This is a genomic window from Thermaerobacillus caldiproteolyticus, from assembly GCF_015326725.1.
Classification (GTDB): domain Bacteria; phylum Bacillota; class Bacilli; order Bacillales; family Anoxybacillaceae; genus Thermaerobacillus; species Thermaerobacillus caldiproteolyticus.
The window spans coordinates 1954965-2416337 of the sequence record NZ_CP064060.1 but is presented as its reverse complement, the minus strand read 5'-3'; the positions used below and the strand labels follow the sequence as shown (position 1 = coordinate 2416337).

Genomic DNA, 461373 nt, shown 5'->3' with positions numbered 1-461373 from the left:
GGGAGCGGTAAAATCGTATGTCATTGATGCAAAAGAGGAGTTTGCGAATGAATATGCGCTTGTCGCATTGCAGGCCCATACTCTTTATGAAGGAAAGTATCCGCTTGTTTCGGCATTGTCTCGTCCGCTAATCGCGAAAAAATTAGTCGAGATTGCTGAGTTGGAAGGAGCCGTAGCGGTTGCGCACGGCTGCACAGGAAAAGGAAACGACCAAGTTCGTTTTGAAGTGTCGATTAAAGCATTAAATCCGAATTTAGAAGTAGTGGCGCCAGTACGTGAATGGAGCTGGTCGCGCGAAGAAGAAATTGAATATGCCAAAAAACATAACATTCCGATTCCGATTGATTTAGACAGCCCGTTTTCGATTGACCAAAACTTATGGGGCAGAAGTAACGAGTGCGGCATTTTAGAAGATCCGTGGGCAGCTCCGCCAGAGGAAGCGTATGAATTAACAGCGGCGCTTGAGAATACACCTAATGTACCGGAAATCATTGAAATCGGGTTTGAACAAGGTGTTCCAAAAACATTAAACGGAAAAGAATATTCGCTTGCTCAATTAATCCTTGAATTAAACGCAATTGCCGGAAAACATGGAGTTGGACGCATCGACCATGTGGAAAACCGTCTTGTCGGCATTAAATCACGTGAAGTGTACGAGTGCCCAGGAGCGATTACGTTAATTAAAGCACATAAAGAATTAGAAGATCTAACACTTGTGAAAGAAGTTGCTCATTTTAAGCCGCTTATCGAGCAAAAATTAGCGGAAGTCATCTACAACGGTCTATGGTTTTCGCCGTTAAAAGACGCGCTAGCAGCCTTCTTAAAAGAAACGCAAAAAAATGTCACCGGAGTTGTGCGCGTGAAATTGTTTAAAGGTCATGCGATCATTGAAGGACGTAAATCGGAATTCTCATTATATGATGAAAAACTGGCGACATATACATCCGAAGACCAATTTGACCATCAAGCAGCGGTCGGCTTTATTTCTCTATTCGGCTTGCCTACAAAAGTATACAGCATCGTTAACAATCAAAAGAAGGTGGGCGTGTGAAAAAACTTTGGGGCGGACGGTTTACAAAAACAGCGGAAGAGTGGGTCGATGAGTTCGGCGCCTCGATCCCGTTTGACCAAGAGTTAGTCGAAGAAGATATTGAAGGCAGTATCGCCCATGTCACGATGCTTGGAAAATGCGGGATTTTGCCCAAAGAGGATGTCGAGAAAATTAAAGCAGGATTGCTCACTCTTTTAGAGAAAGCAAAAAAACAGCAGCTTGAGTTTTCCGTTGCGTATGAGGATATTCATTTAAATATTGAGAAAATGCTTATCGACGAAATCGGTCCGGTCGGCGGCAAATTGCATACAGGAAGAAGCCGGAACGATCAAGTCGCGACCGACATGCATCTATATTTGCGCAAGAGAGTCAATGAAATCATCGAACTTATTAAAGAATTGCAGAAGGTGCTTGTTGAAAAAGCAGAAGCGCATGTCGAAACATTGATTCCTGGCTATACGCATTTGCAGCGGGCGCAGCCTGTTTCCTTTGCGCATCATTTAATGGCGTATTTTTGGATGTTGGAACGCGATCGCGAACGTTTTGCAGAGTCATTGAAGCGGATTAACAAGTCGCCGCTCGGCGCAGGAGCGTTGGCAGGTACGACATTTCCAATTGACCGCCATTTAACGGCAGAGCTTCTCGGTTTTGAAGGAATCTATGAAAATAGTATTGATGCGGTGAGTGACCGCGATTTTATCATTGAATTTTTAAGCAACAGCGCCATGTTAATGATGCACTTGTCACGTTTTTGTGAGGAGCTGATTCTTTGGTCAAGTCAGGAGTTTCAATTCATTGAATTAGATGATGCATTCGCGACGGGAAGCAGTATTATGCCGCAAAAGAAAAATCCAGATATGGCGGAATTGATTCGCGGAAAAACGGGAAGAGTGTACGGAAATTTATTTGGCTTATTAACGGTGATGAAAGGAACGCCGCTTGCTTATAACAAAGACATGCAAGAAGATAAAGAAGGTATGTTCGATACGGTTAAAACAGTGACGGGTTCTTTAAAAATTTTTGCTGGCATGATCGCGACGATGAAAGTGAATATGAACGTCATGGAAAAAGCAACGAAACAAGATTTCTCGAATGCGACCGAGCTTGCGGACTACTTGGCCAACAAAGGGGTGCCATTCCGCAAAGCGCATGAAATTGTTGGTAAGTTAGTGTTAGCATGCATTGAAAAAGGAATGTTTTTAGCGGATTTACCGCTCTCTGTATATAAAGAAGCGTCCGAGTTGTTTGAAGAGGATATTTATGAAGTGCTGAATCCATATACAGCGGTCAACCGCCGCAATAGCGCAGGTGGAACCGGTTTTGATGAAGTGCGTCAGGCAATAAAAAAGGCAAAACAATGTTTATAAAAGGGAACGATCTGCATACAGTGTTGAGTGCCAAACAGGGTTGACTCCAAGAATGGGTCAGCCCTGTTTTTTCTTAATCTATGATTCTATTCCCCTTCTTTTTCTGTACGTACGACAAGGACATCACATTTCGCATAGCGTGTAATGTGTTCGGAAACGCTTCCAATTAACAGGCGCTCAACGGCATTTAATCCTGTTGCTCCGCAAATAATTAAATCAGCCTGATATTTAGGAGCAACTTCTTTAGCGATTTTTACTTTCGGCGAGCCAAATTCAATGTCGATTGTTACGTCTTTCAATCCTGCTTTAATCGCTTGTTTTTGATAATTATCCAATAGCTCTTTTGCATATTTCTCAGCACGTTCTGTTACTGTGAGATCATATCCATCCACTATTGCAAAGCTTCGAACGTCAATAATATGAGAAAGAATGAGCTTTGCATCATTTCGTTTCGCGATTTGAATCGCTTTTTTAAACGCCCATTCTGCCTCTTTCGACCCGTCTATCGCTACAACAATCGTTTTATACGTCATCGCCATTTTCCCCACTCCCTTTTGGATAGAAATGTCATTTCTAATAACAGTATATCATAGGAAAAAGAAGGGAGACTAACGTTGTCATGACATTTTTATGAAAAGGGGGGGCAGCGATGGAAAAGAACGATAAAAAAACATTGTATTACGATGAAGAAGCCGTACAGACGATTAGTGAGCAAATTACGGATGCGTATCATAGCGGTGTTATTGAACAAGAGGAAGCTTATTATCATCCAAAACGTGAAATCGGCGAATAATCAACGCATCATCATGGCGTATACACGTCATGATGATTTTTTATAAGAAAAAGCATAAAGAGAAAAGGAAACGATTTATTGAACGATGCCTAGATGCCATATAGGTACAAAAGAGTGACAAATCTCAATTTTGTTCTAACCGCTTGAAAGTACTAGCATTTTTTTGACATCATGTTTAGGCAGAGCTTCTTTTTCTTTCTTGTTGTTTTTCAGTTTGTAGGAGGAAACGAAGGGCATTAGACTTTATCGCATATATGATGGCGCTTTTATTTTTAGCGCGGGGGAAGTATCATAGATGTTTTTCTTAGCGATTTTATAGTAAAGTAAAATTAAACACTGTTTATGGGGAGGAATAACTGTGCGACATGCCCTCATAACGGCCGGAGCGAAAGGACTAGGGAGAAAAGTGACAGAAATGTTGCTTGAAAAAGGCTATTCGGTGACAGTGAACTATCGAAGTGATGAAACGGCTGTAAAATCATTGCAAGAGAAATATGCGCATCTTTCAGAACGGCTTCAGTTTGTAAAAGGAGATGTCACAAGAAAAGATGATTTGTATCGTCTTGTTGATCAGGCGTTCGAAAGGTTTGGGCGCATTGATTTTTTAATTAATAACGCAGGACCGTATATTTTTGAAAGAAAAAAATTAGCTGACTATGATGAAGACGAATGGTATGAAATGATCGAAGGGAATTTAAGTGCGGTTTTTCATTTATTTAAAAAAACGATTCCCATTATGCGCAAGCAGCGGTTTGGCCGCATTATTACATACGGGTTCCAAGGAGCAGCAAGCGCTCCGGGATGGCTGCATCGTTCTGCGTTCGGTGCTGCCAAAGTCGGACTTGTATCGTTAACAAAAACGATCGCGGTGGAAGAAGCTGAATATGGCATTACTGCAAATATGATTTGCCCTGGAAATATTGTAGGCGATATGAAGGAAGCGACGATTGCCGATTCACGAAAAATCAAGGACGATATGACCCCCATTGGTCGATCAGGGACAGGGGAAGACATTGCGCGAGTTGTGGCGTTTTTATGCGAGGAAAACTCGGATATGATTACAGGGACGGTCATTGAAGTCACAGGGGGACTCGATGTCATACATCGTTATCGTTAATGTGAATATTTTTCCAAAAATCATCTCATTCTAACGTAATGAGGTGATTTTTTTATGAAAAAAAGTATGATTGTCGCATTCTTAATGTTGCTGATACATCTGCCAGTAGTGTGTGCAGCTGAATTTCAGCAGGGAAATCTATTTAAAATTAAGTTAGTGTCAGAACATGAAACTGTGCAATGTGAGTATTATTCTCCTGATACGTATCAATGCGAAAAAAACGGCTATAGTTTAGACGAAAAACAGGCAAAACGTGAATTATCGCTTCTTTTTCATCAACTTCATCTTCGTCACGATGTCAAAGTTGAAGAAATGGTTCATTCTTTAGAAAAGACAGGTTATAACAATGTAAAGTTTCTTGATGTAAGATGGATGGATTCTCATCATCGTTTATTTACATGGATATGGGAGAAAGATAAGTAAATAGCTAGTATCACGCTTTACCGATAAACGGATATGTTATAGTAAGCAAATAATTTAGGAGGAATTTTATCATGAAAATCGGTATTCCAAAAGAAATAAAAAATAATGAAAACCGTGTTGCTATTACCCCAGCCGGCGTGATGACGTTAGTCAAAGCGGGGCACGACGTGTATATTGAAAAAGGAGCAGGGAGTGGATCTGGATTTTCTGATGAGGAATATGTGAAAGCTGGGGCAGCCATCGTTGATACAGCAGAAGAAGCTTGGTCGATGGATATGGTGATGAAAGTAAAAGAGCCGCTTCCAGAGGAGTACGGATATTTTCGTGAAGGATTGATTTTATTTACGTATTTGCATTTGGCACCAGAACTGGAATTGACAAAAGCGCTCATCGACAAAAAAGTTGTCGCCATCGCTTATGAGACAGTGCAATTAGCTAATGGTTCCTTGCCTCTACTGACCCCGATGAGCGAAGTAGCGGGTCGAATGTCGGTACAAGTTGGTGCGCAATTTTTAGAAAAGCCGCACGGTGGAAAAGGGATTTTGTTAGGGAGCGTGCCGGGAGTAAGACGCGGAAAAGTCACCATTATCGGTGGCGGAGTGGCTGGAACGAATGCGGCGAAAAAGGCTGTTGGTCTGGGAGCGGAAGTGACGATTATTGACGTCAATCCGGATCGGCTCCGCCAGCTCGATGATTTATTTGGGGATCATGTGACGACATTAATGTCAAATACGTATAATATCGCCGAGTCTGTCAAAGATTCCGATTTAGTGATCGGAGCGGTTCTCATTCCGGGAGCGAAGGCACCAAAACTCGTGACGGAAGAAATGATTAAATCGATGACGCCGGGGTCGGTTGTTGTGGATATTGCGATTGACCAAGGAGGAATTTTTGAAACGACGGATCGCGTCACAACACACGATGATCCGATTTATATTAAACATGGGGTTGTTCATTATGCGGTTGCGAATATGCCGGGAGCCGTGCCGCGTACGTCTACCTTTGCGTTGACGAATGTTACGGTGCCATACGCGTTACAAATCGCTAACAAAGGATATCGGCAAGCGTGTCTAGATAATCCGGCTTTATTAAAGGGAATTAATACATTAAACGGTTACGTCACCTATGAGGCGGTGGCAAAGGCACATGGCTTGACGTTTCAAGATACGAAAACATTATTAGAACAAAGTTGAATACGTTGTTGGAAGCGGGAGTCTTCGTGGCAGTTGATGATGAAAGAAACGAGCGGCGTCTTAGCTTGAGCTTTGGAAAACGCCGCTCGTTTTATCGTTATATTGTGAGCAATTCTTTTGGATAGCTTGTTAACGTTTCGACTCCATCATCAGTAATGAACACATCATCTTCGATTCGAACTCCGCCAATGGAAGGAACATAAATACCCGGTTCAATCGTAAATACCATACCGCGTTGCAATGGCATTGTGTTTGTGGCATTCATCGACGGATATTCATGAACATCAATTCCTAATCCATGCCCGACGCGGTGGGTAAAATATGCCCCATATCCGGCTTGCTCGATGATTGCTCTTGCCGCTTTGTCGATCGATCCGATTTCTGTCCCCGGTCTGGAAGCGTGAATGGCTGCAAGCTGTGCTTTTAAGACCGTTTCGTAAATGGTTTTTTGTTCGTCTGTCGCTTTTCCCACTACGACCGTTCTTGTAATGTCAGAGCAATATCCGTCAAGGACAACACCTAAATCAAATAATACAAAATCTCCGTGTTGAACGGTCGCTAAACCCGGTACACCGTGAGGATCGGCCGTTTTTTGACCGGTTAACACCATTGTTGCAAACGACATTTCGCGCACGCCTTTTTTCTTCAGTTCGTATTCAATCGTGGCGATGATATCTAATTCCGTTTTTCCTTCAGCCAGTGCTTTAATTCCGACGTCGACGCCAAAATCGGCAAGCTCAGCGGCTTGACGCAAAATGACAATTTCTTTTTCATCTTTGATCATGCGTAATTCCCGCAGTTTTTCTTCCGCGTTGAGGAACGAGCGCACCGGAAAATACGTATGTAACTGTTCGTACCGTTCGAGAGAGAGATGGCTTTTTTCAATGGCAATTTGCTCGGGAACGACTTGTCTTGCGTTGATGTTTTTATAGATAAGCTCCCACGGATTGTCCGTATCGCTATAGCCGAGCGTGTCATATTGCCAACCTGCTCGTTTAGCTTGAGATACTTCCATTTGCGGACAAACTAACATCGGTTCACTGTTCGGAAACACTAGTAACGCCAGCAACCGTTCATGAGGATCGCTATAAAATCCGCTTAAATAAAAGACATTGGGTGTTGACGTAATCAACGCAAACGAAATATTTTGTTCTTGTAGCCATTGTGAAAAAGATTGAAGTCTTTGATTCATTTTGTTCACTTCCTTTCTACATTTTGAGAGTATCAATAATAGAGCAAGATGTAAACGATGATTTACTCTAAAGAAGGAAATTAGCAATGAATCACGAATAAGTAAGGCGGAAACGTTCGCAAGAAAGGAGAAGATAGCGTTGAAATTAACGTATCATGGACATTCCGTTGTAAAAATTGAAACAAGCGGGAAAACGATTTTCATTGACCCGTTTATTACAGGAAATGAAGCAACAGATTTAAAGGCGGATGAAGTGAAAGTCGATGCTATTTTACTTACACATGGACATAGTGATCACGTCGGTGATACTGTTCAGCTTGCTTTAAGAAATCAGGCGCTTGTCGTGGCACCGTTTGAATTGGCGACCTATCTAAGCTGGCAAGGGGTAAACGCTCATCCAATGCATATTGGTGGATCACACCAATTTGATTTTGGAAAGGTGAAATTGACACAAGCGTTCCACGGCTCAAGCTATATTGATGAGAACAAGCAAATCATTTATACAGGAATGCCGTGCGGAATTTTATTTTCTGCTGAAGGAAAAACGATTTATCATGCAGGAGATACGGGATTGTTTTCGGATATGAAGCTCATTGGCGAGCGCAACGACATTGATGTGGCCTTTTTACCGATTGGGGACAACTTTACGATGGGACCAGAAGATGCTGCGTTGGCTGCTGAATGGCTTCGCGCTAAAACCGTTGTTCCGATTCATTACAATACGTTCCCGCTTATTGAACAAGATCCACACCGATTTGTGGGAATGCTAAAAGATGGAGTCGGTAAAGTGTTGCAGCCGGGAGAAAGCATTGAGTTGTAACATGTAAAAAAGGAGACGTCTCACAAACAATGAGGCGCTCCTTTTTTGTTGAAAAAATCGACACTCGCTAGCTTCGTTGAATCAAGCGCCGTTCCCCCGTATAATGAAAATAGGACATCTTGTAAAGGGTGAAGAAATTTGGCGACAAAACATGAACAAATTTTACAATATATTGACAGTCTTCCGGTTGGAGAGAAAATTTCCGTTCGGCAAATTGCCAAGGAAATGGGGGTAAGTGAAGGCACGGCTTATCGCGCGATTAAAGATGCGGAAAATAAAGGGTATGTAAGCACGATTGAGCGTGTTGGAACGATTCGGATTGAGCGGAAAAAGAAAGAGAATATTGAAAAGCTGACATATGCGGAAGTCGTCAATATTGTTGATGGGCAAGTATTAGGGGGACGAGAAGGATTACATAAGACGCTCAACCGTTTTGTCATTGGCGCGATGAAGCTGGAGGCAATGATGCGCTACACCGGAGCGGGCGATTTGTTAATTGTCGGGAACCGGACGAAAGCGCACCAGCTTGCTTTAGAAGCGGGAGCAGCCGTGTTAATTACCGGCGGTTTTGATACAGATGAGTATGTGAAAAGATTAGCCGATGAATTGCAGCTCCCGATTATTTCGACGAGTTATGATACATTTACCGTTGCAACAATGATTAACCGTGCCATTTACGACCAATTGATAAAAAAAGAAATCGTTCTTGTCGAGGACATTTTAATCCCGCTGGAGAAAACGATCTATTTAGAAACGACGGACAAGGTCGAGAAGTGGTATCAGCTCAATCGTGAAACAAAGCATAGCCGCTTTCCGGTTGTCGATTCCCAATTGAAAGTACAAGGAATGGTGACAGCGAAAGATGTGCTTGATTGTGACCGTGAGCTGCTGATTGAAAAAGTCATGACAAAACATCCGATCACGGTGAACGGAAAAATGTCGGTGGCTTCTGCTTCTCACATGATGGTATGGGAAGGGATTGAACTATTGCCTGTGATCGATGAACATAATCGCTTACAAGGAATTATTAGCCGCCAGGATGTATTAAAAGCGTTACAAATGGTTCAGCGTCAGCCGCAAGTTGGAGAAACGATTGACGATATTATTACAAGCCAATTTCGCGAGTCTGACAGCGATCAAAAAGCAGAAAACGTCTTTCGTTGTACGATTACGCCGCAAATGACGAACTATTTAGGAACGTTATCGTATGGAGTGTTTACGACGATCGTGACAGAAGCAGCGACGCGAGCATTACGTTTTTATAAGCGCGGCGATTTAGTGATAGAAAATATTACGATTTATTTTATTAAGCCGGTGCAAATTGAAAGCACAATTGACATCAAAGCGAAGCTGCTAGAAGTCGGGCGGAAATTTGGAAAAGTTGACGTCGAAGTATACAATGAGGGGACCGTTGTCGGCAAAGCGCTGATGATGTGCCAGTTAATTGATCGCTAAAAAGAAAACGGGGATTTAGGCCCCGTTTCTTGCCATTTGCTTTGCTTCTTCGATGACAAGAGGCAAGTAATGCTTGTAGGCGCGATAACCAGCCCATACACTTCCGCCACCAATAAGCAAGAAAATGACTCCAACAATGAAAGAGATCATCGATGAATGAAGAAAAAACTGATTGATGCCGAAGAAAAAGACAAACGAGCCAAGTGCCATGCTTGATTTAGCGGCAATCCAGCGGCGTTCTACCGGGCGATGGCTCCGAAAGTATTTGATTTTATAGTACGCATAAAACGAAAGCGAAAATATAATCAAAATAACAAATACAGGCATAGGTGAACCTCCATCTTTCGTCTTAATCCCATTGTACATAGAAATGAGGAAGAATTCTAGCAACGAATTCTATTTTTCACTTATAATGAAAGAAAACAATCGCAAAAAGAGGAGAACTTATATGAACGAGAAAGCATTGCAAATTTTAGAGACGATTCGACAGTTTGATACCATTATTATTCATCGACATGTACGTCCAGATCCAGATGCGTATGGTTCTCAAGGGGGATTGGCCGAAATTTTAAAAGCTTCTTTTCCTGAAAAAGCGATTTATACAGTGGGGAAAGAAGAAGAGTCGCTCCAGTTTTTACGACGGTTAGACAAAATCGATGACGACGTATACGAAAATGCGCTTGTTATCGTTTGTGATACGGCCAATCAAGAGCGAATTTGTGACGGCCGCTACCGACTAGGGAAAAAGCTGATTAAAATCGACCACCATCCGAACGAAGATCCGTACGGCGATCTTTTATGGGTCGATACAAACGCCAGCTCCACAAGCGAAATGATTTACGAGTTTTATTTGGCAGGCAAAGATAAGGGACTGGTGATGACAAAAGAAGCGGCACGCCTCATTTATGCGGGAATTGTCGGTGATACAGGCCGCTTTCTTTTTCCAAGAACGAGCCAAAAAACATTTCAATATGCCAGTGAACTCATTGAGTATGGCTTTTCATTAACTGAGCTGTATGATGGATTATATCGGACAAAGGTTAATGTCGCTCATTTAAGCGGCTATGTGTTACAAAATTTTCAACTTTCTTCATCTGGTGTGGCGTCAGTAAAGATGACGAAAGAATTGCTATGCGAGTATAACGTAACTCCTTCGGAAGCATCCCAGCTTGTCAGCCTCCTCGGTAATATTGAGGGAATTACTGCGTGGGTCTTTTTCATTGAAGAAGAAAAGGAAATTCGCGTTCGCTTCCGTTCAAAAGGACCGATTGTCAATGAAGTAGCGAAAAAATATAAAGGCGGGGGTCACCCGTTAGCCGCAGGCGCTTCCATTTATTCATGGGAAGATGCTGATCGTGTCATTGCTGACTTAGAAGCGATTTGTCGTTCCTGAAATAACAATGTCCCGACGCTATTGTGTTCGGGACATTGCTTTATGAATTGACCGGTTTTAATCTTAATTCAATCGACAAGGTGGTAAATAAAAAAAGTTCTTGGATTTCGAGCCTGTATGTCTGTTCATTAATCCTATATGTTTTATTTTCAATCGCTTTTGTCAATAGTTCTTTACTTTTATAGACCGTTTCAATATCTTTGGCAATAAGATGGGAAATGTCTTCTTTGACGCTTTCTTGAATGCGAAAGGTCGTGTAAGAATCCAGCTTGTATTGCTCTGCGTTGATAAGACGAATGTGAATTTCCTGTACTGTTAATTTTTTTTTGTTGATTTTATTCAGCTTAATGTAGTCTTCTTGCCAAATACGAATATCGTTTTTTAAATCGGCGATTTGATCATTTAATTCAGCGATTGTGCGCACATGTTCTTCTTGTAAAACGCCAAATAGATGTAAAAATACAAACCAACTAATGATCGCACCAACCGCTACTCCGGCAAAAAAGCGTTGCCATGTGGGCAGGCGGTAATAAGGGGGAATTCTCATGGGGAAATATGCTCCTGTGTTAACCAATTTACGATCGTTACGCCTGTTTGCGCGCCACCCATCGCCGAAAGAATGAGAAGAAATTGCTTAATGATATCACGAGTTTCTCCTAAAAATAAGCCGCGTTCAACGCTATAAAACGTATCAAACGTCCCGCCGATTGCAGCTACGACGGCCCAAATTTTTAAGTCGCCTGCAAACCGATACATCGCTGTTAATGGCTGCTCACCTGTTAAAAATGCTCCTAATCCTCCGATCAAAGCGCCGCCGAACAGCACGCCTAACGCGATAAAGTAACTTTGAATAAAAGCCGGTAAAAACGCTAATTTCATACTCATTGTCGCCTCAGTCCTTTCTTTTACTATGTATATGGACAATCGATCAGGAGTATGTTTTGCGTTTTCAAAGTTTCGTCGACTATAATGAAGGAAAAAGGAGGGAGTGCGTTGTCGTTTGTTCACCTTCATGTTCGGAGCGGTTATAGTTTGCTAAATAGTACGGCTAAAATTCCCGATTTAGTGAAAAGAGCGAGCGAATTAGGATTTCAGGCACTCGCCTTAACCGATGAAGATGTGTTATATGGAGCCATTCCCTTTTATCAAGAATGTAAAAAATACGGAATAAATCCGATTATTGGTATGATCGCGCGTATACAGATGGAAGAAGAGACATATCCGCTTGTGCTATTAGCGAAAAACGAAATTGGCTATCGTCATTTACTCAAAATCAGTAGTACGATTCAAACAAAAACAGTGAACGGAATCCCCGAAAAATGGCTGGAGCGTTATCATGATGGGATAATCGCGCTCACTCCCGGAAAAGACGGTTATATTGAAAGATTGCTGCGTCGCCATCAGAAGAAGAAGGCGCTTGAGATCGTGATGCGATATAAGCGTATATTTGGTGATGATGCTTTTTACATAGCGATTCAGCGCCACGGATTACAAGAGGATGGTGAATGGCAAGGCGAACTCATCCGTCTGAGTGAAGAAACGAATACGCCGCTTGTCGCCACGAACGATGTTCATTATATCGAAAAAGAAGATGCCTTCGTTCATGATTGCTTACTTGCGATGAAACAAGGGGTAAAACTTCAAGACGAAGGAAGGAGACGATTACCGAATAGCGAATACTATTTAAAATCAACTAATGAAATGATCGAGCTGTTTTCTGATATACCAGAGGCGATTGAAAATACTGTAAAAATCGCACGACAATGCCATGTCGATATTGAACTGGGAAATCGCATGCTGCCAAAATATCCGGTACCGACAAATCAATCAGCTGATGGCTATTTGCGCGATCTTTGTTTTCAAGGACTGCATGAACGTGTTTTGTCCCCTTCTTCGGAGTATATAGCGCGCTTGAACTATGAGTTGGAGATTATTCAGCAAATGAAGTTTAGCGACTATTTTTTAATCGTTTGGGATTTTATGAAGTTTGCAAGGAAGCGAGGAATTTTGACGGGACCTGGGCGCGGATCGGCGGCAGGCTCTCTAGTGGCATACGTTCTTTATATTACAAACGTGGACCCTCTCGAACACGGCTTATTGTTTGAACGATTTTTAAATCCGGAGCGCGTGTCAATGCCCGATATTGATATTGATTTTCCGGATGAACGCCGCGATGAAGTCATTCAATATGTGGCCAATAAGTATGGAAAACAACATGTCGCGCAAATTATTACGTTTGGTACATTCGGAGCAAGAGCGGCACTTCGCGATGTCGGAAGGGTCATGGGGGCAACGACAGCAGAAATCGATCAGCTGGTAAGGCAAATTCCCGCTAAATTAGGCGTGACCCTTCAAGAAGCATACGAGCAATCGCTGTCTTTTCGGCAAGCGGTGAGTTCGTCACCAACAATGCAAGAATGGTTTGAAACCGCTTTGAAATTAGAAGGTCTACCGCGCCATACATCGATCCATGCGGCAGGAGTTGTCATCAGTGAACAGCCGCTTTCCGACATCGTGCCGCTGCAGCAAGGGCATGACGACATCTATGTCACGCAATATCCGATGGATGTGTTAGAACAACTAGGATTATTAAAAATGGATTTTCTCGGATTGCGTACACTAACATTTATCGGGAATATATGTGCTCTCATTCATCGCCATACAGGAAGCACGGTCGACTTACAAACCATTCCGTTTGATGATGCTAAAACGTACGCGCTATTAAGTGAAGGAGATACAAGCGGGATTTTTCAGCTCGAATCAGAGGGGATGAAAACCGTTTTAAAACAGCTAAAGCCGTCTCAATTTGAAGACATTGTCGCTGTCAATGCTTTATACCGTCCGGGACCAATTGATTATATTCCCGTATATATTAGGCGGAAACATGGGCATGAAACCGTTACCTACCTTCACTCTGACTTGGAACCGATATTACAGTCCACATACGGTGTATTAATTTATCAGGAACAAATTATGCAAATTGCTGCAAAAATCGCGGGTTTCTCGCTCGGACAAGCGGATTTGCTTCGCCGAGCCGTGGGCAAGAAGAAAAAAGACATTCTTGACCAAGAAAGAGAGCACTTTGTGAAAGGATGTATCGAAAACGGATATGGCGAAGCGGTAGCCGATAAAGTATACGACTTAATTGTACGATTTGCCAACTACGGTTTTAACCGAAGCCATGCCGTTGCTTATAGCATGATTGCCTATCAGCTCGCTTATTTAAAAGCACATTATCCGTTATACTTTTATGCAGCGTTATTGACAAGCGTCATTGGTGATGAGGAAAAAATCGCTGCTTATATTTGCGAAATGAGACAAAAAGGGATATCATTGTTTCCACCTTCTGTAAATCAAAGTAATTACTCCTTTTCCATAGAAAAAGGGGGAATTCGCTATAGCCTTGCTTCCATTAAACATATCGGCACGGCAGCGGTAAAAGCAATTGTGCAAGAACGGAAAAAACGGCCGTTTACCGATTTCTTTGATTTTTGTACCCGTCTATGGGGAAAAGCGATCAATCGGAAAACGATAGAATCTTTTATTTTAGCCGGATGTTTCGATGAATTTGGCGTTGAGCGTGCTTCTTTACTAGCGAGTATAGATATTGCGCTTGAACATGCAGAATTAATGGGACCGTATACGGATGCAGATAGCGATTTATTTGCGAACGAATGGTCGTTTAAACCAAAATATGTGGAAACGTCCCCTCTTTCTGTTGATGAAAAGCTATCACATGAAAAGGAGTTGCTCGGTGTTTATGTCTCCCCTCACCCGGTAACGTTATATAGACAGCGCATTCAAGCAGTCGGGACGCGGCCGATCGCTCATGTAGGAAAAGGAAGAGTTGAGCAGGCTGTTCGCGTCGGTGCTTATCTTTTACGCGAGCGGAAAACACGGACGAAAAAGGGAGAAGAAATGGCATTTTTGACCATTAGCGATGAAAGTGGTGAGATGGAAGCTGTCGCCTTTCCTGATGTGTATCGTCGCTATTTTTCTTTTCTACAAAAAAACAGCGTAGTAGTGTTAGAAGGAAAAGTAGATGTTCGCAGAACCAAAGTGCAATTGGTTATTAAAAAGGTTATCCCAATCGACAAGCTACACGCACTTTATGTGAAAATTTGTCCAGATCATATGGCAACAGGGAAGTTATCGAAACTAAAAAACATTTTACAAAAACATCGAGGAGAGGTCCCTGTATTCCTTTATTACGAAAAAGAACGGAAAACCGTAAAACTTTCAGAGGAATACGGAGTCGATGCTACTGCTGAATGTGTAACCGAGCTGAAAGAACTACTAGGCAACGAATATGTTGTACTAAAATAATATTTCTTTACTATTCGTGCATTTTGTTATATTGTATAAACATTAGGTGGTCAGACCAGTCTTGTTTGACCGTATGGTAAGGAGTGAGTCATGTTGTCTTTACGTGAGGAAGCGTTACATATTCACAGAACACATCAAGGAAAACTAGAAGTAAAAGCAAAATTTCCGATTACGAACGCTGAACAACTGAGCTTAGCCTATTCACCGGGCGTGGCAGAGCCTTGTAAGGAAATTTCCCAAAACCGCGATCATGTCTATGACTACACGATGAAAGGAAATAGCGTGGCGGTGGTGACGGATGGAACAGCTGTATTAGGGCTTGGAAATATTGGACCTGAAGCTGCTTTGCCGGTGATGGAAGGAAAAGCGGCGTTATTCAAATGCTTTGCAGGAGTCGATGCGTTCCCAATTTGCTTGAATACAACTGATGTTGATCATATTGTTCAAACGGTAAAATGGTTAGAACCGACATTTGGCGGGATTAACTTAGAAGATATTGCAGCGCCGAATTGCTTTCTCATTGAAGAACGGTTGAAAAAAGAGTTACAAATTCCAGTCTTCCATGATGATCAGCATGGAACAGCGATTGTTACGGTCGCTGGGCTTCTTAATGCGTTAAAAATTGTAAAAAAACAGCTGAAAGACATTAAGGTCGTTATTAATGGTGCTGGTGCAGCAGGAATTGCGATTATTAAACTTCTTTATCGCTACGGTGTTCGTCATATCATTATGTGCGATTCAAAGGGAGCAATTTTTGAAGGGCGTCCGTATGGTATGAATCGGATGAAAGAAGAAGTAGCAAAAGTGACAAACCCTGAAAAAATTGAAGGACCTTTACAAGAGGTCATCAAAGGAGCGGACGTCTTTATCGGCGTTTCCGTGGCCGGAGCGTTAACAAAAGAAATGATTCGAATGATGAACGATCAACCAATTATTTTTGCGATGGCGAACCCTGTGCCGGAAATTATGCCAGAAGAAGCGATAGAGGCAGGAGCTGCTGTTATTGGTACCGGTCGATCCGATTATCCAAACCAAGTGAACAACGTTCTGGCGTTTCCAGGAATTTTTCGCGGTGCTTTAGACGTGCGAGCAAAGCAAATTAACGAAGAGATGAAAATCGCTGCAGTCGAAGCAATCGCTTCGTTAATTACGGAGAACGAATTGCAGCCAAACTATGTTATTCCTGCGCCGTTCGATCCGCGTGTCGCTCCAGCTGTTGCCGCAGCTGTGGCAAAAGCGGCGATTGACACAGGGGTAGCGCGCATTCACATCGATCCTGAAGAAGTAGCTAGCAAAACGAGACAAATGGCTGCAATTAAGTGAGGCGAGTGGGAGCAAAAAAGATGACTTCAAAAGTCTACGTCGAGACGTTGCAACAAATTCACCGAATTATCCAAGAAGATGGGCTTGTTGCAGGTGATAAAATTCCTTCTGAACGCGAGTTATCAGAACGGTTAAAAGTGGGGCGCTCTTCAGTGCGAGAAGCATTACGCGCCCTTGAATTTCTTGGTATTATTGAAACGCGGCGCGGTGAAGGCACGTACATGAAAGAATTCGGCGAGCATCAGCTCATTGACCTGTTAGGAACGTTTATTTTGCAAGAGGAAAAAGCAAAAACAGATTTAGTAGAAACGAAGGTGCTACTGGAACAACTTTGTTTACAATTAGCCTGCAAGCGCCGTAGCCAAACAAAGCTTGATGAGCTGAAAAAAATGATTCGACAAAAAACGATTAATTACGAGCGCTTTTTGAAATGGGTGACCGAGGCAGGAGAGAATTATTTACTTGAGCGGATTTGGCGTGTGCTTAATGACTTTTTTACCTCAAACTATGATGCCATTTCGCTGCCTATTACCTTTTATGAAAATATGGGACATGCGTTCGAAACACAAGATATATCAGCGATCCTTGATCTATTCACTGAACATGTCGTCATGCCATTGTCGAAACAGCCATGACACGTTTTTACAAAAAATGTTGTCCATTTCATATACAGTAGTGGTAAATCAACTAGCGAAGGAGGGGCACCTCTTGCTGAAAGAGTTGTTTACGAAAAAGAAAAAATACGCTTCAATTCCTTCTGAACATGTCAAACAAGAAGTTCCTGAAGGAATTATGACAAAATGTCCAAAGTGCAAAAAAATTATGTATACGAAAGAACTTGTCAAAAATTTACGTGTTTGTATGAGCTGCGGCTATCATCACCCGATGCCGTCCCACGAACGGATCGCTAGTTTATTAGATGAGGGAAGTTTTCAAGAGTACGATGCCGATATGATTTCCGAGAATCCGTTACAATTTCCTGATTATCTAGAAAAGCTGGAAGCCGATCGCCGCAAATCAAAATTAAATGAAGCGGTCATTACGGGCGAAGGAACGATGAATGGGCATCGGCTTGTCATCGCGGTCATGGATTCAGCGTTTCGCATGGGAAGTATGGGTTCTGTTGTTGGTGAGAAAATTACGCGCGCCATTGAAAAGGCAATGGAGCTTCGCGTGCCTTTTATTATTTTTACCGCTTCTGGCGGAGCACGCATGCAAGAAGGGGTATTAAGCCTTATGCAAATGGCAAAAACGAGCGCAGCGCTGAAGCTGTTTAGTGATGAAGGCGGACTCATTATTTCTGTGATGACCCATCCGACAACAGGCGGTGTATCTGCGAGCTTTGCTTCTTTAGGTGACTATAACTTCGCGGAGCCGGGAGCGCTCATAGGTTTCGCCGGTCGTCGCGTCATCGAACAAACGGTGCGAGAAGAGTTACCGGAAGACTTCCAAACCGCTGAATTTTTATTGAAACACGGGCAACTTGACGCGGTCATTCACCGGCATGAGTTAAAAGAAACATTAACGAATGTTCTTGACATTCACCAAAGGGGAGGTGACGGCGAATGGTGGGAGAATTAGAATTTGAAAAGCCGTTGATAGAATTGCGAAAAAAAATTAGCGAGCTCAAGGAATTTATGAAAAATGCCGATGTAGACCTTTCGGCAGAAATCGAAAAATTAGAGACACGATTGGAAAAGCTCGAAAACGAAACATACGCGAACTTAACGCCATGGGATCGTGTGCAAATTGCACGCCATCCGAATCGTCCGACAACACTCGATTACATTGAGCGGCTGTTTACGAATTTTTTAGAATGCCACGGCGACCGTTGCTTTGGCGACGATGAAGCGATCGTTGGCGGGATTGCGAAATACCATGGGCTTCCAGTTACGGTCATCGGCCATCAGCGCGGCAAAGATACGAAAGAAAATATACGCCGCAACTTCGGAATGCCGCATCCAGAGGGCTATCGGAAAGCGTTGCGTCTCATGAAGCAAGCGGAAAAGTTTCAACGGCCGATCATTTGTTTTATTGATACAAAAGGAGCCTACCCAGGAAAAGCAGCAGAAGAACGAGGACAAAGTGAAGCGATCGCTAGAAACTTATTTGAAATGGCAGGATTTACAGTGCCGATTGTGTGCATTGTCATCGGTGAAGGGGGAAGCGGTGGTGCATTAGCCCTTGGTGTCGGCAACTATATTCATATGCTTGAAAACTCGACGTACTCCGTCATCTCGCCAGAAGGTGCGGCAGCGATTCTGTGGAAAGATGCTTCTCTTGCGCAACGGGCAGCCGAAACAATGAAAATTACCGCGTCAGATTTAAAAGAACTCGGAGTCATTGATGAAATTATTCCAGAAGTTCGCGGCGGAGCACATCGAAATGTTGACGAACAAGCAAAAGAAATTGACAAAGTGCTCAAACAATCGCTGAAACAACTGCTACAATTAAATGGGCCAGAGCTTGTGCAGCACCGATACGAAAAATTTAAGCAAATTGGTCAATTTAGGTTTTCTCGAGATTATCTTGGGATAAAATAATCATGAGGCTGTCTCATCAATGGGACAGCTTTGTTATTATTGAAAAATTTATTTTAACATTTGTGTGAAAAGTTCATTTTAAAGTTGCAAAAGAACGGTTTCTCTATTGTGTTCTACTATGCTTCGTGTTATTTTATAGAATGTTGATGAGTTTTTAAGAGGTATGAGGTCGGACTTTTGTGGAGAGAACAAATGATGAACGAGGTGAATAACGTGAAAAGAATTGGTGTATTAACGAGTGGCGGCGACTCACCAGGAATGAACGCAGCGATTCGGGCTGTTGTGCGCAAAGCCATTTACCACGGAGTAGAAGTATTCGGTGTGTATCATGGCTATGCAGGACTGATTGCAGGACACATTAAAAAACTTGAGGTAGGCGATGTTGGGGACATTATTCATCGCGGCGGCACGATGTTATACACGGCACGTTGCCCGGAATTTAAAACGTTAGAAGGGCAGCTAAAAGGTATTGAACAATTGAAAAAGCATGGAATCGAAGGGTTGGTCGTTATCGGTGGAGACGGCTCTTATCAAGGGGCGAAAAAATTAACAGAGCACGGGTATCCATGTGTTGGGGTGCCAGGAACGATTGATAATGACATTCCGGGGACTGATTTTACGATCGGCTTTGATACGGCATTAAATACCGTTATTGATGCGATCGACAAAATTCGTGATACCGCTACTTCTCATGAGCGTACATATGTGATTGAAGTCATGGGACGTCATGCTGGAGATATCGCACTTTGGGCAGGTCTTGCTGGTGGTGCAGAAACAATTTTAATTCCGGAAGCGGACTATGATATGGATGATATCATCGCTCGTTTAAAACGAGGACATGAGCGTGGTAAAAAGCATAGTATTATCATCGTTGCTGAAGGTGTCGGAAGCGGAGTTGAATTCGGAAACCAAATTCAAGAAGCGACCGGATTCGAAACGCGTGTAACTGTATTAGGACACGTGCAACGAGGTGGTTCACCAACGGCATTTGACCGTGTTTTAGCAAGTCGTTTAGGCGCTCGTGCAGTTGAGTTGTTGCTTGAAGGAAAAGGTGGACGCTGTGTCGGTATTCAAAATAACCGCCTCGTCGATCACGACATTATTGAAGCTTTATCACAAACGCATACGGTTGACCAAAAAATGTATCAATTATCGAAAGAACTTTCGATTTAAAACATGGTATCGTTACCATATATATGAATGAAAGGAAGAATAGAACATATGCGGAAAACAAAAATCGTTTGTACGATTGGTCCGGCAAGTGAAAGTGTGGAGAAGCTTGTCGAGTTGATCGAAGCGGGAATGAATGTAGCGCGTTTGAATTTTTCCCACGGCGATTATGCAGAGCACGGTCAACGTATCCAAAATATTCGTGAGGCGGCGAAAAGAACAGGGAAAACGGTAGCGATTCTTTTAGATACAAAAGGTCCGGAAATTCGTACACATAACATGGAAAATGGGGCTATTGAACTACAAGAGGGATCACAACTCATCATTTCCATGGATGAAGTGCTTGGTACACCAGAACGAATTTCTGTTACGTATGAAGGACTTATTGATGATGTAACTCCTGGTGCCAAAATCCTTCTTGATGATGGGTTAATCGGACTAGAAGTGTTATCTGTCAATAAACAAGCGCGCGAAATTACGACAAAAGTTCTTAATGGCGGTGTATTGAAAAATAAAAAAGGGGTAAACGTACCGGGTGTCCGTGTCAATTTACCGGGGATTACGGAAAAAGACCGTCAAGACATTTTATTCGGAATTGAACAAGGCATTGATTTTATCGCTGCTTCGTTTGTGCGCCGTGCCTCGGATGTATTAGAAATTCGTGAGCTGTTAGAGGCAAACGATGCACTTGATATTAAAATCATTCCAAAAATCGAGAACCAAGAAGGCGTCGACAATATTGATGAAATTCTTGAAGTAGCGGACGGACTTATGGTGGCGCGCGGTGATTTAGGAGTGGAAATCCCGGCGGAAGAAGTGCCGCTTGTGCAAAAGGAACTCATCAAAAAATGCAATGCGCTCGGTAAGCCTGTAATTACCGCGACGCAAATGTTGGATTCGATGCAACGCAATCCACGGCCGACGCGGGCAGAAGCGAGCGATGTGGCAAATGCTATTTTTGACGGTACCGATGCGATTATGTTATCAGGAGAAACCGCAGCGGGGCTTTATCCTGTTGAAGCAGTAAAAACGATGCATCAAATTGCTTCGCGCACAGAGCAAGCATTACAATATCGAGATTTATTGGCACAACGTACAAAACAAAGCGGAACGACGATTACTGATGCGATCGGTCAATCCGTTGCACATACAGCGTTAAATCTTGATGTTGCTGCGATTGTGACTCCGACGGTAAGCGGACAGACGGCGCAAATGATTTCTAAGTATCGTCCGAAAGCACCGATTGTGGCGGTTACTTCTAGCGATTCCGTATCTCGAAAATTGGCGCTTGCATGGGGAGTATATCCGCAAGTCGCTCCGCAAGTGAACACGACTGATGAAATGCTTGATATTGCTGTAGAAGCAGCAGTGAAATCAGGAATTGTCAAACATGGCGACTTGGTGGTCATTACGGCTGGCGTTCCAGTTGGAGAAACGGGTTCAACGAACTTGATGAAAGTTCATGTCATCGGTGACATCATCGCCAAAGGGCAAGGGATTGGCCGCAAATCTGCTTTCGGGAAAGTCATCACTGCGAAAACAGCTGACGAAGCGCTTAGCAAGATGACAGAAGGTGGGATTCTTGTTACCAACAGCACCGATGCAGATATGATGAAAGCACTGGAAAAGGCAGTGGCGATTATTACAGAAGAAGGCGGTTTAACAAGCCATGCGGCGGTAGTTGGCTTAAGTCTCGGTATCCCGGTAATCGTCGGAGTGCCAAACGCTACTTCGATTTTAAGAGATGGACAAGAGATTACCGTCGATGCTGGATTTGGCGCTATTTATCAAGGACATGCGAGCGTATTATAAGGTATAATAAAAACAGAGAGAATCCTCTCTGTTTTTATTCTTTTTCAGGAAGGAAGAGGCAGCATGAAATTGTTGATAACATTGTTTATTATTGTTCCGGCATTGGAAATTTTCTTATTTCTTCTTTCTGGTCAAACGATCGGCGTATGGCCGACAGTAGCGCTTATTTTTGCCACCGGCATTATAGGAACATGGCTTGCGAAACGACAAGGCGTAACGGTCATTGAGGAAGCGAAAAACGAGCTGATGCGCGGGCGTCTCCCGAGTGAAGCGGTGTTGGATGGCATTTGCATTTTTATAGGCGGTGTTCTTTTATTAACGCCGGGATTTTTTACAGATATTGTAGGATTCATATTGCTTCTTCCAGTTACTCGTAAATTTATCAAACCGTTTCTTGTTCGCTGGCTAAAGTCCTCTTTTACCACCAAAACATTTTTCTATATAAAAAGATAAGAGCTTTCCCGTTACGGAAGGCTCTTTTATGTTGTCGGTTTCCCGATAATAAAATTCCAAATATCTTGAAAGACGTTCGCGCTATGCAATGTCCGAATAATGACAAGCAATACCGGTCCGGCAATCAAGCCGAGAAATCCAATAAGCTTAAATCCAACGAATAAAGCAATTAATGTTGCCAGCGGATCAAGACCAATCGAGGATGAGAGTACTTTTGGCTCCATAATTTGCCGTTGGACTAATACAATAATATACAAAATTCCTAATCCGATGGCAAATGGGACATTTCCGCTGACGGCAGCGTAAATAATCCAAGGCACAAACACGATTCCTGTTCCTAAGTATGGTAAAATGTCAACAAGGCCAATAATCAGCGCAATCGTAATGGCATAATCGACGCGGAGAATCAATAGTCCGATTAGTACAATCACAGTTGTAATCGAAATGAGCGTTACTTGTGCTTTAATAAAACCAAATAACGCTTTTTTTAAGTTAATAAACACTGTCCGTCCGCTTGTCCGTACTTTGTGAGGCAACACTTTTTGCACCGCTCTGCTGAGCCGATACCAATCTTTGCTGATGAAAAATGTTGCCAGTAGCGAAAAGATAATGACTGTTGCCGCATTCGGCAGCCAGCCAAGCAGCTTCGGAATGTTTTGTAGCACATCTTGAATAAATTGTCCGACCGTTGTAGCAATTTTTGTACCAACCGATTGAATGTTGCTCATGATCGTACCTTGTTGATTTGCATCTAAATTTTTAAATAAAACCGCTAAATCATTATAAATTGGAATAATCTGGCGGGCAAAAAAGTCCTCGATATACATGACTAACTTTTGAAAATGTCCAGGCACAACGTCCGCTAAATATTGAGTACCTGAGACGATTTCCGCAATTAATAGCGTTACTAGCCCTGCCAAGATCGCAAATAAAAGAATCAGCACAATAACAACAGCCAATGCGCGCGGCATTTTCGCTTTTTGTTCCAAATAGTTAACAAAAGGGTTAATCATAAAAGCAATGAAAAAAGCGATAATAAACGGATAGGTAACGGTTGATACATAATAAATGCTCAGTGCGCCAAGCGTAACAACAGCAATGACAAAAAGAAAACGAAGGGCGCTATGTAAATGATGTTTGGACAATATGCCACCTCCATATTTTTTCCATAACTATATATTACAAGTTTATATACGTGATCGTAAAGAGGAAGGTTTCATGGAAGTAAAACTACATATATAGAAAGGAAGGAAAATCATTGAATCAGCCAATTTTATTTTTGCTTATTTTGTTGGTGACAGGTATTATTGCGAAAAATCAGTCATTAATTGTAGCTGTTTCCATTTTATTGATTGTAAAATTGATCGGTCTAGAAGACAAGCTGTTGCCCACGGTTCACGCTAAAGGGATTCAATGGGGAGTAACAGTCATTACTATCGCAGTATTAGCACCAATTGCCACTGGAGAAATTGGATTTAAACAACTAGGGGAGTCACTTCAATCGTTTTCTGCTTGGATCGCCCTTTTATCTGGTATTTTTGTGGCATTAATTGCGAAAGGAGGAGTAACGCTACTAGCAACGGACCCACATATGACAGCGGCTCTCGTATTTGGTACGATTATTGCTGTTTCTGTATTTCACGGCGTTGCAGTTGGGCCGTTAATCGGAGCAGGGATTGCCTATATGGTTATGAAAGTGATAGAATATTTATAAAAATCATTTTTGTGTAATAATATTTAAGAAAGATTGAGTTGTTTTGATTCACAAAAGTCAGATAATTGTTTATAATATAGACATAAGCCCTTTTACTTTCAGAAAACAGAAGGATTGATGATGCATTCATATTGTCACCAACGCTTCAGTTGGTGACAATATGAATGCAATATAAAATGTAAGCATTTTCTTTTGGGGTTTTATTCATTCATTTCGAGCAAGCGCTCGCTCTCATATCGTGAAACGCAAATGGGAGAAGGGGAATCTTTAGAGAAAAGGAGAGATGGTTATGACAGTAACACGCGGTCTAGAAGGGGTTGTCGCAACGACGTCCAGCATCAGCTCGATCATTGACGACACATTAACGTATGCCGGCTATGATATTGATGATTTAGCAGAGAACGCGACGTTTGAAGAAGTCGTCTATTTGCTTTGGCATCGCGAGCTTCCAACAAAAGCACAGTTGGAAGAATTAAAGCGGCAATTGGCGGAAAATGCCTCAATTCCCAAAGAAATAATCGATCATTTTAAAGTGTATCCAATTGAAAATGTACATCCGATGGCGGCGTTACGAACAGCGGTGTCTATGTTGGGATTATATGACGAAGAAGCGGATGTGATAGATGCGGATGCGAACTACCGAAAAGCGATCCGTTTGCAAGCGAAAATCCCGACAATTGTGACAGCATTCTCTCGCATTCGTAAAGGACTAGAACCGGTTGAACCTCGCGAAGATTTAGGATTTGCAGCGAACTTTCTTTACATGTTGACAGGGGAAGAGCCGAACGAAATTGCGGTAGAAGCATTTGATAAAGCGCTTATATTGCATGCAGACCATGAATTAAATGCTTCGACATTTACAGCACGCGTCTGTGTTGCGACATTATCGGATATTTATTCGGGCATTACAGCAGCGATTGGCGCGTTAAAAGGGCCTCTTCATGGAGGAGCGAACGAGGCCGTTATGAAAATGCTTACAGAAATTGGCAGTGTCGACAATGTCCAATCATATATTCATAAAAAGTTTGAAAACAAAGAAAAGATTATGGGATTTGGTCATCGTGTCTATCGACTAGGCGATCCACGAGCAAAACATTTAAAAAAAATGTCAGAGAAGCTCACAAAACTTGTTGGTGAGCCGCATTGGTATGAAATGTCAGCAAAGATTGAAGACATTGTCACATCAACAAAATCATTGCCACCAAACGTTGATTTTTACTCTGCGTCTGTTTACCATTGTTTAGGAATTGATCATGATTTGTTTACACCAATTTTCGCAGTAAGCCGTATGTCAGGATGGCTTGCGCATATTCTAGAGCAATATGAGAACAACCGTCTCATCCGGCCGCGCGCTGAATATACTGGTCCAGCGAAGCGATCATATGTGCCAATCGAGCATAGAGATTGAAATTTGTGGCATAAAGGGTGAGAAGATGTTTGCATGTTCTCACCTTTATTATCAAATAAATTGGAGGTTGTGACAGTGGTTCAAGGAGAAAAAATTACAGTAACAAATGGTGTGTTAAACGTACCAAATAATCCAATCATTCCATTTATTGAAGGAGATGGGACAGGCCCTGATATTTGGGCGGCAGCTTCCCGCGTTTTAGAAGCCGCTGTAGAAAAAGCATACAAAGGCGAAAAGAAAATTGTCTGGAAAGAAGTGCTTGCTGGGGAAAAAGCGTATAATCTTACAGGAGAATGGTTACCGCAAGAAACGTTGGATGTTATTCGTGAATACATAATTGCCATTAAAGGGCCATTGACAACTCCAGTTGGTGGTGGCATTCGTTCATTGAATGTTGCTCTTCGCCAAGAGTTGGATCTATTCGTTTGCTTACGCCCTGTTCGCTACTTTAAAGGGGTGCCTTCGCCAGTGAAGCGCCCTGAAGATACGGATATGGTTATTTTCCGCGAAAATACGGAAGATATCTATGCAGGAATAGAATATGCCAAAGGAACACCAGAAGTGAAAAAAGTCATTGAGTTTTTACAAAACGAAATGGGCGTTCGCAAAATTCGTTTCCCTGAAACATCAGGGATCGGCATTAAACCAATTTCGGAAGAAGGAACAAAACGATTAGTGCGTGCGGCGATTAACTATGCGATCGAGCATGGACGAAAATCCGTCACCCTTGTTCATAAAGGAAATATTATGAAATTTACGGAAGGAGCTTTTAAAAACTGGGGTTACGAGTTGGCTGAGGAAGAATTTGGAGATAAAGTATTCACATGGGCAGAATATGACCGTATCGTTGAAGCTGAAGGAAAAGAAGCAGCCAACAAAGCGCAAGCAGAGGCAGAAGCTGCTGGAAAAATCATCATTAAAGATGCGATTGCGGATATTTTCTTGCAACAAATTTTAACGCGTCCGCGCGAATTTGATGTCGTTGCGACGATGAACTTAAACGGTGACTACATCTCTGATGCCTTAGCTGCTCAAGTCGGTGGCATCGGAATTGCACCTGGTGCGAACATTAACTATGAAACAGGACATGCGATTTTCGAAGCGACTCACGGTACAGCTCCGAAATATGCGGGATTGGATAAAGTGAATCCATCATCTGTTATCTTATCAGGTGTAATGATGTTTGAGCATCTCGGTTGGAACGAAGCAGCGAAACTCATTATTGATGCTATGGAAAAAACAATTGCTTCAAAAGTTGTTACCTACGATTTTGCTCGTCTCATGGAAGGAGCAACGGAAGTGAAATGTTCTGAATTTGCCGATGCATTAATTCGCAATATGGGAGAATAATGGAGAGAGGATGAGAAACATGGCAATGAAACGGAAAAAAATTTCAGTCATTGGAGCAGGATTTACAGGAGCAACAACCGCATTTCTTTTAGCGCAAAAAGAATTAGGTGATGTTGTGCTTGTAGATATCCCGCAGTTGGAAAATCCAACGAAGGGAAAAGCGTTAGACATGCTTGAATCAAGTCCTGTTTTAGGCTTTGATGCCAACATCATCGGTACTTCGGACTACGCCGATACGGCCGATTCCGACATCGTTGTCATTACGGCAGGTATTGCACGCAAACCAGGTATGAGTCGAGACGATTTAGTAACAACGAACCAAAAAATTATGAAAGCTGTTACGAAAGAAATCGTCAAATATTCACCAAACTGCTATATTATCGTGCTTACAAACCCAGTCGATGCGATGACATATACGGTGTATAAAGAATCTGGATTCCCGAAAAACCGAGTTATCGGCCAATCCGGTGTGCTTGATACAGCGCGGTTCCGCACATTTGTAGCTCAAGAATTAAATCTTTCCGTAAAAGATATTACTGGATTCGTATTAGGCGGACATGGCGATGATATGGTACCCCTCGTTCGTTATTCTTATGCAGGCGGTATCCCGCTTGAAACGTTAATTCCAAAAGAGCGCCTTGATGCAATTGTGGAGCGCACGCGCAAAGGCGGCGGAGAAATCGTCAATCTGTTAGGAAACGGTAGTGCTTATTACGCTCCGGCTGCTTCTCTTGTCGAAATGGTTGAAGCGATTATTAAAGACCAACGCCGTATTCTTCCAGCGATTGCTTACCTTGAAGGTGAGTACGGCTACGAAGGCATTTATTTAGGTGTACCAACTATCTTAGGTGGCAATGGTATTGAAAAAGTTATTGAGCTTGAATTAACAGATGAGGAAAAGACTGCTCTCGCTAAGTCTGTTGAATCTGTTAAAAATGTAATGAAAGTATTAGAATAACTAAAGAACAACAAAAAATTCGGGGGTGATTCCCCGAATTTTTTCCACATAAAAATGAAAACGTTTTCTAAACAAAGGGGTGTTAGCATTGCTAAAAAAGCGTAAACTAGGGAGAAATATATCAGAAATCACGGTCGGGGAAAAGCTTGTAATTAACGCTAAAATTGAAGATAAAGATTTATTGCTTTATCTCGGATTGACAGATGATGCAAACCCTTTATACATTCAGCACGATTATGCTTCACAAACACCGCTGAAAAAGCCGATTGTTCCAGCCATTATGTTAACGGGAATGATCACATCTGCTATTTCGAAATATTTGCCGGGTCCGGGAAGTCATATCACGAAACAAGAGATCCATTTTTTAAAACCAGTTTATCATTACGAGCAATTGCAGTTTTTATTTGAAGTGAAGCATGTAAATGAAGAAAACCATTGCATTGATATTGACGTTCAAGCGTTGCGAGATGAAAAAGAAAAAGTATTGGAAGGCACGTTGTCAGTTTGTCCACCGTATGTGTTATCGGCGTGGGATAGTCGAGTACTAGAAAATTTTTAGAGTGAGAAACCACCTTATCATAAGGCGGTTTCTTTTCTTTTTATGTTTTATGGTATGATAAAGATAAACATCTATCCTACAATGATGGAGGAGTCTATGAGCAAAAAAGTGTTAGTTGTTGATGATGAACAATCGATTGTAACGCTTTTGCAGTACAACTTAGAGCAAGCCGGATTTGAGGTGATTACGGCGAATGACGGAGAAGAAGCGATGGAAAAAGCGCTTAGCGAGCAGCCGAATTTAATCATTCTCGATCTTATGTTACCAAAGCTAGATGGAGTTGAGGTATGTAAACAACTAAGACAGCAAAAAGTAATGATTCCCATTTTAATGCTGACGGCGAAGGATGATGAATTTGATAAAGTGCTTGGCTTAGAGCTGGGTGCCGATGATTATATGACAAAACCGTTTAGCCCTCGCGAAGTATTGGCTCGTATTAAGGCAATTTTGCGGCGCACACAGCTATCAAGTGAACGCGAAGAAAAAGAAGAAAGCGATAAAATTTCGATTGGTGATTTAGAAATCTTCCCTGATTATTATGAGGCTTACTTTCAGCGTAATCGCTTAGAGCTCACACCGAAAGAATTCGAGCTTCTCGTGTATTTAGCAAAAAATAAAGGTCGTGTTTTAACGAGAGATCAACTGTTAAGCGCAGTTTGGAACTATGATTTTGCTGGAGATACCCGCATTGTCGACGTTCATATTAGCCATTTGCGTGAGAAAATCGAGCACGATACGAAAAAGCCATTATACATTAAAACGGTAAGAGGACTAGGGTATAAGCTTGAGGAGCCGAAACGGAATGACTAGTTTCCGTTCCAGACTATTGTTTGCGCTTGTTTCGCTCATTGTCTCGGTATTGATTTGCCTCGGTTTATTGCTCGGCCAGCTGTTTAAAGATTTTTATTTAGAGGCGATGAATAAACGAGTCGAAAAAGAGGCAAAAATCATCGCTCTTTTACTTGAACATGAAACGATTGACATGATTCGCCCGCAATTAAAGGAGATGAGTGAAACGCTGTCGTCGCGCATTACCGTGTTAGATAATCGGGAGCGGACGTTATTGGATACGGGGCGTATTGCTCATATTAGCGATGATGACCATGAAAAAATTGTACGGGACATTTTGCATAGCAAAAAAACCAAAGAGCTTTCCATCATTGAAGAAAAGCATGATGTCTATTATTACATCGTTCCTTTTTCGAAAAATGGTCAAGAGGCAGGATACGTTATTTTAAGCTCCCCGGTGAATTCGCTGAAAAAGGTCAATCAACAAATTTGGGGAGTATTAATTAGCAGTTTAGGAACGGCTTTAATTGTCATTATTTTGTTAGGATTAAAAATTGCTGACCAATATATGAAGCCAATTGAAGCAGCAACGAAAGTCGCCTTCGAATTAGCGAGAGGAAACTACAAAGCGCGAGTATATGAAACGCGCAGCGACGAAACAGGGATGCTCAGCCATTCTATTAATATTTTGGCCCGCAATTTGCAAGAGATGAGCAAAGTGCAAGAAATGCAAACGGACCGTTTACATACGTTAATCGAAAACGTAGGAAGCGGTCTAATTCTCATCGACAGTCGCGGCTATATTAATTTGGTAAACCGCACGTATAAAGAAATTTTCCATATTCGCCCGGAAGAGTATTTATACCGATTGTATAATGAAGCCTTCGCTCATAAAGAAATCGTCAAGATTGTTGACGAAATTTTTATGAAAGAAGTGAAAGTACGAAAACAGCTTGTACTGACGGTTGATATTGAACGAAAACATTTTGAAGTATACGGTGCGCCGATCATTGGAACAAACGACGAATGGAAAGGAATTGTTCTCGTTTTTCATGACATTACGGAGCTGAAAAAACTTGAACAAATGCGCAAAGATTTTGTCGCAAACGTATCGCACGAGCTAAAAACGCCGATTACGTCGATTAAAGGATTCGCCGAAACACTACTGGACGGGGCAATGAAAGACGAGCGGGCACTTGAACACTTTTTATCCATTATCTTGAAAGAAAGCGAACGCCTCCAGAGTTTAATCCAAGATTTACTTGATTTATCAAAAATTGAACAGCAAGGGTTTCAATTGCAGATGGAAACGATCAATCTTTTCCAACTTCTTAAAGAAGTAATTATGATGTTTCATGGAAAAGCGGCGGAAAAAGACATTGATTTACAGCTCAATGTCTCACAACCGATATATATCAATGGAGATAGTAACCGCCTAAAGCAAGTGTTGATTAATTTAATTACAAATGCCCTTACGTACACACCTCAGGGGGGACGTGTAGAAGTAAGCGTTGAAGATCAAAATGAAGAAGTGCTCATTCACGTGAAAGATACAGGAATCGGTATTGATGAAAAGGAAATCCCCCGCATTTTTGAACGATTTTATCGCGTTGATAAAGCCAGAAGCCGAAATTCTGGCGGGACAGGATTGGGGCTGGCGATTGTAAAACACTTAGTTGAGGCACATCACGGCTATATTACGGTCAAAAGCCAAGTTGGAAAAGGAACGACATTTACAGTTCATTTTCCGAAAGAGCAATAGATTTACAAAACATTAACAACGGCTTTACTTCCGATTCATAAACATTTGTTACGATCAGTAGTGAAAACCCCTTCATCCAAGGAGCCAACCCTTGAGAGAGACGAGAACGAAAAAATGTTCTCGTCTTTTTTTATTTATCATGCTAATCATGTTACAATAGAGACAAGATGTTTTTAGGAGGGGACATGTTTGAAAAAGAAACTCGTACTAATCGACGGAAACAGCATTGCTTACCGCGCTTTTTTTGCGCTGCCGCTTTTACATAATGAAAAAGGAATCCATACGAACGCGATTTATGGCTTTACGATGATGTTAATGAAAATTTTAGAGGAAGAACAACCGACGCATATGCTGGTGGCGTTTGATGCAGGTAAAACGACGTTTCGTCACAAGACGTTCGAAGAGTATAAAGGGGGCCGGCAAAAAACACCGCCGGAATTATCGGAACAGCTCCCGCTATTGCGCGAGTTGCTGGATGCTTACCAAATCCGTTCGTATGAACTCGAGAACTACGAAGCAGACGATATTATCGGTACATTATGCACACAGGCGGAAAAAGAAGGATTTGAAGTAAAGGTCATTTCTGGGGACCGCGATTTAACGCAACTTGCTTCCGAACATGTTACCGTTGACATTACTCGAAAAGGAATTACCGATGTCGAGTCGTATACACCGTGTTTGATTGAAGAAAAATATGGGCTTACCCCAAAGCAAATTATTGATTTAAAAGGATTAATGGGCGATACATCAGACAACATTCCGGGGGTGCCGGGCGTTGGAGAAAAAACGGCGCTAAAGCTTTTAAAAGAATTCGGGACAGTGGAACATCTTCTTGAATCACTTGAACAAGTGAGTGGGAAAAAGTTAAAAGAAAATCTTGCAGAACATCGCGACCTCGCGCTAATGAGCAAGGAATTAGCCACGATTTTGCGCGATGCCCCGCTTGAGATCACGATTGAAGATACGGAATATCACGGGTACAATCTCGACAAAGTGATTGCCTTATTTAAAGAGCTGGGGTTTAACTCGTTACTAGGAAAAATCGCTCAACAAGAGGACGTTGAAGACACAACGGAACTATCGTCTATTGACTATATTATCGTCAAGGATGTGACCGACTCTATCTTAACAAATGAAGCGGCACTTATTGTTGAAGTACTTGAAACCAATTATCATAAAGCTCCGATTCTCGGATTTGCCATTGCCAATGAGAGGGGAAACTTTTTTATACCGACTGATGTTGCGTTATCATCTTCTCTCTTCAAACATTGGTTGGAAGATGAGACAAAGAAAAAAAGCGTCTTTGACGCCAAAAGAGCGATTGTCGCTTTAAAATGGCAAGGAGTTCATCTACAGGGAATTGATTTTGATTTATTAATCGCTTCTTATATTTTGAACCCGTCGCAGTCAACGGAAGATATTGCATCCATTGCGAAAACAAAACAATATACGGACGTACAAACGGATGAAGCGGTATACGGAAAAGGAGCCAAACAAAAAGTACCGGATGAAACGGTTCTTGCTGAACATCTTGTCCGGAAAGCAGCTGCCATTCGCGCTTTAAAAAACGAATTCATTCAAGACTTACAAAAAAATGAGCAATACTCCCTTTTTACTGAATTAGAATTGCCGTTAACGCTCATTCTAGCGGAAATGGAATTTACCGGCGTCAAAATCGATGTCAAACGATTACAGGAAATGGGAGAGGAGTTAAGCGAGCAGCTGAAAACCATTGAACAGGAAATCTATGAACTTGCTGGACAAGAATTTAATATTAACTCCCCAAAACAATTAGGAGTTATTTTGTTTGAAAAATTGCAGTTGCCGGTTATCAAAAAGACCAAAACAGGCTATTCAACATCGGCGGATGTACTAGAAAAGCTCGCTTCTTATCACGAAATCGTTGAGAAAATTTTACACTACCGTCAATTAGGAAAAATTCAATCTACGTATATCGAAGGATTGCTGAAAGTCGTTCATGCTGACACGAATAAAGTGCATACGATTTTCAATCAGGCGTTAACACAAACAGGAAGATTAAGCTCGACCGAACCGAACCTACAAAACATCCCGATTCGCTTAGAAGAGGGAAGAAAAATCCGTCAAGCGTTTGTGCCGTCCGAGCCGGATTGGGTCATTTTCGCTGCTGACTATTCGCAAATTGAATTGCGCGTTCTTGCCCACATTGCCAATGATGAAAATTTAATCGAAGCATTCCGTCATGATTTAGATATTCATACGAAAACGGCGATGGATATTTTTCATGTAAAAGAAGAAGAAGTAACGCCGCAAATGCGCCGCCAAGCAAAAGCGGTTAATTTCGGCATTGTATACGGAATTAGTGATTACGGTTTGTCACAAAACTTAAATATTTCCCGAAAAGAAGCGGCGCAATTTATTGAACGGTATTTTGCTAGCTTTCCAGGCGTCAAACAATATATGGAAGATATTGTGCAGCAGGCAAAACAAAAAGGATATGTGACAACATTATTACACCGTCGTCGCTATCTTCCTGACATTACGAGCCGCAACTTTAATTTGCGCAGCTTTGCGGAGCGAACGGCGATGAATACGCCGATTCAAGGGAGTGCAGCCGACATTATCAAAAAAGCGATGATCGATTTAGCGAACCGATTGGAAAAGGAACAGCTGCAGGCGCGCATTTTGCTGCAAGTTCACGATGAATTGATTTTAGAAGCTCCGAAAGCGGAAGTGGAACGATTGAAGCAAATTGTCCCTGAAGTGATGGAACATGCGATCGAATTAAATGTACCGCTCAAAGTCGATTATCATTTCGGACCAACATGGTATGACGCAAAGTAAAGGGAGTGATGATAGTGCCAGAATTACCAGAAGTCGAAACGATCAGACGAACGCTCATTCCATTAACCGTCGGAAAAACGATTCAAGACGTAAAAGTATTTTGGCCGAACATCATTAAACATCCTAGCAATGTAACACAGTTTATTGAGATATTAAAAGGGCAGACGATTCAACAAATTGGACGGCGCGGAAAGTTCCTGAAATTCTTTTTTGATGAACATGTTCTTGTATCCCATTTGCGCATGGAAGGGCGTTACCTCCTGCAAACAACGGAGGTACCGCTCGATCCGCATACGCATGTTATTTTCCAGTTTACCGATGGAACGGAATTGCGTTATCGCGATGTGCGGAAGTTTGGCACCATGCACGTATTCAAAAAAGGGGAAGAAGAGCAACAATCTCCGTTGTTGAATCTTGGACCTGAACCGTTTTCTCAATCATTCACTCCGGGTGTTCTTGCCGACAAACTCCAAAAAACAAATCGAAAAATCAAAACTGTGCTTCTTGATCAAGCAGTTGTCGTGGGGCTTGGCAATATTTACGTTGATGAGGCATTGTTTCGCGCGCGCATTCATCCGGAACGTCCCGCTTCTTCCTTAACGACGGAGGAAATCGAGCGCCTGCATCATGAAATCGTTGCTACGCTGCAAGAGGCGGTCGAAAAAGGCGGCAGCACTGTACGATCGTACGTGAATACACAAGGAGAAACCGGGATGTTTCAACTGCAATTATTTGTATACGGACGTAAAGGGGAGCCATGCCAACAATGCGGGCATCCGATTCAAAAAATTGTCGTCAGCGGCCGCGGCACGCATTATTGCGAGCGGTGTCAGCAATAAGGTGAATGCATAGGGATAGGTATAAAATCTATAAAAATACTTAAATATCTCCTGTATCAAATTCAAGTGAAGGAGGTGTGGATCTGGTTACTAAAATCGTTGTCATGTACTGGCTGATGGAAGGAAAGGTGCATTAGCCGTCGCTAACAGCGCACCACGGGTCGTCATTCACAGCAGGTGAATGACCAAGAGATTCCCTTCCAGATGGAATACAGTGAGAATCCGGGCGGCAAGCAGTTTTGCTGGTTCGATCGCGATAAGTAGATTTTAGTAATCAGGAGAATGTCATTAACGATTGGTTTAACAGGTGGTATTGCGAGCGGCAAAAGCACGATTACACGGATGATGCGGGAACTGGGGATCCCTGTGATCGACGCTGACCAAGTGGCCCGCGAAGTCGTTGAAATTGGTAAAGAAGCGTATAAGAACATTATTGAGGTGTTTGGCCGGGAGATTTTACAGGAAAACGGAGAGATCAATCGTGCGAAGCTCGGAGCGATCGTTTTTCATGATGAAGAAAAACGAAAAAAGCTGAACGCGATTGTTCATCCGGCTGTTCGTCAACATATGCTCGCCAAAAAGGAGGAGTATATCCACCGTGGCGAGAAGACGATAGTCCTTGATATCCCGCTTTTATTTGAAAGCGGACTCACCCATTTTGTCGATAAAATTATCGTCGTGTATGTCGATGAACATATTCAGCTTGAGCGCCTCATGAAGCGTAACGGCTTTTCTCAGGACGAGGCGCTCGCAAGAATACAGGCGCAAATGCCGTTACACGAAAAAGTGAAAAAAGCTGATGCGGTAATTGATAATAATGGAACGATTGAAGAAACAAAACAACAGTTGCTACAAATTTTAACAAAGTGGGACGTCCTATAAAATTAGGACGTCTTTTTTATTATTTTTATGTTATTTTACCTCCACAAATCCTTAAAATATGTTATACTATTTATACAAAATGCTGTTTATTAGTATAACATATATATGAGGGGAGAAAGCTAATGAAAGCAAAAATAGCGATTAATGGGTTTGGACGAATCGGGAGAATGGTGTTTCGAAATGCCATCGACGCAAAAAACTTAGATATCGTTGCCATTAATGCAAGTTACCCAGCTGAAACGTTGGCTCATTTAATAAAATATGATTCCAATCACGGAAAATTTTCGGGGGAAGTCATTACGCTAGAAGATGGACTTCTTGTAAATGGAAAAAAAGTAAAGTTGTTAAGCTCGCGCGATCCGAAAGAGCTTCCATGGAGAGAACTCGGTATTGATATTGTTATCGAAGCGACAGGAAAATTTAACTCGAGAGAAAAAGCGAACTTTCACTTAGAAGCGGGGGCCAAGCGCGTGATTTTAACCGCTCCTGGAAAAAACGAAGATGTGACGATTGTGATGGGCGTCAATGAACATATGCTTGATGTTGAACAGCATTTCATTATTTCCAACGCCTCTTGTACAACGAACTGCCTCGCTCCGGTAGTAAAAGTGCTTGATGAAGCATTTGGAATCGAAAACGGGCTCATGACAACCGTTCATGCGTATACAAACGATCAGAAAAATATCGATAACCCGCATAAAGATTTGCGTCGTGCCCGCTCTTGCGCCCAATCGATTATTCCAACAACAACAGGTGCAGCGAAAGCGTTATCGTTAGTATTGCCGCATTTAAAAGGAAAATTGCACGGCATGGCGCTTCGCGTTCCAACGCCAAATGTGTCGTTAGTTGATCTAGTTGTCGACGTTAAGAAAGAGGTAACGGTGGAGGAAGTGAATGAAGCGTTCATTCGTGCCGCTAATGGATCGCTAAAAGGAATCCTTGATTTTACAACGGAACCGCTTGTCTCGATCGATTTTAATACGAACCCGCATTCAGCAATTATTGATGGATTATCAACGATGGTCATGGAAGGACGAAAAATTAAAGTATTAGCTTGGTATGATAATGAATGGGGCTATTCATGCCGCGTAGTTGATTTAACGAGCTTAGTGGCAAGCAAAATGATGGAAATGGTACAAGTTAATGCTTGAGAAACAACGCAGCGCTGATGGTGATCATCGGCGCTTTTTCTGTTTCTGAAGCGTTTTTATGATGGAGTAAAAGAAAGAAAAAATAACAAACAACATCCCTTTAACAAAAAATTAAAAAATTGTATTGCAAAAAAAAAATAAACAAAGTATACTATGTCTCGTGAACTTCTTAAACGCAACGGTAATGTGACTACTTAAAGGGTTAGGACCTCTTTGGACTAACTTTCCCCCGTGGTAGTTATACATGCCATTATGCAAAAGAAATTCATGTTTATTTTTTGAAAATTTGTTAAAGGGGGATTATTAGTATGGATACAATGGGTCGTCACGTTATCTCTGAATTATGGGGATGCGATTTTGATAAGTTGAACGATATTGAATTCATTGAAAAAACATTCGTTGATGCAGCATTAAAATCAGGTGCAGAAATTCGTGAAGTAGCATTCCACAAGTTTGCGCCGCAAGGAGTAAGCGGTGTCGTCATCATTTCCGAATCTCACTTAACGATTCACAGTTTCCCAGAACATGGGTATGCAAGCATTGATGTTTACACATGTGGTCATTTAGATCCGACAATTGCAGCTGATTATATCGCTGAAGCATTAGGAGCACAAACGCGTGAAACAATTGAACTTCCACGCGGTATGGGTCCAATCGAAATCAAAAAAGCAAAAGCTTTATAAATCATAATGGAAACAAAAAGAGGTGTCGATGTTGCACCTCTTTTTTTCGCATTGTACATATATACGGGAGCAGTGGTATGATAAAAGTAGTATGGTAACAAGGGGCGGCAAGGAAAATGAGCGTTTGGAACAAGTTAAAATATGTGTTAACGAATCATTGTGAAACGCGGGAAAACCATGAAGACGAGCAGTTGCGCAGCCGGTATTATAAAACAACAAATGCAAGCGCCATAAAGACCATTAAAGAACTTATCGAGTCTTCGCCAGATTATGAATTGTTATCCGTCTCAGATGAACGTGGAGAATTAAGCGCGACCACTCGTCGTGGAAAAAAGGCGTTCATTGTCATTACTGTCATTTCTGTTCGTCCATTTGAAACAGCGATCGATTTTTCTGTGACAACGGAAACGAAATTATTGCCATTTGATTTTGGTTGGAGCCGTCGGGTCGTTGTCGATCTATATCGAAAACTCGATCAACGTCTCCATTATATCGGTTCAGGAATCAACGGATGAGGAAACGACTTGTCCACTGTCGGCTGTTTCGCTATGATAAAAGTAAGAATAAAAACGGAGCTGGTTATATGAAATGTCCATCATGCCACCATCATGGCACAAGAGTCCTTGATTCGCGCCCGGTCGATGAAGGACGTTCGATTCGTCGTAGACGGGAATGCGAACAATGTCACTATCGCTTTACGACGTTTGAAAAAGTCGAAGAGATGCCGCTCATCGTTGTCAAAAAAGAAGGAACACGAGAAGAATTTAGTCGTGAAAAAATATTGCGCGGCTTAATTAAAGCATGTGAAAAACGTCCGGTTGCTTTAGAACAGCTGGAACAAATCACTCAAGACATCGAAAAAGAATTGCGAAACCGGGGAGTGGCAGAAGTAAAGAGCGAAACAATCGGCGAAATGGTCATGGAGCGGTTATCGAAAGTGGACGAGGTCGCTTATGTCCGGTTTGCTTCCGTCTATCGCCAGTTTAAAGATTTAAATGTGTTTATTGAAGAGCTGAAAGAACTCATTAAAAAGGAACAGCGCTAACAAGGGCTTACATAATACAGACAAGCCCTTTTTTAGTCTATTGAGGAAGGTCGAGAGCATGGAACATCATTGGAAGGAGTTAATTCCGGTTGACCGTTACACTGTGCGAAGCAACGGAATTTTGCACGATTTTGATCGAAAAGTCATCACGTTATTATATCAACCGTTAATTGGACATCGGGCGTTTAGTTTATACATGACATTATGGAGCGAATTAGAACAGCAGCTTTGGGGAGAAGAAACGACTCACCATAGTCTTATGGCGATTATGCAATGCAGCTTGAAGGATATTTACGATGAACGTCTCAAGCTGGAAGGAATTGGACTATTAAAAACATATGTCAATCATGAACAAGACCCAAAACAGTTCATTTACGAACTGCAACCACCGCTGACACCGGAGCAGTTTTTCACCGATGGCGTTCTGAACGTTTTCCTCTATAATCGTATTGGTAAAACTAAATTTCATAAATTAAAGCAATTTTTTTCTACCCCATCTATCGACCGAACGAAATTTTCTCCCGTTACTCGATCATTTAACGACATCTTTTATTCCGTTCATCCTGAGCAAATGGTCGCGGTCATGAACGATGAGACAAAAAACGATTTACGTGTATCGGATGGATACGAATATATCGGACGAAGCGAAGAGCATTACACGCTCGATGATGAGATCTTTGATTTTGAGTTATTTTTTGCGGGACTGTCGACTCATATCGTTCCCAAACGAGCGATTACGACCAAGGTGAGGGAAGCGATTAAAAAGTTAGCGTTTTTGTACGGAATTGGGCCACTCGATATGCAAAAGCTCGTCATGAACGTCATTGATCCTTCTTGGCATATTGATATTGATGCTTTGCGAAAAGCCGCACGCGACTGGTATCAGTTTGAGCGCGGAGAATCGTTGCCCAGCTTAAGCGCACGCGTTCAGCCATTGCCATATCGGACGATGACCGATGTAGAGCCCAAAACGAAAGAAGAGCAGCTCATCAAACAGCTAGAAACCATTTCCCCACGTCAGCTGTTGATTGACATTTCCGGCGGTGCGGAGCCTTCTATGAGCGACTTACAACTCATTGAAGACATTATGTTCCAACAAAAATTGCTTCCCGGTGTCGTCAACGTCCTGATTTATTACGTCATGTTGCGCACAGATATGAAACTATCGAAAGCTTATGTAGAAAAAATTGCGAGCCATTGGGCGCGAAAAAAAATTCGCACCGTCAAAGAAGCGATGGAGTTGGCCAAACGGGAGGCGAAGAAATATCAAAGCTGGGCGAACGAAAAAGAGAAAAAAACGAGCAAAAAAGTCGTTCGCAAAGAAATGTTGCCTGATTGGCTGAACATGGATTATAGTCAAAACGGAAGCGAGACAACAGAAGAACAAGCCGTCGATGTAGAAGAAAAACGCCGCGAATTAGAAGAACGATTAAAAAAATATCGCAATGAGTAGTGGGATGTGGAATAATGGAACGAATGAATCAAATATTGAATCGCCTGCTTCACCGTAAAGATTTTCAACAACGATATGAGCAACTAAAAAACGAAATTCTCTCTCATCGAGAGGTACGGGCGTTTTTGCATGAGCATGAAGGCGAAGTAACAAAAGAAATGATTGATCGAAGCTTAATGAAGCTATACGAATTTATCCAACAAAGTAAAAACTGTGAGCAGTGCCCAAGTTTGGAACAATGTAAAAATCTATTAAAAGGCTACCACCCTCATCTTGTGTTACAAGGAAATTCGATTGACGTTCAGTACGACCGTTGCCCAACGAAAGTCAAATACGACGAGCGAAAACGGCAAGAATCACTCATTCAAAGCCTATTTGTTCCGCGCGAAATTTTACAGGCATCGCTATCAGACATTGACCTTGCTGATGAAGGACGAATGAAAGCAATCGAGCTGGCCGAACAATTTGTTTCCCATTACGAGCCGGGGAAAAAGGTGAAAGGACTGTATTTATACGGCTCATTTGGCGTAGGCAAAACATACATTCTCGGAGCGATTGCCAACGCTCTTGCGAAAAAAAACATCTCTTCTCTCATCGTATACGTACCGGAATTTTTCCGTGAGCTAAAAAGTTCGCTACAAGATCAAACGATTCAAGAAAAGCTGGAATATGTCAAAAAAGTCCCCATTTTAATGTTAGATGATATTGGAGCTGAGTCGATGTCCAGTTGGGTGCGCGACGATCTGTTAGGTCCAATTTTACAATACCGTATGCTAGAAAACTTGCCGACCTTTTTTACATCGAATTTTGACTTGCAACAGCTTGCCCATCATTTAACATATTCCCAGCGCGGGGAAGAAGAGCAAATGAAGGCAGCACGCATTATGGAACGCATTCGCTACTTAGCCCAGCCAGTTGAAATTAAAGGGAGAAATCGTCGCCTTGACTAGGATATTTCATGTACAGTGAAATATCCTTTTTCTTGTGCCTTAGCCTTTTGCTTTTTCTGATTCTAAATGAGTTTGTCCTCCCATATATATAGAACAAGCATTCACTCATAAGGGGGGACAACGTTGATTGAAATTTATTTCGAACAAGCGAACGATGCTGAAAAACTATTTCATGTCTTGAAACAGAAACAGCAACATGAAAAAAATAGGCTCTTTCAATTAGCGTACACCGGTGATTCGCGCGTGACGATTTACATACAGCAGAACCTTCGCGAGAGCATTTCTCGCTTTCTCATTCCGTCAATTACTCAATTTATTCTTCGCTTTATCGAGGATCGGCTCTTATTATCGATTATTTCAGGCACGTTTTATTTCAAAGATGAAGAGGAGCAACAACAAATTTTGCAGCTTGCTCATTCGTTTATTGACGGGGAACGTTACGATTATCGGTATGACCACGAACGTGTCATCCCGCGTGAAACGTTAATTGAAGAAGCGCTGTTGTTATTTTTAAAAGATGACCTTTCCTTTTCGTTTGAGTCGTTTGTCAAATTTCGCTTAAAACTGTATATCGAACGGCTCCAGCATTATGTCGAACTTGCGATTGACGAATATAAGCTAGAACAAGAATATCAAAACTTTGTTCAAATGCTGCGCGATTGCGTACAATCGCGCCAGTCAAAGCTATCAGCGATTCATCTTGTGCATCAACCGCCAGGTTTTGTTTTTTATGATGAAAAATTCCAAAAAATTACATTAAGCCAGTTAAAACAGCTGATTGATCGAAATCTTATCATCAGTCAGCCGATGTATGTTGATTCTTCCGTGTTGGCTCCGCTCGTCTCCATCGCGCCGCAAAACATTTATTTATACACGACGCATGAAGATGATGGAATGGTGCAAACGATTCAAAATGTATTTCAAGAGCGCATTCAATTATGTCACCCCGTTGAGTTTGGCAAAAATGGACAAGGAATGACTTGATTTTTGTTTTTTCTCGTTCTATAATTACGTACATAAGTTGTGAAAGATGGAAATAATGAAAAAAGTGATGATGAGGACACGGGTGTATTTTTACGGTTCCCAGAGAGGGAAGGCAGCGGCTGGAACCTTCCTAACACGAAAAATGCACTTACCACCTCTAAACTTCAGCAGTGAACGATGGGCTTTCATCTAGTAATTGCTGACGGGAAGCGCCGTTATGCCATTCGAGCCATCGCTTTAGGCAAAAAGTGCCTTTTTCTGTCTGCGGTGGGAAGAAGGGTGGAACCACGAAACAAACTCGTCCCTTAGTTGAGGGATGAGTTTTTTTATTTAATAATTAAAAAATGGATAACATTTAAATCGCTACCTAGCACCAGCGCCCAAGTCTTCGGGGGCAAGCCAGTCCTCTCAGGGCGACAAGCCGTCTAGCGGATGAAGAACATTTGCCCATTGCGGAAGCTGGGATGGTGACATTTTGCCGTTTGTCCACAAGACGTGGGCAGTTTTTAGGCGAAATTGGGGCGCTTGCGCTTTTCTTATCAATGAAGGAGGAGTGAAGGGTATGTCAGACGTGATTCGCATTACATTTCCTGATGGTGCCGTAAAGGAGTTTCCAAAAGGAACGACGACAGAAGACATCGCGGCATCGATTAGTCCTGGTTTAAAGAAAAAAGCGATTGCCGGAAAATTAAATGACCGATTTATTGATTTGCGCATACCGATCTATGAAGACGGTACGATTTCGATCATTACGCAAGATATGCCAGAGGCGCTTGAGATTTTACGCCATAGTACTGCTCACCTTATGGCACAAGCGATTAAACGGCTGTACAAAAATGTGAAGCTTGGTGTTGGACCAGTCATTGAAAACGGCTTTTACTATGACATTGATATGGAAGAGTCGCTGACGCCAGAAGATCTTCCAAAAATTGAAAAAGAAATGCGAAAAATTGCTAAAGAAAACTTGGAAATCGTTCGGAAAGAAGTAAGCCGTGAAGAAGCGATTCGCCTCTATCAAGAAATCGGCGATAACTTAAAGCTTGAGCTTATTAACGATATTCCAGAAGGAGAAATTATTTCGATTTATGAGCAAGGAGAATTTTTCGATCTTTGCCGCGGTGTTCACGTTCCATCAACGGGAAAAATTAAAGAATTTAAGCTGTTAAACATTTCCGGTGCTTACTGGCGCGGCGACAGCAAAAATAAAATGCTGCAGCGCATTTACGGAACAGCGTTCTTCAAAAAAGAGGATCTTGAAGAACATCTTCGTCTTTTACAAGAAGCAAAGGAACGCGACCATCGCAAGTTAGGCAAAGAACTTGAGTTGTTTACAACATCACAAAAAGTCGGACAAGGCCTACCGCTTTGGTTACCGAAAGGTGCGACGATTCGCCGTATTATTGAACGATACATTGTCGATAAAGAAATCGAATTAGGCTACCAGCATGTATATACTCCGGTGCTTGGCAGCGTCGATCTATATAAAACATCCGGTCACTGGGACCATTATAAAGACGGCATGTTCCCGCCGATGGAAATGGACAATGAGCAACTTGTACTACGTCCGATGAACTGTCCGCACCACATGATGATTTATAAAAATAAAATTCATAGCTATCGGGAATTGCCGATTCGCATTGCCGAACTCGGAACGATGCATCGATATGAAATGTCGGGAGCACTTACAGGACTTCAGCGTGTCCGCGGTATGACGCTTAATGACGCTCATATTTTCGTGCGTCCTGACCAAATTAAAGACGAATTTAAGCGCGTCGTCAACTTAATCCTTGAAGTTTACAAAGACTTCGGCTTGGATGATTATTCGTTCCGTCTTTCTTACCGCGATCCACATGATAAAGAAAAATATTATGATGATGATGCGATGTGGGAAAAAGCGCAAAGCATGTTAAGAGAGGCGATGGACGAACTTGGACTGGAGTACTATGAAGCGGAAGGAGAAGCGGCGTTCTACGGCCCGAAATTAGACGTGCAAGTACGCACAGCGCTTGGCAAAGATGAAACACTATCAACGGTTCAACTCGACTTCTTATTGCCGGAGCGTTTTGATTTAACTTATATTGGCGAAGACGGCAAACCGCATCGTCCAGTTGTCATCCACCGCGGTGTTGTTTCAACAATGGAACGCTTCGTCGCCTTTTTAATCGAGGAGTACAAAGGGGCATTCCCAACTTGGCTTGCTCCGGTACAAGTGGAAGTCATTCCGGTTTCGCCGGCAGCCCATCTCGATTACGCTTACGAAGTCAAACAGAAGCTTCAATCCCAAGGATTCCGTGTCGAAGTGGATGAGCGGGATGAGAAAATCGGCTACAAAATTCGTGAGGCACAAATTCAAAAAATCCCTTATATGCTTGTGGTTGGAGATAACGAAATGAGAGAAAACGCCGTAAACGTCCGTAAATACGGGGAGCAAAAGAGCGACACAATGGCGCTGGATGCCTTTATCGATGCGCTCAAAGCCGAAGTGCGTCGATAACTTTGAAGCCCGCGGGGAAGTATTCCGCGGCTTTTTTTTTCAAAATTTTTATTGCAAAATTTGATACAATTGATTATAATTAAAGGCGTTGTTTATAAACAAGGAATAATCCTTGACATATTGTTTTCGTTGTGATAAAGTATCTAAGGTGAATAGAATACTTGTTTGTGACAAAAGCAGAAGCACCCGCTTCTCACCTGATTGACGCTACTAGCTGTTAACAGGTTGTTACGGTTTGCGCATGTATTTGATCGTAATCAGTGTGGGTGTCATATGCACTCACACTTTTTTATTAGAAAAAACTGTAACAGAGGGGTGCAATAAGCAAACAAGTGATTCGTGAATAAACCTTGGAGGTGGCTAGTTATTAGCAAAGATTTTATCATTAACGAAAACATTCGTGCACGCGAAGTCCGCTTAATTGATCCAAACGGTGAACAACTAGGAATCAAATCGAAACAAGAGGCGCTCGAAATTGCCGCAAGAATGAATCTGGATTTAGTGATGGTGGCTCCGAACGCGAAACCGCCGGTATGCCGCATTATGGATTACGGTAAGTTCCGCTTCGAGCAACAAAAGAAGGAAAAAGAAGCGCGCAAAAAGCAAAAAGTTATTAATGTGAAAGAAGTGCGCTTGAGTCCAACGATTGAGGAGCACGACTTTAACACGAAGCTCCGCAATGCGCGCAAGTTCCTTGAAAAAGGCGATAAAGTAAAAGCGACGATTCGTTTTAAAGGACGGGCGATTACGCATAAAGAAATCGGTCAACGTGTATTAGATCGCTTTTCTGAAGCGTGTGCTGATATTAGCATCGTTGAGTCTGCACCGAAAATGGACGGTCGCAGCATGTTTTTAGTACTAGCACCGAAAAACGATAAATAATCGAACGAGGAGGAACACCCTATGCCAAAAATGAAAACTCATCGAGGCTCTGCTAAGCGTTTCAAAAAAACTGGTACTGGTAAGCTAAAACGTTCTCATGCGTTTACTAGCCACTTATTCGCAAACAAAACGCAAAAACAAAAACGTAAACTTCGCAAAGCGACATTAGTATCTTCTGGTGATTTCAAACGCATTCGTCAAATGCTTGATAACTTAAAATAATTTCAGAAACGAAACATAAATCGTAGGAGGGAATACACATGCCACGTGTAAAAGGTGGAACAGTAACGCGCAGACGTCGCAAAAAAATTCTTAAACTTGCAAAAGGCTATTTCGGTTCTAAACATCGTTTATATAGAGTTGCAAACCAACAAGTAATGAAATCTTTGATGTACGCGTACCGCGACCGTCGTCAAAGAAAACGCGACTTCCGCAAACTTTGGATTACGCGTATTAACGCAGCAGCTCGTATGCATGGTCTTTCTTACAGCCGCTTTATGCATGGTTTAAAATTAGCGGGTGTGGAAGTAAACCGTAAAATGTTGGCGGACTTAGCGGTGAACGATGCAGCTGCATTCGCACAACTAGCAGACCTTGCAAAAGCGAACTTAAATAAATAATAAATAATAAATAAACGAATGATAAAAGCGGAGGCGACCTGTTTAAGTGTGAGGGTAATGCTTTTTGCCCGCAGAGGTGCTTGTCATCTCAAGGGAGAAAGTGATTTGCCCTCAAGCTGCTAGTCGCTGAAGCTAGACAGATGGCCATTCTCGGTTGTGGGGATGGTCATTTTTTGTAAGGTAGGGAAGATCATGACTTTATACATGTTTTTTATCAATATTCTCGGATGTTTTATCATGGCCATTGACAAGCAAAAAGCGAGAAAAAGAAAATGGCGCATCGCCGAAAGCACGATTTGGTGCGTTTCGCTCATTGGCGGTGCGATTGGGACAACGATTGGCATGCATCTGTTTCATCATAAAACGAAACATCGCTTGTTTCGCTATGGATTGCCTCTACTTGCTTTTCTTGATGTTATTGTCTATTTTATTTTCTATCAGTAATGGGGGAGAGAAACATGGACTTGCAAAAACTTTACTCACTGCAACGACAATTAGATAAGCGCATTGAGACACAACATGGGTTGCAAGAGGAAAACTTAGTCGAGAAAAAGATATTGGCCCTTCTTGTGGAAATTGGTGAACTTGCCAATGAAACGAGATGCTTTAAGTTCTGGAGTGTCAAACCTGCGGCTCCTATGGAAAAAGTGCTCGAGGAATATGTGGATGGGCTGCATTTTATTTTGTCGCTTGGAATCGAATGTAATTTTATTCATACTGTGGAAGAAGATGAAGACGAACGCTATTCACTTGTGGAACAGTTTTTGCGCGTTTTTCAAGCGGCAAATGAATTTAATAAGGCGAAATCACTAGAGTCCTATAAACGTTTATTCACAACGTATTTACAGCTTGGGACGCAATTAGGATTTACATCTGAACAAATCGAGCAAGCATACATTCACAAAAATGAAGTCAATCATGAGCGGCAAAATCAGAATTATTAACAAATTTTGTACATTTTTGCGCGTTTTGGATATAATGAATGTGGAAAACGAATGAAAGGGGTTTAATGATGGCGAGACTAGATGAAACATTAACGATGTTAAAAGACCTCACTGACGCAAAAGGTGTGCCGGGCAATGAACGCGAAGTGCGCGAGGTAATGAAAAAATACATAACGCCTTATGCTGATGAAGTGACGACAGACGGTCTTGGCAGTTTAGTGGCGAAGAAGAAAGGAAAAGCAGATGGACCGAAAATTATGGTTGCTGGCCATTTAGACGAAGTCGGTTTTATGGTCACACAAATTGATGAAAAAGGATTTATCCGCTTTCAACCGTTAGGCGGTTGGTGGGGACAAGTGATGCTCGCCCAACGTGTTACAATCATGACGAGAAAAGGCGACATTACGGGGGTCATTGGCTCTAAGCCACCGCATATTTTACCGCCGGAAGCGCGCAAAAAACCGGTTGAAATCAAGGATATGTTTATCGATATTGGCGCTTCAAGTCGTGATGAAGCAATGGAATGGGGTGTGCGCCCGGGGGATTCGATCGTTCCGTATTTCGAATTTACCGTCATGAATAACGAAAAAATGCTCCTCGCCAAAGCATGGGATAACCGCATTGGTTGCGCAATTGCAATCGATGTATTAAAACAATTAAAAGATGTCGAGCATCCGAACGTTGTATACGGTGTCGGTACAGTACAAGAAGAAGTCGGTTTACGCGGTGCGAAAACATCGGCAAACTTCATCCAGCCGGATATTGCGTTTGCTGTCGATGTCGGTGTTGCCGGGGACATGCCTGGAGTTTCTGAGAAGGAAGCAATGGGCAAGCTCGGAGCTGGTCCTCACATCGTGTTATACGATGCGACGCTTGTGTCACATCGAGGATTGCGCGAATTTGTCATTGAGGTAGCAGAAGAACTAAATATTCCATACCATTTTGACACGATGCCGGGTGGTGGTACAGACGCCGGGGCGATTCATATGACTGCAAGCGGCGTTCCATCGTTAACGATCGCAATTCCAACGCGCTACATCCACTCACATGCAGCCATACTTCACCGCGAAGATTATGAAAATACGGTGAAACTTCTTGTTGAAGTGATTAAACGTTTGGATGAGAAAAAAGTGAAGGAAATTACATTTGATGAGTAAAGAAAAAGCCGGTAATAGATGCCGGCTTTTTCTTTTTGTCATTATTAATTTTTGCTATAATCAACACAAAGAATGAATATTCTAAATTTTTTTGTGTAGATTATTTTAATCTGAGGGGAGAAGAGGACAGGTGGTTTCTTACAATGTGTGGAATGCTGATGTATATGATGAAAAATTATCTTTTGTATCCGATTTAGGAAAAGACCTTATTGAGCTGCTCAATCCAAAAAAAGGGGAGAAAATTCTTGATTTAGGCTGCGGTACAGGAGATCTTGCTTATGAAATTTCAAAGTCAGGTGCCACTGTTATCGGAATGGACTTATCCTCGGAAATGATTGAAAAAGCTCGGATAAAATATAAAAACATTCAATTTGTGATTGACAATGGTGAATCATTTCGCACAAATGAAGAGTATGATGCTGTATTCTCCAATGCCGCTTTGCACTGGATGAAACAAGCAGCAAAAGCAGTGGAATCGATAGCGTTGGCATTACGTGTAGGCGGAAGATTTGTCGCTGAGTTTGGAGGAAAAGGAAACGTAGAGACGGTTGTTCAGGCGATAGCAGATGTTTTATTTCAAAATTATGGGATTGATGCAACAGAAAGAAATCCTTGGTATTTTCCAAGTATAGGGGAGTATAGCAGTTTGCTTGAAAAACATGGATTTCGTGTTCTCTATGCTAGTCATTTCGACCGTCCCACTCCCCTACCTGATCAAGATAAGGGGTTAAATTACTGGCTGGACAGTTTTGCTGGTGATTTTTTTACCGGAATGGATTCATCTGAAAAGATTTTACTTTACGAAGATCTTAAAGATAGGTTAAGACCATATTTATGTAAAGAAGGAACGTGGATCGCTGATTATAAGCGTATTCGAGTAATGGCTATAAAGGAAAGATGATAGGATTGTCGCTATTAGGAAACGAATGACGCAGAGGCGTTATGGAGTAAGAAGGTAAAATCAAAATTATTAAAAAAAAGCTGTTGGAGAGTAAAAGAAATGGCAAAAAGGCGTTTGTGACTTTGATGTTTGTTTTATTAGTCGGATGTTCGCAAAAACTCATTGCTTTCACTGGCGGGGGAATTGATACGAAGGAGTAAAGGAAACACAAACTGGTAATCGGGAAGAGCAACAGATTGTATTGATATTGATTCTGTCAGTACATTGAACTAAACTATAAAATCGCGAGTGCTGATGGCAGGACAGAAAAAAGGTCAGAGATTAACCGAAGATGATATACTCGAAACCTCTGGTAGAGCTTCGATAGGTGGATCGCTTTTGCAGCAGAATGCTCAATTGCAAGCGGTGATTGAATGGAATAGCAGGAAGAAAACATCTATTCTCACGGCTGAGAAACATATTGACATTAAAAGAGAGGTCCATGAATATAAAAAACGTGAAAAGAAAGCACCATATAGCTCTTTGCTTTGTCAGGAGTGTTTGCCTTGTCTTGATAATTCCTTAGAATTCAATCATCCTGCCATTTTACTTAATCATTACTTCAATTGTTTGATGATGCTGTGTTTAGTAAAAAAGCGGGAAAGAAGGGACCTATAGCATCAAATCACCCTTTTTTCTTCATCAAAACAAAAAGCCACCGCATTTTGCGGCGGCTATTTCTTCACGGCTTGCTCTAGTGTGGCAAGCATCATCTCTTTTTGCTGTTCAGTCGAATGATTCCAAATTGCTTCAAAGAAAACGCCGAGACCTGGCAAATATTTTTCCTCTCCTTGTTGGATCGCGTCGACAATCGTATCTTCTAATTGTTCTTTTGTGTTGTTGGCTACATTTTGCATAATTGCATGGCGCAAATTTAAGTCCATCTGATTCACCTCGCTAATTATGTATTACACGTTTATTTTTTGCTCGATTTTCGTTTATTATGTATACAGACACGTAAAAAGCAAAGGAGAATTCGATTTGAAACGAATTGAATCAACAAAAAATCCACAAGTTAAACAGTGGAAAAAGCTATTAACAAAGAAAGAACGGGAAAAAACCGGCTTGTTTATCATTGAAGGGTTTCATTTAGTCGAGGAAGCGTTAAAAAGCGGTATTCACATGGTGGAAATCATTTTAGAGGAGAAAAAAGAAATTCCGCTAAATTGGGATGTGGATAACCTCCCGATTACGATAGTAACAGAGGAAATTATGAAGACAATTAGCGATACAGAAACGCCACAAGGAATCGCTGCTGTGTGCAAACAATTTACATATGAACAAATCGATTGGGGAAAGGCGAATGTGTTATTGATCGATGCGGTGCAAGACCCTGGAAATGTCGGGACAATGATTCGTACTGCCGATGCGGCAGGGATAGATGCCGTTATTCTCGGAGAAGGTTGTGTTGACTTGTACAATCCGAAAGTCATTCGCGCCACACAAGGCTCGCTGTTCCACCTTCCGATTATTCGCGGAAACCTTCGTGAGTGGATACATACATTAAAAGAGCAGCAAGTCCGTATTTACGGTACAGCGTTAGAAAACGGAGAAGATTATAAACAAGTGAAGCCGAACGAGCCGTTTGCCCTTCTTGTCGGAAATGAAGGCAGCGGTGTCAACAAAGAACTGCTTCAGATGACTACGAAAAATTTATATATCCCGATTTACGGTAAATCCGAGTCATTGAATGTTGCCGTTGCCACGGGAATTTTGCTTTATTATTTGCGCGGATAGCCTAAAAAACGACCGGTATGGATGAAATGAAGCCTGATTATTGAACATTTCGACGTACAAAACACGCATATGAAACAATGAAGATAGACACTGTTCAATTGTAAGAATACATGAAACAAGTAAAAGAAGATGTTGCAGTGTTAAAGTGGGACGTTGCCAGCCTCAAAGAAGGACAATCTCGCCAAGATAAAATACTAGAGCGGCTTTTGGTTCGTTTAATCGAACAGCTGATATGGTGGAAGTGCGGCGATGAGATAAGACTATTTGCACAGATAGAGGTTGCAACGCTCCTTTTGTTTGCCTATAATATAAAAATAGCGAAATAAGGAAAACAACGATGATAGAGAAGAGTAGCTTGCCACTCGCCATCCAGGGAGAAAACGCCGTAGACTGGGAGCGTTTTTATGGTAGAAGCAAGTGAATTCACCTCTGGAGTTGACACTTGGACCATTCTACAGCAGTAGAATGTAAAGGTGTTCCGGCAACGTCCGTTATCCCAATGAAGTGAACAGTGCTTTTTTGCGCTGTTAAGAAGGGTGGTACCGCGATTTCACTCGTCCCTTGTTTGAGGGGCGAGTTTTTTATTTGAAAAAAGGAGGAGTAGCACATGAAAGAACGATTACAACAACTTCAACAAGAAGCGCTTGAGAAAATCATAGCAGCAAGCGATTTAAAAGCGCTTAATGACGTTCGAGTCGCTTATCTTGGCAAAAAAGGGCCGATTACGGAAGTGCTTCGTGGCATGGGAAAATTATCTCCGGAAGAGCGTCCGATTATGGGAGCGCTAGTGAATGAAGTGCGCGAAGCAATCCAATCTGCATTAGAAGAAAAACAAGCGAAATTAGAACAAGAAGAAGTTGAGAAAAAATTAGCTTCCGAGGCGATTGACGTAACACTTCCAGGACGTCCTGTGAAACTGGGGAATCATCACCCGCTTACACGGGTCATTGAAGAAATCGAAGACTTATTTATCGGCATGGGCTATACGATTGCCGAGGGACCGGAAGTCGAGAAAGACTATTACAATTTTGAAGCGTTGAACTTGCCAAAAGGCCATCCGGCGCGCGATATGCAAGATTCGTTCTATATTACCGAAGAAATTTTGCTTCGTACCCATACGTCACCAGTGCAAGCGCGCACGATGGAAAAGCATCAAGGACGCGGTCCAGTCAAAATTATTTGTCCGGGAAAAGTGTATCGCCGCGACAACGACGATGCGACGCACTCTCATCAATTTACACAAATTGAGGGGCTTGTTGTCGATGAAAACATTCGCATGAGCGATTTAAAAGGAACGCTTCGCGAGTTTGCCCGCAAAATGTTCGGGGAAGACCGTGACATTCGCTTCCGTCCAAGCTTTTTCCCATTCACTGAGCCATCTGTAGAGGTAGACGTTTCTTGTTTCAATTGTGGCGGGCATGGCTGTAATGTATGTAAAGGAACAGGCTGGATTGAAATTTTAGGTGCGGGTATGGTTCATCCTAACGTTCTTGAAATGGCAGGCTTTGACTCGAAAAAATACACGGGCTTTGCGTTTGGAATGGGACCGGAGCGCATCGCCATGTTGAAATACGGCATTGACGACATTCGCCATTTCTATCAAAATGATATCCGTTTCTTGCAACAATTTCATCGTGTGTAAAAGGGAGGGTTAAACGATGTTTGTTTCATATAAATGGTTACAAGAATATGTTGATTTAACGGGAATCACCGTAAAAGAATTAGCTGATCGAATTACAAAAAGCGGCATTGAAGTGGAAAGTGTAGAAGTATTAAATAAAGGGGCAAAAGGGGTTGTCGTTGGACATGTGCTTGAACGCGAGCAGCATCCCAATGCCGATAAATTAAGCAAATGCCTCGTCGATATCGGCGAAGGAGAACCAGTACAAATTATTTGCGGTGCCCCGAATGTCGCAAAAGGACAAAAAGTCGCCGTTGCCAAAGTCGGAGCAGTATTGCCAGGCAACTTCAAAATTAAGCGGGCAAAATTGCGCGGCGAAGAATCGAATGGGATGATTTGTTCGCTTCAGGAACTTGGCGTTGAATCAAAACTTGTTCCGAAAGAATATGCAGACGGAATTTTCGTCTTTCCAAGCGATGCTCCCGTTGGCGCGGATGCATTAGAGCTATTAAACTTAGACGATGAAGTATTAGAGCTTGGCTTGACACCAAACCGCGCTGATTGCTTAAGCATGATCGGTGTTGCCTATGAAGTGGCGGCGATTTTAGGCCGGGATGTGAAGCTGCCAACCATCGAGCTTCACGAAAATGATGAAAACGTTCATGATTATATATCCGTGCGCGTCGAAGCGACGGAAGACAATCCGTTATACGCAGGACGCATTGTGAAAAATGTAAAAATCGGACCATCACCGCTTTGGATGCAAACACGCTTAATGGCAGCCGGCATTCGCCCGCATAACAATGTCGTTGATATTACGAACTATATTTTGCTTGAGTACGGCCAACCGCTTCATGCGTTCGATTATGACCGTCTCGGCTCCAAAGAGATTTTAGTGCGCCGTGCCAAAGCAGGTGAAACCATCATTACACTGGATGATACGGAACGAACGTTAACGGAAGACCATCTCGTCATTACAAACGGAACAGAGCCTGTCGCGCTTGCCGGTGTCATGGGTGGAGCCAATTCCGAAGTACAAAACGACACAACGACCGTGTTTATTGAGTCCGCTTATTTTACAAGCGCGACGATTCGAAAAGCGTCCAAAGACCACGGCTTGCGCAGTGAAGCAAGCACGCGTTTTGAAAAAGGCATTGATCCGGCGCGTACAAAGGAGGCGTTAGACCGCGCGGCTGCGTTAATGGTCGAGTATGCTGGCGGAGAGGTGGTTGGTGGCGTCGTCGAAGTGAATACGCTCAAGCAAGAAAAAGTGACGGTTACCATTACACTTGACCGCATCAATCGAGTGCTTGGCACGAACATTACAAAAGAGGAAGTCGCAACGATTTTAACAAACTTACAATTCGCCTTTACCGAAGATAACGAAATATTTACGATTACCGTTCCATCACGTCGTCGCGATATTTCTATTGAAGAAGATATTATCGAAGAAGTAGCGAGATTGTATGGCTATGACCGCTTGCCGGCAACGTTGCCGATTGCGGAATCCAAGCCGGGAAAACTGACGTCGTATCAAGCAAAACGCCGCAAAGTGCGCCGTTATTTAGAAGATGTCGGTCTATTCCAAGCGATTACGTACTCCTTAACAAGTGAAGCAAAAGCGACGATGTTCGCTTTAGAAACAGCAAAACCGATTCGCTTGGCGCTTCCGATGAGCGAAGAGCGCAGTGTTCTTCGTCAAAGCTTACTGCCGCATTTGCTCGAAGTTGTCAGCTATAACCGTGCGCGTCAAGTGGAAAACGTTGCAGTGTACGAAACAGGTGCGGTGTATTTAACAAAAGATGCACATGAACTTCCAGAAGAAAAAGAACGTTTAGCTGGAGCGATCACTGGCTTATGGCACGCAAACCTATGGCAAGGGGAGAAAAAAGCGGTTGATTTTTATGTCGTCAAAGGAATTCTTGATGGATTATTCCATCTGCTTGGCTTAGAACAACGCATTGAATATAAGCAAGCAAAACGCGAGCATATGCATCCGGGACGCACGGCAGATATTTTGCTTGACGGGAACGTAATCGGCTTTGTCGGTCAATTGCATCCACGCGTGCAAAAAGACTATGATGTAAAAGAAACGTACGTTTTTGAATTAGCCTTGACCGACTTGTTGAACGCAGAAGTGGAGGACATTCGCTACTCGCTAATTCCACGCTTCCCATCGATCACACGTGATATTGCTCTTGTTGTTGATGAGCAAGTGATTGCAGGGGATATTCAACAAGCAATCATCGAAGCAGGCGGCGAATTGCTGAAAGAAGTAACGATTTTCGACGTGTACAAAGGCGACCGTCTACCTGATGGCAAAAAGTCCATTGCCTTCTCCCTCCGTTACTTCGACCCAGAACGCACATTGACAGACGAAGAAGTGACAGCCGTACACGAACAAGTCATCAAAGCAGTTGAAAAACAATTCGGCGCGACATTGCGCGGATAAAAGTAAGCCCCCATTTTATGCGGAAGCATAACGTGGGGGCTGCTTTTATGCTGTGCGTTACGTTTTATAGAAAGGAGATAGAAAGTGAGAGTGGATGTATGAGTACAAAAAAGAGGATCTGGAAAGTATATCGCATTATTGATATTCCGCGTACTAATAAGCTGTTAGTGTTTTTGCACTTCTTTACCGGTAAATAAACGATCGAAATTTATGTCATTCAAAATACGGAAAATCATGGAGGAAACAAAACCATTGGCAAGGGGTGACGTGTATGTATGAAGCGGTGAATATGTCTCCGTTCCCCGTGTTAGAACACCAAATCGTTTTACTAATTAAAGAAAAAGTACATGCAAGGGTCCGTGAAGCTAGAACATAATAGGGAAATGATGAACGAGTTTGTCCAGCCCGATGCAGCAGTTGATTGTGAACGGCCGGTGAAGGTTATTGACGGATACAAAGAGCTTCCGATTGTCGCGATAGAAGTAGCCAGTCCGCCTACTTATAAGACAGATTTCAGATATTTATTATAGGGGACAATGGAGTGTTAGATCGTTGACCCGCATCATCAAACTGTTCGTCAAAACGTGTTAGAAGAAGGAAACGTTTATGCCGAAACGATCATGGAGTAGGAGTAGCATTTGATTCTGTTATCAGGAGTATGGACACAGTAGCGAGATATTTCGAGATGTGGAATAGCGTTGAATATCGATCTAGCACGATTTTACGGCATCTTTTTTATTTGCCTTGTTTTCTTTGTTTAAGCATACGACGATTTTTGATCGTTTTTGTGTATGAAAAAAGGAAAAAGATGTATTTACATTTTTTGAATATTAGTGTACTATGTGACTAGAACACTAATTCACTAATATTAGGGGGATACAGCATGAATCCGTGGGTTGGTCTTTTAAAAAAGGAATTTCGTATTTCCAGACTGTGTATTTTCGGAAGTGTTGGGTTTGTTGTGATTAGTAATTTGATTGCATATGCATTTTCGCTAAAGTATGGTGATCCGGGAATTCTGTTTGTTCCATCTATAGTGATTGTAGCTTTTCATGTTTTTTATGTAGCTTTCTTTATGTTTGTCAGTTTACAAATAGAGTCAAGACACTTACATTTATGGCTGCACACTTCGCAATCAGCTTTTCGCTTATTAGGTGCAAAGCTATTCGTTGGCGTAGTGGGATTCCTAGTTTCTTTTCTTGTTGCTGGAATATTTGCATACGTAGGGTTTGTGCAATTACGAGGCTCGTATATAGCGAAGGAAACATGGGATTCTATGCTTGTACTAAATAGCGGACTGATTGTTGCGGGAAATATTGTTTTTCTTTCCATTTGTATCGCAATTTGGTTGGTATTTTGTTGGACGGTGTACCGCTTATGCAAACAGTTTGCACCAAAGCTGGGTATTATAATGACTTCTATTATCATTGTTTTGTTTGCGTGGTTAGAGAATTGGTTTGGAAAAACTGCTTTATATGATCGATTAACAAAATGGGGGTATTTCGACATTGAATTTATCAACACCATGGTGATGAATGGAAAACATGTGATATTGGAAAAAACAGAACATTTTCCACTCGGTGTACTTGTTTACTATGCGTGTATCGCTATTGGGCTATTTCTTTTATCTGCTTGGTTAATTGACAGAAAAGTTGAGGTGTAAGCGTGATGACCGAGGAGTTCGATGCAACGAAACCGATATATATGCAAATAATGGAGAAAGTTAACAAAAAAATTGTACGAAACGAATGGAAATCGGGAGACAAGCTGCCGTCGGTGAGGGAAATGGCGGTGCAAACAGGTGTGAATCCGAATACGATACAGCGCACGTACAGTGAACTGGAAAGGATGGGAATTGTGGAAACGCGGCGCGGCCAAGGAACGTTTGTGACGGAAAATGAGGAAGTGATCAAACGATTGAGAGAGCAACTGAAACAAGAAATTATGTCAGATTTTGTGCGAAATATGAAAGAATTAGGGTTTACGATTGATGAAATTGTTGCTTCGTTAAAAGACTTCAGTCAGGGAGAGGGGGTATAAACAATGATTCAATTGAAAAATGTGACGAAAAAGTACGGCAATGTCGTCGCGTTAGACGATATATCGTTGAGCATGGAAAAAGGGAAAATCATTGGGGTACTTGGAGCGAACGGAAGCGGAAAATCGACCTTTTTAAAGTTAATTGCTGGATTGGTGTTTCCGACGAACGGGAAAGTCTTCGTTGACGGACATGAGGTGACAAGAAGAATAGGTAGAAATGTCGCATATTTATCAGAACTGGATGCTTACTATGACGGATTTACCGTTCAAGATATGCTGGAGTTTTACGCTTCTCAATTTATGGATTTCAATATGGAAAAAGCACGTGACATACTGGACTTTATGCAAATAGAACCGGTAAAAAAACTAAAACATTTGTCAAAAGGAGGTCGCGGTCGAGCGAAAATCGCCTTTGCTTTGGCAAGAGAAGTACCGGTTTTGCTTATGGATGAACCGTTATCGGGACTGGATCCGATGGTTCGTGAATTGATTATTAAGGGATTGATATCGTTTGTTGATTTAGAAAAACAGACTATTGTTATGACCACGCATGAAGTCGATGAGGTGGAGAGCTTGTTAGATGAAGTCATTTTTCTTCGTGACGGAAAAGTGGTGGAACGAGCTTTCGTGGACGAATTAAGAGAAAAGAGTCGTTGCAGTGTCGCTGGCTGGCTTAAAAAAATTTACGAAGGAGAAGAAAAACAATGAAACCGCTGCTACAACTAAAGAATGTAAGGAAAGATATTGGAAAGAAAACAATTATTCACGATTTATCATTGGAAGTATTTGCCGGAGAAGTGTTTGGTTTTCTCGGACCAAACGGGGCGGGAAAAACGACAACGATTCGCATGATTGTAGGACTGATGGGAATGACTAGCGGTGAAGTGCTGATTAATGGAATCAGTATTAAAAAAGACTTTGAAAAAGCGATACAACATGTTGGAGCCATTGTGGAAAATCCGGAGATGTATAAATTTTTAACGGGTTATCAAAATTTACTGCACTATGCGCGAATGGCAAAAGGAGTAACAAAGGAGCGAATCGATGAGGTTGTCAAGCTGGTCGGCTTGGAAAAACGAATTCATGACAAAGTGAAAACGTACTCGCTTGGAATGAGACAGCGATTAGGATTAGCGCAAGCTTTGCTGCATAAACCTTCCTTACTTATTTTAGATGAGCCGACGAATGGACTTGATCCTGCTGGCATTCGCGAAATACGCGACTATTTGCGTAAGCTGGCAAAACAGGAAGGATTAGCGGTGATTGTTTCGAGTCATCTTCTCTCGGAAATGGAAATGATGTGCGATCGGTTTGCTATTATTCAACATGGAAGATTAGTAGGAATCGAATCGGTTCAAGAGCTGTCGAAGCAAGCTCAAAAGGTGCTGATTACGGTTGAGCCCGTGGAGCAAGCGTTAAGCATTATTAAAAGGGCATATTCTAGTATCAACATGAAACCTACTAATCAGGGAATTGAAGTTTCCATAGATTATGAGGAAATTCCTCGCTTAAATGCGATGTTAGTGTCTGAACATATAAAAGTGTATGGTATTCAAACGATGACGAAATCGTTAGAAGAAAGATTTTTAGAAATGACGGGAGGAAACGAAATTGCCTAGTATCATCTCATTGATTCAAAACGAAAATATGAAAATTTATAGGAGAATAAGCACATGGTTTATGATCGGGCTGCTTGCTTTGGCGACATTGGCAGGAGCATTGATTACAAAAGCAACACATAAAGAACAGCAAAATTGGAAGGCGGGAGTTGCCTCGGAGATTCAAACACTTAAGGAGCAGCTTTCAGACGAAAAACTACCTAAGATGTATAAAAACCACTTAGAACAGCAGTTGAAAATTAATGAATATCGCCTTGAACATGATATAAGGCCGGTTCCTTCCAATTCGTTTTGGGGATATATGGTTAATTCAGCGGATATGATTCAGCTCATTACTCTATTTACGATTATTGTTGCCGCGGGAAGTATTGCCAGTGAATTTTCATGGGGGACGATTAAGCTGCTGTTAATTCGTCCGGCAAGCCGTTCAAAAATTTTACTGTCAAAGTATGCAGCGACTCTTTTATTTGCTTTCTGCATGCTGCTGTTGTTACTGATGTTTTCGTCTATCATCAGTGCCATTGTTTTTGGAATCGACCATATTCGTACGCCATATCTAGCGTATCAAAATGGAAACGTCGTTGAAACAAATATGTTGTTCCATGTTATACGTGTATATGGGTTAAATTGTGCCACCCTTGTGATGATGACAACGTTTGCCTTTATGATATCCGCAATATTCCGCAACAGTTCTCTTGCGATTGGTTTGGCGATTTTTCTTATGTTTGTCGGTACGGAAGTGACAGCGTTGCTGGCGATGAAATTTAAATGGGCGAAATATTTGTTATTTGCTAATACCGATTTGCTACGATACATTGATGGAGTTCCGCTTGTGAAAGGAATGACGATGTCATTTTCCATCCTAATGCTATTTGTTTATTTTATTGTATTTAGTAGTTTCACTTGGCTCATTTTTCGGAAACGCGATATTGCCGCGTGATATGGGAAAAGTAATTATAACCATGAAAGGATGCCGACCGAGATGATATGGCGACATCCTTTTTTATGTTTGAAAAAATATCGAATTCGCTTCGAACGTGAAATCAGGAAAAACAAAAGACACGTTAGTTGTTGTCCTATGCCAAACGTTTCTCTTTTTTTGAAAAATCCGTTCTCTAGTTTGAACGCTTCTATCGTCCGATAAATGGGATCTGCAATTCAGTATTCTTGAGCATCGAAGTGCACATATATATAGATTCAGATTAATTTTCCGACATAACCACCTGTCCGATGCGTTGGAGCACTTTTTCTGGAAATTCAGAAAGGTACTCTAAGAACGAAACAATCGATTCTCGCAACTCTTTTCGATTGGGATGAAACCGATTGGCAATGACACTCTCTTTCAGCCAACCCCAAATTCGTTCAACTAAATTTAAATTCGGCGAATAAGGGGGTAAGAATACAAAAGTTAACTGTTCTTCGTGCTCCTGTAAAAAAGGCTGAAGAACTTTGGCATGATGAATTTTTGCGTTATCCAAGACCATCACGACATGTTGATCTGGATACTGGTCCAATGTGTATTGGAGAAACTGCAGAAAAGCCTGTGCATTACATTGGTCCGTTTCCATACCGAGAAATTCACCCGTTTCGATATTCACACCGCCTAATAAGCTAACCGTCGCGTGGTGTCCATACGTAGGGATTTGTTTTTGACGCCCTTTGACACTCCATGTGGTACGAAGAGCTTGGTAGTCGCGAATATGACTTTCATCTTCATAGATTATGACTGTGTTGTCGGACAAGTTTTTTTTATGAGTTCCATTTCTTGTTGAAACTCTTTTTGTTTTTGAGGATTCGCCCGTTTGAGGGTATACGTAGGGTGTGTATAGCGAAATCCCCATCGATGGAGCATATCACAAATCCCACCGCGAGACATGGTGACAGAAAATTTCTCTTCTAACACATGTTGAATGATTCGTGTATTCCAGCTGGTTTCGATGCCATATCCTTCATTGGCAGGGGTGCTTTCTTCCAACATCTTTCTTAATTCGCGTTCTTCGTCTGGAGACAGATACGGCTTTCTACCGGGAGCATAATGGCGTTCTAATAGCGCATCCATGCCACCTTGATTAAACTTTTGAACGTAAATCGAAACGGTTTCACGATGGATGTTCAACAGCTCAGCGACTTGGATTCCCAAATAGCCTTGCATAATCAGACGAATCACCGCCATTCGTTTCGCCATGTTCGCATTTTTCATTCTGCGTTCCTGTTCTTGAAGACGTTCGATGGTCCAACCATGATTGTTCGTAATTTGTAATCCTTTTTTCTTCATCATTCATCCGCTCCTTTGATTCATCTGTTTAGGAGCAGTATAGACAAGAATAGGCATTGGTTAAACATGTCGGAATTTCAAACTGAATTTATATAGTTTAAATTTTTCATTTCGATCTTTTAGGACGGCGGACGATGATAGTACCTCCACAATGAGCACCCGAGCGCCTAAACATCCATTTTGGGTTAATTGGTGTTTATGACAAATGATAATGAACGACATTGGTTGCATGTTCGTAATCATCGTCTAGCGCAAATCGGACATCAAAGGGAGCGATCGCTGCATAGCAATTTTTATTCAGAAAATAAGAACGCAACAAAAATGATAATTCCCCTACAGCAAATTGATGCTCCCAAGTTGGGAGGGACTCATGTTGTAAGGGATGCCGTCGATCAGTTTCCAGTGTCCTTCCCATTGAAGATAGTCTTGGTACGAATGTGTGTTTGCTAGTTCTTATTTTATTCTTCATCGTCTCACTTTTTCATTGTTATACCGTTATTTTGTAAATAAAAATCTTTTCCGTTGACTTTTTCCATCTACATAGTTAAATTGTTTAATAGTTAAATAGTTGAACTATTTTTGTGGAAGAGGTGAGATTTTGCAAAGGGAAAAAATTAATGAGCTCATTGAGCGGTATCTTTCTGTTTCGTTTTTGGTGACGAAAAAAGCGGCAGCATTAGTGAAGTGTGAAATCGACGAAGATATGACAAACGACCAGTATTATCTTTTACGTTACGTGAAGAAACGGGAAACATGCACTTCAACAGAATTAGCATCGGTGTTTGGCGTAAACAAAAGTGCGATCACAGCGATGATGAACCGTCTTGTTGATAAAGGACTGATTCAACGAACGCGCGATGAAAACGACAGGCGTGTCGTCTATTTAACGCTAACCGAAAAAGGAAACGAATGGTTCGTAAAAACAGAAGAAAAAATTCATAAATTAGTCGAATCGCTCATAATGAAATTTTCGGAACAAGAAATTGAATCATTTATTCAAACGTATGAAAAACTAGCAAGAATTTTACAAGAGTTGGAGGAAACACAATGAGGGCCATCGTGAAAGGAAAATGGTTCGTTTTGCTTGCATGGGTCGCTAGTGTTGTTGTGTTGATGATGACAGCGCCGAATATGGCGGAGCTTGTCCGTGAAAAGGGACAAATTACCGTTCCAAAAGGATATTCTTCCTCGTTGGCAACCGAAATTTTATATGACGTGCAGAAAAAAGAACAGAAAGGCAACGAAGTTACCGTTGCGCTCGTGTTTCATCGCGACGGTCGCTTGGATGATAAAGATTGGAAGGAAGCCGAAAAAGCGATTCGAGAGCTTGAAAACAACAAAGGAAAGTTAGGGATTACGGAGATTGTTTCTCCTGTCAAAGAAAAAGAATTGAAGGATGAACTTGTTTCGAAAGACGGAACGACGATATTAACATCAATTCACATGGAGCGAAATGGACGAAGTGCGAAAGAAATGAGCAGCGCCCTTTACAAGGCGATCGATGATATTTCATTAGACCATTATTACACAAGCAGTTGGATGATTGATGAAGATGTTGTGGCTAGCTCACAAGCAGGATTAAAGAAAACAGAAGGTATTACGGTTGTGTTCATTTTAGTCGTGCTTTTTGTGGTGTTTCGCTCGTTTGTCGCTCCATTTGTTCCGCTTCTCACCGTCGGGATGACGTATTTGGCTTCCCAATCGCTCGTTGCGTTTTTAGTCGACAATGTGAACTTTCCGCTGTCCACGTTTACGCAGACATTTTTAGTCGCGGTGTTGTTCGGGATTGGGACCGATTATTGTATTTTGTTGCTGAGCCGGTTTAAAGAAGAATTATCGCAACACGAAAGTCGAACCGACGCGATTGTCGCGACGTATCGTACCGCTGGAAAAACGGTGTTATTTAGCGGATTTGCGGTGATGATCGGGTTCGCGGCCATTGGGTTATCGACGTTTAAATTGTATCAGTCGGCTGCCGCGGTAGCGGTAGGGGTGGCGATTTTACTTGTGGCGCTCATGACACTCGTGCCATTCTTTATGGCAGTGCTTGGTCCAAAATTATTTTGGCCGGCCAAAGGGAAGCTGGAGCATAAACAAAGTAAACTATGGGATTTTGCCGGACGCTTTTCGTTTGCAAGACCGCTTGCTGCCTTATTGATTGTGGCGGTTATTTCTCTTCCTGTTTTGTTGACATATGATGGGGATTTATCGTTTAACTCCCTTGAGGAAATCGGTGATGACTATGCATCGGTAAAAGCATTTAACATTATTGCCAAAAGTTTTAATCCAGGCGAAGCGATGCCGACACAAATTGTCATGAAAAATGATGAAAACATGAATGAGCCTGAATATTTTGCGCTCATTGAAAAAGTGAGCCGCGAAGTTGAAAAGGTCGACGGAGTTGACAAAGTGCGCTCAGTCACAAGACCAACAGGAGAGCCAATTCAACAATTATTTGTGACGGAACAAGCGAAAAGCTTAAAAGAAGGTCTCGGGCAAGGAAATAAAGGAATTGAACAAATTAGTTCCGGATTGAACAAAGCAAGCGAGCAACTTTCCGCTTCGGCGCCGAAACTAAAGCAAGCCACAAGCGGTATTCAGGTGCTTGTATCAGGAACGAACGAATTAAAGTCAGGGGTTGGCGATCTGCAAAAGGGACTTTCGCAAATTGAACAAGGCATTCGCAATGGCTCTATGGGGGCGGGTGACATCAAGAAAGGATTAGAGGACATTCACACCAATGCCAAGAAACTGTTAGCCGGTGCGCAACAATTGTTGCAAGGGTACGAAACGGCAGGTTCTAGCTTATCTTCGCTTCTTGAACAATACGAGAATATGGAAACAGGGGTCAACGCATTATCGCAACAACTATCAGCGATGAACGAATCGTTGAATCATATTGAACAAAATCACCAAGAATTGCAGCAAGACCGTGAGTATCAACAAGTGAAAATGGCGGCCTTCCAACTAACGCAACAATCGAAACAAATGGCGGTTGGATTTCAACAAGTTAACGATGCCCTTCGTCAAGTAAGCGATGGCGTTCGTCAAGCAAATGGCTCGTTTGCCCAATTGATTGCCGGACAAAAAGCACTGATCGATGGCATGACGAAGCTGATTAACGGTCTTGAAAAACTGCAGCAAGGCATGGAAAAAGCGGCGGATGGCCAACAGCAAATTATCCACCAATTGCCGCAGTTGTCAAATGGATTAAGTCAACTCAACGCTGGCCAGGAACAGCTGTTAAATGGATTTTCCCAACTTGACGGGCAAATGAATCAGCTAATTACGGGACTCGATAAAAGCGCGGATGGGCTCCGTCAAGTAGCAAATGGTCTTGGTTCTGCCGAAAATTATTTGTCTGAGCTTTCCTCTTCGCCGGATGAGGAAATGACCGGGTGGTATATGCCGAAACAAGTGCTTGACAGCAAAGAGTTTGCCCAAGCAAAAGAGGTATATATGTCTAAAGATGGGAAAGTCGTAACATTTGATGTCGTGTTCAAGAAAAATCCGTATTCGACAGCAGCGATGAACCAAATTGATGATATTAAGCAAGCCATAGAGCGTGCAGTCAAAGAGACGAAACTGGAGAATGCGAAAGTAGCTGTCGGTGGTGTGACAAGCATTTATTCCGATTTGCATGCGATTTCGGCAAAAGACTATTCTCGTACTGTTGTTTTGATGTTAATTGGAATTGCTTTGATTTTAATTGCATTGCTTCGTTCATTTGTTATGCCGATCTATTTAATTTTATCGCTTATTTTAACGTATTACACCTCCATGGCGGTAACCGAGCTTATTTTTGTACAATGGCTAGGTTATGATGGCATTAACTGGGCGGTTCCGTTCTTCGCGTTTGTTATTTTAATCGCCTTGGGTATTGACTATAGCATTTTCCTTATGGATCGCTTTAACGAATATAGAGACAAACCGGTACAAGAGGCAATGCTTTTGGCGATGCGCAACATGGGAACGGTCATTATTTCCGCCGCTGTCATTTTAGGTGGAACGTTTGCGGCGATGTATCCGTCTGGAGTGTTATCGCTTTTGGAAATTGCAACCATTGTATTAACCGGATTAGTCTTGTATGCGCTTGTCGTTTTGCCATTATTCGTTCCTGTTATGGTAAAAACGTTTGGAAACGCCAATTGGTGGCCGTTTATGAAACAGTGATGTAACGTGAAAAGTGGATGCCCAAAAGTAAAAGCTTTTGGGCATCCTCATTAGAGAGAATATATATAAAATGAAAAGAGCACCAATCCCATGATGTCACTTCTATTCATAAGCGCTTGTTCCATGAAGGCAGAAAAAATGAGGAATTCTTCAGAAACAATACATGAGTTGTATCTTCAAAGAATGAATATGTAAAGAATGATTAGTGAGAAAGGAATACCCACCGATCCTATGAAACAGGAATCGAAGCTCTCTTTTTTACGAAACAACCTAGTTAAAGGAATACATAGGAATTAATTTGTCAGTGAAGGAGCACGACCATATTCAAGGACTCTATATCTCAATCAATAGATACAAACATTCTTAATAACTAAAGAACGTAAGAACTGATTTTGCTCGTTGGTTACACAATAAGAATGACGTTTCCGAAAAAATTTTTTATTTTGTCATACATAAGCATATTTTTGGAGTTTCAGAAAAAGGTAGTATATGATATCAGTAACTTACATAAACAGGGAGGGATGACAATGGCGAATACGAAGCGTATTTTAATGGTTGTTACAAATCATACGACGATTACAGATGATCATAAAACGGGGCTTTGGCTTGAGGAATTTGCGGTTCCTTATCTTGTCTTTAAGGAAAAAGGATATGATGTCAAGGTAGCAAGTATTCAAGGAGGAGAGGTGCCTCTTGATCCCCGCAGTATAAATGAAAAGAAACCTGAATGGGCAAAAGCGGAAGAAGAGTTGAAAAGCACAGCTCGTTTAAGCAAGGAGGATGCAGCTGGATTTGATGCCATTTTCCTTCCGGGTGGCCACGGGACGATGTTTGATTTCCCAGATAATGAAACACTCCAATATGTATTGCAGCAATTTGCAGAGGACGGCAGAGTCATTGGTGCCGTGTGCCACGGGCCATCGGGTCTTGTTAATGTAACATATAAGGACGGAACTCCGTTAGTAAAAGGAAAAACCGTAACCGCGTTTACTGACGAAGAAGAAAGAGAAGTGCAATTAGATAAGTATATGCCATTTTTGCTTGAATCTACTTTGCGCTTAAGAGGAGCTAATTTTGTTTCTGGAGAAAAATGGACAGATTTCTCTGTTCGTGATGGGAATTTAGTAACGGGACAAAATCCGCAGTCAAGCAGAAGCACAGCGGAAAAAGTGATCGAAGCGATCGAAAATTATGGTTCATAAAGCAAAAGCACCGTACAAAACAACAACGTTTTGTACGGTGCTTTTTTGAAAAGGTAAGAAAGCAAACATTGTGCCTAGCTTCACGTACTATCGTCTTGAGATAGCTTCGACTCAAACTATTGATGAAGGGCACAATGTCCGGCATTCGGCGGGCCACAGGACGTGACAAGAGACGAATGGGACCTTTTCGGTGAATCTCTAGCGCTTGTTGCCAATAGGAAGGACGCTTACGCTTTTTTATATATGGGCGATACGTCTCGCTTTGTCTGTATTGGCGAAGTGAAGTTTGGCGCATGTATCAAGTACAGAAAGTCCGTGCGTTTCCATTAACTTCGCCGCCACTTGGTCGACTTGCTCCCCTGCTCCTTTTGGAAGCTCCATGCCTACCTGCTTGCTTAATTGTTCCATTTCATTCAAAAATACATAGCGAGCGATCATCGAAGCAGCGGCGACGGCGACATGAATCGTTTCTGCTTTTGGATAACAATATACTCGTTCGCAGATAACCTCTTTTTCTCCTTCTAAATATCGGAAATATAAATCACGTTCAATAAATTGGTCAATTAAAATTGCTTCCGGTTCAAGCGGTGCGAGCTGTTGAACGAGCTTTCGAATTGCTTCATTATGTAACAATGCTTTCATTTTGGTTTGCGGCATTCCGCTTGCTTGCCATTCGTTGTACGTTGGATTCGAAAGAACGACGGAGCAATACGGGATGGCTTTCATGAGCGAAGGAGCAAGCCGGCGAATTGCTTCATCCGTTAACAATTTCGAATCTTTCACTCCCATGTTTTTGATAGTTTCAATGTTTTCTTTTGCGACATAAGCAGCGACGACGACGATTGGTCCGAAATAATCTCCTGTTCCGACTTCATCCGATCCGATCGCCGATACAGCTGTCCAGTGCGGTTGTTGAACAGGTACTGACTCTTTTACCGATTCATTTGTCCACCGTGCTGCTTCTCGTTCTGCCTCTTTTCCTTGAAACAGCACTTTTCCCGAGCGATACGCAGTAATCGTGCAACCTGCTAGTTTGGCAACAAATAAAGCGCCCGTTGGAAGGTGATCTGTTATATAAGAAGCATAATGCTGCCTCATTTCATCGATCATCATTTTCGTTGCTTTTATGACGTGATTGGCCAAATTCCTCATCTCCTATTAAAGATTCATCCACCGGAAGGGGAAAGGTCACGTCTTTTCATTATACCAGCATTCATGGTATGATAAACATTAGGATTTTTACGAATGGGGGAAATAATTTGGCAGAGCAACAAAAAACGCGGATTACGGTCGACATATATGGACAGCAATATGCGATTGTTGGCACGGAAAGCTCTAGCCATATTCGGTTAGTGGCGTCGATTGTCGATGATAAAATGCGAGAAATTAGCGCGAAAAACCCGACATTAGATATTAATAAACTGGCGGTATTAACGGCTGTCAATGTCGTTCATGAATACATAAAATTAAAAGAGGACTACGATCGACTTTTACAGCAAATGAAAAAAGAAAAGGATGAGTGACTGAATGGTTGATTTAGTATTGCTTTTCATCCTTTTAATGGGATTTATGATTGGCTTAAAACGCGGATTTATTTTGCAGTTTATTCATATGACAGGATTTATCATCGCATTTGTCGTTGCCTATATGAACTACGAAAAATTTGCACCGACGCTTCGATTATGGATTCCGTATCCTTCGTTCGGCGATCCGGAGACGGTCAAAATGTTATTTGAAAGCGCGCATCTTGACGAAGCTTACTATCGAGCGATGGCGTTTGCGATTTTATTTTTTGCGACGAAAATTATTATGCAAATTATTGGTTCTATGCTTGATTTCGTCGCACAATTGCCGCTGTTGCGAAGCGTGAATCGTTGGGCTGGCGGTGCGTTAGGGTTTGTTGAGGTGTACTTAATCGTATTTCTTTTCTTATATGTCGGTGCCCTCATTCCGATTCAAAGTTTGCAGGCCCAGATTCAACATTCGTTTATGGCCACTGTCATTGTCAAGCATACTCCATTTTTATCTGACATGCTGAAACAAATGTGGATTCATTATATGGCATAGCGACTTCTCTATCCGATAGGGAAGTTTTTTTGTACTTTTTCACGAAAAACTTGTATCATTTTTCATAGTGGATCGTACGTATAGGTGGTGTTTGTCATGCTAGCCAATAAAAAAGATGTGATTCAGCTATTGGAAACGATTGCGTTATATATGGAAATCAAAGGAGAAAATCCGTTTAAAATTGCTGCGTTTCGCAAGGCGGCGAACGCGTTAGAGACCGATGAACGCAGTTTAGCAGAAATTGAAGATTTCACAAAAATTCCGGGAATAGGAAAAGGGACATCTGCCGTCATTAAAGAATTTCTCGAAACAGGGAGATCAATGGTGCTTGAGGAGTTACAAAACGAGATTCCGTCTGGTTTATTTTCGCTTTTAAAAATTCCCGGACTTGGCGGCAAAAAGATTGCCAAGCTATATCAAGAGCTTGGAGTTGTTGATGTCGCTTCTTTAAAGGCTGCTTGTTTGGAACAGAAAGTGCAGGCGCTTGCAGGATTCGGAAAGAAAACCGAAGAAAAGATTTTAGCTGCAATTGAAGAGATGGGTTCTCGTCCGGAGCGCTTGCCGCTTGCTTTAGTGCTGCCGATTGCTGAGGAAATTGAACAGCAGCTGGGGAACATGAGTGGAGTGATTCGCTTTTCCCGTGCCGGAAGCCTGCGGCGCATGAAGGAAACTGTGAAAGATTTAGATTTTATCATTGCGACCAATGAGCCGCAGCGGGTACGTGAACAATTGGTTGCGTTAGCCAATGTTTCTGCTGTCATCGCCAGTGGCGACACAAAAGTATCGTTACAGCTTCGCTATGAATATGAGATCGCTGTCGATTTTCGCTTAGTGACCCCGGAACAATTTGCGACTACTTTGCATCATTTTACAGGTTCTAAAGAACATAATGTGCGGATGCGGCAACTGGCGAAAGAGCGCGGGGAAAAAATTAGTGAATATGGTGTCGAGAACACAGAAACAGGCGAAATAATCACGTTTGCGGATGAAAAAGAGTTTTTTGCCCATTTTCGATTGCCGTTCATTCCGCCAGAATTGCGCGAAGATGGAAGTGAAGTGGATCGGTATCAGGAAGACTATCCTCTTATTCATTTTTCCGATATTCAAGGGGATTTGCATATGCATTCCGCTTGGAGCGATGGCGCGTGCTCCATTGAGGAAATGGCGGAAGCGTGCCGCAAAAAAGGATATCGATATATGGCGATTACCGATCATTCACAGTTTTTGAAAGTAGCGAACGGCTTGACAGTCGAACGATTAAAACGACAACGTGAAGAAATCGAACGGTTAAATGCGAAATACGATGATTTTACCATTTTATCCGGCGTTGAAATGGACATTCTGCCTGATGGAACGCTCGATTATGATGATGAAGTGCTTCAGGAACTGGATTTTGTGATTGCCGCGATTCATTCGGGATTTTCCCAGCCGCGTGATGTGATTATGGCACGGTTAAAAGCGGCATTGAACAATCATCATGTCGATCTCATTGCCCACCCGACAGGTCGGTTAATTGGGCGGCGTGATGGTTACGATGTAGATATAGATATGCTTATTGAGCTTGCGCGGGAAACAAATACAGCGCTTGAATTAAACGCCAACCCGCATCGGCTTGATTTAGCCTATTCGTACTTAAAAAAAGCACAAGAGGCTGGCGTCAAAATTGCCATTAACACGGATGCCCATCATTTGGACATGCTAGAGGATATGAAAGTGGGCGTGGCAGCAGCTCGGAAAGGATGGATTCGTAAAGATGCGGTGATCAATACGTGGACGTTGGAAGAACTGCGCCAATTTTTACGGCGACATGACGAAAAATAGTAAACATGGAGGTTTTTCATCTGTGCATACACGAGTTTTCAAAGTGTTAGAGTTTGACAAAGTGAAAGCCCAATTGCTAGAACATGTATCTTCGTCATTAGGAAAGGAAAAGGTAGAGCGGCTATTTCCATCTTCTGACTTTGATGAAGTTGTTCAATGGCAGGAGCAAACCGATGAAGCAGTCGCTTCTCTACGTCTGCGCGGGCATGTTCCGCTCGACGGAATTGTTGATATACGGTCAAGCGTGAAGCGAGCAAGTATCGGCGGAACATTAAGCCCTCAGGAATTGCTCGATATTGCAAGTACCTTGTATGCAGCTAGACAAATGAAAACATTTATTGATTCGCTCGCGGAGGATTCGTCATCGTTTTCCCATTTATCGCAATATGCAGCCGGGCTCGTTTCGTTGTCCGAGATCGAGCAAGCAATTAAAAAATGCATCGATGATCACGGTGAAGTGCTGGATAATGCCAGCGAGCGTTTACGGTCGATTCGTCAGCAGCTGCGAAATACAGAAGCGAGAGTTCGCGAAAAATTGGAAAATATGATTCGTTCTTCATCGGCGCAAAAAATGTTATCGGACGCGATTATTACCATTCGCAATGATCGTTATGTTATCCCGGTAAAACAAGAGTATCGCAGCGCTTATGGCGGCATTGTTCATGACCAATCGTCTTCCGGAGCGACGTTATTCATTGAGCCGCAAGTCGTCGTCGATTTGAACAACCAGCTTCAAGAAGCTCGCGTCAAAGAAAAACAGGAAATTGAGCGAATTTTAATGGAGTTAACGGGAAAAGTTGCTGAACAAGCAGATGCTCTGTTAGAGAACGTAAACATATTAGCCGAACTCGATTTCTTGTTTGCCAAAGCGAAATACGCAAAGAAAATAAAGGCAACAAAGCCATTGATGAACGATCACGGCTATATTCGCCTGTTAAAGGCGCGCCACCCTCTCATTGATCCGAATGTCGTCGTTCCAAATGATATTGAACTTGGTAAAGATTACACAACGATGCTCATTACTGGTCCGAATACAGGGGGAAAAACAGTCACGTTAAAAACGATCGGGCTGTTGACGCTTATGGCGCAAGCAGGTCTCTTTATTCCGGCGTTGGACGGTTCGGAATTAGCGGTGTTCCGCTCCGTTTATGCCGACATTGGCGACGAACAATCAATTGAACAAAGTTTGAGTACGTTTTCGTCCCATATGGTCAACATTGTCGATATTTTGCGCAACATTGATAGCGACAGCCTTGTGCTGTTTGACGAATTAGGAGCAGGGACAGATCCTCAGGAAGGGGCAGCGCTGGCAATTGCCATTTTGGACGAAGTACATCAACGCGGAGCGCGCGTTGTCGCGACGACGCATTATCCGGAGTTAAAAGCGTACGGGTATAATCGACGCGGCGTCATCAATGCGAGCGTTGAATTTGACATCGAAACATTAAGTCCGACGTATAAATTATTAATCGGTGTTCCAGGGCGGAGTAACGCGTTTGAAATATCAAAACGTCTCGGCCTTGACGAGCGCATCATTGAACGGGCGAAATCCCATATCAGCGCAGAAAGCAACAAAGTCGAAAATATGATTGCCTCCCTTGAGCATAGTAAAAAGCGTGCGGAAGAAGAATGGAAACAGGCTGAAGACGCACGGAAAGAAGCGGAGCGGCTTCGCAACGAGTGGGAAGAGAAGCTTGAGGAATTAAACGAAAAACGAGATGAACTTATTGAAGAAGCGAAACGAAGAGCCGCCGATATCGTCAAATCATCTCAACAAGAGGCGGAACACATCATTCGTGAGCTTCGGCAAATGCAGAAAGAAAAGCAGGCGGAAATTAAGGAGCACGAGCTGATTGCTGCGAAAAAACGGTTAGAAGAAGCAGTACCAACGTTCGATTCGAAGAAAAAAGTGAAAGCGGCGAAGCGGACGCATCATGAATTTCGTCCTGGTGACGAAGTGAAAGTCGTTCATTTAAATCAGAAAGGTTACTTGCTTGAAAAAGTATCTGACGATGAATGGCAAGTGCAGCTCGGCATTTTAAAAATGAAAATTAAAGAGCGCGAGCTGGAGTATATCGGCAGCTCGAAACCGACAGAAACGAAGCCGCTAGCAACTGTCAAAGGAAAGGACTATCATGTTGGGCTTGAGCTTGATTTGCGCGGGGAACGGTATGAGGATGCGATTGTCCGCCTCGAAAAATATATTGATGATGCGCTTTTAGCTGGTTATCCGCGCGTTTCGATTATTCACGGAAAAGGCACAGGAGCGTTGCGAAAAGGAGTACAAGAATTTTTGAAAAAACACCGTTCCGTCAAAAACATTCGCTTTGGCGAGGCAACTGAAGGAGGAACGGGTGTTACGATTGTGGAATTGAAATAATAAGGGGCGAAGACGATGAACTCCTTTTGGGAAAATGAAGTAGTGAAAATTGCAGCAAATTTTAGTGTAGCTGTCCTATGTATGGTTGTGTTTTTAGCGATTTTTGAGCTCGTCACCAAATATAAAAATTGGGATGAGATTCAAAATGGAAACGTGGCTGTTGCCATGGCAACGGGTGGAAAAATTTTTGGTATCGCTAATATTTTTCGATATGCACTTCATCATCATGATTCACTGCTTGCGATGATCGGTTGGGGTGTGTACGGGTTTATTTTATTGCTTATCGCCTATTTTATTTATGAATTTTTAACGCCAAAATTTAATATTGACGAGGAGATTGCCAAGGATAATCGTGCGGTCGGCTTGATTTCTATGGTCATTTCGATCGGCTTATCATTTGTGATTGGTGAAGGAATTCATTAGAACGAATACGGGGAGTAAAAGAGAGATGGAGACATTAGCGAAGGTATTATTTGTTTTATGTGGTGTCTTTCTTGTCATCGGCATTGTTTACTTATTATTTTTTGCTTAATAAGAAAACAATAAGCGTCCTACAACAGCAATAGTAGGCGCTTATTTTTTTTATGATGTAAAATTTCGAAAAGTATAATAAAATAAAAATGAATCGTCTGAATAATCAAACACGGAGGGGATATGATGGAAAAACCGTGGCTCGCTTATTACCCGCCGCAAATTTCGCCACATCTTGACTATCCGGCAAAAACGCTACCGGACTATTTAAGGGAAACGGCAGCGCAATTTGGGCAAAAAGAAGCGATTTATTTTCTTGGAAAAACGTTAACTTTTCAAGAGGTGTACGAACAGTCGTTAGCTTTCGCAAACTATCTCGTGAACATCGGACTAAATAAAGGAGATCGTGTCTCGATTATGCTCCCAAACTGTCCGCAGTCAGTCATCAGCTATTACGGGGTGCTGTTCGCTGGAGGAATCGTCGTACAAACGAACCCGCTTTATACGGAACGCGAGCTTGAATACCAACTTAACGATAGCGGAGCAACGGTGTTAATTACATTGGATATACTTTATCCAAAGGCGGTCAAAGTAAAAGGACACACGAACGTTAAGCACATCATTATTACGAGCATCAAAGATTATTTACCGCCACTGAAAAAATGGCTCTATCCATTTGTGCAAAAAAGGCAGCAGCCGGTTGCGGTGCAAATCGAAGAGCGTGACGACCAGCATCTCTTTTCCAATATTGTTGCCCGAACGAGCCCAAACGAAATCAATGTTGAGGTCGACCCAGTTGAAGATGTTGCATTGCTGCAATATACGGGTGGCACGACAGGGTTTCCGAAAGCAGCGATGCTTACCCATCGCAATTTAATTGCGAACACGTTGATGTGCGTTCATTGGATGTACCGCTGCGAAAAAGGGAATGAAGCGATTTTAGGAGTATTGCCATTTTTTCACGTGTACGGCATGACGACGATTATGAATTTAGCGATCATGCGAGCGTATAAAATGATTCTCCTCCCGAAATTTGATGTCGAAATGACGCTAAAAACGATCGAAAAGCAAAAACCGACGTTGTTCCCCGGAGCACCGACGATGTATATCGCACTATTAAATCATCCAAACTTATCCCGTTATGATTTGTCGTCCATCAAAGCATGCATTAGCGGTTCGGCTCCGCTGCCGGTAGAGGTGCAGGAGAAATTTGAACAAATAACCGGAGGAAAGCTCATTGAAGGATACGGTTTAACTGAAGCATCCCCTGTTACCCATGCGAATTTTTTATGGGACGGTGAACGGATAAAAGGAAGCATTGGCGTTCCGTGGCCGGATACGGAGGCAAAGATTATCTCGCTAGAAACTGGACAAGAAGCGAAGGTGAACGAAATTGGTGAACTTATTATTCGTGGTCCACAAGTGATGAAAGGATATTGGAACCAGCCATTTGAGACGGAAAGTGTATTGCGCGACGGCTGGCTATATACAGGGGATGTAGGATATATGGATGAACGTGGATATTTCTTCATCGTCGACCGCAAGAAAGATATAATTATTGCTAGCGGATATAATATTTATCCGCGCGAGGTCGAAGAAGTATTATATGAGCATCCAAAAGTGAAAGAAGCGGTCGTTGTTGGCGTTCCGCACGAATATCGAGGCGAAACAGTGAAGGCGGTTATCGTGCTCAAAGAAGGAGAACAGTGTACCGAAGAAGAGTTGGACGAATTTATGAGAAGTCGATTGGCAGCCTATAAAGTGCCGCGTATCTATGAGTTCCGTAAAGAGCTTCCAAAAACAGCGGTCGGGAAAATTTTACGCCGGGTGTTAGTGGAAGAGGAAAACAAAAAAGGGTAAAAGGGCCTGCCAACGGAAAAGGCTCTTTCTTTTGTAAAACTTTATCTTGACAAAATTAACAGATAGTTTTTAAAATAGAAATATGAATGATTATTCATTCATATTTTAAAAAGGAGAATGAGTGTTGAAAAGAGACAAACCGAAATTTAAACAAATCATCGAAGCAGCAGTAGTTGTCATTGCCGAAAACGGCTACCACCAAGCACAAGTATCCAAAATTGCAAAACAAGCGGGGGTCGCAGACGGAACGATTTATTTATACTTTAAAAATAAAGAAGATATTCTCGTTTCGCTTTTTCGTGAAAAAATGGGCTCATTTATTGAGAAAATTGGGCAAGAAATAGAAGGAATTTCGAGTCCTTCACAGAAGTTATATGTGTTAGTAGAAAAACATTTTCAACTATTATCTGCTGATCGTCACTTAGCGATCGTTACTCAACTTGAATTGCGTCAATCAAATAAAGAATTGCGTCTACGAATTAACGAAGTGCTAAAAGGCTATTTACGCGTTGTCGATCAGATTGTCAAAGAAGGAATCGAAAAAGGAGAGTTTCGCAAAGATTTAGATGTTCGCCTTGCAAGACAAATGATTTTCGGTACGATTGATGAAACGGTAACGACATGGGTGATGAATGAGCAAAAATACGATTTAGTGGCTTTAGCCAAACCTGTTCACGAGCTGTTGACAAGAGGCTGCTCCGCCTCTTGAATCCAAGAAAATGACAAAGGGGAGAGGGAGAACATGGAGTTTTTCAAAACGAATACGGAGGGATTTGTCGCGACTGTTTCTCTTTTGCACCCTCCGGCTAACGCATTATCGTCCGCTGTTTTGAAAGAGCTTTCAATGCTGTTAGAACAATTAGAGACCGATGACAAAGTTCGGGTCATTCTTCTTCATGGAGAAGGGAGATTTTTCTCCGCTGGTGCCGATATTAAAGAATTTACAGCTGTTAGCTCAAGAGAGCAGGCAGCGAAGTTGGCACGTGCAGGTCAACAAGTCATGGAGCAGATAGAGCAATTTCCAAAACCGATCATTGCCGCCATCCACGGAGCTGCATTAGGTGGGGGATTGGAGCTGGCGATGAGTTGCCATATTCGTATAGTTGCAGAAAACGCCAAACTCGGATTGCCGGAATTGCAGCTGGGCATTATTCCGGGATTTGCTGGAACACAGCGATTACCCCGTTACGTTGGTTTCGGAAAAGCGGCAGAAATGATGTGGACAAGTGAACCGATTACCGGCACAGAAGCGGTTCAATGGGGTCTGGCGAACCGGGCGGTACCAGAAGAACAGCTGCTGGAGGAAGCGAAAACATTAGCAAACAAAATCGCGCAAAAAAGCCCGATTTCCATTCGCGCTACGCTTCAACTTTTAAACGCCGCGAAGGAAAAATCATTTCATGAAGCGGTCCGCTATGAAGCAGAGCTGTTCGGAAACGTGTTTACATCCGAAGATGCAAAGGAAGGCGTACAAGCATTTATCGAAAAGCGATCTCCGCAATTTCAAGGAAAATAGCAACTTAAATTTACAGAATATTTAAAACTGAATAAATGTTTCATAAACATAAGGAGGGGCTTTCATGAACATTTTTGTCTTAATGAAGCGCACGTTTGACACAGAAGAGAAAATTGTCATTGCGAACGGCAAAGTGAATGAAGATGGTGCTGAGTTTATTATTAATCCGTATGATGAATACGCGATTGAAGAGGCGATTCAAGTTCGCGACAAGCATGGCGGAGAAATTACCGTGATTACCGTAGGAAATGAGGACGCGGAAAAAGAATTGCGTACTGCATTGGCGATGGGATGCGATAAAGCAGTGTTAATCAACGTCGAAGATGATGTAGAAGAACAAGATCAATATACCACTGCAAAAATTATTGCCGAATATTTAAAAGATAAGCAGCCAGATTTAATTTTAGCTGGAAATGTGGCGATTGACGGCGGCTCAGGACAAGTTGGCCCGCGCGTCGCTGAATTGCTTGGCATTTCTTACGTGACGACGATTACGAAGCTTGACATTGATGGTGGAAAAGTAACGATCGTTCGCGATGTTGAAGGAGACGAAGAAATCATTGAAGCATCGCTTCCATTGCTGGTGACAGCGCAACAAGGGTTAAATGAACCGCGCTATCCTTCTTTGCCAGGAATTATGAAAGCGAAAAAGAAGCCGCTCGAAGAATTAGAGTTAGATGACTTGGACTTAGAAGAAGATGATGTAGAAGCGAAAACAAAAACAATCGAAATTTTCTTGCCGCCGAAAAAAGAGGCAGGAAAAATTCTTCAAGGCGAGCTGGCGGATCAAGTAAAGGAGCTTGTCACGCTGTTACGCACAGAAGCGAAAGTCGTTTAATGATGTGAAGAATCGCAATCGTTTATTTTAGCAAACAGGGGGATGGAACATGAGTCGAAAAGTAATAACATTAGCAGAAATTCGTGACGGATCATTAAGAAACGTTTCATTTGAAGCGATTGCTGCCGCGAAAACGATCGCTCAAGGCGGAGAAGTCGTGGCTGTATTGCTCGGAGAGAGCGCTCAGTCATATGCCAATGAGCTTATTTATTACGGAGCAGACCGCGTCGTCACTGTTGAAAATGAGAAATTGAATCATTACACTTCCGATGGCTATGGCCAAGCGCTCATGGCAGTTATCGATTCGGAAAAACCGGAAGGAATTGTCTTTGGTCATACTGCGTTAGGAAAAGATTTAGCGCCAAAATTAGCGACAAAATTAAACTCCGGTCTTGTTTCCGACGTCGTTGCTGTAGAAGAAGCGGGCGGAAACTTAGTGTTTACGCGTCCGATTTACTCTGGAAAAGCGTTTGAAAAGAAAATCGTCACCGATGGTGTAATTTTTGTTACCGTTCGTCCAAACAATATTCCAGTGCTTGAGCGGGATGAAGCACGTTCAGGGAATGTCACGAACCTATCCGCTAATATTAAAGACCTGCGTACAATTGTTAAAGAAGTTGTCCGTAAAACAGCTGAAGGTGTCGACTTATCGGAAGCGAAAGTCATCGTCGCTGGCGGTCGCGGCGTGAAAAGCGCGGATGGATTTAAACCGCTTCAAGAATTAGCCGAAGTGTTAGGAGGCGCCGTTGGGGCGTCACGCGGTGCGTGCGATGCTGGCTATTGCGACTACTCATTGCAAATTGGCCAAACTGGAAAAGTGGTTACTCCTGATCTTTATATCGCGTGCGGCATTTCCGGAGCGATTCAACACTTAGCCGGTATGTCCAACTCCAAAGTCATTGTCGCCATTAACAAAGACCCTGAAGCAAACATTTTCAAAGTGGCGGATTACGGCATTGTCGGCGATTTATTCGAAGTTGTACCGCTTTTAACGGAAGAGTTTAAAAAGCTGAAAGTGCGTTCATAACGATTTTCAAAACGGGTGAGAAGCCCGTTTTTTTCTTAAGCATAATTATCTTGTGAAAGCGAATATTAGAAGTGAAGCAAAAAGTTAGCACCTGCATCGATTAAATGATATACTTTGTTTACATGCACATAGTTATGAAGTTATGAATAGGAGGAATGGATAATGGCAATTGTAAATGCGACTGATCAAACATTTGCGACAGAAACAGGCGAGGGAGTTGTAGTAGTCGACTTTTGGGCTCCTTGGTGCGGACCTTGCCGAATGATCGCACCTGTTTTAGAAGAAGTAGATCAAGAAATGGGAGACAAAGTAAAAATAGTGAAAGTGAACGTCGATGAAAACCAAGAAACTGCAGCAAAATACGGCGTAATGAGCATTCCGACTTTGTACGTTTTCAAAAACGGCGAAGTTGTAGATAAAGTAGTCGGATACCAGCCAAAAGAAGCGCTTGTACAATTGTTAGAAAAACATGTGTAATCGATGGAGTTAAAAGAGGTTCGGACAATCGTCTGAGCCTCTTTTTTACATCTTACATTTATTGGCGGTTTCATAAGTTATGAGACGAGCTCTCCTCTCATTTACAAAAAAGTTTCTCTCTAGATTATAGATAGAAGTAAGGATGGATAATTTGAGAATAAATGTAAAAAAACGTTGACTGACTAACAAAAATCATTTATATTTGTATACAATAAAACCGATAGGAAAAGTTTGTATAAAGTTAGCGGGCTGATCGGACATACCGAAGGTCTTTGATGACATGAGATGTTTCATGCATCAAAGACTTTTTTTCTTTCTATTAAACATAGTTTTCCTATCGGAATAATAAATAAAATTTACTTCGCATCAAGAATGTAGATAGTAAAGGATTGAAACCAATCACAAGGATGATAAGGAGGGATCGCTTTTGGGTGTACAGATTCATATAAGAGATAAGTCTTTCCGAAAAGGACAGACGACGGTTCATGCTCTTCAGGATATCCATTTAGAGATTGCCGATGGAGAATTTGTCACTGTCATTGGTCCAAGTGGCTGCGGAAAAAGCACCTTGCTAAAAATCATTGCTGGACTTGATGCGGATTACAACGGGATCGTGGAAATGAATGGCGTTCCTATTCAAGGACCGGGAACGAATCAAGGATTTATTTTCCAAGAACATCGCCTATTCCCGTGGTTGACCGTCGAAGAAAATATTGCTGCAAATTTATCGCTGAGAGATCGGGAAATTCGCAAAAAGGTAGATGAATTGATTGATATTGTCCGGCTGAAAGGGTTTGAGAAAGCCTATCCAAAGGAATTGTCGGGAGGAATGTCACAGCGAGTCTCGATTGCTAGAGCGCTGTTGCGAGAACCAAAAATATTGTTACTAGATGAACCTTTTAGTGCACTTGATGCGTTTACAAGAAAACATTTGCAGGATGTTCTTTTGGAAGTATGGAGGAACAAGCGCATAACGATGATTTTAGTGACTCATGATTTGGATGAAGCTGTTTATCTAGGGAGTCGAGTAGTCATCATGAAGGCAAAACCAGGGCGGATCAGCAGAATCATTCCTATCCATTTACCGTTTCCGAGACAACGGGCTCATCCGTCTTTTCAAGAAATGAGACAAAACGTGTTGAAAGAGTTCGAAACCATAGAAGCTCCTCCTTTGATGGAGGGACTTGGAATCTAATATAGAGGGGGAAGTTTCAAGGTGAGAAAAAGAATGGCTTTTCTGTTGATGATCGGGCTTATTTCATTTGTTTTCGGATGTAGCAGTGAAAATGTTGCTACTGGATCGAAGAAGAAAACAGAAAATGTCACGATTCGAATAGGAATTCAACAAAGCCTCGGTCCACTTTTATTAGCAAAAGAAAAAGGATGGTTTGAAAAAGAATTTGAAAAAGAAGGCGTGAAAGTCAAGTGGACCGAGTTTCAAAGTGGACCTCCACATTTTGAAGCAATGGCTTCGAATAATCTCGATTTTGGCGCTGTGGGGAATTCTCCCGTTATTTCTGCTCAAGCGGCAAACATTGATTTTAAAGAAATCAGCAAAAGCTCCGACGGGCTAAAAGGAGATGCTATCCTCATTCCAAAAGGAAGCAAAATCAAGGATTTGAAGGATTTAAAAGGAAAAAAGATTGCCGTTGCCAAAGGCAGCAGCGGATTTAATTTTTTATATGAAGCACTTCAGCATGCCGGATTGAAGGCATCCGATGTGGAAATGATTCAGCTGCAACCAGATGAAGCCCAAGCAGCCTTTGAAACTCGCAAAGTGGACGCTTGGGCGATTTGGGAGCCGTATATCTCCTATGAAACAATTAAAAACAAAGCGAAGGTGCTGGCAGACGGAGAGACTCTTCATGTTTATTCGCCGGGGTTTGTGATCGCACGATCCGGGTTTACAAAGGAACATCCTGATTTAACGGTTCAATTTTTAAAAGTGTACGAGAAAGCACGACGTTGGCAGAATGAGCATTTTGACGAAGCGGTTTCTATTTATGCGGAAGCGAAGAAATTGGATAAGGAAGTCGTTGCGCAAGCGTTGCGCAACAATCCAGCATTAAATGAGCCTATTACTGATGACATTATCAAAGCTCAACAGAAAACGGCCGATTTTCAATATTCGCAAAAAATCATTAAAACGAAGATTGATACAAGTAAAGTAGTCGATAACCAATTTATTAAAAAAGCATTGCAAGAACTGAAGAAGGAAGGTGAGGAAAATAATGGATAAAACGACCATGACCGCTAGACAACTCCTTGTACGAAAGGAGCGGGTAGGGCGAATTTTTATTTTTAAAGACGACAGATGGAAGAAAAGTTTAAAAAAAGGGGCTACACATGCAATTTTGCCGCTCCTTCTACTTGTTGGATGGCAGCTTACGGGGATGCTTGGTACAGTCTCCAAAACGGTATTGCCGACTCCATTGGACATTGTTCAAGCGTTTTACCATCTGGCAGTTTCAGGAGAACTGGCTACCCATTTGAAAATTAGCGTATTTCGTGCAGCAGCAGGATTTTTATTGGGAGCTGGTCTCGGTATTGTTGCAGGTATCGCCGTAGGTTTTTCAACGAAAACGGAAGGAGTATTAGACTCGACTCTACAAATGTTGAGGACGATTCCTCATCTTGCCGTGGCACCGCTTTTTATCTTATGGTTCGGGTTTGGAGAAGCGTCTAAAATTTTACTCATTGCCAAAGGAGCGTTCTTTCCGATTTATGTAAATACATTTCTTGGCATACGCGGCGTCGATGCAAAGCTGTTTGATGTAGCGCGCATTCTTCATTTCAGCCAATGGAAGAAAATCAAGCTGCTCATTTTACCTTCTGCTCTTCCCAATATTTTATTAGGGATTCGTTTATCCCTTGGGGCTGCGTGGCTAGCGCTAGTTGTTGCTGAACTGATGGGGTCAACAGAAGGAATCGGTTATATGATGATGGATGCAAGGCAGTTTAGTAATACCGATATTGTCTTTGTCGGCATTATCATTTTCGCAGCGGTTGGAAAACTGACAGATTCGTTTGTCCGATTATTAGAAAAACGATTGCTTCGTTGGCAGGATACGTATAAAGGGAGCATATAAGAACGTACGTAAAGACGAGAGGCCGGCGTTTATGGACATAGATTTCATACAAAGGAGAGGAAATAAGTATGGCCAATATTGTATTGATTTCTGGGAGTCCATCTAAAAATTCTAAAACAGCTTCCATTACGAACCAATTACAAAAGGAGTTAATAGAGAGAAATCATCGTACCTCTTTGATTGATGTACGTGAATTGCCAGCGGAGGACTTGTTATATGGCAACTTTAATAGCAAGGCGATTACCCATACCCATGAGTTGATTCGCCATGCAGATGCCGTAATTGTGTTAAGTCCCGTCTACAAGGGAAGCTATACAGGAATTTTAAAAGCTTTTCTCGACTTGTTACCAGAAAAGATTTTCGCGGGTAAGGTGATTGCCCCAGTCGTAACGGGGGGAACGATCGCCCATCTTTTATCCATTGAATATGCTCTTAAACCGATTTTTTCCATAATGGGAGCGAAGGAGATTTTGCACGGAGTATTTATTTTAGATACGAATATTCAGCGAAATGAGAAAGGAGATGTATTTTTAGATAGAGAGCTGGAAGAAAGAGTTGAAAGTTTGTTGAAAGCCATCGAAAGAAAGGAACCGACTATTTAAATAAATAGAAAGGGGTAAGGAGAATGGAAATTTTATGGTTTATTCCTTCTCATGGGGATGGGCGATATCTCGGAACGACAAAAGGAGGACGTTCAGCTGAGTATAGCTACTTTCGCCAAATTGCACAAGCTGCGGATCGACTTGGATATAAAGGAGTATTGATTCCTACTGGAAAATCATGCGAAGATCCGTGGTTGTTAGCGGCAGCACTTGCGACGGAAACAGAACAATTAAAGTTTCTTGTAGCTGTTCGCCCTGGTTTGATGTCTCCTACCTTGGCCGCAAGAATGGCTTCAACGCTTGATAGAATTTCCGGGGGACGACTGCTGATCAATGTAGTAGCTGGCGGAGACCCTGTAGAGCTCGGTGGGGACGGCCTGTTTTTAAGCCATGATGAACGTTATGAAGCAACAGATGAATTCCTTACGATTTGGAAAGGGCTGCTGAACGGTGAAGAAGTGACATTTGAAGGGAAACATCTAAAAGTGAAAGGCGGAAAACTTCTATTTCCTCCTGTGCAAAAGCCGTATCCTCCGATTTATTTTGGCGGCTCGTCTTCGGCGGGGCAACTCGTAGCAGCAAAACATGCGGACGTATATTTAACTTGGGGGGAACCACCAGAGCAGGTAGAAAAGAAGATTTCAGAAGTGAGAAGACTGGCCGAGAAGCAAGGGAGAACGGTCGAATTTGGAATACGGCTTCATATCATTGTTCGTGAAACGGAAAGGGAAGCATGGGACGCTGCCGAACGGCTGATTCAATATGTGGATGAGAAAACGATTCAAGAGGCGCAGCGAGTATTTTCCCGCTATGACTCCATAGGACAGCAGAGAATGAGACAACTGCATAACGGAAGCAGAGAGTCTTTGGAAATTAGCCCTAACTTATGGGCAGGGGTCGGTCTTGTAAGAGGAGGAGCAGGAACGGCTTTAGTGGGGGATCCGGAAACTGTGGCAAAACGTCTGCTAGAATACCGACAATTAGGGATTCATCATTTTATCTTATCTGGCTATCCACATTTAGAAGAAGCATACCGTGTTGCTGAATTGTTATTTCCGCTTTTGCCATTGAGTAACAGTAAGTCAAAGGAAAGCAGCGTACAAGGAGAAATTATCGGAAATGAATTTTTCCCTTCATTTATTAAAGTGTAAACAAAAGCAGAACCTGCCGATAAATCCGGCGGGTCATTTTTATTTTACAAAAAGCTTATTGATGTTAATAATCATTCTCTATTATAATCAGCTTATGTTAATGAAAATCGTTATCGAAAAGGTATCTAGGGGAACTCCATAGTTAGTTAAGTGAAAGATGATCGCTGTTTTTACTGCGTTTGCATGATCGGGGCGCGTGCTCCAATAATGGGGAAGCAGCGGCAAAGAAAACAACAAGTTGCTTTTGAACAAAAAGAAGGAAAATCAGCAGAAACAGGGGAAAAGAAGCAGAAGAAGATCATTACGGGACGTATTCCAACAAGCAGCTATGGAATTAGAAAAAGCAAAAGATAGTCCAAAAGTCGATTTTGATCAAGGCATTCAACTTGTATGACACCAATTTACACGTGCTTGTATAGAAGCGAGGCGAAGAATTTTAAGACAATATATCACTACATCATTAGCAGCGGGAAAAGACGGTTCGCTTCCGCTATGGTGGTGAAACGAATTTTTGATAAATTAATGCAAAAAGTATTTTATACAACCAGTAAACATAAGTCTGCCAAAATCGAAGAAAATGGATAAATAAAGAAGAAAGAAATTTTACAGCCAGCGGCGGAAAAACATGGCGTGATGCTGCTTACAGCAAAAATCTAGTAAACACGACGGAAGAGGAATTCACTGAAGTTGAAATGTCGTAGAAAAGATCATAAATTAGCGCTTCTGCTTAGCAACCAAGTAGAAAACATAATAAAAACATTTTATTTAGTGACGAGAGCGTTTTTAAACGGTGATGCGGCAAAGGCAAGTCAATGTGGCAAAAGAAGAGATGAAAAAGAAGCGAAAGTCGAACAAGCAGAAGGACAGGAGGCATTCTATCAATCTGTTTACCCATATATGAAAAAACAGGCAGCGGAGGAAGCGTACTAGTTTGATTTGCAAATCGGTGTAAAGACAATTTAATTTCAAAACAATCAATCATGTGTTTGCATGTGGTTTAGCCAAAGCTGCATTACATAAGTTATGAAGAATTTGGGCAAAGATGAATCAGCTGTGACAGCGCTTTTAACATGGTACGAATGATAAATGATGACTAGATAAGCAAGCATACACAACACTTTATGACCAAGCACAAACATAGAAGCAGTAAAGGCGAAGAACAAAGAAGAGGAGGAAAATGTTCTTTCTTAATGAAGAACGATATTACAAACCATTGTGAAAAAAGCGAAATAATGGCGGCATCGAGAAAAGGGCGATTCCAAAAGGGATGATACGGTGATTCATAGGGCTGTTTCCGGATTTTGGGTAAGCCCCTTTTTGCCTTTATCTCTCAAAAACAGATTTTGGTGTTTCTGTTTTCTTATTTTCTTATGATAATATGCTAGTAGGAATGAACGATAAACTTGAGGTGAATCGATTGAAAATCTTCATTACAGGTGGAGCAGGATTTATCGGCAGCCATCTTGCAGCTAAATTGCTCTCGCTGCAACACGACGTCATTGTCATTGATAACTTCCATCCCTACTACTCTACTGAACGCAAGCGCCAACAGTTTCGTGAACTCACGGGTAGTAGTAGTGTCCCGGTCTATGAAATTGACCTGCTTGATGGCGAAAAAACAGAAGCTTTGTTTCGCCGTTATCAACCTGATTGTGTTTACCATTTAGCTGCTTTGCCCGGCGTTCCGAATTCGCTGCTTCAACCGCTTGAGTATGTTGATTACGATATTAAAGCGACAATTAACGTAGTAAATGCGGCAGGAAAAGCTGGTGCCAGCCATGTACTGTTTGCTTCTTCATCTTCCGTCTACGGCGATCAAGGAAACATGCCTCTCAAAGAAGAAATGGCAACGGGAAATGTCATTTCTCCGTATGCGGCGGCGAAATATGGGGCAGAGTCTTTTTGTTATGCGTACGCCAATTTGTTCGGATATCAATTAACGATTTTCCGCTATTTTACCGTTTATGGTCCGTGGGGACGTCCTGATATGGCAATCAGTAAGTTTATTCGCCGATTATTAAACGGAGAAGAGATTGTAGTGTACGGAACTAAAACCGCCAGAGACTACACGTTTGTCGACGATATCGTGAATGGAATGGTGGCGGCGCTACATAGACGCGGGGGAAACGATGTGTTTAATTTAGGCTCAGGGCGTCCGGTTACTATGGAAGAATTGTTGCATCATTTACAAAAGCATTTTCCAACGATGAAAGTGCGATATGCCCCTGAACGGGTTGGTGATGTGAAAGCGACATGGGCTGACATTACAAAGGCGCAACAAGCCTTTGGATATAAGCCGACCGTTTCATTTGAGGAGGGGCTGGCCAAAACGATTGCGTGGGCAAAAAACTATGAAGTATAAGTATGGAAAAATCACCATAAGGCTTATAGGGATCGGACTTGTCGTTACGTTTTTATGGCTGACGTATCACTATTTTGAGGGGAGTAAGCTCCTTGACCATTTTCACCTGCTGCTAACGGCGCCGGACAAGTTGACAGTGATGTTTGTTGTATACGGTGTTTCCTTTTGGCTGCGGGCACTAGTGTGGAAATCGTATGTTGGAAAAGACATTTCTCTCACTGTTTATTTAAAAGGATTATTTATGAGTTTACTTATCAATCATCTTGCACCAATGAAAATAGGGGATATTGCTCGTGTTGCTGTTTTAGCGAAGCAGAGGGGAGTATCAGTCGATGAATCTATTCATTCTGTTGCCGTTATGCGGATAATGGATATGCTTGTGTTATGTCTTTTTTCGGCATGTGGGATGTACATGTATTTGAATCGATTCCCGATCAGGACAAGCATGTTTATCTTTCTTGGCATTACTGGGACGGTCATGATCGTTGCTGTTTTGTTGCGAAAATGGAATGTCAAATTTATTCGTAAGCATATGCACATGTTTCTGGATGCATTAGTAGGGCGGCGTGGAGTATATATTGTAAGCTTCATTGCTTTCAGTTGGATTTGTGAAGCGATTGTGATATATGAGATGGCCAATATGCTGGGATTATCATTATCAATCTTTGAGTCCGTATGGGTAAATAGCGTAACGGTATCCGGTCAAGTGTTTCAAATCGCCCCGGGCGGTCTAGCTACGTATGAAGCAGTGATGGCATTTGCGATAACGAGAATTGTGCCGTTATGGGATAAAGCATACATGGCGGCCATTGTTACTCATGCGTTTAAGTTTGCATTTTCTTATATTATTGGGCTTGTAGTTTTTGTTGCATCTCCAAAAGAGGTTCAGCTTGTTCGTTCATTGTTGAAGAAGGAAGTGAGGGAGTATGAAAAAAGCATCAAAAGTTGAAAAAGTAGCAGCAAGATGCTGGAACTTGTTAAATGAAGGGAAACCATTTACCCCCATTTTTGTTATAGGCACGATGGTGCTTTATCATTTGACTGATCTCGGAAATGTTGAGAATGTCAAGCAGCTTTTGTCTAGTTTTCTATTGATGTTGCCGCTTCTTGTTATCTATTATATATACGATTATCCGTTATTTTTGCGGAATTATCTATGGATTCCATATGTGGGCTTTTTAATCATTTGGCGGTTTGCTGACCTTTCATTAATCGCTTTAGCGATTGGTTTGTATTTTTTCTTTACCGTGTTTTTTTGGGGAACGCTTTATTACCATTTGCGCATCGGGACAACATGGTGGAACTTCACCCGCTTTTGGAAGTTGGTATTGAAAAATAGCGATTCGACAAGCGGAAACGCGCAAGAGCAACTTCCGAAGTTTTTGCTTTTATTGTCGATATGGCAATATGCGTATGAGCAGATCGAAGGCGGATGGCAAACGCTGAATATCGCTAGTTTTGTGATGTATTATACAGGCGTCTTCTTGTTTTCGTTTGTTTTACATAAGCAGCTATTTGACTGGAAGCCAAACGTGATTCCGACGTATACGAACAATGTCGATATCCCTGCACGCGCATTAAATGATAAGGTCATTGTGATTGTCATTGACGGAATGCGGAAAGACCGTTTTGAGCAAGCGAACGCGCCATTTTTAAAATCGTTACGTAAAAATGGGACGGAGTTTACGCAAATGGAAACGGTATATCCAGCTCGTACGGTCGTTTGTTTTACATCGATGTTTACAGGAACATATCCATTTGAACATGGCATCAAGTCCAATATGGTATGGAAACTCGGGATCAAGGTCGAAAGCATTTTTGATTCGTTACGAAAAGTCGGGAAAACCGGTCGACTGTTAGGCATTGCCCACCTTGTCGATTCGCTGGGTGATGATGTTGAAACAGTAACGGCGGTCATGCATAACGATGTTGCCGACCGAAACATTATCGAGCGCGCGAAACTCATTATGAAGGAGCAAGATCCCGATTTGTTCGTCGTGCAGTTGATTGCGACAGACCAAACGGGTCATAGCCGCGGGGTCTTGTACGATGAATACATTCAAAAAATCGAAGAAGCTGATGCATTAATTCAAGAGTATGTAGAATGGCTTGAAGAGCAAGGAAAATTGAAAAACGCGACGCTCATCATCTGTGCGGATCATGGACAAGCTGATGGCATTGGCGGACACGGCCATCTTGATGAAGGGGAACGATATGTGCCATTTTTTATGTATGGACCAGCTATTGAACGAGGAAAGCGAATTGATGAAAAACAAAGTCTCGTATCGCTAGCGCCAACCATTGCGTATTTGTTAGGAGCTCCTTATCCGAGTCATAGTCGTGGCCCGGTATTAATCGAAGCGATTCGAAAGAGGGAACAGCATGAAGAAACAAAAAGTGATCGTGTTTTTACCCGCGTACAATGAAGAACAGTCCATCGGTGAGGTCATTAGAAAAATCCCTCGCCAGTTTCATCCATTGGTCGAAGTGAACGTCTTAGTCATCGATGACGGCTCAACCGACGAAACGGCGGCGGTCGCACAAGCGGCAGGAGCAGATTATATTTACAAAATGGGCCAAAATTACGGGCTTGGGGCAGCGGTGCGCCAAGGATTGAAAGAATGCATACGTCTCGGAGCGGATATCGGTGTGATGATTGATGCTGATAACGAATATCCAGCTGACCAAATTCCTGATTTACTTGCCCCCATTTTTAATGGAGAGGCAGACTATACGATGGGGGCTCGCTTTCTTGGAACGATTCAGGGGATGAAGTTACATCGCCGCCTCGGCAATTATTGCTTTACGCTATTGCAATCGGTGTTGCTGCGAACATGGATTTATGATGGACAATCAGGAATGCGTGCGTTTTCCCGTCAAGCGATGGAACATGCAGAAATTATTCACGATTACAATTATGCGCAAGTGCTGACACTAAATTTAGTTCGCAAAGGGTTTCGTGTCAAAGAAGTACCGATCCGCTATCAAGTGCGAACAACAGGGAAATCGTTTATTAAATTTCGCGCCTATCTTACCGCCGTTCTTCCAGCGATTTGGAAAGAAATGAGGAGACCCGTAGAAAAGGTACAAATTGATCTGAATGCTCACTTACTTCCGACCGATGAAACAAAAAATTGTTCATAACGAATGATGTTCTCCTTTTACTTTTTAAAAAAGTAAAGGGAATTTCTGTAATCTTTTTTATTGACACATAAGATGATAATGATTATCATTAATCGTGTAGGAGGAAACTTAGAGATGAAGCGATTGTATTTATTTTTTTGTTTATTATTGATATTCATTTTCAATCATACATCATCGATTGCGTTTGCTTATTCATATGGTGACCCAAACGAAGAGAAAGTCGCGGAAGTATATAAGCAAATGGCTGAAAAATTGAATCAACAACCACCTAATTTTGCTGAGGCAAAAGAGATTTTTGAAACAGTGAAAGAAGAAATAGATATGCATATGGGAACAGAGCCATCGAAGGCTGTGTTAGCAGCGATCAAAGCGAAAGAGAAAGAAACCGTATTGAAAGATATGAGAAAAATCCTCGTTTTAAATATCGCGCGGCGTTTGGAAAACATCGAGAAAAATTTTGACCAATACGATACAAGCAAGCGTCTGTTAGCGAAAGCATTTGCTACATACGAAGCACTGTCTCCGATCGTGCAAGCGAAAGATGCGGCGCTTGACAAACAAATGAGAGACGAGTTCGACAAAGCATTGCAATCATTAGGAAATCCTGGATTGTTTGGTGTCGGCCAAAAACAATCGAATATCGACCAATTTAAGAAAAGCGAAGACATCATTTTAACATCCTTACAAAAACAATTTGGATTAAAAAGTTTAAAAGTCGGACATTTTTCTGAAAGTGCGACGGAAAAGTCGGAAGCAGTGCAGCAAAAAGACTGGACCGATTTATCGAAGCTGAAAAACTGGATTCCGCTTGTTGTTCTCATTGTTGTCATTGGTGGAGTGGTCATTTATTCGCTACGGCGAAGACGAACATAATCGTTCGGGAGGAAAGGGGATCATCGCATGGAAGTTCAAGCGCTGTTAATTACGTTTCGTGAAGCGTTAGAGGCTCTGCTTATTGTTGGAATTATTACGTCTTATTTAAAGCGTGTCAATCATAAAGAATATACGAAATATGTATGGCTAGGGGCTGGATTGGCTGTTTTAGCGAGCGCTGGTGTTGCGCTGCTCTTCCAGGTCGTTTTTACAGGGTTTGCGGTCATGGGAAGCGAAACGTATTTAAAAATCGCGATTATGTTTATTTCTGTGATTTTGTTAACGCAAATGGTCTTTTGGATGGCAGAGCATAGTCGCGACATGAAAAAAAGTGTCGAAGGAAAGATGGATAGATTTATTACGACAGGGAATGTCGTCGGCATGGTGATTCATTCGTTTTTAGTCGTGCTTCGTGAAGGTGTGGAAACAGTATTTTTCTTTGCTGCCATCACGCATGGAAACCTTGGAGCAGCGATGCAAGGCTGGGGAGCGGCAACAGGCATTATGATTGCCGCAGTTGTCAGTTACTTCTTCTTCAAAGGTACAATGCGCGTACCGCTCAAAACATTTTTTAAGGTGACAGGTGCGTTCATTATTTTGATTGCTGCAGGGCTGTTAGTTCAAGGAATTTCCATGCTTCAAGATTTAAACATCATCGGCAGCGTTATGCCGCATGTATACGATTTGACATGGCTGTTACCTGAACATCCGATTGACTATGAACACTATCTTCGTGACCACGGAGTTGCGCCGATTTTCTCAGGAAATGTCGGTGTATTTTTAAAAGCGCTGTTCGGGTATTCGGCGATGCCGTCATTAGAAGAGGTCATTGCTTACGTCGGTTACTTTGTCGTTATTTATTTATTAGTCACCAGTCGACATGCGAAAGAAACAAGAAACGCGGAGCAAAAAGAAGCGGACGCTCAAGCGCTTGGACCAAAAACAAAAAATGTTGTGTAAAAAGTACAAGACGCTGTTGTCTTGTGCTTTTTCATTTGTAAAGGTGAGGAACATGGTAAAACATTTTCTGGGAAATAATCGATTTGTGTCATATTTTAGTTTGTTCATCTTATTTATCGTATTTTATGTTGAGATTCGTTATGCAAGCTCTTATGCTGCCACATGGGATCAAGTTGATTTCGTACTTGCGTTAGACCGCTATGATTTATTGGCAATGCAACCGCATTTTCCGGGGTATCCGTATTTCATTCTTGGCGGTATGTTTGTTCACGCGTTCATTGATAATCCTGCGAAAGCCTTATCTGTGTTTAATGTGCTTGCCTTGTTATCAGCAACGATCCCAATGTTTTTCCTTCTTAAAAAGAATCACTCAACCAAAATAACATTGCTCATCATTGCGCTCATTCAATCGGCAAGTTATGTGATGGTCATTGCTGACGAGCCAATGTCAGAAGGAGCAGCATTAGCGGTTTTATGGTGGTATTGGTGGGCGATAGAGAGAGCAAGAGAGAATACCGCGTGGTGGACGCAACTTCTTCCCTTAGGCTTTTTTAGCCTATTAATGGGAATTCGCCTTTCATACGCTCCTTTTGGAGTTGCCATCGCATTTTTATGGTATGAAGATTGGAAACGGAATCGAAACGTGAGGAGAATTCTTTTCTTTTTGCTTGCCTTTTTTCTCTTTCAACTTATTTGGGTGACGGCGGTTGCTGCCACGGAAGGAAGCTTCAAATCCTTTTTGAAGCTTGCTTTTTCGTTTACGAATGGTCATTTTCATGAATGGGGCGGTGCAGCTACGAGCGATGAGCAATCATTTTTTCAGAGAATCATCCAATTTATATTTTATAATATCATTTGGATAGGTGTAGCGAGTAAAACAGTGTTGTTGCTTTTGTTATATATCGTTATGCTGATATGTGCTCGCCAATCCCGCTCATTTATGTTTTCACGCTGGCTTGTTTTTTCCGGCTTCGCTTATTTTCTTTGGGCATTATTAGCCCAAAACATTGACAAGCCCCGCCACATTGTTCCGCTCATTCATCTTCTTTTGTTTTACGGATGGGCGCGTTATTTTAATAAAACAGTATCTGCTAATCGGCTGGTGTTAGCGGTGATGATTTTGACCGCTCAACTCATCGTCGGAGCGTTCAATGTGCGAGAACAAGCATCGCGCTTGCCAGCAACGTATCAGTTGGCGTATGATTTACAAAACAGCAATGAACGTTTCGTGTTGTATACGTGGGAAGAAACGAGGGTGTTACAATATCTTCACGTTGATTTTCCCCATAAGCAAGTGTTACATTTTTCATTTTTTTTACAGGACAAGGAGAACTATCAACATGTTAAAATTTATATGACAGATCATGTCATAAAAGGATTTCGAGCGCAAGGAATTTCTCTTGCCGGACATTTGCGCAAAGTGAAAACGTATCATTCAAGTACACTGGCGGATCCGGTATATGGGAACATCACCTTATATGAATGGATAGATTAAAATAATGGAGTGATTATGATGCATGATCACTTAAAAGAAAAATTAGCCGTACTTCCGGAACAACCGGGCTGTTATTTAATGAAAGATAAAAATGGTACGGTCATTTATGTAGGAAAAGCAAAAGTACTAAAAAATCGGGTGCGTTCGTACTTTACGGGGACTCATGATGGAAAAACGCTGCGGCTCGTCAATGAAATTGCCGATTTTGAATATATTGTCACATCCTCCAATGTCGAAGCGCTTATTTTAGAAATGAACTTGATTAAGAAATATGACCCTAAATATAATGTCATGCTAAAGGATGACAAAAGTTATCCGTTTATAAAAATTACGGCAGAGGAGCATCCTCGCCTCATCATTACAAGAAAAGTAAAAAAAGATCACGGAAGATATTTCGGCCCATACCCGAACGTGCAAGCGGCGAATGAAACAAAAAAACTGCTTGACCGTATTTATCCGCTTCGGAAATGTTCGACGCTGCCAAACCGAGTTTGTCTGTATTATCATATGGGACAATGTTTAGCGCCGTGCGTGCATCCTGTTTCCGAACAACAAAATAAAGAGATCGTCGAACAAATCGTGCGATTTTTAAACGGCGGATATAAAGAAGTGAAAAAAGAGCTAGCGGAAAAAATGATGAAAGCGGCCGAAGCGCTTGAATTTGAACGGGCTAAAGAATATCGTGACCAAATCGCTCATATTGAAGCAACAATGGAAAAACAAACGATGACGTTGAACGATTTCGTCGACCGCGATGTATTCGGTTATGCCTATGACAAAGGGTGGATGTGCGTTCAGGTGTTTTTCATTCGTCAAGGAAAGCTAATTGAACGCGACGTTTCGATGTTTCCAATGTATCAAGACCCGGATGAAGAACTGTTAACATTTTTAGGGCAATTTTATACAAAAGCGAATCACTTCAAACCGAAAGAAGTCATCATACCTATGGATATTGACGGTGAATTAGCGGAGAAGCTGCTAGAGGTAACGGTTGTTCAGCCAAAAAAGGGAAAGAAAAAAGAACTTATTGATTTAGCATGCAAAAACGCGGCAATCGCGTTAAAAGAAAAATTTTATTTAATTGAGCGTGATGAGGAACGGACGATTAAAGCGGTTGAAAACTTAGGAAAAACGCTTGGAATTCCGACGCCGCACCGCATTGAAGCATTTGATAACTCAAATATTCACGGAGCGGATCCTGTTTCCGCGATGATCGTCTTTATTGACGGCAAGCCGGAGAAAAAAGAATATCGCAAATATAAAATTAAGACGGTCGAAGGCCCTGATGATTACGAGTCGATGCGCGAGGTCGTAAGGAGACGCTATACGCGTGTGCTAAAAGAGCAATTGCCGCTTCCCGACCTTATTATTATCGATGGGGGAAAGGGGCATTTAGCCGCTGTGCGTGACGTGCTTGAAAACGAATTAGGGCTCGATATTCCGCTTGCCGGTCTTGTGAAAGACGAAAAACATCGCACATCTGAATTGATTATGGGCGATCCACCGCAAATCGTTTCATTAGAGCGAAACAGCCAAGAATTTTATTTATTGCAGCGCATTCAAGATGAGGTCCATCGTTTTGCGATTGCGTTCCATCGCCAAATGCGGGGAAAATCGCTGTTTCAATCGGTGCTGGATGATATTCCGGGCGTCGGTGAAAAACGCAAGAAAGCGTTATTGAAACATTTTGGCTCCATCAAAAACATGAAAGAAGCAACGGTGGAAGAATTACAGAAAGCGAACATTCCACTGGCGGTAGCCAAAAAAATTTATGAGAAATTGCGAGAATAATATTGTCAACGAAATAAAAGTTTGATATGATTTCCCTAAATTGCATATTCATACACTTCCGAGCGCTGAAGTGAAGATAGAGGTGCGAACTTCAAGAGTAGGCATTCTGAGGAAAATGAGTTCCGAAGACGAATGTTGAAAGGGGAGCGTCGCCGAAGCGAAAAAAGTCTCATTGCTTTTTTCGCTGGTCCTGCGTTTAAGAAATGTAGGACTGTCAAGATGATTCATCTTGGAGAGCTATCTCACTGTGTAAAGCGAACGTATTTTTTCGTTATGCACAGCAATGAGACCTCTCATTGCTGTTTTTTATTTCTATACCGAATTATTTCAGGATAAAGGATGAGGAGAATGGCTATCATTGTTCAAAAGTTTGGTGGAACATCAGTCGGTTCAATTGAACGTATTCAAAACGTAGCGAATCGAGTAGTAGAAGAAGCAAAAAATGGGAATCAAGTTGTTGTTGTTGTGTCTGCAATGGGAAAAACGACGGATGAGCTTGCTCAGTTGGCAAAACAAATTTCCAAGCAGCCAAGCAAACGAGAAATGGATATGCTTCTTTCGACAGGAGAACAGGTGAGCATCGCACTTTTAGCGATGGCATTGCATGAAAAAGGATATAAAGCCATTTCCTTGACTGGATGGCAAGCAGGGATAACTACGGAAGCGATTCATGGCAATGCGCGCATTATCAATATTGATACAGCGCGTATTCGTCGCCATCTTGAGGAAGAGGCGATTGTCATTGTTGCAGGTTTTCAAGGGGTAACAGAAAATGGAGAAATTACGACGCTCGGACGCGGTGGTTCCGATACAACGGCGGTCGCGTTGGCAGCGGCGTTACAAGCGGAAAAATGCGACATTTATACCGATGTGACCGGCGTATTTACGACCGACCCGCGCTATGTGAAAACAGCAAGAAAACTCCAAGCGATTTCATACGACGAAATGCTTGAGTTAGCGAATTTGGGAGCCGGGGTATTGCATCCACGCGCCGTTGAATTTGCGAAAAACTATCAAGTGCCGCTAGAAGTGCGTTCGAGTATGGAAAATGAGAGAGGCACGATTGTAAAGGAGGAAGTTTCAATGGAACAACATTTAATCGTGAGAGGTATCGCATTTGAAGATCAAGTTACAAGAGTTACTGTTCAAGGGCTCGCAAGCGGATTACATACACTACCAACGATTTTTACCGCATTAGCGAACCGTGGAATTAATGTCGATATCATTATTCAAAGCGTGACAAGTGCTGAGACAACGTCTGTTTCGTTTTCAATTCGAACAGAAGATTTAAAGGAAACATTACAAGTATTACAATCGCTGGAAGGAGCGAAAGTCGAGTATGAAAGCAACTTAGCGAAAGTCTCTATCGTTGGGTCCGGCATGATTTCCAATCCGGGAGTGGCTGCGCAAATGTTTCAAATATTAGCAGAGCGCGGAATTGAGATTAAAATGGTAAGCACATCGGAAATTAAAATTTCAACGGTGGTTGAGGAAGCAAACATGGTTTCAGCAGTGGAAGCGTTACACGAAGCGTTTCAACTCGATGAAGAAAAGGTACCAATCCGTTCATAAATAAAGAGAAATGAAATAAGAAGCTTGCATGTTGCAGGCTTCTTATTTCATCACTTCGTCTTTACGGTCCCATTTCACCGTAAACACAACTTTTTTTGTTCGCTTTTTTGGTTGTTCGTATGCTTCAGCAACACAGTGTTTTTGCTGTTCGATTTGCTGAGCAAGAAAACCGGCTTCTAATTGAAACGTGCATTCTTCGTTGAGCGCCAATCGTGTCGTCACAAGCTCTCCGGTTAACTCAATTTCAAGTTCATCGTTGCGTTCATTTATAACGGTTAGCGTTCCCCATCCAGCTTTGTCAAAAAACGACATCACGTCATCGAATGTTTCTAGTGGATAGCGGCGTGCCAAGTTTTTTCCAGCCCAATATAAAATATTAGGAGTCTCTTTTCCTAACAAATCAGGAAGAAGAACTTCGCGAATCAGTTCATAACCGAACCCAGAAATATGAAGATGTTGCAACGATTCATATTGCTTTTCTAACGGTAATTGTTTCACATACTTCCCCTCTTTCTAACCAACATTATAGCTAAATGGGGAAAAACGTGCATCATATTTCTTACTTTGGGAATAGTAATTTTATAAAAAAATATTGTTGTAATTTTCGAATGATTGAACATTTTATGAACTCGTTTTCTTGACGCTTCTACATTGTGGGAGTACAATGAATGTGACGCATGATTAATGGAAATGGAAGCATTTACAGTTCTATTAATCATGAAGTTCTAGATTTCGTGGATGGGGAATGCACTATTTTCATTGTCACTATCTAAAGGGGGTTTATATATGGCAGGAAATCGCGAGTTTTTTTACCGTCGACTCCATTCACTGTTAGGGGTCATTCCAGTTGGAATTTTTTTAGTACAACATTTAGTAGTGAACCATTTTGCGACAAAAGGACCGGATGCCTTTAATCGCGCGGCGGGTTTTATGGAGAATTTGCCGTTTCGTTATTTTTTAGAAATATTTGTTATTTTTCTTCCGTTATTGTTCCATGCGATTTATGGTCTTTATATTGCTTTTACGGCAAAAAACAATGTCAGTCGCTATGGTTATTTCCGCAACTGGATGTTTATGCTGCAACGACTAACAGGGATTATTACTCTTATTTTTGTCACGTGGCACGTATGGGAGACGCGTGTACAAGCTGCGTTTGGAGCAGAAGTCAATTATGAAATGATGGCGAATATTGTTGATAATCCATTCATGCTTGCTTTTTATATCGTAGGGATTATTTCGACAGTATTCCACTTCGCAAACGGTTTATGGTCTTTCTGTGTAAGCTGGGGATTGACAGTGAGTCCTCGCTCACAACAAGTATTTACATATGTGACAATGGTGATTTTTGTTGCGCTTTCCATCGTTGGCATTCGTGCCATTTTAGCATTCGCTTAATCCACAACTAGCAATCTTTTAGGGAGTGAGTCACGATGAAAAAAGGAAAAATCATAGTAGTTGGTGGCGGTTTAGCCGGACTAATGGCAACCATTAAAATCGCGGAAGCGGGTGTGCCAGTTGAGCTGTTTTCGCTTGTGCCAGTAAAGCGATCTCACTCTGTTTGCGCTCAAGGTGGGATTAACGGTGCAGTTAATACAAAAGGCGAAGGGGACTCTCCATGGGAGCACTTCGATGACACTGTATACGGCGGTGACTTTTTAGCGAATCAGCCACCGGTGAAGGCAATGTGTGAAGCGGCTCCAAGCATTATTTACATGTTGGATCGCATGGGAGTCATGTTTAACCGTACGCCTGAAGGATTATTGGATTTCCGACGCTTCGGTGGAACGCAGCATCACCGTACTGCATATGCGGGAGCAACGACAGGGCAACAGCTGCTTTATGCGCTCGATGAGCAAGTGCGCCGCCACGAAGTAGCCGGACTTGTCACTAAATACGAGGGATGGGAATTTTTATCTGCTGTATTAGATGATGAACAAATTTGTCGCGGAATCGTCGCACAAAACTTAACGACAATGGAAATTAAAGCGTTTCCTGCAGATGCGGTCATTATGGCCACAGGCGGACCTGGAATCATTTTCGGAAAATCGACAAACTCAATTATTAATACAGGCTCAGCAGCTTCGATTGTTTATCAACAAGGCGCTTACTATGCGAATGGTGAATTTATCCAAATCCACCCAACTGCCATTCCGGGGGATGATAAATTACGCCTCATGAGCGAATCGGCTCGCGGTGAAGGTGGACGAGTATGGACATATAAAGATGGTAAACCGTGGTATTTCTTGGAAGAGAAATACCCAGCTTATGGAAATTTAGTGCCTCGCGATATTGCTACAAGGGAAATCTTCCATGTGTGCGTAGATTTAAAGCTTGGCATTAATGGAGAAAACATGGTGTATTTGGATCTTTCCCATAAAGATCCAAAAGAATTGGACGTGAAGCTTGGTGGAATTATCGAGATTTATGAGAAATTCATGGGCGAAGACCCACGAAAAGTCCCGATGAAAATTTTCCCTGCTGTTCACTACTCAATGGGAGGCTTATGGGTCGACTACGATCAAATGACCAATATTAAAGGCTTGTTTGCTGCCGGAGAATGTGATTACTCGATGCACGGAGCGAACCGTTTAGGTGCAAACTCATTGTTGTCTGCGATTTACGGCGGTATGGTCGCGGGTCCAAAAGCGGTAGAATACATTCGTGGATTAGAAAAGTCGTCCGATGCGATGCCATCTTCATTATACGACCGCTATTTGAAACAAGAGGAAGAAAAATGGGACAATATTATGTCAATGGATGGAACAGAAAATGCCTACGTTCTTCATAAAGAACTTGGCGAGTGGATGACTGATAACGTCACCATTGTTCGCTATAATGACAAGCTTTTGAAAACAGACGAAAAAATTCAAGAGTTGCTGGAGCGTTATAAAAATATTAACATTAACGACACTGCAAAATGGAGCAACCAAGGGGCATCTTTCACTCGTCAGTTATACAACATGCTGCAATTGGCACGTGTCATTACGTTAGGGGCTTACAACCGCAATGAGAGCCGTGGTGCTCACTATAAACCAGAATTTCCAGAGCGCAATGACGAAGAGTGGCTCAAAACAACGATGGCTCGTTTTACACCAGATGGGCCGGCATTCCATTACGAGGATGTAGATACGTCGTTAATTAAGCCACGCAAACGCGACTATACGAAAAAGAAAGAGGAAGTGAAATAATCATGAGCGAGAAAAAAACGATTCGCCTCATTATCACTCGACAAGATCGTCCTGATTCTGCGCCATACGAAGAGGAATTCGAAATTCCGTATCGTCCGAACATGAACATCATTTCTGCGCTTATGGAAATTCGTCGCAATCCGGTAAATGCTAAAGGAGAAAAAACGACCCCGGTTACTTGGGACATGAACTGCCTAGAAGAAGTCTGCGGAGCTTGTTCGATGGTCATTAACGGGAAACCACGCCAATCCTGTACAGCCCTTATCGATAAATTAGAACAGCCGATTCGTCTAGAGCCAATGCGGACATTTCCGGTAATTCGCGACCTTCAAGTGGACCGCAGCCGTATGTTTGATTCATTGAAGAAAGTGAAAGCATGGATTCCGATTGACGGAACGTACGATTTAGGTCCTGGTCCACGCATGCCGGAACGGAAACGACAATGGGCGTATGAACTCTCTAAATGTATGACATGCGGAGTTTGTTTGGAAGCATGCCCGAATGTCAACAGCAAATCGAACTTTATCGGTCCAGCACCGCTTTCTCAGGTACGGTTGTTCAATGCTCATCCAACAGGAGCGATGCATAAGGCGGAACGGTTACAAGCCATTATGGGAGATGGTGGTCTTGCGAACTGCGGTAATTCGCAAAACTGCGTCCAATCTTGTCCAAAAGGCATTCCATTAACGACATCAATTGCCGCATTAAACCGTGAAGCAACGATCCAAATGTTCCGCAACTTTTTCGGAAGCGACGAGGTATAACTACTGATCCTCTTCATGGGCTCCCATGAAGAGGATTTTTGTTAGGGGGAATTCAATGAAGAACATTGATTATATTGGTAACATGGAAGAATGGCAGCAATCCTTTACCTTTTTTCATCGTATCAAAGTGCGCTTTTGCGAAACAGATATGTTTGGTCATTTAAACAATACAGTCCCATTTATTTATTTTGAAGAGGTGCGAACTGAATTTTTAAAACGTATCGGTTTTATGGGGCAATGGACAAGTGCACAATCGGAAGAAATTCCAGTAGTCGCTGATCTAAAGTGCGACTTTTTACAGCAAGTCTTTTTTAATGATGAGCTTTACGTATACGTGAAAGTGCACCAAATCGGTCGTTCATCGGTCGATTTTCATTATATGGCGAAAAGAGACAACAAAGAGATTGTGTTTGTCGGTCGAGGAGCGCTTGTGCAAATTAACAAAAGAACGGGAAGAAGTGTTCCATGGAATGAAGAGATGAGACAACGATTACAGCAGTCACAAGTCGTTTCGTTTTTTTAGATAAAGTACCTATTTTTCTAGTAGATAAGCGAATTGCTGTCACCGTAACCCTCCGTTTTACATATTATATGGTGAATAATACCCATCCGGTTGTTCAGGTCTGGCTAAAGCAAGGAGGGTTACAATAATTGAAGGAGAAATCATTTCAATCAAAGCCGTTACTCACAAAAAGAGAAAGAGAAGTGTTTGAATTATTAGTTCAAGATAAAACAACGAAAGAGATTGCAAGTGAACTGTTTATTAGTGAAAAAACAGTTCGTAACCACATTTCGAACGCAATGCAAAAGCTCGGAGTGAAGGGGCGCTCACAAGCGGTCATTGAATTGCTTCGAATGGGGGAACTTGAACTATAGGAAATGCCGGCTAACCTTACTTTTAAGGTAGCCGGTTTATTATTGTTAACTGATCAAGCCGCAAAAATTTTGTTAATGAATGAAGGCATGTTTTAATTTGTCAATGATTTCATTAAAGTTAAATAGTTAGTGATCTACTTATGCAGGGGAGTAGAAGGCTGAAATGTTACGCTCCATGTATGCGCAGATAAAGGCCATCGGGTCTTTGCTTTTTGTCATATCAGAATGTATATCTTTCTTTTTTGAGAAGAACAGTTTAGCTCAGTTGCCAACGTGTCAACTGCTTGAATCAACTTCTTCGCTGACATGGGCCGAGGCATTGCAGGCGCAGTATCTGGAAAATCGCTTCGCTCTGTCGTTTGGTCTGGCTCTGCGGTCAGTTCTCTAACCTTCTCTCTAGAGAGGAGAACACTTGGAGCTTGCTCTCTTGTCATTGATTATGCAGCAAAGTGTAGTAAAATGAAGATAGTGCATGTTGCTTGCATTTTCATAAAAAAAAGTAAACAATAATAAATGCGTGCGCGGTTATAGGGGAGATCGTATGTCATCCCAATTTGGGCGAAAAGCTGCTGTTGTAGAGTTGAAAAATTGCTGCGTTTTATCGCTGCAGAGTTAAAGCAGAGAGGACGAGAGATTCTAACGCAATATCCGATTACTCCCCTCAATTTGTTGCCTTACAGTGGCTGTTAGAAGAAGGGGACTTGACTGTCGGTGAATTATCGAACAAAATGTATTTGGCATGCAGTACAACAACTGACTTAGTGGATCGAATGGAGAAAAATGGATTAGTAGCAAGAGTCAGAGACAAACATGATCGACGGGTGGTGCGAATTCATCTTCTTGAAGAAGGTGAACGAATTATTGAAGAAGTCATTAAAAAGCGACAACATGATTTAGCACAAGTACTGGAAAGTTTTTCAGAAGAAGAGATTGTCTTTTTAGAAAAAAGCTTAAAAAAATTACATCAAGAAATGAAGAAAGAATGAGGCGATCACTTGGAAAGACCAATTGGTGTTATTGATTCAGGAGTTGGAGGACTTACTGTCGCAAAAGAAATTATGCGGCAGTTGCCAAAGGAACAAATTGTTTATCTAGGAGACACAGCACGTTGTCCATATGGTCCGCGTCCAGAAGAAGAGATTCGTCAATTTACATGGGAAATGACGAATTATTTATTACAATACGACATCAAAATGCTCGTTATCGCTTGTAATACGGCTACGGCCGTTGTGTTAGAAGAGATTCGTGAACAATTGAATATTCCTGTGTTAGGTGTGGTGCATCCGGGAGCGCGGGCAGCATTAAAAATGACGAAAAACGAGCATATCGGTGTTATTGGTACGATTGGTACAGTGAAAAGCGGTGCATACGAAAAAGCGCTCAAATCTATCAACAATCGAGTTCATGTTGAAAGTTTAGCTTGTCCGAAATTTGTTCCGCTTGTAGAGAGCGGAAATTTCGAAGGGGACGAGGCAAAAGAAATTGTTGCCGAATCGCTTGAACCTTTAAAATCAAGCGACATTGATGTTCTTATTTTAGGATGTACTCACTACCCATTATTAAGTCCATTAATTAAAGAGTACATGGGAAAAAAGGTCAAATTAATTTGTTCCGGTGATGAAACGGCCCGCGAGGTAAGCGCGATTTTGCACCATAGTCATTTGCTGCATACAGGAAAGCGATATAACGAGCATCTCTTCTTAACAACAGGGCCAAAAGAATTGTTTCAAAAAATTGCTTCAAAATGGTTTAGAAAACCAATCGAAAATGTCAAAACGATCGAACTGTAAAAAAATCCTTCAGCAATTTAGCTGAAGGATTTTTTTATTCTATTTTTCTAAAAGGCTCGTATACATAGTAGTACAAACCATAAGTAGGAGGGAAAGGCCATGTTCAATCGCCGAACGTTAAAACTTGCAGCATCTGTAATTACTTCAGCGATATTGCTTAGCGGCTGCGGATTGTTTGGAAAAGATAAGGCAGTGAAAGAGATTGACCCACCACAGGATGTCAGCTATTTAGAAGACGGAAAATCGCTGCAGCAATCAACTGGAAAACAGGGAGACCGCACAGGGGAGGTAAAAGAAGAACAAAAAGCGACCGAGACTGTCAAACGAGAGCTGTATTTAATTGATAAAAACGGCTTCGTTGTTCCACAAACACTTGAGTTACCGAAAACAGATGCCGTTGCAAAACAAGCGTTAGAATATTTGGTCGAAGGCGGACCTGTTTCTGAACTATTACCGAACGGGTTCCGAGCCGTACTGCCGGCGGATACGCGAGTACTGGGAGTCAAGCTTGAAAAAGATGGGACCATTATTGCTGATTTTTCCCCGGAGTTTGCTAATTATAAACCGGAAGATGAAAAGAAAATTTTGCAAGCCATTACATGGACATTAACGCAATTCGATAATGTTAAGAAAGTAAAAATTCGCATTAATGGTTATGACCAAACCGTCATGCCAGTGAATAAAACGCCGATTCAAGATGGCGTAAGCCGTGAAGATGGAATTAACATGGATACAAGCGGAGTTGTCGACATTACGAATACTCACCCGGTTACAGTCTATTTTTTGGCGCAACAAGGGGAACATACTTACTATGTGCCGGTTACACGGCGCGTTTCGAATAAAGAAAAAGATGATATTGTCGCTGTTGTCAATGAGTTGATTAAGGGGCCGAGTTATGGAGATGGACTTGTGAGCGATTTTCAACCGGATGTACAGTTAGTAGGAAAGCCAAAATACGAAGACGGGAAAGTTACGTTGAACTTTAACGATGCCATTTACGGAAGCAATAAGAAAAATGTCATTTCCGATCATGTTTTAAATTCACTTGTTCTTTCACTCACTGAACAAAAAGGTGTTGAAAGTGTGGCGGTTACCGTCAACGGCAAAGCGAATCTTGTGAAAGAAGACGGAAAAGCACTTTCCGAGCCGGTGACAAGACCAGAAAATGTGAATACAGGTAGTTTTTAATGCTATACTATGATATAAAAAGAGGTAGGCTATCACGCCACCTCTTTCTATTTATATTGTGCACTTCATTAAGGGGGCTTTTTCATGAGAGTCGATGGAAGAGAAAACAAACAGCTGCGGCCAGTACATATTGAAACGCATTTTATTAAACATGCAGAAGGCTCTGTGTTTATTACGGTTGGGGATACAAAGGTCATTTGTACGGCGAGCATTGATGATAAAGTGCCGCCATTTATGCGTGGTGGGGGAAAAGGATGGATTACTGCCGAATATGCGATGTTACCACGTGCCACAGAGCAACGAAATGTACGTGAATCAAGCAAAGGGAAAGTTTCTGGACGCACGATGGAAATTCAGCGTCTTATTGGTAGGGCGCTTCGTTCTGTCGTAGATTTAGAAAAACTTGGAGAGAAGACGATCTGGATTGATTGTGATGTTATTCAAGCGGATGGTGGTACGCGTACAGCGTCGATTACGGGAGCATTTGTTGCGATGGTACTAGCGTTTGCAAAATTGGTAGAAGAAAAACGATTGGCGGAGATTCCTGTTACCGATTTTCTTGCTGCTACATCAGTGGGAATCGATCCGCAACACGGTGTCATTCTTGATTTAAATTATGCTGAAGATTCGCAAGCAGAAGTAGATATGAACGTCGTCATGACGGGGGCAGGCCATTTTGTTGAAATTCAAGGAACAGGAGAAGAAGCAACGTTTTCACGCGAGCAATTAAACGAGCTATTAGAGACAGCAGAACTAGGAATTCGACAACTTATCGATATTCAAAAGGAAATATTGGGATCATTAGCAGAACAAATTGGTGCCAAAATGAGCACAGAGGAGAGAGTGAAAGAAGCATGAAAGAAGTCATTATTGCGACGAAAAATGCGGGAAAAGCAAAGGAATTTCAAACATTACTTGCGAAAAAAGGAGTTGAGGTAAAATCTTTATTAGATTTTCCTCATTGTCCGGATGTGGAAGAAACGGGACATACATTCGCCGAAAACGCGATATTAAAAGCGGAAACGATGGCAGAGTATTTTCATACAATGGTCATTGCGGATGATTCTGGATTATCGATTGATGCGCTTGGCGGAAGACCTGGGGTGTATTCGGCACGCTATGCTGGCGAGGAAAAAGATGATCAAGCCAACATTGCCAAAGTATTAGAGGAGCTCAAAGAAGTTCCGTTGGAAAAGAGAACGGCTCGCTTCCATTGTGCGCTAGCTGTAGCCATGCCTCACCGTCGCACTGTCGTAGTTGAGGGAACGTGTGAAGGATATATTACAGAAGAGCCAAGAGGAGAAAATGGATTTGGATACGATCCAATTTTTTATGTTCCGCAAAAAGGAAAAACGATGGCGGAATTGACAAAGGAAGAAAAGAACGAAATTAGCCATCGCGCCAATGCTCTAGCTAAACTAGAAAAGCAGTGGAATGAAATTATCAATAACGGGGAGTAAAGAGAAATGAAAGTGCTCATTGCAAGCGATAGCCATGGATTGACCAAAGAGTTAATCGAAATCAAACAACGATATCATAACGAAGTAGACGCATTGATTCATTGTGGTGATTCCGAACTACCAGCAGATTGCGCAGAATTGGAAAGTTTTTTGTATGTTCGAGGTAATTGTGATTTTACCACCGAATTTCCAAAAGAACGCATAGAAGAGATTCAAGGAGTTCGCTTTTTTATTACGCATGGTCATCTTTATAATGTAAAAATGACGCTTATGAACCTATATTATCGTGCTCAAGAAACGGGAGCAAAAGTTGTTTGTTTTGGGCATTCCCATATTGCAGGGGCAGAGATGATTCATGATATTCTCTTCATTAACCCTGGGAGCATTGCCCTGCCGCGGATGAGAAAAGAAAAAACATATGCTTTGTTGCAAATGGACAACGGACAGGCAACGGTGCAATTTTACGACATCAATGGACAAGAAGTATCATCCTTAACAAAATCATTCACATTTTGAGCGAGAAATGACCTCTCGCTCCTTTTTATATCTTGACTTTATAGAGATGCTCCCCTATAATAAAAAATGTCTTTGGAACGTCGTAGTAACTCATCTGGATAAAGCACGATCGAATCCCCTCCCTGAGAGATAGCTACATCGTACCGCTTAAACTGCTTCTTGAATCATCTTTCTGAGAGGAAGCGGGACGAAATGCGGTGAGACTACTTCGTACATTGAATATCATGTCCCAGTAGCTCAGCTGGATAGAGCAGCGGCCTTCTAAGCCGTCGGTCGGGAGTTCGAATCTCTCCTGGGACGCTTAAAGCCTTTCTTTCCTTACTTAGGAAAGAAAGGCTTTTTATTAGATCTTTTAATGTTGCTTCCCCTTTTCATAAAAAATTTTCTCGCTAGCTCATCCCTTGATTTCATCGTAATGTAAGCGTATACAAATAGTCTAACGAATCTAAATATTCAAAAAATAGTATTGACTCTCCTTTGTTTTGGGATTATTATAATTTTCAAATAAATCAAAAGAATAAAAACAGTACACCCACAAAGAGGGCTCACTTAGCAAGGGAAGAGGGGAAAAACGTTGAGTGAACAATGGATTTTTTTAAACGGTGAATTTGTCACAAAAGAAAACGCCAAAATTTCTGTATATGATCATGGTTTTTTGTATGGAGATGGAGTGTTCGAAGGAATTCGTGTCTATAGCGGCAATGTTTTTCGTCTGCAAGAACATATTGACCGCCTTTATAATTCCGCTAAATCAATTTTATTAACAATTCCTTACTCAAAAGAAGAGATGACGGACATCATTGTTCAAGCTGTTCAAAAAAATCAGTTTCAAGACGCATATATTCGCGTTGTTATCTCAAGAGGTATCGGTGATTTAGGACTTGATCCGTACAAATGTCAGAAACCTCAAGTTGTTGTCATTGTCGAGCCATTGGCAATCTTCCCAAAACATTTATATGAAACAGGGATTGAAGTGGTGACAGTACCAACAAGAAGAAACCGTTCAGACGTTCTCAGTCCAAAAGTCAAATCGCTGAACTATTTAAATAACATCCTTGTAAGAATTGAGGCACATTTGGCAAATGTGAGCGAGGCGTTAATGTTAAATGATCAAGGATATGTGGCAGAAGGATCGGGTGACAATGTGTTTATCGTCAAGAATGGTGTTCTTTATACGCCGCCTGGATACGTTGGGGCTCTTGAAGGAATTACACGTGATGCGATTATAGATATTGCCCGTGAGCTTGGCTATGTTGTTAAAGAAGAGCCGTTTACTCGCCATGATGTGTATACGGCGGACGAAGTCTTTCTAACAGGAACAGCAGCTGAAGTGATTGCGGTTGTGAAAGTTGACGGTCGCGTCATTGGCGATGGAGTACCCGGACAGCATACGAAGCGATTGCTTGAAGCGTTCAGACAGCGCGTCGTTTCTGAAGGAGTTAAAGTATATCAACCGAATGCAAACGTTGGATAATGCACCATGACAAATATAGAAGGAAAAAGCGTTGAAGAGGATAAGTAGTCAGCGGCAAGGGTATCTACAGAGAGCCGGGGGAGCTGAAAACCGGTGATGCCTCCGTTTGATGAACTCACCTCCGAGTGCCAACTTGAACGTAACAAAACTAGTAGAGTTGGCCGGGTGAAACACACTTCACTCGTTATTAAAAAGAGCGGCCGCTTGTTCAGCGGACGCTCATGAGGTGGTCATACGGCCACGAAGAAGGGTGGTACCGCGGAAAGGAAACCTTTTCGCCCCTTTGACCTGACAAGGTCATGATGGGGCGAAAAGGTTTTTTTAATGGTTTTTAGAAAATGGGGAGGAAGGATGAAGCATGGCAAATATGAAAGTAGAGGAAAAACGGGCGCAAAAGACAAAAATGAGCGGAGCATTAATGCTGATTGAGGCATTAAAGGCCGAAAACGTGGAAGTGATTTTTGGGTATCCCGGCGGGGCAGTATTACCGATTTATGACAAACTGTATAGTTCTGGGGTATTTCATGTATTAACGCGTCATGAGCAAGGAGCGATTCATGCTGCGGAAGGATATGCGCGTATCTCTGGAAAACCGGGAGTGGTTATTGCCACATCGGGTCCCGGAGCCACAAACATTGTGACAGGATTAACGGATGCGATGATTGATTCGTTACCACTTGTCGTTTTTACCGGGCAAGTTGCTTCCAATGTCATCGGCTCCGATGCCTTTCAAGAAGCGGATGTCGTTGGCATTACGATGCCGATTACGAAACACAACTATCAAGTCCGTGATATTCAAGAGTTGCCAAAAATCATTAAAGAAGCGTTTCATATTGCCACAACTGGCAGGCCAGGTCCTGTGTTAATCGATATTCCAAAAGACATGACAACGATGGAAGGGGAATTTGATTACGAGCAAGAGATTCATTTGCCGGGATATCAGCCGACGATTCATCCGAATCACTTGCAAATTCGCAAGTTAGTCGAAGCGGTTAGCCAAGCGAAAAAGCCAGTCATTTTAGCAGGAGCAGGTGTTCTGCATGCCAACGCTTCGAAAGAGTTGCAACAGTACGCAGAACAACAGCATATTCCAGTCATTCATACGTTGTTAGGATTAGGAGGATTTCCGGCTGACCATCCATTGTTTCTGGGAATGGCAGGCATGCACGGCACATATACCGCGAATATGGCTCTATACGAATGTGATTTGCTCATTAATATCGGCGCACGCTTTGATGATCGCGTGACTGGAAACTTAAAATATTTTGCTCCAAACGCGACTGTCGCCCATATTGACATCGACCCAGCAGAAATTGGCAAAAACGTTCCGACGAAAATTCCGATTGTCAGCGATGCGAAAGAAGCGTTAAAAGAATTGATTCATCAAGAAGGAAAACCGGCGGATACAACGGCTTGGCTCGCTCAGCTAAATGAATGGAAAAAACAATTTCCGCTTTATTACAAAAATGATGTGCAAACAATCAAACCACAAAAGTTGATCGAAATGATTTACGAATTTACGAATGGGGAAGCGATTATTACAACCGATGTTGGACAACATCAAATGTGGGCGGCGCAATATTATAAGTTCAATAAGCCGCATCGCTGGGTGACTTCCGGTGGACTTGGAACAATGGGATTCGGTCTTCCGGCAGCGATCGGCGCTCAATTAGCAGACAAAAACGCTACGGTCATTTCGATTGTCGGTGACGGCGGATTTCAAATGACGTTACAAGAGTTGTCCGTCATTCGGGAATTGAACTTACCGATTAAAGTGATCATCGTTAATAATCAGTCGCTCGGCATGGTTCGTCAATGGCAGGAAATCTTTTATGAAAAACGGTATTCTCACTCACTCATTCCAAACCAGCCGGATTTTGTCAAGCTGGCAGAGGCTTACAACATGAAAGGATTTCGTGCAAAAACAGAAGCAGAGGCCTGTGAAATATTAAAACAAGCATTTTCGCTTGATGAACCTGTACTGTTAGATTTTCACGTCACAGCTGATGAAAATGTGTACCCGATGGTCGCACCAGGAAAAGGATTGCATGAAATGGTGGGGGTGAAACCATGCGACGAATCATTACAATGACGGTGAATAATCGTCCCGGCGTACTGAATCGCATTACTGGACTATTTACAAAACGCCATTACAACATTGAAAGTATTACCGTTGGGCATACAGAAACAGAAGGGGTTTCACGGATGACATTTGTCGTGAATGTAGAAGATGAGCGTACAGCAGAGCAAATTACCAAACAATTAAACAAGCAGATTGATGTGCTGAAAGTGAATGATATTACCGATCAAGCGATTGTGGCTAGGGAATTGGCGCTCATTAAAGTTTCTGTCACGCCGGCCTTGCGCCAAGAAATTTATACGCTCATTGAACCGTTCCGCGCCTCAATTGTCGATGTGAGCCGAGACAGTCTTGTTGTTCAAGTTACAGGCGAACCGGAAAAAGTAGAAGCTCTCATTGATTTATTAAAACCTTATGGAATTAAAGAAGTAGCACGAACAGGAACAACCGCGTTTACACGCGGCTCACAAAAAACAGCCGCATCCTATAAAACAGCTTTCATCATTTAAATTTAACAAATAAAAGGAGAGGATTTACTATGGCAAAAGTCTATTATAGCGGAGATGCAAACGAAAAATATTTACAGACCAAAACAGTTGCGATTATTGGATATGGTTCTCAAGGCCATGCTCATGCTCAGAATCTTCGTGACAGCGGAGTAAATGTTATCGTTGGGCTTCGCCGAGGAAAATCATGGGAACAAGCAGAAAAGGATGGATTTCAAGTTCGGACCGTTCGTGAAGCAACAAGAGAAGCCGATATTGTGATGGTATTGCTTCCGGATGAAAAACAACCAGACGTATACAAAGAAGAAATTGAGCAGGAGTTACAGCCGGGAAATGCACTAGTATTTGCTCACGGGTTTAATATTCATTTCAATCAAATTGTTCCACCGGATCATGTCGATGTGTTTCTAGTCGCTCCGAAAGGCCCGGGACATTTAGTTCGCCGCACTTATACAGAAGGAGCTGGTGTACCAGCATTAATTGCTGTCTATCAGGATGTAACAGGAGAAGCAAGAGAAACGGCGCTTGCTTACGCAAAAGCGATCGGTGCAACAAGAGCTGGAGTGCTAGAAACGACGTTTAAAGAAGAGACAGAAACAGATTTATTCGGTGAGCAAGCGGTATTATGCGGTGGATTAACATCGCTGATTAAAGCGGGATTTGAAACGCTCGTAGAAGCAGGCTATCAACCAGAAGTCGCTTATTTTGAATGTTTGCATGAGATGAAATTGATCGTAGACCTGATGTACGAAGGCGGTCTTTCTTGGATGCGTCATTCGATTTCTGATACGGCACAATGGGGTGATTTCATCTCTGGACCGCGCGTCATTAATGATTCTGTCAAAGCAGAGATGAAACAAGTGCTTCATGATATTCAAACCGGCAAGTTTGCGAAAGGATGGATTTTAGAAAATCAAGCGAACCGTCCAGAATTTAATGCGATTAACAGACGTGAAACAGAGCACCTCATTGAAATTGTCGGTCGCCAGTTGCGAAGCATGATGCCGTTTGTAAAGGCAAAACAGAAAGACGTGGTGGTTTCGAGTGCGAAAAATTAACATTTTTGATACAACATTGCGTGATGGTGAACAATCAGCCGGAGTGAATTTGAATTTACAAGAAAAATTGGAGATTGCTCGTCAGCTCGAACGTCTCGGAGTTGACATTATTGAAGCGGGATTTCCAGCTGCTTCAAAAGGTGATTTTCAAGCGGTAAAACAAATCGCGGAAACGATCAGAACATGCTCTGTTACCGGGCTTTCTCGCTCGGTACAGAGCGACATCGATGCTGCATGGGAAGCGTTAAAAGGCGGAGCAGAACCACGTCTTCACCTGTTTATTGCAACATCCCCGATTCATATGTTCCATAAATTGCGCATGACACCAGAACAAGTCATTGATACAGCAGTAGCTACAGTGAAGTATGCAAAACGTTATTTTCCGATTGTTCAATGGTCTGCGGAAGATGCTTGTCGCAGCGAACTTCCATTTCTAGTGAAAATTATTTCGGAAGTGATTAAAGCAGGAGCGAATGTGATTAACATTCCTGATACAGTGGGGTATATTACCCCGAAAGAATATGGGGAAATTTTCGCCTTTTTAACCAACAATATTCCGAATATTGAAAAAGTATCTCTTTCTGCTCATTGCCATGACGATTTAGGAATGGCAGTAGCGAACTCATTAGCGGCGATTGAACATGGCGCAACCCAAGTCGAAGGAACGATTAACGGAATCGGTGAGCGAGCAGGGAACGCTGCATTAGAAGAAGTAGCAGTCGCGTTATATATTCGCAAAGATTATTATCAAGCCGCAACGCGTCTCAACCTTCAAGAAATTAAACGAACAAGCAATTTGGTCAGCAAATTGACAGGAATGGTAATTCCGGCGAACAAAGCGATCGTCGGCAAAAACGCCTTCGCTCATGAATCGGGGATTCACCAAGATGGCGTATTAAAAGAAAAAACGACATACGAAATCATTTCGCCGGAGCTTGTCGGTGTTCAATCGAACTCGATGGTGTTAGGAAAACATTCTGGCCGCCATGCATTGCGAAATCGTGTGGAAGAGCTTGGATATACATTGTCTGAGGACGAAATTAACAAATTATTCGTTCGCTTTAAAGGATTAGCAGATAAGAAAAAAGACATTACGGACGATGATTTAGTCGCACTGATTTTTGAAGAAAAATTTGATCATTTCAAAGAGTTTTATCAACTTTCTTCCATTCAAGTCCAATACGGGACCAACCAAATTCCAACCGCTGTTGTTGTATTGAAAGACGGACAAGAAAACGAAATACAAGAAGCAGCGACGGGAGCAGGAAGCGTCGAAGCGTTGTATAACACATTAGAGCGATGCTTTAAGACGTCCGTTATACTATTGGACTATCGAATCGAATCAGTCAGCAGTGGAAGGGATGCGCTTGCGCAAGTGTTTGTCAAAGTGCGTGTCAATGACATTGAAACAAGCGGTCGAGGTACTGCGCAAGACGTACTGGAAGCCTCAGCGAAAGCGTACATTAATGCCGTCAATCGCGTTTTCATGATTGAGAAAATGCGTGTAGAAAATCCAAAAGTAGCAATGAAATAACGGAGGGGGAGCAAAATGGGAAATTATCGGATTGCCGTATTACCGGGAGACGGAATTGGAAAAGAGGTAACAAAGGGAGCTGTGGAAATTTTACAAGCAGTTGCCACGAGATTTCATCACCAATTTGAATTGGTTTACGGACTCATTGGCGGTGAAGCGATCGATCAAAAAGGAACGCCGTTGCCAGACGAAACGCTTGCGATGTGTCGACAAAGCGATGCGGTACTTCTTGGAGCTGTTGGTGGTCCAAAATGGGATCAAAATCCTCCGCATTTGCGTCCAGAAAAGGGATTGTTGGCAATTCGGAAAGAGATGAATTTGTTCGCAAATTTACGCCCAGTGAAGTTTTATGATAGCTTAATTGATTCTTCTCCTTTAAAAGCAGAGGTCATTCAAGATGTTGACTTGTTAATTGTAAGGGAACTAACAGGTGGATTGTATTTTGGAAAACCGAGCGGTCGCCATGTTGAAGACGGTGAAGAAACAGTGGTGGATACGCTTCTTTATAAACGTGAAGAGATCAAGCGAATTGTGACAACCGCATTTGAACTTGCGAGAAAAAGACGAAAAAAAGTGACGTCTGTCGATAAAGCGAATGTGCTTGAATCAAGTCGAATGTGGCGCGAAATCGCTGAGGAAGTTGCCCGCGATTTTCCAGATGTCAAGTTAGAGCATATGCTTGTCGATAATGCGGCGATGCAGCTTATTCGTAATCCCAAACAGTTTGATGTGCTTGTGACGGAAAACATGTTTGGCGACATCTTGAGCGATGAGGCATCCATGTTAGCCGGCTCCCTTGGCATGCTACCGTCAGCAAGCTTGTCGACATCCGGCCCGAGCTTATATGAACCGATTCATGGATCTGCTCCTGACATTGCTGGACAAAATAAAGCGAATCCGATTGCAATGATCTTGTCAAGTGCGATGATGCTTCGCCTATCTTTTGGCCTGCATGAGGAAGCAAAAGCGATCGAGAAGGCGGTTCAACAAGTGCTGACATCAGGATATCGCACAGCGGATGTAGCGCGAAATGGCCAGCGCATCGTTTCGACGAAAGAAATGGTTAACGAAATTAAAGCGACCATTCTTGATGATGGGGCAATTTTGAATATTATGGCTGTCTATGCCTAATACTTGCGCATGCCAAGAGCATGTGCGCCGCTATATCATTGCTAGTTGTGAAATAATGAGCATACATTTCTGGTAAGAGAGGTGGAACGAGTGAAACCGAAAACAATTATTGAAAAAATTTGGGAAAATCATGTTGTTTATCGTGAAGAAGGAAAACCGGATTTACTATATATCGATTTGCATTTAGTCCATGAAGTCACCTCTCCGCAAGCGTTTGAAGGATTGCGGCAAAAAGGGCGGAAAGTGCGCCGCCCTGATTTAACCTTTGCGACGATGGACCACAATGTTCCGACGGTCAATCGCTTTGTTATTGAAGATGAAGTAGCGAGAAACCAGATGACAGCGTTAGAACGAAACTGTCGCGAGTTTTCCATCGCGCTTGCCGATTTATACAGTTCCGAACAAGGAATCGTTCATGTCATCGGGCCTGAATTAGGATTGACGCAGCCGGGGAAAACAATCGTTTGCGGAGACAGTCATACATCGACACACGGGGCGTTTGGCGCGCTTGCGTTCGGAATCGGGACGAGTGAGGTCGAACATGTGCTAGCGACCCAAACGCTATGGCAACATCGTCCGAAGACATTGCAAATTCGTGTCAACGGCCGGTTAGAAGAAGGAGTCACGGCGAAAGATGTCATTTTAGCGATTATTCATCGGTATGGAGTTGACGTTGGAACGGGTTACATTATTGAATTTACCGGTGATGTCATACGCAACATGTCAATGGAAGAGCGCATGACCATTTGTAATATGGCGATTGAAGCAGGAGCGCGCGCAGGATTAGTGAGCCCTGATGAAACGACGTTTGAATATTTACGAGGACGAAAATATGCTCCGAAGGGAGAAGAGTTTGAGAAAGCGGTAGAGCGCTGGCGGCAACTTGCGACAGACGAGGGAGCGACATATGATAAAACAATTGAAATCGATGCTGCTGCGATCGCTCCGATGGTCACGTGGGGAACGACTCCAGGAATGAGCATAGCGATTGATGGAACCGTACCGTACCCGGAAGATTTTGCGACAGAGACGGAACGAAAGGCTGCGCAACTTGCTTTACGATACATGGAGCTTGAACCGGGAACACCGATGACGGAAATCCCTATTCAACACGTCTTTATCGGCTCCTGTACGAATTCGCGCATTAGTGATTTACGTGCAGCCGCGCAAATTGTGCAAGGAAAAAAGGTGGCGCCAGGTGTACGGGCGCTTGTTGTACCAGGATCGCAACAGGTAAAGCGAAAAGCAGAAGAGGAAGGTTTGGCCCAGATCTTTATCGATGCTGGATTTGAATGGCGCGATTCCGGTTGCAGCATGTGTCTAAGTATGAACCCGGATGTCGTGCCGGAAGGAGAACGATGTGCTTCAACATCCAACCGCAATTTTGAAGGAAGACAAGGAAAAGGGGCGAGAACGCACTTAGTCAGCCCAGTGATGGCTGCCGCTGCTGCGATTTATGGCCGATTTGTTGATGTTCGAAAACTGCAAACAGAGCCGGTTCGTTAAGGGGGAAAGAGACGAATGCAACCATTTACAATCCATAAAGGAAAAGTAGCTGGACTCGATCGTGCCAATGTTGATACAGATCAAATTATTCCAAAGCAATTTTTAAAACGAATTGAGCGTACAGGATTCGGAAAATTCTTATTTTATGACTGGCGGTATATTAACGAGCATACGCTCAATCCTGATTTTGAACTGAACCGTCCGGAGAACCAAGGTGCGACAATTCTTGTGGCAAACGAAAATTTCGGCTGTGGCTCATCTCGGGAACACGCCCCATGGGCATTACAAGATTACGGGTTCAAGGCGGTTATAGCGCCATCGTTTGCCGACATTTTTTATAACAACTGTTTGAAAAATGGACTATTGCCAATTCGATTAGCGAAACAAGACGTCGAGTACCTTTTACAAGAAAGTGTGCGCGCTGATTACGAATTAACGATCTCACTTGAAGAGCAGCGCGTATATGATGGAACCGGATTTGATCGGACGTTTGACATCGACCCGTACCGAAAACAGCTGATGCTGAAAGGTTGGGATGAAATTGATTTAACATTTGTGTATGAACCATATATTATCGAATATGAGAAAAAGCATCATCCTGTTTCGTAACTTTTGACAAAAGCTGACTCTGCTTCGGAGTTAGCTTTTTTATTTCCACTTGTATCCTTCATGAAATCTTGATACACTGATAAGCAAATTGGATTGCGGTGAATGAATATGAAAAAGAACAAAGGAAATATTATTCAATTTCCAAAATTACGAGAACGGTTACTTGAAAGAGGAATAGAGGCGTTACAAGCAAAACAGTATCGGGAGGCGCTTCGCTTTTTCTATGAAGCGGATGACATCGAACCGAACGATCCAGAAGTGGAGCTTAGTATCGTCGTTTGTTTATTTGAATTGGGGGAGCTAGAAGAAGCAAAACAGCGTTGTCAATTGATGCTTCAAGATGGAAGGGGAGACGATATACAGCTTTTGCAAATATATTTGTCGATTTTAATCCATTTACAACAATATGAACAAGTAGAGGAAACGGTTCAAGCGGCTTTGCAAAAGCGCGCTCTTCCTTCTTCCGTTCGCGAACATTTCACCCGTTTGCTTCACTTGAGCCAAAAAATGAGCGAACACCCATTGCCGTTTTCAGACAATGAGGATATTCGCCTATTAACCGAGTCAGAAAATGCCGCTGATCATATGAAAGTCATCGAGCAGCTTGAAAATGAAGATATTACTCCGATTCTTCCGGTTTTGACACAATATTTAACTGATGAAAGTTATAATCCGATAACCAAAACGATGATTTTGCGTTTGCTTACATTAAAACAGGTGAGAGATACAGTGACGATAAAAAAATTTGGCGACACGATGACAGTCATACCAGCCATGCTCGATGAATCGATAGAGACTCATTTTGCTGCGGATGTATTACAACTGCTCGAACACCATTTAGCAAGCGAGAATCCAAGTTTATATGAAATTGCTGCGCATATTTGGCTTCGCTACGTATACATTCTTTACCCATTTTCTCCTACACAGACATCCTGTAAGCAATGGGCGGCAGCGGTTCATACAGTCGCTTGCCAGTTTCAAGGAGTATCGATACCTATCGAAGAAATCGCTCAGCTCTATCATGTAAGTCTTGAAGATATAAAGCCGCTTTGCAAGAAACTCTATGAAATAGAAGAAATTTCTTATCTTAAATAGGCAGTTTATATTGAAACATCGTTGTTGTATGTTATAATATAATGGTTGTATTACGCATATGTTTTTACTATTTTATCTACATACATGATAGGATATAAAGATCATGAACATGTATTCATGATCTTATTCATGAATGATTTTTTGTTGGAGGGAACAATATGTCAGTAAAATGGGAAAAACTAGAAGGGAACGAAGGCGTTCTTACTGTAGAAGTAGATGCCGAAAAAGTCAATCAAGGGCTGGATGCCGCATTTAAAAAAGTAGTAAAAAACGTTAGTCTTCCAGGGTTCCGCAAAGGAAAAGTGCCTCGTGCTCTATTTGAAAAACGCTTTGGTGTGGAAGCGTTATATCAAGATGCGCTTGACATTTTATTGCCAGAAGCGTATGCGAAGGCAGTAGAAGAAGCAGGTATTGAGCCTGTTGATTATCCACATATTGATATCGAGCAAATGGAAAAAGGAAAAAGCCTTATTTTCACAGCGAAAGTAACAGTAAAACCAGAAGTGAAATTAGGTCAATATAAAGAGCTTGAAGTTGAAAAAGTGGATGCAACTGTTACGGACGAAGATGTTGAAAACGAATTAAAACGTCTTCAAGAAAATTATGCGGAACTTGTCGTCAAAGAAGACGGGAAGATCGAAAACGGTGATACAGCCGTTATCGATTTTGAAGGATTTGTTGACGGAGAGCCATTCGAAGGCGGAAAATCGGAAAACTATTCTCTTGAAATCGGTTCTGGCACATTTATTCCTGGTTTTGAAGACCAATTAATTGGTTTAGAAGCCGGAGCGGAAAAAGACGTTGAAGTGACATTCCCAGAAGAATATCATGCCAAAGAATTAGCTGGCAAACCAGCGACATTCAAAGTAAAAGTGCATGAAGTGAAAACAAAACAGCTTCCAGCACTTGATGACGAATTCGCAAAAGATGTTGATGATGAAGTCGAAACGCTAGAGCAGCTGAAAGAAAAAATTCAAAAAAGATTAGAAGAAGCGAAAAAGAATGAAGCAGAAGCAGCTCTTCGTGACGCTGTCGTCGAAAAAGCGGCAGAAAACGCAGAAATCGACATCCCAGAAGCTATGATTAAAAATGAAACAGACCGCATGTTACGCGAATTTGAACAACGTTTGCAAATGCAAGGCTTGAACCTTGAACTTTACTATCAATTCTCCGGTCAAGATGAAGCGGCGCTGCGTGAGCAAATGAAAGAAGATGCTGAAAAGCGTGTCCGCATTTCCTTGACATTAGAAGCAATTGCAAAAGCGGAAAACATTGACGTGACAGATGAAGAAGTAAATGCAGAACTTGAAAAAATGGCAGAAGCTTATAATTTATCTGTCGACCGCCTCAAACAGCTACTCGGCAGCACGGAAGGCGTCAAAGAAAATTTAAAATTCCAAAAAGTAGCAGATTTTCTTGTGGAACATAGCAAAGCTGTTGCATAATAATAAATAAGGAACAAGGCGCGAAATCGTTCGTGCCTTGTTCTTTCATACAATTACAGTATATGATTTTAAATTTTCTAACTTTTCTAATACATTCCAATTTTTTTATTAGCGTTTTTGTGATGGTTTATGATAAAATGACGAGTACATAAGTTTTACAATTAACGTTTTGTGGAAAGGTTAAATAAAGTACATACGATTGCGTGATTTTGATAACAAGGGGTGAAAGTATGTTTAAATTTAATGACGAGAAAGGACAGTTAAAGTGTTCTTTCTGCGGAAAAACACAGGATCAAGTCCGCAAACTTGTTGCTGGTCCTGGTGTATACATATGCGATGAATGTATTGAACTATGTACAGAAATTGTGGAGGAAGAATTAGGAAACGAAGAGGAAATCGAATTCAAAGATGTTCCAAAGCCAAAAGAGATTCGCGAAATTTTAGATGAATACGTCATCGGACAGGACGAAGCGAAAAAGTCGTTAGCGGTTGCTGTGTATAACCACTACAAACGCATTAACTCGAACAGCAAAATTGACGATGTAGAATTATCGAAAAGCAATATTTTAATGATTGGGCCAACAGGAAGCGGAAAAACGTTACTCGCACAAACATTGGCGCGTATTTTAAACGTTCCATTTGCGATTGCCGATGCAACATCGTTAACCGAAGCGGGATATGTCGGGGAAGACGTTGAAAATATTCTTTTAAAACTTATTCAAGCGGCCGACTACGATGTGGAAAAGGCAGAAAAAGGAATTATTTACATTGACGAAATTGATAAAATTGCCCGCAAATCTGAAAACCCATCGATTACGCGTGACGTATCCGGAGAAGGAGTACAACAGGCGCTGTTAAAAATTTTAGAAGGAACCATTGCAAGCGTTCCACCACAAGGGGGGCGCAAACATCCGCATCAAGAGTTTATTCAAATCGATACAACGAACATTTTATTTATTTGCGGTGGAGCGTTTGATGGCATTGAACCAATTATTAAACGTCGCTTAGGTAAAAAAGTGATCGGTTTTGGAACTGACATTCAGCAAGAGAATATCGACGAAAAAAGCTTGTTGTCAAAAGTGTTACCGGAAGATTTATTAAAATTTGGATTAATCCCAGAATTTGTTGGGCGCTTGCCGGTGATTACGAGTCTAGAACCGCTTGATGAACAAGCATTAGTGGACATTTTAACAAAGCCGAAAAACGCTATTGTAAAACAATATCAAAAAATGTTGGAACTAGATGAAGTGGAGCTTGAATTTGAAGAGGAAGCGCTACGAGAAATCGCGAAAAAAGCGATCGAACGCAAAACGGGCGCACGTGGTCTTCGCTCCATTATCGAAGGGATTATGCTTGATGTCATGTTTGAACTCCCTTCCCGCGAGGATGTGCAAAAGTGTGTCATTACGGCGGAAACGGTGCGTGGAAATATGCCGCCAAAGCTCATTCGTCATGACGGTACGGTCGTTGAACAAGAAAGAAAAACATCCGCTTAGCACTAAAGGAGGCTGCCTTAACAAAAGAAGGCAGTCTCTTTTTTGTTTATTCCTGCCCGAAGGCGGAGATACTATACATACTACATAACTTAGAGGGCAGGAGGATTTTGGCTAATGAATTGGACGAACGTTGCTTTATTGGTACAACTATTTTTCGGGGTTGTCATTGGTATCTATTTTTGGAATTTATTAAGAAATCAACGAACCCAAAAGGTTTCCATTGATAAAGAATCGCGAAAAGAAATGGAACAACTGCGGAAATTACGTTCGATTTCGTTAACAGAGCCGCTTGCAGAAAAAGTGAGACCAAAGAGCTTTGAAGACATTGTCGGACAAGAGGATGGCATTAAAGCATTAAAGGCAGCACTATGCGGTCCAAACCCGCAACATGTCATTATTTACGGACCGCCGGGGGTCGGGAAAACTGCAGCTGCACGTCTTGTGCTGGAAGAAGCGAAAAAAAATCCACTTTCCCCTTTTAAAAAGAACGCGGTCTTTGTAGAATTAGATGCGACGACGGCACGATTTGATGAACGTGGTATTGCCGACCCGTTAATCGGTTCTGTTCACGATCCGATTTACCAAGGAGCAGGCGCGATGGGACAAGCTGGAATTCCGCAACCAAAACAAGGAGCAGTCACACATGCCCATGGCGGCATTTTATTTATTGATGAAATCGGTGAGCTCCATCCGATTCAAATGAATAAATTGCTAAAGGTGCTCGAAGACCGGAAAGTGTTTTTTGAAAGTGCGTATTACAGTGAAGAAAATCCACAAATCCCAACCCATATTCACGATATTTTTCAAAATGGCTTGCCGGCGGATTTCCGACTCGTCGGGGCAACGACAAGAACGCCAAACGAAATACCGCCAGCGATTCGCTCGCGTTGTCTAGAAGTGTTTTTCCGCGAGCTTGACCAAGATGAAATTGCGCTTATCGCGCGAAAAGCGGCGGAGAAAATTCGCTTAAACGTGTCCGAAAATGGCATTCGTATCCTTGCCTCTTATGCCCGAAATGGTCGCGAAGCAGTGAATATGATGCAAATCGCTGCCGGAATCGCCATTTCAGAAAAACGTGAAATGATTCTTGATAAAGATATTGAGTGGGTCATTCACTCTAGCCAACTATCACCGAGATATGAAAAGAAAATTGCCGATACATCGATGGTTGGATTAGTCAACGGATTAGCGGTGTACGGTCCGAATATGGGGGCGCTGTTAGAAATTGAAGTAACAGCATTGCCGACGAAAGAAAAAGGAACGATTAACATTACCGGCATTGTGGAAGAAGAAAGCATTGGCGGACGAGAAAAATCAATTCGTCGAAAAAGCATGGCGAAAGGATCAATCGAAAATGTCATTACCGTTTTGCGGGCGATGGGTGTTCCGGCTGATCATTACGACATTCATGTCAATTTTCCTGGAGGAATTCCGATCGACGGACCATCAGCCGGAATTGCGATGGCGACTGGGATTTACTCCGCCATCTACGGTCTATCGGTTGACCGAACGATTGCGATGACTGGGGAAATTAGCATCCATGGTCACGTCAAACCCGTCGGTGGGATTTTTCCAAAAGTGAAAGCGGCGAAACAAGCGGGAGCGAAAAAAGTCATTATTCCGTTTGACAATATGCAGTCGATTTTACGGGAAATCGAAGGAATTGAGATTATTCCAGTTCATCATTTAGAGGAAGTATTTTCTATTGTCTTTAAAAAAGATGATAAGCAAAATAAGGTCGTTCCTGCGACGTCGAACCATTCAGAAACGAAATCAGTGTAAGCAGATACTTGCTCGACTTCGACTTGGCAAACCGTGATGTCGAAGTCGGCTTTTCTTTGTAAAATGAAAATGCAATGTGAAAGTTATATAGAGCTGCCTGCTGTCTTTTGGTTTGTCCCTTCCGTGCTGGCTTTCTTTCGTGAAATCATCTTATCTTCATCTTGTAAAGTGAGGATGAGGAACATTTTACTTCAAAAGAGAAGTGTTCCCCTTTGCTTTTTTGTGATTGCCTAGTTCGGGGGCCAGCTTTTTTGTGCCAAATAACATTCATCCTCGTGAGAAGCAAGAACGACGAACATTTGGCTTCGAGTGCTATTTTCACCGCCACAGCTTTTCGGCTTGCATACAATTTTACAAACATACTGCTGTGCTATACAATAGACGAATAGAAGTGAGTTGGAGGTGTTCGCCATGGCGAGAAAGAAAGAAATCATCGTACCCCTCCTTCCATTGCGTGGCTTACTTGTTTTTCCGACGATGGTGTTACATTTGGATGTCGGTCGTGAAAAATCGGTTCAAGCATTGGAAAAAGCGATGGTGGAGGATCATACGATTTTGCTTATATCACAAAAAGATGTTTCCATTGACGAACCAAGCATTGACGATATGTATGAAATGGGGACATTGGCTCGCGTGAAACAATTGCTCAAACTGCCGAATGGAACGTTTCGCGTTTTAGTCGAAGGAATTGTCCGTGCGAAAATTGTCGCTACGGTCAGTGAAGAGCCATGTTTTATTGTAAAGGTGGAAAAGTTTGTTGATCGAGCGGCAAAAGATTTAGAAGATGAAGCATTAAAGCGAACGATGCTAGAGTATTTTGAACAATACATAAACTTATCCAAAAAATTATCGGCAGATATTTATGCTTCGATTGCCGACATTGATGAGCCGGGACGAATGGCGGATATTATCGCTTCGCATCTGCCGCTGAAACTCGAAGAAAAGCAAGACATCTTGGAAACGGTGGACATAAAAGAACGCGTTCATAAAATTATTCGAATTCTTCATAACGAAAAAGAAGTGTTGCAGCTCGAGAAAAAAATTAGTATGCGCGTGAAACAATCGATGGAGCGGACACAAAAAGAATATTATTTACGCGAACAAATGAAGGCGATTCAAAAAGAGTTAGGTGAAAAGGAAGGAAAAACAGGGGAAGTCGAAGCGCTCAAAGAGAAAATCGAAGCAGCTGGCATGCCCAATCATGTCAGAGAAACTGCCTTAAAAGAGTTAGAACGATATGAAAAGATTCCGGCGACTTCCGCTGAAAGTGCCGTTATTCGCAACTATCTTGATTGGCTTCTTGCTCTTCCATGGACGAAGCAAACAGAAGACATTCACGATATAAAACGGGCGGAAACGATTTTACACGAAGAGCATTACGGTCTTGAAAAGGTAAAAGAACGGGTGCTTGAATATTTATCGGTACAGCAATTAACGAAATCGTTAAAAGGACCGATTCTTTGCTTAGCTGGACCACCGGGAGTAGGAAAAACATCGCTCGCTCGTTCGATCGCCAAGTCTCTGAATCGCCATTTTGTCCGCATTTCCCTAGGAGGGGTTCGCGATGAATCGGAAATACGCGGACATCGCCGTACCTATGTGGGGGCGATGCCGGGGCGAATCATTCAGGGAATGAAAAAAGCAGGAACGATTAATCCTGTATTTTTGCTTGATGAAATTGATAAAATGTCAAGCGATTTTCGCGGGGATCCGTCAGCTGCGCTTCTTGAAGTGCTAGATCCTGAGCAAAATCATGCATTTAGCGACCATTATATTGAAGAGCCGTATGATTTATCGAAAGTGATGTTTATCGCAACGGCTAACAACTTAGCGACGATTCCACAACCGCTCCTGGACCGAATGGAGATTATTACGATTCCGGGTTACACGGAAGTGGAAAAGCTGCATATTGCCAAACAACATCTTCTTCCGAAACAAATGAAGGAACATGGATTGAGAAAATCGGGCTTACAAATGCGCGATGAAGCGATATTGCACATCATTCGCTATTATACGCGGGAAGCCGGTGTGCGCGAGTTAGAGCGGCAGCTGGCAGCAATTTGTCGGAAAGCTGCGCGCCTTATTGTATCGGAAGAAAGAAAACGTGTCATTGTGACCGACAAAAACTTGGAAGACTTTTTAGGAAAGCGAAAATATCGTTACGGTCAAGCTGAGTTGGAGGATCAAGTCGGAGTTGCGACAGGGCTGGCGTATACGCCGTTTGGCGGTGACACCTTATCCATTGAGGTTTCGCTATCGCCGGGAAAAGGAAAATTAGTGTTAACGGGTAAATTAGGCGACGTGATGAAAGAATCAGCCCAAGCAGCGTTTAGTTATGTTCGTTCCCGTGCGAAAGAACTTGGAATTGACCCTGATTTTTACGAAAAATATGATATCCATATTCACGTTCCAGAAGGAGCTGTGCCAAAAGATGGGCCATCTGCCGGCATTACGATCGCCACAGCGCTAATTTCCGCGTTAACAGGGCAACCAGTAAGCCGATTTGTCGGCATGACCGGAGAAATTACGCTGCGTGGTCGCGTGCTGCCGATCGGCGGATTAAAAGAAAAGACGTTAAGCGCCCATCGCGCCGGACTGAAAAAAGTCATTTTGCCAAAGGAAAATGAAAAAGATTTGGAAGATATTCCGGAAATCGTGAAAAAAGATTTGGAATTTGTTCTTGTATCCCATTTAGACGAAGTACTACAACATGCATTGGTAGGGGAGAAACAATGAAGGTAACGCATGCAGAAATGGTCATTAGCGCCGTTAAACCAGAGCAATATCCAGATAGCACATTGCCTGAATTTGCGCTAGCGGGGCGCTCTAATGTAGGGAAATCTTCATTTATTAACAAAATGATTAACCGAAAGAACTTAGCACGCACGTCCTCAAAGCCAGGGAAAACACAAACATTGAACTTTTATCTCATTAATGAATCGCTCTATTTTGTCGATGTTCCCGGTTACGGTTTCGCGAAAGTGTCCAAACAAGAGCGAGAAGCATGGGGGAAAATGATTGAAACGTATTTGACGACAAGAGAGCAATTGCGTGCGGTCATTCTCATTGTCGATTTACGTCATTCACCAACAAAAGATGATGTGATGATGTACGAGTTTTTAAAGCATTATGACATTCCGGCCATCATTATCGCGACGAAAGCGGATAAAATTCCGAAAGGAAAATGGCAAAAACACTTGAAGGTTGTTCGTGAAACGCTGAATATCGTTGATGGAGATGAACTTGTTCTCTTTTCAGCTGAAACCGGTCAAGGAAAAGACGAGGCGTGGGCCGTATTGCAGCGCTTTATCTAAGCCGGAAAAACACCAGCTCATGAAAGTGGCTGGTGTTTTTGTATGAATTATTTCCTTTTTATCAATAATATGTATATGCCAGAAATAATTAAGCCAATCGGCCAAAAATTCCAAAGAAACGTAATGCCATTTTCAACAACATGAAACAAGCGGCTCCATCGCTCAGAAAACAAAATAATGCATGCGAGGGCAAAAAAGAATAAGCTTTGTATGAACCCTGATTTCATTTTTCGCGAACTTAGTAAAAACGCTACAGCGATGATAAAGAAAAACATTCCGACGTTATTCGGCCAACGTTTTGACAATTGAATGAGAAGAAAATGAAGGCCAAAGCCGAACAAAATCGTTCCTGGAAAAATGTGCTGGTATTCACGCGCAGAATACGCTTGTCCAAGCAGGGCGATGCCGAAAATGACGAAAAGGGTTGGCCATCCTTGAAAGGCGCTCAACAACGGAAGCTGGAGCTGATTTATTAAAAAATAAGCGCCTAATCCAATGAGCGTAATTCCAGTGAAAATTCCTTGCTTTTTCATCGGTTCCTCCTTGTTTTCCAGTGAGCGTTGTTTGCTGAATGTCGATTTTTTTGTTAAGGTGAATGTGGAGATTGTACTGTATAAAAGTTTATCATACGCTTTCAAATTGTGTTCACATTTTTTTCGGTCAAAGTGAGATATACATGCTATAATAAAATGAGATAGCTAGCACTTTTGATTGAGGGGGGTATAAGAGAAAGTGCATATTATTGTCGTTGGCGTAAACTATAAAACGGCCCCTGTCGAAATTCGTGAAAAACTGACGTTTAACGAATCGGAACTGGTCGAAGCAATGAAGATGTTACAACAACAAAAAAGCATTTTAGAAAATGTCATTGTTTCTACATGTAATCGCACGGAAATTTACGCTGTTGTCGACCAGTTGCATACTGGGCGTTATTATATAAAATCGTTTTTAGCTGATTGGTTTCAACTGGAAAAAGAAGAGTTGACTCCATACTTAAAAGTTTTAGAAAACGAGGCGGCAGTCGAGCATTTATTTCGCGTCGCCTGTGGGCTCGATTCGATGATTTTAGGGGAGACGCAGATTTTAGGACAAGTGCGTTCAAGCTACCTTCTTGCCCAACAAGAACAGACGATTGGAACGGTGTTTAAACAGCTATTTAAACAAGCGGTTACGCTTGCGAAACGCGTTCATTCAGAGACGGAAATCGGATCTAATGCGGTTTCGGTAAGCTACGCCGCCGTTGAGTTGGCAAAAAAGATTTTTGGAGACTTATCGACAAAACACGTCCTCATTTTAGGTGCAGGGAAAATGGGCGAATTGGCCGTACAAAACCTTTACGGAAGCGGCGTGAAAAAAGTAACGGTCATCAACCGTACGTTTGAGAAGGCGCAACGGTTAGCAGAGAAATTTCTCGGAGAGGCAAAGTCGCTTTGTGAGTTGCAATGCGCTCTTATCGAGGCAGATATTTTAATCAGTTCGACCGGTGCAAAAGATTATGTCATTACAAAAGACCTGATGGTTCACGTTGAAAAAATGCGGAAAGGCCGTCCGCTGTTTATGGTCGATATTGCCGTTCCGCGCGATTTAGATCCGGCGTTAGCGGAACTTGAAAGCGTCTTTTTGTATGATATTGACGACTTAGAAGGAATCGTTCAGGCGAATTTAGCGGAGCGGAAAAAAGCAGCCGAGCAAATTGAAATGATGATTGAGGAAGAGCTTGTTGAATTTCAACAATGGCTTCATACGCTTGGCGTCGTTCCTGTTATTGCTGCACTTCGTGAAAAAGCATTAGCGATTCAAGCGGAGACTATGCAAAGCATTGAACGGAAGCTCCCGCATTTATCAGAGCGCGATCGGAAAGTGTTGAATAAGCATACAAAAAGCATTATCAATCAATTGTTGCGCGATCCGATTTTGCGTGCGAAGGAATTAGCGGCAGAGCCAAATGCGGAAGAGGCGCTCCGATTGTTTACGAAGATTTTTAACATTGAACAGGCCGTACAAGCGCAAAAGCAAGCAAAAGGCGATGGTGAACGCTCGATTGCGCCATCTCTACAGTCATAAGAGAGGATTTTGACGAATGTTAGAGATGAGTATGACACGATTGTATGAGCTGTCGGTAATTTTGTATGCAATGTCTGTGTTGCTGTATTTTATAGATTTTCTGCATCATAACCGGAAGGCGAACCGCATTGCCTTCTGGTTGCTTTCTATTGTCTGGATTTTTCAAACATTTTTTTTCATGTTCCGCATTGTTGAAACAGGACGATTTCCAATTTTAACGATGTCGGAAGGACTCTATTTTTATGCATGGGTATTGATTACGTTGTCGCTTGTGATCAATCGGGTGCTGCGCGTTGATTTTATCGTATTTTTTACGAATGTATTAGCCTTTTTTATTTTAGCGGTTCATACGTTCGCCCCGAGCCATCACCAGTCAGCGGCCGCGGCGGAAAAATTAATTTCTGAACTGCTCATGATTCATATTACGATGACGATTTTAGCGTATGGGGCGTTTTCCCTTTCGTTTGTTTTTTCCATTTTATATATTATTCAATACAATTTATTGAAACAAAAAAAATGGGGGAAACGGTTATTACGAATGACTGATTTAACGAAATTAGATTACATGTCATACGTTTTAAATCTCATTGGATTGCCTATGTTGTTATTAGGGCTGATTCTTGGGGTTATTTGGGCGTACATTAAAATTGACCATTTTCACTGGTATGATGCCAAAGTATTAGGGTCTTTTTCGGTTCTCGCGGTTTACAGCATTTACTTTTACAAGCGTGTCGTTCAACAAGTGCAAGGAAAGGCAATCGCAATTTGGAACATTGGCTCTTTTTTATTTCTATTAGTCAACTTTTTCTTATTCGGCAGTTTATCAAAGTTTCATTTTTGGTACTCGTAGTGGAGGAATAGAAAATGCGAAAAATTATTGTCGGTTCACGGCGCAGTAAGCTCGCACTAACACAGACAAATTGGGTGATTTCAAAATTAAAACAGTTAGGAGCGCCGTTTGAATTTGAAGTGAAAGAAATCGTCACAAAAGGGGACGAAATTTTACATGTAACTTTATCGAAAGTCGGAGGCAAAGGGTTATTTGTCAAAGAAATTGAACAAGCGATGCTGCGCGGCGATATTGATATTGCTGTACATAGTATGAAAGATATGCCGGCTGTGTTGCCGGACGGATTAATGATCGGGTGTGTGCCTGTCAGAGAAGATCATCGCGATGTCATCATTAGTAAAGATCATGTTTCTTTTTTTGACTTGCCGAGCGGTGCGGTGATTGGGACAAGCAGTTTGCGTCGTTCCGCGCAGCTTCTTTCGAAACGGCCAGACCTTGAAATCAAATGGATTCGTGGCAATATTGATACGCGTCTAGCAAAACTACAAAATGAAGACTATGATGCCATTATTTTGGCAGCAGCCGGATTAGTGCGAATGGGATGGGCAAGAGATGTCATCACCGACTATTTGCCGATTGATGTTTGTCTTCCAGCCGTCGGTCAAGGAGCGCTGGCGGTGGAATGCCGTGAAAACGATACAGAGTTATTACAATGGTTACGGAAATTGAATGATGTGGAAACGGAGCGGGCGGTGAAAGCAGAGCGCGCCTTTTTACATCGAATGGAGGGGGGCTGCCAAGTTCCGATTGCCGGATATGCTTATATGAACGAGCAAAAAGAGATCGTATTAACTGCGCTCGTTGCGTCTCCAGACGGTAAAGAGCTGTACAAAGAAGTCGTTGCCGGAGCGAACCCGGAAGAGGTGGGGACAAAAGCGGCAGATCTGCTTATCCAGCGCGGCGCGAAAACGCTGATTGACCGTTTGAAAGAGGAGCTCGAGACGCAATGAAGTTCCACCCGTTACGTGGAAAAACCGTTCTTGTGACAAGAGGAAAGGAGCAGGCGCAAGCTTTTTCAGACAAGCTTAGACAAGTCGGGGCCATTCCGATTGAAATTCCGCTTATCTCCTTTTCCGCTTCTGAACATAACGAACAGATTGGGCAGTGCATCCGTGAGCTGTATCGTTACGATTGGCTCATTTTCACAAGCGCTAACGGCGTGCGCTTTTTCTTTCCGCTTATCAAACCGGGCATGAAGCTTCCGAAAGTGGCAGTTGTCGGAAAAAAAACGGCGACGGCTTTAGAAAAGCATGGCATTCAGCCTGATATTGTGCCGGATGAGTTTGTCGCTGAAGGATTAGTCGAAGCATTAAAGCCGATCATCCAGCCGAACGAACGCATTTTGCTCGTGAAAGGGAATTTGGCGCGTCCCACATTAAAAGAAGCACTCATTCGGATAGGAGCAACCGTCACTGACCTCGTTGTTTATGAAACGAAAATTAATGAAAGCGGAAAGGAACAGCTTATCGATTTGTTGCAGAAGCGAGCGATTGATGTCATTACGTTTACGAGCTCATCGACTGTTCAAAGCTTTATGCGCATGCTGGACGAAGTGGACTGGGTTCCGCTCCTTGAGCAGTGTGTCATTGCTTGCATTGGTCCGGTGACGAAACAGGCAGCCGAGAAAGCGGGATTACGTGTGCATATTTGTCCAGAGCGTTACACGATTGATGATATGATAAAAGAGATGGGGACTTATTTTTCCTAAAACGAATCATAGGGGGAAGACAAAATGAATTCATTACACTTTGATCGTCATCGTCGGTTGCGGCAAACAGCGAATTTACGAGCAATGGTGAGAGAAACGCATCTTCATGTCGAGGATCTCATTTATCCGATTTTTGTTGTCGAAGGAAAAGAAACGAAACAAGAAGTGCGGTCCATGCCGGGAGTATACCAGCTTTCACTCGATCATCTCAATGATGAAATCGCTGAAGTCGTCGAGTTAGGCATTAAATCCGTCATCGTGTTCGGTGTGCCGGCAGAAAAAGATGAAGTCGGTTCGCAAGCATACTGTGAGCATGGAATTGTGCAACAGGCGATTCGGCAAATCAAAGCACACTATCCGGAGCTAGTGGTGATTGCCGATACATGTCTATGTGAATATACAAGCCACGGCCATTGCGGCGTTATCGAAAACGAGCAAGTTGTAAATGACTCATCGCTTGAGCTGCTTGTAAAAACAGCGGTCAGCCAAGCGAAAGCAGGAGCAGATATCATCGCTCCTTCAAACATGATGGATGGCTTTGTTGCGGCGATTCGTCAAGGATTAGACGAAGCCGGATTCACTCATGTGCCGATTATGTCGTATGCAGTTAAATATGCTTCTGCTTTTTATGGACCATTCCGCGATGCGGCTGATAGCGCTCCACAGTTTGGTGATCGGAAAACGTACCAAATGGATCCGGCCAACCGTCTTGAAGCATTTCGCGAAGCGGAATCCGATGTGCGCGAAGGAGCCGACTTTTTAATGGTGAAACCGGCGCTCGCTTATTTGGATATCATCCGCGATATGAAAAACCATTTCCATCTTCCGATTGTTGCTTACAATGTAAGTGGCGAGTATTCGATGGTGAAAGCGGCAGCGCAAAACGGATGGATCAATGAAAAAGAAATTGTTATGGAAATGTTAATCGGCATGAAACGGGCGGGAGCCGACTTAATTTTAACGTACTTTGCGAAAGATGTAGCTCGTTGGTTAAACGAATAGAAAGGGGAGCGAACATGCGAAGTTACGAACGTTCAAAAGAGGCGTATCAGGAAGCTGTTCAATTGTTGCCGGGCGGCGTAAATAGCCCTGTCCGGGCGTTTAAATCGGTCAACATGACGCCGATCTTTATGGAGCGCGGCCAAGGTTCGAAAATTTATGATGTTGACGGAAACGAATATATTGACTATGTGTTGTCATGGGGGCCGCTGATTTTAGGACATGCGAACCCTCGTGTCGTTGAAGCGTTAAAAAAAGTAGCAGAAAACGGAACGAGCTTTGGTGCACCAACGCTAATCGAAAATGAGTTAGCGAAGCTTGTCATTGAACGCGTGCCGTCGATTGAAATTGTCCGAATGGTGAACTCGGGAACGGAGGCGACAATGAGCGCGCTTCGATTAGCGCGCGGCTATACAGGGCGCAATAAAATTGTAAAATTTGAAGGCTGTTATCATGGTCATGGCGATTCGTTGTTAATTAAAGCAGGTTCAGGAGTGGCCACTCTTGGTTTACCTGACAGTCCGGGGGTTCCGGAATCGGTAGCTCAAAACACGATTACTGTTCCTTACAACGACCTTGAAAGCGTCAAATATGCGTTTGAGCGATTTGGCGAAGATATTGCCGCAGTCATTGTCGAACCAGTCGCTGGGAACATGGGGGTCGTTCCACCAGAGCCGGGCTTTTTGCAAGGATTACGAGACGTGACGAAACAATACGGAGCGCTCTTAATTTTTGATGAAGTGATGACAGGATTCCGTGTGGATTACCATTGTGCGCAAGGATATTTCGGCATTGAACCAGATCTGACGTGCCTTGGAAAAGTCATTGGTGGCGGTCTTCCTGTTGGAGCCTACGGCGGTAAAGCCGAAATTATGGAACGAGTCGCCCCAAGCGGACCAATTTATCAAGCAGGGACATTATCCGGCAATCCGTTAGCGATGACGGCCGGATATGAAACGTTAATTCAACTCACTCCGGAGACGTATGAGCAATTTAAGAAAAAAGCAGATCGTCTGGAGGAAGGCTTGAGACAAGCGGCGACAAAATACGAAATTCCTCATACTATTAATCGCGCTGGCTCGATGATTGGCTTTTTCTTTACAAACGAAAAAGTTGTAAACTATGAAAAGGCGAAAACATCCGATTTAGAGATGTTTGCCGCGTATTATCGCGAAATGGCGGAACAAGGCATTTTCCTTCCACCTTCGCAATTTGAGGGCATGTTCTTATCAACGGAACATACGGATGAAGATATTGAAAAAACAATTGTTGCAGCGGAAAGAGCGTTTGCTAAACTAAGAGGAGCGCAATAGGTTCAATAAGGCACGATAGAAAGATAGTGTAGGGCTGTCCCATTATTTTTGGGGCAGCCCCATTTTTTATTCATATCTCCCGACCGTCACTCATACAATTGATAATGTCATAGAAATTTGCGGGCGAAAGACATGGAAGGAGGAGTTGCGGTTGGACCAATCATATTTGCGTTTTTCCCTCGAGGAATCGATCTGGTTTAAAAAGGGACAGGAAGTCTCTGAATTGATTTCGATTGCTCTTGATCCAGTGATTTCAGTTGATGAATATGAGCATTATATTACAATTCGCGGAGCGTTAGAATTAAGCGGAGAATATCGAATGACTGAGGAAGAAGAAAGCGACTCAGAACTGTTCGATTTTAGCGCACATCGCTTTGTACAACGTGTAACGACGCGTGAGGATGGGATTAGTGAATTATTTCATCGTTTTCCTGTCGATATTACCATTCCGAAAAATCGCATTCAAAATTTAGAGGATGTCTATGTTACAGTCGAATCATTTGATTACGACTTAGGTGAAAATGGTCAGCTCGTATTGACAGCTGATATTTCGATTAGCGGCATTGGCGAAGAGACGCGCAACGAGTCCATACAATACGAGGAAGAGGAAGAAGAGCCATTGTTTGAACCGTTTGAGGTGGTAGCACGTAAAGAAGCTTACGAGGAAGAGACGGAGCAGTTTGAAGAACGTGAAGTATATGACGAAAGCCTAGAAGAAGAGAAAAATGAAGAGGCTTCTCCGATCAGTGCAGCTCAAACTGAGCTTGTACAGAAAGAGAGCGAGGTGCTGAATCGAAACGAGGATAAAGAACAGCTTAAGACAATTGCTGAGGAGATTGACACCGTTCAAGAGAAGGAAGAAACAAAAGTATCGATCGGAGCAATTAAGCAAATAGAAAATAGAGATGAAAACGAGGAAGAGTCGGCTGATAAAAAAGTGAAGGAGTATTCAAAATCAAAAAATGAAAACGCCCTTTATTTAACGAAATTATTTGAGAAGGGACAAGGAGAGGATTTTTCAAGAGTCAAAATTTGTATCGTTCAGCAAGGGGATTCATTGGACAAGATCGCTGAGCGCTATGATGTCACTGTGCAACATCTGCTTCGTGCCAATCATCTCGATTACGGAACGGATATTCATGAAGGACAACTGTTATATATCCCGGTGCCGGCGGGCAGCCGCGCATAACGGTGAGTGAAGAATGCTTCCTCACTTCTTTTTATGTGGAGAAGGGGGGCTTTTTGTTGAATCGTGAACTTCTTGAATTATATCGCCCCATTTTGCAACAGTACGGTCTACAAGCACATCGGATAGATCATGTTGGAAAAGTGAAAAAAGTCTATACGAACGTCGGCGTATTTGCGCTGAAAGAAATAAAGCATGATAGGCAGATACAAACCGTTCAGCAAGCCTATTCTCTCTATACAAAACAATCAGTTCCTCTCTATTTGTCAAGACAAGGAACTCCGTTTGTTTTTTATCAAGGGCAATACTATTACTTAATGCCGTGGATCACTCAAGGAACAAACCCAGAGAGAGGAGAGCGGATACGCTCCTTTTTTCGAGATCTTGCTTACCTGCATCGACAGTCACTAAAAGAAGTCGATGTAAAAGAAGAGGAAATTACCCATTATTATGAAGCACGGAAAAGCGAGTGGGAAAAGCAGCGGACCTTTTTACAATCATATGTCGAACAATGTGAACATGAATGGTATATGTCTCCGTTTCAATTACAGGTTTGTACGTATTTTCATGAAACGATGCAAGCGTATTGGTTTGCCGAAACGCAGTTAGAAAAATGGTACGAGAAAATAAAAGAAACAAAAAAGTGGAGAATGGTCTTTATTCATGGGAATGCTTCATTATCACATTACGTACACGATGAAAAAGGAAATCGGTATTTCCTTAGTTGGGAGCGCGCCTGTTGGGCATCGCCACTTGCCGATTTATTTACATCTTTATATCATCATGTCCGAACGTCTCATCCGATCGGTGACGAGTGGATAGATGGGGTTGTAGAATATGAGCAACAATTATCCATTCTTGATGAGGAGCAAGCCTTTTTTTTCAGTCATTTAGCTCAGCCGGATAGCATGTATCGTTTTGTTTTCCAATATGCCACCGAGCGGCAAAAAGAAAGAAGCGAGCGCGACTATGTTTCCCGATTACACCGACGATATTGGGCAATGAAAAATATCGAATATATCGTTATGCGTCTTATACAAATAAAAGAAGCCAAACAAGCGGAAGAACAATCGGAAGTTTCTTTGTAATTTAAATCCATTCAAGATGCAAGGCCACGGCAATGAGTACAAAAATCGCTAATAAAATAACGTCAATTGGCGTCGGAAAAAAAATGGTGCGAATCCCTTGGAAAATCGTAATCGGAATAATGACTTGTACGCAAACGATACGAACTTGACGAAGCCACGGAGGCCACGAAAACCGGTTAAAATTCTTCATCCATCATCTCTCCTAACAGTGTGCTACTAATACATTATGAAATAATGAGGATAATGTGATTTTTTTGTCACCAAAAAGCGAAATGAGAATAAATAAATAAAAACTTGGAAAAGATGATTGACGATGAATTTGGTTTTTCGGTAGTATAATAAACAGAAACGTGAAAAAGCGAAGATAGGGAAGAGTACAACGAATAACGCCTTCAGAGAGAGAAATCAGTAGCTGCGAGATTTCTTAGGTCGGTTATCGTTGGAAGGTCGCCCTTGAGCTGCTTCTTTGAACGGCATTGCTTAGTAGAAGAAGCCGGTTACAGCCGTTATTGCGATGAAGTGCTTAAGCAAGGGGAAAAGTGTGCCTACTTGCTTAAGAAAAAAGGTGGTACCGCGAAAGTTACTCCTTTCGTCCTTTTCGGATGAAGGGAGTTTTTTATTTTTACGATAGGAGGGAAAACAAGATGGAGACAAAAGAGATTACAATGTCGACAAAGTACGACCATAAAGCTGTCGAAACAAACCGCTATCAATGGTGGCTGGAAGGCAAATTTTTTGAAGCAACAGGTGACAGCGATAAACAGCCGTTTACTATTGTCATTCCACCGCCAAACGTCACAGGAAAATTGCATTTAGGTCATGCGTGGGATACAACGTTGCAAGATATTATTACGCGCATGAAACGGATGCAAGGCTATGACGTTCTATGGCTTCCAGGAATGGACCATGCCGGTATTGCGACGCAAGCAAAAGTAGAAGAAAAGCTTCGTCACCAAGGGCTTTCCCGCCATGATTTAGGACGTGAAAAATTTGTTGAAGAAACGTGGAAATGGAAAGAAGAATACGCCGGTCACATTCGTGAGCAATGGGCGAAATTAGGGCTTGGATTAGATTATACGCGCGAACGTTTTACGTTGGACGAAGGGCTGTCCAAAGCGGTTCGCGAAGTATTTGTATCGTTGTACAAAAAAGGCTTAATTTACCGCGGCGAATACATTATTAACTGGGACCCGGTAACAAAAACAGCGCTGTCAGATATTGAGGTCATCTATAAAGATGTACAAGGTGCGCTTTATCATATGCGTTATCCGCTCGCTGACGGCTCTGGCTACATTGAGGTAGCGACAACACGTCCAGAAACGATGCTCGGTGATACAGCGGTAGCTGTGCATCCAGAAGATGAGCGCTATAAGCACTTAATCGGCAAAACGGTGATTTTACCGATTACTGGTCGTGAAATTCCAATCATCGGCGACGAGTATGTCGATATGGAATTCGGTTCCGGAGCAGTGAAAATTACGCCAGCGCATGACCCGAACGACTTTGAAATCGGGAACCGTCATAACTTACCACGCATTCTCGTTATGAACGAAGACGGTACGATGAACGAAAATGCGATGCAATATCAAGGACTTGATCGTTTTGAATGCCGTAAGCAAATCGTCAAAGACCTTCAAGAACAAGGAGTTCTTTTCAAAATTGAAGAACATATGCATTCTGTTGGTCACAGTGAGCGAAGCGGTGCCGTTGTTGAGCCGTATCTTTCTACACAATGGTTCGTGAAAATGAAACCGTTAGCGGAAGCGGCGATTGAGCTACAAAAAACAGACGGAAAAATCAACTTCGTGCCAGAACGTTTTGAGAAAACGTATTTACACTGGCTAGAAAACATTCGCGATTGGTGTATTTCTCGTCAGCTATGGTGGGGACACCGCATTCCGGCTTGGTATCATAAAGAAACTGGAGAAATTTATGTGGACCATGAGCCGCCTGCGGATATCGAAAATTGGGAACAAGACCCAGACGTATTGGATACATGGTTTAGCTCCGCATTATGGCCATTTTCAACAATGGGCTGGCCGAATACGGAATCTGAGGACTACAAACGTTATTATCCAACCGATGTACTCGTAACAGGATACGATATCATTTTCTTCTGGGTATCGCGAATGATTTTCCAAGGTCTTGAGTTTACAGGAACACGCCCATTTAAAGATGTATTAATCCACGGATTAGTACGCGATGCGCAAGGACGGAAGATGAGCAAATCGCTCGGCAACGGTGTCGACCCGATGGATGTGATCGACCAATACGGCGCTGACTCGCTTCGCTACTTCTTGGCAACTGGAAGCTCACCTGGTCAAGATTTGCGCTTCAGCACAGAAAAAGTAGAAGCAACATGGAATTTTGCGAACAAAATTTGGAACGCTTCCCGCTTTGCGTTGATGAACATGGGCGGTCTAACATATGATGAAATTGATTTAACAGGCGAAAAATCGGTTGCGGATAAATGGATTTTAACGCGTCTCAACGAAACGATTGAAACGGTAACGAAGCTGGCGGAAAAATATGAATTTGGCGAAGTTGGTCGAGCGCTTTACAACTTCATTTGGGATGACTTATGCGATTGGTATATTGAAATGGCGAAGTTGCCGTTATACGGTGATGACGAAGCAGCGAAGAAAACGACTCGCTCTGTTCTGGCGTATGTACTTGACAATACAATGCGTCTATTACATCCATTTATGCCGTTCATTACCGAGGAAATTTGGCAGCATTTGCCGCATAAAGGCAAATCCATTACGGTAGCGAAATGGCCAGAAGTTCGTCCGGAATTAACGGACAACGAAGCGGCAGAGGAAATGCGCCTGCTCGTGGACATCATTCGTTCTGTGCGCAATATTCGTGCAGAAGTGAATACGCCATTAAGTAAGCCGATTACGCTGCATATTAAAGCGAAAGATGCGAGCATTGAAGCAACGCTGAAGAAAAACCGTGCTTATCTCGAACGATTCTGCAACCCGAGCGAATTAGTCATTGGCACTGATATTCCGGCGACGGAAAAAGCGATGACCGCAGTGGTAACTGGCGCTGAATTAAGCTTACCGCTTGAAGGATTAATTAACATTGAAGAAGAAATCAAGCGTCTCGAAAAAGAACTTGAAAAGCTTGATAAAGAGGTCGAGCGCGTTCAAAAGAAACTCAGCAACGAAGGATTTCTTGCGAAAGCACCGGCTCACGTTGTCGAGGAAGAACGAAAAAAAGAAAAAGATTATCTTGAAAAACGTGAGGCAGTCCGTGCGCGCATTGCCGAATTAAAAAAATAGACAATCGTCTTATTCATCATTTATCATGAAGACGAATCCGCTTTCTTGGATTCGTCTTTTTACTACGTTGACAGGGGAGATGTGAAATGGTTCACACATATAAAGAGGCCATCGATTGGATTCACGATCGATTACCGTTAGGAATCAAACCGGGATTAAAACGGATGGAATGGTTCATGGAGCAACTAGGACATCCAGAGCGCCGCGTGAAGGCGGTTCACATTGCCGGAACGAACGGCAAGGGATCAACCGTTTGCTATTTGCGCCATATTTTGCAAGAGGCGGGTTATTCCGTCGGCACGTTCACATCACCATATGTGGAACAATTCAATGAACGGATCAGCGTGAACGGCAAGCCGATTCGCGATGAAGAGATTGTCGAACTTGTGCAAATCATCAAGCCGCTTGCTGAAGAACTTGAAAAGACAGAGCTTGGTGCGCCGACCGAATTTGAAGTCATTACTGCGATGATGTTTTACTATTTTGGGAAAATGAATATTCAAGACATGGTCATCATCGAAACAGGTCTCGGCGGCCGTTTTGATTCGACAAATGTCGTGTATCCAATCCTTTCGATCATTACAAACATCGGCTATGACCATATGAACATTTTAGGAGATACGCTTGAGAGCATCGCTTTTGAAAAAGCCGGAATTGTTAAATCAGGTGTTCCCGTCATTACTGGTATTGAGCAATCGGAAGCATTGCAAGTTGTTTCGGAAAAAGCAAACTCTCTCAAAGCAAAAACGTATGTCATTGGAAGAGATTTTATCCTCACCAATCACTCAGCAACAGAAACAGGGGAACGCTTTTCGGTTGAAACACCATTTGCACTATACCGTGATATAACGACAACAATGTTCGGGACTCATCAAGTAAAAAATGCCGCGCTCGCAGTCATGGCAGCCGATTATTTGCGGACGTATTATTCATTTATCATTGAGGAAGAACACATTCGTGATGGAGTGGGAAAAGCCAAATGGATCGGCCGTTTTGAAGCATTGTCCGATAATCCGCTTATCATCATTGACGGTGCACATAACGAAGCAGGCATTCGTAGTGTTATTGACACGGTACAAACGCACTATCCTGACAAAGATGTTCACGTATTGTTTGCGGCCTTATCCGATAAGCCGCTTGAAAAGATGGTTCAACCGCTTGCTGATATCGCTGAGACGATCACATTTACTTCTTTTCCTTTTCCAAGAGCAGCAACCGCTGAACAATTAGCTGCCTTATGCGAACATAAGGCAAAAGCGTGTGAAGATAATTGGCAGCGATGGATAAAAGAGAAACAGATCAACTATAAGGATACTGACCTCTTTTTAGTAACAGGTTCGCTCTATTTTATTTCTGAAGTGAGAAAATTCTTGAAAAAATAATATTTATGTAGGAACAATTGTTGGTATAATGAAAGAAAAATAGTACTTTTGAAGGGGGGAGGAGTGAGTGATACAGAGAAAAAACGCTTTCATGTTCTTTGGTTTCGTCATTATTCTCTTTAGTTTGTTTTTTAGCAATGGAAATACGGTTTTAGGAAGTAGTTCGGATAACGCTTCCTTAGACTTTGATGTAACACCTTCACAAAATGAATACGCTAAGCCGGCAAATGAAGACGCTCAAGGAAGGTTAGACGTGACGTTAACCCCCCAAGGAAAAATTACCAGCATTGTCCGTCCGCCTATTGATGTTGTCTTTGTTTTTGACGTGTCAGGATCGATGGATGAATTAGGAACAAATCCGATGAAATTTCAAAGTGCCAAACAAGCGCTCAGCTCAGCCGTAGACTATTTCAAGGCCAATGCGAATCCTAGTGACCGATTTGCCCTTGTTCCTTTTTCTAGTGATGTTCAATACAATAAAGTCGTTCCGTTCCCTAGTGGAACGTATGATGTCAAACAGCATTTAGATAAGATTTTACAAACGGCTAATAGCCTCGTTGCAAATGGTGGAACTAACTACAAGCAAGCTTTGCAGCAAGCTCAATCGTTTTTCAACGATCCGACCCGCAAAAAATATATTATCTTTTTAACGGATGGGGTGCCAACGGTTTCTAAAGCGAAAGAGCCGGTTACGTATGAAGTTTGTGAAGGAATATGGCCGTGGAAAAAATGCAAACAAGTAACAGAAGATTTAGATGTCGAATATGTACTATACTCTGATGGAAGAACAGCGGATCGAACTATTTATTATCCAAGTGGTAAGCAAACAGCCACATACCGTAGTTATACAACTTACAAAAATTTCGAAGAAATAATCCGTACTCATGGAATTAATGTGGCAAAAGATCTTGGAATGAACAATATTACGCTTTATTCCATTGGCTTTGGTGACAATAAAGACGTCGATATGGATTATTTAGAGAAGCTATCATCGACAACAGGCGGGCAAGCGAAGCAAGGAACAGCTCAAAACTTAACGGAGATTTTCCAACAATTTTCGAGACTAGCAACCGACCCGGTATTAAGCGGAACGGTAAAAATTCCGTTAAAAGCGTTTAACGGAAAAGTACAGATTGTGGAAAACGAAAACGTTTGGCTTGACGATGCGAAAGAAAATGCATATATAACCTTTAACATCAGTTATAAAGTCGGGCAGCCGGCACCGCCACCCGTTAATATTTCGATTCCGGTCTTATTTAAAGAAAAAGGAACATATACATTTAATTTGGAACTAACGTATCGTGATGTGTATGGAGTGCTGCAGCCAGCAAAGACAAAATCGGTGACGGTAGTCGTGAAAGATGAAGTTCCCCCTTCATTTACAGGCAATGTTCGTTTACAAGGAATTTCAAGAAATGTTAGTGACTTAATCAAATACGGAAACAATAACAGCGACTCCAATCGGTTTACCGCCCAATATTCATTAACCGCCGTTGGATATGTGGGAAGCGGTGTGACGGGTAACTTGAGCAATATTAAAATTATTCAGCCTCTTCCTGAAGGAATTACCGTTGTTCCTTCACCCAATGTGAATGTTTATAGCAATAATGATGTAACGTATGCCGAAATCGATTTTCCAAACACCAATATTGATTATACAAAATTAAATAGCGCCAATCTTACAGCTAGTTTAACGTTGCAAGCGAACTGGGCGATGGAAGGGGTGCAATTGCCAATCGCAACTGTTTCGTTTACAGATAGTAAATATGGTGCGCGTACTTCAACATTGCCGGTAGCCCCGCAATTCATCAGCATGAAAGTGCGGCTATTAGAATTTCCTGACATTTATTATGAAGGAGATAGTCGCGGGCTTGTTTCAAAGTGGCAATCGTTAGCTGCATCTACTAATTTGCTTGCGACAACAAAACATCCGAACGACTATGGTCTGTTGATGTTACCAATCAAATCGATGGAATTTAAGCCAAATAGCAGTGACCTTGTCATCATCGTTACGTACAAAAATGATGAAATCGTTGAATTAAACCTAGCCCCTCGATTGAAAATTTTTAAAGAGAACGGTCAAGAAGTGGCGAGTGGCTCCGTTGTCACAGAACCGACAAAAGTGCGTGTAGTCGGCTTAGTGGCAGGGGAAGGGGTATCGTATGAATATCGAGTGGAAAATGCCAAACAAGATGCAAGTTGGAAACCGTTAAATGATCCTTATGAAATACCGATTACCTTCGATGGATATTCTGTTATTTCCGTCAAATCAAAAGGCGGTTTTACAAAAGGAGACGGCATTGCCACTGTATCTTTAACCTATAAAAAATTGATTAGCCAATTACAATTAGGAACGTATCAATCAACGATGAATGTGGGAGCCACCCAAACGATTCCGGTAACGATTGTACCGAATGACGCAACGGACCAATCACTTCAATGGACTTCAAGCGATCCGAACGTAGCAACGGTCAACGAAGGCCAAGTGGTTGCTGTTCATCCAGGTGTAGTCGATATTACTGTTAAAGCGCAAGACGGCAGCAATGTCACAGCTACAGCGAGAATAACGGTTATCGATCCAGTAATCCCGCTTGAAGCAATTCAATTCAAACAGCCGATTTTGTATGTTACAGTAGGAGAGCAAATAGAAATTAACTCAAAAATCACATTTATCCCAAGCAACGCGACAAACCAAAAAATTAAGTCTGTTCAATCTAGCGCTCCGGAATATGTTGAAGTGCGTTCGCAGAATGGAAAATGGTATATTGTTGCCAAAGATATCGGATATGCGACGATTACCGCAGTCGCTGACGAAAAAAACCCGCTCGGTCAGGACATTGGTGATTCGATGATGGTCATCGTTCAAGAAAAAACATCTTCGGACGGTGAAAATGGAAAGAATAGATGGTAATAAAACGACATAGGGCACACCCTATGTCGTTTTTATTTCACTGTGAGCTTATCAACGATGACATCTAGTTTTTTTACAAATGGAAGTCCTAAGCCACGGTCGATAAACACAGATTTATCATGGCGAATGACAAAACGAGCTTGTTCTTTTTTGTCTAACGATGAAGGAGGAGTGAATGAAATCGTGCCATTTTGTTTTGTCGCTGAACCGCGATATGTGTTAATAACAAGACCGGATGTATCCGCATCCGTAACTGTTTCGTTTTCGTTTCCGCGGGCAAACAATCCACCTTTAATATTAATGTAAGACCCTACTGTGTAAAGAACGGCGTTGCTATCTGTATAAAAATATCCTTTGAGATTTGATTTATCAAATGAAAAAGAGTTATTAAACTCATTGATACGAGCGATTTCTAGAGGTCCTTTTGATAACAAAACAACTTGTTTGTCGTCCCAACCAGAAATGTTCGCGTTGTAAATAAACGTACGATTAAGAACGTAAATGGTTGAATCAAGTTGTACATTTCCGCTAATGGTTAGATTGCCAAAAACGAGAATATTTCCTCGCACTTTCACTGGTTTGTTTACGCTATTTCCTAAAAATAAATCACCGTTCACAACAAGCCATTTGTCTTTTAAGTTAATCTCTCCACTATCAATAAAAAATGATGGAAGCTCATTGGACTCAAGAAGGATGGATTGATTTGATGTTTCTGATAAGCCACTTTCAAGAGAATGGGCATTATCGAAAATAGTAAATTGTTTTTTAAACTCATTGAGTAGTTGCTCGCTACTTTTATCAATGTTTGCTTCATACTGTTGACTAAACGTTTCAATCCCTGCCGCATTCAGAAGTTTGTCTTTGAATGTCCAATCAAAATCGACATCGATAAATTCGTCTTGCTCTTTTTGTACGGAAGGTCCTTGAGATTGAAAATGGACATCGTTTGAATAGTTCGATAAAACACGTTCAAAGCGATTGTTCCTAATATCGTAGCAAGCATCTGCCCCATTCTTGTTGTCACAAGAGTAATGGCTACCGTTCACAAACAATATACTCGTTTCACTTGTTGTTGGAAACGAGGTTTGTTCGATATATTTTTGTGAGTTGTCAATGTAATTAGCAACATTTGTGACATAAAAATCCTTTCCTGCATAAATATTTCCGTCAATATATGCTCCGCCATTTAATGTAACATCCTCGTTTGAGCCGATAGCGTATTTTAAAAAGCTTGGTGTATTGGTTAAAATGACTTGCCGCGAGACGGTTTTTGCACCGGATGATTTCGAAATGATGTAGACGCGTGTAAATAGCTTTGTACGGTTGATTTGCTTATCATTCGTTATATCTTGAATCGTTATTTTATATTTTTCTTGTAAGGCTGGGAGAAATGTGGCCAAGTCCGCATCGAGCTGGAGGGGAGTTGACAGCTCTAGCTTCTCTATTTCAACTTTCATTTCCGCAATCGTTTCTTCAATCGCTTGCGTCGCTTCATGAAGCGATTCGACGTCCTGCACGCGCACTTCAGTGAATTTTGCCTGATAAATGGAGGCGGATAAAATAGTCAAGCCGAGAATGAAAAAAATCGTGATAATCAGCAAGGTGACTACTAAACTATATCCTTTATCATTCATGAGTCCACTTCCTTTAAAATCCGAATTCCGTTTTTAATGTAAATGGTTTTATATACAGGAAGTCACTTGGTGTTTCATGGTCACGGTCTTGGACGGTGAGCATGAACGTGACAATCCCGCTTTGACAAACGCTGCCTTCTTGTCTAACGCAGCTGTACGAAAGTTTCGATTGATTAGAAAGAATTTTTAAGTGATCTGAGTTTAATTTTTCATCGTTAATGAATACCGCATCGTTTTGTAATTCAATAGACAATGTTTCAGTAGCTGTCTCTTTTTCTTCGACAAGTCCAACAGATGGGTTAATGACTTTTTGTTTGTTTTTGATAAACTGAATTCGTTCATTCGTCGTTCCTTCCATATCAATCCCATCCGGCGAAAATTGATAAAGCCTATTCATGATTGTTGCGACCACATAATCCGCCTCGCTGCGCAGCTGATTTTCAATGCCGATTCGCTTATACGCATTTATGCCGCTTAGAAACACGCCGTAGATCGAAGCGAGTATGAAAGAAGAAATAGTAATCGCCGCTAATAGTTCGACGAGCGAGATTCCTTTCTCGTTATTAACGAATTGTTTCATTTGCGATCACACCTTCCAGCCATTCCGCGTCCTCCTCTTTATCTCCCCAGCGGACGATAACATAGATTTTAAGCAAGTAGTTTTGTAAGTTTGGATCTGTATTTTTGATACTTTCTCCTTTGATTTTTTGTTTCAGAGATGATGGAAATTCCGGCGGGGGAGAATTCCGTAATTTATTCCATGTTTCGGTATCGTTATAAGGAACGAGGAATAAGTGAACGCGCTTTTCGTCGTAGGTAACATTATTAATGGTCGGCCGAAGGAGCGCCTCGCAAACTTGTTGGTTCTCAAACAATGATGAGCTGCAGTGGGAGGCGTCAATTCGCGCAAACGGTTCGTCTGTGTTATGTATTTGTTCGTCGACATATTGCTTCAATGCCGTAAAATCGCGGTGTTCCATATATGCTAATATACCGCGGGCGATGTTGATGGCGACTGTTTTCCCTTGGTTGTATGTCGTGTATTTCATCGCGTTCGTAAAAAAGGAAAACATTCCTATTGCAACAGCGGACAAAATAACAATAGACGCTAATATTTCGATCAATGTAAATCCGGTTGAAGCATGGAGTGCAAAAAATTTCTTCCGCTCCATTTCGCATACCCTTCTTTCAAAATAGATAACTTTATTATACAATATGTTAGAGTCAAGTATTGTTTTATTTTTAGGAAATTTGTCTGATATTGTGTCGGGAAACGGGGTGAAACATTGAAGCCGGTTTTATTTACGCTTGTTGCTCTTATGACTGTCATTCCTTTTTTATTCATGTTGCCCCTTGGGCTGAGCCGGCGTGGGAAAATCGTTGCACTTGTGGTTTCGTTATTGTTATCACTACTTGCAGTGATGGCGAAATCAGTTTTTCCACTTTGGCAGCTTGGACTGCTTTTATTGCTGCTCGCAATGGCAATGACGTATTTGCTCGATCGTCAACTTGGCCATGTTCTTTACGCGGCTGCGAAGGAAGAAGAGGACGAAGATGACTATGATCCTTTTTTATTTCATGTACAAAACGAAACGAACGCAGCAGCTGAAGAGCAGGAAGTTGTTCCCAGACATGATGATGTCATTTTACCGACTGAGTCAATGGTCCCGGTTGAAGAGCAGCCATCGATCGAGCCGTTAGAAAAAGAAGAAATTTTAAAAGAGCCTCTTCTATCTAACGATGAGACGAATGCAGAATTACTAGAAAATGATGATGACATTCAATTTCTTGAACATCGTTTTGAGTTGTTGGATGACATCGTCAAAGATGAAACAAAGCAGGAGAAACATGATTCATTTGCTGGAGAGGAGCCGTTTTTTGTTGAAGCAGAAGCGGCATCTTTATTGGAAGTAGACGAAATCGAGGATAAAGCTTTTCCAGAAAAGGAAATGATGGAGCCATTACCGAACGATGAATGGCTTTCTGAATGGCATCCTGTCGACGAGCAGGCGGAAGAGGTAATGGCTGTTGAAGCGCTTCCCGACATCGAGATTGTTCAACATACCGCTGCTGGTAATAAGTCACCACTTCAAAAGCAATTGTTACATACGGTCATTACTGAGCTTCAGTTGAGCCGAAAGCATCTTGAAAAGGCGGAGTATGAACGCTGTATCCATCAATGTCTCCACGCTCATTTACCTGATGATGATTATTATGCGTTTGCGCGTTTGTTAATCGAGCATTATCTTTTAGAAAAAGATCATGACAAACTTGCTTCATGGCTTGCTCATTTGCAAGAAAAGTTCGCTCATTATCCGATTCTATTAAAAGAAATCCAGTTTCTTCATCATACATTGATGAAATCATAACAGACAGGTGTGGTGAAAGTATGAAAAATAGTGCGCAAATTGTAGGACTTCCGATTATTAGTATTTCTGACGGAGTGCAAATTGGAAAAGTGAACACATTAGTCATTAACCCGGAAAAAGGTTCGATTGACTTTTTAACCATTGAACAAGAAGATGCTCAATTAAGTTTAAAAGCGATTCCTTTTAAAAAAGTTGTCGGAATCGGGGAATTTGCTGTAACGGTCGAAAGTGAAAACGCTGTGATCGACTTAGCTGAAATCCCGATTGCCAATCAATTGGTCAACAAACAAATTCGTATTAAAAATACAAAAGCGATGACAAGAAAAGGGCAGTTGCTTGGCGAAGTGACCGAGTTTTTTGTGGATGAGGAAACAGGAGAAATTATAGGAATTGAGTTACATACGAATGGACGCCAAGTTGTGTTATCATCTGAATTTGTGCTGACATATGGAAAAGATATTCTCATTGTCAATGAAAATGCTTCTTCATCTTTGCTCGATGAAGCAAGTGCGCTCACTCAAAAAGAAGACGAACAAGAGGATGATATTCCGGAAAAAGGGAAAGAGGAGACAGCGGTTTCTGTCGATATCGAACATCGCGAGCGGCTTTCGGACATGGCAACCATCGAAGAAGAAGCGGAAGACGACGAAGCATTGCAAGCTTTGCGAAAAAAGCAAATTGAACTATTGCAAGGAAAACGAGTGACAAAAGATATTCTTGACCAAAATGGCAATGTATTGATTGAAGCAGGGACAATTTTAACAGTGGAACATATTACAAAAGCACAAGAGGAAGGGCCGAGCGTCATTGTCGATGTATCGATGAACGTTGAGGCGTAGGCAAAGGGGGCTTTTGCTTGTGAGGCAAGCAGCTGCGGTAAAATTGTTCGTTGTCATTATCATTTGCACCGTCTATCTTATTAGTTTCTCACAAATCGGCGCCTTTGCTTATCAATCATTTTTCGAGGAGCCGAACCGCTTTGCTGAAGGAACAATGATTGGCACCGTTTCTGTATCAAAGCAATCAAACGGCGAAGCAGTTCATGTTGTTCAAGAAAAGGTGAACCAATGGAAAGAGTCAGCAGCCATACAATTAATCTATCAGGAAAACAAAGAGACGATTCCTGCACAACTGTTTACCTTTCAAGTCGAACGAAGCGTCAAACAAGCCGTTAATGGGCAGCGCTCGTTGCTCATTGTTCAATTGGATGAACCGGCGCTCATAAAACGTCTCAAAGAAATGCTTCCCCCATCAATATTCTCTTCTATTAATCTCGAAAAATTAAAACAAGATATGACAGCAATGGCTGCCAACTTGGTGGGGAAACAGTCGATTGATTTAGCCAACTACGTTGTCAGTCAGCCGACAGAACAACCAATTAGTGCGGCGACAATAGAAAATTTAGGGGAAAGCCGCGCGGAGATCATCGCATGGGTGTCGAATCATCCAACGATTGAACTGAAAGGGAAAAGTGTTTTTTCGCTATCGGCTTATTTCCGCCAAACAAATGAACCGCTTTCTTCCGAAGCAATGAGCCTTATTGCTTCGGCTGTGTACGAAGCGGTTTTGCCGACGAATTTTACGGTACTTGAGCGTCATACGAGCCGTGAGTTGCCGGATGGCATCCGACTCGGCTATGAAGCAAGAGTAGACCAAGACAAGCGCGATTTTTGCTTTTACAATCCGAACACAAGTACTTATACATTGCAGTTGAAGGCCGTTAATAACGGCTTCAGCGTCACGCTAACGGGGCTTCCATTGATTCATAAATATGTAGTGAGTGTTGACGGAATTGAATACTTTTCTCCAAAAACGATTGTGCAATATAGTTCGCTGTTACAGCCAAATGAACGGCGGGTAAAACAAGAAGGCAAACAAGGCATGCTTGCAAAAGTAAAAAAAGAAATCTATGACGAAAACCATCATCTGCTCAAAACGGAAGTAGTGGCGGAAGATTTTTATCCGCCGGTGCCTGCTATTGAGGTTCGCGGATTAAAGCTTGGGATTGATACATCAAATAACGCAACAACTCCGACCTCTGGCACAAACGAGGAACAGCCTCCATCAGAACAAAGCAGCCAACAAAGTGAGACCGAGACTACCACAGCGGTACCGCCAACACCTTCCAATCTTGATCAGTACGAAAAGTAGGGATGATCATGATGAAAAAACAAGAACGAAAGCGATTGGGTGATTTATTAGTCGAGGCTGGACTGATTACAGAAGAGCAGCTGCAAGAGGCGTTACGAGAAAAAGCTCCCGGACAAAAGCTGGGAGATGCGCTCTTGCAGCGCGGATATATTACGGAACAACAATTAATTGAAGTGCTGGAATTTCAATTAGGAATTCCGCATGTCAGTCTATATCGTTATCCGATTGACCCGAAATTGACGAATCTTGTTCCAAAAGAATTTGCCAAGCGTCATATGGTCATGCCGTTAAAAGCGGAAGGGGATCGTTTGCTTGTCGCGATGGCAGATCCGATGGATTTTTTTGTGATCGACGATTTACGTCTTTCGACAGGGTTTCATATTGAAACTGCCATCGCCTCGAAAGATGATATTTTGCGGGCGATTAATAAATATTATGACATCGACGAGTCGATGGAAGATTTTTTACGCATGACTCCGACGCCTGAGACGGTGGAAGAAGAACGAGTGACCGAAGAAGATTCACCGATTGTTCGACTTGTCAACCAAATTTTACAATTGGCAGTCGAGCAACGGGCGAGCGACATTCATATTGATCCGCAAGAAACGAAAGTGTTGGTTCGTTATCGCATTGACGGCGTGTTGCGTACAGACCGCGCGCTGCCCAAGCATATGCAAAGTGTATTAACAGCGAGAATTAAAATTTTAGCAAATATGGATATAACTGAACATCGCATTCCGCAAGATGGTCGGATTAAAATGAATATAGACTTCCATCCGGTTGATTTGCGTGTTTCGACGTTGCCGACGGTATACGGGGAAAAAATTGTGATGCGTGTCTTAGATTTAGGAGCAGCGCTTAATGATATTCACAAATTGGGATTTAATAAATTAAATTTGCAGCGATTTATTGAACTCATTGAAAAGCCAACGGGAATTGTATTAATTACCGGACCAACTGGCTCTGGAAAATCGTCGACACTGTATGCCGCGTTAAACCGTTTAAATAGCGAAGAAGTGAATATTATTACAATTGAAGACCCGGTCGAGTATCAACTAGAGGGAGTTAACCAGATTCAAGTCAATCCGAACGTCGGGTTAACGTTTGCGCAAGGGTTGCGCTCGATTTTGCGCCAAGATCCGAACATCATTATGGTCGGGGAAATTCGCGACCGGGAAACGGCGGAAGTGGCAATTCGCGCGTCTCTGACAGGGCATTTAGTATTAAGCACGCTACATACGAATGATGCATTAAGCACGATTACGCGCCTCATAGATATGGGAATCGAGCCGTTTCTTGTTGCAACGTCATTAACGGGGGTTGTTTCGCAGCGGCTTGTTCGCCGCGTCTGCCGCGATTGTCAACAAGAACAAGAACCGACGAAACGAGAAATCGAAATTTTCGCCCGGCGCGGTATGAAAATCGAAAAATTAGTTCGCGGGCGCGGTTGCCCAACATGCAATATGACAGGCTATAAAGGGAGAATTGCTCTTCACGAATTGCTTGTGATGACGGACGAAATGCGGCGCGTCATTTTAAATCACGAACCGTTTTCGAAGTTGCGTGAGTTAGCGATCAAAAATAAAATGATCTTTTTAATTGATGATGGCTTATTAAAGGTAAAGCAAGGGATTACGACATTAGAAGAAGTGCTGAAAGTGGCGATTTTAAGCTAAAGGTGAGGGCCATGAAACAAAGATTAGACCAGCTTTTACGCGCAGCATTTGAACACAAAGCTTCCGACGTCCATGTAACGGTTGGCGTACCGCCGATTATGCGTATTAACGGCGAACTCAAAAAATACGGTCAAGATGCATTACGGCCGGAAGATACGGAAGCGATGGCAAGATCGGTTATGCCTGATAGGTTGTGGAAGGAATTTCAAGAAAAAGGGGAGCATGACTTTTCATACGGCATTCCCGGTGTGTCCCGTTTCCGCATAAACGTGTATAAGCAGCGTTCCTGTATTTCGCTCGCCATTCGCGTTGTGCCGACAATGATCCCGACGATTGAAGAGCTGCGCCTGCCAGAAGTGTTAAAGAGGATTGCCGAAAAGCCACAAGGACTTGTGCTTGTGACAGGTCCGACGGGAAGCGGGAAATCGACAACGCTTGCGGCGATGATCGACTATATGAACAAAACGATGCGCAAACATATTATTACGCTTGAAGATCCGATTGAATATTTGCATAAACACGGCCAATGCATTATTGACCAACGCGAGGTCGGCTTTGATACGAACAATTTTGCCAACGGTTTGCGCGCCGCGTTACGGCAAGACCCGGATGTCATTTTAGTTGGAGAAATGCGCGATTTGGAGACGATTCATACAGCGATTACGGCGGCGGAAACAGGGCATCTTGTTCTTGGAACGTTGCACACGGCAAGCGCCCCAGCGACGATTGACCGGATTATCGACGTGTTTCCGCCCGCCCAACAATCGCAAATTCGTATTCAATTAGCGTCGGTGTTAGTGGCGATTATTTCGCAACGTCTGTTTCCGAACGCGCAAAAAACAGGGCGGGTCGCAGCCACAGAAATTTTGTTGAATAACGCGGCGGTGGCGAACTTAATTCGAAACGAAAAAATTCACCAAATTATCAATGTCATGCAAACGAGCCGCGCACTTGGGATGCATACGTTAACAACAAGCATTAAAGAGCTAGTACAAGCCGGGCTTATTGCGAAAGAAGCCGCTATGCCTTATCTCACTCAGGAGCGGGTGGACTGATATGCCGCAATTTAAATACGAAGGCCGCAATATAAAAGGTCGAAGACAAACAGGAACGGTCACAAGCACATCGAAGCGGGAAGCGATTCTCAAATTGCGGCAAAAAGGCATTAAAGTGCTCGACATTCATGAGGTGCCAGAGACGCTGCTAAACAAAGAAATTACGTTTGGCAACACCGTAAAATTACAAGATTTCGTCATTTATTTGCGCCAGTTTGCGACATTGTTAAAGGCCGGCGTGTCCGTTGTCGATTCAACGCGTATTTTGGCGAGTCAGACGGAAAGCAAGGCGCTCAAAAAAGCGCTTTTCGATGTCGAAGAAGAGTTGCGTGCGGGAAATCCATTATCCGCCGCAAGCGCAAAACATCCGCGCGTGTTTCCCCCGATGTTCGTCAACATGATGAAAGCTGGGGAAGCGGCGGGAAACATGGATGAAACGCTCGAAAGACTAGCCGATCATTTTGAAAAAATTCATCGCACACGGCAAAAGATCGTCTCTGCGCTTGCCTATCCGATCGCTGTCGCCGTCATTGCCATAGCTGTCGTCATCTTCTTGCTCATTGGCGTCGTTCCGACCTTTGTACAAATGTTTGCTGACTTTCATGCGGAATTGCCGGCGATCACGAAATTCGTTCTCCGAGCAAGCGAGATCATGCAACGATATTGGTGGCTTGTTGTAATCATGCTTGTCGGAACGTATGCCCTATTTTCGATTATGAAAAAGCAAAAACAAACGAAATATTACATCGACTATATGATGTTGCGCATTCCGATTTTCGGGAAATTGCTGCAAAAGGCGGTGCTGGCGCGGATGACGAGAACATTAAGCTCGTTATTTTCAAGCTCCGTGCCGATTTTACAGGCGCTGTCGATCGTCGAAAACGTCGTCGAAAACGAAGTCATCGCCAAGGTGATGAAACAAGCGCGCGATGCACTCGAGCACGGACAATCGCTCACCGAACCGATGAAACGGCATTGGGCGTTTCCGCCGCTTGTCACGCAAATGATTGCAATCGGAGAAGAAACGGGATCGCTTGATGCGATGCTTGCCAAAGTCGCCGACTTTTACGAAGCGGAAGTCGAAACGGGCACCGATCGCCTTAAGTCGCTCATCGAACCGTTCATGATCGTTCTTTTGGCCGGTGTTGTTGGAACGATCGTAACGTCTATCATCGTTCCAATGTATGATATTTTTAATCATATTCAGCAATGATATTAAGAATTTATTTTCAAAAAAATGAAAAATATTGTAAAATAATAGATAAAAAGACTTATAAATATAGGAAAAAGGAGAGGAAATTATGTTAAAGCGCTTGTTGAAAAACGAACGGGGACTCACATTGATTGAATTGCTTGCGGTCATTGTCATTTTAGGAATTATCGCGGCGATTGCGATTCCTACTATTGGTGCTATCATTGATAATTCGAAAAAAGATGCACATATCGCGAACGCGGAACAAATTATTAACGCAGCCCGATTGGCAAAGACACAGGATACGTCTGGTAAAAACTCTTGGACATTAAACGAGTTAGTTCAAGGAGGTTTTCTCGAATCTATTCCAAAGTCTCCAGGAAATAAAGGAAATTATGATCCGAATGATTCAACTGTAACGTTTGTGCCAGCATCCACAACTACATCAAATGGTAATACTACTACTACACCTGCGTATTATCAAATTAGATTGAAAGCATCGAACGGGGGATATTATATCAATACGGACAATCGAGATAAAATTACTAGAGACGATGTTAATTTAGACCCAACAAGTTAAGGGTGATAGATAGGCAATTATGTATTTGATTGTTGCTTTATATGCCCTCTTTCTCGGCTCTTTCTTTAATGTCGTCGGTTTGCGCGTTCCAAAAGGAGAGTCGATTGTCAAGCCTCGTTCGCATTGCCCGCGCTGTCAGCGTACGCTGACAGCGTGGGAGTTAATTCCTGTCGTTTCTTATGTCATTCAAGGCGGGAAGTGTCGCGGGTGCGGTGTGCGTATTTCGCCGCTTTATCCGTTTGTTGAGCTTTCGACCGCGATTCTTTTTACGATTTCGCCGCTCGTGGTGGGATGGTCAAAAGAATTGATCGTTAGTTGGACGCTCATTTCGTTATTGATGATTATCGTTGTTTCTGATCTTCGCTATATGGTCATTCCTGATCGGGTGTTACTCGCTTTTGCTGCCATATTGATTCCAGAACGAATATTTGTTCCTCTGTCACCATGGTGGGATTCGCTCGTTGGTGCAGGTGTCGGTTTTTCTCTTTTGCTGCTTATTGCCGTCATTAGTAAAGGCGGCATGGGCGGCGGAGATATTAAATTGTTTGCGCTTCTCGGCTTCGTGTTAGGGTGGAAGATGGTATTGCTTTCTTTCTTTCTTTCGACGCTTTACGGAACGATTTTTGGACTTGTCGGCATGGCGTTTGGCAGTGTTCGCCGCGGAGAGCCGATGCCGTTTGCCCCTTACATTGTATTGGGAACGTTAACCACTTATTTTTTCGGACAAGCGCTGATAGAGTGGTATAAGCAATTTATCTTGTTTTAGTACGAGGGGAACTGAATATGCTCAATATTGTAAAACCGCGACATAAAATAGCCAATCTTGTGATGAAAGACCATGTGATTCGCTATATCGAGGTCAAGCCTCATGACCCGTTTTCGATTCATAAATACGGAGAGCGGGAGTTGCCGAGCGGAGTTATTCATGATGGGAAAATCCTTGATCGCGAAACACTTGAAATTATTTTAGAAGAATGTGTAAGTGAATGGAAGTTGAAGCATCGTCGAGTTCGTTTTATTGTTCCTGACTCGGTTGTTGTCATTCGGCAAATTCCGCTTCCAAACGATTTAGAAGAAGACGAGATTCGCGGGTACTTGTTTATGGAATTAGGAGCGACGATTCATTTGCCGTTTGAAGATGCCGTTTTTGATTACGTCATTTTAGAAAAAACGGAGGAGAAGTTGACGATCTTATTGTTTGCTGCTCCGGAACAAGCCGTGATGAGCTATGCTGATGTATTGGATGAGGTAAAGCTGCGTCCAATTGCTGCTGACGTGTCGCCGTTATGCTTATATCGTTTATATTATGCGGCTGACCAAGTGAAAAAAGATGATCACTTATTGCTCGTACAGATGGATGTATCAGCGGTGAATGTGAGCGCATTTTATCAACATAAACCTGTTTTTATGCGCCACCTTTTGATGGAATGGCAGAGAGAGCAGCATGACATGAAACAGCTTGAAGAACTGCTTCAACCATTTGAAGACGTTTATAAAGAAATCGAGCGGATGATGAGCTTTTATCGCTTTTCTATTCATCAAGGAAATGAACAAATTACGCGCGTGCTGTTAACGGGAGATCATCCTCATTTGTCATCGATTTATCAATCGATGCAAGAACGGTTTGATGTCCCGATTGAACGCCTTTCCGACAAAATAGCAAGCGTCATTGATTCGCGCTACCATTTAGCATGGGGACTAGGACTAAAAGAGGGAATTCATCATGTTCGTCGACATTAACTTACTGCCAAAAAAAGAGCCGAAAAATGTTGTTTTCCTTGTTAGCATAGCGATTGTATTGCTGTTTGCTGGGGCAATGGCTTTTGTTTTTTACATGTCGGTGCAAAAAACGGAAACGACCATTCATTCGCTCACACAAGAGTTAAAGAAAATCCGTGCGTTACAGGCAGTTCAACAAGAAAAATTAGCGAACGCTCAATCGTTGAAAGAAGTGCAAGAGTTAGAAAAAACGGTCAAATGGGCTGAACAATACCCGATGAAAACGGTTCTTCTTCTTCGCAGTATGACAAAGCTTTTGCCGGAAAGAGGCTTTATCATGAATTTTTCCTATGCAGAAAACGGAACGGTAAGCGTCACCGTACAGTTTGATACGAGCGAAGAAGCGGCATATTATTTAAAAAGGTTATCCGATGCTGATTTTGTGGCTGATGTACAATTGAAAAGCCTTACGACTGCGGAAGAAAAAAGCGATGAGGAAAAAGACGAGGAAAACATAGAACATATATTGCCGCGCTATATCGCTCAATATGAATTGCACGTGAACAAAAACGCTTTAAAAGAAGAAAAGGAGAAGAAACAATGACCGTCCGTTTTTCCAAACGCCAACTCGTTTTCCTTTTCACTTTTCTTATTGTCATCGCTGCTTTTTTTGCCGTTCTTTATGTTTATACACTCAAGCCGCTTTATAACCGGATGGATGAGCTAAGCGCGACCGTTGATAGTGAGAAACAGCTATTAGCAGCGACAAAAGCTCAAGTCAGTCAACAACAAACACAAAACACCGAAAGTGTCGTTGAACTAGAAAAAAAGGTACCAGTCAAACCGCTTGTCGAACAGCTTTTGCTTGATTTAGAGAAAGCAGAAGTCATTTCGGACAGCTTCATTTCGAACATGACATTTAATGAGGAAGCCGAAATCAATTCGTCTGAACAATCATCAACAACGAACGAAACGAATGATCAAAAAGAAACGAAGTCGTCGACATCATCGAGTGAGTCATCTCTCTCATTGCCAAGCGGTCTTAAAAAAATTTCTGTTCAACTAACGGTCCAGTCACCGTCGTACTATCAGTTAGAACGATTTTTACAAACGTTAGAGGAATTGCCGCGTATCGTTTCTGTTGAATCGCTGTCATTTACCGGGAACCCAGAATTGACATCGATCGATACAGAAGTCAAGCCATTAACCTATTCACTCACGATTAGCGCGTTTTATCATCCGGGTTTAGCCCATTTACAAAATGAACTGCCGCCGCTTGACGTTCCTCCGCCGAGCGAGAAGCGGAACCCGTTAACAGAAATCACCCCGAATGACTCGCCAAAAGAAGAAATGTCACCGGGGCGGTAACATTGAAACGGAGAGGGATCGCATGCTGTTGCGCACAAATAGAGGGATGACGCTCATTGAACTATTAGCGGTCATTGTCATTTTCGGGGTGGTTTCCCTTATTGCAGTGATCGCTGTCCTTCACATCATTGAAAAGTCAAGAGAGCAAGCGTTTGTTTCCAATGCTTACGCGCTATATGAAGCAGCTCGTCTCCATGTCGGCGCAGAAAAAGTCGAGTTTCTTTCTCCCCGCTCGTCGGAAACATTAACGTACAAGCAACTTGTGGAGGACGGCATGCTCGAACCTATGCAAGACCCGTTCACAGGAAATGTGTTATCACCTGAGAATAATTCATCGTATGTGTTAGTAAAAAAACGCGAAGACGGTAACCTAGAATATTCTGTTTGTTTAAAAGGAGAAACGAAACAACTTTGTACGTACTCTGAACAGTCTCCTGAAGTGCCTATTGATGCCTTGTCAGTGAAAGAAATTCGCGATCAATAAGGAGCGAAATTTGACGAAAACCTTCGAGAACAAGACGACAAATGTCTTGTTCTTTTTTTCTTTCTTTATGATAGGATGAACGGAGAACGAAGGAAACGGGGATGATGAAAAGATGGACAAGCAAGGAAAAGAGATTTCGATTAAAATTAACGGTAAAGAACGGCCGTTTACAACAGAAACATCAACGTATATAGAAGCGGAAATAAGTGCGGCGAAGGAAGAAGAACCGCTCGCCTTGGAAGCTCCGCCGCTCGTTTCGTTTCCATCCGAAACAACGCCATCAAAGAAGCGGCCGAAGGTGAACAGGATGATAAAAACGCGCGTGAAATCCGCCGTTTTTTCGATTTTTATGGCTGTGATCATTGGGACAAGCTTCGGCTTTATTGTTCTCAATGTCATTCCGGAGAAAAAAGAGCCTATGTCTCTTCAGAAGGACCGCTCGCTTTCGGCGATTTCGCCAGCATCGTCGTCGAAAACAGCAAATGTTCCCCCGTCTTCAGCCGCTGAAGGAAACACAGAGTCAGCGTTTACCGTCAGTGTCATTCAAGCAGGTGTATTTAGCGATGAGAAAGCAGCAAAAACTTATGCAAAACAATTGCAGAATTCCGGAATTCCGATTGTAGTGGCGGTTGGCCAACAGCCGATATCATTATTCATCGCGGTGGGTGCCGATAAGGAAACGCTGCAGCCACTAAATGATTGGTACAAGCAAAAAGGACAAAGTACGTATATGAAATTACTATCTTTAGGGACCGTTAATGATCGGCAACTCCAAGATTTCCTAACCGCTAGCGAATCTTTATATGAAAAAGTTGCTGTCTTATCTGCTCGCTTGTTAGGAAAAGGAGAAGTAAAACCAAATGAGTGGGCATCTTTAAAAAATGCGTATAAGCAATTTGAATCACAATCACCTTCAAATAATCAGACCAAGCAATACGTTCGACACTTAAAAAATGCTTATTTATCATTGGACGCTTATCAAGAAGAAGAGGATGATGCATTGCTGTGGAAAGCCCAACAAGAACTTCTTGAAGCATTAAACGATTATATTTCATTAACCTCGTGAAGAAGCGAATTTAGCTTCTTTTTTTTTGGAGAATTTTGTCGCATTTAAAAATTGTGTCTAAACGTGAGATTTGGTACGATACAATTGTATCTTCCAATTTGAAACGAATTGCAAAGGGTGATGTCAATGAAACGATTACTATTAGCTTCTAGTTCTCCTCGTCGCAAACAACTGCTTGAAATGGCGAACCTCTGCTTTGAAATCCTCCCTAGTCATATTGATGAACAATTTCAAGAAGACGAATCCCCTGAACAAATCGTTCAATCGCTTGCTTATCAAAAAGCAAAAGCAGTGGCTAGTACTAATCCTGACGCATACGTCATTGGTGCGGATACAGTCGTTGTTTACAACGGACACATTTTAGGAAAGCCGAAAACGAAACAAGAAGCAGCCAATATGTTATGCCTCTTATCTGGAAATACTCACGAGGTGCTAACAGGAGTAGCCATTGTCACACCGGACCAGGAAACAGTGTTTGTTGAACGGACAGCAGTAACCTTTTGGGACTTAACGGAGGAGGACATTTCCGCGTACATTGCCACTGGCGAACCAATGGATAAAGCGGGTGCATACGGCATCCAAGGACAAGCGGCACTATTTGTCAAACGAATTGAGGGAGACTACTTTTCCGTCGTCGGCTTACCGTTATCGCGTACTGTTCGTGAACTAAAGCGACTTGGTTGGTAAAAGATCATAAGGATTTGTTGTCTTAAGTTGTCTGGAAAAAAGCATGCTTTTGAAAAGGAATTTCGTCTGCAAGCTGGCTGTTGAAAAGTGCCAAAGCCAAAAAGGGGGTATTCATTCTGAAAACGATGTCGTTAATGATTCGAGATGTGCCAAAAGAGTCCCGTCCGCGTGAACGTCTCGTTATGAATGGACCAGAAAGTTTAGCGGACCATGAGCTGCTTGCAATTTTATTGCGGACAGGAACAAAAGAGGAATCAGCGTTGCAGCTTGCTCATCGTCTGCTTCATCATTTTGAAGGATTACGGCAGCTAAAAGATGCAACGATTGAAGAAATGACAAGTTTAAAAGGGATCGGTACAGCCAAAGCGATCCAAATTTTAGCGGCGCTTGAATTGGGACGGCGCATTAGTCGCCTTAGTTACCATGGACGATATGTGATTCGTTCTCCCGAAGATGGGGCAAAATATGTGATGAACGACATGCGTTTTTTGTCTCAAGAACATTTTGTTGCTATTTATTTAAATACGAAAAATCAAGTTATTCATCGTAAAACGGTGTTTATCGGTAGTTTAAACGCCTCTATTGTTCACCCGCGTGAAGTGTTTAAAGAAGCGATTAAGCGATCTGCTGCCTCTATCATTTGCGCTCACAATCATCCTTCAGGTGATCCGACCCCGAGCCGCGAAGATCTCGAAGTTACGAAACGACTCGTCGAATGCGGTCGAATGATCGGAATCGAAGTGTTAGACCATCTCATTATCGGTGATCAAAAATTTATCAGTTTGAAAGAAAAAGGATATATGTAGTAGTTCTCTTTTTTTGTCGAATAAGTTATAATAACAGTTATGAGTTTTTCATAGCCTTTTCTTAGGGCGGTGCTGTACAAAAACATATGAAAAATCGACAAAATTAGCGAATTTTTATAAAAAAGTATTCGTTTCAGAAAGGAAGATACGGACTATGTTTGGATTGGGGACAAGAGATCTTGGAATCGATTTAGGAACGGCCAATACTCTTGTATATGTGAAAGGAAAAGGAATTGTTGTCAGAGAACCATCAGTAGTTGCTTTGCAAAAAGATACGAAACAAATTGTTGCAGTTGGAAATGAAGCGAAAAATATGATTGGGCGGACACCGGGAAATGTAGTTGCGTTACGCCCAATGAAAGATGGCGTCATTGCTGATTATGAAACAACTGCGATTATGATGAAATACTACATTAATCAAGCAACGAAAAACAAAGGATTGTTTGCTGGTAAGCCATATGTGATGGTATGCGTACCGTATGGCATTACAGCAGTAGAAGAGCGTGCGGTCATCGATGCCACACGTCAAGCTGGTGCACGCGATGCGTATACGATTGAAGAGCCGTTTGCGGCAGCGATTGGTGCCAACTTGCCTGTATGGGAGCCAACAGGGAGCATGGTTGTCGATATCGGTGGCGGTACGACAGAAGTTGCGGTCATTTCTCTTGGCGGCATCGTTACAAGCCAGTCAATTCGCATTGCTGGCGACGAAATGGATGAATCGATTATTCAATACATTCGCAAAACGTATAACTTAATGATTGGGGAGCGTACAGCTGAAGCAATCAAAGTCGAAATCGGTTCTGCTGGAGACCCTGAAGGAATTGGTACAATGGAAATTCGTGGCCGCGACTTATTAACGGGGCTGCCAAAAACGATTGAAATTAGTGCAGAAGAAATTGCCGAAGCGTTACGTGACACCGTCTATGCGATCGTGGATTCCGTGAAAAATACCTTAGAAAAAACGCCACCGGAATTAGCGGCGGACATTATGGATCGCGGCATTGTCTTAACAGGTGGCGGCGCGCTCTTGCGCAATCTCGATAAAGTCATCAGTAAAGAAACGGACATGCCTGTGATTGTTGCGGAAAACCCGCTTGACTGCGTGGCGATCGGCACAGGTAAAGCATTAGACCATATTCATTTGTTTAAAAACAAGGCGAGAGACCATCGCTAATGGTAAGAGGGTGTCGACATCATGCCACAGTTCTTTTTGAATAAGCGATTAATTTTGTTACTCGTCAGCATCATTTTTCTCGTGGCATTGATTGGTTTTTCCTTAAAAGAACGGACAGAGCTCACATGGCCAGAACAGTTTATTAAAGATACAACTGGTTTTGTACAGCTTATCTTTCATAAGCCCGCACAACTTGTTGCGGGCTTCTTTGAGAATATTCAAGACATCAAAAATACATACAAAGAAAACAAGTTACTCAAAGAACGTCTTGATGAATATGTAACCTTAGAGGCACAGCTTCAAACGTTAAAAAAAGAAAATGCTGAGCTTCGGGCGATTTTGAAGAAAAGGGAAAGTTTGCGTGATTTTGTACCGATTCAAGCAACGGTGATCGGACGAAATCCGGATCGTTGGCAAGAAATTATCATTGTCAATAAAGGAGAACAAAACGGCGTTAAAAAAGACATGGCGGTCATTACGCCAGAGGGATTGGTCGGGAAAGTGCAACATGCTTCTCAATTTACATCAACTGTTCAGTTATTGAGCGCACTCGACCAAAAAAATCGCATTTCCGCTTATGTGCAAGGCAAAGAAAATGTATTTGGATTAATTGAAGGATACGATGAAAAGCGGAAGGCATTGCTTTTAAAGGAAATTCCGTTTGATGCCAAAATTGAGAAAAAGCAACTCGTCGTAACGTCTGGTCTTGGCGGTATTTTCCCAAAAGGGTTACCTATTGGGGAAGTCATGGAGGTTGTACCAGATCAGTACGGGTTAACAAAAATGGTCTATGTGAAGCCGGCTGCCAATCTTTATGATATTGACGATGTCATTATTGTGAAACGAAAAATTGATGAGACGTTACAAGAAAAGGAGGAAGCAAAGTGAAAAAACTCTTTCTTCCTTTTCTTGCAACAGTATTTTTTATGAGCGAAAGCATTTTTATTGATCTTTGGCCAAAAGATGAGTTGTACCAGCAGTATGTATTTGTGCCTCGCTTTTTACTTATTTTCCTTATTTTCCTGACTGTTTATGTCACGCAAACGCATGGAATGGTATATGGGTTGATTTTTGGCATGTTATATGACATCGTCTATACAGAAGTTCTCGGTATATATATGTTTTCATTTACCCTTATTGCTTATATGATGGCAAAAGCGATGAAAATATTTCATAATCATCTTTTTATTACTTGTTTTCTTAGTATGATGGCTGTCTCTGTTCTTGAGTTTTATGTGTACGGAATTCAGTTGCTTATTGGAAAAACCAACATGTCTTTTCACGATTTTTATTCACATCGCCTGCTGCCGACGCTGGTGTTAAATGTTATATTTATTATTTTATGTTCTTACCCATTAAAGCAGTGGTTAGTAAAAATCGGACGTCGCGAGCGGGAAGAATGAAAAAGGAAAACGGACGGGGTTTGTAGAATTATTCGTTGAGGTGAACGTTGTGAATAGGCAAAAACAATCATATGTAACGATTAAGGGAACGAAAGATGGGCTGACGTTACATCTCGATGATACGTGTTCCTATGATGACTTAATTGCCGAATTGGAAGAAAAGTTAACGGTGAATGAACCGAAGGAATCAGACGGTCCGCTCGTTTCTGTTCATCTCAAAGTTGGAAATCGTTACTTAACACCGAAACAGGAAGAAGAGCTTCGCGCGTTAATTCGAGGGAAAAACAATTTAGTCGTTCAATCCATTGACAGCAATGTCATCACGAAAGAGGAAGCGCTTCAATGGAAACGGAAAACCGAAATTGTGTCAGTGTCTAAAATTGTTCGTTCAGGTCAAGTGTTGCATGTGCAAGGCGATCTTTTATTAATTGGTGATGTGAATCCTGGAGGAACGGTTATTGCCGGGGGAAACATTTTCATTCTCGGTGCATTACGGGGAATTGCCCATGCGGGGTATTATGGAAATAAGGATGCGGTCATCGCAGCCTCGATTATGAAGCCGATGCAGTTAAGAATTAGCGACGTGATGAGCCGTGCTCCCGATTATAAAACAGATGAGCGGAATGAGATGGAATGTGCGTATATTGATGATGATAACCAAATTGTCGTTGACCGCTTGCAGTTACTTACGCATCTACGACCGAATTTGTCACGGTTAGAAAGGAGAATGTAGCAGTGGGAGAAGCTATCGTCATTACATCAGGAAAAGGCGGCGTCGGAAAAACGACAACGACCGCTAACGTAGGAACAGCGCTTGCGTTGTTAGGAAAGCGTGTCTGCCTTGTTGATACGGACATTGGCTTACGCAATCTTGATGTTGTCATGGGGCTTGAGAATCGTATCATTTACGACTTGGTTGATGTCGTAGAAGGTCGCTGCACCATTCAAAAAGCGCTAGTGAAAGATAAGCGTTTTGACGACCAACTTTATTTATTGCCGGCAGCGCAAACAAGCGATAAAACAGCGGTCACGCCGGAACAAATGAAACGTTTGGTTGAAGAGCTGAAACAAGATTATGATTATGTGCTGATTGATTGCCCAGCTGGAATTGAGCAGGGCTATAAAAATGCTGTGGCGGGAGCGGATGCAGCAATTGTCGTGACAACGCCGGAAGTGTCAGCGGTGCGTGATGCTGATCGAATTATTGGTTTACTAGAAAAAGAGGAACATATTAAGCCGCCTCGCTTGGTGATTAATCGGATCCGCGGTCATATGGTGAAAAACGGAGATATGCTCGATATTGACGAAATTGTCATGCACTTATCGATTGATTTATTGGGAATTATTGCCGATGATGAAAATGTCATTAAAGCGTCCAATAACGGGGAGCCGATCGTCCTGGACCCGAGCAGCAGAGCCTCCATCTCTTATCGCAATATCGCCAGAAGAATTCTTGGTGAATCTGTACCGTTACAACCATTAGAAGAGGAACAAAAAGGCCTCTTTGCAAAAATTAAAAAACTTTTTAGTGTGCGTTAACCCCTGCTAACTAGGTTAGTAGGGGTTTTTATCATATATTCATAGGTTGTCTAATAAACTAGTACAAACTACGTTGTAAGGGAATGGTGAGAGATGGATGAATAAGCGTGCTCGAGAGATTCGCAAGCGAATCGAAAAACGAAGACGGGATCGGCAGAATCATTATGAAGCACCACGACAAGCCCTATTTGATGTAACGGATGAAGAGCGATACGGACAACCGGTCATTACATATGACCGTTACTCGTTGGATGAAAAGCACCCTCTGTTTCGAAAAGAAGTATTTCTTTTCAAAACGCTTTTCTCTGTTTGTCTTGTATTAGTGACGGCAATTTTATTTAAACATCCATCAACAACGCTAGAACCGGCAAGAGATTTTGTTAAAAAGACGATGGAACAAGAATTTCAATTTGCTGCTGTGTCCCATTGGTATGAAAAACAATTCGGGGAGCCGCTGGCATTATTTCCAACGGAAAAAAAAGACACAAACGCCTCAAAAACGAAACAGTATGCGATTCCTGCTTTAGGACGTGTGCTTGAAAACTTCCAAAAAAACGGTCAGGGGGTTATGGTGGAAACGACAAGTAACGCAAAGGTTGAAGCAATGAACGAAGGCATTGTGGTTTTTGCCGGAACAAAAGACAAGATCGGCAAAACCGTCATTATTCAGCATGCTGACGGAAGCGAATCATGGTACGGCAACTTAGGAAAGATTGCCGTGAAACTCTATGATTTCGTGGAAACGGGGAAAGAAGTCGGAACAGCGATGAATAATGCCGACAATACAAAAGGGGTATTTTACTTTGCGATTAAAAAAGGGGATCACTTTATTGATCCAATTCAGGTGATTTCCTTTGAATAAGTATGTATCGGTACTGACAAAAATCCATATTCATCCGCTGCTATGGCTCATGAGCGGAATTGCCGTTGTGACTGCCCATTTTCAACAATTGTTTCTGCTATTTTTCATTGTCTTTATTCATGAGCTCGGTCACGCTGTTGCCGCTCTTTTTTTTTCATGGCGCCTGAAACAAATATTGTTGTTACCGTTTGGCGGTGTTGCCGAAGTGGAAGAGCACGGGAATCGTCCGTTTCACGAAGAGTTGGTTGTCACTCTTGCCGGCCCGGTACAGCATATTTGGCTTTTAGGAGCTGCCTTTCTTCTATGGAAAAGCGGCATGATCACAACCGAGGGATGGAGGATGTTTGTCCATGATAACATCGCCGTACTTCTCATCAATTTATTACCGATTTGGCCATTGGATGGTGGGAAGCTATTGTTTCTTGCATTGGCACGCCATCTTCCATTTAGTGAAGCGCATGAAAAAATGGTTTTTTGTTCGTTTGGGGTACTGGCTATTTTGGTAATAGCAATTGTTTTTATTGAACCGTCCCAACTCGATCTCTGGGTTATTGTTCTCTTTCTCATGGTCTCTTTATGGAAGGAATGGCGTCATCGTCACTATGTTGTCATGCGCTTTTTACTTGAGCGCTATTATGGAAAAAGAGGTGACTATATGAAATTGCAGCCGATTACCGTTGACGAAACAGAACCGATTCTACATGTGCTGCAAAAATTTTATCGCGGTCAAAAACATTCGATTGTCGTTGTGAAAAATAACAAAAAGCAAGCGACCCTTGATGAAAATGAACTTCTTCATGCTTTTTTTACCGAACGGCAAACCGACGAACAGGTAGGAAACCTTATATATAATATATGAGCCGGTTGGCTAATATATAGGAAAATTTTATAATATCAATGTCAATGAGAGCAGTCAAACATATTGACAGCTCTCGTTTAGTTATGGTACTATTTCTCGTGTTGTAGAAAATTTTGTACCGTTCAGCTAAACGGACAAAAGGCGGTGCAAAGGTTCGTCTTTGCAGCACCCGTACTACAACCGCTCAGCGCAGGTTCCAAGCTTTCGCAATCGCGAAACGCCTCGTTGCTGGCGAGTCTGAGTCTATGTTAGGAGGTGCAATGATGTACGCAATTATTGAAACTGGCGGTAAACAAATTAAAGTTCAAGAAGGTCAAGAAATTTACATCGAAAAAATCGACGTAGCAGAAGGCGAAACCGTGACATTCGACAAAGTGTTATTTGTAGGTGGCGAGACTGTAAAAGTTGGCAATCCTACGGTCGAAGGGGCAACGGTAACGGCGAAAGTGCAAAAACATGGTCGTCAAAAGAAGATCATCGTTTTCAAATATAAGCCGAAAAAGAACTATCGTCGTAAACAAGGTCACCGTCAACCTTACACAAAAGTAGTCATCGAAAAAATTAACGCGTAAGACACTAGCGATGATAAAGGTAGAAATTGAACGCACAGACGAAGGAAAAATCCAAGCGTTTACGATGAAAGGTCACGCGAATTTCGCGGAACGTGGACAAGATATCGTTTGTGCTGGAGCATCGGCCGTTTCGTTTGGCGCGGTGAATTCCATCATTGCGCTGGCGAACGTTCAACCGCGTATCATGCAAGGGGAGGAAGGCGGCTATCTTCGTTGCGAGCTTCCTGTTATTGAAGACCCGGCAATCGAAGAAAAAGTCCAGCTTCTCCTTGAAGCGATGCTCGTTTCTTTACAAACGATTGAGAGAGATTACGGGAAATATATTCGCATTATTCAACGATAACAGGAGGTGACATACATGTTAAGACTTGATCTTCAATTTTTCGCATCGAAAAAAGGTGTAGGTTCTACAAAAAACGGTCGTGATTCTATCGCGAAACGCCTTGGCGCAAAACGCGCTGACGGTCAATTCGTCACAGGCGGTTCCATCCTTTACCGTCAACGTGGTACAAAAATTTACCCAGGTGTAAACGTTGGTCGTGGTGGCGATGACACACTTTATGCGAAAGTCGACGGTATCGTTCGCTTTGAACGTCTTGGCCGTGACCGCAAAAAAGTGAGCGTTTATCCTGTCACACAAGAAGCATAAGTGAGCGTTGGGAAACTCTAACCTTTTGGTTAGGGTTTTCTTTTTGTCTAGCTTCAGCACTTCAGCAGCCAGCTTTCTTTTGCCCGATAACCTTCTTCTCGAGGCGGGAAACATTTCAGCTGAATTCGAGGAAGCTAGGAAGGCGCATTTTTCCGCCGCCCACAGGACGTGAACAGCTTTTAAGCAAAACTGGCCCGCCTCTTCTTTTCTTAAAATGCAAGCACTTCTCGGTCAGAAGAACATTTCTTTACGGCATTAGATACTCTCCTCCGCTCTTCTTTACTAGCCGTTTTATTTATCATTTGGTATAATTTTGCTAAAAACGAATGAGTAGGGGCGCCACACATGGAGAAACAATGGAGTATATTGGATGTGCTACGCCATTCCCGACATGATTGGTTAAATAAAATTCAGCTCATTAAAGGGAATTTGGCACTCAACAAGGTCGAACGGGTCAATGACATTATTGAAGAAATCGTTCGTGATATGCAACATGAAACGAAACTAACAAATTTAAAAGCAGCGCGCTTTGCTGAGATGCTAATGACATACAATTGGGAAGCGCGATGTGTTGTACTAGAATACGAAGTGATCGGGGATGAATGTGATTTATCCTCCCATGATGCGGAGTTAACACAATGGTGCCGCTCGTTTTTTGCTGTTATTGAGCAACAAGCGGATATAAATAGGGAAAATTATTTAGAGATTTCTATTGAAGTTGCCAAGAGAGAAATCAGATTGTTTTTTGATTACAATGGAACAATAAAGAATATGAACGCAGTTAAGGAATGGCTTGAAGAGCATAAAAAAGGAATCGCGATTCATATTGATCATTTTCATATACATAATGAAGAAATGACCGTGCTCATAAAGATTGACTTGTAAGCATCAAGAATAGATCGGAGGAAAAAGCATGTTTGTCGATCAAGTAAAAATTTATGTCAAAGGTGGCGACGGCGGAAACGGAATGGTGGCGTTCCGCCGCGAAAAATATGTGCCAAAAGGCGGTCCAGCCGGCGGTGATGGTGGAAAAGGCGGCGATGTTGTATTTGTCGTCGATGAAGGGTTACGGACGCTGATGGATTTTCGCTACCAGCGCCATTTTAAAGCGGCAAAAGGCGAAAATGGGATGTCGAAAAATCAGCATGGAAGAAATGCCGAAGATTTAATTGTCAAAGTTCCTCCGGGAACCGTCGTTATTGATGACGAAACGAAACAAGTCATTGCCGATTTGACAGAAAACGGCCAGCGTTTTGTCGTTGCTAAGGGAGGCCGTGGTGGACGTGGAAATACAAGGTTTGCGACACCGGCCAATCCGGCTCCGGAAATTGCCGAAAATGGGGAACCGGGAGAAGAACGTTATGTCATTCTTGAATTAAAGCTGCTAGCTGATGTCGGGTTAGTTGGTTTTCCAAGCGTCGGAAAATCAACGCTTCTTTCTGTCGTTTCCGCAGCGAAGCCAAAAATTGCGGATTATCATTTTACGACGCTCGTTCCTAATTTAGGGGTCGTTGAAACGGAAGATGGCCGCAGCTTTGTCATGGCCGATTTACCGGGACTAATCGAAGGAGCTCACCAAGGTGTTGGGCTTGGTCACCAATTTTTGCGTCATATTGAGCGAACACGTGTCATTGTTCACGTTATTGATATGGCGGCGATCGAAGGACGCGATCCGTATGAAGACTATTTAGTGATTAACGAGGAACTAAAGCAATATAATTTGCGTTTAACAGAGCGGCCGCAAATTATTGTCGCCAACAAGATGGACATGCCAAATGCCGAAGAAAATTTAAAGGCTTTTAAAGAAAAACTGCAAGAATACGTACCGATTTTCCCGATTTCTGCCATTACAAGACAAGGACTGCGTGATTTGTTGTTTGCCATTGCTGATCTTCTTGAGACAACGCCGGAGTTTCCGCTTCATGAGGTGGAAGAACCAGCTGTGCAGCGCGTGGTGTATAAACTGGAAAAAGAAGCGCCAGCGTTTACAATCACGCGTGATAGTGATGGAACGTTTATCGTGTCGGGAGAAAAGGTCGAAAAATTGTTTAAGATGACCGATTTTTCAAGAGAAGAATCCATTCGTCGTTTTGCACGGCAATTGCGGGCGATGGGAGTCGATGATGCGTTGCGGGAACGCGGGGCAAAAGACGGCGATATTGTCAAATTGTTGGACTATGAATTTGAATTTATCGATTAATTCAGCGGGGAGGGGACGCGGTCTGTTGGATAAAAAATTTTATTTAGTGCGGGAAGACGTATTGCCAGAAGCGATGCGAAAAGTATTACAGGCAAAAGAATTGTTAGAACGAAAAAAAGTTGATTCCGTTGCCGAAGCAGTGCAAAGAGTGGATGTAAGCCGCAGCGTGTTTTACAAATATCGCGATGCGGTATTTCCCTTTCAAGCAGTTGTTAAAGAAAGCATTGTGACGTTATTTTTCCATTTGGAAGACCGTTCCGGTACGTTGTCGAAGCTGCTTGCTATTGTCGCGGGGGCTGGATGCAACGTGTTAACCATTCATCAAACGATTCCGCTTCAAGGCCGCGCGAATGTAACTTTGTCCATTAGCACAAGCGATATGCAAGAGGACATTGACGACCTACTAGCAAAATTGCGCTGTCTAGAATTCGTCGAAAAGGTAGAAATCGTTGGTTCAGGGGCGTACTAAGTTAAGGGAGAGGCAAATGATGAAAATTGGTTATTTAGGACCGAAAGCAACATTTACCGATTTAGCAGTCACAACGATGTTTCCACAGGCAGAAAAAATTTCGTACGATACGATTCCCGAATGTATTGATGCTGTGAGTCATGGGAAAGTGGAATTAGGGGTGGTACCGCTTGAGAATGCGCTGGAAGGCTCAGTCAATTTAACGATCGACTACCTTATTCATGAGCAATCATTGCCGATTGTCGGGGAAATTATCGCCCCGATTCAACAACATTTAATGGTGCACCCTTATCATGTGAACGGTTGGAAAGACGTGCAAGAAATTTATTCACATTCTCATGCTATTGCGCAATGCCATAAATTTTTACATACCCATTTTAAAAAAGCGAAGTATGTGTATATGACATCAACAAGTGCGGCCGCTAAGTTTGTTAGTGAACACCCTCACCTTCATATCGCCGCGATTGCCAATCGGCTAGCGGCGGAAGAATACGGCTTGACGATTGTTCGTGAAAATATTCACGATTACGATTATAACCATACACGATTTATTATTGTCCGTAGACAAAATGAGGAGTTAACGATTGATTCGCCGCTATATGCTGGTGATAAAACGACTTTGATGATCACGCTTCCGAAAGACCAAGCTGGAGCTCTTCATCAAGTGCTGTCTGCGTTTGCATGGCGAAAATTAAACCTAACAAAAATCGAATCCCGTCCCGCTAAAACCGGATTAGGCAACTACTTCTTTATCATTGACATTGATCAAAAAATGGACGACGTACTCATCCCCGGAGCGATTGCTGAACTCGAAGCACTTGACTGCACCGTTCAAGTGTTAGGGAGTTATCCATACTATATTGTTTAAAAACGTTCATAAACGGCAAACATCTTTGAAATCAAAGTGCTGTTTGTTTTGCCAAAAAGGTGAACAGCGAAACATGGATGTGTAAAGATAGTTTTTATCGTGGGTACAAAATCGGTCATAGCTTCAGATGAAAGGAAATCCCCGGCTGTGAAAATAATCACGGCTGCGGGGATGTTTTTACATGTTTGTATAAAATGCGCTGATGGCTCTGTACCATTTGTTTTGGGAGTTGCTCGACATGAAAAAAGCGAAGATCCAATGATTCGTTAGGGTCCATGTGCAGATCTCCGAGAAATTCGTTCGTTTCGTACACTATGGTGACCATATAGAATTCGTCTCCATTGGCTGCCTTCACGTAGTTATTAGCTCCTGAAATAACATCGATCATTTTGCATTTTCCTATTGTCAGCCCAGTTTCTTCTAACACTTCACGCCGTGCCGTTTCTTCTGTGGATTCCCCCAATTCCATCAATCCACCCGGAAGTCCCCAGAAGCCATGCGGATGTTTTCGTTGTTGTAACAATATTTCACCGTTTTTATTTTTGATAATCACCAATGAACCGACTAAGATTAATGGCCGATGTCCGACAAGGGAGCGAAGTTCTTCAATGTATCCCATTTCGTTCTCCTTTCCATTGGTTTAACAAATAAGTCCCTTACTATAAATGTAAGGGACTTCGTTTCATGATTCAATCAGAAACCCAGCCTTTTTGAGGGCAAGGCAGGCCGCGTCGAGCTTGGCGATGGAGTCCGCTTCCAGCGTATGAAGGTGGGTACCGTCGGTAAGCTGTAATAAGTAAGAGGAATTTGTTTCCTCAATTTTTTGAATGAATTGTTCCACTTCCAGACGGTTGCTGACCATGACGGAAGCGGTTAAATCACCGTAAACGGGATGTTCGATTTTCACATCTTTGACGGTAACGCCGTGATCGACAATAAGCTGCAACTCTTCTTTTGTCTGTTCCGGAGCATGATAGCAAGCAACGACACGAGTATATGTTTCGTGTGGGACGTTGGTTGGAAGGTATAAATAGCCTTGGCTTGTCGCAATAATCGGCTCATTACGCGCTTTCAACAACGAAATGTCCTGCACAATCACTTGACGGCTGACATTTGTTTTCGCTGCCAATTCCGCTCCTGTTAATGGCTGTTCACTTTCTTTGAGCCACTGCAAAATGAGCTTGCGCCGCTGTTCTCCTAAAATTTTCTTCTCCTCTTTCAATCGTTTCTACCCCTTTCTATGTTGACAAATCTCTTCTAGTACGGCCACAAGTCGATCGATTTCCGCAACAGTTGTGAATCTTCCAAAGGAAATGCGCACAAACTGCTTTGCTTCTTCTTTTTCTTTTCCAATCGCCAACATTGTTCGAGAAGGTGCCTGTTTTCCTATTTGGCAAGCACTTCCGGTAGAAATTGCAATGCCATGGCGGTTGCACTCCAACATCGTATATTGTCCTTCGATTCCTTGGACAGAAAGACCGATAATATTCGGTAAATGGGCTTCTGGATGCCCTTCGATTGTAATGGGCAATCTTTTTTCATGAATCAGAGAAATAAAGTATTGCCGCAATTGTTCGAGCCTTGTTTGTTCGTTGATGAGATCGGCACAAATATGTTGCGCCGCTGTGACGAACGATGCGATTCCCGGAACATTGACCGTTCCCGGGCGAAAGCCGTATTCGTGCGTGGCGTTTGGAAAGCAAGCATTCCATTTTATGCGCGGATCGATGTAAACGGCTCCGACTCCTTTTGGACCGTAAATTTTATGAGCAGAAATCGAAAGACTGTCGATACACATTGCTTGGACATCTACATGTATTTTACCAAAGGTTTGGACGCAATCGCTATGAAAGATGACCCCATGTTGGCGCAATCGTTTTCCGATTTCTTGAATTGGCTGAACGGTTCCGATTTCGGGATTAGCATGATGAATTGAGGCGAAAATTGTTCTTGGGGTAATCGCATGTTCGAGTTCCTCGATATCGATCAGTCCAAACCGGTCAACCGGTAAATACGTTACGTCATATCCTTCTGTTTCTAGCTGTTGGAACAAATGATACAACGAGGCATGCTCAGTCGCGGTTGTAATAAGATGGTTCCCTTTATGACGATGTGCTTGAATGATCGAATGAACGGCGAGAATGTTGGACTCGGTACCCCCGCTTGTAAAATAAATTCCACGCTCGTCACCATGAATGAGTGCCGCGAGTTCTTTTCGGCAAATGCCTAACAAGCGATTCGCGGCGCTGCCAATATCGTGTAAGCTGCTCGAATTGCCAAAGTAGGATGTTGCTGCTTCGGTATAAGCGTGCAGCGCTTCTTTGCTCATTGGTGTTGTTGCGGCGTAATCGAAATAAATCATCAAAATCATTCCTTTTTAAAATGATTAAGAAAACTCTTGTCATCAGTTTAAATATATGTCAATATAGGTGTCAAGACAGTTAAAAAATAGGAGGCACCTGTATGCCGAAAGAACATGTCATTATTGTCGGAAGCGGTATAGCCGCTTTAGTGACTGCATGGCACTTACATGAATATCGAAATGTGATAATTTTCACAAAATCCAAAAAGGAAGAAAGTAACTCGTGGTTGGCTCAAGGGGGAGTGGCCGCGGCTTTTTCCAAGCAAGATGACTGGCGGTTTCATTATGAAGATACGATGATCGCGGGTGGTTACCATAACGACGAGCGAGCAGTTGAGACGCTCGTTAAAGAAGGTCCGAAACGGATTCGCGAACTGATTGCTGCTGGCTTACAATTCGACACTGATAAAGATGGACGATTTCATCTTGGAAACGAAGGGGCACATCGACACAGAAGAATTTTGCATGCAGGAGGCGACCAAACAGGGCGAGCGCTTGTTTCGTTTCTGTTGGAGCAGCTGCGCGGGAACGTGACGATCATTGAAGACGAATGTGTCATTGAGTTACTTGTTCATAACGGCCGCTGTATCGGAGTAAAAACGAAAAATCACTCTGGGATTATAGCGGCTCATTACGCGAGTGCCGTCGTTCTTTCGACGGGGGGATGTACGGGGATGTACGAATTTTCTTCGAACGCTTCGACCGTTACTGGTGACGGCATTGCTTTAGCCTATCGCGCAGGTGCGGTTATTACGGATATGGAGTTTATTCAATTTCATCCAACGATGCTTTTTGTTGACGGAAAAGCGGTCGGCCTTATTTCAGAAGCGGTGCGCGGGGAAGGAGCGGTGCTAGTCACCGAAGATGGAACAAGACTGATGGAACATGTCCATCCGCAACAGGATTTAGCTCCTCGCGATATTGTTGCCAGAACGATTCATGGGGAGATCATCAAAGGAAATCGCGTATATTTAGACATTTCTAAGATCGCTAATTTTCCGGAGCGATTTCCGGCCATTACGAAGCTATGCAAATCTTATGGAATCAACATTGAGACAGGAAAGCTTCCTGTGGTACCGGGAGCCCATTTTCTCATGGGCGGCATTCAAGTTGATAGTCGCGGGCAAACGTCTATACCGGGCTTGTATGCAGTAGGGGAAGCGGCTTGTACAGGAGTTCACGGTGCGAACCGTTTAGCGAGCAACTCGCTGCTTGAAGGAATCGTCTTTGGCGCACGGGTAGCAGAAACGTTACGGCAGCATGAGCAAAATACGATCACATACGAGCATCTGGAAAATCGATTTGTGAAAAAAAGCAGAAAATTACTGCCAACGAAACAGCAAATTCAAACAATCATGATGCACTATGTCGGAATCGTCAGAGACGAACAACGTTTAACATATGCAAAACAATGGTTTGAGCAATTTTCAATTCCCGATTTCGTCAACACAAATGTCGACGACTTCAAGTTAGAAGAAATCACGATCATCCATATGCTCATTACAGGATGGTTAATCACAACTTCTGCGTTGCAGCGAACAGAAAGCCGCGGAGGGCATTATCGGCATGATTATCCACATGCAGATGAAAATTGGCAACAACGGCGCATTTTGCGGGTAAAACAGGAACTTATGGCCAAAGTGTGGGGGGAAAAATGATGAATACGATGAAATTACAGCAAATGTTGCAGCAATTTTTTCTAGAAGATATCGGTGATCGTGATGTGACAAGCGAAACGATTTTTCCGAACAAAAAACGAGCAACAGGGGAGTTTCTGGCGAAAGAGGAAGGAGTTTTAGCCGGAACGGACATCATCGCAACAGGCTATCATCTGTTAGACCGGGAGATAGAAATCACTTTGCACAAGAAGGACGGCGAACAGGTGAAAAAAGGAGAACTCATCGCTACGGTTTCTGGTCCGATTGCACCATTACTAACCGGCGAGCGTGTCATTTTAAACTTATTACAGCGAATGAGCGGAATCGCAACATTAACCCATCGCGCTGTTACGACTTTAAATAGCGCACACACACGCATTTGCGATACAAGAAAAACAACGCCAGGGTTACGAATGTTAGAAAAATATGCAGTCACATGTGGAGGCGGCTATAATCATCGCTTCGGTCTGTATGATGGAGTGATGATTAAAGATAATCATATTGCCTTTTGCGGCTCGATTACAAAAGCGGTAGAAGCCGTTCGCGGCAAGCTTGGCCATATGATCAAAATTGAAGTGGAAACAGAAACGAAAGAACAAGTGCTAGAAGCGGTTGAAGCGGGCGTAGATGTGATTATGTTTGATAATCGTACTCCAGAGGAAGTGTGTGAGTTTGTCCAGCTTGTTCCTAAACAGATTATTACGGAAGCGTCTGGAGGAATTACGTTAGAAAATCTTGCGCAATACGGAAATACGGGTGTTGATTATATTTCGTTAGGAATATTAACCCATTCAGCGAAAGCATTAGATATTAGCTTTAATATTGAAGGATGGAAATAGGGGGAGAGAAACGATGAATGTGTTAGAAATGATGAAACAGCATGATGACATGCCACAAGACTATAAAACGATGAGTGTCGAGGAAATGGAAGCGCGTGTCCGTGCCATTAAAGAAAAATTTGGAGAACGGTTGTTTATTCCGGGACATCATTATCAAAAGGATGAGGTCATTCAATTTGCCGATGCGACCGGAGATTCATTGCAGCTTGCACAAGTCGCAGCGAAAAACGATAGAGCGGAATATATTGTATTTTGCGGTGTTCATTTTATGGCAGAAACAGCGGATATATTAACAGGGGATCATCAAAAGGTGATTTTACCTGATATGCGAGCAGGCTGTTCGATGGCCGATATGGCGGATTTGGCACAAGTCGAGCGGGCATGGCCGATTTTGCAGGAGCTATTTGGGGATACGATTTTGCCATTAACATACGTAAACTCAACAGCGGCTATTAAAGCGTTTGTCGGGTGTCATGGCGGAGCCACTGTTACATCGTCCAATGCAGAAAAAATGGTTGCTTGGGCATTGACGCAAAAAGAGAGGATCTTTTTCTTGCCGGATCAACATTTAGGAAGAAACACTGCGTATAAGCTAGGAATCGGTCTCGATGAAATGGCTGTGTGGAATCCGCTCACCGACTCACTTGAATATAAAGGAGATGTGAAACGAATCAAGGTGATTCTTTGGAAAGGGCATTGCTCTGTTCATGAAAATTTCACTATTAAAAATATTGAATACATTCGCCAAACAAAGCCAGATATGAACATTATCGTTCATCCGGAATGCAGCTGGGAGGTTGTTCAGCAGTCGGATTACGCAGGTTCTACGAAATATATTATTGAAACAATTCGAAACGCACCAGCGGGAAGCAAATGGGCGATCGGAACAGAAATGAATTTAGTCAACCGGCTCATTCAACAACATCCAGACAAAGAGATCATTTCGTTAAATCCTTATATGTGTCCATGTCTAACGATGAATCGCATCGATTTGCCGCATTTACTTTGGGCGTTAGAATCATTAGAACAAGGCAAAATCGTCAACCAAATTACCGTTCCATCTTCCATCGCCAAAGATGCCGTTCAAGCGCTTGAACGAATGTTAGCCCATGCATAAGAAAAGCGGAAGTGCTACGAATCGCTCTCAAAGCCAAATGTTCTCCAAGCAAGAGAATGGATTTCATGAATTTCTCTTACCCTATGCTTCGCTTTAAGGAGTTAAAGTAAAACAAGGTCTGATGGAGCATTTCCATCAAGCCTTGTTAATTTTTTATCATAAAATCATCGTTTCGTTCATAAGTTGTGTTGAAGGATCATGGTGACAACAAGCTGAAGCTGAAATACAATGCAAAGAGTTTGGGTGTAGGAGGGGAACGGAGTGAAAATCCATATCGTGCAAAAAGGCGACACGCTTTGGAAGATTGCGCAAAAATATGGGGTCGACTTTGAACAATTGAAGAAAATGAACGGTCATTTAAGCAATCCGGATATGATTATGCCGGGGATGAAAATTAAAGTGCCGACAGCAGGAGTCCCTGTCAAAAAAGAAATGCAAAAGAAAGAGACAAAAATTAATATCGCTCCGAAGAAAGAAGTGCCGAATATAGAACATCCATATGCCAATGTGAAACCATTTGTTTCGTTTGACATCGAAGCGGAGGTCTCTCCGAATATTAACGTCAATCCGCCAACCCAAGTAACATCAAAAGAAAATGTAAAAGAAACGCCGAAAGAAGCAGTGAATAAGATACCGAAAGAAAACATCAAAGAGACACCAAAATCAGTAATAAACGAGGAACCGAAAGAAACGCCAAAAGAAGCAGTGAACAAAGTACCAAAAGAAAATATCAACGAGATACCAAAGGAGAACAAAGTCGTCAATGAAAGTCCATCGAAAATCACTAATGAAGCGCCAAAACCATTAGAAACGAATAAAGAACCTCAAAAAGATTTGGAAAAAATAGTGAATGTATCACCGCTCACGCATACGATTCCACCAGTATCTCCTCAAGCAAATGTCAATTTTTCGAATGTCATACCGAATTTGCCGCCCCTTCCGCCAAAGCCAGCAAATATTTTACCAGGCATTATGAAGCATGATACAGAATTCGAAAGTCCGGCGGAAATAAAAGCAGAAAAAGAAAAAGATATAGATCATGAACAGCCGCCGGAGTTGCCAAAAATTCCTTATGTTCCGGTAATGCCGCAACAAACGTCACCGCAATATGGGATACCGGTACAGCCGAATGTTCAATTGCAAGAACCACCATGCGTTCCGGTTACTCCTGTTTTACCGGGGCACGGATTTTATTATTCGCCAATCTCACCAATAGGAGGATATCCGCCGTATCCACAGCCGCCGATGCCGGGATTGATGGAAAGCAGTTCACATCAGTTTCCGGGTATTCATGAAAGCAGCAGTGAATCGTCGGAGTTCGTACCACCAATGCCTAATGTAGCAGCACCCAATATATCACCAAATATATCACCGAATATATCACCGATGCCCAATGTAGCAGCATCGAATATAAGCCCAGAGACAAAAGAAAATGTACCGCCACAAGTACAGAGTCCTGTACCGTTGCCTTATCCAACAACACCGTGCGTACCTGTTACACCGATTATGCCTGGGTATGGATGGTATCCGCCAGCTTATCAAGGGCCGTATATGCCGGCTGCTCCATCTCATTATCCTGTCCCAACATATCCGGTACAACCGTTTCCTGTTTATCCAACACAACAGCAACCATCTATATATCCCGTTACACAAGCGCCGGGGCAACCGTATTTTCCGCCAGCTCCACAGCAATTATTTATGATGCCCGAATATGGAGAGAGCAGCGAACATGACTAATAGAAACGGGAGAGACGATACCATTGATCGTCTCTCTTTTCTTCTTGAGGCGGAATATGGGTTGCATCTCGAGAAACTTACTGTTTTAAAGCCGCGAGTATGGCTCGTTCATACGGATGAAGGGAAGTGGATATTAAAGGGATATCAAACATTTTCAGAAGCGGCTCGGCAGCTGTTATTTCTTCATTCATTAAATCAAGCGGGGTTTTCCAACGCTCCCTCGATACGAACGACGACATTTCAGAACGGAATTTTTACGTTTCAACAAGCGTACTGGATATTACAAACCTACATTCCCCATGTGAAACGATTATCGTTCACTTATGAAAGTGATATTCGTGACGGTCTGACTTTATTGATGAAGTATCATACGTTTACTGAGCAATTAGTCAACATTCCGTTTTTTCGAGCTACGCTTCCTCATTATCATTTGTACGAGAAATGGTGGCAGCGTTATCATTATTTCTATTCTCATTTGCCGTTCATCGAACGAGTGATGGACAAGGAAGAGCTTGCTTTTATTCTTGAATGCGCCCAATATTTCCTGCATTCTTTTTCGCGATTTGCTCCTTCTTTAGCAGAAGAAGCGGTGACCATTATCCACGGAGATGTTGCGTCCCACAATTTTTTACGGACAGAGGAAGGAACGGTATACTTAATTGACTATGATTTAATTGTTATTGCGCCGTCAAGTATTGATTATTTGCAGTACGCGAGTCGCATTTTACCGCATTTACAATGGTCAATGGATCGTTTGCAGGAATTTCCGCCGTTTTCCTTATGGTTAACAAAGCCATGGTTTTTGCATGCACTTCTTTTTCCTGCAGATATTATGCGTGAATGGCGAATTATTTTACAAAACAACAGGCTGTGGACGATTCCCTATTTTCATGAACGTAAACAGTTTGTCCAAAAAATCGTTCATATGATAAGATAACGTATATGTCATTTTTCGTGAAAGGAAGTCGAATGATGGAAGAGAAAATTCAAAAACTGATTGAATGGCTTCGTGAACAAGTGGCAAATGCAGGGCTTAACGGCGCGATTGTCGGAATTAGTGGCGGAATCGATTCCGCAGTTGTAGCTCATCTCATTAAGCGAGCATTTCCTGACAACTCGTTAGGATTAATTATGCCGTGTAAAAGCAATCCGAAAGATAAGGAAGATGCCTTAAAAGTTGTTGAAAGTTGCGGAATTAAGCATTTTGTCATTGATTTAACGGAAACGCATCAAACGTTATTTCGCGAAATTGAAAAGCAGTTAAAAGAAAAAGGCGAGTGGAACGAAGAAGCAGCACGGTTAGGTGATGCGAATACGCGAGCACGCTTAAGAATGACAACATTGTATGCTGTTGCCAATAATTATGGTTACATCGTTGTCGGAACCGACAATGCGGCGGAGTGGCATACAGGATATTTTACAAAATATGGTGATGGCGGAGTCGATTTAGTGCCGCTCGTTCATTTTACTAAAGGAGAAGTTCGCGAAATGGCACGCATTCTTGGCGTTCCTGAAGAAATTATTACGAAAGCGCCAAGCGCAGGATTATGGGAAGGACAAACAGATGAGAGTGAAATGGGAACAACATATGAGATGATCGATAAATATTTAAAAGGCGAAGAAATCCCTGAAAAGGACCGACAAATTATTGAACGCCTACATAACCGCTCTCATCATAAACGTCAATTAGCGATTGCGCCGCCAAAATTCTAGTCTTACCGCTAACTAACAGCGATAAAATCCCCGCTTATTTGCCAAGCTAAGGATAGGTCAAAGGAAGTTTCTTTGACCTCGTTCGAAGGCAAATAAGGGGGGTTTTTTCCGTTGAGAAGAGTAATGACAGCAATTGGGATGGTTTGCCTTGCCGGAGGACTCGCTGCGTGTGCAAATTATGCAGACAATGACAATACGCGATATAACGATACGACCCGCCCGATCGGGTATTATTCCACTGACCGCTTAAACGATCAATATCGCTACGGTCGTTACGGAACGAACCGTGAAAATTATGATAATGCTTATATATTGAATGGTCAAAGCGGCCCAATAACGGATTTTCTAGGTACGGATAACAACCGCACGCGTATTCCAGGTCTCACTGGATTTGATACAGAAACACCAGCTCTTCCGCTTGATGATGATTTCGGTGATGCAGACCGAAATTATCATGGACATTTAAACTCAATGAACGCGAAAACGCATCCATCGTATTATAAACATTATGATGGACGACTAGCAGAAACAGTAGCTCGCCGCGCTGCTACGGTAAAGGAAGTTGGGGATGCGCGTGCCCTTGTCTATAACGACCATGTGTTAGTCGCCATTACAACGAACGAAAAAGACACGAATCGTGTTGAACGATTAGTGTCCAAAGCGATTGCGCCATATACAAAGGGAAAACATGTGCGCGTTGTGTCAAATCCAAGCATGTACAATCGCGTTCGGGTGATTGATAATAACATTCGCTATGGACGTCCGTCTGAAGAAATTGAACGGGATTTAAAAACAATTTTCTATAACGGGCAAATTATTGAGCGTCCAGCTAACCATCGATAAAATCATATAAGGGATGCCACTTGTTATAGGGCATCCCTTCTTGATGAAATTTTACCGTTTCGTGTTTTTTTGGTATAGTAATATCGGAAATTTCGTGTGATGAGAGGAGAAATTTAGAATGGCTGGACATTCTAAGTGGAAGAATATTCAACGCCGAAAAAATGCGCAAGATGCAAAGCGCGGAAAACTGTTTATGAAGTTAGCGAAAGAGATTTATGTCGCTGCAAAAATGGGCGGAGGTGACCCGAGCACTAATCCGAGCTTACGCCTTGTCATCGAAAAAGCGAAAGCGGCCAATATGCCGAATGAAAACATTGAGCGCGCTATAAAAAAAGCAACAGGAAATCAAGACAATACGAACTATGAAGAGATTCGCTATGAAGGATATGGTCCGGGTGGCGTTGCAGTCATGGTTGTCTGCTTAACTGATAATAAAAATCGGACTGCCTCTAACGTGCGTGTAGCGTTTTCGAAAAACGGCGGCAACCTAGGTGAAACAGGCTGCGTATCCTACTTGTTCGACCGAAAAGGATTGCTTGTCATCGCGAGAGAAGGACTTGACATTGATGAAGACGAAATGCTTCTTCAAGCGATCGAAGCAGGCGCGGAAGAAATGGAAACAACTGAGGACTCATTTGAAATTTATACAGCGCCAGAAACGTTCGAAGACGTCAAAAATCAGCTGGAAGCGAACGGTTTTACATTTGTGAGTGCGGAAATTACCATGATTCCGCAAACATACACGACGCTAACCGGCGACGATTTAACGAAAATGCTCAAACTCATCGACACGCTTGAAGACGACGATGACGTGCAGGAAGTATATCATAATTTAGATGAGTCAGGGATTGAGTAATGATTGTTGATATATCAACGTGTTATGTCCTTATTTCCGCTTAAAACATCCAAAAAATCTGATGGATGATGACATACATTCTAAAAATCATCATCCCGCGTTACGATATCCATCCAATGCATAAGAAATTGACTTTTTATGCAAAGGATGGATTTTTTATGCTTTTACATGAGGTGTTGCAGGAATTTCTTTATTACATCCAAGTCAAGAATTATACAGGGCAAACGATAAAAACAATAATAAGGCATTTATTAAGTATCTACAGAACGAGTGGCAATTTGAAGAAGTTGAAGAGGTCAAGTCATCACATATTAAAGCGTATATGATGTATCTAAAAAACAAAGGCAGAAAAGAAACATACATCAACAGTATTTGCGCTCCCTATTTAATTACTGTGTAGAAGAAGGGGATCTTTCTCCAAAGTAAAATCCTTGTACACATGTAAAGAAGTTTAAATTTGATGTTGAGCACGGATGGCTTAAGTTTCTTTGATTGGGAGCGCTTAGCTATGGAGAAATTAAGCGAAAAGTGACTGAAAAGATTAGAAGGGAATGGATAAAACCTCTTTTATTGGTGAAAATAGAAGTAGATTTTATTTTTACCTTGAAAGAGGGGAAGAGATGGTGCGAGTTCATTCCATTTATGTTATGGCGATGATCGTATGGCTGCTTTCCACATCAAATGTTTTCGCGGAGCCGTCCCCCGTGAAAATGAATGTAATTTTAGAACGAATGTATTTAGATGGGGAAGTCAGTGAAGAAATTAGAGAAGAAACAGTTGTCTCTATGAAAGATATATGGAAAAAATATGAAGGATGGCAGCTTGTCGATATGGATGACGAGCAAATTGTCTTTCAAAAAACGATCAATGACATTTCGCCTCTTTTAAAAGCGAATGGGTATTTTGGGCTGACGAAAAACGGAACGCTGTCCATTTTTGAAGGAAAGCCCAATAAATCATCGCGCGTCATTCAATCGTTTTTCCAAATTGACATCAAAAAGTTAGAAAGCCGGCAACATGAACAATTAAAAAAAGGGATTCGCGTCATTTCGAAATCGCAGTATAAAGATATTATTGAAACATACCGGCATTTTGCGCTGATGCCGTAAAAAGACTTATCGCTACGATAGGTCTTTTTGTTTTGGACAAAGAGGAATATACATTCGCTTTTTTCTCATTGTATGGTACAATGAAAAGCAGTGAGAAAAAGGAGAGGAGTACGGTCTTGATTGAGTTTATCCGTGGATATATCGATTATGTTTGTCCTGAATATATTGTTGTTGAAAGCAATGGAGTAGGGTATCAAATTTTCACTCCAAATCCGTTTTCGTTTCACAAAAGTCATGATACAATCGTGACGGTCTATACATATCAATATGTGCGGGAAGATGCGATCGCCTTATACGGATTTCGCACGCGCGAAGAACGAACATTGTTTGCGAAACTTTTGCAAGTCTCCGGCATCGGGCCAAAAGGGGGACTGGCGATTTTAGCGGCTGGGCAACCGCGGCAGCTTGTTGAGGCGATTGAACAGGAAGATGAAAAGTTTTTATGCAAATTTCCGGGTGTCGGCAAAAAAACGGCACGGCAAATGATTCTTGATTTAAAAGGTAAGCTGCAATCGGTCGTTCCAGACGCTTTTCCAGATTTGTTTACTTCACACGAAGAGTCGCTTTCTCCGCAATTATCGGCGCTTGAGGAAGCGATTGAGGCGTTAAAAGTGCTCGGATATGCAGAACGGGAAATTCAAAAAGTGATGCCGTCATTAATGAAAGAAAATCTGTCCACCGATCAATATATTAAGCTAGCGCTCCAAAAATTATTAAAATAGGGAGGGGAGGAGAATGGAAGAGCGTCTTGTCTCCAGTGATGCTCATCGCGAAGACGTTTCACTTGAATATAGTCTCCGCCCGAAATTTTTACACGAATATATTGGACAAGATGGAGTAAAAGATAATTTAAAAGTATTTATTGAAGCAGCGAAAATGCGCGGGGAAACACTTGACCATGTGCTTTTATACGGTCCGCCAGGGCTTGGGAAAACGACGCTGGCAACGATTATTGCTAATGAAATGGGAGGTAACATCCGTACTACCGCTGGCCCGGCGATTGAGCGTCCCGGTGATTTAGCGGCGATTTTAACTTCCCTTGAGCCCGGCGATGTGTTGTTTATTGACGAAATTCATCGCCTGCAACGCTCAGTAGAAGAGGTGCTGTATCCGGCGATGGAAGACTATTGTTTAGATATTGTTATCGGCAAAGGGCAAACGGCGCGTTCAGTTCGCATTGATCTTCCGCCGTTTACACTCGTTGGTGCCACGACGAGAGCAGGGGCATTATCGGCTCCGCTTCGTGATCGCTTTGGCGTGTTAAGCCGTTTGGAATATTACGCCCCAGCGCAATTGGCGCAAATTGTCAAACGAACTGCCGATATTCTTGAGGTAGGCATCGAAGAAGAGGCGGCATTTGAAATTGCACGGCGTTCGCGAGGAACACCGCGCATTGCCAATCGCTTATTGCGGCGCGTTCGCGATTTTGCCCAAGTGCGCGGCGATGGAACGATTACGTTTGCGTTAGCCCAAGAAGCGCTTGAGCTATTGCAAGTCGATCGACTCGGATTAGACCATATTGACCATAAATTATTAAAAGCGATTATGGAAAAATTCATGGGCGGGCCGGTTGGGCTCGACACGATTGCCGCTACGATCGGCGAAGAGGCACAGACAATCGAGGATGTGTATGAACCGTATTTGCTGCAAATCGGCTTTTTACAGCGAACATCACGCGGGCGCATCGTAACAAGTCTTGCTTATGAGCATTTTGGAATGGAGGTTCCAGAAAAATGAATAACCTTCCAAAAACAATTATGGTGATCGGGGTTGTATTGATTATCATTGGGTTTCTTATGCAGTTTATTAAACTAGGTCGACTTCCTGGAGATATTATTATTCGAAAAGGAAATACGACATTTTATTTTCCGGTTGTCACGTCGATTGTGTTAAGCGTCGTGTTATCATTCATTTTTTACGTGCTTAGTCGGTTTCGTTGAACATAACTGCAAAAAAGAGGTGAGCTACTGTGAAAGTAGACTTATTTGATTTTGATTTACCAGAAGAGTTAATTGCGCAAACACCGCTTCCGAATCGCGAAGCGTCAAGATTGATGGTACTTGATAAACAAACGGGCGCGATCAAACATGAAACCTTTCGTGCGATTTTATCGTATTTACGTGAGGGAGATTGTCTTGTATTAAATGATACGCGCGTATTACCTGCGCGCCTTTATGGAGAAAAAGAAGATACAGGGGCAAACATTGAAGTGCTGTTATTAAAACAAGTGAAAGGTGATCGCTGGGAAACGTTAGTGAAGCCTGCGAAACGTGTGAAGATAGGAACGACGATTTTGTTTGGTGACGGGCGGTTAAGAGCGACATGTGTCGATACGCTCGAACATGGGGGGCGTGTGCTTGAGTTTGAATATGAAGGAATTTTTTATGAAGTGCTAGAGGCGCTTGGAGAAATGCCGCTCCCGCCTTACATTAAAGAGCAGTTAGACGACCGCGAACGCTATCAAACTGTGTATGCTCGCGAACGGGGCTCAGCGGCGGCACCGACCGCAGGACTTCACTTTACCGAACAGCTTCTTGACGATATTCGTGCCAAAGGAGTACATATCGCGTTTATTACGCTTCATGTCGGTCTCGGCACATTCCGCCCTGTTAATGTCGAAAATGTTGAAGAGCATGATATGCACGCCGAATTTTATCAAATGACAGAGGGAACGGCGAGATTGTTAAATGAAGTGAGACAGCAAGGCGGACGTATTATTGCTGTCGGCACGACGACGACGCGCACGTTAGAAACGATTGCTTCAAGACATAACGGTACTTTTGTCGCTGAAAGCGGCTGGACGAGCATATTCATTTATCCGGGCTATGAGTTCAAGGCGATTGATGGCATGGTGACGAATTTTCATTTGCCAAAATCGACGTTGATTATGCTTGTCAGCGCGCTCGCCGGGCGAGAAAACGTCTTGCATGCTTATGAAGAGGCAGTAAAAGAACGCTATCGTTTCTTTAGTTTTGGTGATGCCATGTTGATTATTTAAGAGAAGCGGAGGTGAGCCGCCTCCCCACCGAAAGGCGTTAGAGGATTAGCAAGGAGGCTCAATTCGGCTCTTGCTACGTCCTGTGATCTGCCGAGTGATAGACAATTGTATCCTCCCGCAGCGGGGACAAAGCGTCGCAAATCGCTCTCAAAACCAAATGTTTTTCGAGTATGGAAATGTTTGTGATTTAGAGACGGGAAGATAGAGAATTTGCATTTTTACTTTCCTACCTTTTTAGAAAGGAGATACTCATTTGACAGCAATTCGATATGAATTAATCAAAACATGTAAGCAAACCGGAGCACGGCTTGGGATCATTCATACTCCACACGGTTCCTTTGAAACGCCGATGTTTATGCCGGTTGGCACGCTGGCAACGGTGAAAACTTTGTCGCCGGAAGAATTAAAGGAAATGGGCGCAGGGATTATTTTAAGCAATACGTACCATTTATGGCTTCGTCCGGGGCATGACATTGTCAAAGAAGCCGGTGGGCTTCATTCGTTTATGAACTGGGATCGCGGTATTTTGACCGATTCCGGCGGCTTTCAAGTGTTTAGTTTAAGCGAATTCCGAAGAATTGAGGAAGAAGGAGTGTATTTCCGAAATCATTTAAACGGGGATAAGCTCTTCCTTTCTCCAGAAAAAGCAATGGAGATTCAAAATGCGCTCGGTTCGGATATTATGATGGCGTTTGACGAATGCCCGCCATATCCGGCAACATATGAATATATGAAGCAGTCGGTGGAGCGGACGAGCCGTTGGGCGGAGCGCTGTTTAAAAGCACATCAACGCCCGCATGACCAAGGATTGTTTGGTATTGTTCAAGGCGGTGAATTTGAAGATCTTCGAAAACAAAGTGCACAAGACTTAGTATCGCTTGATTTTCCTGGATATGCCGTAGGTGGATTGTCCGTTGGTGAACCAAAAGAAGTAATGAACCGCGTTTTAGAATTTACAACTCCGCTTTTACCGGCGAATAAACCTCGCTATCTAATGGGGGTAGGTTCTCCGGATTCGCTCATTGACGGAGTGATCCGCGGCATCGATATGTTTGACTGCGTCTTGCCGACACGCATTGGTCGCAACGGAACGGTCATGACAAGCGAAGGACGCGTCGTTATTAAAAACGCGCAATACGCGAGAGACTTTACACCGCTTGATCCAAATTGTGACTGTTACACATGCCGCAACTATACACGTGCGTACATTCGACATTTAATAAAATGTGATGAAACGTTCGGAATTCGTTTAACTTCTTATCATAATGTGTATTTTCTGATAAAATTGATGGAGCAAGTGAGACAAGCTATTCGTGACGATCGTCTTGGCGACTTCCGCGAAGAGTTTTTTGAACGATATGGGTTTAACAAACCGAATGCGAAAAACTTTTAATTCCATTGCTTAGAAAGGGGTGAAATCGATGGCAACGCTAGTCAATTTATTACCAATTCTTTTATTTTTCGTGATTTTCTACTTTCTGTTACTTCGTCCGCAGCAAAAACGCCAGCGTGCGATTCAACAAATGCAGGCGAACTTAAAGAAAGGGGATAAAATCGTCACGATTGGTGGATTGCACGGCATTATCGACTCAGTTGATGAAGATAAAATCGTGATCCGTGCTGGTGACGGTACTCGCCTTACATACGATCGCTCAGCGGTGCGTGAAGTAGTTGCAGAAAATAAGTAAACGAATAAGGCTGCTTCTTCATTTGAAGAAGCAGCCTTTGTTTTTTACATTTAACTTTGTGATGCGGTTATGTTCACTCCAAGAACTCCTCCAAGCATAGCTGCTGCTAAAAAGCCGAGATGGTAGAGCCATTGCTTAAGCGAGAATGATTGCTCTAGTCCTAAAAACTGGAACAAAAGGACAATCACTGTGAATAGTACACCCGTAGCCCCACCCATAAGCCAGCCTTTTTCTTTCCCTTTTCCACCGGCGACAAATCCTCCAATAAACATTGATAAAAGGGAGCTTGTGAAAATCATCCATGTCAATGACGACTCTTCGATACTTGTAAATTTCATCATTAAAGATAAAAAGAAACTGACGATAGCGGCAAGTAAAAAAATCGTCACAATTCCATAGACAATCGCTTTCCCTAACCTTGTCATTTTTTCTCCCCCCTCGTCCTATGGATGTTTTTAGCAAAAGTATATTCGCCGCAGGACATGTTTAGAAGTGGGCTTGATTATTTTTTTATCAGGAAAAAGACACGGAGAAACGGAATTCGCATCAATTCTTCACGTTTAATGAGCTTGAAGATGATTAAAAGCAACATGTAAACGATGGTAGTAATGATGATAGCAGCAGTCGTTCGTACATTGAGCGGAAATGTCGCAAAAGAATGGGAGAACGTCATATAGCCGACGATGCCAGCGATCAGCATTGTGATGGAAGCCTTGATATATTCTGTGACATAGACGGAATAGGACACAACTTTGACCATCGTTGCAAAATGAAGAAGTGTGACTAACACGGTGCCGATGGCGATCGCTAATGCGGCTCCCATAATTCCTAAACTTGGTCGCGTCGCTAATGCAAAAATACATACTGTTTTTACAACCGCTCCAATAAGGCTGTTCGTCATGGCTGCTTTAGCTAGATCAAGACCTTGTAAAACTGCTTGTAATGGACCTTGAAAGTAATAGAATAGGAAAAACGGCGCCATTACTTTTACGAAAATGGATGCCTCGCTTGTACCGTACATGAGTTGCATAAGTGGATCGGCGAATACGTATAAGACGATGACCGACAGCCCGCCTGTAACGAGGGAAAGACGCATTGCTTGTTGGATTCGATGTTCAATAAGAATCATTTGCTGTTGGGCAGCCGCTTCGCTAATCGCAGGAACGAGAGACGTCGATAACGAATATGTAATAAACGACGGCAGCATCAGCAAAGGAAGTGCATATCCTGTGAGTTCTCCGTATTGTTTTGTCGCAAGAGAGGTAGCGACTCCGGCAATCGCTAAACTGTTGGCGACGACAATTGGTTCAAAAAACCAAGCAATTGAACCGATGAGGCGGCTCCCGGTTGTCGGTAACGCGATGCGCATTAAGCTCACAAATGTTTCTTTTCCCGCTTTGACATGTTTAAAAAACTGCGTTCGTACTTTCATTCGCTTTTTCAGTTTAAACATATACAATAAATAAACGAGAGAAACGAATTCCCCGATTACGGAAGAAAGCATTGCTCCGGCAGCTGCGTACTCAATTCCGTATGGTAAAAAGGCTTTCGTGCAAACAGCGATTAAACTGATGCGAACGATTTGCTCAATCAATTGAGAATATGCGTACGGTTTCATTTGTTGTTTTCCTTGGAAATAACCACGCAATACGGAGGAGATAGCGACAATAGGAACAACTGGTGAAATCGCCAATAATGGATAATACGTGCGCGGATCAGTGAATAATGTTGTTGACAAAGTCGGAGCAAGCAAAATCATCGCCGGGAAAAAGATGATGCTTAGCCCCCCGGTGGTCGCTAAAGAAACGACAAGAATTTTCTTTACTTTCCGTTGGTCGCCGACCGCCTCTGCCTCGGCAACCAGCTTGGAAATCGCCACAGGAAGCCCCATTTGGGTAATCGTAATTGCTAATACGAGCGTCGGAACAGCCATCATGTACAAGCCGACGCCCTCTCCTCCAATAACACGTGCCACAACAATTCGATTGACAAATCCAAGAACTCTTGTAACGAGGCCGGCAACGATTAATATGAGCGTTCCTTTTAAAAATTTAGACATATCATCTCCCTACCTTCTCAAACGCGGTAATCTTTTATACAATTAACTATATGCATACCATGTGAACAAGCATGACAAGTACTGCCGTTCAATAAAAGGGGAGAAGGGGTCGATCATGGATAAAGAGAAAATAGAAGAGTTGCGCGAACAACTTATGCCGGTGTTAGAATGCAAATACGATGAGTTTCGGTTGCTTGGCTATGAACAAGTGGAGATCGAACAAATTTGGGAGTGTTTATTTTATAAAAAATGGAAAAAATTAAATGAGAAAAAAAAATTATTTGAGCTAGTTGAAGACATTCTGTCGCTTCGTATCGGTGATTATATGGCGTTTTTAACTATGAAAACGTATCAGCAACAGCGTTCGGCAGACGGTAACGACTTAGAGGTGGCGTTGAAAGAATTATTGTAATAATGTTTTGGCATTTGACAGCTCTCGGAAACTGTTTCATAATGGGAATATTGAGAGAACTCTGGCTCTTTTAGCCGGATTCTTTTATGTCGTAAGGAGGATTTTTTATTATGGTAAAAAGAAGTCGCATCGTTGCGTTTTTCCTGTTGCTCCTGCTTTTAGGTGGAACAATGGGAACAACCATTCAAGGAATTTTACATAATATGAAACTAGGGCTTGATTTACAGGGCGGCTTTGAAGTGCTCTATGAAGTAAAGCCGGCGAAAAAAGGAGATAAGGTTGACAAACATGCACTTGTGAGTACAGTGAGTGCCTTAAACAAACGGGTGAACGTACTGGGAGTGAGCGAACCGAACATTCAAATTGAGGGAAACAATCGCATTCGCGTTCAGCTCGCTGGTATAAAAGATCAAAACAAAGCGCGTGAAATTCTTTCTACTCAGGCGAAACTGACGTTCCGTGATGTTCACGATCACGTATTGATGGATGGCAGTGACTTAGTCCAAGGAGGGGCGAAACTTTCTTTTGACGAAAACGGAAAGCCAAGTGTGTCCATTAAGCTGAAAGATGCGGATAAATTTAAGAAAGTGACTGAAAAAGTGTACAAGATGGGCGCCCCGAATAACTTATTAGTCATTTGGCTTGATTTTAAGGACGGGGTTGACTCTTACGCGAAAGAGGCGGGAAAAGCAAAACCAAAATTTATTTCCGCCGCAGCAGTCAATCAAGTGTTTGACCAAACGGACGTCTCTATCGTTGGCAATTTTACCGTTGATGAAGCGAAACAATTGGCTGACTTATTAAATGCCGGTGCGTTGCCAGTTGAATTAAAAGAAATTTACTCCACATCTGTTGGTGCACAGTTTGGAGAAAACGCATTACAAAAAACAGTTTTTGCTGGAATCGTTGGCATTGCTGCAATTTTCTTGTTTATGATTTTGTTTTATCGCTTACCAGGTGTTATCGCTGTCATTACGTTATCAGCCTACTTGTATCTAACTATGCTTATTTTTGATTGGATGAATGGCGTTTTAACATTGCCGGGAATTGCTGCCCTTATTTTGGGGGCTGGAATGGCGGTCGATGCGAACATTATTACATATGAGCGAATTAAAGAGGAAATCAAGCTCGGCAAGTCGATTATGTCGGCATATCGCACGGGAATTAAAGGTTCGTTTGCGACGATTTTTGACGCGAACATTACGACGATTATCGCTGGGGTTGTGCTATTTATTTATGGGACAAGCTCTGTTAAAGGGTTTGCAACTACGCTCATTATTAGCATTTTAGTAAGCTTTATTACCGCTGTCTACGGGACGCGTTTATTGCTTAGTTTATTAGTGTACAGCCGCGTTCTTAATAACAAGCCGGGCTATTTCGGTGTCAAAAAATCGGAAATCTTAAATATTGCCGAAACGAACGAGCATACGGAAGTACCGACGAAGTTTGACCGTCTCGATTTCGTCAAACATAGCAAAAAGTTTTTCCTTCTTTCTGGAGCGCTTACCGTGCTCGGAATTGTTGCCCTGTTAACGATGAAATTAAATCCTAGCATTGATTTTGCTAGCGGAACGCGAGTCGAAGTGATGAGTCATTCGCCATTGAACGTGCAGCAGTTAGAGGATGAATTTAAAAAGCTCAATCTTGAGCCAAAGGACATTGTGTTGTCAGGGAACAAGAAGCAAATAGGCGTTGCTCGTTTTATTGGTGTTTTAAACAAAAAAGAAATTTCTGAGCTAAAAAGTCATTTTAAACAACAATATGGATTTGAACCGAACGTCAGCACTGTATCGCCGACAGTAGGTAAAGAATTGGCAAGAAATGCGTTTATTGCCGTGCTTATTTCATCGATCGGGATCATTATTTACGTCACGATTCGCTTTGAAATGTATATGGCGCTTGCTGCGATTATTGCTTTATTGCATGATGCGTTTATTATCATTACATTTTTCAGTTTAACGCGTTTGGAAGTTGATTTAACGTTTATTGCCGCGGTATTAACGATCATCGGTTATTCGATTAACGATACGATCGTCACATTTGACCGAATTCGGGATCTAATGAAAAAGCGGAAAGTCAAAACAGTGGACGATTTAAAATATATTGTGAACCGTGCATTGCAACAAACGCTTACCCGTTCGATTAACACCGTCTTAACGGTCATTTTCACTGTTGTTGCCTTGTTGATATTCGGAAGCGAGGCAATTCGTAACTTTAACTTAGCGTTATTAGTCGGTTTAGTGTCCGGTGTCTACTCTTCCTTATGCATTGCTTCGCAACTATGGATTATTTGGAAAGGAAAACAATTGAAAAAAGGAAAAGTCAAAAAAAGAACCGAAAAAGATTTAGAACCGCAAGTGTAAAGGCAGGGATGCTCCATGAAGAATGGGGCATCCTTTTTTAGTAGTGAGGAAGGGGAAATCGGATAAACTAACGATAAATAACGTTTCACGAAAGGAAGAGAATAGTGAAAAAGGAAGAGCGTTTTAAACAAGCGGAATTTGCAGCAATGGTGGGGATTGTCGGCAATATAGCGCTAGCGATTGTGAAATGGGTGGCGGGGACTGTTGGGAATAGTAAAGCTCTTATCGCGGATGCAGCACACTCGGCATCCGATGTCGCTGGCTCGCTTGCAGTATGGATTGGATTGCGCGCGGCGAAACAACCGCCTGATGAGGATCATCCGTACGGGCATGGCAAGGCCGAACCGATTGCCGCCATTATTGTAGCGGTTTTATTGTTCATGGTGGGGATAGAGATTGGCCGCTCTTCTGTTCAAGCGTTTTTTCAACCGCTCGAACCGCCGGGAATGATTACAGTATATGTCGTGATCTTTTCAATTATCGTGAAGGAAGCGATGTTTCGTTATAAATATCAGTTAGGAAAAAAAGTAAAGAGTAACGCTATCATTGTGAATGCTTACGAGCACCGCTCCGACGTCTTTTCATCGATTGCAGCACTAATCGGAATCGGAGCGGCGATTGCCGGAGGAGCATGGGGAGTGGAGTGGCTTGTTTATGCTGACCCGGTGGCGGGATTGTTCGTTTCTCTTCTCGTTTTGAAAATGGCGTGGACGTTAGGGAAAGAATCCATTCATGCGACGCTTGACCACGTGCTGCATGATGAAGAAACAATCCATCTCCGCGAGGCGGTTTTGTCGTTTCCAGACGTAAAGCAAATTCATGAACTGCATGCACGGGAGCATGGCCATTATGTTATTGTTGATTTAAAAATTGCTGTTGACCCATCGATTACCGTTGAGGAAGGGCATAGAATCGGAAAAAAGGTTAAAGAGAAACTGCTGACATTGCCTCACGTTCATAATGTCATGGTACATATTAATCCATATTATCCAGAAAAAGCGAAGTAAAGTCATTGACCGGATATTTGAAAAAACGGAATGATTTCATTGCCCACCCTTTTTTCCTTTTGTATAATAGGGAGAGTTGAGGTGGGAGACATGTTAACCGCGAAAACTCGCTGGGATGTAAAACATCCTGATGTTGATAAAAGCAATGAATTGGCAAAACAATTAAATATCGCTCCACTTGTTGCTTCATTGCTTGTAAATCGAGGGGTAGATACGGTAAAAGAAGCAGAGGTATTTTTATCTCCGATGAAACAACCGTTTCATGATCCGTTTTTACTTGATGGAATGGAGCAAGCAGTGGCGCGTATTCAGCAAGCGGTCCAAAGCAATGAGCGCATTCTTGTCTTTGGCGATTACGATGCCGATGGTGTGAGCAGCACAACCGTAATGGTCAGTGCTCTTAAAGAAATCGGTGCTATCGTTGATTTTTATATTCCGAATCGCTTTACGGAAGGGTACGGACCGAATAAAAAAGCGTTCTGTTGGGCGAAAGAACAAGGATTTTCTTTAATCATTACAGTCGATACGGGCATTGCCGCAATTGATGAAGTCGCATTAGCGAACGAGCTTGGAATTGATGTAATCATTACCGATCACCATGAACCCGGACCAACGTTACCGGATGCGTATGCGATTATTCATCCGAAAAAACCCGGAAGTACATATCCATTTCGTGAACTGGCAGGCGTTGGAGTCGCCTTCAAGGTGGCGCACGCGTTACTTGGGGATGTGCCTCGTCATTTACTCGATGTTGTCGCTATCGGCACTATAGCCGATCTCGTTTCTCTTACGGGAGAAAATCGTCTATTAGTCGCACAAGGGTTAGAGCAGTTACAGGCAACGACACGTATCGGGTTGCAGGCGTTATTGAAACAGTGCGGCATTCAAACGAAGGAATTAAATGAAGAGACAATCGGGTTTGTCATTGCTCCGCGCATTAATGCGGTCGGACGGTTAGGGGGAGCCGATCCCGCTGTACGGCTGTTGATGACAGAAGATCAGGACGAAGCACGAATGCTAGCGAAGGAAATGGACGAGCTGAATCGAGAGAGGCAGCGACTTGTGGCGGAAATGGCAGAAGAAGCAGCACAAATGGTCAACGAACAATTTCCACCTTCGGAACATAAAGTGCTTGTAGTGGCGAAGGAAGGTTGGAATCCAGGAGTTGTCGGTATCGTCGCTTCGCGGCTTGTTGAGCAGTTTTATCGTCCAACCATCGTCCTTAGTCTTGATCCTGAAAAAGGAATTGCGAAGGGCTCTGCGCGAAGCATTCATGGATTTGATATATTCACTCAGCTATCGGCATGTCGTGATATTTTACCGCACTTCGGCGGGCATCCGATGGCGGCCGGAATGACGTTATCGATTGAGCATGTGGATGAGCTGCGTCAGCGCCTCAATACATTAGCGAACGACATATTGACAGACGATGATTTTATTCCAATGACGACCATTGATGTTAAATGTTCGGTATCCGATTTGACGCTCACAGCGGCTGAGCAGTTGCAAAAGCTCGCGCCATTTGGAGTCGACAATCCGAAGCCGCTCATTTTAATTGAAGATGTCTCCATCCAAACGATTCGCCGCATCGGTGCCGATCAGTCGCACGTAAAAGCCGTATTTGAACAGGATGGCGCAACGATTGAAAGCGTGGGTTTTGGCTACGGCTATTTGTATGACGAAATTGCTCCTGATGCGAAAGTATCCGTCGTTGGAGAACTATCCATTAATGAATGGAACCATATTCGTAAACCGCAACTGATGCTATGTGATGTTGCTGTACATGAATGTCAACTGTTTGACATTCGCGGCATGCGTCATGTACATCCGCTGTTTTCCTCTCTTCCGCGGGAAAAGAGGCTGTTTATTGCTTTTCATGAGGAGACAATAGAAGCTTTACAGTTACACGATTATCGTGAAGAAATATGCTATCTTTCTTCGCTGAAAGAAGCAGAGCAGCTTCACATTGCTGATCGCTATGTCGTACTGCTAGACTTACCGCCATCGCTAGAAATGATGAAAGTTTTATTATGTTCTAGTTTACCTGCGCGCATTTATGCGTTATTCTATCAAAGGGAGACTCATTTTTTTAGCACGTTGCCCACGCGCGACCATTTTAAATGGTTTTATGCGTTTTTACGGAAGCGCGGGATTTTTGATTTAGCCAAATATGGCGATGAATTGGCGCGGGCACGCGGCTGGACAAAGGAAACGGTTCATTTTATGGTAAAAGTGTTTTTGGAACTAGAATTTATTACACTAAAAGATGGAATGGTTTCTCTTGTTCATGAGCCGGCTAAACGCGATTTAACTGAGTCACCTACATATCGTTTGAAACAAGCTCAATTCGAGCTGGAAAAACTCTTTTTATACTCATCGTATCAACAATTAAAGCGTTTCCTTTTCGAGATGAAAGGTTCGCGAACATATGAGGAGGCAAACGTGTAATGGACTTGAAACAATATGTGACGATCGTTCCTGATTTCCCAAAACCAGGAATCATGTTCAAAGATATTACAACACTTATGGATAAGGGAGAAGTATATAAGTACGCGACTGACCAAATCGTGCAATATGCGCGAGAAAAGAAAGTTGATATCGTCGTCGGTCCGGAAGCGCGCGGCTTCATTATCGGCTGCCCGGTTGCCTACGCGCTTGGTGTAGGATTTGCTCCGGTGCGCAAAGAAGGAAAGCTTCCGCGCGAAGTCGTTCGTGTCGAATACGGATTAGAATACGGAAAAGATGTGTTAACGATGCACAAAGATGCCATTAAGCCGGGCCAACGTGTATTAATTACGGACGATTTACTTGCGACAGGTGGAACGATCGAAGCCACAGTTAAACTTGTCGAACAGCTCGGCGGCGTTGTTGCAGGGATTGCATTTCTTATCGAGCTCACCTATTTAGAAGGACGTAAAAAATTGGAAGGATACGACATTTTAGCGCTTATGCAATTCTAACCATCGACATATGTCTGTCATTTCGCTAAAATAGTCATAAGAGATGTTTTCGCAGAGGGCACTCAAATGGGTGCTCTTTCTTATTAGTTTCACTATAACCCTTTACATCTGAAAAATTTTTCATGATAATAGTATCAATACGTTATTTTATTACACGCAAAGGTGATCCCATGGCCAATGAACAGGTGTTAACGGCGGAACAAGTCATCGAACAGGCAAGTCGATATTTGTCGGAAAAAGATGTTGAATTTATAAAAAAAGCATATGAATTTGCAAGCGACGCTCATCGCGAACAGTATCGCAAGTCGGGAGAACCGTATATTATTCATCCGATTCAAGTGGCGGGCATTTTAGTTGATTTAAAAATGGACCCGGCGACGATTGCCGCTGGATTTTTGCACGATGTCGTTGAAGATACGGACGCGACAAAAGAAGATTTGGAGCGAGAGTTCGGCAATGAAGTCGCGATGCTTGTTGACGGTGTGACGAAGCTTGGAAAAATTAAATATAAATCACATGAAGAACAGCAGGCGGAAAACCATCGAAAAATGTTTTTGGCAATGGCGCAAGATATTCGCGTCATTTTAATTAAATTAGCGGACCGTCTTCATAACATGCGAACATTAAAACATTTGCCGCTGGAAAAACAGCGAAGAATCGCCAATGAAACGTTGGAAATTTTCGCTCCGCTGGCACACCGGCTTGGAATCTCGAAAATTAAATGGGAATTGGAAGATACAGCACTTCGTTATTTAAATCCGCAACAGTATTATCGGATTGTCAACTTAATGAAGAAGAAGCGGGCAGAACGAGAACAGTATTTAGAAGAAGTCATTCAAGAGGTGCGCGAACGGCTAAATGAAGTGTCGATTAAAGGCGAAATTTCTGGAAGACCAAAACATATTTACAGCATTTATCGCAAAATGGTGCTGCAAAATAAACAATTTAATGAAATTTATGATTTGCTGGCGGTTCGCATTATCGTCAACAGTATCAAAGACTGCTATGCGGTATTAGGCATTATTCATACATGTTGGAAGCCAATGCCGGGACGGTTTAAAGATTACATTGCCATGCCGAAACCAAATATGTATCAGTCGCTTCATACGACCGTCATCGGTCCAAAAGGCGAGCCTCTTGAAGTGCAAATTCGTACATTCGAAATGCATCAAATTGCCGAGTTCGGAATCGCTGCCCATTGGGCATATAAAGAAGGAAAAACGATCAAACCGAATTCATTCGAGGAAAAGCTATCATGGTTTCGTGAGATTTTAGAATGGCAAAACGATGCGAGCAACGCCGAAGAGTTTATGGAAACGTTAAAGATGGATTTATTTTCTGACATGGTGTTCGTATTTACACCGAAAGGCGATGTCATTGAGCTGCCAGCCGGCTCGGTGCCGATTGATTTCGCATACCGTATTCACTCCGAAATCGGAAATAAGACGATTGGCGCAAAAGTGAACGGGAAGATGGTTCCGCTTGATTATAAGTTAAAAACAGGCGACATCGTGGAAATTTTAACATCGAAACATTCCTACGGTCCAAGTCAAGATTGGTTAAAACTCGCACAAACGTCTCATGCGAAAAATAAAATTCGCCAATTTTTCAAAAAACAACGCCGCGAAGAAAATATTGAAAAAGGAAAAGAATTAGTTGAAAAAGAAATTCGCAACCTCGGTTTTGATGTCAAAGAAATTTTAACAGTAGAAAATGTGAAACGCGTTGCAGAAAAATTTAATTTTTCTAACGAGGAAGATATGTACGCAGCGGTCGGTTATCATGGTATTACCGCTGCGCAAATCGCCCACCGCTTAACAGACAAGTGGCGGAAGCAGCGCGATTTAGAAGAACAACAAAAGAAATTAGCAGAAACGATGCATGAAACAAAAATGCCGGTTGTCAAAAAACGAGACTATGGCATTCGTGTACAAGGGATGGATAATTTACTCATCCGCTTGTCGCGCTGCTGTAATCCGGTTCCCGGCGATGAAATTATCGGGTTTATTACGAGAGGGCGCGGTGTTTCTGTTCATCGATCCGATTGTCCAAATGTTCAGTCCGAAGAAGCAGAAGATCGCTTAATTTCTGTCGAATGGGAAAGTAATGCTAAGACGAACCGGGAATATAATGTGGAAATTGAAATTTCCGGCTTTGACCGGCGCGGATTATTAAACGAAGTGTTACAAGCGGTCAATGAAACGAAAACAGATATTTCCGCTGTTTCCGGACGGTCGGATCATCGAAATAAAATCGCTACAATCCATATGACGATCGCGATTCAAAATGTAAGTCACTTGCAAAAAGTGGTTGAACGAATTAAGCAAATTCCTGATATTTATTCCGTGCAGAGAATCATGAATAATTAGAAAGGAACACGTATATGAGAGTAGTTGTCCAACGAGCTAAAGAGGCAAAAGTGACAGTCAACGGGGAAGTGGTTGGCCGCATTGAATTCGGCCTTGTTCTTCTTGTCGGTGTGACGCACCGCGATACAGTAGAAGATGCGGTCTTTGTCGCTGATAAAATCGCTCATTTGCGCATTTTTGAAGACGATTCCGGCAAAATGAATTTATCCTTATTAGATGTCGGAGGCGCGGTTTTATCCGTATCGCAATTTACGCTGTATGGCGACTGTCGAAAAGGAAGACGACCAAACTTCATGGAAGCGGCAAAGCCGGATCATGCGTTGCCGATTTATGAGGCCTTGAACGATGAGTTGCGGAAAAAAGGGATTCAAGTGGAAACCGGTCAATTCGGAGCGATGATGGAAGTACAGTTGACGAATGACGGTCCGGTGACACTCATTGTCGAAAGTAAGGAAAAAAGCGAGTAACGAACATGTTGCTCGCTTTTTCTTTTTTAAATTAAAAAGGTCAGCTACTGAAAATAACTCCTTAAGCCGCTAGCGATCGCTTCTGTAATTTGCTGTTGATATTTGTTCGAAGCAACGATATTGACTTCAGCGGGATTGCTGATATACCCGAGTTCGAATAAAACAGATGGCAAGTCCGTTTCGCGAATGACGTGAAAATCTCCAAAGCGAATCCCGCGATACGGGACGGAAGTAATGCTAGATAACGGACCGGCAAACGACAATGCAAGCGGATAATCCGCAAGCGAGTCATAATAATAAATCGTCATCCCTCTTGTCCGCGAATCCGATGAGCTATCATAATGAATGCTGATAAAGGCATCGGCATGATAGCGATGAGCGATTTGCACGCGATCCGGTAAGGATACGTATTTATCGGTTGTTCGAGTGAGAATGACATTGGCACCGGCCTCTTTCAACCGTTGCTGTAACAATTGCGCCGTTTTTAACGTGAGCATTTTTTCCATTATTCCATTTTTGCCGATCGTGCCACTATCTTTTCCACCATGACCGGCATCAATGACAATCGTTTTATTGTACAGCGCATTTTTTGGATTTTGATGAACAGCTGATACGAGCCAACTAGCAATATATCCGCTTCCTTTTCCCGGAACTTCGATTTTGTACCAATTTTCTATGCTTGTTATTATGCGATATTGTTGTCCACGATGTGCCGTTGCTTGTACTTTTGCTTGAAGCGATGGCATTGAGCGGATGTTGACTCCATCGTACAATACCTTGACATAAGAAGGAGATACGGATATGTATGCGCGAGAAACCCATCCGGTAAGTCCGCTATTGGTCGTAATTTGATACCATTGATCATTTTCAGCCATAATGCGAACTTGTTGACCGTGAGTTATTTTTCCGAGAACGTTTGCTTGTTGGGACGGCTGAGTTCGCACGTTTAACGTATCGGCTGTCACTATACCAGCCTGAATACTTGAATGAACATGTTCTTCATTGCCATTTGTAAGATAAGTGGATGACACCCATCCTGTAAGCGACGCCGTTTTCACTTTTGTCCAACCGTTTTTTGTCTCTATCGCCTCGACAGATTGTCCACGCTGCAAATAGCCAATGACGCTTGCTTCGCTATTTGGGGAGGAACGAACGCGCAGTTGATCGACGGTCGATATCATGCGTCGCTTTACTTCTGATACGTACTGCTTTGCCACCCAACCTGTTTCTGTCGCACTTAATTGTAACTGTACCCAACCGTTTGTTTCTGCAATGGCCGTATACGTTTCTCCCTTGTTTAGCATCTTTTTAACACGATAATGAGTACCTGGTCCTTCCCGCACATTGAGGCGATCTACTTGTGTGATCACTGTTTTTGTTTCCGCCCATGCTGTGGAAAAGTGAATCGAAAGTAGAAATATAGCGGCAATAAACAAATAAACCGCTTTTTTTGCCTTAAAATGGAACAACCAACCACCCTCCTTTCGATAAAATCCGAGAGATTATAGGAATTCTACAAAAGGGGAAAAAATCCTTTTATTTTTTCTGCAAACGGGAAAGATAGGTAATAAGGCTGAACGAGGGAAGGAATGTTATGATGAGAAACAGTGCAAAAGGAGAGTTTGCGCAACGAAAGGCGAGCGAATTATTTCATGTCGACTTCCATGAATTTATGAGAAAGGAAGCGAACCATACGGCATTTGAGTTAGCGTCTGAATTTGGCTTAACATTAAAAGATGTGCAAAAATTAAAAAAACAATTATCCCGTTCATAAACATGCGTTCACTTCTTGACAAAATACGTGTTCATTCGTAAGATAAGTAGTAAAAATTGTTACATACGAAAACCAATGATGGAGAAGAGTAGTTAAGAGTACACATGGCCAGAGAGGAAATGCCGTAGGCTGAAAGCATTTCTCCATGATGACTTAACGAACGAACACTCCGTAGGTTTCTCTTTGAACGCGAACGCTAGTAGGAGAGAACGCAAGCCGGGCGTTATCGGTGAAAAGTGGAAGCACGTCAGCTTCAATTAGGGTGGCACCACGGGAACAACGCTCTCGTCCCTATGTTTTATAGGGGAAGAGAGCTTTTTATTTTTTCATAGGGAGGTTGGCACATGTCGTTTCAAATTCCAAGAGGAACACAAGATATACTGCCGGGTGAAACAGAAAAATGGCAATATATTGAACAAACTGCACGAGACCTTTGTCGTCGTTATAACTATAAGGAAATTCGCACACCGATTTTCGAGCATACGGAATTGTTTTTGCGAAGTGTAGGTGATACAACGGATATCGTGCAAAAAGAAATGTATACGTTTGAGGATCGCGGTGGCAGAAGCATCACTCTTCGTCCAGAGGGAACGGCATCGGTCGTCCGTTCGTTTGTAGAGAATAAAATGTATGGCGATCCGAATCAACCAATCAAACTTTATTACGTAGGACCGATGTTTCGCTATGAGCGTCCGCAGGCGGGACGATTCCGTCAATTTGTCCAATTTGGTGTCGAGGTGCTTGGAAGCCATGACCCAGCGATCGATGCCGAAGTGATTGCGCTAGCAATGGAAATTTATCGATCACTAGGATTGCAGAAATTAAAGCTTGTCATCAATAGCCTTGGGGATGCAGAAAGCCGAAAAGCGCATCGGGAAGCGCTCATCAACCATTTTAAACAGCGAATTGGCGAGTTTTGTGAAGATTGTCAAGCTCGTCTCGAAAAAAATCCGCTTCGCATTTTAGACTGTAAAAAAGATCGCGACCATGAATTAATGATGACGGCTCCATCCATTCTTGACTATTTAAATGATGAATCTCGGCGTTATTTTGAAAAAGTACAAATGTACTTAACGAATTTGGGAATAGAGTTTGAAGTCGATTCCCGTCTTGTTCGCGGGCTTGATTATTACCATCATACCACCTTTGAAATCATGAGCAATGCTGAAGGATTTGGAGCGATTACAACATTATGCGGGGGCGGTCGCTACAATCGATTAGTACAGGAAATCGGTGGACCGGAAACGCCAGGAATTGGTTTTGCGTTAAGTATTGAACGGCTGCTTGCTGCACTTGAAGCTGAGAACATTTCATTGCCAGTCGGCAAAGGAATTGATTGCTACGTCGCTGCATTAGGAGAAAAAGCGAAAGACGAATCTGTGATTATTGTGAACCAGTTGCGCAAAGCAGGGATTGTCGCAGACAAGGATTATCAAGACCGAAAAGTAAAGGCGCAATTGAAAGCGGCCGATCGCTTACAAGCAAAATATGTAGCCATTCTCGGGGATGATGAGCTGGATAGAAAGGTCATTAATGTAAAAGACATGAACACAGGCGAGCAAACAGAAGTGCCGCTTCATTCGCTAGTCGAATATTTGAAAGAAAGGTTACGATAGGAGGGACCGATGAATGTTTGGAAGGACGTACTATTGTGGTGAAATCACAGAGCAAGCAATTGGGGAAAAAGTAACATTAAAAGGTTGGGTGCAAAAACGCCGCGATCTTGGCGGACTCATTTTCATTGATCTTCGTGACCGAACTGGTATCGTTCAGGTGGTCGTAAATCCGGAAGTGTCCGAAGAAGCGTTAAAAGTGGCAGAAGCGGTGCGCAACGAATATGTGCTTGACGTAGAAGGAACTGTGGTTGCTCGTGGAGAAGGAACGATCAATCCGAACATTCCGACAGGAAAAATTGAAATCCAAGCAGAGCGCGTTACGATTATTAACGAAGCAAAAACACCGCCGTTTGTCATTGCTGATCAAACCGATGTGGCGGAAGATGTGCGTCTAAAGTATCGTTATTTAGATTTGCGTCGTCCTGTCATGTTTCAGACATTAAAATTAAGACATCAAGTGACGAAAGCGATTCGTGACTTTTTAGACGAAGAAGGATTTTTAGAAGTAGAAACGCCGATTTTAACGAAAAGCACGCCAGAAGGAGCGCGCGACTATTTAGTGCCAAGCCGCGTTCATCAGGGGGAATTTTACGCTCTTCCGCAATCGCCGCAAATTTTTAAACAGCTATTGATGGTGGCTGGATTGGAACGCTATTATCAAATTGCTCGCTGTTTTCGCGATGAGGATTTGCGCGCTGACCGCCAGCCGGAGTTTACTCAGGTCGACATTGAAACATCGTTTATGAGTCAAGAAGAGATTATGGAAATGGTCGAGCGTATGATGGCTCGCGTTATGAAAGAGGCAAAAGGCGTCGATGTTGCTCTTCCATTTCCACGCATGTCTTACGATGAAGCGATGAACCGCTACGGTTCAGATAAGCCAGACACACGCTTTGGCTTAGAGCTTGTCGATGTATCTGAACAAGTGAAGGACTCTGGTTTTAAAGTATTTGCCAGCGCGGTAGAAAACGGTGGACAAGTCAAGGCGATTAACGTAAAAGGAGCGGCGGACAAGTATTCCCGAAAAGATATTGATGCGTTAACGGAATTTGTTGCTCGCTACGGAGCAAAAGGGCTTGCGTGGCTCAAAGTCGAGGAAGACGGTCTCAAGGGGCCGATTGCGAAGTTTTTTACAGAAGAAGAACAAAGCGGCTTAATAAAAACGTTGGAGGCAGAAACAGGGGATTTATTGCTGTTTGTCGCTGACAAGAAGACCGTTGTCGCTAGTGCGCTTGGGGCATTACGGTTAAAACTTGGCAAAGACTTAAAGATGATTGATGAAACGAAATTTAATTTCCTATGGGTTACAGATTGGCCGCTATTAGAGTATGACGAAGAAGAAGGGCGTTACTACGCGGCACATCATCCGTTTACGATGCCGGTGCGTGAGGATTTATCGCGATTAGAAACAGAGCCGGACAAAGTTCGTGCTCAAGCGTATGACCTTGTGTTAAACGGCTATGAACTCGGTGGCGGATCACTTCGCATTTTTGAGCGCGATGTGCAAGAAAAAATGTTTAAAGTGCTAGGATTTACCGAAGAGGAAGCGCGCGAACAGTTTGGCTTCTTATTGGAGGCGTTCGAATATGGTACTCCGCCGCATGGAGGAATCGCGTTAGGACTAGACCGTCTTGTTATGTTGCTGGCTGGTCGTTCAAACCTTCGCGATACGATTGCCTTTCCAAAAACGGCCAGTGCGAGCTGCTTGTTAACCGAAGCGCCAAGTCCAGTCAGTGACAAACAACTGGAAGAACTACATTTAGCGGTTGTTTTGGAAAAAAATGAGTAATTTCCGACTATTCCCTTCTTGAAAAGGCTTTAAAAGTGTGCTATCATACATTCAAAAGCCGGCAGTCCTGATGTGTTCGTCGTATAACCTATTGTTTTGACCGAACAATATGTTATACGGGAGCCCGGGGTTTTCAAGCGGCGTACATGCCTCTTGGACCGGAGGACGTGCAAACCTTGGAACAGGGCACCCACCTGCTGAGGGCGGGTTTCAAAACGAAGGCATCGACGGCACGATTGGGACTTACATATGAGTTATCAATTCCCTATGTAAAGCCAATGCTTTACATAGGGTTTTTGTTGTGTACAATAATCAAAAAACGATGAGATTGTTACTGGAGGATGAACATGCTACATCAGTTCTCACGCAATGAATTAGCGATTGGAAAAGAAGGATTAGCAAAGCTAAAAAATGCTACTGTCGCCGTTTTAGGGGTGGGCGGAGTTGGTTCCTTTGCCGTTGAGGCATTAGCGCGATCCGGAGTAGGACGGCTCGTTCTTGTGGACAAGGATGATGTTGATATTACGAATATTAACCGACAAATTCATGCACTTCTTTCAACGATTGGTCGCTCGAAAGTGGAACTCATGAAAGAGCGGATTGCGGATATTAACCCAGAGTGTGAAGTCATTGCTTTGCAAATGTTTTATACAGAAGAGACGTATGAACAATTCTTTAGTTACGGACTCGATTTTGTCATTGACGCTTCTGATACGATTACGTATAAAATTCATTTGATGAAGGAATGCTTAAAACGCAATATTCCAATTATTTCGAGTATGGGAGCGGCCAATAAAATGGATCCTACCCGTTTTCGCATTGCCGATATCTCCAAAACGCATACCGATCCGATTGCGAAAGTCATTCGTACCAAATTGAGAAAAGAAGGAATTCGCAAGGGGATTCCAGTTGTCTTCTCCGATGAAAAGCCAATTATTATCCGTGAAGATGTTCGCAAAGAGGTAGGCAATGACCAATCAGCGATTCGGAAAGCACAAATGCCCCCTTCTTCTAATGCATTCGTACCATCGGTGGCAGGACTGATTATGGCATCTTACGTCGTTCGCGAATTATTAAAAGATATCAAAATTTATCGTGTTGGTGAAGAGTAAATAAGAAAAGTGGAAGCCGTGCAAATCGTTCGCGAAGCTAAATGTTCTTTGCTTTGAGGGCTCATTTGGCATAAGAGTGCTAGACAAATAAAGAACAGTGCTCGAATAAAAAACGTCGCAGATGATGTGCCTGCGACGTTTTTCTAATAAGTAAAATTTGAATTGCTATGCCCAATCGCTCTGGGGTAAATAATCTTCTCTCTCAAGAGGACAAGCCGTCTAGAGAGAAGGACATTTGCCCATTGAGGGAACTGGGATGACAACATTTCGCCGTTTGCCCACAGGATGTGGAAAGGTTTTAGGCGAAATGGGGGCGCTTGTGCTTTGCTTGATTAATGATGAGCAATTTGTTCTAAATTCCCGTTTTTATCCATTCGGAATATCTGGGCTGGTTGCGAACCATGCTCTTCTTCTAATACGAGTTTTCGAGCGCGTTCCATAATTTTCACAAGCGCTTGGTAATCTTCTTGAATGGTTGCTTGTTGTTCATGGAGACGATCGAGTTTTTTCTGTAACTCTTGGTTACGCTGTCGGAACTGTGCATTTTCTTTTTTCAGCTGTTCATTCTCTGTCCGCAATGCTTGAGCGTGATAATCGCTCGTCTGTAATGTTTGCAAAAAGGCGATACATTGCTCAAGTGTAATCGCATTTGGTGCAGGCAGAAGGGAAACTGTTGCATGGCGAGGAGAATTCAAGCTTTCTCCTGTAAGAGAAGCGGCTTGCATCACGCCCGTTTTCTGTAGCTTTTTCGCCTGTTCTAATGCTCTCTTTCGTTCTTTTCGCTGTTTTTTCGCTAGCTCAATTGCTTGAACGTATTGTTTTCTAACTTCTGCGTTCCAGCGAAATCCACAAGCAGCTGCCGTTCGATTTAGCTGATCTCCTACTTCTTCAAACGCAGCAAGCTGGGTACGACCTTCACGAATATAGCGCAATACCGTTTCTGCTAATAACAAATCTTCTTCATGAGACCAAGCATCTTGTCTTGTTTTCATATTGTCACTCCCTAAGGCGCATAATTTCGTAGAGTTTCTACCATTTTCTCCAAATAGTATTCATTTTAAACACTTTCGAATGTTTTTGATCGTTACAATGGTGATGAACAAAGTCTTCTACGGCAGATTGAATATACATTTTAGGTGAATAGGCGCTCTCCTTTGCTTCAGTATACGTCTTAAGACTTAGATAAAAATATAACTTAGGTTTATTATGGAGGGTTCAATGATAATGTAAGATACAGATGCTAATGATTTACATTTAGATTACTAGTGAAATTCTTTATGCTTTCGATGAGAAATCTATTATTGTGTTATTGATTGAAAAAATTTCGTTATTCGACTATATTTTGTATATGACGACCGGTCGGCTTAGAAAAATATCAACCGATCGGTCATACATAAATTTTATTTTTAGGGAGGAAAGGATTGAACAATGAATTTTTTAACAAGGTTTAGTTTAAAAAATGCAGTTGCGGTATTCATTATTTCTTTTCTACTGATTCTGGGGGGATTGTATTCATTTTCTTCCTTGAAAGTAGATTTACTACCGAACATCGAGTTTCCTCAGCTATCGATTGAAGTTACTTATCCAGGAGCGTCTCCTGAGGATATTAATAATCAAGTGACTTCCAAGCTTGAAGAAAAGTTCAAATCGCTTGAGGGACTAAAACAAATGCAAAGCTCTTCCTTTGAGAGCATTGCCATTATTAATCTCGAATTTCCTTTTCATACCGATATGGATGAAGTGGAACGTCAAGTTGACACATTGATTAAAGATACAAAGCTTCCGGACAATGTCCAAACAAAAGTAAATCGTTTTTCGTTTGGAACTTTCCCGATTTTTAATATTTCTTTGTTTGCCAAAAAAGATGTTGATTTACAAAAATTATTAGAACAAGACGTGATCCCGGAATTAAATAAAATTGATGGCATTAACTCCGTTTCCGTCGGCGGAATGAAAGAAGACGTTGTTCAAATTACTGTCGATAAACAAAAGGCGTTACAAGCAGGGCTAAGCTTATCGCAAATTAAGGACCAAATTAATGAGAAGTACGTTTCTTTCCCAGCTGGAAATGTCAACACGGATACGTTGCAAATTCCTGTACGCATTCAAGAGAAGCTTGAAACAGTTAGGGCTCTGGAAAACATGACATTAACGTCACCACTCGCTCAAACAACGACCCAATCGTTTCAAAGCGGAGCAATTCAGTCAGGAACACCTTCGCATCCACCATTAAAGTTAAAAGATATTGCTAAAATTGAAACCGTGACAGATCGTCCGGAAATTACACGCTACAACTTGAATGAATCGCTTTCGATGGCGATTACGAAAAAGCAAGATGCCAATACGGTCGAAGTAGCGGATAAAGTCATAAAAGTGCTAGATGCCCACAAAGATGAGTTTGATTATGCGATTGGTTTTGATTCTGCTGAAGGCATAAAACAATCGGTTGAATCGCTCGTTCGCGAAGGACTATTAGGTGCTTTGTTTGCTTCTATTGCTGTGCTTGTGTTTTTGCGCAACGTTCGCGCTACAGTTATTGCCATTGTTTCGATTCCGCTTTCGCTATTAGTTGCATCGATTTTCTTACATCGAATGGATATTTCGTTGAACGTCATGACCCTTGGGGGAATGGCGGTAGCTGTTGGACGTGTTGTTGATGACAGTATCGTTGTCATTGAAAATATTTTCCGACGCGTCCGCAAATCGAAAACAGGTATAACGGATGAGCTTGTTCAAGACTCTACAAAGGAAATTTTAAAGGCGATTACGTCATCCACGATTACAACCGTTGTTGTCTTTTTACCGCTTGGCTTTGTCGGCGGAATTACCGGGGAGTTTTTCTTACCATTTGCCTTAACGATTGTATTTGCGCTGCTTATGTCATTAATCGTTGCGGTTACAGTCGTACCGATTTTAGCGAAATTTTCATTTAAAAAAGTTCCGCCTGAAGAGAAAGAAGGGGCATTGCAACGCGTTTATGGGCGAATCATTGCTTGGTCGTTAAACCATAAGGCAATCATCTTAGCGTTGTCTATTGTATTGCTTGGCGGTTCGCTTGCGCTCGTACCGAAATTAGGATTCACCTTCTTACCGAACGAAGAGCAAAAAACGCTTGTTGCAAGCATTGAATTGCCTTCATCTACATCGCTTGAAAAAACAAATGATGTTTCTTTAAAAATCGAAAAAATGTTTGATCAGCAAAAAGAAATTAAGGAAGTCACTGCAGGAATTGGAAGCCGCGACTTCCGTACCGGCTTAAAGCGACCAAATCAAGCAAGCTATTTCATTAACTTAAAAGAAGGAGTAAATGTCGCGTCATTTATTAAAAAGCTGGAGAAAAATATGCAACATATCGCTGACAAAGAAGCGCCTGGTACGAAGCTCGGGGTGCAAGAATTGGACGCAGGGGGACCGCCATCAAACAACAATATTAATATTGATTTATACTCCAATGATTTAGCGGCCTTACAAAAGGCGGCAAAACAAGTAGAAGATTACTTGAACAAGCGGAAAGATTTAAAATATGTGACAAACAATTTCTCTGATAAACAAAAACAAGTGATTGTTAATATTGATCCGGAAAAAGCAGCTGCTTACGGCGTATCTGGTTTCCAAATTCTCGGAACGATTGCCGATGAAACAAAGCCGGTTGAAGTCGGAACGCTGACGCTCGACGGCGTTGACCGAACTGTTCAACTATCGTATGATAAGAGTCTTGATTCTGTTGATGCATTAAAGAATACGTTGATTTTTACAAAACAAGGACTTGTTCCTATATCTGAACTTGCCACAGTCAAAGAAGTTGAGACGTATACATCCATTCAAAAACTAGACGGAAAAGTATTTGCGCGTATATCGGCACAAATTGTTGGTGACGATATTCAAAAAGTAACGAACGATATCATTAGTCGTGTGAAAAAAGATATCGACTTGCCAAAAGGCGTCTCGTTTGAAGTCGGCGGCGGTAGTGACGAAACAGTCCAAACGTTCCAAGAGCTTGGATTAGCGATGATTGTCGCCATCGGTCTTGTGTATATCACTATGTTGATCACATTTGGAAAAGCAAGAATTCCATTTATCATTTTATCATCGCTCATTTTCGTTCCGATTGGTTCGCTTCTTGGTTTATATATGGCGAACGAGCCAATGTCTATCAGCGTCATGATCGGGTTGTTAATGTTAATTGGAATTGTCACAACGAATGCGATTGTCCTTGTTGACCGCATCGGACAAAACCGTGAACAAAAAGGGATGACGATTCGTGAAGCACTCGTGGAAGCAGGAAAAACGCGCTTGCGTCCGATTTTAATGACGGCGTTTGCAACCGTGACCGCTCTCATTCCTCTTGCGCTAACGAAAGCGTCAGGAACGTTAATCTCAAAAGGACTAGCGATTACGGTTATTGGTGGGCTTACTTCTTCAACGTTATTGACGCTGATCATCATTCCAGTGATGTATGAACTGTTCTTTCTTCGCCAAGCAAAAGCGGAACGAACCATAAATAGCAACTAAATATAAAGGGATGCCTCATTGCCGATGAGGCATCCCTTTTTCCATTATCATGGGCCCAATTTATTTTGAAACCGAAATGCATTATAATAAAGATAACGAATGAAACGAGGAAGGAGAAGACATTGAGCAGAAGAGAAGAGATTATTCAAGCTGCGACGAAGCTGTTTGCGCAAAAGGGGTATTACGCAACTTCTATGCAGGAAATTGCCGAACAGAGCGGAATGGCGAAAGGCTCGATTTATAATTATTTTAAATCAAAAGAAGAAATTGCGGTGTGCATTTTTCGCTATCATTATGAAAAGCTATTTAGAAAGATGGCTGAGGTCAACGAAGACGAAACGTTATCACCAAGAGAAAAATTTGAAAAGCAACTGTCGATTCAAATTGAGGAGTTCTATCGCCATAAAGAACTGGTACAGATGCATATGGGAGAACAAGCAGTGAAAGTAAATGATGAAGTTCATCATCTTGTCTTTCTCATTCGGGCTAAAACGCTCAATTGGTACCGACAAGCGATTCAAGATATATATGGAGAGCGGGTCAAGAATTTTGCGTTAGATTGCGCAACGATATTAAATGGCATGTTGAAAGAATATATGTTTTATATGGCCATTGACCAAAAAGAGCTTCAAGTGACAAAAGTAGCTCCGTTTCTTCTTCGTCGCCTTGATGCGATTGTGGAAAGCATGACGGAAAGAGAAAGCCCTTTACTAACAATCGAGATCATGCAGGACTACCTTGGCGTGGAAAAGACCAATGAGCAAACAAAACGACAGCGAATTATTGACTGCATTGATGAAATATTGGAGACACTTGAAGAAAGGGATAGGAATGAAAGCGATATCATTCGTTCGTTAGAGATGTTAAAACAAGAATTTAGTCAGAAAGAAGAAGCGAGAAAATTTATCGTAGAAGCGTTATTGCTTTATTTAGAAAGTTTGCAAGTGCCATTATTAAGAGAATTGAAAGCAGCCATACAGCACTATTTCAGAACATAAAAGTTCTCTGTCATTGGCAGGGAGCTTTTGCTATTTTCATCCACGATTTTGAACGAAATGAGGGATGTTCTATGCTTTTTGTACAAGAGCCGCTATCCGTGCGGATGAGACCGCGAACGATTGATGAACTAATCGGACAGCAACATATCATTGGTCCGCATACCGCCTTATATAAAATGATACATAATGGTTATGTTCCTTCTATGCTTTTATATGGTGAGCCGGGGGTGGGAAAAACATCGTTGGCTTATGCGATCGCCGGCACGGTCGAACGGGAATTTTTTGCGATGAATGCGACAACATCTGGAAAGAAAGAGATGGAAGAAGTAGTAGCGAAGGCAAGAATGACGGGAAATGTCATTTTATTTATCGATGAAATTCACCGCTTTAACAAGGCGCAACAAGATTATTTGTTGCCGAATATCGAAAACGGGCTCATTACGTTAATCGGTGCCACGACAGAAAATCCATTTCATGAAGTAAACCCGGCGATCCGAAGCCGATGCGGTCAAATTAAACAACTAAAACGTCTGACGAAGGAAGACATTCTTCAGTTATTGCAACGAGCATTAAGCGACCGCGAGCGCGGATTAGGGATGCTATCCGTTCGTATCGCCGAGCCGCTGCTTGCCCTGATTGCCGAGGCGACAAACGGTGATGCTCGTTCCGCATTGAATGTGCTGGAATCAGTTGTGTACGCTTCAGAAGAACGGAACGGTGAAGTAATTGTTGATGAGCAAACTGTATTAGACTGTGTAGAAAATAAAGGATTTACCCATGATAAAGAAGGGGATATCTATTACTCATTATTATCGGCTTTTCAAAAAAGCATTCGCGGTAGCGATGTCGATGCGGCCCTTTATTATTTGGCGCGGCTGTTGGAAGGCGGAGATTTGGCAGCCATTTGCCGTCGTCTTCTTGTCATTGCCTATGAGGATATCGGCTTGGCAAACCCGCTCATGGGTGTAAAAGTTACCGCAGCCATTCAAGCAGTTGAACGATTAGGTCTTCCGGAAGCACGAATCCCGCTTTCCGTCGTGACGATTGAATTATGCTTGAGCGCTAAATCCAACTCCGCATATAAGGCGCTTGATGAAGCGATTAGCGATGTGCGAAGCGGAAAGATTGGTGACATTCCTGATCACTTAAAAGACGCCCATTATAAAGGAGCAAGCATACTCGGCCACGGAAAAGGCTATCAATACCCGCACGACTATCCAAATAGCTGGGTGGCTCAACAATATTTGCCGAACGAACTTGTCGGTACGCACTACTACGTCCCAAAAGAAAACGGTGAAGAAAAATATTATGCGAAAGTATATGCAAGACTTAATGAACTAAAACGCCAACACGAAAGTAAGAGGAAATGAAAGTGCAATATGTTTTATGTTATAATGACAAAGGCTTCTCATTATTTTTTATACATGGAGCGTGCCTGTTAACTACCCACCCCTTAAGCGAGCGCTTTTTGAAGTGGGAGCTTGCCAGTGTCCAGCAGTACGAACGTGCGTGCAGCGTACTGCTGCCTTGTCTTGGTCTCTGCATCGGGACAGGTTGACAACTTACCCGACTTACAAGAGACATGCTCAAGTAGCCACCGCAAGCAGTACTTCTATTTCCAAGCATTGCGGATTCTTGCTGTACACTCAAAGTTTTACGGTTGCAACGACTTCCTGCAACCGCCCTCATACTTTGAGCTGGCAAATAGTTTTTACGAGTACCTTGTCCAACGGTTTTCTTATATTTTCATTATACCACGAAAGGGGGAACACAAGGGGATTTTGTCAGAACATTAACGTAGCTAAAGCTACCTCTTTTCTGACGCACATTCCTCCCCCACTTATGGGAGTAGGGGTCTCCTGTGCGAAATGATGAAAAACTCTCATAACCTTTCTTTACTGTTCCGTTGGATCGTGTATTTTATCGGGCTACTCATTATGTCGTTTGGCATTGTATTAACAATTAAAGCCAACATTGGGTGTGCGCCGTGGGATGTGCTTCATATTGGATTATATCGGCAATTTGGCTTCACGATTGGCACATGGTCCATCATTGTCGGCGTTATGATTTTAACGATTTCTGCGCTTCTTTCCAAACAGTTCCCAAAAATCGGTGCATTTCTCAATATGATATTTGTTGGGCTGTTTATTGATTTATATATGATGATTCCGTATCTTCATACGCCACATACATTCGGGGCAAAATTGATCATGTTGCTTGTTGGCATCGTCATTACTGGATACGGAATGGGTTTTTATATTTCCGCAAACATGGGTGCCGGTCCGCGCGACAGTTTAATGCTTGCTTTAATGGAGCGAACCGGCTGGAAAGTGCAACATATTCGAATTATAATGGAAATATTTGTCCTTTTGCTTGGTTGGCTATTAGGTGGTCCAGTGTCGCTAGGCACACTCATTTTTTGCATCACCATCGGTTCTGTTGTTGGAATTTCGTTACCACAGTGTCAACGAATGACAGAACGAATCATCACTAAACCAATCAAAATAGAAACGAACGGTCTAAGTCGTTAGGAGGAATACAATGAAGATTTCAACGAAAGGTAGATATGGATTAACAATTATGATTGAACTTGCCAAAAAATATGGTGATCGACCAATTTCATTAAAATCGATTGCGAAAGCGCATAATTTATCCGAACATTATTTAGAGCAGCTCGTTTCGCCATTGCGGAATGCAGGACTTGTCAAAAGCATTCGCGGGGCGTATGGCGGCTATGTATTGGCAGATCATCCTGCGAAAATTACGGCTGGAGATGTCATTCGAGTTCTTGAAGGGCCAATCAGTCCGGTTGAAGAATTGGAAGAAGAAGAGCCAGCAAAGCGCGAGCTATGGATTCGCATTCGCGATGCGGTGCAGGAAGTGCTAGATAGCACAACGATTGAAGATTTAGCGAAATATAGCAACGGCGATGACGAAGCATATATGTTTTATATTTAATTGACGAATGAAAGGAGAATGCATAGTTGGAGCGGATTTACTTAGATCATGCCGCTACGTCGCCTACCCATCGCGATGTGGTGGAGCGAATGGTGCCGTTTATGACTGAAGTATTTGGTAACCCGTCCAGTATTCATTTTTTTGGCAGACAAAGCCGTCAGGCGATTGACGAGGCCAGGGCAGTGGTCGCTAATAGCATTGGAGCAAAAGAAACAGAAATTATTTTCACAAGCGGTGGAACAGAAGCGGACAACTTTGCTTTGGTTGGAACGGCAATGGCCAATCGTAACAAAGGAAACCATATTATTACAACCTCTATTGAACATCATGCGGTATTGCACACATGTCACTACTTGGAGCGACAAGGATTTGATGTGACATACCTTCCGGTGGATGAACAAGGAAACGTCTCCCTTGATGATGTCAAAGCAGCGCTTCGGGATGAGACAATTCTTGTTTCCATCATGTTCGGCAACAACGAAGTCGGTGTATTACAACCGATTAAAGCCATTGGTGAGCTCGTAAAAGATCACCAAGCCTACTTTCATACGGATGCGGTACAAGCATATGGGCTCGTTCCAATTGATGTGAACGATTATCACATTGATTTATTGTCTGTTTCTGCTCATAAAATTAACGGTCCAAAAGGGGTCGGATTTTTATATGCACGAGAAACGGTAAAATTGTCTCCGCGGCTGTATGGCGGTGAGCAAGAGCGAAAACGCCGGGCGGGAACGGAAAACGTCGCTGGAATTGTTGGGCTCGCCAAAGCGGTAGAAATCGCGCAACAAACGATGTCAGAAAAGCAAATGATGTACCGCGAATTAAAAGAAACGATGCTATCCGTTTTCGATGAATCAGGAATTTCGTATTTCGTCAACGGCAACCAGAACGCATGCCTTCCTCATATATTAAATGTCGCGTTTCCGGGAACAAACGTTGAATCAATGCTCGTGAACTTAGATTTAGCTGGGATTGCCGCTTCAAGCGGGTCAGCTTGCACAGCGGGATCAGTTGATCCGTCTCACGTTCTCGTTGCCATGTTGGGGAAAGAATCGGAGCGGATTCGCTCTTCCATTCGCTTTAGTTTCGGGCTTGGAAATACGGTAGAACAAGTTAAAAAAGCTGCTTATGAAACCGTACAAATTGTTCGGAGACTTACAAATCGCTGAGGAGAGAGGTGACATCAGTGAAAAAAGCACCAAAAGATACTCGCGTCGTCGTCGGTATGTCGGGAGGCGTCGATTCTTCCGTCGCAGCGCTGCTTTTAAAGCAGCAAGGATATGACGTCATCGGCATTTTTATGAAAAACTGGGACGACACCGATGAAAACGGAGTATGTACAGCGACGGAAGATTACGAAGACGTCATGCGCGTCTGTAATCAAATCGGCATTCCATATTATGCAGTTAATTTTGAAAAGGAATATTGGGATAAAGTATTTACGTATTTCCTAGATGAATATAAAGCGGGCCGAACACCGAATCCGGATGTACTGTGCAATAAAGAAATTAAATTTAAAGCCTTTTTAGAGCATGCGATGTCGCTTGGGGCGGATTATTTAGCGATGGGACATTATGCACGTGTAGAATATCGCGATGGCGAATATAAAATGTTGCGCGGCGTTGACCAAAATAAAGACCAAACATATTTCTTAAATCAACTAGGACAAGCTCAACTTTCTAAAATCATGTTCCCAATCGGCAATATTGAAAAAGCGAAAGTACGGGAAATTGCAAAAGAGGCAGGACTTGCCACAGCAACGAAAAAAGATAGCACCGGCATTTGTTTTATCGGCGAACGCAACTTCAAAGAGTTTTTAAGCAACTACTTACCGGCTCAACCTGGAACAATGCAGACGTTAGATGGCGAAATTAAAGGAAAGCATGACGGATTAATGTATTATACCATTGGGCAACGCCATGGTCTTGGCATTGGCGGAAGCGGCGAACCTTGGTTTGTCGTCGGAAAAAATGTAAAAGAAAATATTCTTTATGTTGCACAAGGATTCAATAACGAATTGCTCTATTCCGATTCCATTATTGCAACAAACATTAACTGGGTCTCTGGCCGCATTCCAACCGAACCGCTCAAATGCACGGCGAAATTCCGCTATCGCCAGCCAGACACAGGAGTAACGGTTCATGTCATTGATGAGAACACGGTAAGAGTCGTTTTTGACGAACCTGTTCGTGCGGTCACACCAGGTCAAGCGGTTGTCTTTTATAACGGTGAGGAATGTCTTGGCGGCGGAACGATTGACGAAGTGTTCCGGAACGGTGAAAAGCTTTGGTACGTCGGGTAAACCGAAAAGCGAAGGCAGTATAAATTCGACTAAAACTTCCCACGTCCTGTGGGTAAACGGCGAAATGTCGCCATCCTAGCTCTGCGATGACCAAATGTTTTTCAGACGTCGAGGTGCTTGCCACCTCAAGGACGAAGGTGATTTGGCAGAAGAGAGCTAGCCACCGAAGCTAGACAAGAAAAGAGCGGAGGCGCCCCTCCATAAGTAGTAATGAAAAGCCTCAACTCCAATGTGGGTTGGGGTTTTCCTGCCATATGAAGGAATTTTTATAGAAGTTATCGAACGTATGTACTATAATGAAGCTAAGGAGTGATCGTGGCGTGGAAGATAAAAATCAAGCCGGAATTGCCTATATGCAGCAAGGAAACTATGAGGAAGCCGTGAGATGTTTTCATGAAGCGATTGAAGAAAATCCAAATGACCCCATCGGCTATATTAATTTTGGCAACGTATTAGCTGCTGCCGGGGAAGAAGATAAGGCGCTGAATTTTTTCAAAAAAGCGCTGGAGCTAGATGACAACGCCGCTACTGCTTATTACGGGATCGGTTCTGTTTATTACAACCGCCAGCAATTTGCTCAGGCGAAAGATATGTTTGAACAAGCGATAAAAAAAGGCTTACAAGATAGCGATGTCTTTTTTATGCTTGGGATGTCGCTCATGTATTTAGAGCAACCACGTCTGGCCCTTCCGTATTTGCAGCGCGCGGTAGAACTTAATGAGCGCGATGTGGAAGCGGTATTTCAGCTTGGCCTTTGCCTTGCACAATTGGAATTTGTCGATGAAGCGATGAACTATTTTCAACGAACGATTTCTTTAAATGAACGCCATGCTGATGCGTATTATAATTTAGGCGTTGCTTATGCGTATAAAGACGATATTAAGACAGCACTTGATATGTTTACAAAAGCGCTTGACATCCAGCCGGATCACTTGTTAGCCGGACATGGAAAAAAGTTGATGGAAAAAACGTTACAACAATCATAAAAAAGGGTAGGGGATTCCATTGCAACAACAAGAATCGTTTGCCTTAGGGGAAAAGTCGTTTATTAAAGGAACGCATGTCGTGACCATTTTTCATAATGAAAACAATCTTTATTCCGTTGTTCGTGTTCGCATCGAAGAAACGAATGAAGCGTGTGATGAACAAGAAGTTGTTGTAACTGGATATTTCCCTCGCATGAATGAGCATGATACGTATATTTTTTACGGCGCGTTTAAAGACCATCCGAAATTTGGACGGCAGTATGTGGCGGAGCATTTTCGCAAAGAATTTCCGCACACCAAGGAAGGCGTGATTCATTATTTGTCGAGCGATTTATTTAAGGGAATTGGCAAAAAAACGGCGAAAGCGATTGTCGATGCGCTCGGAGAAAACGCCATCTCAAAGATTTTGGCAGACCCTCACGTGTTAGACGATGTTCCGAGACTTTCAAAAGAAAAGGCAAAGGAGCTATACGATTCCTTACGGGCGCATGAAGGGCTTGAACAAACGATGATCGCCCTTTCTCAATTCGGTTTTGGTCCGCAGCTGTCGATGAAAATTTATCAAGTGTATCAAGACGAAACGCTTGCGATTATCCAACAAAATCCGTATCAACTCGTTGAAGATGTCGAAGGAATCGGATTTGGACGAGCGGATGAATTAGGGTATCAACTAGGGATTTCTGGAAATCACCCTGCCCGTATCCGCGCAGCCTGCTTATTTGTATTGGAACACGATTGTTTGCAAGAAGGACACGTCTATTTAACGGAGGAGCAGCTGATCACAAACGCCAAGCAACTGCTTGAAGCAAAACGGGACGAAAAAATTCCTGAATCGGCCATTTCCCATGCAGTAATGATGCTTGTGGAAGAGGGAAAACTTATGTGTGAAGATGGCAAGCTTTACGTTCCCTCGCTTTATTTTGCGGAAAAAGGAATCGTAACCAATATAAAACGGCTATTGCAACAAACGGAGGCGGTAACTACGTTTCCGGAATCGGAATTTTTACTGGCGCTTGGCAGATTAGAGGAACGTCTCTCTGTTCAGTATGCCCCTTCACAAAAGGAGGCAATTCAAAAAGCGCTGGCCTCCCCGCTGTTCATTTTGACAGGCGGACCTGGAACAGGAAAAACGACCGTCATTAAAGGCATTGTTGAAATTTTTGCGGATTTGCATGGACTTTCTCTCGATCCGAAAGATTATAGCAAAGATGACCCGTTTCCGATTTTGCTTGCTGCTCCAACAGGAAGAGCGGCAAAACGGATGAGTGAAGCGACTGGGTTGCCGGCAGTGACCATTCATCGCTTGCTTGGCTGGAACGGGGTAGAAGGGTTTACTCATGATGAGGACGAGCCAATTGACGGGAAGCTGTTAATCGTCGATGAAATGTCAATGGTTGATACGTGGTTAGCCAACCAGCTGTTTAAATCTCTTCCTGATGGCATTCAAGTCATTCTTGTCGGCGATGAGGATCAATTACCGTCTGTTGGGCCGGGACAAGTATTAAAAGATTTGCTGCAAGCTGGCATTATTCCAACCGTTCGTCTCACAGAAGTATATCGTCAGGCAGAAGGTTCGTCGATTATTGAATTAGCACACCAAATGAAAAACGGGACGCTGCCGTCAGATCTTACCGCACCGAAAGCCGATCGTTCGTTCATTCGCTGTCAAACAGGACAAATTGCTGATGTTGTTCGGCAAATTGCTGATAATGCGCGCAAAAAAGGATATGCGGTGAAAGATATCCAAGTGTTAGCGCCGATGTACCGTGGTCCTGCCGGGATTGACCGCCTCAACCAAACATTGCAAGACTTGTTTAATCCAAAATCGGAGAAAAAGCGGGAACTTTCCGTTGGTGATGTCGTATATCGCGTCGGTGATAAAGTATTGCAGCTTGTCAATCAGCCGGATGAAAACGTCTTTAACGGTGACATTGGAGAAATTGTCGCGATTTTTTACGCGAAAGAAAATACGGAAAAACAAGATTTAGTTGTTGTTTCCTTTGATGGAAACGAAGTAACGTATTCACGTCAAGATTTATCACAAATTACTCATGCCTATTGCTGCTCGATTCATAAATCACAAGGAAGCGAATTCCCGATTGTTATTTTGCCTGTCGTCAAAAGTTATTACCGTATGTTAAAACGAAATTTACTCTATACAGCAGTGACAAGAAGCAAACAATTTTTAATATTATGCGGCGAAGAAGACGCCTTTCAATTAGGGGTTGCCCGCTGCGATGACGGGGCACGGCAAACGACATTAGCGGAAAAATTACAGCAATCCCTACTGCCCCTAGCAGAAGGCGAACTTCCGCTTGATGACGCTAACATCGGGATGGAAAACGTTTCACCGTATGACTTCATGAACGAACAGCCAAGCTAAAAATGTCTGGAAAGGTGGAGAGATCTTTGCGGACATTTTCTCATCTGAAAGGTCTTCCTGTATACGAGCAGCATACAGGAAAGACGATTGGAAAAGTAAGCGATATTTGCTTTACGAATACGGGGAAAGTACAAGGGCTGATCATCGAAAGCAAAGGATGGTTTTCTCGACATCGTTACATCCCGCTTAGCGCCATTCAAGCGATTGGAGTGGACGGGGTGTTCATTACTGATTTTCATGCTCTGCAACCGACTGCGTCTTTCCAAACAGGCTACTCTCTTTACAGTCAGCGAGGAATTGCCGGAAAACCGGTCATCACTACTAATGGCAAGAAACTTGGTTTATTGGAAGACGTATATTTTCATGAGCAATTGGGCATAATCGGAGGATATGAGATTACAGATGGCTTCTTTGCTGATTTGATGGAGGGAAAAAAGCGAGTGAATGCCGTCCCGTTCACAGTTGGAGAAGAGGCTATTATCGTAAATACGACGATGTAAGGAGAGTGGCCTTTTGTGCTCATATGCCCGAATTGCAAAAGTAAAAATTTAGGTAAAATCGGTGTGAACCAGTATTATTGCTGGGATTGTTTTATCGAGCTTTCTGTTTCCAAAGGCATGATTTATACCCATCAAGTAGAAGAAGATGGGACGTTAAGTTCATTAGATGATTTATTTGACGAACATGAGCGCACGATTCATTTTTAGGAGGGAAAGAGCATGAACCGCACAACGACCTCTCTTTTAGCTGTTGGTTTGGGGGTAGCCGCTTACCGGTTAGCGCAGCGCAATAACTGGATAAACAATCGTACGATGAAAAAAATGCGTCGTCGCCTAACTAAATCAATTTTTTAAACGTAGTTGCCAATTCTCGCACTTTTTCGCGAGAATTGGCTCTTTTTTGTATAATTAGCCCCCATTCTCCTACACTAACGGGTAGGGGGTGTTGGCGTGAGTGAGCAACAGTGGTTCTCGTTCATTCGGTTAGGAAAATTTTTATTAATGGTCATTATTGTTTATCTTATCATTCGGCTGAAAGCGGTATGGCTGCCTGTTCTTGATTTATTTGTAACCGCACTCATTCCGTTTCTCATTGCTGCATTTATTACGTATTTGTTACATCCGATTATTGAATACATTCATGAAAAAGGAATTCCACGCTGGCTGGCCATTTTAATGATTTATTTTCTGTTTTTTGGCGGGGTCGGATACGGTATCTATAAAGGGGTGCCTCTGTTTATCCAACAGCTAAAAGACTTAAGCGAAAGTTTACCAACGCTCATCGAAACATATAGAGTCTGGACGAGGCATATTCATAATGAAACTTCCGCTTGGCCTGTGGAAATTCATACACGGATAGAAACGATGTTAGCACAGACGGAACAATTAGTCGGAAACGTGTTAACAATGGTGTTGAACGGAATAAAACGTTTTGTAAATTCTGCTGTCGTGTTTGCTTTAATTCCTTTCATTGTCTTTTACATGTTAAAAGATATTGACCAAATTAAAAAGGCAGTTTGGTATGTAACCCCAAAGCGATGGCGCTCGCCCGGTCTCGCTTTTTTAAAAGATGTCGATGAATCGCTCGGCAACTATATTCGTGGTCAATTATTTGTCGGTCTTCTTATCGGCATTGTTGCCACCATCGCTTTATGGCTTGTCGGAATGGATTATCCGCTTTTGCTCGGCTTCATTATCGGAGCGACGAACATTATTCCCTATTTTGGACCTATTATTGGTGCGATTCCAGCGGTTATTTTGGCGGTGACCATGTCCTTAAAAATGGTACTCATTGTGACAGTGATCATTTTTTTATTGCAATTTTTAGAAGGGAATATTTTATCGCCGCTGATTGTCGGAAAAAGCTTGCATATGCATCCGCTTGTCATTATGTTCGCCTTATTTCTTGGTGGAGAAATTGCTGGGGTCATTGGATTAATTGTAGCAGTTCCGTTTGTCGCTGTGTTAAAAGTGGCGATTTTGCATGTGAAAGAACATTTCAGCCCGCGTTGACAAACAAAGGCAGCTTGTCTATAATCTGTGAGTGAAAAGATAAATACATAAGGCGATGACGGATCGAGTATGTTACAGTCCATCTTAACGCGCGTGCTCGCGCACAGAGAGGAATTTCCGAGGCTGAAAGAAATTCCAGATGAAGGGTAACAGAACGCTAATCCTGAGCGCAGGCAAAACCTGACGGATCAGCCACGTTACGGCTGTTGAGGTGATGAACGGTTTTCGTTCATAAACAGGGTGGTACCGCGAGCACAACTCTCGTCCCTGAATAGGGATGGGAGTTTATTTTTTATATAAATATAAATAACGAGGAGGAAGGGATATGAAGAAGCTTACGTCAGCACAAGTTCGCCAAATGTTTCTTGACTTTTTCAAAGAAAAAGGTCATGCTGTTGAACCGAGCGCTTCATTGATTCCAGTTGATGATCCATCGCTATTATGGATTAATAGCGGTGTAGCGACATTAAAAAAATATTTTGATGGGCGTGTTATTCCTGATAATCCACGTATTTGTAATGCGCAAAAATCGATTCGAACGAACGACATCGAAAACGTCGGAAAAACAGCACGTCACCATACGTTTTTCGAAATGCTCGGAAACTTTTCCATCGGTGATTATTTCAAGCGGGAGGCCATTCATTGGGCATGGGAATTTTTAACAAGCGACAAATGGATCGGCTTTGATCCAAATCGTTTATCGGTCACGATTCACCCGGAAGATGATGAGGCATTTGAAATTTGGCACAAAGAAATTGGTCTTCCAGAGGAGCGGATTATTCGCCTCGAAGGAAACTTCTGGGACATTGGCGAGGGACCGAGTGGACCGAACACAGAAATTTTCTATGACCGCGGAGAACAATTTGGCAACGACCCGAACGATCCAGAGCTATATCCAGGCGGAGAAAACGATCGTTATTTAGAAGTATGGAACCTCGTTTTCTCACAATTTAACCATAACCCTGATGGTACATACACACCGCTACCGAAGAAAAACATTGATACCGGTATGGGGCTAGAGCGGATGTGCTCAATTTTGCAAAATGTTCCAACCAACTTTGATACTGACTTATTTATGCCGATCATTCGTGCTACCGAGCAAATTTCTGGTGAAAAATATGGGATTGACACCGAAAAGGACGTCGCGTTTAAAGTGATTGCGGATCATATTCGGACTGTTACATTTGCGATTGGCGATGGGGCACTTCCGTCGAACGAAGGTCGCGGTTATGTGTTGCGCCGCTTGTTGCGCCGCGCTGTGCGTTATGCGAAACAACTCAATATTCATCGCCCATTTATGTACGAATTAGTTCCAGTCGTTGGCGAAATTATGGTCGACTACTATCCGGAAGTGAAAGAAAAAGCCGCGTTTATTCAGAAAGTCATTAAAAACGAAGAAGAACGTTTCCATGAAACGCTTCATGAAGGTCTTTCTATTTTGGCAAGCGTCATTCAAAAAGAAAAAGCGCGCGGAAGCAATATAATTTCCGGAGAAGACGTGTTCCGGCTTTATGATACATACGGCTTCCCTGTCGAATTAACGGAAGAGTATGCGCAGGAAGAAGGAATGGAAATTGACCACGAAGGATTCGAACAAGAAATGGAACGCCAACGCGAACGCGCTCGTGCTGCCCGCCAAGATGTCGATTCGATGCAAGTACAAGGCGGCGTGCTCGGCGACATTAAAGTAGAAAGCAAATTTGTTGGTTACGATCAGCTTCGCACTCAATCGACAGTGACGGTCATCGTCAAAAATGGCCAGCTTGTTGAGGAAGTAAACGAGGGTGAAGAAGCGCAAATTATGTTAGACGTCACACCGTTCTATGCGGAAAGCGGAGGACAAATTGCCGACCAAGGCTGGATCGAAAACGAGGCAACGAAAGCGTACGTGAAAGATGTACAAAAAGCGCCGAATGGTCAACATTTACACCATATCGTCGTCGAAAAAGGAACGCTCAAAAAAGGTGAAATCTACACAGCTCATCTCAATGAAGAAAAACGCGCCAACATTATTAAGAATCATACAGCGACACATCTTTTACATCAAGCATTGAAAGATGTCCTCGGCGTTCACGTCAACCAAGCAGGTTCATTAGTTACGCCGGAACGGTTGCGCTTCGACTTCTCGCATTTCGGTCAAGTAAAACCGGAAGAACTTGAGCAGATTGAAGCGATTGTCAACGAAAAAATTTGGCGCAGCATTCCGGTTGAAATTTTCTACAAACCTCTTGAAGAAGCCAAAGCGATGGGAGCGATGGCGCTATTTGGTGAAAAGTACGGTGACATTGTTCGCGTCGTCCAAGTTGGCGACTATAGCCTTGAGCTTTGCGGCGGTTGCCATGTGCCAAACACAGCTGCAATCGGCTTGTTTAAAATCGTCTCCGAATCGGGAATCGGAGCAGGTACACGCCGAATCGAAGCAGTAACGGGAGAGGCAGCGTATCGATTCATGAACGAGCAAATCGCCCTGCTGCAAGAAGTTGCTCAAAAATTAAAAACGAATCAAAAAGACATCATTGGACGCATTGACGCTCTCATGAACGAAATCCGTGAGTTGCAACGCGAAAACGAATCATTGGCAGCGCGTCTCGGAAATATGGAAGCCGCTAACCTTGTGAACAAAGTGAAAGAAATTAACGGCGTCAATGTACTAGCAAGCAAAGTCAATGCCAACGATATGAACAACTTGCGCACAATGGTTGATGAATTAAAGCAAAAATTAGGATCCGCTGTAATTGTATTAGCATCTGTCCAAGGAGAAAAAGTAAGTCTTATCGCTGGTGTGACCAATGACTTAATCGAAAAAGGGTATCATGCTGGCAAACTCATTAAAGAAGTAGCAACCCGCTGTGGCGGTGGCGGCGGAGGTCGTGCCGACATGGCGCAAGCAGGTGGAAAAGACCCGAATAAAGTCGGAGAAGCACTTCAATTTGTTGAAGAATGGGTAAAATCCGTTTTATAATTTGCGTCATATAGTGTACAATGGATGTAAGATAGGGAGATGCCAGATTTCGGTGAATTGGAGAGCGAGGTGTATAACGGTGAGCTCATTTGACCAGACGATGCAATTTAACTTTTCGGAAGAGCCTGTGGAAACGGATATTCGTGAAGTGCTGTTAACCGTATACGAGGCTCTGCAAGAGAAAGGGTATAACCCGATTAATCAAATTGTTGGCTATTTACTATCTGGCGACCCAGCTTACATCCCTCGTCACAAAGATGCACGCACATTAATTCGCAAAATTGAACGGGATGAATTAATCGAAGAATTAGTGAGATTCTATTTACAGAAGCAACGAAAGGATTGACGTATGCGCGTATTAGGATTGGATTTGGGGACAAAGACGCTTGGAGTAGCTGTCAGTGACGAATTAGGCTGGACCGCGCAAGGGCTTGAAACAATTTCAATCGATGAAGAAAACGGAGAATTTGGCTTGAACCGGCTCCGTGGCATTATCGAGGAGTACAACGTCGATACGATCGTGCTTGGTTTTCCGAAAAACATGAACGGAACGGTGGGACCTCGTGGCGAAGCGAGTCAACGTTTTGCCAAGATACTGGAGCGCGAATTTTCGTTGCCTGTCATTTTATGGGACGAGCGTCTTTCGACAATGGCAGCCGAGCGCATGCTTATCGCTGCCGATGTCAGCCGCAAAAAGCGGAAACAAGTTATTGATAAGATGGCAGCTGTCGTCATTTTACAATCTTATCTTGACAGCAAACAGTAAACGGAGGTAAAAGAAAATGGAACATGGCGATAAACATATTACCATTGTCGATGAAGATGGCAATGAACAACTATGCGAAGTATTGTTTACATTTGAATCAGACGATTTTGGAAAATCGTATGTATTTTATTACCCGATCGGTGCTGAATACGACGATGAAGAAGAAACAGAAATTCACGTATCGGCTTTTATCCCTGGGGAAGACGATCAAGAAGGAGAGCTTCAACCAATTGAAACAGAAGAAGAATGGGATATGATCGAAGAAGTATGGAATACTTTCTGCGCTGAAGAAGAGGGAGAATAAACAAGCGGAAGCGCCCCCTTATCCCTGAGGTATCACAAGGGGATGAGTTGCCGGACATTCAGAAAAGCAGAGAGGCGTGTATTGTGCACGAATGCAATCATTAAGATGAAAGAAGTGAAAAAGATGGCCCGCGATAACGGGCTGTCTTTTTTTGTGGAAAAAAGCAAAGAGATAGCGAAAAATGCGAAAGTTTGTAGTATAATATCACGAGTGAAGGGAGGATTCCAATGCAATATAACCAATTTTTCCAAAAAGATGTACAAATTGTGAGGAAAGTTGTTTTCATCGTATGCACCGTTATGTTGATTGGCTTTATCACGATCTTAGCAGGAAGTTATTTATATATAAAATCGGCTCTAAAACCAGTAAATCCAAAGGATCGTACTGCTGTTCACGTATCGATTCCAATTGGGTCTTCCGTCAATGATATTGCTGCAACGTTAGAAAAAAAACATCTCATTAAAAGTGCGACTGTATTCCGCTATTATGTGAAATTTAAAAATCATGCTGATTTTCAAGCGGGAGAATATGAATTAAATCGAGCAATGTCACTTGAAGACATTATCGCTACTTTAAAAACAGGAAAAGTAATGGAGAAAATGAAATTAAAAATTACGATTCCTGAAGGAAAACAATTGACACAAATCGCGGAAATTATTGCTAAAAAGACAGGATATAAACAAGAAGATGTTATGAAACAATTAAGTGATCGTCAATATATTCAACAGTTGATTCAAAAATATCCGACGGTTTTGTCAAAAGACATTTTAAACCAAAACATTCGCTATCCGCTCGAAGGATATTTATTCCCGGCAACATATTCATTTAAAGAGAAAAAACCGCCGATTTCAACGATCATTGAAGCGATGATTGCGAAAACAGCTGAAATAGTAGCGAAATATGAGGGGGAAATGAAAGAGAAAGAATTTACTCCTCATCGCCTGTTAACAATGGCGTCGTTAATTGAAGAAGAAGCAACAGAAAAAGTTCAACGTAAAAAGATCGCAAGCGTTTTTTATAATCGTCTGCGTGTTGGGATGCCTCTTCAGACCGACCCGACTGTTCTTTATGCGCTTGGAAAACATAAAGAACGAGTTTATTACGAAGACTTGAAAGTAAATTCACCATACAATACGTACATTCATAAAGGATTGCCGCCCGGCCCGATTGCCAATGCCGGCGAAATGTCGATCCAAGCGGCGCTTCAACCAGCTCAAACCGACTATTTATATTTTCTTGCTACTCCGGCGGGGGAAGTTATTTTTACAAAAACGTTAGAGGAACATAACCGGGAAAAGGAGAAACATATTGGAAAACAATAGATATAGATATAAATGAGTGGTTTTTGGGTAAAACATTTCGCATTTCACTTCTTTTTATGATAGTATATATAAAGTTATGGATAAGTCTAAAGCCATATGATCCTGTTTATAAGAGTCTGCTTTTAGGGACTCTTATTTTTACGAGGAGGAGCACGGTTGTTGTCGAGCGAAGTTGGACGTTATTTAGAAACACTGATTCCGGAGCGGGAACAAGAAATTCGGGAGATCGAAGCATATGCGAAACAAAACGATATCCCTATTATGGAATTAACCGGAATTGAAGCGATGTTACAAATATTAAAGTTCATCCAGCCGAAGAAGATTTTGGAAATCGGAACAGCGATCGGCTATTCGGCGATTCGCATGGCTAAAGCGTTGCCGAATGCAAAAATTATTACGATAGAACGAGATAAAGAGCGGTATGAACGGGCGCTTTTTTATATAGAGCGAACGAATACAAACGAACAAATTGACGTGCTGTTTGGCGATGCACTTGATTTATATGAGGAAGTTGCTAAGCACGCACCGTTTGACGCTATTTTTATTGATGCGGCAAAAGGGCAGTATCAGCGCTTTTTTAACATATATGAACCGCTTTTGAGTAACGGTGGTGTCATTATTACCGACAACGTACTATTTAAAGGGCTTGTCGCAACAGAGGAGCCGATTGAAAATAAACGGATTCGTCAATTAGTCAAAAAAATTCGCAGCTATAATGAGTGGCTGGTACATCGCGATGATTACGAAACGGTCATTTTTCCGATTGGTGATGGAATCGCGATATCACGAAAACGAGGTGAAGGAGAATGAAAAAACCGGAATTGTTAGTGACGCCGACGAGCGTTTCTCATATTCATGACTTGGCGAGCGCAGGCGCAGATGCGATTATCATTGGCGAACAGCGTTACGGTTTGCGTCTAGCGGGAGAATTTCGACGCGACGACATCGTTGAAGCGGTCAAAATCGCTCGGCAATACGGGATCAACGTATATGTAGCCATGAACGCGATTTTTCATAACGACAAAGTCGATGAACTCGGAGATTATGTTCGCTTTCTTGCTGATACAGGGGTCGATGCGATTGTATTTGGCGACCCGGCGGTATTAATGACCGTGCGCGAAGTAGCGCCGCATATGAAACTGCATTGGAATACGGAAACGACGGCAACGAACTGGTATGCATGCAACTATTGGGGGCGCAAAGGGGCCAAACGCGCCGTGCTTGCCCGTGAGTTAAACATGGATGCTATTATCGAAATTAAGGAACATGCCGAAGTGGAAATCGAAGTACAAGTACACGGGATGACATGTATGTTCCAATCAAAGCGTTCCTTAATCGGCAACTACTTTGAATATCAAGGAAAAGTGATGGAAATCGAAAGACGAAAATACGATAAAGGAATGTTTTTGCATGATAAAGAACGTGACAACAAATATCCGATTTTTGAAGACGAAAACGGTACTCATATTATGAGCCCGAACGATATTTGTATTATTGATGAGTTAACAGAAATGGTCGATGCAGGCATTGACTGTTTTAAAATCGACGGAGTACTTCACGCGCCGGACTATATCACGGAAGTGACGAAAAAATATCGTCGCGCCATCGACCTATGTGCAGAAAATCGCGGGCAATATGAAAAAGAAAAAGATCAACTGCTAGCGGAAATTGAAGCGATTCAGCCAAAACATCGTCCGTTAGATACAGGGTTTTTCTTTAAAGAAACGGTGTATTAAAATGAAAAGGAGGTTGAACATCATGCTTTTAAAAAATGACAACATTTCCGAAATCATTAACGGAAAGCGCGTCATTACGAAAAAGCCGGAGCTTCTTGCTCCAGCAGGCAACCTTGAGAAACTCAAAGTGGCGGTTCATTATGGCGCGGATGCTGTATTTATTGGCGGACAAGAGTACGGACTTCGCTCTAACGCCGATAACTTTACACTAGAAGAAATCGCAGAAGGCGTTCGCTTTGCGAATCAATATGGAGCAAAAATTTATGTGACGACGAATATTTACGCCCATAACGAAAATATTCCGGGGTTAGACAACTATTTAAAAGGACTTCAAGAAGCTGGTGTGCACGGCATTATCGTGGCAGATCCGCTCATTATTGAAACGGCTCGCCGTGTGGCACCAAAGCTTGAAGTGCACTTAAGTACGCAGCAGTCGCTCACGAACTGGAAAGCGGTGCAGTTTTGGAAAGAAGAAGGGCTTGAGAGAGTCGTGCTTGCACGCGAAACAAGCGCAGAAGAAATTCGTGAGATAAAAGAAAAAGTGGACATTGAAATTGAAGCATTCATTCATGGCGCGATGTGTATTGCCTACTCCGGCCGCTGCGTATTAAGCAACCATATGACCGCACGCGACTCGAACCGCGGTGGGTGCTGTCAATCATGCCGCTGGGACTACGATTTATACAAATTGGACGGTGGAAAAGAAATTCCATTATTTGACGAAAAGGATGCTCCGTTTGCAATGAGTCCGAAAGACTTAAACTTAATTCAATCCATTCCAAAAATGATTGAGTTAGGTATTGATAGTTTAAAAATTGAAGGACGCATGAAGTCGATTCACTATGTAGCGACAGTCGTAAGTGTTTATCGCAAAGTGATCGATGCGTACTGTGCTGATCCTGACAATTTTGTCATTCGAAAAGAATGGCTAGAAGAACTCGATAAATGTGCCAATCGCGATACAGCTCCAGCCTTTTTCGAAGGAGTTCCGGGATATAAAGAGCAAATGTACGGCGTTCATAGCAAAAAGACAACGTATGAGTTTGCCGGGCTTGTATTGGATTACGATAAAGAAACGAAAATGGTCACACTGCAACAGCGGAACTTCTTTAAACCGGGCGATGAAGTCGAATTTTTCGGTCCGGAAATCGAAAACTTTACACAAGTGGTCGAAACAATTTGGGATGAGGACGGAAACGAGCTTGATGCGGCTCGTCATCCATTACAAATTGTTAAATTTAAAGTCGATCGCGAAGTCTTCCCATACAACATGATGAGAAAGGAGAACTAAGATGGGGAAGAAACCGGTTGTTATCGGAGTCGCTGGCGGCTCCGGTTCGGGGAAAACAAGCGTGGCTAAAGCCATCTATGAGCATTTTAAAGGTCACTCGATTTTAATGCTTGAGCAAGATTTTTATTATAAAGATCAAAGCCATCTTCCATTTGAAGAGCGATTAAAAACGAACTACGATCACCCGCTTGCCTTTGACAACGATTTGTTAATTGAGCACCTTCAAAAATTGCTTAATTACGAACCGATTGAAAAGCCGGTTTACGATTATACGCTCCACACAAGAGCGGATAAAGTTATTCATGTCGAACCGAAGGACGTCATCATTGTAGAAGGAATCCTTGTATTAGAAGATGAACGATTACGCAATTTAATGGATATTAAGGTATATGTCGATACTGATGCCGATATTCGCATCATTCGTCGCTTGCTACGTGATATTAATGAACGAGGTCGCACGTTAGAATCGGTCATTGAACAATATGTCTCCGTCGTTCGTCCAATGCATAATCAATTTATTGAACCGACAAAGCGATATGCCGATATCATCATTCCAGAGGGCGGACAAAATTATGTGGCGATTGATTTAATGGTCACAAAAATTCGCACAATTCTTGAACAAAAGTCTTTTTTGTAATAACATAACATAGATAATATAACAAACTTTCCCCGCATGTTTGTACGAACGGATAAACCCGTTCGTATTCTACATAGTCAGGAAAAGCGGAGGCAAGTAGGTAACACGGTATTATACAAAATTCTGATAATAAAAATAGAGGAGTGAACCGTTATGGCAATGGAAAAAGAATACCCGATGACAAAAGAAGGGAAAGAGAAGCTGGAACAAGAGCTTGAGTATTTGAAAACGGTTAAGCGGAAGGAAGTTGTGGAACGCATTAAAATTGCACGTGGTTTTGGTGACCTTTCCGAGAACTCTGAATACGATGCAGCGAAAGACGAGCAAGCTTTCGTTGAAGCGCGCATTCAAACGCTCGAAAACATGATTCGTAATGCTAAAATTATCGAAGAAGATACGGAAAACCCAGATGTCGTCTCATTAGGAAAATCCGTTACGTTCATCGAACTACCTGATGGTGAAGAAGAAACATATACGATTGTCGGGAGCGCTGAAGCGGACCCATTTGAAGGAAAAATTTCAAACGACTCGCCGATTGCCAAATCACTTCTCGGCAGAAGAGTTGGAGAAGAAGTGATGGTACAAACTCCTGGCGGCGAAATGTTTGTAAAAATCGTTGCCGTGAAATAGGTTTTAAAATTTAACACCTCGTCGAAAATGAAGACGAGGTGTTTTTTATGTGGAAAAAAAGAATGTTTGTTATTTTGGCACTCATTCAACTCTGTATCTTTCTATTAATCGGACGACTCATTCAAATTCAATTAGTAAGCACAGAAACGTTTTCGAAAAAGAAAGTGAATTTAATCGAGGAAAGCGTCGCGCAACGGACGCAAGAAATGGTCATTGACGCAGGAAGAGGCACGTTTGTCGACCGAAATGGCAAACCGCTCACGAATGAATATATTCCTTCACTTGTTCTTTTTCCATTTTTAAAAACGATGAATTGGCCGATGGAGAAATTGGCAGCGATTCTTGACATTTCCCCAAGCATCATCGCTTCAAAACTGCAACAGGCGAAAGAACCGTTCATTTTTTCACTCGGAGGAGAGCCGTTTGCATTGACAGAGACACAAATGGAGGAGATTAATCGCCTTCACATTCCGGGCGTGCTCGCGGTAAAAAAACAGTATCCGATCGAAAAGGTGTATGCTGAGCACCTCATCGGCTTTACTCGCGAAGATGCCCAATTATTGCACTCTCGCTACCCAGACCGTCATCTTTCTCCCCACACGGAAGTAGGGATCCATGGATTACAAAAAGCATTTGATGAATTTTTAATTCCAGAAGGAGAAACGAAGCTATTGTATCACGTCGATGCAGAAGGCAGGCCTTTATTTGGCATTGATGTGAAATATAGCGACCCTGGCAATCCATTTTATCCTGTTTCTGTCCAAACAACGATCGATCGCGATTTGCAAGAAATTGTTGAATCTGTTGTGCAACAGCATCAATTAAAAAAAGGTGGGGTAGTTTTACTTGATATTCAAACAAACAGCGTGTTAGCGATGGTGAGCCGTCCTGACATGGACCCGCGCGATCCATACAAAAATAATGCGGCAGAAAATCAAATGATATTGCCGCAAATCCCCGGTTCGGTGTTTAAAACGGTTATCGCTGCTGCGGCGATAGAAAAGGGGATTGTTTCCAAAGAAAGAACCTTTGACTGCAGTAAAAAAATTGACGGAATTACTCCAGAGAATGAGCATTTATATGGAATGCTCAGCTTTGAAGAGAGCTTTTCAGTGAGCTGTAATAATACATTTGCCACATTAGGAAAAGAGCTAGTCGACCAAGATCCAAATATCATCGAACAATATGCACAAAAACTAGGATTATCTCCGCTCGCTGGTTGGCAAGGTGATGTTTATCATTTGACGAACTTTAGGCAATTTCCTGAAGAAAAAAGGGCGACGATTTGGTATGACAATAGCGACAAATCCGTGCCGCTTGCCGTTGCACAGACATCGATTGGGCAAAAAAACGTTCGCGTGTCGCCGCTTTCAGTCGCAAATATGATGGCAACGATCGCGCGAAACGGAGAAGCAAAGCAAGTGAGGGCAGTGAGCAAAATTGTATACAAAAACGGCACAACGTTATTCTCATTCCCAGAACAACGCTTTTCGGACGAGGACCCGATTTCTCCAATGACAGCGATGAAATTGCAACAATTATTGCGAAAGGTCGTTACCGATGAACGCGGCACAGGGCGGCGATTTCAAACTCTTCCGTATGCGGTCGCCGGCAAATCCGGGACAGCACAAACAGGAAAAACAACACCACAAGAAGGAGAATTGGTAAATAAATGGTTTGCTGGCTATTTTCCAGCCGAATCACCGAAGTATGCGCTCGTTGTCGTCGATTTAGAACGTCCAAGTTCGCAAGCTGTGACAAACGATGTATTTTATGACATTGTCAAGAGAATATATGAGTTTAATGAACAGCAGAAACAATAGGACATAAATCGGAAACGGTGACGAAACAGTTTATTAGGAGACATAACAATGCTACAATAAGAACGATTGGAAGAACACAGGGAGGGATCGCGGTTGGCGAAAGAAATGGGACCTCGTTTTGAACAGCGAGTAAAACGCCGGAAAATTAATCGTATGTTAAATATGGCGATTGCTTTCGTATTTATATTGATTCTATTTTTTGGCTGGCAATTGCTTTTTGCTGATGATCATCCAAGCGAACAAGCGACACAGTCAGATAAAAAAATAGAAAAGAAGAAAAATGATGATGATCATGAGAAAAACGTTGAGGTCGAAATCGGAAAAACAGAGAAGCCAAAGGAAGAAGTGACGGAAGAAACAACAGAAGAAACAGATGAGCCAGAAGAGAAGCAGGAAGTGATTGAGACAGCAGGAGATCCGTCATCAAACATTCTCAAAGAAATTGTTAATCCGTCGTGGCAGCCGGTTGGCACGACACAATCCGAACCGCATGTAACAACGTTTGATGAAAGCTCTGTGGACTGGAAAGAAATGCTCGATGCGGTCAGTTATGCCACTGGGTTGGCACAGTCTGATATGATTGTATGGTTTATCGGCAACAATGGACCGAATAAAGCGGTCGCGACAATTTCGACAAAAGATAAAAGCCAATATTACAAAGTGTATATCGAGTGGGTGGAAAACCAAGGATGGAAACCAACGAAAGTGCAACAACTAAGGCAGAAGGAATAGCAAGCTGACACATCGAAGCTAAACAACACGACACGGATCTCCCTGATGCGGTAAAGAACACGTGCATTTCGCTGAAAGAGTCACTAGCTGCGCCTGAGATGATCCGGTACATGTCAGCAAAGATGTTGGTTCAAACAGTAGAGAGCCGAAACTAGGCAGGAAAGCGGAAACCACCTGCTTACGGGAAAAAAGCGGATTTTCTCATCAGACGAGAAATCCGCTTTATTTTTTCGCCTTAAAATGGACGACGGCGCTATAAAACCTCTGTCCGTTCTCCGCCACATGCATTTGATGGGACACATGATGAACGTGCAATAAAATCGCCTTATTATTTTCAATTTGTTCATTAATTTTTTTCTCTAATGTTTGCAAATCATCCGCTTCAAAAAATTCGATTTTATCTTCAATGAGATCGAAAGAAATATTCATGATCATTCTCCTTTCCACGTTAAGTGTAACAAATTTTCGCTGCATATTCTACAATCATGCGGAGATAGTGATTGAAGAAAAAGAAAACTTATGATACATTGAGAACAGATTATCTTGTAAATTCATAGTATACTTATAGGAATTATAAAAATGTGGAGTGTGACATCATGGGTAGAGAGTTTCTTGATTTGTTTGAAGCATGGGCAGATTCCTATGATCAATCTGTAGAAGGATATGATCAAGAGTATCGAGAAGTGTTTGCTAATTACGAAGAAATTTTAAATACAGTAGCAACTAAGGCCGGAAAGGTAGTCCTAGAATTTGGCGTTGGGACGGGAAACTTAACGAAAAAATTGCTCGAACAAGGCAAAAAAGTATATGGAATTGAACCGTCCGCGCCGATGCGCAAAAAAGCATACGAAAAGTTAGGCGAGCATGTATCTATTGAGGATGGTGATTTTTTACAATTCCCTCTTCCACAAGAACCGATCGATACGATTGTTAGCACCTATGCCTTCCATCACTTAACCGATGAAGAAAAAAGAGAAGCCATTGCCAACTATGGAAAGCTATTAGCGAAAGGTGGTAAAATAGTGTTTGCCGATACGGCATTTCGCGATCGGCAAGCATTTGAGCGTGCGATTGAGGAAGCAAAGAAGCGTGGCTTTCATAATTTAGCGGACGATTTGCAGCGCGAGTATTACACGACGCTCGATGTACTCACCAATCTATTTGAAACGAACGGATTTACCGTTACATTTGCGCAACATAACGCGTTTGTATGGGTGATGGAGGCAATAAAACAGTAAGAGAAAGAGGGAGACAGAATTGAAAATAGCAATCATTGGTGCAATGGAAGAAGAGGTAACAATTTTACGCGAAAAAATGGAAGACCGAACGGAAACGACGATTGCCAATTGCGAATTTTCGACAGGCCGCATTCACGGAGCAGATGTGGTGTTATTAAAGTCAGGAATCGGTAAAGTCAATGCAGCAATGGCGACGGCGATTTTGCTTGACCGCTTTCAACCGCAATATGTCATTAACACAGGTTCCGCAGGTGGATTCTCCGCAGCACTTAACGTAGGAGATATTGTCATTTCAAGTGAAGTGGTGCATCATGATGTTGATGTGACTGCCTTTGGCTACGAATACGGTCAAGTGCCGGGAATGCCTGCGCGTTACAAAGCGGATGAAACATTGGTGAAAATCGCGGAACAAAGTGCTCAACACCTCACCGACGTTCAAGTGGTCAAAGGATTAATTGCGACAGGCGATTCGTTTATGAACGACCCATCGCGCGTCGAGTTTGTTCGCAGTAAATTTCTAGATTTATACGCCGTTGAAATGGAAGCAGCAGCGATTGCCCAAGTGTGTACACAGTTTGCGGTTCCATTTGTCATCATCCGTGCGTTGTCTGACATTGCCGGAAAAGAATCGAATGTTTCGTTTGAACAATTTTTGCACACAGCTGCCCTCCATTCCTCTAATTTAGTACTATCAATGTTAACAGCGTTACAGGGCTAATCAAAAGAGGAAGGGAATCCCTTCCTCTTGCCATGTACATGAACGAAAGAACGGAGTGACATCATGAAAGTATTTAAAAATGTTCATGAGCTAGTAGGGAATACGCCTGTTGTGGAAATTACGCAGTTTTCGCTGCCTGATGGTGTCCGTTTGTTTGCTAAGCTCGAATACTTTAACCCCGGCGGAAGCATTAAAGACCGCCTAGGACAAGAGTTATTACGCGATGCGCTAGAAACGGGAAAGTTAAAAGAAGGCGGAACCATTATTGAACCAACGGCCGGGAATACTGGAATCGGGTTAGCACTTGCAGCGATTGGAAAAAATATTAACGTCATTTTTTGCGTTCCAGAAAAATTCAGTCTGGAAAAACAAGAGCTGATGAAAGCATTAGGTGCCACGATCGTTCATACGCCAACGAGCGAAGGGATGCAGGGAGCGATCAGAAAGGCTCAGGAGCTTGTCAAAGAAATTCCGAACTCGTATTGCCCGCAGCAATTCGCTAATCCTGCCAATCCGAGAACGTATTATAAAACGCTCGGTCCTGAACTTTGGAACGACCTAGACGGGCACATTGACGTGTTTGTCGCCGGTGCCGGTTCGGGCGGTACGTTTATGGGAACGGCACGGTTTTTAAAAGAAAAAAACCCGAACATTAAAACGGTCATTGTCGAACCAGAAGGATCCATTTTAAATGGAGGCGAACCTGGACCGCATAAAACAGAGGGGATTGGCATGGAATTTTTGCCAGACTATATGGATCCGAGTTATTTTGACGCCATTCATACGATACGCGATGAAGATGCTTTTGGGCGTGTGAAAGAGCTTGCGGAAAGAGAAGGATTGCTTGTCGGTAGTTCCTCAGGAGCTGCGTTTCATGCGGCGTTACTCGAAGCGGAAAAAGCGAAACCTGGAACGAATATTGTCGTTATCTTCCCAGACAGCAGTGAGCGTTATTTAAGTAAAAAAATTTATGAAGGTGGGATATAAGAATGAGACAGAAAACGAAACTGATTCATGGCGGCATTTCCGGTGATCCGCATACAGGAGCGGTCTCTGTTCCGATTTATCAAGTAAGCACATACAAACAAGAAGGTATCGGCGGACATAAAGGATTTGAATATTCGCGTACCGGAAATCCAACGCGTCATGCGCTAGAAGAGCTGATTAAAGATCTTGAAGAAGGTTACGCCGGATTCGCGTTCAGTTCCGGGATGGCGGCAATTACGGCGGTCATGATGTTATTCAACAGCGGTGACCATGTCATTTTAACAGACGATGTATATGGCGGTACATACCGTGTTATGACAAAAGTGTTACGCCGATTAGGGATTGAATCAACGTTTGTTGATACAAGTGATTTGACAAACGTGGAAAAGCATATTCAACCGAACACGAAAGCCATCTACATTGAAACACCAACAAACCCGTTATTGAAAATTACAGACATTCAAGCCGCTTCTGCGATTGCAAAAGCACATGGGCTGCTCACGATTGTGGATAATACGTTCAGTACACCGTACTGGCAGACACCGATTGCACTTGGTGCTGATATTGTTATCCATAGTGCTACGAAATATTTAGGTGGTCACAGCGATGTCGTTGCAGGCCTTGTCGTTGTGAATTCGCAAGAGCTTGCTGAAAATCTTCACTTTATTCAAAACTCAACCGGCGGTATCCTCGGCCCGCAAGATTCATGGCTTCTCATGCGCGGCATAAAAACATTAGGCGTTCGCATGGAAGAACATGAGGAAAACACGCGCAAAATTGTCGAGTTTTTAGTGAATCATCCGGCTGTGAAAAAAGTGTACTACCCGGGGCTAGAAACACATCCAAACCACGAAATTGCGAAAAAACAGGCGCGCGGGTTTGGCGGCATGGTATCGTTTGACGTCGGAAGCGGGGAAAAAGCGGATCAACTATTAAACAGCGTACACTATTTTACGCTTGCTGAAAGTTTAGGAGCGGTTGAAAGCTTAATTTCGTTACCAGCGAAAATGACGCATGCTTCCATTCCGAAAGAACGCCGCGAGGAATTAGGAATTACCGATGGATTAGTACGCATTTCCGTTGGGCTTGAAGATGTCGAAGATTTGATCGAAGATTTGGAACAAGCGTTAAAATAGAAACTTGGTTAAAATTACATCCCCCATTTTTTTCATATATATGCTACATTTAAAGTGGAAAGCGGGGGATACGATGGATTACCAACAAAAGCAATGGAAAGAAAAAGCAGCGGACTATAAAATGTATGCAGGGGTGTTAGTCGCATTAAGCGTCTTTTTGTATATCGGGACGCTTCTTCCGATTACACCAGAAAAGAAACCGTATTTAATCGGCGTTATTATGATCTTGTTAACCGGATCTTTTTTCTTTTACCAAAAAGCAATCAAATATATTCGCTTACTGCGGGAGTTTGAGCAATGAACCTATCCTTTCATATCGAAAGGATAGGTTTTTTGATTTATTTTTACAGAAAAGATGTTTACAAATACATTTCATTTGGATATAATTACCTCTGTAACATGATTTCGGAAGGAGGTCGAAAACAATGACTATCTTAACAGCAATGATGAAAAGTGTAGATAACGATACAAGTGAACGTATAAGAACTATTCGACCTTCTGATCGTGTTTAGAGATAATGTTCTGTAATATGTAGATAACGCCGCAGGGAGAATAGTTCATCTTCCTGTGGCTTTTTTGTGTCCAAAGCCGCAGGAGATGCTCTCACTGCGGCTTTTTTACTGAAGGAGGTGAAAAATGATGACGATTAACTTGTTTTTTATTACCGTAACCATTCAATGGAGAAAGAAGACAAGGGAAGAAATCGAACATGAACGCCTTGTTAAACAAATTGAAGAAGAAATTATGGACCGTAAATGTTCGATGCACAAACTATTTTAATGCAAGGAGGTTTTTTCAATGATGACAGTGAAAAATCGAATGATAATGTGGCTATGGGGGACGGGAGATTCCACCTAACCGATGGGAGAATGCCAATGATGCTGCGAGTTTTACTATTGACCATTGAATTTCATAAATTGTTCAAAACCTTGCTACGAAACTTGCTGCCTCTCCGTATAAAATAAAAACAAAGAACGCTAAGGGGAGGAACAAGGGATGTTCGCCATAGTAATGGGGATTGTAATTACAGCGTCAATTGCGTTAATTATCAGCGCAGAAGTCAGTGTAGAAGCTAAATAATTTTGCATAAAAGAGGGAATCGCAAATAATCGAGATTCTCTCTTTTTCTTATTGAAATTTATAGATTGATGCCTTGACACTGAGTAATATACTGAATATTATAAAAATAAAGATATTATTGGTGACAATTTGAGGGCAATGCTTGTTTTCATTGTTCGGATGGAAACACAACCCCGGCGTATCTTTAGGATATGACGGGGTTTTTTATATGCAGGAGGTGAGGGTTATTCTTAGCACTATACAACTTTAAGACCTATTATTGAAGGAGGGTAACTGAATGAGAAGATGGCTTTCGCTAGTCTTGAGCATGTCATTTGTATTTAGTGCAATTTTTATAGTATCTGATACGCAGAAAGTCACCGTTGAAGCAGCTGGAAATCTTAATAAGGTAAACTTTACATCAGATGTTGTCTATCAAATTGTAGTGGATCGATTTGTGGATGGAAATACATCCAATAATCCGAGTGGAGCATTATTTAGCTCAGGATGTACGAATTTACGCAAGTATTGTGGTGGAGATTGGCAAGGTATCATCAATAAAATTAACGATGGATATTTAACAGATATGGGTGTGACAGCGATCTGGATTTCTCAGCCTGTAGAAAATGTATTTTCCGTGATGAATGATGCAAGCGGTTCCACATCCTATCATGGTTATTGGGCGCGCGATTTTAAAAAGCCAAACCCGTTTTTTGGTAGCCTCAGTGATTTCCAACGTTTAGTTGATGCTGCACATGCAAAAGGAATAAAGGTAATTATTGACTTTGCCCCCAACCATACTTCTCCTGCTTCAGAAACGAATCCTTCTTATATGGAAAACGGACGACTGTACGATAATGGGACATTGCTTGGCGGTTACACAAATGATGCCAACATGTATTTTCACCATAACGGTGGAACAACGTTTTCCAGCTTAGAGGATGGGATTTATCGAAATCTGTTTGACTTGGCGGACCTTAACCATCAGAACCCTGTTATTGATAGGTATTTAAAAGATGCAGTAAAAATGTGGATAGATATGGGGATTGATGGTATCCGTATGGATGCGGTGAAGCACATGCCGTTTGGATGGCAAAAATCTCTGATGGATGAGATTGATAACTATCGTCCTGTCTTTACGTTTGGGGAGTGGTTTTTGTCAGAAAATGAAGTGGACGCGAACAATCATTACTTTGCCAATGAAAGTGGAATGAGTTTGCTCGATTTTCGTTTCGGACAAAAGCTTCGTCAAGTATTGCGCAATAACAGCGATAATTGGTATGGCTTTAATCAAATGATTCAAGATACGGCATCAGCATATGACGAGGTTCTCGATCAAGTAACATTCATAGACAACCATGATATGGATCGGTTTATGATTGACGGAGGAGATCCGCGCAAGGTGGATATGGCACTTGCTGTATTATTGACATCCCGTGGCGTACCGAATATTTACTATGGTACAGAGCAATACATGACCGGTAACGGCGATCCCAACAATCGTAAGATGATGAGCTCATTCAATAAAAATACTCGCGCGTATCAAGTGATTCAAAAACTATCTTCTCTCCGACGAAACAATCCGGCGTTAGCTTATGGTGATACGGAACAGCGTTGGATCAATGGCGATGTGTATGTGTATGAGCGACAATTTGGCAAAGATGTTGTGTTAGTTGCCGTTAATCGTAGTTCAAGCAGTAATTACTCGATTACTGGCTTATTTACAGCTTTACCAGCAGGAACATATACGGATCAGCTTGGCGGTCTTTTAGACGGAAATACAATTCAAGTCGGTTCAAATGGATCAGTTAATGCATTTGACTTAGGACCGGGGGAAGTCGGTGTATGGGCATACAGTGCAACAGAAAGCACGCCAATTATTGGTCATGTTGGACCGATGATGGGGCAAGTCGGTCATCAAGTAACCATTGATGGCGAAGGATTCGGAACAAATACGGGCACTGTGAAGTTCGGAACGACAGCTGCCAATGTTGTGTCTTGGTCTAACAATCAAATCGTTGTGGCTGTACCAAATGTGTCACCAGGAAAATATAATATTACCGTCCAATCATCAAGCGGTCAAACGAGTGCGGCTTATGATAACTTTGAAGTACTAACAAATGATCAAGTGTCAGTGCGGTTTGTTGTTAATAACGCGACTACCAATCTAGGGCAAAATATATACATTGTTGGCAACGTATATGAGCTCGGCAACTGGGACACTAGTAAGGCAATCGGTCCAATGTTCAATCAAGTGGTTTACTCCTATCCTACATGGTATATAGATGTCAGTGTCCCAGAAGGAAAGACAATTGAGTTTAAGTTTATTAAAAAAGACAGCCAAGGTAATGTCACTTGGGAAAGTGGTTCAAATCATGTTTATACGACACCAACGAATACAACCGGAAAAATTATAGTGGATTGGCAGAACTAATAGAAGCCCCTTGAAATCAAGCAATTATGCGTGATCTCAAGGGGCTTGATGACGCTATGGCTGCTTCTCTGTTTCATTCGGCAAAAAGTATGAAACATTTTTATAATTGCCCGCTTTTCAATGCATGATACATAGATTCCTAATATGCCCAGCTCTTTGGCGATTTCCCGATATGTGTTTCTCTCTGCAAATCCAACCTGAACCGGCTAATCATCACTTCTTTTTCCCGTTCATCCAATACGTCAATGTATTTTGACTTGTTCCAACTCCATGTTCAATTGGGTTTCATCGACGACATCTTTTCTCGGATTTTAGTAAGTATGAGGCTAAATTCATTTACACTAGTACCACACACAAATTCAAATACACCAAAACAGCTGGAATTTTGGATCATAAACTCTTAGACGCACATCGCTTGGTTGAACGTTTCACATAAAATAGGACATATCATTAGCAAACCCAAACGATAGAGTTCTAGAAATGATCCAAACAGCTTTTACGAAATATTTTCTTTTTACTCTTTAACTGACTTATCTGTTAACCGCCTATGCTGTATTTTGCGATTCCACAGATTATAGAAAAAGTTTTTTTCATGGGAAACATCCTGCCGCATCTATGCAGCACCATCAGAAGGATGATGAATTTTCAGGATAGTTATTAGGGAACTATGGGGTTGTTTATGACGTTTATTTAAGTAATGCCGCTGGAAAACGAATTAAAATTACACCGAACTTAACTTAGGAGCTACACAAGCATAAATTGTATTATGGACAGCTGCTAATTCTTGGTGTAGAACCACTTATGTAAGTCGTTCCAGCTCTGAACCACTTTGGTATATGTCTGTACCTAGCGATGGCCATTTTAGATTTATCCTTCCTGGCGGAAACTTTGGAAATGTTTTATTTGAAGTAGTCAACTAATATAGTATCAGCCCCTCCAATAGTTATTGTTGGCAGATCAGCTTGTCGGCTTTGTCGACAAGCTGAAGACAAATAGTTAACTAATGAGATAAAGGGTTATGAGATTAGCTGTCGAATCACTTCTGAAAGACGAAAGATTCCTTTTTCCAAGTCAGCTAAAGAAGCATAGGAATAAGAAAGGCGAAGATACTGGGTCGCATGTTGATCATAGACATTTCCCGGGTTCAATAGAATTCCTCGCTCTAATGCTTTTTCAAAAAGTTCCTTTATGGAGAGTGAAGGCAATAAGCGTAGCCATATATAAAAACCGCCCTTGGGAACAGACCAGGTCGCAATGTCGGAAAAATACCTCTGCAATGAATCGATCATGATCTCTCTGCGAATCTTCAATTCCTTTCTGACCTCTTCCAAATGTTGATGATAGAACCCGCTTGATAGCCATTCCGCAACAGCCCACTGAGACAAGGAACTGGATCCGTAATCGGTTTGCATTTTAATATCCGCCAATCGTTCAATGACAGGCTTCGGTCCGACTACCCAGCCGATTCTCAAACCTGGACTCAATGTTTTTGACATGCTTCCCAGGTATAGAACAAGCCCATTTTTATCGATGGCTTTTAAAGGTGGAGGAGGCGGTGAATCGAGCCAGAGTTCCCGGTATACGTCATCTTCAATAATTAGTAGCCGCTCCTGTTCACATACATCAATCAGTTCTCTCCGTCTTTCTTCGGACATCAAGATTCCCGTTGGATTATGGAAGGACGGAATCGTATAAAGTAACGAAGCATTTTGCCGCTTTTTTTGTTCCGTAATCGTTTTTATTTGAACTCCATCTTCATCTAAAGGAAGTCCGAATAATCGCATCCCGGCAGATTGAAACACATGCAGGGAATACAGGTACGATGGTTTTTCCAGAAAAATCGTAGCCCCCCGCTGCAAGAGACCTAATGAAATCAATTGCAATGCTTGCAAAGCTCCTGACACAATCAAAATGGAAGAAGGGGAAGCCTCAATCCCGATGGTTTTCAAATATCCACTAAGCTGTTCTCTAAGAAAAAGTAGTCCTTTCGGTTCTTCGTAGCCAAGTGAATCAATGCGGTCCGGCAACCGCTTAAATACTTGTTTCATCATCTCGCGTGGAAATAAATCAGGAGAAAGCTCTCCCGTTCCCAACCGGATGATAGCTGGATCAAACTCTGCTTTGTTGATTTCCTGTATCGTAGGCAAATTGGGGTAATGGCTCCCTGCTTGCACATAGGAGTTCCAGTCCGGGGGAGGGGTAGAAGTCATCAAGGACCATGTATTGTTAATCACTTTCGTCCCGCTTCCGCTTTTTCCTTCCAGCAATCCCTCTGCGATCAATTCTTCTAAAGCCGCAACGACCGTGCTGCGGTTTACCCCCAATGATTGGGCCAATGTGCGTTGGGGAGGGATTTTCATCCCTACAGTCCATTCTCCTGTTTCAATCTTTTCTTTTATATATTCTTTGATCTGGATATAGAGGGGGATTGGAGATGATTTGTCTGGTTTCCAATCTACTTCGATCATGAAAGATTCTCTCCCATATAAATATAAAAACTTTTGAATTCATATATTTGAACGAGTCTGTAGATAAGGTAAGGCATTAAACAAAAAGCTCACCTTTCAAAACTGTGACCGCCTTACCGGATAATAAGACACGATTGTTTGACATTTTGACCTTTATCATTCCGCCTCTAGCTGAGGCCTGATAGGCAATAAACTCGTCTTTGTTTAATCGGCGCTTCCAGTAAGGTCCCAAACAGCAATGTGCCGAACCGGTAACTGCGTCTTCGACAATCCCTTGTGCGGGAGAAAAAAATCGAGAAATGAAATCAAACTTTCCAGAACTTGACCGGCTTGTCACGATTACTCCACGAATCGGGAGTTGCGCAATGGAACCTATATCAGGTGTGAGATTTTTTACTATATCCTCTGACTCGACTTCGACGATATAATCAAGTTGATTTTTTTCCACGTATTTTGGTACAACTCCCAATGCTTTAATCAGTTTGTCCGAGGCAGTTATTTCGTGATCCGGAGCGGATGGAAAGTCAAGTTCAATCCAACCATTCTTTACAGTGGCAGTGAGTATCCCGCTTTTTGTACTAAAACTTACTGGATGTTCTGCTTTTATGTATCCCATCTCCCATAAAACGTAGGCGCTAGCCAAAGTTCCATGCCCACAGAGCGGTATTTCAGTAGTCGGAGTAAACCAACGCAAGCTGAATCCGCCATTTGTATATTCGAGAAAAGCAGTTGTTGGTAAATTGATCTCCTTCGCTACCTTTTGCATCCATTCGGCATCCTTTGATTCCGGTAAAACACAAACGGCAGCAGGATTTCCTGTAAATGGTTGATCCGTAAAAGCATTTATTAGAAAAATTTTCATTTTTTCCCTCCCTATCATTCTTGTTTCGATTATACAATTTGGTTGGTATAAAATCCATCCAATTGGTTGGAGACAACGATCGATATCCAAGTATAATTGTATTCATATAGCACGCAATAGGAGGGATTGGAATGATAGAAGCCTTCATTCACGGACTGATTCTTGCATTTGGACTCATTCTTCCTCTTGGCGTCCAAAACGTTTTTGTTTTTAATCAAGGGGCCCTTCAGAAACGCTTCATCCATGTGCTTCCGGTCGTTCTTACTGCTTCACTATGCGATACGCTTTTAATCACCCTTGCTGTTTTCGGGGTATCTCTTGTGATTTTAGGTTCGTTTTGGCTCAAAACGATACTACTGAGCGTCGGGATAGTGTTTTTGCTATATATGGGATGGAACACCTGGAAAAGTAACCCTGAAAATAGCAACAACGAAAATATAACCAAAGAAACGTTTACTCCTCTCAAACAAATTGCGTTTTCGGCTTCGGTCTCGCTGCTGAATCCTCATGCGATCATGGATACGGTTGGGGTGATCGGAACAAGTTCACTTCAATACAATGGAGGGGAAAAAGCAGCTTTTGCACTTGCCTGCATTCTGGTTTCTTGGGTCTGGTTCATAGGATTGGCTGTGGCAGGCCGAATAACAGGGGAGCTAGATAAATCTGGACGTTTGATGATGGTCCTCAACAAAATTTCTGCCCTAGTGATGTGGGGAGCAGCGGTTTATATTGGATTAACACTGGCGAAATAAAAGCCGGGTTTTCGGATTATTGCGTGGAATGTTAAGGAATAGAGGTTTCATTATTACCCGCCAGTGATGTATTCGAATAAAATTTAGTGATGATTCAGTAGTATCGTATAGCGTAGTTTTAGATAACTCTTGTAGAGTCATTTAAACATAGTAGTAAACTAAAAGGAGGAGTCCAGTTAATAATAGGGAGACCGAGAAGCAGGAGAAATGATTTACGCGGAATCGAAAGGAGGAACTAGGATTGAATCATCCGTACGCTCATTATCGTTCCTTATTTCCGGTTTTAGCATCTAAGATCCATCTTGCGAGTTGTTCACAAGGTGCAATATCCAAAGCTGTTTCTGAGTCTATGGAAGAGTACCTGAATAGTTTACTTACGATGGGAGTTAATTGGAATCCATCCATCCAAGAAGTCGAAAAAGCAAAAAACGGTTTTGCAAAATTAATCGGTGCTGATCCGAATGAAATTGCTGTATTAGGATCGGTCTCTGATATTTTTTCCGCTATTGCTTCTTCTCTTTCTTTTGAAAAAGGGAAAAATAGAATTGTTACTACAGATATGGATTTTCCAACCGTAGGTCATGTATGGCTTGCCCAGGAAAAGTTTGGTGCGAACGTGAGTTTTATCCCTTCACACCATGGAGTTATCCCTATAGAGTATTACGAACGTTTTGTAACGTCTGATACGCTCATCACATCCATCTCTCATATTTGTTATTACAATGGATTCAAGCAAGACATTAAAGCTATTGCAGAAATTGTTCATCGTAAAGGTTCTCTTTTATTCGTTGATGCTTATCAATCAGCAGGACAGGTTCCCATTGATGTAAAGAAAATGGATATTGACATATTGGCAGCAGGAACTAGGAAATACATGTTAGGTATTCCAGGGATGTCCTTCTTATATATGAAAACCGAGCTTGCAGAGAAATGGAAGCCACGTGTAACAGGATGGTTTGGCCAGGAGAATCATTCGAAATTCGATGTTCATCAACTAACACAAGCGCCTGGAGCACGTCGATTTGAGACTGGAACACCATCTTTCATCAGCGCTTATGCCGCTACTGCCGCTATTCGTTTGCTTCTTGAGATAGGAGTAGAGAATATATCTTCTTATTTAAATCAATTAGCTCAATTCACATTAGATTATGGACAAGAAAAAGGATTACGCGCTGTTGGTCCGCTATCTGCTGATCAACGAGGCGCCATGACTGCTTTTTATGCAGAAAATGCTGGGCAGATAGAATCTATCATGAAAGAGAGAAATATTATTGTTTCTGCCAGAAACGATGTAATCCGAATCGCTCCCCATTTTTACAATACACAGGATGATGTTCAGCAGGCGATTGACGAGCTAACAACTGTTCTTAATACTAAGTAACGGATAGCTTAACAAGATGGGCATTAGAGGAAAACTGTCATGAACAATGTACCAAAAGAGTCGCAACTGTTCCACTCTTTTATTAAGGAAAGGACTTATCCCCATCGACATCAAGTGAAGCAAATGCTTTTTCTATCTCTAATCACATCGATGTTAGAAAGGATGTTTTATAGAACATTTATGAATCAAATCATGAAGTGCTCTGTCATCTGTTTTCATCGCAACAACTTCAACCAATCGCAAAAGATATCGGATTTATGCAACGAAAAAAAGCTACCGAAATAAAAACGAAACTCAGATAGAGAATCCACATAAAAGGACAAGCCCATCCATTGTCCTGTAGACAGTATCTTTCCTGCTTGCTTTGACCATCGAAAGGTTGTATACAGATTTTATCATGTTTTAGTACGTTTTGGATAAATCGTCTGTACGAACGCGAATCCGCCAGCGTAGAAACAGCATCACACAAAAAAGGGGCAATCGCAGAATGATTGCTCCCTTCTTTTGGAAAGTATATGGTTATCGACGTTTCTCCTTTTCGTTGCGATAAAATTCATGAAACATTTTCATGAGTGCCCGCTTTTCAATGCGCGACACGTAGCTTCTTGAAATGCCTAGTTCTTTAGCGATTTCCCGCTGTGTTTTTTCCCGTTGCAAATTCAGCCCGAACCGGCTGATGATCACTTCTTTTTCTCGTTCATCCAGCACATCAATATATTTTTTGACTTGTTCTATCTCCATGTTCAATTGAATTTCATCAATGACATCTTCTCCCTCGGATTTTAATACATCAATGAGGCTGATTTCGTTTCCTTCCTTATCTTGGCCGATCGGCTCGTGAAGGGAGACGTCCTTTTTTGTTTTCTTTAACGAGCGCAAATGCATCAATATTTCATTTTCAATACAGCGAGCCGCGTATGTTGCGAGTTTTGTTCCCTTGCCTTGTGAATAGCTTTCAATCGCTTTAATGAGGCCGATGGTTCCGATCGAAATTAAGTCTTCGACGTCTTCGCCTGTATTCTCAAATTTCTTGACAATATGAGCGACAAGTCGTAAATTATGTTCAATTAAAATGTTGCGAGCCTCTTCATCGCCTTCTGCCATGAGCTGTAAGTATTTTTCCTCTTCTTTTACGCTTAGCGGTTGGGGAAATGCGTTATTTTTAATATATGACACTAAAAACAATAACTCTTTAATGATGAACGTAAATGCAGACAAGATGCCAGACATTTTCTCACCCCACCCCATGTTGTTGTAGGCATGCGCCTATTACTTATATGTATGAAAAGGCGAAGTTGTCCGTGTTTGGACATAAAAAAATAATGGTAGTAAATGACAATATTATGCGAATATTCTTGACATAATTCCTTAATGAGGATAAAATAAGTTTGTCGTTTTATGTCTAAAAAGGGGGGAAGTCAATGAAAAAAATTGGACTTGCTTGGCAAATTTTTATCGGATTAATTCTTGGTATTGTTGTAGGAGCGATTTTTTACGGAAACCCTACCGTAGCGACATATTTGCAACCAATTGGAGATATTTTCCTTCGTTTGATAAAAATGATTGTTATTCCAATTGTTGTGTCAAGTCTTATCGTTGGCGTAGCAAATGTTGGGGATTTAAAGAAGCTCGGAAAATTAGGTGGAAAAACACTCATTTATTTTGAAATTATTACAACGTTCGCGATTGTGGTTGGTCTATTAGCGGCGAACCTTTTCCAACCTGGAGAGGGCGTCAATATGAAGAATCTGGAAAAAACGGATATTCAAAGCTATGTGGACACAACGAATGAAGTAAAACATCATTCGATGGTCGAAACCGTTGTGAATATTGTGCCAAAAAATATTGTTGAGTCGCTCGCGAACGGTGATATGTTAGCAATTATTTTCTTCTCTGTGATGTTTGGATTAGGTGTTGCAGCGATTGGGGAAAAAGGAAAACCTGTTTTGCAATTTTTCCAAAGCACTGCAGATGCGATGTTTTATGTGACGAATCAAATTATGAAGTTTGCACCATTTGGTGTGTTTGCGTTAATTGGTGTTACCGTTTCTAAATTTGGTGTTGAATCGCTTGTTCCATTAAGTAAACTAGTGCTTGTAGTCTATGGAACAATGATTTTCTTTGTGGTTGTTGTCCTTGGAATTGTAGCTAAATTAGTGGGTGTGAATATTTTTCATGTCATCAAAATTTTGAAAGATGAGCTTGTGCTTGCGTATAGTACAGCTAGCTCGGAGACGGTACTTCCTAAAATCATGGAAAAGATGGAAAGATTCGGATGTCCGAAGGCGATTACGTCGTTTGTTATTCCAACAGGTTATTCGTTTAATTTAGATGGTTCAACGTTATACCAAGCGTTAGCAGCTATTTTCATCGCACAATTATACGGAATTGATATGTCGATTACGCAGCAAATTTCCCTTTTATTAGTATTAATGGTAACATCGAAAGGAATCGCTGGAGTACCTGGTGTTTCATTCGTTGTCTTATTGGCAACGTTAGGAACAGTCGGAATCCCAATCGAAGGATTAGCATTTATTGCAGGAATTGACCGGATTTTAGATATGGCTCGTACAGCTGTGAACGTAGTTGGAAACTCTTTGGCAGCGGTTGTCATCTCCAAATGGGAAGGACAATATAACGAAGAAAAAGGAAAACAATATGTCGAAGAAGTTGTACGAAGCGCGTAATGGAAAGGCGGCTATCCTCATCATAGATGAGGCGGCCGCTTTTTTATGTGAGATGAACATTGTCTAGCACAAGCACCCAACTCGTTTGTTTCTTGAATCAGCATTGATGCAAAACTCGAGCAAAACATGGCTTAAAACGTAACGATTTAAGCTGCTCTGGATGGAAAGCTGTTTTGCAGGCGAAGAACATTTGCCGATCACGGGAGTCATGGTGGTGACATTTCGCTGTTTGTCCGCAGAATGTAGGCAGTTTTTAGGCGGAATTGAGGCGTTTACGTCTTTTTATTAAGCCTACAGACTTATTTTTTTATATGTACTTAGTATAGTATAATGTTGCTTTGAATATGGTTAAATTGGGAGCCTGTCTGATACATAGGAGGGAAAAAGATGCACGAACTAATTCAAAATATTTTCGCTTTTTTAGCAGATTTAGGTTATCCCGGAATTGCGCTTGCGTTAATGATCGAAGTCATTCCGAGCGAAATTGTATTAGCTTATGCGGGGTATTTAGTTTCACGTGGAGAAGTTTCATTTGTCGGTGCAGTGATTGCCGGAACAATCGGCGGAACAATTGCTCAACTTTTTCTTTATTGGATGGGGTATTATGGAGGTAGACCATTTCTTGATAAATATGGGAAATATTTATTGATTAAAGAGAAACATCTTCGTTTATCAGAGGAATGGTTTGAGAAGTACGGCTCGGGGGTTATTTTTACAGCCCGTTTTATTCCTGTTGTTCGTCATGCGATTTCCATCCCTGCCGGAATCGCCAAAATGCCGTGGTCGAAATTTACGCTATATACCACATGTGCCATCATTCCTTGGTCGATTTTCTTTATTTTTCTTGGAGACCGTTTAGGAAGCAATTGGCAACGTATTGATGAAATGGCACGGCCATATTTACAGCCTATCATCATCATTGCTGTTGTCGCTATGATCGTTTATATTGCTTTTCATGTTTATCGGCGCAAAAGAAGTGCGTAAAAGAATGGAGAGGGCCAACAATCGTGAAAACTAAGGAAAAGTTTTCACGAAAGAGGGAGATGAATGATGACGATTGATCAAATTTGTACGATTGGCCCAGCTACTAACAATCCAGAAATGATTCGCGCACTTATGGAACACGGAATGACGATTGTACGTCTGAACCTGTCTCATGGGGATCATTTGGCTCATCGCCAAGTGATAGAAACTGTTCGTTCTTTCAACAAGCAGCTTGGAAAGCAAGTGAAAATTTTAGGCGATTTACAAGGTCCGAAAATTCGTCTCGGAGAAATCAAAGAGGGAAAAGCCGTCCTTCAAAAAGGAGAGACATTTGTGTTGTGGACGACTCTATGCATGGGGACGGAGAAGGAGGCGAGTGTTGACTACCCGAATATAGTCAACGATGTAAAAGTAGGAACGAAGATATTAGTTAATGATGGGGAAGTAGAGCTTGTTGCTAGGCGGGTTACCAATCAGTATGTTGAAACTGAGGTAGTCAGAGGCGGAACCATTGGAAGCAGGAAAAGCGTGAACCTCCCTGGTGCAAAGCTATCGATCCCTGCATTAACGGAGAAAGATAAGCGTGATTTGCAATTTTTGCTGGATGAACAAGTCGAAATGATTGCTTGTTCGTTTGTCAGAGAAGCTGATCATGTCCGTGACATCCGTGATATAATTTCTTCTTTCAGCTGCACTTGTCCTATGGTGATTGCGAAAATCGAAACATTAGAAGCAGTAAGAAATTTTACTGATATTCGCAACGAAGCGGATGGCATTATGATTGCGCGCGGAGATTTGGGAGTGGAGTTGCCGTTTGCTTGGGTACCTTTGTTACAAAAGGCAATGATTTATGAGTGCAATCGCTTTAATACGTATGTTATTACCGCGACACAAATGTTGCAGTCCATGATCGAACATGAAAGGCCGACTCGCGCTGAAGTGACCGATATTTTTCAAGCGGTGCTAGATGGGACAAATGCGGTGATGTTATCAGCGGAAAGCGCATCCGGAAAGCATCCGATTGAAAGTGTCACAACATTGAAAACGATTAGTTCATTTGCGGAAAACATGAAATGTGAAGCGCCATTTGATTTTCAAGATATGATAAAACTGTTAGACACGGTATAAATGATTATGGGGAGAGGGGAGCATGACAAAATTTGAAGCATTTATTTTGGGGATGATCCAAGGGTTAACAGAATTTTTACCCATTAGCAGTACCGGTCATTTATATTTAGGAAGACATTTATTTGGCCTTGATGAAGCAGGCTTGTTTCTCGATACGATGCTTCATATTGGCACATTGTTAGCGGTGTTTGTCATTTATAAAGAGGAATTGCTTTATATTATTCGAAAGCCGTTTAGTAAATTAACGTTTTTACTAATTATTGGTACGATTCCTGCCGTTGTGATAGGTCTGTTATTCAAAGATTATTTTGAGGAAATCTCGAAAACGGGTGTAACGATTGGATGGGAGTTTTTAATTACCGGTATGTTTCTGTGGTTAGCTGATGGCGTCAAAAATGGATATAAACGAATGGATGATATTACTTATACGGATGCGCTTGTCATCGGTACGTTTCAAGCAGCCGCCATTTTTCCAGCAATTTCACGTTCGGGACTTACAATTGTCGGCGGATTGATTCGCAAGCTCGATCGGGAAACAGCTGCCTATTTTTCGTTTTTGTTATCAATCCCGGCAATTGCTGGAGCGATTGTATTGCAGTCTCTTGATTTATTAGAGGGGAAAGTGGAGGCGATCTCCGTTAGTGCGCTCGTTATCGGAGCAATATCTTCCGCATTATTTGGCTACGTAGCTGTACGATGGATGATTAATTACTTACAAAAGCATTCATTGAAGGGATTTGCTGTATATGTATGGGTTCTCGGTATCGTCGTTCTCACCTTCCAATTGACCGGAAGATTTTAAACACGGCCTATTAGAAAAGGTCGTGTTTTTTATTGATTGTCTTTTTTTCATTCGTTATATTTATTAATAGAGATCGATGATGATGCAGAAATGAGTTGAATGAGGGACAATGGTGAAAAAATTTTTCATACTTGCTGTTATTATTGCTATTGGTTTATTTTTAGTTCCATATAGCTTACCGCTTATTTTTGCGCTAATTACTGCGCTTTTATTAGAGCCTGCTGTGCAAAAGTTGCAGCGAAACTATCATTTAAAGCGAATTCATGCAGTGACGGCTGTTTTCTCCCTATTTCTTATCATGTTTGGATTTGTTTCTTACTTTATGGTAGTCATTCTTGTTCAACAATTTATGACGTTTTCGCAAAAATTGCCATCTTTTTTAGCGGAAACAACCGAAGTAGTCAATCGCTTTATCCAAACATGGGAATCGTATTCCAGTTCGATTCCAAAAGAAATTATCTCATCATTAGAAAATAGCGTAGAAACAATTAAAAATTTACTTCTTGAATTTGCGACAAACTTGACTCAATCGATTATTCACTACATTACGATGGTTCCAGAGTTTGTCATACACTTTTTAGTTTATTTAGTCGCGTTGTTTTTAATTAGTTTAGATTTGCCAAGGTTAAAAGCGGGAGTCAAAAAGCATTTATCGCCTCGTACGGAAGAGAGAGTAACGTTTATTGTCACACAGTTAAGTAAAGCGGGAATTGGTTTCATCAAAGCGCAATTTTTATTAAGTGTCATTACTTTTTTACTCGCACTAGGCGGACTTTTGCTTTTAAAAGTAGACTACGCTGTCATTTTGTCACTTCTCATTGTTATTGTTGATATTTTACCGATTTTGGGAACTGGTTCCGTTCTTGTTCCGTGGGGAATCATTAGTATCGCAAACGGTAACGAAACGCTCGGGATTGGGCTCATTATTTTATTTGTCGTGATTACAGTTATCCGGCGGATTATTGAGCCAAAAATTTTCTCATCAAATTTAGGCATTACACCTTTAGCCGCGTTAGTCAGTGTGTATTTGGGCTTTCAGCTACTAGGATTTATCGGTCTTTTCCTTGGTCCAGCACTTGTTATTATTATGGAAGCGATGATCAAAGCAGGAGTGATTAAATTTTCATTTAAGTTGTGATAAACAAAGGAGAGGTAAGTCACTTTCCTGCAAGGTTTCACCAAAGAAACGTTTAGAGCAGGCTAGCTACTGAGCTACATAAAGTCTTTCTTGTTCCATTCATGCTTTTATGAAGTATTGCGCAGTTGCTATATAATTTGTTAATTAAAAAGAGCTGACGGGAACTCCGTCAGCTCTTTACTCATTTTTGCTTTGGTTGTTTGGTAAAATCAAAATTTCGACACGGCGATTCTTCATCCGTCCTTCTGCTGTGTCGTTGGAAGCTACAGGCTTAAATTCACCGTATCCTTTTGCGCTAAACCAGCGTGGGTCTAGCTGTTTGTTTTCTAATAAAAGCTTCATAAAATTGACAGCACGCATGACGCTCAATTCCCAGTTTGAAGAAAATTTGGAATTGCGAATTGGCACATTGTCCGTATGTCCACTGACAATAATATTGCGTGGTGGATTCATGACAAGAAGGCGAGAAATTTCTTTAGCCAACTTTTGATCCTGTGGCCGCACATCTGCACTTCCTGAATCAAATAAGATGTCATTTAGGATGGTAATCAGTAACCCTTCCTCTGTCAACGTCGTTTTTAATTCGCCGGTTAAATGTTGCTTTTCAATATATTGATTAATTTTTGCCTGAATTTCTTGCAGTTCTTTTTGTTCTTGCCGCTGTTGTTCGTTTTGTTGCTGTTTTTTCTTGTTTATCGATTGCGACTGAGGCTGCTCTTCTTCAATCGGGCTTGGAAAATCAAAAACACCGATTCCCCCCGATATGGCACTATTAAACGAACGGGCAATCTCTTCGAATTTTTTCTGATCAAGCTGACTACTGGCAAATAGGACGATAAACAGCGCCAACAAAAGCGTCAATAAATCCGCATACGGAATGAGCCATGTTTCATCAATATGATCTTCATGATGATGCTTCTTTTTTTTACTCATCTTGTTTCTCTCCCTGTTCCATGATTCGTTTTCGTTCGCTTTCCGGGAGATACGAAGCTAACTTTTGCTCGATAGCGCGAGGAGCTTGTCCCTCTAAAATCGAAAGCACTCCCTCAATCATTACTTGACGTATTTTTACTTCCTCTTTTGATTTTCGTTTGAGCTTATTGGCAAATGGGTGCCACAATACATAACCGGTAAAAATACCCATTAATGTCGCGACGAATGCGGCACTGATCGCATGACCAAGCTCACTTACATTGTCCATATTTCCTAACGCGGCAATTAAACCAACAACCGCTCCAAGTACCCCGAGAGTCGGAGCGTATGTACCTGCTTGAGTAAAAATCGCTGCATTGGCTTGATGGCGTTCTTCCATTGCTGCAATCTCTTCGGTCATCACATCGCGGATAAAATCCTGGGTTTGTCCGTCGATCGCCAAGTTTAATCCATTGCGTAAAAACGGATCTTCGATTTCCGATACTTTTGCCTCTAATGCCAATAATCCTTCGCGGCGTGCAATATTCGCCCATTCTACAAACATTGGAATTAATTCTTCAATCGTAGGAATGTTTTGCTCTTTAAAGATGACACCAAATAGTTTAGGTACTTTTTTTATGTCGCGTGTTGGAAAGGCAATCGTGACTGCCGCTGCGGTTCCAACAAGAATAATCAAAATCGCCGCAGGGTTAATTAATACGCTTGGGCTGACTCCTTTAAAATACATTCCCACCCCTACAGCAATAATGCCAAGTATAATTCCAATAATAGATGTTTTGTCCAATGTAATCCCTCCGTTACTTGTAAAAATTAGCTGTTAGGTGTTGTGGCTGTGTTTGATTTCTACTATATTCTTATAATCAATCCAGATTTATCATATAATTAATCCAAGGAATTGAAAAGGGAATTTGGTATGAGTCAAAAATAAAAGGCTGTTCCTTTCATCGCCTTTTGCCTTGAAAGGACAGCCTGTTTCCCTTTATACTTTTTTCAATTTAAAGGTTCCCACCATTAAAAACGATAAAATCATGATGAAGAAAATAAAAAATTGTGGAGGAAAATAATGAATGGTTAAATAACTTAATGTAAGCAGTACTCCGGCAGCTGTAATTGGGAGTCCCGAAAAATATCCATTGTTTTCACTGATGTTAAATCGTGCCAAACGAAACGCACCGCATCCAATATATAAAATGGTGAAAAATGAACCGGGAGCGCCAAATTCGTGCAACAAACTTTGATATATCAATAGTGCTGGAGCCACACCAAATGATATAATATCACTCATTGAGTCCAATTGTTTGCCGAGTTCTGATTCAATATTTAATTTTCTTGCGACTGTTCCATCAAATCGATCGGCTAAGGCAGCTAAAAAGATGAGTAGTAAACTGACATTGAACTGCCCTTTCATCGTAAATAAAACAGAAAAACCGCCTAGGCAAAGGTTGGTTAATGTCAATACGTTTGCTGTATGTGCCTTTAACTTTTTCAGTGTATGATCGAGATAGTCTGATAAAAACATTTCTCCTCACTCCTTTTTCGCACTAAACGCGACAAAAAAATCTACTTCAATTATAATCATTTTATTTATAATATGAAAAGTAGTAAAGATGACTTGAGACATAAATTGGAGGGAACTTGTTTGTTAAAATGGTTGTATCGCTTTATGATTGAATTAACGAATCACTCATTTTCTTCAAAAATGATCGCCTTTTTTACGAAATCGCGGTTAAGTGCCATTCTCATTCCATCTTATGCTAAAATTTATCAAATTAACCAAGAAGAGATGGAAAAAAGTTTACACCATTATGAAACACTGCAGCAATTATTTATTCGCAAACTAAAGGCTGGGGCAAGGCCAATTGATCAAACAGCCAACAGCATTATTAGCCCCGTTGATGCAGTCATTGAAGATATCGGTACAGTTAGCGAAAACAAAGAAATCATCGTGAAAGGAAAAACGTACTCCATTCAAGAAATGCTTGGAAGCGACAGCGCTGCTGAAAAATATTTAAATGGATTGTTTATTATTTTGTATTTAAGCCCAAGTCATTATCACCGAATTCATAGCCCAATATCTGGAGTCGTTACGCGGCAGTGGTCGCTTGGTCATAAATCCTATCCTGTCAATCAGCTTGGGTTAAAGTATGGAAAAAAGCCATTATCTAAAAATTATCGAATGATTACGGAAGTGAATGCCAGAGGAAGGAATATAGCCATCGTGAAAATTGGAGCGATGTTTGTTAACAGCATCGAATTAACCCATCCGAATGACCACCTTGTTAAAGGAGAAGAAATGGCGTATTTTTCGTTTGGTTCTACAGTCGTATTGTTATTTGAAAAAGATAGTATGGAGCTTGATTCAAGAATCACGGCTCCGATGGCTATTAAGGTTGGGGAACGAATCGGCTATTTAAAATAAATAAAAAAAGAGCCCTGTGGCTCGAATTTGTATCTTATGAGGAAAGTCTGATTCTATGTCCTAATGAACGTCGGAGAATTTCTCTTTTAATCAATTCGATAAATTCAGGGCTTAACTTGAGCTCTTTTGCTTTATAGTACGATTCAATTAGCAACTCATCCGATAAATTTTTCATGCCGAGAAACCTCCTTTAACGATGGAATAGAATTTGAAATCAATACATATAATGGTAAGTTACCTTTAATGTAACACGTTTAAACATGTAGAACAATCGTTCTGTTATCCACAGTGCTTAGTGGATAACATGTGGAAAATGTGTTTATAAAACACAGGAAAGTAGATATAGTATGTGTGAATAATGTGGGTAAACTTATCCACAGTTTGTGAAAAAGAAGAAGTTTGTCGAAAAATTTTTTAGTCTTGTATATATTTGTAAAACTTTGTTTTGAAACGATATAAAAAATTATGTATGATGGTTAAAGGCTGAATGTGAAAAAAGAAAGGTGAAGAGGGCGTGCTCAACTATTTTTTACCTAGTCAATATGCGAAGAGCGTTTTTGATATTACTCCAGAAATGCTAACAGAAAAAGGAGTTAAAGGGATTATTACCGATTTGGATAATACGCTTGTTGAATGGGATCGTCCGTCGGCTACACCGGAGCTTACGCAATGGTTTCAAAGTATGAAAAATGCGGGCATTAAGGTGATTATCGTATCAAATAATAACAAAAACCGCGTCCAATCATTTGCTGAACCGCTCGGTATCCCGTTTATATTTGAAGCAAGAAAACCGCTCACTCGCGGGTTTCAAAAGGCATTATATATGATGGATTTGCGAAAAGAGGAAGTTGTTGTCATTGGAGATCAACTGTTAACTGATGTGCTTGGAGGAAACCGTCTTGGTTTGCATACAATTTTAGTAGTGCCAGTTGCCCAAACTGACGGGCTATGGACGCGGTTGAACCGAAAAGTGGAACGGAAAATTTTAAATATAATGCGACGAAAAGGCATGATTTACTGGGAGGAATGATGGTGGAACAAGAAGTAATTCGCTGTATTGGTTGTGGAGTACAAATTCAAACAGAAGACGAAACAAAAGTGGGATATGCTCCTCCAGCTGCTTTGGAAAAAGAGGAAGTCATTTGTCAACGTTGTTTTCGTTTAAAACATTATAATGAGATTCAAGATGTCTCTTTAACCGATGACGATTTTTTAAAAATTTTACATGGAATCGGTCAAACAGATGCCCTTATTGTCAAAATCGTAGATATTTTTGATTTCAACGGAAGCTGGCTGCCGGGATTGCATCGTTTTGCTGGCAACAATCCGATTTTGCTTGTTGGCAACAAAGTTGACTTGCTTCCTAAATCAGTGAAATATCCGAAATTGATTAATTGGATGAGAAAATCCGCGAAGGATTTGGGATTAAAACCGGTTGATGTTTGTTTAATTAGTGCAGTCAAAGGAATTGGGATGCGTCAAGTGATGGAGATGATTGACCACTACCGCTCGGGCAAAGATGTGTATGTGGTCGGCTGCACGAACGTCGGAAAATCGACGTTTATTAACCGGATCATTCAAGAAGTGACTGGTGAAGGAAACGTGATTACAACGTCGTATTTTCCAGGAACGACGCTTGATGTTATCGAAATTCCGTTAGACGATGGTGCGGCCATTTATGATACACCAGGGATTATTAATCACCATCAAATGGCGCATTTTGTGGATAAAAAAGATTTAAAAGTGATTACTCCAAAGCGAGAAATTCATCCGAAAGTATATCAGCTTAATGAACAACAAACATTATTTTTCGGTGGACTTGCGCGGTTAGACTATATAAAAGGAGGACGCCGCTCGCTCGTTTGTTATTTTTCCAACGAGTTATTGATTCATCGAACAAAGCTAGAAAAGGCCGATGAACTTTATGCCAAACAGCGGGGAGAGCTATTGCAGCCGCCGCGCGCAGACTATATGGATGAGCTTCCGCCGCTAGTTGCCCATTCTTTTACGATTAAAGAAGCAAAAACAGATATTGTCTTTTCTGGACTTGGATGGGTGACTTGTAATGAGCCTGGAGCACAAGTGAAGGCGTATGTTCCAAAAGGAGTTAGTGTATTCATGAGAAAATCGCTTATTTAAAGCAAAGTACGTGTTGGGGGAAGAGGAGAATGAGAAAGTTATACGCGTTAATTGGGTGCCCTGTGCAACATTCGCTCTCACCGCTTATGCATAACGATGCGTTTCACCAGCTAGGAATAGAGGCATACTATCATGCATTCCATGTCGAGAGAGAGCAGTTAGAAGAAGCGGTAAAAGGAATAAAGGCGCTCGGCATTTCGGGAATAAACGTTACCATCCCACATAAAACTGCGGTTATTCCGTTCTTAGATGAGGTAGATGAAACGGCGCGACGTATCGGAGCGGTCAACACGATTGTGAATGAAAATGGCCGACTAATCGGTTATAATACAGACGGTCCCGGTTTTGTGCGCGCATTGCAGGAAGAAGTAAAAGTAGAAGTGGCAGGAAAACGTATTTTGCTCATTGGGGCAGGTGGAGCAGCAAGAGGAATTTATTTTACGCTTGTTCACTGCGGGGCAGAGCGGATTGACATTTGCAATCGTACTGTTTCTAAAGCCCAGGAACTGATTGCTGAATCCGATGTTGCGATTGCTTCCGCCGCTTACTCGTTGCAGGAAGCTGAGGAGCGCTTGGGAGATTATGATATACTCATTAACACAACATCAGTCGGGCTGTATCCGCACGTGGATGAGATGCCGATTTCGCTTGCGAATATGAAGGAAGGGACGGTCGTGAGCGATATTATTTATAATCCATTAGAAACGAAATGGCTTCAAGAAGCGCGCACGAGAAAGGCGATTGTACAAAATGGAGTCGGAATGTTTGTATATCAAGGAGCGTTAGCTTTTGAAAAATGGACAGGGATTTTTCCAAATGTTCAACGGATGAAACAAATTGTTATTCAACACTTGGAGGGAAACAATGTTAACAGGTAAGCAAAAACGTTTTTTACGAGCAAAAGCTCATCATTTGAAGCCGATTTTTCAAGTAGGAAAAGGCGGAGTTAATGAGAACATGATCAAGCAAATTGTTGATGCGTTAGAAGCGCGTGAACTCATTAAAGTGAGTGTGCTGCAAAATTGCGAAGATGATCGAAATGTTGTGGCTGAACAGCTTGCTGCTGGTGCTAGCGCGGAGCTCGTCCAAACGATCGGCAATACGATCGTCTTGTATAAAGAATCAAAGGAGAACAAACAAATCATCTTACCGAAATAAACGAACAGTTGGCTGACAAGGGGAGGGAACAAATGAAGAAAATCGGAATTTTCGGGGGGACGTTTGATCCGCCGCATTACGGTCATTTATTAATGGCAAATGAGGTGTTACACGCCTTGCACTTATCGGAAATTTGGTTTATGCCAAACCATATCCCTCCTCATAAGCAGCATGAACAAGTGACATGCAGCGAAGACCGATTGCATATGCTTCAACTGGCGATTGCTGATCATCCGCAGTTTAAAATCGAAACGATCGAGTTGCAACGGGAAGGACCTTCTTATACGTATGACACGATGAGTCAATTAAAAGCCATTTACCCCAATAACGAGTTTTATTTTATCATCGGTGCAGATATGGTGGAATATTTGCCGAATTGGTATTATATTGATCGACTCGTTGAATTAGTCACGTTTGTTGGAGTGAAACGCCCCGGCTTTTCACTGAAAACATCATATCCGCTTATTGAAGTGGAAATCCCTGAATTTGCTGTTTCATCATCGCTCATTCGTGAGCGAATGAAACATGGAAGAAGCATTCGTTATTTAGTACCGGAACAAGTGAGATTGTATATTGAGGAGAAGAAGCTCTATGGAACGTCATGAAGCGTTAGCTATTGTAAAACAACAATTAACAGAACATCGTTACCAACATACGCTTGGTGTGATGGAAACAGCGATACAGCTAGCCAAACGGTATGGTGCCGATGTAAAAAAAGCGGAATTAGCCGCGATTTTTCACGATTATGCGAAGTTTCGTCCGAAAGAGGAAATGAAACGAATCATTTTAGAGCAAAATATGCCAAACGATTTACTTTATTATAATACAGAGCTTTGGCATGCTCCGGTTGGAGCTTACTTAGTCAAAACGGAAGCCGGTATTCAAGACGAAGAGATTTTAAATGCGATTCGCTACCATACGTCTGGCCGTGCGAATATGACGTTGCTTGAAAAAATTGTGTATGTTGCTGATTATATCGAACCGGGGCGCATTTTTCCGGGGGTAGATGAAGTGCGCGAATTGGCACAACAAGATTTAGATAAAGCGCTTATAAAAGCATTGCAAAACACGATTCAGTTTTTGTTGAAAAAGAATCAATTGATTTACCCGGATACGATCCATACGTACAATTCACTGATCATGACTATAAAGGGGGAACCACGTGAATGACGGAACGAGATATTTTACGTGTCGCTGTTCGAGCTGCAGATGAAAAAAAGGCAGAGGATATCGTTGCGTTGAACATGAAAGGCATCTCGCTTGTGGCGGATTATTTTATGATTTGTCACGGGAATTCAGAAAAGCAAGTACAAGCTATTGCGCGGGAAATTAAAGAGAAAGCAGAAGAAAACGACATTCCTGTCAAACGTTTGGAAGGATTTGACGAGGCGAAGTGGATTTTAGTCGATTTAGGAGACGTAGTCGCTCATGTCTTTCATAAAGATGAGCGCAGCTATTACAACCTAGAGCGTCTGTGGGGAGATGCACCGCTTGAGGATGTAGCGAGTGATTTACAACAATGACCTATGAATCATTTGCCTATTGGTACGATGAGTTAATGAAAGAGGCACCGTATGACTCGTGGCAAGCGTTTGTAAAGAGCAAAATTAAAATGTATGGACGAACAAAAACAAAGCGCTTGCTTGATGTTGGATGTGGAACTGGAGAGTTAGCGATTCGTCTAGCGAAGGACGGATTCGATGTTACTGGTGTAGATCTATCAGAAAACATGCTCGCTGTTGCGCAAGCAAAAGCGGAGAAACAGCATATATCAGTGCAATTTTTTCAGCAAAATATGACGGAATTAGAAGGATTTTCACCGTTTGATTGTGCGATGATTTTTTGTGATTCACTGAACTATTTACAACATGAAATGGAAGTGCAGCAAACCTTTTCGCGCATTTACGAGCTGTTACATGAAGGTGGGTTATTATTATTTGACGTTCACTCCACTTATAAAATGGATCACATTTTTCAAGATGCAACATTTACAAGCAACGATGAGGAGATTAGTTATATTTGGACATGCTATCCTCTTGAAGAGGAACATAGCGTCGAGCATGAATTAACGTTTTTCGTTCGTGAAAAAAACGGAAAATATGAGCGGTACGATGAAGTGCATGTTCAGCGTACATATGACGTTGAACAATATAAACAATGGCTTGTCTCTGCTGGGTTTACAGTGCTTGAAGTAACAGCCGATTTTACGGACGAACCGCCAAGCGATATGGCGGAGAGAATTTTCTTTGTTGCCAAAAAATAAGCTGTCCGAATGTCTGAACGAATCCGTGTCCGCATGACACGGATTCGTTCAAAATCCGGATAACTTTTTTATTTAAGCAGGATTTTTCATTTTTTTAGCGAATTTCATGATTAAATTGCTGTTGGATTTTCGCTACTTCTTCGTGAAATTTTGCGTGCGTTTTTTCAAACACATGTTCAAACAGTTCCCCAAGTTCGGCTTCTAATACCGCAATTCCTTCACCGGTAATTCCGCCTTTCACGCATACTTTTTCCTGTAGTGTCGAAAGCGTATATACGTTCTTTTTCAATAATTCCCCTAAGCCAATAATCATGTCGCTTGCGAGCATTGTTGCTTGCTCCCTTGTAATCGCTGTTTTTTGTACAGCTGCTTCGATAAAACGCTGAAGCAAGTAGCTAAAAAAAGCAGGACCGCAGCTGGCAATATCCGAAGCTATTCGTGTAATTTTATCATCAATATAGGAAGGTGTAGAAATGCTTTGAAATAAACGCTCAATATATGCTCGATAATGAGCCGCACAACGGTTTCCAAATGTAATCATTGAACTCCCGGAAAGTGCTCGGTTGGTAATGCTAGGAATGACACGTGCAACATGACATGGAACGACCGACTCAAGTTGCTGAACGGTAATCGGGCTTGTGATCGAAACGATACAATGCTTTTCGGTCCAATACGAAGATAATCGTTCTAAAAGGGGGTGAATGTCCAATGGCTTCACGCATAGAAACACAATGGTTGCCTGTTGCACTAGCTCCTCAGTGTTCGGGGTGACTTGTATTTTTTGGAATTTACGCTGGATCTCGAGAGCTTTTTCGATTGTACGGTTCGTAATCAAAAGGTCTTCTTCTGCTACTGCTTTCGACTCCAAAAACGCTTCAATTAAAATCCTTCCCATATTTCCCGTACCAATCATTCCGATTTTCACGTTTTGCTCCCCCCTCCTTTATTGTGATGACCGATATCCCTCTCTTAAACGATATGTATGAAGAATTGCCAAGGTTTATGACATATTTTGAAAGGATGGTTGCTGATGTGGCAAACGATAAAAAAATATGACAAACGGTGGTTGCTTGTGATGGCAGTTATACTTGTTGCGATCGTTATTTTGATGAGGAGCAACGAGCAGAAACAAGATCAAGCATTTTCTCATGTAATAGATGCACCAGAGGAAGCAACATATGAAGAAAATAAAGAAAAACAAAAAGAGACGAGCATCGTATTTGTCGATGTGAAAGGAGCGGTTGTCCGCCCGGGAGTATATGAAGTGACAGGAACTGCTCGTATAAAAGATGTCATTGCGATGGCGGGAGGATTTACAAAAGAAGCCGACCAAGCAAAAGTGAATTTAGCAGCGAAAATTCATGATGAAATGATGATCTATGTTCCAACGCGCGGGGAAGAAAATGTGTCAATGGCGGCAGCAGTGAATGCGTCAGCGTCCTCAGAAACGACGAAAATAGACATTAATACAGCTTCGCTTGAAGAAATTCAACAGCTCCAAGGGATCGGGCCGACAAAAGCGGCAGCGATTATCGCGTACCGTGAAGAGCATGGACCTTTTCGAAAAATCGAAGACTTGTTGAAGGTAACAGGAATTGGTGAGAAATCACTTGAAAAAATGAAAGAGCAAATCATCATTCGGTGACGGCGTTGACGCGCTGAGAGCATGTCATTAAACTAAGGTTGTATACGTAATGATAATGGGGGAGAAGCACGATGGAACGAATTACATGGGATCAATATTTTATGGCACAAAGTCATTTACTCGCATTGCGCAGCACGTGCACGCGATTAGCGGTCGGGGCGACGATCGTCCGCGATAAACGGATTATTGCTGGAGGATATAATGGCTCTATTGCTGGCGGCGCTCATTGTATTGATGAAGGCTGTTATGTCATTGATAATCATTGTGTCCGCACGATTCATGCGGAAATGAATGCGATTATTCAGTGTGCAAAATTCGGAGTGCCGACAGAAGGGGCAGAAATATATGTTACTCATTTTCCATGTTTGCACTGCTGTAAAGCGATTATTCAAAGTGGTATTCGCGCCGTATATTACGCTCAAGATTATAAAAATCATCCGTATGCTCTTGAACTTTTTCAACAAGCGAATGTGCGTGTCGAGCAAGTACCATTTAATGCTGAAATATTATCACTTCTACAAAAATGAAGAAACAAGGGCCCCTACTTGTCTATTTATTGGCAGAAAAGTAGGGGCAATAAAAGGAGATTGAAAAGCGATGAAAGACAATCTCATTTACATGGCTGTGGCTGCCATAGGAGGCATTGCACTGGGATATAGTCAGCCAAGTCTGTTTAGTTTCTTGCTTTTGTCCGTTTATAGTTTTTTTCTTTTTGTTCGGAAGAGACAGCTCTTTTTTCTATGCGCGATAACAACGGTTGGCTTTTATTTATATATGATATATACAGATAGTCACAATCGTACGATTCTTTCCGAAAAAATGAATGATTTTTCTATTCGTCTTATCGCACCGATTACGATTGATGGTGACCGATTAAAAACGATTGTCAAAACGAAGCAGCACGAAAACGTGCAGCTTATTTACGTGATTAAAACTGAACAAGAAAAGAAGCAGCTTTCCATGTTAACGCTTGGCATGGTATGCTCGGTGAAAGGAACGTTGGAACGTCCTCAGCGGTCACGAAATCCGTATGCGTTTGATTATCAGCAATATTTACGATTTCAGCATATTCACTGGTTACTAAAGCCTCACTCGTTTTCTCCTCATCATTGCCGCAATACACCACGCACGTGGTATGAAACATTGCTTTCGATTAGGCAAAAAGGACTTGATGATATCAAACAATATTTTCCCGCGTCAACGGTCGGAATTGTGCAAGCACTTGTGTATGGTGAACGGTCTCAAATGGATGATTCGCTTCTTGAAGGGTATCAACAGCTTGGCTTAGTACATTTATTAGCTATTTCTGGGTCACATGTCACCTTGCTTGTTGGAGCGTGCTTTTATTTCCTCATTCGCTTTACGACAAGGGAAACAGCAACGATTCTTCTCCTTATCCTTCTTCCCGTTTATACAGTTATGACCGGGGCATCACCTTCTGTTATTCGCGCTTCATTCATGGCGATGATTGTCTTATTTGCTGCTTACAAAAAAATAGCGATATCTCCTCTTGATGTGCTCTGTTTGACATGTATGGCCATGCTTATCTTACAACCGTATGCGTTATTTCAAGCAGGATTTCAATTGTCATTCATTGTTTCGTTTGCGTTAATTGTATCTTTGCCCTGCATTTTACAGTTTTCTGCCTCCTTAGCACGTCTTATTGTCACGACCCTCATTGCTCAAGTGAGCGCACTTCCTTTTCTGTTATATCACTTTTTTGAATTTTCCCTTTTCAGTTTTCCGCTCAATATCGCGTTTGTTCCACTTTATTCCTTTATTATCTTACCTCTTTCTCTGTTGTCTCTGGGTGTACATTACGTATACGCGCCAGCTAGTTCGCCGTTTGTATGGGCGTTAGAACGAGTGATTACGATTTCCAACGATTGTGTGACGTTTTTCTCCTCTCATGCCCCGCTCTCGATAGTTCTTGGAAGACCATCTCCGTTTTTGCTTGTTTGCTATGGTATCGCAATTGTATTAGCTTTTATACGTCTGGAAAACAAGCGATATGATGGATTTTTATATGTGTTAATCGCTATTTTCTGTCACGCTGTATCTCCATACATTGATCGTTATGGGGAAGTGGTGATCGTAGACGTTGGACAAGGAGATTGCATATATATAGAGCTGCCGCATCGAAAAGGTGTGTATCTGATCGATACAGGAGGAATGCTTTCATTTTCAAAAGAGCAGTGGCAAATGCGTCAACACGAATGGGAAGTAGGAAAAGATGTCGTCATTCCGTTTTTAAAAGGGAACGGTGTTCGTCATATCGATAAATTGCTCATTACTCACGGAGATTATGACCATATGGGAGCAGCCAAGAGCATAATGAATGATGTACCAGTAAAACAACTGGTCATTGGAAAAGGGGGAACGAGAAATTCACTGCAAGCGGAGCTTGTTGATGTTGCGAAGGAGAAACATATCGCGGTGAAAGAAGTAGAAAGGGGAGATAGTTGGTATGTGAACGACTTCCGATTTTATATATTAAATCCGTCCACACAATCGCAAGAAACCGATGATAATAACAACTCCATTGTTTTATATACAAAACTTGGGGGGCTATCATGGTTGTTCACAGGAGATTTAGAGGAAAAAGGAGAGGAACAACTGATGGAAGCGTTCCCACAATTGCGCGTCAACGTTTTAAAAGTAGGACATCACGGGAGCGATACTTCAACAAAAGAACCATTGTTACAAGCCATTCAACCGGACATCGCTCTCATCTCTGTTGGAAAACAAAACCGTTATCACCATCCTCATCCGGATGTTATCAAGCGGTTGCAGGCACACGGCATAACGATATGGCGGACCGACCAAAATGGCGCGATTCGGTTTTTATATACGAAAAAAAGAGGAACCTTTGCAGTTATGCTGCCATAGCATAATATCAAGAGTGATGAAAAAGAGACTGCGCTTCCGCAATCCCTTTTACTTCGTGCGTATGTAGCCGATTACGAACCGAAAAATTTAACTAATGTAGCGATAATAAACATTGTTGCAAAAAAGCCGAATGAAACCATAAAACCGACCGCAGAGTCAACAGCATCGTTGCGTTTACTTTGCACGTCTTTTTCGAATTCGTTCATTTGTTACCCCTCCTCATGCAATCATTTTTAGTATAAGCGAAAAAGAAAAAAAAATCTATATCACATTGCTCATTTCCTACGTTGACAACAGTTAACACAAATACTTTGTTACGGGCGGGAAAATATAAAAATAACCGTTGACAAATAAGGTCCTAGGACTTATTTGTCAGCGTTTATATAAAGGGGGATCGGTTTCTTTCGTTAACCGATTCCCTTGTAAAAATGCAGAAAACGTTGTATCTTTTCATCATGAACGGTTGAAAAAAAGAAACGGAGCAGAGAAACATGGTGGTTGACTTTTGGGGAAAAATAAACAAACAACATTTATCTTCCCTCTACTTATTATATGGAACAGAGTCGTTTTTATTAAATGAAACATATGAACGAATCATTCGCATCGTTTTAAGTGAGGAAGAACGAGAATTTAATTTATCCATCTATGATTGCGAAGAAACGCCGGTAGAAGCAGCGATAGAAGATGCCGAAACGCTTCCGTTTTTTGGAGAAAAGCGGGTAGTACTAATAAAAAATCCTTATTTTTTAACAGCTGAAAAAGGAAAAGAAAAAATTGAGCATAATCTCAAAAAAATAGAAGCGTACATAGCTTCTCCATCACCTTTTTCTGTCGTGATTTTTGCCGGCTTGTACGAAAAATTAGATGAGAGAAAAAAACTAACAAAGCTGTTGTTGAACAATGCAGAAGTGTTTGTTGCCTCCTCATTGAATGAAAACGAGTTGCGTGAATGGATGAGGGAGCGACTGCAAAATCATGGAGTAGTCATGGATGAAGAAGCTATGGAGACATTGCTGCAACTGGCAGGAACGAATGTGATGTCGCTGGCAAATGAGCTTGACAAACTAGCGCTGTTTGTTGGACAAGGGGGAACAGTGACAAAAGAGACGGTGGAGATACTTGTTTCCCGCACGCTTGAACAAAACGTGTTTGCGTTAGTGGAAAAAGTCATCCAGCGCGATATGGCTGATGCGCTGCGAGTTTTTTACGATTTGCTTGAACTCAACGAAGAACCAATCAAAATTTTAGCGTTGCTTGCAAGCCAGTTTCGCCTTTTATATCAAGTAAAAGATCTTGCCGCAAAAGGGTATGGGCAGCAGCATATCGCTTCTTTGTTAAAAGTTCATCCGTTTCGTGTCAAACTGGCGATGAGTCAAGCCTCTTTATTTTCCGAACAAGAACTCATGCGGATGATTCACGATATTGCTGAGGCGGATTATCAGATGAAAAGCGGGGGAATGGATAAACGTTTAATCATCGAACTATTATTGATCAAATGGGGCAAAGAGCGTAAGTAAAAGCTCTTTGCTTTTTTATGTTGAACCAAAAAGAAAACGACCCTAAAAAAGGTCGTTTGTTTGAAGAAGGCGGTTATACAAGCCGCCTCATTTTTCTTGTTACGCCGTGATGCTGTTTAATTTTTTCGCTAGGCGAGATTTTTGACGGCTTGCTGTGTTTTTATGAATAAGCCCTTTGCTTGCCGCTTTGTCTAGCTTTTTCGAAGCGATAATAAATGCCTCTTGTGCTTTTTCAACATCTTTTAGCTCAACAAGCGCTTCGAATTTTTTGATCGCCGTGCGCATTGCAGATTTCATAGAAGCGTTATGAGCGCGGCGTTTGTTGCTTGTTTTCACACGCTTAATCGCTGATTTAATATTTGCCAATGTCTTTCACCTCCGTAAAGCTGTCCATATACATCATTGTCTTGCCATTTCAATGAATAGAGACATATCAAGAACAAATGATATTCTATCAAACAGAGTACAATTATGCAAGACTATTCAAGCAAAAATACTTTACTTAAACGAATGGACAGACGTGAGGAATGAAATGGTAAAAAAACGGTGACAATAGATGATAAATGATTTGGTGTGAAAGGAAGGAGTATATGGATCGTTCAGTCGACTTAAGCATGTATTCAGTACGAACCGATTTGGCAATTGAAGCGCACGAAATAGCCATTGAGGAACGATTGCAACAAAAAAGAGAAGCATCATCCCATATTGAAGGGGTGAGAATTCAGGATCGTGAGCTGGATGGCATTAAGTTATCCTATGTTGAAGTCACAGACGAAGGTTCGAAATCCATCGGCAAAAAAGCAGGAAAATATTTAACGATTGAAGCACAAGGGATTCGCGAACATGATACGGAGTTGCAAAAAAAGGTACAAGATGTGTTTGCAAAAGAATTTCATGCTTTTTTACAAAAATTGAACATTAATAAAGATGCAAGCTGTCTTGTTGTCGGCCTTGGCAATGACAACGTTACCCCGGATGCGCTTGGTCCGCTTGCCGTTGAAAATTTACTCATTACAAGACATTTATTTCATCTTCAACCAGAGAGCGTCGAAGAGGGATTTCGTCCTGTCAGCGCGATAGCTCCCGGTGTCATGGGAACGACGGGGATTGAGACAAGCGACATTATTCGAGGCGTTGTAGAAAAAACAAAGCCGGATTTTGTCATTGTCATAGATGCATTAGCGGCGCGTTCTATTGAGCGTGTCAACGCCACCATTCAAATTTCTGATACGGGCATTCATCCGGGATCCGGAGTGGGAAATAAACGAAAAGAATTGAGCCAAGAAACATTAGGAATCCCGGTCATTTCTATTGGCATACCGACCGTGGTAGATGCCGTCTCTATTACCAGTGATACGATTGATTTTATCTTAAAGCACTTCGGGAGGGAAATGCGCGAAGGTCATCGTCCATCTAGTGCCCTTGCGCCGGCGGGATGGACGTTTGGAAAGAGAAAAACGTTGACTGAGGAGGATATGCCATCAGAAGCACAGCGCTCTACGTTCTTAGGAATGATTGGGACGCTAAGCGATGAAGAAAAGCGGAAGCTGATTCACGAAGTGCTCGCGCCGCTTGGCCATAATTTAATGGTTACTCCAAAAGAAGTCGATATGTTTATTGAAGATATGGCTAATTTGCTAGCAAGCGGTCTCAATGCTGCGCTGCATGAGCAAATTGACCAAGGTAATACCGGCGCTTATACACATTAGAAAAAAGTTGTTCTATCTTTTCCGGCTTGGCCATACGTTAAATTAGTAGACAAGCTTGGAAAGGGTGAGAACATGAAAAGATTTCGTTCTCAGCAAATGATTGTAACTGTTCATGGGACGAGCTTAAAAAAAATGATGGTATTAGCGGTTTTAGGATGTATGATGATGTTTATTTTGATCGGATTAATGACTTCGTTAAAGCCGGAATACCGAATTTCTTCTTCTTCCGTCAACAATGTAACGAACCATTTTCCAGAAGAAATGTTCGTTCATGTACTTAGTTTTGAAAATCATTATTTTTCACAAGGGTTACCAAAAGAACAGCAAAAAACAAATTATTCATCTGTATTGTTTCGCATGGCAACAAGTATTAATCCAGACGACCCTCGCAGTTTACTCGGAGGGGAATTGCCGGGATTTGCGCTCTATGATAGCAAAATTATTGTCGCTGGGGAGGGAACGGATTATACGAACATGCCGTACGAATCGGCACCGCCGCTTGAAGTAATGCTTGCGGAACGGGAAGCTTCACTTGAAAGCTTACATCAGGCAGATAAAGACAATGAGGAAAAACCAGTGCCGCCACCAAAAATGACAACCGGCGGAAAAAAGGTAGTGTACATTTATCAGACACATACATATGAATCCTATTTGCCTGCTTTGAAGGGAGTAACCGATCCCGATTTAGCATTCCACCGTACCGTTAACGTCACAAAAGTAGGACAAAAGCTAGCGGAAGAAATGGAAAAGCGCGGTATCGGGGCGGAAGAGAGCAATGTCGATATTCAGAAAAAATTAGCGGAAAAAGGAATGAAATATTATCAATCCTATGATATGTCGAGAGAAACGGTAGTCGAAGCAATGGCACATAACCGCGATTTACAATATTTCATCGATATTCATCGTGACTCACGAAGACGAAAATACACGACCGTAACGATTAACGGAGTCGATTATGCCCGCATTGCTTTTATTATTGGTGGGGAAAATGCGAAATACGAGAAAAACTTGCAGTTAGCAACGGAACTCCATCGTTTATTACAGAAAAAGTATCCTGGTCTTAGCCGGGGAGTTATTGAGAAAAAAGGAGCAGGAACGAACGGGAAATTTAATCAAGATTTATCAGAAAATGCGATTCTTGTTGAGATTGGCGGTGTCGACAACACATTTCAGGAATTATTCCGTACCGCCACCGCTTTAGCAGATGTATTCAGCGAATATTATTGGCAAGCAGAAAAAGTTCAAGCACCTGCACCGTCTCAAAAACAGTAAGGAGCGGAATTGTCATGGTGAAATTTACAATTCAGTTTTTCGCTGCTGTTGCTCTTCTCTTTTTTGGTGTTTTACTGGGAATGCAGCAAGCGAGTGAAGGATTACAAAAAATGAAAGGATACAACGATCCGTCGTTGCCGACGGTGTTTCACTTTTCTGAAGGTGGACAAGGAGAATTAGAAGCCTCGATTATGGGGAATAAAGTCAAAGTAGAAACGTTTGATGAAAAAAAAGAAAAACTCAACCATATAAAGACATTAAATGTATTTTCCGAGCTTGGCAAACGATTAGCAGACGCTGTCCACTCCTCTATTGAACAGTTTCTTTCTTTGGTAAATCAGCTGCTTGGAAAATAAGGTCGGGCAAGTCCCGACTTTTTTTGTGATATAAGAATTCATATCTTGCTTCCTTTTGGAGGAGAATGGTTCAGCTCAGCTCGTAACGTATCTGCTGCTTGAATCAACTTCTTCGCTGACATGCGACGAGTCATCGCAGGAACAGTGTCTGAAAAATAACCTTTTTCCGTTGTTTTGTCTAGTTCTCTTGTGCCAAATAATCTTCTCAAGCACTTCCTTCAGGCGAAGAACATTTAGCTTTGAGGGAGCTAGGATGCGACATTTCGCCGCTGCCCACAGGACGCGGGCAGCTTTTAGACGAAATTGGGCCGCCAAACATTTCTCGTCGGAAGAACATTTTCCTTCGCTGTTAAGCGCTCGCCTTCGCTTTTCTTCATTCGATGATTGAATCTTATCGATTGTGTTGCTATAATCGAAGCTAGTGTAGTCTCGGCATGACAGTAGGAGTGAAAAAAATGAACCGTGAAGAAAGATTAAAAAGACGAGAAAAAATTCGAAACTTTTCTATTATCGCTCATATCGACCATGGGAAATCGACACTAGCTGACCGCATCCTGGAAAAAACAGGTGCGCTTTCTCAGCGAGAAATGAAAGAGCAAATGCTAGATTCGATGGAACTCGAACGAGAGCGCGGCATTACGATTAAATTAAATGCTGTTCAATTGAAATATAAAGCGAAAAATGGGGAAGAGTACATTTTTCATTTAATTGATACGCCTGGCCATGTCGATTTTACGTACGAGGTATCGCGCAGCCTAGCGGCTTGTGAAGGAGCGATTCTCGTTGTCGACGCCGCTCAGGGAATCGAGGCGCAAACGTTAGCGAACGTCTATTTAGCGTTAGATAATAACTTAGAAATTTTACCTGTTATTAATAAAATCGATTTACCGAGCGCGGAGCCGGAGCGTGTTCGTCAAGAAATTGAAGACGTCATCGGTTTAGATGCGTCGGAAGCGGTGCTAGCTTCGGCAAAGGCAGGAATCGGCATTGACGAAATTTTAGAGCAAATCGTCGAAAAAATTCCGGCGCCAACCGGCGACCCAGATGCGCCACTAAAAGCGCTCATTTTTGACTCATATTACGATTCGTATCGCGGTGTCGTTGCGTACATTCGCGTTGTCGAAGGAACGGTAAAGCCGGGGCAAAAGATTAAAATGATGGCGACGGGAAAAGAATTTGAAGTCATTGAAGTTGGCGTATTTACGCCAAAGCCGAAATTAGTCGATGAGTTAACGGTTGGGGATGTTGGCTTTTTAACGGCTTCGATTAAAAATGTGAGCGACACGCGCGTCGGGGATACGATTACCGATGCGAAAAATCCGGCAACGGAGCCGTTGCCAGGATACCGACGGTTAAATCCAATGGTATTCTGTGGTATGTACCCAATTGATACAGCCCGGTATAACGATTTGCGCGAGGCGCTTGAAAAATTGCAGCTCAACGATGCGGCGTTGCAATTTGAACCAGAAACGTCACAAGCGCTCGGTTTTGGATTCCGATGCGGCTTTTTAGGTCTATTGCACATGGAAATTATTCAAGAGCGCATTGAACGTGAATTTAACATCGACTTAATTACAACAGCGCCAAGCGTTGTGTATAAAGTATATTTAACCGATGGGACTGAAGTCCAAGTCGACAATCCATCCAACATGCCAGACCCGCAAAAAATTGATCGCGTCGAAGAACCATATGTCAAAGCAACAATTATGGTGCCGAACGATTACGTTGGGGCGGTCATGGAATTATGTCAAAGCAAGCGCGGCAATTTTGTTGACATGCAATATTTAGATGAAAAGCGGGTCAGCTTAATTTACGATATCCCTCTATCTGAGATCGTGTACGATTTCTTTGACATTTTAAAATCAAGCACAAAAGGCTATGCGTCATTTGATTATGAATTAATCGGCTACAAACCTTCGAAGCTGGTGAAAATGGACATTCTTCTAAACGGTGAAAAGGTCGATGCGCTCTCCTTTATTGTTCACCGTGACTCTGCGTACGAACGCGGCAAGGTAATCGTGGAAAAGTTAAAAGATTTAATTCCGCGTCAACAATTTGAAGTGCCTGTTCAGGCAGCGATTGGAAATAAAATTATTGCACGCTCGACTATTAAAGCGTTACGCAAAAACGTATTAGCGAAATGTTACGGCGGTGACGTTTCTCGTAAACGTAAGCTTCTTGAAAAGCAAAAAGAAGGGAAAAAGCGCATGAAACAAGTTGGTTCTGTCGAAGTCCCACAAGAAGCGTTTATGGCCGTACTAAAAATGGATGATAAAAAATAAGAAAGTAACAAGGCTGTCTCCTCGTTCGATGAGATAGCCTTGTTTTTATGATACAAAAGGAGCGATATACGTTGATAAAAGCAGCCTATTTTCATATCCCTTTCTGCTCACATATTTGTCATTATTGCGATTTTAATAAAGTGTTTTTCAAAGGACAACCCGTTGACGAATATTTGCAGGCGATGGAAAAAGAAATGAAACATACGATGGAAGCCTTCCCGACGGATCAGCTAGACACGCTGTTTGTCGGTGGGGGGACGCCAACGGTATTAGAGATGAAGCAGCTTGATTTTTTTCTCAACAGTATCCATAAGTATTTTCCATTTACTGTCGGAGAAGTCGAGTTCACGTTTGAAGCTAATCCAAATGAACTTTCGAAAGAAAAACTGCGGATGCTAAAAGAAGCAGGGGTCAACCGTCTCAGCTTCGGTGTGCAAACATTTAATGATGAACTATTACAAACTATCGGACGCACTCATTGTGAGCATGATGTGATCCGAACCATTGAAATGGCAAAGGAAGTCGGTTTTACAAATATTAGTATTGATTTGATGTACGGCCTTCCGGGGCAAACGCTGGAGCAGTTTCGTGATACGCTGGAAAAGGCATTTTCTCTTGATATTCAACATATTTCCGCCTATTCACTGATCGTTGAACCAAAAACGGTATTTTATAATTTAATGAAAAAGGGTAAGCTTCTGCTACCAAGTCAAGAAGAGGAAGCAGAAATGTACGAAGAAGCGATGAAACAGATGGAAATGCACGGCTATCAGCAATACGAAATTAGCAATTATGCGTGTCCTGGTTTTGAAAGTCGCCATAATCTTACGTATTGGAATAATGAAGAATATTACGGAATTGGTGCCGGTGCCCACAGTTATGTGAACGGAACACGCAATGTCAACGCCGGGCCGTTAAAGAAATATATTCAGTTGATTGAACAAACCCATTTCCCGTATATCGAAAGTCATACGTTGACATTGGAGGAAAAAATGGAAGAGGAAATGTTTTTAGGGCTGCGAAAAACGGAAGGGGTGTCCAAACAACAGTTTGCGCAGAAATTTCATCGTTCCCTTCATGATGTATTTGCTGAACCGGTTGCAACGGAAACACAAAAAGGATTATTAGAAGAAACGGAAACTCACGTTCGTCTTACTCATCGCGGCAAATTGCTCGGGAACGAGGTATTTCAAGCGTTTATCGGCATAATCTAAACGTTGACATTCTCCTGTAGATTTGATACTTTAATAATAGATTTAGCACTCAATTTGTCCGAGTGCTAACAGAGGTGATGGTAGTTGTTAACTGATCGCCAATTGCTTATTTTACAAGTAATTATCGATGATTTTATTCGTTCTGGGCAGCCTGTTGGTTCTCGGACGCTATCAAAAAAAGAAGAGATTTCGTTCAGCTCAGCAACAATTCGGAATGAAATGGCAGATTTAGAAGAGTTGGGATATATTGAAAAAACGCATATTTCATCCGGGCGGGTACCATCGGAAAAAGGTTATCGCTATTATGTCGATCACCTATTGTCACCGCAACGATTGACACAAGAAGACATAAAAAAAATCAAATCTATTTTCGCTGAACGAATTTATGAATTGGAAAAAATTGTCCAAAAATCAGCTCGAATTTTATCTGATTTGACAAATTATACGTCAATCGTCCTTGGACCAGCAGTAAAGGACAATAAGCTAAAACGAATCCAAATCATTCCGCTCAATAAGGAAACAGCTGTTGCGATTATTGTGACAGATACCGGACATGTCGAAAATCGCGTTATTACGGTTCCGGCTTCGGTGAACGCTTCCGATTTAGAAAAAATGGTGAACATCTTAAACGAGCGTTTATTAGGGGTTCCGCTTATTGAGCTAAAAGATAAAATTTATAAAGAAGTGGCCAACGTATTGCGCACTCATATTCGCAACTATGATAGCATGCTAAAAACGATTGCTGACACGCTTGACGTGCCTCAAGAAGAGAAAATGTTCTTTGCTGGAAAAACGAACATGTTGATCCAGCCGGAATTTAGCGATATTCAAAAGGTTCGTTCACTGATGATGATGATCGAACAAGAAAAAGATTTTTACCGTTTGTTGCGCAAACATAGCAAAAAAGGCATTCAAGTGACGATTGGACGCGAAAATCAGTTAAGTGGCATGGAGAACTGCAGCCTGATTACTGCGACGTACTCAGTTGGCGAAGAGCAGCTAGGAACGATTGCGATTCTTGGTCCAACACGCATGGAATACTCCCGAGTCATTACGATTTTAAATCGAGTTGCTTCCGACTTATCCACCGTGTTAACGGATTGGTATCAAAACAATTAGCATTGGTCATATTGGATAATGGATGGATGGTGTTGTCCTATCCATCCTTTCCTTGTGACGATTACATACATACAGCCCTACTTATTTAAGGGAGGTGAAACCGATGGAAAAAGAACAACAAGAAATGGTGCAAGAACAAGAACTGGCTACATATGAACAAGAACAACATCCAACAGTGAGTGAGGAAGAAAAAGAACACGGGCAAACGGAAGAACAACAAGAACAAGACCAATTAAAAGCAAAAGATGAATTAGCGGAAGCAAACAAAAAAATTGCCGAGCTTGAAGGAAAACTTCAAGATATGGAGAACCGTTATCTTCGTTTGCACGCGGATTTTGATAACTTCCGACGCCGTACAAGGCTTGAGTTTGAAGCGGCGGAAAAATATCGTGCTCAAAGTTTAATCACCGATCTTTTACCTACTTTAGATAATTTTGAGCGCGCCTTAAAGATCGAAGCGGAGGATGAAAAATCGAAATCTATTCTTCAAGGAATGGAAATGGTATATCGCTCGCTAGTTGAGGCGCTAAAAAAAGAAGGAGTTGAAGCGATCGAGGCGGTCGGAAAACCGTTCGATCCACATTTGCATCAAGCGGTGATGCAAGTGGAAGATAACAACTACGAACCGAATACCGTTGTCGAAGAGTTACAAAAAGGATACAAATTAAAAGATCGTGTGATTCGTCCGGCAATGGTAAAAGTTAGTCAATAAGTACAGGAGGGTGATGTCAATGAGCAAAATTATTGGGATTGACTTAGGTACGACAAACTCTTGCGTTGCCGTATTAGAAGGCGGCGAGCCGAAAGTTATTCCAAACCCAGAAGGTAACCGTACGACTCCGTCTGTCGTGGCGTTTAAAAACGGTGAGCGCCAAGTGGGAGAAGTAGCGAAGCGCCAAGCAATCACAAACCCAAATACCATCATTTCTATTAAACGTCATATGGGGACTGACTACAAAGTCGAAATCGAAGGAAAACAATACACACCGCAAGAAATTTCTGCTATCATTTTACAATACCTAAAATCTTATGCAGAAGATTATTTAGGCGAGCCAGTGACAAGAGCGGTCATTACCGTTCCGGCTTACTTTAACGATGCGCAACGTCAAGCAACAAAAGACGCAGGACGTATCGCCGGATTACAGGTAGAGCGTATTATTAACGAGCCAACAGCCGCAGCGCTTGCTTACGGTCTAGATAAAATGGAAGAAGATCAGACGATTCTTGTCTACGACTTAGGTGGCGGTACATTCGACGTATCGATTCTTGAATTAGGAGACGGTGTATTCGAAGTAAAAGCGACTGCCGGTGATAACCATCTTGGCGGTGACGATTTCGACCAAGTCATTATCGACTACTTAGTCGAAGAATTTAAAAAAGAGCATGGCATTGACTTATCCAAAGACAAAATGGCATTGCAACGTCTAAAAGATGCGGCAGAAAAAGCGAAAAAAGACCTTTCTGGCGTCACACAAACGCAAATTTCCTTGCCGTTTATCAGCGCTAATGAAACTGGTCCGTTACACTTAGAAATGACATTAACGCGCGCTAAATTCGAAGAGTTGTCCGCTCATCTTGTCGAGCGCACGATGGGTCCTGTTCGCCAAGCGTTGCAAGATGCGGGATTAACTCCAGCTGATATCGATAAAGTTATTCTTGTCGGTGGTTCAACGCGCATTCCAGCTGTACAAGAAGCGATTAAGAGAGAAATCGGAAAAGAGCCGCATAAAGGCGTTAATCCTGACGAAGTTGTTGCCATCGGTGCAGCGATTCAAGGCGGCGTCATTGCCGGCGACGTAAAAGATGTCGTTCTTCTTGACGTTACGCCGCTTTCATTAGGTATTGAAACAATGGGTGGTGTCTTCACGAAATTAATTGAACGCAACACAACTATCCCAACAAGTAAATCGCAAATTTTCTCAACGGCAACCGATAACCAAACAGCAGTGGACATTCACGTCTTACAAGGGGAACGTCCAATGGCAGCTGACAACAAAACTCTCGGTCGCTTCCAACTAACGGATATCCCACCTGCTCCGCGCGGTGTGCCGCAAATTGAAGTAACATTTGACATTGACGCAAACGGAATCGTTCACGTTCGTGCAAAAGATTTAGGTACAAATAAAGAGCAATCTATTACGATCAAATCTTCGTCTGGTCTTTCTGAAGAAGAAATTCAGCGCATGATTAAAGAAGCAGAGGAAAACGCTGAAGCGGACAGAAAGCGGAAAGAAGAGGCAGATCTTCGTAATGAAGCTGATCAGCTAGTGTTCACAACGGAAAAAACATTAAAAGAGCTTGAAGGAAAAGTCGATGAGGCCGAAGTGAAAAAAGCTCAGGAAGCAAAAGATGCACTAAAAGCCGCACTCGAGAAAAACGATATTGAAGACATTCGCACAAAGAAAAATGCTCTCCAAGAAATCGTGCAACAATTATCTATCAAATTATATGAACAAGCGGCAAAACAAGCGCAAGCTCAACAAAATAACGGAGCAGATGGCGCGAACAAAAAGGATGACAATGTCGTTGATGCAGAATTTGAAGAAGTAAAAGACGACAAATAATGGCTTCTTATTTGAAAAAGTCAAAGTCAGGCCTGTCTTGGCTTTGACTTTTTTGAAAGATAAACAATAATAGATGTTAAAGAGAAAATGGTTTAACTTCAGCGCCCAGCCGCTCGGGAGCACATGAATCCCGGTGAGGTGACAAGCCACCTCTCCATGGGGTGAAGAACATTCGCTCATCGCGGCTAAGCAGGGCGCTTACGCTTTTCTTAGTATAAAAATATTGCATGTTAAAAGAAACGAATGGTACAATTAGCTTCATGTGAGTGAATCGGGAGTGGATGCTGATGGCGAAACGAGATTATTATGAAGTTCTCGGAGTTAGCAAGAACGCAACCAAAGAGGAAATAAAAAAAGCATACCGGAAACTTTCCAAACAATATCATCCAGATATTAATAAGGCGCCTGATGCAGCGGAAAAATTTAAAGAAATTAAGGAAGCATATGAAGTACTAAGCGATGATCAAAAACGGGCGCATTACGATCAGTTTGGCCATGCAGAACCAAATCAAGGGTTCGGCGGCTTTAGTAGCGATGATTTTGACTTTGGCGGCTTTAGTGGGTTCGGCGGTTTTGAAGATATCTTCAGCTCATTTTTCGGTGGCGGACGGCGACGTGATCCGAATGCACCGCGTGCTGGAGCCGATTTACAATATACGATGACATTGACGTTTGAAGAAGCGGCATTCGGAAAAGAAACTGACATTGAAATTCCGCGAGAAGAAACGTGCGACACGTGCCACGGGTCTGGGGCGAAACCGGGGACGAAAAAAGAAACGTGCTCACACTGCCACGGCACAGGTCAAATCAGCATTGAACAAACAACGCCGTTTGGACGCATCGTCAATCGAAGAACGTGTCATTACTGCGGCGGAACGGGACAATTCATTAAAGAAAAGTGTACGACATGCGGTGGAAGCGGTCGCATCAAAAAGCGCAAAAAAATCCATGTCAAAATCCCGGCTGGAATCGATGATGGTCAACAGCTGCGAGTGGCCGGTCAAGGGGAGCCAGGGATCAACGGCGGTCCTCCAGGCGATTTATACATTGTATTCCGCGTAGAACCTCATGAATTTTTCGAACGTGATGGAGATGATATTTATTGTGAAATCCCACTTACGTTTGCACAAGCTGCGCTTGGGGATGAAATTGAAGTGCCGACCCTTCATGGAAAAGTGAAGCTGAAAATTCCTGCTGGTACGCAGACAGGAACAAAATTCCGTCTAAAGGGAAAAGGTGTGCCAAACGTACGCGGGTATGGCCATGGAGATCAACATATTATCGTTCGTGTAGTGACGCCGACAAGATTAACGGAAAAACAAAAGCAATTATTGCGTGAATTTGACGAATTAGGTGGTCAAAGCATGCATCAGGGAGAGCAAGATAGTTTTTTTAAAAAGGTCAAAAAAGCGTTTAAAGGGGAATAATCAGAAAGGAGCGAGTTGGTAGATTTTATGAAATGGTCAGAAATTAGTATCCATACGACACATGAAGCGGTAGAAGCGATTTCGAATATTTTGCATGAGGCAGGAGCTGGCGGAGTCGTCATTGAAGATCCGTTTGATTTACTAAAAGAGCGGGACACTTCCTTCGGGGAAATCTACCAACTCAATCCTGACGACTACCCGGAGGAAGGAGTCATCATTAAAGCCTACTTGCCTGTCAACAGCTTTTTAGGCGAAACAGTGGAAGAGATTAAACAAGCGATCAATAATTTAATGCTATATGATATTGATATTGGAAAAAATAAAATTACAATTAGTGAAGTAAACGAAGAAGAATGGGCAACCGCATGGAAAAAATACTACAACCCGGTAAAAATTTCTGAAAAGTTTACGATCGTACCGACATGGGAGACGTATGAGCCTGTCTCGAGTGACGAGCTTATTATTGAATTAGACCCGGGCATGGCATTTGGCACCGGAACACATCCGACAACGGTTATGTGTATTCAAGCGTTAGAAAAATGTGTGAAGCCGGGAGATAATGTCATTGATGTCGGCACAGGCTCTGGCATTTTAAGCATTGCTGCTGCGATGCTGGGCGCCAAATCTGTTCAAGCGCTCGACTTAGATCCGATCGCTGTCGATAGCGCGAGACTCAATGTCAAGTTAAACAAAGTTCAACACATCGTGACAGTTTCGCAAAATAATTTATTGGATCGCGTGGAAACTAGAGCCAACGTCATTGTCGCGAACATTTTAGCCGAGATTATTTTACGTTTTGTTGACGATGCGTATCGCCTCCTAGAACAAGGCGGATGTTTTATTACGTCAGGAATCATCCAAGCGAAGAAACAGGAGGTTAAAGATGGTCTTGTCAAAGCGGGATTTGTCATTGAAGAAACGTTAGTGATGGAAGACTGGGTCGCGTTTATCGCGAGAAAAGTGTGAAAAGAAGGTGTCGCTTTGCAACGGTATTTTGTTTCGGACGAACAGATTGTCAACAGAGAGCACATCGTCATTGACGGAGATGATTATCATCATATCGTGCGCGTCATGCGCATGAACGAAGGGGACGGACTCATTTGCTGTAGTGAACATAGCGAAGTAGCGCTATGTCAAATTGAACAAATTACCAATGAGAACGTCATCGTCCGTATTATACAATGGATAGAAGAACAAACCGAACTACCGATTCAAATTTATATTGCTCAAGGGCTGCCGAAAGGGGATAAACTAGAGCTTGTCATTCAAAAAGGAACAGAGCTTGGCGCTTTCTCGTTTATCCCTTTTACGGCGGCTCGCTCTGTTGTAAAATGGGATGCGAAAAAGGCGGATAAAAAGCTGGAACGATGGAGAAAAATCGCCAAAGAAGCGGCAGAACAATCGCACCGTGCAAGAATTCCCGATATTTATGCGCCGATGTCGATACATGAATTAATCCAATTTGCTGCGACGGTCGATTATAAGCTCGTTGCTTACGAAGAAGAAGCGAAAAAAGGGGAGCATGCGGCTTTAGCAAACATCCTGCGTCAAATGAAACAGGGACAGTCGCTGCTTGCTCTTTTTGGTCCCGAAGGAGGAGTTTCTGAACAAGAAATGGTGTTATTAAAGGAAAATGGTTTTCTTCCTTGCAGTCTTGGACCGAGAATTTTACGAACGGAAACAGCCCCGCTCTATTTACTTGCAGCGGCTTCCTATGAATTTGAACTCATGTGAGGTGAAGCAATCATGCCGACAGTAGCGTTTCATACGTTAGGTTGTAAAGTCAACCATTACGAAACAGAAGCAATTTGGCAATTATTTAAACAAGCCGGCTACGAACGAAAAGAGTTCGAAAGCCGAGCAGACGTTTATGTCATTAACACATGTACAGTCACGAATACAGGTGATAAAAAGAGCCGTCAAGTTATTCGCCGTGCGATTCGAAAAAACCCGGATGCCGTCATTTGCGTCACCGGATGTTATGCACAAACATCTCCAGCTGAAGTGATGGCGATTCCTGGTGTCGATATTGTGATCGGTACGCAAGATCGCGCGAAAATTCTTGACTACATTGAACAATTTAAGAGGGAACGTCAGCCGATTAACGGAGTCAGCAATATTATGAAAGCGCGCGTATACGAAGAATTGGATGTTCCGGCGTTCACGGACAGAACACGCGCTTCTTTAAAAATTCAAGAAGGCTGCAACAATTTTTGCACGTTTTGTATTATTCCATGGGCGCGCGGATTAATGCGTTCACGCGATCCGAAGGAAGTCATTCGTCAAGCACAACAGCTTGTTGATGCAGGGTATAAAGAAATTGTGTTAACCGGCATTCATACGGGCGGTTACGGCACAGATATGAAAGACTATAATTTTGCCGCCTTGCTTCGCGATATTGACGAGCAAGTTGTCGGCTTAAAACGGCTTCGCATCTCATCGATTGAAGCAAGTCAAATTACGGACGAAGTGATTGACGTATTAAAACGTTCCGATAAAATTGTTCGTCATTTGCACATCCCGCTTCAATCTGGCTCTAACGAAGTATTGAAGCGGATGCGCCGCAAATATACAACAGAATTTTTTGCCGAACGCTTAAAGCGGTTGCGTGAAGTATTCCCAGAGTTAGCCGTTACGTCTGATGTCATTGTCGGTTTCCCGGGAGAGACAGAAGAGGAATTTATGGAGACGTACAACTTTATTCGTGAACAACGCTTTTCTGAGCTTCACGTCTTTCCGTATTCGAAGCGGACAGGCACGCCGGCAGCGCGAATGCCAAATCAAGTTGATGAAGAAGTTAAAAATGAACGCGTTCATCGCTTAATTGCCCTTTCTGACCAGCTTGCGAAAGAATACGCGTCACAATTTGAAGGACAAGTGCTCGAGGTGATTCCGGAAGAGCGATATAAAGAAGAGCCGGAGAGCGGTTTATATGCCGGTTATACAGACAACTACTTGAAAGTGAAATTCCCAGCGACAGAAGACATGGTCGGTCAACTTGTGAAAGTAAAAATTACAAAAGCGGGATACCCGTATAACGAAGGTGAATTTGTTCGCGTTGTTGCTGATGATGTGCCTCAACAAATAAAGTTAAGCTCGTAACCCAGCTAGGAAGGCTGGGTTTTTGTTTACATGCAATTTTCCGGATAAACTAAACTAGTTTTTGCAAAAAAATAATGATATGATGATAGAGGTCAGACTTCTGCAAATAAGAAAGGAGAATGTAGTCAACATGGCAAACGATATTGCAAAAATGATTGATCATACATTATTAAAGGCAGATACAACAAAAGAGCAAATCGTTAAATTGTGTGAGGAAGCAAAACAATATAATTTTGCGTCCGTTTGCGTCAATCCAACGTGGGTAGCGACAGCGGCAGAGCTATTAAAGGGAACGGATGTTAAAGTATGTACTGTTATCGGCTTTCCTCTCGGGGCAAACACGCCAGAAACAAAGGCGTTTGAAACGAAAAATGCGATTGAAAACGGTGCAACCGAAGTCGATATGGTCATTAATATTGGCGCGTTAAAAGATGGAAACGACGAGCTTGTTGAGCGCGATATTCGCGCGGTTGTTGATGCGGCAAAAGGAAAAGCGCTTGTTAAAGTGATTATCGAAGCATGCTTGCTTACAGAAGAAGAAAAAGTGCGCGCCTGTGAATTAGCCGTAAAAGCCGGTGCAGACTATGTGAAAACTTCAACTGGCTTTTCTACAGGTGGCGCAACGGTTGAGGACGTTGCGCTTATGCGGAAAACTGTTGGGCCAAACATCGGCGTAAAAGCGTCTGGAGGCGTTCGCGACCTTCAAAGTGCCGAAGCGATGATTCAAGCGGGAGCAACGCGCATTGGTACAAGTTCAGGTGCCGCTATCGTTCAAGGAAAAACAGCAACAACTGATTATTAATCGTCTTTTTGATGAAGAAACAGCATTGCCTTTTCAATCCAATTAGTAAACGGCAAAGCTACAACAGAACAAATTACATTAAACAGTACACTTACATGGGCCAATTGTACATCAGGTGCAGCAGAGAGCGTTTTAGTAAATGAAGCGAGCGGTTCAATGAAAAAATAAAAAGCGGTGACGCCTATAACATTGAACCATAAATGAGTGTACGCAGTGAGTTTCGCTTCTCTGCTTGAACCGATACTTGCTAAAAGACCTGTGACACATGTACCGATATTGGCGCCGAGAAGAATGGCGATGCCAGCTGGCAGTGTCAATAGTTGTTCGACAAGAAAGCTCATGGCAATCCCGATCGTTGCCGCACTTGACTGAATGATCGACGTAAGAACAGCACCGATTCCAATTCCGAGTAATGCGGAGTCGTTTGTTTTTCGTAACCATTCATTCACCACTGGATAGGTAGATAGCGGTTCGGCCAGTTGACGAAATCCGTCCATCGCAAAAAACAAACAAGCAATCCCGACGATTGTCATTCCTACACTAAGAGTGAAACGATGGCGGACAAAAAAGACGAGAAGCGCGCCAAGCAATAACATCGGAATAATGCTTTTGCCTAAGTCAAGTGTAATGATTTCCGTAGTGATTGTCGAACCGATATTGCTGCCTAAAATAATTCCGATCGATTGCCGAAACGTGAAATAACCGGTTGTCACAAGGCCAACGGTAATGACCATCACCGCAGAACTGCTTTGAAGCAAAGCGGTAACCACTATTCCCGTCAAAAATCCTTGCAACGGGGTTTTTGTAAAGCGTAATAGCCATTGTTTTAACTGTTGCGCCGAAAGGGAGTAAAGACCGGATTTCATCATGAACATACCAAGCAAGAAAATGCCCACATAGACCGTAAACCATATTAATAGTTGCATCACTTGTTCTCTCTCCTTTCACCATATTGTATGGACAAGGAAGAGAGACAATGACAGTTTTTTAGTTGACCTACAATATTGCATATATTATAATTGACAAGTACACATTTGGTAACATAAATGTAAGTGGTGTTGTTCGGAGGGAGGGAAGTAGGATGTCAAAAACAATCGTTCGTAAAAACGAGTCGCTTGAAGACGCTCTTCGTCGCTTCAAACGTGCTGTTTCAAAAACAGGCACATTGCAAGAAGCTAGAAAGCGTGAATTTTATGAAAAGCCAAGCGTAAGACGTAAGAAAAAGTCTGAAGCGGCTAGAAAGCGCAAGCATTAAAAGAGGGTGTATTTATGGGTCTTCTTGAGCGTTTAAATGATGATATGAAACAAGCGATGAAAAACAAGGAAAAAGAAAAACTCTCCGTCATTCGGATGTTGAAAGCAGCATTGCAAAACGAAGCGATTAAGCTTGGCAAAAGTCAACTATCGGAAGACGAAGAGCTGACAGTGCTTTCTCGCGAATTGAAACAGCGTAAAGACTCCCTCCAAGAATTCGAAAACGCTGGTCGTTCAGACCTTGTGGAAAAAACAAAAGCAGAAATTCAAATTGTTGAATTATATATGCCAAAGCAATTGACAGAAGAAGAGCTCACGCAAATCGTGAAAGAGACGATTGCCGAAGTGGGAGCTACTTCGAAAGCGGATATGGGCAAAGTGATGGGAGCGATCATGCCAAAAGTAAAGGGCAAAGCAGATGGTTCTCTCGTCAACAAGCTTGTCCAACAGCATTTGTCTTCATAAAAAGCTGTCTCATTTTAATGAGACAGCTTTTTTTATCGTGATGTATTGTAAAAATGTGCTACAACCCCCTTTTCTCTCATATGTATGAGATGAAAGGGGGTTCTTTTTTATGGTCAAGAAGTGGCGACAGCGCATGAGAAGTTGGCTTACAAATAAACTGGAACTACCCGCTGACATTGTCATGGACCTTCCCCGCATTACGATGATTGGACAAATACATATTTATATTGAAAATCATCGCGGCTTGCTCACGTTTAGCGATAAAGAATTGCGGTTGCTATTGAAACAAGGACAGCTTCTCGTTCGCGGAGAGCAGTTTGTGATTAAAACAATTTTGCCCGAAGAAATTTTACTACAAGGGAAAATTAACCAAGTAATTTATATAGATGAATAATGTTTTCGGGAGGAAAAATGATGAAAAACCAGTGGTTGAGCTTGTTCATAGGCAGTGTAAGGGTCAAAGTACAGGGAAGAGGTGCTGAACGATTCATTAATGCTTGCCTACGCAACGGTATTACTGTTTGGGACGTGAAAAAGCATAGTGAAGATATAACGACATTTTTCATTCTCCTGAAAGATATACCAAACGTGCGCGCTGTTGTGAGAAATAGTGAATGCAAGCTTTATTTTATCGGGAAAAACGGTTTCCCTTTTTTCCTAAAAAAAATGGTTTCCAATATCGGGTTTATGGTAGGAATAAGTTTATTTTTCATTATGGTTTTCCTGCTTTCCAACATGGTATGGAACATTCAAATTAAAGGGGCAAAACCCGAGACGGAATATCGAATTATGAAGGAATTACAGCGAATGGGAGTAGAAAAAGGAGCATTTCAATTTCTTATTGACGATCCCGAAACGATTCAGCGAAAACTAACGAACCGTGTTGAGACGATTACGTGGGTCGGTGTAGAGCTAAAAGGCACAACTTTTTATTTTCAAGTCGTTGAAAAAAAGCAGCCGAAAGAGACGAAACGAATCGGTATGCAACATTTAGTGGCGAAGAAAAAGGCAGTGATTACGGACATGTTTGTCGAAGAAGGACAACCAGTCATTTCCGTTCATGACCATGTCAAAAAAGGACAAATTCTAGTATCCGGTATTATCGGGAAAGAAGGACAAACCAAACTCGTGCCAGCGCGCGGAAAAATTTTTGGCGAAACATGGTACAAGTCTACCGTTGTCCTTCCATTACAAGCATCATTTCATGTATTGACAGGAAAGTATGTAGAAAAGCATTATATTACTATAAAAAACATTTTGATTCCTGTCTGGGGATTTAAAAAACCGCCATTTTCACATTATAAAATCGACCAGCAAAAAAAAGCGCTGCGCTTTTGGCGCTGGGAACTTCCAATCTTTTATGAGCGCGTCATTTATCGAGAAACTGAAGAGGTAACAAGAAACTATTCGTGGGAAGAAGCGCTTCAAAAAGCAAAAGAAATTGCTCGGAAAGAATTAAAAGCGAAATTGGAGGAAGATGCTTCCATTAAAGGGGAAAAAGTTTTGCATGAAGCGAAAGAGAATGGTAAAGTAAGAGTAGAGATGCATTATCAAGTGATTGAAAATATCGCTATACCACAACCTATTGTTCAAGGAGACTAAAGGATGTCAGAAGAGTTCGTAACAATTAGCCAACAAGTAGAAAATGCAAACGAAGCGATTGCACTTTTTGGCATTCATGATGTCCATCTAAGGCGAATGGAGCAAGAGTTAGGTGTTTCCATTGTGACGAGAGGAGAGCTTGTGAGCGTCTCCGGTAGTCCAGAGCACGTTCAGCTCGTTGAGGACGTATTGCGCCATTTATTAGTCGTCATTCGCAAAGGCATTGCCATTAGCGAACGCGATGTTATGTATGCGATCCAAATGGCGAAAAACGGTACGCTTGAATATTTCATCGAGCTATATGAAGAAGAGATTACGAAAAATGCAAAAGGAAAACCGATTCGTGTTAAAACGCTAGGACAACGTCAATACGTGACAGCGATTAAAAAACATGACCTTGTGTTTGGAATTGGACCGGCGGGAACAGGGAAAACGTATTTGGCTGTGGTCATGGCCGTCAATGCGTTAAAAGGTGGCCATGTCAAGCGTATCATTTTGACACGTCCAGCGGTGGAAGCTGGAGAAAGTCTGGGATTTTTGCCAGGGGATTTAAAAGAAAAAGTCGATCCGTATTTGCGTCCGCTTTACGATGCTCTTCATGATGTGCTGGGAGCAGAGCATACGCAACGCCTAGTGGAACGCGGAACGATTGAAATTGCGCCGCTTGCGTATATGCGTGGGCGAACCTTAGAGGATGCGTTTGTCATTTTAGACGAAGCGCAAAATACAACACCAGCACAAATGAAAATGTTTTTAACACGATTAGGATTCGGTTCCAAAATGGTCATTACCGGCGATATTTCACAGGTCGATTTACCGAAGGGAGTCAAATCAGGGCTAGCGGTAGCCAAAGAAATTCTGCCAGCTATCGGTGATATTTCATTTGTATTTTTGGAACAGACAGATGTTGTTCGTCATCCGCTTGTCGCGAAAATTATCCAAGCCTATGATCAAGCCGGGATATAAAGAAAGAAAAGACCCATCGTGCTTTTGTATGGGTCTATTTCTTTAGCAGGCAAAGTGAGGGAAAACCATTGGAGAGGATTCGTTTTTTTCTTGAGCATGTGAAACATGTGCGCATCATTCGTTATATTTTATTGACGTTTTTGGCATTGCTTATGGTTACGGTGCTTTATTATCATGTGAAACCGCAACAATACTCGATTCGCCCTTTTGATATTTCCAAGGAAACGATTCGGTCGCCGATTACGATTGAAGATAAAGATACAACCGAAAAACTGAAAAAAGAGGCAGCAGAGAAAGTAACAGACGTTTATACATTAAAAAAGGAATATGCAGAAAATCGTGTTGATTTAATTTCATCGTTATTTACAACGATTTTAGACATTCAGGAAGAGACGGGATCGTTAAAAAACGATTCAGAAATAATAAAGAAGTTAAAGGAGCGTTTGCCGCAAGAATGGTTTACGTATTTATCTGAAGATGAGTGGATAAGATTATTGACTGCCAAAAGTGAAGAAATAAGGGTGGCAAAGGAAGCATCGGTGACAGCTGTTCATTCCATTATGAACGAGCCGATTACACAAGAAGAGCTGCAAAAAGCCAAAATGCGCGTGCAAAATGAGTTGAAATACGTGATGCTTCCCTCGTCTTTAAAAGATATTGTCACGAAGTTGACAAAAGAAGCGATTATTCCAAACGTGATTTATGATCGCGCTGCTACGGAAGAAAAGCGAAGACAAGCAATGGATGAAGTGAAACCGGTAAAAATTTTACAAGGGCAAATTATTGTCGAGGAAGGGCAATTTATTACGAACGAAATTTATCATCAGCTCAAGCTTGTTGGATTGTTGGAAAATGATCACTCCATCCAGCCTTTTATCGGGCTTCTTCTTTTAGTAATATTATTAATAGCTCCTATCATTTATGGTTTTACGCGGTGGATCGATGATGGTCAACAAACGAATACGTATTTATTGATTTATGTCACGATTTTTACTATTACTGTTATCATTATGGAGCTGATTCGTTTACTTCCGGAAAGCGACACCTTTTCAACCGGCTATCTCGTCCCTGTTGCGTTCGGAACGATGCTTACCCGCATTTTATTGAGCGAACGGCTTGCCATCATGACGAGCGTTATTTATTCGATCTGCGGGAGTGTGATATTTAACGAAGGAATGAACGGCACCTTTCACGCTTCCATCGCAGTATACTTGTTAACAAGCGCTTTAGCGGGAAGTCTGTTTCTACAAAAAGAGCTGCGCAAAGCAAAAATTTGGCAAGCGGGCTTTTTCGTTTCGTTTATCAATATTGTCGTCATGTTAGCGATGATATTGATGAAAAATGGCCATTATTCGATGATGGAAATGAGCATGTTTTTATTAATGGCGCTTGCTTCAGGATTTTTCTCGGCGATCTTCACTATCGGCTTGCTGCCATTTTTCGAAGCGAGCTTCGGAATTTTATCATCGATGAAGCTCATTGAACTTTCGAACCCTAACCACCCATTGCTGCGAAAAATTTTAACGGAAGCACCAGGTACTTATCACCATAGCATTATGGTAGCCAATTTAGCCGAAGCAGCGTGTGAAGCGATTGGGGCGAACGGCTTGTTAGCTCGAGTGGCTTGTTATTATCATGATATTGGAAAAACAAAACGTCCGCGCTATTTTATTGAAAACCAAATCGGCGGAAATCCACATGACCAATTATCGCCGCAATTAAGCAAAAATATTATTATTGCCCATGTAACAGATGGGGTCGCTATTTTAAAAAAATACCGAATGCCAAAAGAAATTATTGATATTGCTGAGCAGCATCACGGTACAACGCTGTTGAAGTACTTTTATCATAAAGCGACGCAACAAATGGATTATGTATTAGAAGAGGAATTCCGTTATCCGGGACCAAAACCGCAAACGAAGGAAGCAGCGGTGATTAGCATTGCTGACAGCGTCGAAGCAGCGGTCCGGTCGCTAGCAAATCCATCACAAGAGAAAATTGAAAAACTTGTCCGCAGCATTATTGCTGACCGGCTTCAAGATAATCAATTCAATGAATGTGATATTACATTAAGGGAATTAGAGCTTGTCGCTAAATCGCTTTGCGAAACGCTCAACGGCGTCTTTCATTCGCGAATTGAATATCCAGACATTCGAAAGGAAAAGGTGAAATAAGCATGAAATTACACATTGATTTTATTGACGAAACAAACGAAGTAACGGAAGAACAACGAAAGATTATCGAACAGTTGTTGAATTATGCTGCCGAGATCGAACAAGTTTCTGAGGGGGCAGAAGTGAGCATTTCCTTTGTTGATAATGAGCAAATTCGCGTCATCAATCGCGACTATCGCGGCAAAGACCAGCCCACTGATGTTATTTCTTTTGCACTTGAGGAAATGAGTGATGGAGAAGTTGAAATTGTTGGAGCTGATTTGCCGCCTGTGCTTGGTGATATTGTGATTTCCGTCCCGAAAGCTAAAGAGCAAGCGGAAGAATACGGGCATTCGTTCATGCGCGAACTCGGGTTCTTAGCGGTTCATGGCTTTTTGCATTTATTGGGCTATGACCACGAAACCGAGGAAGAAGAAAAAGAAATGTTTGCAAAACAAAAACAAATCCTTGAGCAGTACGGGTTAACAAGATAAAACATGAGAAGTTGGAAACGCGAAGCGAAAAGTTTTGTCTATGCGTGGACGGGAATCGTGATGGCGATAAAAGAGGAATCGCATATGAAAGTTCATTTGTTTTTTGCCTTCATCGCCATTGTTGCTGCCTTCATTGTCAATATTTCAAAAACGGAATGGCTCATTTTATTGGTAACAATAGGGATGGTCATTAGTTTAGAAATGGTGAATACGGCGCTAGAACGTGTCGTTGATTTAACGACACAAGAACTGCACCCGCTTGCAAAAGCGGCGAAAGATATTGCTGCTGGCGCTGTTTTAGTAGGAGCAATGATCTCTGTCATAATCGGTATCATCATTTTTTTGCCATATATCATATAAGTGATGAAATGAGAAAATTCTAATTTTTCTGTTACATTTTTGTAAAGAGAGATGAAATTTTCATCAATTTATTGTAAAATAAAAAAGAAGGAGTTTTACTCCTTTGCTAATTGAAGAAGCAAAAAAGCATGAGAATATTTACGTTCCTTACTCAAAATGTAAAGTCGGTGCCACTTTATTGACAAGGGAAGGCAAAGTATACCGCGGCTGTAACATTGAAAACGCTGCCTATAGCGTATGCAATTGTACAGAACGAACCGCGTTGTTTAAAGCTTATTCAGAAGGAGAACGAGAATACGTGGCGTTGGCGGTGATTGCCGATTCCGATCGTCTGGTGCTGCCTTGTGGGGCATGTCGCCAAGTCATTTCCGAATTATGTCCACCAGATATGAAGGTGGTTTTGGCAAATTTAAATGGTGATACAACTGAACTAACTGTGAAAGAACTACTATCAGAAGCATTTTTAGCGGAGGATTTGCATGAATAGAGAAGGATATAAATCAGGATTTGTTTCGATTATCGGTAGACCGAATGTTGGAAAATCGACGTTTTTAAATCGCGTCATTGGACAAAAAATCGCCATTATGAGCGATAAACCACAAACGACGCGTAATAAAATTCAAGGTGTATATACAACTGACGATGCACAAATCATTTTTATCGACACACCAGGAATTCATAAACCAAAGCATAAATTGGGCGATTTTATGATGAAAGTCGCGCAAAACGCCCTAAAGGAAGTTGATTTAATCTTGTTTATGATTAATGCCGAAGAGGGGTTCGGTCGCGGAGACGCGTTTATTATTGAGCGTCTTAAAGAAATAAAAACACCTGTCTTTTTAGTCGTCAATAAAATCGACCAAGTTCATCCTGATGAATTGCTGCCGCTTATTGACCACTATAAATCGCTGTATTCGTTTGCTGAAATTGTCCCGATTTCAGCGCTCCAAGGAAACAACGTAGAAACATTGATCGAACAAATTAAAAAGTATTTGCCGGAAGGACCGCAATATTATCCGCCTGATCAAGTGACCGACCACCCTGAACGGTTTATTATTGCGGAATTGGTTCGAGAAAAAGCGCTTCATTTAACGCGCGAGGAAGTTCCGCATTCAATCGCTGTTGTCGTTGATACGATCGAACGGCGTGAAGATAGCCAGACCGTGTATGTCGGCGCAACGATTATTGTTGAACGCGATTCGCAAAAAGGGATTATTATTGGAAAACAAGGACGAATGCTAAAGGAAATTGGACAGCGTGCCCGTATGGATATTGAAGCGTTGCTTGGCTCGAAAGTATTTTTAGAACTTTGGGTAAAAGTGCAAAAAGATTGGCGAAATAAGCTGTCGCAGTTGCGCGATTTCGGATTTAGGGAAGATGAATATTAATTTAAATTTAGCAAATTTTACGTAACATAAACGTTTCGTAGCAAGACCAACCTATAAATAGATTGAATAACAAGCTATGCTGTAAGGGCGGAAAGGTGTGGTTCGATGCTAGAATTCACATGGAAGCTGTTTAGCCAAACAGGGAATATCGACACATATCTCCTTTTTAAAGAGCTTGAAAGAGAATATCAACCGAATGGCGATGAACAAGAAAATGAAGTAAGCGAAATGGATCAGCCGATTTTCTAAGCTGCTTTTTCAGCTTGGTGGTGATAATGTTGTTTGAAAAATGTGAAGCCATTGTGCTTCGAACCATTGATTACGGAGAAACCAACAAAATTGTCACGTTGTTTACAAGAGAATGGGGAAAGGTGGCTGCAATGGCACGAGGGGCGAAAAAGCCAAGCAGCCGCCTTTCTGCTGTTACCCAACCGTTTACATACGGCCATTATTTAATTCAAAAAAGTCGTGGAATCGGGGTTTTACACCAAGGTGAAGTGGTTGACACGATGCGAGCGATTCGCGAAAATATTTTTACAACCGCCTACGCCTCTTACATTGTTGAGTTGACCGATAAAGTGACCGAAGAGCAGAGAAGAAATCCTTATTTGTTTGAGTTGCTTCTTCAAACACTAAAGTATATGAACGATGGCCTTGATTTAGAGATTCTAATGTACATTTATGAAATGAAAATGTTAAGCGTCATGGGATTGCCTCCTACATTAGATCGATGTGCTGTTTGCGGGCGAACGGAAGGGAAATTTTCTTTTTCCATTAAGGAAGGAGGATTTCTTTGCCATCGTTGTGAACAGAAAGATCCACACCGTTTGCCTCTTTCTCCAGCTGCGGTGAAACTATTACGGCTATTTTATTACCTCGATCTATCGAGATTAGGGAAAATTTCTGTCAAAGATGAAACAAAAAAAGAGCTGCACCATGTCATTTCCGCCTATTATGAGGAGTATTCGGGGCTCATGTTAAAAACGAAACGTTTTTTAACCCAAATGGAACAACTCAAACATCATTTGCAGTGAGCAAAGCCTGTTTATGCAACAGGCTTGATTTTTTTTGAACAAAATGAATTTTCACGATTTCTCCTTTGCAAAACGTTTCATTAAGTTATAATATTTTCATATGAGTATAGCCTATTAGCGTTGGTAAGGTGGTGAGCGACAATAGAACTAAATAAACGCCAAGAGCAAATTTTGCAAATTGTTAAAGATCATGGTCCCATTACGGGTGAAAGTATTGCCGAAAAATTGAACTTAACAAGAGCGACATTGCGCCCTGATTTGGCAATTTTAACTATGGCTGGCTATTTGGAAGCAAGGCCGAGAGTCGGCTATTTTTATACAGGAAAGACAGGTTCTCAACTTCTTGCTGACAAGATCAAAAAAATTAAAGTCAGCGATTACCAATCGATTCCGGTCGTAGTCAATGAAAATGTCAGCGTATATGATGCGATTGTGACAATGTTTCTTGAAGATGTCGGAACGTTGTTTGTCGTCGATGACGAGTCGCTATTAGTTGGCGTTCTGTCAAGAAAAGATTTGTTGCGGGCAAGTATCGGCAAACAAGAGTTAACAACGATTCCTGTGAATATTATTATGACAAGAATGCCAAATATTACGGTTTGTTATAAAGACGACTTGCTCATTGATGTCGCCGAGAGGCTAATTGAAAAACAAATTGATGCGATGCCGGTCGTGAAAAAAACAGAAAAAGGCTACGAAGTAATTGGGAGAATTACTAAAACAAATATGACGAAAGCTTTCGTTTCTCTAGCGAAAGACGATTTGTTGTAGAGAGGGGATGGAGATGAGCCAACGTTTCGTATACGTCGTTTCTGATTCAGGAGGAGAAACCGCAGAGTTAGTGGTGAAAGCGGCAGCCAGCCAGTTTAATAGTTCACTCATCCAATTAAAGCGAGTGCCATATGTAGAGGATAAAACAACATTAGCGGAAGTTGTCGCCCTTGCAAAAATGAATAAAGGGATTATTGCATTTACGCTTGTTGTGCCAGAAATGCGTCAATTTCTTATTGAAGAAGCTGCGCGTGAAGGTGTGGAGGCGTATGACATCATCGGACCGCTCATTGAAAAAATGCGCGATTTGTTTGGCATGACGCCGCGCTATGAGCCGGGACAAGTACGTGTGTTGGATGAAGACTACTTCAAAAAAATCGAGGCGATTGAGTTTGCTGTGAAATATGACGACGGACGTGACCCTCGCGGCATTTTGCGAGCGGATATTGTGCTAGTCGGTGTCTCACGCACATCGAAGACTCCGCTTTCCCAATACTTAGCTCATAAGCGATTGAAGGTCGCCAACGTTCCGATTGTACCGGAAGTAGAACCGCCGGAACAACTATTTAAAGTATCGCCACAAAAATGTTTCGGCTTGAAAATCAGCCCGGAAAAATTGATTTCCATTCGCCGTGAGCGACTCAAATCGCTTGGATTGAACGATCAAGCCATTTATGCCAATATGGATCGAATTAAAGAAGAGCTTGATTATTTTGATGAAGTCATCAAAAAAATTGGCTGCGATGTCATTGATGTAACGAACAAGGCAGTAGAAGAGACTGCTAACATTATTATGAAAAAAAGAAAATTGTAGCACATTCACGATATCGTGAACTGTGCTTTTTTACTTTTCTATAGCATATTCTGACCATTTGTATTATAATAAAAAATTGTGATAAAAATGAACAAAATAGGTTTAGAGTACATATAGAGCGAGTAAACTATTTATAGCTACTTGTCAAGGGGAACAAAAAAATCTTTTTCGACAAAATTCGTTTTTTATATAGGAGGGAAAAGCAGGATTTTTGTGAACGATGTAGAATATTAGGAGGCATAACGGATTGCAACCAACAATCTTTGTTGATGCAGATGCTTGTCCAGTAAAAAGTGAAATTTTCTGGCTCGCTCGTAAATATAATATACTAAGTGTGTTTGTATCTTCGTATAACCATGTTTCTCGTTCTGAAGAAATGAAATGGGTATACGTGGATACAGAAAAAGAAGCGGTCGATTTATATATTTTGAACCGCGCTGTTAAAGGAGATGTTGTCGTGACCCAAGATATCGGGTTGGCGAGCATGCTGGTAAACCGCGGCATCTATGTGATTTCGCCGCGAGGAAAAGTGTATGAAGAAAGGGAAATGGACAATATTCTTCATCTTCGCTATCTTCAAGCGAAACAGCGAAGGCAAGGGATATACCAGAAGGGGGCAAAACGTTTCTCAAACGAGGAACGTCGTGTATTTCTACAAGGTTTCGAAAAAATTTTGTCGAAACTCGCAGGAAATTCCGTATAGGTCGAGAATAATTAACATGGAGCTGTTGATATGGGATACCGCATTCCCGAAGAAACGATTGAAGCGATTCGTCGTTCTGTAGATATTGTCGATGTCATTAGTGACTATGTACAGCTGAAAAAACAAGGACGTAACTATTTTGGTTTGTGTCCATTCCATGGGGAAAAAACGCCGTCGTTTTCCGTTTCTCCTGAAAAGCAAATTTTTCACTGTTTTGGTTGCGGTGCCGGAGGAAACGTCTTTTCGTTTCTCATGGATATAGAAGGAATATCTTTTATTGATGCAGCCAAGCGATTAGCATCAAGAGCAAATATTGACCTATCTCATTTAGCGTTAGACGATCAACGCGAAAGCTATACGGGCGCGAATGAAGCGAAGAAAATGATAGAAGCTCATGAGCTTCTAAAGAAATTTTATCATCATTTGCTTTTAAATACAAAAGAAGGACAAGCGGCATTTGACTATTTGCAAGCACGCGGATGGACGCGTGAAATTATTGAGCAATTCGAAATCGGTTATTCGCCGAATTCATGGGATTTTGCCGTAAAGTTTTTAACGGGACGCGGTTTTTCTCTTGAACTGATGGAAAAGGCAGGGCTCGTTATTCGCAAAGAGAACGGGAGCTATTTTGACCGGTTTCGCAACCGGATTATGTTTCCGATTCATAACCATCATGGAGAAACGGTCGCTTTTTCTGGAAGAATGTTAGGAGAAGGACAGCCAAAATATTTAAATAGTCCCGAAACGTTAATTTTTCATAAAGGAAAAATTTTATATAACTTTCACCAAGCGCGCTTACATATTCGAAAACGCCAAGAAGCGGTTTTATTTGAGGGATTTGCTGATGTTGTTTCCGCGATAAAAGCTGGAGTGGCGTATGCCGTTGCGACGATGGGAACAGCCTTAACAGAAGATCAAGCGCGCATTCTTCGACGAAATGTCGAATCCGTCATCATTTGCTATGACGGTGATACAGCTGGAATTGAAGCAACGTTTCGCGCAGCGGAACTCCTGTCTGGAACAGGTTGTCATGTGAAGATTGCTACAATTCCTGATGGCCTGGACCCAGATGAATATATAAGAAAGTACGGTTCAGAGCGATTTCAACGTGACGTTATTGAAGCGAGCAACTCCTTTATGGCGTTTAAAATGGCGTATTTGCGCAGAGGGAAAAATTTACAGAATGAAAGTGACCAAATCCGCTACATTGAAGAAGTGCTACAAGAAATTAGCCAATTGACCAATCCGATTGAAAAAGATTACTATTTACGACAATTAGCAAACGAATTTTCCCTTTCATTATCTGCTTTGCAGCAGCAATTGGAGCGTTATAAAAAAACGAAAGACAAACATAACGATGACGCTCGGGAACGGGTAGCAACGCGACAACCGCTGCCTAAAAAACTTCTTCCTGCTTTTCAAAACGCTGAACGAATATTGCTTGCCCATATGCTTCGGAACCGAGATGTTGCCTTGACTGTTCAGCAAGCGATTCAAGGAGAGTTCAACATTGAAGAGCATCGCGCCATTGCTGCGTATGTATATGCGTTTTACGAGGAAGGAAACGAGCCGGATGTTAGCTTGCTGATTGCGCGTGTGCCTGATCATTTAAAGCCGCTTGTAACAGAGCTATCGATGCTTCTTATTAACGAAGAAATCTCTACTCAAGAGTTAAACGATTATATCAAACATGTGTTGAATTACCCAAAATGGTTAATGCTAAAGGAAAAAGAACAGGAAAAAATCGAGGCAGAACGGAAAAAAGACTTTTTGAAAGCTGCCCGCATTGCCAAAGAAATAATTGAAATGAAAAAACAATTATCAATTTCGTGACGTTGTTGTAAAGCTTTAGAAGGGGGTAACAAAATGGCTGAAAAATCAGCTCGCTCAAAACAAGTTGACTCTAATGTCACACTAGAACAAGCGAAAGAACAATTAACAGAACTGGGAAAAAAGCGCGGCATTTTAACGTACGAAGAAATTGCCGAGCGATTGTCTGGATTTGATCTTGATTCTGATCAAATGGATGAATATTATGAATACTTAGCTGAGCAAGGTATCGATGTCATTAGTGAATCTGACTTGGACACCGATCCAGACATAGACGATTTAACAAAAGAAGAAGAATTTGATTTAAACGATTTAACGGTGCCACCCGGGGTCAAAATTAATGATCCGGTTCGTATGTACTTAAAAGAAATCGGGCGAGTTCCGCTACTATCGGCTGAAGAAGAAATTGAACTAGCCAAGCGAATTGAACAAGGCGATGAAGAAGCAAAGCGCCGTTTAACGGAAGCCAACCTTCGCCTTGTTGTCAGCATTGCCAAACGCTATGTTGGTCGCGGCATGTTGTTTCTTGACTTAATTCAAGAAGGAAACATGGGCTTAATCAAAGCGGTTGAAAAATTTGATTACCGTAAAGGCTATAAATTTAGTACGTATGCGACATGGTGGATTCGTCAAGCGATTACGCGCGCCATTGCTGACCAAGCGCGGACCATTCGCATTCCTGTTCACATGGTTGAGACGATCAACAAACTCATTCGCGTGCAAAGACAGCTGCTTCAAGACCTTGGCCGCGAACCGTCTCCAGAAGAAATTGCCGAAGAGATGGATTTAACACCGGAAAAAGTGCGCGAAATTTTAAAGATCGCGCAAGAGCCTGTGTCGCTCGAAACGCCGATTGGTGAAGAAGACGATTCGCATTTAGGCGATTTTATTGAAGACCAAGATGCGACCTCTCCATCTGAACATGCTGCGTATGAACTCTTAAAAGAACAGCTGGAAGATGTATTAGATACGCTCACAGACCGTGAAGAAAACGTGCTTCGTTTACGTTTTGGCTTAGATGATGGGCGCACGCGTACACTTGAGGAAGTAGGAAAAGTGTTTGGTGTTACTCGCGAGCGCATTCGCCAAATCGAAGCAAAGGCGCTTCGGAAATTGCGTCATCCAAGCCGCAGCAAGCGATTAAAAGACTTTTTAGAATAACAATTTAATTTACAATGAATAGTTTACTTCTTACAATAGAAGTAAACTATTTTTTATTTCTAGGAAAGGCCGATGAGTATGAATGAAAAAAGACGCGAAATTATTATAAGAGAAATTGAATATTGGAAGCGCTCTCGTCTTCTTCCAAAACAATATTGCGATTATTTGTTGGCCCTTTATACAGAAGGGCTTGCTAGCAACAGATCCCATATTTCCCGATTCAATCTTATCCATCTTTTATTCATAAGTATGATTTGTCTATTGTTTCCAATAAGTATTCTTGTCATTTATTTTACTGAATTGTCATTCGTTTTGCAAATGCTCCTTTTGTTTCTTTTTTTCATTGTATGTATGGTGGCAGTTTGGTTGTGGGCGAAGGAACGAAAACTCATCCATCTTCCGCTTATTAGCGGGGCATTTCTGTTGCTCCTTGCTTCCGTGCAAGCATGTGATTATTATTTTCCGAAAGAAAAAGCTATCGTAGCTGTGGTGATTTTCTTAAATTGTCTATTATGGATGGTGATCGGGATTCGCTTTCGTTTTTTCTATTTCACGATATCAGGCATTGCTGGACTTGGATTGCTGTGCGCCTCACTATTTTTCTAAGCTGGCTTTTATTCTGTGACGATTTTCCATAAGATGATAATTAGGGCTTTTCCTTCTCGGTAATTTACAGTAAAATAAAATTGTTTGTAGCGTTTACATTTTTTTAAAGAGCTCGTTATACATAAGGGAGGTAAAAAACATGAATCGAAATCCATTGATCCCATTTGCGCTCATTATGGTCTTTGGGATTGGTCTTATGCTTGCCCTTTCGTTTAAAGGTCTCGGCGATATGGACGAGCTTGCGAAAGAGAAAAAAGGTGGAGAAAAAACGGAGCAAGCGGCTGCAGCGAGCCCGGAAGAGTTTTATAAACAAACATGTAGCGCCTGTCATGGTGCCAACTATGAAGGTGGCGTCGGTCCGTCGTTAAAAGGTGTGGGCAAACGGCTTTCGTTAGATCAAATTAAAGATGTCATTCAACATGGACGTGGCAACATGCCTTCAGGTCTTGTGCCGCCGGAAAAAGCTGATGAAATGGCAAAATGGCTTTCGAAATTACAATAACAAAAGGTCCTTTCACCTTAGGTGAAGGGATTTTTTGTTTGTGATAAAATAAACAAAAGAACTAATGAAGTTGTGGTGAAAAAGATGAATGAGTTACGTTTATCAAAACGATTAGAGACGGTTGCTTCTTTTATTCCGACGCAATCGAAGTTAGCTGATATCGGTTCCGATCATGCGTATTTGCCTTGTTATGCTTATTTACAAGGATATATTACAATGGCAGTCGCTGGGGAAGTGGCAGACGGGCCATTTCGATCTGCCAAACAACAAGTTGCTAAAACGGGATTAAGTGATGTCATCTCCGTACGAAAAGGAGATGGTCTGGAAGTTATTGCGCCAGAGGAAGTAGATTGTATTACGATTGCCGGGATGGGAGGGACACTGATAGCTAATATTTTAGAAGCTGGAAAAGAAAAACTAGCCGGAGTGAAGCGATTAATTTTACAGCCAAATATCGGTTCCCACGTCGTTCGTCAGTGGTTGATGGACAATGATTGGGAGCTAATCGCCGAACGCATTTTGGAGGAGGATGGAAGAATTTACGAAGTATTAGTAGCAGAAAAAGGCGATGGCAAAAAACCGTATGATAACATCGAAGCAGAAATACTATTAGGACCGTTTCTTATGAAAGAGAGAAATGATGTATTTTTGAAAAAATGGGAGCAAGAAGTCGCCCATTGGAAACAGATTGTAGCGCAATTAACGGAAAAAGCAACAACTGCCGAAAGTATGGCGAAAAAACAAAAGTTGGAACGAAAAATTCGCATTGTTGAGGAGGCGTTACGATGAAAAAAATACCAAACGGGCATGAGGTCATTCAGCTATTTGAACAATTTGCTCCGAAGCATTTGGCAATGGAAGGTGATAGAATCGGCTTACAGATTGGCACGCTCAACAAGCCAATTCATACCGTCATGATTACATTAGATGTATTAGAAGAAGTGGTTGATGAAGCGATTGAAAACAAAGTCGATCTAATCATCGCCCATCATCCGCCGCTTTATCGTCCGGTTAAACATATCATTACCGACCAAACGCAAGGGCGCATCATTGCAAAATGCATGAAGCATGATATTGCCATTTATGCCGCTCATACAAATTTAGATATTGCTGAAGGCGGAGTAAATGACTGGCTTTCAGAAGCACTCGGGTTACAAGAAGTCGAGGTACTCGTTCCTACGTACGAGGAAGCGCTAAAGAAATTAGTTGTCTATGTACCGGATACGCATGCCGATGCGGTTCGCGAAGCGCTTGGCAATGCAGGGGCAGGCCATATTGGAAATTACAGTCATTGTACGTTTAATAGCCGCGGCATTGGAACGTTTTTGCCGCAAGAAGGGGCGAATCCGTTTATCGGTGAAAAAGGAACGCTTGAAAAAGTCGAAGAAGTACGCATTGAAACAATTTTCCCGGCTTCGTTGCAAAAAAAGGTAGTTACAGCGATGCTCAAAGCTCATCCATATGAAGAAGTTGCCTATGATGTCTATCCATTAGAAAATAAGGGGCGTACATTTGGATTAGGTCGACTCGGACGGTTACGTGAGGAGATGACGCTTGCTGAGTTTGCCGAGCATGTAAAAAAAGCGCTTGATGTTCCAGCAGTGCGCGTAGTGGGGAACTTGCAAGACAAAGTAAATAAAGTCGCCGTTGTTGGCGGAGATGGCAATAAGTATATTTCGCAAGCGAAGTTCAGCGGTGCCGACGTCTATGTAACAGGAGATGTTTACTATCATGTTGCCCATGATGCGATGATGCTTGGATTAAATATTGTTGATCCGGGACATAACGTCGAAAAGGTGATGAAGCAAGGAGTGGCCCGCTTTTTGGAGCAACAGTTCGCTCAACAAAAATTTGCAACAACTGTCTATGTTTCACAAGTACATACGGATCCGTTTACTTTTTTATAAAAACGAGAAGCCGATATTCTGTCTATCCGAAGAATATCGGCTCTTGCTTTCTTATTTTTCCTGTTTTGTTTTTACTTTTGGCAAGATTTTGTGAAGGGGTACTTTTCGTTCACGTTTCCATGTCTCTGGATTATTTGGATCAAACTGCTCAAGAAATGCAATGACCTCTTTTGTAATTGGCGTCGGCGTCGAAGCACCAGCAGTCACCGCCACTTTTTTGGCGTTTTTTATCCAGTCAATCTCAATTTCTGTTACATCCGCCACGCGGTAAGCTTTTGTTCCTGCAATCTCTTCGGACACTTGAGCAAGACGATTCGAGTTATTGCTTTTAGGATCGCCGACGACGATTGTAACATCCGCTTCTTTTGCTTGTTCTGCGACGGCTTCTTGACGAAGCTGTGTTGCCAAGCAAATTTCTTTATGCATTTCGACGTGCGGATATTTTTCTTTTACTTTTTCCATAATATGAGCAACGTCCCATTGGCTCATCGTTGTCTGGTTGGTGACCATAATTTTTTCGCTCTGAATGGCTAATTGCTCGACATCATGGACTGTTTCAACAAGATGAATGCGTGTTGGATCGATGCCGACTGCTCCTTCTGGTTCCGGATGGCCTTTTTTACCGATATAAATAACTTCATAGCCGCTTGCCAGCTTTTCGCGAATTAAGTCGTGCGTTTTTGTTACATCCGGGCATGTAGCATCAATAGTGACAAGCCCTTTTTCTCGAGCGCGTTTTTTTACTTCAGGAGAAACGCCGTGAGCGGTAAAAATGACCGTTCCTTTATCAATTTTTTCAAGAATTTCTAAGCGGTTTTCTCCGTCGAGAGTAATGATGCCTTCCTCCGAAAAAGCATCGGTAACATGTTTATTATGAACGATCATTCCTAAAATATAGATCGGTCTCGGCAATGTTGGGTCTAACGCAGCATTTCTTGCAATGACCATCGCATCGACAACCCCGTAGCAATAGCCACGCGGCGTAATTTTGATGACTTCCATTTTTGTTCCTCCTTCGCTCCGCTATACGGAGAGAGTACTTTGAGTGCCTTCTTTCATTATAGCGGAGAAAGAAGGAGAATACAAAGAAGAACTAAATATACAGTTTTGGCTTAGATGGTTTTGGTTCTTTTGTTGTTTTTTCTCGATCAGTTGCTTTAGCGGTTGGAATATCGCGTTTAACGGATGAGGATGTCTTTTTTTTCTTTTCTTGTTTTTCTTCTTTTTCTTCGTTTTCTTCTTCGTTCGTTGTTTTGAGCTCTTTCCATATTTTCATCATTGCGGGGATATTTTTGACAAGCGGACCGTATTGTTGCACCATCGGAACAACGTTTTGGGCAATGCCCAGCATTCTCTGGACATTTGTTAGTATGCCGCCAAGACCTCCTCCGGTGTTGGCAGCAACGTTAGTAGCAGCATTTTGAAGGGTTGGCATCATGAACCCATGAGGAACAGGAGGGGCTGGTTGTCCTCGGGAAAATAGTCTTGCTAAAAAGCCACCAAGTCCTGGACGCGGCTGAATAGGCTGGGTCGGAAATGATGCGTTCATTAACGGAAATGAACGAGCCGGTGTAGGGGGAAACATTGGGGGTCTACGAATCATCATTTTTTCCTCCTTTCTAGGCAATGTGCATAAACAATGCTTCTTTACATACATTATGCGAACATCACAAAAAGTGTTTTTCGTTTAGACAAGTGCCTAATGTTGCGGCGAATAGTGAAAATCAGCTATAATGGTAAATCGGGTTATGAAGGGGACAACGTCTATAGAAAGGAGCAGGGCGTGTGAAGGAAACATTATTTGAGAGGTTTTCATTTCAACCTTTTCTCATAGAGGCGATTAAAGAACTCAATTTTTATAAACCGACAGAAATTCAAGAGCGGCTCATTCCGAGTATCCTTCGCGGTGAGAGCGCCATCGGTCAATCGCAGACAGGAACGGGAAAAACGCATGCGTATTTATTGCCGATTATTGAAAAAATCGACCCGCACCGTTTGGAAGTGCAGGCAGTGATCACCGCTCCGACGCGAGAGCTTGCCACACAAATTTACCATGAAATACTAAAAATTACAAAGTTTTGTCCAAGTGATCATCAAATTGTGGCACGTTGCTTTGTTGGAGGAACAGATAAACAAAAGGCGATGGAAAAGCTGAAAAAGCAGCCGCATATTGTTGTGGGGACGCCGGGAAGAATTAATGATTTTATTCGCGAACAAGTGCTTTTTGTTCATACAGCCTCAATGCTCGTTGTCGATGAGGCAGATATGATGTTAGATATGGGCTTTATTGTTGATGTCGATCAAATTGCTGCAAGAATGCCGAAAGATTTACAAATGTTAGTGTTTTCAGCAACAATTCCGGAAAAATTAAAACCGTTTTTGAGAAAGTATATGGAAAACCCAAAATATGTTCATGTTGCTCCGAAGCAAGTCACAGCGGAAAAGATTGAACATATTCTTGTGCCACTCCGTCACCGCGATAAATTGAATTTGTTGCATGACATGCTTATTTCGTATAATCCGTATTTAGCAATTGTGTTTACGAATACGAAAAAAATGGCTGATGAAATAGTGGACGCGCTAAGCGAAAAAGGATTGAAAGTCGGAGTTTTACACGGTGATTTAACGCCACGAGAGCGGAAAAGAATGATGAAGCAAATTCGTGATCTAGAGTTTCAATATATTGTCGCAACGGATTTAGCTGCGCGAGGCATTGATATTCAAGGAGTGAGCCACGTTATTAACTATGAACTGCCGCACGATTTAGAATTTTATGTGCATCGCGTTGGACGTACAGCACGTGCAGGCTACACAGGAATTGCCACCACCATTTACGAACCATCCGACCAAGATGCGCTAACGAAACTGGAGAAAATGGGAATTGATTTTCTTCATCGTGATCTTGTGCGCAGAGAATGGGTTGAGCTTCCGCCATGGAACCAGCGAAAAAAGCGCGAAAAAACAGATGAAGAGCTCGAGCAACTTGTCAACAAGTTGAAAAAAACGAAAAAGGTAAAACCGGGTTATAAGAAAAAGCTAAAAGAAGAAATTGAAAAACAGAAAAAACGGTTGCGTCGCTTAAAGAAAAAATAAAGCGGAACCGGATAGAAAGGGAGACGGGGAATGTTAAAAATTGGCTCGCATGTATCAATGAGCGGCAAAAAAATGCTGCTGGGTGCCAGTGAAGAAGCAGTATCTTATGGAGCGAATACATTCATGATCTACACAGGGGCTCCGCAAAATACGAGACGAAAAAAAATTGAAGAGCTGAATATCGAAGCTGGACTTGCTCATATGAAAGAACATGGCATTGACGAAATTGTCGTTCATGCTCCTTACATTATCAACATTGGAAATACGACAAATCCGGCTACATTCGAGCTTGGTGTTCAATTTTTACGCTCGGAAATTGAGCGAACAGAGGCCATTGGTGCGAAACAAATCGTTCTTCATCCCGGTGCCCATGTCGGAGCAGGAGTCGAAGCTGGAATCCGCAAAATTGTTGAAGGGTTAAACGAAGTGTTAACGCGTGAACAAAATGTCCAAATTGCCTTAGAGACAATGGCAGGAAAAGGGTCGGAGTGCGGCAGCCGCTTTGAAGAGCTGGCGAAAATTATCGATGGTGTGACGCACAATGATAAGCTCTCGGTTTGTTTTGACACATGTCATACCCATGATGCTGGATACAACATTGTCGAAGACTTTGATGGGGTATTGGAAGAATTTGATAAAATCATTGGGCTTGAACGATTAAAAGTTCTTCATATTAATGACAGTAAAAATCCACGCGGCAGCCGAAAAGACCGCCACGAAAATATCGGTTTCGGTCATATCGGATTTCAAGCGTTAAACTATATCGTCCATCATCCGCAGCTTTCTGATATTCCTAAAATTTTAGAAACGCCGTATGTTGGGGAAGATAAAAACAACAAAAAGCCACCGTATAAGTTTGAAATTGCAATGTTACGTGAACAAACATTTGACGAGGAAGTTCTGACGAAAATCATGAATGAACAATAAAGGGAGAAAAGGGCATTTTCACGCATGGTGAAAGGCCCTTTTTAAAAATAAGTATCTTTTACGATTGAGGAACGATTGTTTTAGCCGTCTAGGATGACCTTGCCCTTTTCTGATTACTTTTTCTTTATGAACTTTAAAAACAGCTCATTCGCTTGTCTCGCTGTTTGCGGAGACGTAATTTTCGCAAGCTCCTTTATCCATTTCTTCCGTTCTTGCGGGTCGAACACATTGATTTGCCGATTTTGTGCAATATGAATAATTTTTTTTGCTTCTTCCATTGTTAATGAAATACCGTAATCGCGGCTGTACGATACAAGTTCCTCAGGGGTAATCGTTTTGATTTTTTGATTAATGATTTGTTGGTAAATATTCATGATTCGCTCCCTCCTTACTATGTATCGTATGAGAGGCAAGAAAATGAGGTGCTATGTTATAATAAAGCGATGAGTAAAAAAGAAGGATATTTTTTGGATACAGAAATAACATGAAAAGGAAAGTATTCACATCACCTGTATCGCCTTTTGTTCATTGTTATTGGCGCTTCGCTTGCTGTGCTGGCGAGAATCAATTCACCGACGTATTTTAGATTACCATTTGGTCGTTCTTGAATTTCTTGGCATCTTGTTGTGTTATTGATGCTCCATTTATGTACTATAGATATAAACAAATTGAAAATTTATTTTGTTTTCCTCTATTTTTAGGATTATTCCATGTGCGGCAGTAGAGCGACTTCTTTCCTCATTTTGAGCCATTCACAAAAGAGCCGGTTTTAAGTGACTTTGTTTGGTGGATTGGCGCTAGGTGCTGGTCTAGTGATTGACCACGGCGTTTTTTTAGATGGAACAGAAATTTTACTGGCGAAAAAGCTGCCGTTTTCTATTGGTGAATTTGTTGTGTTTCTGAATTTTTATTTTTAGTTGGGCAGAGTTTGTATTTGTACTAGAGCAAGCAATGTATTCATGGCGTATTGCATTGCTTTTAAAACGATTGATGGTGGTCCAGGAATTAGATGAAACGAAAGCGACGATTATTGTTTCGATCATTATAAAGAAATAGCAGATGTAATTTTGCAATCTTTGAGCCGGGGAGCGTGGGAAGGGCAGCTGCACCACGATTAGAGGTCACAAAATGTTACCCATGAAAGCATGGATTACGATCATGAGTACGTATGAAGCAAGAGGCGCAAAATGTAAATCTGCTATTCACTGAGCGGTGTCGTTTACAAATGACTTCGTTTCAGCTATACTACATTTGTAAATAAATCGTAATCATTCTTATATTTCATAAAAAACAGGTGGGAACGCTATGAAAGGCGAAGATATATTGAAGATTGAACACGTATCGTTCCGTTACGAAAAGGAAAACGTGTTAGAGGATATTACGTTTTCCGTTCCAAAAGGAGCGTTTGTCGGATTAGTCGGTCCGAATGGTTCCGGGAAATCAACGTTATTAAAGTGTATTTTAGGACTATTAAAGCCGCAAAAAGGCCATATCTACTTGTTCGGCACGCGGGTTTCTTCGTTTAAGGATTGGCATCGCATTGGATTTGTGTCGCAAAAAGCGAACAGTTTTAACACGGGATTTCCAGCAACCGTTTATGAAGTTGTAGCTAGCGGGTTAACGGCGAAGCTTGGCTTATTTCGCTTTTTCACGAGCAAAGAAAAACAGGCGGTGCTTGAAGCGATTGAAGCGGTTGGAATGAGCAAATTCCGTCATCAAAATATCGGGGAGCTGTCCGGCGGTCAACAACAACGCGTTTTTATTGCTCGGGCGATTGTGAGCAAGCCGGAGTTGCTGATTTTAGATGAGCCAACGGTCGGTGTCGATGTTCATCATGTGCAAAATTTTTATGCCATGCTTGATGAGTTAAACCGTCACCTTGGTATTACTCTTTTATTAGTGACGCATGATATCGGCACGATTACTGAAAAAGTGACCCATGTTGCCTGTTTAAATAAACATTTATATTTTCATGGGAAAGCGGAAGAATTTGCTGAACTGCAGGAGAAGGAGCTGTCGCATTTTTACGGCCACCCTCTTTATGTGCTTTCCCATCAGCATTGATGAAGGAGCAACGACAATGATTCAAGCGATGTTTCATTATGAGTTTTTGCGAAATGCATTTTTTGCAGGGATACTAATTGGCATTGTTGCCCCGTTATTAGGAGTATTTATCGTCGTTCGCCGTTTATCACTGATTGCTGATGCGCTTAGCCACGTGACGCTTGCAGGAATTGCTGCGAGTTTATTGCTGCAAAAAAAAGTCGGGACATTTGTCGGTGTGAGCCCACTTTACATGGGAATGACCTTTTCCGTTGTCGGTTCCTTATTAGTTGAAAAATTGCGGACCGTCTACAAACATTATCAGGAGCTAGCGATTCCGATTATTTTATCAGGAGGGATTGGGCTCAGTGTCATTTTCATTTCGCTTGCAGACGGGTTTAATACCGATTTATTTTCCTATTTGTTTGGCAGCGTGAGCGCGGTCAGCCGCCAAGATGTATGGATTATTTTGGCGATTACAGCTGTAGTCATTGTGACAATTTCACTATTATATAAAGAGTTGTTTTTGCTTTCATTCGATGAAGAATATGCGGTAGCTTCCGGAATTCGAGCAAAGCTGATTCATTTTGTATTTATTATTCTCGTCGCACTAGTTATTGCAGCATCAATGAGAATCGTCGGCATTTTGCTTGTTTCTTCTCTAATGACGTTACCGGTTGCCGCCAGCATTCGTATCGCAAAAGGGTTTAAACAAGCGATCGGTTATTCCATTTTATTTGGAGAACTTTCGGTTATTGCTGGATTGCTGTTATCGTATCAATTAGACTTAGCACCAGGCGGAACGATTGTGATGCTTGCCGTACTCATTTTACTTATGACGATGATATGGAAAAAGTGGAAAAGGGGATAAGAAAATGAATGTGGCGGAAGCGATTCAATTGATGAAAGAAAAAGGGTTTAAGCATACGGGCAAACGAGAAGATATGTTGCAGCTATTTGCGAATACGAACAAATATTTGACCGCAAAAGATGTATTAGATGCGTTAAAAGATGATTACCCGGGATTAAGTTTTGATACGATTTATCGCAATTTATCGTTATTTGTCGAACTTGGAATTTTAGAAATGACAGAATTATCCGGGGAAAAGCATTTTCGTTTTAAATGTAGTACCGTCTATCATCATCACCATTTTATTTGCATGGAATGCGGGAAGACGAAAGAAATTGCCACTTGCCCAATGGATGAGTTAATGGAAAGCTTACAAGGATATGAAGTATCTGGTCACAAGTTTGAGATATATGGAAAATGTCCAGAATGTCAAAGGGATATCTCGTAACGAAGAGATATCCCTTTGATGTTGATTATAAAAGAGCGTCAATATGCTGCTTTGCTTCAATCCAATTCTTCACTCTGATTACTTGTTTCGGAAGAGGACCTTGATTATACGGGGTATCAAATAAAATAACAGGAATATTGCACTGTTCTCCGATATCGCAGGCGTTATCATATTTGTCCTCAAAAAAAGCAGCGATGTTGTATGTTTTCACCGCTTCGATTTTATCGTGAGAGCCGACCAACTCAATATGATGATAATGAACGCCGTTATTTTTAAACCATTTTTCGGTAATATCAAATAAATGCTTTCCTCGCGCGCTGATGTAAAATAATTCATACCGATCCTTCCAGCTGTTAATGACGTCTAACGCATGTTCAGCAAGCGGAGCGCGCTCGTAAATCCTTGCTTCATGTTCTTCCATCCATTTGTCCATTTCTTCCTCTGTCGTATCATATAAGGGAGCTAAGTTATATTGTGTAATATCATGAAGCGTCAGCTTTTTTCGAAAGGATTGATTTAAATAAGGGATAAATGTACTTGGACATGTGACTGTTCCGTCGATATCGATTCCGAGTCGTTTTTTCATGCTTCTTTATGCACTCCTTTGATGATGTCCTTCTTCTATATTGTAGCATATTCATCGTGTTTTTCCTTGTCATGAAAACATTCGCATTTATAATTTTCGAATGACTCTCCATACTAATAAATGCTCCTTACTTAAGGAAAGCGAGGGAACAACATGGTAGATGATCGCAATCGCACGTACAATGAAAGTTACGTGCCATCGGTAGGAAGAGTAGATCAAGAACATGATTTCATGGAAGAAACAGCGACAGAAGTAGCAGATCCGATTCGTGATTACAATCGGAGAGAAGAAAGAGATGATGTTGAAGGAGCAAACGGAAGAGGCATTGGTTGGGTAGCGCTTGTTATTTCTATCCTTTCCCTGTTTATGATGCCGATTATTTTAGGAGCAACAGGGATTATTGTCGGCTTTATCGCACGTCGACGCGGTGCCGAAACGTTAGGAGCTTGGGCAATCGGTATCGGGATTGTATCGATTATTGTTAAATTGTTTATTTTACCGTTTTATTATTAGATAAGAAAAGCAGAAGCGGTCCGTTCAGGAGCAGTGAGCAAACGTTTTTTCTTCGTTCTGTAAAAAAGCTTACACTCCGAAGAGGAAGAACGATAGGCCCTCGACTGTTGAAACAAATGACGTTTCAGTCATATCCTTAGGGCTGTTTGTACAGAGCTCATGCCAAGACATTGATTGGTTGACCGCCGAAGCTGGATAATGCAAAAAGCTTGACGCATCATGCGTCAAGCTTTTTTTGATTCCTTTTCTTTTTGTTTGGCAAAATATTCTTCTGCGAGCTTATCGACTTCTTTTTTCAATTCTTCAACCATCGTTTCTTCTGGAACTTTGCGAACGATTTTACCATGGCGGAACAATAACCCCTCTCCGCGTGCTCCAGCGATGCCGATATCGGCTTCGCGTGCTTCTCCCGGACCATTTACCGCACAACCAAGCACTGCCACTTTAATCGGTGCTTTAATTTTAGCGATGTATTCCTCGATTTCATTGGCGATGCTGATTAAGTCAATTTCGATGCGTCCGCACGTTGGGCAAGAAATGAGTGTTGCTGCATTCGAAGCAAGCCCGAAGGTTTTTAACAGCTCTCTTGCCACCTTTACTTCTTCAACTGGATCTGCACTTAATGAAACACGAATTGTATTTCCGATCCCCTTGCTTAAAATCGCTCCGAGTCCAGCGGCACTTTTCACCGTTCCGGCAAACAATGTACCCGATTCAGTGATGCCGAGATGAAGCGGATAGTCAAATGTCCGAGCCGCTTTTTCATACGCTTCGATCGCCAATCGGACATCGGACGCTTTTAACGAAACGATAATATCATGGAAATCAAGCTCCTCTAAAATTCTAATATGGTGTAGGGCGCTTTCGACCATTCCATCAGCAGTAGGATAACCATATTTTTCTAAAATCCGCTTTTCTAATGAACCAGCATTGACGCCGATACGAATCGGAATCCCGCGCTCTTTTGCCGCTTTAACCACCGCCTCAACTTTTTCACGGCGGCCGATATTTCCAGGATTGATGCGAATCTTATCAGCTCCGCCTTCAATCGCCTTCAGCGCCAATTTGTAATCAAAATGAATATCGACAACAAGTGGGATGTTAATCCGTTTTTTTATTTCTGGAATAGCGTTAGCTGCTCGTTCGTCCGGGCAGGCGACGCGAACGATTTGGCAGCCCGCTTCTTCTAGCCGTTTTATTTCAGCAACCGTCGCCTCGACATCGTGTGTTTTCGTTGTTGTCATGCTTTGAATAATGACCTCATTGCTTCCACCGATAGTCAAATTGCCGACGCGAACGGGACGAGTTTTTGAACGATGAATAATTTCATTCACGAAACATTCGCTCCTTTAAGAAACTAGTTCATGTCACCTTCTGAACTATTTTAACAATGTTTGCAGACGATTGACAAGAAATTCGCTGCTTAATGTTTATATATAGGAATTTTGTACGTTTTTCCGATTTGTAGCGAATTCGCCTTTGTTCCGGGATTCAATGCTTCGAAATCTTTGATTAATTGTTCGATGGAAACGGGAAGGGGAGCATTTTGTTGCTTTTCCGCGATAGATAAAAGGGTGTCTCCTGCTTTGATCGTCACCGTTTGATAGTTTATGTTCATTTTTGCTCTTAATTTCGGTTCATGGATGTGGAGCGTTTTTATTTTAGTGGTTGTCGGTAACGTTCCTTTTATTAAATCGTGGGAAACCACGTATAGACATAAGCATAAGACAAGAAAGAGTACGAATTTTTTCATTTTTGTCCTCCAAAATCGTTCTTGTTATAAGTATGTATGCTTGTCCGAGCGAAATATGTCTTATGTGCGAGGCAATCGTTAGATAAAAACACCAACGTCTTTACTGAAAATTAACATTGTCTTAATAAAGGCATAAAAATTGTCAGCTACAATGAGCTTGTAGTGAGGCAAAGAAAAATATATGGAGGGTAAAAGGATGCTAAAAAGAAATGTAAAATTAGCTATTGCTGCACTATTCATTACGGGGTCACTTGCTGGATGTGGAACATCTAACAAGACTAACGAAGAAAATGCCGGTACAAAAGATACAAAACAAGAAGCGTATTCCGGTACTATTACATTAGCGGGATCTACAGCCCTTCAGCCACTTGCCGAAGAAGCAGCCAATGAGTTTATGGGGAAATATCCAGATGTTTCTATTACGGTACAAGGTGGTGGAAGCGGTACGGGGGTAAACCAAGTAGCAGCTGGTGCGGTACAAATCGGTAACTCCGATGTTCCATCAGCGGAAAAATTAGAAGATAAAACAAAAGCAGGAGAATTAGTGGATAATAAAGTAGCGGGTATCGCGTTCGCCTTAGTTGTAAATAAAGATGTAAAAGTAGATTCCTTAACAGTACAACAAATTCAAGACATCTTTTCCGGAAAAATCACAAACTGGAAAGAAGTTGGCGGGAACGATGAAAAAATTAATGTCATTAATAGACCTGCCTCCTCTGGTACACGCGCTACATTTGAAAAGACATTAATGAAAGATGTGAAAATCAACGATAGCATTGGTACGGTACAAGACTCTAACGGTGCAGTCGAACAAGCGATTAACTCGACACCAGGTTCGATTAGCTATGTAGCGATGTCTTATTTAGTCGGAGACAAAGCGAACGCGTTAACGACATTAAAAATTGATGGAGTCGAGCCAACGGTAGAAAACATCAAATCACAAAAATATCCGTTCTGGTCTTATGAATATATGATCACAAAGGGCGAACCGAAAGATGCGGTAAAAGGGTTTGTAGATTATGTAAAGAGTGAGGAGTTTGCTCCGAAGGTAAAAGAAATGGGCTATATTCCAATGTCTGAATTAGAGTAATTTTATGTTGGGCTGGCTATCGTTAGCCAGTCTTCTTCATTGAAAGCTTCGAGGTGGTGAATTTGATGATGAAGGGGAAAAAAAAGCTCAATTATTGGAAAAGCGAATATATCGGAAGAACGGTTGTTACGTTTTGCGGTTTGTTAATTGTGTTTATTACGCTTTCGATTATTGCGTTTATTTGTAGTAAAGGAATTCAATCGTTTACCCAAAGTCACATTTCTTTAAAGGAAATGTTGTTTTCAACACAATGGCAACCAAATCATTCTGAACCGAAATATGGAGCGGTGATCTTTATTGTCGGTTCCACACTCGTGTCGCTTGGGGCTGTCATTTTGAGCACTCCTATTGCGATTGCATTAGCGATCTTTGTCAATTATATTTCACCGAAATTGGGGTCGAAAGTGTTAAAACCCGTATTAGAATTGCTTGTCGGGATTCCGTCTGTCGTCTATGGATTATTAGGAGTGACGATTCTTGTTCCTTTGCTCAGAGAGTGGTTTGGTGGAGTAGGATTTAGTTTGATTGCGGGCATTATTGTGCTAAGTATTATGATTTTGCCAACGATCGCAAGTATTGCTTCAGACGCGATTGCTGGGGTTCCATTTGCCTATTTAGAAGCATCGTATGGACTAGGATCAACAAGATGGCAAGCGATTAGTCGAGTGATGGTTCCAGCAGCTCGAAAAGGAATTTTAACGGGAATTGTATTGGGATTAGCAAGAGCATTTGGCGAGGCGTTAGCAGTTCAAATGGTGATTGGAAACACCGTAAAATTGCCTTCTGGATTATATAGCCCAACGGCCACATTAACAGGAATTTTAACGATGGATATGTCAAATACGTTAAATGGGACAGCTTGGAATAACGCGTTATGGACATTAGCGATGATTTTGCTGTTTATTTCCTTTTTGTTTATTTTATTGATTCGAGTTATTGCGCAAAGAGGTGAAAACTAAGATGAAGGCAAGAACGGTTGACGCCATTTGGACGGGAATTTTATATACGATTGCTATCTTTGTCGTTGCTTTATTAGTATTTTTGATTGCAGCCATTATTTCAAAAGGATGGGGATTTTGGGATCCTAACTTTCTCTTTGGAAAGCCGAGCAATACGCAGGCAGGGGGAGGAATCGGTCCTCAATTATTTAACTCCCTTTACATGCTAGTTATTACATTGCTTATTTCGGTTCCATTAGGTCTAGGAGCGGGAATTTATTTGGCCGAATATGCCAAACAGGGGAGACTGTTAAACTTTATTCGATTATGTATTGAAACGATGGCGTCTCTTCCTTCCATCGTTGTCGGGTTGTTTGGACTTTTAGTATTTGTTACGTTGACCGGTTGGGGATATACGTTAATTGGCGGTGCTTTGGCAATCACCATTTTAAACTTACCTAGTTTAACAAGAGTTTGTGAGAACGCTATTTTGGATGTTCCCCATAGTGTGAAGGAAGCGAGTCTTGGATTAGGGGCGACGAGATGGCAAACGCTAGTAAGAGTCATCATTCCAGCAGCGTTACCACAAATTATTACTGGAGTGATTTTAGCAGCAGGAAGAATTTTTGGAGAAGCAGCAGCGTTGATTTATACGTCAGGTTTGACTACTCCGTTCTTAAATCCTTCTGCTGATTTATCAAGCAAGTTACATCCGTTGAATCTTTTTCGCCCTGCTGAAACCCTTACCGTACACATTTGGAAACTAAATTCGGAAGGGATTGTTCCAGATGCAAAGTTAATTGCAGCAAAATCAGCGGCCGTCTTAATTATCATGGTTCTTTTGTTTAATATTATCGCCCGCTTTATCTCTATGCTATTACAAAATTATTTTGCGGGAAGTAAGCGGAAAACAAAAAAAGAATGAAGGCTGCTGCTTAATTGAAGAAAGCCAATAAGCTACAGGCTGTAGCTTATTGGCCTTATCTTTATTCACGGTGAATTTTTGCTGAGGGAATTTCTTTAATAGCTAAAAATAGCACGGTAATGGAAACAAACCAATGAATGAATGGAGCATACGGAACAACAGCTTGCAGCGCTTCCATAATCGCAAAAAAGACAGTTGATAGCGTCACTGCATAAGCGGACATCACCCATGTATGACGATACGTAATTTTTTTGTCGAGTGTGCTTCGCAAAATAAGACCGATGAAGGCAAGAACGGAAACACCGACAAATTTACTGGCACTTGTAAAAAGATACAAAAGGAGAAACGTTAAAGGAACAAGAACAGGCAGTAATGATTGGAGCGTTTCGATAAACGTATGAACATCTTGATTCGTTAATGTTATTTCAGGCAACATCGTATAACTGTAATATTGTGTTTGGTTGTTCGCGACGAGTACCGCCTCATGTTTCAGCAATCCGATAGCATTGCCAGAACGCTCGACTTCTTCTTTCGTAACTTGTCCAGTGCTATCAAAAACGATGGTCAATCCGTGCTCGTCGATGACAATGGGCTGAGTCGCTGAAGAATGGAGTTCGCCGTTCTCAATCGTAAAAGCTGGAATTTCGTTCTTAAGTAACGAGCTTGTATAGCGAATTCCTTCAAGAAAGCTTGTTGTAAAATGATAGGTAAGCGGCAAGGTGAAAATGAGCGCCAGCAAGAATACATATAAAATCGCTTTTCCGATTTTTTGAAAACGAAATCGTGCAATATCCTTTGGAGAATATAAGCTTTTCCATAACTGTATAAACATATTCATCTCTTACACATCCTTCCCTGTCCTCCATGCTCATTGTATATTGTCTAGCTCAATAATTCAACTTCAAGAAAAAAGACTAAACTCCTACACGCGAAAATGATAAATCATATATCGCTATTGAATATGGTCGATCGATTGTCAAAGAGAAAGAACCCTCCTAAGATAAGATGTTCTATCTCAGGAGGGAAATGACGCTTAGACTTTAAATGTTTGGAGCACCTCATTTAATTGTTTAACTAATTCGTTTAAAGATTGGGCTGCATGCGAAACCTCATCCATAGAGGTACTTTGCTGCTGTGCTATTGCGGCCACATGTTCCATATTTCCGGCAATCTGTTGAGAAATCGAAGCTATTTCCTCCATATTCGTAGACATTTGTTTCGTTTGTACACTGACTTGGTGGACAATGGCGGAAACCTCTTTCGATTCTTTCGAGACATTTGTCACAGCCTGTACAATATCCTTAAAGGCTGTATCTGTTTGATGAACCATTTTGATTCCGCCTTGTAACACTTCAGCGCCGCGGGCCATCGATTGAACAGTTTGTTCCACTTCATGTTGGATTTCTTCAATAATTTTTTGAATTTGTTTAGCTGCTTGTCCACTTTGAGCAGCTAGCTTTCTTATTTCGTTGGCCACCACTGAAAATCCTTTTCCATGTTCTCCAGCCCTTGCTGCTTCGATAGCTGCATTTAAAGAAAGCAGGTTCGTTTGACTAGCAATTTGACTGATTAAGTTCACGATTTGATCAATTCGCTTCGATTTTTGACCGAGTAAATATACTATTTCTGCTGTTTCGCCTACGGTTTTTTGCACTAAATTCATTTGTTTCACGGTTTTGTCCACTAATTCATTTCCTATATATGCTTGATGATTGGCTTTGTTCGTCGAGACTTCCACGTCTGCCATGGAAACGGCTGCTTGCTCCATTCCTCTAGCGATTTCATGAAAAAATTGCGAAATTTGAATCGCGGAATTGGCCTGTTTCTCTGTTCCGATCGCCACTTCACTTATTGCTATCGCAATTTGTTCAGAAGCTTGCTTCGACTCGTGTGCTGTGAGACGCAATGTCTCAGAGGAGAGCGTTACATGTTTAGAACTGGCATCCAAATGTCCAATTAGAGTAGTAAGGCTATCAACCATTTGATTAAAGCCGTAAGCCAATGCCTGAATATCTTTACTTGAACCAGTTAATTGTATCCTTGTTTGTAAATTGCCTTGTCCTACTTGTTGCATGGAGTGTTTTAAAAAAGCAATCGGTTTGATAACTTGACGAATGATAAAAAAGCCGATGAGACTTGCAAAAAATATTGTAATAAGAGAGATTTGAATACTTATACGTCCATAGTCAAAAACCGGTTGCAAATACTCTTGTTCTTTAAGAGCTAAAACATATAATTCTCCATTTAGATCCATTGAATAGGCATAAGATAAAGTGAGTCCTTGAAAGTGAAAAATCCCTCGTTTTTGTCTATACATTTTATCGATTACTGAATGAGGTAAAGAAGGTAAAGGACTATCAAATCCTGCCAGCTTTTTGATTGCTTTTTCTTTTGTAATTGTAAACTGCATCGGTTGTAACTGAAGGGCTTTAAATTTCTGTTGGTTTAATGCTAACACATAGGATAACTTTTTATTAAATTCTTCATTCGTAGCCGTTGCCTTTAACATAGAAATTTTTTCGATCATTACTTCAGTCGATAACTGCATTTGTTGCTCTACTGCTCGAATGACAATCTGTTTGTTTTTTTCGTAGCCGACATAAGCAATCATTGCGGAAGATATACATGTAATAAAAATAATGACCAGCACTAATATTGTTTGCAGATTCAATTTGTTTATAAAAGAAAGATGAGAAAAGATGTAGGGACGTTTTATTTTTGCTTTCTTTTTCGTTGAACTTTGCAGAACAAAAAAACTTCTCAATAAGCTTAATGAGACTGACCATGATCGTTCTCGTTTTTTCATTTTTTACTCTCCTTTGAGCTTCCTGAGCCATGTATGTAATGGTATTACTTCCAATTTATTCGATGATTTTTATGTTTTTGTTAAGCCAATGTATGAAAAGTGTTAATATAGTGTATGGAAATTGTTAAGCTTCTCTATAAACTTCATTGACCGTTTTCCATTGTATATGTTAAAATCGGAAATACCTAAAGGGTACGGTTTCAGCGATAAATGCAGCTAGAAATTGGGCGAGATGTCCCTTTTTTGAGGAGAGGTCTCGTTCAAATGGGCTTCATCGGGACAACTTTAATACACCGCTTGAGTCACAGCTGGAGTTAAGCTGAGAGCGGGACAGATGGAACACCAAAATAATTTATGTAACTTGGACCCTTAGCTCAGCTGGTTAGAGCGGACGGCTCATAACCGTCTGGTCGCAGGTTCGAATCCTGCAGGGTCCATCCAAATCTCTATGATGATGAGTTCTACGCTTTCATATGGCTGTCCGATCATTTTTAGGACAGTCTAATTTTTATGAGTGAAAAAGCAAATAAATTGAAACATTGTGGCAATTTTGGTAAGCTAATTTTAAACGAACGCAAAGATGGATATACTATCTTGCGTTCGGAATACATAAACGATGATAAAGGAGGAGTTTGTATGGCATTTGAATTACCTCAATTACCTTATGCATATGACGCACTTGAGCCACACATTGACAAAGAGACAATGAACATCCATCACACAAAACACCATAACACATATGTTACGAACTTAAACGCAGCTTTAGAAGGGCATGCAGATTTACAAAACAAAACGATCGAGGAATTGCTCAGCAATTTGGAAGCACTTCCAGAAAGCATTCGTACAGCAGTTCGCAACAATGGTGGCGGACATGCTAACCACTCTCTTTTCTGGACAATTCTTTCACCGAATGGCGGTGGCGAGCCAACAGGCGAATTAGCAGAAGCGATCAATAAAAAATTCGGTAGCTTTGCAGCATTTAAAGAAGAATTTACGAAAGCAGCAACAACTCGTTTCGGTTCTGGTTGGGCATGGCTTGTTGTGAATAACGGCGAGCTTGAAATTACAAGCACACCAAACCAAGACTCACCTCTTATGGAAGGGAAAACACCAATTCTTGGCTTAGACGTTTGGGAACATGCGTATTACTTAAGATATCAAAACCGTCGTCCTGAATACATTGCAGCATTCTGGAATGTCGTGAACTGGGACGAAGTGGCAAAACGCTATAGTGCGGCGAAATAATCAATGAGAAATCAAAGATGGCTTCATAAGTGAGGCCATCTTTTTTTAGCATATCAGAATTTATAATTTTTTAAGGAGAAGCATCTAGCTCGGTTCGCAACGTATCTCCTGCTTGAATCCACTTCTTCGCTGCACCGAGTCATCGCAGGCGCGGCATCTGGAAATAACCTTTCTCCGTCGTTTTGTCCAGCTCTCTTATGACAAAATCACCTTTTCCTTTGAGGTGCAATGTTCTTTTCGGAAACACCAAGTCCTTCTAAGTAACCTTGGTATTTCTGCTTTTCTTCATAAGAAAGCGTATAGGATGGCGAAAATTTGCCAAACTACCCTTTAGATGAAAAGGGGAGTTTATAATGGCAATAGTAAAAAAAATGATTGGAAATGTTCATGTGAATCGGGAATTGCTTTTATTGTTATTCATTGGCGGCTTTTACTCGCTGAGCGTGTCGCTTTCCAACACGTTCGTTAATATCTATTTGTGGAAGCAGTCAGGAGAATTTCGTGATTTAGCGTTATACAATCTAGCAGTTGTTATATTGCAGCCTATCACGTTCATTGTAGCAGGTCGATTGGCGAAAAAAATTGACCGCATTATTGTGCTGCGTCTCGGTGTTTCGTTTTTAGCGATTTTTTTTGTGACTGTGTTACTGGTCGGAAATCGAGCACACGATTATTTGTTGCTGCTTGGGGCATTGCTTGGGATCGGGTACGGATTTTACTGGCTGGCGTTTAATGTGTTAACATTTGAAATTACGGAACCAGATACACGTGATTTTTTTAACGGGTTTCTCGGAATTTTATCTTCTGTTGCTGGGATGATTGGTCCAATAATTGCTGGCTATATTATCTCTTCGTTCGTCAAATTCAAAGGATATACGCTTATTTTCTCCATTTCGCTTGGACTGTTCATTGTTGCGATCATCTTAAGCTTTTTTTTGCATCGCCGAGGAGCGGAAGGAAATTATTTATTTCTTCGCATTTTAAAAGAAAGAAGCTATAATAAAAATTGGCGACTCATTACGAATGCTCACTTTTTCCAAGGATTGCGAGAAGGAACGTTTGTTTTTGTCATCTCCGTATTAGTTTATATTACGACGGGAAGCGAACTAGCGCTCGGAACGTTTGGATTAGTCAATTCAGCTACTTCATTTGTTGTTTATTATCTTGCTTCTCGTTTTATTGAACGGAAACATCGAAAAAAAGCGATTTTATGGGGTGGTTTGTTATTATACGGAGCGATTTTTTTAATTGTTTTTGATGTTTCATACATGCGGCTCATATTATACGCAATAGCGATTGCAATTGCGTATCCGATTTTATTAGTTCCATACTCTTCACTTACCTTTGATGTTATAGGAATAAGTTGGAAATCAACGGAAATGCGGATTGAGTATATAGTCGTTCGCGAGTTGTTTTTAAATAGCGGCCGCATCGTATCGATTCTTTCCTTTTTCGTGGCCGTTACCTATTTTGACACAGAGAAGAGTCTTCCTGTTTTAATGCTATTGCTTGGAGCGGGACATGCGATGATTTACTTCTTTGTTCGTCGCATTCATTTCGTGGCCAAAAAGGCGAATGAACCAGAGTCATCATTTATTCGTCCAAAGTTAGCAAACGAGGAAGGGGGCTCCCCAGTGTAGGAGTCTCCTTTTTCCATGTCGATTTTCTAGAAAAATGACGTTGTTTCTTTTAAAATAAAAATAAATGTAGTAAACGGGCTGTGGAGAAATAGGAGGTTTTTATCTTGAAGAAAAGGAAAAAAGCGCAAGTACCGTTTCGCTTAAATATGTTATTTTTCTTTGTGTTTTTACTCTTTTCTGCGCTTATTTTGCGCCTAGGCGTTGTGCAAATTGTATACGGTGAACAATATCGGAAAGAAGTAGAGCGGACGGAGGATGAAATTGTCAGCACTCCTGTACCGCGCGGAAAAATTTATGATCGCTATCATCGAGTCATTGTCGATAACGTTCCACTCAATGCGATTACATATACGCGCACGAAAACGACGACTCCTGAAGATACGCTTAAGGTGGCTCGTCAATTGGCGAAATATATCGATAAACCGGTCGAGAAGGTAACTGAGCGCGATATGAAAGATTATTGGATTTTAACGCGACGGGATAAAGCAGAAAAAAAAGTAAGCAAAAAAGAGCGAAAACAGTTTGCAAAACAAGGATTATCGGAAAAAGAAATCGACCAAAAAGTGTACAAGCTTACATTGGAGCGAATTACTCCTGAAGATTTAAAGGAGATTACAAAAGATGAACTTGAAGTCATTGCCATTAAACGAGAATTGGATAGCGGTTATGCATTAACACCGCAAATTGTCAAAAACAAAGGAGTAACCAATAAAGAATACGCAGTAGTGAGCGAACATTTGGAGGAGCTTCCGGGCGTAAGTACAACAACAGATTGGGAACGACATTATGTATATGGAAATACATTTCGTTCCGTTCTCGGTAACATCACCAAAGATGATGAAGGGCTGCCGCGCGAACGTCTAGATCATTTTTTAGCGCGCGACTATAGCCGAAATGACCGCGTCGGCAAAAGTTATATCGAGGCGCAATACGAAGATGTGTTGCATGGGAAAAAAGCGAAAATCAAAAACATTGTAGACAAATCAGGGAACGTCATTTCGACGGAGCAAATTTATGAAGGCCAACGCGGGAAAGACCTCGTTTTAACGATTGATATTGAACTTCAACAGCGCGTCGAAAAAATTATTGAAGAGGAGCTAAAAGCAGCGAAACGAAGCGGTGGAACACCATTGTTAGATCGCGCTTTTGTTGTGATGATGAATCCGAAGACGGGCGAAATTTTAGCGATGGCAGGAAAGATGTTTACAAAAAATGAACAAGGGAAAGTCGAACTGAGGGATTATGCACTTGGTACGATGACATCCGCCTATGCGATGGGCTCTGCCGTTAAAGGAGCAACCGTATTAACTGGATTCCAAACAGGAGTGCTTCACCCGAATACGTATATTAGAGACGAGCCGTTATATATTAAAGGAACTCCGGTGAAAAAATCATACCAGACAATGGGCACAATTAATGAGTTAACCGCCTTGCAGCGTTCCTCGAACGTCTATATGTTTAAAACGGCCATTGCGATCGGCGGCGGCAAGTACCAGCCGCATGCACCGCTTTCGATTGATCCTGATGCATTTACGACGATACGGAAATATTTCAGCCAGTTTGGTTTAGGAGTGAAAACTGGGATTGATTTGCCGAATGAAATTATCGGATTTCAAGGAACAAGTAAACTTCCGGGATTTTTATTGGACCTTGCGATTGGACAGTATGATATGTATACGCCGCTTCAACTGGCACAATACGTCTCGACGATTGCCAATGGCGGCTATCGGATGAAGCCACAAATTGTCAAAGAAATTCATGAACCAAGCAACGACGAAAAACAATTAGGTCCAGTTATTAGCGAGTTCGAACCTGTTGTATTAAATCGCATTGACATGAAAACAGAATACATTAAGAGAGTGCAAGAAGGATTCCGCCGCGTGATGCAGGAAACAGGTGGAACAGCAGCAGCCTTTTTCGCCGATGCCCCATATAAACCGGCTGGAAAAACTGGAACAGCGCAGGCATTTTATGATGGACCTATAAAAAGTAAAAGAAATGCAGAAACCTATAATTTAACATTGGTAGGTTATGCCCCTTACAATGATCCGGAAATTGCTTTTTCCGTCGTTGTTCCTTGGGCGTATCAACACGAACCGCACTATCCGATTAACAACAAAATTGGCAGAAAAATTTTAGATACTTATTTCGAATTGAAAAAAGAGCGGATGAATCATGATTCCGAGCAAACCGATTCCAATTTATCGACTGAACAATCAAATGAACAATAACAACTAGGACAGTTTAACCGCGAACTAGCTTAAGTACGGCATGAGTTCGATTTTCAACCGGAACTTATGCCGTATTTCATTTATATCATTTTTTGTTAACTAGCTTATTGAAGTTCGTCAACGGTTGATAGAGAATCCAATGGCATTTTCCTGTTCCATTTCAAATGATCGAAGAAGGTTTTGAGAGACAAGGTTCTGGCAGTTGTTCTTCTAGATCACATAAACAAATGCAAGAAGAGACTGCGTTTCTTTTCGATGGTACAAGATGAAAAAAGCAAGATACGTGCTTACTTGGCAAGCCATCATTTCATAGTGAAAAATCTTTCACTGATATATTTCATTCCATTTTTGTTCCGCGCTTATCCTTTACACTGATTATGGTAATGGAACAGAAGCGTTTCCATTTTCAGCTCAAAGGGAAAATGTATGTTACGGGTTATGCAGAGATCTTCACATACAGCTTCTTCTTCGTCTGTAATCGAAAGATGCTCATTTACAAAAGCTTAACATTTATTTAAAACCTTATTAATAGTTCCATAGTAATCTATAAATGTATACCTAATGACTGTTCTTGCAGTTATTTGATATTTGTTGTTGGCATCTCGATAGTTGACATTTTTACGTTAGAACAACGGTGACTGTGAAGAAATTCGCATAACAGGCCGTAAAGAGATTTATTCAGAACTGTACGGGTGTGAAAGTGCTCTTAGTTCGCATGGATGAAGGAGGGCGTTTTATGGAATTAACGGTTATAAAGGAAAAAGTAGAACCGCAAAAGATTGTTGAAGTGGGGACAGAAAAGGCGGTTGTCTATCGTACGAATCAATTAAACTTATGGTATGGGGAACACCACGCCTTAAAAGATATTAATTTGGATATTTATGAAAATGAAGTCATGGCGATTATCGGTCCTTCCGGTTGTGGGAAATCCACATATATCAAAACATTAAACCGGATGATTGAATTAGTGCCAAATGTTCGAACATCTGGAGAAATTACGTATCGCGGGCGCAACATTTTTGATCCTTCCTATCGCGTTGAAGAGTTGCGTACACAAGTCGGAATGGTTTTCCAAAAGCCAAATCCGTTTCCGAAATCGATCTATGACAATGTCGCTTACGGACCGCGTATTCATGGAATTCGCGATAAAAAGATTTTAGATGAAATTGTTGAAAAAAGTTTACGTGGAGCGGCGATTTGGGACGAAGTGAAAGACCGTCTGCATGATCATGCTTACGGGTTATCAGGTGGGCAACAACAGCGTCTATGTATCGCTCGCTGTCTCGCCATTGAGCCAGATGTGATTTTAATGGACGAACCGACTTCTGCGCTTGATCCAATTTCGACATTAAAGATTGAAGAGCTCGTTCAAGAATTAAAGAAACGTTACAGCATTATTATCGTTACCCATAATATGCAACAGGCAGCGCGTATTTCTGATAAAACAGCGTTTTTCCTCAACGGAGAAGTCATTGAATGTAGCGACACGGATCAGCTGTTTTCCAATCCGGCTGACAAGCGTACAGAAGACTACATTACCGGGCGATTTGGTTAAGTCAAGAAAGCGAGCGAGAGGAGACAAAGATGATTGTGCGCGAAAAATTCCAGTATGATTTGCATACATTGCGACAAAAATTGCTTGAAATTGGTCATTTGACAGAAACCGCATTACGCGAGGCACTCGAGGCGCTGCAAACAAAGAACGCAGATCAAGCATTGGCCATGATTGAGCGCGATAGCGATATAGATGTGCTTGAAGAAGAAATCAATGACTTTGCGATTTTGCTCATTGCCAAGCAACAGCCGGTCGCGATTGATTTACGAAGAATTATTGTCGCGATTAAAATTGCAACGGACATCGAGAGAATTGCGGACTTTGCGGTCAATATAGCAAAGGCAAGCATTCGTATTGGTGATCAGCCATTTCTCATCAATGTCGAAAAACTTGTGCGTATGCATCATATCGCGCTAGAAATGGTGTCATTAGGGTTAAAATCGTACTATGAGGAAGATGTTGCGCTGGCAAGACAGCTCGCTGAAATGGATGATGAAGTGGACCATTTATACGGACAGATGATGAAAGAATTGTTGCAAATGACGCAAACGAGCAAAGAGGCACTTTCGCAAATGACTCAGCTTTCGTTAGTGGCTCGTTATATCGAACGAATCGCTGATCATGCAACGAATCTTGCTGAACATGTGTTTTATCTTGTCAAAGGAAGACATTATACGCTGAACGATTAATAATTAGGCTGCTTTCGTAAAAGAAAGCAGCCTAATTTATTTTTCCTGTAATGATGTTGCCGATGTTTTCATAGCTCATATCGCTACGTACTTCATATGTACCAATGCGAATCTCGTGTGTCAATTGATGCTGTTCTAAATAGTTCATAAACGCTTTCGCACTCGGAATAATCTGTGCAGCTTCTAGTTCTTTTGCAAATTGTGCCGGAACATCTCCTTTTTTAATGACGAGCCGGTATATATGAACAGTTTTCAACTGTGATGACATCGCTGGAGATGGAGAGGAAGGTTGTTTAGATCGCTTAGACATTTCTTTGAGATGTTCATATTCCTTTTTCGGGATTGCGACGAGCCCTTGATCATTAAGCTCGGAGTTGAGTTGAGATTTTGTCAATGTATGCGGTTGACTATAGTAAACGGTGCCGATAATCGCCGTAGCAAGTAACAGTCCGATGGAAAATGCCCGAATTACCGCTCGATTCATCGAGTCATTCCCCGCAATATCATTTTCACTTCTTCCAAGGTGAGTCCGCTTTCCCGGGCAATTTGCTCATAAGAAAGTCCTTGCTTATAAAGAGCCAGTATGCGCTCTTTCTCCGAAGAAAAGGAATTTGCAGGCCATTTGCGGGCAATTTCCACCACTTCTTCCTCGTTCATTAATAATTCTTCCTCTAGCACCTTTAATCGTTTTTTTATTTGATACGTTTCTTGGGCAAGCGAAAGCGTCAAATGATCGAGCTGCTCTTCTATGTTTTTCATGTGATCTTTAGCAAAAAAAGAAAAAATAAAAAGAACGAACGCGATGCCGATGAGTGCGATCATCGTATATTCCATCATCTATTATCACCCTTTTTCACTATATCACAGCTTTGTTTCACAAATAAATACAAAAATATACACATTCTCACAATGAAGAGCGAAATAAAATCGTGTCTTGAAAAATATGATGGTAATAGTGATTGGTACGGAAAATGGTCAAAAAGGAGTGAATCGTTAATGAAAGGTGTGATTATGGCAGGAGGGAAAGGAACGCGCCTGCGCCCGCTCACGTGTCATCTGCCAAAGCCGATGGTTCCGCTTGTCGAAAAACCAATGATGGAATATACAATCGAATGGCTTAAGCGTTTTGGAATTACTGACATTGCGGTGACAATTCATTATTTAAGGGATTGCATTAAAGACTATTTTGGGGATGGGCGGCGTTTCGGTGTACATATTTCCTATTTTGAAGAACAGGAGCCGCTCGGAACGGCCGGGAGTATAAAAAATGCCTCGAGCTTTATTGATGATACGTTTATTGTCATCAGCGGTGATGCCTTAACCGATTTTCATTTATCGGAGGCGCTCGAATTCCATCAACAGCGGGGCGCTCTTGCGACGATTCTTATGTCCCGTGAGCGTGAGCCTCTCGATTACGGAGAAATGATTATTGATCAAGCAGGACGGGTAAAACAGTTATTGGAAAAACCTAGATGGGATGAAGTATATAGTGATTTTGTGAATACAGGAATTTATATTTTTGAGCCGGAGATTTTACACTATATCGAGGCCGATACTCCGTCTGATTTCAGCAGTGATGTATTTCCGCACTTATTACAATATGAAAAGCCGCTCTATGGCTACGCGGCAAAAGGATATTGGCTCGATATTGGAACGTTTCAACAATATCGTCAGGCGCATATTGACATATTAAATAAAAAAGTAAATGTTTCATTGAAAGGAGAAGAATTATTTCCGCATGTATGGGTCGGTGAACACGTGCAAATTGAAGACGGAGCTATGATTATAGGGCCCGCTTTTATTGGCGACGGAGCAGTCATTCGAAAACATGTAAAAGTGGAACCGTACTCTGTTATTGGGGAACATGTACAAGTAAATGAATATACGTCGATTAAACGCAGCATTATTTGCAGTCATGGATATATTGGGAAACACTGTGAACTGCGCGGGAGCATCGTCGCTAACGGGACGTATATGGCGAATAGCGTCGAACTATTAGATGATTCCGTCATCGGAAGTCGCTGTGTGGTTCAATCGCATGTTCGCGTAAAACCTAACGTAAAAATTTGGCCGAAAAAAGTGATTTTCGAAGGAGCTACTGTCCATTCTTCTATTTTTTGGGGAAAACAAATTCGTCGGTCTTTATTTACGGATTATGGAATTTGCGGTATTGCAAATATCGAAATCTCACCTGAGTCAGCTTCGAAATTGGCTTGTGCCTATGGAAGCACCTTGCCGCTTAAAAGTAAGGTGATCGTAGCTAGTGACGGTCAACCATTTGCCGATATGATAAAGCAATCGATCATTCAAGGATTGCATTCCACAGGGATTAACACGATAGATTGCCTCGATCCCATCACGGCCCCGATCGTCCGCTATCAACTGTCGCAATCTTCATATGATGGGGGGATTTTTATTTCGATAAACGAACAGGAGCGAAAAGTATATATTGATGTTTATGATCAATATGGATATCCAATCGATCGAAAGCAAGAACGGAATATTGAAATGACGCTGGCCCAAGAACAACTTCGTCGCGTGCCAGTGGAACAACTAGGAGAAAGTGAGTATCATCAACGTGCCTTTTCGCGATATACAGAAGCGCTGTGTAAGCATATTTACGTTCCACTTAATGGTTGCAAAGTAATTCTTGCTGCCAATGCACATATTCATCATATTGCAAAAGAACTAGTTTCCCATGTCGGTGAAGGGATGATCTCGATTCATGATACGAATATCGATTCTATACGTGAATATGTACGCACGATGAACGTCAAATTTGCTTTTGTTATCCAAAACAACGGAGAACAATTTACCGTTATAGATGAAAAGGGAGATGTTTTAACAGAGATGCAGCTTCTTTGCATGTATACAATGACGACGTTATTATTTCAATCTGGCATGATCGTTCCTATTCCGAACTATGCCCCTTCTTCATTAGAAACAATTGCAAGAGAGCTAAACGGGAACGTACGGCGAATGAATGGAAAACGGCGAGACATGCTGCTTGCCCTTTCCCACCCCTTTCATTTTTGTTATGATGCGTTATATGCTTTTATTCAACTTTTTCAACTTTTATCATTTGACACACGTTCGTTATCCGAGCTTCTTGCTTCGTTCCCACATGTTCATTGGTTGTGTGATTATGTATCATGCTCTTGGAGTGCGCGCGGGATAGTGATGCGGAAACTGATTGAAGAAGCGTTGGAAAAAAGAATCGATATTGATGGCGGCATTAAAGTGTATCACTCCGATGACAGTTGGGCATTTATTTTACCGAAGCTCGATGAACCGGCATTTACGATTTATTCACAAGCGTCTGATTTTCAAAAGGCGAAGGAGACGATGGCATATTATATAAACAAAATACGACAATATCAAAATGCATAAATTAAATATGGAAATTGCCGCGAAAAAGTGCTATCATAGAAAAGTCTGATTATAAGTTTATCAAAGTTTGGAGGGAATAATAATGCGCGTAAACATTACATTAGCTTGCACAGAATGCGGCGAACGTAACTATATTACGACAAAAAATAAACGCAACAATCCAGATCGTCTTGAGCTAAAAAAATATTGCCCAAGAGATAAAAAGGCAACTCTTCATCGTGAGACGAAGTAAGCAGTAGGAACGAATTTCCTGCTGCTTTTTTATTAATCATGAAGAAGGTGTGAGCTATGGAAGATAAAAAGACAATACGCCAGCAAATGAAAGCACGATTACAACAATTAACTGATGAACAAAAACAAGCATATGATAAAGAAATCGCTAGAAATTTATATGCTCTCCCGCTATGGCAAAACGCAACTACCATCGGAATTACCATTTCAAGAGGAATAGAAGTCAATACAAAACCAATTATCGAAAAAGCATGGCAAGCTGGAAAAGCGGTTGCTGTGCCAAAATGTGACCCGGTCACAAAAACGATGAGGTTTCGAGAAATTTGTTCGTTTTCTCAATTGGAATCGGTTTATTTTGATTTATGGGAACCGATAGCAGCAGTGACCAGGGAGGTGGCGGCAGACGATATCGATGTAATGATCGTTCCAGGGATTTGTTTTTCAAGAAACGGCTATCGAATCGGTTACGGTGGGGGATATTACGATCGATATTTACAACATTTTTCGCAAACAACAATTTCTTTAGCGTATACATTCCAAGTGATTGACGATATTCCATCTGAGCCGCATGATATTCCTGTACAACAAATTATTACGAATGATGAGGTTATTGTGTGTGATGAATGAGTGGGTATATGTTGCAGCTATTATTGCTGTAGCGATTGGTGGTTGGTGGATTCGTTCTCTTTCAGTTTCTGGGGCTGTGGCGACTGTCTTCGTCGGACTTGCGGTTGTATTGGGTTTTTCTTGGAAAGGATTGTTGATATTAGGGGCATTTTTTGTTAGCTCCAGCTGTTGGAGTCAATTTCAACAGAAGAGAAAAACAAAAATGCTTGAAAAAATTGAAAAAGGCGCGCAACGCGATTATATACAAGTATTAGCCAATGGAAGTATTCCTGCGGCGCTTAGTCTTCTTTCTATTTATTTTCCTTCTCCACATTGGTTAGATATGTTTATCATTTCAATTGCTGCAGCGAATGCGGACACGTGGGCGTCGGAAATCGGTAGTTTAGGTCGTCGCCCTCCGCGGTTGTTGACGACATGGGAGAAAGTAGAAGCAGGAACATCTGGGGCAGTCACAATGCTGGGAACATGTGCTGCGTTAGCCGGAGCGTTTTTTATTGCTGTAGTAGGCTCGTTTTTATGGCCGAATATACCAGTTGTCACAGTTAGCTTTTTTGGATTGCTAGGCAGCTTTTTTGACACATGGTTCGGTGCGGTTTGGCAAACGACATATCGCTGCCAAATATGTGGAATAGAGACAGAGAAAAAGGAACATTGCGGACAAAAAACCGTACGAATAAAAGGCTATCGCTTGATCAATAATGATGTTGTCAATTGGTTGTCCATTCTAAGTTCAATAATTGTTTATCTATTTGTCACGAAGTTGCCATAAATGATAGTGGAAATGGAAGAGAATTTGGTTGGATACAATGTAGGCAGGATGCGTTAAAGTGAAGAAAGGTGGAACTTGATGGAAAATCGTGTCAATCGCGTTACGTTAATCAGGACGGGTTTTGTTGGATCAAGTTATGCTTTTGATTTACTGAATCAAGGGGAACGGAAGAACTTGTGCTCATTTGATATAAGGTAAGGAACAAGCATAAGGTCGATAGGTTTAAATTATGGATTGTCGTTTGTTCCTTCCCCGACAAAAAATTGGATTTGGTGATGACAGTGAGAGAGAGAACCAAAAGCCAGGAGAAACGCGCTTAGATTTAGTTCATAAAAATATGTACATTTCCTGAACGATTGTTTCTCAGGTAACGGAGAGGTTGATGTCTTTTTCCTTGTAGCGACGTATGCTACGTGGAAATTTCCCGGATTACCAAAAGTGAGGGGGAGCGGTTCTGGAATGATTTTAGATACGCTGCGGTTTCGCTATTTGTTGGGGGAAGATTTTCAAGTTGGCGCACAAAATGTGTACGCCTATATGATTGGAGAGCATAGGGAGAGTTACCGGCTTGGAGCCATGCTGATATTAGCGGAAGATTGGTGCTAGATTTAGTGCGTGAAAGAGAAAAATTACAAAAGGGGAGTTTTAGAACAATCGTTTTACACTGTCCGCGATGCCGATTGAACGATAATTACTATTGGGGCTTGTTCGGTTGACAAGGGCGATTTTACAAAATGACAATTCCTTGTTCACTTGTTTCTGCTTATTAGATGAAGAATTATGGACAAAGTGATCTTTATATCGAAGTGCTAACGATCGTGAATGATAGAATTTCAGTTAGCAGGCGAGGAACAAGCGAATTTTGTTCATTCCGCAACAGTGCCAAAGCAGATTATGAAGCCATTTTTCAATGAATAGATGCCACCGATTAACGGTGGCTTTTTTCTTGTTAAGACTTGGCCTATTTCATAATTTGTAAAACGATTGGACAAAAGAATAAAGAAGCACTGATAAAGTAAAAGGAGGAAACAGGGATGAATCGATTCGTTTATTCCATCGTAGCCGTTGTGACAGGGCTGCTTCTTTATCGTTATCGTTATCAAGTCATTAATTCGATATTCCGTATTCGCTTGTTACAAAAGGGGCTTGTTCGTTTCGCAATGAACATTCCGTTCGTTCGTAATGCAATTGTTTCCCAAGTATTCCGATAATTATGGTACAATGATGAATACATGGGATCTCATTTGTTTTGATCTCGATGATACGCTCATCGATTACGAACGGACGTTTCAAGCAGCAATTCATCATTGTTTTACAACCTTTTTCGGGCAGCAATTCGATTTTTCCTCTTGGTTTATCACCTTTAAGCAATGTTGTGATCGATACTGGAACGATTATGCATGTCGACGTTTGACAAGGACTGAATATCGGCGTCTCCGCTTTTTGGAGACAATGAGCGTATATAATAGAAAAGCAGATCATCAAATGGCTGATGCGTTCCAAGATTATTTCGATCAAGTGGTCGGACGTTTTTCCGTTCCAGTTGATGGGCTTATCCCTTTATTGCATTGGCTGCGTAATCGTTCTGTTCCGCTTGGTGTTATTACCAATGGAACGGGTCGAATTCAGCGGGAAAAACTGTATTATGCTGGCCTCCACCCATTCTTTTCTGATGAGGCGATCATTATTTCAGAGGAAGTAGGAATGAAAAAACCAGATCGAGCGATTTTTTCTTACGCAAAACAACAACTCGCACCGCATTGTGATCAGCCGTTATTTATTGGTGATTCTTGGGAACTTGATGTTGTCGGAGCATTGCGAGCAAACTGGCAAGCCGTTTACTTTAATCCCCGCCAGAACGCTCCGACAACGTTTCATCAGCCGGTTGCGGTATGTAACAATGTTAACGAGCTGCTGGTTCTATTGCGGGAACCACCTGACGAAGGAAAGGGGTAGGGGAGATTGAATGGACATATGGAGCTTTTATATTGGCAACTTGTGTATTCATTTGTAAGGCGACAATATCGAATCATTAAAGTATCAAATGGCCCCAATGAAATTTGGTTAGAGTCATTTCATCATCAAAACATCCCGCTCATTCGAATTGTTCGCTATGACATTGATTGGAGCAGTTGGCTGAAACGTGATATCGAGTATGCGTGGCGCGTGGCGGAACAGGTAAAAAGGAGATATATGAAGCGAACAGTTCAAGTGCTGAACATTTATATTTCGACATATCCTCCTGTTGATGATTGGGAATTTCTTGTTGAAAAACCGTTGCCGTTTTCCCGCGATGCTCGTGCCGCTTTACGAACCGTTTTTATTCATTCAGCAAATGTACCGCATTCGCTTCAACAAATAAGCGAGCAAATTCGAGAACCGATCACATTGCCTTCGCTTGAGAGGGATGAGGACCCGTTTCTTGCTGCGGAACATATAAAACGCCAAGCGCTGCAGTTAACAAGTGAACAACAAGAAAGAGAGAAGCGCTTGTTTGAATATGGCAGGCCCATTTTTACATACGCATTTATTGCCTTGCAAGTATTCATGTTTTTGCTTCTTGAATGGAAGGGTGGCAGCACCAATCCAGCTGTGTTAATCGAATATGGAGCGAAGTTTAACCCGCTCATTCAAGAAGGAGAATGGTGGCGCTTTTTTACACCGATTTTTTTACATATTGGTTTTTTACATTTGTTCATGAATACGTTTGCTCTTTATTATTTAGGAACGATGGTGGAACGCCTATATGGTTCATGGCGCTTTTTTGTCATCTATTTAACCGCGGGGTTTTTTGGAACGCTCGGTAGCTTTTTATTTACCTCTTCTCTTTCCGCTGGAGCTTCGGGCGCGATTTTCGGATTGTTTGGTGCGCTTCTTTATTTTGGAACGGTCTATCGCTATCTTTTTTTACAAACGATCGGAATGAATGTCATTAGTTTAATTGTGATTAATTTAATATTTGGCTTGGTGATCCCGGGGATCGATAATGCGGGGCATATCGGCGGATTAATTGGCGGATTTTTAGCAGCGAGCGTTGTCCACTTACCCCGTCATCGAGCATGGAACAAACAGGTGGTTTCCCTGTTCTTCACGTCATGTATTGTTGCTGCTGCATTATATGCTGGGTTCCGATAATCAAAAAGTTACGAAATCGTTTGAACGAGTTGAATTTTTTCCCCGTTTTTCGTTTCTGTTAAAACAATTAAGTGTGAATAGTCTTTGCTGAGCAAAATGAGCGGTACAGTGCTTCCGATCGGAGAGATGACTGAACCGTCTTCCCGTTTAATGCCTAAGAAATAATTTCTATACAGTCCTTCCCAAAGTTTTCCGATAATTTCTTGGGTCTTTTCGAAAGAAAGGTCGGGAAATGGCTGTTCATTGTAAACAATTAACTCTGGTAAGTATAAATGATAGTAGTTTTTTTCTTGAATCGAAAAATGATTGAACAATGTTTCGGCCGTATATTGAAGAGATTCATTCGTCGTTTTGGTTAAAACGCTTTGCCACTCTTTTTCTTCTGATGTTCTCGGGCGGCGGAAGGAAGTTAATGGACTATATGGGGAATCGATGACATATAGTTGATCGCCGCTCATTTTCTGACTGCTTCCAATCGTACTGCCCTTATGAATTTCTCCATAATGAAACGAAATCGCTTGAAAGAAGTGACTATCTTTTGTGCGAACGTCTTTTTTTTGCAGCAATGTTTGACTATTTTGTTTCCATTCCGATAACGTTTCGACTAAGCGCCCGTCGGCGAAAAGAAGAGAAATGTCTTGACGTAGATATACTTGTCTGTCTAAAGTGGAAGATACCATCCAAAGAAGGGGGTATTTCCCATTTTGTTTTGGGGGTTGGAGCTTGAGATTCGTTGTTGCTTTAGTGAATCGTACCGTCGGATCAAGAGGGAAGAAGATAATTGTTTCTTTTGTTGGTTGTGTTAAGGAAAAGGGAAACATGTATACAAATAGAAAAAATGCTGTTATCATCGTTCCGATTTGCCATATTCGTCTCATACTGCGCCTCCATCTATTTGGACAAGTTTTTCACCAATGTATGCACGCGCCTTGAAAAATATGTATGAATTTATTTTCCGTTGTCAAAGATGGAAGAGAAAACGGTTTTGTGGAGGGCAGGTGAAAGACGATGGCAAATGAAGCGACGCGACGGACGGTTTCAACGATTTTACAAGAGAATGTCTCTTACCTACGTGAACGACTCGGTGCAGGAAAAAGCTTTGATGTCATTCATTTAGATGTAGAGTATGCGGGGCGCTCCATGGCATTATTTATGATTGATGGATTTGTCAAAGATGATATTTTGCATTATCTGATGCGATTTTTAGCTTCGCTTGACGAAGAAACATTAACATCCCATCCGCTTGAAAAATTGTTTAAAACCTATGTTCCGTATGTAGAGTTAGAAAAAACAAACGATTTAGATCGGGTTGTCGATGTGGTGTTGGCTGGCCCCACTGCTTTAGTTGTTGATGGGATCGATTATGTCATTTTAATTGATGCCCGTACCTATCCTGTTCGGGGGCCGCAGGAGCCGGATATTGAGCGGGTTGTCCGTGGCGCGCGTGATGGATTTGTCGAGACGATCGTCTTTAATACAGCACTAACACGGCGGCGTGTGCGCGACCGTTCATTGCGAATGGAATATTTGCAGGTCGGGCGTCGTTCAAAAACCGATATTTGCATTTGCTATATTGAGGATATTGCTGATCCTGAAATTGTCAAAAGTGTAAAAGAGGCGATTTTAAAAATCGATACAGACGGCTTACCGATGGGAGAAAAAACGGTGGAAGAATTCATTTCGGGGCGGCATTGGAATCCGTATCCAATCTTCCGTTATACGGAGCGCCCCGATACGGCGGCATCACATTTATATGAGGGACACGTCTTAGTGATTGTGGACGGCTCGCCAAGCGTATTAATTATGCCAACGACATTTTGGCATCATTTGCAACACGCGGAAGAGTACCGAAATAAACCAATTGTTGGCGCTTACTTACGTTTCGTCCGTTTTTTAGCAATTTGGGCTTCTATTTTTCTTCTGCCGCTTTGGTACTTAATGATGACGGAACCAGAGCGATTGCCTTCCGCTCTTTCTTTTTTGGCAAAGGCGAAGATGGGAGATATTCCATTATTTGCGCAAATTTTGATGATTGAGCTCGGTATTGACATGTTAAGAATGGCAGCGATTCATACGCCGTCTTCTTTGGCAACTGCGCTAGGATTAGTGGCGGCCCTTATGATCGGCGGCGTAGCGGTTGAGGTCGGTTTATTTTCCAACGAAGTAATTCTCTATTTTTCTATCGCTACAATCGGAACGTTTGCGACACCAAGCTATGAAATGGGCTTGGCTAACCGCTTAGTGCGAATGGGGTTGCTCGTTATGACAGCTCTGTTTGGTGTTTACGGTTATGTTATTGGAATTATGTTATGGCTTGTGATGCTTGCACGCATGAAGTCATTCAATGTTCCTTACCTATGGCCGTTTATTCCGTTTTCGTATCGGGCGATGCGCGATGTGCTTATTCGTTCACCGATTCCACTAAAAAATCGTCGACCGACCGTGCTGCATCCGCGTGACCCTGATCGGTAGCAAACAGGCTATCTCGTAATGATAAAGAGATAGCCTGTTTGTTTTTCATTTCTTGACGCTATCCCGATTTCTTTATACATTTATAATGTGTACATAACCGAAAAAAGATATGCGATAACATAGTGTAGGTGAAAAAATGAAAACGGTTTACGATGTACAGCAACTGTTAAAAAAGTTTGGTACGATTATTTATGTTGGAGATCGTTTAGCCGATCTAGAATTAATGGAAGAAGAATTAAAAGAATTATATCAGTCACAACTTGTCGATGTAAAAGACTATCAAATGGCGCTTCTCATTTTGCGTCACGAAGCGCAGTTGGAACGCGAAAAACGAATGAAAAAAGGATGAGAGAAGATGGCGGAAAAATGGTTAGTTGGTGTGGACTTAGGTGGAACAACAGTGAAAATAGCGTTCGTGACTAGTGATGGGGAATTGATTCATAAATGGGAAATAGACACAAACAATTCCGAAGATGGGAAATATATCGTTCCTGATATTGCGAAATCCATTGAGCGAAAGTTGGAAGAATGGGGACAAACAAAAGATAAGTTGATCGGTATTGGGATGGGAGCACCAGGGCCGGTTAATACAGAAACCGGAGTTATCTATCAAACGGTGAATTTACCATGGAAAAACTACCCACTGAAAGAGCGATTAGAATCGGAAACTTCACTTCCGGTCGTCGTTGATAATGACGCGAATATCGCTGCTATTGGTGAGATGTGGAAAGGGGCAGGAAACGGGGCAAAAAATTTAGTTTGTGTTACGCTTGGTACGGGGGTAGGCGGCGGTATTATTGCCAACGGTCAAATCATCCGCGGTACCAATGGAGCAGGAGGAGAAATCGGGCATATAACTTCCGTTCCGGAAGGAGGAGCACCTTGTAATTGCGGTAAGACCGGATGTTTGGAAACAATCGCGTCAGCGACGGGAATCGTTCGAATCGCCAAAGAGAAGTTAGCAAAAGATGAAAAGAAAAGCGTGTTACATCTCCGCACCGTGACTGCCAAAGACGTCTTTGACGCGGCGAGAGAAAACGATGAACTAGCATTGGAAATTGTTGATTATGTTACATTTCACCTCGGCTTAGCGTTAGCGAATGTAGCGAATGCTCTCAACCCAGAAAAAATCGTTATCGGCGGTGGTGTATCAAAGGCTGGGGATATTTTAGTCGAACGCGTTCGCAGATACTTTGACCGCTTTGCCTTTCCACGCGTAGCTGAAGGGGCAACAATTGCGATCGCTACGCTTGGTAACGACGCGGGAGTCATCGGCGGGGCATGGTTAGCAAAAACCGCTTTTTTACAGTAAAGTAGGGACAATTTTGCCCCTATTTTTTTGTAACCTTTTTTGCTTTGATTCGTCTATAAATGATGTACAAGACGGTGGCTTACGACAATTACTATTCTATCTTCCTACTTTTGAAAAAAGGTTGCTTTTTTGTAAAAAAAGTATTAAGATTGATGTTGGTTAATTGAAGATAAACCTAATTTATGTAAAAAATCAATATGTTACCAAAAAAGTGTATATGGGTCAGCTCTCTTTTGGAAAAAGGAGGTTAGAGAGACCATGAATCGAGCAACATTGAAAAAGTATCGTCTTTTGTTCATTGCAACGGTTCTGCTATGGCTGAAAACATATATTGTCTATAAAACTAGCTTTGATATAGAAATCGAGTCATGGAAACAAGAATTTATTTTATTTATTAATCCGTTAAGCTTCTTGCTTTTTGTTTTTGGTTTTTCTTTATTCATGAAGGAAAAAGCTCGCAATCGTTATATCGTGATCATGAGCTTTTTAATTACTGTCTTGTTGTATGTCAACGTGATGTTTTATCGGTTCTTTAATGATTTTATTACGCTCCCGGTCTTGTTTCAAACAAGCAATATGGGGGATTTAGGGAACAGCGTGTTTGAGTTGTTCCAGTTTAGTGATTTGCTTATGTTTGTTGACGTTGCATTTTTAACGTGGCTTGTATGGAAAAAGCCGTCCTTTGTTCCATTTGAGCCGATTGCGAAAAAGGAACGCCACGCTTATTTCTTAGCATTAGTGGTAGTCGCTTTATTGAACCTTGGTCTTGCTGAAACAGAGCGACCGGAATTATTAACGAGAACGTTTGACCGTAAAATGTTAGTGAAAAATATTGGAATGTATAACTATCTTGTTTATGATGCTGTCCTCCAATCGAAGTCAAAGGCGCAACGTGCATTGGCGGATAGCAGCGAGTTAGCAGATATTGAAAACTATATTCGCGCTAATGAAAAAGCACCAAATAAAGAGTTGTTTGGCATCGCGAAAAATCGCAATGTTATTATTGTCTCCATGGAGTCGTTGCAAAGTTTTGTGATTAATAACAAAGTAAACGGGCAGGAAATTACGCCGTTTTTAAACGACTTTATTAAGCAAAGTTACTACTTTGATAATTTATACCATCAAACCGGGCAAGGAAAGACATCGGATGCCGAGTTTTTGATTGAAAACTCATTGTATCCGCTAGGTCGTGGTGCGGTGTTTTTTACACACGCAACTAATGAGTATAATGCGACGCCAGAGATTTTGAAAAAGCATGGGTATTATACAGCTGTGTTCCATGCCAATAACAAAAGCTTTTGGAACCGCGATATTATGTATCAATCATTAGGATACGACCGTTACTTCTCTTTAACAGATTTTGATGTCAACGAAGAAAATTCTGTTGGTTGGGGCTTAAAGGATAAATATTTCTTTGAACAATCATTGCAGTATTTAAAAACATTGCAGCAACCGTTCTATACAAAGTTTATTACATTAACCAACCACTTCCCATTTGAACTTGAGGAAGAGGACCGATTAATTCCAGAGTATACGTCAGATGACCGTACAGTGAACCGCTATTTCCCGACGGTTCGTTACATGGATGAATCGTTGAAAGCGTTCATTGAAGGCTTGAAAAAAGAAGGGCTATATGACAATTCAATTATCATTTTATATGGCGATCATTATGGTATTTCTGAAAACCATAATGAAGCGATGGCACAATATTTAGGAAAAGAAAAGATTACGCCGTTTGATCATATACAATTACAACGCGTACCGCTTATTATTCATATCCCGGGTGTAACGGATAAGCATCCGGAAGTCATTTCCAAAGTATCAGGACAAATCGATGTTAAGCCAACTATTCTTCATCTACTAGGTATCGATACGAAAGACGATATTCACTTCGGTCAAGACTTATTCGCGAAAGATAAGATGGAATTTGTAGTATTGCGCGATGGTAGCTTTATTACAAAGGACTATATTTATAAAGACAACATTTGTTATGACAAAAAGACAGGATTAAAAACCGATATGTCTCATTGCGAGCCTTATATGGAAAAGGCAAAACAAGAATTGGATTACTCGGACAAAATCGTGTATGGTGATTTGTTGCGCTTTTACAACGATTAAACTGCAATGGGCGAGAAGTAAAACTAATGAAAAAACTGGCGTATAGGTAGCTAAGTGTAGTACCTATGAAGCCAGTTTTTTTATGTTCTCTCTCATTTTCTCCGCGAACATTTCATATGTTGGAGATAGATACAGCGGAGAGGGGAGACACAGTTGAATATACGTGCACGTCTTGGTGATACATTGACCATGTATAGCGAATGGTTTTCCGTTCCTTATGAGTTGATCGTTGATGCTAATCTCCACTTAACCGGGAAACAGCTTCAGCAAGGGGATGTCGTTATCATTCCCGGGTATGAGACCATTGACACGTTAGAGAATCTTGCTCGGTTTACTTCTGTACATGTGGAAGCGCTGAAACGAATGAATGGTGCGGCGTTTACGAATGGACAATTTCAAATTCCAAAGCGAATCGATACCCCTATTGTGAATGGAAAAAGACAGTATGATTTTGCAGCCTTGCAACAAGATATCGAGTGTTTATGTGATCATTATCCATTCATAAGAAAACGTGTGATTGGGAGCAGCGTATTAGGATTACCTTTGATTGAATTAAAAATCGGGCAAGGGTCGACGCATATTCATATCAATGGATCTTTTCATGCCAATGAATGGATTACAACTGCGATTATTATGACGTTTGTCAACGATTATTTGTTGGCGTTAACAAACGGGCGGCCCTTACGCGGTCATCGCATGCTCGATTATTATAAAAAAGTGACGTTATCGATTGTGCCGATGGTGAACCCGGACGGTGTCAATTTAGTATTGAATGGGCCGCCAGAAGCAGAATCATACCGTGATGAAGTGATCCGTATAAACAGCGGAAGTCTTGATTTTTCGCAATGGAAGGCAAACATTCGCGGCATTGATTTGAATAATCAATTTCCGGCTAAATGGGAAGTAGAGCAAGCACGTAAAATCCCGAAGGCGCCTGCTCCACGCGATTTTCCGGGAGTTGCCCCATTAACGGAACCAGAAACGAAAGCAATGGCTGCATTGACAAATGAAAGTGATTTTGCGATGATTTTGGCGTTCCATACACAAGGAAAAGAAATTTATTGGGGATATGAAGGATTCGAGCCGAGCGAAGCAGAAAAAACAGTCAATGAATTTGCAAACGTAAGCGGATATAAAGCAATACGTTATATTGATAGCCACGCTGGTTATCGTGATTGGTTCATTCAAACATGGAGGCGACAAGGATATACCATTGAATTAGGAGAAGGAGTCAACCCATTACCCATCGAACAATTTTCCGAAATCTACAAAGATAGTCTCGGTATTTTTCTAGCGGCATTGTATATGGCTTGAGGAAAAGAAGAAAACCAGTTTATAATCAAAGTAAAAAATAAAGGAGCAGAGAACATGGCAATCGTTGATGTTACTGTTATTCCTATTGGCACCGCTAGCCCTAGTGTGAGCGAATATGTTGCAGAAATACAAAAAGTATTAGAGGCGTATAAACGTGATGGGAAAATTGATTTCATGCTTACACCAATGAACACGATTATTGAAGGAGAGCTTTCGGTATTATTTGAAGTTATTCAAGCGATTCACGAAGTTCCGTTTTCTAGAGGAATACAGCGCGTAGCGACTAACATTCGCATTGATGACCGTCGCGACAAAGAGCGCCATATGGCGGATAAACTGGCTAGCGTGCAAGAAAAATTGCGATAAAAACAAAACAAGAGGCTGTTTAAGCCTCTTGTTTAGTGAGTACCAGTTGGAAAACCGTGATGCCATACAGTCATGACTGTAAACCAACCAAATACAGCAGCTGCTCCTAATCCGAAAAGTAAGCCAAGTATATTTTTCTCACGCAATGAACGCACGATTCCGTAAAGCGCTAACAATGTTACTAATGAAAAAATAATCACTAATCCCATTATATTTACCCCCTTTGCGAAATAGTACACAAGTCGGCTATGTAGAAATAACGAATTCTTTTCCATTTTAATCTTTTTTTATTGATTTGTCGAGGTCAAAAATGTGGACTGTAACATTGTAGGCAGCCGCTACTTTCATTAAGAGCTCCTCGTGATGGCGACCGATAAAATAAATCGTTTCTTTTTCGTTCTTTTCTTTAGCAATGAGATATTCATCGAGTTGGAGAATCATCATTTCGATTTCTGTTTGGTCACCATCAATAACCGAAAAGGCAGTGACAGCATTTTGGTAAATATACGCACGACCTTCTTCTGAGATGAATCCATAGTCATTAAAAAGATCGGTAAATTCAGTATTTTCCACTTCGATGAGACGTTCAATGTCCGTCCGTAAGTGAGAAGGAGGCTCAGTTGCAATAAGCCATTCTTCATCTTGGTCAATGACGTTGCTGTTGTTGGTGAGTTCTGCCGAAAACGGAATTGCATATCGTGTAATCATCGTATCCCTCTTTATCTTTTTTATTTCATTGTAGCATAAAGGGCAGCATTAGGATAAAATGGTGGCTATAGAGAAGTGAGTAAATGGAGGGATTTTTATGAAGTGGGAACGTATTCCGCTCGGACCATTACAAACGAACGCCTACATACTGTCTCATTCTGATGGTACATGCGTGATTTTTGATCCGGGTAGCGAAGGAGAAAAGCTTGTTCACTATATAGAGCAGCAAGGTTGGACGCCGCTGGCAATTTTATTGACACACGCTCATTTTGACCATATTGGCGCCATTAACGATGTGCAAAAAAAATGGCAAATTCCAATTTATATTCATGAACAGGAAAAAGAGTGGCTTGCGGATCCTCTTCTGAACGGTTCGGCGTATTTTATCGGCGAGCAAATTAAAGTGAATTATGCGCCACAATGCTTGAAACAAGAACAAACGCTAAAAATCGGAAATTTTACGTTTGAGCTGCTCGAAACGCCAGGGCATTCACCGGGAAGTATTTCTTACTATTTACGAGAAATGGAAGTGATTTTTTCTGGAGATGTATTGTTTGCGGGCAGTATCGGTCGCACGGATTTGCCGGGTGGCAATTACGATCAGCTTATGCGTAGCATTCATGACAAACTGCTTGGTTTACCGGAAGAAACCATTGTTTTACCGGGGCATGGTCGTGAAACAACCATCGGAGCGGAAATGGACTCGAATCCGTTTTTACATGGATTTTAAGAAAAGCGACGTCGTCGCAAACAGCTCTTGAAGCAGCTGTTCTTCGAGTGCGGAAGTGCTTGCGATTCCAGTGAGGAGATGATTGGTACAAAAAAGAAAAGTGGAGGCGTTCCGCCTAATCGCGACAGGCAAATGTTCTCTGCTTGTTCAGAGGGCCCTGTCACCCCGGAGGGCTGGTTTGCCTCCAGTGATCTCGAGCATTATGTTTTAATTATGATTTGTGCAAGTTTTGTATGGATAAATTGTTTGGTTGCCGGAGTAAGGCAATACGAAAAGCAGTGCCAAACGCGCAACGCCGTAAGAAAAATATTTTTCCAATTGAGAAATGATTTGCATGAAACGAAACGGAGAAGGTTATTTTAACAAGCGTTGCGATCCAAGCTGGACAATGCAGAAAACTAGAAGTATCGCAGTTAGATTTTGGAGCTAATGGTGTTTACGCGGAGTTTGGAGCTATGGCATAAGGAAGCTGGACAGCTTGAAAAATAGAGGCGACAAGCTCAAGTGCAATAGTAGTTTCTAGAAACCATTGCGAGTCATATATAAAAAACCCTTCTCAATTGAGAAGGGTTTTTTGGGGGATGTTCTATCCATATAATGGGAGGGGATATAGTTAAGCTACTATCATAACAATATAACAACATTTTTACTATGTCAATAGTGAAAACGTGATTAGGGGAGAAATTTGTCATGGGCCATGATATTTATACAGCTATTCGGTCAATGCCGCAACAACGTATGTCATATGCGGATTATATGAGGTTCACGTTGTATGATGAAAAATATGGATATTATATGCGGAACCGCATCAAAATTGGTCGGTTCGGTGATTTTATCACAAGCAGTCACCTTTCAAATGTATTTGGTAAACTGTTCGCCTCCTTGTTTATTCGCTTAGTGGAAACAGAGGAGATCCGTCCGTGTATTTGTGAGTTAGGGGGAGGCGATGGTAAATTCGCTCGCGCGGTTTTAGAGGAATGGAAAGAAACATCTTTAGATACTTACGAAACATTAACATATGTCATCATTGAAACGAGTCCATATCAGCGCAAAAAGCAAATGGAAACGCTTGGGGGTTTTAGCGAAAAAGTTGTTCAATATAAAGACATCAGCGAGTTTCAGCAATATGTTTCTCGATTTTCCGGCATAGTTTTTAGCAACGAATTTTTCGATGCTTTTCCAGTTCATGTGATTACAAAAGAAAACGGGCAATTATACGAGCTATTTGTAGCGCTTCATCATGGACAACTTATCGAAGAAAAACAACCGCTGCAAAATGAGGATATTCTTTGCTATTTACGCGAGCGGAACATTTCTTTGGTGGATGGACAGCGCTTTGAAGTGCCATTAGCGATGAAATCATTTATTATGGAAACGGCGTCGTTGTTTGAATCATGTGTCATGTTTACAGTCGATTACGGATATAGCGATGAGGAATGGCAGCTTCCGGCGAGACGGCATGGGAGTTTGCGCGGGTATTATCAACACCAATTAGTGCCGAATCCGCTTGCTTATCCCGGCGAGATGGATATAACAGCGCATGTTCAGTGGAATGCACTTCGGATGTATGGGGAACGAGCTGGATGGGAATGGGTGACAACGATGCGACAAGACCGTTTTTTATTGGCAGCAGGAATATTACACTATTTAGTGAACCATCACGATGTGAATCCATTTTCTGAGAGAAGCCGTCAAAACCGCGCGATTCGTTCGCTTATTACCGATGAGGGGATGAGCGTTGCCTTTCAAGTCATGGTGCAACAAAAAGGGATAAAAATAAATTGGGAGAACATATGGATAGAACCGAATTTTTTGTAAAACAAAAAGCGATGAACTGTCCATCGCTTTTTGTTTTGTTTCACCTCGACGACAGCGCTTCCATCCTGCTGCGCGTTAGCTCTGTTGGGCTTAAATCTCTGTGGGTGAAAAGCGGGAACTCCCCCCATCATCCCCGCTTTTTGTGTTACTCTCCCACTCCTGGGACCATCATAAACGTTGTCCAGTACGTAAACGCAGCGAAGAAAATGGTTAAGTATGCTCCAAAAATGTAAATATACATTCTTTCCGTTAATTTTAAATAGCCAAGCAACAAGAAAAATACTGTCTGACCAAAGAAAATTAACGAAGTCGTATGCATATGACCAAGATAAAACATTACCGCAAAAATGCCTGTCCAGAACGCTAAGACACGGAACATCCGGTCCATTATGTATCCCTCCTTTTTGCGCAAATCGTTGCCTTTACTTATTATAATGCACATTTTATAGCAATGTAAATAATTGCTTTTTACTTTGTCAGCATCGCGCGATACGAACAGCAATCACAGCCGCTTATCATATTTTCAAGTTCCATCAACTCGATTTTGTCAAATAAAACTTCGATCATGCCTTGTAAAAATGCATGATGCATGTGACAAACCATTTGCGGCTGTTGAAGCGCAATTTCTTTAAATGGGCAGTTAAAAATGTGAAGATATAATTTTTTTTCATTGTCATCGTATTCAGAGGTCAGATAAAGTCCAGCTGTTTCCGATGCTTCTTGCAATATCGTGATTTTCTCAGAGAATGAAAGCTGTTCAGGAATTTGATCGTGTGCAAGACGTTGTTTTATTAATTCTTTTCCAAAGGTTTTACCCGTTTCGTATAGAGCTTGCTTCCCTGCTTCTCCTAGTTTCATCAGCGCTTGAATGGCCATCTTGGAAAGCAATTGGTAGTCACGAAACGGAAAATGAAGTTGAATGACATCGTTAGATAGGCGATAAAGGCGACTTGGTCGACCGCCTTTACCTGTTTTTTGTGTTTCGGAGACGAGCATATTCACATCCTCGAGTTTCGCTAAGTGAAGACGGGCGACGTTCGGATGAATGTTGAACGCTTCAGCAATTTCTTGCACGGATACTTCTTTATGTTTTTTGGTGATATATTCATAAATATGATAACGAGTTGAATCAGCCAATACGCTTGTGATTTTTAGTGTTTGTTCCATAAATTCTCACTCCTAGACGAATAGTTGCTACATTTATTATAATACAGCGATTTTAGCACTGGCACTGTAACGATCGTAAAAATTTCATAAATTGTTCAATTTTATGGCTTTGCGCAAAAAGATGAAAAATTTTTGATATTTAAGAAGGAAAATGAAAGAAATATGTCGAAATCATTATCCAGAAAGGAGGGACAAAACAAGCAAATGAACGAAATTGAACAGCTGGCTGACCGTTTAATCAAAGAAGCTAGCGTGTTGAAAGCATCTGATATTCATGTTGTGCCGCGACGGGAAGATGCTGTCATTCAATTCCGTGTGGATGGAGTTTTGTCCAGAAAGGAAATCCTCACAAAAGAAAAATGTGAGCGATTGGTTGCCCATTTTAAATTTTTAGCTGGGATGGACATTGGTGAGCGGCGCCGGCCGCAAAGTGGTGCAATGGAGATCAAGCAAAATGACATGATAGTTAGCTTGCGGTTATCAACGTTGCCGACAGTTTACGATGAAAGTCTCGTCATTCGTCTTCTCCCTCATGACTCTTTTCTTCCTTTATCACAACTCTCTCTGTTTCCAAACACAACAAAAAAATTGTTATCCCTTCTCCATCATTCCCATGGATTAATGATTTTTACAGGGCCGACTGGTTCAGGAAAAACGACTACGTTATATACATTGCTGCGCGTATGTCAAGACAAGTGGAATCGCAATGTCATTACGCTTGAGGATCCTATTGAAAAGAAAACCGACCACGTTTTGCAAGTACAAGTCAACGAAAAAGCAGGAATAACGTATGCGACTGGCTTAAAAGCGATTTTACGTCATGATCCCGACGTAATTATGGTCGGGGAAATTCGCGACGCAGAAACAGCGAGAATTACGGTTCGCGCTGCCTTAACGGGTCATCTTGTATTATCTACCTTGCATACGAACAATGCACTTGGAGCGATTTATCGACTACGCGAATTCGGTATACCGTGGCAAGACATTGAGCAGACATTGCTTGCCGTTGCAGCGCAGCGTCTTGTAGACATAAGGTGCCCGCTCTGCCAAGAAAACTGCTCCCCATTTTGTCGAAACAAAAGAAAAGTGCGGCGCGCGGCCATTTATGAGCTGCTGTATGGCAAGGCATTAATGAAAGCCATTCAAGCGGCACGAGGGGAGAAAGTGACATACCGTTATGAAACGTTAGACGATGTAATAAAAAAAGGGATCGCGCTAGGATTTTTATCACCACATCTTCTTATGCGTGAGGGGATTAAAGAAAATGTTTAAGAAAAATTGGTCGTTACAACAACAAGGAGTATTTCTAGTACGACTCGGCAACCTTCTTGACAAAGGTTATTCGCTGTCTCAAGCAATCGAGTTTTTAGAAATTCAAGAACCGCTTTCTCATCGTCATGATCTGCAGCGCTGCCTTTCTCGACTCCGCTCTGGTTTTCCTTTCTATAAATCATTAGAGCCGCTCCATTTTCATACCGAGGCGATAGGATATTTATTTTTTGCGGAACAGCACGGTGACCTTCCTCGAGGTATTACAGAAGCAGGCCGTATGCTTCTTCATAAATCTGCTTATTTGCAGCGCCTGCGCAAAGCAAGCAGCTATCCGCTTTTTCTCCTTTGCTTTATGATGATGATGTTGACCATGATTCAACATGTACTACTTCCTCAATTTATTCATCTTTCTTCTTCTTTTCCTATCCATCGCTTTTCTATTTCTCGTCTACTTGTACAAACTGTTTCTTTTATCCCTTCTCTTTTTATTTTTGTCTGTATCACCATTCTTGTTTTTCTTCTCGTTTATTTTGCTTGGTTCAGAAAATTATCAACGATGGCGCAAATCAATATATGGATGAAAATTCCGCTTGTTCGTACGTTCATGAAACTTTATTATACGCATTTGTTCGCTTTACAGTTCAGTCACTTATTACACGGAGGTCTTTCTATTTATGAGTCGCTGCAAGTATTTGAGCGGCAAGAAAAAGTACCATTTCTACGCGAAGAGGGGAGATGGATGAAGGAACAGCTTGTCAAAGGAACTCCGTTAGACACGATTATCGCTTCCCGGCCTTGCTATGAACAAGAGTTAACGCTCGTTATTCGACACGGCCAATCAAACGGAGAATTAGCGAACGAATTATTTCATTACAGTCAATTTGTTTTTCAAGCAATGGAAGAACGAATCGAAAAGTGGATGCGTCTCATTCAACCTATTTTGCTTTCTTTGATTGGATTACTTGTCGTTTGTATGTATTTAGCCATTTTATTACCGATGTTTGAAACGATGAATGAATTATAACATGGAGGGATCATGAATGAACGAAAAAGGATTTACGTTGATAGAGATGTTAATCGTGTTAATGGTCATTTCCGTTCTATTGCTCATTACGATTCCGAATGTCACGAAGCATAACAGCATGATTAATAATAAAGGGTGCGAAGCGTTTATCAAATGGAATACATACAGTACACCCTTTTTATAATGCTTAATATTACAAGGGGTTAGAGGAATGGTCAAGTAGATTACAGTATACTGGAATACATTGTAAAATAAATAATATGGAGATATGATATTCAGGTGGAAATAAGCATACAGAAAGGAATGAAATAATTTGAAAGTTACTTTTGTAGGGGAATTAAATGTGGAAAGATTGGCTAAGGCTTTAATTGAATTAGTGATAATATGAGTGAAACAGATTGGGGAAAATTTGAAGAGAGAGCAGAAAAATTCTAGATATATCAAGGTCTTATAGCAATTTGTATGCTAATTCAATAGGGCTTTATTAAACTAAGGGAAAAATTACAAGAGACTGAAAGGTCTCTTTTTTTGTACTAAGATTCTCTTTTTTTTCGACATCATTTATTAATTTATCAAAGGATTCTAGATACTTTTGTGGAAATAAGTATGAAAATGAAGAAAAAATAGGTGTGGTTTTAATGGCAATAAACATAAACTCTTCTCAAACATCAGACAATATTAATCAATATGTGATACTTTGTAAGATTGGTTATTGGGAGTATTTTGAAAATGTGTGTGAAATTTATAAGCCTTATATTAATTATCTAGCTAATAAATATTTTTATAAAGATGGAGATAAAGAGGATTTAATTCAGCAAGGTTTGATTGGATTATACTATGCTATACAAAGGTTTGACCCGCATAAAAATAAACAATTTGATTCCTTTGCTAAATTGTGTATAAGAAAAAGTATACTTCAGATAATAAGGGGGAGTAATGCAAAAAAAACAAATTATTCATACAAATAGTGTTTTTCTTTTTGATTTAATTGAAGATGATTTTATTATTTTAGATACTATAATAAATAAGGATGCCATGTTACCAGAGGATATTTTGATTAGGAAAGAAGAAAAAACAGAAATACAAAATGTGGTTAAAAGAAACCTTAGTATTTTGGAAAGAAATGTATTCAATTTATATATTAAAGGATACTCACCAAAAGATATAGAAAAAGAACTAGAGGTAAGTTATAAGTCTGTTGATAATGCACTAGTCAGGATAAGAAAAAAAATGAAAAGTAAAAAGGAATCGGAAATACTTAGGCATTAATTGGGGGAGAGATATCTCTTTTTTATTTTGTTTTATTTTTTCCATTGGAGTGTTAAAATTAATGAAGCCTATATGAATTTATAAAAAAGGAGTATTTAAATGGCTAGTAATGATATAAAAAGCCTTTTTTATAAAATGGGAACTAACTTAGAGGCAAAGGCTTGTAAAATCCTTATGATTATGTATGGAATATCTGATGAAAATGGAAATGTTAATACATCTTTAACAGACTTACAACAAAGGTCAAATATGTCTATAAGCACAATTAGAAGTGCCCTAAAAGAGCTTGAGCAAAAAGGAATTTTAGAAATAAACCACAAAATTGGGCTAGAGACTGACTATATTCTTTTATTCTTAAAAAAACAGAAAGGGTTAAAAATAAGAATAGACAAGTATGATTATTTTTAGTATACTAATTTTTAGCATACTAATTTTTAGTATACCATGAACTTTTTTAATTATTGGAATTGGAGGATTAGAGGAAGTGGAGCAATTAACAATCTTTGATGAATTAGAGGAAGATATCATTGATGAAGAGATTTTTGATTTTCAAAAATTTAATGAGCAACACCAACTAACAGACAGAATTGATACAATTAATACACCAATAACATCTACAACAAGATTTACTGTATTGTCATTATTTGCAGGTTGTGGTGGTTTAGATTTAGGATTTAAAGGTGGGTTTACCTTTTTAGGAAAAGAATATTCCAGAAATAACTTTGATATTATTTGGGCTAATGAAATTAATAAACAAGCAGTAGAGACATATAGAAGTTACTTTGGAGACCATATTATTTGTGAGGATATCAAGAATATTGATGATAGTGAATTTCCTAAAGCAGATATAGTCCTAGGAGGTTTTCCATGCCAAGACTTTAGTTTGGCAGGTAAAAGAAGAGGTCTGACTGTTGAGAGAGGTAGACTTTACTTACAAATGAAAAGAGTCATTGATGCTGTTAGACCAAAAGCATTTGTGGCTGAGAATGTAAAAAATCTAATGATGATGGAAAATGGATTAATACTTAAAACAATAATAGATGATTTTAAAGATAGTGGATATAATGTTTATTACCATCTTTTCCATGCGGCTAATTATGGAGTGCCTCAAAATAGAGAGAGGGTAATAATTTATGGTATTAGAGAAGATATTGATATAGTACCTAAACTACCATTAGAAACTCATTCACCTGAAAATTGGGTAACTGCAAAAGAGGCTATTGATGATTTATGGGATAAGTTAGGTGATCCTAGTGTACCTAATCATTCAGAAAAAGATTACTCTAAGGCAAAGTTTTATGAAGGTAAAAAGACACAAGGAAATATGAGAATTCAAGCTGATAAAATAGCACCGACAATAAGAGCTGAGCATCATGGTAACATTGAAGGTCATTATAGGACTTTAGGTGATGAAAATGACCTTACTAATTGGAGAAGGTTATCAGTTAGAGAATGTGCTAGGATACAGTCTTTTCCTGATGATTTTGTTTTCAAATCAGCTGCATCTGCTGCTTATAAACAAGTAGGAAATGCTGTGCCTCCTGTGTTAGCATGGCATATTGCAAGAGCTTTGTATTTGTCATTAACACAAGAATAAAAATAAGGGAGGTGAAGAATCCTCCCAACTGTTTATTATTCCTCACTATTGCCATTAGAGATTTGACTATAGAGGTCTACAGCCTTTTTCATTTTAAATTTAAGTTCTGCCTTCTCAGCATCATTCATTTTCTCATACATAGAAAGAAAGTCTAATGTATATCTTCTAATGGTATTGTTAAACCAAGCTTCATTTTTCTTTATCTTCTCATTTTGTATTACATCAAGCCATCTATCAACTAAAATACCTTGCCAATCTTTTAACAGCTTAGACTTTTTAGCTATAGACTCTTTATCAATAAAATAAATCAGCTCTTTACCTTCTTTTTTTCTGTACTTTACATTGTGTTGTGATAATGTTTTAAATGATACCTGAGGTCTAGGGCTTCTATCAGGAAACTGCATTGTTTGTGTAATAGAGTTAACATATTGTCCTACTGTTATGTTGACTGATTTATCAGTGTGCTTTACAAATAATACCCATTCATTAGGGGTTACTTGTTGTACACTTGAGCCAGGAATTTTATCATCTTTTGTAGATTTTAACTCAATAGGAATAAATGTGATATTTTCTGTATCATCTTCCCTGATTTCTAGTAATAAATCAGGATTAACAAATACCCTTCCCTCTTTTCTTACAGCTTCTTTTAAATTATCTGTCAGCTCATTAGGAAGGTATACCTCACTTATGTATAGATTTTTAAAAGTACTATAAGACAAAGATTCTTTCTGATTTATTCTTCCATCAGTGAAAACAAGACTCAAATTACTACCCCATTTTTCCTCAGGTATTCTATTAAATTCTTCTTTTATATATTGTTTAAGGAATGATTTAAGCTCAGTATCTACATTTGCCTCATCTGCATGGAAATTTATTTCTTTTAATTTGTTAATATTGTTTTGCAATGTTTGTTCCAACTCAAACATAAAAGCATACATAAATAAATCAGCTTTCTTCTTAAATTCCAAATTCCAATCCTCCTTGTTTATAGAAATCATTTCCATTATATTATTTTCTGTTAATTGCTTCAATATTTTTAGGCTAATGTTTTGTTGTAATCTATTAATTTAGTTATAAGTGGGGCTTTTTGTATTTACCTATTAGATTAGGTATTATGAAATCTCCACAGAAGATTGGGATTGGCTTAGAATTTATCCTTTTATTTAGTATGCTATATTTGTATGTGCTCAACTAGTCTACAGCTTGTCTACTTGCTATATGCCTATTGTTGGATTGATTTGCTCTGTGTTTACAGCTATTGTCTACTAGGATGTCTACAATATATCTGCTGTATTCCAGCTAATGCTTTGCTGCCTCACCTGATACATAATTTTAAGAATATATATTTACACTAACCTCCTGCCTCTGCTATAGAGTAGTGGGCAGGATATAGGGGATTGACAACTTAACCTAAACCTAATAAAAATGAAGATTGATGCTATGAGCCCATCTTTGACAATGTTGTCAGATTGTTTAATAGTATAACATCAATAATTCTTAGCAATATCTTTGCATCCATTTTATTTCTACCAGCTACAGTAACACAGCTCATGGAACAGTAGAGAGGATAGTAATGAGAATACTGTTAGAGTTACAGCATGAGTCCAGCAATAATTAAGCTATTGTCTACAGCTTTGCTCAATTCAATCACACTAAGTTCAATACTGACAATACAAGCAGTCCCCTATAGCTATTATTGTATGTTGTACCTGATGTTTTTTCTGGAGTGGGAGGAGGGGGTTAAGTTGTGTTTCTTGGGCTTTTTTAAAAGCTGATCCTTACAGCTATCTATACTATTAAAGTCATTTTTCACTTTTGTTGTTTAATTTTAAATTATTTTTTGCTTTATCAATAAAATCAATAATGTCATTTACTGTTTGGTCAAAATTTTTTTTGATTTCATGCTCCCAGACCCTTTTTATATGCCACTTCCTTTTTAAATAATATTCTTGCACCTCTTTATCTCTTTGTTTGTTGCGTTCCAATTTTTTTCTCCAAAATTCTTGATTACTTTTTGGTATTCTACCATGTAATTCACAAGCATGCCAAAAACAAGAATCTATAAAAATAACTATTTTGTATTTTTTTATAGCAATATCAGGTGTTCCAAATAATGACTTAACATTTTTTCTAAATCTTATCCCTCTTTTCCAAAGTTCTCTGGAAACTAGGTTTTCCAAGGAAGACTGTGAGCGAACTGATTGCATTATCTCTCTGCGTCTTTCTTTTGAAACAGTATCTACCATAAATATCCCTCCACATACAACATTTTAATTACTTTCTTAAGCAGTAGTTAACCAATGTACATATTTCTTAATAAATAACTTGGAGTGACTTTTCATAATTTTTTCTGTTACTTAATATATCCAATTTTATTGTATTTGAGTCTAAATTATCTTCATACAGCTAGATATATCTATGCTTTTGGAGGAGAAAAGAAATAAAAAGACAGCCTACAGACACCTTAATTACTGTCTATAGGCTATTTATAATGCAGATACTCCTAAGGAGAGATTACAACAAAATAAGTTTATATATAGCACTCAGATATGCAATAGAGCAGAAATGGGATGATTTCTATTATTATTTTTTGCATAATATTACATTTTAGGTTATTTTTATTTTGTGCATTTTTTACAACCTTCTCCCTTCTCCTGAAAGGGTATGCTCCCCCTGTATCCCACTGTTTACATAGCTGATAAACTTTGCCTCAACATCCTCAATAAATAATACACTTTGTCCATTTTCTCCTACCTTTTTGGACAGAAAATGCTATCCTTGATTTATCTGTGTTTAAAATGTCTGTTTTACATGTCCAAAATCTATTCTATAAAATTAGGAAAGGACAGCCAATCAATCAGAATAGCAGGAGGATTACATACAATGACAAAAGTTTATGGATATGCAAGAGTATCAACTACTGACCAAAATCTAGATGCTCAAATACAGGCTTTAAAACAGGCTGGAGCAGAGGAGATATACACAGATAAAGCATCAGGCAAAAGTACAAAGAGAGAAGGCTTACAGGCTCTCCTGAGCATTCTACAGGCAGGGGATACTCTTGTCATCACAAAGATGGACAGAATAGCTAGGAGTGTTAAAGAGGGCATTGCTCTTATTGATCAGTTAAATGAAAAGGGAATAAAACTCCATGTACTAAATATGGGAATGTTTGATGACAGTCCTACATCCAAGTTAATAAGAAATATATTGCTAGCTGTATCAGAATGGGAAAGAGAAATGATACTTGAGAGGCAGAGAGAGGGAATAGCTATTGCCAAAGCTAATGGCAGATATAAGACTAAGCCTAAGAAGTACCATGATAAAAATCCTGCTCTAATCCATGCTCTAGAGTTGTTTGCAAACAGAGCTAACAATAAGATGACTGTCAAAGAGATATGTCAGATTACAAAGGTAACAAGGTCATCCTTATATGCAATAGCCAAAGAGAAGGGTATTATCTAGAGGGCAATCCTGTCAGGACTGCTCTTTTTTATTATTGTCTTCTTTTTCTTACCTGCTTCCTCTTTTCTCATTAACAGTAGGAAGGACAGGGAAAGGAGGTTATTCTGAGGGAGTAAGGTATTTTTAAAGGACTGCTCTTTTTGTTGACTCCTCAGGCTCATTATCTGTCAGCCAAAAAATATTTTTTGCATTGCATAGTCTCTGATTTTCTTGGGTTTTGTAAAGTTAAAAACCTTGACAGTATAACATTTCCCTTATCTGAAAAATCCAAGTCCAAGCCAAGATTTGCAGAGATTGTTCAACAGCATCTATAAGCATCTATCAGAATATAACAGCCTCCAATGCCTTCCTGAGCTTCTTGGATAGCCTTTAGACAGCCTCTTATACCTTCTATAGCCTCTTTGCCTAAACTGCCTAACTGCTATTTACAGTTCAGGAGGAGGCAATAGATGGGCAATGAATGGGCAAATACTCAGGCTGATGGTATATAAACAAAAAAAGACAGCCTACAGGGGAGCAGATAACTCCTCCATAGACTGCCTGTGAATGAAATTATTATGTGAATGAGATTGTTACAGGAGAAATTGATCTGATACAGTCTAATATAGCCTGATACAGACTTACACAGAGAGATACAACAAGAGATACATATGAGCATAGTAGTGAGCACATTAGAACTGCCACAGCAGAGGAAAGCAGAGCCCCAATCCTGCCATAACTTTTTGGAATGCCTTTTTCCCTACCTACAGATGAGAAAGAAAGGTTAATGACTCCCTACTTAATTAGATTGCTGTATATTGCTTATTAAAGTTTATTCTCACAGCTTTACAGACTTGAATATAAAATGCTAAAGCATTGGGCTAAGCCTAAAGGCTTATCTCCCTCCATAATTAACTACATCTAATACTTATCTCTTGTTGTAGCTACAATATGAGATTAATACTTTAGGTATTTATTTTGTAGTCTGAGCTTTAGCTCAGTAGAGCTTGCTCTATAAGATAAGAGAGATTCTACTTTGCCAAAACATTGCTCATTCTTAGAGCCTCAAGAGAAGGAGCCATTTTGTAGAAGGGTAAAAATGCTCACATATTCCCCTTATTTGAGGTAAAAATGCTCACATATTATTCCCACATTTTCTTGTACTTTTCATTGCTTAGGTAAATTAAAGCAAAAAATGATCTGATTTACTTTATTCCTCCCTCCACAGCTATCTAAGTAAATGACTAAATCTTAATACTGAGGGAGGAGTAAGTAATGAGTCATAAATTTGTCAATTTAGAAACAGGGGAAAAGGTTGAGATAGCTTACTATAGGACTCCTGAGCAACAAAAGTCATATCAGGAGAAGAAAAAGAAAGAGGCAGTCCTAGAGAGGAGCAAAAATCCTTTTGTATTTACAGAGATGGATGCTTTTCAGGGAGGCTTATCTGTGCTGGATAATAAAGAGCTTGGCTACTTCCTAGTCATGCAGACATATATCAACTATGACAACATGCTCAAAACTCATCCTGATGAAAAACATCCAATGACTGTAAAGGAGCTACAGCAAGCCTTAAAGATTAAATCCCCTAAAACAATTAGAAAGCTACTAAAGGAGTTTGAAAGGCTGTCCTTGATTTATATTGATACTGTAGAGTCTCATGGTAAAAAACATGAGGCTATTTTTATTGCAGAAGAATATTGCTTCAGAAAAGGCATTGGAGGAGATTACAGCAAAAGAAAAACTGATAATGCTGTAAAGGTTTTTATCAATAGCCTACAGGATGTATATGCTCAGGATGCAATCAAACCTGCTGACATTGGATTCATTTACAGGACTATTAAATTTATCCACTATGAGACAAATTACCTTGTCCTCAATCCATCTGAGAGAGATAACAGCAAAATCATCCCTTTAACTGTTAATGCTTTGGCTGAAAAGATGGGATTAACTAGGGAGGAAACTTCAAGGAAGCTCAGCTCTCTAAAATGGAATGGCATGTACATCTATGGCAGGATGAAAATTGGTAAGGAAATCATGGTAAAAGCAAATCCATTCATTTTATACAGAAAAGCAGGAGAGCCTGACACAAAACTAGGTGCTGAGTTTCTTATCAATAGAGACTAAGGAGTAATCTATATCAAAAATCTTTCAAAAATACTTTAATTCCTACAGTAACAGCTAATCTAGTATAGGGAATTTTTGAGGAGGTAAATACCTTGCCTACCTCTTTCCCTTACCTACAATAATGAGGAGGAATAATAATGGATTTGTCTGCATTAAAATTTAAGGTTATAACTACTGCTATGGGCTTAGGTATTACTACTGAGGCTACAAAGGAGGCTTTTGAGGCTCAGGCAAGGCAGATGCTCCCATCATTTAATAAGCTGGAGGCATTACAGCAGGAGCTAAATGACATGCTCCCTGAGCTTGAGGAGAAAGTAGAGGCTGTGGCTGAAAAGAAAGCCAATCTTATACAGCAGATTAATGATGTACAAAAGCAGATTGATGAGCTTGATATTTTATCTGAGGATTATATTGAAAATTTGACAGCTCTAGAGGCTCAGCTAAGTCAGCTCATGGAACAGGATAAGAAAATTGATGACTTGGCAAGTAAGGTGAGTGAGAGAAAAAATGCTCATATTGCCAAGAAGCTAGTTGAGTACTATGATGTTTTGAAATATGAGGCATATCCAGAGGCTCATACTCTTACTGATACTGTTAGGGAGATTGTGAATAACAGGAATAAAGAGAGCATTACTCAAGTACTTGAGAGCATTAAAAAAGATTTATCTCATTATGTAGCTATCTTTAATGAAATTGCACAGGAGCAGGGATTGTATTCAGCTTTAAAAGTAAATGACAATCCTACTTTTACTGATAAAAATGGATATTCACATAAATTCTATTTTAGTGCAGGATTAGCAGATATTAATATCTTGACTGTTTAAGTTAGATGAGAGGGCTAGAAATGGCTCTCTCTTTTTTATTTACAGCAGAGGGGGAGCAGGAGAGCATGGCAATAGACTATAAATTCAATACATGGAGAGTCTCAGGGGAAAAAGCTACAGTATGGAGTCAAAAGGCTTACAAGCTAGTTAGAGCTGATGTAGGTAGGATTTCAGGAGCAACCATAGGAGCTATTCTGTACCTGCATCATGTAAAGGGGATGACAGCCTCTGAGATAAAAAACAGTCCTATAGCTTGGGGAGTATCTTTACCAAATATTAAAGGTATTCTCAAAGGATTTAACAGCAGAGCTAATAGGGAGAGTATAGAGGCTTACAGCATTTTTATGGATATGCTTGAGACTGAGCCTGAGATGTTAGACAGGCTATTTGATACTTACTAGGAGGTGAGCTAAATATCAAACCAAACTCTAAATAATGTAAAATTAACAACTGTAATAAATAAGCCTGTTACTGTATCTTTACAGCCTAGCCAAGTACAAGACAATGCAAGAAAAACAACAACAAACAAGTAGGACTGAGGGAGGTTATTGAGCCTCTCTTTTTTATTAGCTGATAAATGTCACAGAAAAACAATTAATAATTAGAAAAGGAGAGATTGTAACAATGAGAAGATTGACTGTAGAAGAATTAAGAAATAGGGTAGAGCTTGTAAAAAAGTATATGGAGCTTGAGCAGAGCTTTTATAACTTGGATCAAGGTATTGTGCAGATACAAAAAGCTACAGGCTTGGGATTAAGGAAAGAATCTGTTTCAAAAGATGGCTACAAATATTATGCTTTAAGAGATGCAGAAACTAAAAAGACTTTTACAGTTTATGTACATCATATTATCATGATTTTAGCTGATGCAGATGAGTATATAAAGCAGATGTCTCAGGGGATGACAATCAACCATATTAATGGAAATAAGGCAGATAACAGGCTCAGTAACTTAGAGTATTGCACTCAGTCACAGAATAACATACATGCTTATATTACAGGGCTGAAAGAGGAAAAGCCCTTGGAAAAGTCCTTAAATGAGGCTCAGGTTTACAGCATACTAAGAGCCTATTATATGGACTATAAAAAGCCTGTAGAGATTGCTAAGAGGTATGGATTAACTTTATCTGCTGTTAAAAAGATTGTGAAGGGCAGACTCCACAGACCTATTTATAAAATGTTTATGGCAATAAATAAAGACAATATAAGAAAGAGCAAGCAGGGAGCTAGTAAACTGACAGATGCAGATGTAAAAGAGATACTTGAGCTATATTACAATCAGCAAAGGACTCAGATAGAGATTGCAAAGTTATATAATGTTTCAAGGTCTGCTGTAGGAATGATAATAACAGGGCAGAGATGGAAAGAAGTATATGAGAAGTTTATTCAGCAGGGAGCTTAAAGCTCTCTGTTTTATTTTTTTGTGCATTGTAAGATTATTATGACTATTATAAATATTTATCAAGGGGCTCAGTATGGAGAAAAATAAGAAAATGGATATTCTCATCAATGGAACTATTTTTGATGTAGGGATGCCTCATGATGATTTTATCCATGAGCTAATAGAGTGGGTAGAAAGCAAAGGCTGGAGATTTTTTGGAGTTATAGAGGAAGTAGATGGGGATGAATAAAGGTGGATTGGATTCAAAATGGCTTAAAAAGAAAGGTGATACAAAGGAGGGCTGATGATGTTGGCTCTCCCTACTTTTTTATTTTGTCTGCTATAATATACATTAATATACCAAAAAAGGACTGTGGAGGTCATCAAAATGGCTGTGTATAAATTTTATGCTGTGATTGAGAAAGAGGATGGAGTCTTTGTTGTCAGCTTTCCTGACCTAGAAAACTGCTTTACTGATGGAGAGACATTGGCAGAGGCTGTAGAAATGGCTGAGGATGCTCTAGGATCATTGCTGAGTGTCATGGAGGATGATGGAGACCATATCCCTGCTCCAAGTAAGGCAGAGGATATTGAGCTGCCTGATGGAGCTAGTCTAGTGCTTATTACTGTGAATACTGATGACTATAGGGAGACTGTGGTTACTGATGAGGAGGCTGCTCTGATGCAGGAAAAAGATGTATCTGTAAAGATCACTCCTCTAGATGATAAGGACTTTAGGTCTGAGGTAGTCCTTACTATTTATAACCATGACATTAAGGATGTATTTAAGGAGATTGCAAAGGTAAATAAATTAGGGATTGTAAACTTTAGGACAATGGTAGAAAATGCTTTAATCCATTATATAAGGTCTGAGGAGTGGCAAAGAGCTAAACATGCCTTTATGACTGGGGAGATTGAGTATTAGGGAGGCTGTATGAGCCTCTTTTTTTATGCTTTACCTATCCTGTCACAGTAGCCAAGCTGTTATCTAACTATAGCTCTGTAAATAACATTGGAGACAGGAGAGGGAGCAGGATGGAAAAGGTTAAAAAACAGAATGGCAATCAAGAAATGCTCACTTTTAAAACTCAGGATAATGTAAATGTTATTATGTATGGAAAGCCTAATTTTGAAATATGGGCAAAGAAGATGCTTGAGCTGTATAATGCAAGGCTAAATATTTCAGGAAGCTAAAGGGAGGAGCTGTAAATGCTTCTCCTTTTTATTTTTTAGTGAATAAAATAAAGAGAGGTTTAGAAAGCCTCTCTCCAATGAATTTCTATTTTTGGTTGGTTATTGGTTTCTGGAGTCTTTGTAAATACAATTTTGGATATAAGTAACTTTAATGTAGCATTTTGCTCCTCTAATTCCATCTCCTCAAAGTTATCAATCATACTAAGGATGTTTTTAACTCTGCTGATTTGAGCTGTTGCATCTAATGTCTTTAATTTGCTTTTTGTAACAGCAATTTCATTTTGTAGGGCTGTAATGGTATCATCAATCTGCTTTTTCCTTTTTTGATATTCTTCCTTGTCTATATCCCCATCAATATACAGGTCTTTCAGTCTTTTTTCTTTCTTCTCCTGATTAACTAAATCTGACTGTAGACTTTCTAAGGTCTCATTAAATCTTTTCTCTATATCAGATGTATCTTTGGCTAATAAATTTATTAAGGATTTTTCAAGCTCTCCTTTGTATTGAATGAGTGCCTCTTTTACAGCATTTTCTACTTTGTCAACTTTACAGCCTTTGTTATAGCATTTTGTTTCTAAGTCTAAATGATGTAAACAAGGTCTAATCTGATAAAATGAGGCATCTTTTCCTGATTTTTTTACCTTATTGTTTTTTTGGATAGTTAAACCTTTGCCACAGACTCCACAGACAAGGAGTTTATTAACACAGGATTTTACTCCTAATGAATAAAGATTTTCTTTTGATCTTCTTGATTTAAGCAGAGATTGTATTTGGTTAAACTCATCCCCAGTCATAAGTGGCTCATGACAGTTTTCTGCAACAGCAGTCTTTTTAAGTCTTTTGGAGTTATATTTTGCCTCTCCAAGATACACTCTATTCTGTAGGGTTCTCAGTACTTTATCTGTTCTAAATGGGTTTCCCTTTCTAGTCCTATAGCCTAATTTATTCAGTTTGTCAGCAATCTGTCTGGAGGAGTATCCTAATAAGGCTAAATCAACCATTTTTCTAACTATCTTTGCCTCATCAGGATTGACAATCAGCTTTTTGATATTTTTATCCCATGTATAGCCTAAAGGAGTAACAGAGCCAATCCATCTGTTTTTAATGGCAACAGCATTATATTTCCCTTGGATTAATCTTTGTCTTATTCTTTTGTATTCATAAGCAGATAATACAGAAGTAAATCCAAACCAGAGCTCTTGGTTTTCATCAGAGAAGTCAATGACATTATCAGGAGTCTCAATAATTACCTCATGCTCAGTAAAGATTTCTTTCAGCTCTGCTAAGTCCCTCTCATCTCTACTCAATCTGTCTACATGAGTAACAAGAACTCTGCTGTATTTACCTTGTAGTATACCCTCAATCATTTTTGTTAACTCAGGTCTATGCCACTTTACAGATGATTCTACCTCTTGGAAAATGTCATAATTATATCCTTTTGACTCAGCAAGTCTTATCAAGGTTTCCCTCTGATTGTATAGAGTCTCCTCTGCTCCTTCCTCATCTTCTCTAGACTTTCTTACATAGATAGCAACTTTTAGAGCTGTTTTTGTTGTCAACACCTTAAATACCTCCCATTTTTTACTGACTCAGTCACAGGTTTTTCATTGGTATAGTTAGATGGGATTTTGAAAATGTGACAGGCAGTAAAGCATTTTATTTTGGGATGTACTATGTGTTTTTCATAAAACAGTTCAAGCCCAAGTCAAGGCCTATGAGATGGAGAAAAATGCGATTCCTACATTACAACAACTCGTCGATGAAAAGTATATTAAATCGAATCAATGCCCAAATGGTCATAAAATTCAAATCGATAGCAACGGGGAAGTAAGTGAAAGTGGTTCGTAAAAACGGATTTACCCTCATCGAAATGCTTCTTGTATTAATGATCATCAGCGTGTTCACCGCTCTCAGCATTCCTCATATCGAAAAGGTAGCGGAGGTAAAAAGAGAAAACTATATGATTGAGCAATTGACGGAAGATATATTGTACGCGCAGCAATATGCAATGGCTCACAAAACGGCTGTGCAGGTCATCTTTGACCAAGGGCAAGCGCACTATCACATCATTGAAATGGGTGAGCGTCAACGAGTTTTAATCGAGCGATCTCTTCCGGATAAATGGATCTTTGAATTGGCCACTCTACAGATGCCTCTCGCTTTTTTAGCGAATGGAAATGTGAATAAAGCAGGGACGGTATTCATTAAAAACAATACGAGGGGATACAAAATCGTATTTTTACTAGGAAAAGGGAGGTTTTATGTCCAAAAAATGTAGTGGATTTACGTTCATCGAAGCTCTCGTCTCATTAGCCCTTTTACTTTTCGTGACCGCTTTTTTATTGCCGTCTTTTACCCACATCATGATTGAACGCGAAAACACAGTGCTAAAAAGTAGAGCGCAACAATTATTACAAGCCGCTTTACGTGAGCAAGAAGATGAAGAGCAAGGAGAAAAAACCGTCACAGACGGTCGAATTACTTATGTCATCCAGTGGAATAGCGAAGAGGAAGGCATGCGGAAAGCGTGTGTGCATTGGCAAGATTATGTTGGTCGCAATATGGAAAGGTGTGGGTATGCCAAACGATGAAAAAGCGAAATCAAGGTTTTACGTTTATCGAGATGATCATGACGTTATCGATCGTCTTGCTTGTCGTTGCTTTCCTTCCGTCTTTATTAGATATACATTGGTTAGAAAGTGAACGCGGAAGTTCTCAACGATTGGAATGGCAATTATTTGTTCAACAATTGAAAAATGAAGTTCGCGAATCGAGACAGTTGGAATGCAATGGAACAACATTAATATTGTATAAGCAGGCAGGAGAGCAAGTAAGCTTTGAAAAATACGGACAATCCTTGCGAAGACGGGTCAATGGCCGCGGAAACGAAATTGTCTTACAATCGATTTCCAATGTGCAATATGAAGCGACAAATAATGGTGTCCGCGTTGCCATGACCACGACGGAAGGAAAGCGTTATGAAGCGTTTGTTACAACATTTTTTCCTATTCAGGTGAAGGAACAATGAAAAATGAAAAAGGAATGATTTTCCCTATCACGATGCTTGTCTCGTTTCTTTTTCTTTTCATTTTTGTTCGTATGCTCGAATTATATAAAACGGAAACGGAAATGGCGAAATATGAACAGCAATCGTATGAGGTCGATTCCGTGATGCAAATGGCGGTAACCGACGTGAAAAGACAGCTAGCAGTGATGTGGCCAACAGATACGTCAAATAGAGGAACATTGACGTATCCGAATGGAGTAGCGAATTACGAGTGGAAGCAGATGAGCGAACATGAGATGAAAGTAACAATTTTTGCCACTTCCCATGATGGAATTCACTATGGTGCTGAGTGCATTATTTCTCTTCCAGAACTTGAATTAATCGAATGGAAAGAGAAATATTAAATGGTTTAAATCAACAATGGATATAGTATGTTTGATAAAAAAATGAGGAACGATGGGTGAAGCGCATTTTTTATGGGGACATGGAAAATAATTCGGGCGTTTACAATACAGATCATTCATACCAGTTAATATATTAAAGAGGGCGCTGGAAAACCGATTAAACGCAGTTTCGCCAAAGACGGTGAGGCATTTTGTCGTATGAAAGAGAAGTTTTTACGAAGGTTGCCGTCTGATAAAAATCATTGTGACAACAGAGGCGGAGGTATCGTCACTTCAAAGACAATTGCGGTTGGATAAAACAAACAGGCATTTTGCATGTGAATGGGAAGAACTTATGCGAAGGCTTGCCGGCGATGAGATAAGTCCGTTACTTACACAACATCATCAGAGAGAGCTTCAGGTGTTATGAAAAAAGCGCCTACGTTATTATGAGAAAGCGCATCATATCATTGATACGACAGGAAAGTCAATTGACCGCATTGTGGATGTGGATGAAATCGTTACAGTGATTGAAAACAAAATGATATGGAAATACTAGTGAAAAAAGAGGATGGTGACAATCGATGTCGACCAACGATTATGTGAAATTTGTCACCCAACAATTTGTCACTTACATGGATCAACCAAAAGAAGAGAGAAAGAAAAAACGCGTGCAGAGAAAACAAGAAAAGCCAGCGCTTTTATATCGGTGGTTCGGGATGATTCCGTTTTCGCTTCGCCTGTTGTTTCGGCGAAAATCATAAAACTTGAAGGGATATCTCCATTGGCGGAGATATCCCTTCTTTTTCTCTAAGAGCGCGGCTGTAGATAAAATAGGCCGCCATTAATGACGGAAACAATAATTCTTGGCTTATATTGCTCCTCCAATGCTTCTTTTTCAATGTAATAGCATTCCGGTTTTTCTTCCATATCCTCATAAAAATGGTCGAGAAGTGCTAAATCCTCGTCCCATCTTTCTTTTGCTTCCTTTGCCCATGCGTGATCATCCTGTTCAATACGATGTTTGATATATTGCTCTAAACGCCCCAGTCCGCTTTGCGGTTTAATGAGCGGGGAGATTGTAAAGCAGTAATCAGGTATTTTGGGAGTAAGAACAAGCTGCTGCAATCGTTCTTGAAATTGTTCGACAATGGTTCCGCTAATTAAATGAACTCCGAGCGATAGCAGTTGATCTCGCTTTCGGTCGCATTGATACGAAATTTTTACATTCAATCCAAGCCATGGATGAAGCGGAACAAATGATTGACCCGAGGCTGTTATTTGTTCGTATAGGCGAATATAGCTGCCGCGTTTTTGTGCCGATTGAAAAATTTGATGTAACCGTGGCGAACCGAAGTGTAGACGTTCTCCATCAAGAGAGCTTGTTTTTTCCGTTTGTTTTGTGATGAGCGTCAATTTCATCGGTGCAGGGGTTCCGCCCGTTCGTTCAATGTAGTGCCAATAAAATGGACGGTTCATTAGCTCTTTATCCAACTCAATAGATAGTTGAACGGTCATATATCCTTCGTCGTTTTCGACGATGTCACATTCATTGGCTTGAAAATATCGTTCAAGAAAATGATGAATCTCATGTTGCTGCATAATGTTCCCCACCTTTTGCGAGCTGATCGGCAAAATCAATCATGGCTGTTAAATTTTCTATTTTAATTTTCATTTCTCCTTCACTGCGCGAGTGGAAGAAAATGTCATGTAAGTAGTCTTCAAAATCATTCATATTCATTTTCGCTAAAATATCGTCTAATTCGCCAACGACTCGTTCAAATAAGTGAATTTTTTCATAAAGCAGTTTTAACATGTGTTCCTCGATCGTATCCTTAACGGCAAAATTATAAATATGGACATCGTTCATCTGTCCTAATCGGTGTACACGACCGATCCGTTGTTCAAGGCGCATTGGATTCCAAGGTAAATCATAATTAATGACATGGTGACAAAATTGCAAGTTAATGCCCTCGCCTCCTGCTTCAGTAGCGATGAGAACTTGAGCACGGCTTTTAAACAATTCTTTCATCCAGTCTTTTTTTCCGCGTTTAAACCCGCCGCGAAACGGAACGGACGAAATGCCCTGCTGTTTTAAAAACCACTGCAAATAAAGCTGAGTTGCGCGATATTCCGTAAAAATAATGACTTTATCATTAATGTTTTGAATGAGCTCTAGCGCTTTTTCGGCTTTGGAATTTGTGGTGACTGCATTCATTTTTTCTAGTAGTTCTTGAAAGTAGGCAGGAGCATCTCCGTCATATTTGTCCATCATATTTTTGAGGGTGAGAAATAGCGCTTCGCGGCTGCTGCATGCTTCGCGAAGCATCGTAATAAGCGAAAATTGACTACCTAACGATTTTGTATCATAGTATTTCAAAGCTTGGACGGCGTTATATAGTTCGCGTTCTTCGTTGGAAAACTCAATCATCACTGTCTCAACGTGTCGCTTTGACCATTCGATGCCTGTATCAGCACGTCGATTGCGAATCATCACTTTATTGACAAGCGCTTTTAAATGCTCATCTGTTTGCAATGACCGTTTTTTTCCATACATTTCTGTAAAATACGCCGCATTTCCTAAATGTCCGGGCTTTAATAGTGAAACGAGGTTAAAAATTTCTTCGATTCGATTTTGGATTGGTGTTGCTGTCAACAATAAACAAAATTTCTTTTTCAAATTTTGTACAAACTCATAGTTTTTTGTCTTATTGTTTTTCAGTTTATGGGCTTCATCAATAATGACCATATCGTATTGTTGTTGATAAATGATTTCACGGTGCGGACTCTTTTTCGCTGTATCAATGGATGACACGACAACATCACACTGCTCCCATACGTAGCTTTTTTTCTGCTGTACGGCAGGAATAAAGAATTTTTCATTTAGCTCCATCGCCCATTGTGATACGAGAGAGGCAGGCACAAGAATAAGTACTTTTTTAACAAGACCACGAATCATATATTCTTTCAAAATCAACCCCGCTTCGATCGTCTTTCCAAGCCCGACTTCATCAGCCAAAATGGCTTTTCCGTTCATTTTTTCAACGACTTGTCTAGCGACCTCCAGTTGATGTGGAAGTGGTGTAAGGTGTGGTAAATGTTTCGGAGCTTGCAAGCCATCGAAATCGGGAACGCTTAAATGTGTTGCTGCTTCTAAAGACAATTGATATAGCTCCCAGCTTGTCCAAGGTCCATCTTTCTCAACTCGTTCAAGAAATCCTTTCTTCCAAGATGTATCAAATTCTATATCGATCATGGTCACCCATCTCCTTTATATTAACGAACATTATATTTTTAATTAATTTAAATGTTCATTAATTAACTAATGATTGTATAAAAATAACAACAAAAAGTTCGTTTATTTTTTGTTTTTTCCACATATTTTTGTTGCTCTTATCCGCTCATTAATGGTAGTATAATAATAAATTAGAAAGTTAAAAAAATTATTACGCTATGCTTTACATAGTGTACCCATTTTCTTGAAAATTATATATCGGCGAATGAGAACAAGGGGAGAGACTACGTTGATGTAGCGCCGAAGGAGCAAGCGGAAGACGCGAATCTCTCAGGCAAAAAGACTCTTGTTTGACGCATCTCTGGAGAGTGTTTACGTTCGTGAACCACCCAAGAGGAAACCTATTATGAAATAGGGAAACTTTCAGGTGCCAGGACAGAGACCTTCATTAACGCATATGGGGGTAGTCTGTCCTTTTTTATTGACTCATGACAGGAGGAAAACGTATGTTAAAACGCACACCTTTGTTTTCTGTGTATGCGCGATACGGTGCAAAGACGATCGATTTTGGCGGATGGGAGCTGCCCGTTCAATTTTCCAGCATTAAAGAAGAACATGAAGCAGTACGTACACGAGCCGGCTTGTTTGACGTATCCCATATGGGAGAAATTGAAGTAAAAGGGAGCGACAGCTTTGCTTTTTTGCAAAAAGTGATGACGAACGATGTCGCCAAATTAACAGAGGGCCGTGCTCAATATACCCTCATGTGTTACGAAAACGGCGGGACGGTTGATGATTTATTAATTTATAAAAAAGCAGATGACTACTATCTTCTTGTCGTCAATGCCGCCAATATCGAAAAAGATTTTGAGTGGCTTAACCAGCACGCATTCGGTGACGTCGAGCTTGTCAACATTTCCACGGAAATTGCTCAGCTTGCTTTGCAAGGACCGCTTGCGGAACAAGTATTACAAAAGCTGACTGAGGTTGATTTATCACAAATCAAGTTTTTCGGATTTAGAGATGACGTTGAGTTTCAAGGTGTTAAGTCGCTCGTTTCCCGAACTGGATATACGGGGGAAGACGGTTTTGAAATTTATTGCCGAGCTGGAGATGCAGTAACGCTTTGGGAGGCGATTTTAGAAGCGGGAAAGGAAGAAGGCGTCCTTCCGTGTGGGCTTGGTGCGCGCGATACGCTTCGCTTTGAAGCGACACTCCCGCTTTATGGTCAAGAACTTTCTAAAGACATCACACCGATTGAGGCAGGGCTTGGCTTTGCCGTCAAAACGAATAAGGAAGTTGATTTTATTGGCAAAGATGTATTGAAAAAACAAAAAGAAGAAGGAACACTACGGAAGTTAGTTGGCATTGAAATGATCGACAAAGGCATTCCGCGCCATGGATATCAAGTATTTTCCAGAGATGAGGAAATCGGTGTTATTACTACAGGAACACAATCGCCGACATTGAAGAAAAACATTGGATTAGCATTAATTAAAACGGAATTTTCAACTCTTGATACCGAAGTGGAAGTTGATATTCGAGGCAGACGCTTAAAAGCGAAAGTGGTGGAGACACCATTTTATAAGCGTGCGAAATAAAGGAAAAGGAGAGAATGTGCTATGCTTCATCGTTATTTGCCGATGACGGAAGAAGATAAACAAGAGATGCTGAAAGTAATTGGCGTTGACTCGATAGATGAACTGTTTTCCGATATTCCAGAAAGCGTGCGCTTTAATCGTGACTATCATATTAAAAAAGCGAAATCAGAACCGGAATTAATGAAGGAGTTAACAGCACTTGCTGCAAAAAATGCCGACATTAAACGTTATACTTCGTTTCTTGGCGCAGGAGTATACGATCACTACATTCCTATCATTGTCGACCATGTTATTTCCCGTTCGGAATTTTATACAGCCTATACACCGTATCAGCCGGAAATTTCACAAGGGGAATTGCAAGCGATTTTTGAATTCCAAACGATGATTTGTGAATTGACGGGAATGGATGTCGCCAACTCTTCGATGTACGATGGCGGTACCGCGCTTGCCGAAGCGGCATTGTTAAGTACAGCGCATACGAAAAAGAAAAAAGTGCTTCTATCGAAAGCCGTTCATCCAGAATATCGCGACGTTGTGAAGACGTACGCGAAAGGACCGGGGCTTGAAGTCATTGAGGTTCCAATTCAAAACGGTGTGACTGATCTTGAAGCGTTACAAGCCGAAATGGATGACCAAGTTGCCTGTGTCATTGTCCAGTATCCGAACTTTTTCGGACAAATTGAACCGCTAAAAGACATTGAACCGATTGCTCATGCAGGAAAAAGCATGTTCGTTGTCGCAAGCAATCCGCTTGCCCTTGGCATATTAACCCCGCCGGGCAAGTTTGGAGCAGACATCGTTGTTGGTGATGCTCAGGTCTTCGGAATTCCAACGCAATTTGGCGGACCGCATTGCGGATACTTTGCCGTAAAATCGGCGCTTATGCGAAAGATTCCGGGGCGCCTCGTCGGCCAAACGACAGATGAAGAAGGACGCCGCGGTTTCGTCTTAACGCTGCAAGCGCGTGAACAACATATTCGCCGCGATAAAGCCACATCGAATATTTGCTCCAACCAAGCGTTAAATGCTTTAGCTGCTTCTGTTGCAATGACAGCACTCGGCAAAAAAGGCGTAAAAGAAATGGCAACGATGAACATTCAAAAAGCGCATTATGCGAAAGCGCAGTTGGTTGAACATGGCTTCGACGTGCCGTTTACGGGACCGTTCTTTAATGAGTTCGTTGTCCGCCTTGATCAGCCTGTCAAGGAAGTCAACAAGCGCCTGCTTGAAAAAGGGATTATCGGCGGATACGATGTCGGACACGATTATCCGGAGCTGGAAAACCATATGCTAATTGCGGTAACAGAATTGCGGACAAAAGAAGAAATTGACACGCTTGTGAAGGAATTGGGGGATATTCATGCGTAAAGATCAACCACTTATTTTCGAACTCAGCAAACCTGGTCGTATCGGTTATAGTTTGCCAGCACTTGATGTTCCTGAACTGAACATCGAGAAAGTGATTCCAGCCGATTACATTCGTACGGAAGAACCAGAACTTCCGGAAGTGTCTGAACTTGATATTATGCGCCATTACACCGCGTTATCGATGCGTAATCACGGCGTCGATTCCGGCTTTTATCCGCTCGGATCTTGTACGATGAAATACAATCCGAAAATCAACGAAAACGTCGCCCGCCTGCCTGGATTTGCGCATATTCATCCGCTTCAGCCGGAAGAAACGGTACAAGGAGCGCTTGAGTTAATGTATGATCTGCAAGAGCATTTAAAAGAAATTACCGGCATGGATGCCGTAACATTGCAACCGGCGGCAGGGGCGCATGGAGAATGGACTGGCTTAATGATGATTCGTGCATATCACGAAGCAAACGGCGATTATAAGCGCACAAAGGTCATTGTTCCAGACTCTGCGCACGGAACAAACCCAGCTTCGGCTACGGTGGCAGGTTTTGAAACGATTACGGTGAAATCAACAGAAAGCGGTTTAGTCGATTTAGAAGACTTAAAACGCGTCGTCGGCCCAGATACAGCCGCACTTATGTTAACGAATCCGAACACACTTGGCTTATTTGAAGAAAACATTTTAGAAATGGCACAAATCGTTCATGAGGCCGGCGGAAAACTGTACTATGATGGTGCGAACTTAAACGCCGTATTAAGCAAAGCAAGACCGGGGGATATGGGCTTTGACGTCGTGCATTTGAACCTTCATAAAACGTTTACCGGTCCTCACGGCGGTGGCGGTCCAGGTTCTGGTCCAGTCGGCGTCAAAGCGGATTTGATTCCATTTTTACCAAAACCGGTCGTCTCAAAAGGAGAAAATGGCTACTATCTTGACTACGACAGACCGCAAGCAATCGGTCGCGTAAAACCATTTTACGGCAACTTCGGCATTAACGTTCGTGCGTATACGTATATTCGCTCCATGGGTCCGGACGGCTTGAAAGCGGTTACGGAATACGCCGTATTAAATGCCAACTACATGATGCGCCGTTTAGCCGAGTATTACGACTTGCCATATGATCGTCATTGCAAACACGAGTTTGTCTTGTCCGGCAAACGGCAAAAGAAATTGGGTGTGCGTACGCTTGATATTGCAAAGCGGCTCTTAGATTTCGGCTACCATCCGCCAACGATTTATTTCCCGCTCATTGTCGAAGAGTGCATGATGATTGAGCCGACGGAGACAGAATCAAAAGAAACGTTAGATGCTTTTATTGATGCGATGATTCAAATCGCTAAAGAAGCCGAAGAAAATCCAGAAATCGTTCAAGAAGCACCACATACTACCGTTGTCAAACGGTTAGACGAAACTACCGCAGCGCGCAAGCCAATCTTGCGCTATCAAAAACGGTAGAAAATAGAAAAAGCGATTCATCCCATTGTGGGTGAATCGTTTTTTGTAAATATTATCGAGGAATATGGCGAGCTTTACAGTCGATAAACCGAACAGTATAAAAACTTATGTGCTGTGAAGACAAACTAAAAAATCAGAGATCCACCATAACCCGGTGAATCTCTATTTTTTCTTCACTTTCCCTGTCCATTGTTTAAAGCCGCCTTTTAAATGGTAAAGGTCGCGATATCCTTTTCGGTAAAGCATTTGGGCGGCACGACCACTGCGCAGTCCGCTTTGACAGTATAAATAAATCGGTTGATCTTTTCGTAATTCTTTCATACGCAGACGCAATTGCGTAAGTGGAATATTACGTGCTCCTAAAATATGGCCAGCTGCATATTCATCCGGCTCGCGAACATCGATTAGTTGTGCTTTGCGATAACCAGCACGAAACTCCTCTTCCGTCAGCGCTTTCACCATTTTTCGCTGCATGAGATATGTCACGACGGAATAGACAATAATCGCACCGAGGACAATGAGTAGTACTGTCACGAGTGTAGCCCCCTTTTTCTTCATTCGACAACTTCTATTATATAAGCGTTATCTTTGAGAAGCAAAGCATTTTCCATAGCTCTTTTAAATTCCTTGGAAACGTAGTATCTTTCATCATAGAGGAGCCTTCTTTCTTAAGAGTAATAGCTTATTACTATTAGCAAGAAGAGAATCCTCTTTCTATATTTTTGTTTGTCATTCACCCCCGATAGCGTTTTTCTTTCCATGATTCGTTTTGTTTGTTAAACTAGTAAGCGCGAATTCAAAGATAAAGAAGGGTTGAAAGATGGAAAAAGAAAGATGGCGATTTATTGACTCTGGTTATTGTTCTCCAGCGTTTAATATGGCGCTTGATGAAGCACTGCTTGATTGGCATAGCGAAGGAAAAATTCCGCCGACGATTCGGTTTTACGGTTGGAATCCGCCGACATTGTCGATTGGATATTTTCAAAAAGTCGAAAAAGAGATTGATATGGATGCGGTTAAAAAACATGGACTTGGTTTTGTCAGAAGACCGACAGGCGGACGTGGCGTTCTTCACGACAAAGAATTAACGTACAGCGTCATCGTTTCCGAGGAACATCCTGACATGCCGAAAACGGTGACAGAAGCCTATCGCGTTATCTCCCAAGGTATTTTAGAAGGATTTCGCCTGCTAGGATTGGACGCCTATTTTGCTGTTCCGAAAACAGAACAAGAAAAAGCGGACTTGAAAAATCCGCGTTCCGCTGTTTGCTTTGATGCTCCATCTTGGTACGAGCTTGTTGTCGAAGGAAGAAAAGTGGCGGGAAGTGCGCAAACAAGACAAAAGGGTGTCATTTTACAGCACGGTTCGATTTTGCTTGACCTAGATGAGGAGCTATTGTTTAGTCTGTTTAAATATCCAAATGAACGTGTGAAAGAGCGTCTGCAGCGCAATTTTAAACATAAAGCAGTCGCAATCAATGAATTAACGGATCGAAAAGTAACGATCGAAGAAGCCAAAGAAGCGTTTTATAAAGGCTTCGAGCAGGGGCTTGACATCATTTTGGAGCCATATGTGTTATCGGAAGAAGAAATAGAGTACGTCAACGAGCTCGCTAGAAAAAAATATGAAAGCGACGAATGGAATTTTAGACGATAAAGTGCGGTATGAAGCGGCATTCATTTTTCTCCTCTTTCGGCAACCTTGAAAATGTTTCATTTGTCGGCAAAAAGGATGGAATTTTGGCGATTCCCTCCTTTTTTCGCCATTTTCTATTGTTTTTTTGATTTGACAAAATGATAAATAATTGACCTAAAACACAATATATAGTATGTATTATTAAAAAAATCATACTATATATTGTTTTTTTGTTGATTTCTTTTAGGACGATATGGTAACTTAAACTAGACAGAATATGCAGGCAGAAATATGATGTAGAACTAGAAAGAAGAGGAGAGATTGGAAAATGACGGTGGTGTCTTCGGAAAAAATGAGTATTAATATTGAAAAGCTGAATGAGGATATTCGCCTTTTTCCACAAGTACATCCGATTACTGAGGATATGCATATCACCCATAAAGGCGTTTCCCGTTTAGTGATGCTAGACCGTTATTCCTTTAAAGACACAGAAAAGTTGACGCTAAGTGTCGGCGACTTTGTTGTGCTCACCGTAAAAGAGGACCCGAAATTTCCAGCCCGCGGACTCGGCTTTATTGTCGATATTGATTGGGAAAGTAAAAAAGCACAAGTGCTCGTTGAAGAAGAATATCGGAACGTATTAGAAGGAGAAGAAGCAGAAACAGGCATTGTCGTCCGCTCACTCGATACGATTGATAAGCCGCTTGAAATTTTTTATGAACAAATCGCGAAACGGAATGCGACAGGTCTTTCCGCTGTCGAAAAAACAGAAGAAAAACGAAAAGAATGGTTTGAAAAATTTTATCAAGAACTTGTCAATTTGAATTTTGTTCCGGCGGGGCGCGTGCTTTACGGTGCCGGATCAGGTACGGAAGTGACGTATTTTAATTGTTATGTGATGCCGTTTGTCAAAGACTCGCGCGAGGGAATTTCCGAACATCGCAAACAAGTAATGGAAATTATGAGCCGCGGTGGTGGCGTCGGTACAAACGGTTCGACATTACGTCCACGCAACACATTAGCGCGCGGTGTTAACGGCAAATCGTCCGGATCCGTCTCATGGCTCGATGACATTGCCAAGCTTACCCATCTTGTTGAGCAAGGTGGCTCCCGTTAATTAGCGCCAAACGGCGGGAGTAAAATCTCGTGAATTGCTGGGACACCCTAAAGCCAACTTGACCACAACGTAGCTGGCAACGGCAAGCGTGACGGTGTAAAAACAAGTTGGATGTAACAATGGGCGATCAGCAGCCAAGCATCTCTGGAAACGGAGATGAAGGTTCAGAGACTATCGAAACTTCCTAAGACATCAGTTAAGGAAGGAGTAGACTAAACGTGCGGTAACGCTCGTTTAGGGCACGAGACAAAGAGATTTATTCTCTTTGATGATATAGTCCGATCTCTAGTGAAAGCTAGAGAGCTAGGCAGAAATGACCTAGCCCACTTGTACGGAGTGAGTAACAAATTGCGTGGCGCACAAATGATTATGCTTGCTGATTGGCATCCGGACATTATTGAGTTCATCGTTTCCAAAATGCAAAATCCGCGCATTTTGCGTTATTTAATTGAAAATATGGAAGATGAGGGAATTAAAAAAGCGGCACAAGATAAATTAAAGTTTACGCCACTGACTGAGCAGGAACGTGCGATGTACCAAGGAATTGTCAACTATAAAAACATACCGGGTTATGGCGGATTCAGCGAACAAATTATTAAAGAAGCCGAAGAAAAATTGCGTGCAGGCGGCACATACAGCGTACATAACCCGGACTTTTTAACAGGTGCCAACATTTCCGTTTGCTTAACGAAAGAGTTTATGCAAGCCGTTGAAGAGGATAAAGAGTACGAACTGCGCTTCCCGGATGTAGAGACGTACTCGGAAGAAGAAATGCGCATTTATAACGAGAAATGGCATGAAGTCGGCGATGTTCGTGAATGGGAAAAAATGGGCTATCGTGTGCGCGTCTACCGTAAAATTCGTGCAAGAGAGCTTTGGAAGCTCATTAACATTTGCGCAACATATTCAGCTGAACCGGGTATTTTCTTTATCGATAACGCCAACGACATGACGAACGCAAGAGCGTACGGACAAAAGGTGGTTGCGACAAATCCGTGTGGTGAATGATTTGCCTCACGTTAAAAACTGCGGAATGAAGCAGGAACCCTGAGATGGGAACCTGAACCGAAGGCTGAGCCTAAAAACTCAGTCAGGGGCAACGCATAGGAGCTGAACCTTCAACAATAACCTCTTCATAAAGTTATGACAGGTTCAATTTATGTAATTAGAAATGTGATAAATGGAAAATGTTATGTTGGCCAGACTATCCAAAAAACAGAAGATAGACTTAAACAACACTACTCAATAGGAATCAAATACAACCAATGAAAAGCAGCGAACATAAGCCTGTTATTACTGAAGAGGAAAAATTGAAGATTGCACAACTGTATCGGGATGGACTGTCAACAAAAGAAATAGCTGCAATGCTGAATAGAAGTGAAAGAGGTATAAGAAGATACAGGGGTTATTGTTGAAGAATATAATGCTGTCAGAAAAAATCTGACCACTTAAAAGCTGACTATCTAAAAGCTTTTAAGTGCCCACGAGGCCGCAGCATTAGACGACATGTCTAATGAAAACGTATGCTGAACTAACGGGAAATGAACCGTTAGAACTATCGGATAAAAAGCCGATAGGGTAACAGAACTGGAACAACCACTCGCGCCGTATTCCGTGTGCAACTTGGCAGCGGTGAATTTAGCGAATATGGTCGACAAAGAAAAGAAAGTCGTCGACTACGAAAAGCTAAAACGCACCGTGGAAATCGGCGTGAGAATGCAAGATAACGTGATTGACGCAACCCCTTATTTCCTTGAGGAGAACAAAAAGCAAGCGCTCGGTGAACGCCGCATCGGTTTAGGTGTCATGGGATTGGCGGACTTGTTGATTTATTGCGAAAAAGAGTATGGGTCTGAAGAAGGCAACCAACTTGTCGATGAAGTGTTTAAAACGATTGCGACAACCGCGTACCGCGCGTCGATTGAGCTGGCGAAGGAAAAAGGCAGCTTCCCGTTCCTCGTTGGTGAAACGGAAGAAGAAACGCAAAAATTGCGACAAGCATTTATTAACACTGGCTATATGAAAAAGATGCCGGAAGATATTCGTCAAGACATTTTAAAATATGGCATTCGCAACTCACACTTGCTGACTGTGGCTCCGACGGGTAGCACTGGTACGATGGTCGGCGTTTCAACAGGATTAGAGCCTTATTTCTCATTCTCTTACTACCGCAGCGGCCGTCTTGGCAAGTTTATCGAAGTAAAAGCGGATATTGTTCAAGAATATTTGGACAAACATCCAGAAGCGGATCCGAACAACTTACCGCATTGGTTCGTGACAGCAATGGATTTATCGCCGGAAGCGCATGCCGATGTGCAATGCATCATTCAACGCTGGGTTGATTCAAGTCTTTCCAAAACCGTTAACGCGCCAAGAGGCTATACAGTCGAACAAGTCCAAAAAGTGTACGAGCGCCTATGGAGAGGCGGCGCAAAAGGCGGTACGGTTTATGTAGACGGCAGCCGCGATGCGCAGGTATTAACGTTGAAAGCGGAAGAAAACACGTTTGAAGAACAACTTGAATTAATTCCAGAAGAAAAAGGACAAGAAACAAAACGTGCTGTTGTGTTGGTTGATACGATTCAAGATTTGCGGGCAACAGATGTCACGATCGGCTCTGAAGTCGGCAACATTTGTCCGGTTTGCCGTGAGGGTACGGTTGAAGAAATCGGCGGCTGCAACACATGCACAAGCTGCGGTGCGCAGTTGAAGTGTGGACTGTAGTTTAACATAATTCCGAAAGAGTCAAAGGATTATTTACTCGGAAAAGGAGCTATCTCATGGCTTATGAGACAGCTCCTTTTTTATTGTTAGTTGAATAACATTAAATATTCTGAGAAATTAGTTCCTTCATTTAGATAGTTTTCTACGAGAATTTTTAATGGCTTAAAGGCTATCTATAGAAGGAATTTTTTCTGATGTGGCGAAACCTTTTTTGCTGAATGCAGATTTCTTTAAAACAAAAGAATCAAGTGCGATTGTGTTGTTTTATCAATTGGTAAGCGCTTAGTACTACTATATAAAAGAGAATGATTGGATTTCATTTTACGAAAGAGGGGATGGTTTTGAATGATATTGAGCAGATATTGTTTAAAGTTTAGTCAATTAAGTCAAGTTCAAAATGGACACAGCCCCCCTGCGAAAGGGCAATGTAGGGTAGTCGCCTTAGTGGAAATATTGAAAATACGTATGTCTGAAGATTGGCATTTTTACAATCGAATAAATGGCGAGTGCTATGATTTGATAGAATCTCAGTTTTCACAATCAATCCAATATGGCAATACACGTATTCAAACATTTTACTAATAATAAAATGGATGATCACGGAGCTAACTAGTTAAGGTGAATGAGTTAAACGTATCGGAGTAGTAAAGGACTTCAAGCCCGATAAAAGAACATGTTTCATGACCGTGAATGCGGTAAACACAAGATTGTGAAGGAGATCCTAAAAAGCTTTCGTGACTATATGGGGATTCTGGGTTAACGTCTCTATTTAGTTAAAAATAGAATAAATATGATAAAAGGATTGTGCTGGCACAATTCTTTTGTATTTGGAGGTTGGAACAATTGAAAGAGTTACAGTTAGAAAAAAACAGAAGTCATTACCGCTGGTTTGTGTTGTTTTTAGCCACATGGATTCAAGCAGCGGCGTCCCTTATCACGCAAGGAATTGGGCCATTGTCTACCTATTGGAAGGAAGTGTACGGTTTTTCGGAAACTCAAGCATCTGCTTTAGTTTCAGCGGTTAATATCGGTCCAATTTTATCGATGATGTTTCTTGGAAAAATGATTGATCGAAGCGGGGAGCGCTGGATATTAGGAATTTGTGCGGTGTTGCTTGGAATGACGATGGGAGGTTCCTTAGTAGCAAAGAATTTCGACATTTTATTCTTACTTTTAATCATTGTAGGGGTTTGGTACGGCGCGTCACAACCGGGAGGAAGTAAACTTATTACTCACTGGTTTACAGCGCAAGAGCGAGGAATCGCGATGGGAATTAGGCAGGTGGGAATTCCTTTTGGAGGGGCATTAGGCTCTGCTATTATTCCTTGGCTAGCTACCAAGTATCATGTAAGTGTAGCTATTTTATTTCCAGTTAGTTTGTCGATTATTAGCGGTCTGTTGTTTCTTTTATTATATCGAGATATACAAGGCTTAGATCATGTGAAAGACAAAGAACAGCGTGTTCGCTGGCATGAAATCATCAAAGATAAAAAATTATCCCCTGTCTTTTTAGCGGGAATATCGCTTGTTTCTCTTCAGTTCATTTTAGTTGCTCATTTTATGGCGTTTCTTATGAATCAGATTGGCATGTCATTCACTCATGCCGGGATGTATTTATCTTTAGTTCAACTATCAGGAATGATCGGAAGAATTGTTATTGCTTGGATTAGCGATAACATGTATAAAGGAAATCGAATTCGTCCTTTGATTATGTGTATTTGCCTTACAGTGGTTTCTATCTTTTTTCTCTTAGGATTGAACGAGAATACTCCACAATGGTTAATGATTATTGTAAGCATCTTATTAGGATTCTTCGGCATGGGATGGTACAGTTTATACATTGTTTATATTTCTGAAAATGCCTCAGAAAATCAAATTGCCTATACGGTCAGCATTGGATTGACTTTGAATCAAATCGCGATTGTATTTGCACCTTTTTTATTTGGTATTATCGTTGATTTTCAGCATGATTATCATTGGCCATGGTTTATACTGGCTGTACTAATCGCGTTAGCTGGAGTGAATTTATTGAAATTTTCGAAAGAGGATTATTTGAAAAATATTAATCAATCCCTGTAAGCAGATATCGTTCAAAAATGGATGGAAAAGTTTTTGTAACTATGAAAACAATGATTTTCATTCGTTTTTTTATATCGAAATTTGTATCTGCTCAGAGTGGTTATCATGTATTGGCGGCTTTCTGAGCAATCATCGCTCTCTATGTGGAAGAAGAGGGGAGAGGAGGAGGAAATTATCCTCCTTCTTGATTATTCTCCGAGCGGCAAGGAAACGATCATGGTTGTTCCTTTTCCTTTTGCGGATTCCACTTCAATTTCCCCGTGATGCATGGAGACGATTTTTTTCACAATTGAAAGGCCTAAGCCGCTTCCGCCACCTGAGCGGTTTCGCGATCGATCCGCTTTATAAAAACGCTCAAAAATATGCATTTTTTCCTCTTCTGACATCCCGATGCCTGTGTCGGAAATCACCACTTTTACGATCTGATCGTTTTTCTCAAGCCGGATGGAAATCGATCCGCCTTTGGGCGTGAATTTGATGCTGTTATGAAGCAGATTCATCCATACTTGATCGAGCAAGTCTTTGTCTGCTGTAATCTCCGTTTTGTCAAGCGAAATATCGATCTCCATCTCTTTTTCAAGCCATTGCGGTTCGCAGGCTAATACGATGTTTTTCAGTTGCTGATCAAGACGATACTTCTTTGGTTCGTAAGGATGATGATTTGATTCAAGAGAAGTGAGCTTTAAAAGGTTATCGCTTAATTTTGATAGTCGCTTGCTTTCGGCTTCAATAATATTGAGATAATGAAGCCGCTGCTCTTGGTCAAGCTCTTCATTCTTTAAGGCGTGAGTAAAACCGATAATCGAAGTAAGCGGTGATTGAATTTCATGCGATACATTTGATACAAATTCCTGGCGCATTTGTTCCATTTCATTCAATTCGTTAGCCATTCGGTTAATGCTTTCGATGAGTTCACGAAAGAAATTAGGTGACTCGTCGGGTACGGAGTCGGGTACGGATAAGCTCACATTGAAATTCCCGTTGGCAATTTGTTCGATTGTCTCTGTAATGGAATGGAAAAATTCGAACTGCTTTTCCCTCCATCGCGCAATCTTCGCAATGAGACGTATCGCTGTTCCTAGGATGGAAAGACCTAGTATAAAGTTTACGAGTTCCCGAAGATAATCAGAAGGTTGATAGCCGAGCTGGGCATACAAAAAGTTGGTGATGAAAAACGCCGCCGTCCAGCAAAGGACTAAAGAAATGAGAGCGGCGGAAAATCTGAATATAATAGCACGTAGGATCGTGAACTTCTTCATTTTTTTTGCACCTCTAAGCGGTAGCCCAGCCCGCGCACGGTATTAATTTTAAAACCGTACTCGGGGTCAGAAAAACGTTCGCGCAAACGTTTAATATGGACATCGACTGTCCGCTCGTCCCCTTCATAATCGTATCCCCAAATATCTTCGATTAATTGTTCTCTTGATAATGTTCTTCCCGGATAGCTTGCCAGCTTAAATAAAAGCTCAAACTCTTTTTTCGGGATCGTCAAAATGGAATCGTGGAAGGTAATCGTGTATGTTTTACGATCAAGATTCAAGTTTCCTGCTTGTACGGTCTGTGAAGCTGCTATTCGGTAACGCTTCAGTAAAGCTTTCACTCTGACAATCAGTTCAATCGGCTCAAACGGCTTGACCAGATAGTCATCAGCTCCAAGTTCAAACCCTTTCACTTTTTGGGATGTTTCACCTTTTGCGGTTAACATCAGGATAGGGATATCGGCAAACTGTCTCAGTTCTCGGCACAACTCCCAGCCATCCATAGTAGGCATCATAATGTCGAGAATAACCATATCAACTTTCACAGTTTCAAACAAAGAGAGGGCTTGTGCGCCATCAGCGGCTTCATAGATTTCAAAACCCTCTTTCTTCAATAGTACCGCTAATAATTCACGAATATGATCATCATCATCAACAATCAATATTTTTGCCATTTTTCTCATCCTTTTGCTACATTTTCGAATTTCTCTTCGCTGACCATTAATTGCTGATTTGCGAATTTCCGATATAAAGCGTGGGTGGAGAACAGTTCTTCATGAGTGCCGATTCCGGTTATTTCTCCTTTTTCCATAAAGAGAATTTGATCGGCGTTCACAACTGTCGATAGTCGATGGGCAATTACTAACGTAGTCCGCCCTTTCATTAAATTTTGCAAAGCTTTCTGAACGGCCATTTCTGACTGGCTGTCCAGATTGGAAGTAGCTTCATCGAGCAGCAAAATGCTCGGGTTCCTTAATAAAGCCCGCGCAATCGCAATTCGCTGACGTTGTCCGCCTGAAAGCTTTATCCCTCTTTCGCCCACCTCTGTATCGTATTTTAATGGTAATTCTTCAATAAAAGGAGAGGCGTACGCCATATCCGCAGCTTGTTTTAATTCTTGTTCGCTGACTTCTCGTTCTAATCCGTAGCAGATGTTCTCACGGATGGTGCCGGCAATAAGCGGGCTTTCCTGGGACACGTAGCCGATTTGCCGGCGCCATGAGGATAAGGAAAACGCATGGAGCGGCTCATCCCCTAATGTAATCGTGCCATCTGTCGGTTCATAATATCGTTCCAAGAGGGAAAAGAAGGTAGTTTTTCCGGCGCCACTTGGGCCTACAAGTGCAGTAAGCTTTCCGGGATGGATTGTAAAGTTTAAGTTTTTCAAGACTGTTTCCCCATTTTCATAAGCAAAGCTCAAATTCTTCACATGAATAGGATGGTTCACGTTTTTCACTTCTTTTCCCGACTGATAGTCTTCTTCAGGCTCGCTAAGTGTGGTCACAATCCGCTGGGTTGCTCCCATCGCTTTTTGCAGCTGCGTAAAAAATGTGCTAAACGCGGTAAGCGGCATGACCATTTGAAAGAGATATAAAATATAAGCAACCAAATCACCCGCGGTCATCGTTCCTGTTGAAACACGATATCCGCCAAAACCAAGAAGGATCACAAGTAGAGCCATCAAGACGAACATCATCAGCGGCATAATCATCGCTTGAACTTTCGCTTCTTTCAATCCGTAGAGAAATAAGCTCGTGATTCCTTTTTTTCCTTTTTCATATTCGATCGGTTCTGCATTCGATGATTTTACGAGCCGAATTTCTGACAATACTTGTGTTACCAAAGCGCTAAATCCTGCTGTTTCATCCTGTAATTTTTTAGAGATTTTAAACATCTGTCTTCCTAACGGCAGCAAAATTCCCACTGTTAACGGAATTAAAATAAACATAATAAGTGTCATTTTCCAATCTAAGTATAACAGTAAAATAATCGCCCCGATAATCGAAATGACTCCATTGAAGAAATTTGCTACATGCTCTGTAATTAAGCTTTTTACAACTGCTGTATCGTTTGTTACCCGGCTGACTGTTTCGCCAGTACGATGACGATCGTAATAAGGGATTGACAATACCAGTAGTTTTTTCCAAAGCTGCTCCCTTAATCCTGAAACGATTTTTCCCCTGTATAATTGATTAAGTAAATCGAGAAGCCGCTGAAAATCATGCGGGCAATAAAAACTCCAATTAATAGTGCGATGGTCATTTTGTTTAAAGTAGCTAATGTAAAACCGTCCACTAATTTTTTGGTAAACATCGGAATAATTAAGCTAACAATTGTGGACGTCAAACTTAAGAAAATAGCTGTGATCATTACTGCCTTTGACGGTTGAGTTGTTTTGATCAACTGAATAAAAGACCGAAAATCGGCTTTGTCCTGTAGTTGTTTTTCCATCTCTTCATCATCACTTCCTTTCTGATGCAATGAACTTCTCTGCATATTATCTTACATAATTTTTGTGAATGGAATATGAACGAATAAAAGTATGCTCTATCACACATTGAATTCCAGCTACGATTCGTGAGGGAAAGTGCGTCTGTAGGGGATGCAGAGGGAGATTACAATGATTTAGGGAAGAGTATCTGTCACGATATTTTGGGGCTTTTCGTTCATACTAAACCATAAGCATGAACGAAAATGAGGTGAAGTGATGAAACCGTTTATTCCACAGCTTGTTTATTTTGAACCAGAAGCGCTTCATTATCCGCTCGGAAAGGAGCTGAAAGAGAAATTTGAAAACATGAATATTGAAATTCGCGAAACGACGTCGCATAATCAAGTGCGCGGCATTCCAGGAGAGAATGAGTGGCAAAAATATCGGAACGCGAAATCAACGCTTGTGGTCGGTGTCAGACGAACTCTCAAATTTGATACATCGAAACCATCGGCTGAATATGCGATTCCGCTTGCGACAGGATGCATGGGTCATTGCCATTATTGTTATTTACAGACGACGCTTGGCAGTAAACCGTACATTCGCGTCTATGTCAATTTGGACGATATTTTTGCCCAAGCACAAAAATATATAAGCGAGCGCGCTCCTGAGATTACGCGCTTTGAAGCGGCATGTACATCTGATATTGTCGGTATCGACCATTTGACGCATTCGTTGAAAAAAACGATCGAATTTATTGGGGAAACCGAGTATGGAAGGCTTCGCTTTGTGACCAAATATGAGCATGTCGACCATCTGTTAGATGCGAAACATAATGGGAAAACTCGGTTTCGCTTCAGCGTCAATTCCCGGTATGTCATTAAAAACTTTGAACCGGGAACGTCATCGTTTGAAGCACGGCTGCAAGCGGCAAGAAAAGTGGCTAACGCCGGCTATCCGCTTGGATTTATTGTCGCACCGATTTATATACATGACGGGTGGGAAGAAGGATATTTCGAATTGTTTCAACATCTCGCACATCAATTGAAAGGCATCGATTTGTCGACCGTCACGTTTGAACTGATTCAACACCGATTTACGAAACCAGCGAAGGCGGTCATTCAAAAGCGTTATCCAAAAACGAAGCTCGATTTAGATGAAAACAAGCGGAAATATAAATGGGGAAGATACGGAATCGGTAAATACGTTTACCCGGATGACGATGCCATGCGGCTCGAAATAACCATGCGTCATTATATTGCACAATTTTTTCCAGGGGCAGAAGTACAATATTTTACGTAATTCACTCTTTGTCTTGTTATTTCAATGCAGCATGGTATAATAATACTGATTGCTATTTTTGGATAAGTATTGGTTATATGGGAGGGGACGTTATGCCGACACCAAGTATGGAGGACTATATTGAGCAAATTTACATCTTAATTGAAGAAAAAGGTTATGCCAGAGTATCGGATATTGCTGAGGCATTGTCCGTTCATCCCTCCTCTGTTACAAAGATGGTGCAAAAATTGGATAAAGATGAGTATTTAGTATATGAGAAATATCGTGGTCTCGTTTTAACGGCGAAGGGAAAGAAAATCGGCAAGCGACTTGTTTATCGTCATGAATTGCTTGAGCAATTTATGCGCATCATTGGTGTTGATGAGGAAAATATTTATCAGGATGTAGAAGGAATTGAACATCATTTAAGCTGGAATGCAATTGATCGCATCGGGGATTTAGTGCAATATTTTCAAGAAAACCCTGAACGTATTCAAGCGCTTCGTAACATTCAAAAACAAAATGAGCAAAGTGAAGAGTAAGAGGTTCTTACTCTTTTTTATTTTCCGTACTAAATTTGCCTCTTCCCTCTTAAACATATAAAAGAACGGTAATGGAGGGAGAGCAACATGGAGATTGACATCGTGTTTTCCGGAGGTGGAGTGAAAGGATTTGCGCTCATTGGGGCGTATGAGGCGATTGAGGCAAAGGGATTTCGGTTCAAGAGGCTCGCGGGAACAAGCGCTGGTTCGATTGTGGCAGCACTTATTGCTGCTGGGTATACAAGCCGGCAAATGATCGATCTTATCGATGAATTAGAACTGCGCCATTTTTTAGATGAGCGTACACTCGTATCACCGTTTTCATTTATGAAATGGTTGCTGCTTTATTGGCGAATGGGATTGTATAAGGGGCAAGCATTAGAACAATGGATGGAGGATGTGTTAGCAGCGCAAGGAGTGAAAACATTTGCTGATTTGCCAAGCGATTGCTTGTATATCGTTGCTTCGGATGTGACAAATGGGCGCCTTCTCATTTTGCCGGATGACCTGCCATTATACGGCATTGATCCAGGCACGTTTTCTGTAGCGAAAGCGGTACGAATGAGTGTGAGCATTCCGTATTTTTTTGAACCAGTCAAATTGCAGACAGGCAGAGGAAAACATGTTGTTGTCGATGGGGGAGTGCTCAGCAATTTTCCTCTTTTTTTATTCGATGATGAAGAAAAGAAAATGAAAAAGAGGCCTGTGCTAGGAATTCAACTTAGTGCGAAACTGAATGAACGACCAAAAAAGAAAATTAGAAACGCGATTGAATTGTACGAGGCGTTATTTATGACAATGAAAGAAGCTCATGACGCCCGCTATATTTCGCGGCGCCATGAAAAAAATATCGTTTTTCTTCCTGTTCGGCATCTACTTTCGACAGAATTTGTGATTACGAAAGAGGAGAGGGATCGTTTAATAGAGTATGGAAGAACGAAAACCGAACAATTTTTAAGAAAATGGACGTATTAAACAAAGAAAGAATCAAGCTAAAATAAGGCTCGATTCTTTTTTTTTCCTTTTTTTCCTTCGATGACTGTCAAATGCGTCGTTGTCCGTTTTTTTGATAGTCGTTTCGCTTTCAGTTGTGTTTTTCGTCTATGGTCAGGATGTAATTTTTTCGATTGATGGACCGCTTTTAAGTAAGAAGTGTGTTCTTTGTTCATACGGCGTTTGTAAAGTAATTGATATAACGCATAAATGGCGACTATTGCGAAACTGATAAAGAGGATTCTCCGAAACAGTGTAGCTGGATGTTCCCATAGGACGTACACAAAGCCAAAAGCTCCTAAAAAAAGAATAAGCGCAGCAAATGGATGGATCGTGCGGCGACGCAATTTGTGCACCTCCTTCAAGTAATCTTTACCGAATCGCCTCTGTTCTCTCGCTTTCGCCGTTTTCTTCTAAACGAAGTAGCTCTTGAAAAGATGCGATCGCTACTTCGACTTGGTCATCGCTCGGTTCTTTTGTCGTTAATAGCTGTAACCATAAGCCAGGATATCCAAGCCAACGTAAAATCGGAATATCTCTTAATTTATTTGTAAACTGTAACACTTCAAAAGAGATACCGAGCACAACTGGAATTAACGCAAGACGGTCTACCACTCTTAGCCAAAGCGGATCCGTTGGCACAGCCATATAAACGAATACACCGACGACCACAGTGAATAAAATAAAGCTGCTACCGCAACGGTAATGAAGTCGTGATGCCTGTTGCACGTTTTCGACGGTGAGCGGCTGACCACTTTCGAACGCGTTAATCACTTTATGTTCCGCTCCATGATATTGAAAGACTCGTTTCACAAGCGGAGTAAGAGAAATAAAGTAAATGTATGCAAGAAGCAATAATAGTTTAAATGTTCCCTCTACTAAAATTTGTGCTATTTTTGACGGAAAAAGCGGCTTAGTAAATGCAGCCAAGAATACAGGGATAACGGTAAAAAGAAACTTTCCGAATAGAAACGATAAGACCCCAACAATGGCTACACCAAAAACAAGAGACAGCTTGGATGATTCGGTCTTCGTCTCTGTCAGCGCTTGATCGTCTTTCGGATCAAGATCGTAGCGCTCACTAGCAAATTGCAAATGTTTTGCCCCGTTTGCGCTCGCTTCCAAAATCGCAATAATCCCGCGGATAAACGGAATCTTTTTGAGAAATGATAAGGTTGAGTTCGTTTGACGAGGCAAGTGAAAATATTCGATTGTCTGGTCTTTTCGGCGAATCGCGGTGACGGAATATTTTTTGCCCGCAAACATCACACCTTCTACAACCGCTTGGCCGCCATATATCGGTTTTGTCAATTTCTCCATCGTTTACACCAACCTATTTCTATATTTATGATTCTATTCTACAAGAAATCGCTGGAAACCTCTAGGTTGATGCTATGATTATCATTTCCAAAAAATGAAACGTCTAGACATGTTGTCATGATTTTTTTATTTATTCATGAGTTGATGTGTGTCAGGTCATACTAAAAAAGGAGGTGTCAAGCACAAATGGAACAAACAAAAGATAATCATCACCAACTTGAACAAAATAAACGTGAACAACCGATGTCATTATTAATGAAAGTTATGATCACTGGATTTGTTGGTGGTGTGTTTTGGAGCTCATTAGGATATTTAGCGTATTTTTTTCACTTTACAGAACTGAGTCCGAACATGATTTTGCACCCGTGGGCACTTGGCGATTGGAAATATGGGAAGCTTGGTAATTACATCGCCATCTTTTTGATTGGCTTAATATCTATATTAGTTGCATTCATTTATTATGCCTTTTTCAAACAAATGAAAAGCATGTGGGCTGGAATTTTCTATGGAGTTGCGTTATGGTTTATTGTGTTTTACGTATTGAATCCCATTTTTCCTAACCTACAGCCGGTTTCTGAATTAGAGCGAAATACGATTGTAACGACGATTTGCCTATATATTTTGTATGGCGTATTTATCGGTTATTCTATTTCATTTGAAGCGCAAGAAATGAATCGTCAAACGCAAATGCAAGCAACAAATGAGTAGTGAAGAGATGTGCTTTATGGTAAAATATGATTGTTTAAACATTCTTTCGATTTTCTTAAAGGGGTTACAAAAATGGCGCATTTTCTTCTCATTAACGGGCCAAATTTAAATCGTCTTGGCCAGCGTGAGCCGCAGATTTACGGAAGTGAAACATTAAACGATCTAGAGCAACAATTAATTTCTTTTGCAGCGGAGCATAAAGCAGAGCTAACTTGTTTTCAAAGCAACTATGAGGGAGCGATTATCGAACAAATTCATGCCGCGGATGGCAAATATGATGGTATCGTCCTTAACGCTGGTGCGTTTACTCATTATAGTTATGCGATTAGGGATGCCATTGCTAGTGTCAATGTCCCTGTGATTGAAGTACATATTTCCAATATTCACGCCCGCGAGCCGTTTCGCCATGTGTCGGTCATTGCGCCTGTTACGATTGGACAAATTGTCGGTCTCGGTTTCACTGGCTACCGGCTGGCGATACTTGCACTATTAGAAAAGATCGAAGGGAGAGCGGAAACGTGGAAAAAATAGAAAAACTACGCGCGTATTTTGATGAGTACGGAATCGATGGAATGCTAATTACAAACGGATACAATCGTCGCTATATGACGGGCTTTACAGGCACGGCAGGGGTGGCAGTCATCGGAAAAACAAACGCGGTTTTTATTACCGATTTCCGCTATGTAGAGCAAGCTTCAAAGCAAGTGGAAGGCTATGAAATTGTACAGCATACAGGTCTGATTATAGAAGAAGTAGCGAAGCAAGTGGCTCGTCTCAACATTCAAAAACTTGGATTTGAACAAGAAGATCTTTCTTACGCTATGTTTAAAGCATACGAAAAAGACGTGCAAGCTGAGCTTGTCCCTGTTTCCCATGTGATCGAAAAGTTACGCTTGATTAAGTCCGAGTCAGAGATTAAGATATTAAAGGAAGCGGCGGAAATTGCCGATGCAGCGTTTCAACATATTCTTCATTTTATTCGCCCTGGTGTTACAGAAATCGAGGTTGCGAACGAATTAGAATTTTTTATGAGAAAACAGGGGGCAACTTCGTCATCGTTTGATATTATCGTTGCATCTGGCTATCGTTCAGCATTACCACACGGAGTGGCAACCGATAAAGTCATTGAAAAAGGCGAACTCGTCACGCTTGATTTTGGCGCTTACTACAAGGGCTACTGTTCTGATATTACAAGAACAGTGGCGGTTGGCGAGATAAGTGATGAATTGAAAAAGATTTACGATATTGTGCTTCAAGCTCAGCTGCGTGGCATGACCGGCATCAAACCGGGAATGACAGGGCGTGAGGCCGATGCGCTTACCCGTGATTACATCACCGAGCAAGGCTATGGAGATTACTTTGGCCACTCTACCGGTCACGGAATCGGGCTTGAAGTGCATGAAGGACCGGCATTATCTGCTCGTTCCAACGTTGTGTTAGAACCGGGAATGGTCGTGACGGTAGAACCAGGCATTTACATAGCAGGGCTTGGCGGTGTGCGCATTGAAGACGACACTGTTGTCACAAAGGATGGTAATGAATCGCTGACTCATTCGCCAAAAGAATTAATCACTTTATAATATTTGCAAGTAGGAGGATATCGGTCAATGATTTCAGTAAACGATTTTCGTACCGGTTTAACTATTGAAGTGGATGGTGACATTTGGCGTGTCATCGAGTTCCAACACGTCAAACCTGGAAAAGGGGCAGCATTCGTTCGTTCGAAGCTTCGCAACCTTCGTACAGGTGCCATTCAAGAGAAAACGTTCCGCGCTGGTGAAAAAGTAAACCGAGCGCAAATTGATAATCGAAAAATGCAATATTTATATGCAAACGGTGACCAACATGTATTTATGGACACTGAAACATATGAACAAATTGAGCTTTCTTCCAAACAAATCGAGTATGAATTAAAATTCTTGAAAGAAAACATGGAAGTATTCATTATGATGTACCAAGGCGAAACGATTGGTGTCGAGCTTCCAAACACTGTTGAGCTAAAAGTTATTGAAACAGAGCCTGGCATTAAAGGAGACACCGCTTCTGGAGGCTCCAAACCAGCTACATTAGAAACTGGGCTTGTCGTTCAAGTTCCATTCTTTGTAAACGAAGGCGATACATTAATCATCAATACAGCGGATGGCACATACGTATCTCGTGCGTAAATAAGCCCTTTCAGCTCCTTGCTTTTTAGCAAGGAGCTTTTTATTTTTTCCGCATAAATTGCTTCTGAAAATCATTATTTCTGCATACGTTTGTACTAATCATTTTTTTGTATGCAGGAGGAAATTATGAAGCGGTGGTTATTAATTATTGAACCAGCCGTTCTCACGATGGCAGGGATACGCCTTTTGTCGGCAACGATTGAATTGATAGCCGCTCTTGTGATGCTTTCGCTTAACGATGTCAAAAAGGCAGTGGCTGTGAATGCGTTGCTAGCTGTCATCGGTCCGGTTATTTTTATCACCACGATGACGATTGGTCTTCTCTCGTTGACGGACGAGCTTTCATTTTCTAAATTATTGTGGATTGCCCTTGGGATTGCGCTTATTTTATTTGGGATTTATAAGTGAGTCATAATTCATCATGCTGTTCCATAAATATGGAACGAGTCCAATGAGTAAGGAGGAGGAGCAAGTGCAAGCGATATTCGAGGTGTTGCCGAAATCTATAGCGTCTACACTTCAACAATTACCTCCTTCGATGTGTGAGCACATAGAAGAGATTCGCGTTCGGATTCAACGGCCTTTAGAAGTGCTGGAGAAAGGAAAAGCTCATTTTCTTCCGTATCGCGTGACGGCGGAAGATGGCATTCATCTGTTAAATAAATTGAGTCAATATTCCATTTATGCGATAGAAGAAGAACTCAAACGAGGATTTATTACGATCCAAGGAGGACATCGTGTTGGACTAGCTGGAAAAGTCATTACTGATGGAGGAAATGTGAAAGCCATTCGTCATGTTACTTCTTTTAATATTCGGATTGCCAAACAAAAAATAGGTGTGGCCTCTCCGCTTCTTCCATATCTTTATGATGGCCGCTGGTGCAATACGATGATTATCGGCTCACCACAAACCGGAAAAACAACGCTGCTCCGTGATTTAGCTCGAATGATGAGCAAAGGTGTGACAGAACGGAACATTCCTTCCAAGAAAGTTAGCATCGTTGATGAACGTTCGGAAATTGCTGGGTGTGTTAAAGGAATTCCGCAATTTGATCTAGGAGACCGTGTCGATGTGCTCGATGCGTGTCCAAAGGCAGAAGGAATGATGATGATGATTCGTTCGATGAGCCCAGATGTGATCATTGTCGATGAAATCGGTCGTGCTGAAGATAGCGAGGCGGTTTTAGAAGCTGTTCATGCAGGAGTATGCATCTGTACGACTGTGCACGGGAGAGAATGGAATGATGTTTCCCAACGTCCGACATTGCGGCCTATTATTGAGCAAAACGTATTTGAACGGTTTATTGAATTAACGAATGAACATGGTCCGGGAACGATTCGGCGCATCCTCAATCAAACAGGAACGGTATTGTATGAACGAATGGGGGTGGGGCGATGAAACTCGTTGGAGCGTGCCTCATTTTATTGGCAACAACGTGGACAGGTTTTGAAGCATCACGCTTTTTAAGCGAGCGTCCTCTGCAATTACGGCAATTAAAAGCTGCTCTTCAATCATTAGAAGCAGAAATTATGTATGGTCATACTCCTTTAGTGGAGGCAGCTTCTCATATAGCGAAACAGATTACCCTGCCGCTATCTCGATTATTTGACGAGTTTGCCGCAAATCTTCAAATGGGAGAAGCGAGTGTCAAGGAAGCATGGGAACAAAGCTTAAAAGAGGTGTGGAAATCAACGGCTTTAAAACAGGGTGAATTTGAAATTATGAAGCAATTTGGCGAAACATTAGGGCAATACGACCGAATCGCACAACAAAAGCAGATTGCATTAGCGCTTGTCCATCTTGAACGTGAGGAACAAGATGCGCTGGAAAAGAAAGCACGCTATGAAAAAATGGCGAAAAGTCTAGGGGTACTGACGGGGCTACTGCTCATTATTTTACTGATGTAAACAGGAGGCAAAGCGAACATGGGCATTGATGTTGATATCATTTTTAAAATTGCTGGGGTTGGAATCGTTGTTGCATTTTTGCATACGGTGCTTGACCAAATGGGAAAAAAAGAATACGCCCAATGGGTAACTCTTCTTGGATTTATTTACATTTTATTTATGGTGGCATCCATTGTTAGCGATTTGTTTCAAAAAATTAAAGACGTATTTTTGTTTCAAAGTTAGGAGGGAGCCACGATTGAAATTTTACAAATTGTCGGATTAGGACTAATCGCAACATTTTTAGTGATTTTATTAAACGAACATAAATCGAGTGTCGCTTTTTTACTAACTGTTTTCGTTGGTTGCGTCATTTTTCTTTTCTTAGTCGATAAAATTAGTGACATTCTTCATATGTTACAAAAAATGGCGAATGATACAAAAGTAAATATGGTGTATTTCGAAACGATTTTAAAAATTATTGGGATTGCTTATATCGCTGAATTTGCCGCACAAATTTCCAAAGACGCTGGTCAAGGAGCGATTGCTTCGAAAATTGAACTCGGCGGAAAAATTTTAATTTTAGCGATGGCTATTCCGATTTTAACTGCAATTATCGAAACAGTCATCGGGTTAATCCCTTCCACATAACGCTTAAAGGGGGTGATGGATTGAAAGGAAAATTTGCTTCAGTCTATACTGTTGCGTTTGCTTGTTTCTTTTTTTTATCGCCGCTGATTGTACAAGCTTCTCCCCCGAATGAGCAGCTCATGCAAAAGCAAATTGACGCGCTTGGGATTGATGAAATTCGGCAATATTGGGATGATATTGTGACAAAATACGGCGGATTTTTACCAGAAAGCCAAAAAGGGTCATTCGTGCAATTTCTAAATGGAGAGAAGGAATTGTCGTTAAAAGAGTGGCTCGTTGCTTTTCTGAAGTTTATTTTTTATGAATTACAAACAAATGGAAAGCTTCTCGGCACCCTCATTTTACTTACTGTCTTTAGCATGTTTTTGCAGTCGCTACAAAATGCATTTGAACAACAATCAGTAAGTAAAGTTGCTTATGCTGTTGTCTACATGGTACTGATCATCATCGCTTTAAACAGTTTCCGATTAGCGATGAATTATGCGCTTGAGGCGATTCAAACCATGAGCCATTTTATGATTGCTCTTATCCCTCTCTTGTTGGCGTTGTTAGCGTCTTCCGGGGGGCTCATATCCGCGGCGTTTTTCCATCCGATCATCCTGTTTTTAATGAATACAACGGGCATGGTTGTTGAACATGTAACGTTACCTCTTTTATTCCTCGCCGCTTTATTAAGCATCGTCAGCACGATGAGTGAACATTATAAAGTGACACAACTTGCCGATTTATTTACGAAAGTAGCGATGGGGACGCTTGGCGTAATCTTAACCATTTTTCTTGGTGTTATGTCTGTCAAAGGAACGACATCAGCAGTTGCTGACGGAATTGCTTTACGGACAGCCAAGTTTGTGACTGGTAATTTCGTTCCGGTTGTTGGGAAAATGTTTACTGATGCGACAGATACTGTCGTGACAGCATCAATGTTACTGAAAAATACAGTGGGCATTGTCGGTGTTGCCATTTTACTGATTATTGCGGCGTTTCCTGCTTTGAAAATTTTCATCATTGCATTTATTTATAAGCTTTCTGCTGCTGTATTACAACCGCTTGGCGGTGGTCCAGTTATTTCGTGTTTAAGTATTATCAGCAAAAGCATTACGTATATTTTTGCCGCATTGGCGATTGTATCCCTCATGTTTTTCTTAAGTTTAACCATCATCATTACCGCAGGAAATATCACAATGATGGTGCGATAGAGGAGGGGAGGACATGCAGCTTATTATCGAATGGGTGACTAATATTATTATCTTCATTTTATTTGCAATGATTATCGACTTATTGCTTCCGGCTACAAATTTTCAAAAATATGTAAAAATGGTCATCGGGTTAATATTAATTCTACTTATGCTATCCCCTCTTTTGCAGCTTTTTTCGATTGATGTCGATCGTCTTCTTGCTACTATTCATATGGAAGGAAGCAATCAACAAGAGACGATGAAAAATGAATTTGAAATGAAGAAAAAAGAAATACAAGCCTCGCAACGTGCATATATTTTAGAACAAATGGCTGTCCAGATGAAAAAACAAGTAGCCGAGGAGTTGATGAAGGATTATGGATTGATGGTACAAAACATTTCGTTCCAAACAAATGAAAAAGAACAGCTGAAAATTCCTGATGATATTAAAACCATTGAAGTAACGTTAAGTGAACAGAATGAGCAAGAAATAGTTCATCCTGTTGTCATCGACGCTTCCAAGCCGCTCAATCAATCGTCTCATGATGAAGCACGCAAAAAAGAGATCGCTTCGTTTTTCGCAGCAAAATGGGGAGTGAACGAAGAAAAAATCGCCGTACAAATTGAGGGGAGGGAATAGGGGGGATGTTCCAATTCATTAAACGATGGCTGTTACCATTTGAAAAACAACATAGAGAAAAGAAAGCGACACTTTATGTGTTTCTATTATTGTTACTTGGCATTGTGTTTATGATCATGAGCCATTTGTCAGCAAAGAACGAACAGGCCGTATTCGAACAGGTAGACAAGCAGGCGGATCCAACATTTGGCCAAAAACAAGAGGCGAAATCAAAAATCATTGCCGATTACGAAGAACGTTACGAAGAACAGTTAAAAACAGCACTTGAGGCGATTGAAGGTGTCGACGATGTAACGGTTGTTGTCAATGTCGACGCGACAGAGACGAAAGTGCTAGAAAAAAATCGTGTTAACCAGCAGCAAACGACCGATGAAACCGACCGCGAGGGAGGAAAAAGGAAGATAGAAAACAATTCTTCAAACGAACAAGTCGTCATTGTCCGGGATGGAGAAAAAGAAACCCCCATTGTGCTAACAACAAAAAAACCGGAAATTCGCGGTGTATTAGTGGTGGCCAAAGGAGCTGATAACCTGCAAGTAAAACAATGGATTGTGGAAGCGGTGACGCGCGTGCTTCATGTACCTAGCTACCGCGTTGCTGTATTACCGAAAAAATGATAGGAGGAATGATGGATGATGTTAAAGAAACAAACTGTTTGGCTATTAACCATGTTAAGCTTAGTCGTTGTATTATCGGTCTATTATGTTACGGCACCAAAAGAAATGAATGACAATGTAGCGTTTACCAACAATGAAAAGGTAAGTGATGTCAAGGATCCCACAGCAGAAAAAGAAGGAGCAGAAGTTGCTGTAGAAGAAACTACAGAAGCAAAAGATGGAAAAGTTACTTCAAGCGTTGCCGATGATGATGTGTTCACAGCGTTACGCATGCAAATTGAGGACGAAAGAAGCCGAGTGCGCGAACAATTAAATGACATTGTTGCTTCAGCCAACGCAACACCGCAACAAAAGAGCGAAGCAATGGATAAAATTCAGCAATTAGAGACCATCGCTGAAAAAGAAGCAACATTAGAAACACTCATCAAATCAAAAGGTGGATATGAAGACGTTCTTGTCCGTGCAGATAGCGATCAAGTAAAAGTGACCGTCAAAGCGAAAAAACTTTCCGCCAAAGAAGCCAATGAAGTTATCCAGTTGGTTAAAAGTGAAATGAAAGACGTTGACGATGTAACGGTTGAATTTCAACCAGTGAAATAGCAGATATAGAGGGCAGCTCTCTACGGAGGGCGGCTTATTTTTTTAGTGAAAAAAACAATTTAATTGTATATAATAGGACTAGGTTTTAAAACTACATTTTATTATTTGGCTCTTCTATTGAATATGAGGAAAGATCTTGCTTATCATGGTATTATATGACACATTCATTTCATGAGCGAGAGGTGTAAACAATGTTAAAAATTCAAGAGATTCGTGAACTGATTCGACTCATTGATCAATCCAGTATCGAAGAATTCGTGTATGAACATGAAGGAACAAAAGTGCATATGAAAAAGCCAAGCACGAGCGTTCCAGTCGAAACGGTAGTAAAAACAGTGGCTGAACCAACGGTAAAAATAGTTACACCAGAAGCGCCATCGCAAGCACCAGCGCAACCGACTGCTCCTATTGCAGAAACAAAGCAGGAGGAACAAGCGAAACAAGAAACGGTGAACAAAGAAAACTTACATAAAATTACTTCCCCGATGGTTGGAACATTTTACACAGCACCATCACCAGACGCACCACCATATGTAAAAGTGGGCGATAAAGTCAAAAAAGATACGATCGTATGTATTATTGAAGCGATGAAATTATTTAATGAAATCGAAGCGGAAGTGAATGGTGAAATCGTAGAAATTCTTGTGCAAAATGGGCAACTTGTCGAATATGGACAACCTTTATTCCTTGTGAAACCTGAATAAGGGAGAGAACGAGCGATGATCAAAAAATTACTAATTGCTAATCGTGGAGAAATCGCCGTTCGCATCATTCGTGCCTGCAAAGAACTTGGCATCGAAACGGTGGCTGTATTTTCCGAAGCGGACCGTGAGGCGCTCCACGTTCAGCTTGCCGATGAGGCGTATTGTATTGGCCCAACCGCTTCGAAGGATAGCTATTTAAACTTTACAAACATTATGAGTGTTGCCACGCTAACAGGCTGTGACGCCATTCATCCGGGATACGGGTTTTTAGCGGAAAATGCTGCGTTTGCTGAGCTTTGCCGCGAATGTAACATTACGTTTGTCGGTCCAAGCCCGGAAGCGATTACAAAAATGGGGATTAAGGATATTGCCCGCGAAACGATGAGGGAAGCAGGCGTACCGATTGTTCCTGGTTCAAAAGGAATTATCGAAAGCGTCGATGAGGCGATTGCGCTTGCTAACGACATCGGTTATCCTGTTATTATTAAAGCAACAGCGGGCGGCGGCGGAAAAGGAATTCGCGTCGCAAGAAACGAGCAGGAGCTAATCAAAGGAATTAACATTACCCAGCAAGAAGCCGCCACAGCGTTTGGTAATCCGGGCGTGTATATTGAAAAATATATTGAAGATTTTCGCCATGTTGAAATTCAAGTGCTGGCTGACTCCTATGGGAATGTCATCCATTTAGGGGAACGTGACTGCTCGATTCAACGCCGTCTGCAAAAACTCGTAGAGGAAGCACCGTCGCCAGCGCTTGACGAAGAAACACGGAAACGAATGGGAGAAGCGGCGGTAAAAGCAGCGCAAGCCGTTAATTATACCGGCGCAGGAACAGTGGAATTTATTTTTGACTATAAAGCAAAAAAATTCTATTTTATGGAAATGAATACGCGCATTCAAGTCGAGCATCCGGTAACCGAATTAATTACAGGAGTCGATTTAATTAAAGAACAAATTCGCGTCGCTTCTGGGGAAAAGCTATCGCTCACACAAGAAGAAGTAACCTTTAACGGGTGGGCGATCGAATGCCGCATTAACGCAGAAAATCCAGAGAAAAATTTTATGCCATCACCGGGACGAATCAATATGTATCTCCCGCCGGGCGGATTAGGAGTGCGCGTTGACTCAGCGGCTTATCCCGGCTATATGATTCCGCCTTATTACGATTCGATGATTGCCAAATTAATTGTGCACGCCTCCACTCGCGAGGAAGCGATCGCGCGCATGAAGAGGGCGCTAAGCGAATTTGTTATCGAAGGGATTCATACAACGATTCCGTTCCACCTAAAACTATTTGAGCATGAAAAATTCGTGCAAGGCGATTTTAATACGAAATTTCTGGAATTATATGATATTATGAAACCATAATGGGAGGTGTGTGCCATGACAGAGCATGTATTCGAAATGGAGCAGGAGCATAGTGGGTTAGGAAAGGTAGAAATTGCTCCAGAGGTGATTGAAGTCATCGCTGGCATTGCCGCAAGCGAAGTTGATGGCGTTGCGCAAATGCGCGGAAATTTCGCGGCCGGTGTCGTTGAACGATTCGGGAAGAAAAATCATGGGAAAGGCGTCAAAGTTGACTTGAAAGAGGATGGTGTGGCGATCGATATTTATTGCCTCATCCAATTTGGCGTTTCCATTCCAACGGTAGCAAAGAAAATTCAAGAAAACGTTCGTCAAGCTTTATTTAATATGACTGGATTGGAAACAAGCGAAATCAATGTTCATGTCGTCGGCATTCAATTCGATACGGCGAAGCAAGAACAAGAAGTTGAGCAGTAAATGTCGTGAAATAGGGGCCATGTGCCCCTTTGTTTTTTTGCAAAAAGTTTGTTATCTTAGTTGACGAGCCAATATTTATCGCTTTTATGAAAAAAACGACCATTTTATGTACTTTGCTAATGATTTGTACGGATTATAGTATTACTTATCGCGAAAATATGGTATGATCATCACATAAATGTTCGTCAATTTTTTAAAAAAGGAGTGAAAGTGATGAAGCGACATGCAGCGAGGGAAAAAGCGTTACAGGCTCTTTTCCAAATTGATGTAGGGCGTATTACACCAGAAGAGGCAGTTCAAAACGTTGTACATGAAGAAGAAGTTGATCCATTTCTTCAACAGCTCGTTTTTGGCGTTGTGGAGCATCAAGAAGAAATTGATGAACTGCTGCGCAGCAATCTTGAAAAATGGACATTAGAGCGCGTAGCCAACGTCGATCGCGCGATTTTACGAATGGCGACGTACGAAATGAAATACGTTGATGATGTTCCTGTTAAAGTCAGCTTAGACGAAGCGGTTGAATTAGCGAAGAAATTTGGTGATGCAAAATCAAGTCGTTTTGTCAACGGCGTGCTTTCTAAAGTGAAAGATGCTTTGCATATTACAGAATAGAGAAGGGAAGTTGAAACAATGACGGCACAAATCATTAGCGGTACAGAATTAGCAAAAGAAAAACGATTGCAATTGGCAAAGGAAGTTGAGCAGCTGAAAAAGGAGGGAATTGAACCGGGTCTTACGGTTATTCTTGTCGGCGACAATCCAGCCTCCCATTCGTATGTGAAAGGAAAGCAAAAAGCATGTACTGAAGTCGGCATTCGTTCGACCTTGCTTGCCTTTCCTGAAACCATTACGGAATCATTTTTATTAGAGCAAATCAAACAGCTGAATGAAGATCCGTCCGTTCACGGTATTTTAGTACAGCTCCCGCTTCCAAGCCATATTAACGAATTGAAAGTGATCGAAACAATTGCACCAGAAAAGGATGTTGACGGGTTTCATCCGATTAATATCGGGCGAATGATGGTCGGACAAAAGGCATTTCTTCCATGCACACCATACGGTATTTTATGGATGGTACAATCATTAGGCGTCGAAATTGCCGGAAAACACGTTGTTGTTGTTGGACGCAGCAATATTGTCGGCAAACCAGTAGGACAACTGTTTTTACGCGAACATGCCACGGTGACGTATTGTCACTCAAAAACGAAAAACTTGGCAGATTTAACGCGCCAAGCAGACATTTTAATCGTTGCGGTTGGAAAAGCACGCCTCATTGGTGCAGAACACGTCAAAAAAGGAGCCATCGTCATTGATGTCGGTGTCAACCGCTTAGAAGACGGCAAACTATGCGGCGATGTCAACTTTGAGGAAGTGAAAGAAGTGGCAAGCTACCTTACTCCTGTTCCGAAAGGAGTCGGTCCGATGACGATTACGATGCTGCTTCATAATACGATTGAAGCAGCGAGAGAGTATGCACATCGCCAAGTTCAGCGGTAAGTGAGGGTTATTTGTGGCAGAAGTGAAATATGTAACAGTGACGGCGCTGACGAAATACATTAAGCGCAAATTTGAAGTCGATCCACATTTACAAGATTTATGGATTAAAGGGGAAATTTCTAATTTTACGTATCACTCGCGCGGGCATATGTACTTTACACTGAAGGACGAAAATGCTCGCATTCAAGCTGTCATGTTTGCCGGATACAATCGTTATTTAGCGTTTCGCCCGGAAAATGGCATGAACGTGCTTGTACGCGGGGAAATTTCTGTGTATGAGCCAAGCGGGAATTATCAAATTTATGTGAAAGAAATGCAGCCGGAGGGAATCGGCAACTTATACTTGGCCTATGAGCAGCTGAAAAAACGACTTGAAGCAGAAGGGCTATTTTCGCCAGAGCATAAAAAGCGGATTCCGTCATTTCCGCGCTATATTGGTGTTGTAACTTCCCCGACCGGTGCGGCGATTCGCGATATCGTCACGACGATTCGCCGCCGCTATCCGATTGCAACGATCATTTTATTTCCAACGCTTGTTCAAGGCGAGCATGCTGCAGATTCGATTGTTCGTTCGATTGAAAAGGCGAATGAGCTAGGCTATATCGATGTGCTCATTGTCGGGCGTGGCGGTGGCTCGATCGAAGAATTATGGGCCTTTAATGAGGAACGTGTCGCACGCGCTATTTTCGCCTCTAGCGTCCCGATTATTTCCGCCGTCGGTCACGAAACGGATTTTACGATTGCTGATTTTGTGGCGGATTTACGCGCACCAACGCCGACTGGTGCCGCCGAATTAGCGGTACCGCATATTACTGAACTTGTTGAGCGAATCTCGCAACGTCAAGTGCGGTTAATCCGGGCAATGAAGGAAAAAATGACGACGGAGTCCGACCGGCTCATCCGTTTGCAAAAATCGTATGCATTTCGCTATCCAAAAAAACTATACGAACAAAAAGAGCAACAATTAGATTCTCTTCTTGAACGGCTGGAGCGGCATACAGAGCGATTGATCGAAAAAAAACGCAAACGCTTTGAACAGCTGCAATTAAAATTACAAGCACATCATCCGGCAGAACACCTATCCAGAATGGCTGAAAAACAGCAAACACTTACGAAATCATTAGAAAAAGAAATGCGGGCACTCCTAAAACAAAAGCAGCTTCAATTCAGCTCTCTTCTTTCTCAATTGCATGTGTTAAGCCCACTTAAAATGATGGAGAGAGGCTATAGCTTGGTTTATAATGAAAATAAAGAGCTTGTCAAAAGCATTCGTCAACTTCAACCGGGAGATGCAATTCAAGTGCGCTTGCAGGATGGACGTCTCGATTGTCACGTATGGGGAATAGAGGAGGAGCCTTTACATGAGTGAGGAAAAAGAATTAACATTTGAAGAAGCGATGATGAAATTAGAAGAAATCGTTGAGAAATTAGAAGAAGGAAACGTGCCGCTTGAACAAGCGATTTCCTTTTTTCAAGAAGGAATGAAGCTTTCGAAACTTTGTCATGACAAGCTGCAACATGTGGAAAAGCAAATGGAATATATTTTGCGAGAAGATGGACAACTAGCCCCTTTCTCCATTCAGGAGGAGGAATAAACAGTTGAACAGAATCGAGATTGAGCAATTTTTGCAAGAACATAAACAGCGGATCGAACAAACTTTGCCTGTCTATATCAACACATTGCAAGCACCACAAACATTGAAACAGGCGATGTCTTATTCGCTTGAAGCAGGTGGCAAGCGCATACGCCCGTTGCTTCTGTTAGCCACACTGCATGCATTCGGCAAAGAAGTCGAAGTAGGAGTGCCGGTCGCTTGTGCCATTGAAATGATTCATACGTATTCCTTGATTCATGACGATTTGCCAAGCATGGATAACGATGATTTGCGGCGCGGAAAGCCAACGAACCATAAAGTGTTCGGCGAGGCGATGGCGATTTTAGCAGGTGACGGTTTGCTGACGTACGCTTTTCAAGTCATTGCTGAGATGAATGCGCCAACAGTGACGGAAGAAATGAAAGTAAAGCTCATTTATGAACTCGCCAAAGCAGCTGGACCTGAAGGAATGGTGGCTGGACAAGTTGCTGATATGGAAGGCGAAGGAAAAGAACTATCGCTTGAGCAATTAGAGTATATTCACCGCAATAAAACAGGGAAAATGCTACAATATAGCGTACTAGCAGGAGCGATATTAGCTGGGGCAAACGAAATACAGCTAGAACAGCTTCATGCGTTTGCATCCCACTTAGGACTTGCGTTTCAAATTCGCGATGATATTCTCGATATTGAAGGTTCAGAAGAAAAAATCGGCAAGCGGGTGGGAAGCGATGTTGAAAATGAGAAAGTGACGTATCCTTCCCTATTGACACTTGATGGAGCAAAAGAAAAACTTTTGTACCATATCAATGAAGCAAAACGTTGTTTACAGGATGCTCGCGTGAATGATGATGTATTATGCTACATTTGCGATTTAGTCGCCACTCGCGACCATTAATTAACCGACAATTGTCCGTTTTTTATTTTGATGTTATAATAAGAAAATAGAGAGTTTTGACTTTACGCCGTTATCACGTCTGTGTTAGCGGCTCTTTTTTCGCTTATGGGCAGAAATCGATTTTTCATCCTGAATCATGTATAATAATAAATAACTTCTGTATTATATCAGCATGATGAAAGCGAATGACAAAACGAAAGCGAGTGATCTCGTTTGGATGTAACAACCATTAAAAATCCGCGCTTTTTAAAATCGATGTCAACAAAAGAACTCATTCAATTAAGCGCGGATATCCGTCAATTTTTGATTGAGAAGCTGTCAAAAACAGGTGGACATATCGGACCGAACTTAGGAGTAGTAGAACTTACGATTGCTCTTCATAAAGTTTTCGATAGTCCAAAGGATAAGCTGTTATGGGACGTAGGTCATCAATCGTATGTTCATAAAATTCTAACGGGACGAGCCTGTGAATTTGATACACTGCGCCAATATAAAGGGCTCTGTGGCTTTCCAAAACGAAGTGAGAGCGAGCATGATGTGTGGGAAACCGGTCATAGCTCCACCTCTCTATCCGCGGCGATGGGCATGGCGATCGCTCGCGATTTAAAGGGAACGAACGAATACATTGTTCCAATTATTGGAGACGGAGCGTTGACTGGAGGAATGGCGCTCGAAGCATTGAACCATATTGGGCATGAAAAAAAAGATATCATTGTTGTTTTAAATGATAACGAAATGTCGATTGCTCCGAATGTGGGCGCCCTTCATAATGTGCTTGGGCGTTTGCGAACGGCTGGCAAGTATCAATGGGTAAAAGATGAGTTAGAATTACTATTGAAGAAAATCCCTGCTGTCGGTGGCAAGCTTGCCGCAACCGCAGAGCGCATCAAAGATAGCTTGAAATATTTGCTTGTTTCCGGCGTTTTTTTTGAAGAGTTAGGCTTTACGTATCTTGGTCCTGTCGACGGCCATGATTTTGACGATTTATTTGAGAATTTGCACTATGCCAAAAAAATTAAAGGTCCTGTACTGCTGCATGTCATTACGAAAAAAGGAAAAGGGTATCGTCCGGCGGAAAATGATAAAGTCGGTACATGGCATGGAACGGGTCCTTATAAAATCGAAACGGGCGACTTTTTAAAACCGGTGGATACCGCACCGTCATGGAGCGAGTTGATCAGTGAGACGGTACGTAAATTAGCTCGTGCAGATAAGCGTATTGTCGCAATTACACCAGCAATGCCGGTTGGCTCGAAACTAGAAGGATTTGCAAGCGAGTTTCCTGACCGCATGTATGATGTGGGCATTGCTGAGCAGCATGCCACAACGCTCGCAGCGGGATTGGCAACGCAAGGGATGAAGCCGTTTTTAGCTATTTATTCGACGTTTTTACAACGGGCCTACGATCAAGTTGTTCATGATGTATGTCGCCAAAACTTAAATGTCTTTTTCGCAATTGATCGTGCCGGACTTGTCGGAGCCGATGGAGAGACGCATCAAGGTGTGTTCGACATCGCGTTTTTGCGACATGTTCCTAATATCGTTCTCATGATGCCAAAAGATGAAAACGAAGGTCAACATATGGTCTATACGGCCATTCAATATGATGACGGGCCGATCGCGCTTCGCTTTCCGCGCGGCAACGGTCTCGGTGTAAAACTTGATGAAGAACTGAAACAAATTCCAATTGGCACATGGGAAGTGTTACGCGACGGCCGAGATATTGCCGTTTTAACCTTCGGCACAACGATTCCGATGGCGCTAGAAGCGGCGGAAAAATTAGCGAAAGACAACATTTCCGTCAAAGTCATTAACGCGCGCTTTATTAAGCCGATGGATGAGGCGATGCTTCATGAATTGTTCCGAAGCAATATCCCGATTTTAACGATTGAAGAAGCGGTACTGCAAGGTGGATTCGGTAGTGCGGTGCTTGAATTTGCCCACGATCATGGCTATCATCAGGCAATCATTGACCGCATGGGCATTCCTGACCGCTTTATTGAACACGGCAGCGTCAAAGAGTTGCTAAAAGAAATCGGCTTAACGACAGCACATGTCGTTGAGCGTGTCAAAACGATCATACCAAGAAAACAAAAAAGGGCATGAGACATGAAAGTGAAAAAAGAAAGACTTGATGTACTATTAGTCGAACGAGGATTGGCAGAAACGCGTGAAAAAGCGAAACGCGCGATCATGGCAGGTCTTGTCTATACGAATGAAGCTCGTCTAGACAAGCCCGGAGAGAAAGTTCCAATCGATATTCCGCTGACCATCAAAGGGGAAGCACTCCCTTATGTGAGCCGCGGCGGTTTAAAGCTTGAAAAAGCGCTACACACATTTAATGTAAACGTAAAAGATAAAATCTTATTAGACATCGGTGCTTCTACCGGCGGTTTTACAGATTGTGCTCTGCAACACGGAGCAAAAATGTCATATGCGCTTGATGTCGGGTATAATCAGTTAGCATGGAAACTGCGGCAAGATGAACGTGTCATCGTGATGGAGCGGACGAATTTCCGCTACGTCACGCCTGCGCATTTCACAAAAGGGCTTCCGGAGTTTGCGACGATCGATGTCTCGTTCATTTCACTCAAGCTCATTTTACCGGTGCTAAAGACGGTGCTCATTCCTGGAAGCGATGTGGTTGCGCTCGTGAAACCGCAGTTTGAGGCTGGAAGAGAACATGTCGGAAAAAAAGGAATTGTTCGTGACGCCAGTGTGCATGAAGCGGTGTTAAACTCGATTATCGAATTTGCGCTGAATGAAGGCTATAATGTCCTTGATTTATCGTATTCACCGATTACGGGTGGAGACGGAAATATCGAATTTTTGCTTCATCTTTGTTGGAACGGGGATCAAGAGTGCGGCGAAAATCGATTGTCTATGCAACCGATGGATGTCGTCAAAGCAGCACATTATGAGCTGCAAGGCCGTTCAAACGCGGAACGGGAATAACATAGCAGTTATTCCCGTTTTTATGCTGAAACTAGTTGTGTGAGGTGTTGAATTTGAATAAAGGGCAAAGGCATATTAAAATTCGTGAAATTATTACCAATCACGAAATTGAAACTCAAGATGAATTAGTTGATATGCTGAAACAGGCAGGTTTTAACGTTACGCAAGCAACGGTGTCAAGAGATATTAAAGAACTGCAGCTAGTCAAAGTGCCGATGATGAATGGACGCTATAAGTACAGCCTTCCTGCTGACCAGCGCTTTAATCCATTACAAAAATTAAAGCGTGCCTTAATGGATGCGTTCGTCAAAATTGATGGGGCGGGGCATTTGCTTGTTATGAAAACATTGCCGGGCAATGCACATGCGATTGGCGCCTTGCTTGACAATTTGGATTGGGAGGAAATCGTTGGAACGATTTGCGGGGACGACACATGCTTAATCATTTGCCGCACACCGGAAGACACAGAAACAATTTCTAAACGCTTGTTAGAAATGTTATAAAAAGAGGTGTGATTTCACGGTGCTAGCGGAATTATCGATTAAAAATTTTGCGATTATCGAATCGTTATCGATTTCGTTTGAAAAAGGATTAACGGTGTTAACAGGAGAGACAGGAGCCGGAAAATCGATTATTATTGATGCCATTCATTTGCTTATTGGCGGCCGTGGCTCAGCGGAGTTTGTCCGCTATGGGGAAGAGCGTGCAGAAATTGAGGGCTTATTCTTGCTCGACGACGAAACACATCCATGTTATGAGAAATGCGCGGAAGTCGGCATTGACATTAGCGAAGGGATGGTCGTATTGCGCCGGGAAATTTCCGCTAATGGAAAGAGCGTCTGCCGTGTCAACGGCAAATTAGTGACGATGGCTGTTTTACGCGATATTGGTTCGACGCTTGTCGATATTCACGGCCAACATGAACACCAAGAGCTGATGGATCCAAGCCGACATCTCCCGTTGCTTGATGAGTATGGCGGAACAGAAATCGCTACCGCTCTTGAAGAATATCGTGCTGTATATGAAAAATATGAACAGCTGACCAAACAGCTGAAAAAATTAAATGAAAATGAGCAACAAATGGCACACCGTCTCGATTTGTTAACATTCCAGCTTGATGAAATTCAAAAGGCGAACTTACAGCCGAATGAAGACGAGCAATTGATGGAAGAAAAAGTAAAAATTATGAACTTCCAAAAAATTTACGAGGCGTTAAAACATAGCTACGAGGCCTTGTATGGCGAACAGCGTGGGCTTGATTGGATCGGGCTCGCGATGAGCCATTTAGATGATGTAAGCCATATCGACCAAGCGTTAAAGGAAGCACATGAAACGATTGCCAATAGCTATTATTTGCTTGAGGAAATCGCTTATAAATTACGCGATGAGCTGGAACAATTAGAATATGACCCGGAGCGCCTTGATTTCATTGAGAGCCGCCTTAATGAAATTAACCATTTGAAGCGAAAATACGGACAAACGGTGGCGGATATTTTACAGTATGCTGAAACCATTACAGAAGAAATTGACACGATCCAAAATCGGGAAACACATATCCATCAGCTTCAAAAAGAGCTCCAATCCGTAACGGAAGATTTGCTGGTGGAAGCGAAAAATGTCACGAGTATTCGCATGAAATACGCAAAAACACTTATTGATCACATTCATCAAGAGCTTAAAGATTTATATATGGACAAAACTCAATTTGACATTGTTTTTGAGAAGCGGGAAGGGGCATTAGACGCACCATTGCTTGATGGAGTTCCAGTAAAGTTTCACGAAGATGGTGTTGATCTTGTTGAATTTTACATTTCGACTAACGTCGGAGAACCGTTAAAACCGCTGGCAAAAGTCGCTTCTGGCGGAGAATTGTCGCGAATTATGTTAGCGTTAAAAAGTATTTTTTCCAAACATCAAGGGGTCACGTCGATCATTTTCGATGAAGTTGATACCGGTGTCAGTGGTCGCGTAGCACAGGCGATTGCCGAAAAAATTTATCGCGTCTCTGTCGGTTCCCAAGTTCTTTGTATTTCACATTTACCACAAGTAGCGGCGATGGCTGATACGCACTTATTTATTTCCAAAGAAACGGTAGGAAATCGCACAAAAACATCTGTTAAAGCATTAACCGAAGAAGAAAAAATTAAAGAAATTGGCCGGATGATTTCCGGGGTCGAAATTACGGAATTAACAAAAGAGCACGCCAAAGAATTGCTTGAGCTAGCAACAAAAATTAAAGGATGAAAAGCTATCCATTACGGGTAGCTTTTTTTATCGGCAAAACGATTATATTTATGTCGATTAAGGCAAAATTAAAACTGTAGCCACATTTGAAGGTGTAGGTGGGAGCGAGGAGAGTGAAAAAGTTTGAACGCAGAAACAATCCGAAAAATGATGGGAGTTTTTCTCCTTGTTTTATTGACAGCAATGAGCATGTCGAAACCGGTGCAAGAATATTTTCGCATTCCAAAACAGATCGTCATGTTTGAAGGTGAGACGTTGCATTTTGCCTCTGCACTTCCGGTTCAAGCAACGGTCAAAGACGCTCCCCATTCGATAGAGGTTGAAAAAAAGAACCATTCCCTTTCTGTACAGGCGAAACAAAGCGGTGAAAAACAAATGGTTTTAGAAATGGCAGGAATGCCAATTAAAAAAGTCGATGTCAAAGTACTTCCCAACTTGAAAGTCATCCCAGGAGGACAATCGATTGGTGTAAAATTAAATACATTGGGAGTTCTTGTTGTTGGTCATCATCTTATCGAAACAGAAAACGGGAAAAAATCGCCGGGGGAAATTGCCGGTATTCAAGTAGGAGATATTATTACAAGCATTAATGGGAAAAAAATTGAAAATATGAGCGATTTATCCCCGTTTATCGAAGAGGCAGGGAAAACAGGGAAACCACTTCAATTACAAATTCTTCGAGATCATCGCTCCTTTGCAACCAAACTCGTCCCGTTAAAGGATAAACATGATCATGCCTACCGTATCGGCTTATACATTCGTGATTCTGCCGCTGGCATCGGCACCATGACATTTTACGACCCCGCTTCGAAAAAGTATGGAGCTCTTGGACATGTCATTTCCGATATGGATACGAAAAAGCCGATTGTTGTTCAAGATGGACAAATTATGAAATCAACCGTAACGTCTATTGAAAAAGGAAGCAGCGGAAATCCAGGTGAAAAACTGGCGAGATTTTCAAGTGATAAAGAAGTGATTGGAAACATTACAAACAATAGTCCATTTGGCATTTTTGGAACATTGTCAAAGCCGATTCACAATGAAATGTTTGATAAGCCGATTCCAATTGCTTTATCACATCAAGTGAAAGAAGGGCCGGCAAAAATTTTAACCGTCGTTGAAAACGACAAAGTGGAAGCGTTTGACATTGAAATTGTCAGTACGGTACCACAAAAGTTTCCGGCAACAAAGGGACTTATCATTCGTGTGACTGATCCTCGCTTACTCAAAAAGACCGGGGGAATCGTCCAAGGAATGAGTGGAAGCCCGATCATTCAAGATGGAAAATTGATTGGTGCAGTGACCCATGTATTCGTCAATGATCCAACATCAGGATATGGGGTTCATATTGAATGGATGTTAAATGAGGCAGGCATCGATTTATACGGAAAATCAACACAAAAAGCGAGCTAGCGAACCATTTCGGCTCGCTTTTTGTGTAAAAAAATACAGAAAAAAGTCAATCATCTTCACGTTTTTGCATAGATATTTGATGAAACATCATATAAAATGGAGGTGTAAAGATTTTTCGACAAGAACGACATAAAAAATATTGTCAAGGCGCTAAATTCGTCGAATACATATGATTCTTGATGAGTTTTCGGAAAATATGTGTTTTTTTATTATTTTTCGAAAAATGAAAGGATTTTTGGTTGTCATGTCGAATTGGTTTGGTTAGTAGAATATTGCATAGAAATAAAATAACGAGACGAATTGGAAGTGGGGAGGAAGATTTTCTTGAACAAGATTAAAGTATGTATTGCGGATGATAATCGTGAATTAGTAAGCTTATTAGAGGAGTACCTTTCCAATCAGAATGATATGGAAGTCGTCGGTGTTGCCTATAACGGGCAAGACTGCTTGTATATGCTCGAAGAAAAGCAGCCAGATATATTGCTGTTAGACATTATCATGCCTCATTTAGACGGATTAGCAGTGTTAGAAAAAATGAGAGTGAAAAGAGAAAAACAACCAAATGTCATTATGTTAACGGCGTTTGGACAAGAAGATGTAACAAAAAAAGCGGTCGATTTAGGAGCAGCATATTTTATTTTAAAGCCTTTTGACATGGAAAACCTCGTTCATCACATTCGCCAAGTACATGGAAAAACAACACCAATTATCAAAAAGTCACCATCTTCATACCAAGTTCGTGAAAATAAACCGAAAAATTTGGATGCGAGCATTACAAGCATCATTCACGAAATTGGTGTACCGGCACATATTAAAGGATATTTATACTTACGTGAGGCTATTTCGATGGTGTATAACGATATTGAGCTGCTCGGTTCCATTACGAAAGTCCTCTATCCAGACATCGCGAAAAAATATAACACCACCGCCAGTCGCGTTGAGCGGGCGATTCGCCATGCCATTGAAGTTGCGTGGAGCCGAGGCAACATCGAATCCATCTCTTCCTTGTTCGGCTACACCGTCAGCATGTCGAAAGCAAAACCTACGAACAGTGAATTTATCGCAATGGTTGCTGATAAGCTGAGACTCGAACATAAGGCGTCTTAAGACTGCTAATATCAACGGTTTTATGGCTTCGAGCAATAAACATTAAGTTGCCGATAAATATTTATGCGTATGCATCAGAAAAGAAAACGCCTCTTATTTACCGGAAAAACAACGGTAAGTAGGAGGTGTTTTATTTTGTCCGATTTTGACATTCAGTTAGACAATTTCATGCTGTATTGTGACGCTGAAAATTTGTCACGGAAAACGAAAGAGAATTACGAACAAACTTTACGCCTGTTCTTTTTATATCTCAAGGAACAGCACAAAATGAAGCAATTCAAGAAAGTAAAGACTTTTCACATTTGAGCGTATATCAAATATTTACCGTGAGCGCGGGAAGTATACGGTGATTTCTAACCTAAATAGTACAAATATAAATTATCCAGCCCATCGTACAGATTACAACAACCCGATTAGCGATACAACTATCGCCAATGATGTAAGGAATATTAAGGTGTTTTTCAATTTTTTGTATAACGGAAAATAAAAGAAAATCCATGCGAAAATATCGAAAACGTTAAGCTGCAACGCAAACAAAAAGTTCTTTTATTCGAGGAAGATATTGTTAAATTGCTGAAAGCCTTTGATGTTACAACCTTTCATGGTTATCGTTCATGGGGCCAAACTTGCTTGTTACTCGATACGGGTATGAGGGTAGAAGAATGTTGTGCGCTTCGGCCAGAGCACGTCGATTTTAAAACGAAGCCGATATTAATTGAAAATCCAAAAAACAGGAAGCAGCGTTACGTCTACTTCTCATTTAAAATGGCGAATGATTTAAAGCGTCGGGTGACTCTGATAGTCCATTTTTGTTTCCAGCAATCCGCGGAACAATGCTTGATGTTAATAATTTTGAACGGATGTTAAAGGAAACGGGGAAAAAGCTGGTGTAGAAGTGACTCCACATCAATTAAGAAATAATTTCGTTAAATATTATTACATTATGAGACTAGAAAAATACTTAAGTACCAGCTCGCTATAAGTATCTAATGAACTATGTCTTTCTTCAGAAAGATACAAAAAACATTGACAAAAATTTATTTTTATGTTAATATTAAAAATTAAATATTTAAATAATATACAGGTTTGGTATACTTCTTTTTAGATGTCATCTCTCAGTTCCTCGGGAGATAGGCTCTAAAAGGAGGATATGCAAATGAAAGAAGACCAAGTCAGTCTTACTGCAATCATGACCGCCTACTTACGCGCCTACCATGCCATGAATGATACCCCAAAAGTTTTCGATGACTTTCTCGCTTGTCATTTGATACCAGAGGAAAGACGTGCACTCATTGAACAAGGATTTTCTGAGGCTCTTCAGATTCGTGTTCCTGAAGGCGGATTGGCATGCTCCGAACAGGCGGCAAATCCCCTGCTGTCTTTAATGCAGGCCATGGGGTTGCCTCATGTCCTCAGCCGGTCACGATATACGGAAGACAACCTTGATCTGGCGGTAAAACAAGGGGTGGAGCAGTATGTGATACTCGGGGCTGGGATGGATACTTTTGCTTTTCGCCGTCCGGATCTCCTGCGTCAGGTTCAGGTATTTGAAGTAGACCACCCCGCCACACAAACCTTCAAACGTAATCGACTGTCTGAATTGGGATGGGAAATCCCGTCACATCTCCACTTTGTGCCTGTGGATTTCACAAAGGAGAGTTTGGCTGATGCACTCAAGGGAACTTTGTATGACGTGCAGACGAAAAGCTTTTTTAGCTGGCTGGGTGTCACAATGTACTTGACTCGAGACGAAGTGTTCGCAACGCTTCGTTCCATTGCCGAAATTGCTCCCGAGGGCAGTGCGGTGATTTTCGATTACTTTGTACCGGAAGAAGATACGCCGTACATGAAAGAGATGAGGGAGGATTTACGAAAGATCGGTGAGCCGATGAAAACGACCTTTGACCCGTCAACACTGGCTTTTGAATTGGAAAGTTTAGGGCTCCGTCTTCATGAAAACTTAAGTCCATCCGATATCCAAGAACGCTATTTTCAGAGTCGAACGGACGGTTATTATGCGAGTAAACATGTGCGCTTTGCGTGGGCAGTAGTAGAGTAAAAAATGTTCTCCCACGTTAGATGATTATTAACGCCGAGTTGAGTGCTCGGCTTTTTTCATGAGATTCCGGTCCTTAGCGTACGTTTTTAATGCTGGCGGTATCTCATAAAATTGTGCGACTTTCCGTTTTGTATCGTATAGTTTAGTGAAGGTGTCACGAAAAAAATTTTTTTCGTCGAAACGGTGCGAAAAGTCCGGTAGCATCATATAGTCAAGTGAAGACGTCGAAAAAAATTTTCGGACAAACTGTGTGATTTTGTCTTGTGCGTCGTATAGTTATATGAAGGCTCGTAAAATTCCGCGGCTTCAGATGCGTTTACATAGATCGATCAATTAATAGAAAAGGGAACGATGTATGAACGAAACAATCGCAAGACCGCAACCGAACAACAAGAAGTCGCTTTTAGAAATGACCAACTACGAAATGTTTAATTGCGATTCATGCGGAAAGTTTTCCTTTGCATTATCAACGAATTTATTGCATTACATGGTCGGAAAGGGAGATTACCGCAAATCCGAGATATTATTGCGCTGTATTTTTACCTACTGTCGTATGTAGATAGAAATGAGTTGCAACCGAATGGCGTTCCAAGCGAACGTTTTGGCGCAAGTGTTCCGTCGAAAGCGAAGATAGCGGCCGATTTGGGTGTCGCGGAAAGTCGCATTAAGCCTCTCGTCGAAATCCTCCAAACGCATGGATTGTTACTCGATGTGGTCGACAAGCGGGAAGGGACTAAACGCTACAAATGGTACTATGTTTCTCATTGCCCGCGGAGTAGTGACGATGGCTATGTCGTCAATGATGATGAAAAGATAGTTCCCGACCTCTCAAAATATAAGTAAAACCTCGATACCTTCATTAAATGCATGTTGCCGTACCCTCATTAAATATCTTCTTGCTTACCTTTATCTAATTCCTGAGTAAATATAACAACATTAAATATAGCAAATGAAAGATAGCAATATATTCCGAGAGCTTATTCAAAGAAATACTCACTAGCACTCATAAGTTCGTGCTAGTGGCGATTCCTTTATAAAAGAAATCTCAGTCTATTATATACTGGTAATGTATATCTTGTCGGAAGTATTTAATATAAGATAATTCAAAGAAGTGTATAGGGATAAACCAACTGACCAAAACGCAGCCCCAGCCAATCCGCCAAAATGCCACAAGGAGTGAGCCGCGTGATAATTGAAAGCGAAAAAGAACTTGAAGAATATGAACAGCAATAAGACCACTCCATTAGCTTTGGAAGTGGTCATTGTTTTTAATTTATCTGTTTGAACATGTACCAAAGCAGCTCTTTTGCCATTTCTTTGCCTTCTTTAGTTTCCTTATTTAAAATCAACCAATTGTCATTCTTTTTTCTTCATGCATATAAAACATTAGTTCCATCAGATTTTTTGTAAAGAATAAATGCTTCGTCGTCTTTAACAAATGTCATAGGGTATATCACATTTTTGTATGGTGGTTTAATTTCTTTGTTTAATTCATTAATCACAATATCTTCATTGATTTTGGCTAATTCCATAAACTTCCCTTGTTCAGCTTGATAACGTAGTTGCTCATACTCATACTTTTGGTAAGCATTTAAATCAAGATTGAACGTTTTCTGGATGTCCATGAGAACTTCATTTTTGAACTTCTCCATTTTCTATTCCCATTCATCACCTTTATGTTCATAATTGATTACCTTAATCCCAGAAGGGGCAACTCCTATAGTTATTGTTTCTATTCCATAGGGGTGGGGCATGGGTATGTTCAAAAGTTCTTACTTGGACTTTTACAATAAAAAAGGAAAAACCATCTTCTGTTTTTCTTTTGATTTCAATCATTTTAGCGTCATATAGACTATTAATTGTAGACAGCTTTACTTATGTGTGGGGAAAGTGCGGTTAAGAACGCGTCATGAATCAGTGTTTCTTGTGGTTCTTGCTGTTGGGCTTGGACAACTGATGTGAAAAGGGCAAGAGCGGTAATACAAGCTGCAATAATTGCTGTCTTCATTTCATCACCTTCATTTTATTTATACCTATACCAAACAATCCAACCTTTTTCTTTATGTTTAGCAAGAAATATTACTCCTTCTGACAGACTTGTGCTAGGCAACAGTTTAGGGAAACGCAATCTAACTATCCATGAACGTTCAGCAACAGCTTCACTACAGAATGTTTTGGCCATCTGAAAATAAGTTTGTTTGATGTTTGGTAGGAAGTGCACATATTCAGCTTTCCATTCGTTGTGTTCCTCATCTGGATAGAGTTTCGGAACGATTGTTCTGAGTGCATGGAGAAGTTCCTGTTCGTCTTTTGAAGAAGTTTGTACCAGTTCAGCAACATTAGGGCATTGTTGATTTGCATAGGAATAAGGCTGCTGTGCATAGGCAGGAATTGAAACAGTAAGGGGCATGAACAGACAAACCATAAGAATCATTTTCTTCATGAAGATCACCTCATGGTTTATACTACCCAAATGAAGGAAGGGTATGAACCAAAAATCTACCCATCAAGTTGAAAAAAACGCTTGTTTTGGTTAGATACATTCAAAATCAACATTGTTATTGTCTTAGCCTAAATTCGGTATACCTTTAGACATAGAATAGGGTATTCTCTGGACTGTTTGCTTAAATCAGAGAATACCCTACTTTTTAGTCTAGAGCCAATGCTTGACTGCATTATCCATAGAAGAACTGCTTCGATTAGTGAGTTAGTAGTCAGAAAACTAGCAGACTTTTTCATCATTTTTTAGTTTTCTTCATTATTTACACCAGAAAAAGGGTGTGAGTTCATGAAAGATCTTTTTTAGCTTGGTAGGCATGCAGCGCTATCCTCCTTTTGGGATAGCGTTAAAGATTTATGTTAAAAACCCGCCTTCAATGAGCAGTTGTTTGATTTCCTCTTTTGTTATTAAAAGATCGCTGGAACAATACGTTCCCTTTTTAACAGGTAAGTGGGCAGAATAAGCTTGTTTTAACCCTGGGATATTGATCTCAGGAAGAACAATTAAAAAGTCTTCATCATAGACGACTGTATTCTGGCTTTCATGATCAGAAATGAGAACTTCATGAAGTTTTTCTCCTGGTCTAGCCCCGTATTCGACAATGCTGACATCCTTCTCTCCGGACGCTTCTATTAAGACTTCGGCTAAATCCAGAATTCTACATGCGGACGATCTCATGACAAAGATTTCTCCACCTTTTCCCTCGTTTGCTGCTTTTAGTAAAAGCTGAATGGCCTTCTGCGGGGTTAAGAAGAAACGAGTCATTCTTTTATCGGTAATTCTAATCTCTTTCTTCTTAATTTGATTAATAAATAAATGGAGTACACTTCCATTGCTTCCTAGGATATTGCCGCTTCTTATAGAAATAAATTTGGTATCTGAACTTAGCTGGTTGGCATAAACGATAAGCTTTTCACCGATGGCTTTGGTCATCCCGTAAAAGTTAATCGGATCTGCTGCTTTATCGGTAGATATATTGATGACCTTTTTAACTCCGTTTTCTATTGCTGCTTCAATAACGTTTTGAGTACCTATCACGTTTGTTTTCAATGCCTCGAGAGGTTGTTCTTCACAAACGGGAACATGCTTTAGCGCCGCTAAATGAAACACATAATCTACACCTTCAAAGGCCTTGACTAATGCCTCCCTATCCCGAATATCACCAATGCAAAAGCTCAATCTAGGGTCTTCAATAACTCTTCTCATTTGTACTTGACTGGCTTCGTTTCTGGAAAAAACGATTATTTTTTTTGGATCTAGGGATAATAACTGGAGTATAAGCTCATGTCCCCATGAACCTGTCCCTCCGGTCACTAAAATCACTTCATTATTAAACATATATTTTTCCTCCTGACATATATTTATACGCTCTTGATGGGAACATCTGCTGTTTTAGCCAGCAGTACCTGCAATAAATCTTCTATTCTGTTCATTCACATTTAGGGTAAAAGAATCTCCAAGTTCTTTTGTCGGCAAATTCGTCCTCTTACTTTTCTTTAGTTCTAAGAACCTAAACACTAAGGTGAACCCCATCGAATATCGTTTTCCAATAATGATCATTTGCATTCCATTTGTCATGATTCGGAAGTTCAACGACGCAGACTCTCTCTATAGGCCAATTTTTTTCGACTATGCCGTTTACATTAGAATGATTGACAAGGAGAATTCGGAAATCATTTTTAACCATTTCCGATAAAACCGATTCAAGTTCCAGAACCTCTTCAAAAGTACCTTCTGTTCTTACAAAAAGAATCCGTTGACTGGTTTCCATTTTCTCTAAAAAACGCCGAATCCGTCTGTCGAACTTTTCTTTAACTTCGGGGTAACCGCCCAAATACGAAAGTGTATTTTTTCCTACTTCAAAATCATGATTGGAAACTATTTGATAAGCGTCATCCGATACACAAATAAGCTGATCAGTAGCATAACCTATAATTCGTAAATTAGGCAGGTCCATAAAACCGGCAAATCGATTCCGCAAAAGGCGATTGACATTTGATAAAGAAGGAGATGCCATCCAATCTAACACTCCTGAAAAAGGTCTTAAATTGTTCTTTTTAAGCTGAATGGCTGTCAAACAAAGATCCCCTAAACTAAAAACGGAGTCATAAGTACCTTTTATAACTTCCAAACCCATATTTCCCATCTCCTTAAAAGAATGTTAATTTCTCTCGAAAACTAACCTCCGGTGTTATTTTCTCTTACAACAATGCATCACTGATTATGCTTTGTGAATTCTAAAAATTCACAAACTTTAGATTAACGAATCTATAGCTCTTGGTTTCAACTTGTCATACTTAAAATGGATAGGATAAAAACTTCTCCCCCCTTCTTGGTTTGGCTATTTATATTAAATGTAGTAGAAGTAGAAAGTGCTAGGGCTGGAAAACTATCTAACTTAGAAAATGTGCATACTTATGATAGGCTCCTTCAAAAATAGGCAGTATAATAACGAGAAACGATTTATTAGACTTAATATGATGATCGTAAAGTCTAATAAATCGTTTCGTGAATAGTAAAAGCACAAACTAGTGCATCAACATCATTTCTGGATTTGTGATGTAGGTATGCAGAGAATGTCGACCTCCAGTGGAGGATTTTCGACTGACGATGTGAATGATTATAGGAATGTATTCTTGAATGAAAAGTTATAAGTTTCTGTTAATCCATAAAAAATATCAACCTGAGGATGCCATTGCAGCAATTGGCGTGCTTTCTTATTATCAAGGCAGCTGTGTTTGATATCGCCTGTTCTTGCGCGTGTATGGACGGTATCAATTTTGGAGCCGTGAATTTGCGTCAGTATTTTTATTAAGTCATTTACCGATGTTCTCCGTGCGGTGCTGACTTGAATAGTTTCCTGATGCCCTTTTTCTATAGCAGCTATGTTCGCTTGAACGACGTCTTTTACATATATAAAATCACGTGTTTGTTCACCGTCGCCGTGAATCATTAAAGGCATTCCTTTTTTAATTCTATCTAAAAAGATAGCTACTACTCCGCCTTCTCCTTTTGCTGATTGTCTAGGTCCATATACGTTGCCGTAACGGAGAATCGTATAGGAAAGTCCATAAAGCTGATAAAATAAGCGGATATACGACTCGGCTGTCAATTTGGATAAACCGTAGTAAGAAATCGGTATTGTCAAGTCCTCTTCAGAAATCAGATCTTTCTGTAAATTCCCGTAAACGCCGGAGGTAGAGGCAAAGATCACTTTTTTTACAGAAGCTTCATGACAAGCCTCAAGTATATTGATTGTTCCGCTAATATTCACATCAGCATCATATTTCGGTTCACGGATAGACCGCCCTACATCTGCCTGAGCAGCCAAATGGAATACGACATCGGGCTTTTCTCGCAGAATGATTTGTTTGGCCTCTTTACTGCGTATATCTTCGGTATGAATAACAGCATGCGGATGTACATTGTGTAAATGTCCGGATATCATATTATCCAATACATGAACCTCAGCGCCTTTGGAAATAAGTTCTTCAACGAGATGAGAACCGATAAAGCCAGCCCCTCCAGTTACAACAGCCTTCATAGATCATTCTCCTCTTATCTTTTTTATTATCGTATGTTGTATGAATGAGAGTGGTACAAGATAGCTACCTAATGTGGCTTGAAAAATTGCTTTGCGATAGATTTATGCGAAAAAGAAGTTTTTTGCATGGATGATTTTAAGGGGGAGAAGATGGTCGTTTTTTAGGGCAATGTGGGCTGAATCTACAAAATGTAAATGCTTCATATGAGGTAGAGATGGATGCCTTTGTTGTTAGGAATGTTTCAGAAAACAGATTTACTACTGAGGCAGCAGAGAGATGCCGAGATGGGGTATTCAGAAATTTGAACGTTTCTTATTTAGTTTCTTTATAACACTCCATCTATAAGGGGCGACCAAAAGAATAGATGTCTGTCTCTAAAATATTTACACGATTTGTTGTCCTTGATGATGTATATGTTATATCTGTCGGTAAATGGAATGATAGTAGAAACGCAAGTCACAGCGTTTTTTCGCCAAGAGATTTTCCTATCAAATCGGAACGATTAAAATGATAAATCCGACTACTATACCAGCCCTATCAATCCCTCATTGCGAGAATAGTATATGATAAGAAATAAGGAATGAAACTATGGAAGGTATATGGGGTTATTTTTATAGTCAAAGCGGTGCTGTAAATTTACATTTGGCTCCTATTCCAATCTAAGTGTTTTAGTAACGGTATTAACGAGTTCATTTTCACTGAAATCTGTTAGAAAAATTTAAGGATGAAAATTAGTATAATAATAGGTTTGGAAGAATGGATCGCGCTTTCTGTAGTTCGCCTTTCCTTCGGTCAGGCTCACTACGGGGATACGTTCTCTTCCGATACTACTTCAATCAAAATACTTTCCCTTATCTCTAAAACGAATCTTAAGATGAGATTTTCCCATTATCAACTGTGCTGAAAGGGCTGAAAAGTGGATAAATATTTCCGGACTGGATGGATAAAACTTATCGGACTGAGAGACCAAATTCTCTAGAATACGCATGCATTGAATGAGCCCATTTCAGTGCGGATCAAATTGAGCGAGGAACGGGAGAATGTCGAATCCGATCATTCGCGGGGATTTTCAATAAAGATTTTAGAGAGGCTATCCGTGACATCATCGAGTGGAAAGAAAGTCTCAAATAGATAAAAGAAACTCGTTGATCGTTGTCAACGAGTTTCTTATTTAACTTCCCTAATTTCAATTTGTTAAATAATTGATAGAGGTCAAAATGACCGTCTGAAATCACCTATAAGATGCGTTTAATTTGGCACTCTATATGTTACTGTATCAAACTGTGCATAGAGCGGAGATTTTCGTCATCTGATGCGGTGTTTTCAGACGTTCATAAAAGCAAATCGAGTTCCAAACAGTACTCAACCTTTGACGAAGGTAATCAATTCCAAAGGGCGTTTACCGCCGTCTTGTCTCATTAGAATTTTACTATTTGTTGATCGAATAAAGGGCATTCATTGTAGCAGGGTCAGGTAGTACATAGTTTTGAGGTAAGGCATCTTGAATGTGTTTCCCAATCTGATGATCCCCAAATATTTTAGGAGTTGATGATGGGTTCGAAAGCAAGGGATTCTGCCCATCGCTTACGGGTTGAAAGATATGCATTGTAGCAGGATCAGGCAGTACGTAGTCTTGAGGCAAGGAATGCTGAATGTGTTTTTCAATCGGACTATCTCCCAATATTTCAGGGATTGATGATGGATTCGAAAGCAAGGGATTCTCCCCATCGCTTACGGGTTGAAAGATATGCATTGTAGCAGGGTCAGGTAGTACGTAGTCTTGAGGCAAGGAATGCTGAATGTGTTTTTCAATCGGACTATCTCCCAATATTTCAGGGATTGATGATGGATTCGAAGGCAAGGGATTCTCCCCATCGCTTACGGGTTGAAAGATATTTATTGTAGCAGGATCAGGCAGTACGTAGTCTTGAGGCAAGGCCTCCTGAATTTGTTTCCCAATCTGACTATTCTCCCATACTTCAGGGGTTGATGATGGGTTCGAAAGCAAGAGATTCTCCCCATCGCTTGCTGGTTTAAAGAGATTCGTTGTAGCAGGGTCAGGCAGCACGTAGTTTTGAGGCAAGGCCTCCTGAATTTGTTTCCCAATCTGACTATCTCCCAATATTTCAGGAGCTGACGATGGATTCGAAGGCAAGGGATTCTCCCCATCGCTTGCTGGTTTAAAGAGATTCGTTGTAGCAGGGTCAGGCAGCACGTAGTTTTGCGGCAAGACCTCCTGAATGTGTTTCCCAATCTGACTATCTCCCAATATTTGAGAAGTTGATGATGGATTGGAAAGCAAGGGATTTTCCGCATCGCTTACAGGTTGAAAGATATGCATTGTAGCAGGGTCAGGTAGTACATAGTTTTGAGGTAAGGCATCTTGAATGTGTTTCCCAATCTGATGATCCCCCAATATTTTAGGAGTTGATGATGGATTCGAAAGTAAGGGATTTTCCGCATCGCTTACAGATTGAAAGATATGCATTGTAGCAGGGTCAGGCAGCACGTAGTTTTGAGGCAAGGCATCTTGAATTTGTTTTCCAATCTGACTATCAATCAATATTTCAGGGATTGATGATGGACTCGAAAACAAGGAGTTATACTCATCACTCATCAGTCGGGACATTCTCCTCATCCTTTTCCTTTGTATTATCAGTTAGGACATTCTCCTCATCCTTTTCCTTTGTATTATCAGTTAGGACATTCTCCTCATCCTTTTCCTTTGTATTATCAGTTAGGACATTCTCCTCATCCTTTTCCCTTGTATCAGTTAGGACATTTTCCTCGTCTTTTTCCTCTTTATTATCAGTTGGGATATTTTCCACATCCTTTTTCCTTTTAGAAATAGCGCTTTGATAAACATCCAACACATTTTCCAACGCTTTATCTGGAGACCAATAATCTCTTCCCCATTTTTTAGCATTGGAACCAAGAGCTTTCCGGTATTTTTTATTTTCTAGTAATAAATTCAAATTTTTGCATAAAGCCTCTATGTTTCCCGCAGGTGAAATTAACCCTGTAACCCCATGTTCAACAATCTCAGGCAATCCTCCTGCATCACTAACAATTACAGCATTTCCGGCAATTTGTGCTTCTATTACCGATAAAGGTTGGTTTTCTAGGAGACTTGGAAGAACAAAAATATCTGACTTAGACAACAAATAAGGTATATCATCCCGCTTTCCAAAAAAGAAAATGTCTTCTTCTAAGCCTAAGGCCTTGCTTTGGACTTGTAACTCTGCTTTCTTATCACCATCTCCAACAATCCAACAAACCCAGTCATTTCGAATTGCTTTTAATTGGCTGAGAGCGGATATTAGATGGTGAACCCCTTTAGTTTCAACAAGTCGCCCCGTATAAATGATGACTTTCTTGTCGTCTGGACGTTTAATAGAGGATTTCTTCTCCTCCATTCGTTCAATGAAAGTCTCTATGTCGTATCCATAGTGGAACACTTTGATCTGTTCATCGGGAACACGAAACTCATTCGTTAAAACATTCCTTAACCATTCATTTGCTACTATTGTGAATTCAGCAGATGTAGCTCCAATATGTTCAAGCTCATCAAAGTATGCTCTAGCCATGTAGGAAGTAGGAGATTTATGAATGGTGGTTAATTGATGTCTAATCTCATAAGCTACGGAACCATGTAGGGTAGCTACTAATGCAGGTCCTTTAGGTCTTACTCGATTAATACATGCAGTTGAAATGACATCTTGTGTGTGAATCACATCATATTTTTCCAAACCAAAATAGGCAGCAGCTAACTCATAAAAATAACGTTGAAATTCAGTATATTTCACCAGTTCATTTTCATAAATAGCCGGATAGGCTTCTTTGTTAAGTTTTTCGTTAAGCAAAGGTAGCAGCTGATCTTTTTCTAACCTCTGATTTTTATTTACAATGTAAACGTAGCTATTATCCTCACCGTAACCCAGTAAATCTACTTCATGTCCTAAAGACTCAAGCTTTTCTTTAAGTTGCTTCATATAACCCCATACTCCCCCTACATGTGGAACGGCCCAGTACGTAGCAAGTAGTATTCTCATAAATACATCTCCTTCTGTTAATATTTACATGTATAATATATTTAGAGAACTAGTCTATGGTATAGGCGACTGTCCTTATTACACAATATTTTTATATCTAACGATATAATTGAGGTTTTATTTAAATTTTCTGATTTTTATTTTTATGCGGCATTAAGTGAGTCTGTCGAGGCACGTACATTTCCTTAACTGATATGCGAACCTACAAACCGATGCTAGTCAGTCGGTTGAAAATCTCAAACTCAGAGCGGGGTTCGGCTATTAGATGTTCGAACCATGATGGATTGCTCCATCCTGTAGGCATTTTTCCAAGTGTTGACCCCAATCTTTGGCTTGAAATTTCCCTTGGACAGCTCTGTATTTTGTCAGGGGAAGAAAGCATATAATGCGGTGAAACGGCCACAGTCTTGTAGACATGAACTCAGAGAAATTCTTTAACCGAGGCAATCATGACATTCCTTAATTTATCAAGCAATCAAAAAGTGATTGAAGCATTTTATTCTATTTGGCAACTGTTCGATGTGAACAGCATTAATTACAAGGGTTCTGGTGCAAAAAATCTGAAAAGCCGGGACATACGGATACTGTGAATCCTACATAGATCTGAGATTTTTAATACAACATAATGGCTATTCTGTTGCACTTGGTTTGTTAAAGCTTTTTCTTAAAACTTTATAAGTAAGCATTTCAATTTTTGAATTTTCTCTTAGTTTCTTAGTGACAGCAGAAGAAAAATAAGCAATGATTAGACACCATAAATGTAAGACCCAGGATGATAAAAGGGATTAAAGTATTTGTACCTAATTGAGGGATAAATGCTAAAAAGGACAAGGCGGCTTTCGGATTGGTAATGTTCTTGTATGTAGATTTTTTATATTTCAGTTCTGGAGGTAACGATATCTATGCTCTCTTACGGCGTTTGTTGCTAATAGCACCTTATGATTAGTTTCATTAAAAATGACGAGCAGCAAGTAAAGTATGAACAACTGCTCCCGTAGTAATTCCAAGAGCTGAATAAATCCTTTCTTTTCTGTCTTGAGAAATACTATATATTGTATCTGTACTCGGAGTTAAATTTAGAAGAAATGCCGCGATTAAAAACATTTCAAAGTTAATGATTCCATATATGTTTAACACTTTTATACCATATTTTACCTTTTATGTATGTTACATATAAGTTTTGATGATCTATTAGCTATCGTGGAGAAGCGGATGAATAATCGTAAGAGCGCGCTGGCAGCGCTAGTGTTACGATTAACGTCGATAATTTGAATGTACGCTATGAATTTGGCATTCAGAAATAGCGGATGAGTTAGCGGAATTAGTCCAAAGAGAGAAGGAGCGTAGATGGGGGATGCAAAAAGAACATTGTAGAAGGCAGGGGAGCAGTTTGCTTAATCAACTTATATACAACAAAGACGTTGACATTGAACTGACAACGGTCACAAGCGCACCGACCGACATAAAAAATCAATAACATGAAAATCGAATTTCACCGCGAAGACCTTATCGTTGCACAGTATATAACGAAAGCAAGTTAAGATTAACGGGGGACAACGGTAGAAATGGAGTATCAAGACGAATTACAAGTCGGCGACCGTATACTTGTAGCGTCCGTCAAGAATGGCTTGATAAAGCGGTGATGTACTAATGGCGATCTCAACGATTTTTTTAGATTATAGGTCATTCGATGAGAAATTGAACGTTTTTTTGTAAAAATAAATTTACTAAATTTACAGATATATGTTTTTTAAACTTCGGAAGAGTGTTATAATATAATACGGTGCGCCGACACCAAGGTTTAAATCAATCGCACGTCACAAGATGAGCGATTGGCAAAACATCATTGGGACTTTTAAAAGAAGTAATCCACCCTCCGTTCGCCAAACACAGGGTGGGTTACTTTTTTATTTTATCGATTAGCAACACGACCAATGTTATCAATGAGATCATAAACATTGCTGTCGCCATGTCCATCGGTTTCACCTCCTTATTGGAGGCTCAACCGCCCACCCTGCTCGTACGATTGACTTTAAGTAAATAATACATCAAATTAGGTAAAAAATCGACTTATTTTCCATTATTTCCCGTTATATAGTGTGATAATTTCTTAATTTTCGGTTATGGTAGCCCACAAAATCATGTGCGATTAGCTAAACGAAAAGCAAGGGAAATAGGCGCTAAAAAATTGTAGTAATGGTTCGGTCCGCAAAAAGAGAAAGAACTGGAAGACTATAGAAGCGGGCTTAACTACGTTCCCTATAACTATTTCCTGGCGCATCTACACCGCGGAGAAATGGTGTTAATGAGCGGCGAAGCCGAAGGATATCGTAAGGGGGATTGATGGAGCAACACTGTATGGAGAGCTGCTAATGCGGCTCGTCGATTTTTTCGTACATATTACGAATTATTCAATTTCTATTTGTAAATTTGTTAGAATCAGCGTTAAGAAGTAAACAATTTTTTACTAATGAAAACACGGATAAGAAGCCGGAATGCATATAAATATCGTAAGTTGATATAGCACGGTTTTACACCGTCAGCATGTCGAAAGAAAGACCAATGAACAGCGAGTTCGTCGCAATGGTGGCGGATAAATTGCGTTTGGAGCATAAAGCTTCTTAAAAATGATCTGTTTAATGGTAACCGCGTGGAGAAGGCTAAGAATGAATGAGCGCTCGAAGCAAAATGCTTTATCTGAAGCAGTACTCGTAAAGGCAATTGAGAATCAGAGGGATAAGGTGCCGAGGCGACATTCAAAACATCTGTTTTCTTCCCTATTTATTTGTAAGTCGAACATATCGATCATGAGTGGTGAGCTGAAATATAGTTTGTGTACAAATTATATTTATACATATATTAATAGTTTGTGTACAAATTATATTTATACATATATTATTTATGTGTATAATAATATAGAGGATTACATAAAAGGAGACCTGATCATGGATATATCAAAAGATAAATCAATTGGATCTGCCTCGGTTCGTGTTAGCAGAAAAATCACTCGTATTTTAAATGTTTATTTAAAGCCTTACAACATTACGGCGGAACAGTGGGGAGTGCTACGAACATTGAATGAGTCGGATAAAATTTCCCAAAAAGAACTGGCCGAGAGAGCGGATAAAGACCAGGCAACCCTTACGAAAATTCTCGACCTTCTTGAAAAAAACGGATTCGCTGAAAGAATTCCGAATCCAACAGATCGGCGCTCTTTCCTTATTACAATTACCGAAAAAGGAACCGAGCTATCTCAACAATTAATTCCATTTATTGAAACCGTTTTTGAAAAATTTGTTCATCAAATCGATGAAGAAAAGTTAGCTATTTATCAAGAAGTATTACGTTCCATCGAAAGAAACATCGATGCTTTGTTGGAAAATCCAAACAATTAGAAAGAAGGGATGGAGATGAATGAGTCTTCTAAACTGTGGACTGCACAATTTGTTGCCATTATTTTAATGGCTTTTTTATTTTTCTGTTGTTTACAGCTGTTGACGGCTGGTTTTCCAGCATTTGTTTCTCACGTGAACCACAATCCTGCTCAAGCAGGAATGATGACTACCGCTTTTATGATATCGGCAATTATTACAAGACCTTTCGTTGGGGGGATAATCCATAAAGCCAATATAAAAAAGGTAAACATCGCGTCTTTGATTTTTCTCGCTGTTACCATCGCTTTAAGTTATCATCAAAAGTCGGTGTCGTTATTGCTCTTTTTAAGAATTTTACATGGAATCGCATTTGGAATTGTCTCTACTATTATTTCAACGATGGCCACGACCGTGATTCCTGTAAGGCGACTTGGTGAAGGAATTGGTTATTATGGAATGGCTACTAGCGTTGGAACAAGCCTAGCTCCGATGTTTGCTCTATCATTGATTCAGTTTTTCTCATTTAATGCGTTATTATTATTGGCTGTTTTGTTAGCGATTGTAACGTTACTTCTTAACATTTTTATTCGCTCTCCTCATTCTAATCGTATGAGAACAAAGGAAGTTTCTTTTATAGAATACGCCTTTGATAAAAAAGCATTTTCTCCATGTTTATTGGCATCCTTTTTTACGATTACATTAGGAGGAGTTGTTAGTTTTCTTGGGGAGCTTGGCAAAGAGGTTCAGTTGGGAGGATCTGTTTCATTGTTTTTTCTGATCATAGCGGTCACAATGGCGATTGTGCGTCCTCTTTCAGGTCGGATCTTTGACAGCAAAGGGCATAAGGTCATTCTATACCCTGCGATTGTAAGTGGAATCATCGGGCTGTGTCTTTTAGCGGCCACGCAAGATATATGGACTTTGCTTCTTGCTGGGGTGTTTTACGGAATTGCGTATGGAACTATAACACCGACTCTTCAGGCCTTAGCTGTCAGCTTTGTATCAAAAGAGAAACAAGGAACAGCTAATGCGATGTTTTTTTCCTTCATGGACCTTGGAATGGCAATTGGCTCGATTAGTCTTGGTGTTCTAGCCTCTTATACTGGCTACCGCCTTATGTACGGATATTCCATTGTGTGTTTAGTTGTATTGCTTGTCACATATATATTCCTATTCCTTCGTCATAAACGTGCGGTAAATGCAATGGATAAAGTTTCCTGACTGATTACGAAGCAGAAAAAAAGGTAGTCTCACGTGAGCTACCTTTTCATTTTTTCTCTTTTTCTAACTCAACTAGTTTTTGCACTAAAATGTGCTGTGGCATATGCATTACTTGCTCGATCGGGATGCCTAATGCCTTGGCTAATTTTTGTGCTGTTTCCAATGAAATTTGGAGCGGGCGCATTTCAATCACCTCTTTGTTATATTAAACTAGATATGATTTCTTGAATCAATAGTATAGCAAACTTTTGCAACCTTTCGCATATATTTTTATTATCGTGCTTTATTGTTGAAAAGGACGGGAAAGGAGCGGAACGATGACTAAAATTTTTGCTCACCGCGGTTCAGCTGGCACGCATCCAGAAAATACGATGATTGCCTTTTACGAAGCGGAACGAGTCGAAGCGGACGGGATTGAATTAGATGTACAAATGACAAAAGATGGAGCGCTCGTGGTCATTCATGATGAAACGATTGATCGGACAACCGATGGTACAGGATGGGTGAAAGATTTTATATATAAGGAGTTACAACAATTCAACGCTGTTTATAAATTCGCCGAACAATATGATTTCTGTCGCATTCCACTGCTAGAGGAAGTGCTCCAATGGATAGAACCAACTGAGTTATTGCTAAATATTGAATTGAAAAATGGATTGATTGAATATAAAAAATTAGAGGAAAAAGTCATTGACATGGTTAGACATTACCATTTAGAGCATCGCGTCGTCCTCTCATCGTTTAATCATAATAGTATGGCGCTTTGTCATCGACTTGCTCCTGAGATTGAGACAGCGATTCTTTATATGAAAAGCTTATGTCAACCATGGAAATATATGCGTGCCATCGGAGCATCTGGATTGCATCCATACCATGGTACCGTAACAGAATCGTTCGTTCGTCAAGCACACGACCATCGTGTGGCAGTGCGGCCGTTTACGATTAACAAAGCAGGGTTAATGAAAAAAATGTTTCAATATCAAGTAGATGCGATTTTCACTGATTATCCATCAAAAGCAAAACAATTATTAAACAATCAAAAAACGACCTGAACGTTACGAGCTCGGGTCGTTTTTTTGTTTTTTTTGAAACCTTGGTTGAACTTTGTTTCGTTTTTGGTCGCGGTGAAGAATAAATCCGCCGATAAACCCTAAACCGAGTGCGAATAGAAGAAATCCGCACAAGAACTGAAGCCAAAGGGATGGAAGTGGGGCATGCAGAATGCCAAACAGCGTATCGCGCATCCATTTAATTCCTAAAGCTGCCAAAAAACCCGGAATCAGCAAAATTGTAAGAGCGATCATTCGTTGCATTGCGATTCTAATCCTTTCGTTCATCAAAAATCGTTTCACCAAACATCATAAACTTTTGATGAGATTTGTCAAGAAAAGAAAAAATCGGTATGATAGAAGTGTCTGCAAAAAATTGCATAATGTTAAAGAGCGGTGAATGGAATGAAAAAAGTACTAATTGTTGGCGCGGGGAAAGGTGGTACCGCATTATTGCAAATTTTGCAAAAGGCGACGATCATCCAAGTTGTTGCTGTCGCGGATATTAATGAACAAGCGCCGGGAATCCAGCTTGCGCAAAAGATGGGCATTCCCACGGGAACCGATTGGCGTGCCTTTTTAACCGAAGGAATTGATCTTATCATCGAAACAACGGGAGAAAAGCACGTATTTGAAGAAATCCGCAAAAGAAGCGATCCTCATACTGTTGTTGTACCGGGAATGGTTGCCCGTATGATCGCTGAACTCATCGAAGAAAAAGAGGCATTAATCGCGAAGTTAAAAAGTGAAACGACTCGTCGTGATTTAATTTTTAACGCGACTCATGATGGAATGATCGTTGTTGATGAGTTCGCTTATATTACCGATATAAATGACAGTGCAGCCGAGATGATCGAGGTGGATAAAACGAAGGCGATTGGCAAACATATTTTAGAAGTCATTCCGACAAGTAGGCTGCCGAGAGTATTAAAAACGAAGCAAACAGAGTTTCATCAAGAACTAAAGTTAGATAACGGACGAAAAATAATTACGACGCGCGTTCCTATGGTGGATGAATCTGGAAAGCTATTTGGGGCTCTTGCGGTCTTTAAGGACGTGACGGAGTTTGTTCGGCTAGCCGAAGAAATTACTAATTTAAAGGAAATTCGCATGATGTTAGAGGCGATTATTCATTCATCGGAAGAAGCGATTTCGGTTGTTGACGAGCATGGCAATGGCATTTTAATCAATCCCGCTTATACGCGCATTACGGGTCTTACTGAAGAAGAAGTCATCGGCAAACCAGCAACTGCAGATATTGCAGAAGGGGAAAGTATGCATATGCAAGTCTTGAAAACGCGCCGTCCTGTTCGTGGTGTGCGCATGAAAGTGGGGCCGAAAAACCGTGATGTTGTTGTCAATGTTGCTCCGATTATTGTCGATGGCGTATTAAAAGGAAGCGTTGGCGTTATTCATGACGTTTCCGAAATTCAGCGGCTTACCAATGAATTAAATCGCGCTCGACAAATTATTCGCACGTTGGAGGCGAAATATTCATTTGCTGATATTATCGGCACATCCGAAGAAATGACCGTAGCAATTGAGCAAGCGAAACTAGCAGCGAAGACGCCGGTAACGATTTTATTGCGCGGGGAATCGGGAACGGGAAAAGAATTGTTCGCTCACGCCATCCATAATGCGAGCGATCGAAAATATAACAAATTTGTCCGTGTGAATTGTGCCGCCCTTTCTGAAACACTATTAGAAAGCGAATTATTTGGATATGAAGAAGGAGCATTTTCCGGAGCCAAGCGAGGTGGAAAGCGCGGGTTGTTTGAGGAAGCGAATAACGGAAGTATTTTCCTTGATGAAATTGGTGAGCTTTCTGCAAATACGCAGGCGAAATTATTGCGCGTTCTCCAAGAAAGGGAAATTGTTCGCGTCGGGGGAACAAAACCGATTCCAATCAATGTTCGCGTCATTGCTGCGACAAATGTCAATTTAGAAAAGGCGATCTCTGAAGGGACATTCCGGGAAGATTTGTATTACCGTCTTAACCGGATGCCAATTTATATTCCGCCGCTTCGGGCAAGGAAGCAAGATATTCCGGCTTTATGTCATCATTTAATTCAAAAATTAAATCAAGATTACGGACGAAACGTAGAAGGATTAACGGAAGAAGCCATTCATTATCTTTTATCGTATGATTGGCCGGGCAATGTTCGTGAGCTCGAAAATGTGTTAGGTCGCGCGATGATTTTTATGAAATTTCATGAAGTGCTCATTGATGTGAAACATATTCCACCGTTAAAAATACCTCATGCTGAACACGATAGACATGAAGATTCGCTTTTGAATGGAGAGGAGATTCGTCCGCTCGATGAGATGATGGAGCAATATGAAGCGCATTTAATTGAAAGAGCATTACAAAAACATCATGGCAATAAAACGGCAACGGCGAAAGCGTTAGGCATTTCAATTCGCAATCTATATTACAAATTAGAAAAATATGGACTTGCAAAAAAATACATGCAATAATTTGCATATAACGCAAATCATTGCAAACGAGCACGAAAAAAATAAAGCGTTTTCAATATTTTTTGTTTGGCACGATTTTTGCATATTATAAAAGTGCGAGACGAAATGAAAGGACAAAGGGGTTGGATTCATGATATGAAGCTGCAATCGTTAGTCGACCAGGCAACCCAATATGACAATATGACAGTTGCAGTTGCTGCGGCAGAAGATGAAGAAGTAATTGAAGCTGTCACAATGGCGCTGGACAGTAATTTCGGACGATTTATCTTGTATGGAGACAGTGAAAAAATTTCACAATTGTTAAAACAAAAAAATGAAGACTATGCAAAAAATGGCAGGGTACAATTAGTGCATGCGGATTCTAAAGTTCAAGCGACCGAACTAGCGGTAAAAGCGGTACATTTGAATGAAGCAAATGTACTAATGAAAGGGAATGTTCCGACAGCGACGATTTTAAAAGCTGTTCTGAATAAAGAGTTTGGTTTGCGAACAGGAAAAGTTTTATCACATGTGGCGGTATTTGAAGTGCCTAGCTATGACCACTATATCATTGTTACCGATGCGGCGATGAATATCGCGCCGGATCTGGAGCAAAAAGCGCAAATTGTCTCCAATGCGGTATCGATAGCGAGAGCCATCGGAATCGAAAAGCCGAAAGTAGCACCTCTTGCTGCCGTTGAAGTGGTAAATCCGGCGATGCCGGCAACGCTTGATGCAGCTGCATTAACTATGATGAACAAGCGAGGCCAAATTACCGATTGTATCGTTGATGGCCCATTAGCTCTTGATAACGCAGTTTCAATGCTGGCTGCTGAACATAAAGGAATTGACAGTGAAGTAGCGGGACAAGCTGATATTCTCCTTGTTCCTAACATTGAAACAGGAAATGTATTGTATAAATCATTAATTTACTTCGCTAATGCAAAAGTAGGTGCAGTAATTGCTGGGGCGAAGGCTCCGATTGTCTTAACATCACGCGCAGATTCTGCAGAAAGCAAACTTTATTCGTTAGCTCTTGCGGTTTGCTCCGCATCAAAATAATGAAAATCTTTTGGGGAGGAAATCAACATGGAAATCTTCAAATATATGGAACAATATGACTATGAGCAATTATTATTCTGCCAGGACAAAGAGTCAGGATTAAAAGCAATTATTGCCATCCATGATACAACATTAGGACCAGCTTTAGGCGGTACACGTATGTGGATGTACGAATCAGAGGTAGCAGCAATTGAAGACGCGCTTCGTTTAGCACGTGGTATGACTTACAAAAACGCTGCAGCCGGTTTAAACCTTGGCGGTGGTAAAACAGTTATTATCGGCGACCCGCGCAAAGATAAAAACGAAGCGATGTTCCGTGCGTTTGGCCGCTTCATTCAAGGATTAAACGGCCGCTACATCACTGCTGAAGATGTTGGTACAACCGTTGCAGATATGGACATCATTTATCAAGAAACGGATTATGTAACAGGCATTTCCCCTGAATTCGGTTCATCCGGTAATCCATCTCCTGTAACAGCATACGGGGTTTATCGTGGGATGAAAGCCGCAGCGAAAGAAGCGTTCGGAACAGATTCCTTAGAAGGAAAAGTCATCGCTGTACAAGGGGTTGGAAATGTTGCTTACAACTTATGCCGTCACCTTCATGAAGAAGGCGCAAAACTAATTGTGACAGACATTAACAAAGAGGCGGTGCAACGTGTAGTAGAGGAATTTGATGCAAAAGCGGTGGACCCGAACGATATTTACGGAGTAGACTGCGACATTTTTGCTCCATGCGCACTTGGTGGCATCATTAATGACCAAACCATTCCGCAATTAAAAGCAAAAGTCATCGCTGGGGCGGCGAACAACCAATTAAAAGAAGCAAGACATGGTGACATCATTCATGAAATGGGCATCGTATATGCTCCTGACTATGTGATCAACGCTGGCGGTGTGATCAACGTCGCTGACGAATTATATGGTTACAATCGCGAACGTGCCTTAAAGAAAGTGGAACAAATTTACAACAACATTGAAAAAGTATTTGAAATCTCTAAACGCGACAACATCCCAACTTATAAAGCAGCAGACCGTTTAGCAGAAGAACGAATTGAAAAAATGCGCAAATCCCGCAGTCAATTTTTACAAAATGGCCAACATATTTTGAGCCGTCGCCGCAATCGCTAAATAAAATAAGCGATGAAAGCGAGAACGATTCTTTTCTCGCTTTCATCGTAAAAAATGGAGGTTGGAACCTTGCAAGAGGAGAAAGAATTTCGCATTTTAGTCATTAATCCTGGATCCACTTCAACAAAAATTGGCGTATTTGATAATGAACGTTCCATTTTTGAGAAAACAATCCGCCATGATACCGAAATATTACAGAAATATCAATCAATTATTGAGCAATATGAATTTCGGAAACAAACGATTCTGGATGCGCTTGACGAAGAAGGAATAAACATTTCAAAGTTAAGCGCCGTTTGCGGTCGCGGCGGTTTATTGCGCCCAATTGAAGGGGGAACGTATCGCGTTAATGAGCAAATGCTAGAAGATTTACGTAAAGGTTATGCAGGACAGCATGCTTCTAACCTTGGCGGTATTTTAGCTCATGAAATCGCATCTGCGTTAAATATCCCCGCGTTTATCGTTGACCCGGTTGTAGTCGATGAGCTTGAGCCAATAGCGAGAATTTCCGGTTTTTCCCTCATTGAACGAAGGAGCATTTTCCACGCTTTAAACCAAAAAGCCGTTGCTCGTCGTGTCGCAAAGCAGCTTGGTAAAAAATATGAGGAATTAAATTTGATTGTCACTCATATGGGCGGTGGAATCACGGTTGGCGCTCATAAACAAGGAAGGGTAGTTGACGTAAACAACGGATTAGACGGCGAAGGTCCGTTCAGTCCTGAACGTGCTGGTACAGTGCCGGCAGGCGATCTTGTTTCCCTATGCTTTTCAGGTGAATATTATCGTGATGAAATTATGAAAATGTTAGTTGGTCAAGGCGGATTAGTCGGTTATCTCGGAACGAATGATGCCGTGAAAGTCGAAAAAATGATTGAAGAAGGGGATCAAAAGGCAAAACTAGTTTACAGTGCAATGGCTTACCAAGTAGCAAAAGAAATTGGTGCTGCCAGTGCCGTATTAGCCGGAAAAGTAGACGCGATCATTTTAACGGGCGGACTAGCTTATGGAAAAGAATTCGTTAAAGAAATTGCTGACCGCGTAAAATGGATTGCTGATGTGATTGTTCACCCGGGGGAAAACGAGTTGCAAGCGCTTGCAGAAGGTGCATTGCGTGTCTTACGCGGCGAAGAAGAAGAAAAGGAATATCCGGGAAATTCGGTGAAAACAAAAGTGATGCAATAGGAAGGAGCGGGCATTGATGGCAAAAGAATACGATCTCGTCATATTAGGCGGTGGTACAGGCGGATATGTAGCGGCGATTCGTGCGGCACAACTTGGGATAAAAACAGCAGTAGTGGAAAAAGGAAAACTTGGCGGTACGTGCTTACATGCCGGTTGCATTCCAAGTAAAGCATTGCTTCGCAGCGCGGAAGTATACGCACAAACAAAAGAAAGCGAAAAGTTTGGCGTATTTGTTAATGATGTGAAATTGGATTTTGTAAAAGTGCAAGAGCGCAAAGGTAAAATTGTTGAGCAGCTGCATAAAGGTGTTCAACACTTAATGAAAAAAGGAAAAATTGATGTGTATGAAGGAACAGGACGAATTTTAGGTCCATCGATCTTCTCGCCAATGCCAGGAACGATTTCTGTTGAATTGAACAATGGCGGCGAAAACGAAATGCTTGTTCCGAAAAACGTCATCATTGCCACAGGATCTCGTCCACGTACGTTACCGGGATTAGACATTGACGGTGAATATGTGATTACATCTGATGAGGCGTTACAATTAGAGAAGCTTCCAGCATCAATCATCATCGTCGGTGGAGGAGTCATTGGTATCGAGTGGGCTTCCATGTTAAATGATTTCGGCGTTGAAGTAACGGTATTAGAGTATGCTGATCGCATTTTACCAACTGAAGACCGCGACGTTTCAAAAGAAGTGGAAAAATTATTAAAACAACGTGGCATTAATATTGTAACGAATGCAAAAGTATTGCCTGAAACACTTGAAAAAGGGAACGGTGTAACCATTAAAGCTGAACATAAAGGCGAACAAAAAGCGTTCACAGCGGAAAAAATGCTTGTTTCTATCGGTCGTCAGGCAAATATTGAGGGGATTGGTTTAGAAAATACAGATATCATTGTGGAAAAAGGCTTCATTCAAACCAATGAATTCTATCAAACAAAAGAGTCTCATATTTATGCAATTGGCGATGTTATTGGCGGCTTACAACTTGCTCATGTCGCTTCTCACGAAGGAATTGTCGCTGTTGAACATATTGCCGGCCAAAATCCATCACCGATTGACTATACAATGATTTCAAAATGCGTGTACAGCCGTCCGGAAGTAGCAAGCGTCGGTTTAACGGAAGAAGAGGCAAAAGAAAAAGGGTATAAAGTAAAAGTTGGTAAATTCCCGTTCAAAGCGATTGGTAAAGCGCTTGTATTCGGAGAAGCTGACGGATTCGTTAAAATTGTTGCTGATGAAGAGACAAATGACTTGCTCGGCGTTCATATGGTAGGACCTCATGTGACAGACATGATTTCTGAAGCAGGTCTTGCACGTGTGCTTGACGCAACTCCATGGGAAGTTGCTCATACCATTCATCCGCATCCAACATTATCAGAAGCGATGGCAGAAGCTGCGTTGGCTGTTGATGGGAAAGCGATTCATTTTTAATGGATAAAGGGAGGTTGTTTTGATGGCTGAAAATCGTCATCAAGCGTTAGGCTTAAGTGATGAAACAGTATTAGAGATGTATGAAACGATGTTGTTAGCTCGGAAAATCGACGAGCGCATGTGGCTTTTAAACCGTGCTGGTAAAATCCCGTTTGTCATCTCTTGTCAAGGACAAGAAGCGGCTCAAGTCGGAGCTGCATTCGCTTTAGATCGCACGAAAGACTACGTCTTACCTTACTATCGCGACATGGGTGTTGTGTTAACATTCGGTATGACACCAACAGAATTAATGCTTTCCGCGTTTGCGAAAGCGGAAGATCCAAACTCTGGCGGCCGTCAAATGCCTGGTCACTTTGGAAAAAAGAAAAACCGCATCGTTACAGGTTCTTCACCGGTAACAACACAAGTGCCACATGCGGTTGGTATCGCATTAGCGGCGAAAATGGAGAAAAAAGACTTCATTACATTCGTGACATTTGGTGAAGGGTCTTCGAACCAAGGTGACTTCCATGAAGGGGCCAACTTTGCCGGTGTTCATAAGTTACCGGTTATCTTCATGTGCGAAAACAATAAATATGCAATCTCTGTTCCGATAGAAAAACAATTAGCATGCGAAAAAGTGTCTGACCGTGCAATTGGTTACGGTATGCCTGGCTATACGGTAGATGGAAATGATCCATTAGAAGTATATAAAGTCGTAAAAGAAGCGGCTGATCGTGCTCGCCGCGGCGAAGGTCCGACATTAATCGAAACGGTTTCTTACCGTTTAACGGCTCACTCTTCTGATGACGATGACCGCGCTTATCGCACACCTGAAGAATTAGCCGAAGCGCGCGCCAAAGATCCAATTTTTTTATTTGCGAATTACTTAAAAGAAGTAGGCGTGCTAACGGACGAGCTAGAAAAAGAAATTCACGATCGCATCACAAAACAAGTAAACGAAGCGACAGATTATGCGGAAAAAGCACCGTATGCGGAACCAGAACACGCATTAAAGTACGTATACGCTGAGAAGTAAGGAGGAACGAAGAATGCCAGTCATTTCATATATTGATGCCGTTACGATGGCGATCCGGGAGGAAATGGAACGAGATTCCCGCGTGTTCGTATTAGGGGAAGACGTAGGAAAAAAAGGTGGGGTATTTAAAGCGACCCAAGGATTGTACGAGCAATTTGGTGAAGAACGCGTCATTGATACGCCTTTAGCAGAATCAGCAATCGTTGGTGTCGGAATCGGTGCAGCGATGTACGGATTGCGCCCAATTGCAGAAATACAATTTGCCGATTTCATCATGCCAGCAGTGAATCAAATCATTTCTGAAGCGGCACGGATTCGTTATCGCTCTAATAATGATTGGAACTGCCCGATTGTCATTCGTGCACCATATGGCGGCGGTGTTCACGGAGCGCTTTACCACTCGCAATCTGTTGAAGCGGTGTTTGCGAATCAACCAGGCTTAAAAATTGTCATGCCATCGACTCCTTATGACGTGAAAGGGTTATTAAAAGCAGCAATTCGTGATGAAGACCCAGTATTGTTCTTCGAGCATAAGCGTGCTTACCGCTTAATTAAAGGTGAAGTTCCTGCGGACGATTATGTATTGCCAATTGGGAAAGCGGACGTCAAACGCGAAGGAGAAGATATTACGGTTATTACGTATGGTCTATGTGTACACTTTGCGCTTCAAGCGGCAGAAAGGGTAGCGCAAGACGGCATTTCTGCTCATGTATTAGACTTGCGTACGGTGTATCCGTTAGACAAAGAAGCGATCATCGAAGCGGCAAGCAAAACGGGGAAAGTGCTTCTTGTTACAGAAGATAACAAAGAAGGAAGCATCATGAGCGAAGTGGCTGCGATTATCGCGGAACATTGCTTATTTGATTTAGATGCGCCAATTATGCGTCTAGCTGGTCCTGATGTGCCGGCGATGCCATATGCTCCAACAATGGAGAAATTCTTCATGGTAAACCCTGATAAAGTAGAAAAAGCAATGCGAGAATTAGCAGCATTTTAATGGAATGTCGGCCATTTTTTGATTGTATTGTCACGCTTATGCGTAGTAAAAGCCGAACAAAGGACGATGATGTGGACGCAATCATGCCCGCTTTCGTTCTTGTTCGATTTTAATAAGCATGCAGCTAGCCACAGCTTTCTTAAACAGCTTTTAATCAAGATAGGAGGTAATCGATGTGGCAATTGAACAAATTACAATGCCTCAGCTAGGTGAAAGTGTCACCGAAGGTACAATTAGCAAGTGGCTCGTTTCCGTCGGCGACAAAGTGAATAAATACGACCCAATCGCAGAAGTGATGACAGATAAAGTCAACGCAGAAATCCCTTCATCTTTTACGGGCGTCATTAAAGAATTAATCGCTAGCGAAGGTGAAACATTACCAGTTGGTGCGGTGATTTGTACAATCGAAGTAGAGGGAGAAGGTACGGGAGCACCAGCAGCGGAAACGAAACAAGAGGAAGCACCGACAGCAGAAGCGCCAAAAGCGGAAGCTGCTCCAGCACCTAAAAAGCCAGCCGGGGCAAATAAAGGCCGTTATTCACCAGCTGTTCTTCGTCTTGCCCAAGAGCACAATATTGATCTTGAACAAGTACAAGGAACAGGGATGGGCGGACGCATTACGCGCAAAGACCTTCTGAAGCTCATCGAGTCTGGTCATATTCCGACAGCTGACCAAAAACCTGCTGCTCCAGCTCAACCAGCTGCTGCACCACAACCGACTCAAGAAGCGCCAAAAGCGGAACCAGCTGCCGCTCCAAAACAACCAGCGGCACCGAACGTTCCTGTTCAAGCAGGTGATATTGAAATTCCGGTGACACCTGTACGCAAAGCGATTGCAGCGAACATGCTTCGCAGTAAGCACGAAGCGCCACACGCATGGACAATGGTCGAAGTCGATGTCACGAATTTAGTCGCTTACCGCGATTCAATTAAAGACGAATTCAAAAAACGCGAAGGCTTTAACTTAACCTACTTTGCGTTCTTCGTCAAAGCGGTTGCGCAAGCGTTAAAAGAATTCCCGCAAATCAACTCTATGTGGGCGGGTGACAAGATCGTTCAGAAAAAAGACATTAATATCTCGATCGCTGTTGCGACAGACGACGCATTATTCGTGCCTGTTATTAAACATGCTGACGAAAAATCAATTAAAGGAATTGCACGTGAAATTGCCGAGTTAGCCGCAAAAGTGCGCGCAGGCAAACTTCGGCCAGAAGATATGCAAGGCGGAACGTTCACGGTGAACAACACCGGTTCATTCGGTTCTGTTCAATCGATGGGGATCATCAACTATCCGCAAGCGGCGATTTTACAAGTCGAATCGATCGTCAAACGCCCGGTTGTCAAAGACGGCATGATCGCTATACGCGACATGGTTAACTTGTGTCTATCCCTGGACCATCGCGTACTTGACGGTTTAATTTGCGGCCGTTTCCTCGCACGTGTGAAAGAAATTTTAGAAAATGTATCTAAAGACAATACGCCAATTTATTAATAATGCGAAAAAAATCCACTGCAAACGTTGCGGTGGATTTTTGTTCATTGCTAGAACGTTATCCATATACTACAATAAATATACAGTGAATATTTCTAAAAATTGAAAAGTAAGCGATTTCTTTAAAAAGGATGGGAGAAGTAGCTTTCGGTACATAAAGGGAGGGACGATTCGTGACGGATATTTCTATGATGAAAAATCAGTCGTTTCCGCTTCCAAGTTATGAGGAATGGAAACGAGAAGTAGAGAAGTCCTTAAAAGGAAAACCATTTGAAAAGCTTTATTCAACGACTTATGAAAATCTGCTCATTAAACCAATTTATACGCGTGAAGATGTCGAATCACTTGAGCATATGGAACAATATCCGGGGTTTCCGCGTTACGTTCGCGGGGTTGAGGTAAATGGATACATTCGCGAACCATGGGCAGTCAGCCAAGAAATTTCAGCACGCAGCCCGAAAGAATGGAATGAGATTGTTAAGAACGATCTGGAAAGAGGTCAAACGGAAATACATCTTGTGCTGGATCGGCTAGGTTTTTCTATCCAGTCACTTCATGATATAGAAGAAATGTTCTCAGGAATTTCTCTGATTGATTACTCTCTTCGCGTCGATGCAGGAGAAAATTCGCTTTCGTTTTTTGCTTTGTTAACAGCCCATTTACAAAACCAGCAAATTCCGCTTGGCATTGTACGCGGCACGATTGGTATGGATCCGATTTCTATTCTTGTGGAAAAAGGGCAATTATCCTCTTCCTTATCTACATTATATGATGTCATGGCCGATGTGACAAAATGGGCGAAAAAAGAGAGGGCGTATGTCAAGACGATTCTCGTTCGCGGCGAACCATATCATAATGGCGGAGCGAACGCGGTGCAAGAACTGGCGTTTGTGTTTGCAACGGCGGTGGAATATTTGAACGAGTGTCTAAACAGAGGGTTAACCATTGATGAAGTAGCGCAACGAATCAGCTTTTCATTGGAAATCGGCTCGAATTTCTTTATGGAAATTGCGAAACTTCGTGCAGCGCGTTTGATTTGGTCCAATATTGTGCAAGCGTTTGGCGGCAATAAGGAATCGCAAAAGATGGTCATTCATGCGCGCACATCTCATTTTACTAAGACGATATACGACCCATATGTGAATATGCTTCGCGCAACGACGGAAGCATTTGCGGCAACGGTCGGCGGAGCGAACAGTCTTCATGTATCACCATTCGATGAAGCGATTCAACAAGCGGATGAGTTTTCACGAAGAATTGCCCGCAATACGCAGTTGATTTTGCTTGAGGAAGCGCATATTGGTAGAGTCATTGACCCAGCTGGCGGTTCTTACTATGTGGAGACATTAACGGCACAAGTAGCACAGGAGGCGTGGAATCTGTTCCAACAGATTGAGGCAAAGGGCGGCATCACAAAAGCGCTCGAAGAAGGTTTTGTGCAAGCCGAAGTGGAAAAAGTCGCCGCATTACGAAAGAACAATGTGAAAACGCGCAAAGAAAAAATTGTCGGCACGAACTTTTATGCAAACTTGGCGGAGCCAACGGTGCAAAAAGCTGAAGGAAACAATAATGCAAGTATATCTTTTGATTTACCGCTTAATGAAGAGAATATTGCGCAATTAAAAGCAGGGTTCGATGCGAAAAAATTTACAGAAACAGCGATTGCTATGGTTTCCTGTCGAGCGTCCGCTCAAGAAATCAACCAAGCATTAGCAGCAACCGGCCCATCCATCGCAATTCAGCCAATTCCGCAATGGCGGTTAGCTGAACCGTTTGAGCAGTTACGAAAAGCGTCGGAAGTTTATTCGGAAAAACATGGAAGACGTCCAACGGTGCATCTCATCAACCTCGGACCGATTCCGAACCATAAAGCGAGAGCCGACTTTATTACGGGTTTTTTTGAGGCTGGCGGCTTGGAAGTGGTGAAAAATAACGGCTATATGTCAGCCGAAGAAGCAGTACAAGGAGCGCTTTCTTTTCAAGGTACGCATTATATCATTTGCGGTTCAGACGAAAGCTACACGGATACTGTTCCGACGATTGCAGCGGAACTGAAAAAAGCGAATCCTCATTTGAAATTATATGTTGCAGGTAAACAATCTCCTGAAATCGAGAAAACATTTGTCCAATCAGGCATCGATGGCTTTATTCATATCGGTTCCAATTGTTATGATACGCTGGCGGAATTTATGAAAGACATGGGGGTGGCTCTCGATGAATAGAAAGGTTGATTTTACGAACGTACCTTTGCATATGTCAAGCAAAAACATAGACGAACAACGGTGGAAGCAAGCAATCGAAGAAAAGCTGAAAGCGTCGATCGACGACCTTTTGTTCCAAACGAATGAACAAATTGCGATTAAGCCTTTATATACGAAAAAAGATATCGAAGGATTTGATTTTCTTGATTATATGCCAGGAATCCCCCCATATTTACGAGGGCCTTATCCGTCGATGTATATCAATCGTCCGTGGACGATTCGGCAATACGCCGGGTTTTCGACAGCAGAGGAAAGTAATGCCTTTTATCGCCGCAACTTAGCGATGGGGCAAAAAGGGCTGTCTGTCGCCTTTGACCTAGCAACGCATCGCGGCTACGACTCCGATCACCCGCGTGTTGTCGGTGATGTTGGAAAAGCAGGGGTAGCGATTGATTCGATTTTAGATATGAAAATTTTGTTTGACGGCATTCCGCTTGACCAAATGTCGGTATCAATGACGATGAACGGTGCCGTTTTACCGATTATGGCATTCTATATTGTAACAGCCGAAGAACAAGGAGTGACACAAGATAAGCTTTCCGGAACGATTCAAAACGATATTTTAAAAGAATACATGGTGCGCAATACGTATATATATCCGCCGGAAACGTCGATGCGCATTATCGCTGATATTTTTGAATATACGTCGAAGTATATGCCAAAGTTTAACAGCATCAGTATTTCGGGCTACCATATGCAAGAAGCGGGGGCACCGGCCGATATTGAATTGGCGTATACGCTGGCGGACGGGTTAGAGTATGTGCGCACTGGATTAAAAGCGGGAATTGATATCGACTCATTCGCTCCAAGACTTTCGTTCTTCTGGGCAATCGGCATGAATTATTTTATGGAAGTCGCAAAAATGAGAGCAGCGCGCATCATGTGGGCGAAAATAATGAAAATGTTTAACCCGAAAAATCCGAAATCGCTCGCTTTACGGACGCACTCGCAAACATCGGGCTGGAGCTTGACCGAACAAGATCCATTCAATAATGTTGTGCGCACATACATTGAAGCACATGCTGCAGCGCTCGGCCATACGCAATCGCTACACACGAACGCCCTCGATGAAGCGATTGCTTTGCCGACTGATTTTTCCGCACGCATTGCCCGCAATACACAGCTTTATTTACAAGATGAAACGGGAATTTGTAACGTGATTGATCCATGGGCAGGCTCGTACTATGTAGAAACATTAACGAATGAATTAATGAATCGATCGTGGAAGCATATTGAGGAAATTGAAAGTTTAGGGGGGATGGCGAAAGCGATTGAAACGGGGCTGCCAAAAATGCGGATCGAAGAAGCCGCCGCGAGACGTCAAGCGAAAATTGATTCCGGAGCCGAAACAATTATCGGTGTAAACAAATATCGGCCGGAAAAAGAAGAGCCAATTGATATTTTAGAAGTAGATAATACAGCTGTCCGTCTACGGCAAATTGAAAAGTTAAAACAATTGCGCGCTTCCCGCGATGAGCAAAAGGTGCAAGAAGCGTTAGAGGCCATTACAAAAGCAACAGAAACGGGAGAAGGAAACTTACTTGAGCTTGCTGTGCAGGCAGCACGCGCTCGCGCTACATTAGGGGAAATTTCTTATGCGATTGAAAAAGTGGCAAAACGTCATAAAGCGGTCATTCGCTCAATTAGCGGAGTCTATAGCTCCGAATTTACAAATGAAGAAGAAATTCAGCGCGTCAAGAAGCTGACTGATGAATTTTATGAGCTGGAAGGTCGTAGACCGCGCATTATGGTTGCAAAAATGGGACAAGATGGACATGACCGCGGCGCGAAAGTTATTGCGACGGCATTTGCCGATTTAGGATTTGATGTTGATATTGGACCGTTGTTTCAAACACCGGAGGAAACGGCGCGTCAAGCAGTAGAAAACGACGTTCATGTCGTTGGGATAAGTTCGCTTGCCGGCGGACATAAAACGTTATTGCCACAGTTAGTCGAGCAATTGCGTAAACTAGGTCGCGAAGATATTATTGTTATCGTTGGAGGTGTCATTCCACCGCAAGACTATGAATTTTTATACGAACACGGTGCCTCAGCCATTTTTGGTCCGGGAACCATCATTCCAGCCGCTGCAGAAAAAGTGCTTGAGGAAATTTATAAGCGCCTCGGGTATGAGGAAGTGAACCAATGAGCAACGAACGAACATATCGCCCGGAGTGGGTGCCAAAAGAGCGAGAGGAAGACTTTGCGACTGCTTATGTAAAAAAGCAAGAGGAATCTACTTCCTCACCACAGCCAACAAAGCGATGGGTGAAACGAAAAGAACGGTCGGTAGCGGAATATGTCAAAGGAGTATTAAACAATGACCGAACGATTTTGGCACAGGCAATTACGCTTGTCGAAAGCAATGCGGCAAAGCATATGGAAATGGCACAACAAATGTTGAATGAATTGCTTCCTTATGTCGGAAAATCGATTCGCATCGGCATTACCGGTGTGCCGGGAGCAGGAAAAAGCACGTTTATCGAAGCGTTCGGAAAATTTTTATGCGAAAACGGCCATCGCGTTGCCGTTCTTGCGGTAGATCCGAGCAGCTCCATTACAGGCGGGAGCATTCTTGGTGATAAAACAAGGATGGAAAATTTGTCGCGTGATCCGCGGGCGTTTATTCGACCGTCTCCATCCGGCGGTACGCTTGGCGGCGTTCATCGTAAAACGCGGGAAACGATGCTTTTATGCGAGGCGGCAGGTTATGATGTTATTTTGATTGAAACGGTTGGTGTCGGGCAAAGCGAATTCGTAGTTCGCAGCATGGTTGACTTTTTTATGCTTCTTGCTCTGACGGGAGCAGGAGACGAACTTCAGGGCATGAAAAAAGGAATTATGGAACTAACGGACGCGATTATTATTAATAAGGCCGACGGCGGCAATAAACCGAAAGCGTTAGCCGCCAAAGAAGAATACAACCAATTTCTTCATTACTTGCGGCCGGCAACGCCAGGATGGGAAACAAAAGCTTATACATGTTCCGCTTTGTTAGGGGAAGGAATCCCTGAAATTTGGCAAGTTATTGAGAAATTTGTGGAAACGACAAAAAACTCAGGCGTATTTGAGATGCGTCGGCGAAATCAGCTGAAAGACTGGATTTACTCGATGATTAAAGATTATCTAGAATCGAGCTTTTTCTCACATCCGCAAATTAAAGAAAAGCTACCGATGATCGAAAATAATGTAATCGCTGGCACGCTCTCTGTAACGAAGGCAGTACAACAGTTATTGCGGATTTATGAAAACAAAAAGGAGTCTGAATAAATTTATTAAGACGTAAAACTAAACAGCCCTAAAAAATAAAAGCTTTAGATTCTATCGAATCTAAGGCTTTTTTGATGCAACATAATGACTATTGTTGCATTGGGAATAAAATCTTATGTTTTGTCTCGCTTCGCTATCGAACCTCGAAGAATCAATAGTGGGAACAATACATAAACTTGTTTGCTGTGCAAATGGTTTTTCCTACAGAGGTAAAAAGGAAAACACTATTTTGCTGATGAGGGCAAAGGAAATATGTATAAAATGGTCACATAAAAAAAGAAAGATTGTTGAACAATAGTAACGCTTAACAAAGATATATTATGAGGTGATGGAATGAAAGTATGGTCTAAGTTTTTCATCTGCATATGTTTGCTGTTTACGTTTCATTTACCTGTTGAGGCGCATAATAATGCTATTCCAAAACAAGCAGTAAATATCAAGCGTGCCGCAAACATAAAGGATTTAGTAAGCGGCTCAGCATTCATTGCTTATGGTTGGTTCGATACTTCACATCAGAAACGGCCGTTAGACAAATCTGTGCAAGGTGGGCAGCTCGTCAATTTTGTACAAAGCTTTCATGTCGACAAATATTTAAAGGGAAACGGCGGCAAAATCATCAACGTGTTATCGACCGGAATTGAGCCCCTTCCTGCTCCTTTAAATCCTATCAACAAAGTTTATCCAGGACCGATGGCTGAGGGTCGATATGTTTGCTTTCTAAAACCTGTTTTAGGAACAGAATTTTATACCATTGTCGGGGGATGGCAAGGAGTCTACCCTGTTTACGAAGGAAAAATAATTTCCTTGGAAGGAGAAGGTTTTTCAGAGTTTAACCAGTTAACGCTCAGACAATTGGAAGCAAAAATCAAATCGTACTAATATACTGAACACAGAAAAGATAGGCGGTAAGCCTATCTTTTCACAATAGATGTAGCAATAATCAAACAGAAATAAATAAAAAGGATGACTGTATAACCTATTCATTTTCAATTTACATCATTCAGCTAAGGAATAAAAATTACCTGAAAGCCAGAGATATTCATTATAACTAAAACTGAAATTATTGATTATTTCTTTTATAGGAAGATGTTCCTTCTTCTTTTTATCTCCTCAATTGAATTAACATAATTATTTTTTTTTGTTCATTTCTTCGTAAGCCTTTTCATAATCAAATTCAACTAACGCCACGATCATTTGGTTCATATTTTCAATCATCCCCTTTATGAATTCAATTATCATCTGTTTTAAGCGTTCCATTTCCTTTTACTCCACCATCCCCAAACAGCATTCACATTTACTTTCATATCAGCCATGTTTGACACTCCTTCAAAAAAATCATTTACATTCATATCATGCTCATTCATGTATGTTTTTATTGTACGAGTATCGCAAATTGTTCATGGAAAGTGAAAGCACGATACAAAATAATTGATTCTGTGCAATTAAGACTGAATTTCGTGCCATTATTGTTGGTTCGATACCAATCCAAAAGTTTAAACATGTCATATTAATTGAAACACTGCTCATCTTATTGGTATGATGAAAAAAAAAGAGAGAAGGAGCGAATCATATGCAATTTAACTTTCAATTTTTTATGAATGACATCGTCGAACAAGCACGTAAAGAAATAGTTGAGGCGGGATATGAAGAATTGCGTACGCCGGAAGAGGTAGACGCAGCGCTACAGCGAAAAGGAACGACATTAGTAATGATTAACTCCGTATGCGGCTGTGCCGGTGGCATTGCCCGTCCAGCGGCGTCGCAGGCGATCCATTACGATAAGCGTCCGGATTATCTTGTCACTGTGTTTGCCGGCCAAGATAAAGAGGCAACCGCTCGAGCGCGTGAATATTTTGAAGGATATCCTCCTTCTTCGCCATCATTTGCGCTACTAAAAGACGGAAACATTTGCACGATGATTGAGCGCCATGAAATTGAAGGGCATGAGCCGATCGAAGTCATTCAAAAGCTGCAAGCGGCTTTTGACAAATATTGCGACGAAGTGTAACGAAGCCGGGTAAACCGGCTTCGTTTTTATGATTTATTATTTTCCGAAAATAAAAACATTTTATCTATAATTAAAAATTACATTGCATATTTATAAATACTCGTGTTAATATACAAAACATAGAATATATATTCAAAAAATAGCTATTGCCAAGAACAAAAACTTATTTCACGATATTGTAACAATTATTTTGAATTTTCTGGTCTATGAAAGGGAGGCACGTCATGAAAAAGTGGCTATTATTACTTGTTTCTAGCATTCTATTTATTGGCTTACTTTCTGCATGCGGAACGGGGGGGAAAGAGCAAGGAAAAGAGAGCAGCGGAGAGCAAGAGAAAGTATTAAAAATGGGGACATCCGCTGATTATGCGCCGTTTGAATATATTGATACCGCTAAAGGAAATGAAGTTATTGGCTTTGACGTCGATTTGGCAAAAATGATTACGAAAGAATTAGGATACAAGTTTGAAATTGTCGATATGGACTTTACTGGTTTAATCCCGACGTTGCAATCTGGGAAAGTAGACTTTGTATTAGCGGGGATGACACCGACGGAAGACCGGAAGAAAAACGTTGATTTCTCCGATGTGTATTATGTAGCGAGAAATATGATTGTGTCGAAAAAAGGAAGCGGTATTAAAACCGTAGAAGATTTAAAAGGAAAAACGGTTGGTGTCCAAACTGGTTCGATTCAAGAAGGGGAAGCGAGTAAAATTGCTAAAACCGTCAGCATGAAAATCGAAAGCCGCAACCGCATTCCAGATTTGATTCAAGAAATTCAAGCAGGACGTTTTGACGCTGCAATTATTGAAGATACAGTAGCAAAAGGCTATTTGAAAAACAGCAGCGGCAAATTAGAAGGCCATACGATTCCAACAAGTGAACAAGAAGCCGGTTCCGCGATCGCCTTCCCGAAAGGAAGCAAGTTAAGAGACGAATTTAACAAAGTCTTACAAGAAAAAATGAAAAATGGCGAAGTGGACAAGCTCATTAAAAAATGGTTTGACCAACAGTAATGCGCTTACGTTCAAAAAGGTATTGCCTTTTTGGACGTTTTTCACTATTGATGAGGAAGGATGGGGTTTGGAGTGAACTTGAATTTCTCCCAAATCATTCCGTCAATCCCTTTTATTTTGCAAGGGGTTGGTGTAACGCTGAAAATTGTCGTATTCGCGGCGTTGCTTGGATTTGTATTCGGCGTTATTTTAGCATTGTGTAAAATTGGAAGAATTAAAGTATTAACATGGCTCGCTGATGCATATACATCCGTATTTCGCGGTACGCCACTTGTGTTGCAGTTAATGATTATCTATTTTGGTTTACCACAACTTATCGGCTTTGAAATTGAAGCGTTTCCTGCGGCGGTCATCGCCTTCGGTTTAAACTCTGCCGCTTACATTTCTGAAATTATTCGCGCTGGGATTTTAGCCGTTGATAAAGGGCAGCGAGAAGCGGCAATGGCACTTGGTGTTCCGTATAAACGCATGATGCGCGATATTATTTTGCCGCAGGCATTAAAAAATATTTTACCTGCGTTAATGAATGAATTTATTACATTAACGAAAGAATCGGCGGTTGTCACCGTCATCGGGGCGATGGATATTATGCGCCGCGCCTATATTGTCGGTGGTCAAAAATATGCGTATTTTGAACCGCTTTTAATTGCTGGTTTGATTTATTATATTTTGGTCATCATCCTCACTCTGCTCGGCAAAGCGGTTGAAGGGAGAATGAGAAAAAGTGATTAAAGTAGTAGACCTTCATAAATCATTTGGTAAGTTAGAGGTATTAAAAGGGATTACAACAATGATCAAGCAAGGAGAAGTGGTCGCAATCATCGGTCCTTCGGGATCGGGAAAATCTACATTTTTGCGATGCCTTAATTTACTAGAAGAACCAACGAGAGGGAAAATCTGGATTGGTGATCAGGAAATTACGAATCCGAAAACGAATATTATGAAGGTGCGGCAAAATGTCGGCATGGTGTTTCAACATTTCCATTTGTTTCCACATATGACCGTACTTGAAAATTTAACGTATGCGCCGATGAAAGTAAAGGGCATGACGAAAGTGGATGCCGAAGCAAAAGGGCTCGAGCTGCTTCAAAAGGTCGGATTAGCGGAAAAAGCGAACGAATATCCAAACCGTTTATCGGGAGGGCAAAAACAGCGCGTAGCCATTGCTCGGGCATTGGCGATGTCGCCGGACGTGATGCTGTTTGACGAACCGACGTCAGCGTTAGACCCGGAAATGGTCAAAGAAGTACTTGAGGTCATGAAATCGCTCGCTCATACAGGCATGACGATGGCGATTGTCACCCATGAAATGGGATTTGCTCGCGAGGTTGCTGATCGCGTACTATTTTTAGATGGCGGACAACTCGTCGAAGACGCGCCGCCGAGCGAATTTTTCTCTGCACCAAAAAGTAAACGGGCTCAAGAATTCCTTGAAAAGATGCTATAATAAAAAAAGATGGTCGTTTTTTGATCATCTTTTTTATTTTGAAATAGGGGATTGAGTTATGTTTAAAATTGGATATCGGACTGCAAAGACAGCTATTGGTACGGCACTTTCGATCAGTCTTGCGCAATATGTTGGGCTTCATAACTTCGTATCGGCCGGCATTATTACCCTCTTATGCATTCAAGTGACGAAAAAGAAGTCATTGCAAACCGCGTGGGCGCGTTTTGTTGCATGCATGACAGCCATGCTCTTTTCCTTCATCTTTTTCGAAGGAATTGCTTATCATCCTCTTACGATTGGATTGTTATTGCTCTTTTTTATTCCAACGACGGTACGGCTAAAAGTGACAGAAGGAATTGCCACAAGTTCTGTCATTATTCTTCATTTTTATGCCGCGAAACATTTTACATGGGAAGTGGTCATCAATGAATCATTGCTCATTATCATTGGCATCGGTGTCGCTCTGATTGTTAATATGTACATGCCAAGCGTGGAAAACCAATTAAAGGAATATCAGCGCATTATTGAGGATTTATTTCGGATTATTTTTAAAGAAATCGTCAAATACTTACGCACAAACGGGAGCAATTGGGATGGAAAAGAGTTGACATTGGCTGCGGAGATATTGCAAAAAGCGAAGCTGGCTGCACTACGAAATGTCGAGAATCATTTTTTACGAAATGAAGAAGGGTATTATCATTATTTTCGCATGAGGGAAAAGCAACTGGAAATTATTGAGCGAGTGCTGCCACTTGTGACGTCCCTCACATATACAGTTGAGCAGCGAAAAGTAGTCGCAGATTTCATTGATAAGCTTAGTGATGCCATCCACCCGGGAAATACAGCGTATCGATTTATTCGCCAACTTCACGATATGAAAAAGCAGTTTGAGGCGCTGCCGCTGCCAAAAACGCGCGAAGAGTTTGAGGAACGAGCAGCACTGCTTTACTTGATGAAAGAGCTCGAACAATATTTAATTATTAAGAGCCAATTCGGTACAGAGGGAAGAAAAAAAAGGAAAAACAAGCTTCATGATGTTATGTATGCCGTTCACCGCTTTGCTTCACACTATAAAAAACGAAGTAAAGGGTGAAATCAGATGCGCCTGTTATTAGCCATTATGCTTATACTCTCTTCCTTTTGTCCAGCTTCTGCTTCTGGATTGGCGGCCAATCAACCGTTTATTATCATCAATAAAGGGATCAATAAGCTTGCTTTTATTCAAAATGGAAAAATTGAAGCGGTATATCCAGTCGCGACCGGTGTAACATCGACATTAACACCGGAAGGATTGTTTACTGTGAAAGTGAAAGCGAAAAACCCATATTACCGAAAAAAGAGTATTCCGGGGGGCGCAACGAATAACCCGCTCGGTACGCGTTGGATTGGCCTTGATGCATACAGAACAGACGGTCGGACATACGGCATTCACGGAACGAATAACCCGCAGTCGATCGGAAAATATGTGACACAAGGGTGTGTGCGCATGTATAACCGCGATGTCGAGACATTGTTTGAAAAAGTTCCAATCAACACAAAAGTGTTGATTATTCGAAGTAATGAATCATTTTATGCCATTGCAAAACGGTATGGAGCGTTATAATTAAGAAAGGATCAAGATGCCTATCTATCGGCGACAAACGCTGGGGACTAATCGAGGGTGCCTAATTCGGCTTTTGTCATGTCATGTGACACGCTGAGTGTCCGGATATCGTGTCCTCTCTCCACTGCAGTGTAAGTCGAAGAGCCTTGAGCAGATGGCGTCTGAAGCTAGACAGTTTCGAAACGTTATACTTTATTTAACAAATAACAAAAGGGCGACTTCGCAAAAACGAAGGTCGCCCTTTTTATCAAAACCACATGCTGATGCCAGTTAAAAGCGTTGTAATTAACATCGAACCAAGCATTAAATAAACAACTAGTTTTTGTGTTTTTTTGCGGGACATCACGCTTCCTCCCTATCAACCGAATATTCCTGTTTATCATTGTACCGTTATTTATGAGGAGGGACAAGCGAAAAATTCGTCCATCATTGTAGGCGGTCAGCAGGATTTTTTGTCGAAATAGCGAAACATACATATGTTCACGATATTATACAGCAAAGGGGATAGGGTGATGGAAGTGAAAAATGTTGACCATATCGGCATTGCAGTGAAATCAATTGAGAAAGCGCTGCCATTTTATGTAGATATATTAAATTTAACATTGCTTGGCATCGAGGAAGTCGAGTCGGAAAAAGTAAAAGTCGCATTTTTAAAAATTGGCGATGCAAAGTTAGAATTGCTCGAGCCGACAGCACCTGATAGCGCGGTAGCCGCTTTTATTGAAAAGCGTGGCGAAGGCATTCATCATGTGGCATTAGGCGTTGATGACATTCAAGGGCGTATTGATGAATTGAAAGAAAAAGGGATTCGCATGATTCAAGATGTGCCGAAAATCGGTGCAGGCGGTGCGCTTGTTGCGTTTATGCATCCGAAATCAACCGGCGGCGTTCTCTATGAGCTTTGTGAGAAAACGGATGCGGAGGTGCGCGAATAATGGTAGACATGTATGATAAAATTAACGAGTTATATGACCGACGCCGCGAAATTGAGTTGGGCGGTGGAGATGAAAAAATCGAAAAGCAACATGCGAAGGGAAAATTAACTGCTCGCGAACGGATTGAATTGCTCGTCGATGAAGGAACGTTTGTTGAGCTGAACCCGTTTATCGAACATCGCTGTACCGATTTTGGCTTAGAGGGGAAAAAAGGGCCGGGAGATGGCGTTGTTACCGGATATGGCAAAGTCAATGGGCGGATAATCTTTTTATTTTCCCAAGATTTTACGGTGTTTGGCGGAGCGCTAGGCGAAATGCATGCCAAAAAAATTGTGAATATTATGGATTTGGCGGCGAAAACAGGAGCCCCCGTCATCGGTTTAAACGATTCGGGGGGAGCGCGCATTCAAGAAGGCGTTCTTTCGTTAGACGGATATGGCCATATTTTCTATCGAAATTCGATCTATTCCGGAGTGATTCCGCAAATTTCTGTCATTATGGGGCCGTGTGCAGGCGGAGCTGTGTATTCGCCGGCGATTACCGATTTTGTATTCATGGTCGAAAAGACGAGTCAAATGTTTATTACAGGTCCAAAAGTGATCGAAACGGTGACAGGAGAAAAAATTAGTGCAGAAGATTTAGGAGGGGCGCGAGTGCATAATACGATTAGCGGTAACGCTCACTTTTCAGGAGCGACCGAGGAAGAAGTGCTTGCCCAGGTCCGGCAGTTGTTAAGTTATTTGCCGCAAAACAATCAAGAAAAACCGCCGTTCGGTCCGATTCCTGATGGCGATGATTACCGATCGGATTTAGCGGATGTGATTCCGATCGATGCAGTGCGCCCGTATGATGTACGGAACGTCATTTTGCAAGTGGTAGATGAAGATTCGTTTATGGAAGTGCAAAAAGGTTTTGCGAAAAATATTGTCGTTGGATTTGCGCGAATCAAAGGAGAAGTGGTAGGGCTTGTTTGCAACCAGCCGAAGTTTATGGCGGGCGGCCTTGACATTGATTCATCCGATAAAGCGGCCCGGTTTATTCGTTTCTGCGACTCGTTTAACATTCCGATCATTACGTTCGAAGACGTGACCGGCTTTTTTCCAGGCGTCAAACAAGAACATGGTGGCATCATTCGCCACGGAGCGAAAATTTTATACGCGTATTCCGAAGCGACCGTGCCGAAAATAACAGTCATTTTACGGAAAGCCTATGGCGGAGCTTATGTCGCCCTCAACAGCAAGTCGATTGGTGCTGATGTCGTCTATGCATGGCCGAATGCGGAAGTTGCCGTCATGGGACCTCAAGGAGCGGCAAATATTATTTTTGCAAGTGAAATCGAAAATAGCTCAAATCCGGAAGAAACACGGGCGCAAAAAATCGAAGAATATCGCGAAAAATTTGCGAATCCATACGTCGCAGCAAAATACGGCATGGTCGATGACGTCATTGACCCGCGTGAAACAAGAATCAAGCTCATTCAAGCGTTAGAGATGCTTCGCAACAAATACGAAGAACGTCCAAAGAAAAAGCATGGAAATATTCCGTTGTAATGATTTCTTCGTCGAACAATAGAAATCGCCGTCACGGTGATCAGTGGCGACGATTTTTTCTTGGCTTGTGTTTATCTTAATAACTACAATTTCCTTATGAATGCTATTTTGAGCAAAAGGCATTTTTTAATGATCATTAGATCATTATATTGGCATTTGAATTTTGTTGTCGTTCATTTTTTACTTGGCATAGATTTTCCGTATTTCCAGTGATAGATATTGGCCATGAACCAAAAAGTCGTTTAAAATTCAAACTGCAAACGCGCATAACACTGTTCGATGATCCGAACGGCGTTAAAAATAGCTGTTTAATTTCTGAGTTAATCCCTCAATAGTTCGGAAAACAATAACAAAGAAATTGTTGAAATTTAACTATTCCCACTCGTTAGTAGAATAACTAATTTCATTATAGCATCTCATAACTTTTTTAATTCTGGGGTTTCCATCAACCTTTCAAAAAACTTGTTTTTAGCATTCCTATATTCATCCATACTTTTTCCTTCGTACTTCTTTTTTAATTGGTCGTATTCCACTCTATACGTATCGTTTAATAACAGAACATCGCGAAATTTCCAAAATAAATCTAACTCTGAACCAATCACTGTTAATTGAACTCCTAAAGGTGGAACTGTTAAATCATCTTTGAATGCTCTAAAATATTCAGTTTTTATACTTCCTTCATTCACAGAATATAAGGTTGACAGTTTTTGAACAGCCATCAAAAAAAGGTCTTGAGTTACACGAACTTGGATATCTAGATCGCCTTTTGTAAGGCTTTTAGGAATTGCTGTACTTCCAACGTGTTGAACATCTGCTTCTGGCAAAAGACTTTTAATCTTTGCTTTGTGTAATAAAAATGTTTTTTCTGCTTGTTCGTGGAAGTTACTTTGGTCAAAAAAATGAACCTGCTCCATGTTCCCCTCCATACAATATTATCATTGAAGAAGCCTGCCCGTTAGTACAACAAGAAAATTAAACATGAATATCTATAATAACGATTCGCGTTCCATTTTTACTTCTGTTTGTTTCAATGCAGTGTGCTCTTTATTTGGTTCCTCTTTCTACATTACTACTAAATAAAAAGGCGCTCATAAAGTTGATGTAACAAAACACTTTTTCATCTGAGATTAACTTTTACTTACACAACTTAAAACAAGCGGTATACAATTATGTTTTTCATTACAAAAAATATCTTAACAAAAATGTTACGGGAGTGCTAAGCGTTCGGTTTTGTAACTTCTAGAAGTATCTATAATGTTTCACTTAGTAAGCGCATCAGCTGCAACATATTTCCCTTTAGCCATTAGCCTCCTTATTCAATCAGACAAAAAGACAACGCTCTATTGAGATATCGCCTTCGTTAGCACAATAAAAATTTTTTGACGAAAGATAGCTAAATCCACTTTTCCATAAATATCAATTCATCCGTTTTAAAACCCATGTTTTCGTAAAACCCTTGAACTTTACAATTATTTTTCTCGATCAATAGATTTACTTTCTCACATCCGAGTTTTTTAAACCGCTTTTCAAGTTCCTTTATGATTGCCTGCCCTATATTTCGCCCTTGATATTCCGGGTCCACAGCTAAATGATTGATCCATCCTCTTCTACCATCGTAACACCCCATTACGGCGCCTATGATTCGCCCATCTTCCTCTGCGACAAAAAATAATTCGGAATCTCTTTTTAATTTTTTCTCAAGCCCTTCAATTGTATCAGAACGCGATAAGATTAAACCCGCTCTTTTCCATAGATCGATTACCGAATCGAAATCGTCCAATGTAAAGTCACGATATTTCATAAAACATCTCCGGCTTCACTTTTTTGCGCAAATAAACAACATTTTGACAGCGATATTATAAAAATATTGTTTTTTACATGAAAGCACCCCATGTTCTTTAAAAATCGCCTTATTATGCATAAATAGCAAATTCATTAAAATCAAGCTTTTTAGTTATTTTAATCTCGTTATAAACAATACCGAAATGGATGTTGATCATTTGATGAAACTAGTTCCTTTTATCTTGGCTTTTTTTACTCTAAATTTTCTGGTAAATAATATTTATACATTTGTAACGCATTTGTATGTTCCTTTAAAACTGCCATCGTTTTTCGGTTCGGTTTCGTATAAATGATGGGGAAATCTTTTTCATCAAACTCTTCTTGGATTGGAAATGCCAATATTTCTTTATCAATAGAAAATTCCGCCTGTACTCCTGGCTTGTTTCCGCGAGCATCTAAACGAATCCACCGATTTAATGATTGAAGAAAAACGCCATTTAATGCATGAAGGCAATAACCCTTGTCAGGGGTATCGAAGATCATGAGCCGTTGATAACAAAAACCAGTTGGGATTCCTTGGGATCGTAATAAAGCGGCTAATAGATTCGCTTTTGCATAGCAAATTCCTTCTTTATACTTAAGAACCTCAGAAGCTTTACAGGTCACTCTTGTACTTTGTATATCCCATGAGTGTGAAATCTTATCTCTTACAAATTCAAACGCTAGTTTTACCTTTTCTATTTCTGACTGCTCGTCATGAAACAATTCATGAATTTTTTCCTGAATGAAAGGATGGGAAAAATCAACAACTTCTAGTTCTTCCAGATAGTCTGTTAAATTAGCTGACTCAGGAATTAGTTCCATTAGAATTCCTCCTTGGTAAGTATGTTTTAAATAATTATACAGAAATTTAAATAAAAATACACAAAATAACTTCGACTATGCTAATTTTTCGTTATGTCAACCGATCCTTTTTTAAAAACAATCTTTCGCAATCATTGACAAAATCGGTTATACTTTTAAGTGAGTACATAAGTGGGAGGAAAGACATAAATGATTAACGAACAACGCTTAGTGGACGAATTTTTAGAACTTGTGCAAATCGATTCGGAAACGAAATACGAGGGCGAGATTGCCAAAGTATTGAAGCAAAAGTTCGAGGCGCTTGGCTTGCACGTCATCGAGGATGATACGACAGCGCAAACCGGTCATGGCGCTGGCAACCTAATTTGTACGTTAGAAGCGACAAAAGAAGGAGTCGATCCGATTTATTTTACTTCGCACATGGATACCGTTGTACCTGGTAAAGGCGTAAAGCCTTCCATTAAAGACGGATATGTCGTGACGGATGGAACAACCATTTTAGGCGCTGATGATAAAGCGGGCTTGGCGGCGATGCTGGAAGCGATTCGCGTGTTAAAAGAGCAAAATATCGCGCACGGCACGATTCAATTTATTATTACAGTTGGCGAGGAATCTGGACTTGTTGGGGCGAAAGCATTAGACCCATCTCTTATTAAAGCGAAATTCGGCTATGCGTTAGACAGCGACGGCAAAGTTGGTAATATCGTCGTTGCAGCGCCAACGCAGGCAAAAATTAAAGCTGTTATTCACGGGAAAACGGCCCATGCCGGCGTGGCACCGGAAAAAGGGGTTTCCGCGATTACGATTGCCGCTAAAGCGATTGCGCAAATGCCGCTTGGCCGTATTGATGAAGAAACAACAGCGAACATCGGTCGCTTTGAAGGCGGCACGCAAACCAACATCGTTTGCGACCGTGTCGATATTTTAGCGGAAGCTCGTTCGTTAGTTCCGGAAAAAATGGAAGCACAAGTAGCAAAAATGAAAGAAGCATTTGAAACTGTTGCCAAGGACATGGGCGGACGCGCCGAAGTAGACGTTCAAGTGATGTATCCGGGCTTTAAGTTTGCTGACGGAGACCACGTTGTGGAAATCGCAAAACGCGCGGCTGCAAAAATTGGACGTCCGTGCGAACTGCTTCACAGCGGTGGCGGCAGCGATGCGAACGTTATTGCCGGATTTGGCATTCCGACGGTTAACTTAGCGGTTGGTTACGAAGAAATTCATACAACAAACGAACGCATGCCAATTGAAGAACTCGTCAAAGTGGCGGAAATGGTCGTTGCGATTGTGGAAGAAGTCGCGAAATAAAAGAACGTTCACAAAGAGCATCCTGTTTTTGGATGCTCTTTTTTCTGCATAATAAGAAAATTATGTGATAGTAGACGAGGAGCAATGGAAGATGACACTAAATAAAGTGGTTGTTTGCCAAACTGCTAATGAACAATACGGCATTCCGGTTGAAAATGTGATTTCCATTGAGAAAATGAGCTACCGCCCGTCATTCTGCAAATGCCTGATTATATGGTCGAAGTAGTGCGTATTCGCGGTGAATGAGTGCCGGTTTTGGATACACTGAAAATATTGTACAATCGACCATTTTAAGAAAATGACAAAACGCGAATGATCGTTGTTATTACCGAAGATCTTTCTGTTGCCTTAATTGTCGATGATGCAAAAGAGATTATTGATATACCTTCCAAGTCGATTAAACAAGGAAATATGTTGGCTTATCGTCAAACGCCGTATTTCATTGGAGTTGCCAGCCTTCCTGAGCGCTTAATTACATTAGTTGAACCGAGAGTTTAGAGAGTGTAAAAGCGATTAAAGAACACATTCAAAGCCACCGATAAAGGTGGTTTTCTTTATAGGATGATATGCAGATGAAGTTGTTAGAAAGAATATGTGAAATTAAACGAAGAACACAATGTCATTCTCGAACAAATTAGGAAAAGGGAACAGTTTATGATTAGTGACATGATTCCCAATGAAATGAGCACAATTGAACGTTGCGTAAGAGGATTAGTGAAGACCATGCAAATGATTATTGAAAAGCATTTAGGTGATTTTCAGCAATATGCAAGGCAAGTTTTGGCATGAGAACAGGAATTTAAAGAAAGTAAAAGGTATTATATGGAATATCAATGGTTTTTCTAATATGTTAATTTTTACATATAATGATTAAAAAAATTAGGACCAACTTAAATGATGTACCCTACATTCCAACATCATTTAAGGAGGAATTTTGGGATGACCGTTATCAATCAAGTTCAGCAGGCATTAGCCGGTTTAAAAAGCGCTCAAGCAAGTTTTGAAACCTTTGCTTTACAGACAGAGAATCAACAAGCAAAACAAGCTTACCAGCAAGCTGCACAGCAAGCGCAACAACTTGTTGACACGGTAAATCAACGTTTACAACAAATTCAGCAAGAGGAACCACAGTATAGTCAAAGTCAGCAACAACAACAAAAGCAACAGCAGTAACGAACTAATAATACCCGCCAACTTAAGTGGCGGGTATTATTAATGATCATTATTGTTTGTTTCCTTTACCGATTGGTTAATATAAATGATACAAACAACAATGGGTAAAGGATGGGTCAAATTGTGTCAACATATGCGAACAAGAAACGCGTAATAATGCTGATGATTGATTCTTTAATGTATCCGCCTCTGGAAAAGGCAGTAAAAGAGGGATACGCTCCTGCATTCAAATTTTTTATAGAAAATGGAAAGGTTTTTCCGAACATCGTGAGCCCTTTTCCGACTATGTCTGTAACTGTAGACAGTTCGCTGCTAACGGGTACGCATGCTAATATTCATAAAATTCCTGGGTTAGTATGGTTTCATGATGCAGAAAAGCGGCTAATTAATTACGGAAGCCACATAAGAGAACTTATCAAGCTTGGCATCATCCGATCAATCAAGGACATTGTATATCATATGAACAATCATCATTTAAGCAAAGAAATTAAAACCATCCATGAAGAAATGTCTATGAGAGGAAAAGGAACCGCTTCCATTAATGCTCTCATTTATCGTGGAAATACAGAGCATTCTCTAAAATTGCCAAGGATACTGACACTTTTTACATCATTGAATCATGAGCTGAAGACAAAAGGGAGCCAGCTATTTACATACGGATCCTTTTCTAAACTCAGTCCTTTGAAACGAAATGGGTATTTCTGGCAAAGGTGTGGATTTAATGATCGATTTTCTGCCCAAGAGTTAAAACACCTTATTGAAACGGATTCTCTACCTTCTTTTACCATTGTTTATTTTCCTGATATGGACAAAATCGTCCATAAAAATGGTCCGATGACTATAAAAGGAATCCGCAAAGTAGACAGGCAGCTGCAAAGCATTTTAGATTGTTATGATTCTTGGGAGGAAGCTTTAAAAGACAATTATTGGATTATAATGGGAGATAACGCTCAAGCTCCCATTGATTCTGACCGGAACAAAGCTTTAATTGATTTAAGACAATCCCTTCGTTCTTATCAAATAATGACATTAAAAGATGGGGTTAAAGATGGCGACGAAATTGTGCTTGGTGTTAATGAACGCATGGCCTTTATTTATACATTAAATCCTGAACGTGCGGCACTTCCGGATATCGCGAAAACGTTACAAAAGGATGACAGGGTTGATGTAATTGCTTGGATGGAAAAAGAATCTGTTCACGTCATATCTGGGGTTCAACAGGGAAAGATCATTTTTAAACCGAATGGAACATGGGTCGATGAATATGAACAATCGTGGGATATAGAAGGAGATGTAGGAATTTTGAATCTTACGGTAAAGAACAATAAGATTTTTTATGATGAATATCCGGATGCATTGGCCCGATTATACAGCTCACTAACTTCTCATGAAGGGAATTATCTTGTTGTAAGTGCCAAACCAGGGTTTGAATTTATCGGTGAAGGTTCCCCGACTCATGTAGGGGGAGCAAGCCACGGAGCGCTTCACAAACAAGATTCACTAGTGCCGATGATTGTAACGGGTACTGATTCGTCGCCAAAACATTTACGCATGATTGATTTAAAAGATTGGATTTTAACGCTTCTTGATTGATGTACATGGACAATACAATTACATTCGCAATTATCCATAAAATAACACCTGGATTAAAACCAGAGTGTTATTTTTAACGTAATTTCGAAAGAAGTCTCCTACTTCAAATTTGTGTTAGCCAATTAAGAGGTGAGAGTTCACCATTAAAGATGTTTCCTTTCACTGGTAAAGTAGTGTTGCTTTTAACGGCAAATGATCGGAGGAATTTAGCGTTTTTGCGATGGTTTCTGCTAAATGGCTATAGTCTAGCCTTACTCTTGGACGAAGGGATGGATAAGTTATGTCCTGCTCCTATACCAGCAATATACCAAGCATTATGAGCTATAACCACAGAAAAGAGAGGATACTTTCATATCGTCTGCAATTTTGCAAAAAGATTTTTTATCATGACGATCTTTAAGTAAGATGGCGGGAGAAATGCACTCCCTCGTTAAATCAGTTATATGACTAAAGTGAAATCATGCCGCTGCGAAAATGTCAGATGATCTTGGGATGAAAAAGGGTGAGATGCTGCTGTGCCTATTAGCTTCTCACCTTTTTGTAAAAAATTTTTTCACCAAGACAAACGAACACATCCATTATTGGTTTATTGCTTTTGCGAGGATGTAAAAAGCTATGTTGGAACGTGAAATACTTGACAAATGTTTATTGAATCGTAGTTGCTTTTTTTCCGAACGCTTCAATTTTACACAACTTCCTGCAACTTTTTATCTTACTTGACTAAATGATAAATAAGTTTTGCTGGTGCTACTGGAGACAGGTTTTTGTGGTACTCATCAAGTTTTGTAAAATAATTGGATAAATGCTCAGAATGTAGGGTGCGAATTAGCTGTTCTGAGATGTTTTCTGTTTTATTCCAATGTTGAAAATCAAAAATCATTCCCCATTCTTTTAATTGCTGAAGATTGATTTCTTCCTGGCCGGGAAGAGCATGGTAAACAAAAATTGGTATCTTTTTAAATAAGCATTCACTAACTGTAACTCCGCCTGGTTTTGTAATAATGAAATCAACTTGATTGTACAAATCGTTCATCTCTTCTCTTGAAGAGATGTAAGGAAAAGGTGTAATTTTGGGATGATTCATATTGATCAATTGTTCATATATACGTCTATTTTTACCACATAGTACGTAATAATCAATTCGGTCATCTAGTGAGATTTTTTCGATTAGTTTTGCCAAAGCCCCAGCTCCTAAGCTCCCTCCGGAGATTAAGCCACAGTACAATCGTTTGGTGTATCGATATTTATTTATGTTTTTCGTTATTTTCGGATGAATGGGAATACCAGTTACGAAAATGCGGCTTTCATGAACCCCTTTTTCCCGTAAAAATTCCTTCATATGCGGATGCCCAACAAGATGATAGTCAATCTCCTCAATTCCCCAAAGGTCATGAATAAAGTAGTCTGTATATACATTAATGACCGGTATCTTTAATTCTCCGCCTGCTTTCAACTTGCTCAGCAAATAGGAAGGAAGGGCATGAGTGCATATAATGACATTCGGATTTGTTTTGGAAATCACCTTTTTCAAATGATTAAGAAAAAGAACCTCATATTGGGGAAACTTTTTGGTTTTACCTAATTCGCGAAACACCGATTGACGGTACAATAGGCTGTATGTTTTTGGAAATCGGTCGATCCATTGTAGATAAAATTTGGAAATAAAAGATTCCACTTTTCCGAATTTCGATGATAATAATTCAATTTTTTCACATTGTATATGCGGGTCAAGCAAAAGTAACCCCTCTTTTAAGGCATCAGCAGTTTGGTGATGACCTGATGGGATTTGTAGTAATGGAAGAAAAAGAACTCTCTTCATAATGCTCACCTAAAACCTAAATATATTATATATAGTTATTTAAAAGTGTTTGTTGTTTTTGAATGGTTATACGAATGAACTAAATCCTTTTTTTTCTATTAATAAAACGGACTTTAGTGCTAAACACTTTAAATGTTGATGAAAGGAAGAAAAGGAGAAGGATGTTGTAATGGTAAAGATGAGACAATGTTTTCTTACCATTTGGGGTATGTTAGATCCGATTTATTATTTTTGTTCACGGCTTGAATACGTTGAGGACAAAACAAAAAATCGAGATATTTTTCGGGTTCGGCTGATGAAGTATAAAGGAAGGGACATAGTGCTTTCTGACGGTACGGAGATCAAAAAAAATGATCTTCTTTTAAAAATTCATTTGCATAACGTTCGTTTAATTAAAGAACTTATTCATTTGGATAGTGAAATTAAGAAGGGGAGACTCATCTACGAACAGGTAAAAAAAGGGTTACCGAACCTTACAGAATATTTACAACGTCATGAACAATTTGCCAATATTAAGGGGATTGTAGGAATTACGATTTTAAATAAAGGTTGCGAGCGTTTGGGATTTGAAACATTTTTCATTATTAATTCTTTTTATAGATGGTATAAACAAATGACGTTTGCTCCTATGTATCTTATTTCTCAATTCCGTTTAGACGGCTTCAGGAGACCGCCAAAATATTTGTTTATGTCAAAAGATAAATTGATCAAATTATACGGTTGCCAATCTGATCAGTAATTCCCGCTTTCATCTCTCTTCCCGTTTACTATAATTGTCAAAAGGGAGGAGATATATATTTTTATTTGTTATGATTCTTTCATCTATGATTATTTTTTTATTTATAAGGCAAACCGCAATACGCATGAGGCGGTTGTACATAGATTAACCGTTGCCCATCATGTTTTATTCATATTCTCCATTTATCCGACCGCCATTCAGAAAACCTACGATTTCACCTCAATATTTATATGACAAATTACAGGATGAGAAAATCGATTTAATTGCCTTAACAGGAGATGTTCTTGAGCGAAAGAGAAGTATTCTAAAATTTGTTCCTTATTCAGAAGTTTTCTAAAAGTTGTAACCTGTCTATGGAGTGTATGCGGTATTGGAAAATCATGATTATATGCTTAGAAAAAAGAACTTCCAAATGTTAAAGGAGACGCTTGAGAAATATGGATGTATCCCCCTTCGAAACAAAACATAAACGATTCATCATATTAAGAGGGAAACGGTTACTATCATCGGTGTGGGTGGTTTCAGTACAAAACGAAGCGATTTGCAAAAGGCATATGGAAAGGTAAAAAACGGTTTAAACCTTGTTTTAACTCATGGTCCGAACATTGTTCTTCATATGAAAGACCATCATTTTGACTATCTATGTCCAGTCATTTTCATGGTGGACAAATTCATTGGCCGAAGCTATATGATTTTGTAAAGATGGGCAAACTAGTGTGTTTGAATACAATGGTTACCACGAAACAGACGGGAAGCCATTTTACATAGTGAAGGGCTAGGACAGACAGATGTAAATATTCGTGCTGGAAGTACACCTGAGATTACCATTCATGCACTGTCACTTACATCTATTTCTAAACAGAAAAAACAAGTGATTTAAGCGAAAAGCTCCTAAATGGAGCTTTATTTTTTATCGCGTGTGCCTGCTAAGACGTTATCTGCTAGTTGGTAAAAGTCCAACTCGTCGATTTCATGTCTTATACGATAAAAGCTATGGCCCTGATATTCTGGCGGAAGAATGGCATAGAGTAAAAGCGAACAGCGGGAGTTGCGGAGTGGACGAGGAACCAATTGAATACATTGTCCACCACTATGGGAGAGAGAAACTTTCTCAATGAATTATATCTTGAACGGTGGTGAAGGCAGGAAAGGCCTTCCCAAGTAGTCAGCTTTATTCTTGTTGCGGGTATCGACATAAAGAGATGAAAGATTTAAAATTAAGAAAGTAGATATCCCCATCGTACGAGACAGGTCATAACCGAGATGTGAACGCAAGCAAAAATATCCTTCAAGACTTCGGTAGTTAGCAGAAGCTAACTCAACTGCTGGAACGGCAGAGATCGCCTGGTTATCTTCGCTTCATAGAAGTAAGTGGCGGGAGTGTTCAATTATTAAATGTAGTTTGCATGAAGGAGGTGCGGTGAATGGAAGTCAGTAAAGTAGTCGTGTTCCAAGTCGATAATGAACAATATGCGGTTCCCGTTGAAAACGTTATTTCCATAGAAAAAATGAGCTCACCGACGGTTATTCCGCAGATGCCTGATTACATGGTTGGAGTAGTGAGGATTCGCGGGGAATTAGTTCCTGTATTAGATACAATGAAAATTTTGTACCGCCGTCCATATGTAGAAACAGAAAAAACGAGATTAATTGTCGTCGTTACCGAAGACATTTCCGTTGCTTTAATCGTGGATGACGCGAAAGAAATTATCGACATCTCGCCAGAATCGATCAAACAAGTGAATATGCTCGCTTACCGACAAACATCGTATTTTATCGGAGTCGCAAGTCTTCCAGAACGGCTGATCACACTCATTGACCCGAACCAACTTTTCGAAAGTTTAGAAGGCGCAAAAACGATTAAAGAGCACATGCAAAACCACCAGTAAAGGTGGTTTTTTTCTTGGAATCCGAAGAATTTAGAAACAAGATTCGATTATTTTGAATATACAATGAGCGTGTGAGGCAAGCATTGATATAACGATGCACATTGTTGTGGAAAAATGGGCATTCCGCAAACAAGCCGTGATTCGTTTGAATTGCTTGACAAAAATAATATCATCACGGAATTCGTTATGGTAAAGATGAAGGCAATGGCCGGTTTTTGCAATATTGCCGTTCATGATTATCAAACGATCAATTTGGATCTTGTTCGAATGATAATGGAAAAGCATTTAGATGATTTCCAAGAGTGAAGGTTAAATTGATTCACGAACGACAATAAGGAGCTGCATATCCAGTGATTCACACGTCTCTACTTTCGTAAAAATGATAACGAATAAACATTAATTATAAGAAATGTAATAGGCTTTTTACATTTAGTGATTTCGCCTATACATTTAAAAATAAAATACATATCCTAGATAGCGGAAAGGGAATCAGAGGGGGAGATGAGAAATTTTTAAAGTCATTTTTCTTACCCCAATGCAAATCTCTTCACCATCATATGTGGCGCTTTAAAAAGGCGGCACAGCATCTGCCTAAAAAATATGTTTTTAAATCAGAGGGAGGAATAAAAAATGGAGAG

At 41.5% G+C, this 461373-nt stretch carries 460 protein-coding genes, 2 tRNA genes, 1 other RNA gene, 11 pseudogenes, 2 riboswitches and 6 other annotated features (2 of these 482 running past the window's edge); of the genes and pseudogenes, 394 read left to right on the top strand and 80 right to left on the bottom strand.

What is annotated here, in order from left to right; translation table 11 throughout:
• A protein-coding gene (locus ISX45_RS12085) for an argininosuccinate synthase (protein ID WP_181554714.1) crosses the window boundary here: on the top strand, positions 1–1051 show its 3' portion. It extends 158 nt beyond the left edge of the window; only the last 1051 of its 1209 coding nucleotides appear in the window; its start codon lies beyond the left edge, outside the window; it ends in the stop codon at positions 1049–1051.
• Positions 1048–2418: an argininosuccinate lyase gene (gene argH, locus ISX45_RS12080; protein ID WP_194519075.1), complete on the top strand. Its 1371-nt coding sequence runs from the start codon at positions 1048–1050 to the stop codon at positions 2416–2418. The genes ISX45_RS12085 and argH overlap by 4 nt, the downstream gene beginning before the upstream one ends.
• A gap of 86 nt (positions 2419–2504) precedes the next feature.
• Here argH and ISX45_RS12075 read toward each other — a convergent pair whose 3' ends face one another.
• The gene (locus ISX45_RS12075) at positions 2505–2957 is read right to left on the bottom strand and encodes a universal stress protein (RefSeq protein WP_181554712.1); all 453 of its coding nucleotides are present in this window, start codon (positions 2955–2957) and stop codon (positions 2505–2507) included.
• Positions 2958–3067: 110 nt separating this feature from the next.
• Between ISX45_RS12075 and ISX45_RS12070 the strand changes: the two genes are divergently transcribed.
• The 4 genes from ISX45_RS12070 to ald all read left to right on the top strand — a co-directional run bounded on the left by ISX45_RS12070 (position 3068) and on the right by ald (position 5944).
• Positions 3068–3211, top strand: coding sequence for a hypothetical protein (locus ISX45_RS12070; RefSeq protein ID WP_181554711.1), 144 nt, complete (start codon positions 3068–3070; stop codon positions 3209–3211).
• Positions 3212–3569: 358 nt separating this feature from the next.
• Positions 3570–4328 (top strand): SDR family oxidoreductase, encoded by a 759-nt coding sequence (locus ISX45_RS12065; RefSeq protein WP_181554710.1) that lies wholly within the window; start codon positions 3570–3572, stop codon positions 4326–4328.
• A 54-nt stretch (positions 4329–4382) separates the two neighbouring features.
• Positions 4383–4751, top strand: a complete 369-nt coding sequence (locus tag ISX45_RS12060) for a hypothetical protein (protein ID WP_194519074.1) — start codon at positions 4383–4385, stop codon at positions 4749–4751.
• 71 nt (positions 4752–4822) lie between these two features.
• Positions 4823–5944, top strand: a complete 1122-nt coding sequence (gene ald, locus ISX45_RS12055; protein WP_194519073.1) for an alanine dehydrogenase — start codon at positions 4823–4825, stop codon at positions 5942–5944.
• Between the two features lie 97 nt (positions 5945–6041).
• Here the strand turns inward: ald and ISX45_RS12050 are convergent, their stop codons facing one another.
• The gene (locus tag ISX45_RS12050) at positions 6042–7136 is read right to left on the bottom strand and encodes a M24 family metallopeptidase (RefSeq protein WP_194519072.1); all 1095 of its coding nucleotides are present in this window, start codon (positions 7134–7136) and stop codon (positions 6042–6044) included.
• A 139-nt stretch (positions 7137–7275) separates the two neighbouring features.
• On the opposite strand from ISX45_RS12050, the gene ISX45_RS12045 reads away from it, so the two are divergent.
• Positions 7276–7956 carry a metal-dependent hydrolase gene (locus ISX45_RS12045; protein WP_181554706.1) on the top strand — a complete coding sequence of 227 codons (681 nt, stop codon included), beginning with the start codon at positions 7276–7278 and terminating at the stop codon, positions 7954–7956.
• A 138-nt stretch (positions 7957–8094) separates the two neighbouring features.
• Entirely contained in the window at positions 8095–9411 is a 1317-nt protein-coding gene (locus ISX45_RS12040) for a CBS domain-containing protein (protein ID WP_181554705.1), read from the top strand.
• A 15-nt stretch (positions 9412–9426) separates the two neighbouring features.
• On the opposite strand, the gene ISX45_RS12035 is transcribed toward ISX45_RS12040, so the two are convergent.
• Positions 9427–9738, bottom strand: a complete 312-nt coding sequence (locus ISX45_RS12035; protein WP_181554704.1) for a YtpI family protein — start codon at positions 9736–9738, stop codon at positions 9427–9429.
• Positions 9739–9859: 121 nt separating this feature from the next.
• Between ISX45_RS12035 and ISX45_RS12030 the strand changes: the two genes are divergently transcribed.
• The gene (locus ISX45_RS12030) at positions 9860–10804 is read left to right on the top strand and encodes a DHH family phosphoesterase (protein WP_194519071.1); all 945 of its coding nucleotides are present in this window, start codon (positions 9860–9862) and stop codon (positions 10802–10804) included.
• Between the two features lie 40 nt (positions 10805–10844).
• Here the strand turns inward: ISX45_RS12030 and ytrI are convergent, their stop codons facing one another.
• Positions 10845–11351 (bottom strand): sporulation membrane protein YtrI, encoded by a 507-nt coding sequence (gene ytrI / locus ISX45_RS12025; protein WP_181554702.1) that lies wholly within the window; start codon positions 11349–11351, stop codon positions 10845–10847.
• Positions 11348–11689 (bottom strand): sporulation membrane protein YtrH, encoded by a 342-nt coding sequence (locus ISX45_RS12020; protein WP_181554701.1) that lies wholly within the window; start codon positions 11687–11689, stop codon positions 11348–11350. Before ISX45_RS12020 ends, ytrI begins: the two co-directional genes overlap by 4 nt.
• A 108-nt stretch (positions 11690–11797) precedes the next feature.
• Here ISX45_RS12020 and ISX45_RS12015 point away from each other — a divergent pair, with 108 nt between their 5' ends.
• From ISX45_RS12015 to ISX45_RS11980, 8 genes are all read left to right on the top strand, one after another.
• Entirely contained in the window at positions 11798–15130 is a 3333-nt protein-coding gene (locus ISX45_RS12015; protein WP_194519070.1) for a DNA polymerase III subunit alpha, read from the top strand.
• A gap of 93 nt (positions 15131–15223) precedes the next feature.
• The gene (locus ISX45_RS12010) at positions 15224–16453 is read left to right on the top strand and encodes an NADP-dependent malic enzyme (protein WP_181554699.1); all 1230 of its coding nucleotides are present in this window, start codon (positions 15224–15226) and stop codon (positions 16451–16453) included.
• A gap of 20 nt (positions 16454–16473) precedes the next feature.
• The gene (locus ISX45_RS12005; protein WP_181554698.1) at positions 16474–17088 is read left to right on the top strand and encodes a FadR/GntR family transcriptional regulator; all 615 of its coding nucleotides are present in this window, start codon (positions 16474–16476) and stop codon (positions 17086–17088) included.
• A 73-nt stretch (positions 17089–17161) separates the two neighbouring features.
• Positions 17162–18034 carry an acetyl-CoA carboxylase, carboxyltransferase subunit beta gene (gene accD, locus ISX45_RS12000; RefSeq protein ID WP_181554697.1) on the top strand — a complete coding sequence of 291 codons (873 nt, stop codon included), beginning with the start codon at positions 17162–17164 and terminating at the stop codon, positions 18032–18034.
• Positions 18019–18996 carry an acetyl-CoA carboxylase carboxyl transferase subunit alpha gene (gene accA / locus ISX45_RS11995; RefSeq protein ID WP_181554696.1) on the top strand — a complete coding sequence of 326 codons (978 nt, stop codon included), beginning with the start codon at positions 18019–18021 and terminating at the stop codon, positions 18994–18996. Before accD ends, accA begins: the two co-directional genes overlap by 16 nt.
• 213 nt (positions 18997–19209) lie before the next feature.
• Positions 19210–20169, top strand: coding sequence for a 6-phosphofructokinase (gene pfkA / locus ISX45_RS11990; protein WP_181554868.1), 960 nt, complete (start codon positions 19210–19212; stop codon positions 20167–20169).
• Between the two features lie 48 nt (positions 20170–20217).
• Positions 20218–21978: a pyruvate kinase gene (gene pyk / locus ISX45_RS11985; RefSeq protein ID WP_194519069.1), complete on the top strand. Its 1761-nt coding sequence runs from the start codon at positions 20218–20220 to the stop codon at positions 21976–21978.
• Positions 21979–22041: 63 nt separating this feature from the next.
• Positions 22042–22431 carry an FxsA family protein gene (locus tag ISX45_RS11980; protein WP_194519068.1) on the top strand — a complete coding sequence of 130 codons (390 nt, stop codon included), beginning with the start codon at positions 22042–22044 and terminating at the stop codon, positions 22429–22431.
• Positions 22432–22457: 26 nt separating this feature from the next.
• Here the strand turns inward: ISX45_RS11980 and ytvI (ISX45_RS11975) are convergent, their stop codons facing one another.
• A complete protein-coding gene (gene ytvI, locus ISX45_RS11975; RefSeq protein WP_194519067.1) occupies positions 22458–23576 on the bottom strand; it encodes a sporulation integral membrane protein YtvI in 1119 nt (372 codons plus the stop codon).
• Positions 23577–23689: 113 nt separating this feature from the next.
• Between ytvI (ISX45_RS11975) and ISX45_RS11970 the strand changes: the two genes are divergently transcribed.
• From ISX45_RS11970 to ISX45_RS11845, 26 genes are all read left to right on the top strand, one after another.
• A complete protein-coding gene (locus tag ISX45_RS11970; protein ID WP_194519066.1) occupies positions 23690–24145 on the top strand; it encodes a DUF441 domain-containing protein in 456 nt (151 codons plus the stop codon).
• Between the two features lie 289 nt (positions 24146–24434).
• Positions 24435–25553: a citrate synthase gene (gene citZ, locus ISX45_RS11965; protein WP_194519065.1), complete on the top strand. Its 1119-nt coding sequence runs from the start codon at positions 24435–24437 to the stop codon at positions 25551–25553.
• 75 nt (positions 25554–25628) lie between these two features.
• Entirely contained in the window at positions 25629–26903 is a 1275-nt protein-coding gene (gene icd, locus ISX45_RS11960; RefSeq protein ID WP_181554690.1) for an NADP-dependent isocitrate dehydrogenase, read from the top strand.
• A 19-nt stretch (positions 26904–26922) separates the two neighbouring features.
• Positions 26923–27861, top strand: a complete 939-nt coding sequence (gene mdh, locus ISX45_RS11955) for a malate dehydrogenase (RefSeq protein WP_181554689.1) — start codon at positions 26923–26925, stop codon at positions 27859–27861.
• Between the two features lie 88 nt (positions 27862–27949).
• A complete protein-coding gene (locus tag ISX45_RS11950) occupies positions 27950–28420 on the top strand; it encodes a MaoC/PaaZ C-terminal domain-containing protein (RefSeq protein WP_181554688.1) in 471 nt (156 codons plus the stop codon).
• A 96-nt stretch (positions 28421–28516) separates the two neighbouring features.
• The gene (locus ISX45_RS11945) at positions 28517–29230 is read left to right on the top strand and encodes a response regulator transcription factor (RefSeq protein ID WP_181554687.1); all 714 of its coding nucleotides are present in this window, start codon (positions 28517–28519) and stop codon (positions 29228–29230) included.
• Positions 29223–30971, top strand: coding sequence for a two-component system histidine kinase PnpS (pnpS, locus tag ISX45_RS11940; protein ID WP_194519064.1), 1749 nt, complete (start codon positions 29223–29225; stop codon positions 30969–30971). The genes ISX45_RS11945 and pnpS overlap by 8 nt, the downstream gene beginning before the upstream one ends.
• Positions 30972–31160: 189 nt before the next feature.
• Entirely contained in the window at positions 31161–33794 is a 2634-nt protein-coding gene (gene polA, locus ISX45_RS11935) for a DNA polymerase I (RefSeq protein WP_194519063.1), read from the top strand.
• Between the two features lie 14 nt (positions 33795–33808).
• Entirely contained in the window at positions 33809–34633 is an 825-nt protein-coding gene (mutM, locus tag ISX45_RS11930) for a DNA-formamidopyrimidine glycosylase (protein ID WP_194519062.1), read from the top strand.
• A 282-nt stretch (positions 34634–34915) separates the two neighbouring features.
• Complete coding sequence (gene coaE, locus ISX45_RS11925; RefSeq protein ID WP_181554683.1) at positions 34916–35515, top strand: dephospho-CoA kinase; 600 nt, start codon at positions 34916–34918, stop codon at positions 35513–35515.
• Between the two features lie 122 nt (positions 35516–35637).
• Positions 35638–36666, top strand: coding sequence for a glyceraldehyde-3-phosphate dehydrogenase (locus ISX45_RS11920; RefSeq protein ID WP_194519061.1), 1029 nt, complete (start codon positions 35638–35640; stop codon positions 36664–36666).
• 308 nt (positions 36667–36974) lie between these two features.
• A complete protein-coding gene (speD, locus tag ISX45_RS11915) occupies positions 36975–37349 on the top strand; it encodes an adenosylmethionine decarboxylase (protein ID WP_181554681.1) in 375 nt (124 codons plus the stop codon).
• A gap of 116 nt (positions 37350–37465) precedes the next feature.
• Positions 37466–37864, top strand: a complete 399-nt coding sequence (locus ISX45_RS11910) for a cytosolic protein (RefSeq protein WP_194519060.1) — start codon at positions 37466–37468, stop codon at positions 37862–37864.
• Between the two features lie 68 nt (positions 37865–37932).
• Positions 37933–38394, top strand: coding sequence for a transcriptional regulator NrdR (gene nrdR / locus ISX45_RS11905; protein ID WP_181554679.1), 462 nt, complete (start codon positions 37933–37935; stop codon positions 38392–38394).
• A 58-nt stretch (positions 38395–38452) separates the two neighbouring features.
• Positions 38453–39847 (top strand): replication initiation and membrane attachment family protein, encoded by a 1395-nt coding sequence (locus tag ISX45_RS11900; RefSeq protein WP_181554678.1) that lies wholly within the window; start codon positions 38453–38455, stop codon positions 39845–39847.
• A 14-nt stretch (positions 39848–39861) separates the two neighbouring features.
• Positions 39862–40797 (top strand): primosomal protein DnaI, encoded by a 936-nt coding sequence (gene dnaI, locus ISX45_RS11895; protein ID WP_181554677.1) that lies wholly within the window; start codon positions 39862–39864, stop codon positions 40795–40797.
• 123 nt (positions 40798–40920) lie between these two features.
• The gene (gene ytxC / locus ISX45_RS11890) at positions 40921–41781 is read left to right on the top strand and encodes a putative sporulation protein YtxC (protein WP_194519059.1); all 861 of its coding nucleotides are present in this window, start codon (positions 40921–40923) and stop codon (positions 41779–41781) included.
• Between the two features lie 562 nt (positions 41782–42343).
• Positions 42344–44275 carry a threonine--tRNA ligase gene (gene thrS / locus ISX45_RS11885; RefSeq protein ID WP_194519058.1) on the top strand — a complete coding sequence of 644 codons (1932 nt, stop codon included), beginning with the start codon at positions 42344–42346 and terminating at the stop codon, positions 44273–44275.
• A 168-nt stretch (positions 44276–44443) separates the two neighbouring features.
• Positions 44444–44572 (top strand) — a sequence feature (ribosomal protein L20 leader region).
• A 42-nt stretch (positions 44573–44614) separates the two neighbouring features.
• Complete coding sequence (infC, locus tag ISX45_RS11880; RefSeq protein ID WP_181554674.1) at positions 44615–45157, top strand: translation initiation factor IF-3; 543 nt, start codon at positions 44615–44617, stop codon at positions 45155–45157.
• 21 nt (positions 45158–45178) lie between these two features.
• Positions 45179–45379, top strand: coding sequence for a 50S ribosomal protein L35 (gene rpmI / locus ISX45_RS11875; protein ID WP_181554673.1), 201 nt, complete (start codon positions 45179–45181; stop codon positions 45377–45379).
• A 38-nt stretch (positions 45380–45417) separates the two neighbouring features.
• Positions 45418–45777, top strand: a complete 360-nt coding sequence (gene rplT, locus ISX45_RS11870; RefSeq protein WP_181554672.1) for a 50S ribosomal protein L20 — start codon at positions 45418–45420, stop codon at positions 45775–45777.
• 162 nt (positions 45778–45939) lie between these two features.
• Positions 45940–46221: a DUF1294 domain-containing protein gene (locus ISX45_RS11865; protein WP_323744637.1), complete on the top strand. Its 282-nt coding sequence runs from the start codon at positions 45940–45942 to the stop codon at positions 46219–46221.
• 14 nt (positions 46222–46235) lie between these two features.
• Positions 46236–46721, top strand: coding sequence for a dUTP diphosphatase (locus tag ISX45_RS11860; protein ID WP_181554670.1), 486 nt, complete (start codon positions 46236–46238; stop codon positions 46719–46721).
• A 68-nt stretch (positions 46722–46789) separates the two neighbouring features.
• Positions 46790–47878 carry a M42 family metallopeptidase gene (locus tag ISX45_RS11855; RefSeq protein ID WP_194520694.1) on the top strand — a complete coding sequence of 363 codons (1089 nt, stop codon included), beginning with the start codon at positions 46790–46792 and terminating at the stop codon, positions 47876–47878.
• A 130-nt stretch (positions 47879–48008) separates the two neighbouring features.
• Complete coding sequence (locus ISX45_RS11850) at positions 48009–48779, top strand: class I SAM-dependent methyltransferase (protein WP_194519057.1); 771 nt, start codon at positions 48009–48011, stop codon at positions 48777–48779.
• 294 nt (positions 48780–49073) lie between these two features.
• Positions 49074–49436: a hypothetical protein gene (locus ISX45_RS11845; protein WP_194519056.1), complete on the top strand. Its 363-nt coding sequence runs from the start codon at positions 49074–49076 to the stop codon at positions 49434–49436.
• A gap of 56 nt (positions 49437–49492) precedes the next feature.
• On the opposite strand, the gene sspI is transcribed toward ISX45_RS11845, so the two are convergent.
• On the bottom strand, positions 49493–49702 hold the full coding sequence (sspI, locus tag ISX45_RS11840) for a small acid-soluble spore protein SspI (protein WP_181554666.1): 210 nt from the start codon (positions 49700–49702) through the stop codon (positions 49493–49495).
• Positions 49703–49799: 97 nt separating this feature from the next.
• Here sspI and ISX45_RS11835 point away from each other — a divergent pair, with 97 nt between their 5' ends.
• From ISX45_RS11835 to ISX45_RS11790, 10 genes are all read left to right on the top strand, one after another.
• The gene (locus ISX45_RS11835; protein WP_194519055.1) at positions 49800–50555 is read left to right on the top strand and encodes a TrmH family RNA methyltransferase; all 756 of its coding nucleotides are present in this window, start codon (positions 49800–49802) and stop codon (positions 50553–50555) included.
• Positions 50556–50665: 110 nt separating this feature from the next.
• Positions 50666–50881 (top strand): hypothetical protein, encoded by a 216-nt coding sequence (locus ISX45_RS11830; protein ID WP_181554664.1) that lies wholly within the window; start codon positions 50666–50668, stop codon positions 50879–50881.
• A gap of 2 nt (positions 50882–50883) precedes the next feature.
• Positions 50884–51120: a binding site (T-box leader), on the top strand.
• A 42-nt stretch (positions 51121–51162) separates the two neighbouring features.
• Positions 51163–52197, top strand: a complete 1035-nt coding sequence (gene pheS, locus ISX45_RS11825; RefSeq protein WP_181554663.1) for a phenylalanine--tRNA ligase subunit alpha — start codon at positions 51163–51165, stop codon at positions 52195–52197.
• 16 nt (positions 52198–52213) lie between these two features.
• A complete protein-coding gene (gene pheT, locus ISX45_RS11820) occupies positions 52214–54628 on the top strand; it encodes a phenylalanine--tRNA ligase subunit beta (protein ID WP_194519054.1) in 2415 nt (804 codons plus the stop codon).
• Between the two features lie 347 nt (positions 54629–54975).
• The gene (locus ISX45_RS19660) at positions 54976–55158 is read left to right on the top strand and encodes a hypothetical protein (protein ID WP_228485544.1); all 183 of its coding nucleotides are present in this window, start codon (positions 54976–54978) and stop codon (positions 55156–55158) included.
• A 353-nt stretch (positions 55159–55511) separates the two neighbouring features.
• The gene (locus tag ISX45_RS11810; RefSeq protein WP_194519053.1) at positions 55512–56291 is read left to right on the top strand and encodes a hypothetical protein; all 780 of its coding nucleotides are present in this window, start codon (positions 55512–55514) and stop codon (positions 56289–56291) included.
• A 5-nt stretch (positions 56292–56296) separates the two neighbouring features.
• Positions 56297–56668 carry a GntR family transcriptional regulator gene (locus ISX45_RS11805; protein WP_194519052.1) on the top strand — a complete coding sequence of 124 codons (372 nt, stop codon included), beginning with the start codon at positions 56297–56299 and terminating at the stop codon, positions 56666–56668.
• A gap of 3 nt (positions 56669–56671) precedes the next feature.
• Positions 56672–57376 (top strand): ABC transporter ATP-binding protein, encoded by a 705-nt coding sequence (locus ISX45_RS11800; RefSeq protein WP_181554659.1) that lies wholly within the window; start codon positions 56672–56674, stop codon positions 57374–57376.
• Positions 57373–58287, top strand: a complete 915-nt coding sequence (locus ISX45_RS11795) for an ABC transporter ATP-binding protein (protein ID WP_194519051.1) — start codon at positions 57373–57375, stop codon at positions 58285–58287. Before ISX45_RS11800 ends, ISX45_RS11795 begins: the two co-directional genes overlap by 4 nt.
• Positions 58280–59227, top strand: a complete 948-nt coding sequence (locus ISX45_RS11790) for an ABC transporter permease (protein WP_194519050.1) — start codon at positions 58280–58282, stop codon at positions 59225–59227. The genes ISX45_RS11795 and ISX45_RS11790 overlap by 8 nt, the downstream gene beginning before the upstream one ends.
• Before the next feature lie 262 nt (positions 59228–59489).
• Here the strand turns inward: ISX45_RS11790 and ISX45_RS11785 are convergent, their stop codons facing one another.
• From ISX45_RS11785 to ISX45_RS19940, 3 genes are all read right to left on the bottom strand, one after another.
• On the bottom strand, positions 59490–60029 hold the full coding sequence (locus tag ISX45_RS11785) for an IS630 family transposase (RefSeq protein ID WP_194519049.1): 540 nt from the start codon (positions 60027–60029) through the stop codon (positions 59490–59492).
• Positions 60008–60565: a helix-turn-helix domain-containing protein gene (locus ISX45_RS11780; RefSeq protein ID WP_228485543.1), complete on the bottom strand. Its 558-nt coding sequence runs from the start codon at positions 60563–60565 to the stop codon at positions 60008–60010. The genes ISX45_RS11785 and ISX45_RS11780 overlap by 22 nt, the downstream gene beginning before the upstream one ends.
• A gap of 193 nt (positions 60566–60758) precedes the next feature.
• A complete protein-coding gene (locus ISX45_RS19940; RefSeq protein WP_258560993.1) occupies positions 60759–60881 on the bottom strand; it encodes a hypothetical protein in 123 nt (40 codons plus the stop codon).
• Between the two features lie 279 nt (positions 60882–61160).
• On the opposite strand from ISX45_RS19940, the gene ISX45_RS11770 reads away from it, so the two are divergent.
• From ISX45_RS11770 to ISX45_RS11760, 3 genes are all read left to right on the top strand, one after another.
• The gene (locus ISX45_RS11770; RefSeq protein WP_194519048.1) at positions 61161–61613 is read left to right on the top strand and encodes a MarR family winged helix-turn-helix transcriptional regulator; all 453 of its coding nucleotides are present in this window, start codon (positions 61161–61163) and stop codon (positions 61611–61613) included.
• Positions 61610–64735, top strand: coding sequence for an MMPL family transporter (locus ISX45_RS11765; RefSeq protein WP_194519047.1), 3126 nt, complete (start codon positions 61610–61612; stop codon positions 64733–64735). Before ISX45_RS11770 ends, ISX45_RS11765 begins: the two co-directional genes overlap by 4 nt.
• A 527-nt stretch (positions 64736–65262) precedes the next feature.
• On the top strand, positions 65263–65937 hold the full coding sequence (locus ISX45_RS11760) for a type 1 glutamine amidotransferase domain-containing protein (protein ID WP_181554654.1): 675 nt from the start codon (positions 65263–65265) through the stop codon (positions 65935–65937).
• Positions 65938–66174: 237 nt separating this feature from the next.
• Here the strand turns inward: ISX45_RS11760 and rnhC are convergent, their stop codons facing one another.
• Entirely contained in the window at positions 66175–67080 is a 906-nt protein-coding gene (rnhC, locus tag ISX45_RS11755) for a ribonuclease HIII (protein WP_181554653.1), read from the bottom strand.
• Between the two features lie 116 nt (positions 67081–67196).
• On the opposite strand from rnhC, the gene zapA reads away from it, so the two are divergent.
• The 27 genes from zapA (at position 67197) to ISX45_RS11625 (ending at position 95433) form a co-directional block, all read left to right on the top strand.
• Positions 67197–67460 carry a cell division protein ZapA gene (zapA, locus tag ISX45_RS11750; protein ID WP_181554652.1) on the top strand — a complete coding sequence of 88 codons (264 nt, stop codon included), beginning with the start codon at positions 67197–67199 and terminating at the stop codon, positions 67458–67460.
• Between the two features lie 4 nt (positions 67461–67464).
• Complete coding sequence (locus ISX45_RS11745; RefSeq protein WP_181554651.1) at positions 67465–68004, top strand: CvpA family protein; 540 nt, start codon at positions 67465–67467, stop codon at positions 68002–68004.
• A 96-nt stretch (positions 68005–68100) separates the two neighbouring features.
• Positions 68101–69825 (top strand): DNA polymerase/3'-5' exonuclease PolX, encoded by a 1725-nt coding sequence (gene polX, locus ISX45_RS11740; RefSeq protein ID WP_194519046.1) that lies wholly within the window; start codon positions 68101–68103, stop codon positions 69823–69825.
• A gap of 22 nt (positions 69826–69847) precedes the next feature.
• A complete protein-coding gene (locus ISX45_RS11735) occupies positions 69848–72205 on the top strand; it encodes an endonuclease MutS2 (protein ID WP_194519045.1) in 2358 nt (785 codons plus the stop codon).
• A gap of 15 nt (positions 72206–72220) precedes the next feature.
• A complete protein-coding gene (locus tag ISX45_RS11730) occupies positions 72221–72628 on the top strand; it encodes a DUF350 domain-containing protein (protein WP_181554648.1) in 408 nt (135 codons plus the stop codon).
• 234 nt (positions 72629–72862) lie between these two features.
• Positions 72863–74536 (top strand): AMP-binding protein, encoded by a 1674-nt coding sequence (locus ISX45_RS11725; protein ID WP_194520692.1) that lies wholly within the window; start codon positions 72863–72865, stop codon positions 74534–74536.
• Positions 74537–74660: 124 nt separating this feature from the next.
• Positions 74661–75245 carry a fatty acid metabolism transcriptional regulator FadR gene (locus ISX45_RS11720; protein WP_181554646.1) on the top strand — a complete coding sequence of 195 codons (585 nt, stop codon included), beginning with the start codon at positions 74661–74663 and terminating at the stop codon, positions 75243–75245.
• A gap of 33 nt (positions 75246–75278) precedes the next feature.
• Positions 75279–76052, top strand: a complete 774-nt coding sequence (locus ISX45_RS11715; protein WP_194519044.1) for an enoyl-CoA hydratase — start codon at positions 75279–75281, stop codon at positions 76050–76052.
• A 64-nt stretch (positions 76053–76116) separates the two neighbouring features.
• Entirely contained in the window at positions 76117–76890 is a 774-nt protein-coding gene (locus ISX45_RS11710; protein WP_194519043.1) for an electron transfer flavoprotein subunit beta/FixA family protein, read from the top strand.
• Positions 76891–76939: 49 nt separating this feature from the next.
• On the top strand, positions 76940–77917 hold the full coding sequence (locus ISX45_RS11705; RefSeq protein ID WP_194519042.1) for an electron transfer flavoprotein subunit alpha/FixB family protein: 978 nt from the start codon (positions 76940–76942) through the stop codon (positions 77915–77917).
• Positions 77918–78079: 162 nt separating this feature from the next.
• Positions 78080–78394 (top strand): thioredoxin, encoded by a 315-nt coding sequence (trxA, locus tag ISX45_RS11700; protein ID WP_181554642.1) that lies wholly within the window; start codon positions 78080–78082, stop codon positions 78392–78394.
• A 427-nt stretch (positions 78395–78821) separates the two neighbouring features.
• Positions 78822–79589, top strand: a complete 768-nt coding sequence (locus tag ISX45_RS11695; RefSeq protein WP_181554641.1) for an ABC transporter ATP-binding protein — start codon at positions 78822–78824, stop codon at positions 79587–79589.
• A 33-nt stretch (positions 79590–79622) separates the two neighbouring features.
• On the top strand, positions 79623–80633 hold the full coding sequence (locus ISX45_RS11690) for an aliphatic sulfonate ABC transporter substrate-binding protein (RefSeq protein WP_194520691.1): 1011 nt from the start codon (positions 79623–79625) through the stop codon (positions 80631–80633).
• Positions 80626–81483, top strand: a complete 858-nt coding sequence (locus tag ISX45_RS11685; RefSeq protein ID WP_194519041.1) for an ABC transporter permease — start codon at positions 80626–80628, stop codon at positions 81481–81483. The genes ISX45_RS11690 and ISX45_RS11685 overlap by 8 nt, the downstream gene beginning before the upstream one ends.
• 68 nt (positions 81484–81551) lie before the next feature.
• The gene (gene ssuE, locus ISX45_RS11680; RefSeq protein WP_181554639.1) at positions 81552–82085 is read left to right on the top strand and encodes an NADPH-dependent FMN reductase; all 534 of its coding nucleotides are present in this window, start codon (positions 81552–81554) and stop codon (positions 82083–82085) included.
• 23 nt (positions 82086–82108) lie between these two features.
• Entirely contained in the window at positions 82109–83236 is a 1128-nt protein-coding gene (gene ssuD, locus ISX45_RS11675) for an FMNH2-dependent alkanesulfonate monooxygenase (protein WP_194519040.1), read from the top strand.
• A 207-nt stretch (positions 83237–83443) separates the two neighbouring features.
• Positions 83444–83590 (top strand): hypothetical protein, encoded by a 147-nt coding sequence (locus ISX45_RS19655; protein ID WP_228485542.1) that lies wholly within the window; start codon positions 83444–83446, stop codon positions 83588–83590.
• Positions 83591–83923: 333 nt separating this feature from the next.
• On the top strand, positions 83924–84166 hold the full coding sequence (locus ISX45_RS19650; protein WP_228485541.1) for a hypothetical protein: 243 nt from the start codon (positions 83924–83926) through the stop codon (positions 84164–84166).
• A gap of 487 nt (positions 84167–84653) precedes the next feature.
• Complete coding sequence (locus tag ISX45_RS11665) at positions 84654–85598, top strand: NAD-dependent epimerase/dehydratase family protein (RefSeq protein ID WP_194519039.1); 945 nt, start codon at positions 84654–84656, stop codon at positions 85596–85598.
• Positions 85588–86547: a lysylphosphatidylglycerol synthase transmembrane domain-containing protein gene (locus ISX45_RS11660; RefSeq protein WP_194519038.1), complete on the top strand. Its 960-nt coding sequence runs from the start codon at positions 85588–85590 to the stop codon at positions 86545–86547. The genes ISX45_RS11665 and ISX45_RS11660 overlap by 11 nt, the downstream gene beginning before the upstream one ends.
• Entirely contained in the window at positions 86525–88024 is a 1500-nt protein-coding gene (locus ISX45_RS11655) for an alkaline phosphatase family protein (RefSeq protein ID WP_181554635.1), read from the top strand. The genes ISX45_RS11660 and ISX45_RS11655 overlap by 23 nt, the downstream gene beginning before the upstream one ends.
• Complete coding sequence (locus ISX45_RS11650) at positions 87981–88742, top strand: glycosyltransferase family 2 protein (protein WP_181554634.1); 762 nt, start codon at positions 87981–87983, stop codon at positions 88740–88742. Before ISX45_RS11655 ends, ISX45_RS11650 begins: the two co-directional genes overlap by 44 nt.
• A 114-nt stretch (positions 88743–88856) precedes the next feature.
• Positions 88857–89615 carry a hypothetical protein gene (locus ISX45_RS11645; RefSeq protein ID WP_181554633.1) on the top strand — a complete coding sequence of 253 codons (759 nt, stop codon included), beginning with the start codon at positions 88857–88859 and terminating at the stop codon, positions 89613–89615.
• Between the two features lie 27 nt (positions 89616–89642).
• Positions 89643–90575, top strand: coding sequence for an FTR1 family iron permease (locus ISX45_RS11640; RefSeq protein WP_194519037.1), 933 nt, complete (start codon positions 89643–89645; stop codon positions 90573–90575).
• 52 nt (positions 90576–90627) lie between these two features.
• Entirely contained in the window at positions 90628–92070 is a 1443-nt protein-coding gene (locus ISX45_RS11635) for a nucleoporin-interacting protein (protein WP_194519036.1), read from the top strand.
• Between the two features lie 18 nt (positions 92071–92088).
• Positions 92089–93861, top strand: coding sequence for an excinuclease ABC subunit UvrC (gene uvrC, locus ISX45_RS11630; RefSeq protein ID WP_194520690.1), 1773 nt, complete (start codon positions 92089–92091; stop codon positions 93859–93861).
• A gap of 69 nt (positions 93862–93930) precedes the next feature.
• A riboswitch (Lysine riboswitch) is annotated at positions 93931–94109 on the top strand.
• 100 nt (positions 94110–94209) lie between these two features.
• Entirely contained in the window at positions 94210–95433 is a 1224-nt protein-coding gene (locus tag ISX45_RS11625; protein ID WP_181554629.1) for an aspartate kinase, read from the top strand.
• Between the two features lie 42 nt (positions 95434–95475).
• Here the strand turns inward: ISX45_RS11625 and ISX45_RS11620 are convergent, their stop codons facing one another.
• Complete coding sequence (locus tag ISX45_RS11620) at positions 95476–95931, bottom strand: YslB family protein (RefSeq protein WP_194519035.1); 456 nt, start codon at positions 95929–95931, stop codon at positions 95476–95478.
• Between the two features lie 288 nt (positions 95932–96219).
• Here ISX45_RS11620 and ISX45_RS11615 point away from each other — a divergent pair, with 288 nt between their 5' ends.
• From ISX45_RS11615 to yihA, 26 genes and pseudogenes are all read left to right on the top strand, one after another.
• On the top strand, positions 96220–96828 hold the full coding sequence (locus ISX45_RS11615) for a succinate dehydrogenase cytochrome b558 subunit (RefSeq protein WP_181554627.1): 609 nt from the start codon (positions 96220–96222) through the stop codon (positions 96826–96828).
• Positions 96829–96863: 35 nt separating this feature from the next.
• Positions 96864–98621: a succinate dehydrogenase flavoprotein subunit gene (gene sdhA / locus ISX45_RS11610; RefSeq protein ID WP_181554626.1), complete on the top strand. Its 1758-nt coding sequence runs from the start codon at positions 96864–96866 to the stop codon at positions 98619–98621.
• A gap of 2 nt (positions 98622–98623) precedes the next feature.
• On the top strand, positions 98624–99385 hold the full coding sequence (sdhB, locus tag ISX45_RS11605) for a succinate dehydrogenase iron-sulfur subunit (RefSeq protein ID WP_194519034.1): 762 nt from the start codon (positions 98624–98626) through the stop codon (positions 99383–99385).
• A gap of 55 nt (positions 99386–99440) precedes the next feature.
• Complete coding sequence (locus tag ISX45_RS11600) at positions 99441–99908, top strand: acyl-CoA thioesterase (protein WP_181554624.1); 468 nt, start codon at positions 99441–99443, stop codon at positions 99906–99908.
• A 128-nt stretch (positions 99909–100036) separates the two neighbouring features.
• Positions 100037–100261 (top strand): spore germination transcription factor GerE, encoded by a 225-nt coding sequence (gene gerE / locus ISX45_RS11595; protein WP_181554623.1) that lies wholly within the window; start codon positions 100037–100039, stop codon positions 100259–100261.
• A 546-nt stretch (positions 100262–100807) separates the two neighbouring features.
• A pseudogene (locus ISX45_RS11590) lies at positions 100808–101247 on the top strand (MarR family winged helix-turn-helix transcriptional regulator).
• A 9-nt stretch (positions 101248–101256) separates the two neighbouring features.
• Positions 101257–102051, top strand: a complete 795-nt coding sequence (gene racE, locus ISX45_RS11585; protein ID WP_194519033.1) for a glutamate racemase — start codon at positions 101257–101259, stop codon at positions 102049–102051.
• 99 nt (positions 102052–102150) lie between these two features.
• On the top strand, positions 102151–103239 hold the full coding sequence (locus ISX45_RS11580) for a GerMN domain-containing protein (RefSeq protein WP_194519032.1): 1089 nt from the start codon (positions 102151–102153) through the stop codon (positions 103237–103239).
• 84 nt (positions 103240–103323) lie between these two features.
• Positions 103324–104097: a ribonuclease PH gene (gene rph / locus ISX45_RS11575; RefSeq protein ID WP_194519031.1), complete on the top strand. Its 774-nt coding sequence runs from the start codon at positions 103324–103326 to the stop codon at positions 104095–104097.
• Complete coding sequence (locus ISX45_RS11570) at positions 104094–104699, top strand: XTP/dITP diphosphatase (RefSeq protein WP_194519030.1); 606 nt, start codon at positions 104094–104096, stop codon at positions 104697–104699. Before rph ends, ISX45_RS11570 begins: the two co-directional genes overlap by 4 nt.
• Before the next feature lie 6 nt (positions 104700–104705).
• Positions 104706–105215 (top strand): metallophosphoesterase family protein, encoded by a 510-nt coding sequence (locus ISX45_RS11565; RefSeq protein ID WP_181554618.1) that lies wholly within the window; start codon positions 104706–104708, stop codon positions 105213–105215.
• A gap of 226 nt (positions 105216–105441) precedes the next feature.
• A tRNA-Arg gene (locus ISX45_RS11560) sits at positions 105442–105515 on the top strand.
• A 274-nt stretch (positions 105516–105789) separates the two neighbouring features.
• Positions 105790–106689: a branched-chain-amino-acid transaminase gene (gene ilvE / locus ISX45_RS11555; RefSeq protein WP_194519029.1), complete on the top strand. Its 900-nt coding sequence runs from the start codon at positions 105790–105792 to the stop codon at positions 106687–106689.
• A gap of 22 nt (positions 106690–106711) precedes the next feature.
• Positions 106712–106975 (top strand) — a binding site (T-box leader).
• Between the two features lie 72 nt (positions 106976–107047).
• Positions 107048–108781: an acetolactate synthase large subunit gene (gene ilvB / locus ISX45_RS11550; protein ID WP_181554616.1), complete on the top strand. Its 1734-nt coding sequence runs from the start codon at positions 107048–107050 to the stop codon at positions 108779–108781.
• Positions 108760–109278 (top strand): acetolactate synthase small subunit, encoded by a 519-nt coding sequence (gene ilvN / locus ISX45_RS11545; protein ID WP_181554615.1) that lies wholly within the window; start codon positions 108760–108762, stop codon positions 109276–109278. Before ilvB ends, ilvN begins: the two co-directional genes overlap by 22 nt.
• 29 nt (positions 109279–109307) lie before the next feature.
• Positions 109308–110333: a ketol-acid reductoisomerase gene (ilvC, locus tag ISX45_RS11540; RefSeq protein ID WP_194519028.1), complete on the top strand. Its 1026-nt coding sequence runs from the start codon at positions 109308–109310 to the stop codon at positions 110331–110333.
• On the top strand, positions 110320–111867 hold the full coding sequence (locus ISX45_RS11535; RefSeq protein WP_181554613.1) for a 2-isopropylmalate synthase: 1548 nt from the start codon (positions 110320–110322) through the stop codon (positions 111865–111867). Before ilvC ends, ISX45_RS11535 begins: the two co-directional genes overlap by 14 nt.
• Positions 111868–111882: 15 nt before the next feature.
• Complete coding sequence (leuB, locus tag ISX45_RS11530; protein ID WP_194519027.1) at positions 111883–112998, top strand: 3-isopropylmalate dehydrogenase; 1116 nt, start codon at positions 111883–111885, stop codon at positions 112996–112998.
• A gap of 90 nt (positions 112999–113088) precedes the next feature.
• Positions 113089–114504 (top strand): 3-isopropylmalate dehydratase large subunit, encoded by a 1416-nt coding sequence (leuC, locus tag ISX45_RS11525; RefSeq protein WP_194519026.1) that lies wholly within the window; start codon positions 113089–113091, stop codon positions 114502–114504.
• 15 nt (positions 114505–114519) lie between these two features.
• Positions 114520–115113, top strand: a complete 594-nt coding sequence (gene leuD / locus ISX45_RS11520) for a 3-isopropylmalate dehydratase small subunit (RefSeq protein ID WP_181554610.1) — start codon at positions 114520–114522, stop codon at positions 115111–115113.
• A gap of 102 nt (positions 115114–115215) precedes the next feature.
• On the top strand, positions 115216–116208 hold the full coding sequence (locus ISX45_RS11515) for a tetratricopeptide repeat protein (protein WP_228485540.1): 993 nt from the start codon (positions 115216–115218) through the stop codon (positions 116206–116208).
• Between the two features lie 158 nt (positions 116209–116366).
• The gene (tig, locus tag ISX45_RS11510; protein WP_194519025.1) at positions 116367–117653 is read left to right on the top strand and encodes a trigger factor; all 1287 of its coding nucleotides are present in this window, start codon (positions 116367–116369) and stop codon (positions 117651–117653) included.
• 230 nt (positions 117654–117883) lie between these two features.
• Positions 117884–119149, top strand: a complete 1266-nt coding sequence (gene clpX / locus ISX45_RS11505; protein WP_181554607.1) for an ATP-dependent protease ATP-binding subunit ClpX — start codon at positions 117884–117886, stop codon at positions 119147–119149.
• A gap of 114 nt (positions 119150–119263) precedes the next feature.
• Positions 119264–120931, top strand: coding sequence for an ATP-dependent protease LonB (gene lonB, locus ISX45_RS11500; protein ID WP_194519024.1), 1668 nt, complete (start codon positions 119264–119266; stop codon positions 120929–120931).
• Between the two features lie 411 nt (positions 120932–121342).
• On the top strand, positions 121343–123667 hold the full coding sequence (gene lon / locus ISX45_RS11495; protein ID WP_194519023.1) for an endopeptidase La: 2325 nt from the start codon (positions 121343–121345) through the stop codon (positions 123665–123667).
• Entirely contained in the window at positions 123664–124245 is a 582-nt protein-coding gene (gene yihA, locus ISX45_RS11490) for a ribosome biogenesis GTP-binding protein YihA/YsxC (protein ID WP_181554604.1), read from the top strand. Before lon ends, yihA begins: the two co-directional genes overlap by 4 nt.
• A 47-nt stretch (positions 124246–124292) precedes the next feature.
• Here the strand turns inward: yihA and ISX45_RS11485 are convergent, their stop codons facing one another.
• Positions 124293–124778 carry a LiaI-LiaF-like domain-containing protein gene (locus ISX45_RS11485; RefSeq protein WP_181554603.1) on the bottom strand — a complete coding sequence of 162 codons (486 nt, stop codon included), beginning with the start codon at positions 124776–124778 and terminating at the stop codon, positions 124293–124295.
• Between the two features lie 199 nt (positions 124779–124977).
• Here ISX45_RS11485 and hemA point away from each other — a divergent pair, with 199 nt between their 5' ends.
• The 8 genes from hemA (at position 124978) to ysxE (ending at position 133453) form a co-directional block, all read left to right on the top strand.
• Entirely contained in the window at positions 124978–126309 is a 1332-nt protein-coding gene (gene hemA, locus ISX45_RS11480; RefSeq protein ID WP_194519022.1) for a glutamyl-tRNA reductase, read from the top strand.
• Between the two features lie 16 nt (positions 126310–126325).
• Complete coding sequence (gene ccsA, locus ISX45_RS11475; RefSeq protein WP_181554601.1) at positions 126326–127159, top strand: cytochrome c biogenesis protein; 834 nt, start codon at positions 126326–126328, stop codon at positions 127157–127159.
• A gap of 14 nt (positions 127160–127173) precedes the next feature.
• Positions 127174–128109: a hydroxymethylbilane synthase gene (hemC, locus tag ISX45_RS11470; protein ID WP_194519021.1), complete on the top strand. Its 936-nt coding sequence runs from the start codon at positions 127174–127176 to the stop codon at positions 128107–128109.
• Positions 128106–128867, top strand: a complete 762-nt coding sequence (locus tag ISX45_RS11465; RefSeq protein WP_194519020.1) for a uroporphyrinogen-III synthase — start codon at positions 128106–128108, stop codon at positions 128865–128867. Before hemC ends, ISX45_RS11465 begins: the two co-directional genes overlap by 4 nt.
• 24 nt (positions 128868–128891) lie before the next feature.
• Complete coding sequence (hemB, locus tag ISX45_RS11460) at positions 128892–129869, top strand: porphobilinogen synthase (protein ID WP_194519019.1); 978 nt, start codon at positions 128892–128894, stop codon at positions 129867–129869.
• Between the two features lie 14 nt (positions 129870–129883).
• Positions 129884–131179 (top strand): glutamate-1-semialdehyde 2,1-aminomutase, encoded by a 1296-nt coding sequence (gene hemL / locus ISX45_RS11455; RefSeq protein ID WP_181554597.1) that lies wholly within the window; start codon positions 129884–129886, stop codon positions 131177–131179.
• 151 nt (positions 131180–131330) lie between these two features.
• Positions 131331–132368 (top strand): stage VI sporulation protein D, encoded by a 1038-nt coding sequence (spoVID, locus tag ISX45_RS11450; protein WP_194519018.1) that lies wholly within the window; start codon positions 131331–131333, stop codon positions 132366–132368.
• A 56-nt stretch (positions 132369–132424) separates the two neighbouring features.
• Positions 132425–133453 (top strand): spore coat protein YsxE, encoded by a 1029-nt coding sequence (gene ysxE / locus ISX45_RS11445; RefSeq protein WP_194519017.1) that lies wholly within the window; start codon positions 132425–132427, stop codon positions 133451–133453.
• Between the two features lies 1 nt (position 133454).
• Here the strand turns inward: ysxE and ISX45_RS11440 are convergent, their stop codons facing one another.
• Positions 133455–133643 carry a hypothetical protein gene (locus tag ISX45_RS11440; protein ID WP_181554594.1) on the bottom strand — a complete coding sequence of 63 codons (189 nt, stop codon included), beginning with the start codon at positions 133641–133643 and terminating at the stop codon, positions 133455–133457.
• Between the two features lie 162 nt (positions 133644–133805).
• Positions 133806–134053 (top strand) — a binding site (T-box leader).
• A gap of 44 nt (positions 134054–134097) precedes the next feature.
• Between ISX45_RS11440 and ISX45_RS11435 the strand changes: the two genes are divergently transcribed.
• From ISX45_RS11435 to ISX45_RS11425, 3 genes are all read left to right on the top strand, one after another.
• On the top strand, positions 134098–136740 hold the full coding sequence (locus tag ISX45_RS11435; RefSeq protein WP_194519016.1) for a valine--tRNA ligase: 2643 nt from the start codon (positions 134098–134100) through the stop codon (positions 136738–136740).
• A gap of 86 nt (positions 136741–136826) precedes the next feature.
• On the top strand, positions 136827–138122 hold the full coding sequence (locus tag ISX45_RS11430) for a bifunctional folylpolyglutamate synthase/dihydrofolate synthase (RefSeq protein ID WP_194519015.1): 1296 nt from the start codon (positions 136827–136829) through the stop codon (positions 138120–138122).
• Positions 138123–138189: 67 nt separating this feature from the next.
• Complete coding sequence (locus ISX45_RS11425; RefSeq protein ID WP_228485539.1) at positions 138190–141033, top strand: vWA domain-containing protein; 2844 nt, start codon at positions 138190–138192, stop codon at positions 141031–141033.
• Positions 141034–141065: 32 nt separating this feature from the next.
• Here ISX45_RS11425 and ISX45_RS11420 read toward each other — a convergent pair whose 3' ends face one another.
• From ISX45_RS11420 to ISX45_RS11410, 3 genes are read right to left on the bottom strand one after another with little or no spacing between them, the layout of a single operon-like run.
• Positions 141066–142667: a hypothetical protein gene (locus ISX45_RS11420; protein ID WP_194519014.1), complete on the bottom strand. Its 1602-nt coding sequence runs from the start codon at positions 142665–142667 to the stop codon at positions 141066–141068.
• Positions 142668–142680: 13 nt separating this feature from the next.
• Complete coding sequence (locus ISX45_RS11415; RefSeq protein ID WP_181554589.1) at positions 142681–143247, bottom strand: PilW family protein; 567 nt, start codon at positions 143245–143247, stop codon at positions 142681–142683.
• Positions 143231–143839 carry a type IV pilus modification PilV family protein gene (locus tag ISX45_RS11410; RefSeq protein WP_194519013.1) on the bottom strand — a complete coding sequence of 203 codons (609 nt, stop codon included), beginning with the start codon at positions 143837–143839 and terminating at the stop codon, positions 143231–143233. The genes ISX45_RS11415 and ISX45_RS11410 overlap by 17 nt, the downstream gene beginning before the upstream one ends.
• Positions 143840–143953: 114 nt before the next feature.
• Between ISX45_RS11410 and ISX45_RS11405 the strand changes: the two genes are divergently transcribed.
• From ISX45_RS11405 to pheA, 29 genes are all read left to right on the top strand, one after another.
• Complete coding sequence (locus tag ISX45_RS11405) at positions 143954–145036, top strand: hypothetical protein (protein ID WP_194519012.1); 1083 nt, start codon at positions 143954–143956, stop codon at positions 145034–145036.
• A gap of 20 nt (positions 145037–145056) precedes the next feature.
• Entirely contained in the window at positions 145057–145875 is an 819-nt protein-coding gene (locus ISX45_RS11400; protein WP_194519011.1) for a PRC-barrel domain-containing protein, read from the top strand.
• A gap of 19 nt (positions 145876–145894) precedes the next feature.
• The gene (locus tag ISX45_RS11395; RefSeq protein ID WP_194519010.1) at positions 145895–147187 is read left to right on the top strand and encodes a G5 domain-containing protein; all 1293 of its coding nucleotides are present in this window, start codon (positions 145895–145897) and stop codon (positions 147185–147187) included.
• Between the two features lie 8 nt (positions 147188–147195).
• Positions 147196–148863 carry a GspE/PulE family protein gene (locus ISX45_RS11390; protein WP_181554583.1) on the top strand — a complete coding sequence of 556 codons (1668 nt, stop codon included), beginning with the start codon at positions 147196–147198 and terminating at the stop codon, positions 148861–148863.
• Between the two features lie 11 nt (positions 148864–148874).
• A complete protein-coding gene (locus ISX45_RS11385) occupies positions 148875–149918 on the top strand; it encodes a type IV pilus twitching motility protein PilT (RefSeq protein WP_181554581.1) in 1044 nt (347 codons plus the stop codon).
• Between the two features lies 1 nt (position 149919).
• Positions 149920–151131, top strand: a complete 1212-nt coding sequence (locus ISX45_RS11380) for a type II secretion system F family protein (protein WP_194519009.1) — start codon at positions 149920–149922, stop codon at positions 151129–151131.
• 88 nt (positions 151132–151219) lie between these two features.
• The gene (locus ISX45_RS11375; RefSeq protein WP_194519008.1) at positions 151220–151690 is read left to right on the top strand and encodes a prepilin-type N-terminal cleavage/methylation domain-containing protein; all 471 of its coding nucleotides are present in this window, start codon (positions 151220–151222) and stop codon (positions 151688–151690) included.
• Between the two features lie 19 nt (positions 151691–151709).
• Complete coding sequence (locus ISX45_RS11370) at positions 151710–152456, top strand: prepilin peptidase (protein WP_194519007.1); 747 nt, start codon at positions 151710–151712, stop codon at positions 152454–152456.
• A gap of 17 nt (positions 152457–152473) precedes the next feature.
• On the top strand, positions 152474–153430 hold the full coding sequence (gene pilM / locus ISX45_RS11365; protein ID WP_194519006.1) for a type IV pilus biogenesis protein PilM: 957 nt from the start codon (positions 152474–152476) through the stop codon (positions 153428–153430).
• Entirely contained in the window at positions 153414–154013 is a 600-nt protein-coding gene (locus ISX45_RS11360; RefSeq protein WP_194519005.1) for a PilN domain-containing protein, read from the top strand. The genes pilM and ISX45_RS11360 overlap by 17 nt, the downstream gene beginning before the upstream one ends.
• Positions 154010–154777: a pilus assembly protein PilO gene (locus tag ISX45_RS11355; protein ID WP_194519004.1), complete on the top strand. Its 768-nt coding sequence runs from the start codon at positions 154010–154012 to the stop codon at positions 154775–154777. Before ISX45_RS11360 ends, ISX45_RS11355 begins: the two co-directional genes overlap by 4 nt.
• 22 nt (positions 154778–154799) lie before the next feature.
• Positions 154800–155261 (top strand): type II secretion system protein, encoded by a 462-nt coding sequence (locus ISX45_RS11350; protein ID WP_181554573.1) that lies wholly within the window; start codon positions 154800–154802, stop codon positions 155259–155261.
• 112 nt (positions 155262–155373) lie between these two features.
• Positions 155374–156327: a stage II sporulation protein B gene (locus tag ISX45_RS11345; RefSeq protein ID WP_194519003.1), complete on the top strand. Its 954-nt coding sequence runs from the start codon at positions 155374–155376 to the stop codon at positions 156325–156327.
• Between the two features lie 126 nt (positions 156328–156453).
• Positions 156454–157014 carry a Maf family protein gene (locus tag ISX45_RS11340; protein ID WP_181554570.1) on the top strand — a complete coding sequence of 187 codons (561 nt, stop codon included), beginning with the start codon at positions 156454–156456 and terminating at the stop codon, positions 157012–157014.
• Between the two features lie 125 nt (positions 157015–157139).
• Positions 157140–157820 (top strand): RadC family protein, encoded by a 681-nt coding sequence (radC, locus tag ISX45_RS11335; protein WP_194519002.1) that lies wholly within the window; start codon positions 157140–157142, stop codon positions 157818–157820.
• A 154-nt stretch (positions 157821–157974) separates the two neighbouring features.
• A complete protein-coding gene (locus ISX45_RS11330; RefSeq protein ID WP_181554569.1) occupies positions 157975–158997 on the top strand; it encodes a rod shape-determining protein in 1023 nt (340 codons plus the stop codon).
• A 21-nt stretch (positions 158998–159018) separates the two neighbouring features.
• Positions 159019–159885, top strand: coding sequence for a rod shape-determining protein MreC (mreC, locus tag ISX45_RS11325; protein WP_194519001.1), 867 nt, complete (start codon positions 159019–159021; stop codon positions 159883–159885).
• A complete protein-coding gene (gene mreD, locus ISX45_RS11320; protein WP_181554567.1) occupies positions 159882–160400 on the top strand; it encodes a rod shape-determining protein MreD in 519 nt (172 codons plus the stop codon). The genes mreC and mreD overlap by 4 nt, the downstream gene beginning before the upstream one ends.
• A gap of 40 nt (positions 160401–160440) precedes the next feature.
• A complete protein-coding gene (gene minC / locus ISX45_RS11315; RefSeq protein ID WP_308806341.1) occupies positions 160441–161133 on the top strand; it encodes a septum site-determining protein MinC in 693 nt (230 codons plus the stop codon).
• Between the two features lie 2 nt (positions 161134–161135).
• A complete protein-coding gene (gene minD, locus ISX45_RS11310) occupies positions 161136–161939 on the top strand; it encodes a septum site-determining protein MinD (protein WP_181554565.1) in 804 nt (267 codons plus the stop codon).
• Between the two features lie 97 nt (positions 161940–162036).
• Positions 162037–162801 (top strand): M23 family metallopeptidase, encoded by a 765-nt coding sequence (locus ISX45_RS11305; protein ID WP_194518999.1) that lies wholly within the window; start codon positions 162037–162039, stop codon positions 162799–162801.
• The gene (locus ISX45_RS11300; protein WP_194518998.1) at positions 162794–163660 is read left to right on the top strand and encodes a site-2 protease family protein; all 867 of its coding nucleotides are present in this window, start codon (positions 162794–162796) and stop codon (positions 163658–163660) included. The genes ISX45_RS11305 and ISX45_RS11300 overlap by 8 nt, the downstream gene beginning before the upstream one ends.
• A 168-nt stretch (positions 163661–163828) precedes the next feature.
• Positions 163829–163909: a sequence feature (ribosomal protein L21 leader region), on the top strand.
• Positions 163910–163923: 14 nt separating this feature from the next.
• Positions 163924–164232: a 50S ribosomal protein L21 gene (gene rplU / locus ISX45_RS11295; RefSeq protein WP_181554562.1), complete on the top strand. Its 309-nt coding sequence runs from the start codon at positions 163924–163926 to the stop codon at positions 164230–164232.
• A gap of 10 nt (positions 164233–164242) precedes the next feature.
• On the top strand, positions 164243–164575 hold the full coding sequence (locus ISX45_RS11290) for a ribosomal-processing cysteine protease Prp (RefSeq protein WP_181554561.1): 333 nt from the start codon (positions 164243–164245) through the stop codon (positions 164573–164575).
• A 15-nt stretch (positions 164576–164590) separates the two neighbouring features.
• Positions 164591–164881 carry a 50S ribosomal protein L27 gene (gene rpmA, locus ISX45_RS11285; protein WP_181554560.1) on the top strand — a complete coding sequence of 97 codons (291 nt, stop codon included), beginning with the start codon at positions 164591–164593 and terminating at the stop codon, positions 164879–164881.
• Positions 164882–165226: 345 nt separating this feature from the next.
• The gene (locus ISX45_RS11280) at positions 165227–165766 is read left to right on the top strand and encodes a sporulation initiation phosphotransferase B (RefSeq protein ID WP_181554559.1); all 540 of its coding nucleotides are present in this window, start codon (positions 165227–165229) and stop codon (positions 165764–165766) included.
• Between the two features lie 28 nt (positions 165767–165794).
• Complete coding sequence (gene obgE, locus ISX45_RS11275; protein ID WP_194518997.1) at positions 165795–167081, top strand: GTPase ObgE; 1287 nt, start codon at positions 165795–165797, stop codon at positions 167079–167081.
• Between the two features lie 25 nt (positions 167082–167106).
• A complete protein-coding gene (locus tag ISX45_RS11270; RefSeq protein WP_323744636.1) occupies positions 167107–167550 on the top strand; it encodes an ACT domain-containing protein in 444 nt (147 codons plus the stop codon).
• Between the two features lie 19 nt (positions 167551–167569).
• Positions 167570–168418, top strand: a complete 849-nt coding sequence (gene pheA, locus ISX45_RS11265; RefSeq protein WP_181554557.1) for a prephenate dehydratase — start codon at positions 167570–167572, stop codon at positions 168416–168418.
• Positions 168419–168575: 157 nt separating this feature from the next.
• Here pheA and ISX45_RS11260 read toward each other — a convergent pair whose 3' ends face one another.
• From ISX45_RS11260 to ISX45_RS11250, 3 genes are all read right to left on the bottom strand, one after another.
• Positions 168576–169037 (bottom strand): NUDIX hydrolase, encoded by a 462-nt coding sequence (locus ISX45_RS11260; protein ID WP_194518996.1) that lies wholly within the window; start codon positions 169035–169037, stop codon positions 168576–168578.
• Between the two features lie 63 nt (positions 169038–169100).
• Positions 169101–169640 (bottom strand): transcription repressor NadR, encoded by a 540-nt coding sequence (locus ISX45_RS11255; protein WP_181554555.1) that lies wholly within the window; start codon positions 169638–169640, stop codon positions 169101–169103.
• A 6-nt stretch (positions 169641–169646) separates the two neighbouring features.
• Positions 169647–170780, bottom strand: a complete 1134-nt coding sequence (locus ISX45_RS11250; RefSeq protein WP_194518995.1) for an IscS subfamily cysteine desulfurase — start codon at positions 170778–170780, stop codon at positions 169647–169649.
• A 101-nt stretch (positions 170781–170881) separates the two neighbouring features.
• Here ISX45_RS11250 and nadB point away from each other — a divergent pair, with 101 nt between their 5' ends.
• From nadB to yajC, 15 genes are all read left to right on the top strand, one after another.
• Positions 170882–172438: an L-aspartate oxidase gene (gene nadB / locus ISX45_RS11245; RefSeq protein WP_194518994.1), complete on the top strand. Its 1557-nt coding sequence runs from the start codon at positions 170882–170884 to the stop codon at positions 172436–172438.
• Positions 172438–173277, top strand: coding sequence for a carboxylating nicotinate-nucleotide diphosphorylase (gene nadC / locus ISX45_RS11240; RefSeq protein WP_181554552.1), 840 nt, complete (start codon positions 172438–172440; stop codon positions 173275–173277). The genes nadB and nadC overlap by 1 nt, the downstream gene beginning before the upstream one ends.
• 13 nt (positions 173278–173290) lie before the next feature.
• Positions 173291–174394 carry a quinolinate synthase NadA gene (gene nadA / locus ISX45_RS11235; RefSeq protein ID WP_194518993.1) on the top strand — a complete coding sequence of 368 codons (1104 nt, stop codon included), beginning with the start codon at positions 173291–173293 and terminating at the stop codon, positions 174392–174394.
• 261 nt (positions 174395–174655) lie between these two features.
• Positions 174656–176131: a SafA/ExsA family spore coat assembly protein gene (gene safA, locus ISX45_RS11230; protein ID WP_194518992.1), complete on the top strand. Its 1476-nt coding sequence runs from the start codon at positions 174656–174658 to the stop codon at positions 176129–176131.
• Positions 176124–177068, top strand: a complete 945-nt coding sequence (locus ISX45_RS11225; RefSeq protein ID WP_181554549.1) for a phosphotransferase — start codon at positions 176124–176126, stop codon at positions 177066–177068. Before safA ends, ISX45_RS11225 begins: the two co-directional genes overlap by 8 nt.
• 35 nt (positions 177069–177103) lie before the next feature.
• Positions 177104–177844 carry an NAD(+) synthase gene (gene nadE / locus ISX45_RS11220; RefSeq protein WP_181554548.1) on the top strand — a complete coding sequence of 247 codons (741 nt, stop codon included), beginning with the start codon at positions 177104–177106 and terminating at the stop codon, positions 177842–177844.
• 111 nt (positions 177845–177955) lie between these two features.
• Positions 177956–178687: a YhcN/YlaJ family sporulation lipoprotein gene (locus ISX45_RS11215; RefSeq protein ID WP_407649632.1), complete on the top strand. Its 732-nt coding sequence runs from the start codon at positions 177956–177958 to the stop codon at positions 178685–178687.
• A gap of 118 nt (positions 178688–178805) precedes the next feature.
• The gene (locus tag ISX45_RS11210; protein WP_181554547.1) at positions 178806–179543 is read left to right on the top strand and encodes a YebC/PmpR family DNA-binding transcriptional regulator; all 738 of its coding nucleotides are present in this window, start codon (positions 178806–178808) and stop codon (positions 179541–179543) included.
• A 653-nt stretch (positions 179544–180196) separates the two neighbouring features.
• The gene (locus ISX45_RS11205; protein ID WP_374058287.1) at positions 180197–180652 is read left to right on the top strand and encodes a BofC C-terminal domain-containing protein; all 456 of its coding nucleotides are present in this window, start codon (positions 180197–180199) and stop codon (positions 180650–180652) included.
• A 116-nt stretch (positions 180653–180768) separates the two neighbouring features.
• Positions 180769–181374 carry a Holliday junction branch migration protein RuvA gene (gene ruvA / locus ISX45_RS11200; protein ID WP_181554546.1) on the top strand — a complete coding sequence of 202 codons (606 nt, stop codon included), beginning with the start codon at positions 180769–180771 and terminating at the stop codon, positions 181372–181374.
• 13 nt (positions 181375–181387) lie between these two features.
• A complete protein-coding gene (gene ruvB, locus ISX45_RS11195) occupies positions 181388–182389 on the top strand; it encodes a Holliday junction branch migration DNA helicase RuvB (protein WP_181554545.1) in 1002 nt (333 codons plus the stop codon).
• Positions 182386–182592: a DUF2905 domain-containing protein gene (locus ISX45_RS11190; RefSeq protein WP_194518991.1), complete on the top strand. Its 207-nt coding sequence runs from the start codon at positions 182386–182388 to the stop codon at positions 182590–182592. Before ruvB ends, ISX45_RS11190 begins: the two co-directional genes overlap by 4 nt.
• 29 nt (positions 182593–182621) lie before the next feature.
• Positions 182622–183650: a tRNA preQ1(34) S-adenosylmethionine ribosyltransferase-isomerase QueA gene (gene queA, locus ISX45_RS11185; protein ID WP_194518990.1), complete on the top strand. Its 1029-nt coding sequence runs from the start codon at positions 182622–182624 to the stop codon at positions 183648–183650.
• 253 nt (positions 183651–183903) lie between these two features.
• The gene (gene tgt, locus ISX45_RS11180) at positions 183904–185043 is read left to right on the top strand and encodes a tRNA guanosine(34) transglycosylase Tgt (RefSeq protein WP_181554542.1); all 1140 of its coding nucleotides are present in this window, start codon (positions 183904–183906) and stop codon (positions 185041–185043) included.
• A gap of 28 nt (positions 185044–185071) precedes the next feature.
• Entirely contained in the window at positions 185072–185338 is a 267-nt protein-coding gene (gene yajC, locus ISX45_RS11175; RefSeq protein WP_181554541.1) for a preprotein translocase subunit YajC, read from the top strand.
• 50 nt (positions 185339–185388) lie between these two features.
• On the opposite strand, the gene ISX45_RS11170 is transcribed toward yajC, so the two are convergent.
• Complete coding sequence (locus tag ISX45_RS11170) at positions 185389–185763, bottom strand: TIGR04086 family membrane protein (RefSeq protein WP_194518989.1); 375 nt, start codon at positions 185761–185763, stop codon at positions 185389–185391.
• Between the two features lie 77 nt (positions 185764–185840).
• Positions 185841–187397 carry a stage V sporulation protein B gene (gene spoVB, locus ISX45_RS11165; RefSeq protein ID WP_181554539.1) on the bottom strand — a complete coding sequence of 519 codons (1557 nt, stop codon included), beginning with the start codon at positions 187395–187397 and terminating at the stop codon, positions 185841–185843.
• A gap of 115 nt (positions 187398–187512) precedes the next feature.
• On the opposite strand from spoVB, the gene ISX45_RS11160 reads away from it, so the two are divergent.
• The 7 genes from ISX45_RS11160 to dtd all read left to right on the top strand — a co-directional run bounded on the left by ISX45_RS11160 (position 187513) and on the right by dtd (position 196975).
• On the top strand, positions 187513–187809 hold the full coding sequence (locus tag ISX45_RS11160; protein WP_181554538.1) for a post-transcriptional regulator: 297 nt from the start codon (positions 187513–187515) through the stop codon (positions 187807–187809).
• 110 nt (positions 187810–187919) lie between these two features.
• Complete coding sequence (secDF, locus tag ISX45_RS11155) at positions 187920–190172, top strand: protein translocase subunit SecDF (protein WP_194518988.1); 2253 nt, start codon at positions 187920–187922, stop codon at positions 190170–190172.
• 146 nt (positions 190173–190318) lie between these two features.
• On the top strand, positions 190319–191179 hold the full coding sequence (locus tag ISX45_RS11150) for a cation diffusion facilitator family transporter (RefSeq protein ID WP_220129379.1): 861 nt from the start codon (positions 190319–190321) through the stop codon (positions 191177–191179).
• A 90-nt stretch (positions 191180–191269) separates the two neighbouring features.
• Positions 191270–193627, top strand: a complete 2358-nt coding sequence (recJ, locus tag ISX45_RS11145; protein WP_181554535.1) for a single-stranded-DNA-specific exonuclease RecJ — start codon at positions 191270–191272, stop codon at positions 193625–193627.
• Positions 193627–194139: an adenine phosphoribosyltransferase gene (locus ISX45_RS11140; protein ID WP_181554534.1), complete on the top strand. Its 513-nt coding sequence runs from the start codon at positions 193627–193629 to the stop codon at positions 194137–194139. The genes recJ and ISX45_RS11140 overlap by 1 nt, the downstream gene beginning before the upstream one ends.
• A 170-nt stretch (positions 194140–194309) precedes the next feature.
• A complete protein-coding gene (locus tag ISX45_RS11135; protein WP_181554533.1) occupies positions 194310–196508 on the top strand; it encodes a RelA/SpoT family protein in 2199 nt (732 codons plus the stop codon).
• 14 nt (positions 196509–196522) lie between these two features.
• Entirely contained in the window at positions 196523–196975 is a 453-nt protein-coding gene (dtd, locus tag ISX45_RS11130) for a D-aminoacyl-tRNA deacylase (protein ID WP_181554532.1), read from the top strand.
• Between the two features lie 44 nt (positions 196976–197019).
• Here the strand turns inward: dtd and ISX45_RS11125 are convergent, their stop codons facing one another.
• Complete coding sequence (locus tag ISX45_RS11125) at positions 197020–198444, bottom strand: N-acetylmuramoyl-L-alanine amidase family protein (protein ID WP_194518987.1); 1425 nt, start codon at positions 198442–198444, stop codon at positions 197020–197022.
• Between the two features lie 125 nt (positions 198445–198569).
• Here ISX45_RS11125 and ISX45_RS11120 point away from each other — a divergent pair, with 125 nt between their 5' ends.
• From ISX45_RS11120 to ISX45_RS11100, 5 genes are all read left to right on the top strand, one after another.
• The gene (locus ISX45_RS11120; protein ID WP_181554876.1) at positions 198570–198749 is read left to right on the top strand and encodes a hypothetical protein; all 180 of its coding nucleotides are present in this window, start codon (positions 198570–198572) and stop codon (positions 198747–198749) included.
• 66 nt (positions 198750–198815) lie between these two features.
• Positions 198816–199045, top strand: a binding site (T-box leader).
• 48 nt (positions 199046–199093) lie between these two features.
• Positions 199094–200365: a histidine--tRNA ligase gene (gene hisS, locus ISX45_RS11115; protein ID WP_181554530.1), complete on the top strand. Its 1272-nt coding sequence runs from the start codon at positions 199094–199096 to the stop codon at positions 200363–200365.
• Positions 200366–200378: 13 nt separating this feature from the next.
• Positions 200379–202154 carry an aspartate--tRNA ligase gene (aspS, locus tag ISX45_RS11110; RefSeq protein WP_194518986.1) on the top strand — a complete coding sequence of 592 codons (1776 nt, stop codon included), beginning with the start codon at positions 200379–200381 and terminating at the stop codon, positions 202152–202154.
• A gap of 61 nt (positions 202155–202215) precedes the next feature.
• Positions 202216–202401: non-coding RNA, 6S RNA (ssrS, locus tag ISX45_RS11105), on the top strand.
• Positions 202402–202501: 100 nt separating this feature from the next.
• Complete coding sequence (locus ISX45_RS11100) at positions 202502–203266, top strand: tRNA threonylcarbamoyladenosine dehydratase (protein WP_181554528.1); 765 nt, start codon at positions 202502–202504, stop codon at positions 203264–203266.
• 332 nt (positions 203267–203598) lie between these two features.
• Here ISX45_RS11100 and ISX45_RS11095 read toward each other — a convergent pair whose 3' ends face one another.
• Entirely contained in the window at positions 203599–204258 is a 660-nt protein-coding gene (locus ISX45_RS11095) for an RsfA family transcriptional regulator (RefSeq protein WP_194518985.1), read from the bottom strand.
• A gap of 436 nt (positions 204259–204694) precedes the next feature.
• Here ISX45_RS11095 and ISX45_RS11090 point away from each other — a divergent pair, with 436 nt between their 5' ends.
• From ISX45_RS11090 to ISX45_RS10970, 25 genes are all read left to right on the top strand, one after another.
• Positions 204695–207778, top strand: coding sequence for an efflux RND transporter permease subunit (locus tag ISX45_RS11090; protein WP_181554526.1), 3084 nt, complete (start codon positions 204695–204697; stop codon positions 207776–207778).
• Positions 207779–207900: 122 nt separating this feature from the next.
• Positions 207901–208776, top strand: a complete 876-nt coding sequence (locus ISX45_RS11085; RefSeq protein WP_194518984.1) for a TetR/AcrR family transcriptional regulator — start codon at positions 207901–207903, stop codon at positions 208774–208776.
• Between the two features lie 71 nt (positions 208777–208847).
• Entirely contained in the window at positions 208848–210146 is a 1299-nt protein-coding gene (locus ISX45_RS11080) for a replication-associated recombination protein A (RefSeq protein WP_194518983.1), read from the top strand.
• A gap of 501 nt (positions 210147–210647) precedes the next feature.
• Positions 210648–211307, top strand: a complete 660-nt coding sequence (locus tag ISX45_RS11075) for a YczE/YyaS/YitT family protein (protein WP_181554860.1) — start codon at positions 210648–210650, stop codon at positions 211305–211307.
• A 10-nt stretch (positions 211308–211317) separates the two neighbouring features.
• Positions 211318–211734: a cysteine metabolism transcriptional regulator CymR gene (gene cymR, locus ISX45_RS11070; RefSeq protein WP_181554523.1), complete on the top strand. Its 417-nt coding sequence runs from the start codon at positions 211318–211320 to the stop codon at positions 211732–211734.
• A 26-nt stretch (positions 211735–211760) separates the two neighbouring features.
• Positions 211761–212906: a cysteine desulfurase family protein gene (locus tag ISX45_RS11065; RefSeq protein ID WP_194518982.1), complete on the top strand. Its 1146-nt coding sequence runs from the start codon at positions 211761–211763 to the stop codon at positions 212904–212906.
• A 17-nt stretch (positions 212907–212923) separates the two neighbouring features.
• Positions 212924–214039 carry a tRNA 2-thiouridine(34) synthase MnmA gene (mnmA, locus tag ISX45_RS11060; RefSeq protein ID WP_181554521.1) on the top strand — a complete coding sequence of 372 codons (1116 nt, stop codon included), beginning with the start codon at positions 212924–212926 and terminating at the stop codon, positions 214037–214039.
• Between the two features lie 320 nt (positions 214040–214359).
• On the top strand, positions 214360–215025 hold the full coding sequence (locus ISX45_RS11055) for a tetratricopeptide repeat protein (protein ID WP_194518981.1): 666 nt from the start codon (positions 214360–214362) through the stop codon (positions 215023–215025).
• A gap of 19 nt (positions 215026–215044) precedes the next feature.
• Positions 215045–217408, top strand: a complete 2364-nt coding sequence (recD2, locus tag ISX45_RS11050; protein WP_194518980.1) for an SF1B family DNA helicase RecD2 — start codon at positions 215045–215047, stop codon at positions 217406–217408.
• 26 nt (positions 217409–217434) lie between these two features.
• On the top strand, positions 217435–217908 hold the full coding sequence (locus ISX45_RS11045) for a PRC-barrel domain-containing protein (protein WP_194518979.1): 474 nt from the start codon (positions 217435–217437) through the stop codon (positions 217906–217908).
• A gap of 15 nt (positions 217909–217923) precedes the next feature.
• Positions 217924–218115, top strand: a complete 192-nt coding sequence (locus tag ISX45_RS11040; RefSeq protein WP_181554517.1) for a hypothetical protein — start codon at positions 217924–217926, stop codon at positions 218113–218115.
• 12 nt (positions 218116–218127) lie between these two features.
• Complete coding sequence (locus ISX45_RS11035; protein WP_181554516.1) at positions 218128–218262, top strand: YrzQ family protein; 135 nt, start codon at positions 218128–218130, stop codon at positions 218260–218262.
• Between the two features lie 96 nt (positions 218263–218358).
• Entirely contained in the window at positions 218359–219420 is a 1062-nt protein-coding gene (locus tag ISX45_RS11030; RefSeq protein WP_194518978.1) for an AI-2E family transporter, read from the top strand.
• Positions 219421–219745: 325 nt separating this feature from the next.
• Positions 219746–222382, top strand: coding sequence for an alanine--tRNA ligase (gene alaS / locus ISX45_RS11025; RefSeq protein WP_181554514.1), 2637 nt, complete (start codon positions 219746–219748; stop codon positions 222380–222382).
• A gap of 79 nt (positions 222383–222461) precedes the next feature.
• Entirely contained in the window at positions 222462–222728 is a 267-nt protein-coding gene (locus ISX45_RS11020; RefSeq protein WP_181554513.1) for an IreB family regulatory phosphoprotein, read from the top strand.
• A gap of 3 nt (positions 222729–222731) precedes the next feature.
• Positions 222732–223148, top strand: a complete 417-nt coding sequence (gene ruvX, locus ISX45_RS11015) for a Holliday junction resolvase RuvX (protein ID WP_181554512.1) — start codon at positions 222732–222734, stop codon at positions 223146–223148.
• Positions 223149–223164: 16 nt separating this feature from the next.
• A complete protein-coding gene (locus ISX45_RS11010; protein WP_181554511.1) occupies positions 223165–223452 on the top strand; it encodes a DUF1292 domain-containing protein in 288 nt (95 codons plus the stop codon).
• A 227-nt stretch (positions 223453–223679) separates the two neighbouring features.
• Positions 223680–224774, top strand: coding sequence for an endolytic transglycosylase MltG (gene mltG, locus ISX45_RS11005; RefSeq protein WP_194518977.1), 1095 nt, complete (start codon positions 223680–223682; stop codon positions 224772–224774).
• A 156-nt stretch (positions 224775–224930) separates the two neighbouring features.
• A complete protein-coding gene (locus tag ISX45_RS11000) occupies positions 224931–225584 on the top strand; it encodes an O-methyltransferase (protein WP_194518976.1) in 654 nt (217 codons plus the stop codon).
• Positions 225581–226510, top strand: a complete 930-nt coding sequence (locus ISX45_RS10995; RefSeq protein WP_181554508.1) for a peptidase U32 family protein — start codon at positions 225581–225583, stop codon at positions 226508–226510. The genes ISX45_RS11000 and ISX45_RS10995 overlap by 4 nt, the downstream gene beginning before the upstream one ends.
• 22 nt (positions 226511–226532) lie before the next feature.
• On the top strand, positions 226533–227801 hold the full coding sequence (locus tag ISX45_RS10990) for a peptidase U32 family protein (protein ID WP_181554507.1): 1269 nt from the start codon (positions 226533–226535) through the stop codon (positions 227799–227801).
• Position 227802: 1 nt separating this feature from the next.
• Positions 227803–228438, top strand: a complete 636-nt coding sequence (udk, locus tag ISX45_RS10985) for a uridine kinase (protein WP_181554506.1) — start codon at positions 227803–227805, stop codon at positions 228436–228438.
• A 153-nt stretch (positions 228439–228591) separates the two neighbouring features.
• A complete protein-coding gene (gene greA, locus ISX45_RS10980; protein WP_181554505.1) occupies positions 228592–229068 on the top strand; it encodes a transcription elongation factor GreA in 477 nt (158 codons plus the stop codon).
• Between the two features lie 47 nt (positions 229069–229115).
• A complete protein-coding gene (locus tag ISX45_RS10975) occupies positions 229116–230891 on the top strand; it encodes a peptidoglycan D,D-transpeptidase FtsI family protein (protein ID WP_194518975.1) in 1776 nt (591 codons plus the stop codon).
• A gap of 105 nt (positions 230892–230996) precedes the next feature.
• A complete protein-coding gene (locus tag ISX45_RS10970) occupies positions 230997–231623 on the top strand; it encodes a YrrS family protein (RefSeq protein ID WP_194520686.1) in 627 nt (208 codons plus the stop codon).
• A 222-nt stretch (positions 231624–231845) separates the two neighbouring features.
• On the opposite strand, the gene ISX45_RS10965 is transcribed toward ISX45_RS10970, so the two are convergent.
• Positions 231846–232052, bottom strand: a complete 207-nt coding sequence (locus ISX45_RS10965) for a YrzA family protein (protein ID WP_181554503.1) — start codon at positions 232050–232052, stop codon at positions 231846–231848.
• 167 nt (positions 232053–232219) lie between these two features.
• Between ISX45_RS10965 and ISX45_RS10960 the strand changes: the two genes are divergently transcribed.
• The 7 genes from ISX45_RS10960 to ISX45_RS10930 all read left to right on the top strand — a co-directional run bounded on the left by ISX45_RS10960 (position 232220) and on the right by ISX45_RS10930 (position 239195).
• Positions 232220–232861, top strand: a complete 642-nt coding sequence (locus tag ISX45_RS10960; RefSeq protein ID WP_194518974.1) for a class I SAM-dependent methyltransferase — start codon at positions 232220–232222, stop codon at positions 232859–232861.
• Between the two features lie 19 nt (positions 232862–232880).
• Positions 232881–233579 (top strand): 5'-methylthioadenosine/S-adenosylhomocysteine nucleosidase, encoded by a 699-nt coding sequence (mtnN, locus tag ISX45_RS10955; RefSeq protein WP_181554501.1) that lies wholly within the window; start codon positions 232881–232883, stop codon positions 233577–233579.
• A gap of 63 nt (positions 233580–233642) precedes the next feature.
• Positions 233643–234566 (top strand): PLP-dependent cysteine synthase family protein, encoded by a 924-nt coding sequence (locus ISX45_RS10950; protein WP_194518973.1) that lies wholly within the window; start codon positions 233643–233645, stop codon positions 234564–234566.
• Positions 234567–234568: 2 nt separating this feature from the next.
• Positions 234569–235702: a bifunctional cystathionine gamma-lyase/homocysteine desulfhydrase gene (locus ISX45_RS10945; protein ID WP_181554499.1), complete on the top strand. Its 1134-nt coding sequence runs from the start codon at positions 234569–234571 to the stop codon at positions 235700–235702.
• A 73-nt stretch (positions 235703–235775) separates the two neighbouring features.
• Complete coding sequence (locus ISX45_RS10940) at positions 235776–236003, top strand: YrhC family protein (protein ID WP_181554498.1); 228 nt, start codon at positions 235776–235778, stop codon at positions 236001–236003.
• Between the two features lie 335 nt (positions 236004–236338).
• Complete coding sequence (locus ISX45_RS10935) at positions 236339–236482, top strand: YrzI family small protein (protein ID WP_373367351.1); 144 nt, start codon at positions 236339–236341, stop codon at positions 236480–236482.
• 577 nt (positions 236483–237059) lie between these two features.
• On the top strand, positions 237060–239195 hold the full coding sequence (locus tag ISX45_RS10930; protein WP_194518972.1) for an alpha-amylase family glycosyl hydrolase: 2136 nt from the start codon (positions 237060–237062) through the stop codon (positions 239193–239195).
• On the opposite strand, the pseudogene ISX45_RS19645 reads toward ISX45_RS10930, so the two are convergent.
• The 3 genes and pseudogenes from ISX45_RS19645 to ISX45_RS10920 form a co-directional block, all read right to left on the bottom strand.
• A pseudogene (locus ISX45_RS19645) lies at positions 239192–239497 on the bottom strand (sigma factor-like helix-turn-helix DNA-binding protein); the annotation flags it as partial. The gene ISX45_RS10930 and the pseudogene ISX45_RS19645 sit on opposite strands and share 4 nt — an antisense overlap.
• Positions 239498–240211: 714 nt before the next feature.
• Positions 240212–241663 (bottom strand): MocR-like pyridoxine biosynthesis transcription factor PdxR, encoded by a 1452-nt coding sequence (gene pdxR, locus ISX45_RS10925; protein ID WP_194518971.1) that lies wholly within the window; start codon positions 241661–241663, stop codon positions 240212–240214.
• A gap of 76 nt (positions 241664–241739) precedes the next feature.
• Positions 241740–242525 (bottom strand): PhzF family phenazine biosynthesis protein, encoded by a 786-nt coding sequence (locus ISX45_RS10920; RefSeq protein ID WP_194518970.1) that lies wholly within the window; start codon positions 242523–242525, stop codon positions 241740–241742.
• Between the two features lie 131 nt (positions 242526–242656).
• Here ISX45_RS10920 and ISX45_RS10915 point away from each other — a divergent pair, with 131 nt between their 5' ends.
• Together ISX45_RS10915 and ISX45_RS10910 are read left to right on the top strand one after the other, a co-directional pair.
• Positions 242657–243277 (top strand): LysE/ArgO family amino acid transporter, encoded by a 621-nt coding sequence (locus tag ISX45_RS10915; RefSeq protein WP_194518969.1) that lies wholly within the window; start codon positions 242657–242659, stop codon positions 243275–243277.
• 241 nt (positions 243278–243518) lie between these two features.
• Positions 243519–244658 (top strand): aminotransferase class V-fold PLP-dependent enzyme, encoded by a 1140-nt coding sequence (locus tag ISX45_RS10910; RefSeq protein WP_194518968.1) that lies wholly within the window; start codon positions 243519–243521, stop codon positions 244656–244658.
• 519 nt (positions 244659–245177) lie between these two features.
• Here the strand turns inward: ISX45_RS10910 and sigK are convergent.
• Positions 245178–245888, bottom strand: coding sequence for an RNA polymerase sporulation sigma factor SigK (gene sigK / locus ISX45_RS10905; protein WP_181554492.1), 711 nt, complete (start codon positions 245886–245888; stop codon positions 245178–245180).
• A 191-nt stretch (positions 245889–246079) separates the two neighbouring features.
• Between sigK and gltP the strand changes: the two genes are divergently transcribed.
• The 5 genes from gltP (at position 246080) to ytvI (ISX45_RS10880) (ending at position 251397) form a co-directional block, all read left to right on the top strand.
• Positions 246080–247345, top strand: a complete 1266-nt coding sequence (gene gltP, locus ISX45_RS10900) for a glutamate/aspartate:proton symporter GltP (protein ID WP_181554491.1) — start codon at positions 246080–246082, stop codon at positions 247343–247345.
• Positions 247346–247732: 387 nt separating this feature from the next.
• Positions 247733–248329, top strand: a complete 597-nt coding sequence (locus ISX45_RS10895) for an undecaprenyl phosphate transporter UptA (RefSeq protein WP_181554490.1) — start codon at positions 247733–247735, stop codon at positions 248327–248329.
• Between the two features lie 66 nt (positions 248330–248395).
• Positions 248396–249457 (top strand): pyruvate kinase, encoded by a 1062-nt coding sequence (pyk, locus tag ISX45_RS10890; protein ID WP_194520685.1) that lies wholly within the window; start codon positions 248396–248398, stop codon positions 249455–249457.
• Between the two features lie 22 nt (positions 249458–249479).
• A complete protein-coding gene (locus ISX45_RS10885; protein WP_194518967.1) occupies positions 249480–250259 on the top strand; it encodes an undecaprenyl-diphosphate phosphatase in 780 nt (259 codons plus the stop codon).
• Between the two features lie 109 nt (positions 250260–250368).
• Entirely contained in the window at positions 250369–251397 is a 1029-nt protein-coding gene (gene ytvI / locus ISX45_RS10880; RefSeq protein ID WP_220129352.1) for a sporulation integral membrane protein YtvI, read from the top strand.
• 177 nt (positions 251398–251574) lie between these two features.
• On the opposite strand, the gene motB is transcribed toward ytvI (ISX45_RS10880), so the two are convergent.
• From motB to pssA, 3 genes are all read right to left on the bottom strand, one after another.
• Positions 251575–252330: a flagellar motor protein MotB gene (gene motB, locus ISX45_RS10875; protein WP_194518966.1), complete on the bottom strand. Its 756-nt coding sequence runs from the start codon at positions 252328–252330 to the stop codon at positions 251575–251577.
• Positions 252323–253114 (bottom strand): flagellar motor stator protein MotA, encoded by a 792-nt coding sequence (gene motA, locus ISX45_RS10870; RefSeq protein WP_181554486.1) that lies wholly within the window; start codon positions 253112–253114, stop codon positions 252323–252325. The genes motB and motA overlap by 8 nt, the downstream gene beginning before the upstream one ends.
• A gap of 195 nt (positions 253115–253309) precedes the next feature.
• On the bottom strand, positions 253310–253849 hold the full coding sequence (gene pssA / locus ISX45_RS10865; protein WP_194518965.1) for a CDP-diacylglycerol--serine O-phosphatidyltransferase: 540 nt from the start codon (positions 253847–253849) through the stop codon (positions 253310–253312).
• Between the two features lie 120 nt (positions 253850–253969).
• Between pssA and ISX45_RS10860 the strand changes: the two genes are divergently transcribed.
• The gene (locus ISX45_RS10860) at positions 253970–254749 is read left to right on the top strand and encodes a phosphatidylserine decarboxylase (protein ID WP_181554484.1); all 780 of its coding nucleotides are present in this window, start codon (positions 253970–253972) and stop codon (positions 254747–254749) included.
• Positions 254750–254783: 34 nt separating this feature from the next.
• On the opposite strand, the gene ISX45_RS10855 is transcribed toward ISX45_RS10860, so the two are convergent.
• On the bottom strand, positions 254784–254924 hold the full coding sequence (locus tag ISX45_RS10855; protein ID WP_181554483.1) for a sporulation histidine kinase inhibitor Sda: 141 nt from the start codon (positions 254922–254924) through the stop codon (positions 254784–254786).
• Positions 254925–255263: 339 nt separating this feature from the next.
• Here ISX45_RS10855 and ISX45_RS10850 point away from each other — a divergent pair, with 339 nt between their 5' ends.
• From ISX45_RS10850 to ISX45_RS10815, 8 genes are read left to right on the top strand one after another with little or no spacing between them, the layout of a single operon-like run.
• Positions 255264–255779, top strand: coding sequence for a YqeG family HAD IIIA-type phosphatase (locus ISX45_RS10850; protein WP_194518964.1), 516 nt, complete (start codon positions 255264–255266; stop codon positions 255777–255779).
• Entirely contained in the window at positions 255779–256888 is a 1110-nt protein-coding gene (gene yqeH / locus ISX45_RS10845) for a ribosome biogenesis GTPase YqeH (protein ID WP_220129351.1), read from the top strand. The genes ISX45_RS10850 and yqeH overlap by 1 nt, the downstream gene beginning before the upstream one ends.
• Before the next feature lie 29 nt (positions 256889–256917).
• Positions 256918–257766: a shikimate dehydrogenase gene (gene aroE, locus ISX45_RS10840; protein WP_181554480.1), complete on the top strand. Its 849-nt coding sequence runs from the start codon at positions 256918–256920 to the stop codon at positions 257764–257766.
• Positions 257753–258046 (top strand): ribosome assembly RNA-binding protein YhbY, encoded by a 294-nt coding sequence (yhbY, locus tag ISX45_RS10835; RefSeq protein WP_181554479.1) that lies wholly within the window; start codon positions 257753–257755, stop codon positions 258044–258046. The genes aroE and yhbY overlap by 14 nt, the downstream gene beginning before the upstream one ends.
• A 32-nt stretch (positions 258047–258078) precedes the next feature.
• Entirely contained in the window at positions 258079–258651 is a 573-nt protein-coding gene (locus ISX45_RS10830; protein ID WP_194518963.1) for a nicotinate-nucleotide adenylyltransferase, read from the top strand.
• A complete protein-coding gene (gene yqeK / locus ISX45_RS10825) occupies positions 258638–259216 on the top strand; it encodes a bis(5'-nucleosyl)-tetraphosphatase (symmetrical) YqeK (protein WP_181554477.1) in 579 nt (192 codons plus the stop codon). Before ISX45_RS10830 ends, yqeK begins: the two co-directional genes overlap by 14 nt.
• The gene (gene rsfS / locus ISX45_RS10820) at positions 259213–259569 is read left to right on the top strand and encodes a ribosome silencing factor (protein WP_181554476.1); all 357 of its coding nucleotides are present in this window, start codon (positions 259213–259215) and stop codon (positions 259567–259569) included. Before yqeK ends, rsfS begins: the two co-directional genes overlap by 4 nt.
• Complete coding sequence (locus ISX45_RS10815; RefSeq protein WP_181554475.1) at positions 259566–260309, top strand: class I SAM-dependent DNA methyltransferase; 744 nt, start codon at positions 259566–259568, stop codon at positions 260307–260309. Before rsfS ends, ISX45_RS10815 begins: the two co-directional genes overlap by 4 nt.
• Before the next feature lie 94 nt (positions 260310–260403).
• Here the strand turns inward: ISX45_RS10815 and comER are convergent, their stop codons facing one another.
• The gene (comER, locus tag ISX45_RS10810) at positions 260404–261234 is read right to left on the bottom strand and encodes a late competence protein ComER (protein ID WP_194518962.1); all 831 of its coding nucleotides are present in this window, start codon (positions 261232–261234) and stop codon (positions 260404–260406) included.
• 105 nt (positions 261235–261339) lie between these two features.
• Between comER and ISX45_RS10805 the strand changes: the two genes are divergently transcribed.
• The 3 genes from ISX45_RS10805 (at position 261340) to ISX45_RS10795 (ending at position 264843) form a co-directional block, all read left to right on the top strand.
• The gene (locus ISX45_RS10805; RefSeq protein WP_194518961.1) at positions 261340–261954 is read left to right on the top strand and encodes a helix-hairpin-helix domain-containing protein; all 615 of its coding nucleotides are present in this window, start codon (positions 261340–261342) and stop codon (positions 261952–261954) included.
• A gap of 71 nt (positions 261955–262025) precedes the next feature.
• Complete coding sequence (locus ISX45_RS10800) at positions 262026–262481, top strand: ComE operon protein 2 (protein ID WP_181554472.1); 456 nt, start codon at positions 262026–262028, stop codon at positions 262479–262481.
• Positions 262482–262551: 70 nt separating this feature from the next.
• Entirely contained in the window at positions 262552–264843 is a 2292-nt protein-coding gene (locus ISX45_RS10795; RefSeq protein WP_194518960.1) for a DNA internalization-related competence protein ComEC/Rec2, read from the top strand.
• A 71-nt stretch (positions 264844–264914) separates the two neighbouring features.
• Here ISX45_RS10795 and ISX45_RS10790 read toward each other — a convergent pair whose 3' ends face one another.
• On the bottom strand, positions 264915–265049 hold the full coding sequence (locus tag ISX45_RS10790) for a YqzM family protein (protein WP_181554470.1): 135 nt from the start codon (positions 265047–265049) through the stop codon (positions 264915–264917).
• A gap of 285 nt (positions 265050–265334) precedes the next feature.
• Here ISX45_RS10790 and holA point away from each other — a divergent pair, with 285 nt between their 5' ends.
• A complete protein-coding gene (holA, locus tag ISX45_RS10785; protein ID WP_181554469.1) occupies positions 265335–266360 on the top strand; it encodes a DNA polymerase III subunit delta in 1026 nt (341 codons plus the stop codon).
• A 99-nt stretch (positions 266361–266459) separates the two neighbouring features.
• On the opposite strand, the gene rpsT is transcribed toward holA, so the two are convergent.
• On the bottom strand, positions 266460–266726 hold the full coding sequence (gene rpsT, locus ISX45_RS10780) for a 30S ribosomal protein S20 (RefSeq protein ID WP_181554468.1): 267 nt from the start codon (positions 266724–266726) through the stop codon (positions 266460–266462).
• A gap of 224 nt (positions 266727–266950) precedes the next feature.
• Here rpsT and gpr point away from each other — a divergent pair, with 224 nt between their 5' ends.
• The 3 genes from gpr to ISX45_RS10765 all read left to right on the top strand — a co-directional run bounded on the left by gpr (position 266951) and on the right by ISX45_RS10765 (position 269697).
• Positions 266951–268069 (top strand): GPR endopeptidase, encoded by a 1119-nt coding sequence (gene gpr, locus ISX45_RS10775; RefSeq protein WP_181554467.1) that lies wholly within the window; start codon positions 266951–266953, stop codon positions 268067–268069.
• A gap of 72 nt (positions 268070–268141) precedes the next feature.
• Positions 268142–269341: a stage II sporulation protein P gene (gene spoIIP, locus ISX45_RS10770; protein ID WP_181554466.1), complete on the top strand. Its 1200-nt coding sequence runs from the start codon at positions 268142–268144 to the stop codon at positions 269339–269341.
• Between the two features lie 14 nt (positions 269342–269355).
• Positions 269356–269697: a YqxA family protein gene (locus ISX45_RS10765; protein WP_181554465.1), complete on the top strand. Its 342-nt coding sequence runs from the start codon at positions 269356–269358 to the stop codon at positions 269695–269697.
• A 38-nt stretch (positions 269698–269735) separates the two neighbouring features.
• Here ISX45_RS10765 and ISX45_RS10760 read toward each other — a convergent pair whose 3' ends face one another.
• Positions 269736–269906, bottom strand: a complete 171-nt coding sequence (locus tag ISX45_RS10760) for a hypothetical protein (RefSeq protein WP_181554464.1) — start codon at positions 269904–269906, stop codon at positions 269736–269738.
• A 246-nt stretch (positions 269907–270152) separates the two neighbouring features.
• On the opposite strand from ISX45_RS10760, the gene lepA reads away from it, so the two are divergent.
• From lepA to deoC, 10 genes are all read left to right on the top strand, one after another.
• Positions 270153–271979 carry a translation elongation factor 4 gene (lepA, locus tag ISX45_RS10755; protein ID WP_181554463.1) on the top strand — a complete coding sequence of 609 codons (1827 nt, stop codon included), beginning with the start codon at positions 270153–270155 and terminating at the stop codon, positions 271977–271979.
• 71 nt (positions 271980–272050) lie between these two features.
• On the top strand, positions 272051–273193 hold the full coding sequence (hemW, locus tag ISX45_RS10750) for a radical SAM family heme chaperone HemW (RefSeq protein ID WP_194518959.1): 1143 nt from the start codon (positions 272051–272053) through the stop codon (positions 273191–273193).
• An 84-nt stretch (positions 273194–273277) separates the two neighbouring features.
• On the top strand, positions 273278–274312 hold the full coding sequence (gene hrcA / locus ISX45_RS10745) for a heat-inducible transcriptional repressor HrcA (protein WP_181554461.1): 1035 nt from the start codon (positions 273278–273280) through the stop codon (positions 274310–274312).
• A gap of 103 nt (positions 274313–274415) precedes the next feature.
• Positions 274416–275024: a nucleotide exchange factor GrpE gene (gene grpE / locus ISX45_RS10740; RefSeq protein WP_194518958.1), complete on the top strand. Its 609-nt coding sequence runs from the start codon at positions 274416–274418 to the stop codon at positions 275022–275024.
• A 19-nt stretch (positions 275025–275043) separates the two neighbouring features.
• The gene (gene dnaK, locus ISX45_RS10735; RefSeq protein ID WP_194518957.1) at positions 275044–276876 is read left to right on the top strand and encodes a molecular chaperone DnaK; all 1833 of its coding nucleotides are present in this window, start codon (positions 275044–275046) and stop codon (positions 276874–276876) included.
• Between the two features lie 287 nt (positions 276877–277163).
• Positions 277164–278303, top strand: coding sequence for a molecular chaperone DnaJ (gene dnaJ, locus ISX45_RS10730; RefSeq protein WP_194518956.1), 1140 nt, complete (start codon positions 277164–277166; stop codon positions 278301–278303).
• 27 nt (positions 278304–278330) lie between these two features.
• The gene (gene prmA, locus ISX45_RS10725; protein WP_181554457.1) at positions 278331–279269 is read left to right on the top strand and encodes a 50S ribosomal protein L11 methyltransferase; all 939 of its coding nucleotides are present in this window, start codon (positions 278331–278333) and stop codon (positions 279267–279269) included.
• Positions 279270–279284: 15 nt separating this feature from the next.
• Positions 279285–280037: a 16S rRNA (uracil(1498)-N(3))-methyltransferase gene (locus ISX45_RS10720; protein ID WP_181554456.1), complete on the top strand. Its 753-nt coding sequence runs from the start codon at positions 279285–279287 to the stop codon at positions 280035–280037.
• Positions 280038–280049: 12 nt separating this feature from the next.
• A complete protein-coding gene (gene mtaB, locus ISX45_RS10715; RefSeq protein WP_194518955.1) occupies positions 280050–281405 on the top strand; it encodes a tRNA (N(6)-L-threonylcarbamoyladenosine(37)-C(2))-methylthiotransferase MtaB in 1356 nt (451 codons plus the stop codon).
• Between the two features lie 130 nt (positions 281406–281535).
• A complete protein-coding gene (gene deoC / locus ISX45_RS10710; RefSeq protein WP_194518954.1) occupies positions 281536–282207 on the top strand; it encodes a deoxyribose-phosphate aldolase in 672 nt (223 codons plus the stop codon).
• On the opposite strand, the gene ISX45_RS10705 is transcribed toward deoC, so the two are convergent.
• Complete coding sequence (locus ISX45_RS10705; protein ID WP_194520684.1) at positions 282204–283133, bottom strand: Na/Pi symporter; 930 nt, start codon at positions 283131–283133, stop codon at positions 282204–282206. The genes deoC and ISX45_RS10705 overlap by 4 nt on opposite strands.
• Before the next feature lie 155 nt (positions 283134–283288).
• On the opposite strand from ISX45_RS10705, the gene rpsU reads away from it, so the two are divergent.
• From rpsU to ISX45_RS10600, 21 genes are all read left to right on the top strand, one after another.
• Complete coding sequence (gene rpsU / locus ISX45_RS10700; protein WP_027407847.1) at positions 283289–283462, top strand: 30S ribosomal protein S21; 174 nt, start codon at positions 283289–283291, stop codon at positions 283460–283462.
• A 14-nt stretch (positions 283463–283476) separates the two neighbouring features.
• Positions 283477–283926: a GatB/YqeY domain-containing protein gene (locus ISX45_RS10695; protein ID WP_181554453.1), complete on the top strand. Its 450-nt coding sequence runs from the start codon at positions 283477–283479 to the stop codon at positions 283924–283926.
• Positions 283927–284035: 109 nt separating this feature from the next.
• Positions 284036–284320, top strand: a complete 285-nt coding sequence (yqfC, locus tag ISX45_RS10690; RefSeq protein ID WP_181554452.1) for a sporulation protein YqfC — start codon at positions 284036–284038, stop codon at positions 284318–284320.
• A 20-nt stretch (positions 284321–284340) separates the two neighbouring features.
• Entirely contained in the window at positions 284341–285528 is a 1188-nt protein-coding gene (yqfD, locus tag ISX45_RS10685; RefSeq protein ID WP_194520683.1) for a sporulation protein YqfD, read from the top strand.
• 3 nt (positions 285529–285531) lie between these two features.
• Complete coding sequence (locus tag ISX45_RS10680; RefSeq protein ID WP_194518953.1) at positions 285532–286494, top strand: PhoH family protein; 963 nt, start codon at positions 285532–285534, stop codon at positions 286492–286494.
• A 68-nt stretch (positions 286495–286562) separates the two neighbouring features.
• Positions 286563–288668 carry an HD family phosphohydrolase gene (locus ISX45_RS10675; protein WP_228485537.1) on the top strand — a complete coding sequence of 702 codons (2106 nt, stop codon included), beginning with the start codon at positions 286563–286565 and terminating at the stop codon, positions 288666–288668.
• Positions 288669–288670: 2 nt separating this feature from the next.
• Positions 288671–289141, top strand: a complete 471-nt coding sequence (ybeY, locus tag ISX45_RS10670; RefSeq protein ID WP_181554449.1) for an rRNA maturation RNase YbeY — start codon at positions 288671–288673, stop codon at positions 289139–289141.
• Between the two features lie 3 nt (positions 289142–289144).
• Positions 289145–289501, top strand: coding sequence for a diacylglycerol kinase family protein (locus ISX45_RS10665; RefSeq protein ID WP_194518952.1), 357 nt, complete (start codon positions 289145–289147; stop codon positions 289499–289501).
• Between the two features lie 103 nt (positions 289502–289604).
• Positions 289605–289988 (top strand): cytidine deaminase, encoded by a 384-nt coding sequence (locus ISX45_RS10660; RefSeq protein ID WP_194518951.1) that lies wholly within the window; start codon positions 289605–289607, stop codon positions 289986–289988.
• Entirely contained in the window at positions 289981–290889 is a 909-nt protein-coding gene (gene era / locus ISX45_RS10655; RefSeq protein WP_194518950.1) for a GTPase Era, read from the top strand. The genes ISX45_RS10660 and era overlap by 8 nt, the downstream gene beginning before the upstream one ends.
• 105 nt (positions 290890–290994) lie before the next feature.
• Positions 290995–291138, top strand: coding sequence for a YqzL family protein (locus ISX45_RS10650; protein WP_181554445.1), 144 nt, complete (start codon positions 290995–290997; stop codon positions 291136–291138).
• Positions 291139–291167: 29 nt separating this feature from the next.
• On the top strand, positions 291168–291923 hold the full coding sequence (recO, locus tag ISX45_RS10645; RefSeq protein ID WP_181554444.1) for a DNA repair protein RecO: 756 nt from the start codon (positions 291168–291170) through the stop codon (positions 291921–291923).
• Positions 291924–292064: 141 nt separating this feature from the next.
• On the top strand, positions 292065–292694 hold the full coding sequence (locus ISX45_RS10640; RefSeq protein WP_267240215.1) for a transcriptional regulator CcpN: 630 nt from the start codon (positions 292065–292067) through the stop codon (positions 292692–292694).
• A 13-nt stretch (positions 292695–292707) separates the two neighbouring features.
• Positions 292708–293508, top strand: coding sequence for a pyruvate, water dikinase regulatory protein (locus tag ISX45_RS10635; RefSeq protein WP_181554442.1), 801 nt, complete (start codon positions 292708–292710; stop codon positions 293506–293508).
• 247 nt (positions 293509–293755) lie between these two features.
• Positions 293756–294211, top strand: coding sequence for a YaiI/YqxD family protein (locus ISX45_RS10630; protein WP_181554441.1), 456 nt, complete (start codon positions 293756–293758; stop codon positions 294209–294211).
• Between the two features lie 30 nt (positions 294212–294241).
• On the top strand, positions 294242–296044 hold the full coding sequence (dnaG, locus tag ISX45_RS10625; protein ID WP_194518949.1) for a DNA primase: 1803 nt from the start codon (positions 294242–294244) through the stop codon (positions 296042–296044).
• Between the two features lie 33 nt (positions 296045–296077).
• Positions 296078–297202 (top strand): RNA polymerase sigma factor RpoD, encoded by a 1125-nt coding sequence (gene rpoD, locus ISX45_RS10620; protein ID WP_181554439.1) that lies wholly within the window; start codon positions 296078–296080, stop codon positions 297200–297202.
• A 78-nt stretch (positions 297203–297280) separates the two neighbouring features.
• Entirely contained in the window at positions 297281–297808 is a 528-nt protein-coding gene (locus ISX45_RS10615; RefSeq protein WP_194518948.1) for a hypothetical protein, read from the top strand.
• A gap of 139 nt (positions 297809–297947) precedes the next feature.
• Positions 297948–298310 (top strand): cytochrome c550, encoded by a 363-nt coding sequence (gene cccA / locus ISX45_RS10610; protein WP_181554437.1) that lies wholly within the window; start codon positions 297948–297950, stop codon positions 298308–298310.
• 84 nt (positions 298311–298394) lie between these two features.
• Complete coding sequence (locus ISX45_RS10605; protein WP_194518947.1) at positions 298395–299099, top strand: tRNA (adenine(22)-N(1))-methyltransferase; 705 nt, start codon at positions 298395–298397, stop codon at positions 299097–299099.
• Positions 299096–300217, top strand: a complete 1122-nt coding sequence (locus tag ISX45_RS10600) for a Nif3-like dinuclear metal center hexameric protein (protein ID WP_181554435.1) — start codon at positions 299096–299098, stop codon at positions 300215–300217. The genes ISX45_RS10605 and ISX45_RS10600 overlap by 4 nt, the downstream gene beginning before the upstream one ends.
• A 51-nt stretch (positions 300218–300268) precedes the next feature.
• Here the strand turns inward: ISX45_RS10600 and ISX45_RS10595 are convergent, their stop codons facing one another.
• Together ISX45_RS10595 and vrrA are read right to left on the bottom strand one after the other, a co-directional pair.
• Positions 300269–301219, bottom strand: coding sequence for a 4-hydroxy-3-methylbut-2-enyl diphosphate reductase (locus ISX45_RS10595; protein ID WP_194518946.1), 951 nt, complete (start codon positions 301217–301219; stop codon positions 300269–300271).
• Between the two features lie 91 nt (positions 301220–301310).
• Entirely contained in the window at positions 301311–301823 is a 513-nt protein-coding gene (vrrA, locus tag ISX45_RS10590) for a VrrA/YqfQ family protein (protein WP_194518945.1), read from the bottom strand.
• A gap of 179 nt (positions 301824–302002) precedes the next feature.
• Between vrrA and ISX45_RS10585 the strand changes: the two genes are divergently transcribed.
• Together ISX45_RS10585 and ISX45_RS10580 are read left to right on the top strand one after the other, a co-directional pair.
• Positions 302003–303310 carry a DEAD/DEAH box helicase gene (locus ISX45_RS10585; RefSeq protein ID WP_194518944.1) on the top strand — a complete coding sequence of 436 codons (1308 nt, stop codon included), beginning with the start codon at positions 302003–302005 and terminating at the stop codon, positions 303308–303310.
• Positions 303311–303340: 30 nt separating this feature from the next.
• Positions 303341–304237 carry a deoxyribonuclease IV gene (locus ISX45_RS10580; protein WP_181554431.1) on the top strand — a complete coding sequence of 299 codons (897 nt, stop codon included), beginning with the start codon at positions 303341–303343 and terminating at the stop codon, positions 304235–304237.
• A gap of 113 nt (positions 304238–304350) precedes the next feature.
• Here the strand turns inward: ISX45_RS10580 and ISX45_RS10575 are convergent, their stop codons facing one another.
• Positions 304351–304611, bottom strand: a complete 261-nt coding sequence (locus ISX45_RS10575; protein ID WP_181554430.1) for a DUF2624 domain-containing protein — start codon at positions 304609–304611, stop codon at positions 304351–304353.
• Between the two features lie 399 nt (positions 304612–305010).
• Here ISX45_RS10575 and ISX45_RS19640 point away from each other — a divergent pair, with 399 nt between their 5' ends.
• From ISX45_RS19640 to ISX45_RS10555, 4 genes are all read left to right on the top strand, one after another.
• Positions 305011–305154 carry a hypothetical protein gene (locus ISX45_RS19640; protein ID WP_228485536.1) on the top strand — a complete coding sequence of 48 codons (144 nt, stop codon included), beginning with the start codon at positions 305011–305013 and terminating at the stop codon, positions 305152–305154.
• 388 nt (positions 305155–305542) lie between these two features.
• Positions 305543–306301 carry a metal ABC transporter ATP-binding protein gene (locus ISX45_RS10565; protein WP_181554429.1) on the top strand — a complete coding sequence of 253 codons (759 nt, stop codon included), beginning with the start codon at positions 305543–305545 and terminating at the stop codon, positions 306299–306301.
• Between the two features lie 16 nt (positions 306302–306317).
• A complete protein-coding gene (locus ISX45_RS10560; protein ID WP_194518943.1) occupies positions 306318–307151 on the top strand; it encodes a metal ABC transporter permease in 834 nt (277 codons plus the stop codon).
• Between the two features lie 4 nt (positions 307152–307155).
• Positions 307156–307578, top strand: coding sequence for a zinc uptake transcriptional repressor Zur (locus ISX45_RS10555; protein WP_194518942.1), 423 nt, complete (start codon positions 307156–307158; stop codon positions 307576–307578).
• Between the two features lie 25 nt (positions 307579–307603).
• Here the strand turns inward: ISX45_RS10555 and ISX45_RS10550 are convergent, their stop codons facing one another.
• Entirely contained in the window at positions 307604–308164 is a 561-nt protein-coding gene (locus ISX45_RS10550; RefSeq protein ID WP_181554426.1) for a hypothetical protein, read from the bottom strand.
• 153 nt (positions 308165–308317) lie between these two features.
• Here ISX45_RS10550 and ISX45_RS10545 point away from each other — a divergent pair, with 153 nt between their 5' ends.
• Positions 308318–308677 (top strand): DUF4190 domain-containing protein, encoded by a 360-nt coding sequence (locus ISX45_RS10545; RefSeq protein ID WP_181554425.1) that lies wholly within the window; start codon positions 308318–308320, stop codon positions 308675–308677.
• Positions 308678–308901: 224 nt separating this feature from the next.
• Here ISX45_RS10545 and ispG read toward each other — a convergent pair whose 3' ends face one another.
• Both ispG and ISX45_RS10535 read right to left on the bottom strand, forming a co-directional pair.
• The gene (gene ispG, locus ISX45_RS10540) at positions 308902–310011 is read right to left on the bottom strand and encodes a flavodoxin-dependent (E)-4-hydroxy-3-methylbut-2-enyl-diphosphate synthase (protein WP_181554424.1); all 1110 of its coding nucleotides are present in this window, start codon (positions 310009–310011) and stop codon (positions 308902–308904) included.
• 89 nt (positions 310012–310100) lie between these two features.
• On the bottom strand, positions 310101–310430 hold the full coding sequence (locus ISX45_RS10535; RefSeq protein ID WP_194518941.1) for a LysM peptidoglycan-binding domain-containing protein: 330 nt from the start codon (positions 310428–310430) through the stop codon (positions 310101–310103).
• Between the two features lie 196 nt (positions 310431–310626).
• Between ISX45_RS10535 and ISX45_RS10530 the strand changes: the two genes are divergently transcribed.
• The 3 genes from ISX45_RS10530 to pstA all read left to right on the top strand — a co-directional run bounded on the left by ISX45_RS10530 (position 310627) and on the right by pstA (position 313383).
• Positions 310627–311520, top strand: a complete 894-nt coding sequence (locus tag ISX45_RS10530; RefSeq protein ID WP_181554422.1) for a phosphate ABC transporter substrate-binding protein PstS family protein — start codon at positions 310627–310629, stop codon at positions 311518–311520.
• A gap of 68 nt (positions 311521–311588) precedes the next feature.
• On the top strand, positions 311589–312479 hold the full coding sequence (gene pstC / locus ISX45_RS10525) for a phosphate ABC transporter permease subunit PstC (RefSeq protein WP_181554854.1): 891 nt from the start codon (positions 311589–311591) through the stop codon (positions 312477–312479).
• A 1-nt stretch (position 312480) separates the two neighbouring features.
• Positions 312481–313383 carry a phosphate ABC transporter permease PstA gene (gene pstA, locus ISX45_RS10520; protein WP_194518940.1) on the top strand — a complete coding sequence of 301 codons (903 nt, stop codon included), beginning with the start codon at positions 312481–312483 and terminating at the stop codon, positions 313381–313383.
• Positions 313384–313444: 61 nt separating this feature from the next.
• On the opposite strand, the gene ISX45_RS10515 is transcribed toward pstA, so the two are convergent.
• Together ISX45_RS10515 and ISX45_RS10510 are read right to left on the bottom strand one after the other, a co-directional pair.
• On the bottom strand, positions 313445–314221 hold the full coding sequence (locus ISX45_RS10515; protein WP_194518939.1) for a DUF1189 domain-containing protein: 777 nt from the start codon (positions 314219–314221) through the stop codon (positions 313445–313447).
• 195 nt (positions 314222–314416) lie between these two features.
• Positions 314417–316189 carry a methyl-accepting chemotaxis protein gene (locus ISX45_RS10510; RefSeq protein WP_194518938.1) on the bottom strand — a complete coding sequence of 591 codons (1773 nt, stop codon included), beginning with the start codon at positions 316187–316189 and terminating at the stop codon, positions 314417–314419.
• 363 nt (positions 316190–316552) lie between these two features.
• On the opposite strand from ISX45_RS10510, the gene ISX45_RS10505 reads away from it, so the two are divergent.
• The 6 genes from ISX45_RS10505 to phoU all read left to right on the top strand — a co-directional run bounded on the left by ISX45_RS10505 (position 316553) and on the right by phoU (position 323549).
• Positions 316553–316626: transfer RNA gene (locus ISX45_RS10505), tRNA-Ile, on the top strand.
• Between the two features lie 199 nt (positions 316627–316825).
• Positions 316826–317434, top strand: coding sequence for a superoxide dismutase SodA (gene sodA / locus ISX45_RS10500; RefSeq protein WP_181554418.1), 609 nt, complete (start codon positions 316826–316828; stop codon positions 317432–317434).
• Between the two features lie 353 nt (positions 317435–317787).
• Positions 317788–319074, top strand: coding sequence for an MFS transporter (locus ISX45_RS10495; protein ID WP_194518937.1), 1287 nt, complete (start codon positions 317788–317790; stop codon positions 319072–319074).
• Between the two features lie 104 nt (positions 319075–319178).
• On the top strand, positions 319179–321305 hold the full coding sequence (locus ISX45_RS10490) for a peptidoglycan D,D-transpeptidase FtsI family protein (protein WP_181554416.1): 2127 nt from the start codon (positions 319179–319181) through the stop codon (positions 321303–321305).
• A 736-nt stretch (positions 321306–322041) separates the two neighbouring features.
• A complete protein-coding gene (gene pstB / locus ISX45_RS10485; protein WP_194518936.1) occupies positions 322042–322860 on the top strand; it encodes a phosphate ABC transporter ATP-binding protein PstB in 819 nt (272 codons plus the stop codon).
• Positions 322861–322889: 29 nt separating this feature from the next.
• On the top strand, positions 322890–323549 hold the full coding sequence (phoU, locus tag ISX45_RS10480; protein ID WP_194518935.1) for a phosphate signaling complex protein PhoU: 660 nt from the start codon (positions 322890–322892) through the stop codon (positions 323547–323549).
• Positions 323550–323580: 31 nt separating this feature from the next.
• Here the strand turns inward: phoU and ISX45_RS10475 are convergent, their stop codons facing one another.
• A complete protein-coding gene (locus ISX45_RS10475) occupies positions 323581–324033 on the bottom strand; it encodes an aminodeoxychorismate lyase (RefSeq protein WP_194518934.1) in 453 nt (150 codons plus the stop codon).
• Positions 324030–324386, bottom strand: coding sequence for a DUF6115 domain-containing protein (locus ISX45_RS10470; RefSeq protein ID WP_181554412.1), 357 nt, complete (start codon positions 324384–324386; stop codon positions 324030–324032). The genes ISX45_RS10475 and ISX45_RS10470 overlap by 4 nt, the downstream gene beginning before the upstream one ends.
• Positions 324387–324545: 159 nt before the next feature.
• Between ISX45_RS10470 and ISX45_RS10465 the strand changes: the two genes are divergently transcribed.
• The 8 genes from ISX45_RS10465 to ISX45_RS10430 all read left to right on the top strand — a co-directional run bounded on the left by ISX45_RS10465 (position 324546) and on the right by ISX45_RS10430 (position 331701).
• Positions 324546–326939: a sugar phosphate nucleotidyltransferase gene (locus ISX45_RS10465; protein ID WP_194518933.1), complete on the top strand. Its 2394-nt coding sequence runs from the start codon at positions 324546–324548 to the stop codon at positions 326937–326939.
• An 82-nt stretch (positions 326940–327021) separates the two neighbouring features.
• Positions 327022–327171 carry a 50S ribosomal protein L33 gene (rpmG, locus tag ISX45_RS10460; RefSeq protein WP_111644233.1) on the top strand — a complete coding sequence of 50 codons (150 nt, stop codon included), beginning with the start codon at positions 327022–327024 and terminating at the stop codon, positions 327169–327171.
• 56 nt (positions 327172–327227) lie between these two features.
• On the top strand, positions 327228–327797 hold the full coding sequence (locus ISX45_RS10455) for a 5-formyltetrahydrofolate cyclo-ligase (RefSeq protein WP_181554410.1): 570 nt from the start codon (positions 327228–327230) through the stop codon (positions 327795–327797).
• Positions 327790–328566: a DUF92 domain-containing protein gene (locus tag ISX45_RS10450; RefSeq protein WP_194520681.1), complete on the top strand. Its 777-nt coding sequence runs from the start codon at positions 327790–327792 to the stop codon at positions 328564–328566. The genes ISX45_RS10455 and ISX45_RS10450 overlap by 8 nt, the downstream gene beginning before the upstream one ends.
• Before the next feature lie 459 nt (positions 328567–329025).
• A complete protein-coding gene (locus ISX45_RS19635) occupies positions 329026–329172 on the top strand; it encodes a hypothetical protein (protein ID WP_228485535.1) in 147 nt (48 codons plus the stop codon).
• Between the two features lie 428 nt (positions 329173–329600).
• On the top strand, positions 329601–329777 hold the full coding sequence (locus tag ISX45_RS10440; protein ID WP_181554409.1) for a hypothetical protein: 177 nt from the start codon (positions 329601–329603) through the stop codon (positions 329775–329777).
• Positions 329778–329787: 10 nt separating this feature from the next.
• Entirely contained in the window at positions 329788–330522 is a 735-nt protein-coding gene (locus ISX45_RS10435; protein WP_228485534.1) for an HAD family hydrolase, read from the top strand.
• Between the two features lie 6 nt (positions 330523–330528).
• Positions 330529–331701 carry a rhomboid family intramembrane serine protease gene (locus ISX45_RS10430; protein WP_194518932.1) on the top strand — a complete coding sequence of 391 codons (1173 nt, stop codon included), beginning with the start codon at positions 330529–330531 and terminating at the stop codon, positions 331699–331701.
• An 8-nt stretch (positions 331702–331709) separates the two neighbouring features.
• Here the strand turns inward: ISX45_RS10430 and ISX45_RS10425 are convergent, their stop codons facing one another.
• On the bottom strand, positions 331710–332579 hold the full coding sequence (locus ISX45_RS10425; protein WP_194518931.1) for a hypothetical protein: 870 nt from the start codon (positions 332577–332579) through the stop codon (positions 331710–331712).
• Between the two features lie 130 nt (positions 332580–332709).
• Here ISX45_RS10425 and ISX45_RS10420 point away from each other — a divergent pair, with 130 nt between their 5' ends.
• The 6 genes from ISX45_RS10420 to ISX45_RS10395 all read left to right on the top strand — a co-directional run bounded on the left by ISX45_RS10420 (position 332710) and on the right by ISX45_RS10395 (position 339283).
• On the top strand, positions 332710–334173 hold the full coding sequence (locus tag ISX45_RS10420; RefSeq protein WP_194518930.1) for a spore germination protein: 1464 nt from the start codon (positions 332710–332712) through the stop codon (positions 334171–334173).
• Positions 334174–334309: 136 nt separating this feature from the next.
• Entirely contained in the window at positions 334310–334522 is a 213-nt protein-coding gene (locus ISX45_RS10415) for a YqgQ family protein (RefSeq protein ID WP_181554404.1), read from the top strand.
• A 6-nt stretch (positions 334523–334528) separates the two neighbouring features.
• Positions 334529–335485, top strand: a complete 957-nt coding sequence (locus tag ISX45_RS10410) for an ROK family glucokinase (RefSeq protein WP_194518929.1) — start codon at positions 334529–334531, stop codon at positions 335483–335485.
• Positions 335486–335743: 258 nt separating this feature from the next.
• Positions 335744–337603 carry an LTA synthase family protein gene (locus tag ISX45_RS10405; protein WP_194518928.1) on the top strand — a complete coding sequence of 620 codons (1860 nt, stop codon included), beginning with the start codon at positions 335744–335746 and terminating at the stop codon, positions 337601–337603.
• A gap of 153 nt (positions 337604–337756) precedes the next feature.
• The gene (locus ISX45_RS10400; protein WP_181554401.1) at positions 337757–338917 is read left to right on the top strand and encodes a M14 family metallopeptidase; all 1161 of its coding nucleotides are present in this window, start codon (positions 337757–337759) and stop codon (positions 338915–338917) included.
• 54 nt (positions 338918–338971) lie between these two features.
• Entirely contained in the window at positions 338972–339283 is a 312-nt protein-coding gene (locus ISX45_RS10395) for an MTH1187 family thiamine-binding protein (protein ID WP_181554400.1), read from the top strand.
• Between the two features lie 32 nt (positions 339284–339315).
• Here the strand turns inward: ISX45_RS10395 and ISX45_RS10390 are convergent, their stop codons facing one another.
• Both ISX45_RS10390 and ISX45_RS10385 read right to left on the bottom strand, forming a co-directional pair.
• On the bottom strand, positions 339316–339492 hold the full coding sequence (locus ISX45_RS10390) for a DUF2759 domain-containing protein (protein ID WP_181554399.1): 177 nt from the start codon (positions 339490–339492) through the stop codon (positions 339316–339318).
• 67 nt (positions 339493–339559) lie between these two features.
• A complete protein-coding gene (locus ISX45_RS10385; protein WP_181554398.1) occupies positions 339560–339991 on the bottom strand; it encodes a hypothetical protein in 432 nt (143 codons plus the stop codon).
• 97 nt (positions 339992–340088) lie between these two features.
• Here ISX45_RS10385 and ISX45_RS10380 point away from each other — a divergent pair, with 97 nt between their 5' ends.
• Positions 340089–340721 (top strand): MBL fold metallo-hydrolase, encoded by a 633-nt coding sequence (locus ISX45_RS10380; protein ID WP_194518927.1) that lies wholly within the window; start codon positions 340089–340091, stop codon positions 340719–340721.
• Positions 340722–341411: 690 nt separating this feature from the next.
• A complete protein-coding gene (locus tag ISX45_RS10375; RefSeq protein WP_194518926.1) occupies positions 341412–342539 on the top strand; it encodes a class I SAM-dependent methyltransferase in 1128 nt (375 codons plus the stop codon).
• A 145-nt stretch (positions 342540–342684) separates the two neighbouring features.
• Here the strand turns inward: ISX45_RS10375 and ISX45_RS10370 are convergent, their stop codons facing one another.
• Positions 342685–342927, bottom strand: coding sequence for a DUF2626 domain-containing protein (locus tag ISX45_RS10370; RefSeq protein WP_194518925.1), 243 nt, complete (start codon positions 342925–342927; stop codon positions 342685–342687).
• Positions 342928–343007: 80 nt separating this feature from the next.
• Entirely contained in the window at positions 343008–343706 is a 699-nt protein-coding gene (locus ISX45_RS10365; RefSeq protein WP_194518924.1) for a helix-turn-helix transcriptional regulator, read from the bottom strand.
• 204 nt (positions 343707–343910) lie between these two features.
• On the opposite strand from ISX45_RS10365, the gene comGA reads away from it, so the two are divergent.
• From comGA to ISX45_RS10330, 7 genes and pseudogenes are all read left to right on the top strand, one after another.
• Entirely contained in the window at positions 343911–344978 is a 1068-nt protein-coding gene (comGA, locus tag ISX45_RS10360; protein WP_181554393.1) for a competence type IV pilus ATPase ComGA, read from the top strand.
• Positions 344971–346002, top strand: coding sequence for a competence type IV pilus assembly protein ComGB (gene comGB, locus ISX45_RS10355; protein WP_181554392.1), 1032 nt, complete (start codon positions 344971–344973; stop codon positions 346000–346002). Before comGA ends, comGB begins: the two co-directional genes overlap by 8 nt.
• Positions 346003–346018: 16 nt before the next feature.
• Positions 346019–346156, top strand: a pseudogene (comGC, locus tag ISX45_RS10350) (competence type IV pilus major pilin ComGC); the annotation flags it as partial.
• A gap of 484 nt (positions 346157–346640) precedes the next feature.
• Positions 346641–346970 carry a sigma-70 family RNA polymerase sigma factor gene (locus tag ISX45_RS10345; RefSeq protein WP_194518923.1) on the top strand — a complete coding sequence of 110 codons (330 nt, stop codon included), beginning with the start codon at positions 346641–346643 and terminating at the stop codon, positions 346968–346970.
• Positions 346939–347271, top strand: coding sequence for a sigma factor-like helix-turn-helix DNA-binding protein (locus tag ISX45_RS10340; RefSeq protein WP_194518922.1), 333 nt, complete (start codon positions 346939–346941; stop codon positions 347269–347271). Before ISX45_RS10345 ends, ISX45_RS10340 begins: the two co-directional genes overlap by 32 nt.
• A 99-nt stretch (positions 347272–347370) precedes the next feature.
• Positions 347371–347679, top strand: coding sequence for a helix-turn-helix domain-containing protein (locus ISX45_RS10335; protein ID WP_194518921.1), 309 nt, complete (start codon positions 347371–347373; stop codon positions 347677–347679).
• Between the two features lie 76 nt (positions 347680–347755).
• On the top strand, positions 347756–348868 hold the full coding sequence (locus tag ISX45_RS10330) for a DNA cytosine methyltransferase (protein WP_194518920.1): 1113 nt from the start codon (positions 347756–347758) through the stop codon (positions 348866–348868).
• 35 nt (positions 348869–348903) lie between these two features.
• Here the strand turns inward: ISX45_RS10330 and ISX45_RS10325 are convergent, their stop codons facing one another.
• Positions 348904–349836, bottom strand: a complete 933-nt coding sequence (locus ISX45_RS10325) for a hypothetical protein (RefSeq protein WP_194518919.1) — start codon at positions 349834–349836, stop codon at positions 348904–348906.
• Between the two features lie 834 nt (positions 349837–350670).
• Positions 350671–351114, bottom strand: a complete 444-nt coding sequence (locus ISX45_RS10320; RefSeq protein WP_194518918.1) for a very short patch repair endonuclease — start codon at positions 351112–351114, stop codon at positions 350671–350673.
• 637 nt (positions 351115–351751) lie between these two features.
• Between ISX45_RS10320 and ISX45_RS10315 the strand changes: the two genes are divergently transcribed.
• From ISX45_RS10315 to ISX45_RS10280, 8 genes are all read left to right on the top strand, one after another.
• Entirely contained in the window at positions 351752–352333 is a 582-nt protein-coding gene (locus tag ISX45_RS10315; protein ID WP_194518917.1) for a recombinase family protein, read from the top strand.
• A gap of 1254 nt (positions 352334–353587) precedes the next feature.
• Positions 353588–354439 (top strand): helix-turn-helix domain-containing protein, encoded by an 852-nt coding sequence (locus tag ISX45_RS10310; RefSeq protein ID WP_194518916.1) that lies wholly within the window; start codon positions 353588–353590, stop codon positions 354437–354439.
• 137 nt (positions 354440–354576) lie between these two features.
• Positions 354577–355263: a hypothetical protein gene (locus ISX45_RS10305; protein WP_194518915.1), complete on the top strand. Its 687-nt coding sequence runs from the start codon at positions 354577–354579 to the stop codon at positions 355261–355263.
• Positions 355264–355283: 20 nt separating this feature from the next.
• Positions 355284–355664, top strand: coding sequence for a hypothetical protein (locus tag ISX45_RS10300; protein WP_228485533.1), 381 nt, complete (start codon positions 355284–355286; stop codon positions 355662–355664).
• A gap of 223 nt (positions 355665–355887) precedes the next feature.
• Entirely contained in the window at positions 355888–356664 is a 777-nt protein-coding gene (locus tag ISX45_RS10295; protein WP_194518914.1) for a sigma factor-like helix-turn-helix DNA-binding protein, read from the top strand.
• Positions 356665–356737: 73 nt separating this feature from the next.
• Complete coding sequence (locus ISX45_RS10290) at positions 356738–356893, top strand: hypothetical protein (protein WP_194518913.1); 156 nt, start codon at positions 356738–356740, stop codon at positions 356891–356893.
• Between the two features lie 138 nt (positions 356894–357031).
• Complete coding sequence (locus tag ISX45_RS10285; protein WP_194518912.1) at positions 357032–357568, top strand: type II toxin-antitoxin system HicB family antitoxin; 537 nt, start codon at positions 357032–357034, stop codon at positions 357566–357568.
• Between the two features lie 110 nt (positions 357569–357678).
• Entirely contained in the window at positions 357679–357837 is a 159-nt protein-coding gene (locus tag ISX45_RS10280; protein ID WP_194518911.1) for a hypothetical protein, read from the top strand.
• Positions 357838–357896: 59 nt separating this feature from the next.
• Here the strand turns inward: ISX45_RS10280 and ISX45_RS10275 are convergent, their stop codons facing one another.
• Positions 357897–359399 carry a recombinase family protein gene (locus tag ISX45_RS10275; RefSeq protein ID WP_194518910.1) on the bottom strand — a complete coding sequence of 501 codons (1503 nt, stop codon included), beginning with the start codon at positions 359397–359399 and terminating at the stop codon, positions 357897–357899.
• A gap of 157 nt (positions 359400–359556) precedes the next feature.
• Between ISX45_RS10275 and ISX45_RS10270 the strand changes: the two genes are divergently transcribed.
• The 6 genes from ISX45_RS10270 (at position 359557) to ISX45_RS10245 (ending at position 361991) form a co-directional block, all read left to right on the top strand.
• Positions 359557–359685, top strand: coding sequence for a hypothetical protein (locus tag ISX45_RS10270; protein ID WP_407649628.1), 129 nt, complete (start codon positions 359557–359559; stop codon positions 359683–359685).
• A complete protein-coding gene (gene comGD / locus ISX45_RS10265) occupies positions 359669–360115 on the top strand; it encodes a competence type IV pilus minor pilin ComGD (protein WP_181554390.1) in 447 nt (148 codons plus the stop codon). The genes ISX45_RS10270 and comGD overlap by 17 nt, the downstream gene beginning before the upstream one ends.
• On the top strand, positions 360099–360428 hold the full coding sequence (gene comGE, locus ISX45_RS10260) for a competence type IV pilus minor pilin ComGE (protein ID WP_181554389.1): 330 nt from the start codon (positions 360099–360101) through the stop codon (positions 360426–360428). Before comGD ends, comGE begins: the two co-directional genes overlap by 17 nt.
• Entirely contained in the window at positions 360425–360865 is a 441-nt protein-coding gene (gene comGF / locus ISX45_RS10255) for a competence type IV pilus minor pilin ComGF (RefSeq protein ID WP_194518909.1), read from the top strand. The genes comGE and comGF overlap by 4 nt, the downstream gene beginning before the upstream one ends.
• Complete coding sequence (gene comGG, locus ISX45_RS10250; protein ID WP_194518908.1) at positions 360862–361248, top strand: competence type IV pilus minor pilin ComGG; 387 nt, start codon at positions 360862–360864, stop codon at positions 361246–361248. Before comGF ends, comGG begins: the two co-directional genes overlap by 4 nt.
• A 563-nt stretch (positions 361249–361811) precedes the next feature.
• A complete protein-coding gene (locus ISX45_RS10245) occupies positions 361812–361991 on the top strand; it encodes a YqzE family protein (protein WP_181554386.1) in 180 nt (59 codons plus the stop codon).
• Positions 361992–362037: 46 nt separating this feature from the next.
• Here the strand turns inward: ISX45_RS10245 and ISX45_RS10240 are convergent, their stop codons facing one another.
• Complete coding sequence (locus ISX45_RS10240) at positions 362038–362829, bottom strand: YqhG family protein (RefSeq protein WP_181554385.1); 792 nt, start codon at positions 362827–362829, stop codon at positions 362038–362040.
• Complete coding sequence (locus tag ISX45_RS10235) at positions 362816–364483, bottom strand: DEAD/DEAH box helicase (protein WP_194518907.1); 1668 nt, start codon at positions 364481–364483, stop codon at positions 362816–362818. Before ISX45_RS10235 ends, ISX45_RS10240 begins: the two co-directional genes overlap by 14 nt.
• Before the next feature lie 244 nt (positions 364484–364727).
• Positions 364728–364818, top strand: a riboswitch (glycine riboswitch).
• Positions 364819–364968: 150 nt separating this feature from the next.
• On the opposite strand from ISX45_RS10235, the gene gcvT reads away from it, so the two are divergent.
• Genes gcvT through gcvPB form a run of 3 tightly spaced genes read left to right on the top strand, consistent with a single transcriptional unit; the run spans position 364969 to position 368881 of the window.
• Positions 364969–366063: a glycine cleavage system aminomethyltransferase GcvT gene (gene gcvT, locus ISX45_RS10230; RefSeq protein ID WP_194518906.1), complete on the top strand. Its 1095-nt coding sequence runs from the start codon at positions 364969–364971 to the stop codon at positions 366061–366063.
• A gap of 21 nt (positions 366064–366084) precedes the next feature.
• A complete protein-coding gene (gcvPA, locus tag ISX45_RS10225; protein ID WP_194518905.1) occupies positions 366085–367431 on the top strand; it encodes an aminomethyl-transferring glycine dehydrogenase subunit GcvPA in 1347 nt (448 codons plus the stop codon).
• A complete protein-coding gene (gcvPB, locus tag ISX45_RS10220) occupies positions 367424–368881 on the top strand; it encodes an aminomethyl-transferring glycine dehydrogenase subunit GcvPB (RefSeq protein WP_194518904.1) in 1458 nt (485 codons plus the stop codon). Before gcvPA ends, gcvPB begins: the two co-directional genes overlap by 8 nt.
• Before the next feature lie 162 nt (positions 368882–369043).
• On the opposite strand, the gene ISX45_RS10215 is transcribed toward gcvPB, so the two are convergent.
• Positions 369044–369415 carry a rhodanese-like domain-containing protein gene (locus ISX45_RS10215; RefSeq protein ID WP_194518903.1) on the bottom strand — a complete coding sequence of 124 codons (372 nt, stop codon included), beginning with the start codon at positions 369413–369415 and terminating at the stop codon, positions 369044–369046.
• Between the two features lie 286 nt (positions 369416–369701).
• Here ISX45_RS10215 and ISX45_RS10210 point away from each other — a divergent pair, with 286 nt between their 5' ends.
• The 8 genes and pseudogenes from ISX45_RS10210 to ISX45_RS10180 all read left to right on the top strand — a co-directional run bounded on the left by ISX45_RS10210 (position 369702) and on the right by ISX45_RS10180 (position 376437).
• Positions 369702–370538 (top strand): lipoate--protein ligase family protein, encoded by an 837-nt coding sequence (locus ISX45_RS10210; RefSeq protein ID WP_181554379.1) that lies wholly within the window; start codon positions 369702–369704, stop codon positions 370536–370538.
• Between the two features lie 307 nt (positions 370539–370845).
• Positions 370846–371631, top strand: a pseudogene (locus ISX45_RS10205) (ribonucleotide reductase N-terminal alpha domain-containing protein); the annotation flags it as partial.
• Between the two features lie 354 nt (positions 371632–371985).
• Positions 371986–372639 (top strand): annotated as a pseudogene (locus ISX45_RS10200) (vitamin B12-dependent ribonucleotide reductase); the annotation flags it as partial.
• Positions 372640–372777: 138 nt separating this feature from the next.
• The gene (locus ISX45_RS20290) at positions 372778–372903 is read left to right on the top strand and encodes a GIY-YIG nuclease family protein (RefSeq protein WP_181554377.1); all 126 of its coding nucleotides are present in this window, start codon (positions 372778–372780) and stop codon (positions 372901–372903) included.
• A complete protein-coding gene (locus ISX45_RS20285) occupies positions 372900–373049 on the top strand; it encodes a helix-turn-helix domain-containing protein (protein ID WP_181554376.1) in 150 nt (49 codons plus the stop codon). Before ISX45_RS20290 ends, ISX45_RS20285 begins: the two co-directional genes overlap by 4 nt.
• A 175-nt stretch (positions 373050–373224) precedes the next feature.
• Positions 373225–374358 (top strand): annotated as a pseudogene (locus tag ISX45_RS10185) (vitamin B12-dependent ribonucleotide reductase); the annotation flags it as partial.
• Positions 374359–374703: 345 nt separating this feature from the next.
• Positions 374704–374940: a YunG family protein gene (locus ISX45_RS20405; protein WP_458296328.1), complete on the top strand. Its 237-nt coding sequence runs from the start codon at positions 374704–374706 to the stop codon at positions 374938–374940.
• Between the two features lie 261 nt (positions 374941–375201).
• The gene (locus ISX45_RS10180; RefSeq protein WP_194518902.1) at positions 375202–376437 is read left to right on the top strand and encodes an MFS transporter; all 1236 of its coding nucleotides are present in this window, start codon (positions 375202–375204) and stop codon (positions 376435–376437) included.
• 188 nt (positions 376438–376625) lie between these two features.
• Here ISX45_RS10180 and ISX45_RS10175 read toward each other — a convergent pair whose 3' ends face one another.
• The 3 genes and pseudogenes from ISX45_RS10175 to ISX45_RS10165 form a co-directional block, all read right to left on the bottom strand.
• Positions 376626–377696, bottom strand: a complete 1071-nt coding sequence (locus tag ISX45_RS10175) for a sensor histidine kinase (protein WP_194518901.1) — start codon at positions 377694–377696, stop codon at positions 376626–376628.
• Positions 377693–378370, bottom strand: a complete 678-nt coding sequence (locus tag ISX45_RS10170) for a response regulator transcription factor (protein WP_181554373.1) — start codon at positions 378368–378370, stop codon at positions 377693–377695. The genes ISX45_RS10175 and ISX45_RS10170 overlap by 4 nt, the downstream gene beginning before the upstream one ends.
• A gap of 5 nt (positions 378371–378375) precedes the next feature.
• Positions 378376–380147 (bottom strand): annotated as a pseudogene (locus ISX45_RS10165) (ABC transporter ATP-binding protein).
• A gap of 256 nt (positions 380148–380403) precedes the next feature.
• Here ISX45_RS10165 and splB point away from each other — a divergent pair.
• The 3 genes from splB (at position 380404) to ISX45_RS10150 (ending at position 382925) form a co-directional block, all read left to right on the top strand.
• Positions 380404–381429: a spore photoproduct lyase gene (gene splB, locus ISX45_RS10160; protein ID WP_194518900.1), complete on the top strand. Its 1026-nt coding sequence runs from the start codon at positions 380404–380406 to the stop codon at positions 381427–381429.
• Positions 381430–381521: 92 nt separating this feature from the next.
• Positions 381522–381950, top strand: a complete 429-nt coding sequence (gene mntR, locus ISX45_RS10155; protein WP_181554371.1) for a transcriptional regulator MntR — start codon at positions 381522–381524, stop codon at positions 381948–381950.
• Between the two features lie 87 nt (positions 381951–382037).
• Entirely contained in the window at positions 382038–382925 is an 888-nt protein-coding gene (locus ISX45_RS10150) for a patatin-like phospholipase family protein (RefSeq protein WP_181554370.1), read from the top strand.
• A gap of 17 nt (positions 382926–382942) precedes the next feature.
• Here ISX45_RS10150 and ISX45_RS10145 read toward each other — a convergent pair whose 3' ends face one another.
• Positions 382943–383290 carry an SA1362 family protein gene (locus ISX45_RS10145; protein ID WP_181554369.1) on the bottom strand — a complete coding sequence of 116 codons (348 nt, stop codon included), beginning with the start codon at positions 383288–383290 and terminating at the stop codon, positions 382943–382945.
• Positions 383291–383315: 25 nt separating this feature from the next.
• Positions 383316–384263, bottom strand: coding sequence for a DUF1385 domain-containing protein (locus tag ISX45_RS10140; protein WP_194518899.1), 948 nt, complete (start codon positions 384261–384263; stop codon positions 383316–383318).
• 186 nt (positions 384264–384449) lie between these two features.
• Between ISX45_RS10140 and ISX45_RS10135 the strand changes: the two genes are divergently transcribed.
• From ISX45_RS10135 to ISX45_RS09990, 30 genes are all read left to right on the top strand, one after another.
• Positions 384450–384971 carry a YqhR family membrane protein gene (locus tag ISX45_RS10135; protein ID WP_181554367.1) on the top strand — a complete coding sequence of 174 codons (522 nt, stop codon included), beginning with the start codon at positions 384450–384452 and terminating at the stop codon, positions 384969–384971.
• A gap of 72 nt (positions 384972–385043) precedes the next feature.
• Positions 385044–385502, top strand: coding sequence for a type II 3-dehydroquinate dehydratase (aroQ, locus tag ISX45_RS10130; RefSeq protein WP_194518898.1), 459 nt, complete (start codon positions 385044–385046; stop codon positions 385500–385502).
• On the top strand, positions 385490–386551 hold the full coding sequence (gene pepQ / locus ISX45_RS10125; RefSeq protein WP_181554365.1) for a Xaa-Pro dipeptidase: 1062 nt from the start codon (positions 385490–385492) through the stop codon (positions 386549–386551). The genes aroQ and pepQ overlap by 13 nt, the downstream gene beginning before the upstream one ends.
• Positions 386552–386578: 27 nt before the next feature.
• A complete protein-coding gene (gene efp / locus ISX45_RS10120) occupies positions 386579–387136 on the top strand; it encodes an elongation factor P (RefSeq protein WP_181554364.1) in 558 nt (185 codons plus the stop codon).
• Positions 387137–387262: 126 nt separating this feature from the next.
• Complete coding sequence (locus ISX45_RS10115; protein ID WP_181554363.1) at positions 387263–387544, top strand: YqhV family protein; 282 nt, start codon at positions 387263–387265, stop codon at positions 387542–387544.
• Positions 387545–387608: 64 nt separating this feature from the next.
• The gene (gene spoIIIAA, locus ISX45_RS10110; RefSeq protein ID WP_194518897.1) at positions 387609–388535 is read left to right on the top strand and encodes a stage III sporulation protein AA; all 927 of its coding nucleotides are present in this window, start codon (positions 387609–387611) and stop codon (positions 388533–388535) included.
• Positions 388532–389044 (top strand): stage III sporulation protein SpoIIIAB, encoded by a 513-nt coding sequence (gene spoIIIAB, locus ISX45_RS10105; protein ID WP_194518896.1) that lies wholly within the window; start codon positions 388532–388534, stop codon positions 389042–389044. Before spoIIIAA ends, spoIIIAB begins: the two co-directional genes overlap by 4 nt.
• An 18-nt stretch (positions 389045–389062) precedes the next feature.
• Complete coding sequence (spoIIIAC, locus tag ISX45_RS10100) at positions 389063–389269, top strand: stage III sporulation protein AC (RefSeq protein ID WP_027407755.1); 207 nt, start codon at positions 389063–389065, stop codon at positions 389267–389269.
• Between the two features lie 18 nt (positions 389270–389287).
• Complete coding sequence (gene spoIIIAD, locus ISX45_RS10095; RefSeq protein ID WP_181554850.1) at positions 389288–389674, top strand: stage III sporulation protein AD; 387 nt, start codon at positions 389288–389290, stop codon at positions 389672–389674.
• Between the two features lie 20 nt (positions 389675–389694).
• Complete coding sequence (gene spoIIIAE, locus ISX45_RS10090; protein ID WP_194518895.1) at positions 389695–390870, top strand: stage III sporulation protein AE; 1176 nt, start codon at positions 389695–389697, stop codon at positions 390868–390870.
• A 13-nt stretch (positions 390871–390883) separates the two neighbouring features.
• Positions 390884–391489, top strand: a complete 606-nt coding sequence (gene spoIIIAF / locus ISX45_RS10085) for a stage III sporulation protein AF (RefSeq protein WP_181554359.1) — start codon at positions 390884–390886, stop codon at positions 391487–391489.
• A gap of 5 nt (positions 391490–391494) precedes the next feature.
• Positions 391495–392106: a stage III sporulation protein AG gene (gene spoIIIAG / locus ISX45_RS10080; RefSeq protein WP_194518894.1), complete on the top strand. Its 612-nt coding sequence runs from the start codon at positions 391495–391497 to the stop codon at positions 392104–392106.
• Between the two features lie 18 nt (positions 392107–392124).
• Positions 392125–392706 carry a SpoIIIAH-like family protein gene (locus ISX45_RS10075; RefSeq protein WP_181554849.1) on the top strand — a complete coding sequence of 194 codons (582 nt, stop codon included), beginning with the start codon at positions 392125–392127 and terminating at the stop codon, positions 392704–392706.
• Between the two features lie 191 nt (positions 392707–392897).
• Positions 392898–393410, top strand: a complete 513-nt coding sequence (gene accB, locus ISX45_RS10070; protein ID WP_181554357.1) for an acetyl-CoA carboxylase biotin carboxyl carrier protein — start codon at positions 392898–392900, stop codon at positions 393408–393410.
• Between the two features lie 15 nt (positions 393411–393425).
• Entirely contained in the window at positions 393426–394778 is a 1353-nt protein-coding gene (gene accC, locus ISX45_RS10065; protein ID WP_194518893.1) for an acetyl-CoA carboxylase biotin carboxylase subunit, read from the top strand.
• Between the two features lie 15 nt (positions 394779–394793).
• Entirely contained in the window at positions 394794–395192 is a 399-nt protein-coding gene (locus tag ISX45_RS10060) for an Asp23/Gls24 family envelope stress response protein (protein ID WP_181554355.1), read from the top strand.
• 213 nt (positions 395193–395405) lie between these two features.
• Positions 395406–395804 (top strand): transcription antitermination factor NusB, encoded by a 399-nt coding sequence (gene nusB, locus ISX45_RS10055; protein WP_181554354.1) that lies wholly within the window; start codon positions 395406–395408, stop codon positions 395802–395804.
• Between the two features lie 18 nt (positions 395805–395822).
• On the top strand, positions 395823–396689 hold the full coding sequence (gene folD / locus ISX45_RS10050) for a bifunctional methylenetetrahydrofolate dehydrogenase/methenyltetrahydrofolate cyclohydrolase FolD (RefSeq protein ID WP_194518892.1): 867 nt from the start codon (positions 395823–395825) through the stop codon (positions 396687–396689).
• Between the two features lie 13 nt (positions 396690–396702).
• The gene (gene xseA / locus ISX45_RS10045; RefSeq protein ID WP_194518891.1) at positions 396703–398058 is read left to right on the top strand and encodes an exodeoxyribonuclease VII large subunit; all 1356 of its coding nucleotides are present in this window, start codon (positions 396703–396705) and stop codon (positions 398056–398058) included.
• Positions 398051–398284, top strand: coding sequence for an exodeoxyribonuclease VII small subunit (locus ISX45_RS10040; RefSeq protein WP_181554351.1), 234 nt, complete (start codon positions 398051–398053; stop codon positions 398282–398284). The genes xseA and ISX45_RS10040 overlap by 8 nt, the downstream gene beginning before the upstream one ends.
• A 4-nt stretch (positions 398285–398288) precedes the next feature.
• Complete coding sequence (locus tag ISX45_RS10035; RefSeq protein WP_181554350.1) at positions 398289–399182, top strand: polyprenyl synthetase family protein; 894 nt, start codon at positions 398289–398291, stop codon at positions 399180–399182.
• Between the two features lie 213 nt (positions 399183–399395).
• On the top strand, positions 399396–401288 hold the full coding sequence (gene dxs, locus ISX45_RS10030) for a 1-deoxy-D-xylulose-5-phosphate synthase (RefSeq protein WP_194518890.1): 1893 nt from the start codon (positions 399396–399398) through the stop codon (positions 401286–401288).
• Between the two features lie 3 nt (positions 401289–401291).
• Positions 401292–402137 (top strand): TlyA family RNA methyltransferase, encoded by an 846-nt coding sequence (locus tag ISX45_RS10025; protein ID WP_194518889.1) that lies wholly within the window; start codon positions 401292–401294, stop codon positions 402135–402137.
• Between the two features lie 53 nt (positions 402138–402190).
• Positions 402191–402640: a transcriptional regulator AhrC/ArgR gene (ahrC, locus tag ISX45_RS10020; protein WP_181554347.1), complete on the top strand. Its 450-nt coding sequence runs from the start codon at positions 402191–402193 to the stop codon at positions 402638–402640.
• A gap of 19 nt (positions 402641–402659) precedes the next feature.
• Positions 402660–404381, top strand: a complete 1722-nt coding sequence (gene recN / locus ISX45_RS10015; protein ID WP_181554346.1) for a DNA repair protein RecN — start codon at positions 402660–402662, stop codon at positions 404379–404381.
• A gap of 123 nt (positions 404382–404504) precedes the next feature.
• Positions 404505–405794, top strand: coding sequence for a SpoIVB peptidase (gene spoIVB / locus ISX45_RS10010; protein WP_181554345.1), 1290 nt, complete (start codon positions 404505–404507; stop codon positions 405792–405794).
• A gap of 324 nt (positions 405795–406118) precedes the next feature.
• Entirely contained in the window at positions 406119–406901 is a 783-nt protein-coding gene (gene spo0A / locus ISX45_RS10005; RefSeq protein ID WP_181554344.1) for a sporulation transcription factor Spo0A, read from the top strand.
• 570 nt (positions 406902–407471) lie between these two features.
• The gene (locus tag ISX45_RS19630) at positions 407472–407768 is read left to right on the top strand and encodes a site-specific integrase (RefSeq protein ID WP_267240180.1); all 297 of its coding nucleotides are present in this window, start codon (positions 407472–407474) and stop codon (positions 407766–407768) included.
• 289 nt (positions 407769–408057) lie between these two features.
• Positions 408058–408960 carry a class I SAM-dependent methyltransferase gene (locus ISX45_RS09995; RefSeq protein ID WP_194518888.1) on the top strand — a complete coding sequence of 301 codons (903 nt, stop codon included), beginning with the start codon at positions 408058–408060 and terminating at the stop codon, positions 408958–408960.
• Between the two features lie 432 nt (positions 408961–409392).
• Complete coding sequence (locus ISX45_RS09990) at positions 409393–409803, top strand: hypothetical protein (protein ID WP_228485531.1); 411 nt, start codon at positions 409393–409395, stop codon at positions 409801–409803.
• A 527-nt stretch (positions 409804–410330) separates the two neighbouring features.
• Here ISX45_RS09990 and ISX45_RS09985 read toward each other — a convergent pair.
• From ISX45_RS09985 to ISX45_RS09950, 8 genes and pseudogenes are all read right to left on the bottom strand, one after another.
• Entirely contained in the window at positions 410331–410612 is a 282-nt protein-coding gene (locus ISX45_RS09985) for a hypothetical protein (protein ID WP_194518887.1), read from the bottom strand.
• 203 nt (positions 410613–410815) lie between these two features.
• On the bottom strand, positions 410816–410968 hold the full coding sequence (locus ISX45_RS09980) for a hypothetical protein (protein ID WP_194518886.1): 153 nt from the start codon (positions 410966–410968) through the stop codon (positions 410816–410818).
• A 15-nt stretch (positions 410969–410983) separates the two neighbouring features.
• The gene (locus tag ISX45_RS09975; RefSeq protein WP_228485530.1) at positions 410984–411403 is read right to left on the bottom strand and encodes a hypothetical protein; all 420 of its coding nucleotides are present in this window, start codon (positions 411401–411403) and stop codon (positions 410984–410986) included.
• 411 nt (positions 411404–411814) lie between these two features.
• Positions 411815–412798, bottom strand: coding sequence for a polysaccharide biosynthesis protein (locus ISX45_RS09970; protein WP_181554340.1), 984 nt, complete (start codon positions 412796–412798; stop codon positions 411815–411817).
• 172 nt (positions 412799–412970) lie between these two features.
• Positions 412971–413597 carry a DUF1796 family putative cysteine peptidase gene (locus tag ISX45_RS09965; protein ID WP_181554339.1) on the bottom strand — a complete coding sequence of 209 codons (627 nt, stop codon included), beginning with the start codon at positions 413595–413597 and terminating at the stop codon, positions 412971–412973.
• Between the two features lie 483 nt (positions 413598–414080).
• Positions 414081–415004, bottom strand: a complete 924-nt coding sequence (locus tag ISX45_RS09960; RefSeq protein ID WP_194518885.1) for an NAD-dependent epimerase/dehydratase family protein — start codon at positions 415002–415004, stop codon at positions 414081–414083.
• Between the two features lie 1430 nt (positions 415005–416434).
• Complete coding sequence (locus ISX45_RS09955; RefSeq protein WP_194518884.1) at positions 416435–417622, bottom strand: hypothetical protein; 1188 nt, start codon at positions 417620–417622, stop codon at positions 416435–416437.
• 217 nt (positions 417623–417839) lie between these two features.
• Positions 417840–419057: pseudogene (locus ISX45_RS09950) on the bottom strand (glycosyltransferase family 4 protein); the annotation flags it as partial.
• Between the two features lie 2532 nt (positions 419058–421589).
• Here ISX45_RS09950 and ISX45_RS09945 point away from each other — a divergent pair.
• The 3 genes and pseudogenes from ISX45_RS09945 to ISX45_RS09935 form a co-directional block, all read left to right on the top strand.
• Positions 421590–421682: pseudogene (locus tag ISX45_RS09945) on the top strand (sporulation transcription factor Spo0A); the annotation flags it as partial.
• A 320-nt stretch (positions 421683–422002) separates the two neighbouring features.
• Positions 422003–422452: a MarR family winged helix-turn-helix transcriptional regulator gene (locus ISX45_RS09940; RefSeq protein WP_220129346.1), complete on the top strand. Its 450-nt coding sequence runs from the start codon at positions 422003–422005 to the stop codon at positions 422450–422452.
• Positions 422453–422467: 15 nt separating this feature from the next.
• Entirely contained in the window at positions 422468–423652 is a 1185-nt protein-coding gene (locus ISX45_RS09935) for an MFS transporter (protein ID WP_194518882.1), read from the top strand.
• Between the two features lie 46 nt (positions 423653–423698).
• Here ISX45_RS09935 and ISX45_RS09930 read toward each other — a convergent pair whose 3' ends face one another.
• Positions 423699–423836 (bottom strand): YycC family protein, encoded by a 138-nt coding sequence (locus tag ISX45_RS09930; RefSeq protein WP_181554335.1) that lies wholly within the window; start codon positions 423834–423836, stop codon positions 423699–423701.
• A 133-nt stretch (positions 423837–423969) separates the two neighbouring features.
• Between ISX45_RS09930 and ISX45_RS09925 the strand changes: the two genes are divergently transcribed.
• The gene (locus ISX45_RS09925; protein ID WP_181554334.1) at positions 423970–424704 is read left to right on the top strand and encodes a glycerophosphodiester phosphodiesterase; all 735 of its coding nucleotides are present in this window, start codon (positions 423970–423972) and stop codon (positions 424702–424704) included.
• Positions 424705–424707: 3 nt separating this feature from the next.
• Here ISX45_RS09925 and ISX45_RS09920 read toward each other — a convergent pair whose 3' ends face one another.
• A complete protein-coding gene (locus tag ISX45_RS09920) occupies positions 424708–424965 on the bottom strand; it encodes a DUF2627 domain-containing protein (protein ID WP_181554847.1) in 258 nt (85 codons plus the stop codon).
• Positions 424966–425106: 141 nt separating this feature from the next.
• Here ISX45_RS09920 and ISX45_RS09915 point away from each other — a divergent pair, with 141 nt between their 5' ends.
• From ISX45_RS09915 to ISX45_RS09860, 12 genes are all read left to right on the top strand, one after another.
• On the top strand, positions 425107–427179 hold the full coding sequence (locus ISX45_RS09915) for a sigma-54 interaction domain-containing protein (protein ID WP_181554333.1): 2073 nt from the start codon (positions 425107–425109) through the stop codon (positions 427177–427179).
• Between the two features lie 135 nt (positions 427180–427314).
• Complete coding sequence (gene yqiS / locus ISX45_RS09910; protein WP_194520678.1) at positions 427315–428220, top strand: phosphate butyryltransferase; 906 nt, start codon at positions 427315–427317, stop codon at positions 428218–428220.
• A gap of 27 nt (positions 428221–428247) precedes the next feature.
• Positions 428248–429351 carry a branched-chain amino acid dehydrogenase gene (gene bcd, locus ISX45_RS09905; RefSeq protein WP_194518881.1) on the top strand — a complete coding sequence of 368 codons (1104 nt, stop codon included), beginning with the start codon at positions 428248–428250 and terminating at the stop codon, positions 429349–429351.
• A gap of 54 nt (positions 429352–429405) precedes the next feature.
• Positions 429406–430533: a butyrate kinase gene (gene buk, locus ISX45_RS09900; RefSeq protein ID WP_181554331.1), complete on the top strand. Its 1128-nt coding sequence runs from the start codon at positions 429406–429408 to the stop codon at positions 430531–430533.
• Positions 430534–430549: 16 nt separating this feature from the next.
• Positions 430550–431971: a dihydrolipoyl dehydrogenase gene (lpdA, locus tag ISX45_RS09895; RefSeq protein ID WP_194518880.1), complete on the top strand. Its 1422-nt coding sequence runs from the start codon at positions 430550–430552 to the stop codon at positions 431969–431971.
• Positions 431972–431993: 22 nt separating this feature from the next.
• Positions 431994–432989, top strand: coding sequence for a thiamine pyrophosphate-dependent dehydrogenase E1 component subunit alpha (locus tag ISX45_RS09890; protein WP_194518879.1), 996 nt, complete (start codon positions 431994–431996; stop codon positions 432987–432989).
• Positions 432990–433002: 13 nt separating this feature from the next.
• A complete protein-coding gene (locus ISX45_RS09885) occupies positions 433003–433986 on the top strand; it encodes an alpha-ketoacid dehydrogenase subunit beta (protein WP_181554328.1) in 984 nt (327 codons plus the stop codon).
• A gap of 175 nt (positions 433987–434161) precedes the next feature.
• Complete coding sequence (locus ISX45_RS09880) at positions 434162–435478, top strand: dihydrolipoamide acetyltransferase family protein (protein WP_194518878.1); 1317 nt, start codon at positions 434162–434164, stop codon at positions 435476–435478.
• A 173-nt stretch (positions 435479–435651) separates the two neighbouring features.
• Positions 435652–437700 (top strand): methylmalonyl-CoA mutase family protein, encoded by a 2049-nt coding sequence (locus tag ISX45_RS09875; protein ID WP_194518877.1) that lies wholly within the window; start codon positions 435652–435654, stop codon positions 437698–437700.
• Positions 437693–439888: a methylmalonyl-CoA mutase gene (scpA, locus tag ISX45_RS09870; protein ID WP_194518876.1), complete on the top strand. Its 2196-nt coding sequence runs from the start codon at positions 437693–437695 to the stop codon at positions 439886–439888. Before ISX45_RS09875 ends, scpA begins: the two co-directional genes overlap by 8 nt.
• Entirely contained in the window at positions 439885–441009 is a 1125-nt protein-coding gene (gene meaB, locus ISX45_RS09865) for a methylmalonyl Co-A mutase-associated GTPase MeaB (RefSeq protein WP_194518875.1), read from the top strand. Before scpA ends, meaB begins: the two co-directional genes overlap by 4 nt.
• A 333-nt stretch (positions 441010–441342) precedes the next feature.
• A complete protein-coding gene (locus tag ISX45_RS09860; protein WP_194518874.1) occupies positions 441343–441888 on the top strand; it encodes a hypothetical protein in 546 nt (181 codons plus the stop codon).
• Positions 441889–442137: 249 nt separating this feature from the next.
• Here ISX45_RS09860 and ISX45_RS19935 read toward each other — a convergent pair whose 3' ends face one another.
• A complete protein-coding gene (locus ISX45_RS19935) occupies positions 442138–442266 on the bottom strand; it encodes a hypothetical protein (RefSeq protein WP_267240179.1) in 129 nt (42 codons plus the stop codon).
• Between the two features lie 313 nt (positions 442267–442579).
• On the opposite strand from ISX45_RS19935, the gene ISX45_RS09855 reads away from it, so the two are divergent.
• The 6 genes from ISX45_RS09855 (at position 442580) to ISX45_RS09830 (ending at position 447083) form a co-directional block, all read left to right on the top strand.
• Complete coding sequence (locus tag ISX45_RS09855; RefSeq protein ID WP_181554322.1) at positions 442580–443017, top strand: BrxA/BrxB family bacilliredoxin; 438 nt, start codon at positions 442580–442582, stop codon at positions 443015–443017.
• Positions 443018–443241: 224 nt separating this feature from the next.
• The gene (locus ISX45_RS09850; protein ID WP_194518873.1) at positions 443242–444033 is read left to right on the top strand and encodes a transporter substrate-binding domain-containing protein; all 792 of its coding nucleotides are present in this window, start codon (positions 443242–443244) and stop codon (positions 444031–444033) included.
• Positions 444034–444105: 72 nt separating this feature from the next.
• Positions 444106–444765, top strand: a complete 660-nt coding sequence (locus ISX45_RS09845; RefSeq protein ID WP_181554320.1) for an amino acid ABC transporter permease — start codon at positions 444106–444108, stop codon at positions 444763–444765.
• Positions 444758–445480, top strand: a complete 723-nt coding sequence (locus ISX45_RS09840; RefSeq protein ID WP_194518872.1) for an amino acid ABC transporter ATP-binding protein — start codon at positions 444758–444760, stop codon at positions 445478–445480. The genes ISX45_RS09845 and ISX45_RS09840 overlap by 8 nt, the downstream gene beginning before the upstream one ends.
• 58 nt (positions 445481–445538) lie before the next feature.
• Entirely contained in the window at positions 445539–446573 is a 1035-nt protein-coding gene (locus ISX45_RS09835) for an aromatic acid exporter family protein (RefSeq protein WP_181554318.1), read from the top strand.
• Between the two features lie 6 nt (positions 446574–446579).
• Complete coding sequence (locus ISX45_RS09830; protein WP_194518871.1) at positions 446580–447083, top strand: L,D-transpeptidase; 504 nt, start codon at positions 446580–446582, stop codon at positions 447081–447083.
• Positions 447084–447330: 247 nt separating this feature from the next.
• Here the strand turns inward: ISX45_RS09830 and prli42 are convergent, their stop codons facing one another.
• Complete coding sequence (gene prli42 / locus ISX45_RS09825; protein WP_181554316.1) at positions 447331–447426, bottom strand: stressosome-associated protein Prli42; 96 nt, start codon at positions 447424–447426, stop codon at positions 447331–447333.
• Between the two features lie 169 nt (positions 447427–447595).
• Between prli42 and mce the strand changes: the two genes are divergently transcribed.
• Positions 447596–448018 (top strand): methylmalonyl-CoA epimerase, encoded by a 423-nt coding sequence (gene mce, locus ISX45_RS09820; RefSeq protein WP_194518870.1) that lies wholly within the window; start codon positions 447596–447598, stop codon positions 448016–448018.
• Positions 448018–449568, top strand: a complete 1551-nt coding sequence (locus tag ISX45_RS09815; protein ID WP_194518869.1) for an acyl-CoA carboxylase subunit beta — start codon at positions 448018–448020, stop codon at positions 449566–449568. Before mce ends, ISX45_RS09815 begins: the two co-directional genes overlap by 1 nt.
• 416 nt (positions 449569–449984) lie before the next feature.
• Here the strand turns inward: ISX45_RS09815 and ISX45_RS09810 are convergent, their stop codons facing one another.
• The 3 genes from ISX45_RS09810 to ISX45_RS09800 form a co-directional block, all read right to left on the bottom strand.
• Complete coding sequence (locus ISX45_RS09810; protein ID WP_194518868.1) at positions 449985–450482, bottom strand: GrpB family protein; 498 nt, start codon at positions 450480–450482, stop codon at positions 449985–449987.
• Between the two features lie 479 nt (positions 450483–450961).
• A complete protein-coding gene (locus ISX45_RS09805) occupies positions 450962–451369 on the bottom strand; it encodes a GNAT family acetyltransferase (RefSeq protein ID WP_194518867.1) in 408 nt (135 codons plus the stop codon).
• 233 nt (positions 451370–451602) lie between these two features.
• The gene (locus ISX45_RS09800) at positions 451603–452214 is read right to left on the bottom strand and encodes a transglutaminase-like domain-containing protein (RefSeq protein WP_194518866.1); all 612 of its coding nucleotides are present in this window, start codon (positions 452212–452214) and stop codon (positions 451603–451605) included.
• Positions 452215–452403: 189 nt separating this feature from the next.
• Here ISX45_RS09800 and ISX45_RS09795 point away from each other — a divergent pair, with 189 nt between their 5' ends.
• The 6 genes from ISX45_RS09795 (at position 452404) to ISX45_RS09775 (ending at position 456288) form a co-directional block, all read left to right on the top strand.
• On the top strand, positions 452404–453522 hold the full coding sequence (locus tag ISX45_RS09795) for a tripeptidase T (RefSeq protein WP_194518865.1): 1119 nt from the start codon (positions 452404–452406) through the stop codon (positions 453520–453522).
• 91 nt (positions 453523–453613) lie between these two features.
• On the top strand, positions 453614–453748 hold the full coding sequence (locus ISX45_RS20280) for a hypothetical protein (protein WP_407649623.1): 135 nt from the start codon (positions 453614–453616) through the stop codon (positions 453746–453748).
• An 86-nt stretch (positions 453749–453834) separates the two neighbouring features.
• Positions 453835–454020, top strand: a complete 186-nt coding sequence (locus ISX45_RS20275; RefSeq protein ID WP_407649621.1) for a chemotaxis protein CheW — start codon at positions 453835–453837, stop codon at positions 454018–454020.
• A gap of 96 nt (positions 454021–454116) precedes the next feature.
• Positions 454117–454311: a hypothetical protein gene (locus ISX45_RS09785; protein WP_194518864.1), complete on the top strand. Its 195-nt coding sequence runs from the start codon at positions 454117–454119 to the stop codon at positions 454309–454311.
• A 150-nt stretch (positions 454312–454461) separates the two neighbouring features.
• A complete protein-coding gene (locus ISX45_RS09780; protein ID WP_194518863.1) occupies positions 454462–454695 on the top strand; it encodes a DUF1657 domain-containing protein in 234 nt (77 codons plus the stop codon).
• A 111-nt stretch (positions 454696–454806) separates the two neighbouring features.
• Entirely contained in the window at positions 454807–456288 is a 1482-nt protein-coding gene (locus ISX45_RS09775) for an alkaline phosphatase family protein (RefSeq protein WP_194518862.1), read from the top strand.
• Between the two features lie 712 nt (positions 456289–457000).
• On the opposite strand, the gene ISX45_RS09770 is transcribed toward ISX45_RS09775, so the two are convergent.
• Positions 457001–458107 (bottom strand): MGDG synthase family glycosyltransferase, encoded by a 1107-nt coding sequence (locus ISX45_RS09770; RefSeq protein WP_194518861.1) that lies wholly within the window; start codon positions 458105–458107, stop codon positions 457001–457003.
• 178 nt (positions 458108–458285) lie between these two features.
• Here ISX45_RS09770 and ISX45_RS09765 point away from each other — a divergent pair, with 178 nt between their 5' ends.
• From ISX45_RS09765 to ISX45_RS09750, 5 genes and pseudogenes are all read left to right on the top strand, one after another.
• Positions 458286–458846, top strand: coding sequence for a YkoP family protein (locus ISX45_RS09765; protein ID WP_181554845.1), 561 nt, complete (start codon positions 458286–458288; stop codon positions 458844–458846).
• A 51-nt stretch (positions 458847–458897) separates the two neighbouring features.
• Positions 458898–459726: pseudogene (locus ISX45_RS19625) on the top strand (metallophosphoesterase).
• 544 nt (positions 459727–460270) lie between these two features.
• On the top strand, positions 460271–460735 hold the full coding sequence (locus ISX45_RS09760) for a chemotaxis protein CheW (protein ID WP_181554306.1): 465 nt from the start codon (positions 460271–460273) through the stop codon (positions 460733–460735).
• Positions 460736–460781: 46 nt separating this feature from the next.
• Positions 460782–461041: pseudogene (gene hepT, locus ISX45_RS09755) on the top strand (type VII toxin-antitoxin system HepT family RNase toxin).
• Positions 461042–461365: 324 nt separating this feature from the next.
• Positions 461366–461373 carry the beginning of a hypothetical protein gene (locus ISX45_RS09750; protein ID WP_194518860.1) on the top strand. 175 nt of this gene lie beyond the right edge of the window, so only the first 8 of its 183 coding nucleotides appear in the window; its start codon is at positions 461366–461368; its stop codon lies beyond the right edge, outside the window.

What these genes read in the sequence shown, in the direction of transcription:
- accA (WP_181554696.1), top strand. Translation starts at nt 18,019, where the DNA reads ATGGTGGGAGAATTAGAATTTGAAAAGCCGTTGATAGAATTGCGAAAA.
- ISX45_RS11010 (WP_181554511.1), top strand. Translation starts at nt 223,165, where the DNA reads ATGGAACATGGCGATAAACATATTACCATTGTCGATGAAGATGGCAAT.
- ISX45_RS10960 (WP_194518974.1), top strand. Translation starts at nt 232,220, where the DNA reads ATGGGTAGAGAGTTTCTTGATTTGTTTGAAGCATGGGCAGATTCCTAT.
- gcvT (WP_194518906.1), top strand. Translation starts at nt 364,969, where the DNA reads ATGTTAAAACGCACACCTTTGTTTTCTGTGTATGCGCGATACGGTGCA.
- ISX45_RS11370 (WP_194519007.1), top strand. Translation starts at nt 151,710, where the DNA reads ATGTATTTGATTGTTGCTTTATATGCCCTCTTTCTCGGCTCTTTCTTT.
- ISX45_RS10240 (WP_181554385.1), bottom strand. Translation starts at nt 362,829, where the DNA reads ATGCAGCAACATGAGATTCATCATTTTCTTGAACGATATTTTCAAGCC.
- ISX45_RS10210 (WP_181554379.1), top strand. Translation starts at nt 369,702, where the DNA reads ATGGAAAAAGAAAGATGGCGATTTATTGACTCTGGTTATTGTTCTCCA.
- ISX45_RS09815 (WP_194518869.1), top strand. Translation starts at nt 448,018, where the DNA reads ATGGTAGACATGTATGATAAAATTAACGAGTTATATGACCGACGCCGC.
- ISX45_RS11640 (WP_194519037.1), top strand. Translation starts at nt 89,643, where the DNA reads ATGGAAGTTCAAGCGCTGTTAATTACGTTTCGTGAAGCGTTAGAGGCT.
- ISX45_RS10435 (WP_228485534.1), top strand. Translation starts at nt 329,788, where the DNA reads ATGATGAATACATGGGATCTCATTTGTTTTGATCTCGATGATACGCTC.
- nadB (WP_194518994.1), top strand. Translation starts at nt 170,882, where the DNA reads ATGCCGAAAGAACATGTCATTATTGTCGGAAGCGGTATAGCCGCTTTA.
- ISX45_RS11715 (WP_194519044.1), top strand. Translation starts at nt 75,279, where the DNA reads ATGGAGTTTTTCAAAACGAATACGGAGGGATTTGTCGCGACTGTTTCT.
- ISX45_RS10790 (WP_181554470.1), bottom strand. Translation starts at nt 265,049, where the DNA reads ATGAACGAATTCGAAAAAGACGTGCAAAGTAAACGCAACGATGCTGTT.
- ISX45_RS09890 (WP_194518879.1), top strand. Translation starts at nt 431,994, where the DNA reads ATGGCTGAAAATCGTCATCAAGCGTTAGGCTTAAGTGATGAAACAGTA.
- phoU (WP_194518935.1), top strand. Translation starts at nt 322,890, where the DNA reads ATGATTGTGCGCGAAAAATTCCAGTATGATTTGCATACATTGCGACAA.
- holA (WP_181554469.1), top strand. Translation starts at nt 265,335, where the DNA reads ATGGTGGTTGACTTTTGGGGAAAAATAAACAAACAACATTTATCTTCC.
- ISX45_RS11860 (WP_181554670.1), top strand. Translation starts at nt 46,236, where the DNA reads ATGGACTTGCAAAAACTTTACTCACTGCAACGACAATTAGATAAGCGC.
- ISX45_RS10305 (WP_194518915.1), top strand. Translation starts at nt 354,577, where the DNA reads ATGGATTTGTCTGCATTAAAATTTAAGGTTATAACTACTGCTATGGGC.
- radC (WP_194519002.1), top strand. Translation starts at nt 157,140, where the DNA reads ATGTCGTTAATGATTCGAGATGTGCCAAAAGAGTCCCGTCCGCGTGAA.
- ISX45_RS10290 (WP_194518913.1), top strand. Translation starts at nt 356,738, where the DNA reads ATGGAGAAAAATAAGAAAATGGATATTCTCATCAATGGAACTATTTTT.
- ISX45_RS10935 (WP_373367351.1), top strand. Translation starts at nt 236,339, where the DNA reads ATGATGACGATTAACTTGTTTTTTATTACCGTAACCATTCAATGGAGA.
- ISX45_RS11225 (WP_181554549.1), top strand. Translation starts at nt 176,124, where the DNA reads ATGACTAATAGAAACGGGAGAGACGATACCATTGATCGTCTCTCTTTT.
- rpmI (WP_181554673.1), top strand. Translation starts at nt 45,179, where the DNA reads ATGCCAAAAATGAAAACTCATCGAGGCTCTGCTAAGCGTTTCAAAAAA.
- ssuE (WP_181554639.1), top strand. Translation starts at nt 81,552, where the DNA reads ATGGCCAATATTGTATTGATTTCTGGGAGTCCATCTAAAAATTCTAAA.
- ISX45_RS11800 (WP_181554659.1), top strand. Translation starts at nt 56,672, where the DNA reads ATGATTCAATTGAAAAATGTGACGAAAAAGTACGGCAATGTCGTCGCG.
- ISX45_RS10440 (WP_181554409.1), top strand. Translation starts at nt 329,601, where the DNA reads ATGAATCGATTCGTTTATTCCATCGTAGCCGTTGTGACAGGGCTGCTT.
- ISX45_RS10405 (WP_194518928.1), top strand. Translation starts at nt 335,744, where the DNA reads ATGAATCGAGCAACATTGAAAAAGTATCGTCTTTTGTTCATTGCAACG.
- ISX45_RS11570 (WP_194519030.1), top strand. Translation starts at nt 104,094, where the DNA reads ATGAAAGAAGTCATTATTGCGACGAAAAATGCGGGAAAAGCAAAGGAA.
- ISX45_RS11690 (WP_194520691.1), top strand. Translation starts at nt 79,623, where the DNA reads ATGGCTTTTCTGTTGATGATCGGGCTTATTTCATTTGTTTTCGGATGT.
- spoIIIAC (WP_027407755.1), top strand. Translation starts at nt 389,063, where the DNA reads ATGGGCATTGATGTTGATATCATTTTTAAAATTGCTGGGGTTGGAATC.
- comGB (WP_181554392.1), top strand. Translation starts at nt 344,971, where the DNA reads ATGTTTAAGAAAAATTGGTCGTTACAACAACAAGGAGTATTTCTAGTA.
- meaB (WP_194518875.1), top strand. Translation starts at nt 439,885, where the DNA reads ATGAGCAACGAACGAACATATCGCCCGGAGTGGGTGCCAAAAGAGCGA.
- ISX45_RS11390 (WP_181554583.1), top strand. Translation starts at nt 147,196, where the DNA reads ATGATGAAAAAACAAGAACGAAAGCGATTGGGTGATTTATTAGTCGAG.
- ISX45_RS09830 (WP_194518871.1), top strand. Translation starts at nt 446,580, where the DNA reads ATGCGCCTGTTATTAGCCATTATGCTTATACTCTCTTCCTTTTGTCCA.
- ISX45_RS10025 (WP_194518889.1), top strand. Translation starts at nt 401,292, where the DNA reads ATGAAAGTGAAAAAAGAAAGACTTGATGTACTATTAGTCGAACGAGGA.
- ISX45_RS10335 (WP_194518921.1), top strand. Translation starts at nt 347,371, where the DNA reads ATGGCTAGTAATGATATAAAAAGCCTTTTTTATAAAATGGGAACTAAC.
- ISX45_RS20290 (WP_181554377.1), top strand. Translation starts at nt 372,778, where the DNA reads ATGACAGGTTCAATTTATGTAATTAGAAATGTGATAAATGGAAAATGT.
- yajC (WP_181554541.1), top strand. Translation starts at nt 185,072, where the DNA reads ATGGCAACGCTAGTCAATTTATTACCAATTCTTTTATTTTTCGTGATT.
- ISX45_RS09925 (WP_181554334.1), top strand. Translation starts at nt 423,970, where the DNA reads ATGACTAAAATTTTTGCTCACCGCGGTTCAGCTGGCACGCATCCAGAA.
- mltG (WP_194518977.1), top strand. Translation starts at nt 223,680, where the DNA reads ATGCAATATAACCAATTTTTCCAAAAAGATGTACAAATTGTGAGGAAA.
- era (WP_194518950.1), top strand. Translation starts at nt 289,981, where the DNA reads ATGAATAGAGAAGGATATAAATCAGGATTTGTTTCGATTATCGGTAGA.
- ISX45_RS09860 (WP_194518874.1), top strand. Translation starts at nt 441,343, where the DNA reads ATGAAAGTATGGTCTAAGTTTTTCATCTGCATATGTTTGCTGTTTACG.
- ISX45_RS10515 (WP_194518939.1), bottom strand. Translation starts at nt 314,221, where the DNA reads ATGAATATGTTTATACAGTTATGGAAAAGCTTATATTCTCCAAAGGAT.
- scpA (WP_194518876.1), top strand. Translation starts at nt 437,693, where the DNA reads ATGAATAGAAAGGTTGATTTTACGAACGTACCTTTGCATATGTCAAGC.
- ssuD (WP_194519040.1), top strand. Translation starts at nt 82,109, where the DNA reads ATGGAAATTTTATGGTTTATTCCTTCTCATGGGGATGGGCGATATCTC.
- ISX45_RS09920 (WP_181554847.1), bottom strand. Translation starts at nt 424,965, where the DNA reads ATGCAACGAATGATCGCTCTTACAATTTTGCTGATTCCGGGTTTTTTG.
- pheA (WP_181554557.1), top strand. Translation starts at nt 167,570, where the DNA reads ATGAAAATTGGTTATTTAGGACCGAAAGCAACATTTACCGATTTAGCA.
- prli42 (WP_181554316.1), bottom strand. Translation starts at nt 447,426, where the DNA reads ATGTCCCGCAAAAAAACACAAAAACTAGTTGTTTATTTAATGCTTGGT.
- ISX45_RS11360 (WP_194519005.1), top strand. Translation starts at nt 153,414, where the DNA reads ATGTTCGTCGACATTAACTTACTGCCAAAAAAAGAGCCGAAAAATGTT.
- trxA (WP_181554642.1), top strand. Translation starts at nt 78,080, where the DNA reads ATGGCAATTGTAAATGCGACTGATCAAACATTTGCGACAGAAACAGGC.
- ISX45_RS09780 (WP_194518863.1), top strand. Translation starts at nt 454,462, where the DNA reads ATGACCGTTATCAATCAAGTTCAGCAGGCATTAGCCGGTTTAAAAAGC.
- splB (WP_194518900.1), top strand. Translation starts at nt 380,404, where the DNA reads ATGAAACCGTTTATTCCACAGCTTGTTTATTTTGAACCAGAAGCGCTT.
- ilvN (WP_181554615.1), top strand. Translation starts at nt 108,760, where the DNA reads ATGCGACGAATCATTACAATGACGGTGAATAATCGTCCCGGCGTACTG.
- ISX45_RS11780 (WP_228485543.1), bottom strand. Translation starts at nt 60,565, where the DNA reads ATGATGAAGAAAAAAGGATTACAAATTACGAACAATCATGGTTGGACC.
- ISX45_RS11710 (WP_194519043.1), top strand. Translation starts at nt 76,117, where the DNA reads ATGAACATTTTTGTCTTAATGAAGCGCACGTTTGACACAGAAGAGAAA.
- pyk (WP_194520685.1), top strand. Translation starts at nt 248,396, where the DNA reads ATGACGATTGATCAAATTTGTACGATTGGCCCAGCTACTAACAATCCA.
- ISX45_RS19635 (WP_228485535.1), top strand. Translation starts at nt 329,026, where the DNA reads ATGATTTTAGATACGCTGCGGTTTCGCTATTTGTTGGGGGAAGATTTT.
- yihA (WP_181554604.1), top strand. Translation starts at nt 123,664, where the DNA reads ATGAAGGTAACGCATGCAGAAATGGTCATTAGCGCCGTTAAACCAGAG.
- alaS (WP_181554514.1), top strand. Translation starts at nt 219,746, where the DNA reads ATGAAGAAGCTTACGTCAGCACAAGTTCGCCAAATGTTTCTTGACTTT.
- aroE (WP_181554480.1), top strand. Translation starts at nt 256,918, where the DNA reads ATGAGAAAGTTATACGCGTTAATTGGGTGCCCTGTGCAACATTCGCTC.
- ISX45_RS11400 (WP_194519011.1), top strand. Translation starts at nt 145,057, where the DNA reads ATGAAAAATAGTGCGCAAATTGTAGGACTTCCGATTATTAGTATTTCT.
- gcvPA (WP_194518905.1), top strand. Translation starts at nt 366,085, where the DNA reads ATGCTTCATCGTTATTTGCCGATGACGGAAGAAGATAAACAAGAGATG.
- ISX45_RS10060 (WP_181554355.1), top strand. Translation starts at nt 394,794, where the DNA reads ATGACAGAGCATGTATTCGAAATGGAGCAGGAGCATAGTGGGTTAGGA.
- hemB (WP_194519019.1), top strand. Translation starts at nt 128,892, where the DNA reads ATGAATTCATTACACTTTGATCGTCATCGTCGGTTGCGGCAAACAGCG.
- greA (WP_181554505.1), top strand. Translation starts at nt 228,592, where the DNA reads ATGGCAATGGAAAAAGAATACCCGATGACAAAAGAAGGGAAAGAGAAG.
- rpoD (WP_181554439.1), top strand. Translation starts at nt 296,078, where the DNA reads ATGGCTGAAAAATCAGCTCGCTCAAAACAAGTTGACTCTAATGTCACA.
- ISX45_RS11210 (WP_181554547.1), top strand. Translation starts at nt 178,806, where the DNA reads ATGGCTGGACATTCTAAGTGGAAGAATATTCAACGCCGAAAAAATGCG.
- ISX45_RS10815 (WP_181554475.1), top strand. Translation starts at nt 259,566, where the DNA reads ATGACCTATGAATCATTTGCCTATTGGTACGATGAGTTAATGAAAGAG.
- ISX45_RS11565 (WP_181554618.1), top strand. Translation starts at nt 104,706, where the DNA reads ATGAAAGTGCTCATTGCAAGCGATAGCCATGGATTGACCAAAGAGTTA.
- nrdR (WP_181554679.1), top strand. Translation starts at nt 37,933, where the DNA reads ATGAAATGTCCATCATGCCACCATCATGGCACAAGAGTCCTTGATTCG.
- ISX45_RS10550 (WP_181554426.1), bottom strand. Translation starts at nt 308,164, where the DNA reads ATGAAAAAACGACTCGGAATCGATATCGACGGAACAGTCACATGTCCA.
- lon (WP_194519023.1), top strand. Translation starts at nt 121,343, where the DNA reads ATGGCGAGAAAGAAAGAAATCATCGTACCCCTCCTTCCATTGCGTGGC.
- ISX45_RS10410 (WP_194518929.1), top strand. Translation starts at nt 334,529, where the DNA reads ATGGCGGAAAAATGGTTAGTTGGTGTGGACTTAGGTGGAACAACAGTG.
- deoC (WP_194518954.1), top strand. Translation starts at nt 281,536, where the DNA reads ATGGCAAACGATATTGCAAAAATGATTGATCATACATTATTAAAGGCA.
- ISX45_RS09960 (WP_194518885.1), bottom strand. Translation starts at nt 415,004, where the DNA reads ATGAAGGCTGTTGTAACTGGAGGGGCTGGCTTTATCGGTTCTCATCTC.
- sdhA (WP_181554626.1), top strand. Translation starts at nt 96,864, where the DNA reads ATGAAAAAAGGAAAAATCATAGTAGTTGGTGGCGGTTTAGCCGGACTA.
- ISX45_RS10140 (WP_194518899.1), bottom strand. Translation starts at nt 384,263, where the DNA reads ATGGAGAAATTGACAAAACCGATATATGGCGGCCAAGCGGTTGTAGAA.
- pheS (WP_181554663.1), top strand. Translation starts at nt 51,163, where the DNA reads ATGAAAGAACGATTACAACAACTTCAACAAGAAGCGCTTGAGAAAATC.
- ISX45_RS11900 (WP_181554678.1), top strand. Translation starts at nt 38,453, where the DNA reads ATGGAACATCATTGGAAGGAGTTAATTCCGGTTGACCGTTACACTGTG.
- sspI (WP_181554666.1), bottom strand. Translation starts at nt 49,702, where the DNA reads ATGGACTTAAATTTGCGCCATGCAATTATGCAAAATGTAGCCAACAAC.
- spoIIIAB (WP_194518896.1), top strand. Translation starts at nt 388,532, where the DNA reads ATGAAACTCGTTGGAGCGTGCCTCATTTTATTGGCAACAACGTGGACA.
- ilvB (WP_181554616.1), top strand. Translation starts at nt 107,048, where the DNA reads ATGGCAAATATGAAAGTAGAGGAAAAACGGGCGCAAAAGACAAAAATG.
- ISX45_RS10300 (WP_228485533.1), top strand. Translation starts at nt 355,284, where the DNA reads ATGGCTCTCTCTTTTTTATTTACAGCAGAGGGGGAGCAGGAGAGCATG.
- ISX45_RS09935 (WP_194518882.1), top strand. Translation starts at nt 422,468, where the DNA reads ATGAATGAGTCTTCTAAACTGTGGACTGCACAATTTGTTGCCATTATT.
- mntR (WP_181554371.1), top strand. Translation starts at nt 381,522, where the DNA reads ATGCCGACACCAAGTATGGAGGACTATATTGAGCAAATTTACATCTTA.
- ISX45_RS11205 (WP_374058287.1), top strand. Translation starts at nt 180,197, where the DNA reads ATGATCGTATGGCTGCTTTCCACATCAAATGTTTTCGCGGAGCCGTCC.
- ISX45_RS11625 (WP_181554629.1), top strand. Translation starts at nt 94,210, where the DNA reads ATGGCTATCATTGTTCAAAAGTTTGGTGGAACATCAGTCGGTTCAATT.
- polX (WP_194519046.1), top strand. Translation starts at nt 68,101, where the DNA reads ATGCTAGCCAATAAAAAAGATGTGATTCAGCTATTGGAAACGATTGCG.
- ISX45_RS10945 (WP_181554499.1), top strand. Translation starts at nt 234,569, where the DNA reads ATGAGACAGAAAACGAAACTGATTCATGGCGGCATTTCCGGTGATCCG.
- ISX45_RS10345 (WP_194518923.1), top strand. Translation starts at nt 346,641, where the DNA reads ATGGCAATAAACATAAACTCTTCTCAAACATCAGACAATATTAATCAA.
- ISX45_RS09835 (WP_181554318.1), top strand. Translation starts at nt 445,539, where the DNA reads ATGTTTAAAATTGGATATCGGACTGCAAAGACAGCTATTGGTACGGCA.
- ISX45_RS20280 (WP_407649623.1), top strand. Translation starts at nt 453,614, where the DNA reads ATGACACTAAATAAAGTGGTTGTTTGCCAAACTGCTAATGAACAATAC.
- ISX45_RS10235 (WP_194518907.1), bottom strand. Translation starts at nt 364,483, where the DNA reads ATGATCGATATAGAATTTGATACATCTTGGAAGAAAGGATTTCTTGAA.
- bcd (WP_194518881.1), top strand. Translation starts at nt 428,248, where the DNA reads ATGGAAATCTTCAAATATATGGAACAATATGACTATGAGCAATTATTA.
- ISX45_RS12070 (WP_181554711.1), top strand. Translation starts at nt 3,068, where the DNA reads ATGGAAAAGAACGATAAAAAAACATTGTATTACGATGAAGAAGCCGTA.
- ISX45_RS11305 (WP_194518999.1), top strand. Translation starts at nt 162,037, where the DNA reads ATGAATAAGCGTGCTCGAGAGATTCGCAAGCGAATCGAAAAACGAAGA.
- ISX45_RS20405 (WP_458296328.1), top strand. Translation starts at nt 374,704, where the DNA reads ATGATATTGAGCAGATATTGTTTAAAGTTTAGTCAATTAAGTCAAGTT.
- ISX45_RS10375 (WP_194518926.1), top strand. Translation starts at nt 341,412, where the DNA reads ATGGGCCATGATATTTATACAGCTATTCGGTCAATGCCGCAACAACGT.
- ISX45_RS10705 (WP_194520684.1), bottom strand. Translation starts at nt 283,133, where the DNA reads ATGCAACTATTAATATGGTTTACGGTCTATGTGGGCATTTTCTTGCTT.
- sigK (WP_181554492.1), bottom strand. Translation starts at nt 245,888, where the DNA reads ATGTCTGGCATCTTGTCTGCATTTACGTTCATCATTAAAGAGTTATTG.
- ISX45_RS10040 (WP_181554351.1), top strand. Translation starts at nt 398,051, where the DNA reads ATGAGTGAGGAAAAAGAATTAACATTTGAAGAAGCGATGATGAAATTA.
- ISX45_RS09765 (WP_181554845.1), top strand. Translation starts at nt 458,286, where the DNA reads ATGAGACAATGTTTTCTTACCATTTGGGGTATGTTAGATCCGATTTAT.
- ISX45_RS10285 (WP_194518912.1), top strand. Translation starts at nt 357,032, where the DNA reads ATGGCTGTGTATAAATTTTATGCTGTGATTGAGAAAGAGGATGGAGTC.
- ISX45_RS10295 (WP_194518914.1), top strand. Translation starts at nt 355,888, where the DNA reads ATGAGAAGATTGACTGTAGAAGAATTAAGAAATAGGGTAGAGCTTGTA.
- ISX45_RS11465 (WP_194519020.1), top strand. Translation starts at nt 128,106, where the DNA reads ATGAAGTTCCACCCGTTACGTGGAAAAACCGTTCTTGTGACAAGAGGA.
- ISX45_RS20275 (WP_407649621.1), top strand. Translation starts at nt 453,835, where the DNA reads ATGATCGTTGTTATTACCGAAGATCTTTCTGTTGCCTTAATTGTCGAT.
- spoIIIAG (WP_194518894.1), top strand. Translation starts at nt 391,495, where the DNA reads ATGTTCCAATTCATTAAACGATGGCTGTTACCATTTGAAAAACAACAT.
- pdxR (WP_194518971.1), bottom strand. Translation starts at nt 241,663, where the DNA reads ATGATCGAAGTAGATTGGAAACCAGACAAATCATCTCCAATCCCCCTC.
- udk (WP_181554506.1), top strand. Translation starts at nt 227,803, where the DNA reads ATGGGGAAGAAACCGGTTGTTATCGGAGTCGCTGGCGGCTCCGGTTCG.
- ISX45_RS10800 (WP_181554472.1), top strand. Translation starts at nt 262,026, where the DNA reads ATGGAACGAATTACATGGGATCAATATTTTATGGCACAAAGTCATTTA.
- ISX45_RS10175 (WP_194518901.1), bottom strand. Translation starts at nt 377,696, where the DNA reads ATGAAGAAGTTCACGATCCTACGTGCTATTATATTCAGATTTTCCGCC.
- hisS (WP_181554530.1), top strand. Translation starts at nt 199,094, where the DNA reads ATGTCGTTTCAAATTCCAAGAGGAACACAAGATATACTGCCGGGTGAA.
- ISX45_RS09985 (WP_194518887.1), bottom strand. Translation starts at nt 410,612, where the DNA reads ATGGAGAAGTTCAAAAATGAAGTTCTCATGGACATCCAGAAAACGTTC.
- ISX45_RS10495 (WP_194518937.1), top strand. Translation starts at nt 317,788, where the DNA reads ATGGCAATAGTAAAAAAAATGATTGGAAATGTTCATGTGAATCGGGAA.
- ISX45_RS10975 (WP_194518975.1), top strand. Translation starts at nt 229,116, where the DNA reads ATGTGGAAAAAAAGAATGTTTGTTATTTTGGCACTCATTCAACTCTGT.
- ISX45_RS09850 (WP_194518873.1), top strand. Translation starts at nt 443,242, where the DNA reads ATGAAAAAGTGGCTATTATTACTTGTTTCTAGCATTCTATTTATTGGC.
- ISX45_RS11655 (WP_181554635.1), top strand. Translation starts at nt 86,525, where the DNA reads ATGAAAAAAGCATCAAAAGTTGAAAAAGTAGCAGCAAGATGCTGGAAC.
- ISX45_RS10560 (WP_194518943.1), top strand. Translation starts at nt 306,318, where the DNA reads ATGATTCAAGCGATGTTTCATTATGAGTTTTTGCGAAATGCATTTTTT.
- ISX45_RS10385 (WP_181554398.1), bottom strand. Translation starts at nt 339,991, where the DNA reads ATGATTACACGATATGCAATTCCGTTTTCGGCAGAACTCACCAACAAC.
- ISX45_RS11660 (WP_194519038.1), top strand. Translation starts at nt 85,588, where the DNA reads ATGAAGTATAAGTATGGAAAAATCACCATAAGGCTTATAGGGATCGGA.
- ISX45_RS09885 (WP_181554328.1), top strand. Translation starts at nt 433,003, where the DNA reads ATGCCAGTCATTTCATATATTGATGCCGTTACGATGGCGATCCGGGAG.
- accC (WP_194518893.1), top strand. Translation starts at nt 393,426, where the DNA reads ATGATCAAAAAATTACTAATTGCTAATCGTGGAGAAATCGCCGTTCGC.
- ruvX (WP_181554512.1), top strand. Translation starts at nt 222,732, where the DNA reads ATGCGCGTATTAGGATTGGATTTGGGGACAAAGACGCTTGGAGTAGCT.
- yqfD (WP_194520683.1), top strand. Translation starts at nt 284,341, where the DNA reads ATGAAAAACCAGTGGTTGAGCTTGTTCATAGGCAGTGTAAGGGTCAAA.
- ISX45_RS11090 (WP_181554526.1), top strand. Translation starts at nt 204,695, where the DNA reads ATGAATTTTTTAACAAGGTTTAGTTTAAAAAATGCAGTTGCGGTATTC.
- ISX45_RS11330 (WP_181554569.1), top strand. Translation starts at nt 157,975, where the DNA reads ATGTTTGGATTGGGGACAAGAGATCTTGGAATCGATTTAGGAACGGCC.
- dnaK (WP_194518957.1), top strand. Translation starts at nt 275,044, where the DNA reads ATGAGCAAAATTATTGGGATTGACTTAGGTACGACAAACTCTTGCGTT.
- ISX45_RS10555 (WP_194518942.1), top strand. Translation starts at nt 307,156, where the DNA reads ATGAATGTGGCGGAAGCGATTCAATTGATGAAAGAAAAAGGGTTTAAG.
- comGF (WP_194518909.1), top strand. Translation starts at nt 360,425, where the DNA reads ATGAAAAAGCGAAATCAAGGTTTTACGTTTATCGAGATGATCATGACG.
- cymR (WP_181554523.1), top strand. Translation starts at nt 211,318, where the DNA reads ATGAAGATTTCAACGAAAGGTAGATATGGATTAACAATTATGATTGAA.
- ISX45_RS11415 (WP_181554589.1), bottom strand. Translation starts at nt 143,247, where the DNA reads ATGAAACAATTCGTTAATAACGAGAAAGGAATCTCGCTCGTCGAACTA.
- lepA (WP_181554463.1), top strand. Translation starts at nt 270,153, where the DNA reads ATGAACCGTGAAGAAAGATTAAAAAGACGAGAAAAAATTCGAAACTTT.
- ISX45_RS11805 (WP_194519052.1), top strand. Translation starts at nt 56,297, where the DNA reads ATGACCGAGGAGTTCGATGCAACGAAACCGATATATATGCAAATAATG.
- ISX45_RS11485 (WP_181554603.1), bottom strand. Translation starts at nt 124,778, where the DNA reads ATGAAAAAGCAAGGAATTTTCACTGGAATTACGCTCATTGGATTAGGC.
- pheT (WP_194519054.1), top strand. Translation starts at nt 52,214, where the DNA reads ATGTTTGTTTCATATAAATGGTTACAAGAATATGTTGATTTAACGGGA.
- ISX45_RS10930 (WP_194518972.1), top strand. Translation starts at nt 237,060, where the DNA reads ATGAGAAGATGGCTTTCGCTAGTCTTGAGCATGTCATTTGTATTTAGT.
- obgE (WP_194518997.1), top strand. Translation starts at nt 165,795, where the DNA reads ATGTTTGTCGATCAAGTAAAAATTTATGTCAAAGGTGGCGACGGCGGA.
- ruvB (WP_181554545.1), top strand. Translation starts at nt 181,388, where the DNA reads ATGGAAGAGCGTCTTGTCTCCAGTGATGCTCATCGCGAAGACGTTTCA.
- ISX45_RS20285 (WP_181554376.1), top strand. Translation starts at nt 372,900, where the DNA reads ATGAAAAGCAGCGAACATAAGCCTGTTATTACTGAAGAGGAAAAATTG.
- ISX45_RS11290 (WP_181554561.1), top strand. Translation starts at nt 164,243, where the DNA reads ATGATAAAGGTAGAAATTGAACGCACAGACGAAGGAAAAATCCAAGCG.
- ISX45_RS10340 (WP_194518922.1), top strand. Translation starts at nt 346,939, where the DNA reads ATGCAAAAAAAACAAATTATTCATACAAATAGTGTTTTTCTTTTTGAT.
- ISX45_RS11705 (WP_194519042.1), top strand. Translation starts at nt 76,940, where the DNA reads ATGAGTCGAAAAGTAATAACATTAGCAGAAATTCGTGACGGATCATTA.
- mdh (WP_181554689.1), top strand. Translation starts at nt 26,923, where the DNA reads ATGGCAATGAAACGGAAAAAAATTTCAGTCATTGGAGCAGGATTTACA.
- ISX45_RS11355 (WP_194519004.1), top strand. Translation starts at nt 154,010, where the DNA reads ATGACCGTCCGTTTTTCCAAACGCCAACTCGTTTTCCTTTTCACTTTT.
- ISX45_RS10600 (WP_181554435.1), top strand. Translation starts at nt 299,096, where the DNA reads ATGAAAAAAATACCAAACGGGCATGAGGTCATTCAGCTATTTGAACAA.
- ISX45_RS11150 (WP_220129379.1), top strand. Translation starts at nt 190,319, where the DNA reads ATGGTGGGGATTGTCGGCAATATAGCGCTAGCGATTGTGAAATGGGTG.
- yqeK (WP_181554477.1), top strand. Translation starts at nt 258,638, where the DNA reads ATGGAACGTCATGAAGCGTTAGCTATTGTAAAACAACAATTAACAGAA.
- ISX45_RS11440 (WP_181554594.1), bottom strand. Translation starts at nt 133,643, where the DNA reads ATGAAGAATTTTAACCGGTTTTCGTGGCCTCCGTGGCTTCGTCAAGTT.
- clpX (WP_181554607.1), top strand. Translation starts at nt 117,884, where the DNA reads ATGTTTAAATTTAATGACGAGAAAGGACAGTTAAAGTGTTCTTTCTGC.
- pstA (WP_194518940.1), top strand. Translation starts at nt 312,481, where the DNA reads ATGAAGGCAAGAACGGTTGACGCCATTTGGACGGGAATTTTATATACG.
- ISX45_RS10420 (WP_194518930.1), top strand. Translation starts at nt 332,710, where the DNA reads ATGGCAAATGAAGCGACGCGACGGACGGTTTCAACGATTTTACAAGAG.
- nadA (WP_194518993.1), top strand. Translation starts at nt 173,291, where the DNA reads ATGAATGTGTTAGAAATGATGAAACAGCATGATGACATGCCACAAGAC.
- ISX45_RS11730 (WP_181554648.1), top strand. Translation starts at nt 72,221, where the DNA reads ATGAACTCCTTTTGGGAAAATGAAGTAGTGAAAATTGCAGCAAATTTT.
- pstB (WP_194518936.1), top strand. Translation starts at nt 322,042, where the DNA reads ATGGAATTAACGGTTATAAAGGAAAAAGTAGAACCGCAAAAGATTGTT.
- hemC (WP_194519021.1), top strand. Translation starts at nt 127,174, where the DNA reads ATGCGAAAAATTATTGTCGGTTCACGGCGCAGTAAGCTCGCACTAACA.
- vrrA (WP_194518945.1), bottom strand. Translation starts at nt 301,823, where the DNA reads ATGATGATTCGTAGACCCCCAATGTTTCCCCCTACACCGGCTCGTTCA.
- ISX45_RS19935 (WP_267240179.1), bottom strand. Translation starts at nt 442,266, where the DNA reads ATGGAACGCTTAAAACAGATGATAATTGAATTCATAAAGGGGATGATT.
- ISX45_RS11080 (WP_194518983.1), top strand. Translation starts at nt 208,848, where the DNA reads ATGCTTTTTGTACAAGAGCCGCTATCCGTGCGGATGAGACCGCGAACG.
- sdhB (WP_194519034.1), top strand. Translation starts at nt 98,624, where the DNA reads ATGAGCGAGAAAAAAACGATTCGCCTCATTATCACTCGACAAGATCGT.
- ISX45_RS19655 (WP_228485542.1), top strand. Translation starts at nt 83,444, where the DNA reads ATGGGGAAGCAGCGGCAAAGAAAACAACAAGTTGCTTTTGAACAAAAA.
- ISX45_RS10380 (WP_194518927.1), top strand. Translation starts at nt 340,089, where the DNA reads ATGAAGTGGGAACGTATTCCGCTCGGACCATTACAAACGAACGCCTAC.
- hemL (WP_181554597.1), top strand. Translation starts at nt 129,884, where the DNA reads ATGCGAAGTTACGAACGTTCAAAAGAGGCGTATCAGGAAGCTGTTCAA.
- lonB (WP_194519024.1), top strand. Translation starts at nt 119,264, where the DNA reads ATGAATTGGACGAACGTTGCTTTATTGGTACAACTATTTTTCGGGGTT.
- dtd (WP_181554532.1), top strand. Translation starts at nt 196,523, where the DNA reads ATGAGAGTAGTTGTCCAACGAGCTAAAGAGGCAAAAGTGACAGTCAAC.
- ISX45_RS10470 (WP_181554412.1), bottom strand. Translation starts at nt 324,386, where the DNA reads ATGATGGAATATACGATGATCGCACTCATCGGCATCGCGTTCGTTCTT.
- ISX45_RS10965 (WP_181554503.1), bottom strand. Translation starts at nt 232,052, where the DNA reads ATGAATATTTCTTTCGATCTCATTGAAGATAAAATCGAATTTTTTGAA.
- ISX45_RS10995 (WP_181554508.1), top strand. Translation starts at nt 225,581, where the DNA reads ATGAAAAAACCGGAATTGTTAGTGACGCCGACGAGCGTTTCTCATATT.
- ISX45_RS11435 (WP_194519016.1), top strand. Translation starts at nt 134,098, where the DNA reads ATGGAGACAAAAGAGATTACAATGTCGACAAAGTACGACCATAAAGCT.
- ISX45_RS10245 (WP_181554386.1), top strand. Translation starts at nt 361,812, where the DNA reads ATGTCGACCAACGATTATGTGAAATTTGTCACCCAACAATTTGTCACT.
- ISX45_RS10830 (WP_194518963.1), top strand. Translation starts at nt 258,079, where the DNA reads ATGAAGAAAATCGGAATTTTCGGGGGGACGTTTGATCCGCCGCATTAC.
- ISX45_RS10895 (WP_181554490.1), top strand. Translation starts at nt 247,733, where the DNA reads ATGCACGAACTAATTCAAAATATTTTCGCTTTTTTAGCAGATTTAGGT.
- ISX45_RS11280 (WP_181554559.1), top strand. Translation starts at nt 165,227, where the DNA reads ATGGAGAAACAATGGAGTATATTGGATGTGCTACGCCATTCCCGACAT.
- ISX45_RS10970 (WP_194520686.1), top strand. Translation starts at nt 230,997, where the DNA reads ATGGGACCTCGTTTTGAACAGCGAGTAAAACGCCGGAAAATTAATCGT.
- ISX45_RS10635 (WP_181554442.1), top strand. Translation starts at nt 292,708, where the DNA reads ATGAGCCAACGTTTCGTATACGTCGTTTCTGATTCAGGAGGAGAAACC.
- ISX45_RS11345 (WP_194519003.1), top strand. Translation starts at nt 155,374, where the DNA reads ATGGACAAGCAAGGAAAAGAGATTTCGATTAAAATTAACGGTAAAGAA.
- rpmG (WP_111644233.1), top strand. Translation starts at nt 327,022, where the DNA reads ATGCGCGTAAACATTACATTAGCTTGCACAGAATGCGGCGAACGTAAC.
- rsfS (WP_181554476.1), top strand. Translation starts at nt 259,213, where the DNA reads ATGACGGAACGAGATATTTTACGTGTCGCTGTTCGAGCTGCAGATGAA.
- ISX45_RS10940 (WP_181554498.1), top strand. Translation starts at nt 235,776, where the DNA reads ATGGATTACCAACAAAAGCAATGGAAAGAAAAAGCAGCGGACTATAAA.
- ISX45_RS11765 (WP_194519047.1), top strand. Translation starts at nt 61,610, where the DNA reads ATGAGGGCCATCGTGAAAGGAAAATGGTTCGTTTTGCTTGCATGGGTC.
- ISX45_RS10315 (WP_194518917.1), top strand. Translation starts at nt 351,752, where the DNA reads ATGACAAAAGTTTATGGATATGCAAGAGTATCAACTACTGACCAAAAT.
- ISX45_RS19660 (WP_228485544.1), top strand. Translation starts at nt 54,976, where the DNA reads ATGCAAGGGTCCGTGAAGCTAGAACATAATAGGGAAATGATGAACGAG.
- ISX45_RS11945 (WP_181554687.1), top strand. Translation starts at nt 28,517, where the DNA reads ATGAGCAAAAAAGTGTTAGTTGTTGATGATGAACAATCGATTGTAACG.
- rplT (WP_181554672.1), top strand. Translation starts at nt 45,418, where the DNA reads ATGCCACGTGTAAAAGGTGGAACAGTAACGCGCAGACGTCGCAAAAAA.
- ISX45_RS10280 (WP_194518911.1), top strand. Translation starts at nt 357,679, where the DNA reads ATGGAAAAGGTTAAAAAACAGAATGGCAATCAAGAAATGCTCACTTTT.
- rplU (WP_181554562.1), top strand. Translation starts at nt 163,924, where the DNA reads ATGTACGCAATTATTGAAACTGGCGGTAAACAAATTAAAGTTCAAGAA.
- ISX45_RS10805 (WP_194518961.1), top strand. Translation starts at nt 261,340, where the DNA reads ATGTGGCAAACGATAAAAAAATATGACAAACGGTGGTTGCTTGTGATG.
- ISX45_RS10115 (WP_181554363.1), top strand. Translation starts at nt 387,263, where the DNA reads ATGAAGCGGTGGTTATTAATTATTGAACCAGCCGTTCTCACGATGGCA.
- ISX45_RS11600 (WP_181554624.1), top strand. Translation starts at nt 99,441, where the DNA reads ATGAAGAACATTGATTATATTGGTAACATGGAAGAATGGCAGCAATCC.
- ISX45_RS10885 (WP_194518967.1), top strand. Translation starts at nt 249,480, where the DNA reads ATGACAAAATTTGAAGCATTTATTTTGGGGATGATCCAAGGGTTAACA.
- ISX45_RS09995 (WP_194518888.1), top strand. Translation starts at nt 408,058, where the DNA reads ATGAAAGAAGACCAAGTCAGTCTTACTGCAATCATGACCGCCTACTTA.
- nadE (WP_181554548.1), top strand. Translation starts at nt 177,104, where the DNA reads ATGGAAGAGAAAATTCAAAAACTGATTGAATGGCTTCGTGAACAAGTG.
- ISX45_RS10310 (WP_194518916.1), top strand. Translation starts at nt 353,588, where the DNA reads ATGAGTCATAAATTTGTCAATTTAGAAACAGGGGAAAAGGTTGAGATA.
- ISX45_RS09955 (WP_194518884.1), bottom strand. Translation starts at nt 417,622, where the DNA reads ATGAGTGATGAGTATAACTCCTTGTTTTCGAGTCCATCATCAATCCCT.
- ytvI (WP_220129352.1), top strand. Translation starts at nt 250,369, where the DNA reads ATGGTGAAAAAATTTTTCATACTTGCTGTTATTATTGCTATTGGTTTA.
- yhbY (WP_181554479.1), top strand. Translation starts at nt 257,753, where the DNA reads ATGTTAACAGGTAAGCAAAAACGTTTTTTACGAGCAAAAGCTCATCAT.
- coaE (WP_181554683.1), top strand. Translation starts at nt 34,916, where the DNA reads ATGTCATTAACGATTGGTTTAACAGGTGGTATTGCGAGCGGCAAAAGC.
- ISX45_RS11725 (WP_194520692.1), top strand. Translation starts at nt 72,863, where the DNA reads ATGGAAAAACCGTGGCTCGCTTATTACCCGCCGCAAATTTCGCCACAT.
- ISX45_RS09930 (WP_181554335.1), bottom strand. Translation starts at nt 423,836, where the DNA reads ATGCGCCCGCTCCAAATTTCATTGGAAACAGCACAAAAATTAGCCAAG.
- mreC (WP_194519001.1), top strand. Translation starts at nt 159,019, where the DNA reads ATGCCACAGTTCTTTTTGAATAAGCGATTAATTTTGTTACTCGTCAGC.
- ISX45_RS10680 (WP_194518953.1), top strand. Translation starts at nt 285,532, where the DNA reads ATGTCAGAAGAGTTCGTAACAATTAGCCAACAAGTAGAAAATGCAAAC.
- pyk (WP_194519069.1), top strand. Translation starts at nt 20,218, where the DNA reads ATGCGGAAAACAAAAATCGTTTGTACGATTGGTCCGGCAAGTGAAAGT.
- ISX45_RS10615 (WP_194518948.1), top strand. Translation starts at nt 297,281, where the DNA reads ATGAATGAAAAAAGACGCGAAATTATTATAAGAGAAATTGAATATTGG.
- ISX45_RS10595 (WP_194518946.1), bottom strand. Translation starts at nt 301,219, where the DNA reads ATGGAAGTCATCAAAATTACGCCGCGTGGCTATTGCTACGGGGTTGTC.
- speD (WP_181554681.1), top strand. Translation starts at nt 36,975, where the DNA reads ATGGATACAATGGGTCGTCACGTTATCTCTGAATTATGGGGATGCGAT.
- ISX45_RS12050 (WP_194519072.1), bottom strand. Translation starts at nt 7,136, where the DNA reads ATGAATCAAAGACTTCAATCTTTTTCACAATGGCTACAAGAACAAAAT.
- ISX45_RS10855 (WP_181554483.1), bottom strand. Translation starts at nt 254,924, where the DNA reads ATGAAAAATTTATCGGATGAGTTGCTAATTGAATCGTACTATAAAGCA.
- ISX45_RS11580 (WP_194519032.1), top strand. Translation starts at nt 102,151, where the DNA reads ATGTTCAATCGCCGAACGTTAAAACTTGCAGCATCTGTAATTACTTCA.
- ISX45_RS10915 (WP_194518969.1), top strand. Translation starts at nt 242,657, where the DNA reads ATGATAGAAGCCTTCATTCACGGACTGATTCTTGCATTTGGACTCATT.
- ISX45_RS11515 (WP_228485540.1), top strand. Translation starts at nt 115,216, where the DNA reads ATGAATATGAAAAAGAACAAAGGAAATATTATTCAATTTCCAAAATTA.
- ISX45_RS09980 (WP_194518886.1), bottom strand. Translation starts at nt 410,968, where the DNA reads ATGAAGACAGCAATTATTGCAGCTTGTATTACCGCTCTTGCCCTTTTC.
- ISX45_RS11410 (WP_194519013.1), bottom strand. Translation starts at nt 143,839, where the DNA reads ATGGAGCGGAAGAAATTTTTTGCACTCCATGCTTCAACCGGATTTACA.
- ISX45_RS11035 (WP_181554516.1), top strand. Translation starts at nt 218,128, where the DNA reads ATGAACCGCACAACGACCTCTCTTTTAGCTGTTGGTTTGGGGGTAGCC.
- ISX45_RS10075 (WP_181554849.1), top strand. Translation starts at nt 392,125, where the DNA reads ATGTTAAAGAAACAAACTGTTTGGCTATTAACCATGTTAAGCTTAGTC.
- comGG (WP_194518908.1), top strand. Translation starts at nt 360,862, where the DNA reads ATGAAAAATGAAAAAGGAATGATTTTCCCTATCACGATGCTTGTCTCG.
- gltP (WP_181554491.1), top strand. Translation starts at nt 246,080, where the DNA reads ATGAAAAAAATTGGACTTGCTTGGCAAATTTTTATCGGATTAATTCTT.
- ISX45_RS09915 (WP_181554333.1), top strand. Translation starts at nt 425,107, where the DNA reads ATGAAAAAAGTACTAATTGTTGGCGCGGGGAAAGGTGGTACCGCATTA.
- gpr (WP_181554467.1), top strand. Translation starts at nt 266,951, where the DNA reads ATGGATCGTTCAGTCGACTTAAGCATGTATTCAGTACGAACCGATTTG.
- motB (WP_194518966.1), bottom strand. Translation starts at nt 252,330, where the DNA reads ATGAGTAAAAAAAAGAAGCATCATCATGAAGATCATATTGATGAAACA.
- recJ (WP_181554535.1), top strand. Translation starts at nt 191,270, where the DNA reads ATGTTAACCGCGAAAACTCGCTGGGATGTAAAACATCCTGATGTTGAT.
- ISX45_RS10605 (WP_194518947.1), top strand. Translation starts at nt 298,395, where the DNA reads ATGAATGAGTTACGTTTATCAAAACGATTAGAGACGGTTGCTTCTTTT.
- yqiS (WP_194520678.1), top strand. Translation starts at nt 427,315, where the DNA reads ATGAAGCTGCAATCGTTAGTCGACCAGGCAACCCAATATGACAATATG.
- buk (WP_181554331.1), top strand. Translation starts at nt 429,406, where the DNA reads ATGGAGGTTGGAACCTTGCAAGAGGAGAAAGAATTTCGCATTTTAGTC.
- ISX45_RS11430 (WP_194519015.1), top strand. Translation starts at nt 136,827, where the DNA reads ATGGTTCACACATATAAAGAGGCCATCGATTGGATTCACGATCGATTA.
- ISX45_RS10270 (WP_407649628.1), top strand. Translation starts at nt 359,557, where the DNA reads ATGGAGAAAAATGCGATTCCTACATTACAACAACTCGTCGATGAAAAG.
- spoIIP (WP_181554466.1), top strand. Translation starts at nt 268,142, where the DNA reads ATGAAAAGATTTCGTTCTCAGCAAATGATTGTAACTGTTCATGGGACG.
- spoVB (WP_181554539.1), bottom strand. Translation starts at nt 187,397, where the DNA reads ATGTCTAAATTTTTAAAAGGAACGCTCATATTAATCGTTGCCGGCCTC.
- ISX45_RS10475 (WP_194518934.1), bottom strand. Translation starts at nt 324,033, where the DNA reads ATGAATCGAGCGGTAATTCGGGCATTTTCCATCGGACTGTTACTTGCT.
- yqfC (WP_181554452.1), top strand. Translation starts at nt 284,036, where the DNA reads ATGGTCAAGAAGTGGCGACAGCGCATGAGAAGTTGGCTTACAAATAAA.
- ISX45_RS11420 (WP_194519014.1), bottom strand. Translation starts at nt 142,667, where the DNA reads ATGAATGATAAAGGATATAGTTTAGTAGTCACCTTGCTGATTATCACG.
- ISX45_RS11135 (WP_181554533.1), top strand. Translation starts at nt 194,310, where the DNA reads ATGGCCAATGAACAGGTGTTAACGGCGGAACAAGTCATCGAACAGGCA.
- comGA (WP_181554393.1), top strand. Translation starts at nt 343,911, where the DNA reads ATGAACGAAATTGAACAGCTGGCTGACCGTTTAATCAAAGAAGCTAGC.
- ISX45_RS12035 (WP_181554704.1), bottom strand. Translation starts at nt 9,738, where the DNA reads ATGCCTGTATTTGTTATTTTGATTATATTTTCGCTTTCGTTTTATGCG.
- mce (WP_194518870.1), top strand. Translation starts at nt 447,596, where the DNA reads ATGGAAGTGAAAAATGTTGACCATATCGGCATTGCAGTGAAATCAATT.
- dnaJ (WP_194518956.1), top strand. Translation starts at nt 277,164, where the DNA reads ATGGCGAAACGAGATTATTATGAAGTTCTCGGAGTTAGCAAGAACGCA.
- ISX45_RS09770 (WP_194518861.1), bottom strand. Translation starts at nt 458,107, where the DNA reads ATGAAGAGAGTTCTTTTTCTTCCATTACTACAAATCCCATCAGGTCAT.
- ISX45_RS10950 (WP_194518973.1), top strand. Translation starts at nt 233,643, where the DNA reads ATGAAAGTATTTAAAAATGTTCATGAGCTAGTAGGGAATACGCCTGTT.
- ISX45_RS10170 (WP_181554373.1), bottom strand. Translation starts at nt 378,370, where the DNA reads ATGGCAAAAATATTGATTGTTGATGATGATGATCATATTCGTGAATTA.
- ISX45_RS09940 (WP_220129346.1), top strand. Translation starts at nt 422,003, where the DNA reads ATGGATATATCAAAAGATAAATCAATTGGATCTGCCTCGGTTCGTGTT.
- ISX45_RS11160 (WP_181554538.1), top strand. Translation starts at nt 187,513, where the DNA reads ATGGATAAAGAGAAAATAGAAGAGTTGCGCGAACAACTTATGCCGGTG.
- ISX45_RS10425 (WP_194518931.1), bottom strand. Translation starts at nt 332,579, where the DNA reads ATGAGACGAATATGGCAAATCGGAACGATGATAACAGCATTTTTTCTA.
- ISX45_RS11170 (WP_194518989.1), bottom strand. Translation starts at nt 185,763, where the DNA reads ATGACAAGGTTAGGGAAAGCGATTGTCTATGGAATTGTGACGATTTTT.
- ISX45_RS10390 (WP_181554399.1), bottom strand. Translation starts at nt 339,492, where the DNA reads ATGGGATTAGTGATTATTTTTTCATTAGTAACATTGTTAGCGCTTTAC.
- grpE (WP_194518958.1), top strand. Translation starts at nt 274,416, where the DNA reads ATGGAAAAAGAACAACAAGAAATGGTGCAAGAACAAGAACTGGCTACA.
- ilvC (WP_194519028.1), top strand. Translation starts at nt 109,308, where the DNA reads ATGGCAAAAGTCTATTATAGCGGAGATGCAAACGAAAAATATTTACAG.
- ISX45_RS12075 (WP_181554712.1), bottom strand. Translation starts at nt 2,957, where the DNA reads ATGGCGATGACGTATAAAACGATTGTTGTAGCGATAGACGGGTCGAAA.
- secDF (WP_194518988.1), top strand. Translation starts at nt 187,920, where the DNA reads ATGGTAAAAAGAAGTCGCATCGTTGCGTTTTTCCTGTTGCTCCTGCTT.
- ISX45_RS10135 (WP_181554367.1), top strand. Translation starts at nt 384,450, where the DNA reads ATGGAACAAACAAAAGATAATCATCACCAACTTGAACAAAATAAACGT.
- prmA (WP_181554457.1), top strand. Translation starts at nt 278,331, where the DNA reads ATGAAATGGTCAGAAATTAGTATCCATACGACACATGAAGCGGTAGAA.
- yqeH (WP_220129351.1), top strand. Translation starts at nt 255,779, where the DNA reads ATGGTGGAACAAGAAGTAATTCGCTGTATTGGTTGTGGAGTACAAATT.
- ISX45_RS11190 (WP_194518991.1), top strand. Translation starts at nt 182,386, where the DNA reads ATGAATAACCTTCCAAAAACAATTATGGTGATCGGGGTTGTATTGATT.
- ISX45_RS10370 (WP_194518925.1), bottom strand. Translation starts at nt 342,927, where the DNA reads ATGGACCGGATGTTCCGTGTCTTAGCGTTCTGGACAGGCATTTTTGCG.
- ISX45_RS12060 (WP_194519074.1), top strand. Translation starts at nt 4,383, where the DNA reads ATGAAAAAAAGTATGATTGTCGCATTCTTAATGTTGCTGATACATCTG.
- ISX45_RS11095 (WP_194518985.1), bottom strand. Translation starts at nt 204,258, where the DNA reads ATGAAAACAAGACAAGATGCTTGGTCTCATGAAGAAGATTTGTTATTA.
- dnaI (WP_181554677.1), top strand. Translation starts at nt 39,862, where the DNA reads ATGGAACGAATGAATCAAATATTGAATCGCCTGCTTCACCGTAAAGAT.
- sodA (WP_181554418.1), top strand. Translation starts at nt 316,826, where the DNA reads ATGGCATTTGAATTACCTCAATTACCTTATGCATATGACGCACTTGAG.
- tig (WP_194519025.1), top strand. Translation starts at nt 116,367, where the DNA reads ATGTCAGTAAAATGGGAAAAACTAGAAGGGAACGAAGGCGTTCTTACT.
- ISX45_RS11795 (WP_194519051.1), top strand. Translation starts at nt 57,373, where the DNA reads ATGAAACCGCTGCTACAACTAAAGAATGTAAGGAAAGATATTGGAAAG.
- ISX45_RS09855 (WP_181554322.1), top strand. Translation starts at nt 442,580, where the DNA reads ATGCAATTTAACTTTCAATTTTTTATGAATGACATCGTCGAACAAGCA.
- ISX45_RS10510 (WP_194518938.1), bottom strand. Translation starts at nt 316,189, where the DNA reads ATGAAAAAACGAGAACGATCATGGTCAGTCTCATTAAGCTTATTGAGA.
- ISX45_RS10580 (WP_181554431.1), top strand. Translation starts at nt 303,341, where the DNA reads ATGTTAAAAATTGGCTCGCATGTATCAATGAGCGGCAAAAAAATGCTG.
- ISX45_RS11100 (WP_181554528.1), top strand. Translation starts at nt 202,502, where the DNA reads ATGCTACATCAGTTCTCACGCAATGAATTAGCGATTGGAAAAGAAGGA.
- ISX45_RS11375 (WP_194519008.1), top strand. Translation starts at nt 151,220, where the DNA reads ATGTTAAAGCGCTTGTTGAAAAACGAACGGGGACTCACATTGATTGAA.
- ISX45_RS09975 (WP_228485530.1), bottom strand. Translation starts at nt 411,403, where the DNA reads ATGAAGAAAATGATTCTTATGGTTTGTCTGTTCATGCCCCTTACTGTT.
- leuB (WP_194519027.1), top strand. Translation starts at nt 111,883, where the DNA reads ATGGGAAATTATCGGATTGCCGTATTACCGGGAGACGGAATTGGAAAA.
- efp (WP_181554364.1), top strand. Translation starts at nt 386,579, where the DNA reads ATGATTTCAGTAAACGATTTTCGTACCGGTTTAACTATTGAAGTGGAT.
- ISX45_RS11685 (WP_194519041.1), top strand. Translation starts at nt 80,626, where the DNA reads ATGGATAAAACGACCATGACCGCTAGACAACTCCTTGTACGAAAGGAG.
- ISX45_RS11845 (WP_194519056.1), top strand. Translation starts at nt 49,074, where the DNA reads ATGGCAGGACAGAAAAAAGGTCAGAGATTAACCGAAGATGATATACTC.
- ccsA (WP_181554601.1), top strand. Translation starts at nt 126,326, where the DNA reads ATGTTAGAGATGAGTATGACACGATTGTATGAGCTGTCGGTAATTTTG.
- folD (WP_194518892.1), top strand. Translation starts at nt 395,823, where the DNA reads ATGACGGCACAAATCATTAGCGGTACAGAATTAGCAAAAGAAAAACGA.
- ISX45_RS10765 (WP_181554465.1), top strand. Translation starts at nt 269,356, where the DNA reads ATGGTGAAATTTACAATTCAGTTTTTCGCTGCTGTTGCTCTTCTCTTT.
- uvrC (WP_194520690.1), top strand. Translation starts at nt 92,089, where the DNA reads ATGCATGATCACTTAAAAGAAAAATTAGCCGTACTTCCGGAACAACCG.
- ISX45_RS09810 (WP_194518868.1), bottom strand. Translation starts at nt 450,482, where the DNA reads ATGGAGCAGGTTCATTTTTTTGACCAAAGTAACTTCCACGAACAAGCA.
- ISX45_RS10665 (WP_194518952.1), top strand. Translation starts at nt 289,145, where the DNA reads ATGAGAAGTTGGAAACGCGAAGCGAAAAGTTTTGTCTATGCGTGGACG.
- ISX45_RS10795 (WP_194518960.1), top strand. Translation starts at nt 262,552, where the DNA reads ATGAAAGACAATCTCATTTACATGGCTGTGGCTGCCATAGGAGGCATT.
- thrS (WP_194519058.1), top strand. Translation starts at nt 42,344, where the DNA reads ATGTCAGACGTGATTCGCATTACATTTCCTGATGGTGCCGTAAAGGAG.
- ISX45_RS10650 (WP_181554445.1), top strand. Translation starts at nt 290,995, where the DNA reads ATGCTAGAATTCACATGGAAGCTGTTTAGCCAAACAGGGAATATCGAC.
- nusB (WP_181554354.1), top strand. Translation starts at nt 395,406, where the DNA reads ATGAAGCGACATGCAGCGAGGGAAAAAGCGTTACAGGCTCTTTTCCAA.
- ISX45_RS10415 (WP_181554404.1), top strand. Translation starts at nt 334,310, where the DNA reads ATGAAAACGGTTTACGATGTACAGCAACTGTTAAAAAAGTTTGGTACG.
- rpsU (WP_027407847.1), top strand. Translation starts at nt 283,289, where the DNA reads ATGTCAAAAACAATCGTTCGTAAAAACGAGTCGCTTGAAGACGCTCTT.
- ISX45_RS11385 (WP_181554581.1), top strand. Translation starts at nt 148,875, where the DNA reads ATGAAACAAAGATTAGACCAGCTTTTACGCGCAGCATTTGAACACAAA.
- ISX45_RS11250 (WP_194518995.1), bottom strand. Translation starts at nt 170,780, where the DNA reads ATGATTTATTTCGATTACGCCGCAACAACACCAATGAGCAAAGAAGCG.
- comGE (WP_181554389.1), top strand. Translation starts at nt 360,099, where the DNA reads ATGTCCAAAAAATGTAGTGGATTTACGTTCATCGAAGCTCTCGTCTCA.
- lpdA (WP_194518880.1), top strand. Translation starts at nt 430,550, where the DNA reads ATGGCAAAAGAATACGATCTCGTCATATTAGGCGGTGGTACAGGCGGA.
- ISX45_RS10150 (WP_181554370.1), top strand. Translation starts at nt 382,038, where the DNA reads ATGGAGATTGACATCGTGTTTTCCGGAGGTGGAGTGAAAGGATTTGCG.
- ISX45_RS10450 (WP_194520681.1), top strand. Translation starts at nt 327,790, where the DNA reads ATGAATGAGTGGGTATATGTTGCAGCTATTATTGCTGTAGCGATTGGT.
- ISX45_RS09795 (WP_194518865.1), top strand. Translation starts at nt 452,404, where the DNA reads ATGATTAACGAACAACGCTTAGTGGACGAATTTTTAGAACTTGTGCAA.
- ISX45_RS09805 (WP_194518867.1), bottom strand. Translation starts at nt 451,369, where the DNA reads ATGAAATATCGTGACTTTACATTGGACGATTTCGATTCGGTAATCGAT.
- ISX45_RS11830 (WP_181554664.1), top strand. Translation starts at nt 50,666, where the DNA reads ATGAAACAAGTAAAAGAAGATGTTGCAGTGTTAAAGTGGGACGTTGCC.
- ISX45_RS10695 (WP_181554453.1), top strand. Translation starts at nt 283,477, where the DNA reads ATGGGTCTTCTTGAGCGTTTAAATGATGATATGAAACAAGCGATGAAA.
- ytrI (WP_181554702.1), bottom strand. Translation starts at nt 11,351, where the DNA reads ATGAGAATTCCCCCTTATTACCGCCTGCCCACATGGCAACGCTTTTTT.
- pstC (WP_181554854.1), top strand. Translation starts at nt 311,589, where the DNA reads ATGAAGGGGAAAAAAAAGCTCAATTATTGGAAAAGCGAATATATCGGA.
- ISX45_RS10535 (WP_194518941.1), bottom strand. Translation starts at nt 310,430, where the DNA reads ATGAAAAAATTCGTACTCTTTCTTGTCTTATGCTTATGTCTATACGTG.
- ISX45_RS09775 (WP_194518862.1), top strand. Translation starts at nt 454,807, where the DNA reads ATGGGTCAAATTGTGTCAACATATGCGAACAAGAAACGCGTAATAATG.
- ISX45_RS10455 (WP_181554410.1), top strand. Translation starts at nt 327,228, where the DNA reads ATGGAAGATAAAAAGACAATACGCCAGCAAATGAAAGCACGATTACAA.
- mtaB (WP_194518955.1), top strand. Translation starts at nt 280,050, where the DNA reads ATGCCGACAGTAGCGTTTCATACGTTAGGTTGTAAAGTCAACCATTAC.
- ald (WP_194519073.1), top strand. Translation starts at nt 4,823, where the DNA reads ATGAAAATCGGTATTCCAAAAGAAATAAAAAATAATGAAAACCGTGTT.
- gcvPB (WP_194518904.1), top strand. Translation starts at nt 367,424, where the DNA reads ATGCGTAAAGATCAACCACTTATTTTCGAACTCAGCAAACCTGGTCGT.
- ISX45_RS09760 (WP_181554306.1), top strand. Translation starts at nt 460,271, where the DNA reads ATGGAAGTCAGTAAAGTAGTCGTGTTCCAAGTCGATAATGAACAATAT.
- cccA (WP_181554437.1), top strand. Translation starts at nt 297,948, where the DNA reads ATGAATCGAAATCCATTGATCCCATTTGCGCTCATTATGGTCTTTGGG.
- nadC (WP_181554552.1), top strand. Translation starts at nt 172,438, where the DNA reads ATGAATACGATGAAATTACAGCAAATGTTGCAGCAATTTTTTCTAGAA.
- ISX45_RS12030 (WP_194519071.1), top strand. Translation starts at nt 9,860, where the DNA reads ATGAACGAGAAAGCATTGCAAATTTTAGAGACGATTCGACAGTTTGAT.
- ISX45_RS10575 (WP_181554430.1), bottom strand. Translation starts at nt 304,611, where the DNA reads ATGAATATTTACCAACAAATCATTAATCAAAAAATCAAAACGATTACC.
- ISX45_RS11340 (WP_181554570.1), top strand. Translation starts at nt 156,454, where the DNA reads ATGAAACGATTACTATTAGCTTCTAGTTCTCCTCGTCGCAAACAACTG.
- accB (WP_181554357.1), top strand. Translation starts at nt 392,898, where the DNA reads ATGTTAAAAATTCAAGAGATTCGTGAACTGATTCGACTCATTGATCAA.
- ISX45_RS12020 (WP_181554701.1), bottom strand. Translation starts at nt 11,689, where the DNA reads ATGAGTATGAAATTAGCGTTTTTACCGGCTTTTATTCAAAGTTACTTT.
- ISX45_RS11760 (WP_181554654.1), top strand. Translation starts at nt 65,263, where the DNA reads ATGGCGAATACGAAGCGTATTTTAATGGTTGTTACAAATCATACGACG.
- ISX45_RS11855 (WP_194520694.1), top strand. Translation starts at nt 46,790, where the DNA reads ATGGCGAGACTAGATGAAACATTAACGATGTTAAAAGACCTCACTGAC.
- ISX45_RS11350 (WP_181554573.1), top strand. Translation starts at nt 154,800, where the DNA reads ATGCTGTTGCGCACAAATAGAGGGATGACGCTCATTGAACTATTAGCG.
- ISX45_RS11615 (WP_181554627.1), top strand. Translation starts at nt 96,220, where the DNA reads ATGGCAGGAAATCGCGAGTTTTTTTACCGTCGACTCCATTCACTGTTA.
- citZ (WP_194519065.1), top strand. Translation starts at nt 24,435, where the DNA reads ATGACAGTAACACGCGGTCTAGAAGGGGTTGTCGCAACGACGTCCAGC.
- pnpS (WP_194519064.1), top strand. Translation starts at nt 29,223, where the DNA reads ATGACTAGTTTCCGTTCCAGACTATTGTTTGCGCTTGTTTCGCTCATT.
- ISX45_RS11920 (WP_194519061.1), top strand. Translation starts at nt 35,638, where the DNA reads ATGAAAGCAAAAATAGCGATTAATGGGTTTGGACGAATCGGGAGAATG.
- ISX45_RS09970 (WP_181554340.1), bottom strand. Translation starts at nt 412,798, where the DNA reads ATGTTTAATAATGAAGTGATTTTAGTGACCGGAGGGACAGGTTCATGG.
- ISX45_RS10530 (WP_181554422.1), top strand. Translation starts at nt 310,627, where the DNA reads ATGCTAAAAAGAAATGTAAAATTAGCTATTGCTGCACTATTCATTACG.
- ISX45_RS11910 (WP_194519060.1), top strand. Translation starts at nt 37,466, where the DNA reads ATGAGCGTTTGGAACAAGTTAAAATATGTGTTAACGAATCATTGTGAA.
- ISX45_RS11380 (WP_194519009.1), top strand. Translation starts at nt 149,920, where the DNA reads ATGCCGCAATTTAAATACGAAGGCCGCAATATAAAAGGTCGAAGACAA.
- ISX45_RS11075 (WP_181554860.1), top strand. Translation starts at nt 210,648, where the DNA reads ATGAAAAACTCTCATAACCTTTCTTTACTGTTCCGTTGGATCGTGTAT.
- pilM (WP_194519006.1), top strand. Translation starts at nt 152,474, where the DNA reads ATGCTCAATATTGTAAAACCGCGACATAAAATAGCCAATCTTGTGATG.
- dnaG (WP_194518949.1), top strand. Translation starts at nt 294,242, where the DNA reads ATGGGATACCGCATTCCCGAAGAAACGATTGAAGCGATTCGTCGTTCT.
- ISX45_RS09800 (WP_194518866.1), bottom strand. Translation starts at nt 452,214, where the DNA reads ATGGAACTAATTCCTGAGTCAGCTAATTTAACAGACTATCTGGAAGAA.
- leuD (WP_181554610.1), top strand. Translation starts at nt 114,520, where the DNA reads ATGCAACCATTTACAATCCATAAAGGAAAAGTAGCTGGACTCGATCGT.
- ISX45_RS10465 (WP_194518933.1), top strand. Translation starts at nt 324,546, where the DNA reads ATGAAAGGTGTGATTATGGCAGGAGGGAAAGGAACGCGCCTGCGCCCG.
- ISX45_RS11120 (WP_181554876.1), top strand. Translation starts at nt 198,570, where the DNA reads ATGATGAGAAACAGTGCAAAAGGAGAGTTTGCGCAACGAAAGGCGAGC.
- aroQ (WP_194518898.1), top strand. Translation starts at nt 385,044, where the DNA reads ATGGCGCATTTTCTTCTCATTAACGGGCCAAATTTAAATCGTCTTGGC.
- ISX45_RS11140 (WP_181554534.1), top strand. Translation starts at nt 193,627, where the DNA reads ATGGACTTGAAACAATATGTGACGATCGTTCCTGATTTCCCAAAACCA.
- ISX45_RS10990 (WP_181554507.1), top strand. Translation starts at nt 226,533, where the DNA reads ATGCTTTTAAAAAATGACAACATTTCCGAAATCATTAACGGAAAGCGC.
- spoIIIAF (WP_181554359.1), top strand. Translation starts at nt 390,884, where the DNA reads ATGCAGCTTATTATCGAATGGGTGACTAATATTATTATCTTCATTTTA.
- ISX45_RS10365 (WP_194518924.1), bottom strand. Translation starts at nt 343,706, where the DNA reads ATGGAACAAACACTAAAAATCACAAGCGTATTGGCTGATTCAACTCGT.
- pssA (WP_194518965.1), bottom strand. Translation starts at nt 253,849, where the DNA reads ATGTTTTTATCAGACTATCTCGATCATACACTGAAAAAGTTAAAGGCA.
- ISX45_RS11865 (WP_323744637.1), top strand. Translation starts at nt 45,940, where the DNA reads ATGGTCATTTTTTGTAAGGTAGGGAAGATCATGACTTTATACATGTTT.
- ISX45_RS11650 (WP_181554634.1), top strand. Translation starts at nt 87,981, where the DNA reads ATGAAGAAACAAAAAGTGATCGTGTTTTTACCCGCGTACAATGAAGAA.
- ISX45_RS11980 (WP_194519068.1), top strand. Translation starts at nt 22,042, where the DNA reads ATGAAATTGTTGATAACATTGTTTATTATTGTTCCGGCATTGGAAATT.
- ISX45_RS09965 (WP_181554339.1), bottom strand. Translation starts at nt 413,597, where the DNA reads ATGGGTTTGGAAGTTATAAAAGGTACTTATGACTCCGTTTTTAGTTTA.
- ybeY (WP_181554449.1), top strand. Translation starts at nt 288,671, where the DNA reads ATGAAATTACACATTGATTTTATTGACGAAACAAACGAAGTAACGGAA.
- ISX45_RS10565 (WP_181554429.1), top strand. Translation starts at nt 305,543, where the DNA reads ATGAAAGGCGAAGATATATTGAAGATTGAACACGTATCGTTCCGTTAC.
- ISX45_RS11745 (WP_181554651.1), top strand. Translation starts at nt 67,465, where the DNA reads ATGGTTGATTTAGTATTGCTTTTCATCCTTTTAATGGGATTTATGATT.
- ISX45_RS10395 (WP_181554400.1), top strand. Translation starts at nt 338,972, where the DNA reads ATGGCAATCGTTGATGTTACTGTTATTCCTATTGGCACCGCTAGCCCT.
- rpmA (WP_181554560.1), top strand. Translation starts at nt 164,591, where the DNA reads ATGTTAAGACTTGATCTTCAATTTTTCGCATCGAAAAAAGGTGTAGGT.
- ISX45_RS10920 (WP_194518970.1), bottom strand. Translation starts at nt 242,525, where the DNA reads ATGAAAATTTTTCTAATAAATGCTTTTACGGATCAACCATTTACAGGA.
- ISX45_RS11635 (WP_194519036.1), top strand. Translation starts at nt 90,628, where the DNA reads ATGGTAAAACATTTTCTGGGAAATAATCGATTTGTGTCATATTTTAGT.
- ISX45_RS10545 (WP_181554425.1), top strand. Translation starts at nt 308,318, where the DNA reads ATGGTAGATGATCGCAATCGCACGTACAATGAAAGTTACGTGCCATCG.
- aspS (WP_194518986.1), top strand. Translation starts at nt 200,379, where the DNA reads ATGTTTGGAAGGACGTACTATTGTGGTGAAATCACAGAGCAAGCAATT.
- ISX45_RS11645 (WP_181554633.1), top strand. Translation starts at nt 88,857, where the DNA reads ATGAAGCGATTGTATTTATTTTTTTGTTTATTATTGATATTCATTTTC.
- ISX45_RS10320 (WP_194518918.1), bottom strand. Translation starts at nt 351,114, where the DNA reads ATGGTAGATACTGTTTCAAAAGAAAGACGCAGAGAGATAATGCAATCA.
- ISX45_RS11260 (WP_194518996.1), bottom strand. Translation starts at nt 169,037, where the DNA reads ATGGGATACATTGAAGAACTTCGCTCCCTTGTCGGACATCGGCCATTA.
- ISX45_RS12005 (WP_181554698.1), top strand. Translation starts at nt 16,474, where the DNA reads ATGACTTCAAAAGTCTACGTCGAGACGTTGCAACAAATTCACCGAATT.
- ISX45_RS11810 (WP_194519053.1), top strand. Translation starts at nt 55,512, where the DNA reads ATGAATCCGTGGGTTGGTCTTTTAAAAAAGGAATTTCGTATTTCCAGA.
- rph (WP_194519031.1), top strand. Translation starts at nt 103,324, where the DNA reads ATGAGAGTCGATGGAAGAGAAAACAAACAGCTGCGGCCAGTACATATT.